Below are 456,642 nucleotides of genomic sequence, written 5' to 3' on the forward strand. Positions count from 1 at the left end.
GGGTGTGCACCCCACTCTCCAGGCGACCGGTTCGTTTCCTTCCACACAATTCAGGAGAATCGTGGCTGTCAAGATTCGTCTCAAGCGCCTGGGCAAGATCCGTGCGCCGTACTACCGCATCGTCGTCGCCGACTCGAAGACCAAGCGCGATGGTCGCGTGATCGAGGAGATCGGCAAGTACCACCCCACCGAGGAGCCCTCGTTCATCGAGGTCGACTCCGAGCGGGCGCAGTACTGGCTCTCCGTCGGCGCGCAGCCGACCGAGCAGGTCGCCGCCATCCTCAAGATCACGGGCGACTGGGGCAAGTTCAAGGGCGACAAGGACGCGAAGTCCACGCTCAAGGTCGCCGAGCCGAAGGTCCCCTTCGAGATCGACGCGTCCAAGAAGTCCGTCGTCAAGCCCAAGGTCGAGAAGAAGGCCGAGGCTCCCGCTGAGGAGGCTCCCGCCGCGGCCGACGCGGAGGCCGCTGAGGCTCCCGCAGCAGACGCAGAGTAATCCGTCGTGCTCGCCGCCGCGCTCGAACACATCGTCAAGGGGATCGTCGATCACCCGGAGGATGTTCGCATCAACGAATCCACGTCGCCGCGAGGCGACCTCCTCGAGGTGCGCGTGCACCCCGATGACCGTGGACGCGTGATCGGGCGCGGCGGCCGCACTGCGAAGGCCCTTCGCACCCTCGTCAGCGCACTCGCTGACGGGCGTCGGGTCCGCGTCGATGTCGCGGACGACTGACGTGGTGCCGAAGGACCGCAATCAGGGCAAGAACCAGTTGCGTGTCGGACGCCTCGTCAAGGCGCACGGACTCAAGGGTGGGCTCAAGCTCGAGCTGTACACGGACAACCCCGAGGGTCGTTTCACCCCCGGTGCCGGATTCACCTTGCAGGTGCCCGAGGCATCTCCGTGGCACGGCAAGCAGATCACGGTGCGCGAGTACCGCGTGATGAACGGCAATCCCGTCGTCTTCTTCGAAGACGTCGACGACCGTGACGCCGCCGACAGCCTCGTCAGGGCGATCCTCTGGATCGACCAGGACGCTGACGAGGTCGAGGACGACGCATGGTTCGACCATCAGCTCGTCGGACTCGATGTCGTCCGAGACGACACGGTCATCGGGCGGGTCATACGGGTTGAGCACTTCCCGGCACAGGATCTCCTCATCGTCAAGGCCGGCGAAGACGAGGTCATGGTTCCGTTCGTCGCCGCCATCGTCCCGACCGTCGATGTGCAGGAGGGCCGCGTCATCGTGACGCCGCCGCCGGGACTCTTCGAAGAGATCGCAGAGATCGCGGACGCCGAGCCACAGGTCGCCCCGGACGCCGACGCGTCCGCGTGACCGCTGATACGGTTCCTCCGTGCGCATCGACGTCCTCTCCATCTTCCCGTCCTACTTCGACGGCCTGACGCTGTCCCTGCTCGGGAAGGCGCAGAGCACGGGTCTCATCGACCTGCGTGTGCGAGACCTGCGCGACTGGACCTCGGACCGTCACCGGACGGTGGACGACACGCCGTACGGCGGCGGCGCCGGCATGGTCATGAAGCCGGAGCCCTGGGGGCTCGCGCTCGACGAGATCGCCGGTTCCTCCGACACCGAGGACGGGCAGCGACCGACCATCATCTTCCCGTCGCCGGCGGGGGAGGTCTTCACCCAGAAGACCGCACGTGAGTTGGCGACCCGTGAGCATCTCGTCTTCGGCTGTGGTCGTTACGAGGGCATCGACGAGCGCGTGTTCGAGTTCGCCGCCGATCTCGGCGAGGTCCGGTTGATCAGCCTCGGCGACTACGTCCTCAATGGGGGCGAGGTCGCGACCATGGCGATGATCGAGGCGATCGGCCGACTCATCCCCGGTGTCGTCGGCAACCCCGAGAGCCTCGTCGAGGAGTCGCACGAGGACGGACTGCTGGAGTATCCGTCCTACACGAAGCCCGCGTCATGGCGTGAGCGTGCCGTGCCGGACGTTCTGCTCAGCGGCAATCATGCCGCGATCGCCGCCTGGCGTCGCGAGCAGCAGTTCGTGCGGACCCGAACCCGTCGACCCGACCTGCTTGCGGAGGGCGAAGCCGCGTCATCGTGATCGACGGGCAGATCTGAATCCCGTCGGGCCCGGCGTCAACGTCCGCCTCAGAGAATCCGCTCGGACCGGCGTTCGATATCGAAGACCACACCGTGCGGATGCCGTAGACCGAGCGCACTCGATGCGTCCAGCCCTCGCAACTCCGCGCGCAGCATGCGTCCGATCATCTCGTGGCTCACGAGCAGGGGGACGCCCTCGGCCGCCCACCCGCAGTTGCTGAGCGCCTTCCGCGCCCGAGACCTGGCCTGCGCGTAGCTCTCCCCGCCCGGGAATGCCCAGCCGTAGCGGTTGGCGGCGCGTTCCTCTCTGGCGGTCGGGTAGACCTCGTCGATCTCTTCCCATGTCATCCCGGCGAGCTCACCGTGGTCGAGCTCTGCGAGCTCCGGCACCTCGATCAGTTCCGCTCCGATCCGATCGGCGATGATGATCGCCGTCCGCATCGCTCTGCCGAGAGGGCTGGTGCACACGGTGAGCACGTGAGCGCCCACGAGTCTGTCCGCGATCGCGTGGGCGTGGGCGACACCGGCCTCTGTCAGTGGAGAGTCGAGCTGGCCTTGGAGTCGGTGCTCGACGTTCCACACGGTCTGCCCGTGCCGAGCGAGGAGCACACGCTCCGGCACATGACGGTCCTGCGGAATCATGGATTCAGAATGGCATACGCCGCAGTTCCCGGACCCGTGGGTTGTGAGATGAGCCTTGATAACGTCGATTCATGCCTGAACATGCGCTCGCAAGGTCGTTCGAGATCATCGGTGACGATTACGACAGATACCGCCCCGGATTCCCGGAGGCAGCGGCGGCCATGATCGTTCCGACAACCGTCGACGTCGGGCTGGACCTGGGTGCCGGGACCGGCAAGTTCACCGAACTGCTCGTCGATCGTGCGCGGCGCACGGTGGCCGTGGAGCCGTCGGAGCGCATGCTGCAGGTGCTGCGAGTCAAACTCCCCGACGTGGAAGCTCAGATCGGAGCAGCGGAGCGGATTCCGCTCGGGGACGCGTCAGTGGACGTCGTCACGGTTGCCCAGGCCTTCCACTGGTTCGATCGTGACGCGGCCTGCGACGAGATCGCTCGCGTGCTGGTCCCCCGAGGGGCGCTCGGGCTGCTCTGGAATCGCTCCGATCCGACGTGCACCTGGGACCGGGCTTGTCACCGCATCGCTCATCCGGCGGTGTCCGAGGCCGACGCGACGACCGACGGTGCGGCTGAAGAGCTTCCCCATTTCGAACTCGTCCGTCGGGAGGAGATCCAGTGGGCCGAGCGCATCTCGCGCGAACACTATCTTCGTCGATGGGCGACGGTGAGCAGCCTGCTCGTCGCCGAGGAGTCGACGCGTGCGCGGATGCTGGGGGAGATCGGGGCGGTGCTCGACAGTTCAGCGGACACGCGTGGAAGAGAGATGCTCGACCTTCCGCAGGTCACGGACGTGTACGTCTATCGCCGCGCCTGAGAGAACGGCCGCACTCGATCAGTCGACGCCGAGGAACGACCGGTCCGTGAGGATGAGGGGTCCGTCCTCGGTGATGGCGATCGTGTGCTCCGAGTGTGCGCCGCGGGAGCCGTCGACGCTGCGCAGAGTCCATCCATCCGGGTCCGTGACCAGTTCGTCGGTCGTCGCAAGGAACCAGGGCTCCAGCGCGAGTACCAGGCCCGCACGCAGGGGGAAGCCCCGTCCGGCGCGGCCGTCGTTCGGGACATGCGGATCCCCGTGCATCGTGCGCCCCACGCCGTGTCCGCCGAAGTCGGTGTTGATCGAGTAGCCGTCTCCGTGGGCGACGGCAGCGACAGCTGAGGAGATGTCGCCGATGCGGTTACCGACCGTCGCGGCGTCGATCGCTGCCACCAAGGCGCGCTCGGTGGTGTCGATGAGTCGGAGATCTTCTTCGCGCGCGGTTCCGACGACGAACGAGACTGCGGAGTCCGCGACCCATCCGTCGACGGAGACGGCGAAGTCGAGGGTGACGAGGTCGCCGTCGCGCAGCGTGTAGTCGTGGGGGAGCCCGTGCAGGACGGCGTCGTTGACCGAGGTGCAGATGACCTTGCCGAACGGGCTCGCACCGAACGAGGGGTGGTAGTCGATGTAGCAGGACTCGGCTCCGGCTTTGCGGATCATGTCGTGTGCGCGTCTATCGATCGAGAGGAGATTGGTCCCGACCTTCGTCTCGTCGCGCAGCGTCGCTAGGGTCTCAGCCACGAAACGCCCTGCGGCGCGCATCTCATCGATCTCGGCGGGGGTGCGCAGTTCGATCATCGGGTGTGTCCTCTCGTCGTCTCCATTCTCCCTGATCCCGCACCGGTGGATCCCCGACCGCTCTCAGCGAACACCGGGACGCGCGGGGACGCAGCGACGTACGATCTGAGCATGTGGTTGCGACAGGCCTTCTTCCGCTGGCTCCTTCCGGCGGCGTTCCTGCTGCCGCTCTGGCTGCTGATCGGGTGGGGAGTCTTCCAGGGCGGCTGGTCGATCCTCTGGGTGCTGCTCATCGCGATGCCGTCCGTCTTCCTGGGCCAGCTCCTGCTCACGCTGCTCACGCGTTCACGGCCGTCCGTCCGCATCGAGCGCGCCGTCTCCTGGTGGGACGTGGCGGGATTCACCGTGTGGAACGGGCTCACGATCGCCGTCGGATTCTTCATCGACGGGGCGTTCCCCTGGTTGCTCACCGGTGCGATCGTGGCGGGGATCGCCCTGATCTGGTTGCAGCTCTGGCAGCTGTGGAACGAGGCGAAGGGGAGCGGTACCCGACTGCGCGAGACCATCACGTGGTCCACGATCCCGACGGTCGATGAGCCGGCGCCCCCGACGCGCGCGCACGAGATCATCGTGGTGCGGGAGACCGATTCCCGCGACTGACGTCGTCGTTTTGGCCGGGCGCCGTATCCGTGGCAGAATGAATGTTTGTGCTGTGACCGGCTCTGCCACAGGGGAGCCCGCGGACGCGTCTGCTCCGTACAGCTCACTCCTTTTCTTGTTCCTTTGAATACATGCATGCGACCTGTGGCGGGTGCAGAGAGAGACGATCATGCAGATCCTCGACGCCGTCGACGCGGCTTCCCTCCGTTCGGACATCCCGGACTTCTTCCCCGGTGACACCGTCAAGGTGCACGTGAACATCACCGAGGGCAGCCGCTCTCGTATCCAGGTCTTCCAGGGCGTCGTCATCGGGCGCCAGGGCGACAGCGTGCGCGAGACCTTCACGGTCCGCAAGATCAGCTTCCAGGTCGGCGTCGAGCGTACCTTCCCGGTGCACTCCCCGGTGATCGACCACATCGAGGTCGTCACCCGCGGTGACGTGCGTCGCGCGAAGCTCTACTACCTCCGCCAGCTGCGCGGCAAGAAGGCGAAGATCAAGGAGAAGCGCGACCGCTGAGCAAAAGGGGCTCTATTTCTAGAAAATGGAGTCCCGTCCTGATGGACTCAGGGTAGCTCAGTTGGCACGCACTTGGCACGCCATACGCAAGAAGGCCCACCTTCCAAATCCGGAAGGTGGGCCTTCTGCTGTCCTCAGTCTTGGCCCTGCTTATTCCTACGTCGGCGGATGAAGTAGTTCTTGACTCCTACCCTGGCCCAGTGGATCGGATGGCGTCGGCTCTCCTGCCGTCGTTCCCGTGCCATGAGTTCGGTGTACTCCTGTGCGGACCGATGGCGGCCACGGTTGACTAGCTCGGCGTGGAGCTTCTTGGCGCGTTCCAGCGCCTGCGCACGGTCTGCCACTGTGCTCGTAGCTGGAGGGTGCTCGATTTCTACAAGCACGTTCTGGAAGTTCTCCAATAGTCGGAAGTCTGAGGGGCCAAGTACCCGCCTGTAATGATCCAACGGGAACGCACTAGTAGCTGTGTAGAGCTTGGAGTAGGTGAGCGCCGGAGCGAACAAGAGCGGTTCGAGACTTCGAAGGTCTTTGGTCCAGTTGATGCCAACCTCTCGCCTCCGCTCGTTCCTCTGATGAAAATAGAAGGGAAGCGAGAGGCCGAAGCCCAGCACAGCACCGATGATCAGTTCAGGCCAGTTGATTTCCATATGGCCCCGAGCGTACCCGGCTCGTCGCTTTGTCTTCGAGCGGACGAGGTCAGGCGTCGGGAGTTGGGTCTCCGGCTCGAATCGCCGTGACGTATGGAGCAAGGATCGCATTGATTCGCTCGCGGTCTTCTGCTGAGAGTTCGGGCGTCATCGGCCCTTCCCCCGTAATGACTCCGTTACCAATCGCGAACACCGGGTACCCGTGTTCGGTATCGCCCTCGCGGTAACTCTCCTCCCAGTCGCAAGGGAGCGATTCTGGGTTGAACCGCGCGATTTGAATCCGATCGACTATTGCGTTGAGCTGGACCGCCAGGAGCGTGAGCACTTCGTCCTCGTCAGGGGCGACGAACGTCCAGGCATCTTCCTCATGCCACTCTTCCCCGTCTTTTAGGTGTTCCGCCCCCTCCGGAATGTTGCCGGTGGCGCCCGCTGGACCGTGAAGTGCGGCTCGCAGCGCACCGCTCACGTCGTCGACCGTTCCCCAGTTGTAGGGCTGTTTGGCGGCTGGATGATCTATGAGCGTGCGAAAATCGCGCGCCGCATGTAGCTTCGGCCAGTGCTCGCTAAAGAGGGCAATGTCCTTCATCCACTCAAGGAACTTCTCGTTGCTTGTGTGGGGCGGGTTGTCGAAGACTGAGGGGAAGCGCTTCACGAGACTCGCCATGGCTGAGACGACGGAGTAGTAACTCAGGAAGAAGTCCTTCGTGGCTTCGATGAGAGCTGCCTGAACCTCCGGGCTGGGCCGAGTGCTCTTGTCGAGCTTGCTCACCGGAATTCCTCTGCGGCGGGCAGATTCCACCGAGTTGCGGTGACGCAGGAGATCGCCCAACGCGCTACCGAGGGCAAGGACGACGGTTCTTTCGCGGGCGTCCAGGGTGCTGTGATGCGTAGCGATATGCATCCATCGAGCGATGTAGCTGGGCCCTACCCTGAACAACTCTGCTCGCTGCTGCCCCGTGCCGTCATGGTCGATTGGTTCGCGCTCCATACGAACAAGCTAGCGACTCCGGCATGCGGAGACTACGCCTTTTCTCATGCGTTAATTGTTTGATGTTGCGGCAGAGTGTCACTGCCCTCGGCGAGTCTCGGTCGGGATGAAATCTGATTCATGCCCGCCCCCGACCAGGTGGCGACGCAACTCCATAGGCGGAGACGACGGAATTGCATCATCTCCATCCGACCCCCGCTTAGCTGACCGGCAGGCGGGGGTCTTCTCATTCATACGTGTCACCGGGGCGATTGTGCAGAACGCTTTCGAGCCAGGTACTCACGGTTCTGCTTCAGTTTCGCCGCGCGGCACTGATCGCACCGGCACTTTCCGCGCTGGTATCGCGTTGTCGTCCCATGTGGTGCAAGCTCGCCGGGGGGTCTACGGGTGCGCGCACCGGACGGCGTCCTGCTGTTTCTCTTCGCCAGTCGGCAGATGTCGCATCGGCACCCCTTGTCGGCGTACGCCGTGAGGCCGTGCTTGATCGGCTTGACCTCGGGCACGGGTACCGGCTCGGCGGGCACACTGGGATAATTCCGGTTCGTACCCATGAGCGGTCGGCGCTCTTGCTTCTGCTTCGCCGTTGCCGTCCTGGTGATCGGACCATAGGTAACAACTACCGGTCGAGGTCCGGCGTGGGTGGTCCCTTCCTCTGCCCCGACTAGCTGACCACGCCTAGACGGCATCTGCGACACGTCTGCGGGCCTCTCAGGGTTGCGCTCAGCCCATCGAGCACGTTCGGCCAGTTCGGCCTTCAGCGCCTGTTCCGTCGCCCATCTCGTATCGATGTTTTCGCGCTGAGCCATGGCGACGATTCGAGAGCGCTCAGCATCCGTAAGGGCGGTTGCCGTGAGCGCGCAGAGGTGCCGACGGCGGGCCTCAGCTAGTGCGTCGAGACTGCGGATCGCGGATAGGGCATCTGTAATGTTCATCTCTTCTCTTACAGTCGCGCGAACCGGCAATGCCTAAATGGGTGCACGGTGCGACACCGACCCCGAGCACCAGGTATCCCCGTCAGCTACGCTGTCGCTCACACGACGAAGGAGACCAACGATGGCATTCGATTTCAAAGACTTGGACGCGACCACAAGGGACTACATGGTCACGGAACTCGACAGGGATGAGAGTGCCGGGGTGATCTATGAGAGTCCGCGCCTGAGTGCCCACGGACGATCTGTGTACGCGCGGTTGCTTCGCGATGCTCTGGTGTCGGGAACGCCGGAGTCATTCGCAGACGCGCTATCGTCAGCAGGCGTTTTCAATGCGATGGAGCAGACGGTGAAGGGACCCAAGAAGATGGCTTCCAACGCGCCGAGTCTGCTGGCGGGGGGAGAGTTCAACAGGTACTACGCACGCGGCGTTGCCGCACGCGCAGTCGACTCTGGGCAGGAGCACGTGAGTGTGTATCGTGCACGAACGTCCGGATACAGTCGCCCTGAATCCGAGGCTCAGATCGGAGCCGCCGTCTCAGCGTCAGACCTCCTGGAGCACTTGCGAGCCAACACGCTGACGCCTGAGAACGTAGAACTCCCTGATGTGAACTCGGGTCTGTCGGTCCGCCTCTGACGCGAAAGTCGGATGTGGTCAGGATGAGCACGAGCGGACAGGATCGTTTAGGGCTTCGGCTCTCGCGTTCGAGATCGCGGGTGTCGAGCCGACACAGACATATGCCCTGGGATTCCCGCACACGTGCGTCTATATATGCCGCTCGGGGCGTGCGTCGAGGTTGAGGTAGCGGACACTCAGTCCCAGGATCGGCCCACGATACTTATCGGGTCGGTCTGAATGATGAGCCAAGTTCCGCGCGGATCGCCTTCCACTCGCGTGTGCTTTTCCGCATCGACGTACAACCAGCGCAACTCCGACTCTCGAACCTCGCCGCCGACGGTGAGTCCAACCGTCACGTGGGCAAGGGCAGGACCGCGGACATCGACGCGTCGCACGTCATAGCCCTCTAGAGGTTGTCTCTCGAAACGTGAGCGGACCTCCCCGATGAACGCGTTCCGAGATTTCGGTTTTGTGAACTCGTGGAGGAACGGGGCGAGCCGCCCGTAGTTTTTCGCTACCCACGAATCAAGCATGGCAACAGTGGCCTCAACGACCGGTTCTGACATCACCGCTTCCGATCCGTCAATGCGGACATCCTTCGCACGCGGCTTCCACGCATCCATCTTCTTACGGTCGGCGGCGGTGTCCGCCATCTTCGCCAGAGACTCACGAAGGGTCGGCTTGGGGTCTTCGGGCTTCTTCGCCTGTTCGAGCGCTTGCGCCCAGTCGATGAGAGCGAACAATCGGTTCCAAGCCTTCGACGCGACGACGACGTTGTCGAAGTTCGTCAGGTTGCCGTGCATGATTCCGTTCCGGTACAACTCGTACACCGGTTCAGTGCTGGTCTTGTTGAAGCTCTTGGTGAATGACTTCTGAGTCGCCGCTAGGCCTTGGTGATGAGCGGTCATGGAGTTCCAGGCGACAAGCTCTTCACTGTCCCGTGTGTGCAGTCCTCGCCGCTGGTTACCAACGTCGTTCACGAAGCCATCCATGACCGCGAGAAGCACGAGCACCGCGGCGTAATAGCGTTCGTCGAGGTAGTCGCGGAATGCCGCGTCGATTAGATCAGACCTCGCGCGCATCTCGGGGACGTTCTTGGCTCGCATCAGAGCAAACTTCATACGCTCTGGGTCCTGGTACTGAGCGATCACCGCAGTCTCAACCGCGTCGGGGTCATCGGTGCGGACAGCCTCGACCAATGGATCGAGCTTGAGCGAACCGTGAAAGACCCAGTGCCGCTCGCCCACGAGTTGGTAGAACCGTTCGACCGTGCCGACGATGCGCTCAAACTCCGCCTTCAGCTTTTTGAAGTCGGCCCTCATGGATGGCTTGAGTACCAAGATCAGGCTCATCGCCGTCATCTGCTCGCGCATCTGCTTGTACTCAGGGATGTCATACGCGCTCGGGTAACCGGCACTCGGCGGCGGATCGATGTCGCCCCTGCCTGGCTTCGTTGGTCGTGGCATGTCGCTCCTCCTCAGACACCACTCTGCCGCTCACTGCTGACATTCATCGGCTGGCGCTCCGACTGAATCTGCCCAGGTTCGGTTGACGGCGAGCCAATGGGAAGTCCTCTGGACAGAATCTGACGTGTCGCTGTTACGAACGGTTTGATCGTCAGAGCTTCAGCTTCTCGACAATCTGGCGTTCACGCTCTTCGTCGCCATGCTGATAGCGAAGGGCAGAAGAGACATCGGTGTGACCGCCGCGCTCCATTACCTCCTTGAGGGAGGAGTGCCGCCCGTACTCGCTCAGGTGCACATGGCGGATGTCGTGCGGTCTCAGGTCATCCAGGCCACACGATGCGCGGAGCGTCTTGAAGGGACGGCTGAACGCGCGGTACGTCATCCGGTTGCCCCAGACGTTGACGAACACCGGATGGCTTGGCATCGGTACCGTAGTCGCAGAGAGTGCCCTGAGTGCTTGGACAACCTCACCGGCCATCAGGAGCACGCGCCTACCGTCTGCATGGTGCTTGGTGCCGTCCTCCAAACCAAAGGGTGTCAGGTGACGATGCACATTGAGCTTGCCGGTGATGAGGTCTACGTCTGCCCAGTCGAGTGCCAGAAGCTCCCCGATCCTCACACCGGTGCCCAGCATGGTGAGGAGTGCCGCCTTCATCTGCACGTCGCTGGTCATCTCGATCATCATGCGAACATCGGCCGCATGGAAGGTAGGCCTCTTCTTGCTGTGATCCTTCGTGGCACCTTCGATGAGGCAGGGCGTCGTAGAGATCAGACCGTGGCGGAGGGCACGCTTCATCAGCATCCGAAGCGTGCTGTAGCTCTGCTTCCTGGCCACCGGCTCCTTCTCCATGCTCTTCCACCACTTGACCACCTGGCTGTACGTGATGTCCGCTACCGCTGTGTTGTGGAACGGCTTCAGGTGCTTGTCCAGGTTGCGAAGGTGCGCGTGGTAGGTGCTGGGTGCCCACGTCTGCTTCTTGGCCTCGATGATTTCAAGGGCGAACTTCGAGAACCGCTCACGGCCACGCGGGATGGCCTTGGGCTGACTCGCCTTCTTCTCCTGCTCCAGTCCAGCTTCAGCGCGAAGCTCAGCCAGCGCGGCTTCTTTCTCACTGTCGAACGTGCCGAGTGACACGTACCTCTTGTTCTCGTTGTCCCAGACCCTTGCCTGGTGTTTGCCTGACTTCAACTGACGTACGGGCATCTCCCGCTCCTCTTCGTCTGCGAGGAGTGGTTGGTACGGGCGTACGGCACGGTGCTCCTCCTTCCATCTGTACGTGTCAGGAAGGGCAGATTCCAGAATCCGTTGGCACATGCTTGGCACGGCGGAGTCTTAGTGCTTGTTCAGCCGCGTAACCACGTGAAGCGAAGCGTCTCAAGGAGAAGCGCGACCGCTGAGTCGCAGCATCTCCACAGCACCCCGGGACACGATGTCCCGGGGTGCTTTGTTCTCCCACCGGTGTGCGAACCTAGATACCGTCGCCGCACGACGGTGCATGATCGTGAAGGAACCTGATGACCGAATCCCCGTCCGCGCCCACGTCCAGACGTCGTCGCGGGTTCCTCGTATTCCTTCGCGACGTCCTCGTGATCGTCGTGATCGCCGCGCTGGTCTCGTTCGTGGTGAAGACCTTCGTCGTGCGTTCGTTCTACATCCCCTCCGCATCGATGGAACGTACCCTGTTGATCAACGACCGCATCCTGGTCGATGAGCTCACGCCGCGATGGACCGACTACGAGCGAGGTGACGTGGTCGTCTTCAAGGATCCGGGCGGGTGGCTCGACGGTCAGCCGCAGACCCCCGCACAGCCGCCGCTGGTCGAGGCCGTCGACTGGGTGCTGAACTTCGTGGGCATCTCCGCGACGGACTCGCAGGACCACCTCGTCAAGCGTGTGATCGGTCTGCCCGGCGATCATGTGGTGTGCTGCAACGCGCTCGGCCAGATCACGATCAACGGCGCGCCCATCGACGAGCTCAGCTACCTCAATCTGCCTCCCGGGGACACGGCCGCGTCCAACGAGCCCTTCGATGTCGTGGTCCCGGAGGATTCCGTCTGGCTGCTCGGAGACAACCGCGATCGCTCGCGTGACGCCCGTGCGCACCAGGATCTCCCCAGTGGCGGATTCGTGCCGATGGAGAACATCGTGGGAAAGGCGTTCCTCACGACGTGGCCGTTGAACAGGCTGGGACCGATCGACGGGCACCACGAGATCTTCAACGGCGTCCCGGATCCGGAATGACCGTCGTCGCACCGAAACTCACTCTCGAGAGGCGCCTCCTCGGTGAGTGCGAGGTGATCATCTCGCTCGATGAGGTCGGCCGAGGGGCACTCGCGGGTCCTGTCGCCGTGGGCGCGGCCGCGATGAATGCCGCAGGCGCGCGTCGGCGCGTGCCGGAAGGCCTCCGCGACTCCAAGCTCGTGACGGAGAAGCGCAGACCTGAAGTCGCAGCACGCGCCGCCGCATGGGTGCAGGCGTCGGCCGTCGGATGGGCGAGTGCGGAGGAGGTCGACGAGGTCGGCATCATGCGGGCGCTCGGTCTTGCCGCGTCGCGTGCGGTGCAGGCCGTCGCGGATCAGGGGGTCGCGCTCGACGACGCTCTCGTCCTGCTCGACGGCAACCATGACTATGTGTCGAGGGCGCACCCGGTGCCGCTCCACGTGCGCCCGGTGATCAAAGCCGACCGAGACTGCGCCTCCGTCTCCGCGGCGTCCGTGATCGCGAAGGTCGCGCGGGACCAGCACATGGCGGAGCTCCACGAGACGTATCCCGCGTATCAGTGGAACCGCAACAAGGGCTATGCCAGCCTCGAGCATCGCGACGCGATCCGCGCCATCGGGCTCTCCCGCTACCACCGCGCGTCGTGGGCGATCGCCGACGTTCCCACCCTTTTCTGAGCCGACCGCGGCGCGCACGGCCGACCGCTGGATGACGCGCCCCGGTGTCCGCGACTCTAGGATGGACACATCATGGATGAGGAAGCCTTCGACGACTACGACCGCGAGCTCGAGCTGGCACTGTTCCGGGAGTACCGGGATGTGGTGTCGCAGTTCCAGTACGTCGTCGAGACCGAGCGGCGGTTCTACCTGGCGAACGAGGTCAACGTCGTCCGTCGTGACACCGAGCATGATTTCTATTTCGAGATCTCGATGACCGACGTCTGGGTGTGGGACATCTACCGAGCCGACCGCTTCGTGAAGGCCGTGCGCGTGCTGACGTTCAAGGACGTCAACGTCGAGGAACTGCAGCGTCGGGAGTTCGAGCTCCCCCAGGAGCTCTCGCTCGACGGCGAGTGACGGCGCCTCTCGACGAAGCATCTCGGGGAGCTCTCTCGGCGCGTTGCGGATCTCGGTGTTCCTGCACCCCGCGCTGCGAGTTCGAGTTCTCCCCGACCACCGGGGTTGTGCGCCGGCGCCGGCCACGTGCGATCCGCATGCGCGTGAAGCTGGCCGTATGGCAGCGAAGGACGAGCTCGGAAGAGCAGGGGAAGAGCGGGCCGCTCAGCATCTGAGGCGTCGCGGGTACACCGTGCTCGCCAGGAACTGGCGGTGCGCGCAGGGAGAGATCGATATCGTCGCCGTGCGCGACCACCACCTCGCGGTGGTTGAGGTCAAGACGAGACGGACCGCCGTTTACGGGCACCCGTTCGAGGCCATCGACGCTCGCAAGCGACGTCGGCTCTGGCAGCTCGCTCAGGCATGGGCGACGGAGAATCCGGAGGAGGCGCGAGGGCGCGTCCTCCGGCTCGAAGCGATCGGCATCATCGGGTCCGATCCGGCCTCCGGCTCGCTCGAGCACCTCGTGGACATCGCGTGACGACCTCGCGCACCTGGGCGGTCGCGCTCACCGGCGTCGATGGGCATCTCGTCGAGGTCGAAGCCGACATGTCGAACCAGACACCGGAGTTCCGGATCATCGGGCTCCCCGACAAGTCCCTCGGCGAAGCCGTCCAGCGCGTGCACAACGCCTGCAAGAACGCCGGGCTGGATCTTCCACGGCGACGGCTCACGGTGAATCTGTCGCCGGCGAGCCTCCCCAAGCACGGCGCCGGGTTCGACCTGGGGATTGCCATGGCCTGCCTCGCTGCAGGCGGTGTCATCTCACCGCGGTCGATCTCGGCGACGGTCCACATCGGCGAGCTGGGTCTGGACGGCAGGATCCGGCCGGTGCTCGGGGTTCTGCCGGCGGTGTTCGCAGCGGCACGCGCCGGATTCGAATCGGTGATCGTGCCACGGGGAAACGAAGCCGAGGCACGTCTGGTACCGGGTGTCGATGTGCGCGCAGCCGCTTCACTCGCAGAGGTCGCAGTCTGGCACGGTGCCGATGTCGAAGTGCCCGATGTGGAGGCGGTCGTGCTGGCATCGACTCAGAGCGGACCACGTGACACGCTCGACCTCGCCGATGTCGTCGGTCAGGAGGATGCCGTGGAAGCGTTGGTCGTCGCCGCTGCCGGCGGTCATCATCTGCTGTTGAGCGGACCTCCAGGCGCGGGTAAGACGATGCTCGCGCGCAGGCTTCCGGGCATCATGCCGTCCCTCACGGAGCAGGAGGCACTAGAGGTCGCGTCGGTGCGATCACTCAGCGGAGAGCCCGTCGCAGCGCTCGATGTGCTCCCGCCGATCGAGGCGCCGCATCACAGCGCGTCTGTCGCATCGCTGGTCGGAGGGGGCTCGCGCACGGCGCGACCGGGAGCGATCGCACGTGCCCACCGCGGTGTGCTGTTCCTGGACGAGGCTGCCGAGTTCTCCCGGGTCGCACTCGATGCGCTCCGACAGCCACTCGAATCCGGGGCGATCGAGGTGCATCGGGCGGGATTCACCGCCACGTTTCCCGCGAGATTCCAGCTGCTGCTCGCGATGAATCCCTGTCCGTGCGGGAACCACGGTGTCCGCGGCGCGGAGTGCGTCTGCCCACCCATGTCGATCAGGCGATACTCCACGCGCTTGTCCGGACCGCTTCGCGACCGTCTCGACATCGATCTGCAGGTGAGTCGTGTCGCGGCATCGCGAGCGATGGGCGATCATTCTCCATCGATGACGACGGCGCAGGCTCGAGAACGCGTCGCTGCGGCCCGAGAGCGAGCTGCCCATCGGTGGATGAGTATGCGGTGGCGACGCAATGCAGAAGCGCCGGGGACCAGTCTGCGTCAGGGGGCACTCCGACTGGCTCCTGCGGTGCGCGCTCCACTCGATCGAGCCCTCGAGCGCGGCGCCCTCACGCTCCGTGGGTACGATCGCGTTCTGCGTGTGGCTTGGACGATGGCAGATCTGGCGGAGCTCGATCGTCCCGGGATCGATGAGGTCGGACGGGCGCTGCATCTCCGAAGGGGGCTCCCGCGATGATGGATGTCCTCCTCGCTGATTCCGAGATCCTCGCCCTCGCCCGCACCCTCCATCCCGGTGATGAGCTGGCCGATTGCGTCGCGCGTGTCGCCTGGTCTGTGATCGCCGAGCCCGGCGATGCGGTGGCCGGATCGTTGATCGAATCGCTCGGTGCAGCGGATGCGCTTTCTCTCGCTGTGGGAGATTCGTCGTCGCTTCTCCCTCCGGGCGGTGCCAGCGCTACGGCAACGCGCGCACTGGTCGACGGTCGAGCCCGCTGGCGCCCACGCGCCGATCCTCGGGCGGTCATGGCCGCGCTGCGCGGAGGTGTCGCCGTGCGAGCGCAGCTCGTGATCCCGGGAGACGCCGCATGGCCCCGCAGTCTCACGGATCTCGGCCCACACGCCCCGAGCGCGCTGTGGGTGCGCGGCCGCGTGGAGTTGCTCGGCCGCGAGCCCCGAGTCTCGATCGTCGGGGCTCGAGCCTGCAGCGGGTACGGCGAGCACATAGCGACCGAACTGGCGGGTGATCTCGCGGCCACCGGCGCCGTGATCATCTCCGGTGGTGCGTACGGGATCGATGGGGCCGCGCATCGTGCCGCACTCGGCGTTCAGGGCGCCACGATCGCGATCCTCGCCGGCGGCGTGGACCGCGCATATCCTGCCGGCCATCAGAGTCTCCTGCGTCAGATCGCGGAACGAGGGGCTCTCGTGAGTGAGCCGCCGTGTGGGACGGCGCCCACCAAGTGGCGATTCCTCGCTCGAAACCGTTTGATCGCGGCGCTCGGCCATGCGACGGTCGTCGTCGAGGCGGGGTGGAGAAGTGGATCGCTGAACACCGCGGGCCACGCGGCCTCGCTCGGTCGGCCACTCGGCGCCGTGCCCGGTGCAGTGACGTCTGCGTCGTCGGCGGGGTGTCATCGCCTGCTCCGCGAGTACGACGCACACTGTGTGACCTCCGCGCAGGAGGTGAGGGAGTTGTACGGCGCGATCGACGAAAGAGTCGAGGAAGACGGGTCAGAGCGGGACTCGAGCCACAGCCGCGTGCTCGATGCGTTGGGTACCCGGACGCGTCTGTCCATAGAAGAGGTGGCGCGTCGCTCCGGCCTGTCTCCTGATCGGGTTCGGGCCGTACTCGGGCTCCTTCATCTCGAGGGCGACGTCGCGCATGACGACGGAGGGTGGCATCGTCAGCGCCCCGCGAGAGCATCGGCTTCCCGTGCACGATGAACGGCGAGGCTGCCGCGGACAGGGCATGCGCGGGGCAAGCTGGACTCATGGATCTCGCTGCCGCGACGGAGGCGTTCGCCGAACACCTGGAGAAGGTGCGCCGGCTGTCCGCCGCGACCGTCAAGGCCTATCGCTCAGACCTGCGAGACCTCGACGCCGCGGCGGGTGGTGTTCCCCTCGAGTCCGTCGACCTCGAGGTGCTTCGGGACTGGCTGTGGCGCGCCACTCAGCGTGGCGACGCCAGATCGACCCTCGCGCGCCGCGCCGCCACGGCCCGCTCATTCTTCAATTGGGCTCAGGAGCAGGCGCTCATCACGCATGATCCGAGCCTGCGCCTGGTCGCCCCGAAGAGGGGAAGGACGTTGCCGACGGTCGCCTCGCGGGACGCGATGTCGGCACTTCTGGATTCTCACCGCGACGCCGCCGAAGAGGGCGACCCGATCGCGTTGAGAGACCACGCCATCCTCGAACTGCTGTACGGCTCCGGTATCCGTGTCTCCGAGCTCTGCGGACTGGACATCGACGATCTCGATCTCGACCGCGGTACGGCGCGAGTGCTCGGCAAAGGCGCGAAGGAACGCATCGTGCCCTACGGCACTCCGGCGCGCGACGCATTGTCGGCGTACCTGAGGCGCGGTAGGCCGGTGCTCGTCGCGCGCGCCCGAACCTTCACCCCTGCCGTGATCCTGGGCAGCCGCGGTGGCAGGGTAGGGCCGCGGGCCGTATACGAACTCGTCGCACGGGTTCTCGCGCCGATCGTGGGCGCCGAGACGATCGGTCCTCACGCTCTGCGGCACACCGCGGCCACTCATCTGCTCGACGGGGGAGCCGATCTGAGGGCGGTCCAGGAAATCCTCGGACACGCCAGCCTCGGTACGACGCAGATATACACCCACGTCTCCACCGAGCGTCTGACGGCGACCTATCGACTGGCCCATCCGCGCGCATGATCTCTCGCTAAGCCCCCGTCGCTCAGCGTGCTTCGCAGCAGGGGAGCAGGACGGCTCTCGGAACGTCGTCGAAGAGCAGCAGGGGATTGATGTAGTCGCCGTCCAGCCGCACGCCGAGGTGGAGGGAACCCGCGGCGGTGTGCCCGCCGATATCCAAGACTCCGAGCGCCTGCCCGGCCGTGACGACATCACCCGCGACGAGCGTCGACCGAACGGGTTCGAGAGTCGTCACGAGGCCGCCGGTGTGCTCGATGGTGAGGAGCGGCCGATCCACCACGGTGCCGCGGAAGGCGACCACACCGTCCGCGGGGGCGGACACCTCTGCTCCCACCACTGCGGCCAGATCGACGCCGCGATGGCCGGCACCGTACTCGTGCGCGGGCGCGCGAAACGGAGCCGCGACAGCGCGAGGCCCGGCCACCGGCCAGCTCCAGCGAGGCCATTCGGTTGTCGAGGGAGCTTCCGCCGCCGCCACGGGAGCCGGCGCGGTGAGAGCGAGCAGCAGAGCGACGACGAGAAGGGAAAGGGCTCGGGGGACTGTGCGCATGGTGCGAGTCTGGTCGGGTGCACTCCGTCGCGGGCACCGGAATCGTCGGCCGCCGCGGGACACCGGCACAAGACCGGCGTGCGGCGTGAGGTGCAGGGTGAGTGCCCGCGCGATCCTGTATGCTGGGGGAGCACCTCGAAATCGAGGTGACTACGCGTGCCCAAAGCGATTCACTTCGCGGCATCCACTCCCACAGGTCCTTCTCATCGATAAGGCGGGCGTGAGCCGGGCACCAGGAAGTCCGATCATCCGATCGGCTTGCAACCTCAACGGCGCAGAACCGCGCCAGAACCAGGAGACGACCATGGCTGTGGTCACCATCCGCCAGCTGCTCGACAGCGGCGTGCACTTCGGACACCAGACCCGTCGGTGGAACCCGAAGGTCAAGCGCTTCATCCTCACCGAGCGCAGCGGTATCCACATCATCGACCTGCAGCAGTCGCTGGGTTACATCGACAAGGCCTACGACTTCGTCAAGGAGACCGTCGCCCACGGTGGCACGATCCTCTTCGTCGGCACCAAGAAGCAGGCGCAGGAGATCCTCGCCGAGCAGGCGACCCGTGTGGGTCAGCCCTTCGTCAACCAGCGCTGGCTCGGTGGACTCCTCACCAACTTCCAGACGATCTCCAAGCGTCTCGCTCGTATGAAGGAGCTCGAGGAGCTCGACTACGAGGTCCCCGCGAACAGCGGCTTCACCAAGAAGGAGCTCCTGCTCAAGAAGCGCGAGCTCGACAAGCTGCACAAGTCGCTGGGCGGTATCCGCAACCTCACCAAGACGCCCTCGGCCATCTGGGTCGTCGACGCCAAGCGTGAGCACCTCGCGATCGATGAGGCCAAGAAGCTCGGCATCCCCGTGATCGGCATCCTCGACACGAACGCCGACCCGGATGACTTCCAGTACCCGATCCCCGGCAACGACGACGCGATCCGCTCCGTCTCCCTGCTGACGCGTATCATCGCCGACGCCGCGGCCGAGGGCCTGCAGCAGAAGCACAACCCGGAGACCGGCGACGCCGAGCCGCTGGCCGACTGGGAGAAGGAGCTCCTCGAGACTCCCGCACAGGAGGTTCAGGAGTCCGCTGACGCCGCCGAGGTCGCCACGGCAGATGACGCCGCTGCCGTCGTCGAGACGCCCGCCGCCGACGAGACCGCTGCCGACGAGGCCGGTGCTGAGGCGCACGACGAGGCGATCGCCGCCGCTTCCGGTGAGGAGACCGCTGAGGTCGCCGCCGCCGAGGCTGCTGACGCCAAGTAATCCCTCGTACACACACCTAACGAAGCAAGGAGCCACCACACATGGCCAACTTCACCATCGCTGACCTCAAGGCGCTGCGTGAGCAGCTCGGCACCGGAATGGTCGACACCAAGAAGGCGCTCGAGGAGGCTGACGGAGACGTCGCGAAGGCCACCGAGATCCTGCGTCTCAAGGGTGCGAAGGGCAACGCGAAGCGCGCTGACCGTTCCACGAGCGAGGGACTGATCGTCGCTCGCGAGCAGGACGGCGCCGTGACGCTCATCGAGCTCGCCTGCGAGACCGACTTCGTCGCGAAGAACGAGCGCTTCATCGCGCTGGCCGACAAGGTCGCCGACGCTGCAGCAGCGGTCAAGGCCGACTCGGTCGACGCCGCCCTCGCCGCCTCTGCCGGCGACAAGAGCGTCGAGCAGGTCATCTCCGAAGAGGCCGCGATCATCGGCGAGAAGGTCGAGCTGCGCCGCGTGCGCACGATCGCCGGCGACAAGGTCGAGGTCTACCTGCACCGCACGAGCAAGGACCTGCCGCCGCAGATCGGCGTCGTCGTCGCCTACTCGGGTGACGATGCCGAGACCGCGCGCAGCATCGCTCAGCACATCTCGTTCGCCAACCCGTCCTACCTGTCGCGTGAAGACGTGCCGGCTGACGCGGTCGAGAAGGAGCGCGAGATCGTCACTGAGATCTCCCGCAACGAGGGCAAGCCGGAAGCGGCTCTCCCGAAGATCGTCGAAGGCCGCGTCTCTGCGTTCATCAAGCAGGTCGCTCTGCTCGAGCAGGACTATGCCAAGGACAACAAGCTGTCGGTCGCCCAGGTGGCGAAGGACGCCGGTATCACCGTGACGGACTTCGCGCGCTTCAAGGTCGGCGCGTAGCACCGTCGAAGGGGTTCGGATCGCCAAGATCCGAACCCCTTCTTCATGCCCACGAGGCACTATCTTGAATCGGGACGAGAGGACACCCACCCATGACTGAACGCACCGGACGCCGACGCGTCCTTCTCAAGCTCTCCGGAGAGGCATTCGGAGCGGGACAGCTGGGTGTCAGCCCCGACGTGGTCTCGCAGATCGCCCGTGACATCGCCGCGGCGGTGGACCGTGTCGAGGTCGCGATCGTCGTCGGCGGGGGCAACTTCTTCCGCGGCGCAGAACTGAGCCAGCGAGGCATGGACCGCGGTCGCGCCGACTACATGGGCATGCTCGGCACGGTCATGAACGCGCTCGCCCTGCAGGATTTCCTCGAGCAGGCCGGGGCCGCCACCCGTGTGCAGTCCGCCATCTCGATGACCCAGGTCGCCGAGCCGTACATTCCGCGCCGGGCTGAGCGTCATCTCGAGAAGGGGCGGGTCGTCATCTTCGGTGCCGGGGCCGGCCTCCCGTACTTCTCCACTGACACCGTCGCGGCACAGCGTGCGCTCGAGATCGGCGCGGACGAGGTCCTCGTCGCCAAGAACGGCGTCGACGCCATCTACACCGCCGACCCCAACAAGCATGCCGACGCGGAGCGCATCGAGCGCGTCACCTATCGCGATGCGCTCCAGCGTGGTCTCAAGGTCGTCGACTCGACCGCCTTCAGCCTGTGCATGGACAACAGCATGGACATGCGCGTGTTCGGCATGGAGCCCGCCGGGAACGTGACCCGTGCGCTCCTCGGCGAGCCGATCGGAACCCTCGTCACCGCCTGAGTGTGTGACACGGCGGAGACGACTTCGCCCGATAGAATTTGCAGAACACCCCGACGATAGGAGTCACCGTGATCGCGGACGTCCTCGCTGAAACCACCACTCGCATGAACCGGGCGGTCGAAGCTGCCAAGGAGGACTTCTCCACGGTGCGCACCGGTCGTGCGAACCCGCAGATGTTCCAGAAGGTCCTCGTGGACTACTACGGCACTCCCACGCCGATCGCCCAGCTCGCCTCCCTGGCGAACCAGGAAGCTCGCACGCTCATCATCACGCCGTACGACAAGTCGGCGCTGAAGGCGATCGAACAGGCGATCCGTGACATGCCCAACCTCGGAGCCAACCCGACGAACGACGGCAACCTCGTTCGCGTGACGATGCCGGAGCTCACGGCCGAGCGCCGCAAGGAGTATGTCAAGCTCGTCAAGACCAAGGCTGAGGACGCGAAGGTCCACGTCCGTGGTATCCGTCGCAAGGCGAAGGACGAGCTCGATGCCCTCAAGAGCGAGCTCGGTGAGGACGAGATCGCGCGCGGAGAGAAGGAGCTCGACGTCCTGACACGTCAGCACGTCGAGCTCATCGATGACGCGCTGAAGCGCAAAGAGGCAGAACTCCTCGAGGTGTAGTCGGGATGTCTGACGAAACGCGAGATGCCGACGACGATGGGCCGTTCACGCGTCACGGCGGGAACGGGAAGACCCCATCCGACGGCGTCCCGCTCGTTGACGCCGCGTTCCCGTCTTTCGACGCGGCTGCCGTCCCTCCGCGCCCACCGCTTCCCGCAGCTTCGGAGGGCGCGCCCTCGGGCGGCGTCGGTCCGCTGGACACGGCGGATCACAACGCTATCCGGGAACAGTGGCGCGCGGCACGGGATGAACTCGGCAGCCATGTCTCCCATGCACGCGACCAGCTCGACCAGGCGAACGAACGTATCAAAGAGCGCACGGGTCGCGATCTCGTCCTCGCCATCCTGATCGGTCTCGCCTTCGGCGCCGCGCTCCTGGGATCGCTGCTCTTCCTCAAGGTGCTCTTCGTCCCGTTCGCTCTCGCGGCCGCCTTGCTCGGGGTCTACGAGCTCTCCCGAGCTCTGCGGAGCTCGGGTCGCCGCGTCGACGTGGTCCCTCAGCTGATCGCCGCCGCGTTCCTCGTGCTCTCGGCGTACTTCGCCGAGCCGTGGTTGTGCTGGGTGATGCTCTTCGTGTCCGTCGCGTTCGTCATCGTGTGGCGGCTCATCGCGCAGATGGTGGAGAAGGACGGCCGCACCTACGGGGACGTCCTCGCCGACGCCGTCACGAGCGGGTTCGTGCAGGTCTACGTCCCCTTCCTCGCGGGAATCGCGCTCATCCTCCTCAAGCAGGAGGGCGGTCAATGGTGGGTCCTCAGCTTCATCGCGATCGCCGTAGCGGCCGACACGGGCGCGTACGCCGCCGGTCTCGCCTTCGGCCGTCACCCGATGGCTCCGAAGATCAGCCCGAAGAAGACCTGGGAGGGCTTCGGCGGCGCCGTCATCGCCTCGCTCGCTGCGGGGGTGCTGCTCGCGATCTTCCTCCTGGAGCTGCCGTGGTGGTGCGGCGTGATCTTCGGCGCGTCGATCCTGCTCTCCGCGACGCTGGGGGACCTCGGTGAATCGATGCTCAAGCGCGACCTCGGCATCAAGGACATGAGTTCCTGGCTCCCCGGTCACGGAGGGCTGCTCGATCGACTCGACAGCATTCTGCCCTCGACGATCCCTGCGCTCTGTCTCTACTTCCTCTTCTCTCCTTGGGTGGTTCTGTGATGAACGAAGATCAGCTCGACGAACAGGCGGAATCGACGCCGCCGGCATTCGCACTCACCTCCGGTCGGGTGCGTGGCTATCACCGGGCAGCCGTCGACACGTTCCTCGCATCTGCCCGCCGCGCGTTCGAGGCGGGCGGCGATGAACTCAGCGCGGACGATGTGCGGACGGCCTCCTTCCCGCTGGTGAAGAACGGATACGTCGTCGCGGATGTCGACGCGGCGCTCGGCCGCGTCGAAGACGCCTTCGCCGCTCGAGAACGCGAACGCGCGGTGCGATCCGCGGGAGCAGGTGCCTGGGTGGAGCAGGCCAGAGCAGACGCGCAGGTCATCCTGGATCATCTGGCGCGACCACGGCGCCACCGCTTCGCCCGTACCGGAGTGCTCACCTTCGGGTACCGTCTCGATGAGGTCGATCATGTGTCGACGCGTATCGTGCGGTATCTCCGTGACGGCGAAGCGCTGACTGCCGAGCAGTTGCGCTCGGCGGCGTTTCGGATGCAGCGTGGGGGATACCGCGAGGAGCAGGTGGATGCCCTTCTGGATGCCACGATCGACGTGATTCTCGCCGTTCGCTGAGGTTCCTGATGGTCGATCCAGGCACTCTTGCGTAGACTGTCCCTCATCGTGAACTCCCGAAACGACATGAATCTCGAAAGAAACGACCTCTCGCCGGTGCCCGCGGTGAAGGCTCGTTCGGCGCGCACGGGCACACGGCGCTGGTCTCGCAGCCGTGGTGTCGTCGGGGTCTTCAGTTCCCTCGCCGTCGTGGGTTTCGCCGGTGCATTGGTCGCACCGACCGGGGTGGCATTGGCCGCACCCGCCCCTGAGGAGTCGCCGGACTCCGCCTATTCGCTTGCGCTCGCGGACACTCAGAACCTCACCGTCACCGTCGAAGGTGCCGAGATTGCACCCGTCGTGCGCGGAGGGTTCGAGGTCTATGTGAAGCCGAAGCCGGCTCCGGTCCCGACCGTGGCTGCGGCACCCCGTGGGGGATCCTCCGGAAAGCCTTCCGGAGGTAGCCTTCCTCCGTACACGGGAGGCGGTGCTCCTGCAGAGTGGATGGCGGCAGCCGGCATCGCGCAGAGCGACTGGCAGTACGTCGACTACGTCGTGTCCCGCGAGAGCGGTTGGAACCCGAACGCCACGAACAAGTCCTCCGGTGCCTGCGGTCTGGTGCAGGCGCTGCCATGCAGCAAGGTGCCCGGCAACGGCTACAACCCGGTCGACAACCTTCGCTGGGCGACCGGATACGCCACCGGCCGCTACGGCAGCTGGGCCGGTGCGTACAACTTCTGGGTCAACAACCACTGGTGGTGAGCAGGCAGTATGCCCCGCTCTCGCAGACGTCCTTCGGAGCGCCCTGACCCCGAGGACTCCTTCGATCGCCTCCTCGCGGGCTGGAAGCGTACCGAGACCCGCCGCGGCGGTGAGTGGACCGTGCAACCGGTTTCCGGGGCGCAGGCGCAGAAGGACTATCTCTGCCCGGGCTGCGGTCGATCGATCGTCGCCGGAACCGCGCATCTCGTCGCCTGGCGCGCGGACGGCGTGCTCGGCGACGCGGCTGACCTCGCCGCACGGCGACACTGGCACACACACTGTTGGAGGCTTGCATGAGCATCGAGATCCGAGGACCACTGGAGCTTCCGGCGCGACGCGAAGACATCGAGCTGAAGACCGCCGACGGTCTCACGTTGGTCGGAGAGCTCGCCGTGCCGGAGACCACGACTCCTGTCGCGACTCTCGTGACGCTTCATCCCCTGCCTACGGCCGGCGGGTTCATGGATTCGCACATCATCCGCAAAGCGGCTGCACGTCTGCCCGCTCTGGCGGATCTGGCCGTGCTGCGATTCAACACGAGGGGGACCGCATCACCTCGTGGGACCAGTGACGGATCCTTCGATGGCGGGGCGTCCGAACAGTTCGACGTCGCCGCGGCGATGGACTTCGTGCGTGAACGCGCTCTGCCTCGCCCCTGGCTGCTGGGATGGTCCTTCGGCACGGAACTCGCGTTGAAGTACGGTCGGCAGCACGACATCGAGGGGATCATCCTCCTTTCGCCGCCTTTGCACCGCGCGACACCGGAAGAGGTCGCCGCGTGGGCGACGGTCGACCGCCCCGTGGTCGTCCTGGTACCGGAGCTGGATGACTACCTGCGCCCCGCCGAGGCCCGCGAGAGGTTCGCTGCGATCCCGCACGCACAACTGATCGCGGTGGACGGGGGGAAGCACCTCTGGGTGGGCGAGACCCAGACGCGACGCGTGCTCACGGAGATCGTGGCCGCGGTCAATCCTGCGGCGCTGCCTCTCGCCACGCACTGGCCGACCGACGACTGACGCGCAGCGGGTTCAGAGCTCGTTCATCCGCGGGATGAGCACCTGCCGGTAGATGATCAGGATGCTCGCGGCGACCGGGATGGCGATCAGCGCGCCCAGCAGACCGAGAAGGCTTCCTCCGGCGAGTGCCGCGACCACGACGACCGCCCCCGGTACCGAGACCGCACGACTCATGATGCGCGGCGAGATGATGTAGGCCTCGATCTGCATGTAGATCAGGTAGTAGATCGCAGCGGCGATCGCGGTCGCCGGAGAGCCCAGTCCGGGGATGAGACACACCAGCACGATGATCGTGGAGCCGGTCAGGGTGCCGACGAGCGGGATCAGGGAGAAGAAGAACGCGATCACCGCGAGGACGGCGGGGAACGGTGCTTGGATGATCGACAGGAAGATCGCGCTGAGCACGCCGTTGATGACACCCTGCGTCACCTGCCCCATGACGTAATAGCCGACCGAATCCGTGATCTGTTCGGACAGGTCGATGAACCTGTCTCGTTTCGACGCCGGAGCCAACTGGTAGACCGCCCGTTTGAGGGACGGCGTGGAAGCCGTGAGATAGATCGTCAGGATGAGGACGATGAACGCACCGAACAGGCCGCTGAGCACGGCGCCACTCGCCACGAGGAACCCTTGGCCGATGGAACCGCCGATCTCGGTCAGGTTCGTGGTGAGCCAGTCCTCGACGTAGGTGAAGACATCATCGACCCTCAGGTTGGGGAACGCGTCCGTCATCCACTGCTTGAGGTCGTCGATCGCGGTACCGCGTTGCACGATCGCCGTGATCTGGGCGATCAGCTGGGAGATCTGGTCGACCAGCACGGGAAGGACGATGAGCACGATGCCGACGAAGATGCCGAGCACCGCGAGGATCGTGACGATGACAGCGAGCCATCGGGGGAGACGCCGGCGCTCCAGGAACGAGACGAGCGGATCGAGTCCGAGACTGAGGAAGAGAGCCGTGCCGAGATAGAGCAGAACCGTGGAGAGGTTCTGCACGCTGTTGATCAGCAGGATGCCCAATCCCACGCCGAGCGTCGCCACCAGGGCGGTGCGGAAGGGATTGTGGATCTTCATTCGGAGGCTCCTCGAGGACGGATGCAGCAAGGCTATCCAGAGCGTCCGGCTGGGCACCGACGACGTGCCGGTCCGGCCCGCACTGAACCTGCTCGTGGGCAACACACAGCTGATTTCGCTAGTCTGAAATGTCGAGTGTTGCGTCGCTGGCAAGTGCCGGCGATGCGTGAGGAGACTATTCGTGCGTTTCGTATGGGCCGTGGTGGCCTTCGTGCTGGCTGCCGTGCTGATCGGCGCGGGGATTGCTCAGCGCACCATCTTCATGGGGCCGGACACTCAGCAGACCCAGGTCGAGATCGATGAACCGGCACCCTTCGTCCTCATCGACGGCGACGTGCTTCGGGCGAATCCAGGCGCGCAGACGCTGATCGTCCGGGGAGAGGGCGAGATCTTCGGCAGCTATGGTCGCACCGCCGACATGGAGGCCTGGCTCGCCGACTCCGACTACAACCAGGTCACGCAGAAGAAGAACGGCGATCTGGCGGTCGAGCACGTCACGGCGCCCTCCGCTGACGGCGAGACCGATGCTCCGAGCGACGGCGCTGAGGGCGACTCCGCCGACGCGGAGTCCGCGGGGCGTGATCCGCGGGGATCCGATCTCTGGCTCGACTCGTTCGTCAAGGACAACCGTCTCACGGCCGAGAACATGCAGTTGCCCGAGGGCACGAGCATGCTCGTCGCCTACGACGGCACAGCCGATGCGCCGGATGACATCGTGGTCTCCTGGCCGCTGGACAACTCGACGCCGTGGGCGGGACCTCTCATGGTCGCCGGGGGAATCGTGCTGCTGCTCGGCCTCATCCTCTACGTGCTCGCGATCCGCCATCAGCGCCGCGGCCGCGGCCCCCGGCGCAAGGGCCCGGGTCCGCTCCCGGCGACCGAACCGATCGACGTCGCGGTTCTTCCGTCGTCTGAGCGCGCGGCGATCGAGGAGTCCGGCGCTCCGCGCAGCGAACCCTCCGCAGGAACGGCGGCGCCGGCCGACGGAGACGTCGAGGAGGCGGAGATCGTGGACGAGAGCAAGGACCCCGACGCGAAGACCTCCATGCGCTCAGCGACGCGGCCTCGCCGGCGTCGCATGCTCGCGCTTCCGGCTCTCGGGCTCACGGCGCTTCTTGCCGCCGGGTGCTCGTCGGACTCGTGGCCGCAGCTGGGCGACGCCTCGCCGACCCCGTCTCCGAGTCCGACGGTGATCGCGCCGGAGAACCAGAAGCCCCCTGCGGTGACCGAAGCGCAGGCCAAGCGCATATTGAAGACGCTCGCCGGCACGGTGAGCGAAGCCGACGCAGCACTCGACCTCGACCTGCTCGCTACCCGCTTCGAGGGGCCCGCTCTCGCAGCGCGGACCACTGAGTATGCTCTGCGCTCGAAGCTCCCGGACACCGTTCCGCCCGCGGCGATCCCGACCGATCAGGTCGAGGTCGTGCTGCCGGAAGCGACAGATCAGTGGCCGCGCACAGTACTGATGCTGTCGAAGACAGGGGATGACACGGTGCCGCCGGTGGTCCTCACGATGACGCAGGCCGACCCCTGGTCGAACTACAAGGTCTCGAACATCGCCGAGATGTCTGCTGACGCGGTCTTTCCCGAGGTCGCTGCATCCTGGCTCGGGACCTCGCTCGTTCCGTCCGATTCCGCGTTCCTGACGATCCCACCGGCGAACCTCGCCTCGACCTTCGCCGATGTGGTGGACCAGGGGGAGCAGAGCGAGTTCTACGACATGTTCGACGATCTGGCGCTGACCTACGCCAAGTCGATCACCGACAGCCGTCAGGCCGTGATCCAGGCTCTCGCCGACAAGGGCGCCGCCGACACGTCGAAGGCCGCCTTCGACATGGCTCCGACGACGGATGCCCCCATCTCGATGACGACTCTGGACAGCGGCGCGATCGTCGCCGTCACCCTCACCGACACCGAGACGGTGACGCCGACGGGAGACGACGTCTCCATCCGTTTCGGCGACAATGCACAAGCAAAGGCCCTCACCGACGCGACCGAGTCCGCGAAGGGCGTCGAGACGACCTACGAGTTCCAGCTGTTCTTCTCGGTCCCGGCAAAGGGCTCGACGGAGCAGATCCGGCTCCTGGCAGCCCACCAGGACCTCCTGTCCGTGAAGGTGATCAAATGAGTGAGATCTCTCCTGCCGCCCTGCGCGGTGCCGTCGACCTGTCGAGTCTCCGCAACCGGCCCGCATCTCCCGCAGAGGGCGCCCCCGCCCCGGGACTGCCCGATGTCGTCGTGGATGCGACCGACGAGACGTTCGGGCAGATCCTCGAGCTCTCGCGCACCGTTCCCGTCGTCGTCGACCTCTGGGCGGAGTGGTGCGGGCCCTGCAAGCAACTGAGCCCGATCATCGAGAAGGTGACGCGCGAGCTCGGCGGACGCGTGCTGCTCGCCAAGGTCGATGTGGATGCGAATCCGCAGCTCGCGCAGAGCTTCCGTGCCCAGTCCATCCCGATGGTGGTGGCCCTGATCGCCGGTCAGCCGGTGCCGATGTTCACCGGGGCCGTGCCGGAGCAGCAGGTTCGCGACGTCTTCGCGCAGCTGCTGCAGGTGGCGGCGCAGAACGGTGTCACCGGATCGCTCTCGGTCGGCGAGGAGGGCGCGGACCCGGAACCTCCCGTGGAGCCGGAGCTCCCCCCGCTGCACGCTGAGGCGTTCGCGGCGATCGAGGTCGGCGACTACGCGGCAGCGATCACGGCGTACGAGAAGGCGCTCGCGGAGAACCCGCGGGACGCGGACGCGCTCGCGGGTCTCGGCCAGGTGCGGCTGCTCGACCGCGTTCAGGGCCTCGATCTGCAGGCGGCACGGGCCGCAGCGGCCGACGGCCCGCTCGACGTCCAGGCGCAGTTCGATGTGGCCGACCTCGACCTCGCCGGCGGGCATGTCGATGACGCCTTCGGTCGCCTGCTCGATCTGTTCGCGCAGCTCCCGTCCGACCAGCGCACGCCCGTTCGAGAGCGTCTGGTCGAGCTCTTCGGGCTCATCGGTGCGGAGGATCCGCGGGTCGTGTCGGCGCGCAATCGGCTTTCGTCGCTGCTGTTCTAGGGAGGCACGCGCCGAGTCCCCGGCGCGCTCAGCCGTGGTTGACCGTCGGCACGTGAGGGTCGGACTGGTAGCGCAGCCACAGCGTCGAGAGCGCGGGCAACGTCAGGGTCGCGAGCGGTGCTCCTCCTTCAGAGGGCTTCGCATAGACCAACCCGAGGTTGCCCGATCCTCGACCCCCGTAGTCCGCCGCGTCCGTGTTGAGCACCTCCTGCCACACTCCTTCTCGAGGAAGGGTGAGCTGATACCCGGTGCGTTCCACCCCGGCGAAGTTGCTCACGACGACCAGGCGTCCGCCGTGCGCGTCACGCCGCTCGAACGCGATCACCGTAGATTCCCAGCTCGGCGCACCGAGGCGGCTGAACGACGAACCGTCGTTGTCGCGTTCCCAGAGAGGGGCCTGCGCCCGGTAGGTACGGTTCATCTCGCCGATGAAGTCCTGCAGCTGGGCATGCGAGGGCTGCTCGAGGAGCCACCAATCCAGCTCGCGCCCTTCCGACCACTCCGCCAGCTGGCCGAACTCCTGCCCCATGAACAGCAGCTTCTTGCCGGGGTGCCCCCACATGTAGGCGAGGTACGCACGCACGTTCGCCAGCTTGTGCCAATGGTCTCCCGGCATCTTTGCGACCAGGCTGCCCTTGCCGTGGACGACTTCGTCGTGGCTGATGGGAAGCAGATAGTTCTCACCGAAGGCGTAGACGAAGGAGAAGGTCATCTCGCCCTCGTGATGCCCGCGGTACATCGGGTCGCGTGAGATGTACTGCAGGGAGTCGTTCATCCAGCCCATGTTCCACTTGAACCCGAAACCCAGGCCTGCGTGGTCGGTGGGAGCGGTGACGCCGGGGAAGCTGGTGGACTCCTCCGCGATCATCAGGATCCCCGGGTGCAGCCGGTAGGCGGTGGCATTCACCTCCTGCAGGAAACGGATCGCCTCGAGGTTCTCGCGCCCGCCATGGATGTTCGGCTCCCATTCGCCCGGTTGACGGGAGTAGTCGAGGTAGAGCATCGAGGCGACGGCGTCGACACGAAGCCCATCGACATGGAACTCTCGGAGCCAGTACAGGGCGTTGGCGACCAGGAATCCGCGGACCTCCGGGCGGCCGTAATCGAAGATGAGTGTGCCCCAGTCCTGATGCTCTCCGCGTCGTGGGTCCGGGTGCTCGTAGAGAGGCTGACCGTCGAAGCGCGCGAGTGCGAAGGCATCCTTGGGGAAGTGGCCCGGAACCCAGTCCATGATCACGCCGATGCCGGCCTGGTGGAGACGGTCGATGAGATAGCGCAAGTCGTCGGGCGTGCCGAACCTGCTCGTGGGGGCGTAGTATCCGCTGACCTGATAGCCCCACGATCCACCGAACGGATGCTCCGCCAGCGGCATGAACTCGACGTGGGAGAAGCCCGATTCCGTCACATGCCGGATCAGCGGGTCGGCGATCTCGCGGTATCCGAGGCCCGCCCGCCATGAGCCGACGTGGACCTCGTAGATCGACAACGGCTGCGCCACGGCGTGGGTGGCCGCCCGGCGCGTCATCCACGCGCCATCCGACCAGCTGTGCGTCGATGCCGTCACGATCGATGCGGTGTCGGGCGGAACCTCGGCAGCGAGCGCCATCGGGTCGGCCTTGAGGATCCACGCCCCCTCGCGGGTGCGGATCTGGTACTTGTATCTGGTGCCGATCGGCAGCCCTGGAACGAAGAGCTCCCAGACGCCGCTGACGCCCATCGAGCGCATGGCGTGGGCCTCGCCGTTCCAGTCGTTGTGGTCGCCGACCACCCGCACGGCAGTGGCGTTGGGCGCCCAGACCGCGAACGAGACGCCGATCTCTCCGTCGAACGTGCGCACATGAGCGCCCAACGCCTCCCAGAGGCGTTCGTGACGCCCCTCGGCGATCAGGTGCAGGTCGAGGTCGCCGAGCGTCGGCGGATGCCGATACGGGTCGCCCGACACTGTCTCATCGTGATCTGCGTACCTCGTGGCGATGCGGTAAGGGACCGGGGGACCGCTGTGCTCGCCCTCCCAGATGCCGTGGGCGACGTGGGCGAGCTCCTGCCTGCTGCCGTCGTCGAAGACGGCTGCGACTGCTTCTGCGAGCGGGCGTCTGGCACGGATCACGGTGACGGTGCGATCGGCCGCATCCTTGTGGGCATGCGCTCCGAGAACGGAGTGAGGATCGTGGTACGTGGCTGATGAGACCGCCTCCCATTCGGTGGATGCGGCGACGTCTTCCGTGTAGCTCATGATCGCTCCCTCACCTTCAGGATGTGCACCGGCTCGGCGAAGGCGTCGAGCCGCACGTAGTTGTGATCGGTCCAGGTCCAGACGGCTCCCGTGAGGAGGTCCTCCACCTCGAAGGCCTCGCCCGGGAGGATGCCCCACTGGGTCGTGTCGAGGTGCACGGTGGTCTCCCGCACCGAGTGCGGGTCGACGTTGGCGACGACGATGACGGTGTCTCCGCGACCGGTGCCGGTGAACGGCGCCGCCAGATGCTTGCTGTAGACGAGCACCGCGTCGTCGTCGCTCCAGTGCGCGCGGAAGTTGCGGAGCTGCTGCAACGCGGGATGAGCGCCCCGGATCTCGTTGAGTCGGCGCAGCAGGGGGGCGAGCGATTCGCCGCGAGCCTCGGCGCCGACCCAGTCTCGGAACTTGTACTCGTACTTCTCGTTGTCGATGTTCTCTTCGGACCCGGGACGGGCGACGTTCTCGAAGAGTTCGTAGCCCGCGTAAACGCCCCATACGGGACCTGCCGTCGCGGCGATGCAGGCGCGGATCCTGTAGGCCGCCCTGCCACCGAACTGCAGGTACTCGGTGAGGATGTCGTGGGTGTTCACGAAGAGGTTGGGCCTCATGTAGTCGGAGGTCTCGTGGGATACCGAGCCGAGGAACTCCTCGAGCTCGGCCTTCGTGTTGCGCCAGGTGAAGTAGCTGTAGCTCTGCTGGAAACCGACCGCGGCGAGCGCGCGCATGACGGCCGGTCGGGTGAACGCCTCTGCGAGGAAGATCACGTCGGGGTCGACGGCGTTCACCTCTGCGATGAGCCATTCCCAGAACTGGAGCGGTTTCGTGTGCGGGTTGTCGACGCGGAAGATCTTCACGCCCTGCGCCACCCAGTGCTGCACGACCCGCAGCATCTCCGCGTAGATGCCGTCCGGATCGTTGTCGAAGTTCAGAGGGTAGATGTCCTGGTACTTCTTCGGCGGGTTCTCGGCGTAGGCGATCGTGCCGTCCGGGAGGGTCGTGAACCACTCCGGATGCTCGCGCACCCATGGATGGTCGGGCGAGGCCTGGAGTGCGAGGTCGAGCGCGACCTCGAGCCCTTCCCTCCGTGCCGCGCGCACGAACGCCCGGAAATCCTGCGAGGTGCCCAGTTCGGGATGGATCGCATCGTGCCCGCCTTCCGTGGCGCCGATCGCGTACGGCGAACCCGGGTCTCCGGCCTCGGCGGTGAGGGTGTTGTTGCGTCCCTTGCGATTGGTGGAACCGATCGGATGGATCGGCACCAGATACACCACGTCGAAACCCATCGCCGCGACGTCGGGCAGACGACGCGTCGCGGTGCGGAACGTGCCGCTCTTGACAGTTCCGTCCTTCAGACGCCGCGCGCCTTCGGAGCGGGGGAAGAACTCGTACCAGGCGCCGACACCTGCCGCGCGCCGGTCGGCATGCAGCGTGTGTGTCGGCGTCGCGGAGCGCAGAGTCGTCACGGGACGGTCGCGGAAGATCTGAACCAATCCCGCATCCGTCGCCAGCGCCATAGTTGTCGCGGCATCGCCGTCCTGCAGGGATACCGCGTCTGCGCCGAGCCGTTTCCGCTGCGGTGCCGGGCGGTCCTTCTCCGCGGCGGCCCGCGCCAGCAGATCTGCCCCCAGCGCTGCCATCACCGGGACGTCGACCCCGGCGGCGACCTTCAGCTCCGCGGCGTGCGCCCAGGTCGCGAAGTCATCGGAGAAGGCCTCGAACCGGAAGAGCCATTCGCCCTGTTCGTCGAGCGCGATCGGCGTCGACCAGGTGTCGGTGCCGTCGTCGCGGGGAGAGAGGCGATGCAGGGTCTCTTCTCCGGAAGGGGACGTGAGCCGGACGTGCACGCCGATGACGTCGTGGCCCTCGCGGAACGCGACCACGCTGAAGGGCACCACTTCGCCGACGAAGGCCTTCGGCCTGAAGCCACCGGGTACCGATGGCGACGGGTCGAGCAGCGGGATGCGGGTCGTCCGCAGTGCACCGGGAGAATCCGCAACGCCCAGGGCGCGCGTCGGGATCTGAGCGGGGCTCCGAAGAGCCGAGGACCGAGTACCAGCACGTGCAGCCACCTCCCGAATGTACCGCGCGGACGTGGCCACGGGTAGCGCGCCGGAGGGTGCGTCGTCGGCCGGCTTCATTCGATGCGGAACAGCCTCATCGACGTGCCCGAGACCGGCAGCACATCGCCAGGCGCGAAGACCTCTTCGTCATCGGAAGGGCGCTCCTGAGCACTCGACCACAGCGAGACGAAGCGGGTCGCGTCTTCGATCTCGACGGGCAGGCGTACATCGATGGGCGACTCGGTACCGTGCACGATCAGCAGGATGCGGTTGTAGGCCTCGGTGTCGGGAGTGGAGGCGGCGACGTACTGCAGCGTCCGGTTCCCTGGGTCGGCCCATTGGTCCTGCTCCATCGTCTCCCCGTTCTGGTCGTACCAGTCCATCACCGAGGCGTTGGGGATGTGCTCGCCGAGTCGCGCGTAGCGGCTCGGTCGCAAGGCGGGGTTCTCCTGGCGCAGCCGGATGAGCCGGGAGACGTGGGCGCGCAGATCGTCCTGCCAGGGCTCGAACTCCCAACCGAGCCAGGTCAGGACGGAGTCCTGGGCATAGGCGTTGTTGTTGCCTCGCTGGGTGCGACCGACCTCGTCGCCGGCGGTGAGCATGGGAATGCCCGCGGACAGCAGGAGCGTTCCGAGCAGGTTGCGCATGGCTTTGCGCCGCGAGGCGAGGATGGTCGGGTCGTCTGTCGGACCCTCGACTCCGTGGTTGAACGCGCGGTTCATGTCCGCACCGTCGCGATTCTGTTCGCCGTTGGCCTCATTGTGCTTGACGTCGTAGGAGACGAGGTCGTGCAGGGTGAAGCCGTCGTGCGCCGTGACGAAGTTCACGCTGGCGAGCGGACCGCGGTCCTCGCTGAAGGTGTTCGACGATCCGGCGAGACGGGTCGCGAATCCACCGATGCCCACCGGGGCAGATGCTCGCCGGGCGTAGTCGATGTCGCTCAGCCAGAAGTTGCGCACCCGATCGCGATAGCGGTCGTTCCACTCATGCCAGCCGGCCGGGAAGTTGCCCGTCTGCCAGCCGCCGAGACCGACGTCCCATGGCTCGGCGATGAGCTTGGTGTCGGCGAGGATCGGATCGTCCGCGATGGCGGTGAGAAGCGGATGCTCCGGGGTGTAGGTGTGGGCGGCGTCGCGGGCGATGGCCGTGGCGAGGTCGAAGCGGAAGCCGTCGATCTGCATCTCCTGCGCCCAGTAGCGCAGGGAGTCCAGAACGAGTCGAGCACCGGCATCGGTCGCCGTGTTCAGGGTGTTGCCGCACCCGGTGGTGTCGACGTAGACGCCGGACTCATCCTGCCGGTAGTAGTTCGCGTTGTCGATGCCGCGCAGGCTCGAGCGCGGACCGCCGATGCCCTCTTCGGACGTGTGGTTGTACACGACGTCGAGGATGACCTCGAGTCCTGCCTCGTGCAGCAGCCGAACCATGCCCTTGAACTCGGCCAGCACTGCCTCCGGCCCCTCCTTGCGGGCCTCCTCGGTGGCGTAGGCGGTGTGCGGGGTGAAGAAGTTCAGCGTGTTGTAGCCCCAGTAGTTGGTGAGACCGCGCTCGAGGAGGCGAGGTTCCGGCACGAAGGCATGAACCGGGAGCAGCTCGATCGAGGTGATCCCCAGGGAGTGGAAGTACGCGATCATCGCGGGGTGGGCGAGCCCGGCGTAGGTGCCGTGCAGTGCGGGAGGAACATCGGGATGACGCTTGGTGAGGCCCTTGAGATGCCCCTCGTAGATGACCGTGCGGTCCAACGGCACCCGAGGCTTCTGCGACTCGCCCCAATCGAAGCCGTCGACGATCACCACGGAGCGCCATTCCTCGTACCCGTCTCCCTGCGCGAGGCCGCGGGCGTAGGGGTCGAGGAGCAGCGTCTCCGGGTTGAACGTGTTCCCGGGGCCGTGCGGACCGCCGACACGGATGGCATACCGCACACCGGGTTGGAGCAGTTCGGTGGTGACCTCCCAGACGCCCCCGGCGAGTCGCTCGAGCGGCACTTCGTCCGTCGCCCAGTCGAGGTCGGTGGCGTCGAAGACGACCAACTCGATGGAGGAGGCGTTCTGCGACCAGACGCGCAGGGTACCGACGCCGTCGTGCAGACGAACGCCGAGGTTGTCGAGGGCAGGTCCGCCGGGCACGGTGAGGTCTCGGGACTCGGGCATGAGTACACACTAGGCGCGATGTGTTGCCGTCTCATGTCAGCGCGCACCCGGTACCTGGAGGCAGCACCCTTCCGCCCTCGTTTCGGGAGAGAATCGAAGGATGCGGCACTATCTGGACCACGCGGCGACCACGCCACTGCGCCCCGAAGCACGGGAGGTCTGGCTCGCCGCTTCCCAGATGGTCGGCAATGCGTCGTCGACGCACGGGGCGGGTCAGGATGCGCGTCGGCTGCTCGAGGAGTCGCGCGAACGGGTCGCCGCGGTGCTGGAGGCCGACCCGATCGAGATCGTGTTCACCTCCGGGGGTACGGAGTCCATCAACCTCGCTCTTCAGGGGTTGTGGCACGGCCGCGCGGGCGGAACGTCGGCGATCGTGATGCCCGACGCCGAGCATCACGCGACGATGGACACGGTCGCCGCGCTCGTGGATGAAGGGGCAGCACTGCGACGAGTGCCCGTCGCGCCCGACGCGCGGATCGATCCCGAGCAGTTCGCCGCCGAGCTTCCCGGTGCCGCTCTGGCGACGGCCCTCGCGGCGAACAACGAGGTCGGAACCATCAACGACACCCGCTCCCTTGCAGCCGCGGCGGCGGGAGCGGGAGTTCCCCTGCACATCGACGCCGTCGCGGCTCTCGGGCACGTGCCCCTGTCGTTCCGCACCCTGCGAGGTGATGCCGACGGTGGGGTCGGCCTGGTCGCCATGAGCTTCGCCGGCCACAAGATCGGCGCGCCGGTCGGCGTGGGAGTCCTCGTCACGGCGCGTACGGCCCGCCTCACTGCGCTGCTGCGTGGCGGAGCGCAGCAGCGCGGGTTGCGCGCGGGCACGCAAGATGTCGCCGGAGCTGCCGCTTTCGCGACGGCGCTGGAGCTCGCAGAGCGCGAACGATCGGACGAGACCGCACGACTCAGCGCGCTGCGTGACCGCCTCGTGTCCGGCATCAGGGCGGCCGTGCCGAGAGCAGAACTGCTGGGGGATCCGACCGTGCGCCTCCCGGGGAACGCGCACGTGCTGTTCCCCGGCGCGGTGGGGGAGAGCCTGCTTTTCCTCCTCGATGTCGCCGGCGTCGCCGCCTCGACGGGATCCGCCTGCCAGGCGGGCGTCGCCGAGCCGTCGCACGTCGTGATGGCGATGGGGCGCAGCGAACGGGATGCGCGCAGCGTGCTGCGGTTCTCGCTCGGTCGGACCTCGACCGATACCGACGTCGATGCGGTGCTCGCCACGATCGCTGATGCGTATGCCCGCGCATCCGGCGCCGGCACAGCCGCGCGCTCGTAGACTGGTCTCATGCGGATCCTTGCGGCTATGAGCGGTGGAGTCGACTCCGCCGTCGCGGCCGCCAGGGCCGTGGAGGCGGGGCACGACGTGGTCGGCGTGCATCTGGCACTGTCCCGTGCCGGCGGCACCCTGCGCACCGGCAGCCGCGGCTGCTGCACGATCGAGGATGCCCTCGACGCCCGTCGCGCCGCCGACGTGCTCGGCATCCCGTTCTACGTCTGGGACTTCTCGGAGCGGTTCCGCGACGACGTGATCGCAGATTTCATCTCCGAGTACCAGGCCGGTCGCACCCCCAATCCCTGCATGCGATGCAACGAGAAGATCAAGTTCGCCGCACTGCTGGAGCGAGCGATCGAGCTCGGGTTCGACGCCGTGTGCACGGGGCACTACGCGACGTTGATCCACGGCGACGGGGGTCTCGAGCTGCACCGCGCCTCCGACAACGCCAAAGACCAGTCGTACGTCCTGGGCGTCCTCAACGCCGAGCAGCTCGCGCACACCTACTTCCCGCTCGGCACCACGCCCTCGAAGGCGATCGTGCGTGCAGAAGCCGAGGCACGCGGTCTGAGCGTCGCGCAGAAACCGGACAGCCACGACATCTGCTTCATCCCCGATGGTGACACCCGCGGTTGGCTCGCCGAGAAGGTCGGCACGGCGACCGGCGAGATCGTCGACCGCAGCGGAGAGGTCGTCGGATCCCACGAGGGTGCTCACGCCTTCACCGTCGGGCAGCGCCGCGGTCTCAAGCTCGGTGTGCCCGCCGCCGACGGCAAGCCGAGGTTCGTCCTCGAAGTGCGCCCGGTCTCCAACACCGTCGTCGTCGGCCCGAAGGAGGCCCTCGCCATCGCCGAGATCGCGGGGGAGCGGTTCAGCTGGGCGGGCGCTGCACCGACCGAATCGTCCTTCTCCTGCCATGTGCAGATCCGTGCGCATTCCGAGCCCGTGGCCGCACACGCCGAGGTCTCCGACGGGGGTGTACGCATCACACCGGAGGTTCCCCTCGACGGCGTCGCACCGGGGCAGACCGCTGTGCTCTACGTCGGAACGCGCGTGCTCGGACAGTTCACGATCGATACGACGGTCTCGGCGGTTCCCGTCGGCGCGTAGACGTTTCCGGTGTCGGTACCCGCTCGTAGACTGGCGGAGTGCCGGAGAACATCTCGCTGGAAGACGCCCGAACCGAAGCTGAAGAGCTGACCACTCGCATCCTCGACGCCAAAGAGGCCTACTACGGCCGCGACACCTCGGTCGTCGATGACTTCACCTATGACGGATGGATGCACCGGCTCGAAGAGCTCGAGCGTCTGCACCCCGAGCTCCAGGGACAGGACTCGCCCACCCAGATGGTCGGCGCGGCCGAGGCGACGGGTCTTGCGACCATCGAGCACGCCGAGCGGATGCTCAGCCTCGACAACGTCTTCTCGGTCGACGAGCTGAAGGAGTGGGCAGCGAAGACGAAGGCCGCAGCGGGCCGCGAGGTCGCCTGGCTCACCGAGCTCAAGATCGACGGGCTGGCGATCAACCTCCGCTACGAGAACGGTGTGCTGACCTCCGCAGCCACCAGAGGCGACGGACGCGTCGGAGAGATCGTCACCGAGAACGCTCTGCGCCTCCCCGAGATCCCGTATCGGCTCAGCGGCGACGGGCATCCCCCGATCGTTGAGGTGCGCGGCGAGGTCTTCATCCCCGTGGCGGCGTTCGAACGACTCAATGCGGCGCAGGCGGCCTTCCGCGACCGGGCCTACGCCGACGCGCTCGAGCGGTGGGAATCGCGCGGCGGGGTGAAGAAGCCCTTCGACGAGGAGAAGGCGCGCACCGCGGCCGCCCGGCGATTCCCGGCCTTCGCGAACCCCCGCAATGCGGCGAGCGGTGGACTCCGCCAGCAGATCGACAAGAAGAGCGGCCTCGAGCTCGAAGCAGGACTGTTGCGGATCGAGTCGCTCGCGCTGTACGTGCACGGGGTCGGCGCATGGTCGAACCCTCCGGTCGCCGCGCAGAGCGAGGTGTACGACCTGCTCGCGGAGTGGGGGCTGCCCACGAGCCCGCACACGAAGGTCTGCCGCACGATCGACGAGGTCGTCACGTTCGTCGAGTACTTCGGCGAGCATCGGCATGATGTCGAGCATGAGCTCGACGGCATCGTGGTCAAGGTCGACGAGCTCGAGCTGCACGACGAGCTCGGCGCGACGAGCCGGGCCCCGCGCTGGGCGATCGCCTACAAGTACCCGCCGGAAGAGGTGCAGACGAAGCTGCTCGACATCGTCGTGTCGGTCGGTCGCACCGGTCGCGCGACTCCGTTCGCCGTCATGGCCCCCGCACATGTCGCCGGATCGGTGGTCCGCCAGGCGACGCTGCACAACAAGGACGTCGTGAAGGCGAAAGGCGTGCTGATCGGTGACACGGTCGTGCTGCGCAAAGCCGGCGACGTGATCCCCGAGGTCCTCGGGCCGGTCGTCGAGAAGCGCGACGGCACCGAGCGCGAGTTCGTGATGCCCGTCGAGTGCCCGGAGTGCGGCACGCCCCTGCGAGCCATGAAGGAAGGCGATATCGATCTGCGCTGTCCGAACGCACGCTCGTGCCCGGCGCAGGTGCGCGGACGCGTGGAGCACATCGGTTCGCGAGGCGCCCTCGACGTCGAGGCACTGGGCGAGGTCACCGCTGCGGCCCTGACGCAGCCGACGTCTCCTGCAGTGCCACCGCTCGAGACCGAGGCGGGCCTGTTCGCGCTCAGCCTCGAACAGCTGGTCCCCATCGAGCTGTTCGTTCGCGACGCCGAGACGGGTCTCCCCAAGGAAGACGAGGACGGGGTCGTCAAAACTCGCGCTCCTTTCCGACGCAACCCCACTGCGGCTGAGAAGAAGTCCGGTCTCGACGGACCCCAGCCCTCCGCACAGGCGCTCACCCTGCTCGTAGAACTGGAGAAGGCCAAGACGAAGGACCTGTGGCGGCTGCTCGTCTCACTGAACATCCGCCATGTCGGCCCTGTCGCCGCGAGGGCGCTCGCTCAGTGGTTCGGGTCGCTCGACGCGATCCGCGCGGCGTCACGCGACGAGCTCGCCGCGGTCGAGGGCGTCGGTGGCATCATCGCCGATTCGCTTCTCGCCTGGTTCGAGGTGGACTGGCACCAGGAGATCGTTCAGCAGTGGAAGGACGCGGGAGTGCAGTGGGCGACGCCTGGGCATCCCGGTCCCGGCGCGGCTGTGGCCGCGGGCGGAGTCCTGGAGGGGCTGACCGTCGTCGCCACCGGATCCCTCGACGGTTACACACGAGACGGCGCACAGGAGGCCATCATCAACGCGGGCGGCAAGGCCGCGTCGAGCGTATCGAAGAAGACCGACTTCGTCGCCGCCGGCCCCGGCGCGGGTTCCAAGCTAGCGAAGGCGGAGGACCTCGGCCTGCGAATCCTCGACGCGGCGCAGTTCCATATCCTGGTGACCCAGGGGCCGGATGCCCTCCCTCCCACGGGCGAAGGGGCGTGAAGCGCTTCGGGCCCCTGATCGTCGTCCCGGAGGCTCTCGCCGTCGGAGATCCCGGTCGCCATCATCTGCGGTTGACCCGTGATGCCGTGATCATTCGCGAGGGCGTCGATAATCGCGGGATCGTGAGCTGGAGCGAGCTCGACACGATCGTCATGGACGTCCCCACGACGAGGTTCCGTCTTCCCGGGCTCGTCAGCACGATTCTGCTCGGCGCTTTGACCGCCGCCATGCTGACCGATCCCGGAGTCGATCCCGACGACGGTTCCGTGACTCTGACGGTCGACGGAGAATCTCGAGTCCTGCCCCTGAGCAGACACCACGTCGGCGGATACTGGGAGCCTGCGGTCATGGGCGCGCATCGGCTGATCGCCCATCTCATCGCGCACCCCGAGCAGCGTGCGCTGCTCACACATCCGGAGCCGCTGATCGATGTCGCCGCGCGACTCGCGCGCGGGACGGGATAATCCGTTCCGCGCGCGAGTGGTGGTCAGCTTTTGTGACGCGGCTTGCGGTACGGCTTCTCGTCACGCGTGTCGCGCGCCGGCCGATCATCGCGGTCCCGACGCTCGAAACGGTCACCCCGACCGCCGGCCTCCCGAGGGCCACCGGTGCGGCGTGCGCCCCCGGGACCGCGGTCGGGCTTGATCTCGATCAGGCGTCCCGAGATGCGCGTGTCGCGCAGCTTCTCGAGGACAGACGGATCCAGGTTCGATGGCAGCTCGACCGTCGAGAAGTCCGGACGGATGTTGATCGCACCGAAGTCGTCGCGTCCCAGACCGCCCTCGTTGGCGAGGGCCCCGACGATCTGGCGGGGTTCGACACGGTGACGTCGTCCGACCTCGATGCGGTAGGCGGTGTAGTCGCCACGCCCGCGTCGTTCCGTACGCGGCTCACGAGCATCGCGCCCCGTGCGCTCGCGCGGGGGACGGTTGTCTGCTTCGACCGCCTTGGTGAGCGGATCGTTGGCGGGGTCGAGCAGCAGCGGCTTGTCACCCTGCGCCACGACAGCCAGAGCGGCGGCCACATCACCCTCAGGGACATCATGGTGACGCACGTAGTGCGCCACGATGTCGCGGAACGCCTCGATGCGCCCGGTCTCCGACAGCGCCGTGGTGATCGCGTCGTCGAAGCGGTTCAGACGTGTGGTGTTCACGTCTTCCGTGCTCGGGAGCTGCATCTGGGCCGGCTGCTGACGCGTCGCCTTCTCGATGTGCTTCAGGAGGTAGCGCTCGCGCGGGGTGATGAAGCTGATCGCGTCGCCCGATCGTCCGGCGCGGCCCGTGCGACCGATTCGGTGCACATAGGACTCGGTGTCGGTGGGGATGTCGAAGTTGACGACGTGGCTGATGCGCTCGACGTCGAGTCCTCGCGCGGCCACATCGGTCGCGACCAGGATGTCGAGCTTGCCGTCCTTGAGTTGGTTCACGCTGCGTTCACGCTGCACCTGAGGCACGTCGCCGTTGATGGCTGCGGCCGAGTAGCCACGGGCGCGCAGCTTCTCCGCCAGGGTCTCGGTCTCGTTCTTCGTACGGACGAAGACGATCATTCCGTCGAAGTTCTCGACCTCGAGGATCCGGGTGAGCGCATCGACCTTCTGCGCGTACGACACGACGAGGTAGCGCTGCGTGATGTTGGTGCCGGTCGCGGTCTTCGACTTGATGCTGATCTCTTCGGGGTCTCGCAGGTACTTCTGGGCGAGACGGCGGATCTGCGGCGGCATCGTCGCGGAGAACAGCGCGACCTGCTTCTCCTCGGGGGTCTGCGCGAGGATCTGCTCCACGTCTTCGGCGAAGCCCATCTTCAGCATCTCGTCGGCCTCGTCGAGCACGAGGTACTGCAGCTGAGACAGGTCGAGCGTGCCCTTGGCGAGGTGGTCCATGATGCGGCCTGGCGTGCCGACGATCACGTGGACGCCGCGGCGCAGAGCCGACAGCTGCACGCCGTAGCCCTGCCCGCCGTAGACGGGGAGCACGTGCACGCCCTTCATCTTGGAGGCGTACGACTCGAACGCCTCGCAGACCTGGAGCGCGAGCTCACGGGTGGGTGCGAGCACGAGGGCCTGCGGGGTCTTCTGGGAGACATCGAGGCGTTCGAGAACGGGGAGGGCGAAGGCCGCGGTCTTCCCGGTACCGGTCTGCGCCATGCCGACGACATCGCGCCCAGCCAGGAGCGTCGGGATGGTGGCCGCCTGGATGGGCGACGGCGTCTCATAGCCGAGGTCTTTGATGGCTTTGAGGACGGGCCCGGTGATGCCGAGCTCCTCGAATCCAGGGGTCGCGGGAGATTCGTCGGGGGCGTCGGTCAGCACTGCATCTTCAGGGGTCACTTCCCAAGGGTAGCGCGCTGCGGCGTCCGCCGCCTGTGAGGGCGTCCTCAGGCGCCGGTGTTCAGCGCCACGAGCTTCTCCTTGACCTGGCGCCGGAGCACCTTACCGATCAGCGACTTCGGGAGTTCGTCCACCACGAAGATGCGGCGGGGGACCTTGTAGGGGGTGAGGATGCTGCGCGCGAACTCGCGAACGGCCTCGACGTCCACGTCGGTTCCCTGATCGATGACGATCGCGGCGACGACCTCTTCACCGGAGTGCTCGCTCGGCAGACCGATGACCGCGGCATCCGCGACCTGCGGGTGCTGGCGCAGGGCGTTCTCCACTTCGGTGGGTGCGACGTTGAAGCCGCCCGTGATGATGAGCTCCTTGATGCGATCGACGATGCGAACGAAGCCGGCCTCGTCGATCGTGACGATGTCGCCGGTACGGTACCAGCCGTCGACGAAGACCGCCTCCGTCTCCTCCGGCTTGCCGTAGTACCCCGAGAACACCTGCGGCCCGCGCACGACGAGCTCCCCGGCAGAGCCCGACGGCATATCCTCACCAGGGTTCTCCGGATCCACCACGCGGCATTCGGTTCCGGGCAGGGGAAGCCCGACGGTTCCGGGAACGCGGTTGTCCGCCACCGGGTTCGCCATCAGGACAGGGGAGCACTCGCTCAGCCCGTAGCCTTCGACGAGATATCCGTGGGTGGCCTCCTCGAAGGGGACGACCAGTTCATGTGGCAGCGCCATCGCGCCGGAGATCGCGACCTCGATGCCCTCGAGCGACACGCCCTTCGCCTCGGCCGCGGCGAGAAGGCGGTCGGCTATGGGCGGTACCAGCGGCAGGAACGTGGCGGGGTGCTTCTTGACGACATCGAGCACGAGGTCCGGATCGAACTTGGGGAAGAGCACGAGTCGAGCCCCCATCGACATCGCGAACGTCAGACAGAGCGTGAGTCCGTAAGCGTGGAACATAGGAAGGACCGCGTACACGACGCAACCGTTGCCGCGTCGGATCGACGGCACCCAGGCCTGCGACTGGGCGGCGTTCGCCAGCAGGTTGCGGTGTGTGAGCGCCGCCCCCTTCGGCGTTCCGGTCGTTCCGGAGGTGTATTGGATGATCGCCAGATCGTCGGTTCCCGGCTTCGGGTGCGTCTCCGGCAGAGGGTCGGAAGCGACCAGCGAGTCCCAGACGACCGTGCCGCGCACCTTGGCCGTGAGGGCCGCGCGGGAGTCGCGAGCCTTCGCGACGGGGAGACGTAGGGCGAAGCGCGTGAGGAACGGCATGGCGCGCGTCACGTCGACGGAGATGAGGTTCGTCACGGCGAGGTCCACCGGGAACTCCTGCACCGTGGAGACGACCTTGTTCCACACGATCGCGTGTTTCGCTCCATGGTCCTCGAACTGCTTGCGCAGCTCACGAGGCGTGTAGAGCGGGTTGTGCTCGACGACGACGGCGCCGAGTCGCAGCACCGCGTAGAAGGCCACGATGTGCTGCGGGCAGTTCGGCAGCACGATGGCCACAGGGTCGCCGGCGCGGACGCCGAGATCCCGCAGCCCCGTCGCCGCGCGGTCGATCGCTGATTGCAGCTGTGCGTATGTCGTCTCACGCCCGAAGAACTGCAGCGCGGGGGCATCGGGGTAGTCCCGCGCCGACGCGGCGACGATGTCGACGAGTGATCCGTCGACCGGGGCGAGGTCTTCCGGGACGCCTGCGGCGTAGCTGGCGACCCACGGGCGAGGGGGCTGGAACGTGCTCACCCGCCCAGCATATGTCGAGCTGCTCGTGGGGCATGGGAGTTCGGAGCGCGCCAACTAGACTGGGGGAGTGTCTGAAATCACCCCTGAACTCGTGCGCCATCTCGGTGTGCTCGCACGCATCCAGCTGAACGACGACGAGGTGTCGCGGCTCACGGGCCAGCTCGACGCCATCGTCGACAACATCGCGAAGGTGTCGGAGGTCGCGACCGCCGACATCGTGGCGACGAGCCACCCGATCCCACTGAGCAATGTGTTCCGTCCCGATGTGGTCGGCCAGACGCTCACGCACGAGCAGGTGCTCCAGAACGCCCCGGATGCCGCCGACGGCCGCTTCCGCGTGACCGCGATCCTGGGAGAAGAGCAGTGAGCGACATCATCCGACTCGATGCGGCGGATCTGGCAGCGAAGCTGGCCTCTCGCGAGGTCTCCAGCGTCGAGGCGACCCAGGCGCACCTCGATCGCATCGCCGCCGTGGACGGCGACGTCCACGCCTTCCTCCACATCAACGATGGAGCGCTCGAGGCCGCAGCGGCCATCGACGCCCGTCGCGCTGCCGGCGAGGCCCTCGGACCGCTCGCCGGCGTTCCTCTCGCGATCAAGGACGTCCTCGTCACGACCGACCAGCCGACCACCAGCGGCTCGCGCATCCTCGAGGGCTATCGCTCTCCCTACGACGCCACGGTCGTCGCGCGTTCACGCGCCGCGGGACTCGTCCCGCTCGGCAAGACCAACATGGACGAGTTCGCCATGGGGTCCTCCACCGAGCACTCCGCATACGGCCCCACGCACAACCCCTGGGACCTCGACCGCATCCCCGGCGGTTCCGGTGGCGGTTCGGCTGCCGCTGTCGCCGCATTCGAGGCACCGCTCGCTCTCGGCTCCGACACGGGCGGCTCGATCCGTCAGCCCGCGCACGTGACCGGCACGGTCGGCGTCAAGCCGACGTATGGCGGTGTGAGCCGCTACGGCGCGATCGCCCTGGCCTCCAGCCTCGACCAGGTCGGCCCCGTCTCGCGGACGGTCCTCGACTCGGGGCTGCTGCATGACGCGATCGGCGGCCACGACCCGAAGGACTCGACGTCGTTGCGCGACGCGTGGCCCTCGTTCGCCGAGGCGGCTCGCGAGGGTGCGCGCGGAGACGTGCTCAAGGGTCTCAAGGTCGGCGTGATCCGCGAACTGCCGGACAGCGGCTTCCAGCCCGGCGTCGCCGCATCCTTCCGCAATGCTCTCGCGCTCATGGAGGCTCAGGGCGCGGAGATCGTCGAGATCGGTGCTCCCCATTTCGAGTACGGCGTGGCTGCGTACTACCTGATCCTCCCCGCGGAGGCATCGAGCAACCTCGCGAAGTTCGACTCGGTGCGCTTCGGTCTGCGGGTGACGCCCGACGGAAACCCGACGGTCGAGGACGTCATGTCCGCAACCCGTGACGCCGGCTTCGGTGACGAGGTCAAGCGACGCATCATCCTCGGCACGTACGCACTGTCGGCCGGTTACTACGACGCCTACTATGGCAGCGCGCAGAAGGTCCGCACACTCATCCAGCAGGACTTCGCCAACGCCTTCGCCGAGGTCGACGTCATCGCGACGCCGTCGGCGCCCACCACCGCCTTCAAGCTCGGCGAGAAGATCGACGACCCGCTGCAGATGTATCTCAACGACATCACCACGATTCCGGTGAACCTCGCCGGCGTTCCCGGCATCTCCGTCCCCAGCGGTCTGGCCGATGACGACGGACTCCCCGTCGGCATCCAGTTCATCGCCCCGGCACGGGAGGATGCACGTCTCTACAAGGTCGGCGCCGCGCTCGAGACGCTGCTCGTCGACTCCTGGGGTGCGCCGCTGCTCACCCGCGCACCGCAGCTCGCAGGAGGGAAGCGCTGATGGCCGCCGCCAAGCTCATGGACTTCGACAAGGCGCTCGAGCTGTTCGAGCCGGTCCTCGGATTCGAGGTGCACGTCGAGCTCAACACCAACACGAAGATGTTCTCCGATGCGCCGAACCCGGCCAACGAGGCCTTCCACGCCGCTGAGCCGAACACGCTGATCGCGCCCGTCGACCTCGGTCTGCCGGGGTCGCTTCCGGTCGTGAACGAGACGGCGATCCGTTCGTCGATCAGCCTGGGTCTCGCTCTCGGATGCTCGATCGCGGAATCGAGCCGGTTCGCGCGGAAGAACTATTTCTACCCGGATCTCGGCAAGAACTACCAGATCTCGCAGTACGACGAGCCGATCGCCTATGACGGTTCGGTCGAGGTCGAGCTCGAGGACGGGACACTCATCACGATCCCGATCGAGCGCGCTCACATGGAGGAAGACGCGGGAAAGCTCACCCACATGGGTGGCGCCACCGGCCGCATCCAGGGCGCTGAGTACTCGCTCGTCGACTACAACCGCGCGGGTGTTCCGCTGGTCGAGATCGTGACGAACATCATCTACGGCACCGAGCACCGCGCACCCGAGGTCGCCAAGGCCTACGTGCAGGCGATCCGCGACATCGTCCGTGGTCTCGGAATCTCCGAGGCCCGGTTGGAACGCGGAAACCTGCGCTGCGACGCCAACGTCTCTCTGCGTCGGCGGGGCACCGACAAGCTCGGCACCCGCACCGAGACGAAGAACGTCAACTCCATGCGTTCGGTCGAGCGGGCCGTGAAGTACGAGATCCAGCGCCAGGCGCAGATCCTCGCCGATGGCGGCACGATCACGCAGGAGACGCGGCACTGGCACGAGGACACCGGTACGACATCGCCGGGTCGTCCGAAGTCGGACGCCGACGACTACCGCTACTTCCCGGAGCCCGACCTGCTGCCCGTGGAGCCGGCCGCCGAGCTGATCGAGGAGCTGCGCGCGGCTCTTCCCGAGCAGCCTGTCGCCCGCCGTCGTCGCCTGATGACGGAGTGGGGCTTCACCGACCTGGAGTTCCAGGACGTGCGCAACGGAGGCCTGCTCGAAGTGGTCGAGGCGACCATCGCCGCCGGTGCGGCACCTGCGTCCGCCCGCAAGTGGTGGACGGGGGAGATCTCCCGTCTCGCGAACGCGCAGGAGAAGGAAGCCACCGAGCTGATCAGCCCGGAGAACGTCGCCGCACTGCAGCAGCTGGTCGACGCGGGCACGCTCACCGACAAGCTCGCCCGCCAGGTGCTCGAAGGCGTCATCGCGGGGGAAGGCACTCCGCAGGAGGTCGTCAACGCCCGTGGCCTCGCCGTGGTGTCGGACGACGGCGCGCTGATCGCTGCGATCGACGAGGCTCTCGCGGCCCAGCCGGATGTGATGGCGAAGATCAAGGACGGCAAGGTCCAGGCCGCCGGTGCTGTCATCGGCGCCGTCATGAAGGCCATGAAGGGCCAGGCGGACGCGGCACGCGTGCGTGAACTCATCCTCGAGCGCGCTGCCCAGTAGCGCGTGGCCCCGGGCCTCCTGTCGGAGGCCCGGGGGAGAATGGTCGTATGGGACACGGTGACGGCACGGGACGGATGGTCTCCGCCTCCGACGCCGACGACACCGGGACGCGCATCCTCCACGTCGACATGGACGCGTTCTACGCGGCTGTCGAGGTCCTCGACGATCCCGCGCTCCGGGGGCTTCCGCTGATCATCGGCGCACCGGACGGCCGCTCGGTCGTCTCGAGTGCCTCTTACGAGGCCCGCCGATACGGCGTACGCGCAGCGATGCCGGTATCGCAGGCGCTGCGCCTGTGTCCCTCCGCGCGCATCGTGCCGCCGCACTTCCATCGCTATCAGGAGGTCTCCCGGCAGGTGATGGCGATCTTCGAATCGTTCACCCCGCTCGTCGAGCCGTTGTCGGTCGACGAGGCGTTCCTCGATGTGCAGGGCGTGCGACGGCTCTGGGGCAGCCCTGCACACATCGCAGAGCTCATCCGCGGACGTGTGCACGATGAGGTCGGCATCACCTGCAGTGTCGGAGTCGCGGCCACCAAACACGTCGCCAAGATGGCATCGACGATCTCCAAGCCCAACGGCATGCTCGTCGTCGCCGCAAAGGACACGCTCGAGTTCCTCGCGCCACGTCCGGTCCGCGCGATGTGGGGCGTCGGGCCGAAGGCTGCCGAGGCGCTGGAGGCACGCGGTATCCGTACCGTGAGAGATGTGCGCGAGGCTCCGCGCGAGATGATCGAGCGTGCGGTCGGCCCCGCCCTGGGCGCGCGCCTCGCTCAGCTCGCGATGGGTGAGGATGCGCGCGCCGTCGATACGGTGCGCGTGGAGAAGAGCATCGGTCATGAGGAGACCTTCGATACGGACATCCTCGATCGTCCGTTCCTCCGCGCGGAGCTCCTGCGGCTCGCTGACCGTGTCGCCGCACGTCTCCGCCGCGCCGAGTGGGAGACGTCGACCGTCGCCATCAAGATCCGTTTCGACGACTTCCGCACCCTGAGTCGCTCTCAGACGCTGAGCGAGCCCACCGCGGTCGGGCAGCGCATCGGCGAGGCTGCGCAGGCTCTGTTCGAGCAGATCGACCGACGCGATCCCGTGCGTCTGGTCGGCGTCAGAGCCGAGAACCTGCGTCCGGCCGGCGGCGGCGGTCTCGGGCTGTGGGACGACGACGAGGACTGGCGCAGAGTCGAGGGGGCAGTCGACGAGGCCATGGCCAGGTTCGGCACAGCGACGATCAGCCGCGCGCGACACATCGGCCGCGGGGACGGTCGCGGTGCCGCCCAACATCCGAAGGCCCACGGCCTGGATTGATCGCACGCGCGCGCGGTTCCTCGACTAGCGTGGGGGTATGCCGAACATTGCACTGGAACTCGGAAAGCAAGCTGCGTCCTTCGGCGTGAAGAGCGCGTACGGGGAGCCGCAGGATGTCGACGGTGTGAGCATCACTCCGGTGGCATTCACCTACTCGGGCTTCGGCGGAGGCAGCGGAGACGGTGGCGAGGGTGGTGGCGGTGGCGGTGTCTCCGTCCCGGTCGGGGTCTACGTGCGTCGCGAGGAAGGTCTGCGCTTCGAGCCGAACATCGTCACGTTGCTCGTCGTCGCCGTGCCGTTCGTCTGGGTCGCCGGACGGGCGCTCACTCGCATCATCCGTGCCCTCAAGAAGTGACGATCCGGTCGCTGCCGCGCTGGAGCAGGCCGCGACGCTGATCGAGCGGGATGTCCGTGCCGTCGCCGCCGCGAACCCCGTCGTGCTCATCGATGGCGGCAGCGGTGCGGGAAAGTCGTCCCTCGCCTCCCTGTTGGTGCGTCGCTGGCCCGTGGTCGGTCACGTACAGCTCATCGCGTTGGATTCCATCTACCCGGGCTGGGACGGCCTCGATGAAGGCGCTGAGCGCGCCCTCGACTGGATCCTCCGTCCGCACGGCCGCGGGTATCTCGGCACCTGGCGGCGATGGGACTGGGAGGACCGCACCGAGGCGGAGAGCCACGCCGTCGACCCGGCCCTCGGAGTCATCGTCGAGGGCAGCGGGATCCTCCGCCCCTCGTCCGCCGCCCTCGCCGATGTCAGGGTATGGGTGGAGTCGGCGGAGGCATCGAGGAAGGCGCGTGCCCTGGCACGCGATGGGGACGCCTATCGGCCGCACTGGGACCGTTGGGCGGCACAGGAACGCCGACACATCGAGCGGGACGACCCTCGATCCCTCGCTACGAGAATCGTCGAGGTTCCTTAGACCTTCCGGCCCTCATCCGCTTCGTCTGCAGCCTGGATGAGAAGTTCCAAACGGTATCCGAGCCAGTCGTACACATCGTGACGCCCATCCGTGGCGGTCTGTTCGTCGGTCGTGATCCCGAGCCGCGTGGCTATGACGAGGCGAATGGCCGTGAGCGTTCGGAGCCAGGCGTCGACGTCCTCCACGGGCACGGTCGTCTCCCGCGTCCGCAGCGCTTCTGCCTCGGCGAGGTCGTCACCGGTGACGTCTCCGAGAGACCCACGTGTCCGGCGCGCATCGGCGAGCCGTCGATCGAGGAGATCATCCCTCGTGCTTTCGGCGAAATCGGCGGCGGAGTCCGCATCGTCGGGGTAGGGAGTCGGCGTCAATCGGTCGATGGCGGGGTCCCCGACCTCCCGCGAAGTCGCGAGGAGCTCGATGAAATCGTCCACGAGCTTCGCGAGGTGGAGCTCCTCGATCCCGGTGATCGTGACGATGACGGCGTCCCTGGTCACTGTGAGGCCTTCCTGACCGTGGCCCACAGGCCGTAGTCGTGCATGGCCTGCGCGTGGACCTCCATGGTCTCGCGCGGCCCCGTCGCCACGATGGCGTGTCCGTCGTGGTGCACGGCGAGCATCAGCGTCGTCGCGTGGTCGAGCGAGTATCCGAAATACGTGCGGAAGACACGGACCACGTAGCTCATCAGATTGACGGGGTCGTTCCAGACGACCACCTGCCACGGCTCCAGGGGAGCGGCGCTCAGATCGGTCGCCTCATCGAGATCGGGAACCGCGGCGGGGATCGTCATGCCCAACCCATCTCATGCAGCTGCTCGTCGTCGATGCCGTAGAAATGCGCGATCTCATGCACCAACGTGGTGTGGATCTCGTCGCGGAGCTCTTCCTCGTTCTCGCATTGGGCCAGGTGCGGCTCGCGATAGACCACGATGCGATCGGGCAACTCGCCCATCCCGTACTGGGTCCGATCGGTCAGCGCCAGCCCGTCGTAGAGGCCGAGCAGATCGAGGCTGCCGTCCTCCGGCCGATCCTCCACCACGAACACGACGTTCTCCAACCCTTCGACCATGTCGTCGGGCAACTGGTCGAGCTCATCGATCACGAGCTCTTCGAAGGCGGCGGCATCCATGTCCATCCCCCTCAGCCTAGGGCCCGAGGGAGGTCAGTGCAGGAGAACGAGGATCGCGGCCACCACGATGAACAGGACGCCGAACACGGTGTTGAGGATGCGCTGTCCACGTGCGGTTCGCGTGAGTCGACGGAACGGACGTGCGGCTGCAGCGAAGAATCCCCACATCACGATCACGTCGACGACGATCACGGTGACGATGAGCGTGAGGTATTGGGGGAGCGGAGGCTCGTCCAACCTGACGAACTGCGGAATGAACGCGAGGAAGAACACGATCGCCTTCGGGTTCAGGAGATTGACCCAGAAACCGCGGCGGATCATCGACCAGTGGCTCTCGCGGCTGTCTACCGGCAGGGGATCGTCGTCGACCACGACCGCGGGCTTCGCGAGGATGAGGCGGATCCCGAGGAACACCAGGTAGGCGGCCCCGGCATAGCGGATGCCGTTGAACAGCACCTCCGAACGTGACACCAGGAGTCCGACACCGGCAGCCACGATCGCGACGTGGACGATCAACGCGATCTGCTGGCCGATGATGCCCCAGATCGAGCGCCGCCAGCCCTGGTTCATCGCATTCGACATCGTGTTGATCGCCCCGGCCCCAGGCGTGAAGCTGATCACGACGGACGCGGTCAGCAACGAGAACCAGACCGCGAGTGACACGTCGTCAGTCTAGGGCGTCGGGGGAGGGGTACCAGCCGCGCGTAGACGCGAAGAAGGCCCGAATCTCGCGATTCGGGCCTTCTTCAGTGGGGTGAGTAACGGGACTCGAACCCGCGACATCCGGCACCACAAGCCAGCGCTCTACCAGCTGAGCTATACCCACCATGTGCCTGCCGGAGCAGGCAACCATACGAGTCTATTACATGTTCGGAGTGAACTCGGACACCGTGCGTGCAGCGATCTCGCGAGCTTCGTCGCTGGACGGTCCCGGCTCATCGACGAACACCGCCTCGCGGTAGTACCGGAGCTCTCGGATCGACTCCAGGATGTCGGCGAGGGCGCGGTGCCCTCCGTCCTTGGGCGGAGCCTGGAAGAAGACCCGCGGGTACCAGCGTCGCGACAGTTCCTTGATGCTGGAGACGTCGACATTGCGGTAATGCAGCCACTGATCCACCTGCGGCATGTATTTGGCCAGGAACATGCGGTCCGTTCCGATCGTGTTGCCGGCCAATGGAGCCTTGCGCTCGAGGGGCACGAAGCGCTTGATGTACGCCAGCGTCTGGGACTCCGCCTCCTCCAGCGACACGCCACCGGGGATCTCCTCGATCAGGCCCGATGTCTCATGCATCTTCGTGACGAAATCGTTCATGTGCGCGAGCGCGGCTTCGGTGGGGCGTATCACCACCTGGAATCCGGGGTCGATCGGGTTGAGCTCGAAGTCGGTGATGACGACGGCGATCTCGACGAGTTCGTCGACCGCGAGATCGAGTCCCGTCATCTCGCAGTCGATCCATACGAGACGATCATTCTCGGACGCAGATACCATCTCGCCATACTATCGACGCCCCCGACATCACCGGCCGGAGTGTGACTCGTCAATCGTCTGCGCGACCGCGATACTCTAGAGTCGTGCGCCTCCGTAGCTCAGGGGATAGAGCAGGAGCCTTCTAATCTCTTGGTCGCAGGTTCGAATCCTGCCGGGGGCACTTCACGGGATCGGCATTCGAGAATGTTCGATCCAATGGGTGGTCGATCCGACGGATGATCAATCCGACGAGAGACGATCTCATGGGCAGAGAGCGACCTCTCCCGGATCGACGCCATGCGTCGCGGGCGGCGACCACCGTCAGGAATAGCGAAGCACCGCGACGGCGTCATCGACACGCCAGAACTCGCCGACCACTCGGAACACGCCGGTTGCGAGGTGTAGCCTCTCCGCCCTGTACCGGAGACCGAGCGGGTCCGCGACGATGCGCAGATGTCCGAGAACATGGTCTCTCTGGTCCTGGACCCTCCAGAGATGATCGGCCGCCCGGACGAGATGCTCTCGCGGGGACGAGAGTCGAGGCGTGGCGAAGGGGACTTCGGGAAGAGAGGTGATCATGCTGTCGGACATCGGTGCTCCTTTCGTGATTCGAAGATATGACCGACCACCGACATTCCCTCGAGCGCAGTCCTCTCGTCCTCATCGGGGGTTTCTCTCCACAGAGGGCAATTGCCTCGGTCTCTCCACCGACTTCGCGTTTCGGGCTCCCCGCCTCCGTCGTGGCCGCGCACGCTGGAAAGACCGGAAGGGATCCGGAGACGAGAGGACGAGCAACATGATCGACACGCTGACCATCGTGGGAAGAGTCGCCACCGACCCGACACAGGTGCAGACCGCAGGAGGTGTGGCGGTCACCAACTTCCGTCTCGCCAGCACCCACCGACGTTTCGACCCCGCCGCCCAGGCTTGGACGGACTCGGGGACCAACTGGTACTCGGTGGCGGCGTTCCGGCAGCTCGGCGAGAACGCCAAGGCGTCCCTGCGGACGGGTGACGCGGTGATCGTGACAGGTCGGCTGAAGATCCGGAATTGGGAGAGCAACGGCAAACATGGCACAAGTGTCGATGTCGAAGCGGAGGCGATCGGACACGATCTGCGGTGGGGGACCACGGCGTATCGACCGCAGCCGCGGCCGCAGACCGGGATCGCGGAGGCAAGCTCCGACGCGCCGGGCGCTCACTCTGCAGAGGAAGGAGACCTCTCACCCGCCGCAGAGTCCGAGTCTGCGGCATTCGATCTCCCATGGGCGGATCCGGCGTCGAGGATAGCGGCGAGCGACTGACGCGCACCGGATTCCGAGAGCGTCGGGTGCCGACTGTCGGCCGGTTCACGCGGAGGCGGGAGGAAGGCGACGTAGACTCGGCACGTGCTTCGTCGATCGGTCTCCTCACCGGCGCGTGCAGCCGGCGTCCTGGCGGTCACGGCCGTCTCTGCTCTTCTGCTGTCGGGCTGCGCTCCGGAACCTGCACCGACGGCGTCTCCGTCGAGTTCGGCAACTCCCGATGTGGACTCGACGGCGCCGTCTGCTCCCGTGCTCGTTCCCGACGGCAGCGCAGAGGACAACCTGCCGGTGTTCACCGCGACCGCGGAGGGCATCTGGGCGACAGATCAGCGCGGTTCCGGCCGTGCCTACATCGACGCGCTGATCGGCGCAGGGTTCGATCGCGGGTCGATGCAGGTGACCCAGGATCAGACCACCGTCGGCAACCCGGCGGAGAGCCTGCAGTTCTCGGTGCGGTGGGGTCAAGACGAGTGCTTGGTCGGCCAGGTCGGCCCGTCCACCGGGCAGGTCGTCACCGCGGTCCTCCCGCAACTCGCCGAAGGGCGATGCCTGGTCGGCACCACACGTCCGATCGACTGGTGACACGCCAGGGGGCCGGTAGGCTGGAGTGTCGATCTTCGACGCCAACAGAAGGAGCGGTTTTCGGTGGCTGAGTACATCTACTCGATGGTTCGTGCGCGCAAGGCAGTGGGCGAGAAGCTCATCCTCGACGACGTGACCATGGCGTTCCTCCCCGGGGCCAAGATCGGCATGGTCGGTCCCAACGGCGCGGGCAAGTCGACGATCCTCAAGATCATGGCAGGTCTCGACACTCCGTCGAACGGTGAGGCGAAGCTCTCCCCGGGGTTCACTGTCGGCATCCTGATGCAGGAGCCGGAACTCGACGAGACGAAGACCGTGCTCGAGAACATCCAGGACGGCATCGCGATCAAGGCGAAGCTCGACCGCTTCAACGAGATCTCGGCGCTGATGGCCGATCCCGATGCCGACTTCGACGCGCTCCTCGCCGAGATGGGTTCGCTCCAGGAAGAGATCGACGCGGCCGACGGCTGGGACCTCGACTCGCAGCTCGACCAGGCCATGGATGCGCTCCGCACACCGCCGGGAGACGCCGCGATCGCGCCTCTCTCCGGTGGCGAGAAGCGTCGAGTGGCGCTGGCGAAGCTGCTCCTGCAGAAGCCCGATCTCCTGCTTCTCGACGAGCCGACCAACCACCTCGACGCCGAGAGCGTGCTGTGGCTCGAGCAGCACCTGCAGGCGTACAAGGGTGCCGTCATCGCGATCACCCACGACCGGTACTTCCTCGACCACGTGGCCGAGTGGATCGCCGAGGTCGATCGCGGTCGCCTGATCGGCTACGAGGGCAACTACTCGACGTACCTGGAGAAGAAGGGCGAGCGCCTCGAGATCCAGGGCAAGAAGGACGCCAAACTCGCCAAGCGCCTCAAGGAGGAGCTGGAGTGGGTGCGCTCCAGCGCGAAGGGTCGCCAGACGAAGTCGAAGGCACGTCTCGCCCGCTACGAGGAGATGGCATCCGAGGCCGAGCGCACCAGGAAGCTGGATTTCGAGGAGATCCAGATTCCCGCCGGTCCTCGACTCGGAAGCGTCGTCATCGAGGCCAAGAACCTGAAGAAGGGCTTCGACGGGCGCTCGCTCATCGACGGCCTGAGCTTCAGCCTGCCGCCGAACGGCATCGTCGGCGTCATCGGTCCGAACGGCGTGGGAAAGACGACGTTGTTCAAGACCATCGTGGGCCTCGAGCCGCTGGACGGCGGAGATCTGAAGATCGGTGAGACGGTCAAGATCAGCTACGTCGACCAATCGCGCTCCAACATCGACCCGAACAAGACGCTGTGGGAAGTCGTCTCCGACGGCCTCGACTACATCACCGTCGGCAAGACCGAGATCCCGTCCAGGGCGTACGTCTCGAAGTTCGGCTTCAAGGGGCCGGACCAGCAGAAGAAGGCCGGGGTGCTCTCCGGTGGAGAACGCAACCGCCTGAACCTCGCACTGACGCTCAAGGAGGGCGGTAACCTGCTGCTCCTCGACGAGCCGACGAACGACCTGGATGTCGAAACCCTCAGCTCGCTCGAGAACGCTCTGCTCGAATTCCCCGGATGCGCCGTGGTCATCACCCACGACCGGTGGTTCCTCGACCGCATCGCCACGCACATCCTCGCCTACGAGGGCACCGACGAGAAGCCGGACCAGTGGTACTGGTTCGAGGGCAACTTCGAGGCGTATGAGGAGAACAAGATCGAACGCCTCGGAGCCGATGCGGCCAAGCCGCACCGTTCGACGCACCGCAAGCTGACGCGCGACTGAGCACCTCGTGACTGCGACGCCGGGGCCCCGCCTGCACATCCCGATCCAGCTCCGCTGGGGCGATCTGGATGCGTTCAACCACGTCAACAACACCTCGATGCTGAAGCTGCTCGAGGAAGCTCGTGTGCGAGCATTCTGGCGTGCAGGCCCCGGCGAAGAGGCACCATCCACCGCGGTGCTCGACTCGGGTATCGATGAGGGGATCCTCACCCTCATCGCGCGACAGGAGATCGAGTACCTCGCGCCGGTGCCCTACCAGCGGCGACCGCTCGAAGTGCAGATGTGGTTCGGCAAGCTCGGCGGATCCAGCGTCGAGGTCTGCTACGAGGTGCACAACGATCCCACGGCGGCGCCGCGTCAGATCTACGCCCGCTCCACGGCGATCATCGTGCTCGTCGATGCGAAGACCGGACGCCCCACCCGTCTCACCCAGGAGATGCGCGACGCGTGGGATCCGTACGTCGGCGAATCGATCGAGTACAGCCACCGCTGACCGCCACACGTACCGCCGGCGTGCACCAGAGCACGGCCCCCGGGCAGACCCGCAGCACGACGAGCGTCTGAGCGGATAAATCAGTCCTGGCCGTCGGGAACCCTGATCATGATCTCCTGGGCGACACTCGCCACCAGGGTGCCGTCGCGTGTGAAGATCCGTCCGGTGGCGAGTCCGCGGCCTCCGCGGGCGTTGGGGGACTCCTGTACGTAGAGCAGCCACTCATCCACGCGAGCAGGGCGGTGCCACCACATCGCGTGATCGAGACTCGCGACCTTGAGGCCGGGGAGCGCCCAATAGACCCCGTGGGCGCGAAGAATCGACTCCTGGATCGTCATGTCGCTGAGGTAGGCGAGCGCTGCGCGGTGCAGACGCTGGTCGTCCGGAAGCGGCGCGCGAAGGCGCATCCACACGGCCTGCTGCGGTGTGCGGGCATCGTCGCTCGGCAGATACATCGGCGAGTCGACATGGCGGACATCAGCCGCTCGGTCGCTCAGCATCCGCGCCGTGCCGCCGGGGAGTCCCTGTACACGGTCCTCGTCCGGCTGGAGGGCCTCAGGCTCGGGGATGCCCTCGGGCATCGACGACGCATGCTCGACGCCGGGATCCGCATCCTGGAACGAGGCGATCATCGAGAAGATGGGTACGCCGTTCTGGTATGCCTGGGCACGGCGTGTCGAGAATGAGCGCCCGTCATGAATACGGTCGACCGAGATCGTGATGCCCTGACTCGCATCGCCGGGGCGCAGGAAGTATCCATGCATCGAGTGCACCGCCCGATCTTCGGGAAGAGTGCGTTCCGCAGCGAGGAGCGCCTGGGCGAGAACCTGTCCACCGTAGATCCGCCCGCTGGGCATCGGGTGCGACGAACCGGTAAAGATGTCCTCGGTGGTCCGTGCCTGGGTCGAATCGAGATCGAGGACCTCGAGCAGTCGCTCGACGGTCTGGATGGCGTGTTCTTCCGCGCTCATGGATTCCTCTCCGCGCCCCGGGACGCCGCTCCGTTGGTAGTTTAGAACGCGTGCCGCATCACCTTCTCCTCGCCGACGCCGACACGGCGAAAGACGTTCTGACATTCGTGGGGCGAGCCGCCAGAATCAGCGACGAGGGCGTACGACTGCAGGCGACGGGGGGAGTCCTCGCGCTCACGACGGCGGCCCTGGCACCACACGGTCTGTTCGATCAGACGCCGACGATCCTCGCGATGCGCATCGTCCATGCCGACCCCGAACTCGAGTGCGATGTCGTCGTCGATCAACTCACGCAGACCGACGGACTCGATCGCCTGACCCTCCCGGATACGGGCCTCTCTCCGGCCTGGGCCGGCATCGCTCCGCCTCGCGGTGCATGGGAACGGTCAGCCGTCCTCGACGCCTCGACGCTGGCCCGACGAGCACAGTGGGGCATTTCCGCCGTCGCCCGAGGCGCGACGCCGGGCGCCGGAGAAGAAGCCGTGCGGGCGCTGCGTGCCGCGATCTGGGGTGAGCCGGACGAGGAGCTCGAGGGTCTGCCGAGAGGGGTCGCCTTCGCCGCGGACGCGATGGGTTTCATCTCCGGCGAGGAGCAGGTATCGGTGACTCGATCCGGGCGATGGACGCGACTCGCCTTCCGGCGCGGGCATGTGCTCTCTCGGGGACCGGTCGCCTCTGGCCTCACGAGCGTGCGTCAGACCGGCGTGCTCGACTGACGCGAAGCGCGCAGGCGCCCCCGTAACGCGACCGGCACGACGCGGAGTGCGACGATCCTGCTCACCAGAGCACTGATTCCCCCCAGCACGAGCACGATCCCGAGAACGTCGAGGAGCGGGAACAGCCAGAGGTCGAATACCCAGTACTGCCATTCGACCGATCCTCCGAGCAATGCCGGTGCGAGCGGGACGAACAGGCCCGCCACGATGACGAGCGTCAGCGAGATCAGACGAAGCCAGCTGCGTGGTCTTCGCGCTGCCCACCGCGGAGCACGAAGTGCGGTCACCAGGAGAAGGATCAGAGCGAGCACGGCGAGAGCCGACAGGATCCCGTTGACGATGTTCAGCGGATTCTCATACGGCTTCGCCGCCACCCCGTCGGCACCGACGATCAGGTTCTGCACCAGCTCGCCGGGAGAGCCGACGCCGTTCGTCAGCACCACTGCCGCTCGGCCCGTCTCGGGAACGAATGCCATCGAACCGGTGAACGTGGCCAATGTGCCGCCGTGGGAGACGAAGCCGGGGGCGTCGCCTCCGCCCGGAGCGGCGCGTTGCCAGCCGAGGGCGTAGGACTCCGCGCCCGGCTGAGAGACATGGAGCTCTTCGAGCAGTATGCGATCCAGGACGCCCGCTCCGACCTCGCCCTGCTGGAACCGAAGCCACCGCACCATGTCGGCGAGCGTCGACACCACACCTCCGTTCCCCCCGCAGCGTCCGGGCATCTCCGGCATGACGTAGGCGAGTCCGAGCACGACGGAGAAGCCGGGGGCAAGTCGTTCGACCGCCTGATCGCAGGCATCGACGCTCTGTGTGTCGAGCATGCCGAGCGGGACGAAGAGGCGCTGCCGGAGGAAGTCGTCCAGCGACTCGCCGGAGACGACTTCGACGACGCGCGCCGCGATCGAGTAATTGGTGTTGTGATACTCGAATCGGGCGCCGGGCTCGGCCACCAGCCGCCGATCGCGGAGCTCGGCCACGACCGCCTCGGTCGTCCGTGGTGCGGGGAGCGCGAACTCGGGGTTGGTTCGCAGCGAGAGTCCGGAGGTGTGCGACAGCAGCTGCCGTATCGTGACCTCCTCATAGCGCTCGTCGGCCATGGTGAACTCCGGAAGTGTGTCGATCACCCGGTCGTCGAGCGCGATCTTCCTGTCCTGAACGAGCAGCATGACCGCCGTGGCCGTCATCGACTTGCTCATCGAAGCGATCCGAAACAGCGTGTGCGGGGTGATCGTGCGTCCGTCCCCATCCCGACCGCGCACGATCAGCTCGACGCCTCCGTCGGAGACCACCGCCGCAGCTATGCCCGGTGTGGCGAACGCATCCACGTAGGCCTGCACGGTGGCGTCGGAGGAGAGTGGGGCGGAAGTCGCGGCGGCGGGAACCGCGGTGCCCGGGATCAGAACGGACAGGAGACCGAGAACGGGGAGGAGGCGCACGAGGCCACAGTAGGAACGAACGCCGAGCGATTCGAGTGACGAACACACTTCTTCGGGATAGCCCGAACAGGCAGGAGGGATCCCCGGAACGGCATCATCCGGAAAGCTGGAACCGGCGCTCTCGGAACGTGCCTCAGCCCGCGAGTGCCGCTGCCCGCCCCGCCGTCCGTCCCGAGAACAGGCAACCGCCGAGGAACGTGCCTTCGAGGGCCCGGTAGCCGTGCACGCCCCCGCCACCGAAGCCGCTCGCCTCGCCTGCCGCATAGAGCCCCGGGATCGGCTCTCCGGCTGCGTTCAGAGCGCGGCCCTCGAGGTCGGTGTTGATTCCGCCCAGAGACTTCCGCGTGAGCACGTGAAGCTTCACGGCGACGAGCGGTCCGGCCGCAGGATCCTGGAGACGATGCGGTGCAGCGGTACGGATCAGCTTGTCGCCCCGGTAGCTGCGCATCGATCGGAGCATCCCGATCTGCGCGTCCTTCGTGAAGTCGTTCTCCATCCCACGATCACGGGCGATCACCTCGCGCCGGACGTTGTCGATGTCGAGGAGCTCTCCTCCGGCATGACGCTGCATCTGCTCGAGGAGCGATTCGAGGTCGTTCTCCACGATGAAGTCCTCGCCCTCGTCGAGAAACGACTGCACAGGCCCGGTCGGCCCTTTGGCCAGGCGGGATCTCACCAGGAGACCGACGTCCTTGCCGGTGAGATCAGGATTCTGCTCGCTACCGGAAAGCGCGAATTCCTTCTCGACGATCTGGCGCGACGTGACGAACCAGGAATGATCGTGACCGGTGGTGCGCAGGTGCTCCAGCGTTCCGAGGGTGTCGAATCCGGGAAACAGGGGGACGGGGAGTCGTTTACCGGTCGCGTCAAGCCAGAGCGAGGAGGGGCCGGGGAGGATGCGGATACCGTGTGACGGCCATACCGGGTCCCAGTTCGTGATGCCCTCGACGTAGTGCCACATCCGGTCGCCATTGATCAGCCGGGCGCCCGCAGCTTCGCTCACACCGTGCATCGATCCGTCGACGTATGCCGGTACCCCGGTGAGCATGTGCTCCGGCGCGGTACCGAGGCGCGCCGGCCAGGCTGCGCGGACGAGGTCGTGGTTGCCTCCGATGCCACCCGACGAGACGATGGTCGCCGTCGCAGTGATCTCGAACTCGCCGATGACGTCGCGGGAGGACGGCACACCGCGGCTGGATCCGCTCGTCGCGAGGACGTCTCCTCGCGCTCCGGTGACGGTCCCGTCTGCGGCGAGCAGTTCCGTCACGCGGTGTCGGGGGAGGACCGTGAGCCGTCCCTCCCGCTCGCCCTGTTCGACAGCCGCCGCGAAAGGGGCCACGATCCCCGGACCGGTACCCCAGGTGATGTGGAACCGCGGGACGGAGTTGCCGGGACCGATGGCGCCGTAGCCTCCTCGCTCAGCCCAGCCCACCACCGGGAAGAAACCGACGCCGCGCTCTCGCAACCAGGCGCGCTTCTCGCCGGCAGCGAACTGCAGGTAGGCCTCGGCCCAACGGCGAGGCCACTCGTCCTCCGGCCGGTCGAAGCCGGCGCTGCCGAACCAGTCCTGAGTCGCCAGCTCGAGAGAATCCTTGATGCCGAGACGCCGCTGCTCGGGGGAGTCGATGAAGAACAGCCCGCCGAACGACCACCAGGCCTGACCGCCGAGATTGGTGCGCGGCTCCTGGTCGACCAGGATGACGCGCCGACCGGCGTCGAGCGCCTCTGCGGCGGCCACCAGACCGGCCAACCCCCATCCGATCACCAGGACGTCTGTGGACAGGGGCGTTGTCGTCATGAGTTCTCCGTTGATTCCTGACGTGAGCGGGTCTCGAGCGTGGGACGGCCGCCGGGACCGGCGCCGATGCCGGAAGGCTCGAGTGTGTTCACCATGGCATAGGCGGCGCGCTCCAGGTAGTCCCACAGCGTCGTTTCGTGCAGAGGAGACAACTGCGCTTCGTCGACGGCCGTTCTCATATGACGAAGCCAACGATCGCGGGCATCGGCATCGATGTGGAAGGGCATGTGTCGCATGCGCAGCCGGGGGTGCCCTCGCGTCTCGCCATAGGTCGTCGGCCCTCCCCAGTACTGCTCGAGGAACATCCGGAGCCGATCCTCCGCCGGTCCGAGATCCTCCTCGGGGTACATCGGCTTCATCACGGGGTCGAGCGCGACCTCGCGGTAGAACACCGAGACGATCTTCCGAAAGGTCTCATGCCCGCCGATCTCGTCGTAGAACGTCACTTCTGAGGGCTCCCGTCATCATTCGGCTTCTTGCGGCGCCAGATCCCACGATCGGGGATGATCGGCACGCCCGTGACCGCGTTCGGACGGGTCCTGGGTGGGTTCGCTCCTCGTACCCGACGGGCGCCGTCGAGCCCCGTCGGCACCACATCGACCATCCGGGGCACGCCGATCTCCTTCTCGAGGAGCGCGGCACGCAAGCGACGACGCAGCTCCTGGGCCACGTCGTCCTTCGCGTTCGCACGGGCCTTGATAACGATGCGGACGACGAGCGCATCGCCGTCGATGGATTCGAGCCCCCACAGCTCCGGCTTCTCGATGATGCGGGTGCGCCACTTCGGGTCCTTCGACAAGCCCTGCGCGGTCTCGAGCATGATGTGCTCGACCTGTTCGAGGTCCGAGTCCGCCGGCACCCCGATGTCGATGATGGAGCGTGCCCATCCCTGTGACATGTTGCCGATGCGGGTGACCTCGCCGTTGCGCACGTACCAGAGGGTTCCGTTGACGTCGCGCACCTGCGTGATGCGCACGCTGACGTACTCGACCACACCGCTCGCGAGACCGAGGTCGACCACATCGCCGATACCGATCTGGTCCTCCGCGACGATGAAGATCCCGTTGAGCACATCCTTGACGATGTTCTGGGCGCCGAAACCGAGGCCGGCACCGACGGCGGCGGTGAGGAGGGTGAGCGAACCGAGCAGGCTGTTGTCGATGGCGTTCACGATGAGCACGATCGCGATCACGACCAGCATCACATTGACGATGTTCTGCAGGATCGTACCGAGGGTGCGGGTGCGCTGCACCAGTCGCATGTCGGCAAGTGGCGAGCGCTCGAGCGCCTGTGTGTCGTCGACGGACGCCTTGTTCTTGGCGCTGTCGACGATGCGGTGCACCACGCGCCGGATGACGACGCGAAGCACGAGGCCGATCACCACGCACGACACGATGATGATCGCGACGGCGAGCACCTTCATGCCGGCAGCTCCGAGCCAGCCGAGCAGCGCCATCACCCAGTCGGGAAGCGGCACGGGGTCGGGAGGAGTGTCTGTCGTGGAGGGGATCATCATCACCACCGATCCTAGCGATCGGGCCTCTGCACTGGCTGGGTGGTGGATGCCGCACGCGAAAACGGAGACCACCTGCCCCGGGGACGGTGCGTCCTCGTCGGACGCGCCGTTCGCGGGGCAGATGGCCTCCGATTCGGTTGCTACTCCGGGATCAACTACGCCGGTATCAGTCCTCGGCGTCGCGCGCCTGCGCAGCGAGCGCCCGTTCGACATCGGCCAGATTCTCGAGCACGAGTCGGCGCAGTGCCGGTGCAGCGTCCTGGTGGGCGGCCAGCCAGCCGCGGGTCGCGTCGCGGAGGGCGATGTCGGCCAGGGCCGTCGGGAAGAGCCCGACGATCAGGTACTGCGCGATCTGATAGGTGCGCGACTCCCAGACGGGGAGCAGCATGTCGAAGTACGCGGGGACGAACTCGCTCAGCGCCGCTGCTCCGGACGGGTGCGTGAAGCCGAGTGCCGCCGAGCGGACGATCGTGTTCGGGGCGTCATCGCGCTCGATGAGCGACGCCCATGCGGCCTTCTTCGACGCCGAGTCCGGGAGAGAGGCGCGGGCCTGTGCCGCGAACTCCCCGCCCTTGGCGGTGTTGTCCGCGGCGAGAGCGGCATCGATGGTCGCGGCATCCGTCGCGCCGATCGTGGCGAGGCCCACGAGGAGCTGCCAGTTCAGGTCGGCATCGATCTCGAGCCCGGGCAGGGTGTCCTCGCCGGAGCGCAGACGCCCGATGATGCCGGCATGCTCCGGGGTGACCAGCGCGTTGGCGAAGGCGGTGACGAACTGCAGCTGGCTGTCGCTGCCCGGCTCGGCGGACTCCGCGAGACTCCACAGGCCGTCGGCGATCTTCAGCCGCGCCGCCTCGCGGTCGGCCGGCGTGACGTACAGCGTCGCCGCAGTGCGCAGCTGGGCGAGCGTGGTGCGCACCGTCGTCGACTCGGTCTCGCGACCGATGTTCCCCAGCACGAGGTCGAGGTACTCCGAGGCCCCGGTCTCGGCGTCGCGGGTCTGATCCCACGCGGCACCCCAGACGAGCGAGCGGGCGAGCGGGTCGTGGATGTCGGCGAGGTGCGCGATCGCGGTGGCGAGCGACTTCTCGTCGAGGCGGATCTTCGCGTAGGCGAGATCGTTGTCGTTGAGCAGCACGAGGTCGGGCCGGGCGAGACCCTGCAGCTCGGGCACCTCGGTGCGGTCGCCGTCGACGTCGACCTCGAGGTAGTGCGTGCGCGTGAGCGAACCGTCGGTCAGCGTGTAGAAGCCGATTCCGAGCCGGTGCGGACGAATCGTCGGGTAGTCCGCCGGCGCGGTCTGCGTGATCGCGAAGCGCGAGATCTTTCCATCGTGGTCCTCTGCGATGACCGGCTCGAGCGTGTTCACGCCGGCGGTCTCCAGCCACTTCTTCGACCAGGAACCGAGGTCACGGCCGCTGGTGGCTTCCAGCTCGGAGAGCAGGTCGCTCAGCTCGGTGTTGCCCCAGGAGTGCTTCTGGAAGTACTGCGACACGCCCGCGAAGAACGCCTCGATGCCGACCCAGGCGGCGAGCTGCTTCAGGACGGAACCGCCCTTGGCGTATGTGATGCCGTCGAAGTTCACCTGCACGTCTTCGAGGTCGTTGATCTCGGCGACGATCGGGTGAGTGGATGGGAGCTGGTCCTGGCGGTAGGCCCAGGTCTTCTCCATGGCATTGAACGTGGTCCACGCCTCGGTCCACTCGGTGGCCTCGGCGGTGGCGATGGTCGACGCCCACTCAGCGAACGACTCGTTCAGCCAGAGGTCGTTCCACCACTTCATGGTGACGAGGTCACCGAACCACATGTGGGCGAGCTCGTGCAGGATCGTGACGACGCGGCGCTCCTTGACAGCATCCGTCACCTTGCTGCGGAAGACGTAGGTCTCGGTGAAGGTGACCGCTCCCGCGTTCTCCATGGCGCCGGCGTTGAACTCCGGCACGAAGAGCTGGTCGTACTTGGCGAACGGGTACGGCACGCCGAACTTCGACTCGAAGTAGGCGAAGCCCTCGCGCGTCTTGTCGAAGATGTAGTCGGCGTCGAGGTGCTGCCACAGGCTCTTGCGGCCGTACACGCCCAGCGGGATGACACGGCCGGAGGCGCTCGTCAGCTCCGAGAAGGTCGATTCATACGGTCCGGCGACGAGTGCGGTGATGTACGACGAGATGCGCGGGGTCGGCTCGAAGCCCCAGGTGGCGGTGACGTCGTCGTCGTGCACGATGGGCTCGGGCGTGGGGGAGTTGGAGACGACCTTCCACGCTGCCGGTGCCGTCACGGTGAACTGGAACGTCGCCTTGAGGTCGGGCTGCTCGAAGACCGCGAACACGCGGCGCGAGTCGGGCACCTCGAACTGGGAGTAGAGGTAGACCTCCCCGTCGACGGGGTCGACGAAGCGGTGCAGTCCTTCTCCCGTGTTGGTGTATTCGCAGTCGGCGTCCACGACGAGGACGTTCTCGGCCTGCAGCCCGGTGAGCGCGATGCGCGAGTCGGCGAAGACCTCGTTCGGGTCCAACTGCTCGCCGTTGAGCGAGATCTCGCGCACCTCGCGGGCGATGAGGTCGATGAAGGTGAAGCCCTCCGGTGTCGCGGTGAAGCGCACCACGCTGCGGGAGCCGAACACTTCGGCGCCCTTGGTCAGATCGAGGGCGACTTCATAGGACTGAGTGTCGACGACGTCGCGGCGCTCCTGCGCTTCGATGCGGGTGAGGTTCTCTCCAGGCACAGCTGTACTCCCAGGGGTGAGGGGATGTCACCGGGGCTGGGCGCAGTTGGCGCCGACGGCAACCCTGACAGCCTACGCCAGTGCGACGGATGCCCTCTCGCAGCGGCGCAGGAACGGAAACGGATAGAAACGGTGAATGCGCGCACTCCCGCACTCCGCCGAGGTGGGAGGATGGAGGGGTGACTGCGATCGAGCCGAATGTCGTTCCCTTTGCTTCGCCTGCTGCCTCCGGCGGTGCGCCCTTCGTGACCACGCCGGTCGCCTACGACGCGATCCTTCTCGCCGGATTCGGCGGGCCGGAGGGTCAGGAAGACGTGATCCCGTTCCTCCGGAATGTGACGCGCGGGCGCGGCATCCCCGACGAACGACTCGAAGAGGTTGCACACCACTATCGTCACTTCGGCGGAGTGAGCCCGATCAACGGGCAGAACCGTGTGCTCAAGCAGGCGCTCGAGAACGCCCTGGTCGAGCGAGGCATCACGCTCCCTGTCTACTGGGGGAACCGCAACTGGGCCCCGTACCTGGAAGAGGTCGTCACCGAGGCGTCGGGCAACGGTCACAACACCCTCCTGGCTTTCGCCACCAGTGCATACAGCTCGTTCTCCAGTTGCCGTCAGTATCGCGAGGACTTCGCCCGCATCCTCGAGGAGACGGGCCTGGGCGAGACCGTGACGATCGACAAGATCCGTCCCTTCTACGATCACCCGGGGTTCGTCGAAGCGTTCGAGACCGGCGTGCGGGAGGCTGTCGAAGGCTTCCTCGCCGAGGGTGTCGCCGCAGCCGACATCCAGATCCTCTTCTCGACGCACAGCATCCCGACGGCCGATGCCGAGCGCTCCGGTGCACGGGACATCGACTGGGGCGAAGGCGGTGCGTACGCCGCACAGCATCTCGCCGTCGCCGCCTGGGTGATGGACCGCGTGCGGCAGACCGTTCCGGCATCCGCCGATGTGTCCTGGGAACTCGTCTACCAGTCCCGTTCCGGCCCCGCCTCGCAGCCGTGGCTCGAGCCCGATGTGTGCGACGTGATCGGCGAGCTGCCCGAGCGCGGTCGCAAGGCCGTCGCCGTCGTACCAGTGGGCTTCATGAGCGATCACATGGAGGTCCTGTGGGATCTCGACACCGAGGCGGCGGAGGCGGCGGAGGAAGCAGGTCTCTCCTTCACGCGCACTCCCACCCCGGGCGTGTCGCCCGCGTTCGTGACGGGCATCGTCGACCTGATCGAGGAACGTCTCCAGGGCCGTCCCAACGAGGAGCGCGCGCATGTCACCTCTCTTCCTGGCGGTTTCGACGTGTGCCGTCCCGGGTGCTGCGAGAACATCCGCGCGGGCTTCAAGCCGGCCGCGGCTGGTGTCGCCCCGTGACCTCTCGGTGATGCACGCGCACTTCTAGGATGGGAGTCATGCGCATCCACATCGCCACCGACCACGCGGGCCTCGACTTCTCCACCCAGCTGCAGGGACATCTGCGCGCAGCCGGACACGAGGTCGTCGATCACGGTCCGATCGAGTACGACGCGGTCGACGACTACCCCGCGTTCTGCATCCGCGCGGCTCAGGCGGTCATCGCCGATCAGCGGGCGGGCGTCGAAGCTCTGGGTGTGGTCTTCGGAGGTTCCGGAAACGGCGAGCAGATCGCTGCGAACAAGGTGGAAGGCGTCCGTGCCGCACTCGTGTGGAACCTCTCGACAGCAGAACTGGCCCGCGAGCACAACGACGCCAACGTGATCTCCATCGGCGCACGACAGCACACCTACGACGAGGTCACCTCGTTCATCGACCGTTTCATCGAGACGCCGTTCTCCGGAGACGAGCGCCACGTGCGGCGCATCGGCCAGATCGCGGACTTCGAACGCGACGGCTCCCTGCTCCCGGACCCGCGGGCCTGAGATGCCCGAGGGTCATTCCGTCCACCGGATCGCTCGTCAGTTCGACCGCAACTTCGTCGGCAAGACGCTGAGCGCCTCCAGCCCGCAGGGCCGGTTCGCCGAAGGTGCCGCTGTCCTCGACGGGCGCGCGGCGGTGAGCGTGCAGGCCGTCGGCAAGCAGATGTTCCTCGAGACGGAAGGCGATCTGTGGCTCCGCGTGCACCTCGGTCTGTACGGGGCGTGGGATTTCGCGGGCGAGATCCTCGTCGACCCGACCATCGCCTCGGCGAACGGGCGGATGGGCCAGACCAACCAGCGGGGTACCGTCCTCGACGAGCCGATCCTCGATGATGCGGGGGAGAACTCGCTGGCGTCGATCGGAGCCCCTCGACGCACCCGGGTGCATGTGCGCATGTCGGAGCAGACGAAGGGCCTCGCCGACGAGGGGATGGAGTGGCCTCCTCCTGTCGTCGGGCAGGTGCGCCTTCGCCTGATGACCGACATCACCGCAGCCGACCTCCGAGGACCGACCGCCTGTGTGCTGCAGACGCCCGAAGAGATGCTCGCCACCGTCGCCAAGCTGGGGCCCGATCCGCTCGTCGGCGATCCGGTCGAGAACGAAGAACGGTTCGTCCGGGCGGTCCGGAAGAAGCCGACGGTCATCGCACTCCTGCTCATGGACCAGTCGGTCGTGAGCGGCATCGGGAACGTGTACCGGGCCGAGATGCTGTTCCGGCAGCGGCTGAATCCGCACACACCTGGTCGGGATGTGCCCGAAGACGTCGTGCGTGCGCTCTGGAACGATTGGGTGCGGCTGCTCGCCGTCGGTGTGGAGACCGGGCAGATGATGACGATGGACGGCCTCACAGGTGCGGACTATCGAGCGGCGATGGCAAACCGCGACGACCGCCACTGGGTGTATCACCGCGCGGGGCTTCCGTGCCGCATCTGCGGGACGGAGATCGCCCTCGAGGAGATCGGCGCGCGCAAGCTCTACTGGTGCCCCCGTTGTCAGGCCTGACCACGCACCTGCCACCGCCATCCGTTCTAGGCTGATCGAATGCGACAGAATCCCAGCTTCACGCTGGCCGACGTGACCGAGATCCGCCGAGTGATCGAGGCGAATCCGTGGGCGACGATCATGAGCGCGGGCGATGACGGACTCGTCGCCTCCCACTACGCCGTTCTCCTCGACGAATCGCGCGACGACCTGACCGTCGTCGGGCACGTCGGCCGTCCGGACGATCTCATCCACGGCATGGGCCGGCGAGAGATGCTCGCGGTGTTCCAGGGTCCACACGGTTACGTGTCTCCGGGCTGGTACGGCGATGTCGCCGCCGTGCCGACGTGGAACTACACCGCCGTGCATCTGGCCGGCGTGCCTGAGATCCTCACGGACGAAGAGAACCTCGTCGTCCTCGACCGGCTGGTGGAGCGATTCGAATCGCGGATGCCGGAACCGAGGCGTATGTGGGAGCGTCCGAACGACCCGGGATACATCGAGCGGCTCGCTTCGGGGACTGTCGGCTTCCGGTTGACGCCGACCCGCGTCGTCGCCAAGAGGAAACTCAGTCAGAACAAGCCGCCGGAGACGATCGAGACGGTGATCGCCGCGCTGTCGACCGACGGACCGTATTCCAACCCGGCTCTCGCCGCGGAGATGCGGCGCGCACAGGACGCGCGCCGAGGAGGACCACAGCAGTGACAGAACGCGGAGCGGCGATCGACACCATCACGGCCGTGCGGATCGCGGGCCCCGGGCGCGAATTCCTGATGGATGACGAGCCCGTGGACATCTTCATCGCCGACGGGCGCATCGTCGACATCGCGCCGACCGGTGCATTGCCGGCGCGGGGCGAGGTCATCCGCGGTGATGGCGCCTGGGCCGTTCCGGGGCTCTGGGACAACCACGTGCACACGGTGCAATGGGCTCTGGCATCGGAACGAGCGCCGCTCGGTCACGTGGAATCCGCCGCCGCTGCCGCCGCGGCGATGAGCGGCGTGGCCCCGTTGCCGGATGGACGTCGTGTCGGCACCGGTTTCCGCGACGCCCTGTGGTCGGATCGGCCCTCACTCGACCTCCTGGACGCGGCGACCGGGGACATCCCGACCTACCTCATCAATGCCGACGTCCACAGCGTCTGGCTCAACACCGCGGCGCTCGCTCGTGAGGGGTTCCGGAGCGACGATGGTGTGCTCCGCGAGACCGACGCCTTCGAGATCTCGCGGCGCCTCAACGCGGTCGACGCCGCCCATGGCGACCGCGCCATGATGCGCGCTGGAGAGCAGGCCGCCGCGCGCGGCATCACCGGCCTGGTCGACTTCGACATGGCGTGGAGTGCGGAAGCCTGGCCGCGACGGGTCCAGGCCGGCTTCGTCTGGCACCGTGTCGAGTTCGCGGTCTACCCCTTCGACCTCGACCGTGCGATCGGCGCCGGGTTGCGCACGGGAGAACTCCGCGAGGAGCACGACGTTCCGACACCGGGTAGAGGCCTGGTCCACGTCGGGCCGCTGAAGATCATCACCGACGGTTCGCTGGGCACGCGAACCGCCGCCTGCTCGCACTCCTATCCCGGTGACCCCGACAACTTCGGGATGCTCACCGTGCCTTCCGATGAACTCGTCGCGCTCCTGACCCGGGCGACAGGCGCTGGTCTGGGCGTGGCCGTGCATGCGATCGGCGACCGGGCGATCACCTCGGCGCTCGACGCCTTCACCACCACGGGCGCCGTCGGGTCGATCGAACATGTGCAACTCGTCCGACACAGCGATCTCGCGCGGTTCGCGCGCCTCGGGGTGGTCGCCAGCGTCCAGCCGCAGCACGCCGTGGATGACCGTGATCTGGTGGATCGCCACTGGGCGGAGCAGACCGCGATCGGCTATCCGCTGGCATCGCTGCGCGATGCCGGCGTGCACCTGCGTTTCGGATCCGATGCACCCGTCGCCGAGCTCGACCCCTGGCACGCCATCGCGGCTGCGGTATCGCGCACCGACGACGCGCGGGAACCCTGGCATCCGGAAGAACGGATCACAATCGACCAGGCGCTCGAGGCGAGCGTGCGTTCGTCGGTGCGTCCGGGCGAGCCCGCCGACATCGCCCTCTGCGCTGCAGATCCTCGCACGGCGACAGGGGCGGACCTGCGATCCATGCCCGTTCGCTCCACGATTCTGGCCGGATACGTCACCCACATCGGCTGATCTTCCGCACGCACGAAGCGCGCACGAAGAAGGGGCGATCCTCGGAGAACCGAGGATCGCCCCTTGCCGATCAGATCAGGCGGCGATGTGCGAGACCAGGAACCAGCGGTCCTTCTCGAGGCCGCGCTGGATCTCGATCGCGACGTCCTGGCTGGTGAGGTCGACCTCGTCGAGGCCGTCGACGGCGGCCTTGACGTCGACGAGGATCGCGTCGATGTCAGAGATGACGGCGCGGATCAGTTCGTCCGACTGGGCGAAGCCGGCGGCGACGGAGGTGGTTCCCGCCTTGTCGGCGACTGCGTTGACGCGAGCGTCGATCGGCAGACCGAGCGCGACGATCCGCTCTGCGGCGGTGTCTGCGAAGTCACCGGCGTGGGCGACGATCGTGTCGAGCAACTCGTGGACGCCGATGAAGTTGGCGCCGCGGACATGCCAGTGTGCCTGCTTGCCGTTGATCGTCAGCGCCTGGAGGCCGAGCACGACAGGGGAGAGGAACTGGGCCGCCCCTGCAGCCACGGTCGGGTCGATGGCGGTGGTGGAAACGGTCTGTGCCTTGCTCATCTTGTGCTCCTCTGGAACGGGTTCTCGTATCTGATGAAGACAACGCTACTCAGCCTCATACATTCCGCAAGCAAGCTGAGGCTCGGCTCACTTCCGCGTGATTCCGGGGAAGTGAGGGTAGTCTCGCCTCATGAGCATCGCGTCCGGAGCCTCTGTCCTCGCCCTGCCGAACAGCACACCGTCGATCGACGCGACGGCATTCGTCGCAGACGGGGCGCGCATCATCGGTGAAGTCTCCCTCGCCGCCGGTTCCAGCGTCTGGTACAACGCCGTGCTTCGTGGCGACTCGGCCGGGATCGTCATCGGTCCCGGCTCGAACGTGCAGGACAACGTCTCGGTGCATGTGGATGCCGGACACCCGGTCGTGATCGGTGCCAAGGTATCGGTCGGACACAATGCGGTCGTCCATGGCTGCACGATCGGCGACGGCACGCTGGTCGGCATGGGATCGGTGATCCTCAGCGGTGCGGTGATCGGTGAAGGCTGCCTCGTCGCCGGAGGCGCCGTCGTACTCGGCGGGACGGAGATCCCCGCCGGTTCCCTCGTCGCCGGTGTTCCCGCGAAGGTGCGTCGGGCACTCAGTGACGAGGAGCGTGCGGGACTCATCGCCAACGCCGACATCTATCTGGGGCACTCGCAGACGCACTCATCGGCTACCTCGGCCTGACGGCCCCGGCCGCTAGGCTGGGAGGAGTACGGGGCGGTGGCCAAGCTGGTTAAGGCAGTGGGCTCATAACCCAACGATCGCGGGTTCAAGTCCCGCCCGCCCTACTCCTCAGCCACGACCGCTCCCGGGTTCCCTCCGCCCGAGCAACAGCCGGCATTGCCGCGGCGAGACGAACGGATCCAACCGCTGCATCTCGAGCGGCCCGTCGCTGAGCTGGAGCACGTCGCGGACGAGCTGGGCGTGAACGTCGCAGACGAGCGCCTGATCTTCCGCCAACAGCCCTTGATAGCGGCACGGAGCCAAGTCGAAGCGCAGCGCCGCTTCATCGACGACGGGGTCCAGACCGGCGTCGTCGAGGTGTTCGTAGAGGACGTCGACCTGACGCAGGGCGTCCTCCTCGAGCGCAGTCGGGGCATCGTCCGTCACGGCTCGGAGCATCCGCCCCCGCTCGCTCGCCCCGTCGACGCGCGAGCGCGTGACGGTGTTCGATGTCACGTCGCGCACAGGATGGAAGACGACGGACGGACGCCCTCGACCGCCGGACCTTCGTGTCTCACTGCGGATCAGCCCCTCGTCCTCCAACACCCGCAGATGATCCCGGACGGTGTTCAGCGGGATGCCGCTCTCCTCGGCGAGCGCGCCGGCGCGCCGGCCGGGCGCCTGTTGTATGGCGTGCAGCAGCTGGAGTCGACGCGGCTGAGTGAGTCCTCGGAAGTCATGGGCGCGACGGGGCATGTGGCGAGGATAGGCGGGCGCGAACAGTCCTGGACTCCTTTCCACCGGAAATAACCCGGTGAAAGACCCGGCGCGTACCCTCGCCGCGGGAAAGGGTGGGAGAACCATGACGATGAAGAGAAGGGAAGTCATGAAACTCTCAACGGAGTCCGAGGCGGTCGTGCGTGCGACCGCGGGAGTCGTCGCGCAGCATGCGGACGAGATCACGACGCTGTTCTACCGCGAGATGTTCGCCGCACATCCGGAACTGCTCCGTGTGTTCAATCGTGCAAACCAGGCGATAGGCGAGCAGCCCAAGGCGCTGGCCGCATCGGTGGTTGCGTTCGCCGTCCACCTCATCGACCCCGAGGCCCCCGATTTCACGCCCGTCATGCGCCGGATCGCTCACAAGCACGTCTCCCTGGGCATACAGGCACGCCAGTACACGATCGTCGGGCACCACCTCCTCGACGCTGTCCAGACGGTCCTGGGCGATGCCGTCACCCCCGAGGTCAGAGCCGCCTGGGACGAGGTCTACTGGCTCTTCGGCTGCTCGCTCATCGCGGAGGAGGCGAAGCTCTATGCGCAGGGCGGAACCGATCCCGAGCAGCCGTGGCGCACACACCGCGTCGTGGAGCGCGTGGTGGAGTCCGACGACGTCATCTCCCTGCTCCTCGCTCCCGTGGAGGGGGCAGTGGCCTCGCACCGTACCGGCCAGTACGTCACCATCGCCGTCGACCTGCCGGATGGCTCCCGACAGCCGCGCCAATACACGATCTCCTCCGGGCCGCGAGGCGATTCGCTGCGGGTGACGGTGAAGCGGGTACGCGGTGAGGGCGGCCTGCCCGACGGCCTGGTGTCGACCTGGCTGCATGAGCACGCGCATCCCGGAACAGTGCTCGACGTATCGCAGCCGGCAGGCGATGTCGTGCTCGACGACGACGAGCACCCGCTGATCCTGGTGTCGGCGGGTATCGGCATCACTCCGATCGCTGCGATCGTCGAGGACCTGTCGCGACGTTCTCCCGGCCGCACTGTGCGGCTCTTCCATGCGGACCGCGCCCACGACACGCACGCGCTGTATCCCTCACTTCGTCGTCAGGTGCTCGCGATGGACGACGCCAGGGCACAGAACTGGTACGCGAAGGACGCAGACGGGGCCCCGACCCTGCATCCCGCTCTTCCGGGCAGGATGGACCTCACCGATGTGGAGCTGCCGGAAGACGCGGTCGTGTTCATGTGCGGACCCCTCGAGTTCATGCGGAACGCGAGAGCGACCCTTCTGCGCCGAGGAGTGCCCGCTGAGCGGATCGCCTACGAGGTCTTCGGCCCCGATCTCTGGCTGCAGCAGCCCGCGACCGACGCCGCCTGAGGTCTCCGCACACAGGGGAGGAGGGGAACGGGCGCGCGGATGTCAAGCCCCTCCTCGGCGGTGCCGCACCACGCCATGCTTTCGATGTGCGGCACCGCGCCGCAGAACGGGAGGCACCATGAGCATCGGCAGCGGAATCGCGCTCTTCGTGATCGGGGCGATCCTCGTCTTCGCAATCAACGTCGACGTTCCCTGGGTCGACCTCGACATGGTCGGCTACATCCTGATGGGGGCCGGCGTCGTCGTCTTCCTCATCGGCATCGTGCTGCTCGCACGTCGGCGTCGCACCGAGACGGTGTCGCGCACCTTCGTCGATCCCGCCACCGGAGAGCCGACGACGCGTCGCTCCGTGAGCACCAGCGGCGACGAAGCGGTGTGAGCCCAGCCGCTGACGGCGTCCAGCTCGGAGGGTGTCGGGCGCCGTCAGTCGGCGGTGACGCTCTCGAGATGTTCCTCGACGAGCGTGATGCCACCGCTCGAACTCGCGGAATGAGCCAGCTCTTCGATCCACCTTCTGCTCAGCTCCGGCGTCTGTGCGTCCTGGAAGACGAAGCGGAGCGGGATCGAGGGATGCAGCCACAGGGTGGAACGTCCGGGCGCATCGCCGTCCGGGTGCCGCCACGAGAGGGTGAAGCTCTCGTTACGACGGAGCTTGGTGGCGATGACCACTTTGAGATGCGCGAGCGCGCGGTCATCGATGTGGATGGGAGTCTTCGCGTCGCCGTAGTAGAGGCTTCCCATCAGCGTGGGGACGATTCGTGGGGGTGGCGCGCGTGGACCATGGTTCTCCTCGGGGGCGTGCTCGCAGGACCGAGGTCCGGGACACTCGAACTCTAACCGCAGATCGCTCCGACGCCCCGCGCTCGCCCCCGACCCGCCGAGCGACGCGAAGAGAATATTCGTTCCCTGTCAGGTCGATGGCAGTGCGGGCGCCATCCCGTACGCCTCGCGGTAGGCCGAAGCGAACCGCGAGGAGTTGCTGAAGCCCCAGCGTCGAGCGACCTCGCCGACCGAGCGACCCCGACCGTTGCGGAGATCACGATGGGCGCCGTCGAGGCGCGCCCGACGCAGAGCATCCGCAGGCGTGATATCGAGCGCGCGCCGGAACGCGTATTGCAGACCGCGAGTGGAGATGTAGGACGCGGCCGCGACGTCGTCGATGGTGATCGCCAGATGCGCGTTCGCATCGATGTAGGCGAGCGCTCGGCGAACGGCCGCCGGTGCACCGGCGCGCTGCGCCGGGCGCCGCAGCGATTCGGAGAATGTGGTCGGGAACGCCGAAAGCGTGATCATCAGGGCATGGCGTTCGAGCTCGGCGACGAGCAGATCGTCTGCGATCCCGTCCCGCAGGGACTGGTCGAGGTAGGCGAACATCCGCTCCCACCGTTGGGAATCCATGACGGAGTGCGGCGCGAGTCCGGTCGTGCGAAGCTCTCGCCGATCGTCGCCCGTGATCTGCCGCGCTCTGCTCTGCGCGGCCTGATGGTCGAAAACGATGGCGCGAACGCGAGCCGACCGGTCCCATCTGGCCTCGACCTCAGTGCCGTCCGACATCCAGACGGCCTCGGCGTCCAAGGAAGCGCGCCCCGACCAGACGCGCGCGTCCGGGGCGTCCACACGGCACACGAGCAACTGATCCTGCGGCTCGGCCCGCGAATGCACCTGAGCGGAAAGGCGATAGTCGACGAACGACGCGGTCTCGAGTTCCTCGGATCGCCAGTCGAATCGAAAGCTCCGCGGATCAGCATTCTGCAGAGAGGCCGAGGGAACGAACTGCTGCCACGTGGACTCGACCCGTTCGAGATCGACGGACGTGAACTGCATGGGCTGCTCCTCGTGCTTCGCGCCCTGATCCCACTCGAGGGCGCACCATCTGGAGCGTATCCCACGACACCTGATTCCGAGCCGAGGAGCAGCGACGCACGTCACTCCACGATGGGGCCGGCGTGCCGCACCGGCCAGCGTCCATCGAGCATGTCATCGGGTTCCAGACGTCCGATGCTCACGAAGTACTCGGTGAGGTTGGCTGCCTGCGAGCGGGCCCAGCCGATCTGGTGCGTGTGGAGCTGTACCGGATTCTCGGGGAGACGGAACTGACGGGCGAGCGCCTGCGCCACGCGCCCGGCGGCGATCGCATCCGCAGACGCTTCGTGGGCGCCCTCCAACGGGACGGCGTAGTGCGCCGCGACCACCTCGAGCGTGCGTCGACCGCGCCGGTAGCGGTCATACGCCTTGTCGATGACGAGCGGATCGATCACCGGTGCGGGGTCGGTGAGCGGGTCGACCCCGTGCCGAGCGGCTTCGCAGGCGAGCAGCGAGAAGTCGAACGACGCGTTGTATGCGACGACCGGCACACCCTGCCGGAACAGGGACCGCAGGGCAGCAGTCACTTCGGCGACCACCTCAGGGACGGGCCGCCCGTGGGCTCGCGCGTGCGCTGTCGTGATCCCGTGCACCGCGGTTGCGCCGTCGGGGATCGGCACACCGGGGTCCGCAAGCCACGAACGGGCCGCGACCTGTCTGCCATCGGCGTCGAGGATGCCGACGTAGGCGGTCACCACGCGGTCCGACTCGACGTCGACTCCGGTCGTTTCCAGATCGAACACCCCGACACGGGTGAGCCAGGCAGGAAGCGGGGGACCGACTGGCATGGCTTCACGCTATGGTCGGCCGCGGACATTCAGGAGAAGGCGCACGGCGACTCGTAGACTCTGAGGATGACCGTGCCTTCCCCGTATGCGGACCGTCTTCGTCGTCTGCCCGTGCAACGCCACGAGGTCGAGGTGCGCGGGGCGACCACGGCGTACTGGGCGTATGGACCCGAAGACGCCGGGACGACCGTCGTCGCGGTGCACGGCTTCCGGGGCGAGCACCATGGCCTCGAACCGGTGCTCGCATACCTCCCCGAGGTGCGGGTGATCGCGCCCGACCTTCCGGGCTTCGGCGAGTCGGCCCCGCTGCCGGGACGCCGTCACGATCTCGACGAGTACGCCGGATGGCTCACCGACTTCGCCACCGAGGTCGCACCCGGCGCGGTCATCCTCGGCCACTCCTTCGGGTCGATCGTGACGGCCGCGGCGGTGGCCCGCGGATTGCAGACTCCGCGCCTGATCCTCGTGAACCCCATCGGTGCCCCCGCGCTCGAGGGACCCAAGGGGCTCATGACGCGCCTGGCCGTGTTCTACTACGCCCTCGGCGCCCGGCTCCCGGAGAATCTCGGAACCGCGCTGCTGCGCAATCGGATCATCGTGCGGGTCATGAGCATCACGATGGCCAAGACGAAGGACCCCGAGCTCCGGCGGTTCATCCACGACCAGCATGACACCTACTTCTCCCGGTTCTCCGATCGTGATGTGCTCCGCGATGCCTTCGTCGCGAGCGTCTCGCACGACGTCCGCGAGTTCGCGCCCGACATCGACGTTCCGACGCTCTTGGTGGCAGCTGAACGCGACGACATCACGCCGATCGAAGCGGAGCGGAAGCTGGCGACGCTCTTCCCGGACGCCGGGTTGGTCGAGATCGCCCACGTCGGGCATCTGATCCACTACGAGACGCCGGCGGAGGCCGCAGGGGCGATCCGGCGCTTCCTCAGGATTCCCGTCGTGCGAGGCCGATGAGGCCGGCCACACGGAACGGGATCACCTCGCCCATGGCGAGTGAGGTCTCGGTGCGTTCCACTCCCTCGATCGACAGGATGCGCGCGTCGGTGTCGAAGAGGTGACGCGCGTCGCGACAGGCCACGCGTGCGAGCAGATCGATCGATCCGCTGAGCCCATGCGCCTGCACGACTTCGGGAATCCGGGCGAGTTCGTTGATGATGCGAGGAAGCTCCGTCTGGCGGACGCCGATGCTCACGAACGCCTGCAACGGGAATCCGAGCACGTCCGGCGAGAACGACCTCTCGTAGGACAGGAAGATCCCGCTCTGCTCGAGACGTGCCATCCGCGCCTGGATCGTGTTGCGGGACAGGCCCAGGCTCTCCGCGAGCGCGACGATCGTGGTCCTCGGGTCGTCAGCGAGTGCGGCGAGAAGCTCGAGATCGATGCGGTCCAGTCCTGGCATAGTGCCAAACCTTAGCAGGAGCCTTCCGTGCCAAATTGAGCAACATGCTCAAGCCCTTTCAGAATGCTTGAGCGAGGTGTTGAGCAGACGTACTCTCAGACCATGCCGGTGATGACGCTGGCATCAGTGCGCGGAGCCTCACGAGGGCCGCCGAGGACGAGGAGGACGACGATGTCACCGCAGATCACCCCCATCGCAGACACCGCCCAGGATCTGGAGCTCTCGGAGCGCATCCTGAATCCGGACGGCAGTCGCATCGCGAACCCTCGGCTGGATCCTTTCGTCGCCGACATCGACAGTGCGCAACTGCGTTCACTGCTGCGGGACATGGTCATCCTCCGGCGGATCGACGCCGAAGGCGTCGCCCTGCAGCGCCAGGGACAGCTCGGCCTCTGGGCACCCTGCCAGGGGCAGGAGGCGACCCAGATCGGCACGGCACGCGCCATCGCGCCGGAGGACTACGTGTTCCCGAGCTACCGGGAGACCGGGGTCATCTACGCGCGCGGCGCCCAGCCGGGCGACTATGTGCGCATGTGGCGCGGCGAGGAGGGCGCCGCGTACGATCCGGCCGCACTCGGAGTCGCGCCCTTGCAGATCATCATCGGTGCCCAGACACTGCACGCCGTCGGCTATGCCTTGGGCATCCAGCACGATGGCGCCAAGGAAGTCGCGGTCACGTACTTCGGCGACGGTGCCACCAGTCAGGGCGATGTCAACGAGGCGATGATCTTCGCCGCCTCGTACCAGGCCCCCGTGGTCTTCGTCTGCCAGAACAACCACTGGGCGATCTCGGAGCCCGTCTCCGTGCAGTCGCAGTATCCGATCGCCGGGCGGGCTCCGGGGTTCGGTATCCCCAGCGTCCGCGTCGACGGCAACGATGTGCTCGCCTGCATGGCTGCCATGCGCTGGGCCCTCGATCATGCACGTGCCGGCAAGGGGCCCGCCTATATCGAGGCGGTCACGTATCGAATGGGGCCGCACACCACGGCCGATGACCCGACGCGCTACCGTGACCAGGACGAACTCGAATCCTGGCGCCGACGCGATCCGATCGCACGGCTGGAAGCCCATCTGCGCGCCACGGGAGATCTGACCGACGAGCACCTCGCCGAGACCCAGGCGGCAGCAGACGCGGTGGCGAAGGAGATGCGCGCCGCATGCCTCGGCATGGTCACGCGCCCGCCCCTCGCGGTCTTCGACGGCGTCTACGCCGAACCGCACACCGGGCTCGAGCGTCAGCGTGGTGAGTACGCCGCGTACCTCGCCTCCTTCGAGGGCGAGGCCGGCGCATGACCGAACTGACCCTCGGAAAGGCGCTCGGCGCGGGACTGCGTCAGGCGATGCGCGACGACGACAAGGTGGTGCTGCTCGGAGAGGACATCGGGAAACTCGGTGGCGTCTTCCGCATCACCGACGGGCTGCTCGACGAGTTCGGCGCAGCGCGGGTGATCGACACTCCGCTCGCGGAGTCGGGCATCGTCGGAACAGCCGTGGGCCTGGCGTTCCGCGGTTATCGGCCGGTGGTCGAGATCCAGTTCGACGGCTTCGTGTACCCCGCGTTCGACCAGATCGTCGCTCAGGTCGCGAAGCTGCACTACCGCACCCAGGGCCGGGTGAAGATGCCGATCACCATCCGCATCCCGTGGGCAGGAGGCATCGGCGCCGCCGAGCATCACTCGGAGTCCCCGGAGGCCTACTTCGTGCACACGGCCGGTCTGCGCGTGATCGCGGTCTCGAACCCGGAGGACGCGTACCGCAGCCTGCGACAGGCGATCGCCTCCGACGATCCGGTGATCTTCTTCGAACCGAAACGCCTGTACCACCACAAGGGCGATGTCGACCTGGAGGCGCCGCTCGCGGACGCAGCGCCCATGGGACTCGCGCGCGTCGTGCGAACCGGGAACGACGCGACCCTGATCACCTACGGGGCGATGGTCTCCACGGCGCTTCAGGCGGCCGACGCTGCAGCGGACGAGGGCGTCTCTCTCGAGGTCATCGACCTCCGCTCGCTCTCACCGGTGGACTACGACTCGGTCGCCGCCTCGGTGCGCAAGACGGGACGCGTGGTCGTCGCCCACGAGGCCTCTCGCGAGGCCGGCGTCGCAGCCGAGGTGATCGCGAGCATCACGGAGCGCTGCTTCGAGTACCTCGAGTCGGCGCCGTTGCGCGTCACCGGACACGACGTCCCCTACCCGCCCGCAAAGCTCGAGAAGTATCACCTTCCCGATCTCGATCGGCTGCTCGATGCCGTCGACCGGGTGCTGGACCGACCGAACAGTCTGACGGGAGCAGGGGCATGATCGCGGAGTTCCGTCTTCCGGACCTCGGAGAGGGACTGACCGAAGCCGAGGTGGTGACCTGGCTCGTCGCCCCCGGCGACGCGGTCTCGCTCAACCAGACTCTCGCGGAGGTGGAGACGGCGAAAGCGGTCGTCGAGCTGCCCTCGCCCTATGAGGGCACGGTATCGGCCCTGCACGCCGAGGCCGGCCAGACGGTCGCCGTCGGTGCTCCGCTGATCGCCTTCGATGTGGTGGGGGAGGACGAGGATGGGCCCGCGCCCGCGTCGGATTCCGAGGAGAAGGCGCAGCCGAACCTCGTCGGCTACGGTGCCGCCCCCACGACCGCCGGCCGCCCTGCGCGACGGGCACGGCGCATCGGAGCCACCCCGGCACCGGTCGACACAGCCGTTCTCGAGGCCGCACCGCATGACGCCACCCCCTCGGCAGCCGTGGATGCGGTCATCGAACGGCCGCGCTCCACCCCGCCCGTGCGCGCTCACGCCAAGCGTCTCGGCATCGATCTCGTGCTGGTCGCCGCCGACGTGGGGGATCGAGTCATCACCCGCCGCGACGTCGACGAATACGCAGAGCGGATCGCCCACCGCACGCCGCGTGCCGACGACCTGTCGTCGACGCCCACCCCGTCGAACGCGTCAGTGCTCACAGACGCGGAGCGAGAGACCCGCATCCCCATCCGCGGCGTGCGCAAGCACACGGCGGCGGCGATGGTGCAGAGCGCGTTCACGGCCCCCCATGTCACGGTCTTCCACACGGTCGACGTGACCGCGACGATGGACCTGTTGTCGAGTCTTCGCGACGATCGCGCCCTCAGCGCACACCGGATCGGCCCGCTCGCGGTGGTCGCGAAGGCCGTCTGTCTCGCTCTGAGCCGCACGCCCGGGCTCAACTCGCGTTGGGACGAGGCCGCCGGGGAGATCGTCCAGCACAACTACGTCGACCTGGGGATCGCCGCCGCGACGGATCGGGGCCTCATCGTCCCGATGATCCGTGATGCGGAGCAGTTGACCCTCGTCGGTCTCGCGGATGCCGTGAAGTCGCTGGCCGAGGTGGCCCGTGCGGGGAAGACCTCGCCGGCGGAACTCGCAGGCGGCACGTTCTCGATCTCGAACATCGGAGTCTTCGGCGTCGATGCCGGCACACCCATCCTGCCCCCGGGGCAATCCGGGATCCTGGCCGTCGGAGCAGTGCGGCGTCAGCCGTGGGAGCACCACGGCGAGATCGCCCTGCGGCAGATGATGACCCTCAGCCTCTCGTTCGATCACCGTCTGGTCGACGGAGCCGAGGGGGCGAGCTTCCTCAAGGATGTCGCCGACATCCTCGAAGAGCCCGGACGGGCGATGCTGCTCAGGTAGTCGCGCGCAGAGCCGCGTCCGCCATCGCGATCAGTACGGTCGCGGTGGCGGAATGCCGCCTGGCGGCGGCACGGGTGCTGTGCGGAGTCGAGTTGATGAGCCCGAAGCATGCCTGCACGCGCAACCGCAGCTCATCCTGATCCGCGCCGCCGCCCGGCGTCCCATGCAACGGCGACAAGGCTGCCATCCACAACTCGATGTACGCGCGCTGGAGGCGGCGGACCTCGGCCCGGTCCGTCTCGGAGAGGAACGCGACATCACGATCCTGCACCTGGATGACCTCGGCATTGCCCAGCGCGAACTCGACATGGAAGCCGATCAGCGCACGCATCCGCTCGTCGGGGGTCGGAGTTTCCTCGGAGACCTGCCGTCCACCGCGGATCAGATCCTGACTCACCTTGACGAGCACGGCCCCGAGCAGTGCCTGCTTGCCGGCGAAGTGACGGTAGACGGCCGGTCCGGATACGCCGACGGCAGCCCCGATGTCCTCCAGGCTCACGCCGCTGTATCCACGCGCGGCGAAGAGACGCGCGGCAGCGTGCAGGATCGCATCCGACCGTTCAGCCTTGGCGCGGTCTCGGGCGGTGACCGGGCTTGTCATCTCAGTTAATCCTCGCTAACCTGAATCAACGGGTTAGTGAACACTAACCGAAAGTGCATGCACCGCGCCAGGGCCCGCCCTCGCGGACGTGGGTCGAGGAGGACATCACGATGCCGGCAACCCAGGAGTCTCTCGCGCAAGACCTGCGAGACCGCCTCGCGACCGCGGCTCGCGGCGGACCGGAGGCGTCCCGCGAACGCCACGTCGCGCGCGGCAAACTGCTCCCGCGGGACCGCGTCGCTCGGGTGCTCGATGAAGGCAGCCCGTTCCTGGAAGTCGCCCCCCTCGCGGCCGACGGCCTGTACGGGGGAGAGGCGCCCGGTGCCGGGGTGATCGCCGGGATCGGACTCGTCCACGGTCGCCACGTCATGGTGGTCTGCAACGACGCGACGGTGAAGGGCGGCACGTACTACCCCCTCACGGTCAAGAAGCATCTGCGTGCGCAGGAGATCGCCCTCGAGAATCGCCTGCCTTGTCTGTACCTGGTCGACTCGGGAGGCGCCTTCCTCCCGAAGCAGGACGAGGTCTTCCCGGATCGGGAGCATTTCGGCCGGATCTTCTTCAACCAGGCGCGTATGTCCGCCGAAGGGATCCCTCAGCTCGCCGCAGTTCTCGGTTCCTGCACGGCGGGTGGCGCCTATGTCCCCGCCATGAGCGACGAGACCGTGATCGTCCGCGGCCAGGGAACGATCTTCCTCGGGGGGCCGCCCCTGGTGAAGGCCGCGATCGGCGAGATCGTGACCGCAGAGGAACTGGGCGGGGGAGAACTGCACGCACGACGCAGCGGTGTGGTCGACCATCTCGCGGAAGACGACGAGCACGCCCTCGAGATCCTGCGCGATATCGTCGCCACGCTCCCCGCACCCGCAGCTCCGGCCTGGGACGTGGCGCCCAGCCGACCGCCGTCCGAGTCCTCCAGCCTCTACGACGCGGTTCCCGTCGACGTGAATGCCGCGTACGACGTGCACGAGGTCATCTCACGCCTCGTCGACGGCGACACGTTCCTCGAGTTCAAGCCCGAGTACGGCACGACCCTGGTCACCGGTTTCGCCCGACTCCATGGTCATCCCATCGGCATCGTCGCGAACAACGGCGTGCTGTTCAGCGAGTCCGCGCTCAAGGGCGCCCACTTCATCGAGCTGTGCGATCAGCGCGGGATCCCGTTGTTGTTCCTGCAGAACATCACCGGGTTCATGGTCGGCTCCGACGCCGAGGCCGGAGGCATCGCGAAGGACGGCGCGAAGATGGTCACTGCGGTCGCAAGCACACGGGTGCCGAAGCTCACGGTCATCATCGGCGGTTCTTTCGGGGCCGGCAACTACTCCATGTGCGGCCGTGCCTACTCGCCCCGCTTTCTGTGGACGTGGCCTGCGAGCCGCATCTCCGTGATGGGCGGCGCGCAGGCGGCGTCGGTGCTCGCCACCGTCAAGGAGGATCAGCTGACCGCGCGCGGCGATGCCTGGAGCGGCGAGGACCGTGCGGCGTTCGAGGCTCCGATCCGTGAGCAGTACGAACACCAGGGCGAGCCCTATTACGCCACAGCCCGACTCTGGGACGACGGGATCGTCGACCCTGCACAGACCCGCGACCTCCTGGGGCTCTCCCTCGATGTCATCTCCCGCAGCCCGCTGCCCGAACCGCGCTTCGGCGTCTTCCGGATGTGAGTGTCTTGTCCATGACCACGACGTCGTCGTCGAACACCGTCTCCTTCCACACCGTTCTCGTCGCCAACCGCGGGGAGATCGCCCGACGGGTGATCCGCACCCTGCGCACGCTCGGCATCCGCAGCGTCGCCGTCTACAGCGACGCCGACGTCGCGGCACCCCACGTGCGAGAGGCCGATGTCGCCGTGAGAATCGGCCCGGCACCGGCTGCGGAGTCGTACCTCGACATCGATGCCGTCATCGCGGCGGCTCGGCGCAGCGGCGCGCAAGCCATCCACCCCGGCTACGGATTCCTCTCCGAGAGCGTCGGACTCGCCGAGGCCTGCGCTGAGAGCGGCATCGTCTTCATCGGCCCGTCGGTGGAGGCCCTGCAGATCATGGGCGACAAGGCACGCGCTCGCGAGCACGTCCTGCGTTTCGGCGTTCCGGTCGTCCCCGGTTTCGACGCCAAAGGCCTGTCCGACGTCGAGATCGCCGAAGAGGCGGAGAACGTCGGATACCCACTGCTGGTCAAGCCCAGCGCCGGCGGAGGCGGCAAGGGCATGGAGGTCGTCGCCGACTCGACGGGGCTGCGCTCTGCGCTCGCCTCGGCCCGGCGCGTGGCGGCCGCGGCGTTCGGCGATGATGCGCTCATCCTCGAACGCCTGATCAGACGTCCGCGGCACATCGAGGTGCAGGTCTTCGGAGACGCGCACGGTACGGTCATCGCGCTCGGGGAGCGGGAGTGCACGCTGCAGCGACGGCACCAGAAGGTCGTCGAGGAGGCGCCGTCGGCAGGCATCCCCCCGCACACCCGGGAGCGACTGCTCGCAGCCGCCGTGCTGGCGGCTGAGAGCGTCGAATACATCGGGGCCGGCACGGTCGAGTTCCTCATCGACGCCGATGCGCCGGACGAGGTGTTCTTCATCGAGATGAACACCCGCCTCCAGGTGGAGCATCCGGTCACCGAGGAGGTCACCGGACTCGATCTCGTCGCCCTTCAACTCCGCGCGGCCGATGGGCTTCCGCTGGATGTCTCGCCGCGTCTGCGCGGTCACGCTGTGGAGGCGCGCGTGTATGCGGAATCGCCCGAGCGCGGCTTCCTCCCCTCCACCGGGAAGGTGCTGTTGTTCGAACCGCCCGTCGGTGTGCGCGTCGACGCGGCGATCGAGACCGGAAGCGAGGTGACCGGGTTCTACGATCCGATGATCGCGAAGGTGATCGCCTTCGCGGACGACCGTGCCACGGCACTCGCGCGGCTCGACGAGGCGCTCGCACGCACGGTCGTGCTGGGCGTCGAGACCAACATCGCGTTCCTGCGAACTCTCTGCCGGGACGCGCGCGTGATCGCGGGGGATCTCGACACGGGACTCATCGAGACCCTGCTTCCCCTCGACGCGCAGACGCCGTCGACCGCACAGCTCGCTGCCGCGAAGGATGCCATCTCGGAGCTCCGCGCGCCGGTGCGGACCAGCCCTCTGTGGCGAGAGCTGCCGGGATGGCGCCTGGGAGCGGAGAACACGGTGGTCGCCCCGTTCGTGGCGCTCACGGATGACGATGAAGAGGTCGAGCTCCACGAGGCCCCGTCCGCACGATCTCGAGTCTCCGTGCGTGCCGCTGTCGACGGCGACGGCGCGGTCTGGGTGGCCGAGGACGGACACACGGTCCGCCTGCGTCCCCTCGACAGAAGGCAGCGGATGCGGCGTCGGCTGTCGGCGCGCGAGGCGGGATCCGGGGCGACGGAACCGGAGGGACGGGCCCCGATGCCGGGCAGCGTCGTGGCGGTTCACGCCGCGGACGGGGAGAGGGTCTCCGCCGGCGACCCTCTCGTCTCGATCGAGGCGATGAAGATGGAGCACCCGGTGCTCGCACCGCACGACGGTGTGGTGCACCTGCTGGTCGCGGTGGGCGATCAGGTGCGGCGCGACCAACCGGTCGCCCGTGTGATGACGGAGGAGAGCTGAGCATGGAAGATCTGACCGAGGAGGAGCGCGAGCTCGCCGCCATGGTGCGGGAGTTCGCAGACACGGTCGTCGCGCCGCAGGCCTATGAGGCCGACCGCACCCATACGCTCTCGATGGACGTCGTGGCGCAGATGGGCGATCTCGGTCTGTTCGGCCTGCCGTTTCCCGAGGAGTACGGCGGACAGGGCGGCGACTACATGGCGCTCGGCATCGCGATCGAGGCGCTCGGCCGCGTGGATCAGTCCATCGCGATCACGCTCGAAGCAGGGGTCAGCCTCGGCGCCATGCCGATCTTCCGCTTCGGCACCGAGGAGCAGCGCCAGGAACTGCTGCCCGATCTGCTCGCCGGACGGGCGCTGGCGGGCTTCGGCCTCACCGAGCCGGAGGCGGGCAGCGACGCCGGCGCGACCAGGACCACGGCCCGACTCGACGGCGACGAGTGGGTGATCGACGGCTCCAAGCAGTTCATCACCAACTCCGGTACCCCGATCACGCGCTTCGTCACGGTCACCGCGGTGACCGTGAACGAGGACGGTCGCAAGGAGATCTCGACGATCATCGTGCCCAACGGCACCCCGGGATTCACGGTCGAGGCCCCCTACGACAAGGTGGGCTGGAACGCCTCCGACACGCATCCGCTGACTTTCGACGGGGCGCGGGTGCCCGCCTCGAACCTGCTCGGCACACGGGGGAGCGGCTTCCGCAGCTTCCTGAGCATCCTCGACGAAGGCCGCATCGCGATCGCAGCTCTCTCGACGGGGGCGGCGGAGGGCTGCCTGGAGGCGGCGGTGGACTACGCGAAGAGCCGCACGATCTTCGGCGCTGCGTTGAGCACGCGCCAGAATGCCCAGTTCACGCTGGCACGGATGCGCGCGCGGGTTCACACCGCTCGGCTCGCCTGGCATCACGCCGCGCGGTTGCGGGATGCCGGCAAGCCGTTCGCCGAAGCGGCGGCCATCGCGAAGCTCGTCGGCGGAGAGGCCGCGATGGACAACGCCAGGGATGCGACGCAGATCTTCGGGGGAAACGGGTTCATGAACGAGTTCCCCGTCGGCCGTCATTACCGTGACTCCAAGATCCTCGAGATCGGCGAGGGCACCACCGAGGTGCAGCTCCTCGTCATCGCACGCGGACTCGGACTCGCCGGGTAGCGTGACGGTATGACCACGCACGACATCCTGCAGCGGGGGCTGTACTACGAGGAGTTCGCGGTCGACGGCCGCTACCTGCATCGCCCTGGGCGCACGGCGACCGAGGCCGACAACGTTCTCTTCACGACGCTCACGATGAATACGCAGGCGCTGCATCTCGACGCGGCCTTCGCCGAGGCCCATGATCCGTTCCACGCGCGGCTGATGAACTCGATGTGGACGCTGTCGACGATGGTGGGATCATCGGTCGCGCAGCTGACCCAGGGAACTCTCGTCGCGCAGCTCGGTTTCGGCGAAGTGGCTTTCCCGCATCCGCTGTTCGCCGGCGACACGCTCTACACCGAGAGCGTCGTCGTGGAGAAACGGCTCTCCTCGTCCCGACCGGGGCAGGGAATCGTGAAGATCGCGCACACCGGACGAAATCAGGACGGAACGGTGGTCGCCACTGCCGTGCGCTCGGTGTTGGTGCGCTGCCTTCCGGAAGGTCCCGCCGCATGAGCTTCGACCTCGGCCCTGCTCTGCTGTTCTGCCCCGCCGATCGACCCGAGCGTTTCCAGAAGGCCGCCGAGCGCGCCGATGCGATCATCCTCGACCTCGAGGATGCGGTGCTCCCGGATGCGAAGGACGCCGCGCGCAGGAATGTCATCGACGCCGATCTCGACCCCGGCCGCGTCGTCGTGCGCGTGAATGCCGCGGACAGCGACGCCTTCACCGCCGACCTCGCGATGCTGGCGAAGACGGACTTCCGCACCGTGATGGTGGCGAAGACGGAGAGCGCGGAGAGCCTCTCAGCGTTCGACGACCGTTACTCGCTGATCGCTCTGTGCGAGACCGCCCGTGGCGTGCACGCCGCAGACCGCATCGCCGCGCACCCACGGGTCACAGCGATGATGTGGGGGGCCGAGGATCTCGTGGCCTCCCTCGGTGGCACGTCGTCCCGGAATGCCGATGGGGGCTATCTCGACATCGCCCGCTATGCCCGCGCGCGCATCCTCCTCGAGGCTGGGGCCCGGGGCAAAGCCGCCATCGATGCCGTGCACATCGCCCTCGACGACGCCGAGGGCCTCGATCGCGAGGCGCGCGATGCCGCCGCGTCGGGCTTTCGCGCGACGGCATGCATCCATCCCAACCAGGTGGCGGCGATCCGGGCCGCCTACCGACCGGACGAGAGGACCGTGGCATGGGCGCGTGCGGTCCTCCTCGCCGCGGCGGCAGAGCGCGGTGTGTTCCGGTTCGAGGGACGGATGATCGACGAACCAGTGCTCCGTCACGCGCGCTCCGTCGTCTCTCGTGCCGGCTAATCGCCGCCTCGGCTGATCAGGGCAGCAGCTAATCAGGGCAGCAGCTGATCAGAGCAGCAGCTGATCAGAGGACCGGAGATTCCTCGAGCAGCCGAAGGTATCCGGGAGCTGCCACGAACCGATGCGCCGAGCCGTTCTGAAGGACCTGGCCGTCCCGGGGGAGGGTTCCGCCGGAGACGTGGTCGATCACGGCCCGGATCACTCCGCCATGGGCGACCACGATGACCGACTCCGCGCGAGGAGCGGACCGCCGGCGTGCGTCTCGGGCGATCTCGTGCAGCGCCGCGATGGCCCGTTCGCCGACCTCGTGCAGGGACTCGGCCCCGGGAACCTCCGCATGCCAATCCCCGTAGGTCCTGATGTAGTCCGGCACGAGCATGCCTTCGCCCTCGCCGAACTCGCGCTCACGGATGTCGGGGACGACTCCGGTGATCTCCAGCCCCAGCCGATCCGCGATGATCTCCGCCGTCTCCCTCGCTCTCAGCAGGGGGCTGGTGTAGACGGCATGATGCGTACCGGCAGCGAGCCTCTCCGCCGCCCACCGCGCGTCGTCGCGCCCCGTCTCGTTCAGCGGGATGTCGGTGGAGCCTTGGATGCGCTTGGCGAGGTTCCAGTCGGTCTGACCGTGGCGGACGAGGGTGAGGTGGGTCACGAGAGGAGTTCCTGGAGTGCGGGGAGCACGTCGCTGGTGCCGGCGGCGATGGTGAGGTGCGCCCAGGCATCCGCGCGCGTCGGCTCACGGTTGACGATGATCAAGGGGATGTTGCGGCGACGGGCGCGCTCGACGAGACGCACGCCGGAGTTGACGACCAGCGAGGAACCCGCGACGATCAGTGCGGTGCTGGAGCGCAGCAGCGACTCGGCGGCACGGAAGCGGTCCTGGGGAACGTATTCGCCGAAGAAGACCACATCCGGCTTGAGCGTCCCTGCGCACACCGTGCACACCGGGACGATGAACCCCTCCGTGCTCTCAGGCAGGACGTCGCCGTCGGGAGCGAGCGCGATGTTCTCCGGCACCGTGATCCAGGGGTTGAGCTCCTCGATCTGCACGGCGACATCGCGGCGGTCGAACACCTGGCCGCACTTGAGGCAGAGCACGCGGCGCATCGTCCCGTGCACCTCGATCACGTGCGAGCTCCCGGCTCGCAGATGCAGACCGTCGACGTTCTGCGTGATGACTCCGGATACGGTGCCCCCGGTTTCGAGTTGCGCCAGCGCGATATGTCCCGGGTTCGGCTCAGCTCGGGCGAACGCGCGCCAACCGAGATGGCTCCCGACCCAGTACCGACGCCGCGCGGCCTCATCGCCCAAGAATGTCTGGATCGTCATCGGATCGCTGCGGGTCCTGGCGCCTTCACCGCGATAGGCGGGGATACCGGAATCGGTCGAGATACCGGCGCCGGTGAGAAGTGCGATGCGCTTCTCGCGCAGCAACTCGGCGGCGTGGGCGATGGTGGCCGACAGCTCGGCGGGATTCGACACGCTCACGGGACCTCCTCGAGCGAGTCTACGGTGCGGGGACGGACACGGCGCCCGCCGACGGGGCGTCAGCGCGAGAGACGCCGTGCGAGGCCTGCCCACGGACGATGGCAGAGTGGACATCGTGGAACTACTGCCTGTGACCGATGCCGACGACCCGCGTCTCGACGACTACCGCGGACTCACCGACACCGCGCTTCGTGCCCTGTCTGAGCCGTCGGGTGGTCTCTACATCGCGGAATCGACGAAGGTGATCGCCCGCGCGGTGGCGGCTGGACATCGTCCGCGTTCCGTACTGGTCCAGGAGCGCCGGGTGGAGGACATCCGGAGGATCGTCGGCGATCTCGATGTGCCCGTGTACGTGGTGCCGGACGAGATCGCCGAGACGGTGACCGGCTTCGCGGTGCACAGGGGGACGATCGCCTCGATGCACCGCCCCGAGCTGCCGTCGGTTCACGACGTGATCCAGGGGGCGACCCTCGTGCTCATCCTCGAGAACATCGGCGACCACACCAACGTCGGAGCGGCCTTCCGTGCGGCTGCCGGGCTGGGGGCCGACGCGGTGCTGGTGTCGCCAGGGGGCGCCGACCCGCTGTACCGTCGCAGTGTCCGCGTGAGCATGGGGACCGTGTTCCAGGTGCCGTGGACGCGTATCCCCGACTGGGATTCCGCCATCGCAGACCTTCACGCCGCGGGCTTCGACATCGCCGCCCTCGCGCTGCGTGACGACGCGGTGACGCTCGACACCTACGCCGCCGATCGTCCGGAACGCGTCGCACTCGTCATGGGCTCGGAGGGCGACGGCCTCTCGCGCGAGGCGATGGAGGGTGCAGACACCATCGTCACCATCCCGATGTCCGGCGGGGTCGACTCGCTCAACGTGGCATCCGCCGCCGCGGTCGCGCTCTGGTCGATGAAAGCCTGACCTCTCAGTCCCTCTCCGGAGGGGTCTGCTCGAATCGGAACACCGGCGAGGGCTCCGGACGCTTCGCCGCGAGGTTGTCTCCGGATGACTGGTGCCGCAACCTCCGGAGCACCCATGGCACCAGGTGCTCGCGTGCCCAGCCGAGGTCCTCGGCGCGCGCCTCTCGCCACGTCCGCAGCGGGAACGGCTCGGGCTGCATGGCCTCGAGGTCGTTCGGCACGTTCAGCGCGCGCAGCGCCATCCGTGCCACCTCGTGGTGACCGAGGGCGTTGTAGTGCAGGCGGTCGTCGTCGAAGAACCGCATGTCCTGCACGACCTTGAGCGCCCACTGATCGGCGACGATGCAGTCATGACGCTCGGCGATCGCGCGGACGTTCTCGTTGTAGATCGCGACCTTGCCGCGGAACGCCCGGAAAACCGGCGTGAAGGCGGTGTCGATCCCGGTGAAGAGGAGCACGGCCGCTCCCGTCGAGGCCAGTCGGGCCACGGCGTCTTCGAGCTGACTCGCGATGGCGTCCGGATCGGTCCCGGGGCGGATCACGTCGTTGCCGCCCGCACAGATCGACACCAGATCAGGGTGGAGCGCCACGGCCGGCTCGATCTGATCGGCGACGATCTGTGCGATGAGTTTTCCGCGGACGGCGAGATTCGCGTAGGCGAAGTCGTCCACCTGCGAGGCGAGCACCTCCGCGACGCGGTCGGCCCAGCCGCGGTGGCTGCCGGGATGTGCGGGATCCGGGTCGCCGATGCCCTCCGTGAACGAATCGCCGATCGCGACGAAACGACGCCACGGATGTGCGGTCTCGTTCGGAACGTAGGGGGTCCGAGTCGAATCCTGGTCGGTCATCCCGCTCTCCTTCACGAACATTCTGCCCGGCGGAGGTGACCGCTGCGCAGTGACAGAGCCTACTGCAGGCGCACGTCCGGGGGAGGGGCACGCGCGGGAACCGCGGCGAGTGATCCCGTGTCCCCGGCAGCGATTATCGTGGAGTCGATGCTCTCTCCGTCCTTTCCACAGCGTGCTCCTTGGGGCACCGCGAACAAGCTGCGCGCGTGGCAGCAGGAGGCCCTCGAACAGTACTTCGCCGCGGATCAGCGCGACTTCCTCGTGGCCGCCACCCCCGGTGCAGGGAAGACCACGTTCGCTCTCACCCTGGCGGTCGAACTCATGCGCATGGGCGAGGTCAACCGCATCATCGTGGTGGCTCCGACCGAGCATCTCAAGACGCAGTGGGCCGATGCCGCCGCGCGCGTGCACATCCGCCTCGACCCCCGCTTCCGCAACAGCGACTGGGCACCCGCCCGCCACTATCACGGCGCCGTCGTGACGTACGCGCAGGTCGCGGCGAAGTCCTCCGTGCACCGGCATCTCACGGAAGACGCGAAGACGCTGGTGATCCTCGACGAGGTCCACCACGGCGGTGATGCACTGAGCTGGGGCGACGCCATCCGCGATGCGTACGGTCCCGCCAAGCGGCGTCTCCTGCTCTCCGGAACCCCGTTCCGCAGCGACACGGCACCGATCCCGTTCGTCGAATACCACCCCGACGAATCCGGCGCGCGCATCTCTCGCACCGACTACAACTACGGCTACGGTCGTGCGCTGGCCGACGGCGTCGTCCGACCTGTCCTGTTCCACATGTATGCGGGCAAGATGCGGTGGCGCACGACGACGGGCGACGAACTCGAGACGCACCTGGGCCAGGACAACACGAAAGACGTGACTTCGCAGGCCTGGCGCACCGCGCTCGACCCCGAGGGCGACTGGATGCCGGCCGTGCTGTCGGCCGCAGACCGCCGCCTCACCGAGATCCGCCACCACGTCCCCGACGCCGGCGGTCTCGTGCTGGCGACCGATCAGACCGTCGCCCGGGCGTACGCCAAGATCCTGCACAGCATCACGGGCCAGCAGGCCACCGTCGTGCTCTCCGACGACGCGACCGCATCGGAACGCATCGAGAAGTTCAGCGCGAACGACTCCCGGTGGATGGTGGCCGTGCGCATGGTGTCGGAGGGTGTCGACGTGCCGCGCCTCGCGGTGGGCGTGTACGCGACCTCCTCGTCGACTCCGCTGTTCTTCGCCCAAGCCATCGGTCGTTTCGTGCGGGCCCGACGCCGCGGTGAGGCCGCCAGCGTGTTCCTTCCGCAGGTCCCCGTGCTCATGGGGCTCGCGAACGAGATGGACAAGCAGCGTGACCACGCACTCGACCGGCAGTCGAAGGAGGACGACGGGCTGGAAGACTCCCTGCTCGAGAGCGCGAATCGCGAGGAGGAGACCTCGGACGCGCTGACGCAGGAGTTCAGCTATCAGGCGCTCTCGTCCGTCGCGCACTTCGATCGCGTGGTGTTCGAAGGTCAGGAGTTCGGACAGCTCGCAGAACCCGGCACACCGGAAGAGGAGGAGTTCATCGGATTCCCCGGTCTCCTCGAACCGGAACACGTCCACGAACTGCTCATGCAGCGTCAGTCCCGTCAATCGCGTCTGCGTGAAGCGCGAGAAGCCTCGACCGCACCGACCGAGACGACGACGCTGCCCCCGCCCCTGCATCGCACGCTCAAAGAGCAGCGACAGCTTCTGAACAGTCTCGTCGGACTCTACGCCCGGCAGAAGGGCGAGCCCCACGGCGCGGTGCATGCCGAGCTCCGACGGATCTGCGGAGGTCCGGCCGTCGCTCAGGCGACGGTGACCCAGCTGCAGTCGCGCATCGAGGTTCTCCGCAAACGCGTGCGTTCCTGAGGACCACAGGACCGCATGACGTCCGGCCGGTGCTTCGGATCCCCGAAATGCTGTCAATCCGCGCCTGAGCAGGGTTCCTGCGCGCCTTCAGAGCTAGCGTTGAACGGTTGCCCGCGCACCGGGCACCGTCTTTCCTGGAGGATCCATGACAGCCCCCGCCGCAGTCGAACCGACGCCAGCCGACCGCCGGCGCTGGGCGCGCTATCTCGTCGAGGAGCGTGCCGAAGGCGCCGTTTATCAGAAGCTCGCTGCACGACGAGAGGGGGAGGAGCGCGACATCCTGCTGAGTCTCGCTGACGCCGAACGCCGCCATGAGCAGCATTGGCTCGATCTTCTCGGCAGCGAGCCGAAGCGACTTCCCCGCGCCGGAGTGCGTTCGCGACTCCTCGGCTGGATGGCCGGTCGTTTCGGGTCCATCTTCGTCCTGGCTCTCGCCCAGAGCGCGGAGGCGCGTTCCCCCTACGATGCGGAGCAGTACGCCACCCCCGCGATGCGGGCCGACGAGAAGGTTCACTACGAGGTCGTGCGCGGGCTCGCGGCACGCGGCCGCAGGCGCCTCTCCGGATCCTTCCGTGCAGCCGTCTTCGGAGCGAACGACGGCCTCGTGAGCAACCTGGCGCTCGTCCTCGGCATCGGCGCGACAGGGGTGAGCTCCGGTTTCGTGCTCTTCAGCGGCATCGCTGGTCTTCTGGCCGGAGCGCTGTCCATGGGGGCGGGGGAGTTCGTCTCCGTACGATCCCAGCGCGAGCTGCTCGCAGCCACCGAGGCGAACGAAGACGCCCATGCGTCGGCCGGCGATCTCGACATCGACGAGAACGAGCTCGCGCTCGTCTACCGCGCACGGGGCATGGAGCAGGAGGAATCGCTGGCGCGCGCCCGGCGCATCGTGAGCGCAGCCCAGGCCGGGGCGCGCCGGGCCGCGACCGGTCCGGTCGACATCCAGGGCGGCGACGCACACGAGATCGTCGGCAGCGATTGGACGGCCGCGATCTCGAGCTTCCTCCTCTTCGCCTCCGGGGCGATCATTCCGGTGCTGCCCTGGATATTCGGCCTGGAGGGAACGACGGCCGTCGTCGTCGCACTCGTGCTCGTCGGCATCGCGCTCCTGAGCACCGGCGCGATGGTGGGCGTGCTCTCGGGCGGCCCGCCCCTGCGCCGCGCCCTGCGCCAACTCGCCATCGGCTTCGGCGCAGCCGCCATCACCTACCTGCTGGGCCTTCTCTTCGGAGTCAGCGCGGCGTGACCGGCAGCGACTCCTGTTCCTGCGATCGCGTGATCGCCGGAACAGGATAGCGGCCCTCGACGACGACGGAGGCGGGCTCGTACATCCGCATCACCGGACGGAGTTCTCCCGATGGAGCGGAGCCCGGTAGCTCCGGATCAAGGCGCGGCGTGTATCTCCGCTCTCCGGTGAGCTGTTCCCCGCGTCGTCGACGCACACGACGTCGGTCGTCCACACGACAACAAAGAAGGCCCCGGATCCAGGGATCCGGGGCCTTCTTCTTCCTGTGCGCGGAGGGGGACTTGAACCCCCACGCCCTTACGGGCACTACGACCTCAACGTAGCGCGTCTACCATTCCGCCACCCGCGCAGGTGTTGGATGATCGTTGCCGACCGAAGAATGACATTACCACGTCCCCAGCGGCCTCTCGAACCGAGGCGCACGCCCGGGCGTGGCGCGCGCTTTCGATAGCCTGGACCCATGACCGATCCGTCTCTTCCGGAGGTCGTCCGCATCGCGAGCGACCTGATCCGCTTCGACACCTCCAACTTCGGCGGGGGCAACGCGAAGGGCGAGCGCGAGGCCGCGCAATATGTCGGTGCCTACCTGGAGGGGCTCGGGCTCGCGGTCGAGTACTACGAGCCGATCCCGCGCCGCACGAACGTGATGGCGAGGGTGCCGGGGCGTGACAGGGACAAGCCCGCGCTCGTCGTGCACGGCCATCTCGACGTCGTTCCCGCCATGGCGGAGGACTGGAGCGTCGACCCGTTCGTCGGCCTCGTGCGGGACGGAATGCTGTGGGGCCGTGGAGCCGTCGACATGAAGAACATGAATGCCATGATCCTCACGTCGGTGGCCGAGATCCTGCGCGCAGGCGAGCAACCGGAACGCGATCTCGTGCTGGCCTTCTTCGCCGACGAGGAGAACGGCGGTGTCGAGGGGTCAGCGCTCGTCGTGCAGAACCGCCCGGAGTGGTTCGAGGGCGCGACGGCCGCCATCAGCGAGGTCGGCGGCTACTCGATCACCGTCGATGACCGACGGGCCTATCTGCTGCAGGTGGGGGAGAAGGCCCTGATCTGGATACGGCTCGTCGCGAAGGGCCGCGCGGGCCACGGAAGCCGCCTGCACGACGACAACGCCGTCACGAAGCTCGCTGAAGCGGTCGCGGCGATCGGGCGCACCCGGTGGCCGATCCGTCTGACGTCGACGACCAGGGCCCTGCTGGAGGGCCTGAGCGACCTGACCGGGCGCAGCGTCGACGACCCCGATGCCCTCGCCGCAGCCGCGGGACCGGCCGAGGCCTTCCTGCGGTCCTCGTTCCGCACGACGACGAACCCGACAGCGCTGGCAGCGGGCTACAAGCACAATGTGATCCCGGAGCGCGCCGAGGCGCTGATCGACGTACGGGTGATCCCCGGGACCGAGGACGACGTCCTCGCCGAGCTGCAGCAGATCGTCGGAGACGAGATCGTCATCGAGACGGTCGTCCGCGACATCGGGATGGAGACGCCGTTCGAGGGCGAGCTCGTGGAGGCGATGGTCGCCAGCATCGGCCGCCACGACCCGGGGGTTCCGGTCATCCCGTATCTGCTCGGTGCCGGCACGGACAACAAGGCACTGGCATACCTGGGCATCACCGGCTACGGCTTCGCGCCGCTCAGGCTGCCTGCCGACCTCGACTTCACAGGCATGTTCCACGGAGTCGATGAGCGAGTACCCGTAGAATCGCTTGTCTTCGGCCAGCAGGTTCTGACCGATCTGCTGCGCACGTACTGAGCGCCGCGCGCTCCGTGCCTCCCTGAACTGAAAGCTCTCCATGCACCTGCTCGAAGCACTGATCCTCGGCATCGTCCAGGGACTCACCGAGTTCCTTCCGATCTCCTCCAGCGCTCACCTGCGCATCCTCGGAACGTTCCTCCCCTCGGGTGAGGACCCGGGGGCCGCGTTCACCGCGATCACACAGATCGGTACCGAGGCCGCCGTCGTGGTGTTCTTCTGGCGCGACATCGTACGCATCGTCACGCAGTGGTTCCGGTCTCTCGTCGGCAAGGCGCCGCGCAACGATCCGGACGCCAGGATGGGCTGGTTGATCATCATCGGCAGCATCCCGATCGTGGTCCTCGGGCTCCTTTTCCAGGATCAGATCGAGACCGTGCTCCGATCGATGTGGATCGTCGCCGTCATGCTGATCGTGTTCGGCATCCTGCTCGGCGTCGCCGACTACGTGGGAGCGAAGCGCCGAAAGCTCGATGACCTCACCTACCCGCACGGCATCGCCTTCGGTTTCGCGCAGGCGCTGGCGTTGATCCCCGGGGTCTCCCGCTCGGGCGGCACGATCACGATGGGCCTGTTCCTCGGATACGAGCGTGCGGCTGCAGCGCGCTACGCCTTCCTGCTGGCGATCCCCGCCGTCTTCGGCAGCGGCTTCTACCAGGTGTTCAAGAGCTGGGACGAGCCGTCGTTCTTCTCGTTCGGCGACACCCTCGCCGCGACGGGAATCGCCTTCGTGGTGGCACTGGGCGTGATCGCGTTCTTCATGAACTGGATCTCGAAGCGCAGCTTCCTGCCGTTCGTCATCTACCGCATCCTGCTCGGCACCGTCCTGCTGGTCCTTCTCGGCACCGGCGTGATCGCCGCCTGACCCGCGCTCAGCGCTTGCGGTCGCCCGGACCGTCGTCGCGGCGGCGCAGGTAGCGCTCGAATGCCTGGGCGATCGCATCGCCCGACGCCTCGGGGGAGTCCCACGTGTCACGGGTGCGCTCGAGCTGGCGGATGTACTCCGCCATGTCCTCGTCCTCCGATGCGGCGGCATCGATCGACGCCTCCCAGGCGGCGGCCTCCGTGCGCAACGCCGTGCGATCCACATCCACTCCGGTGAGCTCCTCGAGACGGTCGAGGAGGGCGAGCGTGACCTTCGGCGAGGGTGTCGCCGAAGCGACGTAGTGTGGCACGCTCGCCCAGAGGCTCGCGGTGGGGATGCCGGCGTTCTCCGCGAAGTGCTCGAAGACGGTGAGGATGCCCACGGGGCCCTCGTACAGCGAGCGTTCCAGACCATGTGCCTCGCGCACCTGCTCGTTCTGGCTGGAGGCGAAGATCGAGATCGGCCGTGTGTGCGGAACGTCGGACAGCATGGCGCCGAGGGTGACGAGACCGGTGATGTCGTCGCGCAGAGCGATGTCGATGAACTCGGAGGCGAACGCCTGCCAGGTGCGCGCCGGCTCGGCTCCGGTGAGAAGCCAGAACTCCGGGCCCGGGCCGGGGTTCCGAGGACGCCACAGACCTGCTTCCGGCCAGGTGAGCTGACGACGGCCTTCCGCATCCATCCGCGTCGACGGACGCGTGTACTGGTAGTCGAAGTACAGCTCGGGGTCGACGGAATGCACGAGATCGTATTCCGACGAGGAGCGCAGCGCATCGATGGCACTGCTCGCCGCTTCACCCGCGTCATTCCAGCCGTCGAAGGCGGCGATGACGATGCGCGGACCGAGAACATCCATCGAGGGCTCCCTTCGAGATCGCGGTCGTGATCCTTCCAGGCTAGTCCGCGAAGGCGGGGAGCGGGCGGCACCACGGCTAGCATGGGTTCAGTGAGCAGAAAGCCCAGCGCGGTCCTATGGGACATGGACGGAACACTCGTCGACACCGAACCGTATTGGATGGCGGCCGAGACAGCACTGGTCGAGTCCTTCGGCGGATCCTGGACCCACGAAGACGCTCTGCAGCTCGTCGGCAGCGGATTGATCGACAGCGCGGTGATCCTTCAGAATGCCGGAGTCGCCATGGAAGCCGAGGCGATCGTCTCCCACCTGACCGACGTCGTGCAGGAATCGCTCCGCACGCAGGGCGTCCCGTTCCGTCCCGGCGCGCGCGAACTGCTCCGGGATCTCCGGGCGGCGGGCATCCCGACCGGGCTCGTGACGATGTCGCTGCGTCGGATGGCTCTGAACGTCGTGGATCTGATCGATTTCGAGGCCTTCGACATCGTCGTCGCGGGGGATGACGTCGACAACCCCAAGCCGCACCCCGAGCCGTATCTACAGGCCGCAGCCCTCCTCGATGTCGACATCGCCGAGGTGATCGTCATCGAGGACTCGCCCACCGGTGTCCGTGCCGGCCTCGCCTCCGGAGCGCTGACGCTCGCCGTTCCGCACATCGTCCCGCTGGATCACCTCGGGGCGCACGAACTGTGGCCGACGCTCGCCGGCCGGGGAGCCGCCGACCTCACCGATCTCTATGACAGCAGCACCGCCTCGACAGGAGCGACCCGATGACCGACTCCCGAGCTCCGCGGCCCAGCGGGCCGTTCCGCGCCGGCGATCGCGTGCAGCTGACCGGTCCGAAAGGCCGTCTGCACACCGTGACGCTCCGCGAGGACGGCGAGCTCCACACGCACCAGGGCGTGCTCCGTCATCGCGACCTGATCGGGCTGCCCGACGGCTCCGTCGTCGCCAACAGCTCGGGACACGACTACCTGGCGTTGCGTCCGCTGCTGCGCGACTTCGCGATGTCGATGCCCCGCGGCGCCGCGATCGTATACCCCAAGGACGCGGCGCAGATCGTGATGCAGGCAGACATCTTCCCTGGGTCGGTGGTCGTAGAGGCCGGGGTCGGTTCCGGCGCGCTCTCGCTCTCGCTCCTGCGTGCGGTGGGTCCGGCGGGAAGGCTCATCTCGTTCGAGCGCCGTGAAGATTTCGCCGATGTGGCGCGCGGCAACGTCGAGACGTTCTTCGGCGAGCACCCGGACACCTGGCGGGTCGTCGTCGGCGATCTCGTCGAGGCGTTGCCGACGGAGACCGCTCCGGCCTCCGTCGACCGCGTCGTGCTCGACATGTTGGCGCCGTGGGAGTGCATGGATGCCGTCGCTGAGGCCCTCACCCCTGGCGGGGTCGTGCTCTGCTACGTGGCGACCGCGACGCAGCTCTCCCGGGTGGCCGAGTACATCCGTGGCACGGGGCTCTTCACCGATCCCGATGCCTCCGAAACGATGGTCCGCGGCTGGCACGTCGAGGGTCTCGCCGTGCGGCCGGATCACCGGATGGTCGCGCACACGGGATTCCTCCTCACCGCACGGCGACTCGCACCGGGCGCCATCGCGCCCTCGGTGAAGCGGCGGGCATCCAAGAGCAGCTACGGCGACGAAGACGTGGAGGCGTGGACCCCCGGCGCTGTCGGCGACCGCGAGATCAGCGACAAGAACCTGCGCAAGCGCGCGCGGGAAGCGGAGAAGGCCGCCGAGGGGGCGCGCCTGGCCGCCGCATCGCGCGATTCCGGGTACGCGACGGAATAGACTGGAGCGCGTGCGTAAAACGTCCGCCGTTCTGGCCTCTCTCAGCCTTGCCGTCCTCGCCCTCACAGGATGCACCGCGACCGCATCCGACGGTGTCGCCGCTTGCGATCGCGGGGGCAACGACAAGATCCTGAACGTCGCCGACGTGAGTGGCGACCTCGGCTCTGTCCCGGACGTCACCGTCTTCGGGCCGGTGAAGAGCGACAAGACCTCGTTCGCCGACGTCACCGTCGGCGACGGGCTCGCCCTGGGATCGGATTTCCAGCCCGTGGTGCTGGACATCGCCTTCTACGGCGGCGACAGCGGCAAGAAGCTCTATCAGTCGGAGTTCAACGGCGACCAGAGCCGCGTCCACAGCATCGACTACTGGGCGCAGCGTTCCGCGGGGCTCTCGGACGTGCTCGAGTGCGCGACCGAGGGCAGCCGCGTCCTCGCCGTCCTGACCCCCGAGGACTTCGGCGAGCAGAACGTCCAGGCGTTCGGCCTCGACAAGGGTGAGAGCATCGTGGCCGTGATCGATGTGCTCGACGTCATGCCGTCGAAGGCCACGGGAGCGCTCCAGTTCAACGACGCCCGCGGCATGCCGACGGTGGTGCGCGCTCCTGACGGAACTCCCGGCATCATCATCCCCGACGTTCCGGCGCCCACCGAGATCACCACCCAGACGCTCATCAAGGGGGACGGCCCGAAGGTGAAGAAGGGCGACATCGTCGTCTCGAACGTCATGGGTGTCGGCTGGGACGACAAGAAGGTCACGACGAGTTCCTGGGGCAAGGATGCCAGCGTCAGCGTTGCTGCAGAGCAACTCGTCGGCGCCACTGTCGGCTCTCAGCTCCTCGTCGTGTTCCCCGCGGCCGAGAACACTCCCGCGACCGCGATCGTCGTCGACATCCTGGGCGCAGTGACGGCGCCTGCGCCGTGATGGCCGCCCGGATCCCCGCGGAGGAGCGCCTGACGAATCTCGTCGTGGCGTTGATGGCCACGGAGATCGGGTTGACCAAGCAGCAGATCCTCGACAACGTCTCCGGCTATCGGCAACGCGCCGAAGCGGGCACCCGCTCGGACGCCCTGGAGAAGATGTTCGAGCGCGACAAGGACGAGCTGCGCTCGCTCGGCGTGCCCATCGAGACCATCGGGGACGCCGCGGACCCGAACGATCTCCGCGAAGCGCGGTACCGCATTCCGCAGGCGGAATACGATCTCCCCAGCGACATCGAGTTCTCGCCCGCCGAGCTGGCGGTGCTGCAACTCGCCGGCAGCGTGTGGAGTGCGGAGTCGGTCTCGGGCGACGCGCAGTCCGGCGTCCGCAAGATCCGAGCCCTCGGCATCGACGGCGATGAACCGATCATCGGGTTCGCGCCGCGCATCACCGCGCGAGACGCCGCCTTCTCACCGCTGCAGGATGCGATCGAGCGGTGCAAGGTGGTGACGTTCGAGTATCTGAAGCCCGGCGAGGACACGCCTCGTCGTCGGCGTATCCGCCCCTTGGCGCTGGTCGACTACGAGGCACGCTGGCATGTCTTCGGCATCGACGTCGACGTCGACGAAGATCGCACGTTCCTCCTCAGCCGGGTCGTCGGCGACGTGCGCGTGAGCACGCAGAGCTTCGACCCCGCGCTGCGCGACGGGGCGGGGGATCGCGCCCTCGCCGGGTTGGAACGCGTCGCATCCGAGAACTCCGCGCTCCTGGAGGTCACGCCAGGAACGGAGGCCGCACTGCGCCTGGGACGACGGGCCACATCCGCCGCACAGGGGATCAACGTCCCCTTCGTCGACCTGCACATCCTCGCGGATGAACTCGCCTCGTACGGTCCGGAAGTCAGAGTGGTCGAACCCGCCCTGCTCCGGGAAGCGGTGATCTCGCGCCTTCGTGCCGTCGTGCGAGCCCACACCGACGTCGAGGAGGCGAAATGAGCGCGAAGGCGAAGCCCCTGCTCGCGGCTGATCGCGTGCGGGTCTATCTGACCCTCGTCCCCTACCTCCTCGAGCACGGGCAGGTCTCTCTCCAGGAGGCGGCGTCAGAGTTCGGCGTGACTCCGCAGGAGATGCGGAGCATGGTCGAGAAGCTCACCGTCATCGGTCTGCCCGGGGAATCAGGCTACTGGCAGCAACCTCAGGAGATGTTCGACATCAACTGGGACCTGCTTGATCTGGACGACGTCATCGAGATCACCAACGACGTCGCTCTGCGTCGCGTCCCACGGTTCACCGCGCGTGAGGCTGCCGCGCTCCTGGCGGGTCTGCAGATGGTGGCTGCGGTGCCCGCCGTCTCCGATTCGGGCCTCGTCGCCGGCCTGATCTCCAAACTCTCTCGAGGCGCCGCGGATGCGCCCGCCGATGTGGTCGTCGCTCCGAGCGCCGTCGACGAGGTTCGCGAGGCGGTCGCCCGCGGGCTTCATGAGGGGGTCGCGATCTCCTTCACCTATCAGGCTCCCGACGCAGCCCCGACGACGCGCACGGTCGATCCGATGCAGATCCTCATCACCAACGGACAGTGGTACCTGCAGGGGTGGTGTCACCTCCGACAGGCGATGCGCACCTTCCATCTCGATCGGGTGAGCGCCCCGACGCTGACCGACATCCCGATCACCCATGCGGGCGATCAGGTTCCCGAGGCATTCGCAGGACTCGACGATGAGCGCGAGGTCACGGTTCGCGTCGCCGAGCGGTTGGCTCCGCTCCTGAACGGATTCCTTCCCCCCGGTGAGACCGAGGTGATCGACGGAGCCGTGACAGCGCGCCTCCATCTCGCCGACCCACGGGGCATCAAGCGGCTGGCTGCGCGCTTCGGCGGAGCGATGGAAGTCCTGGAACCCGGTGTCGCCCGCGCAGCGGCGAGGGACTGGGCTGCCTCGGGACTCGCCCTGTATCGCCAACCCGAAGCAAAGGTTTGATCTGTAGACTGGAGCGAACGCTCACCGACGACGGGAATCCTGACATGTTCGCTGGAATGCAAGGCTGGCACCTGCTTATCGTGCTCGCCGTGATCCTCCTCCTGTTCGGTGCTGCCAAGTTGCCGGCTCTCGCGAAGAGCATGGGACAGTCCGCGCGCGTGTTCAAGGGCGAGATGAAGGCGATGAAGGACGACGACGCCGCTCGCACCGATTCCGCAGCCGCCGAGCCGACCACGGTGAAGGACTCGGGCATCGACCCTGAGACCCCGCCCCGCGCCTGACCGGCCGTGGCAGCCATCGAACCGACCGTGATGCCGAAGGCGGATCGGGATCGACGGATGTCGCTGGGCGCGCATCTCGTCGAACTGCGCAAGCGCCTGATGTTCGCTGCGCTCGCGCTGCTCGTCGGCATGGTCGTCGCGTTCCTCATCGCCGACCCGATCATCAACTTCATCACCGAGCCGGTACGGATCATCGCCGAGAAGCGCGGAGACGACTTCAGCGCACTCAATTTCGGCACGGTGACGGCCGCGTTCGACATGCGCATGCGCATCGCCTTCTCCATCGGCATCTTCCTGTCGGCTCCGGTATGGCTGTGGCAGATCTGGGCGTTCATCATGCCCGGTCTCACCCGCAAGGAGGTCAGGTACACGATCGGTTTCGTCGTGGCCGCCGTTCCGCTGTTCTTCGCCGGCTGCTACCTCGGCGTCATGATCATGCCCCACATCATCGAACTGATGTGGAGCTTCACGCCCGCCGGGGCGACGAACCTCTACTCCGCCCAGGAGTACTACGACTTCATCTTCAAACTGATGATCGTGATCGGCATCTCGTTCGTATTGCCCGTGTTCCTGGTGGCACTCAACCTCGCAGGCGTCATGTCCGGACGGGCGATCCTCAAGGGATGGCGTGTCGCGATCATCATCGCCACGGTGTTCGCCGCGCTCGCGACGCCGGCGGCTGACGTCGTCAGCATGCTGATGCTCGCGGGCATCCTGATCGTCCTCTTCTTCGCCGCCGCAGGTCTCTCACTGATCTTCGACCGACGAAAGCGCAAACGCGACGAGGCATCAGGGCTTCTGCCGGATCCGGCATGAGTTCGCCTTCCGAGAGGTACGCCCGCGCGCAGGAAGCAGTGGAGCACCCGCAGTCGACGGCGTTCGCCGCACTGCAGAAGTTCCAGCTCGATCCCTTCCAGGTCGCCGGCTGTCACGCGCTCGAGAGCGGCCGGAGCGTGTTGGTCGCGGCGCCGACGGGCGCCGGGAAGACGATCGTCGGCGAATTCGCTATCCACCTCGCGATGCAGACCCCGAGTGACAAGGCGTTCTACACGACGCCGATGAAGGCCCTCTCGAACCAGAAGTTCCGAGAACTGGTCGACGTCTATGGTGCCGACGACGTGGGACTCCTTACGGGCGACACGAACATCAACGGCAACGCACGGATCGTCGTGATGACGACCGAGGTCCTTCGCAACATGATCTACGCCGATTCCTCGGCCCTCCGCGACCTCCGCTACGTCATCATGGACGAAGTCCACTACCTCGCCGATCGGTTCCGGGGCGCGGTGTGGGAGGAGGTCATCATCCACCTCCCCGCACGTGTCCGCCTCGTGTCGTTGAGTGCCACTGTGTCGAACGCGGAGGAGTTCGGCGACTGGCTCGACACCGTGCGCGGCGACACCGAGGTGATCGTCTCCGAGATCCGTCCCGTGCCACTCGAGCAGCACGTGCTCGTCCGCGACGACCTCCTGCCGCTGTTCGACGACCGCGCTGGTCTGGCCACGGCGCAGGTGAACCAGGAGTTGATGCGGATCCGCTCGTCGACGGGCACGACCTACGAGAACAACCGCCAGGCGCAGTCCTATCGCAGCGACCGTCATGCCGGCCGTCAGGCGAAGCGGCCTCCGCGGGGAGGACGTCGTCCGGTGCGTGCCGCCAATGCCCGCCGGATCGAGCGGATGGACCGCCCCGACGTCGTGCGGCTTCTGGAGCGGGCGAATCTGCTGCCGGCGATCTTCTTCATCTTCAGCCGCGTGGGGTGTGATGCCGCGGTGCAACAGGTGCGCCGCTCGGGGATCCGGCTCACCTCGAATGAGGAACGTGCCGAGATCCGGGCCATCGTCGAAGAGCGCACGCGTACGCTCCAGGAGGAGGACCTCGGCGTCCTCGGCTACTGGGAATGGCTCGACAATCTGGAGCGCGGCGTGGCGTCGCATCACGCGGGGCTGCTGCCTGCTTTCAAAGAAGTCGTCGAAGAGCTCTATCAGCGCAAGCTGGTCAAGGTCGTCTTCGCCACCGAGACGCTCGCGCTCGGGATCAACATGCCGGCACGCACCGTTGTGCTCGAGAAGATGGAGAAGTTCAACGGCGAGGCCCGGGTGGCCATCACCTCGGGGGAGTACACCCAGCTCACCGGGCGCGCAGGACGCAGAGGGATCGATGTCGAGGGTCACGCCGTCGTGCAGTGGACCGAGGGCATGGATCCACAGGCGGTCGCTGCACTCGCCTCCCGCCGCACCTACCCGTTGAACTCCAGCTTCCGGCCGACGTACAACATGGCCGTCAACCTGATCGACCTGTTCGGCAAGCCCAGGGCCCGTGAGATCCTGGAATCGTCGTTCGCCCAGTTCCAGGCCGACCGTGCCGTCGTCGGGCTGGCGCGGCAGGTGCGTGAGGCCGAGGAATCGCTGGCCGGCTATCAGAGCGCAATGGCGTGCGAACACGGCGACTTCCCCGAGTACGCGGCGATCCGACGCGAGCTGAGCGACCTCGAGAAGAAGAACCGTCAGGACTCGAACGCCCCGCGCGCGTCGCGCGACAAGCGCATGAAGCGCATCCAGACCCTGCGGACGCAGATGCAGCGTCACCCGTGCCATCGCTGTCCCGACCGCGAAGCGCACGCACGCTGGGCGGAGCGCTACTGGAAGCTCAAGCGTCAGACGGATCGCATCCGTCGCCAGATCGAGACACGCACCGGGACCGTCGCGCGGGTCTTCGACCGCGTCGTCGAGGTCCTGGAGACGCTCGACTATCTACGTGATGAGGACGGGGAGACCACGCTGACCGAGGCCGGACGGACCATGCGTCGCATCTACGGCGAACGTGACCTGCTCGTCGCGGAGTCCTTGCGTCAAGGCCTCTGGGCCGGCCTCGATGCTCCGTCCCTTGCAGCCATGGCGTGCTGTCTGGTGTACGAACCCCGCCGCGACGAGGCGAACACGGGGGAGAGGGGTCTACCGCGAGGGCCCTTCCGCGCGGCGTATGAGAAGACGACCACGCTCTGGGCCGAGCTCGACGACCTCGAGCAGGACCATCACCTCCCCGGAAGCGAGCCCCTGGCCGCAGGCCTGGCCGGCGCGATGCACTCCTGGGCGCGGGGCGGGATGCTCGACCGAGTGCTGGTCGATGCGGATATGGCGGCCGGGGACTTCGTGCGCTGGGCCAAGCAGACGATCGACCTGCTCGACCAGCTGTCGATCGTGGCCGAGGATGCGGCTCTCGCGCGTACGGCTCGTGCCGCGCTCGACGGGGTGCGTCGCGGCATCGTCGCCTACTCGTCGATGTGAGATGGACGGAATGACCGAGAAACCAGCGCCGCAGCGCGCCCTCCTGCCACTTTGGGCCGCTGTGCTCGCTGCCGCACTCGCCGCCCTGGTGATGGACCTGGCCTATCCTGAGGCCGCGATCTGGATTCTCGCCTTCCCCGCGACCGCGCTTCTGCTCGTCGCGCTGATCGGGCGCCGGTTCGGTGGGGCTCTGCTCGTCGGTCTCGTCTACGGCATCCTGTTCTTCGCGCTTCTCGTCTCCTGGACGTCGCGATACCTGGGACCTGTTCCCTGGGCCGCCCTCAGCGTGGTGGAAGGCGTACTGACCGCCGTCGCCCTGGTTCCGATCGCCCTCGCGTACCGTTGGATGCCGAAGGCCTTCCCCGGGACCGCAGGACGTCTCCTGGGGCTTCCCACTGTCATCGCCGCCCTTTGGGTCGCTCGGGAGCTGTTCATCGGCTCCTGGCCCTACGGGGGCTTCCCCTGGGCACGGATCGGCATGAGTCAGGCGGAGAGCCCTCTGGCATCCGTCACGTCCTGGGTCGGCGTCAGCGGTCTCAGTTTCCTGATGGTGCTCGTCGTCGCGATGCTGATCGAAGTCGTCCGACTGCGTGCATGGCGTGGTCCGCTCCTTCTGATCGCGCCCGCCGCCGTCCTCGCGGTACTGCTGTTCACCCCGCTCTTCCCGACGTCCCCGAGCGGTTCCCTGCGCATCGCGGCGGTGCAGGGGAACGGTCCCACCGGCTACTTCGATGACCGCGAAGCGTTCGCCGTCATCCAGGCGCAGACCGAAGCCACAGCGCCTCTTTACGGCGAGGATGTCGATCTCCTCGTCTGGCCCGAAGGCTCACTGGACGGCGACCCCTTCCAGATCGACGCCCTCGCTCGACGGATGACGCTCGTCGCCAATCGGATCGACGCCCCGTTGCTGGCGAATGCGGCCACCGGGCGCGACGACCGCTTTTTCAACACCTCCATGCTCTGGAACACCGACGGCTCCGCGACGCAGCTGCACGACAAGCGTCACCCTGTCCCGTTCGGGGAGTATGTACCCGACCGCGCCTTCTTCAACGCGCTCGCGCCCGATCTGATCGGGCTCATCCAGAGGGAGTACACGCCGGGGTCGAACCCCCCGATCATGGATGTGGGCGACGTGCGCGTCGGTCTCGCCATCTGTTTCGACGTGATCTACGACGACGTGATCTGGCAGGGACTGAACTCCGGTGCCGAGGTGCTGGTGTTCCAGACCAACAACGCCGACTTCCGCGGTACGGACGAGAACCTCCAGCAGCTCGCCTTCGCGCGGATGCGGGCGATCGAGACGGGCCGCAGCGTGGTGAACGTCTCCACGGTCGGCACCAGCCAGGTCATCCGCGCGGACGGCTCGACGGTCACCAGCCTGGACGCAGATGAGGCCGGAGCGATGCTCGAAGATGTCGAGCTACGGTCCGGCCTCACGGCGGGTGTCGTACTGGGCCCCTGGGTGCAGGCGATTCTGCTGTGGGGCGGTCTCGGCGCGCTCCTCGTCGGGTGGTGGCGCGCCAGGAGGCGCTAGGCGCCGATCTTCTCGCGGGTCGGGTCTTCGCCGGCACCGCGCCGGGCGCGGATGAAGGCGAGGCGCTCTTCGAGGAGCTCTTCGAGCTCGGCGCGGGTACGGCGCTCCAGGAGCATGTCCCAATGGGTGCGGGCGGCCTTCTCATCGCTGGCCTCGAGCGTGACGGCCTGACCGTCGACGTTCAAGCGCGCCTCGGCGCCGCACGCGCGGCACTCCCAGGTCTGGGGCGGCTCTGCATCCGCCGCGAACATCAGGTTCGTGACGTGGCCGCAAGTGTCACAGGTGTAGGTGGTCTCACGGCGCTCCATGAAAACGACGCCCTCTTCGCTCTGTAGGCTCTGGGCGCCGAGTCGGATGCCGCGCAGGCTGCGATCTGCCATTGTGTGGTCCTCTCGTCGCTGTCAGGTATAACGCTCCAGCCTGTGCGCTTCATCCACGCGCCCGCCTTCTCGGCGGAACTCACAGGTTAATCCCAGCGCCGGAGGTTATGGGGCGAGTCGGGAGTCAGTGGGGAGAGAGCGTCTTGAGAGCGAGATCCGCGCGATCGGAGACGATGCCGTCAGCTCCGAGGCCGACGAGTCGCCGCATGTCCTCGGGGTCGTTGACGGTCCACACATGAACCTCGACGCCGTGCCGGTGCGCCGCACGCAGGAGCGCGGGGGTCAGGACCTTCAGCGCGCCGTAACGCTCGGGAATCTGCAACGCGTCGATCTCGCGGAGCAGGCGGGCGGGGGAGAGGTGGAGTGCCGAGGCTCCCCGCAGGGAGGCGATCGTCCGGCTCCCTCCCGACGTCGCGGGACGGAGAGCGGCGCCGGCTCGCAGCACCGAGGCGAGGGCGGCACGGCGGTTCGCGTCGGAGAAGCTGGTCAGGAGGACGCGGTGGGTGTGATCGACCAGGATCGGGCCGAGGGGCTCGACGGCTGCGGCCGTCTTCACATCGATGTTGAAACGCACGTCCGGGAACGAAGCCAGCGCCTCCGACACCGTCAGGAGTCCGCCGTGGTCGGAGAAGAGCGTCCGCAGTTCGCGTGTGCGCACATCCTGGACCCTTCGGCTGTCGCCGATCAGGCGGGTCAGGGTCGTGTCGTGGAACAGCACCACATCGCCGTCTGCGGTGACCTGGCAGTCGGTCTCGATGTAGTCGACGCCCGCCGCGTGCGCGGCGGCGAAAGCCGCGGCAGAGTTCTCCCAGACGCCGGAGTCCTCGCCTGCCGCGGTGATCAGACCGCGGTGGGCGAGGACTCGGGGATGCCGCGTCTTCGAGAAGTACGGGTGCGTCACGCGCCCGGAAGCGTGTTCGTCGGGCCCTGGCCCGGCTTCGGGGTGAACGCACTGCCGATGCCTTTGAGCGCCTCGGTGAGTTCGCTCGGGATGATCCACAGCTTGTTGGACTGCCCCTCGCTGATCTTCGGCAGCATCTGCAGGTACTGGTAGGCGAGCAGCTTGTCATCCGGCTCGCCCTGGTGGATGGCGCTGAAGACGTTCTGAATCGCCTCGGCCTCACCCTGTGCGCGAAGCACAGCTGCCTGCTTGTCGCCCTCTGCCCGGAGGATCTCGGCCTGACGGGCACCCTCGGCCTCGAGGATCGCCGACTGCTTGGTTCCCTCGGCCGTGAGGATCGCGGCGCGTCGGTCACGCTCGGCGCGCATCTGCTTCTCCATGGAGTCCTGGATCGAGATGGGCGGGTCGATCGCCTTCAGCTCGACGCGGCCGACGCGGATTCCCCATTTGCCGGTGGCCTCGTCGAGCACGACGCGCAGCTGCCCATTGATGTTGTCGCGGCTCGTGAGTGCCTCTTCGAGGTTGAGGCCACCGACGACGTTGCGAAGAGTGGTGGTGGTCAGCTGTTCGACCGCACCGAGGTAGTTCGCGATCTCATAGGTGGCTGCGCGCGCGTCGGTGACCTGGAAGTAGACGACCGTGTCGATCGACACGACGAGGTTGTCCTCGGTGATGACCGGCTGCGGCGGGAAGGAGACGACCTGCTCGCGCATGTCGATCAGGGGGCGCAGGCGATCGATGAACGGGACGAGGACGTTCAGACCGGGGGTCAGCGTCTTGTGATAGCGCCCGAGGCGCTCGACGACCCCGGCCGTCGCCTGGGGGATGATGCGGATCGCACGGGCGACGGTGACCACCACGAAGATGATCACCGCGATCACGAGGATCCACAGGATCGCTGTGGGGATGAACGATGCGTCGTTCACGGGTTCTCCTAGTCGTTGACGGGACGGACGATGGCGGTCGCACCGTTGATCGCGGTCACGGCGATCGGAGCGCCCTGCGGGATCGGCACGGGCGTGGCGGTGCGAGCGGTCCAGGTGTCGCCGTTGGCGAGCTTGACCTGGCCGGAGATCTGAGTGATGTCGTGCAGCGCGATACCGCGCAGGTCGACGAGGGCGTCGACATTCGACTTGGTCGGATCTTCTCCGCGGCGCAGTCGCTTGAGGAGCGGGGGACGCAGGAAGAGGATGAACAGCGCGGCGGCGGCCGCGGCGATGATGACCTGCAGCCAGACCGGAACACCGATCAGGTCCGTGACCAGCCCCACGACGCTGCCGAAGCTCAGCATCAGGAAGGTGAAGTCCAGCGACAGCATCTCGATGACGAGGAAGACGGCGATCAGGACCAGCCAGCCGATCCATGCCCATTGGTCGATGAACGTGACGAATGTCGTGAAGTTGTCCATGCGGCCTCCTTTGTGGTCAACGTATCACGCGGGCACCGACGGATCAGGGTGCCACAGCGCGCGCTTGATAGTGTGAGAGGGCCGTGCGATCACGGCTTTTTCACGCATCATGAGGAGTCACCGTGACCGACGTTCTTCCCGCAGGATCCCTTGACGGCAAGGTCGCTCTTGTCACCGGTTCATCGCGAGGCATCGGCGCCGACACCGTGCGCTACCTCGCCGAGGCAGGCGCCGACGTCGTCATCAACTTCCGCAACAAGGCACCGCGTGCAGAGAAGCTCGCCGCCCAGCTCCGCGAGCTCGGCCGTCGCGCTCTCGTCGTCGGCGCGGACCTGACCGACCAGGCATCCGTCGCCGAGATGTTCGAGGCGATCCGCGCCGAATACGGGCGGCTCGACGTCCTCGTGCTCAACGCCTCCGGCGGCATGGAATCCGGCATGGCCGAGGACTACGCCCTCGCGCTGAACCGTGACGCCCAGCTCAACGTCCTGAACGCGGCGACGCCCCTGCTCGGAGACGGCGCGCGCGTCGTGTTCGTCACCAGCCACCAGGCGCACTTCATCCGGACCACGCCGACCATGCCGGAGTACGAACCGGTGGCACTCTCGAAGCGGGCGGGGGAAGACGCGCTCCGCGAGCTCATCCCCGGACTGACCGAGAAGGGGATCGGGTTCACCGTCGTCTCGGGCGACATGATCGAAGGAACGATCACGGCGACTCTGCTCGAGCGCGCGAACCCGGGCGCCATCGCCGAGCGCCGGGAATCGGCCGGCAAGCTCTACAACGTCTCGGAGTTCGCAGCCGAGGTCGCCAAGGCCGTCATCGACCCGGTACCGGCGGACAACACGCGCCTCGTCGGTGACGTGAGCGCCTTCGCCGCCGAGTAGCCAGGGCGCACAGATCGGCCCCGTCCTGCACGCTGCGGGACGGGGCCGTTCTGTTTTCAGACCGAGAGCATCAGCTCGTCGCTCCACCCTGCACGGCGGAGACGTATTCCTTCTCGTCTCGACCGAGCGTGATGGCGCGCACGATCTGGATGATTCCGAGCACGACCAGCGAGATGCCCAGCAGCAGCCAGAACGCGAAGCCGGCGATGAGCGGCGAGAACAACACGATGATTCCCGCGACGATGCTCAGGATCGCGTAGAGGACGGTCCAGACGCGCGAGCCGTCGCTGCCCAGCAGTGTGAGCGCGACGATCCCATCGACGATCCAGCTGACGCCGATGAAGATCACGACCACGAAGGCGAGCGTGGCGGCGGCGGCATTCAGGTTGAAGTACGCGATGACACCGGCAGCGATGTAGAGCAGGCCGAGGACGATGTGACCGACGCGCGCCCACCCGCCCTTCGCGCTCGAGAAGATGCCGAGTCCGACGTAGACGAGACCGGCGATGATGAGGTAGGTGGCGAAGATCGCCGTCACGATGACCGCGGACTTCACCGGCCAGACGAGGAGGACGATTCCGGCGAGCAGCGCCAGCACACCGGCGACGGCCAGCGTGACGCGGATCGACTTGAACAACGACTTGGCCTCCGTGAGTGGTTCAGACATGGTGGGGACCCCTTTCTGAGAAGATCCTGTGAGGATGCGCCCTCAGGATAGCGCTCCGCCGGGCCGGAGCGGGGGAGAAGCCGTCTTCCGCGTTTCGTTCCGTCATGCCGCGACTTCCGGGGACATGGCAAGATCAAGTCGTGACCGACGTCGACGAAGTTCGCCTCCGCGAACTCACCGTGATGAGGAGAGTCCGAGACCGCATCGACCGGGAGTACGCACGACCACTCGATGTCGAGGCGCTCGCCCGCGGTGTGCATATGTCGGCGGGGCACCTGAGCCGGCAGTTCAGAGAGGCCTACGGCGAGTCTCCCTACTCGTATCTGATGACCCGACGTATCGAGCGGGCGATGGCACTCCTGCGACGCGGAGACCTGACGGTGACGGAGGTGTGCTTCGAAGTGGGCTGCTCCTCGCTCGGCACATTCAGCACGAGATTCTCCGAGCTGGTCGGTGTCGCACCCAGCGTGTACCGTGAACGCGCTGCCAGCGTCGAGGGAATCCCCTCGTTCCAGGCCAAGCACGTGACCAGACCGATCAGGAATCGAGAAGCGCCGCGCACCGATGCGCACCTAACGTGAACACCATGAACATCAGCATCCACTACGCATTCCTCCCGCACACCGATGCCGAAGCGGCCCTCGCGTTCTATCGCGACGCCCTCGGCTTCGAGGTGCGCAACGATGTCGGGTACGACGGCCTGCGGTGGCTCACCGTCGGGCCCGAGGGTCAGCCGCAGACATCGATCGTGCTGCACCCGCCGGCAACCGATCCGGGCATCACGGACGCCGAGCGTCAGACGATCCTCGAGCTGATCGCCAAGGGCAGCTACGCGGCCCTCACGCTGGCCAGCGATGACGTCGACGCCCTCTTCGAGCGTCTCGTCGAACGTGGAGCCGATGTCGTGCAGGAGCCCATCGATCAGCCTTACGGTGTGCGCGACTGCGCGTTCCGCGATCCTGCAGGCAACCTGCTGCGTATCAACCAGGCCGCCTGACCTTCTCCACCGATCCCACGAAAGACGCCGATGACCACGGACGAGCACCCCGCAGACACCCACGACCTGATCCGCGTACAGGGTGCGCGCGAGAACAATCTCAAGGACGTCAGCGTCGATATCCCGAAGCGCCGTCTGACCGTGTTCACCGGCGTGTCTGGTTCGGGGAAGAGCTCGCTCGTCTTCGACACGATCGCGGCGGAGTCGCGGCGCATGATCGACGAGACCTACAGCGCCTTCGTCCAGGGGTTCATGCCGTCGGTGCCCCGTCCAGATGTCGACATCCTCGAGGGTCTGACCACGGCGATCATCGTCGACCAGGAGCGTCTGGGAGCGAACCCCCGATCGACCGTCGGCACCGTCACCGACGCCAACGCGATGCTCCGCATCCTGTTCAGCAAGCTGGGGCAGCCCTATATCGGCGGACCGACCGCCTTCTCGTTCAACATCCCGACGCAGAAGGCCAGCGGTGTCATGACAGGCCCGGGTGGAGAGAAGAAGATCGTGAAGGATGCGATCTACCTCGGCGGCATGTGTCCGCGATGCGAGGGCAGGGGAGCGGTGTCCGACCTCGATCTCGCCCAGATCGTCGACGAGTCGAAGTCTCTCGACGACGGTGCCATCATGGTGCCCGGCTACACGGCCGACGGATGGATGGTGAAGGGGTTCTCCCAGTCGGGCTTCTATCCCGCGGATAAGCCGATCTCCCAGTTCACCGACAAGCAGCGACACCTCTTCCTCTACGGCGAGGTCACGAAGGTGAAGATCTCCGGGATCAACATGACGTACGAGGGTCTCATCCCGAAGATCACGAAGTCGATGCTCTCGAAGGACCTCGACGCGCTGCAGCCGCACATCCGGGCCTTCGTGGAGCGCGTGGCCACGTTCGCCGTCTGCCCGGAGTGCGATGGGACGCGGCTCACCGAGGGGGCGCGGTCATCGAAGATCGAGGGTGTGAGCATCGCCGATGCGTGCCGCATGCAGGTGACAGACCTGGCCGATTGGGTCCGGGGACTCGATCTCCCTGGAGCCGGTCCGCTGCTGCAGGCGCTCAGCGCCAATCTCGACGCCTTCGTGACGCTCGGCCTCGGATACCTCAGTCTGGAGCGTCCGTCGGGCACGTTGTCCGGGGGAGAGGCGCAGCGCATCAAGATGCTGCGGCACCTCGGCTCATCCCTCACCGACATCACCTACGTGTTCGACGAGCCGACGATCGGTCTGCACCCGCACGACATCCAGCGCATGAACGGCCTGCTGCTGAAGCTGCGGGACAAAGGCAACACCGTGCTGGTCGTCGAGCACAAACCCGAGACCATCGCGATCGGCGACCACGTCGTCGACCTGGGGCCTGGTGCGGGCAGCGCCGGTGGTGAGATCTGCTTCGAGGGCACGGTCGAGGGGCTGAAGGCCAGTGGTACCAAGACCGGTGACCACCTCGAGGATCGGGCCCAGCTCAAGGAGGCAGTGCGCTCCGGAACCGGATCGATCGAAGTGCGCGGGGCCACGGCGAACAACCTCCAGGACGTCGATGTCGACATCCCGACGGGGGTCCTCACCGTCGTGACGGGCGTGGCGGGCTCGGGCAAGAGCTCGCTCATCCACGGGTCGGTGTCCAAGCGCGACGGAGTCGTGGCGATCGACCAGGCCGCGATCAAGGGCTCCCGGCGAAGCAACCCGGCGACGTACACGGGACTCCTCGAGCCGATCCGCAAGGCTTTCGCGAAGGCGAACGGCGTGAAGCCGGCTCTGTTCAGCGCGAACTCCGAAGGCGCCTGCCCCTCGTGCAAGGGCGCGGGTGTGATCATCACGGAGCTCGGCTTCATGGACACGATCGAGACTCCCTGCGAGGACTGCGGAGGCAAGCGCTTCCAGGCCGGGGTACTGGAGTACAAGCTCGCAGGCAAGGACATCACCGAGGTGCTCGATCTGCCGGTCTCCGAGGCCCGGGTGTTCTTCAGCGACGGGGAGGCCAAGCTGCCCGCCGCCACGGCGATCCTCGGGCGGATGGAAGACGTGGGACTCGGCTACCTGTCACTCGGGCAGCCGCTGTCGACGCTGTCCGGTGGCGAACGCCAACGCATCAAGCTCGCGATCCAGATGGGGGAGAAGGGCGACGTCTATGTGCTGGACGAGCCCACGACCGGCCTTCACCTCGCCGATGTGGACAAGATCCTGGGACTGCTGGATCGACTCGTGGATGCCGGCAAGACCGTGATCGTGATCGAGCACCATCAGGCAGTCATGGCGCACGCGGACTGGATCATCGACATCGGGCCGGGAGCCGGACACGACGGTGGCAGGATCGTCTTCGAGGGGACGCCGAGGGATTTGGTATCCCAAAAATCGACACTCACGGGGGAGCACCTCGCGCAGTACGTCGGAGCGTGAGAATGGTCGGAGCGCGTGCCCGCGCCCGCACTCCGACCATCACGCGTCTCCGGCGGCTCCGCCTTCGTCGACGCGCGCGATGATCGTGTACGTGCAGGGGATCAGATCCCGCTCGGCTTCGGGCCAGGCGTAGCCGCCGGACACCTCGACCATGCGATCGCTGAATCGCCACGGCAGCGTACGACCTTCATCGAAGTGGACGAGCCTGAGCCCTGCACGCAGCAGCGCACCGAGGATCTCGGACAACGGGTGCGGCCACTCGTAAGTGCGGGCGTGGTCGATACGACCGTCGCCGGCATATGTGCTGTCGTCGTCCCATTGCTGCGCGCGACCGGTCGCGAAGTAGGAATAGCGCGTGGTCAAGGTGTCCGCGTCCTCATCCAGCGCGTACAGGGCGGGATGACCGTCGCGGATGAAGAACATCCCGCCCGGACGCAGCAGCTGCACGATCTGCGCCGCCCACCGATCCAGGTCGTCGAGCCAGCTGATCGTCCCGATACTCGTGTACACGACATCGAAGTCACCGGTGACTGCAGCCCGTGCATCGAGCACATCGGTCTGCACCCACGTCGCATCGATACCCAGACGCGCGGCGAGGTCGGTCGCCGCACGGAGCGCAGACGGCGAGAAATCGACGCCGGTCACCGTCGCACCGGCGCGAGCCAGGGAGACCGTGTCGGTGCCGATGTGGCATTGCAGGTGACAGAGATCGAGGCCGGACAGACCGTCCGCAGGAAGGAACGAGGTCATCGTCGCGAGGTCGTCGCGAACGACGTCGCTGAGATGCGCGGGATCGTCGAACGCAGCGAGCCCATAGGCTTCCGTGTGCACCGGGACGCGATCCTCCCAGTTCTCCTGATTCGCGCGTCGCGCAGATTCCCAGTCGATGTCGACGTTGCTTCCGTTCACGAGGCGAGCCTATCGATCACCGCTCTCGGATCGTGAAAGAAAGCCGATAATGCACATTATGTCAGCTGAGAAGATCATCAGCGCCACCGGTGACAGATGCAGCTCCCGGTACCAGCACTCCCCCGTGCGATGATCGGTGCGTGCATCCAGCCACCCACGAGCCGCCCGGATATGCGTGTCCGTTCTGCAAATTCCAACAGGGTCTGTACGACCAACTCAGCATGCCGTCCGACGTGGTCGCCGTCACCGACCGTGCATTCGCTCGGATCGCGCCGAAGTGGTGGCCGGGGAACTCCGGAGCGGTCCTCGTCATCCCGCGGACGCACGTGGAGAACATCTACGACCTGTCACCGGAGGACGGCTTCGCGGTGTGGGATCTGACGCAGAGGGTGGCGATCGGCATCCGGTCATCCTACGGATGCGAGGGGACCTCCATCCGGCAGCACAATGAGCCCGCAGGAGACCAGGACGTCTGGCACCTGCATGTGCATGTGTTCCCCCGCTTTCCGGACGATCGGCTGTACCAACGACACGGAGACGCGGAGTGGGTGGATCCCGGCCGTCGCGAGACATTCGCGTCGAGACTCAGGGCCGTGCTGGGAATGCCGTTCGCGCTCGATTGATCGCCGGACTCGACCCGCCTGGCGGGCGCTGCAAGGATGGTTCGATGACTCTCACGGGCAGTGGCTCCACGCGTCTCGTCATCCTGCGCGGCGATGCCGCATCGGGGAAGACGACGACTGCGAGGGCACTGCGACCGGCACTAGGTCAACGGGTCGCCATCATTTCTCAAGACCACTTCCGCCGTGAGCTGCTGCACGACCCCAACCGGTTGAGACGCTCTCGAGCGGCGAGCATCCTGATCGTCGGCGCCGCCCGGCAGGCGCTGGACCTCGGTTACGACGTCATCCTCGACGGGATCTTCAATCTGCGCGACTACGCCGAAGCCTTCGAGAGCTTGTACCTCGACCATCGCGGAACGACAGGAATCTATCAGTTCGACGTCGGCCTCGAAGAGACGATTCGGCGCCATGCCGGAAGGCCTCTCGCGAACACTTTCGGGGAGGACGAGATCCGCCGATGGCACGACGGGTGGCAACCACTCCCCTGGTTCGATGAGCGACGGGTCGGCCCGGAGACGACCACCGATCAACTCGTGACGATGATCCTCGAAGATCTCGGCCACCGCATCGTCGACTAAGCCGGTTCCTCAGCCGCCGGATCAGCAATCGGCCACGGTGACCGGAGTCGGCTGTACACGAGCATGTCCCGGCGCTCATCGCCGATCTTCTGCCACGAATGAAGCAACCCTTCGCGCGCATAGCCCGCCTTCTCAGCAGTCCGGAGTGAGGGCCCGTTCGTCGGATCGATGTGCAGCTGCAGACGATGCAGATCGGCGAGGTGCCACGCCCATTCCGTGAGGGTTTGCAGCGCGCTGTAGGCGTATCCCTCGCCGCGTCGCGTGGGTCGGATCCAGTAGCCGACGGTCGCTCGACCCTGGTCCCGGTCACGAAGCCACAGCCCGATCTGCCCCACGCATTCTTCGTTCGCCTCGATCGCGAACGAGTAGCCGATACCCTTCGCTGCCCGCTCGTGCTGCCGGACCAGCCACGCGCCGGCGAGCCCGGGATCAGCGACGATGGGAACGGTGGTGACGTCGGTGATCGAACGATCGAAGGACGCCTCCAACACGGCATCGATGTCAGATTCCTCGAAAGGTCGGAGAACGATCTCGGGACCCTGTACCCGCGGAACGCTGAGTCCTGAGGTACCCGCGATCGCTCCGCTGTGCGGATCGACGAGATCACGGCGATAGGTGATCATGGGCTCGCCGCCGAGCGGGTGCGGGACAGGCTCCGAGACCGCCGCGAAGCCCTCCGATTCGTAGAGCGGGATGGCGGCGTTCCCTCGCCGCACCGCGAGTTCGAGGCTGAAGAAGCCGGCACCCGTCGAATACTGAATCGCATCGCGCAGCAGGGCACGACCACGTCCCTGCCCGGCGGATGACGGCATCACGGCGATCCGCTCCAACACGGCCGTCGTCTCGTCGTGTGTCTTCGGCGTGGTGAGAGCGAAACCCGCCAGAGGCTCCCCCGTGAGCGCGAACCGGAGGACATGGCCATCGAACAGCTTTCGCATGCGATCGGCGATCGAGCGGGAGTCGACATCCCCGTCACGGTGCCGGAGCGCGTGAATCCAGACGTCCACGCATCTCTCGATGTCCTCGGGGATGTCGCCCGCCACGATGTCCGTCATACCGGCAATCGTCGCACGCGCGACACCGGCGAAGCCACGGCTGACTCCTACTGCGTCGACCAGACTCCGAGCTCCGTGCCCGTCGGGTCGGCGAAGTGCAGGCGTCGCCCGCCGGGGAACGCGTACGGCTCTTGGAGGATCGTTCCGCCGGCCTTCTCGATAGCCGCCTTCGTGGCGTCGAGGTCTTCCGAATAGAGCAGTACGAGCGGACCTCCGACGGGACGCGGCTCGTCGGCCAGCATCAGACCGCCGGCTTCGTTGCCGTCGCCTCGTGGCGACACGATCCCGGCGTATCCGGGGCCGTAGTCGTTGAAGCTCCAGCCGAAGGCGTCACCGAAAAAGCTCTTCGACGCCTCCAGATCGGTGACGACGAGCTCGACGTAGTCGAGTGAGTGGTGCAAAGGGGAACTGGTCATGGCGCCACCGTAGCGACCCCGACCGACATCGAGCGGAGGTCGCCGAATGCGCGCCGTCGGAGGAGTAGCGTTGAGGCGTGCCGCAGGTCTCCCCCTCCCCCGTCTCGACACCGGGGTGGAGAGCCTGGGTGATCTGGTCGGTCGGAGTCGCCGCTTACGTGTTGGCCATCACGAACCGCACATCGCTCGGCGCTGTCGGCGTCGAAGCGGCCGACCGCTTCCAGGCGGATGCATCGACGCTCGCTCTTTTCGCCGTGGTCCAGCTCGCCGTGTACGGCGGAATGCAGATCCCGATCGGAGTGCTCCTCGATCGCTTCGGCTCGCGCCCGATCATGACCGTCGGCATGCTGCTGATGGCCGCGGGCCAGCTGACCATGGCCCTCTCCCCCAGCATCGGCATCGCGATCTTCGCGCGTGTCCTGCTCGGTGCCGGTGATGCCGCTATCTTCCCCGCGGTGCTACGACTCGTCGCGACCTGGTTTCCCGCCCAACGCGGGCCGCTCATGGTCCAGTTCACCGGCATCATCGGTCAAGCCGGCCAGCTGATCGCCCTGGTCCCGCTGGCCGCACTCCTGCACGCCACCAACTGGACCATCACCTTCGGCAGCATCGCGGGCCTCGGTGTGCTGTTCACCATCCTCGTGGCGCTGGTGATTCGCAACCATCCCGCAGAGCGCGGCGCCGACGTCACGGTGAACACCGATACCGGTGTCGTCCGCGTCGTCACCTCCGCCATAGATACCGGTGTCGGCATACGTGCCGCCTGGGCACACCCGGGCACGCGGCTGGCCTTCTGGTCGCACTTCACGACCCCGTTCGCGGGTACCGCGTTCGTGCTGCTCTGGGGAATGCCCTTCCTCACCGCGGCGGAAGGGCTCGACACGGCCCACGCCGCGGGAATCATCTCCGTATATGTCGTGGCCGGCATGCTTCTGGGACCCCTCATCGGCGACCTCTCCCGGCGGCTTCCGAATCACCGGTCGCTCGCGCTGGTGCTCCCCGCCGTCGGGGTGCAGATGGCAGCGTGGGTCGCTGTCATCGCTGTGCCCGACACCGCGCCCATCTGGCTCCTCTATGTGCTGGCGATCGGCCTCGCGACCGGAGGGCCCGCCTCCATGATCGCGTTCGACCATGCGCGGACGCACAACCCCACCCACCGTCTGAGCACCGCCACCGGTGTGACGAACGCGGGAGGGTTCATCGCCGCGCTCATCGCCATCTTCCTCATCGGCCTCGCACTCGACCTGCAGGGCGCCGGCACTCCCGAGACATACTCGCTCGGGGCCTTCCGGATCGCGTTCCTGATGCCGATCCCCCTCTGGATCATCGGCACGGTGTTCATCCTCATCGAACGCAAGCGGACGCGCATCCGGATGGGCCTCGATCCGGAACGTCGGCACTGAGCGCACCCTATCGGAGCAGGTGCTGCAGCGTCTCCACGATGAGCTCGACGCTGACGCGCTCCGGCACCTCATCGTCGCCCGCTTCGAACTCCGCGAGTTCGATCCCCCGGACCGAGTCGGACGGCAGCGCCGCGAAAATCGCCGCCACGTGGTGAGGCAGCAAGCCGCCTCCGACCCGGTAGGCGGCGGGGATGTACCCGGGTTCGAGCACGTCCCAATCGACGTGGATCCACACGGGACGTCCGGCGACGAGTTCGAGGACGCGCTCCGGCGTGCTCTCGGAAGGAGCGAGAACGGTGACCCCCGCTTCGGCGAGCAACTCACCCTCAGCGACGTCGATGTCGCGACCGCCGACCACGATCACCTGCTTCGGATCGATGCCGTCGCCGTGCCCACTGTCCCAGAGTCCGCACGCCGCGGCCAGGACCATACCGCCGAGATAGCCCGAATCCGTCGTATCCGGAGTGTTGAAGTCGCCGTGTGCGTCGATCCAGAGCACGACGGCGTCGGGATGATGCTCGGCAGCAGTGGGAAGAGTGCCGAGGCTCGCCGCGCAGGTGTTCGTGATCAGGAGGGGTGTCGCGCCCGTAGAGATGGCGTCGTGCACCGCTGCGCGCAATCCGCTCAGAGTCGCCTCCGCTTCGGGAAGAGCGACGGACCAGTCATCGACCAGGCCCGGTGTCGGGGTGCCGACGACGTGCGGTTCGATCTCCAGCAATGCCGAGACCGCGTCACCCACGCGTCGTGCCCCCACGAGCGCTCCGTCGGTGCGATCGGCCACTCGGCCTTGGGAGACGATGAGCGCGTAGGAAGGTGCCATGTCCCCAGCTTTCCATCCGCGGGATGACAGGACAAAACGTGGAGTGATGCGGACACGGCGGCCGCGCGGTACCGGCGTCTCAGCTCCGACGAGGCGTCCATCCGGAAGGCAACGGTCCATTCCGGACAGCACGTTCGCGGTCCGCGCGCGCGGACCAGCCCTGTGCACCGTCGACCGTGTCGAACGCACCCCGCGCCAGTCGGATCCCGACATCGTCATGGTGCATGCGAGGTGCTCCCCCGCGACGCACCGATGCGCGCACGCTCCACGCGTCGTCGGCGAACCCGCCGCCGCGGAAGACGCGGTAGTCGTCATAACGGGCGGGATCCAACAGGTCCCAGCACCACTCCCAGACGTTGCCGAGCGTGTCGAAGAGACCGTTGAGGTTCGGCAGCTTGCCGCCGATGTCCTGCGGAGAAGACACCCCGTCCGCACTCGTCCATGCCGCATCGGCAAGAGGCGCATAGTGCGGACCTGTCGACCCGGCGCGGCAGGCGAACTCCCACTCCGCTTCGGTGGGGAGCCGGTACCCGTCGGCGGTCGTGTCCCAGGTCACCTCCTCGCCATCGAACAGATAGACCCGATCCAGGCCCTCCCATTCGGATGCGGCGTTGCAGAAGTGGATCGCGCGCAACCAACTGAGGTCGGCGGCGGGGCGACGCGGGTGGCGCACCGGGATGCCCAGCACCTCGGTGAGCTGCTCCTCCGTCACCGGATACACACCGATCCGGAACGGCTCGAGTGTCACATCACGCCGCTCGTCACGACGCGCATCGTGCAGCGTCAGGACACCGGCGGGTATACGCGCCAATTCGAAGTCGCTCACCGATCCCCCGCAACCGAGGAACCGCTTCGCATCACGAGGGCACTCGTTCGACCCAGGACGGGTACTTCGCCGTACGGCCATCGCCCGACGAGGTGCGCGTCACGCGTCGGCGGACCCAGGGACCGACGAACTCCCGGTAGTAGGCGAGCCCCGATGGCCCGGTACCCAGTCGATCATTCGGGGCCCACCATGTCGCCGGGGGCTCGAAGCCGAGCGCGTGCAGCACGCGGGCAGCGACACGGTGGTGACCCGCCGCGTTCATGTGCAGACGGTCATCCGCCCAATACGCACCGCGGGAGAGCTCACGATCCGGCCAATTGAGTGCTCGGACCACGTCGGGGCGCTCTTCGATCCGCCGGAGCACCGCGTCGGAGAGCAGATCGCCGCGCCGCTGGACGAGGGAGCCCATCGGGAGCTGCCCGCTGGGATTGGCACCCGAGAGCAGGATCATGGTGACGCCCTCCTCATCGCACCGCCGCAGCACGCGACTGAATGCATCGGCGATGTGCTCGACATCGGTGCGCGGGCGCAGCATATCGTTGCCACCGCCGTTGAAGGAGAGATGCGTCGGGCGCAGAGCGAGCGCGGGTTCGAGCTGCTGCTCGACGATCGGCCAGGCGAGCTTGCCCCTGATCGCGAGGTTCGCGTACTGGATGGAGTGGCCCGCCGCGTCCGCCCAGCCTTGGGCCGCGAGATCGGCCCAGCCGCGCTCCCGCCCATCCGGAAGAACGTCACCGACCCCCTCGGTGAACGAGTCGCCGATCGCCACGAACCGCACATCTGCCATCGTCCCAGCCTATTGCGGCTCACGACGCGCGGCGTCAACGGTCGTCGAGAGCCTGACCACCCCGATCGACGAGCCCCCATGCCGCGGCGGCCGCACCGAGGAAGCACACGCCGAACACGGCGAACAGCAGCGGAGCCCCACCGGCGATCAGAAGGACCGGTACGGAAAGCGGCGCCACGATCGATGCGATGCGGCCGACCCCGGCGGCCCAGCCCGTGCCCGTTCCCCGCAACGACGTCGGATAGATCTCGGGCGTGACGGCGTACAGCGCGCCCCAGGCACCGAGGTTGAAGAAAGACAGAGCCATGCCCGCAGCGATGATCGCCCCCTCGGTCGTGGCCGTGCCGAAGATCACAGCCGAGACGGCCGACCCCAGAAGGAACACCGACAGGGTCAGCCGTCGCCCCCAGACCTCGATCAGCCACGCGGCGACCGCGTATCCCGGAAGCTGCGCGAGCGTGATGATCAGTGTGAATCCGAACGAGCGGACGAGATCGAACCCGGCGTCCACGAGGATGCTCGGAATCCAGATGAACGCGCCGTAGTAGGCGAAGTTCACGCCCAGCCACACCACCCAGAGGCAGAGGGTGCGCAGGCGGAACTCGGGGTTCCAGAGCGTGGCGAGGCGGGCCCGAGCCGTGACCGCGATCGCGCGGGACGCCGGCTCCTTCCGAATGGCCGGGGCCGTCCCCACACCGGCATCAGCCTCGAAGGCCGAGACGATGCGATCAGCTTCCGCGATGCGTCCACGCGAGGCGAGCCATCGTGGAGACTCGGGCATCCGCCACCGCACGAACAGTGCATACACGGCAGGAATCGCGCCGAGCGCGAAGGCCCAGCGCCAACCGTCGTCGGACGCCGGGATGACCAGGAACCCGATGACGGCGGCTGCCGTCCATCCGAGCGCCCAGAAGGCCTCCAACACGACGATCAGACGACCGCGGATTCGGGCCGGTGCGAACTCGCTCACGTACGTCGACGCGACCGGGAGCTCGGCACCGAGACCGAGCCCGACGAGGAATCGCAGCACGAGGAGTGCCGCGATTCCGCCGACGAGCGCGCTGGCCCCGGTCGCGATGCCGTACACGAGCAGGGTGAGGGCGAACACCTGGCGGCGACCGAAGCGATCGGCCAGCAGACCGCCGAGCGTCGCACCGATGGCCATCCCGATGAAACCGACCGAGGCGATCCACCCCGCCTCGCCCTTGGTCAGTCCCCACTGCTGCGTGAGGGCTGCGAGGATGAAGGAGATCAGACCGACATCCATCGCGTCCAGCGCCCATCCGAGCCCGGATCCGGTGAGCAGCCGGAGGTGTCGACGCGTGAACGGCAGGACGTCCAGGCGCTCGGCCAGCGATGAGCGGCTCGGCAGGGCGGTGTTGGCCATGCTCCTCATCGTAGAGCCGAGCGCCGGACGCCCCGCACGCGATATCGTCAGTCCTGCGCGCCGAGGATCCGCTTCACCCGAGGGATCACTTCGGTGCCGTACAGCTCGATGCTGCGCATCATCGACTCGTGCGACAGTGTGCCTGTGGCGTACTTCAGGTCGAAGCGGCCGAGACCCAGGGTCGTGATCGTGTCGGCGATCTTCGCGGCGACTCGATCCGGTGAGCCCGCGTAGATCGCCCCTTCCGGACCGACATCGTTCTGGAAACGCGCGCGGCTGTATGCCGGCCAGCCGCGCTCGCGGCCGATGGTGTTGTTCATCGCCTCGAATCCGGAGTACGCCGCGTCCCAGGCCTCCGCGTCGGTCTCGGCGATGTGGCCCGGGGAATGAACGGAGACGGGGTGCGAGGTCGTGCCGAACGACGCCACCGAGCGGTGGTACAGGTCGACGAAGGGCTTGAACCGCGCCGCCGGTCCCCCGATGATCGCGAGCATCAGCCCCAGGCCGTGACGCGCGACGCGCACGACGGACTCCGGGCTTCCACCGACACCGACCCAGGTACGCAGGCCCTTCTCGGTCTTGGGGAACACATTCGCGTTGTCGAGCGACGCCCGCATCGTGCCCGACCACGTCACGGGCTCTTCCTTGAGCAGCTCGACGAAGAGCTCCAGCTTCTGCTCGAACAGTGCGTCGTAGTCGCGGAGGTCGTAGCCGAACAGGGGGAAAGACTCGATGAAGGATCCGCGCCCGAGAACGACCTCGGCGCGACCGTCCGAAAGCGCGTCCAGCGTCGAGAAGCGTTCGAACACGCGTACCGGATCGTCGGAGGACAACACGGTCACCGCGGTGCCCAATCGGATGTGTTCCGTGCGAGCCGCGATCGCGGCCAGCACCATCTCCGGCGCGGACACCGCGAACTCGGCGCGGTGGTGCTCCCCCACCCCGAAGAAGTCCACTCCCACCGTGTCTGCGAGCTCTGCCTGCTCCACGACGTTGCGGATGGTCTGCGCTCCGGTGAGGAGCTCTCCGTCTGCGTCCCTCGTGATGTCCCCGAAGGTGTCCAGCCCGAATTCGATTCCCATGTCATCCCTCTCTATTCAGGTGAATGAACACGCGGCGATCGAACCGCATTCCCGTCAGCGCGGAAGCAGCGCGCTGCGCAGCGTGTCGAGGCCGACCCCACCCATGTCGAGCGCGCGCTTGTGGAAGCCCTTGAAGGAGAAGGCGTCGCCCTCCGCCGCACGGACGCCGTCACGCACCTGCTCCCAGATGCGCTGACCGACCTTGTACGACGGAGCCTGCCCCGGCCAGCCGAGGTAGCGGTTCACCTCGAACTGCACGAACTGATCCGACATGTTCACGTTCTGACGCATGAAGTCGAGTGCGTACTCCGCATCCCACACTCCCGTGCCATCGAGACGTGGCTTGCCCAGGTGTACGCCGATGTCGAGCACCACACGGGCCGCCCGCATACGCTGCCCGTCGAGCATGCCGAGTCGATCGGCGGGATCGTCGAGGTAGCCGAGCTGCTCCATCAGACGCTCGGCGTACAGGGCCCACCCCTCGGCGTGGCCCGAGGTGCCGGCCAACAGCCGGCGCCAGGAGTTGAGCTCGGCCCGGTTGTACACGGCCTGGGCGATCTGCAGGTGGTGGCCCGGCACGCCCTCATGAAAGACGGTGGTGAGCTCTCGCCAGGTGTCGAACTCCGTGACGCCCTCGGGAACGGACCACCACATACGACCGGGACGCGAGAAGTCGTCGGTCGGGCCCGTGTAGTAGATGCCACCTTCCTGGGTGGGCGCGATCATGCACTCGAGCGTGCGGATCGCCTCGGGGATGTCGAAGTGGGAGGCTCCGAGTTCGGCGACCGCGCGATCGCTCGTCTCCTGCATCCACTTCTGGAGAGCGTCGGTGCCCACGAGCTTGCGGGCAGGGTCGGCTTCGAGGTGGGCCACGGCCTCTTCGACGGAGGCCCCCGGCAGGATCTCATTCGCGATCGCGGTCTGCTCCGCCACCATGCGCGCGAGCTCTTCGCGGCCCCACTCGTAAGTTTCGTCGAGGTCGATCGTCGCACCGAGGAAGCGACGGGAGTTGAGCGCGTACAGGTCGCGTCCGACGGCGTCGACCTCTCCGGCGGCGGGGGCGAGTTCCTCCGCGAGGAAGCGGCGCAGCTCGTCGTACGCGACGCGTGCGGCGGCGGAGTTGTCGGCGAGAGTACGCGCGAGCGAGGCAGGCAGCTGCCCTTCTTCGGGGTCGGCCTCCGCGACGAACGCGGCGAAGAATCCGTCATCCGCGGTGTAACGGTCGATCTGCGTCGCGACCTCGATCACTTGACGACGTGCCGGCGTCACCCCCTCGGCGATACCGGTGCGCAGCGTCTCGACGTAGCCACGGAGGGCGTCGGGAACAGCGGCGAGCCTCGTCGCGATCACGTCCCAGTTCTCGACGGTCGCGGTCGGCATCAGATCGAAGGCCGCGCGCACATCCTGCGCCGCCGAGGCGATGACGTTGAGATCGCGCAGATGCCACTTCGCGTCGTGCAACTCGAGATCGAGACGCAGCTCCGCGCCCAGGTCGGTCTTGGTCACCTCGTCGATCGCGTCGACGGGCTCGAGGGCCGAGAGCCTGTCGAGTGTCGCGCGAGTCGCAGCGGCGATCTCTTCCTGCCCCGCGGGACTCAGGTCACCGAAGCGATCGTTCACCTCGTCGCGGCCGATGTAGGTCCCGAGAGTGGGCGCCAGTACCGCGATCGTGTCGACCCATTCATCGGCGACGGCGTCGATGGCGGAGGGAGTGCGGGGAGCTGAAGTCATAGTTGTCAGCCTAATCCCCGCCCCCCTCTCGCCGCCGGGTCTCAGTGCGCTGCTTCGTTCCAGTCGCGTCCGCGTCCGACCTGCACGTCGAGCGGCACCGAGAGCTCGGCCGCATCCCCCATCCGGGCGCGCACGATCCGCTCCGTGGCATCCCACTCCCCCGGAGCGACCTCGACCACGAGTTCGTCGTGGATCTGCAGCAGCACGCGAGAGGAGAGCTGCTCGGACCGGAGATCGTCGTGGATGTGCAGGAGCGCGATCTTCATGATGTCGGCCGCACTGCCCTGGATCGGAGCGTTGAGCGCCGCACGCTCGGCGTTCTCGCGCAGCACCCGGTTCGGACTCGCCAGGTCAGGGAACGGACGACGGCGACCGAAGATCGTCTCGGTGTAGCCGACCTCCTTCGCCTTCATCACCGAGGCCCGCAGATAGTCGCGCACGGCGCCGAAACGTGCGAAGTACTCGACCATGAGCTGCTTGGCTTCGGACTGCTCGATACGCAGCTGCTTGGAGAGACCGAAGGCGGAGAGGCCGTAGACGAGACCGTACGACATGGCCTTCACCTTGGTGCGCATGGCCGCAGTGACGTCGCTCGGCTCGACGCCGAACACCCGCGCGCCGACGAAGCGGTGAAGGTCTTCTCCGCTGTTGAACGCTTCGATCAATCCTTCGTCACCGGACAGGTGCGCCATGATGCGCATCTCGATCTGCGAGTAGTCAGCCGTGAGCAGAGACTCGTACCCCTCGCCGACTTCGAAAGCACTGCGGATGCGGCGAGATTCCTCGGTGCGCACCGGGATGTTCTGCAGGTTCGGATCGGTGCTGGAGAGACGACCGGTCTGGCTTCCGGTCTGCACATAGGTCGTGTGCACACGGTGGTCGTCGCCGATGGCCGTGTCGAGCGACTCGATGATCTGGCGCAACTTTGTGGCTTCGCGATGCTGCAGCAGAAGGCTCAGGAAGGGATGGGGATTGCTCTCCTGCAGGTCGGCCAGCACCGCGGCATCCGTCGAGTAGCCGGTCTTGGTCTTGCGGGTCTTGGGGAGCTGGAGGTCTTCGAACAGGACCTCTTGGAGCTGCTTGGGCGAGCCGAGGTTGAACTCCCGTCCCACGACGGAGAACGCCTCCTGCGCGAGCCCTTCGGCTCGGGTGGCGAGCTCACCGGAGAACGTCGACAGCACGTCGTGAGAAACCGCCACGCCCGCGACCTCCATATCGGCGAGGGTGAGCAGTGTCGGGAGCTCGATGTCGACCAGGACCGCGGCGACCGGCTCGGGGATGTCTTCACGAAGCGCATCGGCGACGCGAAGCGCGAACCATGCCTCCTGCGACGGGGTGGCCCCCTCCGTCTCGGGGACGAGCTGCGTCGGATCGGCCTCGGGAAGCTTCTCGCCGAGGTAGCGTTCGACCAGATCGGAGAGCGTCTTGTCGGGGAAGCTGGGGCGCAGGAGCCAGCCAGCCAGGCTCGTGTCGTAGGCGAGCCCGCCGAGGCGGATGCCCTGGCGGATCAGCGCCTTCACCTGCGGCTTCGCATCGTGGAGCACCTTCGGCGCGTCGGACTCGATCCATCCGCGCAACGCTTCGGCGGCGGCGTCTGCCCAGTCGGTCTCGCGGAGCTCGGTCAGCGTGGCGGCACCGATGCGCACGGGGACCCCGCCTTGGGTCGTGATGCGCAGAGAGACGTCGCCTTCCTGGGCCGCGGCCCACGTGGCGAGATCGGTCGGCGTCACCTCAGCGGGGACGGGAAGGACGACGACGGATGCGGGGTCGTCGGCGACCTCGCCTGCGCCCACGGCCTCGAACACGCGAGGCAACAGGGTGCGGAACTCGAGGCGCGCGAAGATGTCACGCACAGCCTGCGGATCGATCGGTGCCACCGCGAGATCGGCGGGGCCGACCGGAAGCTCGACGTCGGTGAGCAGGCGGTTGAGCTTGCGGTTGCGACGGACGTCTTCGATGTGGTCGCGGAGGTTGCCGCCGACCACGCCCTTGATCTCGTCGGCACGGGCGATCAGCTCATCGAGCGAGCCGAACTGCGTGAGCCACTTGACCGCGGTCTTCTCGCCGACCTTCGGCACGCCGGGGAGGTTGTCGCTCGTCTCCCCGACGAGTGCTGCGATGTCGGGGTACTGCTCTGGTCGCACCCCGTATCGCTCCTGAACGGTGGACGGGTCGTAGCGCTTGAGCTGGGAGACACCCTGCACTGACGGGTACAACAGGGTGACATCGTCGTTGACGAGCTGGATGGTGTCGCGGTCGCCGGAGACGACGAGCACTTCGAAGCCCTGCTCCGCGCCCTGCGACGCGAGGGTCGCGAGGATGTCATCGGCCTCGATCCCCTCTTTCGTCAGGACCGGGATGGACATGGCGGCGAGGCAATCCTGAAGGAGAGGGATCTGACCCTTGAACTCCTGCGGCGACTCCGACCGCGTCGCCTTGTATTCCGGGTACTCATCCGTGCGGAACGAATGACGCGAGGTGTCGAAGGCGATCGCCAGATGCGTCGGCTGCTCGGCCTTGATGAGGTTCACCAGCATCGACAGGAAGCCGTAGATGCCGTTGGTGTGCTGATTGTCCTTGGTCGTGAAGTTGTCGACCGGGAGGGCGAAGAAGGCACGATAGGCGAGCGAGTGGCCGTCGACGACCATGAGGGTAGGCTTTGCGGAGTCCGTCACCCTGTCAGCCTAACGAGGACGACAGACACCCGCTGAGGAGGATGCATGAGCGACGTCGCGATGAGCGAGGGACTCGACTGGGCCACGGCCCGTGGAATGGGTGCTCTGGCCGAGAAGATGGGCATGGAGTTCGTCGAGTTCAGCGTCGAGCGCTGCGTCGCGACCATGCCCGTCGAAGGCAACACCCAGCCGGTGGGACTCATGCACGGCGGCGCCTACGTGGTGCTCGGGGAATCCCTCGGATCGATGGCGGCGAACCTGCACGCCGGTGCCGGCCGACTCGCCGTCGGTGTCGACATCAACGCGACGCACACGCGGTCGGCGACCTCGGGTGTCGTCACGGGAGTGTGCACGCCCGTGCACCTGGGCAGGAGCATCACCGTTCACGAGATCGTGGTCACGGACGATCAGGGGCGCCGCTGCTCGACGATCCGCATCACCAACATGATCAAGGACCTTCCCGCCGAGCGCTGAGCGGTTCCTCCAGCAGTCGCTGGAACAGCAGGTGGTCCTGCCACTCCCCCGCGATGCGGAGGTAGTTCGGCGCCATACCGATGCGCTCGAAGCCGTTTCCGAGCAGCACCCGTTGTGACCCGAGATTGTGCAGCAGCGTCGCCGCCTGCAGCCGATGGAGGCGCAGTTCCGCGCGCGAGTACTCGATGATCTGCGCGACCCCGCGGCTCGCGAGCCCACGGTGCAGCCTCGACCTGTCGACCCAGTATCCGAGGTCGGCGCTCCAGAACGCGCCACGGACGATGTTGTTGATGTTCATCCGTCCGCGGATCTCTCCGTCATCGGATTCGATGACGAAGCGGATGCTGCGGCCACTGGCCGCATCATCCACGCATTGCTGCACATGCTGCTCTTGCGAGTCGACGGAGAAGAACGCCTCGCTGCGGGTGGGTTCCCACGGTGCGAGATGCTCGCGGTTCGCGAGATAGGCGCGCGAGAGCGCAGCGCCATCGCCCCGCCGTACGGGCCGCAGGATGTGCTCGGTATCGAGCCGGAGGAACCCGGCGTCCACCGCTACTTCTTGGGAGCGAGCTGTTCGATGATCGCCTTGGCGACGTCCTGCATCGTCAGACGGCGGTCCATGGACGCCTTCTGGATCCATCGGAACGCCTCGGGCTCGCTCAGGCCCATCTTCTCGTTGAGGAGGCCCTTGGCACGGTCGACGAGCTTGCGAGTCTCGAAGCGCTCCACCATGTCGGCGACCTCGGCCTCGAGCGTGATGATCTGCTCGTGGCGGGCCAGCGCGATCTCGATCGCGGGCAGGAGGTCGTTCGGGGTGAACGGCTTCACGACGTACGCGAGAGCACCCGCCTCGCTGGCGCGCTCGACGAGCTCCTTCTGGCTGAATGCCGTGAGCAGGACGACGGGGGCGATGTTGCCCTTGTGCAGCTTCTCGGCGGCACTGATGCCATCGAGCTGAGGCATCTTGACGTCCATGATGACCAGGTCGGGGCGCAGCTCGGTCGCCAGAGCGACCGCGGTCTCTCCGTCACCGGCCTCGCCGACGACATCGAAGCCGTTGTCGCGGAGGATCTCGACGATGTCGAGACGGATCAGCGACTCATCTTCGGCGACGACGACGCGTCGGGGTGCGGATGACGTGGGCTGCTCAGCCTGCTCTTCTTGCTCTGTCACACAACCATCCTAGTGGAGTGCCCCTGTCCGCAGGCCCTCGGCGCTCGGCGCGGACGTTCACGCGCCTCGCCTGCGCTAAAGTCGTAAACGCGACACACGAGCCGGCGTGGCGGAATGGCAGACGCGGAGCACTCAAAATGCTTTGTCCGAAAGGGCGTGTGGGTTCGAGTCCCACCGCCGGCACCCTCGATGAGACTCCCTCCGTCGTCTCCTCCGCGCCCACCGGCCCCCTCCCTCGAAACGGCCCCGTGCGCTAGAAAGTCCTTATGCACGAAGGCGACGACCTGCCTGCCGCACACGCTGCGCGTCCGCGACGTCGGCGCCGTGCCCTCATCGCCATCGGCGCCGTCCTCGCCGTGGCTCTCATGCTCCTCGCCGCCGAGGTGACACGGAGAACCCTCGCCGAGCAGGACGAAGCCCGAGCGGATCCCGCGTTCTACACCCTCCCCTCTCCCCCACCCCGGGGAGATCCGGGCGAGATCATCCGCATCGAGTCGATCGAGAGCGCACCCGTGGGCGCCGTCGCGTGGCGCGTGATCTACCACTCCCGCGATCTCGTGGGGGCGGACATCCCTGTCTCCGGCGTGGTGATCATCCCGGACGGGCCTGCTCCCGAGGGCGGACGCACCGTGATCTCCTGGGGCCATCCCACCACCGGTGCGGCATCGACGTGTGCGCCTTCACGCGGCCTGGATCCGTTCCAGTACATCGAGGGGATGCATGAGCTGCTCGCCGAGGGCTACGCGGTCGTGGCCACCGACTATCCGGGGCTCGGCGTCGAAGGCGCGTCGTCGTATCTGCTCGGCGTGCCCGAGTCCAACAGTGTGCTCGACATCGTCCGGGCGGCGCGACGGATCGACGACGCACACGTGAGCGACCGGGTCGTGCTGTGGGGACACTCGCAAGGCGGGCAGGCTGTGCTCTTCGCTGCGGAACGTGCAGCGGAGTACGCGCACGAGCTCACGATCGAAGGTGTCGCCGTGGCGGCCCCCGCAGCGAACCTGAACGCTCTGATGACCGACGACATCGTGAACCTCTCCGGCGTCACGATCGCCTCCTTCGCCGTCCCGGCCTACGAGGCCGCCTACGCCGAGCAGTACGGAGCCACAGAGATCACCGGCATCCTCACCCCCGCCGGGCTGAAGGCGACACCGGCGATGGCCGCCCTGTGCCTGCTCACCCAGAACGATGAGATCCACGCGATCGCCGATCCCCTGGTCGGCGGATACGTCCGGAGCGATCCCGCCACGACGGAACCGTGGCAGACGATGTTGCAGGAGAACAGTGCGGGGAACAGTCCCGTCAGAGTGCCCGTCTTCGTCGGCCAGGGAGAAGCCGACGAACTCGTGCTGCCGAGCGCGACCGAGGACTACGTGAAGCTGCTGTGCACGCAGAACGCCGAGGTGACGTTCCACCGCTACTCCGGCGTCACCCATGGCCTCGCCGCCTATGCCTCCCTGCCGGACCTGCTGCTGTGGCTCCCGACGCTGGACGGAGACCGCGCAGAGACTGACGGCTGCCGGTGACGTTCTGATCCTCGGCGACGAACTATTCCGCGAGGACCGCGAGTTCCGCCAGGACCCGAGGATTCGCGAGGATCCGGAAGTGCCCGCCCGTGTCGAGGCGGACGTTCTTGGCTCCGGCGAGTTCGCTCCCCTCCGGGATATGGGGGTCGAACGCCGCATAGACCGACACGATCCGCCCGTTCACCGTGAGCTGCTGCGCGAGGCTCACGATCGACGGGTCTTCCGGTGAGAACTCCCGCAGAGCGCGCGACAGCATGAGCCGGGCATAGCGCGAACCCCCGAACGGGGTCGCGATCGCGAGCATCGAACGCACTCGCTCGCCCGCGGGACCCGTCATCACGACCTTTCCCGCGAGACCCCCTTTGCTGTGGGCGACGAGGATCACATCGTCGAGCCCGTTCTCCGTCAGGAACGCCTCCACAGCCCGCGCCATGTCCGCCACCGGTCGCTGATTCCGGTGAAGCGTATCGACGATGTGGACCGGATGCCCGCGGTCGTGCATGGCGGCGACGAGCGGCTGCAGGAACCGCCACGTCTCATAGACGCCCGGAAGGACGATGATGTGCGCCGCACTCCCGGATGCGAAGGATGCCGGATCGGTGCGGTCGAACATCGCGCGCACCTGCCAGTACCCGGCGTACACGTAGTCGGCGATCCACCACCCCGCGTTCTTCAGCACGCCGATGACGGGCTCCTCCGACGACACCACGGCTCCATGAGTGAAAACTACCCGATGCGCATGACAGAGGGGGCGGGACCGAAGTCCCGCCCCCTCTGGATGCTGTGCGTCAGACGCCGGCCTTGTAGATCGGAGCTGCACCGCGGATCGCATCGCCGACCTTGTGCACACGAAGGTCGTTCGTCGATCCGACGATTCCGGGAGGGGAGCCGGAGATCACGACGACCTTGTCCCCTTCCTCGGCGAGACCGTTGCCGAGCAGATACTCGTCGACCTGGTGATACATCAGGTCGGTGTGCTGCACCATGTCGACCAGGGTCGAACGGATGCCCCAGGTCAGCGCCATTCGGCGACGGATGCCCGGCTCGGGCGTAAACGCAATCATCGGGATGCGCGAGCGCAGGCGCGACAGACGACGCGCGGAGTCGCCCGACTGGGTGAACACGCAGAGGAACTTCGCGTCGACGAACTCGGCGACCTCGAGAGCAGCAAGCGTGATGGCACCACCCTGGGTGCGGGGCTTGGTCGTGAGGGGCGCGATGCGCTCCAAGCCGTGCTCTTCCGTGGACGCGATGATCCGCGCCATGGTCTCGACGACGACCACCGGGTAGTCGCCGACGCTGGTCTCACCCGACAGCATGACCGCGTCCGCGCCGTCGAGCACGGCGTTCGCGACATCCGAGGTCTCGGCGCGGGTCGGCACCGGGCTGCTGATCATCGACTCGAGCATCTGCGTCGCGACGATGACCGGCTTGGCCATACGACGCGCGATCTCGACGGCGCGCTTCTGCACGATCGGCACGGCCTCGAGCGGAAGTTCCACACCGAGGTCGCCACGAGCGACCATAATCGCGTCGAACGCGTCGACGATCTCTTCGAGCGCGTCGACGGCCTGCGGCTTCTCGACCTTGGCGATGACAGGGACGCGGACGCCCTCTTCCGCCATGATCTCGTGCACACGCTCGACGTCGGCGGCGTTGCGCACGAACGACAGGGCGATCAGGTCGGCACCGATGCGCAGACCCCAGCGCAGGTCGTCTTCGTCCTTCTCGCTCAGCGCGGGGACGTTGACGGCGACGCCGGGCAGGTTGATGCCCTTGTTGTTGGACACGGCACCGGCGACGATGACCTTGGTCGTGACGGTGACGCCGTCGGTCTCGACGACCTCGACCCGGACCTTGCCGTCGTCGATCAGGAGGAAGTCTCCCGGCTTGACGTCATGCGGCAGACCCTTGAAGGTCGTCCCGCTGATGTCCTTGTTGCCGATGATGTCTTCGGTGGTGATCTTGAAGATGTCGCCCTTGGCGAGTTCGTAGGGGCCGTTCTCGAACTTGCCGAGACGGATCTTCGGACCCTGCAGGTCGACGAGGATGGCGACGGCACGGCCGGCGTCTTCTGCGGCACGACGCACATTGGCGTAGTTGTTCTCGTGCACGGAGTAGTCGCCGTGGCTGAGGTTCAGTCGAGCGACATCCACCCCCGCATCGATCAGTGCGCGCACCGTCTCATAGGTGGAGGTGGCGGGGCCCAGGGTGGCGACGATTTTCGCGCGTCTCAAAGATTTCTCCAGGGTAGAAGTGGGGGAAGGTAAATCAGGCGACGGTGCCGGCCTCAGCCTACGCGGGCTGGAGACCGATCGCGACATCACTCGGGCGCACCGGCTCGGGGAGCACGGTGGTGCCCATCAGGAACCGGTCGACGTTCGCCGCCGCCGCACGCCCTTCAGCGATGGCCCACACGATGAGCGACTGTCCGCGTCCGGCGTCACCGGCCACGAACACGCCGGGAACCGTCGACTCGTACGAGGAGTCGCGACGGAACGCACCCCGGTCGGTCACCTGCGGAAGCGTGTCCTCGGTGTATCCGCCCTGCTCGGGACCGGTGAATCCCATCGCTATCAGGATGAGGTCGGCCGGGATCTCGCGCTCGGTGCCGCTCTTGGGCACGCGACGACCGTCGACGTACTCCGTCTCCGCCACACGCAGCGCTCGGACCTCGCCGACCTCGTTGCCGAGGAACTCGACGGTGGATGCGAGGAAGACCCGCTCGCCGCCCTCCTCATGCGCAGACGAGACCTCGAACACGGTCGGCATCATCGGCCACGGCTGGTGGTCGGGACGCGTGTCACCCGGCTGCTTGCCGATCGCGAGGTTGGTGACGCTGAGTGCGCCCTGACGGTGAGCGGTGCCGATGCAGTCCGCTCCGGTGTCACCGCCGCCGATCACGATGACGTGCTTGCCCTCGGCGCTGATCTGGTCGGCGACCTTGTCTCCCGCGACCGCGTGGTTCGACTCCACGAGGTACTCCATGGCGAAATGCACCCCGTCGAGGTCACGGCCGGGGATGGCGAGGTCACGCGGCACGGTCGAGCCGGTGGCGATGACGACCGCGTCGTACCGCGCGCGCAGATCGGGCCAGGAGATGTCCTTGCCGATCTCGACACCGGCACGGAAGCGGGTGCCCTCCTCCTGCATCTGACGAAGACGCGACTCGAGCTGGGTCTTCTCCATCTTGAAGTCGGGGATGCCGTAGCGGAGCAGACCTCCGATGCGGTCGTCACGCTCGAAGACCGCGACGGTGTGCCCGGCGCGGGTGAGCTGCTGCGCGGCGGCGAGACCCGCCGGTCCCGATCCGACGACAGCGACGGTCTTGCCCGTCAGGCGCTCCGGCGGCTCGGGTTCGACCCAGCCCTTCGCGAACGCCTCGTCGATGATCGAGACCTCGATCTGCTTGATGGTCACGGCCGGCTGGTTGATGCCGAGCACGCACGAGCTCTCGCACGGCGCAGGGCACAGCCGTCCCGTGAACTCAGGGAAGTTGTTCGTGGCGTGCAGACGCTCGATCGCCGCGCGACCCTCACCGCGCCACGTCAGGTCGTTCCACTCCGGGATCAGGTTGCCGAGCGGGCACCCCTGGTGGCAGAACGGCACACCGCAGTCCATGCAACGGCCGGCCTGTCGACGGAGCACCTGCTTGTCACCGGGCTCGTAGACCTCTTTCCAGTCCATGATGCGCACCGGCACCGGACGTCGTGCGGGGAGTTCCCGCTCGGTCACCTTCAGAAAGCCTTTGGGATCAGCCACCGGTCACCTCCAGGATGCGGTTCCACACGATGTCGCCGTCGGGGTCGATCCCCTCGGCCAGCGCCTCCTCGCGCATGCTCCGCACAGCGGCGAAGTCACGAGGCAGCACCTTCACGAACTCTGCAGCGGTCTCCTCGAAGCTCTCGAGGAAGGACGAGGCCAACGGCGACGCCGTGCGCTCGACATGCGCGACCAGCAGGCTGCGCAGCACCTCGAGATCCGCTCGATCGAGCGGTTCGAGCAGCAGCTCTCCACTCCCGAGGGATTGCGCGTTCACCTTGCTCGTGTCGAGCGCGTGCACATACGCCACTCCCCCGGACATGCCGGCGCCGAAGTTGCGTCCAGTGGACCCGAGGATCACGGCCAGACCACCCGTCATGTACTCCAGGGCGTGGTCACCCACGCCCTCGACGACAGCGGTCGCACCGGAGTTGCGCACGAGGAAGCGCTCGCCGACGACGCCCGAGATGAACATCGTCCCCGAGGTCGCGCCGTAGCCGATCACATTGCCGGCGATCACGTTCTCGTGCGGAGCGATAGCGGAGCCGCGCGGCGGGCGGATCGTGATGTCGCCGCCGGAGAGCCCCTTGCCGACGTAGTCGTTCGCATCGCCCTCGAGGCGGAGCACGATCCCCGGCGGCAGGAACGCGCCGAGCGACTGTCCGGCGGTGCCGTGCAGCGTGACGTCGATCGTACCCTGCGGCAGACCCGCCGCCCCGTGCCGCGAGGTCACCTGGTGACCCAGCATCGTGCCCACGGCGCGCTCAGTGTTGGCGATGGGCAGCTCCACCACGACGGGTTCGCCGTTGAGGAGCGCCCCCTTCGCGATGTCGATGAGCTGCACGTCGAAATGCTTCTCGAGTTCGTGATCCTGTGTGCGCCCGCTGCGACGCGGCTCACCCGCAGGGAACACCGGTCCTTCGAGCACCGGAGTGAGGTCGAGCCCCTCGGCCTTCCAGTGCTCGACAGCGGCGTTCACCTCGATGAGGTCGGCACGGCCGACGATCTCGTCGATCGAGCGGTATCCGAGTTCGGCGAGGAGCTCGCGCACCTCCTCCGCGATGAACTCCATGAAGTTCACGACGAACTCGGGCTTGCCCGTGAACCGCTCGCGCAGCACCGGGTTCTGGGTCGCGACGCCCACCGGGCAGGTGTCGAGGTGGCATACACGCATCATGATGCAGCCGCTGACCACGAGCGGAGCCGTGGCGAAGCCGAACTCCTCGGCTCCCAGCAGGGCTCCGATGATCACATCGCGACCGGTCTTGAGCTGCCCGTCGACCTGCACGACCACACGGTCGCGCATGCCGTTGAGCATGAGCGTCTGCTGCGTCTCGGCGAGACCGAGCTCCCACGGCGTACCCGCGTGCTTGAGCGAGTTCAGCGGGCTGGCCCCCGTTCCCCCGTCGTGACCGGAGACCAGGATGACGTCGCTCAGTGCCTTCGCGACACCCGCCGACACCGCACCGATACCCGACTGGCTCACCAGCTTGGTGTGGATGCGTGCCTCGGGATTCGCCCTCTTCAGGTCGAAGATCAACTGCTTGAGGTCTTCGATCGAGTAGATGTCGTGATGCGGCGGCGGCGAGATCAGGCCCACCCCGGCGGTCGCGTGACGCGTGCGTGCCACCCAGGGGTACACCTTGGTCGGGGGCAGCTGACCTCCCTCGCCGGGCTTGGCACCCTGCGCGAGCTTGATCTGGATGTCGTCCGCCTCGGTGAGGTAAAGGCTCGTGACACCGAAGCGTCCGGAGGCGACCTGCTTGATCGAGCTGCGGCGTTCGGGGTCGACCAGCCGATCGGGGTCCTCGCCGCCCTCGCCCGTGTTCGACTTGGCCCCGATGCTGTTCATCGCGATCGCGAGGGTCTCGTGCGCTTCCCGGGAGATCGAGCCGTAGCTCATCGCCCCCGTGGAGAACCGCTTGACGATCGCGGAGACCGGTTCGACCTCGTCGAGCGGCACGGGCTTGCGTGTGCCGGTGCGCAGGGTGAAGAGTCCGCGCAGGGTCTTCAGCTCTGCGGCCTGCTCGTCGACGAGCTTCGTGTACTCGCGGAAGATGTCGTACCGCCGTGTGCGGGTCGAGTGCTGCAGCTTGAACACCGTCTCCGGATTGAACAGGTGCGGAGAACCGTCCCGACGCCACTGGTACTCGCCGCCGGTCCACAGACGCTCGTGCGCACGTGCGGCCGCATCCTCGGGATACGCGTAGTCGTGGCGCGCCTGGTTCTCGGCGAAGATCTCCTCGATGCCGATACCGCCGAGCTTGGACTCGGTGCGCGTGAAGTACGCGTCGATGAACTCCTGGCTGAGGCCGATCGCCTCGAACACCTGAGCGCCCGCGTACGACGACACCGTGGAGATGCCCATCTTCGACATGATCTTGAGCACGCCCTTGCCGAGCGCGTAGATCAGGTTCCTGACCGCCTTCTCGGGCGTGATGCCGTTGATGTAGCCGGTGCGCACGAGGTGCTCGACCGTCTCCATAGCGAGGTACGGGTTGACGGCGGAGGCGCCGTAGCCGATCAGCGTCGCGACGTGGTGCACCTCGCGGACGTCACCCGCTTCGACGATGAGACCGACCTTCATGCGGTTCTCGCGCCGGATGAGATGGTGATGGATCGCCGACACCATGAGGAGAGACGGGATCGGGGTGAGGTCCTTGTTGGAGTCGCGGTCCGACAGGATGATGAACTCGGCGCCGTTCTCGATCGCCTCGTCCACCTCTGCGCACATCTCGGAGAGCCGGTCCTGCAGCGTCTGGGGGCCGGCATCGAAGTGGTACAGACCCCGGATGGTCGCGCTCGACCGGCCGGGCATGGCCTTGTCGATGTGGCGGATCTTCGCGAGCTCGTCGTTGTCGATCACCGGGAAGTCGAGCGAGACCGTGCGGGTGTGCTCCGGCCCCCACGACAGCAGGTTGCTCTCCGGGCCGAGGCCCAGCTTGAGGCTCGTCACGACCTCTTCGCGGATCGAGTCGAGAGGCGGGTTGGTCACCTGCGCGAACTGCTGCGTGAAGTAGTCGAACAACAGCCGCGGACGCTTGCTCAGCACAGCGATCGGCGTGTCCGATCCCATGGCGCCGAGCGGCTCGACGCCGGTCTGCCCCATGGGGGTGAGGAGGATGCGGACCTCTTCCTCGGTGTAGCCGAAGGTGCGCTGACGGCGAGTGATCGATGCCGGCGGGTGCACGATGTGCTCGCGCTCCGGCAGCTCGGCAAGACGCACGGCACCGGCGTCCAGCCACTCCTGCCACGGATGCATCGTGGCGAGGTCGTGCTTGATCTCGCTGTCCTCGACGATGCGGCGCTGCGCGGTGTCGACGAGGAACATCTTCCCGGGCTGCAGGCGACCACGGCGCTTGATGCGCTCCGGCTCGAACTGCAGCACGCCGGTCTCGGAGCCGATGACCACGAGCCCGTCGGTCGTCTCGGTCCAGCGTCCAGGACGCAGGCCGTTGCGGTCGAGCGTGGCACCGACGAGCGTGCCGTCGGTGAAGATCAGAGCGGCAGGACCGTCCCACGGTTCCATCTGGTTGGAGTGGTACTCGTAGAACGAGCGCAGCTCCGGCGTGATGTCGGCCTGCTTCTCGTAGGCCTCAGGAACCATCATCATGATGGCGTGCGGCAGGCTGCGGCCGGTGAGGGTCAGCAGCTCTAGCACCTCGTCGAACGAGGCCGAGTCGCTGGCACCGTCGGTGCAGATGGGCAGGAGCGGGGTGATGTCGCCCAGCAGTTCGGATTCGAGCTGAGACTGGCGGGCGCGCATCCAGTTGCGGTTGCCTCCGACCGTGTTGATCTCACCGTTGTGGGCGAGCATGCGCAGCGGCTGCGCGAGCGGCCACGAGGGGAACGTGTTCGTGGAGTACCGGGAGTGCACCACGGCGAGTTCGGACGCGAAGCGCTCATCCTGCAGGTCGGGGTAGAACGGCTCGAGCTGCAGCGTCGTGACCATGCCCTTGTAGCCGAGCGTGCGCGCCGAGAGCGAGACGAAGTAGGCGCCGAGTTCGTGACCGGCGCGCTTGCGCAGACGGTAGGCGACGCGGTCGAGGGCGATGCCCGTGAGCGGCGCATCGGTGTGGGTCGCCCCGCCGGCGCTCACGAAGAGCTGCTCGAAGGCAGGACGGGCCTCATCGGCGAGCTTGCCGAGGTTCTCGTTGGCGGTGGGGACGTCGCGCCAGCCGAGGACCCGGAGGCCCTCGGAGCGGGCGATCTTCTCGATCCCGGCCTTCTGCTGGCGGCGCTCGCTCGAATCGCGGGGCAGGAACGCCAGTCCGGCCGCGTACTCCCCCACGGGCGGCAGTTCGAAGCCGACGACGGCGCGGAGGAACGCATCGGGCATCTGCGTCAGGATGCCGGCGCCGTCCCCGGTGCCCGCATCCGAGCCGATGGCTCCGCGGTGCTCCAGGTTGCGCAGGGCCTCGAGGGCCAACGCGATGATGTCGTGCCCGGCTTCGCCGCGCAGGGTCGCGACCATGGCGAGGCCGCAGGCGTCCTTCTCGAACGCCGGGTTGTACATGCCCTGCTTCGGGGGGTATGCGCCGGAGGCGCCGTAAGGGGGCTGGAAGTACACCAGTTACCGTCCTCAGATCTTCGAGTGAAACCCGGGGACGACGTCGGCCCGCTCGTTCAGTGCAATGGTTCTCCCGCCACGAGGCGGCGTTATCGAGAGCCGTCCTCGCTCGTGGGAGCAGTGCTTGTGGCGGTGGCTCCTGCGGTGACTTCTTCGGTCGGAGGCTCGCTCACGTCCACGAAGTCAGAGGGATTGTTCTGCGATTGTACATCAGCGTCCACGTCCGTCCGTTCGCGGCCCGGCTGGTACGGCGAAGGCTCGAGTCCGGGGTGTCGACGTGTCTGGACGATGAGGATCGCGAGACCGACGAGGACGCCGATGATCGCGGCAAGGACGTTGCTGCGCAGGCCGAGGATGATCTCGCTCGGATCGATGCGGATCGACTCCCAGACGATGCGGCCTGCGCTGTACCAGATCAGGTAGATGGCGAACAGACGGCCCCACTGGAAGAAGAGCTTACGGCCGAGCCAGAGCAGGACGATGACTCCCAGTCCGTTCCAGAGAACCTCGTAGAGGAAGGTCGGGTGGAACAGCGTGCCCTCGGGCAGCCCCGGGGGGAAGGCCGAGTTCGTGGACGGGATCTCCAGCCCCCAGGGCAGGTCCGTGGGAAGACCGAAGAGCTCGTTGTTGAACCAGTTGCCGAAGCGGCCCATGGCCTGCGCCAACAGCAGGCCGGGGGCCAGGGCGTCGGCGAACGTCCAGAAGCGGATACCGGTCCAACGGCACCCGAGGTACGCACCGATCGCACCGCCGATGAGGGCACCGAAGATCGCGATTCCGCCCTCCCAGATCGCCCACACCGAGCCGGGCTGGAAGGGGTTCCAGGTGTTGATCCCCTCCCCGAAGTAGTCGTTCGGGTGGGTCAGGACGTGGAAGATGCGCGCACCGATGATCGCCAGGGGCACGGCCAGGATCGAGATGTCGATGACGACCCACGGCTCCGCGCCGCGCTTGGTGAGACGGTGATTCGTCAGGAAGGTCGCCACGATGATGCCGGCGATGATGCACAGCGCGTAGAAGTGGATCCGAATGGGCCCGAGGTCGAAGTACGAGACCGTGGGGCTCGGGATGCTGGCGAGCACGTTCGTGAAGGTGCTGTGGAGCGCGAGTGACATGAGTGCGATTCTAGTTCTCGTGATCGGGGCGTGCCGACGAGGTGCCGGAGGCCAGGTTTCGGGTGATTTCCGCAAGGGCGGGCACGCCGCCGTCACGCAGGGCGCGGACGAGCGCGGTGCCGACGATCGCGCCGTCGGCATACTCCGACACCCCGGCGATCTGCTCGGCGGTGGAGATTCCGATGCCGACGCATGCACGGTGAGCGCCGTGCGCGCGAAGACGCCCGACCAGGGTGCGGGCGGCGCGATCGAGCTCAGCGCGCTCCCCGGTGATGCCCATGGTCGAGACCGTGTAGACGAACCCGGTGGACGACTTCACCACAAGGTCGAGACGCTCGTCGGAAGAGGTCGGAGCGGCGAGGAATACCCGGTCCAGGCCCGTCCGCTCGCTCGCGGCGATCCACTCCCCTGCCGCGTCGGGTGTGATGTCGGGCGTGATCAATCCGGCGCCGCCCGCAGCGAGCAGGTCGTCCGCGTAGCGGTCGATGCCGTACTGCATGACCGGGTTCCAGTACGTCATCACGAGGACGGGCACATCGGTCGCCGCCGTGATCGCGCGGATCGCCGTGAAGAGGTCGGCCATCCGGAAACCTGCCGCCAGGGCCTTGGTGGTCGCCTCCTGGATGATCGCGCCGTCCATCACCGGGTCGCTATACGGCGGGCCCAGCTCGATGATGTCGACACCGTTCTCGGCGAGGGCGATGGCCGCCTGGATGCTCGTCTCGAGGTCGGGGAAGCCCACGGGCAGATAGCCGACGAAGGCACTGCGCCCGGCGTCCTGTGCGCGCTGGATCGCCTGTTCGACGCGGCTCATAGCTGCGGCTCCCCCTTCGCGGCCAGTTCTTCCTCTTCGCTCTCCGCGGCGACATCGTGGGCCAGAGCGGCCTCGTCGTAAAGCTGGAAGTAGCGCGCCGCGGTGTCCATGTCCTTGTCGCCGCGGCCGGACAGACACACGGCGATCAGTCCGTCGGGGCCGAGCTCGCGGCCGATGCGCAGGGCACCGGCGAGAGCGTGCGCCGACTCGATGGCGGGGATGATCCCCTCTGTCCGGCTGAGCAGACGCAGCGCCTGCATCGCCTCGTCGTCGGTGGCCGGGATGTACTCGGCACGACCGATGTCGGCGAGCCACGAGTGCTCCGGACCGACGCCCGGGTAGTCGAGTCCGGCGGAGATCGAGTGCGACTCGACGGTCTGACCGTCGGCGTCCTGGAGGACGTAGGTCTTCGCACCGTGCAGCACACCGGGGCGGCCCCGCTCGATCGACGCCGCGTGCTTCTCGGTGTCGACGCCGTCGCCCGCCGCCTCGACGCCGTAGAGCTTGACGCCCTCGTCATCGAGGAACGCGTCGAACATGCCGATCGCGTTGGATCCGCCGCCGACGCACGCCATGACGGCGTCCGGCAGACGACCGACCTCGTCGAGCAGCTGGGCACGCGCCTCTTCGCCGATGATCTTCTGGAAATCACGGACCATCGCGGGGAACGGGTGCGGTCCCGCCGCGGTACCGAAGATGTAGTTGGTGGTCTCGACCGACGCCACCCAGTCGCGGTAGGCGTCGTTGATCGCGTCCTTGAGCGTTCGCGAACCCGAGGTGACCGGAACGACCTCCGCGCCCAGAAGGCGCATGCGGGCGACGTTGAGCGCCTGACGCTCGGTATCGACCTCGCCCATGTAGATGGTGCACTCCAGACCGAACAGCGCCGCTGCGGTCGCCGTCGCGACGCCGTGCTGACCGGCACCGGTCTCGGCGATCACGCGGGTCTTGCCCAGACGCTTGGTCAGCAGCGCCTGACCGAGCACGTTGTTGATCTTGTGCGAGCCGGTGTGGTTGAGGTCTTCGCGCTTGAGGAAGATGCGCGCACCCCCGGCGTGCTCGGCGAACCGCGGTACCTCGGTGATGGCGGAAGGGCGGCCGGCGTACGAGCTGAGCAGGTGCGCGAGCTCGGCTCGGAACTCCGGATCGACGATCGCCGCCTCATAGGCCACCGTCAGCTCATCGATCGCGGCGATGAGCGACTCAGGCATGTAGCGCCCGCCGAACTCGCCGAAGAACGGGCCGTGCTGGTCGCGCAGGCTCATCATGCCTCCAGGAAACTCTCGAGGGTGGCGACCGGGTCGCCGGTCACGAGCGCCTCGCCGATCAAGACGACATCGGCGCCGGCGGAGCGGTAGTGCACGACATCGGCGGGCGTCAGCACCGCGGACTCCGCGATCTTCACCGCCGTGTCGGGGATTCGATCGACCAGGCGCCCGAAGAGGTCGCGGTCGAGTTCGAGGGTCTTGAGGTCTCGCGCGTTCACGCCGATCAGCGGCGCGCCGAGATCGATCGCGGCCTCGAGCTCATCCGCGGAATGCGTCTCCACGAGAGGGGTCATGCCCAGCTCGCCGATGAAGCCGAAGAGATCACGGAGCACCGCGGGCTCGAGGCCCGCGACGATCAGCAGAACGAGGTCGGCACCCGCCGCACGGGCTTCGAGCACCTGGTAGCGGGTGGCGATGAAGTCCTTGCGCAGCACCGGCAGCGACACCCGGGCCGTGACGGCCTCGAGGTCGGCGAGGCTTCCACCGAAACGACGCTCCTCCGTGAGGACGCTGATCGCGGAGGCGCCGCCCGCCTCGTACAGGGAAGCCTGCAGCGCGGGATCGGGGATGTCGGCGAGAGCTCCTCGCGAGGGGCTCGCGCGTTTGACCTCCGCGATGATCTTCACCCGATCCGACGGTGCGAGGAACGACAGGGCGTCCTTGGCCGCGGGGCGTGCGAGAGCGTCTCGCTCGACAGTGGCCAGCGGGCGCGACAGGGAGCGACGCTCAGCGTCTGCGACAGCGCCGGCCGTCAGGTCGGCGAGCACCATTAGTGCGCCTTCGGAGCGTACTTCGGACCCTTCACGCCGTAACCGGCCTTCGCGAGCGCCCAGCCGACGATCGCACCGATCGGGATGAGCGCGACCGAGGCCACGACGAGGGCGGGCTGCTCGAAGCAGAAGGCGACGGTGCCGGCGGCGACGCCGACCAGCATGATCACGACGGCGGTCCAGGCGGCAGGCGAGTGTCCGTGGCCGGGGTCGGCGATCGGGTTGGTCATGTTCTCCTCCGGGGGGGACGACGTGCGGTTCGGAATCAGTCTATCGGGGTCAGCGCGTCGGATCGGTGCCCCGGGACAGCTCGTCCCAGGAATCCACGGCGTCGACGGGACCGTCATGCGCGACCTCGACGTGTTCGGTCCGGTAGCGCCGCCCTCCGGCCTTCCATCCCCGCCACGTGATCAGGACGACCAGGGACGCGACGAGCAGGATCGCCCAGCCCACGAGGGCGATGTACGGCCAGGCGGACGGCACGATGCTCGCCACGACCTCGTGGACGGCGAGTCCCCCGGCGAGACCGGTGACCTCGGTCACCGTCGCCGCGACCGCGTCGAAGGGTTCGGCGATCAGCAGCTGGAGAGTCGACCAGCCGAGGAACAGCGCCGTCGCCGCCGCGAGGACACCGAAGATCAGGCGCACGACCTTGCCGGAGATCGACAGCGCCGCGCCGAGGGCCAGAACCGCGAGACTGAGCGGAGCGAGCAGCACCATGGCGGAGGCACCGGGGACCAGGATCGCCTCGCCCGCATCCGCGCGCTCGACCGTCAGCCAGGTCTGGGTCGACGAGATGATGCCGATCGCACCGGCGAGAAGGAATCCGGAGACGGAGAGGGCGCGACCGCGCTGCGCGAAGCTCACGACTGGTCCGTCCCGACGATCGCCTCGAGATCGTTCGTGTCGAAGCACGTGCGTGTGCCGGTGTGACAGGCCGGTCCCGTCTGCGCGACGAGGAGAAGGATCGCGTCCCCGTCGCAGTCCAGACGCGCCTCGTGCACGACCTGGATGTTCCCTGACGTGTCCCCCTTGCGCCAGTACTCCTGGCGGGAGCGCGACCAGTACGTCGCCCGCCCTGATGTCAGGGTGCGTCGAAGCGCCTCCGCATCGACCCAGGCGAGCATGAGCACCTCGCGCGTGTCCCACTGCTGCACGATCACGGGGGCCAGGCCGTCGGCGTTGAAGACGACCTGTGCGATGCGCTCCTCCACCGAAGCCGCCTGCCCGTCTGCATCGCTCATCGTACGAGCACTCCTTCCGCGCGAAGCGCGTCCTTGACATCTCCGACCGTGAGCGCGCCGGTGTGGAACACGCTCGCCGCCAGGACGGCATCCGCGCCCGCTTTGATCGCGGGAGCGAAGTCGGAAGCCCGCCCCGCCCCGCCCGAAGCGATGACCGGCACGGAGGCCGCCTCGCGCATCAGGCGGACGAGCTCCAGGTCGAAGCCGTCACGCGTGCCGTCGGCGTCGATCGAGTTCACCAGCAGCTCACCCGCGCCGCGTTCCGCAGCCTCCCGCGCCCAGTCGAGCGCATCGAGGGTGGTCTGGGTCCGGCCGCCGTGTGTCGTCACGACGAAGCCCGAGCGCGTTGTCGGAGCACGCTTCACGTCCAGCGACAGCACGAGCACCTGGGCACCGAACCGGTCAGCGATCTCGCCGATGAGCTCAGGGCGCGCGATCGCAGCGGAGTTGACCCCCACCTTGTCCGCGCCCACCGCGAGGAGACGTGCGACATCGTCGACGCTGCGCACGCCCCCGCCCACGGTCAGCGGGACGAACACCTGCTCGGCGGTGCGCTGCACGACATCGTAGGTCGTCGCACGGGCGTCGACCGTGGCGGTGACGTCGAGGAAGGTGATCTCGTCCGCGCCCTGGGCGGCGTAATGCCGGGCGAGCTCGACCGGGTCGCCCATGTCGCGCAGGTTCTCGAAGTTGACTCCCTTGACGACGCGGCCATCAGCCACGTCGAGGCACGGGATCACCCGACTGGCGAGCGTCATCAGAGCCTCGCGTTGTGGATCGCGGTGACCAGGATGGCCCGCGCACCCAGCGCGTACAGTGCATCCATCACGGGGTTCACGCGGGAGCGCGCCACCATGACCCGCACCGCGACCCACTCGGGGTCGCGCAGCGGCGAGACGGTCGGCGATTCGACGCCGCCGGCGATCTTCACGGCGTCATCGAGGAGGGCGACCGGCAGGTCGTAGTCGATCATCACGAAGCGACGTGCGACCATCACGCCGCGGAGGCGACGAAGAAGCGTGTCCGCTCCCTCGGCATCCACCGGTCCCGCGATGAGTACCGCCTCGGATTCCAGGATGACCGGACCGAAGACCTCGAGCCCGGCCTGGCGCAGGGTCGTCCCGGTCTCGACGACATCGGCGACCGCGTCGGCGACGCCGAGGCGGACCGCGGACTCCACGGCTCCGTCGAGCGGCACCAGATCGACGGCGATGTCGCGTTCGTCGAGGAACGCGTCCACCAGGCCGGGATACGACGTGGCGATGCGCAGACCGTCGAGCTCGCTCACGTCGGTGTAGCGTCCGGTCGGAGCGGCGAAGCGGAACGTCGAGCCGGCGAAACCGAGCGCCTCGATCTCCCGCGCACCCGGCATACGGGCGTCGAGCAGCAGATCACGTCCGGTGATGCCCACATCGATCGCGCCGGAGCCGACATAGGTGGCGATGTCCTTGGGGCGGAGGAAGAAGAACTCGACGTCGTTCTCGGCGTCGATGACGTGCAGGGTCTTGGGGTCGCGGCGACCGGCGTAGCCCGCCTCGGCGAGCATGTCGGCGGCGGTCTCGGAGAGCGAGCCCTTGTTGGGAACAGCGATGCGCAGCATGGATGGCTTTCAGTTCGAGGAGATCGGAACGGAGCGCATCACAGATGTCGGTAGACGTCCTGCAGGCTGAGGCCCTTCGCGAGCATCATCACCTGGACGTGGTACAGCAGCTGGGAGATCTCCTCGGCGGCGGCTTCGTCGGACTCGTACTCCGACGCCATCCACACCTCGGCGGCCTCTTCCACGATCTTCTTGCCGATCGTGTGCACGCCGCCGTCGAGTTCGGCGACCGTCCCCGATCCCTCAGGACGGGTCTCGGCCTTGACGCTGAGCTCGGCGAACAGCTCGTCGAAAGTCTTCACGGTTCCAGGCTAGCGGCTCTGGCGAGGTCTCTCAGCCGGGTGACGGCCGCCTCGATGTCATCGGCGCCGTATACGGCCGAGCCGGCGACGAACGTGTCGGCGCCCGCATCGGCGGCGATCTCGATCGTACGGTCGGAGATGCCGCCGTCGACCTGGAGCCAGACGCGGGATCCTCGCCGACGCGCCTCGTCGGCGAGGGCACGGAGCTTCGGCATCGTCTCGGGCATGAAGCCCTGTCCCCCGAAGCCGGGCTCGACCGTCATCACGAGGATCTGATCGAACTCGTCGAGCACGTCGTACAGCGATTCCACGGGAGTCGCCGGCTTGACCGCGACCCCCGCCCGCGAGCCGATGTCACGCAACCGGCGTGCGAGGGCCACGGGATCGCTCGACGCTTCGAGATGGAAGGTCACGCTCGCCGCGCCGATCTCGGCGTATCCGGGAGCCCAGCGCTCCGGGTCGGTGATCATCAGATGCACATCGAGCGGAATCGGACTGGTCGCCTGGATGCGTTCCACCATCTGCGGGCCGAACGTCAGGTTGGGGACGAAGTGGTTGTCCATGACATCCACGTGCGCGAAGTCGGCTGTCGCGATCCGGGCGAGGTCCGCCTGCATGTTCACGAAATCGGCAGCGAGGATACTCGGGTTGATGCGCGGGGCGCGGGGCAGTTCCACGGTCCTAGTCTTCCTTCCCAGATGAGTGGTTCCCGGTCGATGAGCGTTGCAGGAGTGCGAGGAACATCGCGTCCGTCCCGTGTCGGTGCGGCCACAGCTGGGCGCTACCCGACCCCTCCCGCCCCTCCTCGGCCAGATCGATCGGTGAGCGAGCGACATCGGCGATGGCCGCGCGCGCATCGAGTTCGACGACGTCGGTGCGGTCGCGCAGGACCTCCTTGACGACGCCCGTCGTCTCGGCGAGGTGAGGAGAGCACGTGACGTACGCGACGATCCCGCCCGGGGCCAGAGCATCGACGGCGGAGGAGAGCAGCTCCACCTGGAGCGGAACGAGCTCGGCGACGTCGGCCGGAGACTTGCGCCACCGTGCTTCCGGACGGCGGCGCAGCGCACCGAGGCCCGTGCAGGGGGCGTCCACGAGGATGCGGTCGAACTCGCCCGGCCGCGATGCGGCGAGGGTGCGCCCGCCCTGCTCGTGCACCACGACGTCACCGGGAACCGCCCTGAGCGCCTTGCGGACGAGTCGCGCGCGGACCGGGACGATCTCGTTCGCCTCCAGCGTCGCCTCGTGCTGACGCGCGATCGCGGCGAGGAGTGCCGTCTTGCCGCCGGGACCGGCGCACAGGTCGAGCCAGCGCTCCCCCGTCTTGATGGGCGCGGCGCCCGCGAGCGCGAGCGCGACGAGCTGGGACCCCTCGTCCTGCACGCGCACGGTACCGCCCGAGGCTTCCACCGGCCGACGCGGATCGCCTCCGGGAGACGCGAAGGCGGTCGGCGCGTAGGGAAGTCGGGGCTCATCGGGCTCCGCCAGGCCGGGGAGGGCGACGAGGGTGACCTCGGGCGAGGCGTTGTCGGCATCGAGAAGAGCGTCCAGTTCCTCTCCGCGCCCCTCGGCCGCCAGAGCGCGACGCAAGGCGCGGATCACCCAGACCGGGTGTGCGGAACGCAGAGCGAGGCGCTCGTCGTCGGAGCGTGCCCCGCTCTCGATGCGTTCCTGCCAGTCCTCGCTCGATTCGCGCGTGATACGTCGGAGCACCGCGTTCGCGAAGCTCGATGCGCCACGGCCGGACTCTGAGGCCACGAGGTTCACCGACTCGTTGACAGCCGCATGCGAGGCGACGCGGGTGGCGAGCAGCTGGTGCACCGCGAGGCGCAGCGCATCGAGCACGGCCGGATCGATGCTGTCGGTCGAACGATCCGCCGCAGCGGCGATGATCGCATCATACGTGCCGAGTCGTCGCAGCGTGCCGTAGGTCAGCTCGGTCGCGAGGGCCGCGTCCTGCGGAGAGAGCCGCGCATCGGCGATCGCCGGAGGAAGGACGAGGTTCGCATAGGCATCCGTCTCGGACACCGCGCGCAGCACGTCGTAAGCCACCCGTCGCGCGGGTTGCACGGTACGGACGCGGCCACGCTGACCGTCGCGACGAGCCTCTGTCGCTCCCCGCCCGCCACGCGGCCGTCCGTTCGACGGCTGCGGCCGCCGGGGTCGTCCGTCTTCGCTCATGATCCCGCCACCAATTCATCGACCCCGCGCAGACCGCGCCACCAGTCGACGGCATTCATCGCTCCCTTGCCCGCGGGCTGAACCCTGGTGACGGCCAGCGGCCCGGTGGACGTGCCGATGTGGAGCGCCGTCTTGGCGCCACGAAGACGTCCTGGGGCCAGCGCTTCGGCCTCCGGCGCAGGGACCGCTTCCAGCACCTTCAGCGGCTGCCCGGCGACGGTGGTGTGCGCGCCCGGTTCCGGGGTCACCCCACGGAACCGGGCGAACACGACATCGAGCGGCTGGTTCCAGTCGAGCAGTCCGTCGGCGAGCGTCAGCTTGGCGGCGAAGGTCGGCTCGCCCTGCTGAGGCACCGCTACCGCTGTACCGTCCGCGATCCCCGAGACCACGTCGGCCGTGAGTTCGGCGCCGTCCAGCGCGAGCGCCTCGAGCGCCTCTCCCGCCGTCGCCGTCGCGGGAAGGTCGATCGTGCGGCTCGCGAAGACGTCGCCGGCATCCAGCTCCGCGACGAGCTGGAAGACGCTGGCACCGAGAACCTCGTCGCCGGCGATCAGTGCGCGCTGCACCGGAGCCGCGCCCCGCCAGGCGGGCAGCACGGAGAAGTGCAGGTTGATCCAGCCCGCGGTCGGCGCCGAGAGCAGCGGCTCGCGCACGAGCCCGCCGTAAGCCACGATCACACCGAGGTCCGCCCGCAGGGCCGAGATCGCTTCGGTCGCGGCGTCATCGAGCCGAGCGGCCTTGATCACGGGGAGGCCCAGTTCGACGGCCGCTTGAGCCACGGGCGACGGAGTCAGCACCCGACGACGCCCGAGAGGTGCGTCCGGTCGGGTGACGACCGCGGCGATGTCGTGGGACACCGCGAGGCGACGAAGGGTGGGCACGGCCGCAGCGGGGGTGCCGGCGAAGACGAGGCGCATGAAGGTTCTCCGGAAGGGTCAGAGCTCTGGTTCGAGGATATCGAGGCGGACGGAGAGCGTGCTCTTGGTCGCACGTCCCTTTCGGCGACGCCCGCTCACTGCTTCGGCCACGACCGCGGCGCGCAGTGCGGTCGCCACCCGCGCTCCGGCGCCGTAGTCGAACCGAACGAGCGCCCGCACCCGTGGAGGGACGTCGTCGGATTCGACCGGGACGGGCCCGAGCACCGCGTCGGGAGGCAGCGCGAGCTCGGTCAGCGCGGCGAGAGCGCCGGAGACCGCGGGAGCCGACCCCTGGATCAGGGCCACCCGGGTCGTCGGCGGCATGTGCAGAGGTGCCCTGCTGTCGAGCTCCATGCGGGCGTGGCCCGCCTGATTCCAGGTCGCGAGCGCCTTCGCGGCCGCGCCGTTCACTCCGACCAGATGGATCGGTGCGCCGGGTGCGGCGAGGGCCGCCGCGTTCGACCACCAGCGCAGGCAGGACTCGGCGACGCGCAGATCGGGCGCCTGGAGCATCCGTGGGCCGTCGAGCAGGACGACGGCACGATATCCGCCGTCGGCGATCGGCTCGGCACCACGGGTCGCCACCACGAGCGCGGGCTTGGAGGGAACCCGCTCCACCGGGTGCGCACTGTCGGCGACGATCACGCGCACGCCCGGGAACGCCCGACCCAGTTCGTCGGCGGTGCGCTCGCTCCCGGATGAGGCCAACCGCAGCTTGGTGGAGGAGCACGACGGGCATGACCATGCGCTGGCCGATCGACCGCACCAGGCGCACACCGGCACGGCACCGCGATGCTTCGCCCCGAGCGGACCGCCGCAGTGCGCGCATCGAGCCGGGGCCCGGCATTCCGCACACACCAGCGACGGGGAGAAACCCGGTCGCGAGACCTGCACGAGCACCGGTCCCTCTGCTGCGGCGGAACGGGCGGCGAGAAACGCGGAAGACGGCATCCGCTGGGCGGTGGGTTGTTCCATCTCCTGGGGCGTGCTGAGCACGACGCGGGGCAACACGCGGCGCGTTGCTCTGACGTCCTGCAACCAGCCGAGGGCGACCAGACGTTCCACATCGGTCGTCCGGGTGTGCCCGGCGAAGAGCAGCGCCGATCCCTCGAGCTCCTGACGCAGCAGCGCAGCATCACGCGCATTGACGTACGGGGCCAGCGGCTCCCCCAGGAGAGGATCGCCGTCGTCCCAGATCGCCACCATGCCGGCGACGACCGGCGAGTAGACCGCCGAACGGTTTCCCACCACGACGCACGGCGCGTCCTCGAGCGTGCGCAGGAAGCCGCGATAGCGATCGGGGTTGGTCTGACGGGAGTCATGGCGCACGATCGCTGCGACGGGCACGAGGACCTCGAGCGCGGCGAGAAGTCGATCGAGGTCACGGCTGTCGGGGACCACGATGATCGACGACTTCCCCGCGGCGAGCATCCGCGCCGCCGAGGCCGCCAGCAACCGGGACCATCCCTGAACCCCGTCGACGAGTTGCGGAATCGCCTCGACGGCCGCCCGTCCACCCGCATCGAGCACGACATCGAGGCCCTCGTAGAGACCGACGGTCTCTTCTGCCGCGATGAGCGCATCCGCCGTCGGCGCCTCGGCCGGTGTGTCGGCGGTCCAGGCCTTCTCGACGCGCACCTGGCGCTTGGGGATGACGAGCCGAAGCACATCGGAGGCCGAACCCGCGGCGCGATCCGCCACGCGGCGTGCGAGCGTGTGCAGGCGCTCCGGAAGCACCGGCACCAGCGACACCACGCTCTCGACTTCCGAGAGCGCCCGGTCGGCGTCGTCCTCGGTGTCGACGTCGACGACATAGCCGTCGATCACACGCCCGGCGGAGCGCAGCGGGACCTGCACGCGAACACCACGCGGCACCTCGCCCCACTCGGGAGGCAACGCGTAGTCGAAGAGCCGATCGAGCTGCGGCAGGGGCGAATCGAGGAGCACGCGCGCGATGCGCCGGCTCTCCGGAGGCATCAGGACCGCGGTCCCATCAGAGCCCGGCAGCGCGACGCAGCTCTTCGGCGCGGTCGGTGCGCTCCCAGGTGAAGTCGGGGAGCTCGCGGCCGAAGTGCCCGTAGGCGGCCGTCTGGGCGTAGATCGGACGCAGCAGGTCGAGCTGCTCGATGATCGCCTGCGGGCGCAGGTCGAACACCTCGTTGATCGCCCGCGTGATGACTTCATCCGACACCGTGCCGGTCCCGAAGGACTCGACGTAGAGACCGACGGGACGGGCGACGCCGATGGCATAGGCGACCTGTACCTCGAGACGCTCCGCCAAGCCTGCGGCGACGGCGTTCTTCGCCACCCAGCGCGTGGCGTATGCACCGGAACGGTCGACCTTGGACGGGTCTTTGCCGCTGAACGCCCCACCGCCGTGACGCGATGCTCCGCCGTAGGTGTCGATGATGATCTTGCGACCGGTCAGACCCGCGTCGCCCTTGGGGCCACCGGTGACGAAGGGACCCGCGGGGTTGATGTAGAGGGTGACGTCGTCGAGATCGAGACCTGTCGTCGCGAGCACCGGGTCGATCACGTGCGCACGGACCTGAGCCTGAAGCTCTTCCTGCGAGATGTCGGGGTGGTGCTGCGTGGAGACCACGACGGCATCGACGGTCTTCGGAGTGAAGCCGTCGTACCCGAGGGTGACCTGGGTCTTGCCGTCGGGGCGCAGGAAGGGCAGCTCCCCGCCGCGACGCACCTCGGCGAGACGCTCCGACAGACGGTGAGCGGTCCACGCGGCCATCGGCATGAGCTGAGGCGTCTCGTTGGTCGCGAAGCCGAACATGATGCCCTGATCGCCGGCGCCGAGGCCGTCGAGCGGGTCCACCGAGGACCCGTCGCGGTGCTCCTGCGCGCTGTCGACGCCATGGGCGATGTCGGTCGACTGCTCGCCGACCGAGATGCTGACGCCGCACGAGGAGCCGTCGAAGCCGGTGTCGCTCGAGGTGTATCCGATGCCGTTCACGACCTGACGGACGATCGTGGGGATGTCGACGTATGCCTCGGTCCGGATCTCACCTGCCACATGGACGAGGCCCGTCGTGACGAGCGTCTCGACTGCGACGCGCGAGCCCGTGTCCTTCGCGATGAGGCCGTCGAGGATGCTGTCCGAGATCTGGTCGCAGATCTTGTCCGGGTGCCCTTCGGTGACGGACTCGGACGTGAACAGACGCAGGGCGCTCATCGGTACTCCAGAACGGGACGGACGGAAGGAGGGTGTTGCACCCATTCTGGACCGCGCCTCCGACAGACGGGAGGCGCGGTCTCGAATATCACTCTGCGTGACGCAGACGGAGCTTGTCCTCGTTGATCTCGTGCAGGGCGATCGTGAGCGGCTTGTCCTCGACGGACGAGTCCACGAGCGGGCCGACGTTGTCGAAGAGGTTTCCCTCGTGCAGGTCGGAGTAGTAGTCGTTGATCTGACGCGCACGCTTGGCGGCGTAGATGACGAGCTCGTACTTCGAGTCGACGCGGTCGAGCAGGTTGTCGATGGGGGGATCGATGATTCCGTTGTTGTGTCCGGCCATGGTGAGACCTCCTGATCAGGCGACGGGATCGTCGCGAAGACGGTGCGAAAGGCGCGCGAAGACGCTCAGCGCGCAGAGCTTGTGGACAATTCTACGACCTCGCGAGCCGCGGTGGCGACGTCCTCGTTCACGACGAGGTGGTCGAACTCGTTCTGGGCGGCGAGTTCGACCTTCGCGGTGCGCAGTCTTCTGGCCCGTTCCTCGGCGTCTTCCGTGCCTCGCCCGACCAGTCGATGCACCAGTTCATCCCAACTCGGGGGCAGCAGGAATATCAGCGTCGCCGACGGCTCTGCACGACGCACCTGACGGGCGCCCTGGAGGTCGATCTCGAGGAGCACGGTCTTGCCCTCGGCCAGTGCGGCGTCGATCGGCGCGCGTGGCGTGCCGTAGCGGGAGCGGTTGTGCACCACGGCGTACTCGAGCAGCTCGTCGTCGGCGATCAGCCGGTCGAACTCGGCGTCGTCCACGAAGTAGTAGTGCACGCCGTCGATCTCACCGGGGCGGGGCGGCCGGGTCGTGGCCGATACCGACAGGTGGATCTCCGGGTTGTGCTCGCGGATATGCGCGGCGACGGTCCCCTTCCCCACAGCGGTGGGGCCGGCGAGCACCAACAGGCGGCTCCGTGCGTCGCGCGGGGTCGGCACCGGGAAGCGCGAATCGAGCCAGGCCTCCAGCACCCGGCGCTGGCGCGCGCCGAGACCGCCGAGACGCTTGACCGGGGAGATGTGCAGCTCATCGAGCACGCGGTCACGCTTGCCCGCACCGATCGCGGGGAGCGCCAGCAGGAAGTCGGTGATGCGCATCGACCCCTCCACCGAGTCGGCATCGGCCGTCGCGCGGTGCAGGACGGTCTGCGGGGTCACCACGCGCATCGTCAGGTCGCGTTTGACCGATGCCCTGGCGCGGCGCCGTTCCACGGCACGGCGGGCGGCCGCGGCCCTGTCGACCTCGGGAACCGTACGCTGCGCGTCAGGCACGCGCCACCTCCAAGTACTCGGCCGCACGCGCGGTGATGGCGGTCGCCAGGTCGGCGGGACCGGCGGAGAGGATGCTGCGGCTCTCGCTCGCGATCACGGCATCCGCCATCGAGCCGAAGCGAAGGCGGAGATCAGCGGGAGTCGCGCCCTGCGCGCCGAACCCCGGAGCGAGGATGGGGGCGACCGGGCCGAACGGCGAAAGGCCTGCGGCCGCCCAGTCCACGGTCGCGCCGACGACGAAGCCGAAGCTCCCCCACTCGCCTGCGCCCGAGGCTGCGGCATTGCGTGCGGAGACCTCCCCGATGATCGCGGCAGACACCGTCTCATCGCTCGCAGTGATCGAACGCTGGATGCCCGCTGCCTCGGGGTTGCTGGTGGCGGCGAGCACGAACACGCCCTTGCCGTGCTCTTCGGCGAGGGCGAAGGACCCGTCGAGGGCACCGACGCCGAGGAAGGGATTCACCGTGAGCGCGTCGGCTTCGAGCGAGGATCCCGGCGTCAACCACGCCTTCGCGTAGTCGTCCATGGTCGATCCGATGTCGCCACGCTTCGCATCGGCGATCACGAGCAGATCTGCGGCACGTGCCGCCGCGAGCACCTCTTCGAGAGCTGCGAAGCCTGCGGAACCGAAGCGCTCGAAGAACGACACCTGAGGCTTCACGAAGCCCACCCGACCGGCCGCCGCCTCGACGGTGCGGAGGCCGAACTCACGGACACCGTGCGCGTCGTCGGTCAGCCCCCACGCAGCGAGCAGTGCCGCGTGGGGGTCGACGCCGACGCAGAGCGGGCCCCGCGCACTCAGCGCGGACCGTGTGCGTTCGCCGAAGCGTTCGCTCACAGTGCCGCCTTCCGGTCCAGCGCGTACTCCTGCAGGCTCTTGACCTGGAAGCCCTCGTGGGCCGCGTCCATCCCGCTCACGGCCGCGCCGAGCACAGCCATCGTGGTGAACAGCGCCTTGTCGGCGGCGACGGCGGCAGCGCGGATCTCGTAGCCGTCCGCTCGCGCGGCACCACCGGACGGAGTGTTCACGACGATGTCGATCGAGCCCTCGTTGATGAGGTCCACGATGTTCTTCGCTCCCGACTCCTGCGTCTCGCTGTACTTCTCGACGACCGTGACGGCGATGCCGTTGCGCGAGAGGATCTCGGCGGTGCCCTCCGTCGCGACGATCGTGAAGCCGAGCTGCTGCAGACGGTGGGCGGGGAGGATGACAGCGCGCTTGTCCGAGTCGGCCACCGAGATGAACACGGTTCCCGAGGTGGGCATGCCGCCGTAGGCCGCGGCCTGGCTCTTGGCGAACGCGGTCGGGAAGTCGCGGTCGATGCCCATGACCTCACCCGTGGAACGCATCTCCGGGCCGAGCACGGAATCGACGGTCTTGCCGTCGGCGGTGCGGAAGCGCTTGAACGGGAGCACGGCCTCCTTGACCGACACGGGTGCGTCGAGCGGAACGCGCGAACCGTCCTGCTCGGGAAGCATCCCTTCGGCGCGCAGCTCGGCGACCGTCGAGCCCGTCATGATGCGGCTCGCAGCCTTGGCCATCGGGATGCCGAGTGCCTTCGACACGAACGGCACGGTGCGGCTGGCGCGCGGGTTGGCCTCGATCACGTAGAGCACGCCGGCGCTGATGGCGAACTGCACGTTCAGGAGTCCGCGCACGCCCACGCCCTCGGCGATGGCCAGCGTGGCCTCCCGCACGCGGTCGACATCGGTCCGGCCGAGCGATACCGGCGGCAGCGTGCAGCTGGAGTCGCCGGAGTGGATGCCGGCCTCTTCGAGGTGCTCCATGACGCCACCGATGTACAGGTCGGTGCCATCGTAGAGCGCATCGACGTCGAGCTCGATCGCGTCGTCGAGGAAGCGGTCGACCAGGAGGGGCTTGCCTTCCTCGATGACGACCTCGCCCGCGGTGCGCACGAAGTAGTCGCGCAGCGACGCGGTGTCGTACACGATCTCCATGCCGCGTCCGCCGAGCACGAAGCTCGGACGCACCAGCACCGGGTACCCGATCTCCTCGGCGATGCGCACGGCACCCTCGACGTCGATCGCGGTGCCGTTGCGCGGTGCGACGAGACCGGCCTCGTCGAGCAGCCGCGAGAAGAGCTCGCGCTCCTCCGCGAGGTCGATCGCCTCGGGGCTCGTGCCGAGCACCGTGTAGCCGGCGGCCTCGATGCCCTTCGCGAGTCCCAGGGGGGTCTGACCGCCGAGCTGACAGACGACACCGAGGATGGTGCCGCTCGCGGCCTCCGCATCGAGCACCTCCAGCACGTCTTCGAGCGTGAGCGGCTCGAAGTACAGGCGGTCGGAGGTGTCGTAGTCGGTCGAGACCGTCTCCGGGTTGCAGTTGACCATGACGGTCTCGAAGCCGGCATCGGACAGCGCGAACGAGGCGTGCACGCACGAGTAGTCGAACTCGACGCCCTGCCCGATGCGGTTCGGGCCCGATCCGATGATGACGACCTTGGTGCGTTCGGACGGCTCGACCTCGGTCTCGAAGTCGTAGCTCGAGTAGTGGTACGGCGTGAGAGCCGGGAACTCGCCGGCGCAGGTGTCGACCGTCTTGTACACCGGGCGGATGCCGAGACCGTGGCGCACGCCGCGGACCTCGGCCTCAGAGGTTCCGCGGAGCTCGGCGAGCTGTGCGTCGGAGAAGCCGTGTTCCTTGGCGTAGCGGAGCGTCGCCGCATCCAGTTCGGATGCCTGGCGCACGACCTCGGCGACCTCGTTGATCAGCACGATCTGGTCGAGGAACCACGGGTCGATCGCCGTCGCATCGAAGGCCTGCTCCACGGTCGCACCCTTGCGCAGCGCCTGCTGGAGGGTGACGATCCGACCGTCGGTGGGGATCTTCGAGATCTCGAGCAGCTCCTCGACGGAGCGGTCCTCCACGCCCCAGTGGAAGCTCGATCCGCGCTTCTCGAGCGAGCGGAGCGCCTTCTGCAGCGCGGTCGCGTAGTTGCGGCCGATGGCCATGGCCTCGCCTACCGACTTCATGGTCGTGGTCAGCGTCGCGTCGGCGGCCGGGAACTTCTCGAAGGCGAACCGCGGCACCTTGACGACCACATAGTCGAGCGTGGGCTCGAAGCTCGCCGGCGTCACGCCCGTGATGTCGTTCGGGATCTCGTCGAGGCGGTAGCCGAGCGCGAGCTTGGCCGCGAGCTTCGCGATCGGGAATCCGGTGGCCTTCGAGGCGAGGGCGCTGGACCGCGAGACGCGCGGGTTCATCTCGATCACGATGATGCGGCCGTTGGTCGGGTCGACCGCGAACTGGATGTTGCAGCCTCCGGTGTCGACGCCGACGGCGCGGATGATGTCGATCCCGATGTCGCGCATCTTCTGGTACTCGCGGTCGGTGAGGGTGAGCGCCGGGGCGACCGTGATCGAGTCGCCCGTGTGCACGCCGACCGGGTCGACGTTCTCGATGGAGCAGACGACGACCGTGTTGTCGGCTGTGTCGCGCATGAGCTCGAGCTCGTACTCCTTCCAGCCGAGGATGGACTCCTCCAGGAGCACCTCGGTGGTCGGCGAGTCTCGCAGGCCGGCGCCGGCGATGCGGCGCAGGTCTTCCTCGTCGTAGGCGAAGCCCGACCCCAGGCCCCCCATCGTGAAGCTCGGGCGGACCACCATCGGGTAGCCCAGCTCGTCGGCAGCCGCCAGCACTTCGTCCATGGTGTGCGCGATGCGGGAGTCCGCCACGTCGGCACCGGCGTCGAGCACCAGCTGCTTGAAGATCTGGCGGTCCTCGCCCTTGTTGATCGCCTCGAAGTTGGCGCCGATCAGCTCGACGTCGTACTTCTCGAGGATGCCGTGGTTGTGCAGCTCGATCGCCGCGTTCAGCGCGGTCTGACCACCCAGTGTGGGCAGGATCGCGTCAGGACGCTCCTTCGCGATGATCGTCTCGATGACCTGCCAGGTGATCGGCTCGATGTACGTCGCGTCGGCGAAGTCGGGATCGGTCATGATGGTCGCCGGGTTGGAGTTGACCAGGATGACCCGGACGCCCTCCTCGCGCAGCACACGGCACGCCTGGGTGCCGGAATAGTCGAACTCGCAGGCCTGACCGATGACGATCGGGCCGGAGCCGATGACGAGGACGGAGTTGATGTCGTCGCGCTTGGGCATTACTTGGAGTCCTTCTGGCTTGCGATGACCAGGTCGCGGAACCTGTCGAAGAGGTAGTTGGCGTCGTGGGGGCCGGCCGCCGCCTCGGGGTGGTACTGCACCGAGAACGCCGGGATGTCGAGGGCGCGAAGCCCCTCGACGACGTTGTCGTTGAGGCCGACGTGGCTGACCTCGACCTTGCCGTAGCCGTTCGGGCTGTCGAAGGTGCCCTCGATCGGAGCCTCGACCGCGAAACCGTGGTTGTGCGCGGTGATCTCGACCTTGCCGGTCTGCTTGTCCAGCACCGGCTGGTTGATGCCGCGGTGACCGAACGGCAGCTTGTAGGTGCCGAGGCCCAGCGCACGACCGAGGAGCTGGTTGCCGAAGCAGATCCCGAAGAACGGCAGCCCGTCATCGAGCACCGCACGCAGCAGCTCGACATGGTCGCCGGAGGCCGCGGGGTCTCCGGGGCCGTTCGAGTAGAAGACGGCGACCGGGTCGACCGCACGGATCTCGTCGATCGTCACGTCCTGCGGAAGGACGTGCACCTCGAAACCGCGGGCGGCGAGGTTGTCGATCGTCGCCTGCTTCACACCGAGGTCGAGCACGGCGAGGTTTCCGATCCGCTCCCCCATCGCCGTCGTCACGGTGGCCACGTCGACCGAGACCTCGGCGGACAGGTTGCGCCCGGCCATCTCCGGTGCTTCGCGGACGATGCGCACCTGCTCCTCGGCATCGAGCGCCGCATCGGCACCGGAGAAGATCCCGCCGCGCATGGAGCCGGCCGACCGGATGTGGCGGGTGATCGATCGGGTGTCGATACCGCTGATCCCCACGACGCCGTCTTCGACGAGCACGTCGTCGAGCGAGGCGTTCGCGCGCCAGTTCGACACGACGCGGGAGGGGTCGCGCACGATGTAGCCGGCGACCCAGATGCGACGTGATTCGGCGTCTTCGTCATTCATGCCCGTGTTGCCGATGTGCGGCGCCGTCTGCAGGACGATCTGGCCCGCGTAGGACGGATCGGTGATCGTCTCCTGGTATCCGGACATGCCGGTCGCGAAGACGACCTCGCCGAGGGTGCGGCCGCGGGCGCCGTAGGCGCGTCCGATGTGACGTGTGCCGTCTTCCAGGACGAGGACGGCGGGATCGGGAAGCGAGGCCGCGGGGGCCTGCCCGGAGGTTGTCGAGAGTGTCATGACTGTGCTCCTGTGTCGGGGGCGGCGGGGACGAGCCGCTGCAGGTCGGAGATGAGGTTCTGGGGATCGCCGGTGGCGAGGCGCAGGTAGCTGTCGACGATGGTGTCGTCGTCGATGTTCCAGGCGATGCGCACGAGGCCGCCGGGCTCCACGACGCGGTCGATGGTGACCGTAGCGCGGTCGACGGCGACGAGCCGGTCGTTCGCGAGGAAGACCGTCGGGGTACCGTCGAGGCAGAGGGCGATGCCGCGATCCGTGAGCGCGAGCTCGCCGCGGGCCCGGTACGCGAGAGGTGACACCGCGAGACGCTCGAGCGGCTGCTCGTGCCGTGTCGTCGACACGTACAGCACCTCGTCGCGGCGGGCGACCTCCGCGTGCTCAGGCACACCCAGCGGGGCCGTGAACACGGAATCGCGGCGGACTCGTCGTCGCCAGGCGAGAAGCATCACCAGCAGCACCAGGAGCGCGACGGCGATCGTGATCGCGACGGCGAGGTCCCGAGCGCTCATGCGCGGAGCTCCTCGACGACGCTGCCGCCGTCCACCGTGAGCACGCCGCCGTGGATCGTGTACTCCACTCGTCCGGGAAGCGCGCGGCCGAGGTACGGCGAGTTCACGCTCCGGCCGTGGAGGTCGGCCTCCGTGAAGACACCGTCGACCGCGGCGTCGTACAGTGTGAGCTGTGCCGGCTGTCCGACTTCGAGCGGCGTGCCGTGTCCGGAGAGACGTCCGATGCGAGCGGGCGCCGCGCTCATCACACGCGCGATGTCGGCCCAGTCGAGCAGGCCGGTCTGCACCATCGACTGGTGCACGACGCGCAGCGCGCTCTCGAGACCCACCATGCCGTTCGCCGCTGCCTGCCACTCGCAGGCCTTGTGCTCGCTGGGATGCGGGGCATGATCGGTCGCGACGATGTCGATGGTTCCGTCGGCGAGACCCTCGCGCACCGCGAGCACATCCTCTTCGCGACGCAGCGGAGGATTGACCTTGTAGCGCGCGTCGTACCCGCGCACGAGTTCGTCGGTCAGCAGGAGGTGGTGAGGGGTGACCTCGGCCGTTACGTCGATGCCGCGCTTCTTGGCCCAGCGGATGATGTCCACCGAGCCCGCGGTCGAGAGATGGCACACGTGCAGTCGCGAGCCGACGTGCTCGGCCAGCAGCACGTCGCGGGCGATGATCGACTCCTCGGCGACCGCGGGCCAGCCGGCGAGACCCAGCTCGGCCGACACCGTGCCCTCGTTCATCTGCGCGCCCTCCGTGAGGCGAGGGTCCTGCGCATGCTGGGCGATCACGCCGCCGAACGACTTCACGTATTCCAGCGCGCGACGCATGATGAGCGGGTCGAACACGCAGAAGCCGTCGTCGCTGAAGACACGGACCTGCGCGCGGGAGGTGGCCATCGCGCCCAGCTCGGCGAGCCGCTCGCCCTTCTGCCCGACGGTGACGGCGCCGATGGGCTGCACCGTGGCGTAGCCCGCCGCTTCACCGAGCGCGAGCTCCTGCTCCACGACACCAGCGGTGTCGGCGACCGGCGAGGTGTTGGGCATCGCGAAGACAGCGGTGAAACCGCCGGCCGCGGCGGCGCGCGTTCCGGTGAGGATCGTCTCGGACGCTTCGTAGCCGGGCTCGCGCAGATGCGTGTGCAGGTCGACCAGTCCGGGCAGGGCGACGAGACCCGCTGCGTCGATGACCCGAGCACCCGAGCGCTGCAGTCCGCTCCCGATCTCGGCGATCCGGCCGTCCTCGATGATGATGTCGGCGCTCGCGGCACCGAGCAGTCGTGCACCGGTGATGACGAGGGTCTCGCTCACAGGTCTCCCCCTCGTTCGTCGTCTCGTTCTCCTGCCAACAGCAGGTACAGCACCGCCATGCGGACGGATACCCCGTTCGTGACCTGTTCCAGCACCGTCGAGCGGGGGGAATCGGCAGCTTCCGAGGAGATCTCCAGTCCCCGGTTCATGGGTCCGGGGTGCATGACAATGCTACCTGCCGGAAGACCGGCCACACGCCGTGCGTCCAGGCCCCAGCGTCGGGAATACTCCCGCTCAGTCGGGAAATACGCCGCATTCATCCGTTCCAGCTGGATGCGCAGCATCATCACGGCGTCCGGCTCTTCCGCCAACGCCTCATCGAGGTCGTAGACGACCCGCACCGGCCAGAGCGACACGTTCTGCGGAACCAGCGTGGGCGGCGAGACGAGCGTGACATCGGCGCCGAGCGTGGTGAGCAGCCAGACGTTGGAGCGCGCGACCCGAGAGTGCAGCACGTCACCGACGATCACCACGCGCAGACCGCTCAGGTCACGACCGCGACTGTCGGCGCCGAACCGGCGCTTGCGGATCGTGAAGGCGTCGAGCAGCGCCTGCGTCGGGTGCTCGTGGGTGCCGTCGCCGGCGTTCACGACACCGGCCGAGATCCAACCGCTGGTGGCGAGCGTCTGCGGCGCGCCGGAACCCGGGTGCCGGACCACGACCGCGTCAGCACCGATCGCCTCCAGGGTCTGCGCCGTGTCCTTCAGGCTCTCGCCCTTGGAGACGCTGGATCCCTTCGCCGCGAAGTTGATCACATCGGCGGAGAGGCGTTTGGCGGCCGCCTCGAACGAGATGCGCGTGCGCGTCGAATCTTCGAAGAAGAGGTTCACGACGGTCTTGCCACGCAGCGTCGGAAGCTTCTTGACCTCACGCGACTGCGTGTCGGACATGTCTTCGGCGACGTCGAGGATGCGCAGGGCGGTGGCCCTGTCGAGGGTGCGGGTGTCGAGGAGGTGTCTCATTCGCCGATCGTCACCTCCTCCGCACCGTCGTTCTCGAAGAGGCGCACGTTGACCCGCTCGGTGCGGGCGGAGGGGATGTTCTTGCCGACGAAATCGGGACGGATCGGGAGCTCACGGTGCCCGCGGTCGACGAGGATCGCGAGGCGCACGACCGAGGGGCGCCCGATCGACTGGATCGCGTCCAACGCTGCCCGGATGCTGCGACCGGAGAAGAGCACATCGTCGATGAGCACGACGGTCTTGCCGTCGATGCCGCCGACCGGGATCTCGGTGGGTTGCGGGGAGCGTGTCGGGTGCTGGGCGAGGTCGTCGCGGAAGAGCGTGACGTCGAGAGCGCCGACCGGGACGGACTGCTGCGCGATCTCGCTGATCAGCAGCCCGAGGCGATGGGCGAGGGTCACACCGCGGGTCGGGATGCCCAGCAGGACCAGATTCTCGGCTCCTCGATTGGACTCGAGGATCTCGTGCGCGATACGGGTCAGCGCTCGTGAGATGTCGGCTTCGTGCAGCACGGTGCGCATGCTCATCGGCCGCTCCCTTCTCCGCCTCACAGGACGGTGTTAAAGGTTGCTTGTGATGTCAGTCTATCGGAGCGCGGGGACTCCGGCGGATCAGCTGGCCTCCTGCAGCACGGGGTCGGTGACCTCATCGATCTTGGAGGAACGGATCGGGTGACCGGCGGTCGACAGACAGCGCCCCGTCTTCAGGTCCCACTTCCAGTCGTGCATGCTGCACGTGAGGATGCCGTCTTCGTCGACCGTGCCCGTGCGGGTGAGGTCGGCACGCAGGTGCGGGCACCGGCGCTGCACGACCCAGTCGCCGATCTCGGCATCCTCGGTCTGGTCGGTCTGCTCCTGGTACCAGTTCTCGACGTACTCGATCCGATCCACGGAGAGGCACTTGAGGAACGTGGTGAGGAACTCGTTGAACTTGCCGCTGCGCCCCACGGAGAACTGCATCGAGAGGAAGATCGAGTTCGACCAGTCGATCTCGTGATCGACGATGTTCGTCGAGACCAGGTCTGCGGGGATGGTGTACCAGTAGATGCACTCCTCCCCGGCGTACTCCCGGACCTTCGCGCGGGGGAAGTCGACCACCATGTCGAGCTCGCCGATGCGGAAGCGCACGCACCCGCCGACGCCGAGTCGGATCGTGCGGGACTTCTTCAGCAGCGGCTCCCACCAGTTCTTGATCGCCTCGAGCATCTCGGCGGGCGGGATGATCGCGGCACGAGAAGCCTCCTCGTCGCGGATCTCCTGCTGTCGACTCGCCCGCTGCTCCTCGAGGTAGTCCCACTTCTCGTCGAAGATGTGGGAGATCTCGGCCTCGGTGTAGAGCGTCTGCTCGCTCGTGACGGATCCGTCCTCGACCGTGACGACCGTGCCGGGGATGAAGAGCTGCCCGTCGTACTGCGGCGCCAGCTCCTTCATGTGCGCGAGGAACTGCTTCTGGTCGGTGAAGATCGACTCGCCGTTCTTACCGAGGCCGTTGAAGTCGAACAGGTCGTCACGCAGGAACATGGGCGGGCCCGCCATCGGGAAGACGTGCGGAGCGTCGACCTTCTCGATGTAGTACATGGCGCGCTTGTTCTGCGCTTCGCGCTTGAGACGGGCGAAGTTCTGCTTGGCATCGAGAGGCAGGTCGTAGACCATGGGCCACCAGATCGCGCCGGACACCTGAGTGAAGTACGCGTCGGGCTTGCCGAAATCGAGCAGCTTCTCGAGATCGAGCGGGTGGGAGTCGTTCTGGTTCAGCATCGAGCCGGTGCCGTCGTCGACGCTCAGCGAGGAGTCGCCGATCGGACCGTCGCTGGGGGCTCGCAGCGGCGTGATCATCATCTTGAGCTCGCCGCGCTGGATCACCTGCCCGGCCGGGGCGTACGTGATGTTCGTGTAGCCGAGTGCCCGGATGTCCTTCTCGAGGTCATCGGTCGGGTACTCCGGAAGCAGCACCTCGATGTCCTTGCGGATGTAGCGTTCGAGGAGCCGCGGGTCGAAGTGGTCGCGGTGCCGGTGCGAGATCCAGAGGAAATCGGCTTCACGCCCGAAACGCTCCCAGTCCAGGCCTCGGTTGTCGGGGAACGGGAACCAGGATCCGTAGAACGAGGGTCCGAGGACCGGGTCGCAGATGATGTTCCCGCCGACCGTCTCGATGAACATCCCGGCGTGGCCGAGTCCCGTGATCCGCATTGCATTCCTCCCGAAAGTGAACCGTTCGATTGTACCGACGGCTCCCTGAACGCCCGGTCGACCGGGCCGTGAGTATTCCGGTCAGCCCTCGAACAGCCCGCGGATGTCGTCGGCGGAGAGCGATTGCGCGAACAGCGCCTCGTCGTCGAGCACGGCGGTGAACAGCCGGGCCTTGCGGCGTTGCAGGTCGAGCACCTTCTCCTCGATCGTGCCGGTGGAGATCATGCGATACACGAACACCTGGCTGTCCTGACCGATGCGGTGTGTGCGATCGACGGCCTGCGCCTCGGCTGCGGGGTTCCACCACGGATCGAGCAGGAAGACGTAATCGGCCTCGGTCAACGTGAGGCCGAAGCCGCCGGCCTTCAGACTGATGAGGAACACCGGCTGCTCCCCCGAGGTGAAGCTCTCGACGACCTTCTGCCGGTGACGTGTCGACCCGTCGAGATGCGCATAAGGAATGCCGGCGGCATCGAGGCGCGCCGCGGCCAGATCGAGGAACGAGGTGAACTGGCTGAACACGAGCGCCCGATGGCCCTCCGCCTGGAGCTCGATCACCCGCTCGATCAGCACGTCGAGCTTGCGCGAACCGATCTTCGCATCTTCGGGGTCGATGAGCCCGGGGGCCAGGCTGAGCATGCGCATCAGTGTGAGCGAGCGGAAGACGATGAAGCGGTTGCGATCGAGGTCTTCCAGCAGTCCGAGAACCTTCTGCCGTTCGCGCTGCAGGACCACGTCGTAGAGCGCGCGATGAGACGAGCTGAGCTCGACCTCGAGGATCTGCTCCTGCTTCGCCGGGAGGTCGGGGGCCACGAGCTCCTTCGTCCGTCGCAGCAGCAGGGGCCGGATGCGCCGCCGCAGCTGCTCGAGGCGTCGCTGCCGATAGGCGCCGCCCTCCTCGTTCTCCGGGGCCTTTCCCTGCTCGATCGGCTGGATGTAGTGTTCGCGGAACTTCCGCGCAGAGGCGAACAGGCCGGGAGCGGTGAGCTTCAGCAGCGCCCACAGCTCGCTGAGGCTGTTCTCCATCGGGGTGCCGGTGACCGCGAACGTCACGTCCGCACGGAACGAGGCCACAGCACGATGCAGCTTGGTCGCCGGGTTCTTCACGAACTGCGCCTCGTCGAGGATGAGTCCCGCCCACTCGACACGGGCGTACTCGGCCTCGTCAAGACGGGCGACCGCGTAGGTCGTGATGACGAGATCGGCGTCACCGATGCTGTCATCGAGCGAGCGACCCTGTGTGCTCCCCCGGAGCAGCACCCGGAGCGCAGGCGCGAAGCGCTCGGCCTCGCTCCGCCAGGTGGCGAGCACCGACGTCGGGACGACCACGAGGAACGGCCGCTGCTCCCCCGTCTCTCGGGCATGCGCGATGAGAGCCAGGAGCTGGAGCGTCTTTCCGAGCCCCATGTCGTCGGCGAGGATACCGCCCAGACGATGACTCCACAGGAAGGCGAGCCAGTCCAGGCCCTCCTTCTGGTACGGCCGGAGCGCGGCGGTGATGCCCGACGGCATCGACACCGCAGGCACGGAGGTGGCTGTGCGCAGGCCGTCGGCGGTCGCGCGCCACGTGACCGCGGGAACCGCCTCATCAGCGAGATCCTCGAACTCCTCCCAGAGATCGGTCTGGTAGCGGCTGATCCGCGGGCCGGTCTCCCATTCTTCGAGCTCGCCGGACTCGTCGATCAGCTCCCGGAGACGATCGAGCGCTCGATGGTTTAGGGAGAAGTAGCTGCCATCCACGAGGAGGAGCTTCTTGCGGCCCTTGCTGAGCGCCGTGAACAGCGGTTCGAACGGGATGGTGCGCCCGTCGATCTTTACCAGGACTCCCAGGTCGAACCAGTCGGGGTCGCTGCTCTCGACGGTGGATACGGTGATCTGCGGCTCGCCCGTGAGCTCGTGATAGCTCTTGCGACGACCGGATACGGAGACCATGACGCCCTCTGCCTCGAGCGCCGGCACCATGCGAGTGACGAACTCGGCGGCGGCGACGTCGTGGAAGGAACCCGCCGAAGTGAGTTCTTCGCCCAGCTGCTCCATCCAGACGGCCTGGAGCGCGTCTCGGAGCATCTCCTCCGCGACCGCGTCGCGCACGGCGTCTCCTCCGGGAGCGAACGGGACGCGCCCGAACCCGCGATAGTCCCATTCGAACGTGTACTTCACCGTGTCGCCGCGCAGGAACGACAGTTCGAGCACCGGTCGGGGTGCGGGCAGCACCGGCAGCTCGACGCGACCGACCGGACGCACCTCGACCCGCCGGGCAAGCAGCGGGTAGGCGTCACGGAAGAACGCGGCTTCGTCACGCGCGGGCACCTCGAGCCCCGTCCTTGCGGCGAGCAGTGCGTGCACCGGCTCGGCGATCGGCGCCTCGGCGAGCGTCACGCGCAGCTTCGTGCCGTGTTGAGCGACCTCGTAGAGCCCTCTGTGCCCGATCGTCTGCACGTCGGCGGGGTCTGCATCGCGGCCGTCGATCGTGATGTCAGGGCGCACGAGGAGTCCGCCCGCGTCGTCACGGCCGACCGTCGCGCCGATCGTGGCGCGATCAGCGAGAACGACGGTCGTGCTCTTCTGCGTGGCGATCAGCGGGACGTCGACGTCGGCCGCCGCGCGCAGATGCCCCCACAGCAGGCCGGACTCGATCAGATCGGCGACCAGCCAGTCGCCCGCCGTGCCGGACAGCAGCGTGTCGCGCGCGATGCTGAGCAGATCGGCGAACCATCGGGAGCGGTCGCGTCCGTACTGCGTCGGGGAACGTCTCACCGCGTCCCAGGTTGCCGCACCCTGCACCCAGGCACCGGTCGCCGCGCTCTTCTCGAGCGGACGGATGCCGAGCAGGATCTCCCCCGTGCGCTTGGCGACGTCGCGCGCAGTAGCGGTCCGCTGCGGGCGGGAGGCCCAGGGGTTCGCTCCGCGACCGTCGCGCACGCGGAGCTCGACCCCGAGCGCGAGCTGCGTCACCGCATCTTCGCGCGGCGCTCCGAGGATCGAACGCCAGTCTGCGGATGACGCGCCATCGGGACGGGACGGGTCGTTCGGCAGGGGCATGCCCCCATCCTCTCCGACACCGCCGACAGTGCCTCCCCGTCGGACGGATCAGGCGGCGCGGGCGACTCGCGCGAGGACGCCGTGCACGAAGGCGCCGGAGTCATCGGTCGAGAACTCCTTGGCGAGTTCCACGGCCTCATCGATCGCGACAGCCGTCGGAACGTCGTCGTTGTAGAGGATCTCCCACACGCCGATCCGGAGCAGCGCGCGGTCGACCGCGGGCATCCGCTCCAGCTTCCAGTCGCGGCTGTGCGTCGTGATCTGCTCGTCGATCTCATCGCGCGAGTCGATGATGCCGTCGACGATCTCGCGGGCGTAGAGCCAGGACGCCTCGCGGGCGGGCTCGCTCGCGGCGCGCTTCGCCTCGGCGGCCAGCGTGACCGCGAGGTCGTCCCCGCGCACATCGGCGGAGAACAGGATGTCGAGAGCGCGCTTGCGCGCCTTCGTCCGGGCGCTCACGCCTTACTTCTCGCGGCCGAGGTAGTCACCCGTGCGGGTGTCGACCTTGACCTTGGTGCCGGCCTCGACGAAGAGCGGCACCTGGATCTCATAGCCGGTCTCGAGCGTGGCGGGCTTGGTGCCGGCCGACGAGCGGTCGCCCTGCAGGCCGGGCTCCGTGTAGGTGATCTCGAGGACCACGGACGCCGGGAGGTCGATGTAGAGCGGGTTGCCGTTGTTCAGGGCGATCGTGACGGCCTGGTTCTCGAGCAGGAAGTTCTTCGCGTCGCCGACCGTAGCGGCGCCGACCGTGATCTGGTCGAAGTCTGTCTGGTCCATGAAGACGTAACCGTCGCCGTCGGTGTACAGGTACGTGTAGTCGCGGCGGTCGACGTTCTCGATCTCGATCTTGGCGCCGGCGTTGTACGTACGGTCGACGACCTTGCCCGAGACGACGTTCTTCAGCTTGGTGCGCACGAAGGCGCCACCCTTGCCGGGCTTGACGTGCTGGAACTCGATGACGCTCCAGAGCTGACCGTCGATGCTGAGGACGACGCCGTTCTTGATGTCTGCGGTAGATGCCATGCGCTGCGAGTTCCGTTCGTGAGTCTGCGGGGTCGGACGAGACCGACAGTCGATTCTAAGGGATGAGTGCTGCGAGCTGCCGCACGGCATCCGCGTAGCCGTCGACACCGCGTCCGACGACGCGCACGGCCGCGACGTCGTCGAGGTAGGAGTGGTGCCGGAATTCCTCCCGTGCGTACACATCGGAGATGTGCACCTCGGCGAACGGCAGCGAGACTCCGGTGAGAGCGTCGCGCAGCACCACCGACGTGTGCGTGAGTCCGCCGGGATTGATCACGATCGCGGCGCAGTCCTCACGGGCGGCGTGGATCGCGTCGATCAGCACCCCCTCGTGGTTGCTCTGCACCGCACGCACCTCGAAGCCGTGTTCTGCGGCGGCGTCGATGGTGATGCGCTCCACGTCGGCGAGCGTGGCCGTGCCGTACACCTCGGGTTCGCGCGAACCGAGCAGGTTCAGGTTGGGTCCGTTGACCAGGAGGATGCGTCGGCTCACGCGCCGACCTCCTGGTAGGCGGCGAACATCAGCGATTCGTCCGGGGCCTGCAGCACCGTCGGCTTCGCGATGTCGTCGAGAAGGATGAAGCGCAGCATTCCGCCGCGGCTCTTCTTGTCGCGCTGCATCGTGGCGAGCAGCTGCGGCCATGCTCCTGCGCGGTACGAGGTCGGAAGCCCCAGCGACTCGAGGATGGTGCGGTGACGCTCCGCCGCGGCGTCGGAGAGGCGTCCGGCGAGACGCGAGAGCTCGGCCGCGTACAGCATGCCGACCGAGATCGCGGCGCCGTGACGCCAGCGGTATCGCTCTGCGTGCTCGATGGCGTGCCCGAGGGTGTGGCCGTAGTTGAGGATCTCCCGCAGGCCCGCCTCCCGGAAGTCGTCCGAGACGACCTCGGCTTTCATCGCGATCGCAAGTTCGATGGCACGCCGGAACTCGTCCGTCGTGGGGTCAACGGCACGAGCGGGATCCGCCTCGACGATGTCGAGGATCTCCGGCGCCCAGATGAATCCGGCCTTCACCACCTCGGCGAAACCGGCGGTCGCCTCGTTCGGGCTGAGGCTCGCGAGCTCGTCGAGGTCGCCCACGACGGCGCGCGGCGCCCAGAACGCACCGACGAGGTTCTTGCCCTCCGCGGTGTTCACCCCGGTCTTGCCGCCGACCGCCGCGTCGACGAGGCCGAGGACCGTGGTCGGCACCTGGATCAGCTGCACACCGCGCAGCCACGTCGCCGCCACGAAGCCGGCGAGATCGGTGACCGAGCCGCCGCCGTAGCCGATGACGGCGTCACTGCGCGTGAAGTCGGCCTGCCCCATCACCTGCCAGCAGAAGGCCGCGACCTCGATGCGCTTGCCCTGCTCCGCATCCGGGATCTCGGCGAGCAGCACCTCACGCGGCCCGTCCGAGGTGTCGGCGAGCAGGCGATCGCGCAGCTCGGCGGCCCGGGCGGCCAGCGTCGGGGGGTGCACGACCAGGATCTTGCGCACCCCCGGAGCCAGCGCAGCCGAGACCCGTTCGAGGATCCCCCGCCCGATCGTGATGTCGTAGGCGTCGCTACCGGTGACGCTGATGGTCGTCGTGCTCATCGCTGCTCTCTCCTCCATGCCACGATCTCGTCCGCGATCTTCTGCATCGGACGACGTGAGGTGTCGAAGGTCGCCGATGACACCTCGGCGTACCACCCCCGACGTTCCTCGAAGATCTTCTTCCAGCGCTCCAGGGGGTCCTCCCCCGCCAGCAGCGGACGATTGCTCCCACGGAGCCGATCGGCCACCGCGTCGGGGCTCACGGTCAGGAACACGACCGGGTGCTCTGCCAGCAGCTCCCGGGTCGCCGCTTCCGTCACCGCCCCGCCACCGAGGGAGATCACCCCGCCCTCGGCGAGGGCCTCTGCCACCGCGGCCCGCTCGAGGGCACGGAAGTGCGCCTCGCCGTGGGCCTCGAAGATGCCGGCGATGGGTCCGTGGGCGGCCACGATGCGCTTGTCGGTGTCGATGAACGCGACGCCGAGCCGACGAGCGACGCGTCTGCCGACGCTGGTCTTGCCGGCGGCCATCGGGCCGACCAGCACCAGCGTCAGCGGATCAGCCGCGCTCGTCATGCGCGATGAGCGCCGCCTCGGACGCGGGGGTCGTGCGCAGCTCGGCAGGGATGCCCGCCAGGTACCCGTCGAGGTTCCGTCGCGTCTCCCGGATGCTGTCGCCGCCGAACTTCTCCAGCACGGCGTTCGCGAGCTCGACCGCGACCATCGCCTCGGCGACCACACCGGCGGCTGGTACCGCGCACACGTCGGAGCGCTGGTGGTGGGCAGTGGCGTCGTCTCCTGTCGCGATGTCGATCGTCCGCAGCGCGTGCGGCACCGTCGCGATCGGCTTCATGCCGGCACGCACGCGCAGGACGGTGCCCGTCGACATGCCGCCCTCGGTGCCGCCGGCACGGTCGGATCCGCGCGTGATGCCGTCGGCGGTCGCGAAGAGCTCGTCGTGCGCGGCCGAGCCGCGACGACGGGTGGTCTCGAAGCCGTCGCCGACCTCGACACCCTTGATCGCCTGGATGCTCATCAGGGCCTGGGCCAGACGCGCGTCGAGGCGCCGGTCCCAGTGCACGTGGGAGCCGAGTCCCGGAGGCAGCCCGTACGCGAGGACCTCGACGATCCCGCCGAGCGTGTCGCCGTCCTTCTTGGCGTCGTCGACCTCGGCGACCATCAGCGCGGAGGTCGCCGCGTCGAAGCACCGGAGCGGATCGGCGTCCAGCGCCTCGACGTCATCCGGCGTGGGCAGCGCAGAACCCTCGGGTACGCGCACCGGGCCGATCGACAACGTGTGGCTGACGAGACGGATCCCGAGCTCACCGAGGAAGGAGCGGGCGATCGCTCCCAACGCGACACGAGCGGCCGTCTCGCGGGCGCTCGCACGCTCGAGGATCGGACGCGCCTCGTCGAAGTCGTATTTCTGCATGCCCACCAGATCGGCGTGCCCTGGACGCGGACGGGTGAGAGGCGCGCTGCGTCCGCGAGACTTGTCCGTGAGCTCGACGGGCTCGGGGTTCATGACCTCGATCCACTTGGGCCATTCGGTGTTGCCGATGCGCAGCGCGATCGGACTGCCGAGGCTCCGGCCGTGGCGCACACCGCCGGAGATCGTCAGCTCATCCTGCTCGAACTTCATCCGCGAGCCGCGGCCATAGCCCAACTTGCGACGGGCGAGGTCGGCCTGGATGGCCTCGGAGGACACAGGGACGCCGGAGGGAAGACCCTCCATGACGGCGATGAGTTCTGGGCCGTGCGATTCGCCGGCCGTGAGCACGCGGAGCATTGCTCCAGTCTCCCACGGGTTCGCACCCCCGCAGCGCCGCGTTTCGTCGAGCGAGCGGTTCGGTCAGAGCGCGGCGCGCATCGCGGTGATCACCGCGGCCTCGTCGCGGAGCTCCATCGTCGGATCGCCGTGCCGGAAGATACGGATCTGGCGCACGGCCTGATGCAGCAGCATGCCGAGTCCGGAGATGGCCGGGCCATCGCTCCAGGTCATCGCGAGAGCTGACGGCCACGGGGCGTAGGCGGCGTCGAAGAGCGACCCGCCACTCGACGACAGCACCGAGGCGATCTCCGCGGGGAGAGCGGTGCCGCTGGGCAGCGTGGCCACGGTCAGCTCGACGGCCGGAGCAGGCGCATCGAACGCGCGTACTTCCACGACGAGGCCGAGCCGCTCCCCGAGATCCACCAGCGCCGCCGCGGCAGCAGCGCGCCGAGCACGCACGTCGACGCGCGCGGCCCCGATCTCGGCTGCGGCGACGAGAGCCGACGCCGCCGTGGCCCCGGCCCCGAGTATCCGGACCCGTTCGACCTCGGCGATGTGCGCCTCGGCGAGGGCATCGACGATCCCTCCGACATCGGTGTTGAACCCGGCCGGCTCGTCTCCCAGGAGGAGCGTGTTGACGGCGCCCGTGAGCCGCGCGTGACGATCCCGTGTCGCCGCCGCGCGGAACGCCTCTTCCTTCAACGGCATCGTGAGGGAGAGACCACGCCAGGTGTCGTCCAGTTCGGCGATCGCCGAGGCGAATCCCTCCGCCGAGACCCGACGCCGTCCGTACTCCCAGTCCAGGCCGAGCACACGATAGGCGGCCGCATGCAGCTCCGGGGACTTGGAGTGCGCGATCGGATCGCCCCAGACCGCCAACCGTGAGCGCGTCACCGTCTCAGCAGCCGCCGTCGGGGTTCGCACGGCACCACTCACGCCACTTCTCGATTCCCTGCTCGTGCTCCGCCATGGTCTCGGAGAACTGCGTCTCCCCCGTGGCGAGGTTGATCGTGACGAAGTACAGCCACGGGCCGTCAGCAGGCTGCATCGCCGCCTTGATGGCCGCGTCGCTCGGGCTGGCGATCGGTGTCGCCGGCAGGCCGGTGCGCACGTAGGTGTTCCACTCGTTGTCGTCCTCGAGCGCTTCCTTCGAGCTCGACACGACGCCTTCGTGCAGCGACCCGTAGCCGTACTGGGCGGTCGAATCCATCTGCAGCTTCATGTCGATGTCGAGGCGGTTCTGAATGACGCGGGACACCTTCGCGAAGTCGTCGAGACGGCCCTCGCGCTGGATGATCGAGGCGATCGTCAGGATCCGTTCGGCATCAGCCGCCGGCACACCTGCCGCGTCGAGCGACTCTCTGGTGCGGTCGACCATCCGCTGGATCACCTGAGGTGCGGTGACCCCGGGATCGAATTCGTACACTGCGGGGAACAGCCAGCCCTCCAGGCTCGGCGCGTCCACGCCGTAGGCCGAGGGGTCCTGGACCGCAGCCTCGAAGTCGGCGAGCGGAAGCCCGAGAGTCTCGGCCATGCCGGGCAACGAGGAGACGATCGTGCCTCCCTCGGAGACCGAGACGGCATTCGCCATCTTGTTCGCGTCGTCCTTGAGCGCGGCGAGGGCGGCCTCTGCCGTCATCTTCTTCTGCAGGCGGTAGACGCCCGGATAGAACGTGACCGCGAGGTTCTCTTCGACGATGTAGTCGTAGAACACGTCCTCGGTCTTCGTGACGCCGGCCTCATAGAGCGCCGTCGACACCGGCCCCCCGGTGTCGCCCTGCTTGATCGTGACGAGGGCTTCGCCGTTCGCGAGACCGGGCTCCCAGTCCTTCGACTCGCCCCAGCCCATGGCATCGCTGATCTTGTCGCCGTAGGTGTTCCAGGCCCAGGCGCCAGCCGCCGCGATGCCGCCGAGCACGGCGAGCACGATGATCAGCGCGATCAGGCAGCCCTTGCGGCGCTTCTTCTTCGGCGCCGCGGGAACATGGTCGTCGTGCGGGGCGAACAGATCGTCGAGCCCGCCTCCGATCACCGGTTCGGGCGTTTCGGCCGCTGCCGAGGTACGACCGGTGCCCGCCGCGGGCACCGCTTGCGGGAGAGCACGCGTGGGAGTCTCTGCGGCGTCGGCCGAAGCGCGAACGGGCGTCGGCGACGGCGCCGCATCCGCGGTGACGGCATCGTCCGCGGACCCACGTACCGGCACAGGGGACGGCTCGGCCGGCGTGCGGGCCGTGCCTCCCACCGGAGTCGCGGTTCCCTCTCCGGCTGCTGCCTCTCGGGCGGCGCGGCGCGAACCGGGCGCCGGAGCACTGTTGTCGACGGTCGGGATCTGCTGCGTCGGGTCCGGCAGATTCTCGAACAGATCCCCCAGGCGGGAATCAGGATCGTGCCGGGGGGTGGCGCTGTCACGTTCAGACATCGTCAGGCGTGCTCCTCGTCAGGCGAGATGGTGGCGCCGGCCGGGTTTCCGGTGCTCTTCTCCATGTCGATCGCCTGCTGCAGAAGCACCACGGCGGCGACCTGATCCACAATGCTACGAGAGTTCTTCTGAGATCTCCCGGAACTGCGCAAAGCGGCGTGCGCGCTCACGGTGCTGAGGCGCTCGTCCACGAGGCGCACGGGGATCCCGCTGCGCACCTGAAGCGCAGCGGCGAACTCTCGCGCATCCGTGGTCGACGGTGTGTCGGCACCCTGCATGTTCACCGGGAGGCCGACCACGAACTCCAACGGGTCGTACTCCCCTGCGATCTGCACGAGGCGGTCGATCGATGCGTCGTCCCGAGGGACCGTCTCGACCGGGACGGCGAGCATGCCATCGGGATCGCAGCGCGCGACACCGACCCTCGCCCTGCCGACGTCGATGCCGAGTCGCACGCCGCGGCGGAACCCGCTCACGCGGCGTGCAGCTCCTGTGAGATGGCCTCGAGCGCCGCGGGAAGAGCCGCGGCATCCGCGCCACCGCCCTGCGCGACGTCGTCACGACCGCCGCCGCCGCCGCCGAGCACACCGGCAGCGCGTTTCGCCAACGCGCCGGCCTTCGCGCCCGCAGACCGAGCGGCATCGTTGGTGGCGACGACCACGACCGGACGACCGTTGACCACAGCTCCCAATGCCACGACCGCGGCATCGGAACCGAGCCGATCGCGCACGCCGTTCACGAGATCGCGCACATCGTCCGCGGACGCCACCTCGCCCAGGTTCTGGGCAGCCAGGCGGAACGCTCCAGCGCGGGTCGCGGCCTCGACGATGGCGGGAACCTGACCCGCCCTCTCCTTGGCCTCGAACTGCGCGATGCGCTTCTCCGCCGCCTTCAGACTCGCGGCGAGGTCGGCGATCCGCTCCGGAAGCTGTTCGCGCGGCGTCTTCAGGGAACTGGTCAGCTGCGAGACGATCGCCCGCTCCGCGGCGAGCTCCCGGAAGGCATCGGCACCGACGAGCGCCTCGATGCGACGATTGGATGCGCCGACGGAAGACTCTCCGACCAGGCTCACCAGACCGATCTCCGCGCTCGTGCTGACGTGCGTGCCCGCACACAGCTCACGCGACCAGGGGCCGCCGATGTCGACCATTCGCACGACGTCGCCGTACTTCTCGCCGAACAGAGCCATGGCTCCGGCTTCCTTCGCCTCGTCGAGGGAGACGATGCGCGTGGTCACCTCGAGGGAGTCCTGCACCGCGCGGTTGGTGATCTCCTCGATCTCGCTCCGCGTATCCGTCGAGAGCGCCTGCGACCAGGCGAAGTCGAAGCGCATGTAGCCGGCACGGTTCAACGAGCCCGCCTGCGTCGCGGTCGGACCGAGCGTGTCGCGCAGAGCGGCATGCACGAGGTGGGTGGCCGAGTGCGCCTGGCGGGCGGCACGACGGTTTGCCGCGTCCACCACCGTGGTCGCGATGTCGTCGACGGCGACGCTGCCGCGCGTGACCTCGACGGTGTGACTGATCAGACCGGGAACCGGCTTCTGCACATCGAGCACCTCGAGCGTGTATCCCGGGCCCACGATCGTGCCCTTGTCGGCCACCTGTCCACCCGACTCCGCGTAGAGCGTCGTCTCGGCGAGCACGACCTCGGCGATCTGGCCCTCGGCGGCGCTGCGCACGGGGACACCGTCGACGAGGAGACCGAGCACACGGGATTCGACCTCGAGCGCGGTGTAACCGTCGAATCCGGTCTCTCCCAGCGCGCGCAGATCGCGATAGACGGACACGTCGGCGAGCTGACGCTTGCGGTTGCGGGCGTCGTCCTTCGCGCGCTGGCGCTGCTCCTGCATAAGGGTGTCGAAAGCGGCTCGATCGACGTCGAGCCCTGCTTCCTCGGCGACCTCGAGCGTGAGGTCGATCGGGAAGCCGTAGGTGTCGTGCAGCAGGAAGGCCTCGGGACCGCTCAGGGTCTTCCCGCCGCCCTTCCTGGTCTCGTCCAGAGCCAGGTCGAGAATCGTCGACCCGGCGACGAGGGTGCGACGGAAGGTCTCCTCCTCGGCGAACGCCGATGCCGAGAGCACAGACCAGTCCCTCTCGAGTTCCGGATAGGTGGTCTTCATCACATCGCGGGACGCGGCGAACAGCTCGGGGAACACCGGCTCGTCGACACCGAGCAGGCGCATCGAGCGGACCGTGCGACGCATCAGACGGCGCAGGATGTACCCGCGTCCCTCGTTGGAGGGACGCACGCCGTCGGAGAGGAGCATGAGCGAGGAGCGCACGTGGTCCGCGACGACACGGAACCGCACGTCGTCCTCGTGCTGCGCCCCGTAGGGCCGTCCGGAGAGCTCGACCGCACGGTCCAGCACCGGCCGCACCTGATCGGACTCGTACATGTTGTCGACACCCTGCTTGAGGAAGGCGACGCGTTCGAGGCCCATGCCGGTGTCGATGTTCTTCATCGGCAGCTCGCCGACGATGTCGAACTCCGTCTTGCTGCGGATGTTCTCGATGAAGTCCTGCATGAACACGAGGTTCCAGATCTCCAGGAACCGCGAGTCGTCGACAGCCGGGCCGCCGTCCTTGCCGTAGGCGGGACCGCGATCGAAGAAGATCTCCGAGTCGGGACCACCCGGTCCGGGCTGGCCGGTGTTCCAGTAGTTGTCCGCCCGGCCCAGGCGCTGGATGCGCTCCGGCTTGAGCCCGATGATGTCGCGCCAGATCGCCTCGGCCTCGTCGTCGGTCTCGTAGACGGTGACCCACAGGTCCTTCTCGTCGAAGCCGAGACCGCCGTCGGACTCGGAGCTCGTCAACAGCTCCCAGGCATAGCGGATCGCGCCTTCCTTGAAGTAGTCGCCGAACGACCAGTTGCCGAGCATCTGGAAGAACGTGCCATGACGGGCAGTGCGGCCGACCTCTTCGATGTCGTTCGTGCGGATGCACTTCTGCACGTCGGCGATACGCGAGTGCGGAGCAGGGACGACACCTGTGAGGTACGGGATCATCGGCACCATTCCGGCGACCGTGAACAGCAGGGACGGGTCGTCACTGACCAGGGAGGCCGAGGGGACGATGAGGTGGTCGTTCTTCTCGAAGAAGTCGAGATAGCGCTGCGCGATTTCCGCAGTTTTCATAAGGTTCCGGGTGTCCTTGCGTGAAGATGCCGCGCCGAGGCGCCGCTGCGGTGGTTCAGTTGTCGCCCGGCTCCGTGAGCCGTGCCTCCTGCTCGCGGTAGGCGTCGCTGAGGATCGCGGTGAACCCGTTGATCCGGGCGTCGACCTCGGCGAGGATGTCATGACCGCGCGGGTCCTTGTTCATGAAGTGAGCCGCGACGAAGCCGCCGATCACACCGATCAGGAACCACAGCACGTTCTTCATGTCGTCATCCTTGCCCTTGACCCGCGAAGGCGCGGTGTCACCATCGTATGCGGAAACGACAGGAGGCGTCGGGAATCCCGACGCCTCCTGCCTGATTGCTCGATCGCTGGATCAGCGAGCCGCGTAGTACTCGACGACGAGCTGCACTTCACAGGTCACGGGGACCTCGGCGCGCTTCGGACGACGAACCAGACGCGACTGGAGCTTGTCGAGCTCGACCTCGAGGTAGCCCGGAACGGGGGGCAGGACCTCGGCGTGACCGCCGGCTGCCGCCACCTGGAAGGGCTCGGTGCCCTCGCTCTTGGCCTTGACGTGGATGAGCTGACCCGGCTTCACGCGGAACGACGGGCGGTCGACGAGCTGGCCGTCGACCAGGATGTGGCGGTGCACGACGAGCTGGCGAGCCTGTGCGGTGGTGCGGGCGAAGCCCGAACGCACGACGAGAGCGTCGAGACGCATCTCGAGGAGCTCGACCAGGTTCTCACCGGTCAGGCCGTCCTGACGACGAGCCTCGTTGAAGGTGTTGCGCATCTGCTTCTCGCGGATGCCGTACTGCTCGCGAAGACGCTGCTTCTCACGCAGACGGACGGCGTAGTCGCTGTCTGCCTTGCGCTTGGTGCGGCCGTGCTCACCCGGAGCGTACGGACGCTTCTCGAGGTAGCGGGCGGCCTTCGGGGTGAGAGCGACGCCGAGGGCGCGGCTGAGACGCACCTTGCGGCGGTCCTGGGACTTCGTGGTCACGAAGTTTTCCTTCCGATGACGTGGTCGCGTCTTTCACGACTCACGGACGTATCGTCCGCGTTCTGCCTTGGAGCGCACGCCGGGGCGCCAGCAAGGTGTGGTGTGAACGAGGAGATGCCCGAAAACTCGGTTTCGAGCCGCTCAAGTCTAACAGATCGCTTTTCCGCGCCGGATCCGCAGGGTCAGCGGTCTCCGAGGATGCGGCGGATCCGCTCGAGGCGCGCACCGATGTCGCGCTCCGCACCGAGGTTCTTGGGGTCGTAGTAGTGCCGACCGTCGAGTTCGTCCGGCAGATACTGCTGGGGCACGACGCCGAACTCACTATCGTGCGAATAGACGTAGCCGCGGCCGTGGCCCAGACGTTTGGCGCCCGGGTAGTGCGCATCACGGAGATGCAGCGGAACCCGACCGAAACCGCCGGCGCGGATGTCGGCGATCGCCGCGTCGATCCCGACGTACGCGGCGTTCGATTTGGCGGTGGTGGCCAGGTAGACGGTCGCTTCTGCAAGGGGGATGCGACCTTCCGGCATGCCGATGAACGCCACGGCATCTGCAGCCGCCACGGCGATGGCCAGGGCCTGCGGGTCGGCGAGACCGACGTCTTCCGATGCCGAGATCACCAGGCGCCGGGCGATGAAGCGCGGGTCCTCCCCTGCCTCGATCATGCGGGCGAGGTAGTGCAACGCGGCATCGGGGTCGGACCCTCTGATCGACTTGATGAAGGCGCTGATGACGTCGTAATGCTCGTCGCCTTGCCGGTCGTAACGCAGCAGGGCCTTGTCGACCGCCTGGGAGATGTCATCGGCCGAGACCTCGGGCACGGACGCACCGGGCACCGACGCACCGGGCGCCGACGCATCGTTCCCCTCGTCGTCCGCGTCCGCGGCCGTCGCGTGGGACAGTGCGACCGCGGCGCCGGCCTCCAGCCCGGTCAGGGCGCGCCGCGCGTCACCCGAGGCCAGCCGCACCAGAGCCGACCTCGCTTCGTCGCTGAGAGCGACGGATGCGTTCAGACCGCGGGGGTCGGTGACCGCACGATCGACGAGGAGGCCGATGTCGTCGTCGGTGAGCGGCTGCAGCGTCAACAGCAGCGAACGCGAGAGCAGCGGTGAGATGACGGAGAACGACGGGTTCTCTGTCGTCGCGGCGATCAGGATCACCCAGCCGTTCTCGACTCCGGGGAGAAGGGCATCCTGCTGCGCCTTGGTGAAGCGGTGGATCTCGTCGAGGAAGAGGATGGTCGTCTGCCCGTAGAGGTCGCGCTGCGTGACGGCTTCCTGCATGACCTCGCGCACGTCTTTCACCCCCGCCGTGATGGCGGAGAGTTCGACGAATCGCCGACCGGACGATCGTGCGATGGCCTGAGCGAGAGTCGTCTTCCCGGTTCCCGGCGGTCCCCACAGGATGATCGACACGGCCCCGGGGGCTGTCGCTTCGGGGTCGGCGAGTGCGACGATCGGCGATCCCGCACGCAGCAGATGACGCTGGCCCGCGACCTCCGCGAGGGACACCGGACGCATGCGCACGGCAAGGGGCGTCTGCCCGGAGAGCAGCGCAGCAGGGGACGTCATCCCTCCAGGCTAACGTCGGCCCCCGACACTTCGGTGAACCTCCGCATCCGGGTAGGCTCTCAGGCGACGTCGTGGAGCGGCGTTCGGATGGGAGAGCAGGGCATGGCCGCACGCGGTTCCAAGAACGCACAGGCGCGCACATCGGCGGAGCGCGCACGACTGCACACCGCCCGCACCCAGTGGCACGAAGGGCAGATCCGCCGCCGTGTCCGTGACAACACGATCGCCGCCGTCGTCGGCAGCCTCATCGTCGTCGCAGCGATCGGCAGCCAGGTCGTGCACGCCCAGGTCACCGCGCCCGAACCCGAGCCCACCCCCACTCCCTCCGTCGAGCCGACCACCGCTCCGACCGAGACACCCGCGGAGACGCCGGCCCCCGTCCCCTCGGACGCACCGGCGGAGTGACCGCCGACGCGGTTGATCGCCTACCACCGATGCCCTCGGCTCACGGCTCCGATACGGCGAGGCGATAGCCCCGCTTGACGACGGTCTGGACCAGGTCGACGCCACCCAACGACTCCCGCAACCGGGCGACGGCCACCTCCACCGCCCGTCCGCTGCGCTCGCCGCCGGGTAGCTCACGACCGAGTTCCCTTCGCGAGAGCACGCGTCCGCGGGCGAGGAACAGGGCCTCGATCAGGTCCGCTGCGCCACGGGACAGCGGAAGGAAGCGCCCGTCCAGCACGACGCCCCCGCTGCGCACCTCGAGGCTTCCGGCATCGGTGCGCACCGATCCTGCACCGCTTCCGTAGTGTGCGACGACGCATCCGACGAGACCCGTCGGTCTCTCCCGCTCGACGTATCGTGCGTTCAGGCCGGCGTCCTGAAGGCGGCGAGCCTCGCGCTCGTCATCCGAGACCAGGAGCAACCGGCCCGCTTCGGCACGACGGCGATGCGCTTCGAGCGCGCCGCTCCTCGTCGCCGCGTCGATCCATGACGCGGACGACGCGGTGAAGAGCACGGCGTCGGCGCCCCCGGACCCCGCGCGATGCACCGCACGGTACAGCACGCCCGTCGGGGTGGTCACCGGACGGGATGTCACGACGCGCATCACGTCCGCGCCCTCTGCGCCGAGTGCGCGGTCGAGTTCATCCGCTCCGGCGGAACGATTCCCGGCCGCAAATGCTCCTGCCGCCCTCGCCTGGGCCGAGATGATGATCCTGCATCCTGCGAGCACCGGGCGTGCCCCCGAACGCCCGGTCATCACGCGGGATTCTCGGCGCGAAGGGAGACGCCCCGCCGCGGATCGGCGCTCCGACCCCGATCCCTCCAGCCGATCGCGACCGTCGTGCCGTCACCGCGATGCGGGGACTCGGATGAACTCGGATCCGCCGATACCGCGCCGTGTGCGCGCCGCGTCGGTGACGCGGAGTTCGGGTCGGCTCCGGCCGGCAGAGGGGGTGAGGACGCGAGGCCCGCGGCGGTGAGGCCATGCCGCAACCGCGCCTGCTGGTCGTGGGAGACGCCCTGCAGTTCGATCCGGGAGTCGACGATCCGCAACGTCAGGCCCAGGTCCTGCGCAAGACGCCCGATGTCGACGAGATGCCCCGGCGTGAGCTCCGTCCCCGTCACCGTCGACAGCCGCACTCGGCTCCCCTCCGATCGGACCGGGCCCGTGTGCGAATCGAGCCCCTCCTGTGCGCCGCGCGTGCTGAGCGGAGAGCGCTCCGTCGCCAGTTCCGCGAGCGCGCGTGCCACAGCCAGGGTGCAGCGCTCGCACTCCGGGTCCCGCCCGAAGCGGGCTCCGACCGCGCTGAACGTGAACACCTCGTCCGCGCGGAGCACTGCCAGGAGCTCCTGCGACGACATGCCGATGTGCACGCAGACCGCACGGGAGTCGTCGGGATGCGCTGCCCGGCGCAGTTCGGCAGCGAGCTCGCCACGCGCCGGTCCACCGACGAGCCGACGAAGAACGCCAAGACCGCTCGTATCGCCCATGAGAATTCCGCCGAGGAGCGTCTGCGCATCGTCGGTGAGCACGAGCTTTCGGTAGACACCGGTGCCTCGCGAGCGATGCGTGACGACCTCGACGGTGTCGGGATCGGCGTCGCGCGTCGCTGGCTCGCCGAAGCACGCGAGATCGACGCCCGCGATGGTGCGGTGCACGTCTCGTCGGTGCCCGCCGAAGCGCTCCCCTCCCCCGAGCAGACGCGCGGCCGCCACCTCCGCCATGGCATATGCGGAAGCGGCGGCGTCGACGCAGCGTCCGTCGACGCAGGCCGCCTCACCGATCGCGAGGATGCGCGGATCCGATGTCGTGCAGCGATCGTCGACGATCACTCCTCCCTGCGGGTGCACGTCGAGTCCGGCATTGCGCGCGAGTTCGTCCCGAGGTCGCACGCCGACGGTGAAGACGACGAGGTCGGCGCGTTGGAAGGTACCGTCCTGGAACTCGAGCGCCGTGACGGCTCCCGAGTCGTCCGGATCGAGCCGCGTCGTCCTGGTCCGAGTGCGGACAGCGATGCCCCGTTCTTCGAGGGCGCCGCGCAGGACGTCTGCTGCAGCTTCGTCCAGCAGGGAGGGAAGGAGACGATCCGCGTACTGCACGATCGTCGCGCCGACGCCGGCGTCGTCGAGTGCTGCAACGGTGTCGATTCCGTGCTGCCCGCCACCGATGACAACGCCTCGCAGCGGACGGCCGAGGGCACGCGATCGCGAATCGACGAAATCCCGCACCGACTCCGCGTCCTCGATGGTGCGCAGGACGAAGCAGCCGGGGAGGCGAGCCCCTGACACCGCCACCCGCCCCGCGAACGACCCGGTGGCCAGCACGAGCACGTCGTAGGAATAGGAGCGTCGGGATCGTGTGCGCACCACCCGCGCCGACCGGTCGATGCGGAGCACGCGGTCGTCACGGATCAACCGCACACGGTCGTCGCGGAACACCGTTCGGTCGAGCTGGAGATCCTCGACCTCCCGGCCGGTGAGGACACCCACGAGAGCGGATCGGTCGTACGGGCCATGTCCCTCATCGCCGATGACCGTGACCCGCACCGCCGCACCCGGGTCGCGAAGCAGGCGCTCCACGAAACGGTGCGCCGCCATCCCCGCGCCGACGACCAGGATCTCGTGCGGCGGGGAAGTCGTGTCCTTCATACTGCTCCTGTCGACCGGAAGGCTGTCGTGCTCGCGACGATAGGAGCATCGTGTTTCCCGGAGATGACGGAGAATGTGTCCTGCGTCGAAAGTTCTCCTCACAGAACGGTAACGATCATCGAAGTCCTGGGACCTCACCCGCGACGCTCCGGCGTACTAGGCTGAGCCTCGTCCTTTCCGCCTCCCGCGGCCCGACCGCGCAAGGAGAATCACGTGTCTGCCAACGAGCCCACGAAGCCGACTCCCCCCGTCCCCGGCCCCCCTGCCGTACCGATGCCGCGCAAGGCGCCGACGCCGGCCGCCGTCGCGCCCGTCGCCCCGGTGCCTGCGGCATCCTCGACATCAGCGGAATGGGGTCGCGTATCCGAAGACGGGACCGTCGAGGTCAAGGAGGGCGAGGCCTGGCGCGTCGTCGGCCAGTACCCCGATGGGACTCCCGACGAGGCCCTCGCCTACTTCGTCCGCAAGTTCGATGACATCGCCTTCAAGGTGCACGCTCTCGAACAGCGTCATCAGGCCGGCGGAGCGTCGGCGAGCGATCTCGCCAAGCAGGCCTCGCACCTGATCGACGAAGCGACCGATGCCGCTGCCGTCGGCGACCTCGCCGGCCTGCGCGATCGACTCAACGCCTTGACCTCGTCCCTCTCCGAGGCGACCGAGCAGGAGGCACAGCACGCCAAGGAACTCGTCGACAAGGCGATCGCCGAGCGCACGGTCCTCGTCGAACGTGCCGAGGCCATCGCCGCCCGCGATCTCAGCAAGGTGCAGTGGAAGCAGGTCACGGCCGAGCTCGGCGAACTGTTCGATGCCTGGCAGGCGCAGCAGCAGAACGGGCCGCGCCTGTCGAAGGGCATCTCCCAGCAGCTCTGGAAGCGATTCCGCGACGCTCGCGCCGTCGTCGACAAGCAGCGCCGCGCGTTCTACTCCGAGCTCGACGACGCGCACAAGGTCGCCCGCGACGCGAAGACCCGTCTGGTCGAGCGTGCCGAGGCACTCGCCCCGCGTGGCACGGACGGCATTCCCGCGTACCGGAACCTGCTCGACGAGTGGAAGGCATCGGGCCGCGCCGGCCGCAAGGCCGACGACGCTCTCTGGGCGCGCTTCAAGGCTGCCGGCGACGCGCTCTACGCCGCCCGCGCCGAGCAGGCCGCCGCAGAGGAAGCGGATTCCGCCCCGAAGATCGAAGCCCGCGAGGCGCTCCTCGAAGAGGCGAAGGCCGTGGCCGACGAGTCGAACATCAAGCGTGCCCGCGCTCTCCTCACCCGCATCCAGCGGCAGTGGGACGAGATCGGTCGCATCTTCCCTCGGGAGAAGGAACGTGCGCTCGACGACAAGCTCCGCGCCATCGAACAGGGGCTCAAGGGCCGCGAAGACGTGGACTGGAAGAAGAACAACCCCGAGACCAAGGCTCGCGCGAACGACATGAGCTCGCAGCTGCTCGAGGCCATCGAGAAGCTCGAGGCCGAAGTCGCCGCGGCAGAGAAGTCGGGCGACAAGAAGGCGGCCAAGGCGGCAACGGATGCCCTCGAGGCACGCCGCGCGTGGCTCAGCGCCCTCGGGAGCTGACCCGTTCTCCACAGGTCGCTCAGCACTGCTGAAGAGACGGGGTGCACTACGTCAGACTGACGTGATGCACCCCGTCTTCCTGTATGTCCCCGGCGATCGGCTGAGCCTGTCCGAACTCAGCGCCGCGCGGATCGACGGCCATGTGGTCGAGGTCGGCGAGGTCTACGTCCCGGCTGACCTCATCGAAGGACCGGATGTCAGGGCAGGTGCAGTCGGGTCCCTCGTGCAACCGGGAACCGCAGCCGCGGGTCCGACTGCTGCCTGGATCCACGGCGCCGGTGACACCCCGCCCGTCGTGCACCATGTGCGACGCTGCGTCGAGAGACGGATCCGCGCGAGCACCAGCGCACGCCTCGTGTTCCACGACACCGTGCTCCCGGCGTCTGACGTGCAGGTGCTCGGCGGAGTCCGAGTGGCGCGGCCGGAACGGACGATGCTCGATCTCGCAACGGCTCTCCATCGCGACCCCCGAATGCTGACCTGGATGGAACGACTCGCGCTGGTGTTCCCCGATGCCCCGGCGGCCGCAGCCGACGTACTGCGCGGCATGAGCCGCGTTCCGGGAAGCAGAGCGGGATCGGCGGTGCTCGAGAGACTCGCCCTCAGGAGGAGGTGACGCGGTAGACGTCGTACACGGCGTCGATCCTGCGTACGGCGTTGAGCACACGGTCGAGGTGCACGGCATCGCCCATCTCGAACACGAACCGACTCAGTGCCAGACGCTCGTCGGTCGTCGTGACCGTCGCCGACAGGATGTTGACGTGGTGCTCGCTCAGCACGCGGGTGACGTCGGAGAGCAGCCCGGAGCGGTCGAGCGCCTCGACCTGGATCTGCACCCGGAACACGCTCTTGGTGGTGGGCGCCCACGACACCTCGACGAAGCGGTCCTGCTCCGCACCGAGGGCCTTCACGTTCACGCAGTCCGCTCTGTGCACGGAGACACCACTGCCGCGGGTCACGAATCCGACGATCTGGTCCCCGGGGACCGGGGTACAGCACTTGGCGAGCTTCACGAGGATGTCGTTGGCTCCGCGCACGAGCACGCCCGAGTCACCGGATCGCGGCTCCCGGGTCTGGACGCTGCCGGGAAGGTCGATGGCACCGGTGGTCGGATCGTTCACCGCGACGAGAGCGGTGACCTTCTCCAGCACCGACTGCGTGGACACGTGGCCTTCACCGACAGCGGCGTAGAGCGCCGAGACGTCTTCGTAGTGCATGCCCCGCGCCACCTCGGTGAACGAGTCATGGCTCATCAGGCGCTGCAACGGCAGGTTCTGTCGGCGCATCGCGCGCGCGATGGCCTCCTTGCCCTGCTCGATCGCCTCTTCGCGGCGCTCCTTCGTGAACCACCCGCGGATCTTGTTGCGGGCGCGGGTGCTCGCGACGAAGCCGAGCCAGTCCTGGCTGGGACCGGCATCGGGGTTCTTCGAGGTGAAGACCTCGACGACGTCACCGCTCTTGAGCTCGGACTCCAACGGCACCAGGCGTCCGTTGACCTTCGCGCCCATCGTGCGGTGCCCGATCTCGGTGTGCACGGCATACGCGAAGTCCACGGGAGTGGCGCCGGCGGGGAGTCCGATCACCCGCCCCTTCGGCGTGAAGACGTAGACCTCCTTCGCGCCGATCTCGAACCGGAGCGATTCGAGGAACTCGCCCGGATCGGCGGTCTCCGCCTGCCAGTCGGAGATGTGCGCGAGCCACGCCATGTCGGTGTCGGAGGCACGGACCTCGGTCTTGCCACCGCCGTTCATCCGCTCCTTGTACATCCAATGCGCCGCCACACCGTACTCGGCCTGCTGGTGCATCTCGTGGGTGCGGATCTGGATCTCGACGGTGCGGCCGGCGGGGCCGATGACGGTGGTGTGCAGCGACTGGTAGAGGTTGAACTTCGGCGTCGCGATGTAGTCCTTGAAGCGCCCGGGCAACGGGGTCCAGCGCGCGTGGATGGCGCCCAGCACCGCGTAGCAGTCGCGCACGGAGGCGACCAGGACGCGGATGCCGATCAGGTCGTAGATGTCGTCGAACTCACGCCCGCGGATGACCATCTTCTGGTACACCGAGTAGAGCTGCTTCGGACGCCCGACGACCTTGCCGCGGATGCGGAGGTCGCGCAGATCCTCGTCGATCTCCTCGACGACCTGGTTGAGGTACTTCTCGCGCTGCGGAGTGCGCTGCGCGATGAGACTGTGGATCTCGTTGTAGATCTTGGGATGCAGCACCGCGAAGGAGAGATCCTCGAGCTCCGACTTGATCGCCTGGATACCGAGACGATTCGCCAGCGGAGCATAGATCTCCAGAGTCTCCTTGGCCTTCTTCGCCGCTTTCTCGGGCGGGACGAAGCCCCAGGTCCGCGCGTTGTGGAGGCGGTCGGCGAGTTTGATCAGCAGCACCCGGATGTCCTTCGACATCGCCACGATCATCTTGCGCACGGTCTCGGCTTGGGCGCTCTCGCCGTACTTGACCTTGTCGAGCTTGGTGACGCCGTCGACGAGCATCGCCACCTCGTCGCCGAACTCGGCGGTGAGGTCCGTCAGGGCATAGCCCGTGTCCTCGACGGTGTCGTGCAGCAGTGCGGCCGCGATCGCCCGTGGGCCGAGTCCGAGCTCCGCGAGGATCTGCGCGACGGCGAGCGGATGCGTGATGTACGGCTCGCCGCTCTGCCGCTTCTGCCCCTCGTGCTTCTCCTTCGCGACGGCGTAGGCCCGTTCGATGACAGAGAAATCACCCTTCGGGTGATTCGCGCGGACGGTGCGGATCAGGTTGTCGAGATCGTTGATCCTCGACGCGCGGGAGAAGATGCGGGGAACCAGCCGTCGCAGACTCGAGCCCTGCGATGACGTCTGCGGTTCCGCCATCTACTCACCTCCTGATCGATCAATCCTACGCGTGCTGTGCGGGACCGGGCCCGCTGAGGAACCCGATCAGACCTCGACGGCCGCCCTGCTGCGAGCCTCGCGGATGCGGGCGTCGCGGGCTTTCAGCTGCGGCTCGTTCTCGCGGAACAACGAGTAGAGCGGAGCAGCCACGAAGAGCGTCGAGTAGGTCGCCACCAGGATGCCGACGAAGATCGACAGCGAGATGTCGGTGAGCGACTCCGCACCGAGCCAGAAGGCGCCGATGAAGAGCACAGCGCCGACCGGCAGCGCCGCGACCACAGAGGTGTTGATGGAACGCACGAGCGTCTGGTTCACCGCGAGGTTCACCGACTCCCCGAACAGCCGGGCGGACTTCTCCCCGTCTTCCGTGGTGTTCTCCCGGATCTTGTCGAACACGACCGTGGTGTCGTACAGCGAATACGCCAGGATCGTCAGGAAGCCGATCACCGCGGCGGGCGAGATCTCGAAGCCGGCCAGCGCATACACGCCTACCGTGATCACCAGCACGTCAAGCAGACCGATGATGGCCGCGGCCGACATCTTCCACGTGCGGAAGTAGATCGCGAGGATCAGGAACGTGAGGGCCAGGAAGATCGCGAGGCCCCACAGGGACTGCTTCGTGACGTTCTCACCCCACGCGGGTCCGATGAACGACGACGTGACGTCGGACGGATCCACACCGTAGGCCTCTGCCAGAGCTTCGCCGACCTGCTGGGTCTCGGCCGCACTCATCTGGTCGGTCTGGACGCGCACATCCTTGCCGCTGACGACGACGACCTTGGTGGCGGCCCCCGGTACGACCGACTGCACGGCGGTGGTGGCGGTCTCCTGGTCGAGGCTGTCCGGTGCCTGCACCGTGAACTGCGATCCGCCGGTGAACTCGATCGAGAACTGGATCGGACGGATGAGCGGTACGAGTGCCGAACCGACGACGAGGGCGATCGCGATGATGAACCACAGCCGGCGCTTGCCGACGAACGGGAAAGACGTCTTGCCCGAATAGAGGTTGTTGCCGAACTCATTCATGGAAGGCATCAGGCGTCTCCCTCACTTCCGGCGTTGGTGGGTTTGTCGCCCGCGAGGGCCTCGGCGCGTTTACGTTCGGCGATGGTCTGTCGACGATCCGCCTCACCGCGCGAGCGGGCGTTCTTCGCACCCCGACCTGCGGATGCAGTGGTGACCTCGCGGTACTGCGACCGGCTGCGGTAGACGGCACCGAGAGCCTCGGGGTCGAGACCGGAGAGCTTGTGTCCGCCGCCGAAGAAACGCGTGCGAGCGAGCAGCTGCATGACCGGGTGCGTGAAGATCACGAAGATGAACACGTCGATGAGCGTCGTGAGTCCGAGCGTGAACGCGAATCCCTTCACCGTGGCGTCGGCCAGGATGTAGAGGACGAGCGCGGCCAGGATGTTGATCGACTTGGAGATGTAGATCGTCCGCTTCGCGCGACCCCAGCCGTCCTCCACCGCGGCGGTGATGGACTTGCCGTCACGGAGCTCGTCTCGTATTCGCTCGAAGTACACGATGAACGAGTCGGCCGTGAAGCCGATGGAGACGATCAGACCGGCGACTCCCGCGAGCGAGAGCCGGAAGCCGATGCGCCAAGCCAGGATGCAGATGATGATGTAGGTCAGGATCGCCATCACCGCGATCGACGCGATGATCACCGACCCGAGCGCTCGATAGACGATCAGGGAGTAGATCGCCACCAGCGCGAGACCGATGAGCCCGGCGATCAGACCGATCTGCAGCTGCTGGGTGCCCAGCGTCGCCGAGATCGTGTCCGAGCTCTGGACCGTGAAGCTGAGCGGAAGGGCACCGAACTTGAGCTGGTCGGCCAGGGTGGTCGCCGACTCCTGCGTGAAGCTGCCCGAGATGCTGGGGCGCCCGTCGAGGATCTGCCCGTTCATGCGCGGGGCGCTGATCACGTTGCCGTCGAGCACGAACGCGAACTGGTCACGCGGGGTGAGACCGTCGATGCGGTTCTGGTTCAGCCGCGTGCTCACCTTGCCGAACGCATCGGCACCATCGGCGTTCATCGTGAGCTGGACGAGCCATGCACCCGACTTCGGGTCGCGGCCGGCTGCGGCATCGGTGATCGCGGTGCCGTCGAGCTCGGCCGGTCCGAGGAGGTACTTCGCTGACCCATCGGCCGAGCACGCGATGAGCGGCTCGTCCTTCGGCGCCTTCGCGGCGTCGTTGTCCGGGTTCGCGCAGTCGTAAGCCTGGAACTCCGCTGCCAGCTTGTCCGTCACCCAGGAGAGGTCGCTCGCGTCGGTCGGCTCAGCCGTCGGCGTCGAGTTGAGTCCCGGGTCCGGGCTGGGGTACGGCGTGGAGTTCCCGTCCTCGCCGACGAACTCGTTGGTCGCCGCCGTCGTGTACAGCACGGGCCGGAACTCGAGCTGCGCACTGGACTGGATCCGCTCCCGTGTCTGCGCGTCCGCCTCGCCAGGGATCTGGACGACGATGTTCTGGCCGCCCTCGGTGGTGATGTCCGCCTCGGCGACACCGGAAGCGTCGACGCGCTGACGGATGATCGCCGCCGCCTGGTCGAGCTGCTCGGAGGACGGCGCCGCGCCGTCCTCGGTCTCCGCGCTCAGAACGATCTGCGTGCCGCCCTGCAGGTCGAGGGCGAGCTCAGGCGACCACGAGCTCGCAGCCTCCCCGTTGCTGTCCTTGAAGACGTAGACGCCCAGCGCATTGATGCCGAAGAGCACGCCCGTCACGAGGAGCAGGCCGAGAAGGACCCGCCAGGCGTGACGGACGGGAGAGGATGAAGCCACGTGTGTTCAGCTTTCTGGAAGGACGGAGATCCGAGCGGCCGTGTCGGCCCCGGGCTTACTTGTCGTCGGCGTCGCGCTCGAGGCGGGCGCGGGTCTCCTCGGGGGTCTCGACGGCCGGAGCGATCGACTCGTCGGCGACCGACGGGTCGACGACCTCATCGGCCGGAGCGTCGACGATGGCGTCCTTGGGCTCGACGACGCGCAGGATGGCCTGGCTGTGGACGTCGATGATGGTGCCGGGAGCGATCTCGACGAGTGCCGGCGTGTCGAGGTCCTCGGGGTCGTAGGAGACGATCGTCCCGTAGATGCCGCCCTGAAGGAGCACCTTGGCGCCCGGAACGGTCTTGGTGGCCTTCTCCTCCTGCTCGGCCTTCATCTGCTTCGTGCGCTTGCGCGTGTTGAAGATCATGAAGACGAGGAGGACGGCGAGAAGGCCGAAGAGCAGGAATTCCATGGGCATGGGGGAAGCGCCTTTCTCAGGTGCACGCTCCAGCCTTTGGGCGCGCGAAGGTAACCGGGAAGTCTTCAGTGATTATAGGTCATCCAACTTAAGCATCCCGTCCGGATGCGGGACGCCCAGATGCGAGTACGCCTCGGGCATAGCCACGCGACCCCGAGGAGTGCGCCCGAGGAAGCCGATCCGCACGAGATACGGCTCCACGACGCTCTCCACCGTCTCCGCCTCCTCGCCGACGGCCACCGCGAGCGTGCTGAGCCCGACCGGGCCGCCACGGAACCGCCGGACGAGCGCTTCCAGGACCGCGCGGTCCAGGCGGTCCAGACCGATCGGGTCGACGTCGTACAGCTCCAGAGCCGCGCGCACCTCGCGGATCGTGGCCACTCCCCCCGTGTGCACCAGGGCGTAGTCGCGCACGCGGCGGAGCAGGCGGTTCGCGATGCGTGGTGTGCCCCGCGAACGGCGGGCGATCTCGGAGAGCGAGTCGGTCGGCAGATCCACACCGAGGACCGCGGCCGACCGGGCGATCACCTGCTCCAGCTCCGACTCCTCGTAGAACTCGAGGTGCCCGGTGAATCCGAAGCGGTCGCGGAGCGGATTGGGCAGCAGCCCGGAGCGCGTCGTCGCGCCGACCAGGGTGAACGGCGAGAGCTCGAGCGGGATGCTCGTGGCCCCCGCGCCCTTTCCCACCATGATGTCGATGCGGTAGTCCTCCATCGCGAGGTAGAGCATCTCTTCTGCGGAGCGCGCCATGCGGTGGATCTCATCGATGAAGAGGACCTCGCCGGGGACCAGACTCGACAGCAGGGCGGCGAGGTCACCGGCATGCTGGATCGCCGGGCCGCTCGAGAGACGCAGCGGACGCTCGCTCTCGTGCGCCACGATCATCGCGAGCGTCGTCTTGCCGAGTCCCGGGGGGCCCGCCAGGAGGATGTGATCAGCGGGACGGCTCTGGATGCGGGCCGCTTCCAGGAGCAGCTGCAGCTGACCGCGGACCTTCTGCTGTCCGACGAACTCCCCCAGGCTCGTCGGGCGCAGGGCGCCCTCGATCGCGAGTTCGGTCTCGTCGGACGGCTCACTGGCGTCGAACGGATCAGACACGCGCCTGGCCTCCCTGAGCCGGCCCGAGAAGGGCGAGAGTGCGTCGGAGCAGCGCGGCGACCGATGCACTCTCCGCCTCGGTAGCCTCTGCCGCGGTCTGGGCTGCGGCTTCCGCGGCCACCTTCTCCGACCAGCCGAGGCCGACGAGCGCTGCGGCCACCTGCGTCACGACGTCCGTGCCTCCCGTGGCGGCGGCCGGCCTCGACGGCGCGGCGAAGGCCTGCACCTTGCCGGCGAGCTGCAGCACGATGAGCTTGGCGGTCTTGGGACCGATCCCGGACACCCGCCGGAACGGGGCGTCGTCTTCGGCCGTGACGGCTTCGGCGATCTGATCACCCGTGAGGTGCGAGAGCACACCGAGCGCCGACTTCGGACCGACGCCGGTCACACCGATCAGCAGACCGAAGATCTCCAGCTCACCCCGGTCGGCGAAGCCGAACAGCGACAGCGAGTCCTCGCGGACGATGAGACTGGTGTGCAGCAGGAGCTTCTCCCCCACCACGGCCGTGTGCGCCACATCAGTGGGGACGGCGACGGCGAATCCGACTCCGCCCACGTCGATGACGACCTGATCGGATGTCGCGTGCAGGACGACACCGTGCAGAGAGGAGATCATCCCCTCAGCCTAAGGCGTCGCTCGTAGGTATGTTCGACCGACACGCTTCTCGGCATCGGCCCAGGCCTGTTGCGCCGGAGTCAGCGCTCCCTGGCCGGGAGATGCAGCGCCTCCGCGTCGCCAGGCGTGGCACAGGGCGATCGCCAGGGCGTCGGCCGCGTCGGCCGGCTGCGGGAGCGCGTCCAGCCGCAGGATGCGGGCGATCATCGTCTGCACCTGCCGCTTGTCCGCCGCGCCGTATCCGGTGACGGCCGCCTTCACCTCGCTGGGGGTGTGCGTCGCCGCGGGGAGCCCGGACTCGGAGGCGATCAGCAGCGCGACGCCGCTGGCCTGCGCCGTGCCCATCACCGAGTGCGTGTTCTGCTGAGCGAACACACGCTCGACGGCCACCGCATCCGGGCGATGCTCGGCAATTACGGCACGGATCCCGGCGGCGACGATCGCGAGGCGATCGCCGGGCTCGGCATCCGGGGACGAGCGGATCACCCCCACGTGCACCAGCGTTCCTCGACGCGAGCCGTCGACGTCGACGACGCCGACACCGCACCGGGTGAGCCCGGGGTCGATGCCGAGCACGCGCAGAGAGGAGGTCACTTCCCCAGGCTAGGCCGCGGCACCGACATGGACCGTCCGGCGCGCCTACGCCTCGTCGTTCTCCAGCTCGGCCTGCACCTCGGGGGTGAGGTCGAAGTTCGTGAACACGTTCTGCACGTCTTCGCTGTCTTCCAGAGCGTCGATCAGACGGAAGATCTTGCGAGCGGTGTCGGCGTCGATCTCGACCTTGAGGTTCGGAACGAACTCGACGTCGGCGGATTCGTAGTCGATACCCGCCTCCTGGAGCGCGGTGCGCACGGCCACCAGGTCGGTGGCTTCGGTGATGACCTCGAAACCCTCGGCATGCGGCTCGATCTCCTCGGCGCCGGCCTCGAGTGCCGCCATCATGACGTCATCCTCGGTGGTGCCCTCGGAGCCGACGACGATGACGCCCTTGCGGCTGAAGTTGTAGGCGACGCTGCCCGGGTCCGCCAGCGTGCCGCCGTTGCGGCTGAGAGCCGTGCGCACCTCTGCGGCCGCGCGGTTCTTGTTGTCGGTCAGACACTCGATCATGAGAGCGACACCGTTGGGTCCGTAGCCTTCATACATGATCGAGAGGTACTCGACGGCCTCGCCGCCGATGCCCGCACCGCGCTTCACCGCGCGGTCGATGTTGTCCTTGGGGACGGAGGTCTTCTTGGCCTTCTGCACCGCGTCGAAGAGCGTCGGGTTGCCCGCAAGGTCGGGCCCGCCGAGCTTCGCGGCGACCTCGATGTTCTTGATGAGCTTGGCCCAGGACTTCGCGCGCCTGGAGTCGATGATGGCCTTCTTGTGCTTCGTGGTCGCCCACTTGGAATGCCCGGACATAAGTCTCCGCTCGTCGTATCCGCGTGAGCTCGCACTCAGCGCGTCGTCCAGTCTAACGAACCGCGCAAGTGGAGCAGGATGGATGCATGCGCCGATCGCGACACATCACCCCTGCATCCCATTCGTCGGACGTGCATGACGGCGAGCCGTCACCGGCCGACTCCTTGCGGTATCTGGTGCATCTGCCGAACGACTACGAAACGGATCCGGACAGGCTCTGGCCCCTCGTGCTGTTCCTGCACGGTGCGGGCGAACGAGGATCCGACGTCGATCTCGCCGCGGTGCACGGGCCGCCGAGGCTGGCAGATGCCGGCCACGAGTTCCCCTTCATCCTCGTCACACCGCAGTGCCCCGAATCGAGTCAGTGGGTCGCCGAGCTCACGACGTTGTCCGTGCTGCTCGACGAGGTCGCCGCGGCGCACCGCATCGATCCCGCCCGCGTAGCCGTGACCGGACTCAGCATGGGCGGGTTCGGGACCTGGAGCCTCGCCGTGCGCTACCCCGATCGGTTCGCGGCGATCGCCCCGATCTGCGGAGGACTGTGGATGCAGAGCGCTGCCCCTATCCGCGCCCTGCCCACGTGGGCGTTCCACGGCGACGCCGACGACGTCGTGCCGATCTCCGCGACGGAGCAGATCGTGGCGGAGCTCAGATCGCTCGACGCCGACGTGCGGTTCACGCGCTATGCGGGCGTCGGTCACGATTCCTGGACCGAGACGTACGCGAACCCCGAGCTCTACAGCTGGCTGCTCTTCCACCGGCAGAACGATCACGACACGGAGCGAGCGGCACCATGAAACCGGGAGCGGACCGCCTCCGACCAGCCTGGAGTGCCCTCCCCGCTTCGCTGCGCACGCAGATCGTCGGCGTGATCGGTGGCGACTTCGTGGGGGACGAACCCGCTCATGGCGGCTTCAGCGCGTCCTATGCGGGCGTCGTGACGACCACCGCCGGTCACGCTTTCGTCAAGGCCTGCGGCGCAGACTGGCACGCGGACTCTCTGCACTTCCTTCGCGAGGAGATGCGCACGCTCGCACATCTGCCGCCATCTGTCGCCCCGCGTCTCCGTGGCGCCATCGACGACGCCGTCGGTACCGCGCTCGTGATCGAGGCCATCGACGGACGCCATCCCGGCCGACCCTGGACGACCGAGGACCTGCATTCCGTGGCACGATCCCTTCGCACCCTGTCGACCACCCCCGCGCCATCGGCGATGCCCCGCGCGGAGGACGGCATGATCCCGGGTTTCACACGATGGCGCGAGATCGCAGCGGATCCACCGCTCCTGGAGGCTCTCCCCCACGGCCTGTCCAGCCGCGTGCGCGCGCTCCTCTCGATGGAGGACTGCTTCCAGGACGCGCTGCACGGCGACGTCATCGTGCACGACGACGTGCGATCAGACAACATCCTGATCAGCGACGGGCGCGCCCATCTCCTGGACTGGCCACACGCGCGACGAGGTGCCGCGTGGATCGATCTCCCCTGTCTGCTGCCGAGCGTCGAGGCGTCCGGAGGGCCGTCCTGCGAAGAGGCCTGGGCCATCTTCGAAGAGCACGGCGCGCCACCTCAGGCTGCACTGCTCCCCGTCATCTCGGCGTTCGCTTCGTTCCTCTGGTATCAACAGGCGCAGCCCGAGATCTCTCAGCTTCCGGGCCTCCGAGAGTTTCAGCGTGCACAGGCGGATCCGGCTCTGCGCTGGCTCGCCACACTGATCTGATCACACCTGCGGCGGTGCCGTCACTCCTCGACGTGCTTCCACCCGTGCGAGGAAGCGCTGGTGAAAGCGCCTCTCCCCCGTGATCTCGGGGTGGAAGCTCAGCCCGAGCAGATTTCCCTGCTCCACCGCGACCACGCGGCCGTCGTCCAGCGCAGCCAGCACCTCTGCACCCGGGCCGACCGATTCGACCACGGGACCGCGGATGAATGCCGCGGAAACGGGTTCGCCCTCGAAGGCGGGAACATCGAGCACAGCCTCGAACGACTCGACCTGACGGCCGAAGGCGTTCCGGCGCACGACGACGTCGAGTCCGCCGAATGACTCCTGGCCGTCGATCGCGTCGACGACGTCATCGGCGAGCATGATCAGTCCCGCGCATGTTCCCAACACCGGCATCCCCGCCGCGATCGCGTCACGGATCGGTTGCTGCATGCCGAAGATGCGGGAGAGCTTGTCGATCACGCTCGACTCGCCGCCCGGGATCACGAGTCCGTCGACGGAGGAGAGCTCGTCGGGTCGACGGACCAGGACCGCATCGGCACCCAACTGCGCGAGCAGGGCGGCGTGCTCTCGCACGTCGCCCTGCAGCGCGAGGACGCCGACGCGGGTCTTACCAGCCACGCTCGGCGAGGCGGTGCGGGGCCGGGAGATCGCTGACGTTGATGCCGACCATGGCCTCGCCCAGTCCGCGCGAGACTTCGGCGATGACCTTGGCGTCGTCGAAGAAGGTCGTCGCCTTGACGATCGCCTTCGCGCGCTCAGCCGGGTTGCCCGACTTGAAGATGCCCGATCCGACGAACACGCCGTCGGCACCGAGCTGCATCATCATCGCGGCATCCGCCGGGGTCGCGACCCCGCCGGCGACGAACAGCACGACGGGGAGCTTGCCCGTCTCGGCGATCTCCGCCACGAGCTCGTACGGCGCCTGCAGCTCCTTCGCGGCGACGAAGAGCTCGTCCTTGGGCAGCGCCGTGAGCGCGGCGATCTCGCCGCGGATCTTGCGGATGTGCTTCATCGCCTCGGAGACGTCGCCGGTGCCGGCCTCGCCCTTGGAGCGGATCATCGCCGCCCCCTCGTTGATGCGACGCAATGCCTCGCCGAGGTTGGTCGCTCCGCACACGAACGGAACCGTGAAGCCGTACTTGTCGATGTGGTTCACGTAGTCGGCCGGCGAGAGCACCTCGGACTCGTCGATGTAGTCGACACCGAGCTCCTGCAGCACCTGCGCCTCGACGAAATGACCGATGCGCGCCTTCGCCATCACGGGGATGGAGACGGCATCGATGATGCTGTCGATCATGTCGGGGTCGCTCATGCGGGAGACCCCACCCTGCGCGCGGATGTCAGCCGGGACGCGCTCGAGGGCCATCACGGCGACCGCGCCGGCGTCTTCGGCGATCTTCGCCTGCTCTGCCGTGACGACGTCCATGATGACGCCGCCCTTGAGCATCTCGGCGAGGCCGCGCTTGACGCGCGCGGATCCGGTGGTTGTCTGCTCTGCCATGGGGAACTCCTGTCGGATGCACCGAAGTCGGTTTTGATCTAGATCAAACATAGCACTGTCCGATTCGACCTAGAATCGCTGAGGAGGACCATGAGCGACCAGATCACAGGCAGCACCGCATCGGACATCGCCGACAGCGTGCGTTCCCTGCGCGACCGCGGAATCCTCCAGGCCGGTGCAGTGCTCCCCCCGGTGCGGGAGCTGGCTGCCACCCTCGGCGTCAATCGGAATACTGCCGTCGCCGCCTATCGACAGCTCGCGCAGGCGGGCCTCGTGATCTCCCGTGGGCGCGCCGGAACCGTCGTCGCCGGGATCGAGGCCGTGGCCCAGGAGGGCTATGCCCCCGATACCGTGCTCCGCGACATCGGCACGGGGAACCCCGATCCGCGCCTCATCCCCGACCCGGCGCCGGCGCTCATGACCATCGCGTCCCGTCCCGTCCTCTACGGCGAGCCCGTGATCGACCGCGGTCTCGAAGAGTGGTCCCGGGACTGGATCTCGACCGACCTCGACGGCGTCGACTTCCGCATCACCGTGACCAGCGGCGCCGTCGACGCCGTCGAGAGGCTGCTCGCGCAGGCGCTCATGCGTGACGACGCGGTGGCTCTGGAAGACCCGTGCTTCCTGGCGAGCATCCACACCGTGCGCCTGGGCGGATACCGGGCCGTCCCCGTGCCTGTCGATGCCGAGGGGATGACGGTCGACGGCCTGCGTTCCGCGCTGGATGCCGGCGTCCGCGCCATCATCTGCACCCCGCGCGCTCAGAATCCGACCGGCGCGAGCCTCACCGCATCGCGTGCCGCCGACCTTCGTGCCGTGCTCGCCGACCACCCGTACGTGCTGATCATCGAGGACGACCATTTCTCGATGCTGTCGCAGCGCCCCTACGAGTCCCTCATCGGCCCCGACCACCGCCGTTTCGCCCTCGTGCGCTCGGTGTCGAAGTTCCTGGGACCGGACATGTGCCTGGCCATCGCCGCCACCGATCCGGAGACCGCGGAACGCCTCGCGATGCGGCTGAGCCCCGGCACCACCTGGGTGAGCCATCTCCTTCAGCGACTCGCCCTCACGCAGTTGACCGACGATGCGGTGATGGCCGAGGTCGCCGCCGCCGCCGCGCACTACGCGCAGCGCAACGCGGCGTTCGCCGGGCGACTGCGTGAGAGCGGCGTCGATGCGACGGTGTCCGACGGCATGAGCCTGTGGATCGAGTTCCCCCGGCCCGCGCGGACCGTCGCCGACCGGCTCATGCGCCGCGGTTGGCTCGCCCGCACCGGAGACGACTTCGCGCTCGATGAGAAGGCCGGACCGTCGCATCACCTGCGCCTGACGGTGCACGACCTCTCGGACGACGAGGCCGAATCACTGGTCGCAGACCTCGTCGCCGCCGGGCGATGACCATCCGTCGCGGGCACCGGCCCGCCCTGAACGAAAGAGTCGGAGAATGAAGATCCTCTCCATCCAGTCAGCCGTGGCCTTCGGACACGTGGGGAACTCCGCCGCCGTGTTCCCTCTGCAGCGCATCGGCGTCGAAGTTCTCCCGGTCTACACCGTGAACTTCTCGAATCACACCGGCTACGGCGCCTGGCGCGGACCGATGATCGCTCCCGACGATGTGCGCGAGGTCATCACGGGCATCGAGCAACGCGGCGTCTTCGGCCAGATCGACGCCGTCCTCAGCGGCTACCAGGGCGGAGAGGGCATCGGCGACGTGATCATCGACGCCGTCGCGCGCGTCAAGTCCGCGAACCCGAACGCCGTGTACGCCTGCGACCCGGTCATGGGCAACGCGAAGTCGGGTTGCTTCGTGGCGCCGGCCATCCCGGTGCTGCTGCGCGAGCGCGTCGTTCCGGTCGCCGACATCATCACGCCGAACCAGTTCGAGCTCGGCTTCCTCACCGACACCGAGCCCGACACGCTCGAGTCCACGCTCGCCTCGGTCGATCTCGCGCACGCGATGGGTCCGCGCACCGTGCTCGTGACGAGTGTCGAGCGCCCCGACCGCGAAGAGGGCACGATCGAGATGCTCGCTGCCGACGGGGAGGGCGCCTGGCTCGTGCAGACCCCGCACCTGCCGATGAAGGCGAACGGCTCAGGAGACGTGACCGCGGCACTGTTCACCGCCCACTACGTCGAGACGGGCAGCGCGAGGATCGCGCTCGAGCGCACGGCATCCAGCGTGTACGACCTGCTCAAGGCCACGCTCGAATCCGGTGAGCGCGAGCTGCAGCTCGTCGAGGCACAGGAGTTCTACGCGAACCCGCAGATGCAGTTCACCGCCCGCCAGGTGCGCTGAACCCCGTACTCGCTCTCGCCGCTCCCCCGCTCGACGGATGCCCGCCGGACGGGTGGGCGGTGAGGGACGAAGCCGTCGGCCTCAGTGGTCGGATTCCGGCCAGGCCGCTGCCACGGCCTCGCGCACCTCTCCGAGGAGCTGGGGAAGCGCCTTGGTCTTCGCGATGATCGGGAAGAAGTTCGCGTCCGACGTCCAACGCGGCACCACATGCTGGTGCAGGTGGGCGTCGACGCCGGCGCCGGCGACCGCGCCCTGGTTCATGCCCAGGTTGAAGCCGTCGCATCGGGACACCTCACGGAGAACCCGCATGGCCGTCTGCGTCAGCGCTCCGATCTCGGCGACCTCTTCCGGCGTCGCCTGGTCGTAGGTGCCGATGTGGCGGTACGGGCAGACCAGGAGATGTCCCGAGTTGTAGGGGAAGAGGTTCAGCAGCACGTAGGCCGTCTCGCCCCGGGCGACGACCAACCGCTCGGCATCCGGGAACTTCGGGGCCTCGCAGAACGGGCACTCCTCGCGCAGCGGCTCCGGCCCCGCCTGGATGTACGCCATCCGGTGCGGGGTCCACAGCCGCTGGAACTCGTCCGGTACGCCGGCGAGGCGACCGGCGTCCTCCAGCGGCTGCTCCCCTTCGGTCACGCCAGGTCCCCTGCCTTCAGCACGAGCGCGTGCGAAGCGATGGCGGCGTTGATCCGGCGCACGGCGTCCGCGACCGGGACGCCGTTCTCCTGCGTGCCGTCGCGGAAACGGAACGACACCGTACCCGCGGCACGATCCTGCTCACCGACGATGAGGATGACGGGCACCTTCGCCGTCGTGTGGGTGCGGATCTTCTTCTGCATGCGGTCATCCGAGTGGTCGACGTCGGCCCGGACGCCCGCAGCGCGCAACTGCCCGATGACGTCGTCCAGGTAGTCGCCGTACTGCTCGGCGACCGGGACGCCGACCACCTGGCTGGGTGCGAGCCAGAGCGGGAAGTCGCCGGCATAGTGCTCGAGGAGGATCGCGAAGAAGCGCTCGACGGAGCCGAGGAGCGCGCGGTGGATCATCACCGGCCGGTGCTTCTGCCCGTCGGGTCCGGTGTACTCCAGCTCGAAGCGCTCCGGCTGGTTGAAGTCGAGCTGGATGGTCGACATCTGCCAGGTGCGGCCGATCGCGTCACGCGCCTGGACGGAGATCTTCGGCCCGTAGAAGGCCGCGCCGCCGGGGTCGGCGACCAATTCGAGGCCGGACTCGATCGCGACCTCACGCAGCGTGTCGATCGCCGTCGACCACTGCTCCGGCTCGCCGAGGAACTTCGGGTTCCCCTCCTCGTTCGTCGACAGCTCGAGGTAGAAGTCATTGAGGCCGTAGTCGCGGAGCAGGTCGAGGACGAGGTTCAGGTTGGTGGTGAGTTCTTCCTTGACCTGGTCCTGCGCGACGTAGATGTGGGCGTCGTCCTGCGTCAGACCGCGCACTCGGGTCAGTCCCGACAGCGTGCCGCTCTTCTCGTAGCGGTAGACCGTCCCGAACTCGGCCAGGCGCAGCGGCAGCTCACGATAGGAGCGCCCGCGCGAGCGGAAGACGAGGTTGTGGAACGGGCAGTTCATCGGCTTCAGGTAGTAGTCCTGACCCTGGCGGGTGATGTTCCCCTCCTCGTCGACGATCTCGTCGAGGTGCATCGGCGGGAACATGCCGTCGGCATAGGTCTGCAGGTGACCCGACGTCATGAAGAGGTCCTTCTTCGTGATGTGCGGGCTGTTCACGAGGTCGTACCCGTTGCGCAGCAAGTGCTTGCGCAGGTTCTCCTCGATCTCGTAGCGGATGATGCCGCCCTTGGGATGGAACACCGCGAGTCCCGAGCCGATCTCGTCGGGGAAGGAGAACAGGTCCATCTCCGCACCGAGCTTGCGGTGGTCGCGGCGCTCCGCCTCGGCGATGCGCTCCTGATAGGCACGCAGCTCGTCCTTGGTCGGCCATGCCGTGCCGTAGATGCGCTGCAGCTGCGGGTTCTTCTCGCTGCCGCGCCAATACGCGGCGGCGATGCGCGTCAGGTCCCAACCGTTACCGATCATGCGCGTGTTGGGCAGGTGCGGGCCGCGGCAGAGGTCCTTCCAGACGACCTCGCCATCACGGGTGGTGTTGTCGTAGATCGTCAGCTCGCCTTCGCCGACCTCGACGGAGGCGCCCTCTGCGGCTTCCTTCCCGCCCTTCAGACCGATGAGCTCGAGCTTGAACGGCTCGTCCGCGAGCTCGGCCCTGGCCTCGTCGTCGGTCACGACACGGCGGACGAAGCGCTGTCCCTCGCGGACGATGCGCTGCATCTCCTTGGAGATCGCCTTGATGTCCTCCGGCGTGAACGGGGTCTCGACCCCGAAGTCGTAGTAGAAGCCGTCGGTGACGGGCGGGCCGATGCCGAGGTTCGCCTGCGGGTTGATGCGCTGCACCGCCTGCGCCAGCACATGGGCTGCCGAGTGACGGAGGATGTTCAGCCCGTCCACACTGTCGATCGTGACCGCTTCGACCACATCGGTGTCGGTCACGGTCGTGGCGAGATCCTTGAGGTCGCCGTTGACGCGCATCGCGACGACGTTTCGGTCAGTGAACAGGGCGAAGCCGTCATTCGGCCGGGCGTTTTCAGGCACAGAAACTCTCCATCTGGGTCGATACCCAGGTTACTCGCATGACCCGGTCCTCCTGACCGTCCTCGTCCGCGCCGCACGACGTCCACGCCGCCTCGCGAGCATCACGTAACGTGAACGGATGGACAGAGCAGTCGCACGATGGATCCTCGCGATCGCGCTCGGCGCGATCGGGGTCGGCCACTTCCTCAGCACCCGCGGATTCCGGGTGGTGGTGCCGGACTGGGCGACCCGCCTGACCAAGCTGGACAAGGACACGATCGTGATCGCCTCCGGTGCCACGGAGGTCGCTCTCGCCACCGGCCTGCTCACGCTGCCGAAAGAGCGGCGCCGCATCGGCTGGGCGACCGCCGCGTTCTTCGTCGCCGTGCTGCCGGGGAACATCCACCAGTGGCGCACGAAGCGCTCGACCCCGGGACTCGACACGGATGCTCGCCGATTCGGCAGGCTCTTCCTGCAGCCGCTTCTCGTTCTGTGGGCGCTGTGGGCGACCGGAGACGAGAACCCGCGCCGCCGCGACCGCCGTCGTCGTTGAACGACCGAGCCCGACCTCCAGGAGAATTGTCCCCATGACGTCCCCCTCCATCGTGTGGTTCCGCGATGATCTCCGACTCGCCGACAACCCTGCGCTGCGGGCCGCGATCGAACGAGGCGAAGCGGTCATCGCGCTGTATGTGCTCGACGAGGAGTCACCGGGCATCCGTGCGCTCGGTGGCGCCGCGCGCTGGTGGCTGCACCACTCTCTGGCGTCGCTGGACGAGCGGCTGCGTGAACGTGGCGGTGCACTCGTACTGCGACGCGGCCGGGCCGAGCGCATCGTGCGCGACACTGTTGCGGAGGTCGGAGCGGGTGCCGTCTACTGGAACCGCCGTTACGGAGGTGCCGAGCGCGCGGTCGACTCCGCGCTGAAGGCGTCCCTCCGGGCCGAGGGACTCGAGGTCGCCTCCTTCGCCGGCTCTCTGCTGCATGAGCCGTGGACGGTCACGACGGGCAGCGGCACGCACTACTCCGTCTTCACTCCCTTCTGGCGGGCGTGCCTCGCGCTCCCCGCGCCCCGCGCTCCGCTCCCGGAGCCGCGAACGGTCGAGGGCCCGCAACGCACTCCGGCAACCGAGGCCCTCGAGGACTGGAGCCTGCTGCCCACCGCCCCCGACTGGGCCGACGGCCTGCGCGAGACCTGGGAGCCCGGTGAACCCGCCGCGCGACGGCGTCTACGCCATTTTCTCGACGAAGACCTGGGGCACTACGACCGCGCACGCGATGAACCCGCTTCCGGTGCCACGTCGCGGTTGTCACCGCACCTCCGCTGGGGCGAGATCAGCGCGTTCACGGTCTGGCACGAGGCGGTGGGTGTCGACGGTGCGGGAGGTTTCCTCTCCGAACTGGGCTGGCGCGAGTTCGCCTGGCACACGTTGTACCACTCCCCCGACCTCGCGAGCGAGAACCTTCGACCGGAGTTCGACGCCTTCCCCTGGCCGCCGCTGGACCCCACCCACCTCGATGCCTGGCAGCACGGTGAGACCGGCGTGCCTCTGGTCGACGCCGGCATGCGAGAGCTCTGGCACACCGGCTACATGCACAACCGGGTGCGGATGGTCGTGGCTTCCTTCCTCGTGAAGAACCTGCTCATCGACTGGCGCCGGGGTGAAGAGTGGTTCTGGGACACGCTCGTCGACGCCGATGAAGCCAGCAATCCCTTCAATTGGCAGTGGGTCGCCGGATCCGGCGCCGACGCCGCTCCGTACTTCCGTGTGTTCAACCCCGAACTCCAGGCAAAGAAGTTCGACCCACAGAACCTCTACATCTCGCGCTGGGCCGCAGACGCCCCCGCCGAGCCGATCGTCGACCTGGGTGACACACGCAAGGCGGCACTCGCCGCGTACGACGTCGTCAAGCGCACCCCACGCTCTCGCCGCGAGTGACCGGAGGGCCCGTCACCTGATGGTCGGAGAAGGACGCGCGCGCCGTCCATGCCAGACTGGAGCCGTGACCGAGTCCAGGAAGCCAGCCGTCATCCGCGGCTTCGCTGCCTCGTCGCTGGCGATCTTCGTCGCACTCGCAGGGCACGTGTCGGGTGGCGGACAGATGCCCGGTGCGCTCGGCATCGTGGTGCCGTGGGTGTTCTCGTTCATGATCTGCGTGCTGCTCGCCGGCCGCTCACTGTCGCTCATCCGCCTGACGCTCTCGGTCGCGGTGAGCCAGTTCCTGTTCCACACCCTCTTCGTGCTCGGAACCGTCACCCCCTCCGGTGTCTCCGTCCCGCACGTGCACGGTGCGCCTCTCGTGATCCCCGCGACGCCCGGCCTCCCGGAGGCTGTCACCGCCGACGCATCGATGTGGCTGGGCCACGCGCTCGCGGCGCTGCTAACAGTGTCCGCGCTGTATCGAGGCGAGCGGTTGATCATCGCCGCACGCAACCTCGCCGTGCAGCTGGGGCGATGGCTGCGCCGCCGGGTCGATCACGTGCTGGTCCTCCCGGCTCTCCGCCTCCCGCGCGCTCTCCGCGGCATCTTCGACGTCGCACGCACGGGCGATCTCGTTCTCCTCGCGACCCTCAGAGGCCGCGCTCCTCCCCTCTCCGCAGCGATCTGATCCGCGCCCTGGGCTTTCACCGGTCCTGTGGTGCGTCACCTCCATGCGCCTTTCGTCGCGCACGGGTTCTGAACGCATGCATGCACGTCGCTCACGCGACGTCTGATGAGAGGCCCTTCCCATGTCCCCTGTCCGCAGGATTGCGGCTGGGCTGGCGTTGGCGACGGTCGCGACCCTCGCGATCGCCACGCCCGCGTCCGCCCACGATCAATTGATCTCCAGCTCCCCGGCCGCCGACGAGCAGTTGGCGGCCGCGCCGGAGAGCATCACGATGACCTTCTCCGGTGAACTCCTGGTGCTCGACGAGTCACTGACCGGGGCTGTCGTCCTGGTCGTCGACGCCTCGGGGAAGGACTGGGTCTCCGGTGACGTCACGGTCGCGGGCCGTACGGTGACCGCCCCCCTTGAGCCAGGCATGCCGACCGCCGGCTACCAGGTGCGGTGGCAGGTCGTATCGGAAGACGGCCATCCGATCGCCGGCGTCGTCCCGTTCACCGTGGGCGATGCCGAGCCGATGGCGGCCCCCGCGCCCGGCGGCGCGGCGGAGACCCCGTCGGCATCCGCAGAACAGCCGGATCAGAACGCAGCAGATTCCAGCGGCATCGTCAGGGTGCTGCTCATCGGCGCAGGCGGGGCGGCAGCAGCCGTCCTCGTCCTCGTCCTCATCCGATTCCTCCGCCGTCCTCGGACGGCAGCCGCTCCGCCGGAAGACGGCGGCTCCGCGGCAGATGACCTGTGAAAGGCACCATTGTGAACACCAGCAAGAACCTTCCCCGCCTCGCGGCCGTGATCGCGGTCTCCCTCCTCGCTCTCACCGGGTGCACCCCGGAGAGCTCCCCGACCGAATCCGCATCCCGCCCCGCGGGTGACGCCGTCACGATCGAGGATGCGTGGGTGAAGTCCGCGGAAGAGGGCATGTCCGCCGGTTTCGGCACCCTCGTCAACAGCGGTGACGACGACGTGACCGTCGTCTCCGTCACATCCGAGGCGTCGGACATGCTCGAGCTGCACGAGACGGTCGAGAACGAGGCCGGTGAGATGGTGATGCGCGAGAAGGACGGCGGGTTCGTCATTCCCGCCGGCGGGAAGCTCGCCCTGGAGCCGGGAGGCAACCACATCATGATGATGGACCTGACCGGTCCTCTCACGGCAGGCAGCGACGTCACCTTCACCCTCACGTTCTCCGACGACTCCACGTATGAGTTCACCGCTCCCGTCAAGGACTACTCCGGCGCGAACGAGAACTACGAGGGCGGCGAAGAGCAAGACGGCTCGGGGCAGTGATGTCGGCGCCCGCCGAGGGCGCCCGCTCCCGCCGCGCCGGGTCGACCCGGCGACAGTTCCTCCTCGGAGGAGCCGTCGCCGGCGTCGGCGCGGTCGCGGCCGTCGGAGTGGATCTCGCCCTGAACAGTCAGGAGAACGGTGCGAAGCCGGTCTCCACGCCGATGAACGGTGAGCAGACCGTTCCGTTCTTCGGCACCCACCAAGCCGGTGTCGACACCGCGGCGCAAGCCCATGGTGTCTTCCTCGGGCTGGATCTCCGCGAGGATGTGGACCGCGACGGGCTCACTCGCCTGATGCGGATCCTGACGGACGACGCAGCTCGTCTGACGCAGGGGCTCCCCGCCCTCGCCGATTCCGAGCCGGAGCTCGCGCTCTCGCCGGCGCGGCTCACGATCACCTTCGGCTTCGGACCCGGTCTCGTCGCCCGCGCCGCGGGCTCCGGCCCTGCGTGGCTCGCACCGCTCCCGGCTTTCGGGGTGGATCAACTGCGACCGGAATTCTCGGATGGAGACCTGCTGTTGCAGATCGCCGGGGACGACCCGTTGACGGTTGCCCACGCGACACGGATGCTCCTGAAGGACGCCCGCGGCTTCGCGAGCATCCGATGGACGCAGCAGGGGTTCCGCCGCGCCTACGGCACGGAACGCCCCGGGACGACGATGCGCAACCTCTTCGGACAGGTGGACGGCACGACCAACCCCGAACCGGGCACACCGGACTTCGACGAGGTCGTGTGGAGTGCGGACGGCTGGCTGGCAGGCGGCACCGGCATGGTGATCCGCCGCATCCGCATGGACCTCGACAAGTGGGACCGCCTGGACCGCGGCGGCCGCGATGCCTCTGTGGGGCGAACACTCGCCAACGGGGCACCGTTGACGGGGACGGACGAGTTCGACGAACCCGATTTCGAGGCGACGACGTCGATAGGGTTCCCCGTGATCCCGCAGTTCGCACATATCCGGCGGGCCCGCGGCGACGGGGAGGAGCGCATCTTCCGGCGCGCGTACAACTACGACGAGCGTCCGATCGGCGCCGAGGTCTCCGAGTCGGGGCTGATCTTCGTCTCGTTCCAAGCCGACGTCGAGCGGCAGTTCATCCCGATGCAGCGCCGGCTGGACGAGCTCGACCTGCTCAACGAGTGGACGGTCCCGATCGGCTCAGCCGTGTTCGCGATCCCGCCGGGATGCGCGGAAGACGGATTCGTCGGCGACACGCTTCTGGCGTGACCGGCCGCGGGCGTGCCCGGGCCCATCCGGGCACGCCCGCAGCGGCGGGCGGCACTTCCCCGACGAGGAACGGCCTGCTTCGGAAACCGATGGGCGCGACATCCTCGGAGTACGAGAGACTTTCGAGACACGAAAAAACCCCCGGAGATCCGGGGGTTTCAGTGTGCGCGATACTGGGATCGAACCAGTGACCTCTTCCGTGTCAGGGAAGCGCGCTACCGCTGCGCCAATCGCGCCCGTTGGGGCTTTTCAGTTTTCCGTGAGGTGGCGACGGGATTCGAACCCGTGTAAACGGCTTTGCAGGCCGGTGCCTAGCCGCTCGGCCACGCCACCGTGTGGATTGACCCCACGTGCGGCAGACCTTCCGAAGAAGCCCTACTGCACTCGAGCGGATGACGAGACTCGAACTCGCGACCCCAACCTTGGCAAGGTTGTGCGCTACCAACTGCGCTACATCCGCATTTCGTTCCCGGTTGTCCCGGGCACTCATGAAACATTAGCCGAAGATCCGCACTCCGCCAAACCGGCAGCGAATCTCGCGCGTGTCTCGCCGAGTGGTCCGCGAGGCCTCCGAGCGTCCGGTAGTATCGGTTGACGTACCCCACGGGTATGGGCGATTGGCGCAGTTGGTAGCGCGCTTCCTTCACACGGAAGAGGTCATCGGTTCGAGTCCGGTATCGCCCACCACATCGCCCCCGGTTCTCCCGGGGGCTTTTTCGTCCCCTGCCCGCTCCCCCGGCGGCGTTCCTGGGAACTTGCTATGGTCGAGAGACGCTCTCACCCCCTGAGCGATGGTCGTGGCTCCGCCGCGATCTCACGCGTCAGACGCCGACCGGCGACCACGCGATCACCGAATCCCGTTCGAGGATGCACCGCTGTTCGGTGCGCCCGGAAACGGACGTCCTCGAAAGGAGCCGCACCCCGGGCTACTCGTCTGTGTGCTGTGATGCGCCTCAGTGGTCCAGGTTCGTTCTCGCCATGCCGACCCTTCTCCACTCCCCGCAGAACCCTCAACACCAGACGACGCATTACTCCCCCACTTAGCGGGACTCCTTCTCCATCGACAGGCGGCATCGCCGCACCAAAGACGAGAAAGCGAGTACCCGGTGGAAGACTTCCACACACTGTCAGGACCGGTCGTGATCCTGCTCATGCTGCTGTTCTTCGGCGGCAGCCTCTACATGTCCATCCGCATCTCCCGCAGAAAGGAGAACGCCGACGGATACATGACCGGTGGCGGCAAGATCGGGTTCGGCATCTCCGCCGCCTCGATGACCGCTACCTGGATCTGGGCATCCTCGATGTACGCCTCCGCGACATCCGGATACACCTACGGCATCTCCGGCCCCATTCACTACGGCCTCTGGGGTGCACTGATGATCCTCCTCATCTATCCGTTCGGGCGCCGCATCCGCACGGTCGCACCCCACGCGCACACCATCGCCGAGGTCATGTTCGCCCGCCACGGACGTTCGAGTCAGCTCATGCTCGCCGGCTCCAATGTGCTCGGCAGCCTGATCAGCCTCACGTCGAATCTGATCGCCGGAGGCGCGCTCGTCTCGATGCTGTCGCCGTTCACCTTCACACAGGGCATCGTCGCCATCGCGATCGGCGTGCTCGCCTACACGCTGTGGTCGGGCTTCAGGGCGTCGGTGCTCACCGACTTCGCGCAGGTCATCGCCATGCTGGGGGCCGTCGCGATCATCGTTCCGGTGATCTTCTTCGCCGCGGGTGGCCCCGAGCTGTTCGTCACCGGCGCAGCGAACCTCACCCCGCAGCAGGGCGACTTCTTCTCTTCCGACGCGTTCTTCAACCAGGGCGCTCCCTACATCGCCGCGGTGCTCGCCTACGCGATCGGCAACCAGACCATCGCGCAACGACTGTTCGCCGTGCGAGAGGACCTGATCAAGAAGACATTCGTCACCGCGACATTCGGGTACGGCGCGTCTATCATCGGGATCGGCATGCTGGGAGTGCTCGCCCTGTACGCAGGGATCCAGCCGATGGACGGCGACGTCAACAATCTGATCCCGCAGATGGCGTCGACATACCTGCCCCCGCTGCTGATCTGCGTGTTCTTCGTCATGATCATCGGCTCGTTGTCGTCGACCGCGGATGCCGACATGACGGCTCTCTCGTCGATCATGATGGCTGACATCTACGGGCAGAACATCGCGGGCAAGAAGAACGCCAATCCGAAGACGATGCTGCTCATCGGCAGACTCACCATGATCGGCGCAACCGCCGCGGCACTCGGCTTCGCATCGATGCAGTTCAACATCCTCGACCTCCTGGTGTTCGTCGGTGCACTGTGGGGAGCGCTCGTGTTCCCGGTCATCGCGAGCTTCTACTGGGACCGCGTGACGAACTCCGCGTTCAGCATCGCCGTGATCGCCGCGCTCGCCGCGTTCCTGCCCGTGCGTTTCGAGTGGATCTCCCTGTCGGGGGGCTGGGGTCTCGCGAGTGACGTCCTCTCCGTCGTCGGGATCGGGGTGGTCCTGGCCCTGATGTCGTTCGGCTTCTTCGGTCTGCGGGTGGCGCTTGTGGTCGGGACGCTGGCCACGCTGGTGTCGGCGCCGTTCGCGATCGGCTTCCTGCACCAGTACCCGGTGTTGTCGGGGTCGCTGGTCGCATACGCGGTGAGCACGTTGGTCTGCGTCGCCCTCACGATGATGAACAGGACGCGGAGATTCGACTTCGACCTGATCAAGGAGCGCACCGGCAGCTTCGACACCGGGGATATCACACGAAGCGCCGATGTGAAGGGCGACGCCACGCTCGCCGGGAAGGACGCCTGATGGAGACCATTCTGTTGACCGCGTACGTGCTGGTGTGGCCGATCATCGTCGTCGGGGTGCTCACCGTCGTGATTCGGGCTTTCGTGAAGGACGCCAAGGAGGCGAGACGCGAAGGGCGCGACATCATCTGATCATCGATGGCTCCGCACAGATGTCGACAAGGCGTGTGTGCGGAGCCATCGGCGCACTGCCCTGCGCCTGCACCTCTCGCGCTCGGACGAAGAGGATTGCCTCGATGCCGCCCGTCGTCGCGCGTCGCCGCCCTCCGTGGCGCTACTCGATCGGAATACGCAGGACCCGGTCGTCGCCCTCGCGGGGATCGCCCCGCCCGTCCGTGTTGTTCGTGAGAACCCAGAGTGCCCCGTCTGGCGCGACCACGACGTCGCGAAGCCTCCCGAGCGATTCGACGAAGTATTCCCCGGCGGTGCGCACGTCGGAGAGCGGCACCTCCCTGAGCCGCTCTCCGCGGAGATTCGCGATGAAGATCGATCCCGATGCGATCGTGATGCCGCTCGGACTCGCGGTGTCCGGCGACCACTGCTGGACCGGATCGACGAACCCTTCATGATCGGCGATCCCCTCGACCGTCGGCCACCCGTAGTTCCCACCGGCCTCGATCACGTTCAGTTCGTCCCAGGTGTCCTGGCCGAACTCGCTCGCGTAGAGCGTGCCCTCGTCGTCCCACGCCAGGCCCTGAGGATTGCGGTGGCCCAGGCTGTAGATGGGTGATCCCGGGAAGGGGTTGTCCTCCGGCACGTCCCCGTCCGGTGTGATGCGGAGGATCTTCCCGGCCAGCGAGTCCCGATCCTGAGCCCCCTCACGGTCGCCCGCGTCGCCGACCGTCACGTAGAGCATGTCGTCGGGGCCGAACGCGATGCGTCCGCCGTTGTGATTCCCGGCGGCGGGGATCCCGGAGAGGATCGTCTCGGATTCGCCGAGCTCGAACGAACCCGGCGCCCCCGACAACGCGAAGCGCTGCACCCTGTTCTCGCCGACAGCCGTCGAGTACGCGTACAGCCAATCGTCCCGCAGCGCGATACCCAGCAGTCCCCCCTCTCCTCGAGGCGCGACGCCATCGATCATCCCGAGCTCGCGAAGCCTCCCGTCGCCGGAAACCTCGACGATGCGGGCGGTGTCCCGTTCGCTGATCAGCGCCGTGCTCCCGAAGAAGGCGATGGACCATGGGGCCTCCAGTCCAGCCGCGACCGTGGACGCGCGCCCCGGAACGATGCTTCCCGATCCGGCGGACGGCGAGGGTGCGAGCGGCGCGGGAGAAGACGAGGCGGGGGACGTCGGAGCGCACGCGGCGAGAGCGATCGCGATGAGAGCAGTCGAGACGAGAGCAGTCGAGACGAGAGCGCCCGCCCCGCGAGCGACCGCGGCGACACGCGGATCGGCCGGCGTCCTCTGCGCCCTCCGCGTCGTCGTCATCGCCGATCCCTTCATCCTCCGTTCGAGAGTAGGCGAGCGGCGCGCACCGCAGAAGAGGCAGGTGTCCGAGGGGGCGCGTAGCCTGCCACGGTGTCGAAGGAACAAGCTCTCCCGGGCCCGTGCACCCTCTGCGGAGGAACGGTCGGTGCCCGCGGTGACGACTCCTGGCGCTGCGCCTCCTGCGGATGGCGTTACGGGGACGTCCCCGACGCCGATCTCCCGCTCCCCCGTATCGACATCGTCTACTACATCCGTTTCGACCGTCGGGTGAAGATCGGCACGAGCCGACGACCGCGACAACGGCTGGCGAGCATCCGACACGACGAGCTCCTCGCCTTCGAGCGAGGCGGACGCCCGGTCGAGCAGCAGCGACACCGCGAGTTCGCCTCGGTCCGCGAAGGCGGAGAGTGGTTCACGTTGACGGACGATCTGCGGACGCACGTCGACGCCCTCCGCCGCGAGGGTGAGCCGTGGCTGCTCTACGGGCGATGGCTGAGCAACGCGCTCCGCGGTCTCGATGCCTCGTGACCTGCGCCAGGACATGACGATGCCGGGCGACCGCTTCGGGAAGTCCAGTCGCCCGGCACCGCGTCTCTGCGGGGATCAGGCCGTGGCCGCATGCCCCCTGGTGGTCGCCGGCTGCGGCTGCGAGAACAGCACCACGACGATCACGGCGACGCCGACGACGACGTGCGGGAGCCAGACGTTCAGCGCCTCGCCCGCGAACCCGAAGATCCACGGCGAGAGGGCGAGGAAGAGGCTGGCGACGATGTCGAACACCAGGTGGACGGGCATCGGGATGAAACCGAAGGGACCCCATTCGTACTTCGTGAAGAGGCTGTACACGATCAGCCCGACACCGAGGACGATCGGGATGATGACCGCCGCTCCGCCCACGTTCGCGAAGCCGAACAGCCAGGGAGCGGCGATCAACGCGACGCCGACGATGTAGTCGAGAATTCCGTGGACCTTGGTGGGGATGAAACGCATGATTCCTCCTTGTGTGGCGCCGCTTCCGCGACTCACCACTGGTTCGAAGCCCGCCACGGATCGGATTGCCTCCCCGCCTCGGAGGACGATCGACCTGCGGGCCGGGGAGCTCGACTCGAGTCTCTCGACGGCGCACTCGCGGCCCGGTCCCAGGCAGCCCTGCTACGTTGAGCATGCCGGTATCTCGCCGGCATCAGGGAAGACTTCTCGTCGACCAACGGGCCTCCTGGGTCATTTCGTTCTCCGTCGCCTCCTCTGTGTGAGCCCGAGGAGCATCATGCCCACCCCGTCAGTCCCCTCTTTTCTCGACCCTGCGCACGCCTGGGCGGCGCCCACCGCCCTCCCCGTCGGCACCACGGCCATCGTGTATTGCGAGGGCCAGTTCGGCGAGCAGGACGGCAAGACCGCGAACGGTCTGGTCCGACACTCGGAGAAGTACGAGATCCTCAGCGTCATCGACAGCACCCACGCGGGTGCGGACGCCGGGGTGCTCCTGGACGGTCTCGCGAACGACATCCCGATCCTCGACGGACTCCCGACGGCGATCGCTCATGCAGGTCACGTGCCGGACTACCTGATCTGCGGTGTCGCACCGGCTGATGGGCTGCTCTCCGCCGACCAGCGCACCGTGCTGCTGGACGGCATCGCCCGCGGGATGCACATCATCAACGGCCTGCACGAGTTCCTCACCGACGATGCCGAGTTCGTCGCGGCTGCCCTTCTCGCCCAGGTCACGATCACCGATATCCGTCGCCCCCGGGACAAGAAGGATCTCCATCTGTTCTCCGGCCGCATCTTCGACGTGACCTGTCCGCGGATCACCATCCTCGGGACCGACGGCGCGATCGGCAAGCGCACCACCGCGACGATCCTCGTGAAGGCCCTCAACGATCGTGGCGTCCACGCCGTGATGGTCGGCACCGGACAGACCACGATCATCCAGGGCGGCCGCTACGGCGTCGCGCTCGACGCCCTCGTGCCCCAGTTCTGCTCGGGTGAGGTCGAGAACCAGGTGGTCGCGGCATTCGAAGGCGAAGACCCGGACGTCATCATCGTGGAGGGCCAGGGCGCGCTCAGCCACCCCGCATACATCACCTCGGCGCACATCCTCCGCGGCAGTCAGCCTGCGGGGGTCATCGTGCAGCACGCCCCGGGCCGGACGGTCCTGGGCGACTTCCCGATGGTCGCTATGCCGACGGTCACGAGTGAGATCGCCCTGATCGAGGCTTTCGCCGACACGAAGGTCATCGGCGTCACGGTGAACCATGAGAACCTCACGGCGGAGCAGCTCGCCGCCGCCATCGACGAGATCGAGCTCGACACCGGACTCCCCGCCACCGACCCGCTGACCCGACCGCTGGCGGAGCTCGTGGAGATGGTGCTGCAGGCGTTCCCGACGCTCAGCCCGCGACGGACCACCCGTAGCGCCGCGTGAGAGCCGCTCCGACCCGGTCATAGCGCCCCCGATCGAGAACGGCGGCCTCTCGCCGCAACCCGCGCTCGTGCACGCTGTACAGCTGCTCGACATCCACCCAGGACTCTCGACCCTGAGAGTCCCAGTCGCCCGTACCGATCGACAGGTAGTCGCGGTCACCGTCATGGGGCTTGCTCGTCATCCGCACCGCGTACACGCGCTCTGCGGACTCCCGTCCGATGACGAGCACGGGACGATCCTTCCCGCGACCGTCGTTCTCCTCGTAGGGAACCCAGGTCCAGACGATCTCTCCCGCGTCCGGTGCGCCGTCCCGCTGCGGTGCGTAACCGACCTGCAGGTGCGTGATCCGATCCGGATCGATGCGGACGGTGTCGGTGCCGCGCGCCCGTCCCGGGTCGGTGCCGCCACCCGCGGGCGTCGGGCGCTCCTGCGGGGTCCGTAGACGCGCGTCCGGGCGTCTCGGATCTGATGTCCGAGACGCCCGGCCGGATCCCACTGCCTTGAGCAGGATCTCCGCGAGTGTTGCCAGGATGCCGTTGGTCTTGCTCACACGGTCACCCTAACCGCTGATCACGCGTCTGCGAGTGCGTAGCCCTCCTCGCCGTGCACGACCTGGTCGACACCGGCGATCTCGTCTTCGTTCGTGACGCGGAAGCCGATGGTCTTCTCGATCGCGAAGCCGATGATGAACGCGACGATGAAGGAGTAGATCAGCACTCCGAGCGCCGCGATCAGCTGCACGGCGAGCTGGCGGGCGTCGCCGCCGACGAACAGTCCCGTCTCGGTGGCGAAGAAGCCGAGGTACAGCGTTCCGATGAGACCGCCGACGAGGTGGATGCCGACCACGTCGAGCGAGTCGTCGAATCCGAGGCGGAACTTCAACTCGATCGCGAGGGCGCACACGACACCGGCGAGTGCGCCGAGAAGCAGAGCCCAACCCGGCGTCAGGTTGGCGCAGGCCGGGGTGATCGCAACCAGACCGGCGACGGCACCGGACGCTGCACCGACCGAGGTGGGCTTGCCGTCCTTGATCTTCTCGACGAGGATCCAGCCGAGGATGGCGGCCGCCGTGGCGCCCAGGGTGTTCAGACCGATGAGTCCGACGCCGCCCATGTCTTCGGCCAGCCATTCCGCTCCCGCGTTGAAACCGAACCAGCCGAACCACAGCAGGGCGGCCCCGAGGAGCGTGAGCGGCACGTTGTGCGGCTTCAGGATGCCCTTCTGGAACCCGATGCGCTTGCCGAGGACCAGGGCGAGTGCCAGAGCCGCGGCGCCCGCGTTGATGTGCACGGCGGTACCGCCGGCGTAGTCGATCACGCCGATGCCGCTGTCCTCGCCGAAGAGCGTGGTGCCGAGGTTCATGATCCAGCCACCGCCCCAGACCCACGCGGCGACCGGGAAGTAGCCGACGGTCGCGAAGATGCCGGCGAAGATGAGCCAGCTGCCGAACTTCGCACGATCCGCGATCGCTCCGGAGATCAGCGCGACCGTGATGATCGCGAATGTGGCACCGTAGGCCACCCCCAGGAGCGCGACGTTCGAGCCCTCACCGGCCGCCAGGCTCGACAGCCCGAAGTCCGCGAAGGGGTTGCCAGCGAACGCGGTCGGGCTGTCGACCGCGCTCATCGAGAAACCGAAGAGAATCCAGAGCACGGCGACGAGTCCGATGGAGCCGAAGCTCATCATCATCATGCTGACGACGCTCTTCGCCTTGACGAGACCGCCATAGAAGAAGGCGACGCCGGGCGTCATGAGCAGCACCAGCGCTGTCGCGGTGATCGCCCACGAGATGTTGCCGGGAGCATCCATAGGAAAACCTCACATCCGAAGTAATTGAGAGCTTCAGTGTGACGACCTGCGGTTTCGTCAATGCGTGAGGTTTGTTTCCCCGCTGTTACAGCGCGGCTCCGCCCGTGAACATCGCGTTACGCGCGCCTGCAGGCTTACGCAGAATGTGTCAGGGCATTGAGTCGGGAGATGGCGCGGAGGTACTTCTTGCGGTACCCGCCGGCGAGCATCTCGTCGGAGAAGACCGCGTCGAGGCCGAGCCCGGTGGCCACGATCGGGATCTGCGCGTCGTACACACGATCGACGAACGCGACGAAGCGCAGCGCCTCCGACTGATCGGTGAGCTGGCGCACGCCGCGCAGGCCCACGCTTCCCAGTCCGTCGATCAGCCTGATGTAGCGCGAGGGGTGCACCTGCGCGAGATGACGGATCAGGTCGTCGAACCGGTCGTCGGACGCTGCGCCCGCGGCGCCGGCCTTTTCGATCGCCGTCTCGTACGCGTCGTCGTCGAGCACCACCGCGTGTCCGTCGAGGGCGCGCTGGCGGAAGTCGACGCCGTCGATGCGCAGCGTCTGGAAGCTGTCGGACATCGCATGGATCTCGCGCAGGAAGTCCTGTGCGGCGAATCGTCCCTCGCCGAGCGCGTTCGGCGGGGTGTTCGAGGTCGCGGCGAGCCGGGTGCCCGTCGGCACGAGCTCCCCCAGAAGGCGGGTCATCACCATCGTGTCGCCCGGGTCGTCGAGCTCGAACTCGTCGATGCACAGCAGGTCGGCGCCTTTGAGCAGATCGACGGTGTTCTTGTAGCCGAGTGCGCCGACCAGGGCGGTGTACTCGATGAACGAGCCGAAGTACTTCCGGCGGGCGGGCATCGCGTGATAGATCGAGGCGAGCAGGTGCGTCTTCCCGACGCCGAAACCGCCGTCGAGGTAGACGCCGGGCTTCAGCTCGGGCTCCTTCTTCGCCCGGCTGAACAGCCCTCCGCGCTTCGCGGGGGTGCCGCGCCCGGCGAAGCGCATCAGCGTCTCCTTCGCCTCCTCCTGCGAGGGATATGCGGGATCGGCGCGATAGCTGTCGAACGTCGCGGTGTCGAACTGCGGCGGCGGCACCAGGCTCGCCAGCATCTCGGGTCCGCTGACGGTCGGCTGGCGCTCGGTGAGGTGCACGATTCCCGTGCGGCTGGTCGGGTCGGTCATCACGGTCCTGAATCAGGTGCTCACCTGTGTCGAAGTCTTACGAATCGGGCGCAGGGTGCTCGGCGGGGATCTATCGTCGAAGGGACGGATCAACACTACGCCGTCTGCAGCCGCACCCTCGTCCGCTCAAACGCTTCGGAGATCCCATGGCCATCGAGTTCGATTCCTCCTCCCCCAAGTTCGCCGAGTACGCCGAACCCGGCCGGCTCGTCACCACCGAGTGGCTCGCGGAACGGCTGGGGACTCCTGGACTCGTGGTCGTCGAGTCCGACGAAGACGTGCTCCTCTACGAAACCGGCCACATCCCGGGCGCGGTGAAGGTCGACTGGCACACCGAACTCAACGACCCGGTCGTGCGCGACTACGTCGACGGCGAGGGCTTCGCCGAGCTGCTCAGCCGCAAGGGCATCGCACGCGACGACACGGTCGTCATCTACGGCGACAAGAACAACTGGTGGGCCGCCTACGCCCTCTGGGTGTTCTCGCTGTTCGGCCACGAAGACGTGCGTCTGCTCGACGGCGGACGCGATCGGTGGATCGCCGAGGGGCGCGAGCTCACGCGTGAGGCAACGAACCGGCCGCCCACGGAGTACCCCGTCGTCGAGCGCGACGACTCGATCATCCGTGCATACAAGGAAGACGTCCTGGCCCACATCGGCAGCCCGCTGATCGATGTGCGCTCCCCAGAGGAGTACAGCGGAGAGCGCACGACGGCGCCCGCGTATCCCGAGGAGGGAACCCTCCGCGCCGGTCACATCCCGACCGCGCAGAGCGTGCCGTGGGCGAAGGCGGTGGCCGAGGACGGCGGCTTCCGCAGCCGTGCGGAGCTCGACGCGATCTACCGCGACGGCGCAGGGCTCCGCGACGGGGATGATGTCGTCGCCTACTGCCGGATCGGCGAGCGGTCGAGCCACACCTGGTTCGTGCTCAAGCACCTCCTCGGCTTCGAGAACGTGCGCAACTACGACGGATCCTGGACAGAGTGGGGCAGCGCGGTACGCGTGCCCATCGTCACCGGTTCCGAGCCCGGCACACTCTGAACATGTGACAATGACAGGGATGAGCACAAGCGACGTTCCTGACACTCTCGCCGAGATCCGCGACGGCTTCCTGGAGACCCCGGAGCCCGATCGCCTCCTGCTGCTGCTCGAGTTCTCGGACGAGCTTCCCGACGTCTCCGACGAGGTCGCGGCCCACCCGGAGATGTACGAGCGCGTCGCGGAGTGCCAGTCGCCGGTGTACATCCATGTCGAGGTGAACGATGACATCGTCACGATGCACGCGACAGCCCCGCCCGAAGCTCCGACGACCCGCGGGTTCGCAAGCATCCTGGTGCAGGGTCTCACCGGCCTCACCGCAGACGAGGTGCTCGCGATTCCCAATGACTACCCGCAGTCGATCGGTCTCACGAAGGCCGTGTCCCCTCTGCGCATCGGGGGCATGACCGGGATGCTGATGCGGGCGAAGAACCAGGTCAGCCAGAAACGCTGAGAGCCTGTGATTCGAGCCAGTCCGTGATCGCGGTCGTCCAGCCGGTCTGGTCGTAGTTCCACAGCTTCGTGTGGCGTGCCACCGTGAACTTCGGCATCGTCACGAGATCCGGACGTGCCTCCTGCAGCGCGTGCGATGAATCCGCCGGCACGAAGCCGTCGTCGTCGCTGTGCAGGATCAGCACCGGCGCGGTCAGTTCGTCCGCACGCGCGACCATGTCCAGACGATCGAAGTGGATCGGTTCGTCCGCTCCGCTCAGGCGCGCGGTCAGAGGCATCTGGAGTGCCCCCATCGCGAGTTCCGGCAGCGGCGCACGCACGCCGGCCAGCTTCGCCTGGAACCGCAGCACCGTGCGCCAGTCGACCACAGGAGACTCGAGGATGATCCCCGCGATGCGCTCCCGGTGGCCGGACGTCACGGCGGCCTGCAGCGATACGGCGCCCCCCATGGACCAGCCCATCAGGATCACCCGCTCGGCGCCGTGTCGGAGCGCATAGGCGATGGCGGCGTCGACGTCACGCCACTCCGAGGCTCCGAGGGCGTAGGCACCCGCCCTCGTGCGCGGGGCCTCGCCGTCGTTGCGATACGACACGACCAGGTTCGGCAACCCCGCGGCGTGCAGCACCGGCACCGCCCGCAGGCACTCGGCGCGGGTCGCTCCGCGTCCGTGAACCTGGATCACCCAGGTCGACGACGACGCCGGGAAGTACCAGGCAGGGCATGGCCCTGCGGGAGAGCCGATCAGCAGGTTCTCCCAGCGCAGATGGAGCTCGCTCGGAGACGAGTAGTAGTAGCCGCTGAAGGCCGCGGCACGATCGACACGTGCGCCGGGTTCGATCTGGGTGAGGAGCTTGCGCCGCACGGCCGAACCATCGGCGCTGAGCACCGCCCCGAGTTTGACGTAGCCGTAGGTGCCCGTCGTGAACAGGCCGTAGCGACCGGGAAGCTCGGTGTCGGGTGTGCGCTTCAGCTCGATGGTCTGGGCACCCGTGTCGACCGAGAGGATCTCCGTGTCGGTCGCGCGGCGCATGGGCGTGACGACCCGACGCGCCACGGCGAACACGACGAGAGCGAGCGCTGCTCCGAACGCGAACAGGGCAGGGACAAGGAGCGTAACGGCGTGCCTGAGACTCTTCATCGCTTCCTGACTCTAGCCTGTTGCCGTGACCGCACACCCCGAGGCCGGGACGCCTTTCGAGAGCGCCGTGGCCGAACTGCGCGAGACCGAGTTCCGCGATGACATCACGGTGCGCGAGATCGCCACGCCACAAGGCCTCGCGCCTTTCGCCATCGCCCTCGCCGCCGACGTGCGCCCGGAGGGTGACGGCGAGTCCGTGTACGGCACCGGCCGGTTCGTCCTGCTGCACGATCCGGACGAGCCGGGAGCCTGGGGAGGCTCGTGGCGCATCGTCATCTTCGCGCAGGCGCCGCTCGAGACCGAGATCGGCACCGATCCGCTTCTCGCCGACGTGACGTGGTCATGGCTGGTCGATGCTCTCGACTCGCGCCAAGCGGTCTATCACTCGGAATCGGGCACGTCGACGAAGACGCTGTCGAAGGGATTCGGCGGGCTCGCCGTCGAAGGAGACGGCGCCCAGATAGAATTGCGGGCGTCCTGGACTCCGGAGGGCCCGTTCCGACCGCACGTCGAAGCATGGGCCGAGCTGGTCGGAATGCTGGCGGGGCTTCCGCCCGGCTCCGAGGGCATCGCCGTGATCGGCGCGCGAAAGGCTGTACGTGACTGAATACTCCGTGATCTCGGATGCCGAGGAGTTCCGCGCAGCCTGCGCCGTGCTCGCCGCCGGTACCGGACCCGTCGCCGTGGACGTCGAGCGGGCGTCCGGCTTCCGCTATTCGCAGCGCGCCTATCTGGTGCAGGTGTTCCGTCGCGAGGCCGGCGTCTTCCTCTTCGACCCGCCGGCGATCGGCGATTTCGCACCTCTCCAGGAGGCGATCGGTGACGTGGAGTGGGTGCTCCACGCGGCGAGCCAGGACCTGCCGTCCCTTCGCGAACTGCGCCTCGAACCGCCGGTGATCTTCGACACCGAGCTCGCCTCGCGCCTGCTCGGCCACGAGCGTGTCGGCCTCGGTGCCGTCGTCGAGGACACGCTGGGCATCATGCTCAAGAAGGAGCACTCCGCCGCCGACTGGTCGACACGCCCGCTCCCCGATTCCTGGCTCGAGTACGCCGCCCTCGACGTGCTGCACCTGATCGACGTCCGCGACGTCCTCGTTCTCGAGCTCGAAGAGCAGGGCAAGACCGAGTTCGCCGCCGAGGAGTTCGCCGCCACCCTCGCCCGCGCTCCCAAACCGCCGCGCGAAGATCCCTGGCGCCGCCTCAGCGGCCTGCACCAGGTGCGTGGAGCCCGGAACCTCGCCGTCGCCCGTGCCCTCTGGCAGGCACGCGAAGCGTACGCGCAGGAGCAGGATGTCTCCCCCGGACGACTCGTGCCCGACCGCTCCCTGGTGGCGGCGGTGCTGGCGAACCCGCAGTCGAAGCAGGCGCTGGCCGGCCTCAAGGAGTTCCAGGGCCGCGCGAGCCGCACGCAGCTCGACCGCTGGTGGCAGGCGATCGTCGAAGGCAGGGCGTCGGAAGAGCTTCCCCGCGAACGCGTTCCGAGCGACACCCTTCCGCCCCCTCGCGCGTGGGCTGACCGGAATCCCGAGGCGGATGCACGACTCAAGGCCGCCCGTCCGGTCGTGGAGGCCGTCGCCGAGGAGCTGGGCATGCCCACCGAGAACCTCCTCACTCCGGAGCACCTGCGCCGCGTGGCCTGGGACCTGCCCGGTGAAACCCCCGAGGCGATCGCGGACGCGTTGGCAGCGCTGGGTGCCCGACCCTGGCAGATTGCACAGACCGCACAGAAGATCGCTGCCGCCTTTGTAGAGGCGGCGCAAACGCCCGACACGACGCCCGCACCGGCTTCGTAGGTTCGACCCAACCGATTCCTCCCCGTTTCGCGGGCTTCATAGACTGAGGCCACGCACTAACTTGGAGGCAGAGTGGCCGAGATCTCGGACGTCTTCTTCGTCGATGGAGTACGCACCCCCTTCGGGCGCGCCGGCGAAAAAGGCATGTACTGGAACACCCGCGCAGATGACCTCGCCGTGAAGGCGACCATCGGCCTGATGGAGCGCAACGCCGCCGTCCCGGCAGACCGCATCGATGACGTCGCGATCGCCGCGACGAGCCAGACCGGCGACCAGGGGCTGACGCTCGGACGCTCGGTGGCGATCCTCGCCGGGCTTCCGCAGACCGTGCCCGGCCTCGCGGTCGAGCGCATGTGCGCCGGCGCCATGACGAGCGTCACGACCATGGGAGCCTCGATCGGCGTCGGCATGTACGACTTCGCCCTCGCCGGCGGTGTCGAGCACATGGGTCATCACCCGATCGGTGGCAACGCGGATCCGAACCCGCGCTTCGTCGCCGAGAAGATGGTCGACCCCGGTGCACTCAACATGGGCGTCACCGCCGAGCGCATCTTCGACCGGTTCCCGCACCTGACCAAGGAGCGCTCCGACCGGTTCGGCATGCTGAGCCAGCACAAGGTGCAGGCGGCGTACGACGCCGGCAAGATCCAGCCCGACCTCGTGTCGGTCGCCACCAAGGGTGCCGACGGCGCCTGGGGTCTCGCGACCGAAGACGAGGGCCGTCGCCCGCAGACGACGATGGAAGACCTCGCGGCCCTCAAGACTCCCTTCCGTCCGCACGGGCGTGTCACGGCCGGCACCTCCTCCCCCCTCACCGACGGCGCCACGATGTCGCTGCTCGCCGGAGGTGGCGCGGTGAAGGAGTTCGGACTCGCGCCGAAGATGCGGATGGTCTCGTTCGCGTTCGCCGGCGTGCAGCCGGAGATCATGGGCATCGGACCGATTCCGTCGACCGAGAAGGCGCTCAAGAAGGCCGGACTGACGATCGCCGACATCGGGCTGTTCGAACTCAACGAGGCGTTCGCCATCCAGGTGATCTCGCTGCTCGACCACTTCGGCATCGCCGATGACGATCCCCGCGTCAACCAGTGGGGTGGCGCGATCGCACTCGGACACCCGCTCGCGGCGTCCGGTGTGCGTCTGATGATCCAGCTCGCCGCGCAGTTCGCCGAGCGTCCCGACGTCCGCTACGGTCTGACCGCCATGTGCGTCGGTCTCGGTCAGGGCGGTTCGGTCATCTGGGAGAACCCGCACTACGACGGCAAGAAGAAGAAGTGAGCGCGAACGTGACCAACTACGACGAGATCGACTTCTCCCCCATCCAGGCACTCACCGAGGGCGAGGTCATCACGCAGTCGCCGGTGCGCGACATCCGTCTCGCGTCCGGCAAGGTGCTCGCCCTGATCACGCTCGACAACGGCCGTGACCACACGCGTCCGAACACGCTGGGTCCCGCGACGCTGACGCAGCTGGGCGAGACGCTCGACGGCCTCAAGGCGCGCGCCGCGGCCGGCGAGATCCAGGCTGTCGGCATCACCGGCAAGCAGTACATCCTCGCGGCCGGCGCCGACCTGTCCGACATCAGCAAGGTCGGATCGCGCGACAACGCCCGCCTGATCGCGCAGCTCGGACACAAGGTCCTCGGCACGCTCAGCGACCTCGGCGTGCCGTCGTTCGCCTTCGTGAACGGCCTCGCCCTGGGCGGCGGCCTGGAGATCGCGCTGAACTCCAGCTACCGCACCGTCGACTCCTCTGCTGCGGCGGTGGCACTGCCCGAGGTCTTCCTCGGCATCATCCCCGGTTGGGGCGGCGCCTACCTGCTGCCGAACCTGATCGGCATCGAGAACGCCCTCGAGGTCGTCATCTCCAACCCGCTCAAGCAGAACCGGATGCTGAAGCCGCAGCAGGCGTTCGACCTGGGCATCTTCGACGCGATCTTCCCCGCGGCGAACTACCTCGAGAACTCGCTGGCCTGGGCGGATGCCGTCCTGGGTGGCAAGAAGGTCGAGCGCAAGAACGAGCCCGGCAAGATCGAGCGTCTCACCAAGTGGCCGATCGCCATCAAGATGGCGCGCGGGATGCTGGAGTCGAAGATCGGCACCATGCCGAAGTCGCCGTATGCGGCCCTCGACCTGCTCGACAAGGCCAAGGGCGGCACCAAGGCCGAAGGCTTCGCCCGCGAGGACGAGGCACTCGCCGAACTCGTCACGGGCGACCAGTTCGCTGCATCCATGTACGCCTTCGACCTCGTGCAGAAGCGCGCGAAGCGACCGGTCGGAGCTCCCGACAAGGCGCTCGCGAAGAAGGTCACCAAGGTCGGCATCATCGGCGCCGGTCTCATGGCGAGCCAGTTCGCACTGCTCTTCGTGCGCAAGCTCCAGGTGCCCGTGCTCATCACCGACCTGGATCAGGCACGCGTCGACAAGGGCGTCGCCTACATCCACGAGGAGATCGGCAAGCTCGAAGCGAAGGGACGCCTGGACTCCGATTCGGCGAACAAGCTGCGCGCGCTCGTCACCGGCACCACCGACAAGAGCCTGTACGCGGACTGCGACTTCGTGATCGAGGCCGTGTTCGAAGAGGTCGGGGTCAAGCAGCAGGTGTTCGGCGAGATCGAGAAGATCATCGCCGAGGACGCGATCCTCGCGACCAACACGTCGTCGCTCTCCGTCGAGGAGATCGGATCGAAGCTCGCTCACCCCGAACGCCTGGTCGGCTTCCACTTCTTCAACCCTGTCGCGGTGATGCCGCTGATCGAGATCGTGAAGACACCGGCGACGGACGATGCGGCTCTGTCGACGGCGTTCGTGGTCGCGAAGAACCTCGGAAAGAACGCGGTCCTCACCGCCGACGCCCCCGGCTTCGTCGTGAACCGACTGCTCGCCAAGGTCATGGGCGAGGCGGCTCGCGCCGTCTACGAGGGCACCCCCATCGCCGATGTCGAGAAGGCCTTCGGCCCGCTCGGCCTGCCGATGGGCCCGTTCCAGTTGATCGACCTCGTCGGCTGGAAGGTCGCCGCCCACGTGCAGGACACGATGGTGAAGGCCTTCCCCGACCGCTTCTACGCCAACGAGAACTTCCATGCGCTCGCGGAGCTCGACACCGTCGTGGAGAAGGACAAGGGCGGGCGCGTCATCGGCTGGAGCAAGCAGGCGGAGAAGGTTCTGAAGCCCGCCGTCGGCAAGAACCCCGCAACGGCGGCGACGATCCTCCAGCGGGTGCAGGACGGTCTGGCGCAGGAGATCAAGCTGATGCTCGACGAGGGCGTCGTGCCCGAGGTCGAGGACATCGACCTGTGCCTGATCCTCGGCGCCGGCTGGCCGTTCATCGACGGTGGTGCTTCACCGTACCTCGACCGTGAGGGAGCCTCGGAGCGGGCCTTCGGCGGCTCGTTCCACACCCCGCAGATCCGCGGCGTCGAGAGCCGCTGATCGTCGGACGCCATCCCGCGAAGCGCTCCACAGGATTCCTGGCGAATCCGGTGGAGCGCTTCGTCGTCCGCCGCATAAGCACGCACACCTCCGAGCCGCACATCGCGCTGCCGCTCCCTGGCGTGAGCCCCGTCGGCGTGGCCCACTGCCGGCGCTGGCCGGCGTCGTGGGCCCTGCATGATGCCCCTGCGCCGCAGGCCCCGATCGCCGAGACTCAGCTCGCGGGCTGAGCCGGTCGGGGGTCTTCGTCACCACGTCGAGGCCAGTACGACAGCGCCCGTTCGGCCAGCGCGGTGATCGTGAGCGAGGGGTTCACGCCGGGATTCGCGGGAACGGCCGCCCCGTCGACGACGTGCAGGCCGGGGTGTCCCCAGACCCGGTGATATGCGTCGACGACCCCTTCCGCGGGCGACGCCGAGATCACCGCACCGCCGAGGAAGTGCGCCGTGAGCGGGATGCCGAACACCTCCGGCCAGGATCCGCGTGCGGCCGCAGACACCCCGCCGTCCGCCTCGACCCGCGCGGCGATCGCCGCAGCAGCCGTATGGGCTTGGGGCAGATAGCTCGGGTTCGGCTCCCCGTGTCCCTGCGCACTCGTCATCACGAGGCGACCGAAGCGGCGGCGCAGCGAGAGGGTGAGCGAATTGTCCGCCGTCTGCATCACCAGCGCGATGATTCCACGCTCGCTCCAACGGCGGAGACTCCCGAGCCGCCACTGTCTCACCGGTGAGCGGAGCACCTGCGCGACCAGACGGCGCAGGCGCACGCCCAGCGGCTGTCCGCCGGGGACGATGACGGTCGCCAGCGCACCCATCAGGTTCGATCCCGGACCGTAGCGGACGTTCTCGACGTGCGTGCGATCGTCTATGTGGAACGAGGTCGTGATCGCGACGCCCCGGGCGAGCTCGAGCGATTCCGGGACGCTCGTGGCGACCGCGCCGTCCAGCGCCTCGGAGTTGGTTCGGGTCAGCTGCCCCACGGCGTCGGAGACCCGCGGCAGCGCCCCGGACGCCTTCATACGGTGCAGCAGCTGCTGCGTACCCCAGGTGCCGGCGGCCAGCACCACCTGCCGGGCGGTCACGGTTCTCCGCTCATGCCGGAACCAGGCTCCGCTGCGCTGCGTCGTCACCGCGAACCCACCCCCGGGGAGCTCCCGCACCTCGCTCACCGTTCGCAGCGCCTCGATCGCGACCCCTCGGCGCTCCGCGAGATGCAGGTAGTTCTTCATGAGCGTGTTCTTCGCGCCGACGCGGCAGCCCACCATGCAGTTGCCGCAGAGGGTGCAACCGGTGCGATCAGGGCCCTCACCGCCGAAGAACGGATCCGGAGTGCGCTCCCCCGGCTCCCCGAACCAGACCCCGACGGGCGCGTGGCGGAACGTCGCACCGACGCCGAGGTCGTCCGCGGCGCCGGCCATGATCCGCTCCACCGGACCCGTGTGCGGGTAGCGCTCCACGACGCCGAGCATCCGCTTCGCCGTGGCATAGTGGGGTGCCAACTCGGACTCCCAGTCCGCGATGCCCTGCCACTGGGGGTCCGCGAAGAAGGCCGCCCCCGGCTGGTACAGCGTGTTCGCGTAGTTGAGTGATCCGCCACCCACCCCGGCGCCCGCCAGAATCATCACGTGCGGCAGTCGGTGGATGCGCTGCACACCGTAACAGCCGAGCACTGGTGCCCACAGGTACCGGCGGACGTTCCAGTTGGTCTTCGCGAAGTCATCGTCCTCGAAGCGGCGACCCGCCTCGTAGACGCGGACGCGGTAGCCCTTCTCCGCAAGTCGCAGAGCGGCCACGGAACCTCCGAATCCGGAACCCACGACCACGACATCCTCGTCGAACTCAGTCATCGCTCCCCTTCGGCACCATCATCGTGAGCGCGCCCGGCAGCACCGCGATGGTGCACTCATCCTCGCCGATCCGCTCGCCGTCGGCATAGACCACCAGGCCGGTGGCCGACACCGTGACGGACCGTGCACGACGATGCGCCACCTCGTCGCGCGCGAGATGCGTCCCGCGGAGCAGCAGGGGGAAGAGACGAAGCAGGCGCAGCCGGCCCAACGGGGCGACATGGACGATGTCGAGGAGCCCGTCGTCGGGGACGGCCCCGGCGCAGATCGGCATCCCGCCGCCGTAGCTGGAGGTGCTGCCGGCCGCGATCAGCGTACCCGGCTCGCTTCTCGGCGGCTCGCCATCGATGGCGAGGGTGAACTCCATGGGACGCAGCCGCACGAGTTCGATCAGCAGGGCGAGGTAATAGCGAGGCGCACCGTGCGGCCAGCGGAGCCGGTTGGTGCGATCGCTGACCTTCGCGTCGAAACCCAGCGCCGCGATGGTCAGGAATTTCCTGCTGCCCTTCCCGGTGCGGACCACGCCGACGTCGATCGACCGGGGCACGCCCGTGAGAGCGAGTTCGGCGGCAGCCCGTGCGTCGCTGCGTGGGAGTCCGAGAGCGCGGGCGAGGTCGTTCCCGGTCCCGGCCGCGACCAGCACCACGGGGACCGATGCCGCACATACCGTGTCGAGCACACCGGACAGTGTGCCATCACCACCGACGACGACCAGCGCTCGCGGATCGTCTGCCACGGCCGCGACCGCGAGCCGTGCGGTGTCTTCTGCGGATCCTCCCGCATAGGCCCGCACCTCGACACCACGATCACGAAGATGCAGAACAGCAGCTTCCGCCGCTCGCCCGCCCCGCCCTTTGCCGGAGAACGGATTCGCGAGCACGGCGATGTGCTCGGCCATGTCAGAGCGTCCGCTCGATGGGGATCACAGCACCCGGGTTGAGGATGCCCGACGGATCAAGTTCGCGCTTGATCGCACGGAGGATACGGACGCCCGTCTCGCCGATCTCCGCACGGAGCCAGGGCGCATGATCCCTGCCGACCGCGTGGTGATGGCTGATGGTCCCCCCCGACGCGACGATCGCATCGTTGACGCGCGCCTTCACGACTTCCCACACACCGAGCGGGTCCGAACGGATGCCGGCGAGCACGGTGAAGTACAGGGAAGCCCCGGTCGGGTAGATGTGGGAGACGTGGCACATGATGTACGACTTCGCCCCGGCGTCGGCGAAGCCGTCTTTGAGTGCAGAGTCGACCGCCGAACGCAGTGTCTGCAGGTTCGACCATGTGGTCGCGGTCTCGAGCGTCTCGCAGAAGACACCGGCGTCGAGCAGCGAATCCCGCAGGTAGGGGCCGTCGAACCGACCTTTCAGCCAGTCCTCCGCTGCCCCTTCACCTGCCGAGACTCCGCCGGCCGCAGCGAGCTGGATGCTGGCGCGGGCACGCCGCTCGGCGATACCGTCACCTTCGTACACGGTCACCACGCTGGCGCCCTTCGCGAGAGCCCTGCCGATCTTGCCGACCTGCGCGAGACTCACCGCCGTCTCCGCTTCGTCGGAGAGCCGGATGACGGTGGGGCCGTCGCCCTGCTGCGCGACCCGCCGCAGCCCCTCGGCGCCGCTGGTGAAGTCGGGGAAGGACCAGGATTCGAACACGCGGTCGCGCGGGATCCGATGCACCCGCACCCGTACCTCGGTGATCACGCCGAAGATGCCCTCGGAGCCGAGGAACACCCTGATCAGGTCTGGCCCTGCGGCGGAACCGGGCGAGCGCCCGAGCTCGATGTCGCCGGTCGGCGTCGCCACTCTGATCCCGGTCACCATCGTGTCGAAGCGCCCGTTGCCCGCCGAGTTCTGTCCCGAAGACCGGGCCGCCGCGAATCCGCCGATCGTGGCGTAGCGGAAGCTCTGAGGGAAGTGGCCGAGTTCGAAGCCGTGCGCGGACAGCGCTGCTTCCGCCTCCGGGCCTGTCGTCCCCGCCGCGAACAGGGCTTCGCCGCTGAACTCATCCAGCCGGATCAGACCGCTGAGACGTCGCAGGTCGAGGCTCACGACCGCGTGATGCGCGCCCCGGTCGGGGTCCAGTGCGCCGACGACACTAGTGCCGCCCCCGAAGGGGATCACCGCGATCCCTCGCGCGACCGCGATGTCGAGGCACGCGCGCACCTCGTCGTGATCGGCAGGACGGAGGACGGCATCCGGCGCCTCCTGACGCACCTCGCGACGACGGAGGAGGTCGGGTGTCGAACGCCCACCTGCGTGGCGGATGCGTGCCTCGGCGGCATCATCGATGTTCGTCGGGCCGAGCGCGGCGCTGAATGCCGCATGATCCTCAGCGGTCAAGCGCGGCGGATCGAGCTGCACGTGCCCGAGCTCGATCGCCGGTCCGGGCTTGCGCACTCGCCCCAGCAGCATCGGCAGCAGCGCGCGCACCGCCAGGGGCAGGTCCTTCGCCTTGGCCGGATCACCCCAGCCGTTCCATCTCATCGACGGGTCCGCATCGACCCTGCCACTGTCTTGGCCCATGCGTTACAGTGTGACACATCATGGAAGAACGTCAACCACAATGGGATGCGACACAGACGCGGATCCTCGACGCCGCCGACGCGCTGATCGAGCGTCGCGGCGTGCACGGCGTCACCATCGCCGAGCTCGCCCGTCGCGCCGATCTCAGTCGCCCCACGATCTACCGCAACTGGAGCGATGCCGATGATGTCGTCCGCGCCGCGCTGCTGCGGCGCGTCGACGGCATCCTGGGCACCTTCCCCGCGGAAGCGCGCACCCGGACGGTCCTCGTCAACGACGTCCTCCATTTCACGACGCTCTTCCGCAATGACACCCTCTACGGGCGTCTGCTCGCCGATGAACCCGAAGCCTTCACCCGCTACACGCTGCAGCGGGTGGGATCGAGTCAGCGCTTGATCCTCGACTGGCTCGCCACGGCGATCGGCACCGCACAGGCCGACGGCTCGGTCAGATCGGGACCACCGCAGGAGATCGCGGTCATGCTGCTGCTCATCGCACAGTCCGCGGTCCTCTCCCACGGCACCGTGGCAGACCTCATCTCGGAGAACGCGTGGGAGCGCGAACTGCGAGCCGCACTCGACGGGCTGCTCCGCCCATGACCCGGGAGTCATCCGCGCTCAACGTCGCGCGACGGAGGATCGAACTCGCACGCGCAGCCGACGAGACGGTCGACGTCCTCGTCGTCGGGGGCGGTATCACGGGCGTGGGTGTCGCTCTGGACGCCGTCTCGCGCGGGCTTCGTGTGACGCTGATCGAAGCCGAGGATCTCGCCTTCGGGACCAGCCGATTCAGCTCGAAGCTCGTGCACGGCGGCCTGCGCTACCTCGCGACCGGTGACATCGCGACCGCGCGAGAGAGCGCACACGAGCGGCATCTCCTGATGACCACGATCGCACCGCATCTGATCCGCCCGCTCGGACAGCTCCTGCCCTTCTCCCGCGGAGTCACGCTCCGCCAGCGCACTGCGGGCGCCGTCGGGATGGGGCTGGGAGATCTGCTCCGCATGCGCGCGCACACCACCCGTACGACGCTACCTGCCCCCGCTCTCGTGTCCGCGCGCTCCGCCACCCGCCTGGTGCCTGCGCTCGACCCTCATGGCCTCCGCGGCGGAATGCTGTCCTTCGACGGCCAGCTGGTCGACGACGCGCGGCTCGTGGCGACCGTCGCCCGCACGGCGGCATCTCTTGGCGCTCGCATCCTCACCCGCGTCCGCGCGGTCGTGTTGCGGGAAGACGGCGCATCGGTCGAGGAGACGTCCACGGGCGAGCGGTTCGAGGTCAGAGCCCGCGCCGTCATCAACGCGACCGGCGTCTGGGCCGGTGCGCTCGATCAGACGATCCACGTGCGCCCGAGCCGAGGGACGCACATCGTCCTCGCCGCCGCCGACCTGGGTTCGCCGTCGGCCGCGCTCACCATCCCGCACGAGGGATCGATCAGTCGCTACGTCTTCGCGCTGCCGCAGGCCTTCGGCCGCGTGATCGTCGGCCTCACCGACGAAGACTCCCCCGGTGCCGTGCCGCGTGTCGCCCAACCGACGGAGCCGGAGATCGATTTCCTGCTGCAGAACCTCAATCGCGTGATCGCTGCTCCCCTCGGCCGCGATCGGGTGCGGGGCGCGTTCGCCGGCCTGCGTCCGCTGGTCGACAGCGGGACCGACTCCACCGCCGATATCTCTCGCCGGCATCTGGTGACGGTATCCACCGCCGGATTCGTCACGGTGCTCGGGGGAAAGCTGACCACCTACCGCCGGATGGCCGAGGATGCCGTGGACCTTGCGGGACGCACCCGCGGACTGCAGTCGGGGCCGAGCCGCACGGCGTCGTTGCGCCTCGTCGATCGGTCGGTGCCCGCCTCGGATGACGTGCTCGACGACGCCACGGGCTTGACCGCCGCGGAGGTCGAGTTCGCCGTTCGCACGGAGGGCGCGATGACCGTCGATGACGTCCTCGACAGGCGCACCCGTGTCGGACTCGTGGATGCCGATCGCGCACGCTGCCACGCGGCGGTCGAGAACGTCGTCGCCCGCACTCTCGCCGACCTCGCCTGACCCGCCGCGGCGAATCCTGGCCCGCCGCGGCGAATCCTGAGCGGTGCGTATCCAGCGCACAGCGCCGCGGGTAACGTGCGCGGAACAGCGCATGAACTCCCCCGCCCGACCCGTCCCGAAGGCACCCCGGACCCCGGCGACCCTGCACAGTGGTGACATGGACATGCTCTTCACGATGCTGGGCGGCAAGGGGATGTCGGGTCTGCTGAAGACCGGAACGGCGATCCTCACCACGCTTCTGGTCCTCCCCGCCCTCCTCAAGCTCTTCATCGTCACCGTCGACGAGGGGTGGGCGGCGATCCGGACGCGCAACGGCAAGCCGATCATCCGCAACCGCCCGCAGCGTCGTCCGCGGAACCGCGGCGGGGCCGTCGGAGAAGTCGTCGTTCTGGACCCGGGCTCGCACGGAGCATTCCCGCTGTTCTACTGGTACAAGCTCATCGACGTCCGTTGCCGCGCGACCGATCTGCCCGCGCGAGAGATGAGCGGCGCGAGCGGACACCAGCACCGCGTGCATGCCTCGTTCGAGTGGCGTCCGATACCGACGGGAAGCGATCTTCGGGTGTTCGAGCTCGACGTCGTGAACGTCAAGGAGCGAGCCTCGAACATCGTCGGCGCCGCGCTGAGAGACGTGATCCGTGGGCTCGAGGGAGCCGAGCTGCCGCACAACGACGAGATCAACACCCGAGTGATCGCGGCCAGCGCCGCGGAGGTGCGTCGCGCCTGCGGCGTCGAGCTGGTGCGGGTCATGGTCACCGGCGACGCCCTCACCGACGGTTACCTGCTGTCGACCGCACTCCGAGACGTCGATCGCGGAGCACAGGCCGTCGCCGCGTTGCACGCTCTGAACTGACGCCTGCGCGCAGGGCGTTCCGAAGGGTCGGAGCGAGCGTCAGTGCCGTTCGTGCAGCGGAAGATCGATGGTTCCTGTCTCTCCCGCGTCACGCGCCTTCGGGATTCGCGTCCCGAGCACCTGCGACACGATGTCCTGTGCGATCTTCGGCGCTGTGAGGCCGGCGTCGACGAGGATCTGATCACGCGATGCGTGGTCGATGAACTCGTCGGGAAGACCCAGCTCGTCCACCGCGGTGTCGATGCCCGCCTCGCGAAGGACCTGACGTACACGGGTGCCGATGCCTCCGACCCGGATGCCGTCTTCGAGGGTGATCACGAGGCGGTGATGGGCGGCGAGTTCCACGATCGACGGCTGCACCGGAATAGCCCAGCGCGGGTCGATGACCGTCGCGCCGATCCCCTGCGCTCGAAGGCGGTCCGCGACATCGAGAGCGAGTTCGGCGAATGGTCCGATGGCGACGATCAGGACGTCTTCGGATTCGCCGCGGGCGAGCACATCGACGCCGTCGCTCAGACGTTCGATCGCGGGAAGATCGGCGGCGACCTCGCCCTTCGGGAAGCGGATGACCGTCGGAGCGTCTTCGACGTCGACGGCCTCACCGAGGGCCTCCGTCAGCCGCGCCCCATCACGCGGCGCGGCGATGCGGATGTGCGGGACGATCTGCAGCATCGCGAGATCCCACATGCCGTGGTGGCTGGGACCGTCGGGACCGGTGACGCCCGCTCGATCGAGGACGAAGGTGACTCCGGCACGGTGCAGAGCCACGTCCATCAGCACCTGGTCGAAGGCGCGTCCCATGAACGTGGCGTACAGGGCGACGACGGGGTGCAAGCCCCCGTAGGCCAGACCAGCCGCTGACGCCACCGCGTGCTGTTCTGCGATGCCCACGTCATAGACGCGATCGGGGAAGCGTTCGGCGAACGGCGCGAGGCCGGTGGGGCGCAGCATCGCAGCCGTCATCGCGATCACGTCGTCGCGCTGCTCGCCGACGGCCACCAACGCGTCGGAGAACACATCGGTCCACCCACGCCCACCGGACGACAGGGTCTCCCCGGTCGTGGGGTCGATCTTGCCGACGGCGTGGAACTGATCGGCTTCGTCGTCGCGGGCCGGCTGGTAGCCACGGCCCTTCTCGGTGATGGTGTGGACGATGACGGGCGCACCGTACGACTTCGCCAACTCCAGAGTCTCGAGGAGCGCGGGAAGATCGTGGCCGTCGACCGGACCGAGGTACTTGATGTCGAGGTTGGAGTACAGCGCCTCGTTGTTGGTGAACCTCGACAGGAAGCCGTGCGTGCCTCCCCGGACGCCGCGGAACACCGCACGTCCCACGGGACCGAAAGCGCGGAACAGGCGATCGGACCGCTGGTGGAGGTCCTTGTAGGCTGCTGCCGTGCGCACGCGGTTGAGGTACCGCGACATGCCGCCGATCGTCGGCGCGTAGGAGCGTCCGTTGTCGTTGACGACGATGACCAGGTTGCGATCGTTGTCGTCGGAGATGTTGTTCAACGCCTCCCAGGTCATGCCGCCGGTCAGCGCGCCGTCGCCGACGACCGCGACCACGTGCCGGTCTGCACGACCGGTGGCCGTCAAGGCCCGGGAGATGCCGTCCGCCCAGCTGAGCGAGCTGGAGGCGTGCGACGACTCCACCACATCATGGGCGCTCTCGCCCCGCTGCGGGTACCCGGCGAGACCACCGCGCACGCGCAGCGCCGAGAAGTCCTGGCGCCCGGTGAGGAGCTTGTGCACGTAGGACTGGTGTCCGGTGTCGAAGATGAAGGGGTCGTCCGGGGAGGAGAACACTCGATGGAGAGCGATCGTGAGTTCGACGACGCCGAGGTTGGGGCCGAGGTGGCCGCCCGTCCTGGACACGTTCTCGACCAGGAACGTGCGGATCTCCGCAGCGAGCTCGGTCAACTGGTCGGTCGAGAGTGCATCGAGATCACGGGGTCCAGAGATGCTCGGAAGAATGGGCATCTGCACCTCCTCACAGGCTCCGTCAGAAGCGCCCGACGACGGTGCGAGCGCCCCTCGATCCTACCCCGCCGGACTCAGAGAGCACGGCGAATCGGACCCCCTTGACAGGAAGGGCCGGCACGATGAAGGGGCCCGGGTCCGCAGACCCGAGCCCCTTCGTCTCGTGCGATCAGACCAGCGAACGCAGCACGTACTGCAGGATGCCGCCGTTGCGGTAGTAGTCGGCTTCACCGGGGGTGTCGATGCGGACGACAGCATCGAACTCCACCGGCTGCTTGCCCTCGGGCGAGTTCTCGCTCGGAGTGGCCGTGACCTTGACCGTCTTGGGCGTGACACCGTTGTTGAGCTCTTCCAGACCCGAGATCGAGACGATCTCGGTGCCGTCGAGGCCCAGCGATTCCCAGCTCTCGCCGGCGGGGAACTGCAGCGGGACGACACCCATGCCGATCAGGTTCGAGCGGTGGATGCGCTCGAAGCTCTCGGTGATGACCGCCTTGACGCCCAGCAGGCTCGTGCCCTTGGCCGCCCAGTCACGCGACGAACCCGAGCCGTACTCCTTGCCACCGAAGATGACGAGGGGCGTGCCCTGCTCCTGATAGTTCATGCTCGCGTCGTAGATGTACGACTGCGGGCCACCGGGCTGCGTGAAGTCGCGGGTGAAGCCACCCTCGACGACCTGTCCGTCGTTCACGGCAGCGACCATCGCGTTCTTCAGACGAATGTTCGCGAAGGTTCCGCGGATCATGACCTCGTGGTTGCCGCGACGCGAGCCGAAGGAGTTGAAGTCCTTGCGGTCCACGCCGTGCTCCGTGAGGTACTGCGCCGCGGGCGTTCCGGCCTTGATGTTCCCGGCGGGCGAGATGTGGTCGGTGGTGACCGAGTCGCCGAGCGTCGCCATCACGCGCGCACCCTCGATGTCCTTCACCGGGGTGAGCTCCATCGTCATGCCCTCGAAGTACGGCGCCTTGCGCACGTACGTGGAGTTCTCGTCCCACTGGAAGATCGCGTCGTCCGGAGTGGGCAGGCTGCGCCAGCGCTCGTCACCGTCGAAGACCGTCGCGTACTGCTTGATGAACTGCTCGCGCGAGATCGAGGAGTCGACGAGTTCCTGCACCTCGGCCGGGGTCGGCCAGATGTCCTTCAGGAAGACGTCTTCGCCGTCGGTGCCCTTGCCGAGCGCGTCGTTCTCGAAGTCGAAGTGCATCGACCCGGCCAGCGCGTACGCGATGACCAGCGGCGGGCTGGCGAGGTAGTTCATCTTCACGTCGGGGCTGATGCGACCCTCGAAGTTGCGGTTTCCGGAGAGGACCGCGGTGACGGCGAGGTCGTGCGAGTTGATCGCTTCGGAGACCTCTTCGATCAGCGGACCCGAGTTGCCGATGCAGATGGTGCAGCCGTAGCCGACGGTGTAGAAGCCGAGGCCCTCGAGGTCCTTGTCGAGTCCGGACTTCTCGTAGTAGTCGGTGACGACCTTCGACCCCGGGCCGAGCGTGGTCTTGACCCACGGCTTCTGCTTCAGACCCTTCTCGAGAGCCTTGCGTGCGACGAGACCGGCGGCGATCATCACCGACGGGTTCGACGTGTTGGTGCACGAGGTGATGGCCGCGAGGGTGACGGCACCGTTGTCGAGGATGTACTTCTCCCCCGACGGCGTCGTGACCGGCACGGGCTTCGAGGCGTTAGCCGGTGCGCCGCTGTTGATGTGCACCGGACGCGTGGTGGGCTCTTCGTCGCCGGGTGCCTGTCCGGGGTCGGAGGCCGGGAAGGAGTGCTTCGATTCGAGGTCGACGATCGAGTCTGAGGTCGATGCCGTCGCGTAGCTCAGGATGTCCTGCTCGAACTGCGACTTCGCCTCGGAGAGCAGGATGCGGTCCTGCGGGCGCTTCGGGCCGGCGATCGACGGCACGACGGTGCCGAGGTCGAGCTCGAGGTACTCGCTGAACGTGGGCTCGTGCGCGGCGTCGTGCCAGAGCTTCTGCTCCTTGGCGTAAGCCTCGACCAGCGCGACGGCCTCTTCGCTGCGGCCGGTGAGTCGCAGGTAGTCGAGCGTCACGTCGTCGATCGGGAAGATCGCGGCGGTGGAGCCGAACTCCGGCGACATGTTGCCGATGGTCGCGCGGTTGGCGAGCGGCACCGACGCGACGCCCTCTCCGTAGAACTCGACGAACTTGCCGACCACACCGTGCTTGCGCAGCAGGTCGGTGATCGTGAGCACCACGTCGGTCGCGGTCACGCCGGCGGGGATCTCGCCGGAGAGCTTGAAGCCCACGACGCGCGGGATGAGCATCGACACGGGCTGGCCGAGCATGGCTGCCTCGGCCTCGATGCCGCCGACGCCCCAGCCCAGCACGCCGAGGCCGTTGACCATGGTGGTGTGCGAGTCGGTGCCGACGCAGGTGTCGGGGTATGCGCGGAGCACACCGTCGACGTTGCGGTCGTAGATGACCTTGGCCAGGTGCTCGATGTTCACCTGGTGGACGATGCCGGTTCCCGGCGGGACGACCTTGAAGTCGCTGAACGCGGTCTGACCCCAACGCAGGAACTGATAACGCTCGCCGTTGCGCTCGTACTCGATCTCGACGTTGCGCTCGAGGGCGTTCTCAGAGCCGAACAGGTCGGCGATCACGGAGTGGTCGATGACCATCTCGGCGGGCGAGAGCGGGTTGATCTTGTTCGCGTCACCGCCGAGTGCCGTCACGGCCTCGCGCATGGTGGCGAGGTCGACGATGCACGGCACACCGGTGAAGTCCTGCATGACCACACGGGCCGGCGTGAACTGGATCTCGGTGTTCGGCTCGGCCGCGGCATCCCACGAACCCAGCGCCTCGATCTGCGCCTTCGTCACATTCGCGCCGTCTTCGGTGCGAAGCAGGTTCTCCAGGAGGACCTTGAGACTGAAGGGAAGCTTCTCGAAACCCGGCACCGTGTCGATGCGGAAGATCTCATAGTCGGTGCTGCCGACTGTCAGGGTGCTCTTGGCACCGAAGCTGTTCACCGTGGACACGAATCCGTCTCCTTCTATTCGGATGGGAGCGACAGGCGCCTCCATCTTGCTCGCCAGCGAGCCCCTGCGGCTAGCAAGGCGGACCTAACCAGTCTGCTCCGCGCAGCTCACCGGCGAAAGCCTGCGATTTATCTTGATGTCAAGATAAATCTATCACGCCTCGGGGGCATCCTCGCGCGCGGGCTCGCGCGGGTGCAACGCGCGGACCACGAGCCACGTGACGGCGATCAGCGGGGCGAACAGCGGCAGCCCCATGATGAGTTTGAGCGTGCCCAGCGCCGTGACGTCACCGGCCAGATAAAGGGGCAGCTGCACAGCCAGCCGGGTGAAGAACAGCGCGGCCCAGGCGATCCCCAGCCAGAAGTAGGCACGTCGCTTGCGGCGATCGTTCCGCCAGGTGGTGCCCTCCCCCATCAGGAATCCGACGGCGAGGCCGATCAGCGACCAGCCGATCAGTGCCGACACCAGGATGACCGAGCCGTAGACCGCGTTGGTGATGAGCCCCGGGACGAAGTTGTCGGCGCCGCGTCCGGTCCACAGAGCCAGCGCTGCCGCGGCGACCGCGGCGATGAGACCGCCGAGGGCGGCCGAGGGCGGCGACTTCTGCACGAGTCGGACGATCGTGAAGACGGCTGCGAGACCGACCGAGATGCCGAGCGAGAGGATCAGCGGCTCGGGGCGGATCGTGAAGATGATCACGAACGCGAGGCTGGGCAGCACCGACTCGAGGATGCCCCGCCACCCGCCCATGGCGGTCCACACGACCGTGTGGGTGGCCGCACTCTCCGACGGGTCGAGCCCGGCACGACGGGCGACTCCTCCGAGGGCCTCCCCGAGGATCTCGGAGGTGCTCTTCTCCCGTTCGGCGTCGGGCTCGGGAGTGCTCACGCGGAACCAGGGGTCGCCGGCATCTTGAGCGGGATCAGGTCGCGCGGCGGCATCGGAGACCCGCCGCGGACGACCACGATCGACCGGAAGAGGTCTTCGACCTTCTCCGCCGCTTCGGGGTCCGAGGCACCGGCGCCGCCGATCACGCCGCGAAGGAACCAGCGCGGGCCGTCAATGCCGATGAAGCGCGCGAGGCGCAGACCGGATCCCTCCGCCGCCGTGGCGGGGACCTCGGCGAGGAGCTCCTTGCCCAGCGGGCCTTCGCGCTCTTCCACGCGGCCGCCCTGCGCCTTGACCTGGTCGCGGAGCTGTACGCGGGTCTCGTCCCACAGTCCTCCGGTGCGCGGTGCGGCGAAGGGCTGCACCTGCAGCGAGGAGTCCGCGTAATCGAGGCCGACCGCCACGATGCGCTTCGACTGCTCCTCGACCTCGAGGCGCAGGTTCAGACCTTCGCGCGGCAGGATCTTGATGCCGCCGAGGTCGATGTAGGGACGGACCGGGTTCGCCTCGGAATCGTCGAAGGGACCGTCGGTGGCACGATTCAGCGGTGCCGACTTCGAAGGGGTCTCGTTGTTGTCAGTCATTGGCCTGTCCTGCTTCGTTCTGGTGGGTCGCTGCCTGGTAACCGGTGGAACCGAACCCACCGGCACCGCGGACACTGTCCGGCAGCTCGTCGACCGGGATGAACGTGGCGCGCGTGACCGGCATGATGATCAGCTGCGCGATACGATCGCCGACCGCCACATCGTACGCGCTCTGGGTATCCGTGTTGATCAGGCTCACCTTGATCTCGCCGCGATACCCGGCATCCACCGTCCCCGGCGAGTTCACGATCGAGATCCCGTGCTTCGCGGCCAGTCCGCTGCGCGGAACCACGAAAGCGGCGTACCCGTCGGGCAGCGCGATGCTGACGCCCGTCGGCACCAGTGCACGCTCTCCCGGCTCGAGGTGCACGGCCTCCGCCGCGACCAGATCGGCACCGGCATCGCCCGGATGCGCATACCCGGGCACCACTGCAGCGATAATGGGGACATCAACGGAATCGGTCACCCCATGAGGCTAATGCAGAACCCCGCCACAGACGCACGTCCCCGCTACCGCGAAAGACTCTCGCCGAGCCTCTGGCTGCTCGTGACCGTCGCGGTCGCCGGCCCCATGGTGTCGCTCGTCTTCGTGCCGATCGGCTCGACCGTCGCACTGGTCCTCGGCGCCGCCGTATCGGCCCTCCTGGTGCTGGGCTTCATCGCGGCCACCCCTGTCGTCTCCGTCATCGGCACGGTGCTGCGCGCCGGCCGCGCGCACATCGACACGAAGCATCTTGGCGAGCCGGTGGCCCTGACCGGCGACGACGCCCGGCAGGCTCGCGGCCCCGGGCTCCCGGCGCGCGGGTGGCACCTGATCCGCGGCGGCATCGACGGAATCGTCGTCGTCCCGAATCTCGACCCGGACGACCCCGTCGACACGTGGACCGTCTCGACACGCACGCCGGATCGACTGGCAGCGGCGATCCGCGCTGCGCAGAGCTGAGACGCGGCACGAAGAGGCAGAGCTGAGGTGCGGAGCCGAGAGGCACCCGCATACGACAGCGCGCCCCTGACCGGAGTGGTCGGGGGCGCGTGATACGTCGCTCGGAGGACTGCTTACGCAGCGCACTCCTTGCAGATGGGCCCGGATGCGCCCTCGTGGTCGAGCTGTGAACGGTGCTTCACGAGGAAGCAGCTCATGCACGTGAACTCGTCCTGCTGCGCGGGCAGCACGACGACGTCGAGCTCGAGATCGGAGAGGTCGGCACCCGGAAGGTCGAAGCTCGACGGGTTGTCGGAGTCTTCGTCCCCGCTTGAGCCGGAGAGCTTGTCCGGCACACGCTCCTTCAGGGCTTCGATCGACTCGGAGTCGTCTTCGCTCTTTCGGGGGGCGTCGTAATCGGTTGCCATGCGGTAGATCTCCACTTTCATGGTGCGAGTGGGTGGTGCGCCGTCGGGTATTCGGCGGCCATAGTTTGCACGACCGGACGACATAACGCAAATGCTCGCCCGTTCGCCTGAACAAACTCACGGCACGCCCAGGGTATTCCCGGCCCGGATGCCCCATGCGTGACACCATGATGAGACACCCATCAGAGGGGCATTCGCATGGAAAACGTCACCATCGTCGGCACAGAAGCAGGAGTCCTCGTACTCGCGACCGAGTCGGGCGAGCGGTTCGCGCTGCCCATCGACGACATGCTGCAGCGCGAGATCCGTCGCGCCACCCGTCAGAGTGAGCCGACGGCACAGAAGCTCGCCGCGAGTCCGCGTGATATCCAGGCGCAGATCCGAGCCGGTCTCACGGCTCCGGAGGTTGCCGAGCTCCTGGGTATCAGCGTCGACGACGTCGCCCGTTTCGAAGGCCCCGTCCTGGCCGAACGCGAGCACGTCATCGGCCAGGCCCTCGCCGTTCCCGTTCTCATCGGCAGCGAGGTCGAGCCCGACGCGCAGCCCACCTTCGGAGTTGCCGTCCGCGCCAAGCTCGCGGAGGTCGAAGCGACCTCGGAGCGTTGGGCGAGCTGGAAGGAGGACTCGGGCTGGACCATCAAGCTCGAGTTCACCGCCAACGACGTCGAACACGACGCCCGCTGGAGCTTCGATCCCCGCCGCAGCGCCCTCTCGCCGCTCAATGCGGACGCCACGCAGCTGTCCCGCCAGGGCTCGCTGCCCGAGGGACTCATCCCCCGCCTGCGGGCCGTGGACGCAGAACGGATCACCTCTCCGTACAAGGACGAGAGCCGCTTCGACTCCGGCGCATTCGGCCCCCGTCTGCTCCCTGCTCCCGACGCCGAGATCGAGGATCCCTCCCTTCCCGAGCGTTCCGACGCGGCCGCACAGGACGCGGCGATCAAACGCGCACCGGCATCACAGACGACGAGCCCCGAGACCGCAGACCTTCTCGAAGCTCTCCGCCGTCGTCGCGGCCAGCGCGAGACCGCGCCGCTGCTGGATGAGCCCACGGACGCAGATCGGGCCGATCAGAGCCCGATCTCACTCTTCGAGGTCCTGGAGCAGCCGGACGACGAGCCGCAGTCTCCGCAGCCCGCGCCTCAGACGACCAACTCGGATTCCGGCGAATCCACAGGTCGGAGACGTCGTCGCAACGCCATGCCCTCTTGGGACGAGATCGTCTTCGGCGCACGAACGGACGAGTGAGACCGGCCTGAGAGTGCTCGCCGGGAAGTCGTGCCGGAGAGCATACCGGGCGATCGTCGTCAGCGAGCGAAAGCGCCGAGCCTGACGACGGGGACCTGCCGCTCCTCCGGTGTGAGTGCACCGTGCTGGCCGACCATTCCGCGACCGCGCTGGTCCGCAGCCGTGCCGTCATAGACCGCCCACGACCCACGCGCGATCGCGAGCACGTCACCGATCCGAGGCGAGGCTGCCTCGGAGACCGTGGGTCCGAAGAGGCCCGCACGCACGGCCTCCTCGCGGGTGACGACATCGGCGACCCCCTCGAGATCCGCACGCCAGCGCGATACCAGCGAGACGCCATCCGCATCGGGCTCCAGATAGGCGTGCAGCATCCGCGGTTCACCACCCACGTGTCGGACGCCTTCGAGGTGGTCCGCTTCGAGCACGATCTGTCGGTTCGGCGCCACATCGACCATCCCATGATCCGACGTGACCACGACCCCGACGCCCGGGGGCACCCGTGCGGAAAGAGCGGCATCGACGTCCTCGAGCGCCGCGACCCATTCGGACGAGGCGATGCCGTACTTGTGGCCGGCCTTGTCGACCTCTGGAAGGTAGCAGTAGACGAGCGAGCCCGGATGGGACTGAGCGAGCGCATAGGCGGCTTCGATACGCGACGCCGCTGTGGTGGCTGCGACGAACTCGGCACCTCGGAGAGTGGCTTTGGTGAAGCCGCTGTGCGCGTATCCGGCGAACCCCACGGCGAAACTCTCGTGGCCGACACCACCGGCGCGCTCGAAGATCGTGGGAGCCGCCTGCCACGTATACGGGTCGATCCCGTCGGTCTCCCAGCCGCTGAGCTGGTTGACGAGCACGTCGCGGATCGGATCGAGCACTCGGTAGCCGACGAGGCCGTGCTCCCCCGGCCAGACACCGGTGACGATGCTGGTCAGCGCCGCCGCGGTGGTGGAGGGGAAGACCGACTGCGCGACGTCCTTCTTCGCCATCCCCGCCGTCAACGCACGTGCGTGACCGGCGTGTGCCCGCAGACTGATCGCTCCGAGCCCGTCGATCACGACGAGCACGACCGAGTCTGCGCGCGGCAACAGCGCCGATTCGCCGCGGAGGGCGGCGAGCAGGTCGTCCGCCACCCCGACGACACTCCGGGCACTCGGCGACGCGGACGGTAGCATGAAAGACATCCGAGCCAGTCTGACACAGGCTCCCGTATGCCCTCAGGAAGTCCATGCCGAAAACCCCGCCGCCCGAGCCTGTCGAGGAGCGCATCCAGGACATCGACCTCTCCACCGAGATGCAGGGCTCGTTCCTCGAGTACGCATACTCGGTGATCTACTCGCGCGCGCTCCCCGATGCGCGCGATGGTCTGAAGCCGGTGCAACGCCGCATCCTGTACCAGATGGCCGAGATGGGCCTTCGCCCCGACCGCGGTCATGTCAAGAGCGCCCGCGTGGTCGGCGAGGTCATGGGAAAGCTCCACCCCCACGGCGACTCCGCGATCTACGACGCGCTGGTGCGCCTCGCGCAGGAGTGGGCGCTGCGCGTCCCTCTGGTCGACGGACACGGCAACTTCGGCTCCCTCGACGACGGTCCGGCCGCGGCTCGATACACGGAGGCACGGCTCGCCGCCGCCGCCCTCGCGCTCACCGAGAACCTCGACGAGGACGTCGTCGATTTCATCCCGAACTACGACGGCCAGTTCCAACAGCCGGCTGTCCTGCCCGCTGCTTTCCCGAACCTCCTGGTCAACGGAGCGAGCGGCATCGCGGTCGGCATGGCAACCAACATGGCGCCGCACAACCTGATCGAGGTCGTCGCGGCCGCCACGCATCTCCTGGAGAACCCGGACGCGACCACCGAGGACCTGATGGAGTTCGTTCCCGGTCCGGACTTCCCGTCGGGCGGGATCCTGATGGGACTGGACGGGGTCAAAGACGCCTACACGAACGGACGCGGCGCGCTCAAGGTCCGAGGGAAGACCTCGATCGAGCCCCTCGGCCCTCGACGCACCGGCATCATCGTGTCGGAGCTGCCGTACATGGTCGGCCCCGAGCGTCTGCTGGAGAAGATCCGCGACGCCGTGCAGTCGAAGAAGCTGCAGGGCATCAGCGACGTCACCGACCTGACCGACCGCAACCACGGACTCCGCGTCGCGATCGGCATCAAGACGGGCTTCGACCCGAACGCCGTCCTCGAGCAGCTCTACCGTCTGACGCCGCTGGAAGACTCGTTCAGCATCAACAACGTCGCTCTGGTCGAAGGCCAGCCGCGCACGCTCGGGCTCAAGGAGATGCTGAGCGTCTACGTGGGCCACCGCCTCGAGGTCATCACCCGGCGCAGCCGCTACCGCCTGAAGCGGCGCGAGGAGCGTCTGCACCTCGTCGAGGGGCTGCTCATCGCGATCCTCGACATCGACGAGGTCATCCAGGTCATCCGCTCATCCGACGACTCGGAGCAGGCCCGCACCCGCCTGCGCTCGGTCTTCGATCTGAGCGAGCTGCAGGCGGAGTACATCCTCGAGCTGCGTCTGCGCCGTCTGACGAAGTTCTCCCGCATCGAGCTCGAGACCGAACGAGACGCGTTGCTGGCCGAGATCGCCGCCCTCCGCGAGCTGCTGGGGAGCCCTGTGCTGCTGCGCGCCGCGGTCGCGAAGGAACTCGATGCCGCGGCCGACGCGTACGGCACGCCCCGGCGCACGCTGCTCATGAACGCCGCACCGCCCAAGCCCCGCGCCACCAAGGGCGCGGTCGACCTGCAGATCGCCGACGCCCCCACGGTGCTCATCCTCTCGACCACCGGGCGCACGGTCCGAGTCGACCTCGGCGAAGGGCAGGAGCTCACTTCCCCGGCACGTCGTAGCAAGCACGACGCGATCCTGACCACGGTCGAGACCACGGTCAGGGCCGAGCTCGGAGCGCTCACGAACCTCGGACGCGTCGTCCGCTTCTCCCCCGTCGACCTGCCTTCCGTGCCTGCCACCTCGGTTCAGCTCGCTGCCGGCACGCCGTTGCGCGACTACCTCGGGATCACGACGAAGGGCGAGCGGGTTCTCGGTTTCGTGCGGTTCGACAGCGATACGCCGATCGCCATCGGCACCGCCCAGGGTACGGTCAAGCGCATCGTCCCGTCAGCGCTTCCCGTGCGGCCCGACCTCGAGGTCATCGGCCTGAAGCAGGGCGACACGGTGGTGGGCGCGGCCGAGGCGCCGGACGACGCCGAACTGGTGTTCGTCACGACCGACGCGCAACTGCTGCACTTCTCGGCCTCCGCCGTGCGCCCGCAGGGAGCGCCGGCCGGCGGCATGGCCGGCGTCAAGCTCAGCTCCGGGGCATCGGTCCTCTTCTTCGGTGTCGTCGATCCCGCCACCGAGTCGGTCGTCGCCACCGTCTCCGGAGGCGACAGCGCACTTCCCGGCACGGAGCCGGGGCGCGCGAAGGTCTCGTCGTTCACCGAGTACCCGGCCAAGGGTCGCGCCACGGGCGGCGTGCGCGCGCACGCATTCCTGAAGGGTGAGGATCGCCTCACGGTCGCGTGGGTCGGGCCCCAGCCACCGCTGGCGGTCGATCCGACCGGTGCCGTGCGCAAGCTTCCCGAGACCGGCGCACGTCGCGATGCCTCCGGACAGCCCGTAGAAGGCGTGATCGGCAGCATCGGCCGCACCCTGGTCTGAGTGCTCCGCAGGCGGGGTGACCGCCTGCAGCGAAGAAGCCGGCATGGGATGACCCGTGCCGGCTTCTTCCGTGTCTCCGGGGCTCAGGCGTCGATCGACTCGCGCGACAGCCGGTCGGAGGAGTCGATGATGAACTCGCGGCGCGGGGCGACCTCGTTGCCCATCAGGAGCTCGAACACGCGGCCCGCGGCCTCCGCATCCTCCATGCGCACGCGACGCAGCAGCCGTCCTGAACGGTCCATCGTGGTGTTCGCCAGCTGTTCTGCGTCCATCTCACCCAAGCCCTTGTACCGCTGGATCGGCTCGTGCCAGCGCTTGCCCGCCTTGCGGAGCTTCGCCAGCAGCGTGTGCATCTCCTGCTCGCTGTAGGTGTAGATCGTCTCGTTCGGCTTCGAGCCGGGGTTCATCACGATGATCCTGTGCAGCGGCGGGACGGCGGCGAACACGCGGCCGTGCTCGATCAGCGGCCGCATGTAGCGGAAGAACAGGGTGAGCAGGAGGGTGCGGATGTGGGCGCCGTCGACATCGGCATCGCTCATCAGGATGATCTTGCCGTAGCGAGCCGCATCGATGTCGAAGGTCCGGCCGGAGCCTGCACCGATCACCTGGATGATCGACGCGCACTCCGCATTCGACAACATGTCGCCGACCGACGCCTTCTGCACGTTGAGGATCTTTCCCCGAATCGGCAGCAGCGCCTGGAACTCGCTGTTGCGCGCGTTCTTGGCGGTGCCGAGCGCCGAGTCTCCCTCGACGATGAAGAGCTCGCTGCGTTCGACATCGTTCGTGCGGCAGTCGACGAGCTTCGTCGGAAGGGTCGACGACTCCAGTGCGTTCTTGCGGCGCTGCGTCTCCTTGTGCGCACGTGCCGACACGCGCGCCTTCATCTCCGAGACGATCTTGTCGAGCAGCTGCGACGCCTGGTTCTTGTCGTCGCGCTTGGTCGAGCTGAATCGCTGGGCCAGGTCCTTGCGGATCACCTGGGCGACGATCTGCCGGACGGCCGGAGTGCCGAGGATCTCCTTCGTCTGCCCCTCGAACTGCGGCTCGGGCACGTTCACCGTGAGCACCGCTGTGAGGCCCGCGAGGACGTCGTCCTTCTCGAGCTTGTCGTTGCCGACCTTGAGACGACGCGCGTTTTGCTCGACCTGGGTACGGAGAACCTTGAGGAGTTCTTGCTCGAAGCCCTGCTGATGGGTTCCGCCCTTGGGCGTCGCGATGATGTTGACGAACGACCGCACGCGCGTGTCATAACCGGTGCCCCACCGCAGCGCGATGTCAACGGCGCACACGCGCTCCACCTCGGTGGCGACCATGTGCCCGTCGGCCTGCAGAACGGGAACGGTCTCCTTGAACGTCCCCTCCCCCTGGATGCGCCAGTTGTCGGTCACCGGCGGATCGACCGCGAGGTAGTCGACGAACTCCGAGATCCCGCCCTCATAGAGGTAGGACGTCACCGTCCCGGTGGCATCCGCATCCTCGGAGCCGAGCTCGGGAGCATCCGGACGATTCGTCCGCTTGTCGGCGACCTCGATCTCGAGGCCCGGGACGAGGAACGCCGTCTGTCGGGCGCGGGTCTCGAGCTCGGAGAGCTGGAAGGCCGCGTCCTTGGTGAAGATCTGCCGATCGGCCCAGTAGCGAACCCGCGTACCGGTCACGCCGCGGGGCGCCTTGCCGATGACGCGGAGCTCGCTCTTCTCCTGGAAGGGAGTGAACGGCGCGTCGGGACGCTTCTCTCCGGAGTCTGCGAAGACCCCCGGTTCGCCACGATGGAACGACATGGCGTAGGTCTTGCCGCCGCGATCGACCTCGACGTCCAGGCGCTCGGAGAGCGCGTTCACCACGGAGGCGCCGACACCATGCAGACCGCCGGATGCCGCGTACGACCCGCCGCCGAACTTCCCACCGGCGTGCAGTTTGGTGTAGACCACCTCGACGCCGGTCAGACCGGTGCGCGGTTCGACGTCCACCGGGATGCCGCGGCCACGGTCGTGGACCTCGACACTGCCGTCGGCATGCAGGATGATGTCGATCTTCGTGCCGTTGCCGGCCACCGCCTCGTCGACGGAGTTGTCGATGATCTCCCAGAGGCAGTGCATGAGTCCGGGCGACCCGTTCGACCCGATGTACATCCCTGGGCGCTTGCGGACGGCCTCGAGGCCTTCAAGCACCTGGAGATGATGGGCGGAGTACTCGGCATTCACAATCTCCGAGTCTAATCTCGCGAGTCGTTCCGGCTCCGCAGACACTCCCCGCGGAGGGCCACTCGACGGGGGTCGCGTACGCGCTGAGCGAAACACGCCGCAAACCGGGCATGCGCACAGGTGGGGCGTGGTTGTATTGACCAAATCCCCCAGCGAAGCCGACACCCGAGGAGGCACCGAGATGAACGCAACGACCGAACGTGACACCTCCACCGTCGAGTTCCGCCTGACCGCCATGGATCGCTGTGATTCATGCGGCGCTCAGGCGTACATCGCCGCTGAGGTCAACGGATCCGAGCTCCTGTTCTGCGCCCACCACGGCCGCAAGTACGAAGAGAAGCTCCGCAGCATCGCGACCAGCTGGCACGACGAGACCGCCCGCCTCGTCGAGACGGTCTGATCGCATCCTGACGCACGTCGACTGGTCCCGGTCAGTCGACTGCGGTCAGCGCACACGAATCAATCGGCGACGACTCTCCGCACACGTGATGTGAGCCGGGTGAGGATCTCTTCTCCCACGGTATCGATACGCTCAGCGAGAGTCGTCGCCGACGTCTCTCCGTGCGTCCCGGCGCCGAAGACCACGACCTGATCCCCCGCTCTCGCTCCTGCCCAGCCTTCGACAGTCGACGTCGTATGTCCCACCGACGTGAGGGTGCGCGTTCCGGCAGATGTGCCGACGCGACTTCCGGCCAGTGTCGAAGGGAATCCGTCGAAACTGCCGATGCCGATGGTCACGTCGTCCCGCTGGACGCTGATGACGGGCGCGACGAGGCTCGCAGCCGGGAGGATGCCTTCCAGTTCCGGTCCGTCTGCGGATCGGATGCCATAACAGAAGGCTCCGATGCGCGAGACCGTTCCGCGCAGTTCGGGGCGCCACCAGGACGCCGCCGACGCGGTCAGGTGAAGCGCGGCAGGGGTCGTCCCCGAATCCGCCACGGTACGGACCGCTTCGAGGAACACCGATTGTGCGACGTCGTCGTCCGCGTCGCTCGCCTCGGCGATATGGCTCCACACCCCCTCGAACTCCAGGAGTCCTGCGCGCTCGGCGTCGCGCGCGACAGCGACGGCCGCAGCCCAGTCGTCGGGCAGGATGCCATTGCGATGAAGGCCGGTGTCGATCTTCAGGTGCACGCGCGCGGGCGTGCCGAGCGCCTCTGCGCGCGTGATGATCCGCCGAAGGTAGTCGCTCGTGCCGACGCCGAGGTCGAGCCTCTGCATGAGGGCGTCGTCGATCTCGGCGTCCGTCGACGTCACCCACGCGAAGATCCTGGCGTCGCCGCCGGCGATCCTGCGCACGGTCAACCCGGTACGGATGTCATAGCTGCCGAACCACGTGACGCCCGCGTCGGCCGCGGACTCGACGGCCCACGAGAGTCCGTGGCCGTACGCGTCGTCCTTGAGCACGAGCATCAACGTCGACGGCGCCACTCGGGCGCGTACCGCGTCGATGTTCGCCCGGAACGTGCTGCTGCTCAGGCGCAGCTCCGGACGGCTCAAGCCTCCCACCCCCGCACGGCATGTGCGCCGGCGACGGTGACGAGTTCCGCCGGGCTCATTCCGGTGACGGCGGCCCAGTGCGCGATGGCGGATCCCGCCTGACCCTCGCCGCCGAAGTACGTGACCTCCGCGCCCGCCTCGGCATCCGCGCCTTGGAGGTCGACGACGCAGACGTCCATGGCGACACGGCCGACGATGGGGCGAGCTGCGCCGTCGATCTCGACCTCGGCATGGTTTCCGAGCGCGCGCACGATGCCTTGGGCGTACCCACCGGTCACCAGCGCCACCGTGGTCTCACGCGAGGCGCGGTAGGTGTAACCGTAGGAGACGGCGTCTCCCGGCCGGAGCCCCTTGGTGGAGAGGACGCGACCCGTCAGCCGCATCACCGGTCGCGTCCTCGTGCGTCCGGTCGCATCAGGAAGACCGTAGAGGAGCGTCGCGTCGATGTCCGGCTCACCCGTCGTGGCGCCGTCGATTCCCTCGAGCTGCAACGCCTCCACCTCTCCGCGGGCGTCGACGAGCACTCGCTCGGCTCCTGCGGCCGTCACGAGCTGCGCGACGGCGAGAACACCATGACCCCAGGCGTCACGCCGTAGATCGGCGACTCGGCCGCCTGCCGACACGGCAGCAAAGGCGCCCGCGGCCAGGGCCGAACGGGAGATCATCGCACGCGGCAGGGCGCTGGAAGTCGTCTCACACACGTCTTCCACCCTAGCTTCCGGCTCTCAGGTCGGCCGTCCCGGCCCCCGTAGACTGGTGGGGACCCCGACCCTGGAGCCTCATGTCTCGTCTTTCCCTCGCGCCCCGCATCCGCTATCTGATGGGACGTGCCCGCCGCATCGACGTCGGATCGGTGGTGGAACGCGCCAAGGAGGCATCCGCTCAGCATCACAAGGCCGTCCCCGCCATCGTCGTGGACATGCTCTGGTCGGCCGCGCGCCACAACGTCGGGTTCCAGGACTACATCGACTACGACTTCGCGATGCTGACGAAGGCCGAGCGCGACACCTACATGACGCATCCCGTCTCGAACCAGCTCTCGCAGCGGTATGACCACCCTGACTACCGCTGGATCTTCCAGGACAAGGTCGAGTTCGACAAGCAGTTCTCCGACCACCTGCACCGCGAATGGATGGTCGTCGACCAGGGCAACGCCGACGCGGTGCGCGAGTTCACACAGCGACTCGGCACGATCGTCACGAAGGAACCTGTGGGACAGGCCGGAACCGGAGTGCATCGCTATCACGCCGCCGACATCACCGACTGGAACGAGTTCCACCAGGGGCTCCTCGCTCGAGGCGAGCTGCTGATCGAAGAGGTGATCCGCCAGCACGACGCGCTTGCGGCCGTGTGCCCCGGCACGGTGAACACCACCCGCATCACGGCGTTCTTCGATGGTGAGAAGGCGCACATCCTCGCCATGGCCCAGAAGTTCGGTCGCGGTGCGGTGAGCGATCAGATGACCTTCGGCGGCTTCTACACGATGCTCGACGAGAACGGTCATGCCGTCGGTGCCGGGTACGACTCGCACGGGCACGTGCACGAGACGCACCCGGACTCGGGTTTCCGCATCGCCGACTTCCAGCTGCCCTACATGGACGAGGTGCGCGCGTTCATCGACGAGGTCGCCCGCGTCGTGCCCCAGGTGCAGTACGTCGGTTGGGACATCGTCGTCTCCCCGGACGGTCCCGTCCTCGTCGAGGGCAACTGGGGCGCCGGAGTCTACGAGAACAAGCCCAGCGTCACCGGTATCCGCACGGGCCACAAACCTCGGTACCGCGAAGTCATCGGTTTCTGAGACAGAGATGACGAAGGCCCCGGATGCCGAGCATCCGGGGCCTTCGTCGTCGTTCTGAGCGGATCAGATGCCAGAGCTCAGACTGCGCGGACGATGCCGAGCGGTGTGGACTCGAGCCCCTGTCCGAGCGGGTTGTCCCCGAGGATCTTGACCAGACGACGCTCGCCGTCCTTGTCGAGCGTCGACCCGAGGATGTTGCCGCCGAGGTCGTTGATATCGACCACTGCCACCTCTGCCTGGCCACCGATCAGTGCCTTCAGCCGCGCGGCCACGCCGTCGGGATCCTTCGGTCCGAGCACGACAGCCTCGTTGTACGGAGGGATGGTGTGCTTGGTGGGACCGTCGATGGCCCGCGCCTTGTCACCCGCGATGCGGTAGAAGTCACCACGACGACCGAACGCCTTGGTGACCGCTGCCACGGCCGACGCGAACAGGATCCGCGGAGTGCCGCACTCCCGCAGCGCCATCTCCATCGTCTCCGGCATGCCGAGCCCGATGCCGTACGGCGTGCGGGTGACGTACTTGGAGAGGAACAGGGCGAGCTTGCGCGGCTTGATCTCGTCGAGACGGTACGACCGCCCCTGGGTGATCGCCACGATCTTCTCGGTCACGAACAGCAGGTCGCCCGGCTGCACGGCGTCCTTGGCGTACTCCGTGATGATCGCATCGAGGTCGTCCTCGGGCATGACCACACGGGTACGCAGCGGGATACGCGCATAGCTCTTGCCGTCGACGCTCGCCTCGAGCGCCTTGCCGTCGTTCGCCTGGCTCATTCGAGGTAGTCCCGCAGGGACTGCGAACGGCTCGGGTGCCGGAGCTTCGCCATGGTCTTCGACTCGATCTGACGGATGCGCTCACGCGTCACGCCGAAGGTGTCGCCGATCTGGTCGAGAGTCTTCGGCTGACCGTCGCCCAGGCCGAAGCGCATCCGGATCACGCCGGCTTCGCGCTCGGAGAGCGAGTCGAGCAGCTGCTCCAGCTGACGCTGCAGCATGGTGAAGCCCACCGCGTCGGCCGGAACCACGGCCTCGGTGTCCTCGATCAGGTCGCCGAACTCGCTGTCGCCGTCTTCACCCAGCGGCGTGTGCAGCGAGATCGGCTCGCGGCCGTACTTCTGCACCTCGACGACCTTCTCGGGCGTCATGTCGAGCTCACGGCTGAGCTCTTCCGGCGTGGGTTCGCGGCCGAGATCCTGCAGCATCTGACGCTGCACTCGCGCGAGCTTGTTGATGACCTCGACCATGTGCACCGGGATGCGGATCGTGCGGGCCTGGTCGGCCATCGCACGGGTGATCGCCTGGCGGATCCACCACGTGGCGTACGTCGAGAACTTGAAGCCCTTGGTGTAGTCGAACTTCTCGACCGCGCGGATGAGGCCGAGGTTGCCCTCCTGGATCAGGTCCAGGAACTGCATGCCGCGGCCCGTGTAGCGCTTGGCGAGCGAGACGACGAGTCGGAGGTTCGCGCCGAGCAGGTGGCTCTTGGCACGCTGTCCGTCGCGGGCGACCCACTGCAGGTCGAGTCCGAGCTGGCTCGTCTTCTCGGCCGCGGTCATCGCCGACAACTTCTCCTCGGCGAACAGACCCGCCTCGATGCGCATAGCGAGCTCGACCTCTTCGGCCGCGTTCAGGAGCGCGACCTTTCCGATCTGCTTCAGGTAGTCCTTGACAGGGTCGGCAGTCGCACCGGTTATCTGCGTCGAGTAGACGGGAACGTCTTCATCGTCGTTCGACGAGATGACGATCGCGCCGGTCGGCAGCGGCTCGGTGAACTTCGGCTTCGCGTCCTCGTCCTCGTCGTCCTCGACCGCAGCAGCGGCGGGGGCCTCGTCTTCTTCGACGACGTCCTCGGACTTCTTCTTCTTGACGGGGGCGCGCTTCGCGGCAGCACGCTTCGCCGCGCTCAGGGGCGCGGGCTTCTCGGGCGCATCGGCCTCGACCGGAGCGTCGGCGGTCGTCTCTTCGGCAGCCTTCTTCGTCCGGGTGTTCTTCGTCGTGGCAGGAGTCACGTTTCGCCTTTCACGGAGCTGCTGTGTAGCCCCGGGACATTTCGGACACTAGTAAGACCCTTGTCAAGTCCAGCGCTCGAAAACACTGATTGACAACGGGTCAGAGTCCTAGTATCGCACACGTGTGGCGATGCGGATGCATTACGACGAAGTTCTCGCGGATCCGTGTCAGTTGCGACCGGGCTTGTCCTCGTCGCCCGACGGACGCGACGCCAGGTAGCGCTCCAGTTCCGCAGCGAGCTCGTCGGCGCTGGGAAGGTCCCGCTCACTGAACCCGCCCTCGTCGTACGAATCGTCATCGGGATTGCGTCCCGCCATGTACGCGTCATATCGGCGCTCGAGGTTGTGCACCATCTGCTGCAGCTCATCGTTCCCGGCGACCTGCTCGTCGACGCGCGCCAGGTAGTCCTCGCGGCGCTCCTGAACGGCGTCCAGCATCAGCACCAGACCGGTCGAGGCCATCAGCCTCTCTGCCGCGGCGATCACCGCTTCTGGATTCTCGGTCTCGGCGAGGTAGTGCGGCACGAGGAGCACGAATCCGACGGCGGGGTCGCCGCGCTCGACGAACCGGAACTCGAGGAGGTGACCGGCGGTCGCCGGCACCTGGGTGCGCGGACGCCAGACGGAGTGCGCGACCGTGAGCTCACGGCGATTCCCGCTCACGGTTGTACCGATCGGACGTGTGTGCGGAACAGGCATGGCGATCGAATGCACCCAGTGCAGTCCCGACACCTCGAACTCCGCCGCCAGGGCGAGGACGGTGCTCGCGAAGCGGTTCCACGCGAAGTCGGGCTCGTACCCGGCGAGGAGCAGGAAGGGACGACCGAGCGCGTCCGTCGCAAGCGACAGCTCGAGACGCGGCGGCCGGAATTCGGTGAGATGGTCCTGGTCGAAGGCGATCACCGGTCGACGGGCGCGATAGTCCAGCAGCGCATCGTTGTCGAACACCACGACGGTTTCCGGCGACGCGGTCTCCCTCAGGTGGTCGATCAGGCCGGACACCGCGCTGCCCGCGTCGGTGAAACCGGTGAGAAGGAGCACCAGGGGCAGGCCGTGCGGCACTGTCGGCGCATTCGCGACGCGTTCGTGGATCTCACCGGAGAAGGGCATGTGTCCATGCTACGAGCAGGGCTGGGGGCCGGGGCGCGGAGCATCATGCTGAGAGCGAACACGCGCCACGAGGGCGCGCGACCATGCTGCGACAGAGATCCTAGGATGGAGGCATGACGCTTCCCGTGCTCTCGCACACCACCGCTCAGTTCCCCGGAAGCGCTGCAGATGCCGCAGTGCTCGTCGTCGCCGCTCTCCCTGATTCGGCGGATTCACTGGCCGGTTATCCCGGCCTCGCCGATGCGTTGGCCGGTATCGGCTTCACCGGCTCCGCTGGATCGTTCGTACGCGTGTACGCCCCGGAGGTGACGTCGTTGCCGCTGGCCGTCGTCGGCGTCGGCAACGCGCCCGATCCCGCTGCGGTGCGCAATGCGACCGGGACAGCGCTGCGCACCCTCGCCGGTTTCGAGCACGTCGCCATCGCCCTCGCCGACGGCCTGGAGTCCTTCGCCGTGCCGGCAGCAGAAGGCGCCGTGCTCGGCGGACACAAATTCGACGGGTACCGCACGGAGAAGGGCAAGGCTCGCGCCACCACGATCACCCTGCACGCCGCCCTCGACGACGAGGACGCCGAGCATGCTCAGGTCCTCGGCGACGCCGTCGCCCTCGTCAAGGACCTCGTGAACGTTCCCGCCGAGTGGCAGAGCCCTGCCCAGCTCGCCCAGAGCGCTGCCGACAGCGTCGCCGACCTCGACGTCACGGTCGAGATCCTCGACGAGAAAGACCTCGCCGATCAGGGCTTCGGGGGCATCCTCGGCGTGGGGCAGGGCTCCGACCGCCCCCCGCGCCTGGTCCGCCTCGACTACTCCCCCGCCGACGCATCGCGACACATCGCGCTGGTCGGCAAGGGCATCACCTTCGACACCGGCGGGCTGTCGCTGAAGCCCGCCGCATCGATGGTCGGCATGAAGTTCGACATGGCCGGAGCAGCGACATCTCTCGCCGCGATCCGCGCGATCGCGACTCTCGGGCTCCCTGTCCACGTGACGGCCTGGCTCTGCATCACCGACAACATGCCCTCGGGCCGCGCTCTGCGCCCCGGCGACGTCATCCGCATCCTCGACGGCACCACGGTGGAGGTGCAGAACACCGACGCTGAGGGCCGCCTCGTCCTGGCGGACGGTCTGGTCGCCGCGAGCCGAGAGAATCCCGACGTCATCATCGACGTGGCGACCCTCACGGGTGCCATCGTCGCCGCGCTCGGCCACCGGCACACCGGTGTCTTCGGCGACGTCGAGACGGTCTCCGCGTTCATCTCCGCGACCGCACAGGTCGACGAACCGGCCTGGCACATGCCGCTGCCGGAGTACATGGAGGAGTCGCTCGAGTCCCCCATCGCCGATCTCCAGAACGCCAACATGGGCGACCGGATGGGCGGTGCCTCCTATGCCGGCCTGTTCCTGCGCCGGTTCGTCGGGCGCACGTCGGAGGCCCAGGACGCCCCGCGCATCCCCTGGGTGCACCTCGACATCGCGGGCTCCGGCGAACACGCCGGCGCCCCGTACGGCTTCACCGAGAAGGGCCCCACAGGGGCGATGGTCCGATCGATCGTCGCCTTCGCCGAAGCATCCCACACGGAGGCATGACATATGACAACCCACACCTTCGACATCGTCGTCCTGGGCGGCGGAAGCGGCGGCTATGCCGCTGCATTGCGCGCGAGTGAGCTCGGCAAGTCCGTCGCATTGATCGAGAAGGACAAGGTCGGCGGCACCTGCCTGCACCGCGGCTGCATCCCGACCAAGGCACTCCTGCATGCGGCCGAGGTCGCCGAGCATGTGCGCGATGCCGCGTCTGTCGGTGTGACGGCGTCCCTGGAAGGCATCGACCCCGTCGGCGTCCGCACGTATCGCGAGGGCATCGTCGCCAAGAAGTTCAAGGGTCTCGAAGGTCTCGTCAAAGCTCGCGGCATCACCACCGTCACCGGGCTCGGTCGACTGAATCCAGACCGCAGCATCAGCGTCGGCGATGACATCTACGTCGGTGCAGACGTCGTGCTCGCGACCGGTTCGTACAGCCGATCGCTCCCCGGCCTCGAGATCGGCGGACGGATCCTTACCAGCGAGCAGGCGCTCGCTCTGGATGTCGTCCCCGACCGCGTCCTGATCCTCGGCGGTGGTGTCATCGGCGTCGAGTTCGCGAGCGTCTGGCGCTCCTTCGGCTCCGAGGTCACCATCATCGAAGCGCTGCCGCACCTCGTCCCGAACGAGGACATCGCGCTCAGCAAGGGCCTGGAGAGGGCATTCCGCCGCCGTGGTATCCAGTACTCCCTCGGGACCCGCTTCCAGACGGCCACGCAGGACGACTCGTCCGTCACGGTCACGCTCGAGGACGGCAAGGAGTTCACGGCCGACTACCTGCTCGTCGCCGTCGGACGCGGGCCGGCGACGGCCGACCTCGGCTTCGCAGAGGCCGGTGTCACTCTGGACCGCGGCTTCGTGATCGTCGACGAAGACCTGCGCACCGGGGTCCCGGGGCTCTGGGCCGTCGGCGACATCGTCCCCGGCCTCCAGCTCGCGCACCGCGGATTCCAGCAGGGCATCGCCGTCGCCGAACGGATCGCCGGCCTCTCCCCCGTCAACGTTCCCGATCTGCAGATCCCCAAGGTCACCTATTCCAGCCCCGAGGTCGCGTCGGTCGGAGTGACCGAGGAAGCCGCCGCTGCGGAACACGGCGCGGACGCGATCGTCGCCTACGAGTACAACCTCGCCGGGAACGGCAAGAGCGAGATCATCGGAACGGGTGGTCTCGTGAAGGTCGTCCGCCTCAAAGACGGCCCCGTCATCGGTGTGCACCTGCTCGGCGACCGTGTCGGCGAGCTCATCACCGAGGGGCAGCTCGCCGTCGCCTGGGAGGCGCACCCGGAGGACATCGCTCCTCTGATCCACGCACACCCGACCCAGAGCGAGGCACTCGGCGAGGCCTTCCTCGCCCTGGCCGGCAAGCCCCTGCACGCCCTCTGAGCACCAACCGGTGCCCGAGTCACTAAGCTAGACAAGCGTCATACAACTTCCTGAAGGAGACTCAGTCATGAGCACATCCGTCGTCCTCCCCGCTCTCGGCGAGAGCGTCACAGAGGGTACGGTCACCCGCTGGCTCAAGCAGGTGGGAGACACCGTGCAGGCGGACGAGGGCCTGCTCGAGATCTCGACCGACAAGGTCGACACCGAGATCCCCTCCCCCGTCAGCGGCGTGATCGAGGAGATCCTCGTGGCCGAGGACGAGACCGTCGAGGTCGGCGCGCTCCTCGCGCGCATCGGCGATGGCAGCGCCGCGGCTCCGGCCGCAGATGCTCCCGCCGCCGCCGCACCCGCTGCGGAAGAAGCGCCAGCCGAGGCATCTCCCGCTGCCGAAGAGACCCCGGCTGCAGAGGCTCCGACCCCCGCCGCAGAAGCACCGGCGCCCGCCGCTGAGTCCGCACCCGCCGCACCCGCCGGCGATGCGACAGACATCGTGCTTCCCGAACTGGGCGAGAGCGTCACCGAGGGAACCGTCACCCGCTGGCTGAAGCAGGTCGGCGACACCATCGCCGTCGACGAGGCCCTTCTGGAGATCTCCACCGACAAGGTCGACACCGAGATCCCGTCGCCGGTCGCCGGCGTACTGCAGGAGATCGTGGCCGGCGAGGACGAGACCGTCGCCGTCGGCGCTGTGCTCGCACGTGTCGGTTCCGGAGCAGCGCCCGCTTCCGAGGCACCTGCTGCTCCGGCACCCGCTGCTGCTCCGGCACCTGCCGCTGCACCCGCCGCTGCTGCTCCGGCGCCTGCCGCTGCTTCGGCGCCTGCCGCTGCACCGGCCCCTGCCGCTGCTCCTGCTCCGGCGCCTGCCGCCGCTCAGCCCGCATCGAAGCTCGCGCTCCCCACCGAGAGCGACAACCTCTATGTAACCCCGCTCGTACGCCGACTGGCGTCGCAGCAGGGCGTGGATCTGGCTTCCGTCACCGGAACCGGTGTGGGCGGTCGCATCCGCAAGGAAGACGTGCTGAAGGCTGCGGAGACCGCGAAGTCGGCACCCGCTGCGGCAGCGGCGGCCCCTGCTCCGCTCGAGGTCTCGCCTCTTCGTGGGACGACCCAGCCGATGTCGCGTCTGCGCAAGGTCCTCGCCAAGCGCGCTGTCGAGTCGATGCAGCAGACGGCACAGCTGACCACGGTCGTCGAGGTCGATGTCACGGCCCTCGCCGACTACCGCGACAGCGTGAAGGCGTCGTTCCTCGAGAAGACGGGCGACAAGCTCTCCTTCCTGCCGTTCTTCGCTCTCGCCACGGCCGAGGCCCTGCAGGCGTTCCCGATCGTCAACGCGACGGTCGACGGTGAGAACATTGTCTACCCGGCCAGCGAGAACGTCTCGATCGCGGTCGACACCGAGCGGGGCCTGCTGACGCCGGTACTGCGTGACGCGGCGTCGAAGAACATCGCCCAGATCGCCCACGAGATCGCCGATCTTGCGGCACGGACCCGCGACAACAAGCTGAAGCCCGACGAGCTGGCCGGTGGAACGTTCACGCTGACCAACACCGGTTCGCGTGGTGCCCTGTTCGACACGCCGGTCGTGTTCTTGCCGCAGTCGGCGATCCTGGGCACCGGAACGGTCGTCAAGCGTCCGGGTCTCGTGAAGGTCGGAGGCACCGACGCGATCGCTGTCCGGTCGTACGTGTACCTCGCTCTCTCCTATGACCACCGCATCATCGACGGTGCAGACGCCGCCCGCTTCCTGGGCGCCGTGAAGGCGCGACTCGAGTCGGCACAGTTCGCCGCTCAGCTCGGCGCCTGACGGGCGAAGAGTCATCCTGGCTGGTCCGCGACGTCGTAGACGTCGCGGACCAGCCATTTCTCTCCTGTGCGGATGAGCACGACGATCGTCTGATCCGAACTCTCGTCTTCCTCCCCGCCCTCTTCCCCCTCCGCGCCTCCCTCCCGACCTGCCGATGCGAGGCGCACCACCGCGACGTCGCCGTATTCATCCACCAGTTCCGCGGCCGAGGGCGGCAGCCCGTCGAGGGCCTTCATCACTCGCGCGGCGTCGCCGGACACCGCGTCTGCGCACGAGGTGTCTCCCGCGGCCCGACAATCCGCGATCGCGCGGAGGAGCGATGAGGCTGCCGCCACGGGATCGATGCCCGCGGCGGACTCCTCGGGCTCTGAGTCCTCAGGGTCGGAGTCCTCGCTCTCTTCCGGGGCACCGATCACGGAAGGCGAGGCCGCCGGAGACGCATCGTCGGGCGACGACGATGCCCGCGCCTGACCACTGCCACCAGACAGGTCAGCGCCCTTACCCGACGCTTCTCCCTCCGGCAGCAGCAGTCCGCCGGCAAGCACAAGCGCCGCAGCCGCGCCCGCGACGAGCAGGGAACGTCGACGCAGCTTCCCGGTCTCAGCGGATCGCCCACGGCGTACGCTCTGGCGACCGGTTCGCGAAGCCTGCGTTCCTCTCATGCGATCCACACGCGCAAGAACCTCGCCGATCGATGAGCGCATCGCATCGCCGATCGCCTCCCGCGCGCGGCTTCCGCGACGCGACCCCCTACTCGGAGTCCGGTCCGCGCGCAGACGTCGCCCCCCTTCGTGAAGGCCAGAGACGTGCGGAACGACGGCACGGGCGACGTCCCGCGCTCGTTCCGCAGCATGGATCTCGCGTTCGAGCGGCTGCGGCGCGGCGACGTCGAGCATCGACTGCTCCCACGCCTCGGTGAGCCTGCGGGGCAGACGCGGCTGGGCGATGACCTTCCGCAGGGCCTCCTCGATCGCACCGGTCGCGCGTCTGAGCACTTTGTCCGAACTGCGCTCCGCCAGCTGTTCCAGGATCTCCACGGTCCCCGCCCTCGCGTCCGTGCCGTCCCCCAGCACGAACACCGGTCGCCCGCCATCCGTCAGCCACCATGCCCCGGTGCGCATGCCGTCGATGCCCTCTCCCAACTCGTCGAGTCCCCGCAGGAGACTGACGACGAGAGTGGTGGTTTCGCCCGGCGTGATGCCCCCTCCTCCCACCGAACGGCGGCCCAGGAAGCTGCTCACACGCTCCGTGCACCACGAAAGCAACACGTCGTGCCCTCCCTGGCGCCGGACGACATCGATCGGCGCAGCGATGTGTTCGGCGCCGGAGAAACCCCATCCCACCCACCCGCCGAGCGCCGCCGCGTCTACTCTCACGGCGACGCCGTCCCCGTTCGTGACGAGAGTGCCGGGGAAGGGCCCCTCCGTCGCATCGAGCGTTCTCACCACGCGATGCGCGCCCGGTACGAGCGGCCCGCCCCGGCCGTCGTCGATCGCGATGTCTTCCATTGCTCCATCACAGCGCAGACCTCAGCCCGATCCCGGTGCCCGGGGATGATCGCGACGGATTCCGCCGAATCCTCTGATGTGCAGGAGTGGTGGCGCCGGTCCCCTCCGCTTCGCGCGAACGCCGACATCAGGAGGCTCCGGGACTCGGTAGGCTGGTCCTCATGGCAAAGCGTGCTCCTGAACCCGAAAAGCGTCCTGGGTTCTTCTCCCAGATCAAGTCCCTCTTCCGGTTCACACGTGAGGCATACTCCTGGTTGCCGTGGGCGCAGGCTGCCATCCTCATCGGCGGCGTGCTGCTCGGCCTCGTCGCCGGCTATCTCATCCCGCCCTTCCAGATCTGGACGCTCGTCCTCTGGGGGATCACCGGTCTCATGCTCGGCATCCTCGGTGCCCTGTTCCTGATGACGCGCCTCTCGACCTCCGCCATGTACAGCAAGATCGACGGCATGCCCGGCGCCACCGGACACGTGCTCAGCACGAGCCTCGGGCGCAGCTGGCAGGCATCCGAGACTCCCGTCGGCATCAACCCGAAGACCCAGGAGGCTGTGTACCGCACCATCGGGCGCGGAGGCATCGTCATCGTCGGTGAAGGTGCACGCGGCCGATTGACGCGTCTCGTCAACGAGGAGCGCAGCAAGGCACAGCGTGTCGCGCACGGCGTCCCGGTCACCGTCCTCTACGTCGGTCACGGCGACGACGAGGTGGCGATCGCCGATCTCTCGAAGACGATCAAGAAGCTCCCGAAGGCGATCGACAAGGCCACGATGGCCGCCGTCATCCGCCGCGTGGACTCCGTCTCCCAGTCGCTGTCATCGCTGCCGATCCCGAAGGGCATCGACCCGACCAAGGTGCGCTCCCAGCGTCCTCGTTGACTCTCCGCACCTCAGAAGCACCGAGCGCGGCCATCCTCCTGCGAGGGTGGCCGCGCTCTCTTTCACTCGGAGAGAGGCTGTCGCGGCAGCCTGCGGACTTTGGCGCGCCGACGACGACGCTCAGGAACCATGGAGCGCATCTCGTCGAGCTTGCCGAAGCAGAACAGCCGGTCATCGGCTTCCAGGACGACGTGCTTGCGCGGGTTGGGAATGACACTGACTCCTCGGTGCAGCGTGAGGACCGTGATGTCGCGTTCCCAGAGCCCGGCCTCCCCCAGGGTCTTCCCGACGAGGTCGACCGCGCCGTGGACCATCAGCTCGGCGACGCCATAGCCCGTCGAGACGGTGAGACGCTGACGCACGTCGATCTCGGGGAAGGCGACCTGACCGGCGATGTAGTCGATGATGGCGCCGGCGACGTCGAGCTTGGTGGCCGTCTCGATGCCCTGCAGCCCGGGTGAGGAGTTGACCTCCATGACGAGCGGGCCGTCGTCCCCCTCGAGCATGTCGACACCGGCCACACGCAGGCCCATGATCTGGGCCGAGCGCACGGCCGCACGCTCATAGACCGGATCGAGCTCGATGGCCTCGACCGATCCGCCACGGTGCACGTTGGATCGGAACTCGTCACCGGCCGCCGATCGTCGCATCGCCGCGACGACACGGTCACCGACGACCAGCGCCCGGATGTCGCGACCGCGGCTCTCCGAGATGAACTTCTGGATGAGCACGTTCTGCTTGGTGGAGTGCAGGGTCTCGATGATGGCCTCGGCGACCTTCACCTGAGGGGCGAGGATGACCCCGATCCCCTGTGTGCCTTCCAGGAGCTTGATCACGACCGGAGCCCCGCCCACGCGTTCGATCGCCGGACGGACGTCGGCGCGGTTGCGCACGAACGCGGTCGGCGGCATCGCGATGTTGTGGCGCGAGAGGATCTGGTTCGCTCGCAGCTTGTCACGTGCGCTCGAGATCCCGTTCGCCGTGTTCGGCGTGTAGACGTCCATCTGCTCGAACTGGCGCACGACGGCCGTGCCGAAGTACGTGATCGAGTTCCCGATGCGCGGGAGGATCGCGTCGTAGTCGCTGAGCTGGCGACCCCGGTAATGCAGGTCCGGTTCCTCGGCGGTGAGATCGATCGCGAAGCGCAGAGTGTTGAGCACCTTGACGTTGTGTCCGCGTTGAAGCGCGGCTGCACGCAGCCGCTGGGTGGAGTACGCCTGCGGCGCGCGGGAGAGCACTGCGATCTTCACGGGGGATTTTTCCTGCCAGGATGTATCAGGTGAGTAGGACTACCCCCCATTCAAACACCCTTACGGGGTGGCGAGAATGGGTGAGCCTGCCCGATCTCGGAGTGGACTGGCTGAAGGCCAAGATCGACACGGGTGCGCGCACGTCGTCTCTGCATGCTTTCGACATCGTGGAGTTCGAACAGGACGAACAGCCGTGGGTGCGGTTCAAAGTCAAGCCCTGGCAGGACAGCCAGGAGGACGCGGTCGTCGTCGAATGCCCGATCCATGATCGTCGTGCGGTGCGGAGCTCGTCCGGGCACGCCCAGGAACGCCTCGTGGTCGAGCTGCTGATCCGGCTGGTGGACCGCGAGGTGCTGGCTGAGGTCACCCTGAGCAACCGCGACGAGATGGGCTTCCGGATGCTCATCGGCCGGGAGGCGCTGCGCCGCGGCTACGTGGTCGACCCCGCCCGCTCGTTCCTCGGCGGACGAGCCCCGCGCGAAGCACGTCGACGCAACCGCGGGCGAGACTGACGGCAGCCCGCCGCAGGTCAGGTGCGGATCAGAACCGTGCCGACGGCCTTGTCGTGGAGACCGCGCTGATCGGCATCCCAGATCACCGCAGGCACGACGACCACGAGCAGAAGCGTGCGGACGATCGGCCGCCACAGACCGACCCAGCTCCCGTCCATGCGAGCAAGACGCATGCCGAGGATACGGTGTCCCGGGCTGCCGCCGGCGGTCGGGATGAAGACGATCTGCAACACGGCGAACACCAGCATCGGAGCGAACTGGCTCAGGCCGGCTTCCGTCGGCAGTGCGAACTGGTTGAATCCGAGGAATCCGGTCGCGATGATCGTCGCCGCGGTGTAGTCGATCAGGAGCGCTCCGATACGGCGTCCGGGACGGGCGATGCTCCCGGAGCCGGATTCGGGGAGTCCGAGTCGTTCACCGGGGTACGTGTTCACAGCATCCGTCACTCCCCCAGCCTACCGAGCGCGAAATGCCGCTCTGACGCCCTCGCGCCTGTAACACGCCCGAAACAAAGCGGATACCGTAGAGAAATCCCCCGTCCGTACTCTGCAGAGTGGCCGTGAAGCCATCGATCCGCATTACAGGAGTCGTACATGTTCAAAGATTCGTCCGAGGTACTGAGCTACATCAAGGAGAACGACGTCAAGTTCCTTGACATCCGTTTCACCGATCTCCCGGGTGTTCAGCAGCACTTCAACATTCCTGCATCGACGGTCGACGAGGCTTTCTTCACCGACGGCCAGCTGTTCGACGGCTCGTCGATCCGCGGCTTCGCGAGCATCCACGAGTCCGACATGCAGCTCATCCCCGACGTCACGACGGCGTACGTCGACCCGTTCCGCGAGGCGAGCACGCTCGTCATGCTGTTCGACATCTACAACCCGCGCACCGGCGAGATCTACTCGAAGGACCCGCGTCAGGTCGCCAAGAAGGCCGAGAAGTACCTGACCTCGACCGGCATCGCCGACACCGCCTTCTTCGCCCCCGAGGCCGAGTTCTACATCTTCGACGACGTCCGCTACAACGTCACGTCCAACTCCAGCTTCTACAGCGTCGACTCGGAAGAGGGCGCCTGGAACACCGGTCGCGAGGAAGAGGGCGGAAACCTCGGCAACAAGACCCCGTACAAGGGTGGGTACTTCCCGGTCAGCCCGGTCGACAAGACAGCCGACCTGCGTGATGACATCACCCTCAAGCTGATCGACGCCGGGTTCATCCTCGAGCGCTCGCACCACGAGGTCGGCACCGGCGGCCAGCAGGAGATCAACTACCGCTTCGACACGATGGTGCACGCGGCGGACGACATCCTCAAGTTCAAGTACATCGTCAAGAACACCGCCGAGGAGTGGGGCAAGGTCGCGACCTTCATGCCCAAGCCCCTCTACGGTGACAACGGCTCGGGCATGCACACCCACCAGTCGCTGTGGAGCGACGGCAAGCCGCTGTTCTACGACGAGGCCGGCTACGGTCAGCTCAGCGACATCGCGCGCTGGTACATCGGTGGCATCCTGGCGCACGCGCCGGCCCTGCTCGCCTTCACCAACCCGACCCTGAACAGCTACCACCGCCTGGTCAAGGGCTTCGAGGCTCCGGTGAACCTGGTCTACTCGGCCGGAAACCGCTCCGCCGCGATCCGCATCCCGATCACGGGCTCGAACCCCAAGGCAAAGCGCATCGAGTTCCGTGCCCCCGACGCCTCCGGCAACCCGTACCTCGCCTTCGCCGCGCAGCTGATGGCAGGACTCGACGGCATCAAGAACCGCATCGAGCCGCACGAGCCGGTCGACAAGGACCTCTACGAGCTTCCGCCCGAGGAGGCCAAGGACATCCCGCAGGTTCCGAACTCCCTGCTCGACTCGCTCGACGCGCTGGCGGCCGACCACCAGTTCCTCCTCGAGGGCGGCGTGTTCACCAAGGAGCTCATCGAGACCTGGATCTCCTACAAGTACGAGAACGAGATCCTGCCGATGGCGCAGCGTCCGCACCCGTTCGAGTACGAGCTGTACTTCGGCGTCTGACGACAGCGGAGCATCACGAAGAGCCCGTCCCCGCTTCTGCGGGGACGGGCTCTTCTGCGGTGGGGGTGGCGGCGCGGGGCCTCACTCAGATCGCTTCGGGCCGGGGCGCGACCCAGGTGCCGTCGAGCACGCACAGGCGCGGTCGGTAGAGGCGCAGTGTGTAGTTCCACCCCGGCATGACGACCAGCGCGTTCGTGAGGCCGGCAGGGTGCGCACCGAAGTGGATGGTGATCCCGCCGTCGTCGTCCGCGGTCGCCGTCAGGCTGTTGATACTGTTCACCCCGAGCTCGTTCTCCTCGAAATAGCCGGCGGCGTTGTAGAGCGAGACGGACCAGAAGGCGTCGACAGGAACGTCCGTCAAACGCAGACGATAGTCCCCGACCGGCAGGCCCTCGTCAACGCTGATGTAGGTCGCCTCGTACTCGGGCAGACCACCCCATCCGCCGGCGACGCCCAGCAGGTGCATGACGGGATCCACTTCCTCCCTCGTGCCGAACGCACGATCGTAGGTCGAGACGCCGCGCCCGAGAGTGAGCAGAGCATCACGGGTCTCCGACTGCGACGGCTCGTCGTACTCAGGGAGCGGGAACTCCCCCGATCCGCCGCCCACGAGACGAAGTGCGTCCTGGAGGTGATTCACCTCGGCGATGTCTTCGGCGTCGTTCGGGTCGACGAGGATGCGGACCAGGACCGCCGCGTAGTCGGTTCCGACGGCTGCGCGTGTGAGCGCATGGTCGCCGGGCTCGCGTAACAGGAACGGCGCGTAGTGATCCTGATTCACGACGAAGGCGGAGACGTAACGACCGCCCGTGTCGGGCAGCGTGAGCGTGACTCCTTCGCGCACATCGATGACGGCACTGCTGTAGAGAGTGTCCCGGTTCTGCCGGATGATGGGCTGATCGTCGAGCGACTTCAGCCCTCGCGTGTGATTCCAGGTCCCGAGCGTGCTCCCGGCGGCGAGCCGGGAGAACATCAAGTCGGACTCGGCACGAGCGAAGTTGCGGACGTTCACCTTCGTGGCTGACATGTCGTTCCTTTCTCTCGCGGCACAGACTCACCGCGAAGCATGGGTCGGGGTCGGATGCCCGGCCGTGACACGGTCCGGCAGCGCGGACCTCGTTGCGATTCTGTTCGCCCGATCGCTCTCCGGACGCACGCGTCATCCTCATCGGATGAGATCTGCCTGCCCACCAACATCACGGATTCCCACGCCGATATCGTTGTCCCGTGATCGATGCCGTCCGCGAGGCCCTGTCTCCCAGCGATCCGGCACTCGCCCGCGCGGCGCTGCGCCGGAACTGGCTCCGTCTCATCCTCGAATCCCGCACCCGCGAACTCGAACAGCTCTGCCTCGCCCACCCCGAGCCGCACGACCCGCACGTCCTCCTCATCCGTGCCTGCTGCCGCGACCTCCTCGGCGATTCCCACGGTGCCACGTTCCTTCGCGGCCAAGGAATGCGCATCGCTGACGATGACTTCGTAGTCTGCTTCACCGAGCTCCTCCTCGCTGCCGACACCCTGACGAAGGCCACGGTCGCCGATCGCGCTCGAGAAGCTCTGACCGAGTGCGGGCCCGACGACGACTATCCCTCGGCGCTCTTCCTCCTCGGCTGGACGGAAGTGCGCCTCCGTCGCGACCTCTCCGGTGCCATCGGCCTCCTGCGCTCAGCCTCAGACGAAGCCCGCTTGCGCGGCCGACCGGAGACCTACCGCCTGGCCCAGTCCAATCTCGCCTTCGCCTTGACCCACGCCGGTCTCTTCACCGCTGCCGAGCAGACGCTCGATGCGCTTCCCGTCTCGCGCGAGCCGTCGGACTGGGACATCTTCGAGGGCGGGCTCCCCCAGGCGAACCGCGGCACCATCGCATACTGGCGAGGCGACTACGACGAAGCGATCGCCCACCTCGAACAAGCAGTGGACGACGGCGCTCCCGGCAACAACTTCGAAGCCCTCGCTCGGCTGTACCTGGTCATGAGCATCATCGCGCTCAGGCGCGAAGACCGATACTTCGCCGCGGCCGGCCTGCTCCACGGGGTGAGCAAGGACGATAAGCACGGCATCCCCTGGGACACGCTGCGACGCGTGATCTCCGCACTGCTCGCGCACGCCGAGGGACACGACGACCGCGCTCGAACCATCGCGGCGCCGGCACTCGCCCGCCCCGGTGCCGCCGTCGCCCACGCGGTGCTCGCGGAGCTCTATCGTGTCCTCGAAGAACCCGCGTCGGCTGCGCAGGCGCTGCGGCTGGCGATATCGGGCGCGCTGCCACGCTACGCGCGGGCGAGCACGCTCGTCACTGCAGCGGCCCTGCGCTCCACCGCAGGGCATGGAGCGGACGCGCACGAACAGCTCGACAGAGCCCTCGAATCCGCAGCCCCCGAGCGGATCCTCACTCCATTCCTCTCGGATGATCCGCTCATCGGCGATCTCCTGATCGCCCATGCCCACCGCGGATCCCGCCACGATGAGTTCCTCGGAACGATTCTCGAACGACGGGGAGAGCTGGCCCGACGACGGACGGGCGTCCTCACCCCGCGCGAGAGCGAAGTCCTCGCATACCTGCGCACGACGATGACCGCCGAAGAGATCTCCACGCGTCTGGGGGTCGCCTATCCCACCGTCAAGACCCACATCCGCTCCATCTATCGCAAGCTCGGCGTGACCTCGCGACGGGGGGCCGTCCTCACCGCCGACGCGAGGTGAGGAATCAGACGTCGCCACGCCGCGCCACCGGCTTGACCGCGCGGGATCCAGGGTGATCAACTGGTGAGTCTGACCATCGACCGGGGGAATCATGCGCCGTAGAAGAGTGACCGCGAACACCGAGCTGCGCGCGTCGGCAGAGCCGCGTTCATCGCAGCCGTCGAATGCGGTCGCCGCATACGCCAGGACCAACCCGTTCATGTTCGGCCTGCTGGGCGCCCTCGGAGTCCTCGTGGCGCTGGGGATCGGCAGCATCGTCGGGCAGCTCGCGACCGTGCTCGTCTACATCGGCGTCGCCGTGTTCCTCGCACTCGGGCTCGATCCGATCGTCACCTTCATCGAGAAGAAGCTCCCCCGCCCCGCGGCCGTCACCATCGTGGTCGCCGCGGTCATCCTGGCGTTCGCCGGCGTCATCCTCGCGATCGTCCCGCTGCTCGTCGAGCAGATCAGCAACCTGATCAAAGACGGACCGCAGATGATCAAGGACTTCATGGCCAGCGACTGGTTCAAGGACGTCAGCGGTCAGTTCGGCTCGACGATCGACGACGCCGTGCAGGGCATCCTCGGCTTCGTGCAGGACCCCAACAACTTCCTCGACATCGGGGGTGGTGTGTTCGCCGTGGGCGCGGGTATCGCCGGCGGCTTCACCGGGATCACGATCGTCCTGATCCTGACGCTGTACTTCATGGCGTCCCTGCGCAGCATGAAGCACGTGGCCGCCCGCTTCGTGCCCGCCTACCAGCGCGACACCTTCAGCGGCCTCCTCGAAGACGTCTCCGGCGCCGTGGGCCGCTACGTCATCGGCCAGGTGAGCCTCGCACTCATCAACGGCATCCTGAGCCTCATCTTCCTCAGCATCATCGGCGCCCCGGTTCCGGCCCTGCTCGCCCTGATCGCCTTCATCGGCTCGATGATCCCGCTGGTCGGCACGCTGACCGCGTCGATCATCAACTCGCTGATCTGCCTGTTCGTCTCTCCGCTGACCGCGCTGATCGCGATCATCTACTACCTCATCTACATGCAGATCGAGGCATACGTGCTGTCGCCGCGCATCATGAGCAAGGCCGTCGCCGTGCCGGGTGCGCTCGTCGTGATCGCCGCGGTGGCCGGCGCCGCGCTGGGCGGCATCCTGGGCGCCCTGGTCGCGATCCCCGTGGCCGCAAGCATCATCATCATCATCCAGAAGGTGACGTTCCCCGCGCAGGACCGCAAGATCGTCCCCCCGCCCGTCACCCGCTGACACGGGGACGGGACGGGGCGTTCGACCTCAGCGGACCAGGAGGGCGCCCGGCTCGACGCGCACGTCGAACGCGGTGACCTCGCCCATCTCCTCCCCGTCGATCTCGAACACGAGGGGCGTCTTCAGCTCGACCGAGATGCTCTCGACCGGAAGGTGGCGGGCGGACTCGGTGCTCACGGCCTCGTCGGTGGCACCGAAGAGACGGCGGATGCCGTTGTCCCAGACGAAGGAACGGAGCGTGTCGAGCCACTGCAGCGCACCGTCCGCGCTGATCATGAGCACGTCGAGCTTGCCGTCGTCGAGCACCGCATCGGGAAGCAGCCGGATGCCGCCCTGCACCATCCCGCAGTTGCCGATGAGCATGGTGTGTCCCCGCACGGCCACGGCCTTCTCCCCGTCGATCGCCAAAGTGATGTCGGTCATCTCGGTGCCGGCGAGTGCGCGGCCCATCGCCTCCACGTAGGCCAGCCAGCCGGCCTTGGACTTGAGGTCGTCGTCGGTCTCCACCAGCATCTGCGCATCGACGCCGAAGCCGACCATCACGGCGAAGGCGTGCTCGGTGCCGTCGTACGAGACCCAGCCGAGGTCGATCCGACGGGGCTCGGCGTCGCGCACGCGCTCCAACGCCGCCTTCACGTTGTTCAGCGGAACCTCGAGGTTGCGCGCAAGCAGGTTGCCGGTCCCCTGCGGCACGATCCCCAGTGCTGTGTCAGACCCCGCCAGGGACTCCGCGACGGCGCGTACAGTGCCATCGCCGCCGACGGCGATCACGATGTCGCGGCCGTCTTCGCGGGCCTCACGAGCCATGCCCCGGCCCGGGTCCTCCGGAGTCGTCTCCCACCAACGGATATCGTACCGAGCGTCGAACACGCCGCTCACGGCGGTCTGCAGGACCTCCTGCTCGACCTTCGAAGGGTTCCAGACGATGCCGATACGTGCGTGGGTCATATCGTCAGCTTGGGACACCTCGCCCGATACCGCAAACTCAGGGCGCGGACTCAGCCGTAGAAGAGCTGCTCGAAGGTCTTCCGTGCGCGTCGGGTGACCCCGAGGTAGTCCTCTTCGAGCTCGGTCGCCGATCGATCGGGGTAGCCCAGGAGCCTGCCGATCGCGTCGAGCTGCCGACGATCCGCCGGCAGGACATCACTGGTCTGCCCCGTGAGCAGGGTGATCGCAGAGCGGAGACGGCTGGACAGGAGCCAGGCTTCGCGAAGGCGCAGCGCGTCTTCCTCGGAGACGAGATCAGCCGCGACGGCAGCCTCGAGGGCACCGAGCGTCGACGTCGTGCGCAACCCGGGAACCGCGTGCGCATGCTGCAGCTGCAGCAGCTGCACCAGCCACTCCACGTCGCTGAGCGAGCCGGGACCGAGTTTCAGGTGACGCCGCGGATCGGCGCCCTGCGGCAGCCGCTCCCCCTCGACCCTGGCCTTGATCCGCTTGATCTCACGTGTGCCCTGCAGATCGACGGACTCCGGATAGCGGATCGTGTCGGCCAGGGCGGTGAACCGCGTGATCAGCTTCGCGCTCCCGGCGACGCCGCGGGCGCGGAGCAGGGCCTGCGCCTCCCAGGACAGCGACCAGCGTCGGTAGTACTCCGTGTACGCCTCGATGGAGCGGACGACGGGCCCGTTGCGTCCCTCCGGTCGGAGGTCGGCATCGAGGTCGAGCGGAAGGCGGTGATCGGTCAGATGCTCCCGCAGGCCCGCCACGATCTGCGTCGCCAGCTTCTGAGCCCGCTGCGGATCGACGCCGTTCGCGTCGTACACGTAGAGGATGTCGGCGTCGGACCCGAAGCCGAGCTCGGCGCCACCGAACCGTCCCATCGCGATGACGGCGAAGTCCAACGCCTCGTCTTCGAGCGGGACCACCTCGCGGATCACCGCGCGCAGGGCGGCTTGGATCGTGGCCTCGGTGATCTCGGTGAGTGCGGTGGCCACCTCTTCGATGGTGAGGACATCGAGGACTGCTCCCATGGCAGTGCGCAGGAGTTCACGCCGTCGCAGCGCCCTGACGGCGCGCAGCGCATCGCCGATGGACTCATGACGCGTCTGTATCGCACGAGCCTCCTCGTCGAGCGCTGCCGCGCCCCGAGGGCGCAGACGCCCCGCGCTGTCCAACCATGCCACGGATTCGGGGATCCACTCCAGGAGCTCCCCGACGTAGCGTGAGGATGACAACAGGCGGGTGAGACTCTCGGCGGCCCCTGAGGAGTCCCGCAGCATCCGCAGGAACCAGGGAGTGTCCCCGAGTCGCTCGCTGATGCGCCGGAATGCGAGGAGCGCATAGTCGGGGTCGCTGCCGTCCGCGAACCACCGCACCATGATGGGCATCAGGTGGCGTTGGATCGTCGCCTTGCGGCTCAGTCCGCTCGTGAGGGCGCCGATGTGCCGGAGAGCTCCCGCCGGGTCACGGAACCCGATCGCCGCCAGGCGGTCGTGCGCCTGGGCTGCGGAGAGCGTGCGCTCCTCCTCCGGCAGCCCGGCGACGGCGCTGAGCAGCGGCCGGTAGAACAGGCGGGTGTGGATCTCGCGCACCTCGCGCCGCACGCTCTCCCAGCGCGCCCACACGCCCTCGCCGCTCTCGGCCAGTCCGGTGCCTCGCGCCAGGATCCGAAGACCGGCAGGAGTGCGCGGCATCAGATGCGTGCGGCTGAGCTCCCTGAGCTGGAGGCGGTGCTCCATGAGCCGCAGCAGACGATAGTCGTCGGCGAACGCGGCTGCATCGACGCGCCCGATGTAGCCGCCCTCGACGAGTGCGTCGAGACTCTCGAGGGTTCCACGCGTGCGCAGCGATTCGTCGGTGAGACCGTGGACCAGCTGCAGCAGCTGCACCGTGAACTCGATGTCTCGCAGACCGCCGGCTCCGAGCTTCAGCTGATACGGCGCATCCTCGGGATCGATGTGCTCCATCACGCGCTCCCGCATGCGCTGCACGCTTTCCACGAAGTCCTGTCGCGCCGCGCTCGACCAGATCTTCGGCTGAACCGCGGCGATGTACTCGGCCCCGAGCTCGGAGTCTCCCGCGATCGGACGGGCCTTGAGCAGCGCCTGGAACTCCCAGCTCTTCGCCCAGCGGTCGTAGTAGGCGAGGTGCGACGCGAGCGAGCGGACCAGTGCACCCTGCTTGCCTTCGGGGCGGAGAGCGGCGTCCACCTCCCACAGCGGCGGCTCCACCTCGATGGCGTCGAGGTTGCGCATGGTCTCGCGCGCGAGTCGCGTGGCGATATCGATCGCCCGCGCCTCCGAGAGGATCTCTTCGTCGCCACTCCCGCCGACGAAGATCACGTCGACGTCGCTGACGTAGTTCAGCTCGCGAGCCCCGGCCTTGCCCATCCCGATGACGGCCAGACGCGTCGCGGCCACTTCCGCACGGCCCATCGATCCCTGCAGTCTGGTCCTGGCGACGGCGAGCGACGCCTCGAGGGCGGCACCCGCGATGTCCGCCAGCGCCGCCGACACGGGTCCGACGATCGACTCCGGGTGAGGATGCGAGAGATCATAGGCGGCGATAGCGGCGAGATGCCGACGATACGCGATTCTGATCGCGACGACCGCATCCTCGTCGCCCGACTGCGCGAAGCCGTCTTCCGCGCCCACCGCAGCCAGCAGGCGCTCCTGCAGCTCCGCCGACGAGGGCAGCCCGACGATCGGCCCTTCCAGGACCGAGAGCTGATCCGGGTGGCGGAAGAAGAACTCGGCGAACCCTTCCGACGCGCCGAACACCCGCCACACCCGCCGACGCGTCTCCTCGTCGAGCAGCAGCCGCCGCAACGGCTCCTCGTCGCGGCGCGCCACCCGCAGGAGTCCGCGCACGGCTGCATCGGGGTCGGCGGCGTCGGCCGCCTCGAGCAGGACCGAGCGCGGCTGATCCAGAATGGCCGCCAGCTCAGCGAGGGAGGCCGCGGCTTCACTCAACTCGGAGAAGCCGAGCCTCGCCAGCGCGGAGAGGGAGACCGAATCGTCAGGACGCGCCATCTGTGCGGATCAGAGCAGTTCGAGATTGCTCTTCAGCTCGAACGGGGTGACCTGACCTCGGTAGGCCTCCCATTCCTTGCGCTTGTTGAGCAGCACGTAGTTGAAGACCTGCTCGCCCAGCGTCTCCGCGACGAGCTCGGATGCCTCCATGTACTCCAGGGCATGGTCGAGACTCGCCGGCAGCGCCTCATAGCCCAGTGCACGCCGCTCGGCGTCGCTCAGCGACCACACGTTGTTCTCGGCCTCGGGCGGGAGATCGTATCCCTCCTCGATGCCTTTGAGCCCCGCTGCGAGCAGGAGTGCGTACGCGAGATACGGGTTCGACGCCGAATCGATGCCCCGGTACTCCACGCGGGACGACTGGCTCTTGTTGGGCTTGTACATCGGCACGCGGACGAGAGCGGAGCGGTTGGCGTGGCCCCAGGTCACGAAGCTCGGCGCCTCGTCGCCGCCCCACAGGCGCTTGTACGAGTTGACGAACTGGTTGGTGACTGCAGAGATCTCGTTCGCATGACGGAGCAGGCCCGCGATGAAGTGCCGCCCTGTCTTCGACAGCTGGTACTTGGCGCCTTCTTCGTAGAAGGCGTTCTGGTCGCCTTCGAACAGCGACATGTGCGTGTGCATCCCGCTGCCGGGCTGGTCGCTGAGGGGCTTCGGCATGAACGTCGCATAGACGCCCTGCTCGATCGCCACCTCCTTGATCACCGTGCGGAAGGTCATGATGTTGTCGGCTGTCGTGAGTGCGTCCGCGTAACGGAGATCGATCTCGTTCTGCCCGGGGCCGCCTTCATGGTGGCTGAACTCCACGGAGATGCCGAGGTCTTCCAGCATCCGCACCGAGCGGCGGCGGAAGTCGTGTGCCGTGCCACCGGGAACATTGTCGAAGTATCCGGCCGAGTCCACGGGCACGGGGCCGTCGGGACCGAACGAGGAGGACTTCAGCAGATAGAACTCGATCTCCGGATGCGTGTAGAACGTGAATCCGGCGTCCGCGGCCTTCGCGAGCGTGCGCTTGAGCACGTGACGCGGGTCGGCGACGGCCGGCTGCCCGTCGGGCGTCGTCAGGTCGCAGAACATGCGCGCGGTCGGGTCGATCTCCCCGCGCCAGGGCAGCGTCTGGAACGTCGTCGGATCGGGCTGCGCGAGCAGATCGGATTCGTAGGTGCGTGTCAGCCCCTCGATCGCCGAACCGTCGAACCCGATGCCCTCCGCGAAGGCGCCCTCGACCTCGGCCGGCGCGATGGCCACCGACTTGAGCGTGCCGATCACGTCCGTGAACCACAGCCGCACGAACTTGACGCCGCGCTCCTCGATGGTCCGGAGGACGAAGTCCCTCTGCTTGTCCATGGCTACTCTGCGCCCTGGCCCTTTGCGTCGCCCTTGACATCCCAGCCCTGCTCGACGGCCTCTTCCTCGGCCCAGGCGCGCGAACGCTCCTTGACGACCTCGGGCGCGCGGCGGGCCTCGGCCTCCGTGTCGAACGGACCGATGCGGTCGATGGAGGGCGAGATCATGCCGAACTCGATCTCGCCGGTCGTGGAGTTGTACCAGTACTTGTGGTCGCCGTCAGACATGTCTGCCCCTTCTTCACGTGATGTCATCGATCCTACTGGCGCGCACCGCGGTCGCTAAGCTATCGCCCATGGCAAAAGCGATCGGCGTCGACATCGGCGGCACGGGTATCAAAGCAGGAATCGTCGACCTCGAGCACGGAATCATGGCATCCGACCGGGTGCGGGTCCCCACTCCCGAGGGCGCATCGCCGCAGGATGTGCTCAACGCCGTGCAGACCGTTCTGAAGACGCTCGACGTCCACGACTCCACCCTTCCGCTCGGTGTCGCCTTCCCGGCGATCGTCAAGCGCGGCAAGACCCTCTCCGCGGCGAACGTCTCGAAGGAGTGGATCGACTTCGACGCGGAGCGGTTCTTCCGGGACGGCCTCGGCCGCAACATCGTCTTCGTCAACGACGCCGATGCCGCCGGCGTCGCGGAGGCCCGCCACGGAGCCGCCAGGGACGTGCGCGGCTTCACCCTTCTGACGACCCTCGGCACCGGTATCGGATCGGCTTTCCTCTACGACGGTGTGCTGCTGCCGAACACCGAACTCGGGCACCTGAACTTCCGTGAGTACGAGTCGGTCGAGACGTACGCCGCGACCTCGGCGCGCGAGCGCGAGAACCTCACCTGGGCCGAGTGGGCCGAGCGCCTGCAGGCGTTCTACTCGCACATCGAGTTCCTGTTCAGCCCCGACCTGTTCGTGGTCGGTGGCGGCGTGTCGAAGAATGCGGGCGACTTCCTCCCGCTTCTCGATCTCAAGACCCCGATCGTCCCGGCGATCCACCGCAACAACTCCGGCATCATCGGTGCGGCGTCCCTGGCCGGGGACTGATCGCCACGACACCGGACACCCGAAGGCCCCGCTGACTCTGCAGTCATCGGGGCCTTCGTTCGCCTTCGGGGACGATCAGCCGCTGGATGGTGGACCCCCTGGCGGTCTTCGGTGGGCAGATCCACCCCCCGCGAGCCTCGCGGAGGTCACCGAATCCTCGTGCACCCACCGGGGGTGGGTCGACCAAGTCCGGTGAGGTGAATGGCCCGACTCATACGGGCGACGTCCCGCCTCTCGTCCGGGGGCAAAACGCCCGCGGCCGGTCAGCGCTGCGGCGGCAGGACGAACGTGGTCTCGTACGCGTGCACCTCGCCGTTCACATCCCCCACACTCGTGATCGTGTACGGGCTGAGGTTCAGCGTGTCACCGGCGTAGAGCGGGGTCAGGTACGTCTGGTTCGTGGGGTCGACAGAGTGCAGGCTCCCGCGACGAACCGCGTTCAGGGCTTCGTACGAGTACGGGCCGAGACAAAGCCGTTCGAGGATCGCATCCTTGTAGTCGCCCGACGCGACCAGGTACGACGCGAGCGAGCCGTCATCCGCGGACACGACGGTCCCATTCGCTCCTGCGCGCGATCCCAGGTCGACCATGCCGTCGTACAGACCGACGTCCAGCGGCTCGCCGTTGGAGATCGTCCCATCTCCGCCTGGCCGCCGGCACTGGGGTGTGGCCGCGGGGACCGGGTCGGCGCCCGACGTCGGCTGGATGCTCGGTGCCAGGGTGGGCTGAGCCTCGGCAGGTGACTCGACGGCTCCCGGGGTCGGCGCGCCACAGCCGGTGAGCGCTGCGGTGGACAAGCCGAGGAGAAGCGCCGTGGTCGCGGCGGGCGTGCGGTACGACATGAACGAACGCTACAGGGTAGCCGGCATACGAACCAGCAGCGAACGCCGAGCGTGTCACTGCGAGGTCCCCACGCGCCACCTCGACGTACAGAATCGAAATGAACTTGATTAGATCGTGAATGCGAATGGGCCGACCTGTACGCCGGGTTCTGTTCCGGGGTTCTTCGCCCCTTCGACGGCCATCTCTCTCGGCGACACGTTGCCGTGGCACTCTAGCGGTCTACCCGAGGACTCGGCGAGCCGCGTCAACATCCTCTGTCTGACCTTGCTCCGGACGAGGTTTACCTGGCGGGCCATGTCACCATGGCCCCCGGTGGTCTCTTACACCACCCTTTCACCCTTACCCCTTGCGGGGCGGTCTACTCTCTGTGGCACTTTCTCGCGGATTGCTCCGGGTGGGCGTTACCCACCGTCCTGCCCTGAGGAGCCCGGACGTTCCTCGGTGCGGTCACCCGCAACGCGGCCGTCCAGTCGACCCATTCGCGCCTCCAGTCTACGTTCTCCGGATCCCCCGGCCTGCGACTACTTCTCCGCCGACTCCGCGATGCGCAGGTCGAGGGGCACATCGATCGGGAAAGAGCCGAACAGTCTCGTCGTCGCGGTGGCCGCTGCCTCTCGCACGGCCTCCGCGGCGGCCTCGGCATGTTCGAGCGGAACATGCAGGATCACCTCGTCGTGCAGGAAGAACGCGAGGTGCGGCGCGCGTGCGAACGGACCGGATGCCGCAGCCTCGGCGAACACCTCGGGGATCTGCTGCAGCCGATGACGGATCTCCGCCAACCAGATCAAGGACCACTCGGCAGCCGTGCCCTGCACCACGAAGTTCCGGGTGAACCGCCCCCAGTCGCGTGCTCTGCGTCGCGCGAGAGCCACGACCGCCGGGTCGGCGTCCGCGTCGGTCGCTTCCGACTGCAGCCGCATCCACTCCACCGATGGCCGCGGGGAGGATCGGCCGAGCCAGGTCGACACGATGCCACCGTCCTCTCCCGTGCGCGCTGCGGCATCGACGAGCGCCATCGCGCGCGGGTACACCTTGCGCAGGCGCGGAACCAGCCGGCCGCTGTCGCCCGTCGTGGCTCCGTACATCGCTCCGAGAACCGCGTACTTCGCCTCCTCTCGGGTCGCGACCGCACCGGAGGCGACGACTCCGGCGTAGAGATCACTCCCCCGGGCGGCCCGGGCCATCGCCTCATCGGCCGCCATCGCGGCGAGCATCCGGGGTTCCAACTGCGCGACGTCCGCCACGACCAGAGTCCATCCGGGATCCGCCCGCACTGCGGGGCGCAGGCTCCTCGGCAGCTGGAGCGCCCCACCGCCGGCCGAGGCCCAGCGCCCGGTGACGACGCCACCCGGGATGTACACCGGACGGAATCGTCCCTCGTGCACCCACTCCGCAAGCCATGCCCAGCCGTTCGCGCTGAGCAGTCTCGAGAGCTTCTTGTACGCGAGCAGCGGTTCGACCACGGGATGATCGTGCTCTGCAAGCTCCCACCGACTCGTGGACTCCACCTGGATGCCGACGCGATGCAGCGCCCGAAGCAGCTTCTGCTGGCTGTCGAGGTGGAGCGAGGAGTCACCGAGGAGCTCACGCACCCGATCGCCGAGCTCGACCATGCGGCTCGGCACTCCCCCGGCGACCGGACGCGTCCCCAGGGCGTCGGTCAGGATCGCATCGTGCACGCCCGCGTCCCAGGGCAACCCTGCGACCCGCATCTCCTCGGCGATCAGGCCACCCGCCGATTCGGCGGCGCACAGCAGTGTGAGACGTCCGTCCGGTGCCGCAGCGATCACGTCGCGCTGCGCCCGGTACTGATCGAGCGTCACGGCGACCGCATCGTCATCGACGACATCGTCGAACACGTCGAACAGCGATGGGACCGCTGCGGCCGGTTCGCGTCGCTCCCAATCGGGCGATGCCGGGAGCGGGCTCGGAACCGACGAGGTGTCCCGCAGGATGGCGTGGCACAGGACCAGATCATGGCTGCGCGTGATCCGAACTCCGTGGCGTAGGAGAAGCGCATAGGTTTCCGCGGCGGAGCGCATGATCCATCGCGGAGCATCGGAATCCTCGACCGAACGAACCCACGCGGCGAGATCATCGGCGCGCAGAAACGTGCGGTCCTGCTCTCGGTCTTTCCCGTCGAGTTCGATCGCCGCGTACTCCCGCGGCCCGACGGAGATCAGCACGATGCGTCTCTCGACGCGCGACGCCGGTGTCGTCATCGCCGGCGCGCGCAGGCGCCGCTCATGCGAGCCCGGACTCCTCGGTGCGCACGAGGATGCAGCCGCACTCGGGACATGAGACGACGAGGTCGTCGGCCGCGCGACGGATGTCATTCAGGTCGGTGCTGGGGAGCAGGATGCGGCAGCCTTCGCAGGTGCCGCGAGTGAGCAGCGCGGCGCCCGCGCTGTTCGCGGCACGGCGTGCGTACTCGGCCAGCAGCTCCGGCGCCACGCCTTCCGCAACGGCAGCCCGATCGCGGGCGAGTTGTGCACCGAGCTCGGTGGCCGCGGCGACATCCGCCTTCGCCTGCGCCGTCAGCGCGGCACCCTCCGCCGTCGTGGTGTCGAGAAGTGCCTGCTGGGCGGCGAGGGCGGCTTCCGCTTCCTCGAGCCGTCCCATCACATCGAGTTCGGCGTCCTCGAGGTCGCTCTGCCGGCGGGCGAGGCTCGCCAATTCGTGCTCGAGCGCCTGCGCGTCCTTGGAGTTCGTCGATGCGGCGAGCCGCTCCGCGTCGCGATTCCGTCGTGCCTCGACGACGGCGACATCGGATTCCAGGCGCTTCAGCTCAGTGCGCACATCGTCGCGGGTGCCGGCGAGCGCGGTCAGCTCGCGGAGCTGCTCCTGGCGGATCGCGACGAGCTCGGTGATCCGCCCCGCCTGGCTCGGCTTCGTTCGTGCACGCTCGGTCTGCGCGATGCGCCGATCGAGGTCGGCGATGTCGAGCAGGGTGCGCTGGTTCTCGGGGCTGGCGTTCACGCTCTCAAATCTAGTCGCTGTCACGACATCCGCCCATCAGTGCACGTCGCCGTCGACGTAGTACCAGTGACGGTCCTCCCGCACGAAGCGGCTGCGTTCGTGCAACGAGCCCCTCACTGCTCCCTGACGCCAGAGCGCCTCGAACTCCACCACGCCGTCGCGGTCGAAGGGGCCTCCGGCCACGCGATCGATGAGGACCAGCCGCCGCCACTCGAGGTCGGGCTCGAAATCGATCATCTCCGGCCTCGTCGTCGGATGCCAGCTGCGCAGAAGGTGCGCCGCGTGCTGAACGACGAAGGCCGTGTAACGCGAACGCATCAGACGCTCCGCCGTCGGAGCAGCGGCTCCATCGAGAATCGGGCGGCAGCACGCGCCGAACGTGTCCCCGGACGAGCACGGGCAGCGTGACCCGTCGTCGATCACGACGTCATCCGGCGCCATCTCCGCCTCCGTTGTCATCCCCTCAGCGTACGCTCGACGAAAAGGCCAAGAAGGAGCATCGTGACCACTCAGCCCGTCGTCCCCTCGTTCACCGCCCACAACGGGTTCGCCCTCCCGGCCATCGGCCTCGGCACCTACGGACTCCACGGCGATGTCGGGGCGGAAGCCGTCAGCGGCGGCATCGACGCGGGCTACCGCCTGGTCGACACGGCGTTCAACTATGAGAACGAGGGCTCGGTCGGGCGCGGGGTCGCCGCCTCGGAGGTCGATCGCTCCGAGATCATCGTGACCACCAAGCTCCCCGGCCGCCATCATCCCTCGGCGAAGGCGCGCACGAGCATCGAGGAGAGTCGCTCCCGGCTCGGTCTCGACGTCACGGATCTGCACCTCGTCCACTGGCCCAACCCCATTCAGGACGAGTACGTCCAGGCCTGGACCGCGCTCGTCGACGCCCAGGCCCGCGGTGTCGTCCGGCAGATCGGCGTCTCGAACTTCCTCCCGGAGCACCTGGAGCGCATCGAGCAGGAGACCGGGGTGCGGCCCGTCGTCAACCAGATCGAGGTGCATCCGTACTTCCCGCAGGAGGAGCAGCTCGCCTACCACCGAGAGCACGGCATCCTCACCGAGGCATGGAGCCCGCTGGGTCGCGCGAAAGAGCTCTTCGACGAACGGGTGATCCACGACATCGCCGCGGCCCGTGGCATCACGACCGCGCAGACGGTCCTCGCGTGGCACGTCGCCCGCGGCACGGTGTCGATCCCGAAGGCGTCGTCGCTCGCACACCAGGTGGCGAACCTCGCGGCGGCGGAGATCGTGCTCGACGACGCCGAGGTCGCGGCGATCACCGCGCTGGGTCGCGCGGACGGACGCCTCTTCGACGCCGACCCGCGAACCCACGAGGAGTCCTGAGGCAGGCTCGCGTCAGACCTTCTGCGTGCCGAGCACCCTCAGGAACTCGAGCTTGCTCGCCGATTCGCTTCCGGGTGCGGCGGTGAGAACGATCAACGCGTGCGATTCATCCTCGGTGAAGAGCGCCTGACAGTCCACCTCGATCTCGCCCAGTTCCGGATGCACCATCACCTTGTGCTGCTCGAACCGACGGCTCACCACGTGGGCGTCCCACAGCTCGACGAACTCCGGGCTCCGGGCGGTCAGCTCTGCGACGATCTCCCCGGCGCGGGATCGGGGGCCCATCACGCCGTGCGCGGAACGCAGCGACCCGACCAGGGCGCGGGCCTGTCGCGGGTGATCGGCCTCGCGATACCGACGCCGTTCGACGTCGGGATACGCGAACCAGCGGTAGATGCCGCTGCGGTCGAGCCCGGTGAGTGCACTCGCATCGCCCACGAGCGCGCGGGACGCATCGTTCTGCACCAACACTTCATCGAGGACGGAGACGACGAAGGCCGGGGTGTCGTGCAGTCGGTCGAGCACGCGGAGGATGCCGGGGCGTACGTACTCCGTGATGTGTGCACGATCGGGGGCACTGTGGCCGCAGAGCCGGAAGAGGTAGTCGCGCTCGTCCTCGGTCAGGCGCAGAGCCCGGGCCAGCGCGGCGAGGATCTGCACGCTCGGCTGCGGACCACGCCGCTGCTCCAGACGCGCGTAGTAATCGGTCGACATGGTCGCCAACTGCGCCACCTCCTCCCTGCGCAGTCCCGAGGTGCGTCGTCGCGGCCCCGCCGGGAGCCCGACGTCGACGGGCCTCAGCGCCTCCCGCCGACGGAGGAGGAATTCGGCCAGCGCATCACGATCCACCCCTGAAGTATCCCCCGCTGTCGACCCCGGTTCCAGGGATCCCCGATCCCTGGATGTCCGCTCTCTGGATGGACGGTGCCAGGAAGCCGAGGCTGGTTGCATGAACATCAGCGGAAACACCATCTTCATCCCGGGAGCGACGAGCGGTATCGGCCTCGCCCTCGCGCTGCGCCTGCACGATCGGGGCAACACCGTGATCGTGGGCGGACGCCGCGAGGACCGCCTCGCGGCCATCGCGACCGCGCACCCCGGCATCCACACGATCCGCATCGACACTGCCGACGCGCGCAGCATCGAGGCCGCTGCCCGTACTGTGCTCGCCGAGCACCCTGATCTCAATGTGCTCATCACCATGGCCGGCGTCATGCGGGCAGAGGACTGGACGACCCCGTCGGGCTTCCTCGCCACCGCCGAGGAGACGGTGACCACGAACGTCCTCGGACCCATCCGGCTCATCGCCGCTTTCATCGATCACCTGGGCGCGCAGCCGGATGCGACGATCATGACGGTCTCCTCCGGGCTCGCGTTCGCCCCGCTCCGGGTGACCCCGACCTACAACGCCAGCAAGGCCGCCATCCACATGCTCAGCGAGTCTCTGCGCCTGCAGCTCGAGAGGAGCAGCGTGTCGGTGCTCGAGCTGGAGCCGCCGGCCGTGCGCACGCCGCTCATGCCCGGGCACGAGGAAAACGAGTCGGCGATGCCGCTCGACGAGTTCATCGACGAGGTCATGATGCTGATCGAATCGCAGCCGGACGCCACCGAGATCCAGGTCGAGCGGGTCAAGTTCCTCCGCTACGGCGAAGCCCGCGGCGACTACGACCAGGTCGTCGCGACGCTGAATCGCTCCGACCCGCACGGTCGCTGAGAACTGAGGGCGTCGGCCTCCGAGCCGGCGCCCTCAGGGACGCAGGGTGGCAGCCGCGGCGGTGAGGGCGTCGGCGGACTGACGCAGCAACGCCAGCTCACCGTCGGAGAACGATGTGTTCCGGATCGGCACGGCACCCGCCGCGCTCACGATCGACGGCACCGAGAGGGCGACACCGTCGAGCCCGTGGAAGTCGCGCAGCACCGTGCTCACCGGCATCACCGCATGCTCGTCGCTCAGGATCGCCTCGACGATGCGCGCGCTCGACAGGCCGATCGCATAGTTCGTGGCCCCCTTGCCCTGGATGACCTTGTACGCGGCGTCACGCACGTCGACCGCGATCTCCTGCAGCTCGTCGAGCGTGAAGCGCGGGTGCCCCGGCGTCTCCCACTCCAGGATCGGCACGGTGCCGATCGTCGCGCGGGACCAGAGCGGGAATTCGGTGTCGCCGTGCTCGCCGATGATGTGGGCGTGCACGCTGGCGGTCGACACTCCGGCGCGCTCACCGAGCTTCCACCGCAGCCTCGACGTGTCGAGCACGGTTCCCGAGGCGAAGATCCGCTCCGGCGGAAGCCCCGTCTCCTCCTGTGCGATCACCGTCAGCACGTCGCAGGGATTCGTGACGATCACGTAGATGGCGTTCGGTGCGACTTCGAGGAGATCGGGCATCATGCGGCGGATGATGCCCGCGTTGACCTCAGCGAGCTCGATGCGGGTCTGGCCGGGCTTCTGCTTGGCCCCGGCCGTGATCACCACGACGTGCGAACCGGCCGCGACGGAGATGTCGCTGCCGCCGATGATGTCGCTGGAGCCCGTGAACTGCGTGCCGTGGGCCAGGTCGAGCACCTCGGCCTCGACCTTTTCGGTCGCGATGTCATACAGCGCGACGTGCCGGGCAGAGCCACGGATCAGTGCCGCATAGGCGACACTAGATCCCACGCTTCCCGCACCGACGACCGTGAGCTTCGAGTTCTCGATGATCTCCATGCGCACAGTCTTGCAGTGCGGCACCCCGATCCGGGAGGGGTCTCACCGGAAGAATGCCGTCCCACTCGACGACGTCACAGCGCGGCGGCGACAGCCTCCGCCGCAGTCGCGTGTGTGAACCGGAATCCGGACCGCTCCAGTACCTGCGGACGGACATCGGCGTCGGGGAGCAACAGCGATTCCGCAGCGTCCCCGAGAGCCCAGCGCAGCGCCCAGGCCGGCGCGGGCAGCCAGAACGGCCGATGCATCCGCGCGGCGAGCGCACGACCGATGTCGTTCGCGGAGGCCGGAGTGGGTCCGGTGAGGTTCACCGGACCCACGATCTTGGCGTCCACGATGTGGCGGATCGCCCGCACCTCGTCATCGAGCGAGATCCACGGCCAGATCTGCGTGCCGCGGCCCAACGGCCCGGAGACGCCGAATCGGGTCAGTTGGATGAGGGGCTTGAGGACTCCGCGTCTGTGCACCACCGGCGCGGTACGGAGCAGGGCGACCCGGGTGTGGTCTTCCGCGCGTCGCGCTTCGGCTTCCCACCGCACGGTCAGATCGGCCAGGAAGGTCTGCCCTGCGGCCGAGTCCTCGGTGAGGATCTCACCGGGGGCGGAGCCGTAGTACCCGACGGCGGATGCCGAGACGAGCGCCGGGGCGTCGGAGCGCAGTGCCCGAAGCGCGGTGGTCAGGGTACGCGTCGCCTGGAGCCGCGAGTCGACGAGCTCCCGACGATAGCCGCGTGTCCAGGGCAGCCGTCCCACGCTGGCTCCGCCGAGGGCGACGACCGCGTCTGCGCCCGTCAGAACCTCGGGGTCGAGTGCGCTCTCCCCCGGCGCCCATTGCGCCTCGTCCTCCGATCGCGGGATCCGACGGACCAGAGCGGTGACTTCGATCCCATCCGCGCGGAGCGATGCGGCGAGTGCGGTGCCGATGAGGCCCGATGCCCCGCTGATGACGATACGTCCCGCCATGTGTGAAAACTCCCCTGTCCGATCGCCGAATCGTGTCGTGCGGTCCAGCGTACGCGCCGCCTCGCTCCCCGGAGGTCAGGTCTCAGCGGGCCCGCCGATAGTGCGTCGCGATGACCCCGCTGCGAAGCGGTGTGGCGGAGATCAGCTCGAGACGGCGTGTTCCTGGCAGTCCGTCCTGATAGAGGGTCGGGCCGTGACCCACGATCCGGGGGTGCACGAGGAACCGGTACTCGTCGATCAGGTCCAGGCGATCGAGCGCGCTCGCCAGCATCCCGCTGCCGAGCAGGACACCATCGGGGGTGTCGTCCTTGAGTCTCTGTACGCTCGTGCGCAGGTCTCCGACGAGACGATGGCTGTGGGCCCAGGGGAAGTCCTCGCGCGTGGACGAGACCACATACTTCGGCTTCGCGTCCAGCGCGACCGCCCAGTCGTACAGCGCGCGTGGAGCGTCCACCTCGCCGCGGGCGACCGCCGGCCAGGCGTCCTCCATCATCTCGTAGGTGGTCCGGCCCCAGAGCATCGCACCGGATTCCTGCAGCAGTCGCGTGAAGTGGGCGTGGGTCTCGTCGTCGGCGATCCCCTCACGATGATCGACGCAGCCGTCGAGGGTGACGTTGATGCTGAAGGTCAGAAGTCCCATGCGGGGAGCATAGGTCTGCGGCGAGGCGACCGCCAGGGGCTTTCGGACGGTCGCCTCGCCGCTCATAGGCTGCCTTCACCCGCCCTTCGTGCCTCGCGAACGCGTGACGCCGATGACCGTGTCGAGGATCACGAAGCCGAGGAGTGTCCATCCGACGAGCGGAAGCCAGAAGCCGATGAGAACGGCGGCGACTCCCACCGCTCCGATCCCCCACCACGGTGCCGTCGGCAGCACGCGGCGGGGTGGGGGCCCGACGACGGGGCCCGTGACACGCGGCGGCCTCCGTTTCCACCACAGGAGATAGCCGAGCACGACCATCGCGGCGAGTCCGACCGCGACGACGAACAGCACGAGCTGGTTGACGAGTCCGAACATGACCCCCATGTGCAGGTTGATCCCCCAGCTGGCGAGCTTCGCCGCGAGCGGGAGGTCCGCGAAGTCGATCCGGTCGACGACCTGCATGGTGATCCCGTTGATCGCGAGGGAGTCGCCTTCCGTGGGGAAGCTGCTCTTGATCTCGCGGATCGCCCATGCCGTGCCGGGCTCTGTCGGCGGTCTGATCTCGACCTGCCCCGTGTTGACGTTCTCTTCTTGCGCGATCGCGAGGATCGCGTCGAAGGTAGCAGGATTGGCGGCGCCGGTCGGTGCGGTCATCGCGCCGTTGTGGCCGGCGTGCTCGTCCGCTGACGCGGTGCCGCCGTCGAGGCTGGTGTCGATCGAGGGCGTGCCCCAGTCGAGTGCGGCGCGAAGGCTGCTGACGTTGTTCCCGGCATACTGCGACCAGGTGATTCCGGTGGCGGAGAGGAAGAGCGCACCGAGGATGACCCAGATCCCGATGCTCGTGTGCCAGCCCAGCATCCCGCGGTAACCCTTGTGGGCGAGGTTCGGGCGAAGGAGGTCCCTCTTCACCCGAGACTTCCGGATGCGGACGATCCACAGCCCCAGACCCGCCACGACCACGATCCCGAGCCAGGAGGCGGCGAGTTCGCTGTAGAGACGTCCGGCGTCTCCCAGGTGGAGGTTGCGGTGGAGATTGCTGATCCAGGTGCGGAGCGGCGTCGCGCCGCTGGTGCCGTAGACGACCAGATCGCCGCGGATCTCTCCGGTTCCGGGATCGACGAACACGGCCCTGGATTCGCTCGGTCCCAGCCCGTCCTCGGCGTACATGATCCGTGTGGTGTCGCCGGGTTCGGGTGCGGGCCGCACAGCGAGGAGTCCGGAGGGGTCGCCACGGTAGTCGGCGGCGGCCTCGATCTGCTCCGCGAGGGTGAGTGATGTCTGCGTGTCGGGTGCACGCAACTGCTCCGCGTAGACGGCCTGTTCCAACTGCGGGGTCAGCGCGTACAGGGCGCCGCTGACGGCAGCGATGAGGATGAACGGCCCGACGAGGATGCCCGCGTAGAAGTGCAGACGGAGCAGCAGAGGGACGAACCATCCGCGTCGACGGGACGTGGCGGGTGGGGAGGGCGGGGAGTGTGGGGCGGATTCGGACGATGTGAGGGTCATGGTGGTGCTCTCCGGATGTGAGGGGTCGCCGATGGATCGTCGTGCACACCCGGGAGAAGGGAATGCCCCGGGCGCAGACGGACGACACCGACGGTCGTTCAGGAGGCTCTGGGCGCGCGTGGCGCCCAGAGCGGGAACACACCGGCCGCAGACGAGCCGGTGCGGATCAGCTCACGCCGTGTGCCGGCGGAGCCCGCCCCCGCAGACTCGCGAGTGTCGACGACTCACGCAGACGACGACCACGCGGCGAGACGCCCGGTTCGCGCAGGTCGAGCATCGCGGGGGCGCCCAACGCCGCTGCCACCCGACGACGCACCCAGAGGACCACCCGAATCGCGAGGTCTCGCAGCGCGAGCAGCATCCGCTCACCGCGATGCGCGGCGGCGACCGTCACGATCGCCGCCGACAGGTGTCCGATCCACATGGTCCCGTCGGCGACGACCAACTCCGTCGTGCCGGAAGCACCGGGCAGAACCATGGCAGTGCCGTGTACGTGACCGAGGGACCGCCCCGAGGGCTCGATCGTCCCCAGGACGAACAGGAGGTGGAACAGGAGTTGGCTGATCGCGATGGAGATGCTCGATCGGATCACCGAGAGCTTCCGGCCCGCGAGGAGCACGCAGACCATGAGGGAGAAGATCCAGGGCACCAGGATGCCCAACGGGCCCGGCATCTGTCCGCCGCCGGTCACGTGGCCGGCCAGCGCCGCGAACGTCGCGAGCGACGCCGAGGAGAACCCACGCACGAGTGCGCTCTTCCTCGACGGGGTCATGTTCCCATCCTGTCATCGCCGCGGCGACAGGATGGAGCTCGCGATCTGGGGTGGGCCCTGCCGGGATCGAACCGACGACATCCACGGTGTAAACGTGGCGCTCTACCAGCTGAGCTAAAGGCCCTGGTGTCGTCAGTCTATCGGGAGCCCGATGCGCACCCGTGTCGTAGAAGAGGGATAGGCTGAATCCGGCGCGCGTTGTGCACAGCTGACAAGGCTGCCCGTGTCGCTTCCCGTTTCCTTGGCATGACCTGCCAGCTTGACGAAAGGTTCCCCCGTGACCGTGCACGACCAGGATCCGTACTCCCAGGGCCCCCTCGACAGCGATCCGGAGGAGACCGGCGAGTGGCAGCAGTCCCTCGATGAGCTGGTGGATGCCAAGGGCCACGGCCGCGGCCGCGAGATCATGCTCAGCCTGCTCAAGCGCTCGAAGGAGCTGCACCTGGGCGTGCCGATGGTCCCGACGACGGACTACATCAACACCATCGCCTCGGAGAACGAGCCCGAGTTCCCCGGCGACGAAGAGGTCGAGCGTCGCTACCGTGCATGGATCCGCTGGAACGCCGCGATCACCGTGCACCGCGCGCAGCGCCCCGGCATCGGCGTCGGCGGACACATCTCGACGTATGCGTCGTCGGCCGCGCTGTACGAGGTCGGCTTCAACCACTTCTTCAAGGGTGCCGACAACCCCGGCGGCGCCGACCAGATCTTCATCCAGGGTCATGCCTCGCCCGGCACCTACGCCCGCTCGTACCTCGAGGGACGTCTGAGCGAAGACCAGCTCGACGGCTTCCGCCAGGAGAAGTCGCACGCCCCGAACGGCATCCCGTCGTACCCGCATCCGCGTCTGATGCCGGAGTACTGGCAGTTCCCGACCGTGTCGATGGGGCTCGGGCCGATCAACGCCATCTACCAGGCGATGTCGAACAAGTACCTCGAGAACCGCGGCATCAAGGACACCTCGCAGTCGCACGTCTGGGCTTTCCTCGGCGACGGCGAGATGGACGAGGTCGAGAGCCGCGGCCAGCTGCAGGTCGCCGCCAACGAGGGCCTCGACAACCTCACCTTCATCGTCAACTGCAACCTGCAGCGCCTCGACGGCCCGGTCCGCGGCAACGGCAAGATCATCCAGGAGCTCGAGTCGTTCTTCCGCGGTGCGGGCTGGAACGTCATCAAGGTCGTCTGGGGTCGCGAATGGGACGACCTGCTCGCCCGCGACACCGAGGGCGCACTGCTCAACCTGATGAACGTCACCCCCGACGGCGACTACCAGACGTACAAGGCCGAGTCCGGCGCTTACGTGCGCGAGCACTTCTTCGGACGCGACGAGCGCGCCGCGGCCCTCGTCAAGGACTACTCCGACGAGGACATCTGGAACCTCAAGCGCGGTGGCCACGACTACCGCAAGGTCTACGCCGCGTTCAAGGCAGCGACCGAGCACAAGGGCAAGCCCACCGTCATCCTCGCGAAGACCGTCAAGGGCTACGGCCTCGGTCCGCACTTCGAGGGCCGCAACGCGACCCACCAGATGAAGAAGATGACGCTGGACAATCTCAAGACGTTCCGCGACGCGATGCACATCCCGATCACGGATGCGCAGCTCGAGGAGAACCCCTACCTGCCCCCGTACTACAACCCGGGCCCCCAGGACGAGACGATCCAGTACATGCTCGAGCGTCGTCAGGCTCTCGGCGGCTACCTGCCGGAGCGCCGTTCCACCCACGTCGGACTGTCGCTGCCGGACGACTCGGCGTACGCCCTGCCCAAGAAGGGCTCCGGCACGCAGGAGATCGCCACGACCATGGCGTTCGTCCGCCTGCTGAAGGACCTGCTGCGCTCGAAGGACTTCGGCCACCGCATCGTCCCGATCATCCCGGACGAGGCCCGCACGTTCGGAATGGACGCCTACTTCCCGTCGGCGAAGATCTACAACCCCAACGGCCAGCACTACACGTCGGTCGACCGCGAGCTCCTCCTCGCCTACAAGGAGAGCCCGCAGGGCCAGATCGTGCACGTCGGCATCAACGAGGCGGGTGCCCTCGCGGCGTTCACCGCGGCCGGCACCTCCTACGCCACGCACGGCGAGCCGCTGATCCCGATCTACCTCTTCTACTCGATGTTCGGATTCCAGCGCACCGGCGACGCCCAGTGGGCGGCCGGCGACCAGATGGCCCGCGGGTTCATCATGGGCGCCACGGCAGGTCGCACCACCCTCACGGGTGAGGGCCTGCAGCATGCAGACGGCCACTCGCACCTGCTCGCCGCCACGAACCCGGCGACGGTCTCGTACGACCCGGCCTACGGCTACGAGATCGCGCACATCATGCGCTCCGGTCTCGAGCGCATGTACGGCGGCAACCACGAAGACCCCAACGTCATGTACTACATCACGCTCTACAACGAGCCGATGGTCATGCCGGCGGAGCCGGAGAACGTGGACGTCGACGGCATCGTGCGCGGCATCCACCGCGTTTCGGTCGGCGAGGGCGAGGGCCCCCGCGCCCAGCTCTTCGCGTCGGGCGTCGGTCTTCCCTGGGCACTCGAGGCTCAGCAGCTGCTGAAGAACGACTGGGGTGTGATCGCCGACGTCTGGTCGGTCACGTCCTGGACCGAGCTTCGCCGCGACGGCCTCGCCGCCGACGAGCACAACTTCCTGCACCCGGAGGAAGAGCCCCGCACCGCGTACCTCACCCAGAAGCTGCAGGGTGCCGAGGGTCCGGTCGTCGCGGTCAGCGACTTCATGCACGCTGTGCAGGACCAGATCCGCCCGTGGGTGCCGAACCGCTTCGCCACGCTCGGTGCCGACGGCTTCGGCTTCTCCGACACGCGGGCCGCGGCTCGTCGCTTCTTCAAGATCGACGGCCCGTCGATCGTCGTCCGCACGCTGCAGTCGCTCGCCGAAGACGGGGTCGTCGACCGTTCTCTCGCCGCGCAGGCCATCCAGAAGTACAGCCTGCACGATGTGAACGCCGGAACCAGCGGCAACGCGGGCGGCGAAAGCTGAGCCCTCGGTGACAGGTTCTCCTCCTTCCGGCATGGACAAGGCCGCGACGCTCACCTGGCTGCGCCGGATCTCCGGTGACATCGCCTCGGTGACGATCAAGCGCCTGGAGGACACCCTCCCGTGGTACGCCGATATGCCACCAGCCCGCCGCTCTGCGGTCGGGCTGGTGGCCCAGGCGGGCATCACGTCGTTCATCCAGTGGTACGAAGACCCCACCTCCACCCCGTGGATCGCGGCCGACATCTTCGCCGCGGCCCCGCGTGAACTCCTGCGCAGCGTCAGCCTCCAGCAGACCCTGCAGCTGATCCGCGTGACGGTCGAGGTCACCGAGGAGCGCGTCGCCGGGCGGGGAAACGATCTCCGCGAAGCGATCCTGCTCTACTCGCGTGATGTCGCCTTCGCGGCGGCCGACGTGTACGCCAGGGCTGCGGAGGCCCGCGGCCTGTGGGATGCGCGCCTGGAGGCGCTCGTCGTCGACTCGATCCTCACGGGCGAGGCCGACGAAGAGCTCCCGAGCCGGATCGCCGCGCTCGGATGGCACGGTCACGGGGAGGTCGCCGTCCTCGTCGGCACCACGCCTCCCCAGTTCGACGTCGATCTGGTCCGCCGTACGGCGAGGAAGCTCGCTGTCGACGTGCTCATCGGCGTGCAGGGCTCCCGACTCGTCCTGGTGCTCGGACGCGCCCGAGTCGAGGGGCACGAAGTCGAAGAGGAAGAGCTCGGCTTCCAAGAGATCGCCTCCCGCCTCGAGCCGTCCTTCGGCCCGGGATACGTCGTACTCGGCCCCGAGGTCGCTGCCCTCGTGGACGCGAGCCAGAGCGCACGCGCCGCGCTCGCGGGGTTCGCCGTCGCCCGTGCATGGCGCGGTGCTCCCCGTCCCGTCGAAGCCGATGACCTGCTCCCGGAACGGGCACTCGCCGGAGACCCGTTGGCGAAGCAGACCCTGATCGAGCGCATCTTCCGCCCCTTGCAGGCGCACTCCACCGATCTGGTGACGACCCTGTGGAGCTACCTCGACAACGGGCGCTCCCTCGAAGCCACAGCACGCGAGCTGTTCGTGCACCCCAACACTGTGCGCTATCGCCTGAAGCGCGTGAGCGAGGTCATCGGCTGGGACGCCACCGGCCCCCGTGAGGCTCTCATCCTGCAGACCGCGCTGATCCTCGGTTCGATCGGTGCGGCGGATCAGGTGCGGCGGCGGCCACCGCTTCGACGTCCGCAGCGCTGAGCGCGCCCTTCTGTACACCACACACAAGGGTTTTTCCGAATCTTGTGATGGATCATCCACCGATCTCCGGCAATCGTTGGCAGACTGGGTGGGTGATTGTCGTTGTATGCCCAGGTCAGGGCTCGCAGACCCCCGGATTCCTCGCCCCTTGGCTCGAGCTCGACGGGGTGGCCGAGCGCCTCGCCTCGTACTCCGACGCCGCGGAGGTCGATCTGCACGAACACGGCACGGTGTCCGACGCCGACACGATCCGTGACACGCGTGTCGCGCAACCGCTGATCGTCGCCGCGTCGTTGATCGCCGGTGACGCCTTGACGCAGCGCGCCGGTCGTCGCGCCGACGGCATCGCCGGCCACTCGGTCGGAGAGATCGCGGCACTCGTCGGCAGCGACGTGATCGACGCCGACACCGGCATGCGCCTAGTGGGCATCCGCGGCCGTGCGATGGCCGACGCTGCAGCACAGGAGCAGACCGGGATGAGCGCCGTGCTCGGCGGCGACGAAGACGCCCTTCTGGCGCGCCTCGCCGAGCTCGACCTCTCCCCCGCCAACTACAACGGCGGCGGACAGATCGTCGTCGCCGGCGCCCTCCCGGCTCTCGCCGCTCTCGCGGAGGAACCCCTCAAGGGCACCCGCGTGGTCCCGCTGCAGGTTGCCGGAGCCTTCCACACGCGGTACATGGCGTCCGCCGTCGCCGCTCTCCGCGACGCGGTGGCCGACGTCACCCCCGCGAACCCCGACATCACTCTCTGGACCAACCGTGACGGCTCCGTCGTCGCGGACGGGGCCCAGGCGCTGAGCTTCCTCGTCGACCAGGTCTCGTCGCCGGTGCGCTGGGACCTCTGCATGCAGTCCTTCGCGGACGCCGGCGTGACCGGGGTCATCGAGCTCGCCCCCGCCGGCGCCCTGGTCGGCCTCGCCAAGCGCGGCCTCCGCGGTATCCCGACCGTCGCCGTGAAGACTCCCGAAGACCTCGATGCGGCCGTCGCGCTGCTGAATGGAGAAGCCGCATGAGTGCCACCCTCGCCCAGGTGACCGGCCCGGCATACACGCGCATCTACTCCTACGGCGCAGCCCGCGGCGAGAACGCCGTGCCGAACGAAGACCTGGTGGGTCCGATCGACTCCAGCGACGAGTGGATCCGCCAGCGCACGGGCATCATCACCCGCGCGCGAGCCGACAAGGGGACGGACGCGATCGACCTCGCGACCACGGCGGCGGCCGAGGCGATCGAGAAGTCGGGTGTCCCGGCGGACCAGGTCGATCTGGTGATCGTCGCGACCATCAGCAACCCCAAGCAGACCCCGTCCGTCTCGGCGATCGTGGCCGACCGTGTGGGGGCGAACCCCGCGGCGGCCTACGACATCAACGCTGCCTGCGCCGGCTTCGCCTATGCGATCGCTCAGGCCGATGCGCTGATCAAGGCCGGCGCTGCGCGCTACGCACTGGTGATCGGCACCGAGAAGCTGTCCGACGTCGTCGATCCGACCGACCGCAGCATCTCCTTCCTCCTCGGCGACGGTGCGGGCGCTGCGCTCATCGGCCCGAGTGACACGCCGGGCATCGCTCCCGCGGTCTGGGGCTCCGACGGCTCGAAGGCCGACGCGGTAGGCATGAACGGCACACTCACCGACTTCCGCGACGGCGTGGTGCCGTGGCCGACCCTCCGCCAGGAGGGCCCGACGGTCTTCCGCTGGGCAGTCTGGGAGATGGCCAAGGTCGCACGCGAGGCGCTGGACAAAGCGGGCGTCGAGCCCTCCGACATCGCCGCGTTCATCCCGCACCAGGCCAACATGCGCATCATCGACGAGTTCGCCAAGCAGCTGAAGCTGCCCGACACCACGGTGATCGCGCGCGATATCGAGACGACGGGCAACACCTCCGCCGCCTCCATCCCGCTGGCCAGCCACCGCCTGATGGCCGAACACCCCGAGCTGTCGGGCGGTCTCGCCCTGCAGATCGGCTTCGGTGCCGGTCTCGTGTTCGCCGCACAGGTCGTCGTCCTTCCCTGAGAATGCGCTGACCTTCCCTAGACTGTTCCACGGTTCCGAAAACAACCCGCAAGAAAGAGGAAGACCACATGGCTTTCACCAACGATGAGGTCCTCGCCGGCCTCGCAGAGCTCATCACCGACGAGACCGGCATCAACGCTTCCGAGGTCGCCCTCGAGAAGTCGTTCACGGACGACCTCGACATCGACTCCATCTCGATGATGACGATCGTCGTCAACGCCGAGGAGAAGTTCGGCGTCACCATCCCCGACGACGAGGTCAAGAACCTGAAGACCGTCGGCGACGCCGTCAGCTTCATCGTCGCGGGCCAGGAGTAATCCCGGCAGGATGCCACTCCCGCGCCTCGCGGGGAGTGGCATCCTCCGCCTGCCCTCTCACCCGTTCGACTTCGTTTCGACAAGGAACCACACCTCATGACCAAGCGCATCGTCGTCACCGGCATCGGCGCCACTTCCGCCATCGGCGGCACGGCCCCGGAGAACTGGACGAACCTGCTGGCCGGCATGTCCGGCACTCGCACGCTCGAACACGACTGGGTACAGCAGTACGAGCTGCCCGTCACCTTCGCCGCCGAGGCGATTGTCCGCCCTGAAGAGGTGCTCCCCCGCCACGAGGCCAAGCGCCTCGACCCCTCGTCGCAGTTCGCGCTGATCGCCGCACGCGAGGCCTGGGAGGACGCCGGTTCTCCCGAGGTCGCCCCCGAGCGCCTCGGCGTCGACTTCGCCACCGGCATCGGCGGCCTCTGGACGCTTCTGGACGCCTGGGACACCCTCCGTGAGAAGGGCCCGCGCCGGGTCATGCCTCTCACCGTTCCGATGCTCATGCCGAATGCCGCTGCCGGAAACCTGTCGCTGCAGTTCCACGCCCGCGCTTACGCGCAGACCGTGGTCAGCGCGTGCGCCTCCAGCACCGAATCGATCATCCACGCTTTCCATCACCTGCAGGACGGGCTCGCGGACGTCGTGATCGCCGGCGGCACGGAATCCGCGATCCATCCGATCACGATGGCCTCCTTCGCCTCCGCGCAGGCCCTCTCGCGCCGGAACGACGACCCCGCCCATGCCTCGCGTCCCGGCGCGATCGACCGTGACGGCTTCGTCATGGGCGAGGGCGCAGCCGCGCTGATCCTCGAGACCGAGGAGCACGCCAAGGCCCGCGGCGCCAAGATCTACGGCTATGTGCTGGGTGGCGGCGTCACCGCAGACGCCTATCACATCACCGGCAACGACCCTGAGGGCAACGGCGCGGCCCGTGCCGTCACGCAGGCGCTTGAGGAGGCCGGGGTCACGGCCGACCAGGTCACGCACATCAACGCGCACGCGACATCGACGCCGGTCGGCGACCCCAACGAGTACGTGGCACTCAAGAAGGTCTTCGGAGACCGGATCGACGAGATCCCTGTCTCCGCGACGAAGGCATCGACCGGGCACCTTCTCGGTGGCACCGGTGCGCTCGAGGCGATCTTCTCCCTCCTCGCGCTGCGCGACCGTGTCGCCCCGCCGACGATCAACATGACGGAGCCCGACCCGGCCGTCCCGTTCCGCCTCTCCGGCGAAGCCACGCCCCTCGGAGACGGTCCGCAGGTCGCGATCAGCAACTCGTTCGGATTCGGCGGTCACAACGCGGTCCTCGTGGTCGCCAGCGCCGACTGACACGCCACAACGATGAGCGGCCCTCGGGATTCCGAGGGCCGCTCTTCTCATCGGCATGAGGATCACACGGAAGCATGAGCATCCGCCGGTACTCGATCACGCAAGCGTGCACAGGTCATGCAGGTCCTCGGTGTTCCGTCAGGAGGTGCGGAGGCTCCCGAGCTTCTGCGATCGGGCCCCGCGCATCCGGGTGATGCGCGGGAGGAACCAGCCGATCAGCGGGCCGACACCGAAGGCGAAGAGCACGGTGCCGACGCCGACGGGGCCGCCCAGCAGGAAGCCCACGAGCAGCACGCTCCCTTCGATCAGTGTGCGCACCAGCCACACCGCCCATCCGGTTCGACGGACGAGCCCCGTCATCAGGCCGTCACGAGGGCCGGGGCCGAAGTCGGCGGCGATGTAGAGGCCGGTCGCGAAGGACAGCAGAAGCAGCCCGAAGACGAACATCGGAGCGCCGATCCACACCGAGGACGGTTGCGGGATCAGGGCGAGCGCGAGATCCGCACTCGGACCGACGAGCAGGGCATTCAACACGGTGCCCAGCCCCACGCGTTGGCGCAACGGAATCCACAGCAGAAGGACGATGATCGAGACCAGCACGGTCATGACGCCGTAGCCGAGGCCGGTCTGCGCGGCGAGACCGAGAGCCAGCACGTCCCAGGGAGCGACGCCGATGCCTCCCCGCACCATGAACCCGAGCGCGACGCCGTAGAGGAACAGACCGGCGAGCAGCTGCACGAGCCTCTCGACGAGGTCGCGCCGACTGGTCGCCGTCACGGGGAGGAGCACAGAACGCAGGAACATCCCTCCACTCTGGCCCCCGATCCGCCTTTCGAGGCGAAGCCACTCGCCGCAAAGTGGTCTGCATAGATCAGGCCACTTTGCGTCATGCTGGACGTATGGGATCACGACTCGTCGAACAGCTCGGAGCGCACAACGTGGCCGGCGCCACGGCGTCGGGGCTCGCGGACCGGATCAGGGCACTGATCCTCGACGGCCGACTCACCGTCGGCGAGCGTCTGCCGAGTGAGCGTGCACTCGCCGTCGAGCTGCGCCGTTCCCGTTCGACGGTCACCCGCGCCTACGGCGTGCTGGAGACCGACGGCTACGTCTCACGTCTGCACGGCGGAAGCACGCGTGTCACGCTCCCCAACGGCCACACCGCTCCGGGCGCGGAGGCCGACGACGACTCCATCGACCTGTCGATCGCGTCGATGGACTCGACCCCGGGCCTGTACGACGCGACGGTGCGCTCGCTGCCCCGCCTCGCGGCGCTGCGCGGCACCAGCGGATACTCGCTGCGTGGACTTCCCGAGCTGCGAGAAGCCGTCGCGCAGCGGTTCCGTGATCGCGGCGCTCCGACGTCGGCCGACGAGATCATCATCACCTCCGGTGCTCTCAACGCGGTGAACCTGATCCTCACGGCGATCGGGCGGCGCGGTGAGCGAGCCCTGGTCGAGCAGCCGACGTTCCCTCACGCTCTCGAGGCGCTGAACCGCCACGGGTACCGGCTTCTCCCCACGCCGGTGGACGCCGACGGGTGGGACACGCGGCATCTGAACGAGACGCTGATGAGCTCCCGGCCTCATGTCGCGTATCTCATCCCCGACTTCCACAATCCGACCGGCGCGACCCTCCCCGACGACGAGCGGCCGCGCATCGTGACCACCGCGCGCAACGTGGGCACTCACCTCATCGTCGACGAGACGACGACCGAGCTCGACATCGACCGGGGCTGGGCACCGATTCCCATGGCCGCGGGCGGCCCCAACGTGATCACCGTCGGATCGATGTCGAAGATCGCATGGGGCGGGATGCGCATCGGCTGGGTCCGCGCGGAGCGTTCCGTCATCGCGCGGCTGCTCGCGGTGCGCCCCTCGTTCGAACTCGGTACGGCGCTGCTCGAGCAGTGCATCGCCGTCGAGCTGCTCTCCGACATGCCGGCGCTCAGCGCGCACGTCCGCCGGCGCCTGCGCGCGGGTCGTGGGGCGGTTGAGGCGGGTGTGGCCGGTATCCCCGGGTTCCGGATGCCGCCGACGCCCGGAGGCCTCTCCGCGTGGATCGACATCGGCGCGCCACTGTCCACCTCGCTCTCCCTCGCCGCGCGCGAGCGGCGCCTCGTTCTTCCGCCCGGCCCCCGCTTCACGACGGGCGGCGTGCTCGAGCGCCGGGTGCGCATCCCGATCACGCTCCCACCCGAGCGGATGGCGGAGGCGATGCGGCGGTTGACCCTCGCCTGGGGAGACGTGCGCGAGGGAAGCGCATCGCGCACTGCGGAACTCCAACACTCCGCGGTCATCTGATCCGGATGACGAAGACGCCGCCCCGTTCCCGGGGCGGCGTCCTCATCGTGCGGAGCGGGGATACGTCTTCTCAGCGTCCGGGATGACTCACCGGCATCCGATACTCACGCCTCCCCCGTTCCGGTCTGTGGTGTCGGCTCAGCCGACCTTGTGGAGCCAGACGACCCTGGCATCGTCGCTGGCATGGCGGAAGGGCTCGAGCTCCTCGTCCCAGGCGGAGCCGAGGGCGATGTCGAGCTCGCGCTGCAGCTCGACCGCGCTCCCGGCGGCGATCTCCATCGCATAGCGGATGCGGTCTTCACCGATCACGATGTTGCCGGCGGCATCGGTCTGGGCGTAGTGGATGCCGAGATCGGGCGTATGCAGCCAACGGCCGCCGTCGCTGCGGGGCGTCGGGTCCTCGGTCACCTCGAAACGGAGGTGCTCCCAGCCGCGAATGGAGGTCGCGAGAGCCGCTCCGGTGCCGACAGGGCCGTCCCAGTAGAACTCCGCGCGTCGTGCGCCGTCCAGGACGGGCTGCTCGGTCCAGTCGAAGTTCACCGCACGCCCGATAGCGCGACCCACCGCCCATTCGAGGTGCGGGCAGAGCGCGCGAGGCGCAGAGTGGATGAACACCACTCCGCGTGCGTAAGCCGTCGCCATGATCTCTCCGTTTCATCAGGTGCGTCTTCCCCAACGACCTGAACCACGAAGTGGCGAGAATATGCGGTTGTGCGCCCATTCTCGCCGAGATCCACAGAAATCACAAGCATGTCATTCCATGACGAAGGCCCCGGTCACGGGGACCGGGGCCTTCGGACCGCAATCGGTCGTAGATCTGACGAGGATCAGGCCTCGCTCATGGCCTGCTTGACCTGCTGGCCCTTGGCGGCGTAGTACGCCGCACGAGCGGCGTCCTTGCGCGCCTGCTCGGCATAGCCGAACTCCAGCGTCTCCTGGTCGACCTCGTAGTTGGGCACATCGTCGGTGCCGTGGTACTTCTCGATGTAGGCATCGAGCTCCGGGCCCGAGGTCCACGAGGTGATGAGGCAGTAGCGCGGCTCCGTGCCGTTGTGCGTGGCCGCGTGCCAGAGGCGCTGCGTGTCGACGATGAGCTGCGCACCGGCCGGAAGGGCGATGCGGTACTCGATGCTGGGGTCGGTGCGGTTCTCGCGCAGGACGAAGTAGCTGTCCTTGTCGTCCGTCAGATTGAAGAAGCCGCGGACCACCCAGCCCGTGCCGTCCGGGTTCAGACGGTTGTTGTCATCCTGGTGCAGGTTGTAGAGGCAGTCGCCGTACGGGGTCGGCTGCAGCTCGATCACGCGGCAGCGGCCGACGTTGGCACCCGGCTCCTGCGCGCGGCGCGTCAGGTTCGGGGCCTTCTCGGTCTGCGAGTCGATCCAGACGCCATCCTTGTCGGTGCGCGGCGGCTTGTGGTTCCAGAAGCCGTTGCACTCGATGTCACCGAAGGCACTGGCGAGAGGGGCGAAGCGGGTGTCACCCGACGACTTCCAGTCGTTGTACTCGATGTCGAGCCATTCCTTGGGGTCGAGCTCCTGGTTGTAGCTGTCGAGGACGACGAATCCCTTTTCCTCGAGGGCAGCGGACTTGATGTAACCCATGATCGAGTCATGTTCCTTTCATCGGGGGCCAGCACGTTTTAACAGGCCCTGATAAGGCAAGCCTAACAGCGTGGTCCGGGAGCCCTTCGGAGGTCGGCCGTGCATAACCGAATAGACTGATCGGGGCGCCCGGCGAGTCCTCGGCGCCCGTCGCTACGGGAGGACGAGACACCAGCATGAGCACCGCGACCAACGTCGAGGCGACAGCAGTCAACACGATCGAATGGCTCGCGGCAGGGAGCACGACCATCGTCGTCCCCGTGTATCAGCGGCAGTACCGGTGGGACATCGGCGGCTGCGAACGTCTCCTCTCCGACATCCGCGCGGTCGCCGGCGAAGACGATGCCCACCGTCACTTCATCGGCTCGATCCTGTCCGCCGAAGACGGCTCCGCAGCCGACTCCGACCTGATCCTCATCGACGGCCAACAGCGCATCACCACTCTCATGCTGCTGGTGGCCGCCCTGCATCATGCGATCCGCGATACCGACAGCGCCATGGCCGCAGCGCTCGAACGCGTGCTGGTGCGCTCCGACACTCCGGACCGCACCAAGCTGCGCCCGCACGATGCCTGGGCCGACCTGTACGAGTCCGTGGTCCTGGATCGACGCGATGACGCCGACCGAGAGTCGCGCTTCGACGACAACTACGCCTTCTTCCGCAGCCAGATCCACGTCGACGAGGTTCCGGCCATCTGGCGCGGGCTGCAGAAGCTCGAGCACGTGTCGATCACCCTCGGCGCGCAGGCGAACGCACAGCAGATCTTCGAGAGCCTGAACTCGACGGGCGAGCCGCTGCGCGACCACGAGCTCATCCACAACTACATCCTGATGGGGCTCAGCCACGCGGAACAGGTCGACGTCGAGGCCCGGTTCTGGGTTCCGATAGAACGGCACACCGGCGAGGCGATCGGTGCCTTCTGGCGGCACTACCTCGTACTCGTCACCGGACGCGAGGTCGCCGCGAACGGCGAGCACGGCGTGTACAGCGCCTTCCGGCAGTCGTTCCCGCGCGTCGACGTCGACCATCTGCAGGCGGACGCGGCCGAGTGGCGGCACTACGCCGAGATCTACGGCACCCTGCTGGATCCGTCGCGGGAGCAGGACCCGGAGATCGCGCGGCAGCTGCGCCACGTCAACACGTTCGGCCGCTCCTCTTACCCGCTCGTGATGAGCGCTTACAGCGATCATCTGCGCGGCGTGATCGACCGCGCAGAGTTCGTCGAGACGTTGGAGTGGTTGCAGGCCCTCTCCCTCCGCCGCGCCCTCGTGAACCTGCCCGCGGAGAGACTCGTCGCCAGACTGTGCCGAGCGCGCCGCGACGGTCGCGATGCGCTCGCCCGGGCGTTCGCGCGCATCACGCCCTCCGACGAGCGCGTCAGTGCGGTCGTGAAGTACAGCGAGCTCCCCCACCCCGCGTATGTGCTGGGACGGCTCGAAGGTGTCGACGACGTCGACGACTTCGACGTCGAGCACATCGTCCCGACCGTACCCGGAGATGCGTGGTCGGGCGACGGGGAGCGATCGTGGATCGACTATTCCGAAGACGAGCAGAACAGCCACCGTGCCCTCGCTCCGACCCTCGGCAATCTGACCCTGCTCGAGCAGTCGCTGACGGAGCGGGTGTTCGGTGCCTCCTTCCCCGTCAAGCGCTCGGAAGCCTACGCGCACAGCTCCGTGCCGGCCACGCGCGATCTCACCGACCTCGGCTCCTGGAACACGGCGGCGATCACCCGCCGCACGATCGCGCTCACAGCCGACCTCATCCGCATCTGGGCGCGCCCCGCGCTGCCGGAGATCGATGACGACGGCCTGACGCCGATCCTCGATGCGGTCCGTCGCCGCGGATGGCCGACGGGCTGGGAGCGGGAGTTCGATTACGTCGAGTATCGCGGTGAACGATGGGAGGTTCCCGACGTCAAGTATCTGTTCAATCGGGTCTTCCGTCGCGCCTGGACCGACACGAGAGAGGCCGCCCTGGCGTACTGCGCCGCGCACGGCGGTCCGATCTACCAGGACATGGCCTGGAAGGGGCAGTGGGATGAGCTCGACGAGGGTCATTTCCTCTACATGGGCTGGGATTCCAACTACATGATGACCGCGGTGCAGGGCGTGCTCGAGGAGTCGGGCATCGCCTCGGAGGTCTTCGTCAAGTACTCCTATATCGGAAATGTGATGTGAACATGAGCACCATCGTCCGCACGCTGCAGGATCTGACCGTCGAAGAGCACACGCTCACCGTCCCGCTGGTCTGGGGCGATCCGGCCGATCACCGCACCATCGAGATCTTCGCCCGCGTGGTCACCCGCGAAGGCGGCGACGCCCTCCCCTACCTGGTCTTCCTCCAGGGCGGGCCCGGGCATGAGGCTCCGCGCCCCTTCCACTCCTCGACATCGCCAGCCTGGCTCGACGAGGCCCTCGCCCACTATCGCCTGGTGCTTCTCGACCAGAGAGGGACCGGTCGGTCCACTCCTGTGGGCGACGGCGACCTCGAGCGCGGCTCGGCCGCCGTCGCCGAGCACCTCACGCATCTGCGCGCCGACGCGATCGTGCGCGACTGCGAGGCCGTGCGCGAGCACCTGGGCGCCACCACCTGGAGCGTGCTCGGACAGTCGTTCGGCGGCTTCACGACCTTGGCGTACCTCTCCACCGATGCCTCCTCCCTCGAGGACGTCTTCATCACCGGAGGCCTCAGCGCCGTGGGGCGGCACCCTGACGACGTGTATGCGCTCTGCTACGACAAGATGCGCGACGCCTCGGAACGCTACTACCGCCGTTTCCCAGAGCACCGCGATGTGATGCGACGGCTCGTCGAGCTGGCGGATGCCGGCGACATCGTCCTGCCCGACGGAGAAGTCGTCTCCCGCTCACGCCTCCGATCTGTGGGATCGGCACTCGGCACCGACGATGGCTGGCAGACCCTGTGGTCGATTCTGGAGCGCGATCCCTCCTCAAACGCCTTCCGATACGACCTGATGCACGCGATGCCCTACGACGGCCGCAACCCGCTGTACTTCGCCTTCCACGAATCGAGCTACGCGGACGGGCACGCGACCCGGTGGTCGGCCGAGCGCACCGAGCCCACGGACTTCCGCGACGACCCCACGCTGTTCACAGGTGAGCACATCCGGCGCGAGTGGGCCGAGACGGTGCCCGCGTTCCGGCCATGGCGCGAGGTCGCCCTCGAGCTCGCCGAGTTCGAGTGGCCGAGCATCTACGACGCGGCCGCGATCGCCGGGTCGGAGGCGACCGGTGCGGCCGCGGTCTACGTCAACGACGTCTACGTGCCATATGAGTTCTCTCTCGAGACGGCGAAGCTCATCCCGGGGGTGCAGCTCTGGCAGACGAGTGAGCACGAGCACAACGGGCTGCGTTCGGGACCGGTGCTGTCGCGCCTCATCGACCTCGCGCACGGTCGCCGCATCCGCTGAACATCTCCTCCCGAAGGAGGATGCTCTCGCTCCACCCGACGCCTACTCTGGAGCACATGGAACAGGGAGTGGGCGTGCTCGTCACGGTCGGAGTGCTGCTGCTCCTGGTCTCGGCGGTGATCGTCGTGATCGCCTTCGGCTTCTCGAGGGTGCCGATCGAGAAGAAGTACGAGACCAGTGGAGGGGGACTCGGCGGCGCATTCGACGCCGTCTGGTCTCCGTCTGCGCACGAGGCGGGTATCGAACGCGACCGCCAGACGCAGCGGACGGCCCCGGCACCATCGCCGGGGGATCCTCCAGACACGATCGACGACGGCCGGATCCGACTCGACCTCTGAGGTTTCGGGCACGGCCGCGAACGCAGCGGCCGGGGAACGAAGAAAGCCCCACGCTCCGAGGAGCATGGGGCCTTGTTCGTTGGCGATCGTTACTTGGACGAGCCGCCGAAGCCCTTGAAGCGCTGGTTGAACTTCTCGACGCGGCCGGCCGAGTCCATGATGCGCTGCTTACCCGTGTAGAACGGGTGCGAAGCCGAGGAGATCTCGACGTCGATGACGGGGTACTCCACGCCGTCCAGCTCGATGGTCTTGTCGCTCGACACGGTCGAACGGGTGAGGAACGTCTCGCCCGAACCGAGGTCGCGGAACACGACAGCCTTGTACTCGGGGTGAATGTCAGTCTTCATGGGATTCCTTAGTTGCTGCCCTGGATTGTGCCAGGGACGAGGGAAGTCTGCGGTGCAGAGAGCACCAAGGGTCGATTCTATCAGACCCGGATCAGGATGCTGCGCGGGCGGCGTAGCGGCCGTCCTCGCCGCTGAGCACGATCGGCATGCCGAACGTGTCGCTGAGAGCCTCGGCCGTGAGCGTCTCCGCGATCGGGCCCGCCGCGACCACGGCACCGTCCCGGATCAGCATCACGTGGGTGAATCCCACGGGGATCTCCTCCACGTGGTGCGTCACCATCAGCATGGCCGGGGTGGTCGGCGAGGACGCGTACCCGCTGAGGAGCGCGAGGAGCTCTTCACGAGAGCCGAGATCGAGCGAAGCCGTGGGCTCGTCGAGAAGCAGGAGCTCGGGGTCCGTCATGACGGCACGCGCGATCTGGACCCTCTTCTGCTCGCCGTCGCTGAGGGTGCCGAAGGTGCGGTCGGCCAGATGGTCGAGACGCCAGTCGCCGAGGACGCGGAGCGCGCGGCGCTCGTCGATGGCCTCATAGCTCTCGTTCCAGCGGCCGAGCACGGAGTACGCCGCCGTGAGCACGGTGTTGAGAACCGTCTCGTCCCGGGGCACACGCTTGGCCATGGCCGACGAGGCGAAGCCGATGCGCGGGCGCACCTCGAACACGTCGGTGCGGCCGAGGGTCTCCCCCAGCACCGTCACCGTTCCCGACGTCGGGTGCATGAGAGTGTCGGCCAGCTGCAGGAGCGTGGTCTTTCCCGCGCCGTTCGGGCCGAGGATCACCCATCGTTGATCGTCGTCGACCTTCCAGGTCACGTGATCGATGATGTTGCGCCCCTCACGGCGCACGACGACGTCGGTGAATTCCAGAGCGCTCGGCATGCCTTCAGCCTATCGGCTCAGGCGGTCAGCTCCGCGTAGAGCGCGCGCGTCGTCTCGGCGATCGCCGCCCAGCTGAACTCCTCGCGCGCCCGCTCCCGTCCGGCCTCGCCGTACGCGCGTGCCCGATCCTGATCCATCGCCACCTCCGTGAGCACGGCGGCCAGATCCGCGACGTAGCGGTCAGGGTCCACCGGCGTGCCGGTGCCGTCCTGAACCTGCTCGATCGGGACGAGACGCCCGGTCACACCGTCGGCGACGACCTCAGGGATCCCACCGGTCGCGGTCCCGACGACCGCCGCCCCGCACGCCATCGCCTCCAGGTTCACGATCCCGAGGGGCTCGTAGACGGACGGGCAGACGAACGTCGTCGCGGCCGTCAGGACCGTCGACAGCTCGTCGCGCGGCAGCATCCGCTCGATCCAGATCACCCCGTCCCGCTCCTGCTGGAGCAGCCGGACGCCTTCTTGGACCTCCGCCATGATCTCCGGCGTGTCCGGCGCTCCGGCGCAGAGCACCAGCTGCACCTCTGGCGGCAGCAGACGCGCGGCCTGCAGGAGAAACGGCAGCCCCTTCTGCCGCGTGATGCGACCGACGAAGACGACCGACGGTCGAGCAGGGTCCATTCCGATCGATCGCAGGAACTGGTCGTCGCGTACCGGACGCCAGCGTTCGACGTCGATCCCGTTGTGGATCACCCGCACCTTCGCCGGGTCTACCTGCGGGTAACTGCGCAGGATGTCGGCACGCATCCCCGCGCTCACAGCGATCACCGCTGCGGCGTTCTCATAGGCCAGGCGCTCGATCCCACTGGAGACGGCGTAGCCGCCGCCGAGCTGCTCCGCCTTCCATGGTCGAAGGGGTTCGAGGCTGTGCGCCGTGAGCACGTGGGGGATGCCGTGCAGCTGCGAGGCGAGATGCCCGGCGAAGTTCGCGTACCAGGTGTGGCTGTGCACCAGATCGGCCTCGGCGATAGCCGACACGATCTCCAGATCCGTGCCAAGCGTCTGCAGAGCGGCGTTCGCCCCGGCGAGCTCTGCGGGCGTGCGGTAAGCGAAGGTGCCCGCCTCGTCACGGGGTGCGCCGAACGCACGGACCCGCACGTCGACGTGCTCCCTGAGGGCCGCGACGAGCTCGGCGACGTGCACGCCGGCACCGCCGTAGACCTCCGGCGGGTACTCCTTCGTGATCATTTCAACTCGCATGTCTGAACGCTAGTACAGCGACGATGATGGCATCTATGGTGGAGCCATGTCCGCTCCAAAGAAGGTCTTCGGGATCATCCTCGCCGGCGGCGAGGGCAAGCGCCTCATGCCTCTCACGGCCGATAGAGCGAAACCCGCAGTGCCCTTCGGCGGACAGTACAGACTCATCGACTTCGCGATCTCGAACCTCATCAACTCCGGGTTGCGGCAGATCGTGGTGCTGACGCAGTACAAGTCGCACAGCCTCGACCGACACATCTCGCAGACCTGGCGGATGTCGGCGCTCCTCGACTCCTACGTGACCTCCGTGCCGGCCCAGCAGCGCCTCGGCAAACGGTGGTTCTCGGGCTCCGCCGACGCGATCCTGCAGAGCATGAACCTCATCAACGACGAGAAGCCCGACATCGTCGTCGTGATCGGCGCCGACCACGTGTACCGGATGGACTTCCGCCAGATGCTCGAGGCGCACATCGAGTCCGGTGCCAAGGCGACCGTCGCCGGCATCCGCCAGCCGCTCGCGCTCGCGTCGCAGTTCGGCGTGATCGACGCCGACGCGGAGTCCGGACGGATCAAGCAGTTCCTCGAGAAGCCGACCGACATCGCGGGCCTCGAGGATTCGCCCCACGAGGTCCTCGCCTCGATGGGCAACTACATCTTCGACGCCGACGCGCTGATCGCCGCCGTCGAGGCCGACGGGGAGTCTCCCGTGTCCGGGCACGACATGGGGGGCGACATCGTCCCCTACTTCGTCGAGCGCGGCGAGGCCGGCTACTACGACATGAAGCAGAACGAGGTCCCCGGTTCTTCTCCACGCGACCGGTCGTACTGGCGGGACGTGGGAACGATCGACTCGTTCTTCGACGCGCACCGGGACCTCATCTCGACGCTTCCCGTCTTCAACCTCTACAACATGGAGTGGCCGATCCACTCGCAGGCCGTCAACTCCCCGCCGGCGAAGTTCGTCAGGGACTCGGTCGGACGGATCGGCAATGCGATCGACTCGATCGTCTCCCTCGGCTCGGTGCTGTCCGGAACGCACCTGGAACGCAGCGTGGTCGGTCCGTGGACACTCGCCGGAGGAGGATCGACCATCACCGACTCGGTCGTGTTCGACCACGTGCACGTCGGCCAGGGGGCACGCATCCACCGGGCGATCCTCGACAAGAACGTGGTGCTGGCTGATGGAGCGACGGTCGGTGTGGACCGTGAACGCGACCTGGCGCGCGGCTTCACCGTCACGGAGTCCGGCATCACCGTCGTGGGCAAGGGCATCTTCATCGACCGCTGAGCACGTCACGCCGCACACCGACCACTCGAGCGATCGCTAGGCTCGACGGGTGACCAGCGCGCGCTTCCTCGTCGTCCTCGATGCCGATTCCACCCTCATCCGCAACGAGGTGATCGAATTGCTCGCCGACGAAGCCGGGCGGCGTGCCGAGGTGCAGGCCGCCACCGAAGCGGCGATGCGCGGTGAGGTCGACTTCTCGACGAGCCTGCGCTCGCGGGTCGCGGCTCTGAAAGGTGTACCGGTGTCGGCCTTCGAGCGCGTCCGCGCGCGCATCGAGCCCACGCCCGGCGTGCGAGAGCTGACTGCGGCCGTCCACGACCGCGGCGGGGTGGTGGGCGTCGTCTCCGGAGGATTCCACGAGATCCTCGACAGCGTCGCGCCGGCCCTCGGCGTCGATCGCTGGCGAGCCAACCGTCTCGACGCCGCAGAAGGCGTGCTGTCCGGCCTGGTAGACGGTGACATCGTCGACGGCGCGGCGAAGGCATTGTCTCTCCGGGAGTGGGCGGCGGAACTCGGGGTCGCTCCCCGGGCGACCATCGCGATCGGCGACGGTGCGAACGACCTGCCGATGATGGCGGTCGCCGGTCTCGGTCTCGCCTTCAACGCGAAGCCCGCCGTTCGGGAGGCCGCGAGCCTCGTCATCGGCCCGCAGGACTTGGCGGAGGTCATCGCCCTGCTGCCGTAAGGGAACGCTGTGGTGAAAGTCCGACGCCACCGCTAGCGTCAGCTCATGGACATCATCCTCATCCCGGGACTCTGGCTCGATGCGTCCAGTTGGGAAGAGGTGATCCCTGCCCTCGAACAGGCCGGGCATCGCGCACATCCCCTCACCCTCCCCGGCCTCGGCGCGCCCGCCGCCATCTCCGCGGGGATCGGCATCGCCGAATGGATCGACGCCGCCGTCCATGCCGTGGACGCCCTGCAGGGAGAGATCGTGGTGGTGGGTCACAGCGGCGGGGGCAACGTGGCATGGGGCGTCGCCGATGCCCGCCCCGAGCGCCTGAAACGAGTCGTCTTCGTCGATACCGTGCCGCCCCCTCCCGGGAGCGGCATCAGCGAGTTCGAGATCGTGGACGGGGTCGTGCCCTTCCCCGGTTGGGGCTTCTTCCCGGACGAGGACGTGAGCGACCTCGACGACGCGACCCGAGCGCGTACGACTCGCCTCACCCGCAGCGTTCCCGCGAGGGTGCCGACCGACGGCATCGTCCTGGAGAACCGCTCACGCCATCGAGTTCCGGTGACGCTGCTGATGGCTGGCCTCGATCAGGCCACGTTCGACGAGATGATCGACCAGTGGGGTGCGTACGCCGACGAATACCGGTCGATCGATGACGCCGAGGTCCTGCGCATCGGCTCCGGCCATTGGCCGCAGTTCTCCGTGCCCGAACGGCTCGGTGCGCTGATCAACGCGGCGACCGCGCGCTGAACACCGGTCTCGGGGTCAGTGCCCCATTCCGAGGCCGCCATCGACGGGGATGACCGCGCCCGAGACGTACCCGGCGTCGTCACCCGCGAGCCATGTCACCACACCCGCGACCTCATCGGGTGTGGCGAAGCGTGCGGCCGGGATGCTCGCCTTGTACTGCTTCTGGGTCTCTTCGGGGAGCTCGGCGGTCATGTCGGTCTCGATGAATCCGGGAGCGACGACGTTGGCGGTGATCCCGCGCGCGCCGAGCTCACGGGTGATCGATCGCGCGAAGCCGACCAGGGCGCTCTTCGACGCCGAGTAGTTGGCCTGGCCTGCGGAGCCGTAGAGTCCGACGACGCTCGAGATCAGGATGATGCGGCCGAAGCGTGCCCGGAGCATGCCCTTTGAGGCACGCTTGACGACGCGGAACGTGCCTCCCAGATTCGTCGCGACCACGCTGTCGAAGTCGTCTTCACTCATGCGCATCAGCAGGGTGTCCTTGGTGATGCCCGCATTCGCGACGACGATCTCCACCGGTCCCAACTGCTGCTCCACCTCGGTGAACGCCGCATCGAGCGCGGCCGCATCCGTGACATCCGCCCGGACCGTGAGAGTCCCCTCCGGCCCCTCGCCGCTGCGAGCGGTGACCGCGACGCGGTATCCGTCCCGCACGAAACGCTCCGCGATCGCGCGGCCGATACCGCGGTTTCCGCCGGTGACGAGGACGACGCGCTCAGCGCTCATGGGGACACTCCTGCTCTGGCCGGTGGCACGGGTTCCCGAGCCGTCATCGATCCTACCGACGATGCCGGGTCGATCCTCGGCTCCGCGATAATCGCGATCGGCGCGTTCCCCCTCATCGGCGTCTTCATCGGCTTCCTGTTCGTCGGAGCGCTCAGCCTGCCCGTCGTCTTCTCGCGCTGAACCGCCTCCGAACCGGCACGCCGAATGCCCGGTACCGGCGTAGGCTTGAGACATCGTGAAGAACGCGCGTCAAGTCCCGGCCGTCACCTCACTGCCGCAGTCTCCGCGGGATGAGGCAGACCATCGTGTGCGCCGTTATGTCCTGACGATGTCCATCCGCATCGCGTGCTTCGCTCTGATGGTGCTGGTCCAGCCGTACGGTTGGTACACCTGGGTTTTCGGGATCTCCGCCGCCGTGCTGCCGTACATCGCCGTGGTCTTCGCCAACGCGGGCAGCGACAGCACCGAGACCGGTGCCGAGTCGCCGGTTCAGGAGCTGTCCGCCCCGGCGCCCGCACCGATCGAGAGCCAGCCCGCGACACCACCGGTGTTCACGATCCACGAAGGCCCGAAGGACCGATGACAGACCTCGAATGCTCGCGTGCCGGCTGCCGGAGCGCGGCGACCAGACAGGTCGTATGGCGCAACCCCCGCATCCATGCCGCCGATCGGGAGAAGATCTGGTTGGCGTGCGATGAGCACGTCGCCTACCTCCGGGACTATCTGGCAGCACGTGACTTCCCTGTCAGTGTTCGGGATGGGATCCCCGCATGAGCGGACGTCTGACCCGATGGGCCGTCTACGTGCTCATCGCGATCGGTTTCGCGGTCGCGTGCGTCTTCCTGTCGAACTGGCAGTTCGAGCGCAACGAGACCAGAGCCGCGCAGATCGAGCTCGTTGAAGAGAACTACGACGCGAAGCCTGTTCCCCTCTCCGACCTCATCGGAGAAGACGGTGCCCTCGATCCCTCCGACGAGTGGCGACCGGTGATCCTGCAGGGCGAATACCTCGCCGACCAGCAGCTCCTGGTGCGCAACCGCCCGCACGGCGGGACGAGCGCCTTCGAGGTGCTCGTGCCGTTCCGCGACGTCGATGGTCGCATCTTCATCGTCGATCGCGGCTGGGTGCCGCCGGGTGACGGGGACGCGCCGGATTCGGTGCCAGCACCGCCGGAGGGCGAAGCCGAGGTCACCGTGCGTCTTCGCCCGGGTGAGCAGGTTCCGGCATCGGGCCGTGGCGCGCCCGAAGGTCAGGTGCCGACCATCAATCTGCCGACCATCGCCGATCTCGTCGACGGTGACGTGATCACCGGAGCCTACGGACGGATGATCAGCGAGGACCCGGCCGGCGCAGGGACGCTGGGGGGATTCGACTCCCCCACCGACGATCCGGGTCCGCACCTGTCCTATGCCATCCAGTGGATTCTCTTCGCGCTGATGGGCTTCATCTTCATCGGATACATCATCCGGACGGAGATCGTGAAGCACCGCGAGGAGGTCGAGGGAGTCCAAGCCCCCGTCAAGAAGTCGCGCCGCAAGGACCACGACGCCGACGTCGAGGACGAACTGCTCGACGTACGGTGACTCTTCAGCCGGTGCTCGCTCGGTCCGACCATGGCATCGGGCGCTCCGGTAGCCGCGAGCTGTCGTCCGGAAGGTGCGGCAGTTCCTCGCCGCCGGCGCGGAGACAGAGCCAGCGCAGTTCGCCCGGACTGTCCGGTCGCGCCCGCCACGTGCGAGCGACGCCCTGACCGACGCGGATCACGGTACCGGGGCCGACCTCCACCACATCGTCGTCCAGCCCCATCTGCCCTCGCCCTCCGAGGAACACGTAGACCTCTTCGATCTTCCGGTGCACGTGCCAGTAGCCGGCCTCTTCGCCCGGCTCCAACGCGTTCGCGGTCATCCCGATGTACTGCATCGTCAGCTCATGGTCGACGACGCGACGCCCGTCGCGCGATCGTGCGGCATCGAAGCCACCATGGTGGGTGCGCCACTCGTCGAGCGACCCGATCTCGAGCACCTGATAACCGCTCATGTCCGCTCCCCTGCGCCTCTATATCTCGCCACACCGGCGGCCTCGCCCGTCACGCTGCGGCTCCAGCCGCCCTCCGCGCGCTGAAAGACGATCCGGCTGTGGTTCCGGTCCGCCGATCCCTGCCAGAACTCGACCCGCGCCGGGACGATCCTCCAGAGCACCCATTCCCCCGGCGCGACACCGCGACGAGCGTCAGCCGACCGCGCGGCGAGATCTGCGGCGCTCTCCACCTCGGACGCTTCCTGGATCATTCCCCGGACCCGCACGGCCCGTCGGAGCGGCTGCCACCAGAAGTTCAACGCCGCGGCAGGGCGTGCGGCGATCTGCTCGCCCTTGCGGGACGAGCGCGTCCCGGCGAACGCCCATCCTCGCGCGTCGACGCCCTTGAGGATCAGTGTCCTCGCATCCGGCACGCCGTCATCGTCGACCGTCGCCAGGGTCGCCGCGTGCGGTTCCGCGACCCCGCTCTCGGCGGCCTCTCCGATCCAATCGACGAATAACGGCACGGGATCTTCGGGAAGCCCTGCGAGATCGAGCGGCGGCGCGACCCCGGTGAGGGAAGGCTGCGCACGCAACCAGTCGCTGATGTCTGACGAGGACGGGGGATGCGCGAACGGCATGCTCTCGACTATGCCATGGGTCCGCCCCGGGCAGGGCCGAGTGGTCAGGCGAGTTCGGCGGAGGCGGAACCCACCGGGAGCGGCCCCAGGAGGTCGATCAGCTCGCCGAGCGTCGAGACCCGGCGGGTGTCTCCTGCCCACTTCTGGTGCCCGCCGTCGAAATGGACGAACTCCGCGCCGAGATCGTCCGCGATCTCTCGATCGTGATTGGTGTCGCCGACGACGAGCACATCATGCGCAGCCATCCCGGATGTCGCCAGCCATCGCGAGATCACATCGTGCTTGGAGGCGCGGAAGGGATCGTCGATCGACAGCACCGCTTCGAACGCCTCGCCCAGGTCGTGCGGGGCCATCTGCCGAGCGAGGGCATCCGGAAGAGTCGCCGAAGCGAGGACCTGGCGGATCCCTCGCTCACGGAGCACCGCGAGCGTGGCCCGCACGTCGGAGTGGAGCGGCGCCTCGCCGACGCGCTGGGCGAGCAGGTCGAGATACGTGGTTGCGGCCGACAGGAATCGGTCGTCCCCGAGTCCGACCGAGCGGTAGAAGTCCCGGATCGGGAAGCGGAAGACGGATCGGTACGCGTGCTCGTCGGCGAGCGGTTCGAGCGCGTGCTCCTCGAGCACGGCGTTCATGACCTGACGGCAGATCTCGGCATCGTCGAGCAGCGTGCCGTTCCAGTCCCAGCAGATCGCGCGGATGTGCCCCAGCCCCATGTCCGTCACGATATCCCGGGCCGCCGACACGGAACCGACCCCCTAGGCGAGCTCGATGAGGTCCTGGTACTCCTGGCTCCAGATGTCCTCGACCCCGTCCGGCAGGATCAGCACACGTTCGGGGTTGAGTGACTGCACGGCACCGGGGTCGTGCGAGACGAGCACGACTGCGCCCTCGTAGTGCGCGAGCGCACCGAGGATCTCCTCGCGCGAGGCAGGATCGAGGTTGTTGGTCGGCTCATCGAGCAGCAGCAGGTTCGCCGACGACACGACCAGCGTCGCGAGCGACAGACGGGTCTTCTCACCACCGGAGAGGACGCCGGCGGGCTTGAGCACGTCGTCACCCGTGAACAGGAACGACCCGAGCACCTTGCGCGCTTCGGTCTCCGTGATGTGCGGAGCGGCCGAGACCATGTTCTCGAGCACCGAGCGGTTCACGTTGAGGTTCTCGTGCTCCTGCGCGTAGTAGCCGACCTTGAGGCCGTGCCCCGGCTCGAGCTGTCCCGTATCGGGCTGGTCGACGCCGGCGAGCATCCGCAGCAGTGTGGTCTTTCCTGCACCGTTGAGTCCGAGCACGACGACCTTCGAACCGCGATCGATCGCCAGGTCGACGTCGGTGAAGATCTCGAGCGAGCCGTACGACTTCGAGAGGCCGGAGGCCATCATCGGCGTCTTACCGCAAGGGGCGGGCTTCGGGAAGCGCAGCTTCGCCACCCGGTCCTCCTGACGCACCTCGTCCAGTCCGGCAAGCAGCTTCTCGGCGCGCGCGATCATCTGGTGCGCAGCAGCGGCCTTCGAAGCCTTCGCACCGAAGCGGGCGGCCTGCAGCTGCAGGGTCGTCGCCTTCTTCTCGGCGTTCGCGCGTTCCTTCTTGCGACGCTCCTCATCAGCCACCCGCTGACGCAGGTAGTTCTTCCAGTTCATGTTGTATGTGTCGATGATCTGGCGGTTCGCGTCGAGGTAGAACACCCGGTTGACGGTCTCGCCGACGAGCTCCACATCGTGACTGATCACGATCAGCCCGCCCTTGTAGCCCTTGAGGAACTCGCGCAACCACACGACGCTGTCGGCGTCGAGGTGGTTGGTCGGCTCGTCGAGGATCATCGTCTGCGCGTCGGAGAAGAGGATGCGCGCGAGTTCGATCCGACGGCGTTGACCGCCGGACAGCGTCGACAGCGGCTGGTCGAGGATACGGTCGGGAAGCGACAGGTTGTTGGCGATGGACGCGGCTTCGGCTTCGGCCGCGTAGCCGCCCTGCGCCTCGAACTGCTCGGTGAGTCGGGCGTAGCGCTTCATGGCCTTGTCGGCCACCGCGGGGTCGTCGGAACCCATGGCGAGGGCCGCCTCGGTCATGCCGAGGTTGAGCTGACCGAGCCCGCGGGCATCGAGGATGCGCGTACGCGCGAGGTCTTCGGGATTGCCCGAACGAGGGTCCTGCGGCAGGTAGCCGAGTTCCCCGGAGCGGGTGACGCTTCCGCCCGACGGGAGCACGTCACCGGCGAGCACCTTGGTGAGCGTGGTCTTCCCGGCCCCGTTGCGGCCGACGAGTCCGATCTTGTCTCCGTCGGCGACGCGGAACGAGACGTTCTCCATCAGCAGGCGCGCGCCAACGCGGATCTCGAGGTCGTGCACGGCAAGCACAGCGGACGTCCGTTCTTTCGGGGAGGTTGTCGGCCGATCGGCCAGCCTCCCAGTATAAGCGGCGTCGCCGGGAGTCGCGCTCAGCAAGATCACTCCGAAGGGTGAGGGTCCCGATACTCGAGAGGGATGCCCGGCTCGGGGTCCGCTGCATAACGTACGGGAGTGGACATCCTCAACGAGCTCATCATGCAGGCGATCGCCTCACCCTGGCTGTACCTGGTCCTGTTCGCCGTCACCGTCATCGACGGCTTCTTCCCCCCGGTTCCCAGCGAGACCGTGCTCGTCGCCGCGGCGGCGGTCACCGCCTCCACCGGCGAGGGAAACCTGGTGCTCCTCGGGCTCGTCGCCGCGATCGGTGCGGCGATCGGAGACAATCTCGCCTTCGTCATCGGGCGAGCGGTGGGCACGACGAGGTTCGCGTGGATGCGACGCCCCCGGGTGGCGGCGGCATTCGCTCACGCCCAGCGCGCACTCGACCGTCGGAGCGCGACGCTCATCCTCGGCGCCCGCTACATCCCGGTCGGTCGGGTCGCCGTCAACATGAGCGCGGGCGCTCTCCACTTCCCCTGGCGGCGCTTCCTCCCCTTGAGCCTCATCGCCGGGGTCAGCTGGAGCGTGTTCAGCCTCGCGATCGGTCTGCTCGCCGGCGCCTGGATCAAAGACCAGCCCCTGCTCAGCGCCGGGCTCGGCATCGTCATCGCCCTCGTCATCGGGTTCGTGATCGACCGGATCGCCGCGGCCCGTCGCCGCCGTGCGCCGGCGCCCCAGCTGGCAGGATGACAGTCATGGCACGACGCCGGGAGCGCACACCGCTCCGCCAACGGATCAACCGCCGCACCTCCGCCCTCGTGGCGCTGGGTGCGGCGGTCGTGGCGCTGTACGCGGTGATCGTCCCGCTGCAGACCCTCCTGTACGGCACACCGCTGCCGCTGTCGTTCATCCTCGGAGCTGTGCTGTGCGCTTCGCCGCTCCTCGCGATCTCACGTCCTCGCTGGGCTCTCATCCTGTTCACGGCGAGTGCGTTCACCCTGCCGCTCACGGTCGTGCCGGAGCTGGCGATCCAGTCTCCCTGGCCGTGGTCCGTTCCGGCACTCCTCGTCTTCGTCCTCTTCGTCGGCGTCGTCACTTTCCTCCATGGGACGAGGATCGGAGCCTTCGCCCTGATCCTCGGGGCGATCGCCTCGCTTCTCGCCCCCGTGCTCCGGCCCGACATGGTCGCCCTCCCGGCGTCATCCGCCAGTGCGACCGCCGACCTGATCGTCACGACTGCAGTCGCCTCCGCGATGTTCCTCATCGCAGCGCTGATAGCCGGGCGGGTCCGCGTCGCCGCCGAGCTGACGCGCGAGAAGGAGCACAGCGCGCTCGAGGAGGCCAGGCGCGCGCTCGTCGAAGAGCGCACACGGATCGCCAGGGAGCTGCACGACGTCGTCGCCCACAGCATGTCGGTGATCCAGGTGCAGGCCTCGACGGCCAAGTATCGGATTCCCGAGCTCGGCACCGCCGCCATCACGGAGTTCGACGACATCGCCGCCACCGCCCGGACCTCGCTCACGGAGATGCGACGCATGCTCGGGGTGCTCCGCACCGAAGACCAGAGCGCCGAACTGGCCCCGCAGCAAGGCGTCGACGACATCCCCGCCCTTGTCGACAGCATCCGCCGCGCCGGTGTCGACGTCGGACTCGTCCTCGAAGGAACCGAAACCGCCTCCGCCACACCTGCTGTCCAGATCGCCGCCTTCCGCATCGTGCAGGAGGCATTGAGCAACGCCGTGCGACACGCACCCGGTGCACGCATCGCTGTGCGCGTGCGCGCAGAGGCGCCCAGCATCCACATCCAGGTGCACAACGACGCACCGCCGCACCGCGCCGAGAGTCACGGCACCGGTTACGGGCTCCGGGGCATGCGGGAGCGCGCCGAGATCCTCGGCGGCAGTCTCTCCGCCGGCCCCGCGTCCGACGGAGGATGGGATGTCGACGCCGTCCTCCCCCTCGACGCCGCCCCGGCCAGCACGCCTTCATCCCCTTCCCCTGACAAGGAGAGCCTGTGACCATCAGCGTCCTCATCGCCGACGACCAGGCCATGGTTCGAGCAGGGTTCGCCGCGCTCCTCGACGCCCATGACGGCATCCGCGTGACCGGGCAGGCGGCGAACGGTGCGGAAGCGGTCACCCTCGCCGCGCGTCTCGATCCCGATGTGATCCTCATGGATGTGCGCATGCCGGAGCTCGACGGGATCGAGGCCACGAGGCGCATCCTCGGCCCCTCCTATCCGGCCGCGCACGTACCTCGAATCCTGATGCTCACCACATTCGACATCGACGACTACGTGTACGACGCGCTCGAGGCCGGCGCCAGCGGCTTCCTGCTGAAGGATGCTCTACCGGAGGAGCTCGTGCACGCGGTTCGGGTCGTCGCGGACGGCGATGCGCTGCTCGCGCCCAGCGTGACGCGCCGCATGATCGAGCAGTTCGCCGGCCGCCGCCCCCGCGCACCGCGCTCGGCGACGGCTCTCGCCGAGCTCACGGATCGCGAGCGCGAGGTGCTCGTGCTCATCGGTCGAGGTCGTTCTAACACCGAGATCGCCGCCGATCTCTTCATCGCAGAGCAGACCGTCAAGACGCATGTCGGCAAGGTGCTCGCCAAACTGAGCCTGCGAGACCGCGTGCACGCCGTGATCCTCGCGTACGACACCGGACTCGTCGAACCGTCGTCCTGACTCACCCCGTCGTAGGGGGTCGTGACGGCACCCACGGGTGATGCCCTCGCCGGCACCACCTCCATAGTCTCCTGGAACACCGCTTCCGAGGAGGACTCATGGCCATCGTCCAGGCACCGCGCGCCGTCAGCACCACAGCTCCCCCACGCGCATCCCGCGACACCGGGATCGACTTCCTCCGGGCCCTCTGCGTCCTCGGGGTCGTGCTCCTGCACGCCATCATGGTCGGCGTCACCGTGACCGATTCCGGACCGGTCTTCGCCAATGCCAGCGACGGGACCGGATGGATCGCGCCGCTCAGCTGGTTCCTCCAGGTGATGCCCCTGTTCTTCGTCATCGGAGGGTTCTCGGGTCTGCTGGCCTACCGGCGGATGCATCAGCGCGGAGGCACGGCCATCGGCTTCGTCGCCGGCCGTGTGCATCGACTGCTGCGTCCGGCGATCTTCACGATCGCGGTCATCGCACTCGCACTCGCGCTGCTCACGGTCTTCGGCGTTCCCGCCGACCTCATCGCGACGGCGGGATTCCGATACGGGCAGCCGCTCTGGTTCCTGGGCGTCTTCCTGCTCTGTCAGGCTCTGCTCCCTCTTCTCGCCTCCGCCCATGAACGCGCACCGCTGCGCACGATCGGCGCGCTGGTGCTCGCCTCGATCACCGTCGACGTGCTGCGCACAGCCACCGGCATCGACGGGCTGGGGTTCCTGAACCTCGCTTTCGTGTGGATGACCCTCCAGCAGCTCGGGTTCTTCCTGGCCGACGGCAGCATCGACCGCCTCGCCAGGCGCGTACGCGCCACCGCCGGGATCACGGCCCTCCTTCTGCTCGTCGCGACCTTCGCCTTCGGCATCTACTCCCCCGACCTCATCGCGAACATCAACCCGCCGACCGCGGCGCTCCTCCTCGTCGGAGTTGCGCACACCAGCCTGCTGTCACTGCACCGCGAGCGTCTCGAACGGTTCAGCCGTCGGCCGCGGGTCGCCGCGTTCACCGCCTTCGTGACGGTGCGCACCATGACGATCTACCTCTGGCACATGCCGGTACTGCTCCTGATGGCCGGTGTCACCGCAGTGTACGCACTCGTCGCCGGAGCCAGCCTGCCGGCGTTGGACAGCGCGGGATGGTGGGCCGGGCGTCCCCTCTGGCTGGCGACGGCTCTCGCTCTCACCGCTCTCGTCGCCGTCGCCTTCACGCGATTCGAGTCGCAGCCCGCGCCCTCGGCGACGACCTCGATGCACCGCATCGTCATCGGAACCTTGAGCGGTCTGGTCGGGATCGTGCTCCTTCTGGTGCTCGGCACCTCGGTATCGACCGCGCTGATCGCGATCGCGCTGATCGGCGCCGCGCTGCGACTCTCGTCGCTGTCGGCTTCTCAGCGACCGACACAGCGAGCACGAGTCGCAGTCAACGCGCCAGTGCCGGCCTGAGTCAGACGATGCCCCGGGCCGCCAGCGCTTCGCCGACGTCATCCGCGTGCCGCAATGCGAGCACCAGCAGCGGCACGACGGTGCGGATCCCCAGGCGCACATCGCGGGCCTGCTCGGCTTCGCGCACGCGTGCGGCGAACCCGGCGATCACCGGGACTGTCGTGAGGGTGAGCGATATCGTCAGCGCCACCGCCTCCGGATCGACCCGCATGCTGCGAAGCGGACGGAGGAGACGATGGAGCACCGCGAGAAGGTCCGACATCCGAGTGGTCAGGGTCAGCAGGCTCGCCAGGAGGAGCACCGCCACGACCCTCCCTGTGCTGATCCACGCGGCGACGGGCGACACGAAGATGAGCAGCGCCGCGGCGAGGACGAGGACGATCCAGCGCAGACGCCAGGCCTCCGTGACGAGCACACGGAACGGCAGTCCGCTCAGGCCGTACAGCCCCACGACGATCGCGAGCGAGACGCCGATGCTCAGCGAGTCGTGCGGATACAGCGAGAGCACGAGGGCGCCGACAGCCAGGGCCGCGAGTTTGAAGCCTGCCGGCGCTCGATGGATGAGCCCCGTTCCCGGACGGTAGAGCGGGATCATGCGCACGCCCGCCGGTAGGCGTCGATCACGCGCGCCGGCTCACCGGAGGCGGCGATCCTCCCGTCCTCGAAGAGCAGCGCGGCGTCGCAGCGGGCAGCGAGGTCGAGGTCGTGCGTGACCACCACCACCTGCGCCTGCTGTGCGAGCAGGAGGTCGCCGATGCGGCGGGCGTTCCGTAGATCCAGCAGCGTGGTCGGCTCGTCGGCGACGATCACGCGCGGTTGCGCGATGAGCACCGACGCCAGCGCGAGCATCTGCTTCTGCCCACCGGACAGCATCGATGCCGGGACCTCGGCGTGCGCGCCCAGTCCGTTCGTCTCGAGGGTCTCCTGGACGCGCGCGGCCACTTCCGCCTTCGGGCGACCGCGCAACGACAGCGCGAGATCCTCGGCCGGTGTCGGCATGAGGATCTGCGCATCCGGATTGGTGAAGACGAAGCCCACGAGGCGGCGCACCGCTGCACGCTCCTGCACGGTGTCATGTCCGTGCACACGCACGGTGCCGCTGTGGGGTGTGACGAGTCCGTTCAGCAGCCTCGCGAACGTCGACTTCCCCGAACCGTTCGCCCCGATCACGGCGATCGTGGAAGCCGTGAGCTCGACGCTGATGTCATGCAGCACCGAACGTCCGTCGAGTTGCACCGACACCCGCTCGAGCGTGATCGGAGCCCCGGCGACCTGAGGGCACCCCATCATCTGATCTCCCCGTCACGGTCCTGAACACTGTTCACCTGAACGTCGTTCACTATAATCGGAGCATGAGTCCCGAGCACAATCCGGCACGTCACGACCGCGACAGCGTGGCCAGGCGCGCTCTCGCCCTGCTCGACGAGGTGGGACTCGCCGATCTCTCGATGCGGCGCATCGCCGCCGGGCTCGACGTGCAACCCAGCGCGCTCTACTGGCACTTCGCGAGCAAGCAGGAGCTGCTGGCCGAACTCGCCGACCGGATCACCGCATCGATCCCTCACGGGAGCACCGACGTCCTCACGACCGCGCGCGGCATCCGCGACGCACTCTTCGCCTACCGTGACGGCGCCGAACTGGTCCTCAGCACCTATGCGCTCCAACTCGGCTCGTCGCAGGCGCAGACCGCGCTGACCGATGCGCTCCGCGCGCAGGGAGCCCCCGATGCGGATGACCGTGGAGCCGCGATCCTGCATTTCGTGCTCGGACACGCAACGCTCGTCCAACAGCGCATGCATGCCGACAGCCACGGCGCTCTGCCCGACGCCGGCGCTCTCGACGTCACCGCCGGACTCGATGGCGTGTTCGACCTCGGGGTCACCGCCCTCGCGGGAGACCTCAGCGCGCCGGCGACTCCGCCGCGTGCCCGAGCCTGAGCCCGGGTACGACAGCCAACGCGACGAGAGCGATACAGAACGCGAAGACCGCGCTGAACGCCCCGGCCTCGCCGCCGAGCGTCGCGACACCGAGACCGGCGAGTGCGATGGCGACGGCTGATCCGGCCGCGTCCGATATCGACAACGCGGAGGAGTTGAACCCCTGATTGGTCTCGTCCGAGTAGGCCAGGGTCAGGACGGTGAGGCGTGGATAGAGCAGTCCCATCCCGCCGCCGGCGAATGCCCAGCCCACCACCACGACGGCCGCCGAGACGTCGAACACGGCGGCGGTGAGCACGCACAGCATCGCGACCAGGAGTGACCCCAGGCTGATCGTCGTGATGCGGTGATTGCCGAGTCTCTCGCCGAACCGCCCCTGCAGGGCCGAGGCACCCGCCCACGCGAGGGCCGCGAGCATGAGGGCGACGCCCGCCCAGGTCGCGCTGAAGTCGAACTTCTTCATCAGCAGATAGGGGATGTAGGCCTCCGCAGCGAAGAAGGCTCCCGCCACGATTCCTCGCATGAGCACCACGCTGGGAAGCCCCAGCCCTGCCCGCAAGGTACGCCGCGGCAGGAGTGGCAGTACGGCGAAGCCGATCGCCAGCACGGCGCCGAGCGCCACCGGCCATCTGATCGAGGGGGTCATCTCGGCGGAGAAGCCGACGACGACGGCGAGGACCGCGACGACGACCGCGAGCAACAGGCGGACGATGAGCGTACGGCGATCCTGCGGCTCGCCACGCCCGAGGTCGACCCCACGGAGGCGGACGGCGATCATCAGGAACGCCGCAGCGGTGAGCACGGCCACGCCCAAGAAGGCCCAGCGCCAATCGAGATACTCGGCGACAGCGCCCGCCAGAAACGGACCGACCATGGACGGCACGACCCACGCCGCGGCGAAGGCGGCGAAGATCCGACCGTGCAGATGGGGCGGATACAAGCGTGCGACCACGACGTACAGTGCGACCGTCTGCCCTCCCGTCCCGAGCCCCTGGACGAGGCGTCCGACCAGGAACTGATGCATCGTGACGGCGAAGCCCGAGAGGAGCAGACCGATGATGAAGAGCGTCACCGCGACGTAGAGGGCGCCGCGGGGGCCGCGGGCATCTGACCAGGCTCCGGTCGCGACCATGCCGATCACGCTCGTCGCGAGGGTTCCCGCGAAGGCCACGGCGAACAGGGCCTCACCATCGAGAGCCTCGCTGACGATCGGCATCACCGTCGTGACGGCCAGAGCCTCGATCGCCGCGAGGAAGATCAGCGCGACCGCGCCGAGAGTCACCCAGATCCGTTGGCGGTCCCAGATCGTCGCGGCGTCGGCGGCGGTCATCGGCCGACGAGCGACGCGATGCGCTCGATGGCCTCGGTGAGGATCTCGGGGCTGGTGCCGAAGTTCAGTCGCACGTGGCCCGCGCCCTCCGCGCCGAACGACGGCCCGAAGTGCAGGGCGACCTTGGCGTCCTTGAGGATGCGCCGAGCGGGGTTGTCGCCCCACTCCAGTGCGGAGAGATCTATCCAGGCGAGGTAGCCCGCATCGGGGATGCGGTAGCGCGCGCCGGGAAGACGGGCGGCGAGAAGATCCTCGAGCAGCACGCGGTTCTCGTCGAGAGTGCGCAGCAGACCGTCGAGCCACTCATCGCTCTCCTCCGAGAACGCCGCGACGGCCGCGAGCAGCCCGAACTGCCCCGTTCGCCATTCGACCTCGACCGGAAGACCTCGGACGACGGCGCTGGTCGCGTCGTCGGCCGTGACCATGAGGGCGCACTTGAGCCCGGCCAGGTTGAACGCCTTGCTGGCGCTCACGACGGCGTAGCCCACCCGCTGTGCAGAGTCGCTCACGGACAGGAAAGGGGTGAACCCCGTGCCCGGTTGGGCGAGGGGCGCATGGATCTCGTCCGAGACGACCGCGACGCCGAACTCGTCGGCCAGCTCCGCGAGCGCTGCGAGACTGTCCCGATCGTGCACCGTGCCAGTGGGGTTGTGCGGGTTGCAGAGCAGGATCGCCGTCGCACCGTCGTCGAACGCCGCGCGGATCCCGTCGATGTCGAGCTCCCAGCCGGTGCCGGTATCGCGAAGCGGTACCCGTTCGACCTCTGCACCGGCCTCAGCGACCAGATCATAGAAGGGCGGGTACACGGGCGGCGTCACGACGATCCGCTCCCCCGGCTGCGTCACGCGACGCAGGATCTCCACGATCCCCATGCTCACGTCAGCCGTGCTGCGCATCCGGGCCGGGTCAGGGTCCCACCCGTAGCGTCGGCTCGCGAAGGCCGCGAACGACTCCGCGAGTGGCGTGCGTGACGCGACATACCCCGTGTCACCGATCTCCACCGCACGCTGCAACGCCGTCGAGATGGCCGGAGCCAACGGGAAATCGGTCTCCGCGACGAATAGCGGCAAGACGTCGGCGGGGTACTCCCGCCACTTCTCGCTGCTGCGCTCGCGGAGTTCCGCAAGAGGCAGGGCCTTCACCTGAAGCATTGGTTCTCCCGAGGTTCCGACACGCGCCGTCGCGGTGCCATCCGATCCGACGCACGCCGATGATGCCTTCCGGCAATGCTCCTGCGGGGTCAGATAGCGAAGCCGAGGGCGCGCATCATGTCGCGTCCGTCATCCGTGATCCGCTCCGGGCCCCACGGTGGCATCCAGACCCAGTTGATCCGGAAGCGATCGACGACGCTGTCCAGAGCCTGGGCGGTCTGGTCCTCGAGGACGTCCGTGAGCGGGCAGCCGGCGCTGGTCAGCGTCATGTGGATGACGAGAGCATCGTTCTCGTCATCCCAGGCGAGGTCGTAGATGAGGCCGAGGTCGACGACGTTGATCCCGAGCTCGGGGTCCATGACGTCTTTGAGAGCCTCGGTGACCGCGTCGTACTTCTCGTCCGTGAGGGTCGCTGTCATGCGATCAGCCTACGCCTCGATGGGGGCTGCAGGGTCGAGGAAACGGTCGTATCCCTCGTTCTCCAGCCGGTCCGCGAGCTCGGGGCCACCCTCTTCGACGATCTTGCCCGCGACCACCACGTGTACGAAGTCGGGCCGGATGTAGCGGAGGATACGGGTGTAGTGCGTGATCAGCAGCACGCCGAGCCCGGTGGACTCCTTCGCACGGTTGACGCCCTCGGAGACGATCTTGAGCGCGTCGACGTCGAGGCCGGAGTCGGTCTCGTCGAGGATCGCGAACTTCGGCTTCAGCACCTCGAGCTGCAGGATCTCGTGACGCTTCTTCTCGCCACCGGAGAAGCCCTCGTTGACGTTGCGCTGCGCGAACTTCGGGTCCATGCGCAGGTTCGACATGGCCGCCTTGACGTCCTTGGTCCAGCCGCGGATCGCCGGCGCTTCGCCGTCGAGTGCCGTCTTGGCCGTGCGCAGGAAGTTCGTCACCGTGACGCCGGGGATCTCGACCGGGTACTGCATCGCGAGGAAGAGGCCGGCGCGGGCCCGCTCGTCGACGCTCATCTCCAGGACATCCTGGCCGTCGAACGTGATCGAACCGGAGGTCACCGTGTACTTGGGGTGCCCGGCGATCGTGTAGGCCAGCGTCGACTTGCCAGAGCCGTTGGGGCCCATGATGGCGTGGGTCTCACCCGTGTTCATGGTGAGGTTGATTCCGTTGAGGATCGGGGTGGTCCCCGCATCGGTCTCGACCGTCACATGCAGGTCGCGGATCTCGAGAACAGACATTCTTCAGACTTCCTTAATCACAGTCGGATCGATGAGCACGTCGTCGCCGTCGATCTGGACGACGTAGACGGGGACGGGCTCATATGCGGGGAGATTCTGGGGCTTGCCGGTGAGCAGCGAGAAGGCGGAGCCATGGGCCCAGCACTCCACGGTGTCACCCTCGACGAAGCCCTCGGACAACGAGATGTCACCGTGGGTGCAGGTGTCGCCGATGGCGTGGATGACGCCCTCGCCGTCTTTGATCACCGTGATGGGGACGCCGCCCGGGTCCACGCGCAGCGGCATGTCCTGTTCGAGGTCGGCGACGCCGCAGACGCGCTCGGCGGTCATGCGCTCACCTCGGCGAGCTCCGTCTCGATCGCTGCCAGCAGTTCGGTCTCGAGGGCAGGGATGCCGAGGCGCTGCACGATGTCGGTGAGGAACCCGAGCACGACCAGACGTCGCGCCTCCTCCTCGGTGATGCCGCGAGCCTGCAGGTAGAACAGCTGCTCGTCGTCGAACCGACCGGTGGCACTCGCGTGTCCGGCGCCGAGGATGTCACCGGTCTCGATCTCGAGGTTCGGGATGGAGTCGGCACGCGCGCCCTCCGTCAGCACCAGGTTGCGGTTCGCCTCGTAGGAGTCGGTTCCGGTCGCGTCGGCGCCGATCAACACGTCGCCGATCCACACGCTGTGCGCGCCCTCACCCTGCAGCGCGCCCTTGTAGAGGACATCACCCTTGGTGTGGGGTCCCTTGTGGTGCAGGTAGACCTGACTCTCGAGGTGCTGCCCGGCATCCGCGTACGAGAGCCCGTACAGGTACCCCTCGGACCCGGCGCCCGTCAGCTCGACGCTCGGGTTGACGCGGACCACTCCGCCGCCGAAGCTGATCACGAAATGCCGGAGAGTCGCGTCTGCTCCGACCGTCGCCTGGTGAGCGGACGCGTGAACCGCGTCGTCTTCCCAGCGCTGGAGACTGACGACGGTGAGCTTGGCTCCGTCGCGCACGATGATCTCGACGTTCTGCGCATACTGCGCGGAACCGGAGTGCGCGAGCACGATGGTGCCGCGCGAATGCGGGAGGGCTTCGATGAGGATCTGCCCGAAAGCGCGCTTGTCTGCACCCTTCCCCTCGACGGGGACGATGATCGGCTCGTCGAGTTCGGCCTCGGCAGGGATCTGGATGTGCAGACCGCGGGGGCTGTGCTTCCACGCGAGGGCGCTCGGCAGATCCTCGGGGCGGAAGAACTCGCCGTACGGGCCCTTCTCGTCCGCAGACGGCTCGAGGAACGCTTCGGCCGCGCCGAGACCATAGGTCACCGCGTCCTCGTCTCCCTGCTCGTCGGTGAAGAGTCCGCCGAACTTCGCGACCGGCGTGTGCTTCCAGTTGACCTCGCGCCCGGTCGGGGCGCCGAAATCAGCGGGGTCGAAGGAGTGCGGGCGCTCCGAGCGGGTCTGCACGGGGACGAATCCCGCGGCGGCGACCTGTGCCGCCGGATCGATGTGCGCGCTCGCGGGCGCGTCGGTGTTCTGCGCCTCGGCGGGCGCTGTCGTCGAGGCCGTCACTAGCCGACCGATCCTTCCATGCCCATCTCGATGAGCTTGTTCAGTTCCATCGCGTACTCCATGGGAAGCTCCCGTGCGATCGGCTCGATGAAGCCGCGCACGATCATCGCCATCGCCTCGTCCTCGGGCATGCCGCGGGACTGCAGGTAGAACAGCTGCTCCTCGCTCACCTTCGAGACCGTGGCCTCATGGCCGAGCTGCACGTCGTCGACGCGGATGTCGATGGCCGGGTAGGTGTCGGAGCGGGACTTGGTGTCCACGAGCAGAGCGTCGCAGCGCACCGTGTTGGCGGAGTGGTGCGCCGCCGCGTCGACGCGCACCTCGCCGCGGTATCCGGCACGTCCGCCACCACGAGCGATCGACTTCGAGACGATCGACGACTGCGTGTAGGGCGCCATGTGGATCATCTTGGCGCCGGCATCTTGGTGCTGACCGGGACCGGCGAAGGCGACGGACAGGGTCTCGCCCTTGGCGTGCTCGCCCATCAGATAGATCGACGGGTACTTCATCGTGACCTTGGAGCCGATGTTGCCGTCGACCCACTCCATGGTTGCGCCCTCGTACGCCACGGCGCGCTTGGTGACCAGGTTGTAGACGTTGTTCGACCAGTTCTGGATCGTCGTGTACCGAACGCGGGCGTTCTTCTTCACGATGATCTCGACGACGGCCGAGTGCAGGGAGTCCGACTTGTAGATCGGAGCCGTGCAGCCCTCGATGTAGTGGACATAGCTGTCCTCGTCGGCGATGATGAGCGTCCGCTCGAACTGCCCCATGTTCTCGGTGTTGATGCGGAAGTAGGCCTGCAGCGGGATCTCGACGTGCACGCCCTTCGGGACGTACACGAACGAACCGCCAGACCACACGGCGGTGTTCAGCGCAGCGAACTTGTTGTCGCCTGCGGGGATGACGGTGCCGAAGTACTCCTCGAAGAACTCGGGGTGCTCGCGCAGTGCCGTGTCGGTGTCCATGAAGATGACGCCCTGGGCTTCGAGGTCTTCGCGGATTTGGTGGTAGACGACCTCGGACTCGTACTGAGCCGCGACGCCGGCCACGAGGCGCTGACGCTCGGCCTCGGGGATGCCGAGGCGCTCATAGGTCTCGCGGATCTCGGCGGGAAGGTCTTCCCACGTCTGCGCCTGCTTCTCGGTGGAGCGGACGAAGTACTTGATGTTGTCGAAGTCGATCTCGCTGAGGTCTGCACCCCAGGTCGGCATCGGCTTGCGCCCGAAGAGCTGGTACCCCTTGAGACGGGTCTTCAGCATCCATTCGGGCTCATTCTTGAGGCTCGAGATCCCACGGACGACGTCTTCGGAGATGCCGCGTTTCGCGATGGCACCCGCAGCATCCTCATCGTGCCAGCCGAATTCGTACACCCCCAGACCGTCAAGCTCCGGGCGGTCGATCAGCACATCCGACATCCAACACTCTCCTCACAGGTCCCAAACGGTGTCATCCGCCCCGACACACCTGATCCCCGTCGAGTCTGCGGGAGCGGGTGCCGTTGGTGGGCCCTCATCACCGGCGCTTCCATCGCGCCTAAACTGTTGACGATGCTTCAGCGCTGTCAGCGCTCATCGCAACAATCCGATTCTACAGGTTCCGCCTGACAGACGGGCCATGCCCGCCGCGTCCCGTGCGGTCCGGAGGACTTATGCCCGAGACGATGATCCCCGCCAGCTCGACGACGCCGGCGGTCCCCGCCCGTTCCTCGTCCTGGGGGCGCGCGTTGACGGTCTTCGCGTGGTTGTCGTTCATCAGCGAGACCATCATCATCGGCACCGGCGGCGCCGTCCGTCTCACCGGATCGGGCCTGGGATGCTCGGACTGGCCCCTGTGCACGCCGGACTCACTGGTGCCGATCCTCGAGGTGCAGGGCATCCACGGGATCATCGAGTTCGGCAACCGTCTGATGACCGGGGTGGTCGGGATCATCGCGCTGGTCGTGGTGCTGCTGGTGCTGCGTCTGTTCAGCGGGAAGCGCGGCCTCGTCAACGCGCTCTGGTTCGCGGCCGGCGGCCTCGTCGCCGCGGGTGTCGCCTACGCCATCGCCGCTCCGTTCCACATCCCCGCCTTCCCGATCGCCTCCGGTGTCCTGCTCATCGCGGTCATCGCCGCGGCTGTCCGATCCGTGCGCACGACTCCCGCGAGACGGGACCTCGTCCTGCTCGCCTGGCTCACGCTGATCGGCGTGGTCGCGCAGGCGCTCGTCGGCGGCATCACGGTCCTCACCGGACTCAACCCGTTCATCGTGGGCTTCCACTACACCTCGTCGCTGCTGCTCGTGTGCATCACCGCGGCCTTCCTCGTGCGGTTGAAGACCTCCCCCGGACCGCGCGAGCGTGCGGTGCCCTCCTGGTTCGCCGTCGTCACGCACGTGACCGGCCTGGCTCTGGCCGTCACGATCGTCTTCGGCGTGCTGACCACCGGTTCCGGCCCGCACTCGGGCGACGCCGATGTGCTGCGTCACGGGTTCGACGCGACCGTGCTGGCACACGTGCACTCGTGGCCGGGCTACATCCTGGCGGCGCTAGTGCTGTTCCTCACGGTCGCGGCGTGGGTGCTGCGACTCGAGCCGCGCCGGTGGCTGCTCGTCCTCGTCCTCGCGATCCTCGTGCAGGTCGGCGTCGGCGTCTGGCAGGCCAGAGAGGGCCTCCCGCCTCTCCTCGTCGGCATCCACATGGTCTTGGCCTCGCTCTCCGCCGCGACCTACACCGTGGTCGTGCTGCACCTCAAGCGCACAGCCGCAGCCGCGGACTGACCCCGCACAGGCGATCCACAGGCAGCGCATCGTCGACTCATCAGGATGTCGGCGATGATGGTCCGCATGAACAAGTCACTCACACGAAGCATCGGATTCTGGCTCCTCCTGGTCGTGTCCCTCGCCACGACGGCGGTCGGCGCCTGGCTGATCTCCGGTCAGATCGGCACGATGACGACCACGCTGCTCGATGGCACCGCCACCGGCGTCGAGGTATACGTCGGTCAGTCGCTCGTCGTGGTGGGTGCCGGCGTGCTCGCAGCCGGAATCGTCGGCATCCTGCTGACCCTCGGACTCGTCGCTGCACGTTCACTCGTCCCCACGCCCGCCCCGGCCGTCGTCGAAGCGATCGACTGGACCGTCGAGACCGACGAGACGCCCGCCCCTGTCGCGGTCGACACCACGCCGTCGACCGACGCCACTCCTGTGTCCGAGGAGGTGGCGACCGACGCCGTTCCCGAGACCGCGGCCACGAACGACACCGCCACGAATGACGCGGCCACGAACGGCGCGCCCGCGACCGACGCCGAGCCGGAAAGCACTCCGCCGATCACCCGCTGATCGTCGGAACGGATGACGACGGAGCGGCGCCGAGGAATTCCTCGGCGCCGCTCCGTCGTCTCAGACGTAACCCGGGTCAGAACGGCAGCAGCGGGTCGACCGCAACCGCCACGAAGATCAGCGTGAGGTAAGTGATCGACGCGTGGAAGACGCGCATCGGACGCGGTTCGGTTCCGTGGACCGCACGGTTGTAGAGGCGGTGCGACTCGTAGATGAACCATCCGCCGAACACCGTCGCAGACACGGTGTACACCAGCCCCATGTTCGCGATCGGGATGAGGAGAAGCGAGCAGGCGACGGTGGCCCACGCGTAGAGGATGACCTGGAGGCCGACCTGCGAGGCGTTGCGCGTGACGCCCAGCATCGGAACGTCGACGTCTTCGTAGTCGTCCTTGTACTTCATCGACAGCGGCCAGTAGTGCGGCGGCGTCCACAGGAAGACGAGGAGGAACAGGATGAACGCCGGCCAGTCGAGCGAACCGGTGACCGCGGACCATCCGATGAGCACCGGGAAGCAACCGGCGATCCCGCCCCAGATGATGTTCTGCTCGGTGCGGCGCTTGAGGATCATCGTGTAGATCACGACGTAGAAGAAGATAGCCGTCGCCGAGAGGGCCGCCGTGAGCCAGTTCGTCGTGACGAGGAGCCAGACGGTCGAGGCGACGGCGAGTGTCCACGAGAAGATCAGGGCGCCGCGCGGGCTGACCTCGCCGGTCACCAGCGGGCGGTTCTCGGTGCGGTGCATGTGCGCATCGATGTCGCGGTCGAGGTACATGTTGAAGGACGCCGCGGAACCGGCGCTCAACGAGCCGCCGATGACGGTGGCCAGCACGAGCCACAGGTTCGGGAGTCCGCCCTGCGCCAGGAACATCACCGGCACGGTCGACACGAGCAGCAGCTCGAGGACACGCGGCTTGGTCAGCGTGACGTAGGCCTTCACCGTGCGACCGATGGACGACTTCCTCACGGTCTGATCAGACATCGTCGAGATCTCGATCGCCTCCTCCGCACGTGTGACCGGACAACCTCTCCAGTGTATGACACGGGATGACGTGTTCCGGCTCGCGGGCCCGCGTAGCGCAAGGCACGTCACCGCTATGCTGAAAACACTCGCGCGCCCGGCGATGTGCACACTTCTCCGTGATGATGCGGATGCGCCAGGGAATACGGGCGCCCTCGAAACTGTCGGAAAGGGCATGAACGTGTCGGAATTGCAGTGGGATGAGATCGATCGACGCGCGGTGGACACCGCTCGAATCCTGGCGGCCGATGCCGTGGAGAAGGTCGGTAACGGTCACCCCGGCACAGCCATGAGCCTCGCTCCGGCCGCGTATCTCCTCTACCAGCGGGTGCTGCGTCACGACCCGACCGATGTCGACTGGCTCGGTCGCGACCGGTTCATCCTTTCGGCCGGACACTCCTCCCTCACCCAGTACGTCGAGCTGTACCTCGGCGGCTTCGGTCTCGAGCTGGACGACCTCAAGGCGCTGCGCACCTGGGGCTCGCTGACGCCGGGCCACCCGGAGTACGGCCACACCAAGGGTGTGGAGATCACCACCGGCCCCCTCGGCCAGGGCCTCGCATCGGCCGTGGGCTTCGCGTACGCCGCCCGGTACGAGCGCGGTCTCTTCGACCCCGAGGCTGCGGCCGGTACGAGCCCCTTCGACCACTTCGTGTACGTGATCGCCGGTGACGGCGACCTGCAGGAGGGCGTGACCAGCGAGGCCTCCTCGCTCGCGGGCCACCAGCAGCTCGGCAACCTGATCGCGATCTACGACTCCAACCAGATCTCCATCGAGGACGACACGAACGTCGCCTTCACCGAAGACGTCGCGAAGCGCTACGAGTCCTACGGCTGGCAGGTGCAGGTCGTCGACTGGAAGAAGACCGGCGAATACGTCGAAGACGTCGCCGAGCTGTTCGCTGCGATCGAAGCCGCCAAGGGCGAGACCTCGAAGCCGTCGCTGATCATCCTCAAGACCATCATCGGCTGGCCGTCGCCGGGCAAGCAGAACTCCGGCAAGATCCACGGCTCCGCTCTCGGCGCCGACGAGCTCGCCGCGACCAAGAAGGTGCTCGGCTTCGACCCCGAGCAGAACTTCGTTGTCGCTGATGACGTGCTCGCACACACCCGTGGACTCGCAGCTCGCGCCGCCGACGTCCGTGCCGCCTGGCAGGAGTCGTTCGATGCCTGGGCCGCCGCGAACCCCGAGAAGAAGGCCCTGCTCGACCGCCTGGAGGCGCACGAGCTGCCTGGCGACATCACGAGCGCGCTGCCCGTCTTCGAAGCCGGCAAGGAGGTGTCGACCCGCGCCGCGTCCGGCCAGGTCATCAACGCCCTCGCTGCCGAGCTCCCCGAGCTGTGGGGCGGTTCGGCCGACCTCGCCGAGTCGAACCTCACCACGATCAAGGGCGCGCCCTCGTTCATCCCGGCGGAGTGGTCGACCCACGAGTGGTCGGGCAACCCCTACGGTCGAGTGCTCCACTTCGGCATCCGCGAGCACGCCATGGGCGCGATCATCAACGGCATCGTGCTCCACGGCCCGACGCGCGCCTTCGGCGGGACCTTCCTGATCTTCAGCGACTACATGCGCCCGCCCGTGCGTCTCGCGGCGCTCATGAACGTGCCCAGCATCTTCGTCTGGACCCACGACTCGGTCGCCCTCGGCGAAGACGGTCCGACCCACCAGCCCGTCGAGCAGCTCGCGACGCTCCGCGCGATCCCGAATTTCACGGTCGTGCGCCCCGCGGACGCGAACGAGACGGCAGCGACGTGGCTGGAGATCCTCCGCCGCCACGAAGGACCCGCCGGCATCGCCCTGACTCGCCAGAACATCCCGGTGTTCGAACGCGGCGAGGGCGCAGCCTCCGGCGACACCTTCGCCTCGGCCGTCAACGCCGCCAAGGGCGCCTACGTCCTCGCTGAAGCACCCAACGGCACCCCGGACGTCATCATCGTGGCCACCGGCTCGGAGGTGCAGCTCGCGGTGAACGCCCGCGAGGCGCTGGCTGCGGAAGGTGTGAACGTGCGGGTCGTCTCCGCTCCGTCGCTGGAGTGGTTCGACGAGCAGGATGCGGAGTACCGCGAGAGCGTGCTTCCCGCCTCCGTCACCGCCCGTGTCTCGGTCGAGGCGGGATCCGTGCTCAGCTGGCGCGGCATCGTCGGCGACCGCGGCCGTTCGGTCGGCATCGACCACTTCGGCGCCTCCGCGGACTACAAGACCCTCTTCGAGAAGTTCGGCATCACCACCGAGGCCGTCATCGCGGCCGCCCGCGAGACCATCGCGGCCAACAGCACCAAGGAGAACGCATGAGCACCCCCACCGCACAGCTCGCCGCCGCCGGCGTCAGCATCTGGCTCGACGACCTCTCCCGCACGCGCATCTCCTCGGGTAACCTCGCCGACCTGATCTCGTCGCGCAACGTCGTGGGCGTGACGACCAACCCGACGATCTTCGCGAACGCGATCACCGACAAGAACGACACGTCGTACAACGCTCAGGTCACCGAGCTCGCCGCCTCCGGCGCCACTGCGGAGGAAGCGGTCTTCGCCGCGACCACCCAGGATGTCGCTGCCGCCCTCGACGTGTTCCGCCCGGTCTGGGAGGCATCGAACCACGTCGACGGCCGCGTCTCCATCGAGGTCTCCCCCGACCTGGCGCATGACACCGCCGGCACCGTGGCACAGGCCAAGGAGCTGTGGTCCAAGGTCGACCGCCCGAACCTGCTCGTCAAGATCCCGGCGACCAAGGCCGGTCTCCCCGCCATCGCCGAGGCGATCGGGGCGGGCATCAGCGTCAACGTCACGCTGATCTTCAGCCTGGAGCGCTACGCCGAGGTCATCGAGGCGTACCTGACCGGCCTCGAGACCGCCAAGGCCGCGGGCATCGATCTGTCGACGATCCACTCCGTCGCCTCGTTCTTCGTGTCGCGCGTCGACACCGAGACCGACAAGCGCCTCACCGCGATCGGCACGGAGGCCGCAGAGGCCCTCAAGAGCAAGGCTGGGCTCGCCAACGCACGCCTCGCCTACGAGTTGTTCGAGAAGACGTTCGCCGGCGAGCGTGCCACGGCTCTCCTCGACGCGGGCGCGAACCTGCAGCGTCCGCTGTGGGCGTCCACCGGCGTCAAGGACCCGGCCCTGCCCGACACGCTCTACGTCACCGAGCTCGTCGCCCAGGGTGTCGTCAACACGATGCCCGAGAAGACGCTCGAGGCCACGTTCGATCACGGTGTCGTCACGGGCGACACCATCACCGGTGGTTACGAAGAGGCCCGCGCCGTCTTCGCCGGGCTCGCCGAGGTCGGCATCGACTTCGCCGATGTCACCCAGGTGCTGGAAGACGAGGGCGTATCGAAGTTCATCGACTCGTGGCACGATCTGCTGACGCAGGTCGCCGAAGGACTGGAGTCGCAGCGATGACGTTCTCGATCCACACATCCGGTGCACCCCGCGCCGCGATCGATGAGACGGTACCCAGCCTCGTCCATGATCTGATCGCCTCGCGCATCACCGGCGGAGACGCGACTCTCTGGGGCCCCGCGGCCGAAGCCGAGGCCTCCGTGCGCCTCGGATGGGTGGAGGCCGTCTCGGTCTCCCGTCCGCTCGTCGCCGAGATCGTCGCACTGCGTGCCGACCTCGAGGCCAAGGGCGTCACCCGCGTCGTGCTGGCGGGCATGGGCGGTTCGTCGCTCGCGCCCGAGGTCATCGCGCAGACCGCGGGCGTCCCCCTCACGATCCTCGACTCCACGGCTCCGGGACAGGTGCTCGCCGCTCTCGACGAGGGCCTCGCCGACACCGTGCTCGTCGTCTCGTCGAAGTCCGGCTCCACGGTCGAGACCGACTCTCAGCGGCGCACGTTCGAGGCGGCGTTCCGCGACCTCGGCATCGACCCCGTCGAGCGCATCGTGGTCGTCACAGATCCCGGCTCACCGCTCGACGCCTCGGCTCGCGAGGCGGGTTACCGCGTCTTCAACGCGGACCCGAACGTCGGCGGACGCTACTCGGCGCTAACTGCCTTCGGCCTGGTGCCGTCCGGGCTCGCGGGGGTCGACATCGATGAGCTGCTGAACGAGGCCGAGGCCTCGCTGCTCGAGGTGGCCGTCGACTCGGCCGAGAATCCCGCCCTGCGCCTGGGCGCGGCGATCGCCGCGACGAACCCCCGCCGCGACAAGCTCGGGCTGATCACCGACGGCACGCACATCAAGGGTCTCCCGGACTGGATCGAGCAGCTCATCGCCGAATCCACCGGCAAGGAGGGCACGGGCATCCTCCCGGTCGTCCTGCTCCCGGTCTCCCCCGAGCTCGATCCCGTGCCCGCCGACCTGCAGATCGTCCGACTGGTCGATGACGCCAACGAGTTCCACCTGCACGAGCGTCACGAGGGCGAGATCCTCGTCAGCGGAACGCTGGGCGCCCAACTGATCGTGTGGGAATACGCCACGGCGATCGCCGGACATCTGCTGCGCATCAACCCGTTCGACCAGCCCGACGTCGAGTCGGCCAAGGTCGCTGCTCGCGGCCTCCTCGACGCGCGTCCGGAGCCGACCGCTCCCGCATTCGTCGAGAACGGCGTCGAGGTCCGCGTGTCGGATCCGGCTCTCGCCGTGTCCGGCAACGTCGAGGGCGTGCTCGATGCTCTCTGGGCCCAGCTTCCGGCAGACGGCTACGTGTCGATCCAGGCCTACGTCAACCGTCTCGAGGTGCCGCAGCTCCAGGGCCTGCGCGAGCTGGTCGCGGCAGACTCCGGAAGACCCACCACGTTCGGATGGGGGCCGCGGTTCCTGCACTCGACCGGGCAGTATCACAAGGGCGGCCCCGCGCAGGGCGTGTTCCTGCAGATCCTGGAGCGCACCGAGGTCGACCTCGAGATCCCGGACCGTCCCTTCACCTTCGGGCAGCTCATCCAGGCCCAGGCCGCCGGTGACGCTGCTGTGCTCGCCGAGCACGGCCGCCCCGTCGTCACGCTGACGATCACGGAGTCCTCCGACGACGTGCTCGCCCTCTTCGAAGCCGCACAGAAGTAACAGCAGGAGAATCCCCCACCGATGTCTGTTCCCATCTCGCGCGGGCACAACCCGCTGCGTGACCCCGATGACCGCCGTCTCAACAGGATCGCCGGGCCCAGCGCCCTGGTGATCTTCGGCGTCACCGGAGACCTGTCACGCAAGAAGCTGATGCCCGCGGTCTACGACCTCGCGAACCGCGGCCTTCTCCCTCCCGGGTTCGCCCTGGTCGGATTCGCCCGCCGAGACTGGGAGGACCAGGACTTCGCGCAGGTCGTCTACGACGCGGTCAAGGAGCACGCTCGCACGCCGTTCCGTGAGGAGACGTGGACCCAGCTGCTGCAGGGCATCCGGTTCGTCTCGGGTGAGTTCGACAATCCGGACTCGTTCCGCAAGCTCCGCGAGACCATCGAGAAGCTCGATGTCGAACGCGGGACGATGGGCAACCATGCGTTCTACCTGTCGATCCCGCCCAAGGACTTCCCGCTGGTCGCCAAGCAGCTGAAGGACTCCGGCCTCGTCGGCGAGAACAGCGACGACGACGAGCGCTGGCGCCGTGTCGTGATCGAGAAGCCCTTCGGGCACGACCTCGAATCGGCGCGCGCACTCAACGCCGCGCTCGAGGTGGCCTTCCCGGCCGACTCGATCTTCCGCATCGATCACTACCTCGGCAAGGAGACGGTCCAAAACATCCTGGCGCTGCGCTTCGCGAACGAGCTGTACGAGCCGATCTGGAACCGCAACTACGTCGACCACGTGCAGATCACCATGGCCGAGGACATCGGTGTGGGTGGACGCGCGGGCTACTACGACGGCATCGGCGCGGCACGCGACGTGATCCAGAATCACCTTCTGCAGCTGCTGGCCCTCACCGCGATGGAAGAGCCGATCAGTCTCTCGGCGGAGCACCTGCGCGCCGAGAAGGAGAAGGTCCTCGCCGCAGTCCACGTTCCGGACGACCTCTCCCTCGCGACCGCGCGCGGTCAGTACGCGGGTGGGTGGCAGGGCGGCGAGAAGGTCACCGGTTTCCTGGAAGAGGAGGGGATGAACCCCGAGTCGACCACGGAGACGTATGCCGCGATCAAGCTCGAGATCGATACGCGCCGCTGGGCGGACGTGCCGTTCTATCTGCGCACGGGCAAGCGCCTCGGACGGCGCGTGACCGAGATCGCCGTCGTCTTCAAGCGCGCACCGCAGCACCTCTTCGGGCGCGGCAACGCCTCGGAGCTCGGACAGAACGCTCTGGTCATCCGCGTGCAGCCGGATGAGGGCGTGACGATCCGCTTCGGCTCCAAGGTGCCGGGCAACGGCACGAACGTGCGCGACGTGACCATGGACTTCGGATACGGTCACGCCTTCACCGAGGCGAGCCCCGAGGCCTACGAACGCCTGATCCTCGACGTCCTCCTGGGCGATCCGCCGCTGTTCCCGCGGCACGAGGAGGTCGAGCTCTCCTGGAAGATCCTCGACCCCGTGGAGAAGTACTGGGCAGCCGAGGGCGGTCCGGTCGAGCAGTACGCGCCCGGCTCGTGGGGACCGGCATCCGCCGACGACCTGCTGGCCCGCGATGGACGAGTCTGGAGACGCCCGTGATCATCGACCTTCCCGACACCACCGTCAGCCAGGTCGCGAAGCAGCTGGTCAAGGTGCGCGAAGAGGGCGGCGCCGTTGCCCTCGGGCGTGTGCTCACCCTTGTGATCGCCGCACGCAACGGCGTCGCCGAAGCGGCGATCGACGCGGCGAACGACGCCTCACGAGAGCACCCGATGCGCGTGATCGTGATCACGACGGGCGAGGGCGACTCTCGCCTCGACGCGCAGATCCGCGTCGGCGGAGACGCCGGCGCCAGCGAGGTCGTGGTCCTCCGCGCCTTCGGGGACGCGGCCAGCAACGAGGAGAGCCTGATCACCGGACTCCTGCTTCCGGATGCTCCCGTGGTCGCCTGGTGGCCCGAAGCCGCCCCCGTGGCACCCGCCCAGTCGCCCCTCGGCAAGATCGCCCAGCGCCGCATCACCGATGCCGCGACGGCGACCGACGTCCGCGACCGGCTCGCCCTGCTCGGCGAGACCCACGCCCCTGGCGACACCGATCTGGCGTGGACCCGTCTGACCCATTGGCGCGAACAGCTCGCGGCCGTGCTCGACCAGCCGCCGTACGAGCCGATCACCGGCGTCGAGGTGCGCGGGGCCGCGGCATCGCCGTCGACCGCTCTGCTGGCCGCCTGGCTGCAGATGGCCCTCGACGTTCCGGTGCGCTGGTCGTACGAAGACCCCGAGCACTGGGCGGAGGGCATCAAATCGGTGCGCCTGACTCGCCAGTCCGGAGACATCCTCCTGGAGCGTCCGACTCCCGGCGTGGCCGTGCTCACGCAGCCCGGGCAGCCGAACCACGATCTGCACCTGCCGCGACGCACTCTTCGCGAGTGCCTGGCGGAGGAGCTGCGTCGGCTCGACCCCGACGTCCTGTACGGTCGAGTCATCACCGAGGGCAGGGAGAAGTTGGGTCCGCCCGAGACAGGAGAGTGACGTCGATGACGACATCGTCCGCCGAGAAGCGGGTCGTGGTGGAAGCCACGCCCGCCGCCCTCGCCACCCGTGTGGCCGACCGATTCCTCACGCGGGTGCGCGCGCGCACCCGCAACGGTCGGATCGCACACATCGCCCTCACCGGTGGTTCGATGGGTGGAGCGGTGCTGCGCGCGGCGTCCGAGCACCCCCGGGCGACCGAGATCGACTGGTCACTCGTGCATTTCTGGTGGGGTGACGAGAGGTTCGTGCCGCGCGACGACGTCGACCGCAACTCGCTGCAGTCACGACAGGCCCTCCTCGATCACATCCCGGTGCCCGTCGAGAACGTGCATGAGGTCGCGGGACCAGACAGCGGTCTGACATTGGACGAATCCGCGGCGGCCTACGCCGCCGAACTCGCGCGGTTCGGCACCGAGGAGCATGCCTGGCCCTCGTTCGCCGTGTGCTTCCTCGGCGTCGGTCCCGACGGCCACATCGCGTCGCTCTTCCCCGATCGGGAAGAGGTCACGGTGACGGATGCGGCCGTCCTCGCCGTCCGAGACTCACCGAAGCCGCCGCCCGAGCGCGTCACGCTGACCCGCCCCGTGCTCAACTCGTCGAAGCGCGTGTGGCTCGTGCTGACGGGTGCGGACAAGGCATCAGCCCTGGGGCTCGCTCTCGCGGGAGCGAGCTACACGAGCGTGCCCGCTGCCGGGGCCAAGGGGCGCAAGCGCACGGTGTTCTTCGTGGACGAGGCTGCGGCCGCCGAGGTGTCGGTCGACCTGATCGATCAGGCGTACTGAGTCCGTATCGCCACGGGCGACCGGCACACCTCCACGGACGAGCGGAGCGGCGCTAGGGCCGGTCAGCGGAGCCGTCGTACGGCGGCGGAGTCTCCGGGCTCACCGACCCGCTCGAGCGCTCAGGCGCAGCCGTGGAGGAGGAACTCGATGATGCTGCGCCCTCCGTCCCGCCCTGCCCAGCTCCGCCCGGGGTGCTGCCACCCGGGGTGCTGCCGCGTTGGATGCCCAAGTCCTGGCTGTCGCTGAGCACCTGAGGATGGTAGCGGGCCAGGCCGACCACCCCCCACACGGCGATGGCTCCGGCGACCGCGAAGATCACGAGCACCCACCACGGTGCCGCAGCGGCCTCGCCCAGCACGACCATGCCGATGAGCACCGCGACGAGAGGGTCGACGACCGTGAGCCCGGCGATCACGAGGTCGGGTGGACCTGAGCTGTACGCCGTCTGCACGAAGTACGCACCGACCGCGGCTGCCGAGACGAGCGCGAGCACGCAGATGCCGGTGATCCACTCGAACTGACCTGCTTCGATGCGCTTGATGACCACCTTCGCGAGCGTGGCGACGAATCCGTAGAGGATGCCGGCGCCGATCACGTAGAAGAGCGCCCGCATGCGATGGCGCAGGATGAGCCAGCACGCGCCGAGCACGATGATCACGACCAGGAGGAGCGCCAGGATCACGAACAGCTCGCGGTCGGTGACGTCCTGCTCGGTCGCGTAGATCGCCGCGAAGAAGACGAAGAGGAAGATGCCGCCCACACAGGCCACGATCGCGGTGAGCGACTGCTTGGTGGGCGTATGACCGGAGACGCGGGCGTTGAGCAGAGTGGTGATGACGAGCGCGATGGCGCCCAGCGGCTGCACCACGATGAGCGGTGCCTTCACGAGCGCGGCGAGCTGGCAGATCACGGCGAGCCCGAGCATGAGTGTGCCGATGAGCCATGATGGGCGGGTGAGAAGCCGTTTGAGCTGATCGAAGCTCAAGCCCGACGCGCCGTTGGCACCGCTGAGACGCTCGACCTTCTCGACCCCGCGGTGCTGGTACTGCGCTCCGAGCGACATGAAGACGGCACCGGCGAGAGCGAGGGGGATTCCGAGCAGAAGGCCCGGGTTCTGGAAGGCGCCGACGAGCTGATCGCCGACATCCTCGACCGCGTTCATCCATACCCCGGCATTCACAGTACGACCCTACCTGCCGACTGCCGCCGACTAGGGTTGTGACGTGGCTGTACTTCCGATTCGCATCATGGGCGACCCCGTCCTGCACTCCCCTGCTTCCCCCGTCGACGAGATCACGGAGGACATCCGCACCCTCGTGGCCGACATGTTCGAGACGATGGACACGGCGCCTGGAGTCGGCCTCGCCGCTCCGCAGGTGGGCGTTCCCCTGCGGATCTACACCTACGCGTACGTCGATGACGACGACCAGCCCTGGCGTGGCGTTCTCATCAACCCCGTGCTCTGGATGGTGCCGCTCGAGCCCGGCGACCCGGACCCCGACCTCGAGTCCGAAGGCTGCCTCTCCTTCCCGGGCGAGCGGTTCCCGCTGCGGCGGTCGGAGCGGGTCCACGTGACGGCGACCGACCTGGAAGGCCAGCCGGTCTCGATCGACGTCGACGGCTGGCGCGCACGCATCATGCAGCATGAGTTCGATCATCTCGACGGCATCCTCTACGTCGATCGCCTCTCCGACGGCGATTGGAAGACAGCCCAGAAGGTCGCCCGCAAGCGCGGTTGGGGCCGCCCGGGATCGAGCTGGATGCCCGGCGTCGACGACCTCGAAGGCTGAACCGCTCTCAGCCGAACCACAGGCTCCTCGAAGTTGCATCACAGACTCGCGAACGGCTAGCGTGTTCGCGGCGGGGGCTTTTCGCATGCCTCCACATCACGCTTCGGAGGGGAACCAATCATGATGAAGATGCGCACGCGACGCGCTCTGATGCTCGCAGGATCCGCAGTGGCACTCTCAGTCGCCCTGAGCGGCTGCAGTGCTCTCAACAGCCTTCTCGGCAGCGGCTCCGGCGACGCCAACCGCGATGAGGAGACCGGCCAGGTCACGGAGAGCGCGAACGTCGGCGTCTTCTCGGTGAAGCTGGGCGACTGCATGCTCGACACCGGCTCCGGCATGCTCACGGACGCCAACGTCCTCCCGTGCACCGACCCGCACGACCAGGAGGTGTACTACGAGATCACCATGCCCGACGGCGAGTTCTCCGACTCCGACGTCGACGCGGCGACGCAGGAGTGCATCGGCGATGCCTACACGACCTTCGTCGGTGTGGCCTACCAGGACTCGGCCCTCGACGTCACCACGCTCGTTCCCACCAAGGACTCCTGGGAGCAGAACAACGACCGCGTGATCCAGTGCATCATCTTCGATCCGGCCGGACAGACCACCGGATCGCTGGCCGGCGCCGCACGCTGACCAACAGCCACCAAGGAGGGTCTCGCCAATCGGCGGGGCCCTCCTTCGTGCACGCGCGCATCAGTCGTCAGAGGCACGTATCGCGAGCCAGGCGGCCACCCGATCATCGGGATCGGCGAATGACAGCCCGATCAGGTCTTCGATCCGTCGGATGCGCGCTGCCAGAGTCTGCCGGTGGATCCGCAACCGCGTGGCGCTCTCGCCCCAGGCGCCGTTCGTGGCGAGGAACACGCGCAGGGTCTCGATGAGCTCGGTCCGCTGCTCGGCGGCCCTCAGCGGATCGAGAAGCCGCGCGATCCTCTGCGTCTGGTCCGCATCCAACTGCCCGAGCACGAACGACACCGTCGGGATCGACGAGTAGCGGACGACGCGCTCCCCTCCCGCGCGAGCCGTCTCGCAGGCTTGACGGGCTTCATCGACACTGCGGGCGAGCGCATCCGTCGTGGCGGGCCGACCGAGCCCGAGATAGAGCGTCGAGGCGAAGGACCGCGCCCGATGCGCGATCTCCTCCGCATGTTCCTCGCGCACAACGCCGCGGATCAGACCACGCTGCGCGGCGAAGACATGCTCCGCCCCGAGCTCATCCAGCCACAGCGCCAGCAGATGCTCCACGTCCACGCCACTGGTGCGCGAGGTCAGGACGAATCCCACCAGACTTCGTTCGTGCACGCCCCAGCGACGCAGGAGACGCGTCGCCTCCTCCCCTCCCTCGAGCACGGTCTCCAGCATCATGGATCGGCCGAGACGCTCGAGGTGGCTGCTGTCCCGCGTGCGCATCAGAAGATCGAGCAGTGCCGCGGCCTGCGAGCTGAGCTCCCTCCCCCGACCCGAGCTGTCGTTGCGGGGTGCGGTGACGAGTTGGGCGGTGATGTCCTGCCCCGGGCCGACCGGATGCACCTGGAGCGCGCGATGGCGCACGCGAACCGGGCGCCCCACGGCGACCGCCACGGCGTCGTCGATGTGCAGGCTTCCCGCTCCCGCCGTCGTGATCACCTCCCCGTGGCGGTCGAGGAGCACCGCCCATCCATCGATCCGATGCGCGAGCTCGGCGATGACCCCCGTGATGCCGCTGCGGCGTGCGGCCAGGGTCAGCACCCGCATCGCCGAAGTGATCGCTCGGGCCTCGGCTGCCTGGTCGACGGCCAGCAGGGCCGTCAGCATCGGCGTCAGCAGCTCGCGCGACGTTCCTGCCCCGACGATCGCCGTGATGCCTCCGTCCTCGAGCAGACGTCGGAAAGAGGGCGTGTCCGCATCCGTCACGACGACCACGTCCCGGAGCAGGGCGACCCGCTCCGCATCGTCGGCGAGCCGGTCCAGTTGCCAAGCGTCGACGGTGACGAGAGTGGTGAAGAGACTGTCGGTCGGGGCGCCGAACACTTCGAGCGCGACGACGGAATTCACATGTCGCGAACTCGGAACGCCCCCGTGCAGCAGCTCCCCTTGGAGGTATCGCGCCACGGAGGCGACATCACGAGCCATCTTCTGATCATACAAAGTGTGAACACGCGCTTTGCAATCCACATATTTGTCGGATGCCCGCGGTCCCGCACTCTCCTAGCATCGTCGGCAGCCCCCTCCACCCGAAGGATGTCATGAAAGCTGTTGTCTTCCGCGATCCGCAGTCCCCGATCGAGTTCGTCGACGTCGACCTCGCCCCGCCGCGTGCAGGTGAGGTTCGAGTACGCATCGCCGCTGCCGGCGTGTGCCACTCCGACCTCCACGTCAAGCGCGGCGAATGGGATGCGGCTGCTCCCCTGGTCATGGGACACGAGGGTTCCGGTGTCGTGACCGAACTCGGCGAAGGTGTCACCACACTGGCCGTCGGCGATCACGTCGTCCTGAGCTGGGTGCCCCCGTGCGGTGAGTGCCGCTACTGTCGCGCCGGCCACGAGGCACGCTGCCAGAAGGTCGCGACCGTGGTCGCTCCCCTCGGCGTGCTGTTCGACGGCACCTCGCGCCTCAGCCTCGACGGCGAACCGCTGCACCACTATCTCGGAGTCTCCTCGTTCGCGGAGGAGGTCGTCGTTCCCGCCTCGGGGGCCGTCAAGGTCCGTGACGACGCGCCGCTCGATGTCATCGCCGTCGTCGGCTGCGCGGTGGCCACGGGCGTCGGCGCCGTCCTCAACACGGCGGCGGTCGAGCCCGGTTCCACCGTCGTCGTGATCGGCTGCGGCGGCGTCGGCCTCAATGTCGTGCAGGGCGCGCGCCTGGCCGGCGCCGAACGCATCATCGCGATCGACGTGCGTCCGGAGAAGACGCAGATGGCGCTGCAGTTCGGCGCGACGGATCGCATCGATGCCTCGCTGGGCGACCCCGTCGCCCAGCTGCGCGAACTCATCCCGGACGGCGTGGACTACGCGTTCGACGCGATCGGCCGCACATCGACGACCGAGCAGTCGATCCAGATGCTCGGCCTCGGCGGTGCCGCCGTGATCGTCGGCCTCCCTCCCACGGGAGCCCGTGCCTCGTTCGAACCCCTCGTCCTCGCCGAGGCCGACCAGCGCATCCTGGGATCGAACTACGGCTCCGTGCGTCCCTCGATCGATGTCCCGGCGCTGGTGGACCGCTACATGGACGGCCAGCTCAAGATCGATCCGCTCATCTCCGGTCGACGTCCGCTCGCCGAGGCCGCTGCGGCGCTCGACGATCTCGAGACCGGCTCCGCGCTCCGCACGCTTCTCATCCCCTGACCGCACGCCACCCGCAGCCTCCACCCCATCCCCGGAAACCCGAATCCAGGAGAACCATGTCAGACACCGTCGTCGCCCCACCCGGCACGCCCACCGATGCCGGTCTTCGCACCGGCGTCATGAGCGGACCGGAACTCGCCGCCCAGGCCATCGCGAACATCGCCCCCAGCGCCGTCATCGCGTTCACCGCTGCGGCCATCTTCCTCGGTGCCGGCAACGGCACCATCTACGCCTTCGCACTCGCGACCATCGTCATCCTGTGCGTCGGCTACTGCGTTGTCGTGTTCGCCCGCAAGCACGCCTCTGCGGGATCGCTCTACACCTATGTCTCCAAGGGGCTCGGTCCGTTCGGCGCATTCCTCGCCGGCGTCACACTGCTGATCGGCTGCTTCGGCATCGCTGCGGCTTCACTCAGCGGCTCCGTCAGCTACATGGCGCAGTTCCTCACCATGCTGGGCCTCCCCGCCCAGGGCCTCGGGTGGGACATCGGCCTCGCCGTCGTCCTCGGCGGCCTGGCGACGCTGTTCACGATCCGCGGGATCCGCCTGTCCGCCCGGGTCTCGCTCGTACTGGAGCTCGTCTCGGTGGGAATCATCCTCGTTCTCCTGATCGCCGCGCTCGTGTGGGCCGGCCCCGCCGCGTGGGACCCCGCGCAGGTGCTCGCTTCCGGATCGTCGTTCCAGGGGGTCGCGTCCGGCATGGTCCTCGGCATCCTCGGTTTCGTCGGCTTCTCCTCCGCCGACGCGCTCGGTCGCGAGGCCAAGGAGCCGTACAAGGCCATCCCCCGCGCGATCATGTGGAGCGCCCTCGGTGTGGGGGTGCTGTACGTGTTCGCCGCGTACACCCAGATCACGGTACTCGGTGACGACCTCGCCACCTCGTCCAGTCCCCTGGAGAGCATGTCCGCACTGATCGGGATGCCCGGCTGGTTCGCGGCCGTGCTCACGTTCGGTGTCTCCGCGTCGTTCTTCGCCGTGGTCGTCGCTCCGCTCAACGTGATCGGTCGCATCGTGTACGTGATGGGCAAGGAGGGCGTCGTCGCCGAACGATTCGGACGCACCCACGAGCAGCATCTGACGCCTCACCGCGTCCTGATCATCGCCGGCGCTGCAGCCGTGGCGGTGGACATCGTGCTGCTGCTCTCGGGCGCGGCGACCGGCGAGATCCTCGTCTGGGTGAACACCTGGGGCACCTACGGCTACATGGTCGCCTACGCACTCGTCGCGATCGCCTGTGTCGTCTACACGCAGCGCGCGAAGATGCGCAATGGACTCGTGAAGGTCTGCGCGACGGTCGCCGTCGTCACCATGGCCTACGTCTTCTTCGCGAACGTCTGGCCGGTGCCGGTCTTCCCCTACAACGTGATCCCCTACGTGTTCCTCGTGACGGTCGCCCTGGCCCTCACCCGGTACGCCTACCTGGCCCGCCGTCGGCCCGAGGTCATCGCCCGCATCGGCAACACCGAGACGAGCGCGATGGAGGGCGTCGGCTGATCCGGCCTCCCTCGGACGAGAAGAGCCCCTTCCGATGAGGGGCTCTTCTCGTACCTCGGCTGATCGACGTCCGCTCTTCGACGGTGCCTGCTCGACGGTGCCCGTTCGGTGCACGGGAAAACGAGAGAAGCCCCCTCCGTGGAGGGGGCTTCTCTCGTTGGCTCCCCGGCTTGGACTCGAACCAAGAACCTGCCGTTACTGTACCGCATGCTCCGGCCCCGCCAGACAGCGCCACATCCTGAACGAATAGTGACCGGAAAACTCCCGATCAGCCCATAGTTTTATGGAGCTGAACACGTGAGTTGACCTCAGCCCACGATACGCGTTGTTTCGTGTTGGATCGACATGATTCGGGTTATTTCGCGTGGGTTGAGGGGGTTTTCGGTGAGTAAAAGGTGAGCGCGACTGCGCCTGCCCAGGGACCCCGAGACTCAGATCCGGTAGTCGTCGTGGAGGACGACGCGTGCCAGTTCGATCGCTCCACCGGGCATCGCCCAGTAGTGAAGGCGCCGCGCGGATGCAGCTTTCTGCTCGACGTACGAGCGCCACGCGGAGGCGCCGTCCTCGCGCTCCGGACCCAGCCGATGTGCATCTCGATCTTGCCGAGTCAGCACTCGCACGCAGGCCCGCGCGATCTTGTCGCGCAGTGCCGGATCGGCGCCCGCCACCTCTTCGACGGATGCCGCGAAGCTCCCCGAGAAGGTGAACGGTGCGAGGGGCAGCTCGACCTTCTGCTCTGCGGGGATCTGCTCCGCCCACGTCGTGGTGATCCGGTAGTGCATGTCCTCCGACGTGTCGATGAAATAGCGGCCAAGCCTCATCGGGAGCTCCGTGGTGCGCTGCTGCTTTCGGGTCTTCGACGCGAGCTGCCGGGCCGTGCTCAGTTCCTTGCTGAGTCCTTCGATCTGCTGGCGCGCGGCAGTGAGCTCCATCGCAAGTCCTTCCGCCTGTTGCCTCAGCCGGGCTATCTCCGCGTCGCTCTCCGTGAGTTGCGGTGTGGGTGCGGGCACCGCTTCCGGCTCCGGAGTCGAGGTGGTGAAGGTGCCACCGACACGTTTCGAGACGTTGGCGACGACCCGAATGCCATCGGCTTCCGTGCGGGCGGTGAAGATCGGGGCCAAGTCTGCGTCCAGCGCTCCCGTGGGGTACAGACGGGTCGCTCCCCCGTACACGTTCAGGTCGGACCGTCCGAGTTCCTCGAGCCGTGTGGAGAGCCAGTTCGACGCCTGCTGAGTGACGGCGACCACGTCGGCGCGGTGGCTGATGGCGTCGATGAGCTCGGCGGCCGGCACGTACGGATCGGTGCGTCCCGCTGGCGTTGTCACGACAACAAGAGGGAAGAGCCGGCGTGGGTCAAGAATCTGCTCCGCCAATGCCTCAGCAGCGTGACGGTCAGCGATGGTCACGGGCTTGCCCTTCGTGTTCATGCGCGCCTCCCCTCTGGCGCCCATGATGATATCCGTATTCGCCGACAGCGGTCGTCGACGAGTACGCGCGCGGCCTCAGTGCCCTTGCGCCCACCAGGCGATGGCGAGGGGCCGCCACCACCTCAGCCAGGCAGCGACGATGGCGCCGCCGGCGAGGAATCCGATTGTGAACTTCATGCCCGCCACATACCCGGTCATTCCCCGAGAACGGGAGGCACCGGGTATGTGGCGGGCATGACATCTCCCGTTCCCGTTGCAGTCGAGCAGGCGTCGCTGCGCCGCACGACTCGGCGCCGTCATTTCCGCGACGACATCCGGGATGTCCGCATCGCTCTCGCTGACTCGTACATGGCTGAGCGGACGGGTCGATTCGAGTGGCGTGCGGAGCGGTATCGCGCTGCGCTCGACGCCATGCAGGAGCTCGGCCTCAACCACAATCAGACTGTCCTCGATATCGGGGCTGGTTGGACGGAGCTTGATGCGGTCCTCCGCACGGACGGCCGGTGGCGAGGGCGATACATCCCCGTCGACTTCGGCGTCGATGGAACGGACCTGGAGACCTGGACCTCGCCGCGCTCCGTGGACTTTGCGGTCGCGCTGGAGATCATTGAGCATTTGCGCGATCCATGGCGACTCGTCGACGAGCTGCAGCGAACGGCACCGGCAGTCATCGTCAGCGTCCCGAATCCGGAGACCACCGACGTGCTCGGCATGGATGACGACCACAAGACGGTGATCCACCGGGCAGAGCTCGAGGATCGAGGATTCGTGGTCTCCGATCGCACGTTCTACGGCGGCTTCTACTCCGCGGGTCTCCCCGACGCGCTCCTGGCCATCTGGTGTGCGTCGCCCACCAGCGTCACGCATACGCCGCCCGCGACCCCGATGTACCGCCGTGGGATGATGCCCGCGGATCCCACTCTCACTCCACGAAGGGGAGACCAATGACTCAGAACCGCGCGAAGCAGAGCAAGAACGAGGCCCGGGCGTCACGGGCGCTCGACCTGGGCGGAGTGCAGCTCCCCCAGGACCTCGTGACGGAATCGAATGCGCTCCTCGGGAAGAAGGGATCCGGGAAGACGACCGCCGGGATCGTCCTCTTCGAGGAGATCTACGGCGTCGGCGTGCCTGCCGTCTCGATCGACCCGAAAGGCGATCACTGGGGCGTCCGATCCGGCGCCGACGGGACTCCCGGGGGCGGCCTACCCGTCCCGGTGTTCGGCGGCCTCCACGGTGACCTGCCGCTGGAGCCGGACAGCGGCGAGTATCTCGCTGATCTGCTGCGCGGCAAGAACCTGAGCGCGGTGCTCGACGTCTCAGAATTCTCGACCGCCGAGCGTCGGAAGTTCCTGACCGCCTTCGTCGGACGCCTGTACCGGCGCCCCGAACGCGAACCGATGCATCTGCTCATCGAGGAAGCGCACGAGGTCATCCCGCAGCGCGTCGATGCGGGCGACGCACCGATGGTCGGCGCTTTCGAGCGCCTCGTGAAGCTCGGACGGTTCAAGGGCATCGGCGTCACGATGCTGTCACAGCGCAGCGCGTCCCTGAACAAGAACGTGCTCACGCAGGTCGACAACCTGTTCATGCTGCGCACTGTCTCGCCGCAGGATCGCGCCGCAGTCCGGGCGTGGATCGAGACGCACAGCGAGTCGTCCACGATCATCGACAGCCTCCCCTCGCTCTCGACAGGCGAGTGCTGGTTGTGGCAGCCCGAGCGCGGGGAGCCGGTGAAGTTCCGGTTCCGGGAGCGTCGTACCTACGACGCCGGAACGACACCGAAGGTGGGCGAATCGCCGCGGCCGCCGGCGACCCTCGCTGACATCGACCTGCGAACCATCGAGACAGAGATGGCGGCGACGATCGAGCGGGCGAAGGCGGACGACCCGAAGGCGCTGCGTCGACAGATCGCTGAGTTGGAACGGCAACTCACCCAGAAGCCCGCCGCCGCGGATCCGGGTCGGATCGAAGTCCCGGTGCCGATGATCACCGTCGCCGACCGGCGGGAGTTCGAAGCGATGATCGGGCGATTCGAGGATCTGGTGCTGAACGAGTCAGCCGGGTTCATCCGAGAGCTGAAAGACACGATGGCCGCGGGCGAGGCTCTCGTCCAGCGCCTTCGATCGGCCGTCGAGACCGCGCCGTCCTCTTCGCGCGGGGAGGCCATCCGCGCACGGAATCACGTCGTTCCGCGGCGTACACCTGCCGCGAACAAGGAGTCCTCGCCGGATCATCGCCAGCAGGCAAGATCCAAGGCGACCCCGACGCCACCCGCCGGCGACGATCAGAAGCTCACGAGGATGCAGAAGGCGATCGCCAGCGCTCTCGCCGCGCACGGCACGCTCTCACAGCGTCAACTCGGTCTCTTCACGGGATACGCGCACAAGTCCGGATCGTTCGCAAACAGCATGTCCGGACTGCGCACGCGCGGGTACATCGAAGGCGGCGGTCAGGCGATCACCATCACCGCCGCCGGCCGCGACGCACTCGACGCCAACGGTGGCTATGAGCCGCTGCCCACAGGACGCGACCTGGTCGACTGGTGGCTCAACCGACTCCCGAAGGCTCAGGCGGCGATGCTGGGTGCGCTCCTCGGGGTGTTCCCCGACCCGCTGAGCGTCGACGAGCTCGCGGAGCGAACCGGCTACGCGGCAGGGTCCGGGTCGTTCGCGAACAACCGATCGAAGCTGAACGTCGCCGACCTCATCCATGGCGGCCGAGATGCTCTCTACGCAGCGGACACGATCGGCGACGCCTACCTTCACGGCTGATCGCCGGAAGGGCGCAAAGGTTCCCCAGTTGTCGTCTTCGACGATCGATCTCGAACTCACGAACTACTGCGCACAGGCTCCTCGTCGGATGTTGTCCAACAGGGAGCGAATCATCCGACAACGTTCAATATCGTCTCGGGCTGGGCAAACGACAACATCGATCCATCACAGGCGAGCATTCGAGACATGCCCCCGACTGGGATTCGCCGTACCTCTTGCTCCTGGGCCCGTAGCGCCCGTTTCAAGAGTCTCGCACAGATAGTCTGGTGGGAATGGTCCCGAAACTCCCTTCCTGGCAGCACATGCCCCGGAGCCGGAACCGAGTGATAATGAGGCTCGTTATCACTCTCTCGGTGAGTGTCCTCCTTTCGTTCGGAATTGCATCCACTGTCCATGGAGAGCTCAGTGGCACCGGCAACCCCACGGCTGTCGCGAAGCTGGCTGGGACGCTGGTCGATCCTGCGGCCCATGTGACACATGTCGGCACATCGGAGCCCGGCGACGCACGAGAGCCCCTCAGCGGTTCTGTGCTTTGCCTCGTCGGCGCCTTGCTGGGGCTCGCCATCGTCTGGTGTATCGGGACGCGACGCGCATTGCCCGAACGACGAGCGCTCGACCCCCACCTCTGGTCGGGTGCCCTCGCGCCGTTCCCCCGTCGTCTCCAACGATCTCGGGTTCTCTGTTTGTCATTGGCTCAACTAGCGCTGTCCAGGACCTGATTTTCTGAACTGCTCAAGACTCTCTCGCAGGCATCCCGCGAGAGTTTCGTTGCCGCGCCGATGACACACTTGGAGAACCTCAATGTCCCGTCCTGATGCCCAGCCCGCGACCAGGATCGCTGCGCCCCTACGCACGCGTTCACCGCGACTCACTGCGATGTTCGCCGGCGTCGTTGGCGTTCTCCTGCTTATGGTCGGGTGCGCGCCGACCGTCGACTTGCAGCCAGCGGATGATGCCAACGTTCCCGAGTGTGCGGACGTGACAGTCCGCCTGCCTGATGTCATCGGAGATCTTCCGAGCCGAACTACGGACGCGCAAGCTACGGCCGCGTGGGGCGATCCCACGGCCGTCGTCTTCACCTGCGGACTCGAACCGCCCGCGCCCACCACGTTGCAGTGCGTCACCATCGGTGCGGTCGACTGGATCGTCGACGACTCGGACTCCCCAAACCTGCGCATAACCACGTACGGAAGGGAACCAGCCGCACAGGTGTACGTCGATACCACTCGTCTCTCGGCGGACAACGTTCTGGACGCCCTTGCCCCAGCCGTGCAGAAGCTGCCCAAGTCCGGCGCGTGCACAGCTCCCGACACTGATACGAACGCGACCTCAGCCCCGCAGCCGCAGTCCGAGGGTACGAAAGGCCTGTCGTGAATGCGCAGCCCCTGCGGGTGGCAGGTCCCGCCATCCTGGTCGCCGCCGGCATGCTCACCCTCGTTGTCGGCTTGATCATCGGAGGCGGTGCGGCCCCTCGGATGACTAGCGATCCAGGTGCTCTGGTTCGCTGGGGGCTACCGGCCGCAAAGCTCTTCGTGAACCTGTCCGCCGCGGTCATGGCCGGTTCTGCCGTGCTCGCACTTTTCGCGCTTCGTGCAGGAAAGAAGGAGTACGATGCGGCCCTCGACCTGGCATCGGCCGGAGCGGCTATCCTCACGGTCAGTAGCGGAACCACCGCGTTCCTCACCTTTCTGTCATCGTTCAACCCGCAGGTGTCGTTGGGGGCGGAGTTCGGTCAGCAGTTGGGGCGGTTCCTGCTGGAGACTGAGCTCGGGCGCGTGTGGTTGATCACCACGGTGGCCGCCGCAACGATCACGGTGCTCGCATACGCGTTCCGTGGCTGGGGCGCTGCGGCGCTTGTCGGTGCGTTGTCCCTGATGTGCCTGGTTCCGATGGCCACACAGGGCCACTCGGGCAGCCTCGCGAACCATGACTCCGCGGTCATGGCGCTCGTCTTGCACATCATCGGCGCCGCCGTGTGGCTTGGCGGACTTGTGACTCTGGTCTTCCTGCGTCCGTGGATGCAGGAGACCCGGATGCGGGTCGTGGTCGAAAGGTACTCGACGCTCGCGCTGGTCGCGTTCGTCGTCGTGTTCGCGTCCGGCGTCGCGCGAGCGCTCACATCGATCACGGGCTGGGGCGACCTGATCAGCGCGTACGGTGCCGTGCTCGCGCTCAAAGTCCTGGCTCTTGCCGCACTTGGAGGGCTAGGGATCGCTCACCGACGGAGATTCATCCATCGTGGTGTGGGAGAGCGGGGCGCATTCTGGGTTTTCATTGCCGTCGAGTTCGCGGTGATGGGGTTGGCCAGCGGCGCGGCTGCGGCGCTGGCGCGCACACCCGCGCCCGCTGACACCAGTGCGCCCCCGCTGACGACGCCGGCTGAGATCCTCACCGAAGCCCCCCTTCCGGCAGAACTCACCATCGGGCGCTGGGTCGTCGGCTGGGACATCGATCTGCTCTGGACCCTGGTCGCCGGCTTCGGAATCTTCTTCTATCTCGCCGGCGTCCACCGCCTCCGGCGACGCGGCGAGTCATGGCCCACCCCGCGTACGCTCTCATGGGTTGCGGGCATGCTCCTGTTGTTCTGGGTGGGCTCCGGTCCGATCGCGGTGTACGCGGACTATCTGCACAGCGTGAATGCGCTCGACCGGGCACTGCTGGCCACTGTCGTCCCGTTGCTTCTCGTGCTGGGTGCCCCGTTCGCGCTCGCGATGCCGGCGATCACCAGCCGCACCGACCAGAGCAGGGGTGTACGCGAATGGATGCAGGTAGTCGCCCGGTCGCGGCCGATGACACTTCTCACCCTCCCCGTCGTCGCAGCCGTCCTGTTCGCGATGGTGCTGTGGGCGACGAGTGCAACCGGGATTCTCCGGTGGACGCTGGTCGACCCTCTCGCCCACGAACTCCGCACCGTGGCGTTACTCGCCGCGGGCAGTATCCTGATGCACTCAGTGCTCTCGCCCCTGCGGGCGCGTTCTCGGGCTCTGCGGGCGATCGTCATCGCATCGGCCATCCTCACACCTGTTGCCCTAGGCGCATGGGTCATCATCCAAAACGGCCTCATCGCGGCCAACTGGTTCGGAGCGATGGGACGCACCTGGGGTCCTGATCCTCTTGCCGACCAGGGCACAGCCGGGTTCGTGCTCGCGACGGGAGCTGTCGGCGTCGGACTGGCAGCTCTTCTCGGGCACCTCAAGCGAGCGCGGAAGCCATGAGCAGCATCCCTGATCCTCCCGACCGGGCGGCCCGGCGCGGCGTCACGATCGTCAGTCCCGTTGACAGGCCCCGGCGGGCGCCGCCTGAAACGCCCAAAGCCCCTCTCTTTCCCCCGGCCCCCTTCAACAAGACTCCGCCGCTTCTCAGGACAGCGCCAAGGACCAAACCATGCCCTCGAAACTCTCTCGCTCGATACGCCTGACCACGACCGCCCTCATTTCTGCTGCCATCGCGACCTTGCTGTTCGCCGGCCCGGCTGCCGCCCACGACAATCTTCTCGACTCCACACCATCCGCTGGCGACACCGTCGCGAGCCTGGAGGCCGTCTCCCTCACGTTCAGCGGTGAACTGATCGACTTCGGGCAGGCGAGCTTCGCACAAATACAAGGGCCTGACGGGCTGTATTACGAGACATCGTGCTCGACCATCGACCTCAACGTTCTGACCACTCCGGTTGCACTCGGCGAGGCGGGGACCTACACGATCCTCTGGAACGCGGTCTCCAGTGATGGGCACCCGATCTCCGAGTCCTTCCAGTTCCAGTACGCACCGGAGGAGGGTGCCGAGCCTGCACTCGGATGGGATCTGCCCGCCTGCCAGAACGAGCAGACCCGCATCCAACCCGGCGCAGTCGCGTCGGCGTCGCCCACGCCTACCCAGAGCGGGCAGGCAGCAGCAGCCACCCCCGCTCCAGCCAAGTCGGACAGCGCATCCGACGGGTCCTCCGAAGGCATGTTCGTTCTTGTCGTCCTCGGAGGGGTGTTCGTTCTCGCCGCCGTGATCGCGATGGCCGTCTGGCTCATCCGAGCGCGTGGCCGCCGGTCCAAATAGGCACAGGTGGTGGCGGGCGGGGCTCTAAGGCGCCTCTGCTCGTCACCACCGACCGACATTTCAACCGTGAACTCCGCCGGACATGGCCTGCTCGTCGCTCCCTGCCCGCTCAAAGAATGCGCAAACATGGGACGAGTACAATTCGGAGGATGCACCGTTCGTTGCGGATCCCCGGTTCCTCGCGAACGAACGAGCAGCTATTGATAATGCGGCTCATTACCAGTACCGGACTGGCGTTGCTGTTGCTCTTCGGAGCGACCGCCACGATGGGGCATACGGATTCTCGGGGCGGCGAGGGCGTTCCCGTTGCCGTGACCGGACACGACAGCTCCGCTGTCGAATCGCCCGCAGCCGACCCCAGTCCCCAGCAGATCGTTGCTCTCTCGGGAGAAATGAACGCATCGCTGGGTGTCGCTCTGTGCACTCTGGGCATCCTGTGCGGGCTCACAGCGATCATCCTGATCGTGCGGCTGCTCTGGTCTTCTCGGCTGGCTTCCCCTCTCCGGGCCGGACCGCGCCCTCTACCTCGTGTGTCGGTGTTCGCCTCCCCACTGCGCACCACTGCGTTCTCCCTCTCTCAGCTCGGTCTCTCGCGAACCTGACGTCCGATGCGCCACCCTCGCGGTGGCGATACCGCGAGCTCACGCTCATCCTGTCGTTCGTCTTGTCGTGTCATTGGAGTACCCCGTTGAAACCTGGTGTGAAAGCTGGCATCGTCACCGCTGCAGTTGTCGTAGTGCTGATGCTCGTCGTGTTCGTCGTTGTCCTGGTCAATCAGAACGGAAAGGAGCCGCCCGCGTCACCCGGCTCCGCATCCTCCGTCCCCGTCCAGCGCGAGAACTCGCATGTGCTCGACGAGGGCGGTGAGGGTGCCGTCACCGTGGTCGAATTCCTGGACTTCGAATGCGAGGCCTGCGGAGCCTTCTATCCGGTCGTCGAAGACCTGCGGACGAAATACGACGGAAAGATCAACTACGTCATCCGCTATTTCCCCCTGCCGGGGCATCTGAACTCCAAGAACGCCGCCGTCGCTGCCGAGGCCGCCGCGCAGCAGGGTCAGCTCGAGGGCATGTACCGCAAGCTGTTCGAAACACAGACGGAGTGGGCTGAGGCGCAGGAGTCCCGTGCGGACGTCTTCCGGGGCTTCGCCGAGCAGCTCGGCCTGGACATGGCAGCGTACGACAGGGCCGTGGCAGATCCCGCCACCGCCGAGCGCGTGGATCTGGACGTGAATGACGGCCAGGCGCTCGGAGTCGACAGCACGCCGACGTTCTACGTCGATGGCAAGAAGCTCCAGCTGCAGCGGTTTGACGACCTGGAGAGCGCCATCACGGCCGCGATGGAGACTCAGTGACGATTCTGGGACTATCGCATCGCCGCGCGATCATCGTCGGCGCCGGACAGGCCGGGCTGGCAGTCGCCTCCGCGCTCAGAACTGCGGGCCTTGCCCCGCAGCGAGACTTCGCGATCATCGACGCAAACCCACGCGGAGAGCGCTCCTGGGCCTCTCGGGCGGACTCCATGCAACTCCTCACCGACGCTCAGCACAGCGCCATCGGGGGCGTCCCCCTCCCTAGCGATCCCGCCCGCCGCCCGTATCCACCCGAGATGGAGCGGTACCTCACCGCCGTCGAGGCATCGATCGGCGTAGCCACGATGTGGGGGATCCGCGCCACCGGAGTAGAGCATCGCGGAACTGGCTCAACGCTCCTGTTGCGCACCGCCGAGGGAGCGGTCCAGACGCGTAACGTTGTCTGCGCCACAGGATTTGCCTCGCGGCCCTCGCTCCCCGCATGGGCGTCAGGGCTCATCGTGCCGGGAGTGATTCTTCACAGCGCGGACTATCGCCTCTCGCGTCAGATTCCTCAGGGTGACGTGCTGATCATCGGCGGAGGGGATAGCGGTACCCAGGTTGCCGGCGAGCTCGCTCACTCCCACGTCGTCACTTTGTCGATTAGATCTCGCCACCGGCACCGCGGACGCACCGCGTTCCCGCCCAGAGGCACCGTCCGCTCGTCTTGGTTCCGACGCCAGTCACCGACACCTGCGAGCGACGAACGACTCGACAAGCTGCTTCGGAACGGGGTCACATTCGCACCTGGTTCGGTCGGCGTTGACGGTCAAGATGTCCTGTTCGAGAACGGTTCGCGAATGAAACCCCAGTCGGTGATCTTCGCCACCGGCTACCTGCCCGGCGACCAATGGCTTCCACAGGGCGTCCGTGACGGGGCGCATCGCCGCCTACGACGGGGCATGACGACTATGCCCGGTCTGTTCGTGGCCGGTCATCCCCGGCACGGAAGGCACGGGTCCGACACGTTCATCGGCGCGCAGCGGGACGCATCCGCGATAGTACGTCGAATCATGAATCGTCCCTGACACACAAGGAGAAGCGTATGGGAGCCGAACACAGTCACACCCCGGCGAGCACGCCTCGGCGGCGACTGATCATCGCCTTCGCGATCACGTCGACCGTCTTCGTCACCGAGGTGGTCGGCGCCGCGATCACGGGGAGTCTCGCGCTGCTTGTCGACGCTGCGCACATGCTGACGGACGTCATCGGTCTCTCTCTTGCGGTGACCGCCGCGCATCTCATGAACCGACCGCCCTCGGCGCGCCACACCTGGGGTCTGCGACGAGCCGAGGTCCTGGGTGCGCTCGCCCAAGCGGCGTTGCTTCTCGGAGTCGGGATCTTCGCCCTCGTGGAAGGCATCAGGCGACTGTTCGAGCCTCCGGAGATCGCCTCTGGCAGCTTGTTGTTCTTCGGCATCGTCGGCTTGCTCGCGAACATCGCGTCTCTTCTGGTTCTCATGAGCGGCCGCAAGGCCAACCTCAACATGCGTGCCGCCTTCCTCGAAGTCGTCAATGACGCTCTCGGATCCGTCGGCGTGATCGCCAGCGCTATCCTGATCGCCACGCTCGGCTGGTATCGCGCTGACGCCATCGCCGGCATCCTGATCGCCCTGCTGATCATCCCGCGTACATTCATCCTGCTGCGCGCGTCCGGGAGCGTCCTGCTGGAGTCCACGCCTCCCGGACTTGACCTGGACGCTGTGAGAAAGCACCTCGAGGAGTTGCCGCACGTCGTCAGTGTCCATGACCTCCACGCTTCCCAGGTCTCAACAGACCTTCCCACTCTGACGGCGCACGTGGTGGTCAAGGACCAGCTGTCACAAGAGGACTCCGCGGCCCTGCTTCGGTCGCTCCAGGAGTGCGTTGCCGAGCACTTCCCGGTGAGCGTGGAGCACTCCACGTTCCAGATCGAACCACAATCCCACCCCGAAGAGCACACCACTCACGCGTGACAGCCACCCGTCCCGCGGTCAACGATCATCTACCGAAGGAGAACCATCATGAAATGCCCCGTCGACGGGACCGCCCTGCTCATCACCGACCGCTCAGGCGTAGAGATCGACTACTGCCCTCAGTGCCGAGGCGTGTGGTTGGACCGAGGTGAACTGGACAAGATCATCGATCGTGCCGCTGGCGCGACGCCTGCGCACTCGGATGACCGTGGGTACTACCCGCCCAGCGGCGATCACGACCGTGATCGCGGGCATGACCGCGATCACGGTCGTGATCGTATTGGCCGCAACGGTCGACGACGTCGGGAAGGCTTCCTGGGTGACCTGTTCGACTTCTGAGACCCTCAGATCCCCTGTATCGTGCCCCGTCGTGTCCCGGCGACGACGAACCCTCCTCGCTCTCATCGTGGGTGCAGCACTCGGCGTTGCGGCCCTGTTCGCAGGAGTGGAAGGTGCAGCTGCCAGCATGACTACACCAACCGGCGACGTCACGACAGTCGCACCTTCGCGGACAGCGACGCCGCCGACAGCGGCCTCCCCGTCACCGACGCCATCGTCATCCGAGACCCCCGACCGGTCGCATGAGAAGCGGAACGGAGAACAGGGCGTGCAGCGGGACGACCTCGGCTTTGCCGGCCTCCTGGTGGTCATCGCCTTCGCGTTCATCTTGACCATGGGTGCCTCTGGCGTCCTCTTGGCCGGCCGTGCTCGCCGCCGCCGAGACCGAGCCGAGGCGGCGGCGGAGAAGAAGGAGACCGGCGATGCGTAGGACGATTCCCCGGTATGCGGTCGCGTTCGTGGTTGCCGGGCTCGTGGTGCTGATCGATCAGGCAAGCAAGGCTGCAGCTCTCGCCGGTCTGAGCGAGACAGAGCGTATCCCCGTGCTGGGCGACCTGCTCGGTCTGCAGCTCGCGTTCAATCCCGGCGCTATCCTCTCCTTCGGCTCGGAGGCGACCTGGGTGCTCACCGTAATCGGCGTGGCCGCGGTGGTCGTGCTGTTCATCGGTGCCCGTCGCTCGCGTACGACGTGGTGGGCGGTCGGGATCGGCTTCATCCTCGGAGGGGCAATCGGCAACGTGCTGGATCGTCTGCTCGCGCCTCCAGGATTTGGTCGAGGTCACGTAACCGATTTCCTCGCCTACGGGAACTGGTTCATCGGCAACCTCGCAGATGTCGCGCTCGGGATCGGCTTCGTGATCCTGGGGTGCGGGCTCTGGATCCGGAGGCGGAGGATGGCGCACAGAGACGTGGGAGAGGCCCAGAGCGCGGGGGCTGGGATGAGAGGATCATGACGCCGAAGAAGCGCACCCCCTCCGTCTATCAGCGCAATGCTCTCGCCCCGAGCCTGATCGCTGCCGCCGTGCTGTTCCTCGCACCGGTATTGCTGACCAGCAGCTGGTCAACGGTCGTGCTGTTCGTGACGGCGATCCTGGCGATCATTGTCGGCTGGTTCGCCTTCCAGGCGCGGCAGTGGTGGTGGATACCCGTGTTCGTCGCCGTCGCGGTGATCTGGAATCCCGTGCTCCCATTCCCCTTCATGGGCCCCGTCTGGATCGGGGTGCAGCCCGCCGCTGCGGTGCTCTTCCTCGTCGCGGGCAGCTCGATCAAGGTCCTGAGGTCGTGACAGCCGCAAACGTCGCCTGCCGCGTCGTGCTGCGCTCCGGGCAAGCTGCGCAACAAAAGGAGGCTGCGACACCGCGATGACTCTGGCTCGCACGCCCGTGCACGTCGCCGGAGCTGTCCGCTCGGGTGGCGACGTTCACCGTGCCCGGCGACGTCCATCGACGATGCGCGCGGGGCTCGTCGACATCCAAGTCGTGGAGTCTGTTCGATGAGCCCCTGGATTCCGGATTCTCCTCCGACGTTCGCCGACTATGTCGCCGTGCTCCCGGGGCCGTTCCCAGTGTTGCCGGTGCTAGCGGCGGTCCTGGCGGTTGCATACCTGGCAGGTGCGATCCGCCTGTGGCGCCTAGGGCGGCGGTGGCCGGTGTGGCGCATGGTCAGCTTCCTCCTGGGATGTGTGCTGCTCGCCGGTACCACCGGCCTTGGAGTCGAGGCCTACGGGTATGCGCTGCTCTCGGTGTTCATGTTCCAGCAATTGACGCTGATGATGGCGATCCCTCCGCTGCTGGTGCTGGGCTCACCCGGGACCCTCCTTCTGCGCGCCACCCCTCACCGTGGGGTGGGACAGGGTCTTCTCCGAGCGGCACACGCAGGCTTGCGGAGCCGTGCAGCCAGGTGGGTGCTCAGCCCGTGGCTGGCCCTGCCGATCTATCTTGCGGCATTCTACGGTCTGTACCTGGCGGGCCTCGCTGATCGCATCCTCGCCACCATCGAGGGTCACGTAGCCCTTGAGGTCGCATTCCTCGTCGCCGGGGTCCTTTTCACCATCCCTGTGCTCAGCTCAGACCCGCTGCCGATGCGGCTCAGCCACGGCGGTCGGGCGATCGATGTCTTCGCTGAGGCCGCCCTGCACGCGTTCTTCGGCGTCTTCCTGATGATGGCGACGACCATGCTCGTCACCCAATTCGTTGCGCCCACCGAGGCTCTCGGTCTCGATCCGCTCGAGGACCAGCGCCTTGCCGGCGGACTGGCCTGGTCGTACGGGGAGGCTCCCACCCTTCTGATGCTCGTGTATGTGATGCACCGATGGTTCCGTGAGGATACAGCCCGTGCTGCGGCGGAGGACCGGTACGCGGACGTGCACGGCACGAGCGAACTGAATGCGTACAACGCCTATCTCGAGTCGCTGCGGAAGAAGGACGCCTGAGGATGATGACGACCGCTGCGCTCCCCCAGCCCAAGCCGCCCCGAGCTGCCACTGCAGCCCACTCCTCGGGATTCCCCGCCACGCCAATGCTGCGTCTGCGCACCGCGCTGCCCCTCGCCGTGGTCGCAGGTGTCCTTCTCGATCTGTCCACTCCCGATGTGGGATGGTGGCCACTCGCGTTCATCGGCGTCGGGATCTCCCTGGCGACTCTGATCGGACGAAGCATCGGGGGTGCCCTTGCGGTCGGGCTCCTGTTCGGCGCCAGCTTCTACACCCTCCACCTCGCCTGGGTGGGCGAGTTCCTCGGGCCCGTCCCCCGTCTCGCCCTTTCCGGGTTGGAGACGCTCTTACTGGGACTCGGAGCCATCCCTCTCTCTTTCGCCTATCGATGGACACGCCGCCTCCCGCCCCGTGGCGCGATCCAGCTCGCCGTCGTGTCGGTGATGATCGGGGGGCTGTGGACTGCCCGGGAAGTCGCCGTCGGCTCCTGGCCGTACAGCGGGTTCCCGTGGGCCCGCCTGGGGATGACCCAGGTCAATGGTCCGTTTCCGGAGGCTGCGTCGTGGATCGGCGTCACAGGGCTCTCGTTCCTCGTTGCCGTGACATCTGCCGCGCTGGTGCAGTGGATTCGCGCCGGCGGGCTAGTCTTCCCGCAAGGATCCCTCTTCCCCGTCGTCATCATCGGCGTCCTCGCCGTGACACCCCAGTTCCCGACCACCAGCGCCGGGACCTTCACCGTCGGGTGGGTGCAGGGCAACGGCCCTTCCGGATACTTCGATGACAAGTCACCGGGAGATATCCTCCGTGCCTACTCCTCGGCGACCGCGTCGCTGTATGGGAAGCAGACGGATCTCGTCGTGTGGCCGGAGGGAGCCGTCGACTCCGATCCGCTCCGCGATCGCGACACCGCTACGACGCTGGACCAGATCGCTACTGCCGCGGGATCACCGCTCCTGGTCAACGCCGCAACCACCCGCGAAGAGAAGACCTTCAACACCTCGATCCTATGGACGCCCGGGGCTGATAAGCCTCAGCTTCACGACAAGGTGAACCCAGTGCCGTTCGGCGAGTACGTCCCAGATCGGTGGCTGTATGAGAAGATCGCACCGGATCTCGTGCGGCTCATCCAGCGCGAGTACACCCCCGGGACGAACCCTCCCATCATCACCGTTGGCACCACCCGTGTGGGCCTGGCGATCTGCTTCGACGTGATCTTCGACGACGTGATCCGCGCCGGCGTCGAGGGCGGAGCGGAGCTCTACGTGTTCCAGACCAACAACGCCGACTTCCGCGGCTCCGACGAGAACCTGCAGCAGCTCGCCTTCGCGCGAATGCGCGCGATCGAGACAGGAAGAACGGTGATCAACGTCTCCACCGTCGGCACCAGCCAGGTCATCGATCCCACGGGGACAACCATCCAGTCGATCGGCGTCGACGTCGCCGCCGCCGACATCACCGAGGTTCAGCTGCGGACCGGTCTGACGGCAGGCGTCATTCTCGCTCCGTGGCTGTCCGTGCTCATCCCCGTGGCGGCGCTCACGCTCGTTGCCGCCGCCGGAGTACTCGATCTTCGTCGACGCCAGCCCGATCGTCGACCCCGCCCGCTGAAGAGGAGAACCACCCCTTGACTGTGCCCCGCACCCACGACGCGGCTCCCGAAGTACGTCTGCGCCGAGACCGCATCGCCAAGCCGGAACCTCACGCCGCCTCCCTTGTCGATAAGAACCGACCGCTCACCCGCGCTGACCTGCGGCGACGACGAGCGGCATCATCCTCCGCCGTGAGCGAGCAATCCGTCCGCACCTCGGAGGAGGAACGGATCCGGACCGTCTCCATCCCGGCGAGCGAAGCCGTGACCGAGACCGAGACCGTATCGACGACCTCTGCATCCCACCCCGCCACCGTGAGATCGCCGCGCATGACGCTTTCTGCCCCCGCAGGCAACCATGCGCGCCGCGTCAGTCGGAAGCTGGCCGCCATCGGGGCTCTGGTTGTAGCAGGGACGTTCACCGTCGGGATGACCTTTCCCGCCGCCGTCGTCGGCGGCCAGGCTTTAGGCGCCGCGACCCGGTACAGCGCCCCTGCGCAGGCCGCTCAGGTGCCAGACGATCAGATCCAGGCCTTCGTCACTCCCGGCGAGGTCCGCACCGAAACGTTGGACAGGCAGAGCGGCTTCAGCGTCGCGTCCACGGCGGATATCGCGGCAGTGGCGGGTATCAGGCACTTCACCGGAAGCAACCCTGTCGACCCGGACGCCGCCGTGCAATGGCCATTCCCCGTCGGCGTCCCCACCTCTTCCAACTACGGCCCCCGTGGTGGCCGGCAGCACGAGGGCGCCGATTTCACCCCCGGGGAGGGAGCAGAGATCCAGGCTATCGCCGGTGGAGTGGTGCGCATCGCCACCGAACAAGGAGGCGCCTTCGGCGTGACCGTGTACATCGAGCACGTTGTCGACGGTCAGACCGTCTTCAGCCGATACGCCCACATGCAGTACGGATCGCTGAAGGTATTCGAAGGACAGAACATCGGCGCTGGCCAAAAGCTCGGTCTCGTCGGCAACACGGGCAGAAGCTTCGGGGCGCACCTGCACCTCGAGATCACGACCGATGACGGGAAGGTCAACCCTGTGGCATGGCTGCAGGAAAAGACGCGCGACTAGTTGTAGTGTCCAGGGACGTTGTTTGATCTGGTTGCCGTGACATGACGAGAACCTCCGGTCAGAGTCGAGCTGCTTAGACACCCGCTCAAGTCCCGGAGGTTCTCGTGTCTCTCGGTAATGCGGCGCTGACGCCGCGCCAACGTCTGAGTATCGCGCAGTTGATCATCGACGAGGGATGGACGGTCGCGGCGGCGGCCGACTACTTTCGCGTCGGATGGCCGACCGCTCAGAAATGGGCGCGACGATATGTCGAGCTCGGTGACGCCGGCATGGCGGATCGGTCCTCCCGACCTCACTCGCATCCGTACCTGGTCAAGAAGATCGTCCACTTGCGCATTCGTAAACGATTCGGCCCTGTTCAGATCGCCGGTCGACTCGAGATGTCGCGCTCCACCGTTCACGCTGTCCTCACCCATTGCCACCTCAACCGCCTTACGCACGTCGATGTGAAGACCGGTGAGCCCGCCCGACGTTACGAGCATGACCACCCGGTCTCGCTGATCCACGTCGACGTGAAGAAGCTCGGCAACATCCCCAACGGCGGCGGCTGGCGCTTCGTCGGCAAGCAGCAAGGCGCCAGGAACCGTCAATCCACACCTGGTCTGGCTCGAAACACGCGCCGTCACGAGATCCTCGGCTACGCGTTCATCCACACCGTCATCGACGACCACTCCCGCGTTGCCTATGCGGAGATCCACGACGACGAACGCGCCGAGACAGCCATCGGCGTTCTCCGACGCGCGGTCTCCTGGTTTGCCGACCACGGTGTCCGCGTCGAGCGCGTCCTGTCCGATAACGGCTCGGCCTACCGATCCCACGCCTGGAAACGCGCCTGCGCGGACCTCGGCATCGCACCAAAGTTCACTCGCCCACGCCGTCCACAGACCAACGCAAAGATCGGGCGCTTCCACCGCACCCTCGCCGACGGCTGGGCCTACGTGAAGCACTACAACTCCGAATCAGCCCGCCGCGCAGCCCTCCCACAATGGCTGCACTTCTACAATCATCACAGGCCCCACACTGCCATCGGAAAGCTCCCACCGATCACCCGGCTCTCAAACAACCTGCCTGGACACTACAACTAGTCGGCACCTCTTCGGACGCCGCTGTGCCAACACTCCGACCCTGCCTCCGTCCCCGCCTGTGGCCAAATTCTCATCCACCGAGTTCCCCTCGACCGGACGACGTTCGCGGGTCGACGCCGTCGGTACTGGCTCCCGGAAGGTTGGCGAGGATTCCGGAAGGCGATGACGGACTGATTGGACGACAAAGATCACCGCGCCGATCGCAAGAACGACGAAGCCGTCTTTCCGTGATCAGGGCCGCTGCGATGCTCCCCGCAATGATGCACAACGCATACGCGGATGGTGAGGGGCCGATCTGGAAGCTTGCCCAACTCGGGTCGGGACTGGGGATGCTGGCAGGCAGATGCATGGAGACTCTCATCGTCGGCGGGTGCGACAGCCTAAGCCGTGGAGTGAGTTCTCCACCGCTCCGTAGCCATCGGCCCCCAATTCGCCGGTGCAGATGCAGCCCGTTTCATCCATGACGCGCGGGTATGTGCCACGTCCACTCAGTCTGCGACTGTCCTAGCCGCTTCGCCGGAACACGCTCATCTCATGTCCAGGTATGCTTAGAGAGATGCTCTCGATGTCGCCCGATTCCCGACACGAGAGCAGCCGTCGACGCGCATCGATAACGAGTCTCATTATCAGCGTCTGCGTTGCGCTTCTCTTCGTACTGGGCGTCGCGTGCTCGAGCTCCCCCAGTGTTGAAGGCGCTGGCGCTTCCCTCTCTAACCTTCTCTTCCAAGTCGAGCAGACGGATGCGGATCTGGTGTCCGCCTCGAAGGTGACAGAGACAGATAGCATCCTAAGCACATCGGGCGGGTTTGGTCCGCTCATGACACCGATGATGTGCATCCTCGGCGTCATGTGTGGTCTACTTTTCACAGTCCTCGCGATTCGCTTGTACCGACGCCCAGCCCTCCCCGATCGAAGACTGGCCGCGATTCTCGCACTGTCGCTAGTCGTCGTTGCTCCTCTTCTGCGTCAAACCGCCCTTTCACTAGCGCAACTCCGGGTTTCGCGGACCTGAGCCCCTGGTGACAGAAGGGAGTGCTGCGAATTCCCGGTGAACCACGTCTGCCGTCGTCTTCCCAGCGTCCCCTCCAAGGTCGGGTTGCCGCTATCGCCTCCAGGAGGCCAAGACCGCTTCCGGTGATGACACCAAGGCCCCCCCCGCACACGGATCTCGGGCAACAGTGAGCAGCGGGCTTGATGAGGTCGGCGAGGCGCCACATCTCTTGAGTCTCGCGGCCGACTTCCAGAGTTCCATCGAGCGACAGCCCGATGGAACTCCTTGGCCGAAGGCCCACACCGTACCCGATCCGCGATGACCATCTGCTCCACGTGGTGACCAGGGTGCTACCTATTCATCTACCCATGCAGGATCCAGTTATGAAACCCAAACGGGCCGGACAGCCCCACACCGAACCCGATTCCGATGGGCGCCTGGGTTCACCCCATGCTCATCAGCGGATCGACCGACATCGAGCCCGTGCCCGTCGACTCACGCGCTCCCTCCTTGCAGCGACACTTTCTCTGGGGATTCTGGCTGGATGCGCCTCAAACGACTCACTTACGCAGCAGTACCGACAAGGCGACGAGAAAGGGTACATCGCCGGCGACTTCCAAGTCGTAGAGATCCCCAAATCCGCGCGCGGCGAAGCTGTCGTGTTCGAGGGGGTCACGGAAACCGGTGAGGCCGTCTCCAGCGACGACTTCCTGGGCGACGTGCTGGTGGTGAACTTCTGGTACGCCGCGTGTGGTCCGTGCATCGTCGAGGCGCCTCTCCTCGAGCAGGTCTGGCAGAAATCCAAGGACGAGGACGTATCTTTCCTCGGCGTCAACACCTACGACCAGCCGGCCACGGCGCTCTCCTTCGCCAAAGACAACGGCGTCACCTACCCGAGCGTTATCGATGTCGTCGACGGGAGAGTCAAGCTCGCCTTTGCACAGGTCACGCCGATTCAGGCGACACCGACCACCCTCGTCATCGACAGGCAAGGACGGGTGGCCGCGCGGATCATCGGGCAGCTGGCCAGCGCATCGATCCTGTCGACCCTGGTCAGCGACGCGCTCGACGAGGATTCACCATGAATCCTGGAACCATGATCGTCGATGGCGCTCTCTGGGTCGCGATTCCCGTCGCACTCCTCGCGGGCCTGGTGTCGTTCGTCTCCCCGTGCGTCCTGCCGCTCGTCCCGGGTTACCTCGGATATCTGGGAAGCGCAACGGTCGCTCCCGTCGGCCCATCTCGACCGGGCGGAGCAGTGTCACCCGAACGTGCCCGACTCCTTGCGGGTGTTGCCCTCTTCATCGCCGGCTTCACGGTCGTCTTCGTCGCAGTGACAGTACTCGGGGGCGCCTTCGGTCTCGTGCTCCTGCAGTACGCCAACATCCTCACCCGGATGTTTGGCGTCGTCATCATCGTGCTCGGTTTCATCTTCGTCGGGTTCTTCGGTATCGCCCAGCGGAGCATTCGTCCGCGCGTTCAGGGCAGAGCTGGCCTGATCGGGGCGCCGCTGCTCGGGTTCGCTCTCGGAGTGGGGTGGACGCCCTGCATTGGCCCGACGCTCGCAGCAATCATCTCGATGTCATGGAATCTCGGCGATCCCGCCCGCGCGGGCTTGCTGGGGCTTGCGTACTCGCTGGGCCTGGGTATCCCGTTTCTTGTGCTCGCGGCCGGATGGGGTTGGGCATCGCGATCCGTGAAATTTCTGCGCCGTCATATCCGCGCACTGAACATCCTCGGAGGGTCGATGCTCATCGCCCTCGGTGTGCTCATGGTGACCGGTGCATGGGCCACGCTGATGTCCCAACTGCAACAGGTGGTGATCAATGTCCCCCTCCCGATCTGATGCCCGAACGGAAATGATGACGGATCCGCTGCGCCCCAGCGATCATGCCGACGCTGCCGTGCCTGCCGAGGTCGCCCAACCATCCTTGGGGCCCACCGGATGGCTCCGCTGGGCATGGCGACAGCTGACCAGCATGCGCACCGCGCTTCTTCTGCTCCTCATGCTCGCCATCGCCGCGGTCCCCGGGTCGCTGTTCCCGCAGCGCAGTGCCGATCCGAACGGTGTCACCCAATGGGAGAGAAACAATCCAGAGGCGTTCCCGATCGCCGATGCTCTCGGGCTGTTCGACGTGTACCTCTCGCCCTGGTTCTCCGCGATATACCTTCTGCTGTTCACCTCGCTGATCGGGTGTGTCGTCCCGCGCGCGAAGTATCACTACAAGGCGCTGCGCTCGCACCCTCCCCGCACCCCGGCCAGACTCCATCGGTTGCCGGCATACGCCGAGGTCACGTTTCCGGATGCTGGCGACGTCACGGCGGCGGGCGTGGTCGACATCGCCGCAGCGCAGTTGCGTAAGGCGGGATATCGGGTGGAGCGCTACGACGGGCGTGGTGCCTTCTCTGTTTCCGCAGAACGAGGGTACCTTCGCGAGACGGGCAACCTGATCTTCCACGTCGCCCTCGTCGGCGTTCTCATCTCCGTCGCGATTGGAGGATCGTTCGCCTATACCGGGCAACGCGTCGTTGTGGAAGGCACTACTTTCGTCAACGCGCTAAGCGACTATTCCTCCTTCAACCCGGGACGTTTCGTCGATGGCGCAGGCCTTGCCCCTTACTCCCTGACACTCGACAGCTTCGGCGTCTCATATCGACTTCCGGGGAGCGCCGGAGCAGGACAAGCTGGAGATTTCGACGCGCAGGTGACGATCCGCCAGCTCGGTAGGGAAGATCGCAAGCAGAACGTGATCGTGAACTACCCGATCGCCGTGGGAGGCGACCGCATCTTCTTGCTCGGGAACGGATACGCCCCCACCATCACGGTCCGCAACGCTGACGGAGAGGTCGTCTACAGCGAATCGCAGCCCTTCCTCCCTCAGGATTCGAACATGACGTCACTTGGCATCATCAAAGTTCCGGATGGCTTACCAGAGCAAGTCGGACTCGTCGGATTCTTCTACCCCACGCGCGGCGTGTTGAACTCTGGCGCCTACACCTCGATCTACCCGGACGTCGTTAACCCAGTACTGACCTTCAACGTCTTCAGCGGTGATCTCGGTATCGACGACGGCACGCCACGGTCCGTCTACACGCTCGATGTGAGTGGACTCACGCAGCACACCGGCGGGGACAGCAACCAGGAGTCCCTCGAACTCACCCCCGGTGCAACGGTCGATCTGCCGAACGGTTGGGGCACGGTGACCTGGGAATCGATCTCCGCAGAGAAGCCGGTGAAGCGTTTCGCTTCACTTCAGATACAGCACGATCCCAGTAGCGGTTGGGTGCTGGGATTCTCGCTGCTCGCAACGCTGGGGCTATTCGCCGGGCTCTTCGTTCCTCGCCGTCGCCTCTGGGTCAAGGCGCGGGCGAGCGCATCCGGCGTGCGTGTCGAGTATGCGGGCCTTGCACGAGGGGAAGACCCGGCCCTGCAGCGCGCCGTCGACGATCTCGCGATGCGTCACGCGGCTGAGCTGCGAAACGAGACATCGGAGAAGTCGCTGTGAAGATCACCCACACGCGAAAGAGCACGCCTGTTGCCGACTGCTCGGCGCCACCGATCCGACCCCAGAGGCACGCGACGACACGGCGAGATCGCGTACTCGACGATCAGCGCCACGCCCGTCCAAGATCGAGTCACCGCACGGTGCGGCGGCGATCCCGCCAGAACCCAGCCATCAAACGGTCGGCGCAAAAGGCGGCGATCCTTGTCGTGGTGGGCGCGCTCATCACCACCTTCGCTCTCCCCGCGTTTGCGAGCCCGCCCGTAGATCCCGCAGACCCGCGGACTCTTCAACAGGTCGCCGCGGGCGACTCGCAATCCCTGGTTGTCGCCTCCGACGTATTGCCATCGCCCCTTCAGCGGGGAACCTTCTCCGCGACGACACCGGATGAGATCGCGAAGAGGAAGGCTGCCGAAGCTGCTGCTGCTGCCAGAGCGACCGCCAACGCCCAGGTCACCTCGGCTCGCTTCGACTTCAGCATGGTCTCACCAGGAAGCGGTCTCGTGCGCTGGCCCTTGGGCGGGCCCTTCACTGTCGGCGACCGCTTCGGGGCGCGCGGCGGTGCGCACATGGGTACCGACATGCTGGCCGAGGGCGGGACACCGGTCTTCGCGGCTCTCGACGGGGTCGTCAGGATTTCGCAGGACAGCTATTCCGCGTATGGCGTGGCGATCGTCCTGGAATCGGTCGTGAACGGACGGCGCGTCAGCACCGTGTACCCGCACATGCGCTCCGGAAGCCGTCAGGTCGGCGTCGGGCAGACCGTGTCCGCGGGTCAGCTGATCGGCCTCGTCGGCAGCACTGGTCGGTCTACCGCGAACCACCTGCATTTCGAGGTGTATATCGACGGACAAGCCGTTGACTCGCTGAGCTGGCTCGAAGCGAATGCGGGCTGACCTGTCCTCTCTACCAGCTCGGCACCCCATCGCCCGTAACCGCCCTTTGATCGAGAGGATGATCTCGCATGAATGACGTCGACCCGCTGTCCCTCGACAGCATTTCATTGCTGCTCGTGTGGACCGCGATCACCACCTACCTGCTGGCGTTCGTCGCTTTCAGCATTGACCTCGCGCAACGCGCGGCCCGCACACCAGCACCGCAACGCCAACATGAGCTCGTCGCAGCCGGCAGTTCTTCGCACACCCGAGCCCTTCTAGGTGTGCAGGATCCGCGAGAGTCGCCGGATAGCATCCGGGTTCCACCGTCGCAAAGGCCTCGACTACTGTGGGCGAGGATCGGGACGTCGCTGACGGCGCTCGCCTTCCTCTTTCATGTGGCAGGGACTGTCACCCGTGGCATCGCCGCCGAACGCGTCCCCTGGGCGAACATGTACGAGTTCGCCCTCACAGGCACCGTCCTGATCGTCGCGGTCTACCTCGCCGTTCTGCGGCGCTACGACCTCCGCTTCCTCGGCGCGTTCCTCATCGGCATGATCGTGCTCCTTCTCGGTGGCTCGTCGATCAGTTTCTACGTCGAGGTCGTGCCGTTGATGGATCCACTCAAGAGCGTCTGGCTCGTCATCCACGTCTTCGTCGCATCGCTGGCTACCGCCCTGTTCGCCATCGCCTGCGGCATATCCATCACCCAACTGCTGCAGAACCGGCGGACACGCCGACTCGCCCGAGCGTCGGCCGACGCTCGTCAGGAGCCAGGACCTAGCTTCCTGAACACCGTGCCGGCCACCGACACGCTGGAGACGCTCGCGTACCGCTTCGCGATCGTCGGATTCATGTTCTGGACCTTCACCCTGATCGCCGGCGCGATCTGGGCCAATGACTCCTGGGGTCGGTACTGGGGGTTCGACGTCAAGGAAGTGTGGACCTTCGTGATCTGGGTGCTCTACGCCGGGTACATCCATGCCAGGGCGACCCGCGGCTGGCGAGGATCACGATCCGCGTGGTTGTCCATCGTCGGTTTCGCCGCGGTGCTTTTCAACTTCACCATCGTGAACATGTACTTCCAAGGCCTTCACTCCTACTCCGGGCTCTCCTGATACCCAGGGTATGCGGTCAGACGGAGCCGAAGAACCCGTTCATACGTGGCGATCGCTATCGATGTTCCATCTCACGAGCTTTGGAGGTAGGTCGCCCCCTCGAAAGCGGATCCGAGCATCCGATCGCTCGCGCGACCCAGGAAGCGGCAGCCGTGCACGTCGCTGATCTCGCCTCCATCGAAGTCTTCACAGCGCTCCCGGGGCTAGGTGTACTGACCCGGATCGTTGTTGACGTAGGAGAAGCCTCCGGTGTCGAGTTGGAGCTGTCTAGTTCTGCAGCTCGATCACACGGAGGCTTCTCGTGTCCCACGCTAATGCCCGGCTGACTCCGGCCGGCCGGTTGATCATGGTCCAGCGCATCCAGTCTGGGCGGGCGGTCGCTCACGTGGCGGCGGAGATGGGTATCTCCCGCACGACGGCGTGGCGGTGGTGGCGTCGTTTCCGTGAGTTCGGGCCGGCTGGGCTGGCGGACCGATCGAGCGTTGCGAGGTCGCATCCGGCGCGGACGGGTCCGTGCGTGGAGGCGCGGGTGCGGATCATGCGTCACCTCACCCGCCGGGGACCGGTTTTCATCGCTGGAAGGCTCGGCATGCACGCCTCGGCAGTCGGCCGTGTTCTGCGCCGCCACCAGATGCCGTTGCTGCGCGAGTTGGACCCGGTCACGGGGGCCGTGATCCGCGCGACGCGCCGTTCTGCGCGCCGCTATGAACACGACCATCCGGGGTCGCTGGTCCATATCGACGTGAAGAAGCTCGGCCGTATCCCCGACGGCGGCGGATGGCGGGCCGATCCCCTCGCAGAGCGCGGCGGTTCACAGGACCTCGCATCGCAAGGTCGGATACGACTTCGTCCACGCCGCCATCGATGACCACTCCCGGGTCGCCTATGCCGAGGTGCACAGCGACGAGAAGGGCGACACCTGCGCAGCGTTTGCCCGGCGAGCGATCGCGTTCTTCGCCGATCTCGGGGTGAGAGTCGAGCGCATCATCACGGACAACGCGTTCGCCTACCGGCATGCGAGAGCGTTCCACGCCGCTCTGGCAGATAACCAGGTCACGCAGAAGTTCATCAAGCCGCACTGCCCCTGGACGAATGGGAAGGTCGAGCGACTCAATCGCACACTCGCCGCTGAGTGGGCCTACGCCCGCCCCTTCACCTCAAACGCAGAACGCGCAGCCGCCTTGCCAACATGGCTCGACCACTACAACCTAGACAGAGCCCACCTCGGCATCGGAGGCCACACCCCCATCGACGGAATCAACAACGGTCGAGGTCAGTACAGCTAGGCGCGACCGCACGCATCGAGAACAGGGCGCTACTCGTCGGCGGCGCTGCCCTCCTGAGTCAGCAAGGCGTGGACCTCTCTCCGGCCGAGGAAGCACTCGTATGGGCCGATGCACATGGCCACACCACCGCTCTCGTCGCTCGCGACAGAGTGCTCATCGGCATCCTCTCGCTTGCCGACACCATCAAACTGCAAGCAGCAGACGTCATCGCCGCGCTGCACGCGCAGCGCCTCCGCACGGTACCCCTCACCGGAGACAGCCACGCCGCCGGCACGCGCATCCTGGTGCGTGATGACCTTCACGTCATTCCCGATGCGATTGCCATCTCGCGAAAGACTCTGCACACCATCCGGACAAACCTCGGCTGGGCATTCGGCTACAACGTTGCCGCCATCCCCATCGCCGCCGCAGTCCTGCTCAACCCACTAATCGCCGCGCCCGCGATGTCACTGTCGTCTGTCCTCGTGATCTACAACAGCCTCCGCATTCAGCGGGTACGCAGCACCCGCAGGCACTGACATGCTGGTTATCCACCTACTTCGGAGCTCGGACCGGTTCATCCTCACGCCTTGGCACCGACCGATTCGGAGGCGGTCGCAGAAATGCATCACCGCCCCTTCGCCAGAAGCATCACAAGGGCTGAGAACGAACGTCTCAACTTCGCAATGGGGACTGCTGCACGGATAGGTGACAGTTTCGGTTAGGCCGCGAGGGCCAGGTTCTGGTTCATGATGGTCTCGAGTTCGACCGGCGTCAAACGTCCCAGGCGTGCCTGCCGGCGGCGCCGGTGGTAGGTCCGTTCGATCCAGGTCACGATCGCGATGCGAAGCTCCTCGCGGGTGGTCCAGGAACGCCGTGTCGGAATCGGGTTGAGATGACACTGAATGTCACTCAGTCGGGCGTGTTTGACGCTTTGCCTGCCTGCGTTCAGACGTCGACGCTGAGCAGGTGCGCATGTACCTGCCGCCCTGCCTCTTCGGTCAAGGTGGTGACGTCGTGGAGCGGCATGCCGTCGATGGTGATGAAGGCGTCGCCGTGGAGACGGTGGCCCACCCACCGAAGACGCACCTCTTGGGTGCTGCGAATCCCAGCGGTGTGCTCGAAGGCGTGCTCGGCACGATCGAGCAGGTCGGGCTCTGGCAGTGGGAGAACGGCATCGGGATCGTGGTCGCGATTGCGCTGTACGTCGCGTTCGTCGTTCGACAGCGCACCACCCGGACGCCGTTGATGGATCTTCGCCTGATGACGCGCCGCCCTGTCGTCGCCGGGATCTTCCTGATCTTCATGGCGATCGCGCAGCAGAACGGCACATGGGATACGGACCCCTGATCACCGGGCTGTTGTTCCTGCCCGTTGCGGCGGCCACGATGATCGGGGCGGCTCTCGCGGGGAACCTCGCCGCCCGCCTCGGTCTCCCAGCCCTTGCCGCCACCGGTCTGATCGTCGCAGCGGTCGGGCTCGCCGTCGCCGGCCTCTGGCTGACCCCCGTCATCGCGACGATCGGCATTGCTGTGGCTGCGGCGGGCACAGGCATTCTGTTCGTCGCCGCGTCCGCGTCGGCACTCGGGAAGTCGCCCCTCACGAGGCGGGCATCGCGTCTGGCATCGTCAGTACGTTCCACGAGTTTGGCGCGTCGGTAGGCGCTGCCGTGATGTCCAGCGTCGCCGCGGTAAGCCTGGCCGGAGGCACCACAGATGGCTTCACCGCAGCACTTGTTGTGGCCAGCATCGCCGCTGTGGTCGCTGCGGGGGTGGCCGCGATGGTCACTCCACGGGCACCGAAGGAACAAGTCGATTGAAACCCGGAGGGTGCTGAGCGCAGCCAGACGCCCAGCACCCCTGGACCATAACCGAGCTGTTGTGAACGCCCGCGCAACCAGAGCGGGGCTCGACCCTGGCACGGTGTCTCGCGAGGTAGAGGATCGCGTTCCCTATCAGTGCTCGATGGGGTCGGCGCGGAGGCGGAGCGCGACCCAGAGTCCGCAGCGGCGGCAGATATAGACGGTGTCGCTGAGTGCGTGCAAACGGCGACGTGGGTATTGGCGTCCGCAGCAGGAACAGGTCAAGTCTGCGGTGTCATCCATGAGTCGCGAGAGCTTCCTCGATTTGTTGCTGGGTCGGAGATCCAGCCATACCGAGTGGTGTGAAGTAGATCCGGCAGGCAAGGTCGCCCGTACGTCCTTGCGAGGGAAAGAGGTCAGCGCCGTCGATGAGGATCGTGGGGGATCCGGCGAAGGGCCGGCTCTGGGCGGTCTCGGTGGAGTCGATCAGTGTGACGTCGATTGACGTACCCGGGAGCGTCTTGTCGACCGCGACGCGCAGACGGTGAAGGGTGTCTTCCCAACTGGGGCAGTCAGAGATGTGGAGCAGTTCAATCGTCATGATGGGCCTCCGTGAAGCTCTATCCGTAAAAGGTCTGTCGCCCTTGGTCTATCGCCATTTGATCGCAGCTGCGACCACGCTGCAAGGGCCGCTGTCTTGGCTTCTCTGAAATCGCAGCCAAATGCTGTCGTCTGGGAATAGACCCCTGCCTGTTGGGGTAGTATACCCCCAGGGGGTCTGCTATCCGTATGAACGGTTACACCGACAACAAGGCGGATCTGCGCAAGCGCTTGAGTCGGGTTGAGGGTCAGGTGCGAGGTATCTCTCGGATGGCCGATGAGGACAAGCACTGCATCGACATCCTGACGCAGGTCGCTGCGGCCACGAAGGCGCTCGAAACTGTGGCGTTGTCGCTCCTCAGCGACCATCTGAGCCATTGCGTCGCCCAGGCAAGCGCGGAAGGCGGCGAGGTTGCCGCGGAAAAAGTCCGCGAAGCAAACGACGCCATCGCCCGCCTGGTCCGTTCATAACCACCCGCCTGACTCTTGGAGAAACCCACCATGACTGACCGCATCGAACTCGGACTGAAAGACGCGAACGCCGGTTGCGCATGCTGCGCCGCCCCATCGGACATCGAGGCATCCGCTCCTGTGGCGGCCCCGGTCTCGGAGGACGTACTGGTCACGGGAATGACGTGCTCACACTGTGTATCGAGCGTCAGTGAGGAACTGAGCGCCCTGGACGGTGTCGCAGCCGTCACCGTCGACCTGAACGCCGGTGGCCCGTCCCGAGTGACGATTCACAGCGCAGCCCCTGTCGATCCCGCTGCCGTGAGGGCTGCGGTCGAAGAGGCCGGCTACACCCTTGCGACCAGCCAAGCCTGACCCACTATCCGTCCGCACCCGGCTCGACCCGGGCGCATCCGAGCAAGGGTTTCCGATGAGCCAGCACGACGAGCACACCCATCACACCGCACACGAGAAACACGGCACAGCACCAACGGCGCAGCATGACCACGCGGCGATGAGCCACGATCGCGGCGCTCCTCAAGAACACGCCGGTCACGGCGGGCACGAGGGCCATGGTGGTCACGGCGATCACGTGGGCCAGTTCCGACGCATGTTCTGGATCATGCTGGTCATTGCGGTCCCTGTTGTCGGGTTCTCGACGATGTTCTCGATGATCCTCGGGTACCCGTTGCCGGAGGCCGCATGGGTCGGGTGGGTATCCCCGGTTCTCGGGACGGTCATGTACGTCTGGGGTGGTGCCCCCTTCCTCACCGGCGCGGTGAGTGAGCTTCGTGCCCGCAAGCCCGGGATGATGCTCCTGATCGCCCTGGCGATCACGGTGGCGTTCCTCGCGTCCTGGGGTGCGAGTCTGGGCCTGCTGCATCACGAGCTGGACTTCTGGTGGGAGCTGGCGCTGCTGATCGTGATCATGCTGCTCGGTCACTGGATCGAGATGCGCTCGCTCGCACAGACGACCTCCGCATTGGATTCCCTGGCGGCGTTGCTGCCCGATGAGGCGGAGAAGATCGAGGGCGATACGACCGTCACAGTCGCCCCGTCCGAGCTGCAGGTCGGTGATGTCGTGGTGGTGCGCCCCGGCGGGCGGGTGCCCGCGGACGGGCGGATCGTGCAGGGCTCGGCGAGCATGGACGAGTCGATGATCACAGGTGAGTCCCGGCCCGTGCGCCGCGGCGACGGCGATCAGGTCATCGCCGGCACCGTCGCCACCGATTCCGGGGTGCGGGTAGAGATCACCGCTATCGGTGAGGACACGGCTCTCGCGGGGATCCAGAAGCTGGTGACCGAGGCGCAGTCTTCGTCTTCGCGGGCGCAGCGGCTCGCGGATAAGGCAGCGGGATGGCTGTTCTGGTTCGCGCTCGGCGCTGCCGCGATCACCGCGATCGTCTGGACGATAGTCGGCCTGCCCGACGCCGCGGTGATCCGCACGATCACCGTCCTCGTGATCGCCTGCCCCCACGCTCTGGGCCTGGCGATCCCGCTCGTCGTGTCGATCGCGACCGAGCGTGCCGCCCGTGGAGGAGTGCTGATCAAGGATCGCCTCGCGCTGGAGAGCATGCGCACCGTCGACACAGTGCTGTTCGACAAGACCGGCACGCTCACCAAGGGCACCCCCGCCGTCACCGCGATTGACCCCGTCGCCGGGACCGATTCCGACCAGCTGCTCGCCTGGGCCGCGGCCGCGGAAGCCGACTCCGAGCACCCCCTCGCTCGCGCGATCGTCAACACCGCGAAAGAGAAGACCCTCACGGTTCCTGCTTCGTCCGACTTCGAATCCTCCCCCGCGGTCGGGGTCCGTGCACGTGTCGATGGACGCATCGTGCAGGTGGGTGGCCCGTACATGCTCGAGCAGGAACACGCCTCCGAGCTACCGGTCGCCGACGAGTGGCGTCATGAGGGGGCGATCATCCTCCACGTGCTCGTCGACGGTCAGGTTGCCGGAGCGCTGCGCTTGGCGGACGAGATCCGCTCCGAGTCGCGTCACGCCGTCGACGCCCTCCATGAACGCGGCGTGCAGGTGGTCATGATCACCGGTGACGCCGACGCCGTCGCCGCCTCCGTCGCGAGCGAGCTCGGCATCGACCGGTACTTCGCCGGCGTGCGCCCGGAGGACAAGGCCTCGAAGGTCAAAGAGCTTCAGAGCGAAGGCCGCAAGGTTGCCATGGTCGGAGACGGTGTCAACGATGCCCCCGCGCTCGCGCAGGCCGACGTCGGTATCGCCATCGGCGCCGGAACGGATGTCGCGATCGCCTCTGCAGGGGTCATCCTCGCCAGCGACGACCCCCGATCGGTGCTGTCGGTGATGGAACTGTCGCGGGCCAGCTACCGGAAGATGAAACAGAACCTCTGGTGGGCCGCCGGCTACAACCTGCTCTCCGTCCCCCTCGCGGCCGGTGTGCTCGCCCCGATCGGGTTTGTGCTGCCGATGTCCGTGGGCGCGCTGCTGATGTCCCTGTCGACCATCGTCGTCGCGCTCAACGCGCAGCTGCTGCGCCGACTGGACTTGCGCCCGGACGCTGTGACGGGCACGTAGCGAGAAACAGTCAGGCCGACGGACGTAGGCTGAGGAACGCGGGAGGTGAGTATGTCGCTGATCAACGTCGCACAACAAGTGCGCGGACCGCGCACGCTCACCCACACCGTCCTGGCCGTCGTCGCGATCGCGGTGGGCATCATCGCCGGGCTCCTGGCGATGCACTCCTTCAACTCGCATGCGACGGCCGCGGGTCACCATGACACCGTCGCTGTCAGCACCCAGACCGGCGTATCCGCCTCTCACCACGACGCCTCCACATCCGCCGGAATACCGGCCGCACCGACACAGGACGCGGGATGCGCGACGTGTGGGGCCGGAGATTCGATGACGTGGATGGCGTGCATCCTCGCGCTCCTGGTGGCCACCATCCTTCTCAGGCGAATCGGGTTCGGCTGGCGGCACACCCTCTTGGTTGCGATGGTTACAGCCGCGGCAAAACGCGGGCCCGCCCGCGCTCAGGCCCTTCCCCCACCTCCCTCTCTCACGGTTCTCTGCATCAGTCGTACGTGATGACGCGCGAGCCCGCCCTGCGGGCAAAGCACCCCTTGGTACCGGCACCAGCCGGGCCTCATCACTGACCCTTGGAGAACCCTCATGAAGATTCGACCCGCGGCGATCGCCGCGCTCACCCTCACCGCCCTCCTCGCCCTCACTGGCTGCGCGGGAAGCACCGGCTCTGGAGACGGCATGGAAGGCATGGACCACAGCAGCTCGTCCGCACCCGCAGAGACGGCGGACGCGAATGACGCCGACATCATGTTCGCCAGCATGATGAAGGAGCACCACGCGCAGGCCATCGAGATGTCCGACGTCCTTCTCAGCAAGGACGGCGTCGATGAGCGCGTCGTCTCTCTCGCCGAAGAGATCAAGGCCGCGCAGGAGCCCGAGATCCAGAAGATGGACCAGTGGCTCGAGGACTGGGGCGCGGAAGACACCTCCGACATGGAGGGCATGGATCACGGCAGCGGCATGATGTCCGAGGAGGACATGCAGGCCCTCGAAGACGCCACCGGTGCAGATGCTGGCCGTCTGTTCCTCGAGCAGATGATTCAGCACCATGAAGGCGCTGTCGACATGGCGCAGGACGAAGTCGACGACGGGCAGAACAGCGACGCCGTCGCACTGGCCGAGACCATCATCGACACGCAAACGGAAGAGATCGCCACGATGAAGGAGATCCTCGCAACCCTGTGATCCATGGGGTGGGGTGCGGGACTCCCGCACCCCACCTATCGATCTGTTGCGCACACCATCATGCGAACCCTCACGAACTCCCGCCTGCCCACACTCCGTCGACGCCGCCGTGCCGCGCTGACGATCGCGACCGCACTCGCGGCCAGCATCGCGCTGGCCGGGTGCACAACACCCGCCCCGCCTACCACCGGAAACGACCACGCCACCAGCATCGACCATGTCCACGCGATCGTGCCCGACCCCAATGGAGATGGATTCCTGCTCGGCGCACATGACGGGATCTACACGGCCACACTGGATGGCCAAGTCGGCGGGCGTGTCAGCGACAGCGACTTTGACGCGATGGGCCTCACTGCCATCGGAAACGCCCTCATCGCGTCCGGACACCCCGGGCGAACAACTGCCCCCGAACTCGGATCCCCCAACCTCGGAATCATCCGCAGCGAGGACAGTGCCCAATCCTGGACTCCGGTCTCATTCACCGGCGAGAAAGACTTCCACGTCCTAGCCGCTAACCCCGACGGAACCCTCTACGGGAGCGCGTCAGACTCCATCGAACTGCTGCGCAGTGACGACATTGGGCAAACATGGTCCCCCGTCGGGGAGGTCACCGCGGTCAGTCTTGTCGTCGATGCCACGGGTCGACTGATTGCCGCTACACCGGACGGGCTGCAAGTCAGCGCGGACGAGGGTGCCACGTTCACTACCCTGAACGATGCGCCATTGCTCTACATCCTCGCCGCGTCGCCCGACAGCAAGCGTCTCGTCGGTGTCGGCAACGGCGGGCAGATTTGGACCATCGCAGGCTCTACCGCCGAGTGGGTACCCGCTGGTACCACTCACGGCTCCGCACAAGCAATCACCATCACGAACGAGGGTGACATCTTGGTCTTCGATGACAGTGGATTGACTGCATTGCCCCGGTAGGCGCGACGCAGGCACTCGGAGACCTGGAATGGACGTTGTCGTGAAGTGCAGGCTCGGTCAGAGAGATGACGACGACTGCACGATGAAACGCTGCATTCCAGCAGGAGATGCGCTCAGCTGCCCATCGGGGCGCCGAGACTGGGCACCACCAGGAGTGTGTAAGGCGGGGCGGCCTCGCGGTCAAACGAGTTCGCTCGCCAGGTGCTCGATGCGCGCCTTGATGTCGTCACGGATCGGACGGACGGCATCGATGCCCTGACCGGCCGGATCCTCGAGCTCCCAGTCCTCATAGCGCTTGCCGGGGAAGAACGGGCAGGCGTCGCCGCATCCCATCGTGATGACGACGTCGGATGCCTGCACGGCCTCGGTGGTGAGCACCTTGGGCTGCTCGGCGGTGATGTCGATCCCGAGTTCACTCATCGCTTCGACTGCGGTCGGGTTGATCTGGTCGGCGGGCATGGACCCGGCGGAGCGGACTTCGATGCGGTCGCCGGCGATGTCGCGGAGGAATCCGGCGGCCATCTGAGAGCGTCCGGCGTTGTGGACGCAGACGAAGAGGACGGAGGGCTTGGCGGTCGAGTCAGCATAGTTGCTCCTGGTGCGAGGGGTTGGTCAATGAAGTAGGTCGTCGACGAGCGCGCACACGCGTCCGGCGATATCGTCGCGGATGGCCTCGACCCCGTCGCGCGAGGCCAGGGCGGGGTCGCCGACTGCCCAGTCGTCGTAGCGCACACCCGGGATGATCGGGCAGACGTCGCCGCAACCCATCGTGATGACGACATCGGCCGCGCGGACGGCATCGTCGGTGAGCGGCTTCGGGAATCTCTCGGCGGCCAGGTCGCCTTCGATCTCGGCGAGGATCGAGCGGACATGCGGATGAATGACGTCCGCGGGCGCGGACCCTGCCGAGCGCGCGACGACCTTGCCACCGGCGAGCTTGTTGACGAGCGCGGCGGCGAGCTGCGAACGCCCAGCGTTCGCGACACATACGAAGAGCACCTGCGGGACCGACGCATCGCGGTCGCGAGTGAGGTCGGCGAGTCGCTGACGTGCGAAGCGCTCCGTGAGAGGCACGAGGGCGGAGGTGACCCTGGCTGTGCGCGCGAGCGATGTGTAAGACTCGCGGACGATCGAGAGCACGACATCCTCGTCAAGTTCGGGGACCTCGTCTGCCAACTCCTTCGCCAGACGCGTCACGCGCGCATCGAAGTCCGGTCGCAGCCCGTCGTCCTCGGCGGATGCATTCCCCGGCGCGATCGTCGCGGGCGCGAACGATTCCAGCAGAGCCGTGACGGCATTGCGCCGGTTCGGATTGATCCGATACCACACCCAGGTTCCACGCCGCTCGGAGGTGAGGACATCCACATCCTTGAGAACCTTGAGGTGGTGAGACACGGTCGGCTGGGCGACGTCCGCGAGGTCGGCGAGGTCGCAGACACACGACTCTCCGCGCGGGTCGGAGGCGACGGCCGACAGCATCCGCAGCCGCAGTGGATCCGAGAGGGCCTTGAGCGTGGCGGCCACCGAGGAGGCGGCCTCCAGCCCGATGGCATGGGCGACGACGGGACTACAGGTGTCGTCTGCGGTCCTCAGGGTGACGTTCATGACTGCATCCTCTCAGCGGTGTACGTGTCGGTGTGGAACCAGCGTCGGGCAGCCCAGAGCGAGACGTAGACGAGTCCGATGAGGACCGGGACTTCGATGAGCGGGCCGACGACCCCGGCCAGAGCTTGGCCGGATGTGGCGCCGAAGGTGCCGATGGCGACGGCGATGGCGAGTTCGAAGTTGTTGCCCGCGGCGGTGAATGCCAGGGTCGTCGATCGTGCGTAGCCGAGGCCGAGGGCCTTGCCGGTGAAGAGGCCGATGAACCACATGATCGCGAAGTACGCCAGCAGCGGGAGCGCGATTCGTGCGACTTCCCAGGGACGGCTCGTGACCTGCTCGCCCTGCAGCGCGAAGAGCAGCACGATGGTGAACAGCAGACCATACAGCGCCCACGGGCCGATCTTCGGCAGGAAGCGGTCTTCGTACCAGTCGCGTCCCTTGGTGCGCTCCCCGATGAAACGCGAGGCGAACCCGGCGACGAGAGGGATACCGAGGAAGATCAGAACATTCAGCGCGATCTGTCCGATCGAGATGTCCAACCCTTGTGAGTCGAGTCCGAGCCAACCCGGGAGGACGGTGAGGTAGAACCAGCCCAGCAGCGAGAAGGCGATAACCTGGAAGACGGAGTTGATGGCGACGAGCACAGCCGCCGCCTCGCGGTCGCCGCAGGCGAGGTCGTTCCAGATGACGACCATCGCGATGCATCGGGCAAGCCCCACGATGATGAGTCCCGTGCGGTATTCGGGCAGGTCGGGCAGGAACGCCGAGGCGAGGGCGAACATCAGCGCCGGGCCGATCAGCCAGTTGAGTGCGAGGGACGAGAGCAGGAGCCGCTTGTCTCCGGTGACCGCGACGACCTTGTCGTAGCGGACCTTCGCGAGAACTGGATACATCATCACCAGCAAGCCGAGGGCGATGGGGATCGAGATTCCGCCGACCTCGAGGCTCGCCAGAAGGCCGGAGACTCCGGGGATGAAGCGACCGATGACGATGCCACCGACCATGGCGAGACCGATCCAGAGCGGCAACCAGCGGTCGAGGGTCGACAGGCGCCGGGTGGTCGGGGCAGTGGTAGGCACGGTTGCGGTGCTCATGCGAGGAGCACCTCCATCTTCTCGGCGATGACGGGCTTCGGGTGGGCGCCGATGAGCATGTCGACGCGCGCGTCTCCCTTGTAGAAGCCGAGGGTGGGAATCGATGTGACACCGACTGCGGTCACCGTCTCAGGATTCTGGTCGGCGTCGAGCTTGACGATCTTCACGCGGCCGTCGTACTCGGCCGCGAGCTGATCCAAGAGAGGCGCGACCTGCTTGCAGGGCCCGCACCATGTGGCCCAGATGTCAACGACGACGGGGATCTCGGAGTCGAGGACCTCGGCCTGGAAGGTTGCATCGGTGACGGTGATGGGCACGCTCATGCGAAGACCTCCTCGGCCTCGGTCAAGACGTGTGCGACCTCGTCGAGCGCGGCGAGGTAGTGCTGCGCGTCTTGTGCGGCGGCGCATCCAGTGCCTGCGGCGGTGATCGCCTGGCGGTAGGTGTGGTCGACGAGATCGCCGGCGGCAAAGACTCCCGTCAGGTTCGTGCGGGTGGAGGGATGCTCCACGAGCACGTAGCCGTCGGCATCGGTATCGACGAGTCCCGCAACGATCTCGGAGCGCGGGTCGTGGCCGATCGCAACGAAGACTCCGGTGACCGGCAGCTCCCGCTCGGCGCCGGTGATGGTGTCGCGTAGTGAGACTGCTTCGACCTTCTCAGCGCCGATGAGGCCAGCGACTTCGCTGTTCCAGACGACTTCGATCTTTGGGTGATCGTGCACACGCTGCGCCATGATCTTCGACGCCCGGAACTCACCACGACGGTGCACGACGGTGACTTTCGACGCGAACCTGGTCAGGAACAGTGCCTCCTCCATCGCAGAGTCTCCGCCACCGACGACGACGATGTCCTGCTCACGGAAGAAGAAGCCGTCGCAAGTGGCGCACCAGGAGACGCCGTGGCCGGTGAGTCGCTCCTCGTCGGCGATGCCGAGCTTCCGGTACACCGAACCCATCGTCAAGATGACTGCGCGAGCGAGGAAGGTCTCGCCAGAGCCCGTCTCGACCGTCTTGATTGGACCGTCGAGGTCGACAAGCACCGCGTCGTCGAGGAGGATGCGGGCCCCGAAGCGCTCCGCCTGGGCGCGCATCGACTCCATCAGCTCAGGGCCCTGCACTCCGTCGATGAACCCTGGGAAGTTCTCCACCTCGGTCGTCGTCATCAGTGCGCCGCCGGCCGTCACGGAACCGGCAAGCACCACGGGGGTGAGGCCTGCACGTGCGGCATAGACGGCTGCGGTGTATCCCGCAGGGCCGGACCCGATGATGACCAGCTCAACCTCTTGAATCGACATATATCTATATTGACATTTATCGATACAGACTACAACTGTTGTTGGAGGGGTTCATCTGCTCGTCACCTGGCGAACAGATTATGCGGGTGACGCAACCGAGACAGTCAAGAAATCAACAGACGACATATGCCCCAGGACAAGACGGTTCTGTTCATGCGCAAGCACAATGCGAGGCGCTCCCAGCTCGGCTCACGCCTCCTTGCGCACGTCGGCGACGACCGACTGGTCGCATCTCCGTAGGCCGCGATGACTATACATCATGTGATGTATAGTCATCGTATGCTGACTATTGCAGATCGCCTTGACGTGATGAATCGACTCGGGCGGGCGATGGCTGACCCCACTCGTTCGCGCATCCTGCTGACTATTCTTGACGGGCCGAGTTATCCAGCGGTGCTGTCTCGGGAGCTGGGGCTGTCCCGCTCCAATGTCTCGAATCACCTCACGTGCTTGCGTGGGTGTGGGATCGTTGTGGCCGAACCCGAGGGTCGACAGACTCGTTACGAGATTGCCGACCCGCACCTTGCGCGGGCGCTAACCGCGCTCGTTGAGGTGACGCTCGCAGTCGACGAGCACGTGCCGTGCATGGACCCCGGCTGTGGGGTCGAAGGCTGTGTGGCAGGGGAGGTTCGATCATGAGCATGGTCACGGGTTCACAGGTCGAGCACGTCGATCTCGACGACGACGATGACGACGACCGTCCGTGGTATCGGAGTCCGAGCGTCCTGATCCCCATTGGGTCCGGTGTCGCCGTCGCTGCCGGTTTGGTGTGCGAGTGGTCCGGCGCGGAGTTGGCGGGGCTGGTGCTGTTCTGGATCGGCTTGCTGTTGGGCGCATCGACCTTTGCGCCGGGTGCGCTGCGCAAGCTGTTCACGAAGGGCAAGCTCGGGATCGGGTTGCTGATGACGATCAGCGCTACCGGCGCGGTGATCCTTGGCTACGTCGAGGAAGCTGCTGCCCTGGCGTTTCTCTACTCGATTGCAGAAGCGTTGGAAGACAAGGCGATGGACCGTGCGCGTGCGGGTTTGCGGGCGCTGTTGAAGCTCGTGCCCGAGACCGCACTCGTCAAGCGCGGCGACGCCACTGCCGAAGTGGAGGCGAAGGAGTTGCGCGTTGGAGACGTGCTCGTGGTAGGTCCGGGCGAACGGGTAGCTACCGACGGCATTGTGCGCGCCGGACGGAGCAGTCTGGACACGTCCGCCATCACGGGCGAGTCGATCCCGATCGACGTTGATCCCGGCACCGAAGTCTCGGCAGGGTCGATCAACACCTCAGGTGTCCTCGAGATCGAGGCAACCGCCGCCGGCACCGACAACTCTCTCACCACGATCGTTGAGCTGGTCGAGCAGGCGCAGGTTGAGAAGGGTGATCGCGCCCGCCTGGCCGACCGCATCGCCCGTCCCCTCGTTCCCGGCGTGATGATCCTCGCCGTGCTGGTCGGCGTGCTCGGATCGCTCCTGAGTGGCGACCCCGAGCTATGGATCACCCGCGCTCTGGTCGTGCTGGTCGCAGCCTCCCCTTGCGCCCTGGCGATCGCCGTTCCACTCACCGTCGTAGCCGCAATCGGCGCAGCATCAAAGTTCGGTGTGGTGGTGAAGTCCGGGGCCGCGTTCGAGCGATTCGGTGGCATCCGCCACCTCGCCGTCGACAAGACCGGCACCCTGACCCGCAACGAACCCACCGTGGCCCGCGTCGCCACCATCGCGGGCGCGACCAAGGATGAAGTGCTGGTGTGGGCGGCGAGCCTGGAAGGTCACAGCACGCACCCCCTGGCCACTGCGATCACCAACGCCGTCCCTGACGCCCCGACCGCGGAAGCCGTTAGTGAGACTGCCGGACACGGCATCGCAGGCACGCTCGACGGTGCCCGTATCGCCGTGGGCAGCCCGCGCTGGCTCGATGCCGGTTCGCTGGCCGACCAGGTGCAGACGATGGAATCCGAGGGGATGACCGTCGTCATCGTGCACCGCAACGACCATCCTGTCGGCGCGATCGGGGTACGTGACGAGCTGCGCCCCGAGGTTCCCGAGGTCATCGCGACGCTCACCCGCCACGGGATCGCGGTGACAATGCTCACCGGCGACAACGCCCGCACCGCCGCAGCCCTGGCCACACAGGCCGGCATCAGTGACGTGCGTGCCGAGCTGCGCCCCGAGGACAAGGCTGCCGCCGTTACAGAGCTGTCGAAGTCGCAGCCCGCGGCCATGATCGGGGATGGCATCAACGACGCCCCCGCGCTTGCTTCTGCGGACCTGGGGATCGCGATGGGTGCGAAGGGAGCGGATGCCGCGATCGAATCGGCTGACGTTGCATTCACAGGACATGATCTGCGCCTCATTCCACAGGCACTGGAGCACGCCCGCCGCGGCCGCAACATCATCAATCAGAACGTTGTGCTCTCCATCGCGATTATCGCGGTGCTGTTGCCGTTGGCAATCACGGGAATCCTCGGGCTCGCAGCCGTCGTGCTCGTACACGAGGTTGCAGAGGTCGTCGTCATCCTCAACGGGCTCCGCGCAGCGCGGCGGAAGAAAGCATGACCCGGCCCGACGACACAACCGCTCTCACCAGGGCGGAGGACGGAGAAGTGACGAATTCGCCTCGCCACGCGACGACGCGGCAAGGCCGAGCGCGGCGGTTCCTGCTCGCGGGCGCTGTCGCAGCGGTCGCCGTGCTGGTCGACCAAGGCACCAAATCACTCGCCCTCGCCCAGCTCAGCGAGCACGACCGGATCCCGATCCTCGGAGACTGGCTCGGTTTGCAGCTCGCGTTCAACCCCGGCACCGTGATGTCCCTCGGAGCCGACGTAACCTGGCTACTGACCGTCGTAGCCGCTGCGGCATCCATCGCCCTGCTCATCGCCGCGACGCGCGCCCGAACAGCCGGGTGGGCAGTCGCGATCGGCCTCGTGTTGGGAGGTGCAGTCGGCAACCTCCTGGATCGGTTGCTCGCCCCGCCCGGATTCGGCCGCGGTCACGTCACCGATTTTCTCGCCTACGGTAACCTCTTCATCGGCAACCTCGCCGACGTCGTCCTCGGCGTTGGGGTAGGGCTCGGCATTCTGCTCTGCTTCCGGAAAGTACGCACATGATCCTCTCCGTCCTCCAAGCGATCGGCCTGTTCCTGGCCACAAACATCGACGACATCATCGTGCTGTCCCTCTTCTTCGCTCGCGGCGCGGGGCAACGCGGCACGACGGTTCGAATCCTGGTCGGTCAGTACCTGGGATTCGTTGGTATTCTCACCGCCGCCGTTCTCGTATCTCTCGGTGCCGGAGCGTTTCTGCCTCCCGATGTCATCCCATACTTCGGTCTGATTCCTCTGGCGCTGGGGCTATGGGCGGCCTGGCAAGCATGGCGTCGCCGGCACGACGACGATGACGATGACGATGACGATGAGAGCAAGATCGAAGGTAAGAAGGTCGCTATCTGGGCCGTAGCAGGAGTGACCTTTGCTAACGGCGGAGACAACATCGGCGTCTACGTCCCCGTTTTCCTCAGCGTGGGGCCCGCGGCCGTGGTCGCATACTGCGTGGTGTTCCTCGCGCTCGTTGCGGTGCTCGTTGTTGTGGCCAAGTTCATCGCTACGCGACGTCCGATCGCTGAAATTTTGGAGCGTTGGGAACACATCCTGTTCCCGCTCGTCCTCATCGGGCTTGGTGTCTTCATCTTGATCAGCGGGGGCGCATTCGGGCTTTAATACACCGCACTTGGACGTCGCGCAAAGGGATTCGATCACGCGCCGAAACGGCGAGCCCTACGACTCATCAACATCGCACAACGCTGACACGGCCCGTAGGCTTCATGACACCGGGTGTCGTGAAACGTACGGGCTGTGTCAGTTAAGGCGGGTTTGTGTCACCTCAACGCGATTCCGACACGCCGGTTGAGGACGTTCTTCTGCAGCAGCGCGAAGAAGCTTTCCATCGCGGCGTTATCGCCGACTGCGCCGACCCTGCCCATCGATCCGACCATGTGGTGGCGGGCCAGCCTCCGGATGGCCTTCCGACTGCGGAGCTGACTGCCCCTGTCGCTGTGAACCACGCAACCGGCGACGTCACCGCGCAGCGTGGCGGCGTTGTTGATCGCGTTCACGACCAGCCGGGACTTCATCCGCGAGTCGATCGAGTAGCCGACGATCTTGCCCGAGAAGACGTCCTTGACCGCGCAGAGATCGAGCTTGCCCTCGCCGGTTCGGTGCTCGGTGATGTCGGTCAGCTAGAGCCGGTTCGGCCTGTCAGCGGTGAACTCGTGTCGGGTGCGTCCGTTCTCGTCAGTCACCGCGCACAAGTCACCGTGAACCGGAGGGCCGGGCTTCTTGCCGTTCTTGCCGCGCTTCTTCCCGAACACCGACCACCAGCCATTCGCTGACGTGATCTTCCACGCTGTCCGGTCCGCCATCGACTCCCCGGCGTCGCGGGCTTCGTCCGCCAGGAGTCGGTGCCCGCACTCGGGGTCGTCGCGGTGCGCGTCGAACAGTGCGTTCGCCCGATACGCCTCCACCAGTTCAGCATTCGTGATGGGGTCGGCGAGCCACCGGTAGTAGGGCTGACGCGAGAGCTTGAGGACCCGGCACGTCACCGCGACGGGGATCCCGTCGCCGGCGAGCTCTGTCACGAGCGGGTAACTCATTTTCCCGGCAGATGCGCCTGAGCGAAGTACGCCGCCGCCCGGCGAAGCACCTCGTTCTCCTGCTCCAACAGCCGCTCGCGTTTGCGCAACGCGCGGGCCTCGTCAGTCTCGGCCCGGGTCACGCCGGGCTTCGCGCCGTCTTCAGCATCGGCCTGACGGAGCCAGTTCTGCAGGCACGTCTCACTGATCCCGAAGTCGGCAGCGACCTGCCGGATCGTTACACCGCTCTCGCGTTGACGGGCCACCCGAACGACATCGTCGCGGAACTCACGGGGATAGGGCTTGGGCATGATGACATCCTCCCAGCAGCGCCACTCGGCACCATAGATCAGGTGTCACCTATCGTGGCAGCAGTCCCACCAGCGCATCGTCGCCGCCTACCGGGAACCCGACAAGCGGAAGGGGAAGGAGATGATGCACGCGGTCATCGACGCCGTCACCAGCGGCGTCCCCGGCGCGCTCGTCGAGATCCGCCGCCTCGGCCGCACCCTCAAGCAGCGCGCGATCGACGTGCTCGCCTTCTTCGACCGGCCTGGCACCTCGAACGGCCCCACCGAAGCGATCAACGGCCGCCTCGAGCACCTCCGCGGCAGCGCCCTCGGCTTCCGGAACCAGAGGAACTACATCGCCCGCAGCTTGCTCGAAGCCGGAGGCTTCAAACCCCAACTACACCCCGGATTGCGATGAGCCACTTATCTGCGAGACTATGCGCCTATCTGCGAGACTATGGGACTTGGAAACCCGCCCCACACCGCGAACAAGGGCGGGCGCTCCCTCGGCTTGCATCAAGGAGGTCTGGGAAACGATCGCTAATCCCAGGGACCGAGACTCAGATGTACACTCCGCGGTCTTCCATGAGCCTGATGGGGTTCGTGTACCCGCCATTGATATACACCTCGAAGTGCAGGTGGCAACCGAAGGAACGGCCCGTATCACCTGCATAGGCGATCACTTCCCCTGAGTTGACCCACTGGCCGCGTCGCACAATGATCCCCCCCGGGCCTGATGTGCGCGTATCCGGTGCTGACACCGCCGCCATGCTGGATGCGGACGTAGTTTCCGTAGCCACCATTGGCGCCAGAGTAGTCCACTGTTCCCGAGTTGGCTGCGTAGATCGCCGCGCCGCATCCGTTGGCAAGGTCCGCGCCGTAATGATAGCTCGACGAACATCCCTGAGGCCCGCACATCGGCGTTCGAGGACCATAGCTCGAACTGCGAGCCCCTCCATGGGGACGGACCCATCCGCCGCTCCCCGCGGTTCCGCCGCCTCCCCCATGGCCCCCGCCGTTTGCCGCGGCCGCGGCCGCCTCGCGTTCCCGGCGGGCTCGCTCCTCGGCCTCGCGTGCAGCGACGCCGGCCTGGTAGTCCGCGACGGTCTTGGTCGTCGCGTCCTTCAGCGCAGCGAGCTGAGCCTTCATCGTGTCAAGGTTCGCGGCCTGCTCATCGAGCGCGAGCTGCGCTGCCTCCGCCGCCTCTTGGGCTGCTTCCATCTTCTGTTCAGCGATCTGTTGAAGACGGTCACGTTCGTCACGCGCCACCTGCGCCTGATCCGACAGGGACTGGGCGGCGTTGCGTGATGAGGTCGCTTTGTCGTAGATCGACCGGTTGTACTCGAGGAACTTCTCCATCGTCCCCAGCCGAGACAAGAGCTCATCGGCGTTAGCGCCGGAGCCGGAGAAGAAGAGCTCAAGGACAGTGTCGTCGCCCCCGTTCCGGTAGAGCTGGGCTGCGACCTGACCCGCTCGGCGCGCGGATTCATCGGCAATCTTGGCCTGTTCGTCCGCCTGAGCTTGCAGAGACTCGGCCTCCGTGATCGCTTCGAAGTACTCCTGCTGCGCTGCAAAGAACTCGTCGGACGCGGTCTTCGCAGCGGCTTCCGTCTCCGCGACCTTCTGGATCAGAGACTGGATCAGGCCCTCAATGCGCGTCACCTCGGCCGCTTTGGCGGCCTCGTTGTTCTTTGCGCGTTGCACATCATCCCAACTGGGATAGGAGGCCGCGTACGCAGCGGACACGCCAGAGGTCACGCCGAATGCAGCAAAGGCGACGGCGCCGAGCGCACCGACTTCGCCGAGTAATGCTCTTCCCCCAGAGGGAGTCACGCTCTGCGGCAGTGGGAGCGCAACCACAATCCTGAGCGGCCGCGGCAGTCCCGCCTGTTGCGTGCCTTTCGTTCACGGTGATCCTTCGAGGGTCGTCGTACTCGAACGGGCGAGACCACTGGCGATTGCGAGGATCTCACGTTCCGGGAGTGCTGTCGCCTCAATGATCGCGTGTCAACCCATCGGACAACGTCAGCGCCGCACCGAAACACCACTCTCCCGGGTGATCAATAACCTGCTAAGCAGGAATCAGTCCGCGGCCCCATGTGTGTTCTGCCGTCACGACCGCCCGCGCTGATCGATCTGCGCAAGGTAGGCATTGTACTGTTCCAGCTCCGCGTCCTCGCGGGATTCGTTCAGGCGTGCGCGCCGACGGTCTCGACTGTGCCATCTCGACAGACAAACGATGAGCACAATGAGAAGCGGCAACTCCGCGTAGGTCCACAGGAGCATGCCGGCGACAGCCTGGTCATACATCGGGTCTGCTCCCTGGAGCTCACTCGCGTAGGCAGTGAACAGCGGAGCACCGGCACGAATCAGGATGAGGCCGAGGACGGCATGGATTTGGACCTCCACGAAGATGTCGATCAGGCGCGCAGGGAACGAAGGTGCGCGCGGAAGCGGATCCGAGGACCATAGCGGTACGGCCGCGACGACGCCCGCGATCAGGAAGAAGGCGAGGAGGAGGTCGGCGCCGATCCTCGTTGTCATGATGACGCTGATGGTATCCGTGAGGTACAGGACAGGAAACACAGCGAGAGCTATCGCGATCGGCATCAGCGGATGCAACAGGGCGCGCGTCCAACGCGATCGAAGGCCCCGGTGCGCAAGCTGAAGCAGCGCTCGCCCAGCGCCGCGATGCGGTGTGCTGCGCAACAGCAGCCGTCCAGGTGAACCGGCTATGAGAAGCGGCGGGATGACGGTCATCGCGGTGATCTGCTGGAACATCAGCGCGGTGATAGAAAGGTTCGCATAACGGTTCACACCGAAGGTCGCGATGACAAACATCAGTGTGCAGCCGAGGACGAACGAGAGAGTCCGCGGGATCGACCATCTGCGGCCGTTCACCCACAGCCGGATCGCGCCACGCAAATACCATCCGCACAACACCACGGTCGTGAGCGTCACGATTGGCGACGCCCAGGCGAGCTCGAAACGGAACCAGTCCTCGAAATGGGGAAGGATCACGTCGTTCGACACGCAATCACCTCTGTTTGATCGTGGGCTACCTGTGAACGAGCAGCGCGTACAAGACGAACGAACGCCACCGTCGTTCATAAATGGCAGTCGTTCGTACTGCTTATCCTCCCCTTTCTCCAGCCTAGACGTCTCGCGGCGCCTGCACGGGACACCGGCGATACTGCGACGTCACCCTGCAGGTTTGTCCTCGTGATCGATGCCGGCGTGCTCCTTGCCCTTCTCGAATCCGAGGAGGCGGAGGGCGTTGACGACGACGATCAGCGTGGATCCCTCATGGATGAGAACGACAGCGCCGATGTTGAGACCCAGGAACGTTGCGAGGATCAGGAATGCGACAATCGCGAGGCTGGCGATGAGGTTCTGCCGGATGATCCGGCTCGTCGCCCGGCTCAGGCGTACAGCGAAGGGCACCCGGCCGAGGTCGTCGCTCATCAGCGCGATGTCGCAGGTCTCGAGAGCGACAGTCGATCCCGCGGCTCCCATCGCGATTCCGACGTCGGCGCGTGCCATCGCTGGTGCGTCATTGACGCCGTCTCCGACCATCGCGATGGGGCGGTGGGTCTCGGCGAGGCGAGTGATCTCGGCCACCTTGTCTTCGGGGAGCAGCTCGCCGATCGCAGTGTCGACTCCGACTTCTCGCCCGACGGCATCGGCGACGCGCTGGTTGTCACCGGAGATCATAACCAGCTGGCCCACGTTGGCTCCCCGAAGGGCGAGCAGGACTTGTGCGGACTCCGCACGGGAGGTGTCCATGACGCCGACGATACCGAGGAAGGCATCCCCGCGCCGAACGATCATCAGCGTCTGGCCGGAGTCTCGGGCACTCTGATATGCCTCGGCCAGCGCGGTGGGAAGCTTCAGCTGCTGCTCCTCGAACATACGGAGGTTACCGACCTCGACGCGCTGCCCGCCGACGGTGGCCGTGACCCCGCGTCCGATGACCGCGTTCAGGTCGTCTGCCACGAGCTGTTCTCCGTCTACCAGGCGCGGGGCAAGGTCACGGACGATGGCGGTGGCGAGCGGGTGATCGCTCAGCGATTCGACAGCGACGAGCGAGGCGATCAGCTCCTTTTCCGTCGTGTCGTCCGCGTGGACGAGGGAGGTGACGCGAGGGGCGCCCCAGGTCAGCGTTCCGGTCTTGTCGAAGGCCATCGCCTTGACTCGTCCCAGTGTCTCTAGAGGACCCCCGCCCTTGACCAGAACACCGGCTCGGGCGGCCCGCGCCACACCGGCAAGCACTGCGGCGGGCGTCGCGATGGCAAGAGCGCACGGGCTGGCGGCAACGAGTATCGTCATCGCCAGGTAGAAGGCATCTGCGAAGGGCTGCGAGAAACCGAACATCGCGATGAGCAAGGTCACGACGACGCCGACGATCACTCCGGGCACGTACCAGCGCTGGAACCGGTCGATGAACTGCTGTGTGGGAGATGCGGCCTGATCGGCGTTTCGGACGAGCTCGACGACCTTGCTCAACGTGGAGTCCGCAGAGGCCGCTGTCACCTCGATCTCCAGGACACCCGACCCGTTCACGGTGCCCGCGAATACTCGATTCGCGGGCGGCAGGGTGTCGAGCATCCGCATTGCGCGCTCCGCGTCCGTCACCGGCTCCTTCTCGACCGGAATCGATTCCCCTGTCACAGCTGACTGGTCCACGGCGGAGTTGCCCGCGATCACGAACCCGTCAGAGGGGACCCGTGAGTTCGGACGGATGACGACGATGTCACCGACGACGACGTCCTCCACCGGCACTTCGACAGGCTCTCCCGCCCCGCGTCGCACCAGCGCGCTTCGAGGCGCGAGCTCGGCCAACGCCTCGATCGATTTGCTCGCCCGACTGAGCGCATACTCCTCAAGCGCATGACCGAGACTGAACAGGAAGAGCAGAACCGCGCCTTCTGCCCACCGGCCGATGAGCGCGGCGCCTATCGCGGCCACCAGCATGAGGAAGTCGACTTCAAACTTCCCTCGCAGCGTGGACGAGATCGCGGTGCGGATCGTGAAGTACCCGCCGAAGAAGTAGGTCGCGAGGAAGAAGGCCAGCGGCCACCCGATCATGGGCAGCCCTAGAGCGTACTCGGAAATCATTCCGCCTGCGTAAGTGACTCCGGAGGTTATGGCGAACCAGAGCTCCCAGCGCGCGGACCCGTGGGCGTGGTCACGGGTCTCTTCAGAAGAACTCACGGTGCTCTCGGTTGTGGACATGCCTCCACATTACATCACAATATCGTGATATCTTGATGCTGTGAATGATTCTCATGATCGAATGGCGACGCCAGGACCCCCACAACCGAAGCCGGCAGCGCGAGGCAGCTTGGAGCTGACGAACGCCAAAGCGGAACGGCTAGCCGAGATCATGCAGGCCCTCGCTTCGCCGCTACGGCTGCGCATTCTCACCTCTTTGCACGCCCGACCGAGAACCGTAACCGAACTCTGCGAGCTACTGGAAGCGGGGCAGACCACCGTATCTAATCACTTACGACTGCTCCGGCACCTGAGCCTGGTATCCGGACGTCGCGACGGCCGACGCGTTCAGTACGTCCTGTACGACGATCATGTGAGTGAACTGCTCGATGACGCTATTCGCCACCTGGGTCACCTCCACCGCGCCGAGCATTGACACCAGCTCCGGCGGCAGGCTTCGGGGAAGCGCATGGCCACTCGATCTCATTGATGGCGGGCACAACGACTCGTTGATAGCGAGCGCAACGACGAGCTATGGCGTCAAGACACGGCGATCCGCCCGCGGCCAGGATGCTCCATCCTTGCACTATCGTCATCCAGCTCTCGACCAGTCAGTTGCCACTGTATGATCAGTGCATGCTGACTATTGCTTCCCGTCTCGACGTCATGAACCGGCTCGGCCGAGCGATGGCGGACCCGACACGTTCCCGAATCTTGATGACTTTGCTCGGTGGGCCGAGCTACCCGGCCGTTCTCTCGCGCGAGTTGGAGCTGACTCGCTCGAACGTATCGAACCACCTGACCTGCCTGCGCGACTGCGGCATCGTGGTCGCCGAGCCGGAAGGGCGGCAGACCCGCTACGAGATCGCCGATCCGCACCTCGCGGCGGCGCTCACCGCGCTCGTGGACGTCACGCTGGCCGTGGACGAGCACGCCCCGTGCTTGGACGCCCAGTGCACGGTGCCGGGTTGCTGTGGGACGGGAGCAGGCGAGTGAGCGCGGCGTGCGGTTGCGAGCATGACGAGCCTGAGACCGCGACCGGCGAGGAGGCCGCGGAAGCGGAACGCCCCTGGTGGAGGGACCGCGGGATCATGGTCCCGGTCTTCTCCGGCGTCGCCTTCCTCACCGGTCTGATCCTGGAGTGGTCCGGTGTCGAGATCCCCGCGCTGGTGCTGTTCTGGATCGGACTGCTGCTGGGCGCGTCGACCTTCACTCCGGGCGCGATTCGGAAGCTCTTCAAGGGCAAGCTCGGCATCGGGCTGCTGATGACGATCAGCGCGATTGGCGCCGTCATCCTCGGGTATGTCGAGGAGGCCGCGGCGCTGGCGTTCCTGTATTCGATCGCCGAGGCGCTGGAGGACAAGGCGATGGACCGCGCCCGCGGCGGGCTGCGGGCGCTGCTCAAGCTCGTCCCGGAGACCGCCACGATCCGCCGTGACGGAGCTTCGGTCGAGGTCGCGGCGAAGGATCTCCGGGCGGGTCAGCTGATGCTGGTGCGCCCGGGTGAGCGGATCGCGACCGACGGCATCGTCCGCACGGGACGTTCCAGCCTGGACACCTCCGCGATCACGGGCGAGTCGATCCCGGTCGAGGTCGAGCCCGGCGACGTGGTCTCAGCGGGCGCGATCAACACCGCCGGGGCGCTGGAGGTCGAGACGACCGCGGCAGGCACGGACAACTCGCTGACCACGATCGTCGACCTGGTGGAGAAGGCGCAGGCAGAGAAGGGCGACCGCGCCCGCCTTGCCGACCGCATCGCCCGCCCGCTTGTGCCTGGCGTGCTGATCCTCGCCGCCCTCGTCGCCCTCATCGGATCGCTCTTCGGCGACCCGGAGCTGTGGATCACCCGCGCCCTCGTGGTGCTGGTCGCGGCGTCACCGTGCGCGCTGGCGATCTCGGTGCCGCTGACTGTGGTGGCCGCGATCGGATCGGCGAGCAAGTTCGGCGTGATCATCAAGTCCGGTGCCGTGTTCGAACGGTTCGGCGTGATCCGCCACGTCGCCGTCGACAAGACCGGCACCCTCACCCGCAACCAGCCCGCCGTAACCGCCGTGCTCACCGCCGACGGCGTGACCGAACAGCAGGCGCTGGTCTGGGCGGCCGCGCTCGAGCAGCACAGCACCCACCCTCTCGCCACCGCGATCACCGCCGCCGCACCCGATGCCCCCGCGGCGGAAGGCGTGACCGAGCAGGCCGGCCACGGCATCGAAGGCGAGCTCGACGGTGCCCGGATCACGGTCGGCAGCCCCCGCTGGCTCGCCGCCGGGAGCCTCGGCGACCGGGTCGCGGGTCTGGAGGAGCAGGGCATGACGGTCGTGATCGTGCACCGCGACAGCTCGCCCGTCGCCGCGGTCGGCGTGCGCGACGAGCTGCGCGCCGAGGTGCCCGAGGTCGTGCGCACCCTCGCCGCCCAGGGTGTCGGGGTCACGATGCTCACCGGCGACAACGCCCGCACCGCCCGCGCACTCGCTGCCCAGGCCGGGATTGAGGACGTGCGCGCCGAGCTGCGTCCCGAGGACAAGGCCGCAGCGATCGCAGAGCTCGGTGCGAAGGGGTCGGTCGCGATGATCGGCGACGGCATCAACGATGCCCCCGCCCTCGCTGCCGCCGACATCGGCATCGCGATGGGGGCGACCGGCTCCGATGCCGCGATCGAGACCGCCGACGTGGCCTTCACCGGCCATGACCTGCGGCTGCTGCCGCGCGCGTTCGACCACGCCCGACGCGGACGGCACATCATCAACCAGAACATCATCCTGTCGCTGCTGATCATCACCGCGCTGCTGCCGCTGGCCCTTTTCGGCGTCCTGGGGCTCGCCGCGGTGGTTCTGGTGCACGAGATCGCGGAGGTCGTCGTGATCCTCAACGGCCTGCGCGCCGCCCGGACTCGGAAGGAGCCGACCGCATGAAGGTCGAACTGCTGCACATCGTCGACTGCCCGAACACGGCAATCGCCGAAGCCAACGCGCGCGCGGCGCTGGATGCTCTCGGGCTCGGGGCCGTTCCTGTCGAGCTGGTGACGATCCGAACCGAGGCCGAGGTGGCGGATGCTCCGTTCGGAGGCTCGCCCACGATCCTCCTCGATGGCGTCGACTTGTTTCCGACGGCCCCGGTTCGCTCGCTCGCGTGCCGGGTGTATGCGACCGAGAGCGGGTTTGCCGGAGCGCCCACGCAGGAGCAGATCGAAGCAGCGCTGCGAGGCGCATCTCGATAGAGATGCGAGGCGCATCTCGATAGAGAGAGGAGGGGCAGGGCCATTGGCCTCTGCCCCTCCGGTGCTCGCAGCTCCTCAGACGAGCAGTGCGGCGAGGAGAGTCTCGACGCGGGCCTTGATGTCGTCGCGAATCGGGCGCACCGACTCGATGCCCTGTCCGGCCGGGTCGTCGAGCTTCCAGTCCTCGTAGCGCTTGCCCGGGAAGAACGGGCACGCGTCGCCGCAGCCCATGGTGATCACGACGTCGGAGTCCTGCACTGCTTCGGTGGTGAGCACCTTGGGCTGCTCGGTGGTGATGTCGATGCCCTCCTCGCGCATGGCCGCGACGGCGACGGGGTTGATCTGGTCGGCGGGCATGGATCCGGCGGATCGGACCTCGACGCGGTCGCCTGCGAGCTCGCGGAGCCAGCCTGCGGCCATCTGCGAGCGGCCGGCGTTGTGGACGCAGACGAAGAGGACTGAGGGCTTCTGGTCGGTCATGGTTTTTCGCTTCTTTCAGTCGGTGAGGGTGGCGAGGAGATCGCGGACGCGGGCCTCGATGTCGTGGCGGATCGCGTCGACCCCTTCCGGGGAGGCCAGGGCCGGGTCGCCGACGGCCCAGTCTTCGTAGCGGACGCCGGGGATGATCGGGCAGACGTCCCCGCAGCCCATGGTGACCACCACGTCGGCCGCGCGCACGGCGTCGTCGGTGAGGGGTTTCGGGAATGCTGTATCGGCCTCCTGCTCGCCCTCGATCTCGGTGAGCAGCGAGCGCACGTGCGGGTGCACGTCCGCCGCCGGGGCGGAGCCCGCGGACCGTGCGACCACGCGGCCGTCGGCGAGCCGGTTGACGATGGCGGCGGCGAGCTGGGAGCGGCCCGCGTTCTGCACGCAGACGAACAGCACCTGCGGCACCCCGGACGAGCGGTCCCTGGCCAGGTCGGCGAGGCGCTGCCGGGCGAACCGCTCGGTCAGCGGGATCATGTGCGCCGTCAGCTTCGCCGAACGCACCAGGCCGGCGTAGGACTCGCGCACGATCGCGATCACGAGGTCCCGGTTCAGACCGGTCAGCTCGTCCGCGAGCTCCTCCGCGAGACGGGTCACCCGGGCGTCCATCTGCTGCAAGGCCTCGGCCCGTGCTGCGGTGTCCTCGGGCTCGTCGGTGACGGCAGCGGCGGGAGCGAACGCGTCGAGGAGGGCTGCAACGGCGCGCTGCTTGCCCGGGGCAACGCGGTAGTACACCCAGGTGCCGCGCCGCTCGGACAGCAGCATCCCGGTCTCCTTCAACACCTTCAAGTGGTGCGAGACGGTCGGCTGCGACACCTCGGCGAGGTCCGCGAGGTCGCATACGCAGGACTCGCCGCGCTGGTCGGTCGCGATCGCAGAGAGCATCCGCAGCCGCAGCGGGTCAGCGAGCGCTTTCAGCGCGCCGGCCACGGTGGCCGCGGCCTCAGTCCCGATGGCGTGCGCCGTGGACGGGGCGCACGCGTCGGCGTCGGCGATGACAGCAGCGTCGGTCATGACGTCCTCGATTCGGCGGTGGTGGCGTAGGGGTCGGTGTGGAACCAGGCTCGCGCAGCCCAGAGCGAGACGTAGACCAGGCCCACGAGCACAGGTACTTCGATGAGGGGGCCGACGACCCCGGCGAGCGCTTGCCCGGAGGCGGCGCCGAACGTGCCGATCGCCACCGCGATCGCGAGCTCGAAGTTGTTTCCCGCCGCGGTGAACGCGAGCGTCGTCGACCGGGCATAACCCAGACCGAGCCCCTTGCCGAGCAGGATGCCGGCGAACCACATCAGCGCGAAGTAGACCAGCAGCGGCAGCGCGATGCGGGCGACGTCCATCGGGTGGGAGGTGACCTGTTTGCCCTGTAGGGCGAACAGCAGCACGATCGTGAACAGCAGTCCGTAGAGCGCCCAGGGCCCGACCTTCGGGAGGAACCTCTCCTCGTACCAGTCGCGCCCCTTGCGCTTCTCGCCGATGAAGCGGGACGCGAAGCCCGCGACGAGCGGGATCCCGAGGAACACGAGCACGTTCAGGGCGATCTGCCAGACCGAGATCTCCAGCCCCTGCGCATCCAGCCCCAGCCAGCCCGGCAGCACGGTCAGGTAGAACCAGCCCAGCACCGAGAACATCACGACCTGGAAGACCGAGTTGATCGCGACCAACACAGCGGTCGCCTCCCGGTCACCGCACGCGAGATCGTTCCAAATCACGACCATCGCGATGCAGCGGGCGAGACCCACGATGATCAGCCCGGTCCGGTACTCCGGCAGATCCGGCAGGAAGACCCAGGCGAGCGCGAACATGACCGCGGGCCCCACGAACCAGTTCAGCAGCAGCGAGGAGACGAGGAGCTTCTTGTCTCCGGTGACGGCGGCGACCTTGTCGTAGCGGACCTTCGCGAGCACCGGGTACATCATCACCAGCAGGCCCAGCCCGATCGGGATCGAGATCCCGCCGACCTCCATGGCAGAGAGCGCGTCTGAAATGGCGGGCACGAAACGGCCGAGCAGGAGGCCTGCGACCATCGCGAGGCCGATCCAGAGCGGCAGCCACTTGTCGAGGGTGGAGAGCCGTTTCGGGGCGGTGCGGGTCAGGGTGTCGGTCATGCGAGCAACTCCTCGATCTTCGCGACGTAGACGGGTTTCGGGTGCGCGCCGATCAGCACGTCCACACGTTCCCCGGCCCGGTAGAAGCCAAGGGTCGGGATCGAGGTCACGCCGGCCGCGGTCACGGTCTCGGGGTTCTGGTCGGCGTCTACCTTCACGATCTTCACCCGCCCCGCGTACTCGCCGGCGAGCTGGTCCAGGATCGGGGCGATCGCCCTGCACGGGCCGCACCAGGTCGCCCAGATGTCGACCACGACAGGCAGCTCGGACTCGAGCACCTCCGCCCGGAAAGTAGCGTCGGTGACGGGAGTGACGGTACTCATGCGGAGACCTCCAGAACAGGTGCGGAAACGGTGGCGGGTGCGAGGTTCGACAGGTAGTGCTGGGCGTCCTGCGCGGCTGCGCAACCGGTGCCTGCGGCGGTGATCGCCTGCCGGTACGTGTGGTCGACGAGATCCCCGGCCGCGAACACCCCGGCCAAGTTCGTCCGCGTCGACGGGTGCGCGACTCGCACGTACCCGTCCGCGTCGGTTTCGACCTGCCCGGTCACGAGCTCGGAGCGCGGGTCGTGCCCGATCGCGACGAACACCCCCGTCGCGTCGAGCCTCCGCTCAGTCCCGGTGATCGTGTCGCGCAGCGCGAGCCCGGCGACCTGCTCATCGCCGAGAATCGCGGCGACCTCGCTGTTCCAAGCGACCTCGATCTTCGGGTCATCCAGCACGCGCCGCGCCATAATCCTCGACGCCCGGAACTCGCCCCTGCGGTGCACCACGGTCACCTTCGACGCGAACCGGGTGAGGAACAGCGCCTCCTCCATCGCGGAATCCCCGCCGCCAACAACGACGATCTCCTGCTCCCTGAAGAAGAACCCGTCACACGTCGCACACCACGACACACCGTGCCCCGACAGGCGCTCTTCCTCGGGAAGGCCGAGCTTGCGGTACGCGGAACCCATCGTGAGGATCACCGCCCGCGCCCGGTACGTCAGCCCGGCGCCGGTCTCGATGGTCTTCACACCGCCGTCGAGATCGAGGCGGACCGCATCGTCGTACACGATCTCGGCGCCGAACCGCTCGGCCTGCGCTCGCATCGAGTCCATCAGCTCCGGGCCTTGCACGCCGTCGACGAAGCCCGGGAAGTTCTCCACCTCCGTCGTCGTCATCAACGCGCCACCCGCGGTCACCGAGCCCGCGATCACCACCGGCGCGAGACCCGCACGCGCCGCGTAAACCGCCGCGGTGTACCCCGCGGGACCGGACCCGACGATGACCAACTCGACCTCTTGATTCGACATGCTTCTATATTGACATCGATCGAATCATTCCACGAGTCCGTGATGACTTGTCACCGGGATGTTCACCTACTGTGCTCGGGCAGGGGCCGCCAATGACCTTCGCGCGTGACCCCCGCATCATCGACGAACAGTGCGCGAAAAGTGCACTCTTCAACAATCGGACCTACCAGTAAGAGTCCTGGAGCGGTTCGCGAGCGAGGTCGACATCTATCGCATCGATGAGGCCTTCCTCACGATCGACCGACGCACGTCAGCGGACTGCGAGGCGATGACCGACCTGGGGCGCACGGTCCGCTCGGAGGTCCGGCGCCTGATCGGCGTGACCGTGTGCGTGGGGATCGCACCGAACCGGACGTTGAGCAAGCTGGCGAACCGGTGTGCCAAGAAGCTCGATGTCTTCGGCGGGGTATGCGTCTGGCCAGCCACCCGACCGGAGTGGCGGGAGCGCTTGATGCGCAGCCTCCCTGTCTCCGAAGTCTGGGGCATCGCGTCGCGGCTCGAGCAGCGGCTGCGCACTCTCGGTATCGAGTCGATCTGGGATCTCGCGGCGGCGGATCCGACGTTCATCCGGAAGCAGTTCAACGTCACCGTGATGCGAACGGCTCTGGAGCTGCGCGGCGTCGCGTGCATCGGTCCGGAAGAGGACCGTACCGGCAAGACGGATCAGCTGATCGTCAGCAGGTCGTTCAGCGAGAAGGTGACGACGGTGAACGGCATCCGCCAGGCACTCAGCATCTACGCCCAGCAGATGGCGTCGCGCCTCACCCGACACCATCAGGTCGGCAAGACGCTCGTGGCCTTTGCCGGCGCTGCTCACTTCGCGGAGCAGAAGTACTACCCGCAGGTGACGGCCCGATTGCCCTTTCCGACAGCAGATCCCGTCGAGCTCACCCGGGCAGCTCACCAGCTGCTCCCCTACATCCAGGACGGTAGTCGGTATGCCCGAGCGGGACTTATGATGGTCGATCTCCTACCTGCCGACGTGCACCTGCCACTGGAGCCCTTCCGAGCCCCGCACGAGGACGCGGGCATCGCGGGCATCATCGACAGCGTGCAGAAGAAGGCCGGAAAGGAGGCGCTCGGGCTCGGATGGGGCGGGATGCGTCCGGGGCCGTCGTGGCAGATGAAGCGCGAGATGCTCACCAAGCGCGCGACCACCCACTGGGACGAACTCGTGACGGTGCGCGCCTAGCGCGGGTGTTCATGTCTGCACGGGGCCTTCGGCAGAACCTGCGCGAACACGGATGATCTTCGTGATCGTGGTGACCGCCTTCTCGCCGGGTTGTTCGATCTCGCGGCGCCCGTGAGTGGCGGCCTCCGCGCCGGAGGGGAACAGGGGCACGCGTGTCTCGTACGTGAGACATGCGGCGTCGATGTCACCGCTGATCACCCCGAGACGGACCGCCAGCAGATCGGCGGGGTCTCGGTGGCCAAGCCATCCCGCGCAGACGTCTCGCGTCCCTTGGTGGCAAACGAAGACGGCCGCGGGCTGGTCCGCCATGTCGAGGTCGTATCGTTCGAGCTTGGCGTACTCCTCTTCATGCCAGATGCCGCTCGCGACCGCGGTCCGGTACGGGCAGCTTGCGCACGGTGTCCGCCGGGGTTTCGAGGCCGCGCCCATCAGAACGCCTTCCGATCGAATCCTGCCGGGTCGGTGCGGAGCGGGTCCTGCCAGTCGAGGCCGGCGGAGACCGCCCGCGCGAGGCTCTCCAGTCCGAGCCCGAAGTAGCAGTATCCGTGCTCGAGGGTCGGGCACACGCCGTACGGATGCTCGGCGCTCGACGGCGAGCACTCGATGCCGTGGACATGAAGGACCAGGCGCCAGTTGAACAACGCCCGATGGACCTCTACGAGATAGGTCTCGGTGGTGCGGATCCTGAAGCCGTGCTCGGTGGCCACGATGCCGGTGTTGGCCACCGAGCTCATGCAAGGTGCTCATGCAGCGCCGTTGCCGTAGAACCTGACATCATCCTCGGCCCATTCGAGATTCCTCCGCCGGAGCGAGAACTGGTTCCAGGCGAACGCCAGGAGGGTCAACGCGATCGTTGGAGGGAGGGGAATGATCAGCGGGGCCGTCGGAAAGAGAAGCGCGAGCACGGGTATGGCGGCGACGCTGACCACCAGTGCGGCTCCTGCCGCGACGAGCCACCGAGTCGCGGTGACGAGATCGCGGCACGCGCGTTCCCGGCGGCGGGCCTTGTCCGAGTTCGAGTCTTCAGCCGTCGACATGGGTCCTCCTCAGCTCACGGTATCGGCAGGCGGGTGTCCTCCTTCCCATACCCGGCGCTCGCTCGGGTTGCGGGAAGGCCTTCGATCGTTCCCCTCGGCACGTCCGGCAGATTGAAAGTGTCCGCGTTGAGGTTGTCGCTGAGGACCGCGAGTTCTGTAGCCTGCCGTGCGCGGTTCGCGGTGTTCCGGATGCCGAACGGGATGACACGCCGCTCCGGGTAGAGGAGGTCTGTGACGTCGGGATGGTTGTCGTAGGTGAGCAGCCATCGTGAGGCCGTGCGGTTGAGAGCGTTGGCGAGTCGCTGGTGGGCAGCGCGGTCCATGCCGTGTGCGTAGAGCCGGTTGCCCTCGCGAATGTAGGGCGGGTCGACGAAGAAGACGACCTCGTCACCTATCCCCGCCTCGTCGACGTCCTCGACGAATCGGATGCCGTCCGCGTGGTGGGACCGCAGGCGTGAACGCAGCGCGTGGACTCGACGAATGCGATCCGCGAGAGCGCGCCCGTTGAACCGTGACGCGATCGTCCATCGGCCACTCTGATCACGGCCGCCGATGGGCCCTGATCGAGGTGCGATGATGCCGGATCGGGAGCAGCGGTTGACGATGAACGCAGCGAATGCGAGCTCGTAGGTGTCGACGTCGCTGTCCGCTTCGAGGAGCGTCCGAGAGTCTTCCCAGAGGCGCATCGTCGGGGCAGTCCGCTCGACCTGGGTCGCGAGATGCTCACCGTCGGCCAGTACAGTCGCCCAGAACGCGGCGATCGCCGGATTCGCGTCGACGAGCCACGCTTCGTCGACGGCACCGCGTTCTACCAGGTTGAGTGCGGCGCGGCGCCGCCAGCGAAGGGCTCTATCCAGATCTCGATGGGCATCTCGCTCATCTGCCCGGTGAACATGTCGCCGAGCATCGGCGCGATGGACGCCTTTCCTCCGGGATAGCGCAGCGGGCTCAGGTACCGTTCCGCGCGGCTCTGTTGCATGGCCTTCACATACCCCGCGCAACGCGAAGATGATGCAGGAGGCCGCTCACGGCCGCCTGCCGGGCGTACCTCACTTGATCAACCAGATCCTGGCCGGGAACCCACATTCGAGTTCCGTGAGCCAGTGGAATACGCGTCTCTCCGCCCCGTAGCGCCCGTTTCAACGAGCGTTCGGGCGTTTCGTGTGCTGCGACATCCGATCAGGCCTGTCATGGTCCTTGTCGGCGTTCGCTCGTCTCGCTCGCGGGAACCGCCGTCTGAGGGCGCGAATCGCTCGCACAGCGAGGAAGATGATGGCCAACGGCCATCCCCACACCACGAGACAGGCCAGCAACCCGACCAGAGCCGTCAGGGAAGCTGCGAGCAGGATCATCCAGGAGCAGAGTCCTGGACCGGTGTCGGAGGTGACGCCATCCAGCCAGATCACTGTCGGTGCTGCGGCCATGACAGTCGCGGGCGCCAAAGCCGTGAAAATCGCGATCCCCGTGAGGACAGTCATCATCCGAGGAGTCAGGACTGGGAGCTTCATGCTGCCTGCTCCCGATGAGCGTGAAGACGGATCATCAGGATGGTCGCTTCCATGAACGAATCCGTGACCGGGGCGAGCCGGCGGGATTCCGCCCACGGCGACGGAAGCCCGATCTGCCATCGCTCGAGCTCTCCGGCCCACAGGTCCGCACTACCGCCGGATTCGATGAACGCCGAAAGGATGCGGTTGTGAACCGGGCACTCCGGGTGCGGATACGCGACCAGGTCACCTGGCTCACCGAGGTCGCTGCCGGTCAAGCACATGCCGTTGCAGTTCATGCAGGTCACATACCCGGCGCTCCGTAACCAGCTCGCAGTGGGCTACGCGACGGTAGCTAGCCAGCTCGCGACCGCAGCGTCGAAGCCGTCGGGATCGACGTTGTACTCCCAGGAATGGTCCGCGTCAGGCGCCGTGTAGAGCGTTACCTTGTCGCCACCAGCCTCAACGAACTGCTTCGTGATAGTGAATGGCACGGTCCGGTCCCCCGGCGAGTGGATGACCAAGGTCGGAATCGAGAGGCGTCCAGGGACCGTCCAGTCCAGGTCTTGGAAGTTGGCTGGAGATGTGAGGCCAGCGAGTTGGCTGAGGTACCGGTTGGAAAGCATCAGATGTCCTAGGAGCCCCGCAGTGACGGGGAGTCGTCGGCGCGCTGCACCGTGTGCGATGATGCCTCGCCAATCCGATGCCGGGGATATGAGCACGAGTCCGGCGACGGAGTTGCGGTGCTCGCTGCGCTCGGCGACCAGGAGCGCTATGGACGCGCCCATGGACCAGCCGAAAAGGAAGACTCGCCTGGCGCCGCGGGCGACAGCGTACTTGACGGCGGCGTCTACGTCAGCCCATTCCGACGTTCCAAGTGATGCAGCGCGTCCCCGGGCTGCCTGGGTGTCCGCGTCTCCTCTGTACGAAACGACCAGGCTTGTGTGGCCTGCGGCTGCTGCCGCCGGGACGCTTCGGACCGCGTTGTGCCGATCCGCCCGAATCCCGTGGATGTGGATTGACCACGTGTCGACGCCGTCTGGCCCGAACTGCCACGCAGGACACGGTCCAAGCGGTCCCTGGATTGTGATCTCGGAGTGCTCTCCCATTTCGTCTGGGCTGAAGTGCGTCTCCCCTTCCCACCGAACCGTCCGAACACCCGCGAGGCTTCCTCGCTGCCGGATGATGGTGCGCGTGATGCGACGCCCGTCTGAATCGACGATGTCACCGACTTGAGCGGCACCGTTCGGAAAGTGCACAACGAAAGTTCCCGGATGCGCACTCTCGGGAGTGCGCTTGAAAGTGATCGTGGTGTCGTCGTATGCCAGGACGCCCTCGTCGCGTCGGATCTTCCACGAGGCGGCCTTGCGTGCCAATACAACGCCCAGCACCAGGACCAACCCTGCTGCCACGATCAGGGAGGTGACTGCCGTCAGCCAAACGAGGAGTCCTGAACCCATGTGCTTCCCTTTCGCAATCACCCGGCTGCCTCGATCATCTGTGGGAGGTCGGCTTCGACCCAGGCTTCTGAATCGGCTACCAACGTGGCCTCAATAGGACTCAGGGTGAGGTTGCCGAGAATCCGGTGATCATTGATGCGGATCAGCAAGGAGTAGACCGTGTACGTGTCCGCCGGGTGTCCGACCTCGTCATCGAGCGATGGCAGCCCATTCTGAGTGATGATCTTGCGGAGATTGTCCGCCCGCCGTCGAATCCGGCACGCCCGCGAGATCCGTCTGATCGAGAAGTAGACCATCCCACTGACGATCAGAATCACCCCTGGGTAGAACAGGACGTCGAAGCCCCAGTACGCAATGTGGACCAGCGCCGGATTCCCGATCCGAAGGTGGTCGACCGTCATCGTGATGGCCTCAACGATGCAGCCTCCGATGATCGCAACTCCGCCAGTACGGAACAGACGGTGCCCCGGAGCAGTGTGCCCGCGCGAGGCTCTGACGATGCCTCCGACGATCCAGCACAGTCCGGCCATGTAGGTCAGCGCACTGACATAGATGGTGAGGTCATATGCGTGGACCCGCGAGAAGTGCTCGACTGTCGGCCCTCTGTTCCGACTTAGGAAGAAGGGGAGCGTGAACAGCGCACACCCGAGGACCGGAACAGGGATGGTTCGAAGCGGATGGGCGCCAATCCCGTCGATGGCTTTCGCTGCTTCCGCGAAGGCCCAGAATGCGAAGGTCGCCAGCACACACTGCACGAGCCACACGATATTAGTGCCGCCGAGCCAGGAGTCCAGGACTTCGATCGGTATGACTGGTCCAAGCGTCATGATGGCGAGGCAGGCCAACAACACGGCCAGCCAGGTCATCCACGACTCTCGATTGCGAACTGCAGCCGGAATGCGTGCGATCAGGACGGCGATGAGGACGACGAAGACACCTAGGTAGAGGTACCTCATGTGATCAGCCGAAGATCCGCTCATCGTTGAAGTACTCGGGGCGCAAGAGAGACCGGGTGATGATCTCCCCCATCGCCTCCGCCTCACCTTCATGGAGCGCGTCACCCGCGAGTGGCGAGAGGGAGTTCGGCGTCATGAGCACTCGCCCTCGGACTTGGCCAGCTCCTGCAAGCCGACGAATACCGTCATCCATGGACAGCCCTTCGCACCCCGGGTGCCCCCAAAGCATGTGTCCGAACTCATGATGGAGGCCTCGCACCTGGTAGTAGACGCGATCAGTGGCCCTCAGAACCACCTTGGAGAGCTCTTCGTACTCGATCCACAGGGCAGTCGTGTGCACGAGCGCGGGGTCATCCAGCTTCTCGATCCTGATCGGCTTGCCGGTGATCTCTGCAATCCTCGTCGTCAACTCGTGCGGGGTCCTGACGCGCGCCAGGTCATATTCCGAGAAGAGCTCAAGTGCTCGAGCCCTCATGCTGGCTGCATCTTCCCACGGAGTCGACTTCATGCTCATGCTCCTCAACCCGAGCTGGATTACCGCGTCCTGATCACTTGGGTGAGCGCGCGCAGCTCTGCCGCTGAGAGCGCTGACAGCGAGCGCGCAGCGATCCGCTGGACTCCAGATGCTGCCGCAACGCGCGAGAACTCGACGAGCGCCTCAACACGATCGGCATCCTGGTCATCCCCGAACTCCGTCAGGTAGGAGAGGGGAACGTTGAACTCGTCGGCGATCTCCTCGAGGTCCGAGAGCGCGAACAGGACCTCGTGGTCGCTGACTTGTCCGACCATGGACGGTTCAGAAGCATCCAGAAATGTGAGGCGACGAGCGAACTCGGCAGTGGGCACGAGCACTGTTTCCGTGTCTGCATCTGCGACGACTGGTGCGCTGCGAGGATCTTCGACCTCACCGATCAAGTAGCCGACTGACGTCGACAGGGCGGCAGCGATGATGCCAAGGTCAGCGATGCGCCAGCGCCGCACGCCGGTCATCTTTAGGCTCAGCGTTGACCGGTTCAGCCCGGTCCTTCTGGACAAGTCTGCAGTACTTCGGATGCCGGCATTGAGCATCTGCAACTCAATCCGACGGGAAATCTCTTCCCAGGGTAGGTCTGTGGTTCGGGTCACACGATGACCCTAGCAACAAATGGTTGCAAAATGAAGCACTCTGTTGCAGGCTCGTTCGCAGGCTTCGAGATCTCGGCGGACAGCTCCGCCCCGACCTCGGGATTGGAGGGGCGAATGGATGATGCGACGGAGGGGGAAGCGCTCGTGATCACGATACAGACGCGCAGGCTCTCAAGTCAGATGGCGGACGCGAGCCGAAGATTCAGACTCGCAACTCGGATTCGACTTGAGTTGGAGGCCTCGAGCCAGCGCGTGCCGCACAACGTGGAGGTCATCCGTGCAGCCGCACAGCAAGGCGTGCTGCTCACTGTTGCGGATGTAGAGGGTGTGATCGTCTTCGCTGCCCGCCATCGTCGCCCGCGCGCGATGACTGCTTGACCGTGGTGGCTAGAGTCGAGCCAGCCAATCCAGGATGGCGTCGGAGAATCCGTCAGGATCCACGTTGTACTCGCGGGTGTGAGCAGCGGGGGTCGTTTCGTGAAGGACAACCCTGCTCGGGCAACGGTCAGCGAATCTCCTAGAGCTGCTGAGCGGAGCTGTGCGATCGCCGCGCGAGTGTATGACGAGTGTCGGGATGTCCACCGTCCTGCGACCCGACCAGTCGAGTCCCGCGAAATCAATCGGTTCCGCCACCCCAGCCAGCCTGCAAAGAGGTCGTGTGCCGAGGCACTTCATGATCAGTGCGACAGCAAGTGCCGGCGCTGGCAACTTCATTCTCCGTGACGCGGTCTGGGCGAGAGCATGCCAATCGGTCGCTGGGGAAATCAGGATCTGCCCACGCAGGAGGTCTTTGTGTGAGCTGTGGTCGCCGAGCAAAAGGGCAATCGTTGCACCCAGGCACCAGCCGACGAGCAAGATCCGTTGCGCGCCGTTCCGCCTGCTGTATGCGAGGGCCGCCTCGACGTCATTCCACTCGTCAAGGCCAAGACGTGTCGCCCTCCCCATTTGCCGCGGGCCTTCCCCGTCCCCTCGATATGAGACGACTAGATGAGCCGTATCGGCGTGGCCAGACATCGCAGCAACAGACCGGAGGGCATTCATCCGATCGGCGTTCAACCCATGGATGTGTATCGCCCACGTTGTCGCTTCCGGGTCCCCAAAAAGCCACGCCGGAGCTTCTCCTGATGGCGTGTCGACGACGATTTCGCGGTATGCGCCAACCTCATCCGGTGAAGCGTGAATATGTCCGTCCAGGACGCCGCGCCCACTCTGGAGTGATCCCGTTATGGTTTCGAGTCGCCTGACGACCGTCTTCCCATCATCGCTGAGAACGTCCCCGACGCGCGCATGGCCGGACTTCGTCCAAAGCCCGAAAGTTCCGGGGTGGCGCGTCAACGGTGTTGAACGGAACGCGGCGAGGTCGCCCACAATTCGGACATATCGCCGCTTCTCGACACGTCGCCAACCTACGAGCAATCGGCAAAGCCCGCGCAACAACACCGCCAAGTTCGCTCCGACCAATAGAGCAATGGTGACTCCCCACCACATCAATCCCGCCGGTACCCGTCCGGTACCGCGGCCCGCACAGCGTCGATACTCTCTCCCTCGACCTCGGCGAGATCGCCCCAGTGGGCCAGCTTGGCAGCCGTCGACAGGCTGGGCACCTGCTTCGTCTTGGTGATCGGACTGTCGGTGACAACCCATCCGTCCGGAACCTGCGCCGCCAACCTCTCCCTCAGTTCCTCCGTGTCATCCCCAGTGAGGGTGAGTTCCTGGACCCTGGTGGACTGAATAACGCCGACGAGCATGGCTTAAGCCTAGGCCTGCGTCGTCACGTCACGTCGATGCCACACAGCCGGCAGCGACGCATCGTTCCGGGACTGTTCCAGTCGCATCGATCGTGGTTGCAGGTCGCCTGCATGAGATGGCAGACGCTGCACGTCACCAGCACAATCGATCCCTCAGGGAACACGAGCTCCCGCGGGTACCCGGTGAAGCTGCCGTGCGACCGGTGAAGATCGGGCGTGGGCGTTGGGTCGGACAGGATCATCCACCGTCACGGTCGCTCTCGCCGATGTAGTCGCGGATGCCTTCTGCCAACCACTCGCAGGTCTCGTAGGGCTTGTCCTGGTGCTCATCGTTGTCGTACAGCTCCACGAGCCGTCGCAGCTCGTCCGCGGCCGTGATCGGGTCACCGTCGAAGACGCATCCGTCGTTCACGTATATGCGGGTTCGCTCCTGGGCGCCCTCTGCCGTGTCGATCTGCACGACCGTGTAGCTGAAGCCCGATGACGTCGTGTGCTGGTAAGCGTGGAGGTCCTCGAAGGGCCCTGCACGACGCTCGCGGTCAGTCTCAATCGACTGTGCGAGGAGTTCGCGGATCTGATCTCGCGTGAGGCTCTCGCCCTGCACGCCGACCATCACTTCATCCGCGAACTCTTCTGCTGAGCGGATGTCGTCATGCGGCGCCGGGGTCGTGCTGGTCATGGCAGTCACATACCCGGTCCCGCCGGTGTGGGCGGGACCGGGTATGCCAGTCCGATGGCAGCGAGGTCGGCGCCGGTCTGAGCGATCGCCAAGATCAGGGTGTCGCGGCGAGTGACCTCACGAGGCGCGAAGCGGAGCACCATGCATGCCTCGTCGGGCGTGCGGTCGGCCTTGACGTTGTTGCACCGGCTGCACGCCGCGACCGTGTTCAGCCACTCGTCCTGCCCTCCACGCGAGCGCGGCATGACGTGGTCTACCGTCGTCGCGTGACGGCCGCAATAGGCGCACTCGTGGTCGTCACGGCGCAGCAGGCCGGCACGCGACCAGGGGACGGTGCCGTACCGGTAGGGCACGCGCACCATCTCGCGGAACTGCACGACGCGAGGCATCGGGAACTCGGCCTCGGCGGATCGGACGATCCTGCCGGGGACCGCGTCGACGATCGTGGCGCGCTCACGTATCAGGAAGATCAGCGCGCGGTGCAGCGGCACGATTCCGAGCGGTTCCATGGATGCGTTCAGCACGACGACGCCGTTGGCGATCCTCACCATGGCGCTTTCCTCTCTGCTGAACGGTCCTGGAGCTGGCTCTTTCCGGTCCTCGGAGTCCACAGCGGAACACGAAGTGCGCTCGACCGGATTCGAACCGGTGACCGTCCGCTCCGGAGGCGGAAGCTCTGTCCATCTGAGCTACAAGCGCGTGGTGCCCTCAGGAGGAGTCGAACCCCCGACCTCCGGTGCCGTAGACCGGTGCTCTGTCCTGCTGAGCTATGAGGGCCAGGTGGCGGCCGCGGGCACTTCGCCCCGTCGCCCCTCCTCCTGCAGGTGCAGGCTGAGCTACCCGACCGCTGCGATGAACGCTTCGTCTCGCACGCCGGTTGTCTCGGCGCTTGCGACCCCTGCCGGATTCGAACCGGCGTCCTCCTGACTGAGAATCAGGCGTCCTCGACCGTCCTAGACCAAGGGGCCATCAACTCCCCAAGAAGCTCCTTGGGGAGTGCGCTCCCGCCGTTGACGGCAACGGGAGCTTGCGCGGACGGATCCGCACCGGAGCAGCCTCTGTCTGCTCACTCCGCCTGTCGCGGGCTCAGCCCGCGTACTGACGGTGGGTCGTCACCCTGTTGCCGGTGCTTACCTGGCCGCCGGCAGCCTTTCGGTGTGCGCTCCCCGAGCAGGAATCGAACCTGCGAAGGCCGGACCCAGAATCCGGCTGGCCGTGCCAGCAGACCATCGGGCATCAGCCGCGTGTGCGGCATCATATGCAACCAGATCGTGCGCAGGTCGTCCTGTGTTGCCAGAGTCGTGTCGGTCATGGTTCTCACATACCCGATCCTGCGCGATGGCGAGGACTCCGCACGGCAGACCGCGGCCGCGCCACCTCTGTAACGGTTCGATAACGGCACTTTGCGTCAACGCGTTTGACGCTCCTAGCTTCAGGTCAAACGATTGATGTGTCTTTGCAGTCGAACATCAAACGATTGATGCCATTGGAGTCACCATGATCACGCTGAAGGATCTCGCCGCAGCTGTCGGCGTGAGCGCGTCCGCAGTGTCTCTGGTGCTCAATGATCGCCACCAGGGGCGGGTGAATTCGGAGACAGCGAACCGGATCCGCACTGCGGCAGCTGAGATGGGGTACATCCCGAACGTGCTCGCGCGGGGGCTCCGCACAAAGCGCACGCACACGATCGGCCTGCTCTCTGATGGCGTGGCGAGCGTTCCCTTCGCCGGGCGCATGCTCGAAGGAGTGCAGAGCCGCGCCTGGGACTCGGGATATCTGGCGATGATCATCGAGACGATATCCCGTCCCGAGCTCGTTACCCAATCCTCACGATCGCTCCTCCAGCGAGACATCGACGGGATGATCCTCGCTGCCGACTACCACCGAGTTGTCGAGCTACCACCCATCCCTCCCACTCTGCCCGTTGTCATTCTCAACGGGAGCCCTGCGCGAGGCGTTATGGCAGACAGCGCAGTGCCGGACGAGGAGGGCGGCGCCCGCTCTGCCGTCAGACGACTCGTCGCAGCCGGGCACCGTCGCATCGCCTTCTGCAACGTGGGCGGGGATCGATTCGTCGCCTCCCAGCTGAGACAGCGTGGATTTCTAGAAGCGCACGCCGAGAACGGGATCGCCGCGGACCCCACCCTCATCGTCGAGCTACCCGACCCGAGCACTACCCATGCTCTCGGCCCCCTCAGGGAATTGCTCTCGACCACTGCGAGGCCTACCGCCTTGTTCTGCTTCTCAGACCAGATCGCGTTCGCCGCCTATCAGATCTGCGCCGAACTCGGACTTCACGTTCCTGAGGATCTTTCGATCATCGGGTTCGACGACCAGGAGTTCATCGCCGACGCCCTTCAACCGGGGCTCACCACGGTTCAACTGCCGCACCGGGCCATGGGCGTTTGGGCTGCGGAGCGGGTCATAGACCGCATACATGGGGATGCGGACGGACCACCGAAATCGGTGCGCATCGCATGCCCCCTCATCGAAAGGGACTCTGTAGGCCCGCCGGCGGGCTGATCCCACCTCTCATTCTCCCGGTGACGCAGATGCGCCACCGGTACCCCGGCACGCCATGGCGCGCCACCCCTCTCACCGAAAGACCGATCCACCACACGGAGGAAACAATGGCAACCATCACGCGCAGGTCACTGCGTTTGGCAGTCGGCATCGCGGCCGCCGCCGTTGCAGTGACGTCCCTCACTGCTTGCGGGTCGTCGGGCGACGACGCCGGCAGCGACACCTTCACCATCCTGCAGTACGAAAACCCCGAATCCGCACAGGGTCAGGGCTGGCAACTCGCTCTCGAGCTGTTTCAGAAGAAGCATCCCGACGTGAAAGTCGACTTCCAGACCACAAGCTTCGATGCCATGCGGCAGAACGCGAAGATCACACTCACCGGGGACAACGTCCCTGACGTGATCGAGTTCAACAAGGGCAACGCCGACGGTGGCCAGCTTGCGGGACAGGGTCTGCTCACCCCGCTGAACGATCAGGTGAAGAAGTACGGCTGGGACAAGAAGGTCACCGGTGCCATGCAGGCTTTCGCTCAGTACAACGAACAGGGTCTCGCGGGCTCCGGCGACTGGTACGGCGTCCCGAACATCGGCGAGTACGTGATGTACTACTACAACAAGGATCTCTGGGCGAAGGCAGGCATCACCGAGGAGCCCACCACCCTCGAAGAGTTCGAGGGCATCATGGACAAGCTCCTCGCCGCGGGCATCACGCCGATCTCCTCGTCGGCGTCGACGAGTCAGGGCTTCAACCAGATGTGGATCTGGTACTCCCTGGTCGCAGCTGAAGCGGACCGCACGTCGATCGATGACTTCATGTTCCTGCGCGAGCCGGTGGACTTCTCGAAGGCGCCGTGGAAGGACGCAGCTGACCGGTTCCAATCGTGGATCGACAAGGGCTACGTCGGAGACGAGCTCGGCGGGCTGAACTTCGAGCAGGCGACGGTGAACTTCCTCAGCGGAGACAAGGCGATGCTGATCTGGAACCAGGGCGAGTTCGCCCGAATCCGCGAGCAGGCGACGTTCGAGTGGGACTACTTCACCCTCCCCGGCGCGAACATGCAGATGGGCTCGAGCGGTCACCTGTGGGGCGTGCCCGCGAACGCGAAGAACAAGGAGCTCGCCTACGACTGGATCGACATCACGCTGAGCGAGGAGGTCCAGAACAAGATCGGCCAGCTGGGCGGGCTCCCCCTCGCGGGCGACGCGTCGACGATCGACGACGACCTGACCCGCGAGTACACCGAGCGGTTCAACGAACTCCTCGACGCGGACTCGCTCGCCTTCTACCCGGACTACCCTGTTCCCGGCTTCCTCGACTTCATCCAGTCGAACATGCAGGCGATGTCCAACAAGAACGAGACCGCCGACGAGTACACGGACAAGCTCCAGAAGTTCTACGACGACGGCCGCGAGACGGCTCTGGCCGGCTGACCGACAATGGGGGCCGCCCTTGCCGGCGGCCCCCATTGTCTCGCGAAGGAGACCCCCATGTCATTGACCACCACCGTGGCGCGACGGCGTCCGCTGGAGCGGCACGCCGCCTACTGGCTCTATCTGCTCCCTCTGGCCGCCGGCTTCCTCATCGTCGTCGGCGCCCCGTTCGTCATGAACGTGTACACGAGCTTGTTCCACTGGAAAGGCGGCCTGGCGCCGATGCGCTGGGCCGGTCTCGAAAACTACATCCACCTGTTCCAGGACGACACATTCTGGCGTTCATTCCAGAACACGCTGGCGATGATCGTGGCGATCACGATCATCCCCACGATTATCGGCATCTTGCTGGCCGCGCTCCTGTTCGACTACCTCGGCCGTCGGTTCGGCGACAAGGCCATCGCCGTCCTGCGCGCGACGTACTACGTGCCGCAGATCCTGCCGATCGCAGTCGCAGGTTTCATCTGGGCGTGGATCCTCGACACTCAGAATGGGTCGATCAACCTTGCGCTCAAAGGCCTGGGAATCACCAATCCCCCGGATTGGCTGGGTAACCCGGACATCGCGATCTACGCCGTCATGCTGATGCTCATCTGGCTGCAGATCGGCTACCCCGTCGTGATCTTCATGTCCGCATTGCAGCGCGTCGACCCGGAGCTCTACGAAGCCGCAGAGCTCGACGGTGCAGGATGGTGGCGCCGCTTCCAGGCGATCACCATCCCTCAGATCCGTCCCGAGATCTTCGTCGTCGTGCTCACCGCCACCATCGCCGCTTTGAAGGTGTTCGCCCCGATCCTCATCCTCACCGGCGGCGGCCCCGAGGAGTCCACCACCGTGCCGTCGTACTACGCGTATCGCAATTTCTTCGAACTGTCGCGAGTGGGCTATGGCTCGACGATCGCCACTGTGATGTCGATCGTCATCTTCGCCGTCGCCACCGTAATGCTCGTCTGGCAGCACCGCGAGACCCGCAAGGAGCACCGCTGATGGCCACCATGTCTCTCATCAATCCCACCGCCTTCGATCGGCCGCGCCGCACCCGTATGAACTGGGTAATGCTCACCGTCGCGATTCTGGTTGCCGTCGTCATGGCCTCGCCATTCCTGCTGCTCGTGCTCAACGCGTTCAAGACAGGTGCCGACTACTCCGCGCACGGTCCGCTGGCCTGGCCGACGACCTTCACCTTCGACGCCTTCATCAACTACTTGAACAGGGTGAACTTCCCGCTGGCACTGTGGAATTCCATTCTCAGTTCGACAGTGATCGCGTTCGCCGGCACGGGGCTGGCGCTCCTGGCGTCCTACGCGATCGGCATCGGGCGGATCCGAGCACACACAGCCGTCACTGCGATCCTGCTCATCGCCACGATGGTGCCACACGAGGCGCTGATCTACCCGCTCTTCTACGGCGCTCAGGCGACCAAGACGCTGAACACGATCTGGTCGATCGTGATCGTCTTCACCATCCTCTGGGCCGCCTACGGGACCTACATCCTCTCCAGCGTCATGTCGACCTTCCCCCGGGAGATCCTCGAAGCCGCCGCCATCGACGGAGCGTCGCGGTGGCGCATCCTGTGGAGTGTCGTCTTCCCCATCGTGCGGCCGACGCTGACCGTTCTGGTCGTCTTCACCTTCATCTGGTCGTGGAACGAGTTCTACATCCCGCTCATCCTGCTCGCGGACCCCGCATCGCAGACGGTGCCAATCGCACTGTCCACCCTCCGTGGACAGCATTCGATCGACATCACGGTCGTCAACGCCGGGTCGCTGCTGTCCCTGATCCCCACGCTCATCTTCTTCCTCATCTTCCAGCGCACCATCAGCCGCGGCGTGACCGCGGGCGCAGTGAAGTAGCCCTACGAAAGGACACGACACGATGCCCACCTCCTGGAACAGACTCCGCAATGACGACACCATCCGCAGCCACGCGATCAACGCTGAGAACCCGACCGGGGCGCGCGGATCCGCCGGAGCTGCAAGCTCGAACCTCGGCCCGGGGCGCAAAGGCAGTGCGTGGTACGAGCTGCCCGCGGGCAGCACCGTCACGCTGGCCGAGATCTCCGGCAACGGTGTGATCCGCCATATCTGGATCACGGTGACCGACAAGACGCCCGCGGGTCCGTTCGTGCTGCGCGACCTCGTGCTGCGCGCATACTGGGACGGAGCAGAGCATCCTCAGGTCGAGGTACCGCTGGGCGACTTCTTCTGCAACGGCTTCGCCGCCAGGGCCCTCGTCACGTCAGAACCGATCGTCGTCGCCCCGACCGGAGGTATGAACTCGTACTTTCCGATGCCATTCCGCACCTCTGCGCGCATCGAGGTCACGAGTGACCACGGCGATGACATCGGTCACCTGTTCTTTCAGATCGACTACACGACCGGCGATGACTTCGACGACTGGCCCGGCTACTTCCACGCGCAATGGCGGCGGAGCAACGGCACGACGTCGCTCGGTGAGGACCATGTGATCGTCGATGGAATCGAAGGCACCGGCACCTACGTCGGCACGTACGTCGCACTCGCCTCGCTGCAGCGCTACTGGTGGGGAGAAGGCGAGGTCAAGTTCTACATCGACGGCGACTCCGATCTACCGTCGCTGTGCAGCACCGGCCTCGAGGACTACGCGGGCGGCGCATGGGCGTTCCAGGATGCCCTGCGCGCCGACCCGGAGCCCCAGCCGATTCCGTTCAGCGCACCATACTTCGGCTACCCGTTCGCCAGCGCGAAGGATGAGACGAAGGCATCCGAGTTCTGGACTCCGATGCTGCCCATGCACGCGGTGTACCGCTGGCACCTGCCTGACCCCATCTTCTTCCAGGAGAACCTGCGGGTCACGCTTCAGCAGATCGGCACCTGGGAACACGGTCTCTTCGAACGCGCCGACGACATCTCCACCACGGCGTACTGGTACCAGACCACCCTGTCCGCACCGTTCCCCGCATTGCCCTCCGCAACTGAGCGCACGCCACGCTGAGCTTGAGCGGTTCCCGCTGGATGCACCCTCACCGGTATCCGGGCAAGCATCCAGCGGGAATCAGCGCTAAGGTCTCTGGTCAGTCCTCACCGAGCTGCCCGGTCGCCCTGCTGGTCGAGGGAATCGCCCCTCCGAGAACTCCGCTTCGTGCGCAGTCACTGTTCGCTCTCACCGCGCGACACACGCATTGTGTCCACTAGCAGCGTATCCCTCCACCACGGACTGGTCCTCACCTGGCTCAAGTGTCCGATCGCGCGCTTCAGCACGGGCGAGATGCCACCCCTTCACGTCGCGCACGGCGGCGCCATGAATGGGCTCGACGCGGAAGCCCGTCGCGTCAGCGCGAGTCGGGTAGACCCGCGTTGTCAGCGCGATGCCGTCGACGAACACTTCGAGTGAGGAGCGGTCGAGGAGGATGCGGACGTCGATGGTCGGCCCGGCTCCGGGTACCTCGCCCCGGTGCGGGGAGGCATCGACGGTGTCGTCCAGGGATGCTCGCGACCGGTCGACGCTCACCTCGATGGTGGACGGGGAACGCCGCAGGGTGATGACTGTCTGTTCGGCCTCGTCGTCGGTGGCGAACACGTCGATCCGCACGGCACCGTCGTCCGGTACGTCCACCGAGAGCTCTGCTTCGGCTTGTACGGATGACGCGGCGAACCCTGCGCCGCGCGGTTCGAACGCCAGTGGTGCTTCGCGCAGCATGGCGAGCTCGGCGACCGGTTCCTGGCGCACGGTGAGCGTGTCATCGAGCCAGAGCCGCCGCGGGATGGCCATGGCGCCCGACCACCCGGCGGCGTGCTGTGCCTGCGCGGGACGGGCTTCTTGCATCCATGACCACAGCACCCGTCGGCCGGATTCATCGGCGAACGTCTGGGGTGCGTAGGCGTGCCGGCCGCCGAGGTCGAGGCGCTGGTACGCGTGCGCGTCGAACCGGTCGTCGTGGTAGGTACCGCGGACGATCAGGGAGTGGCGGGTGACGTCTTCGTGCCATGCTGAGAAGATCAGCAGATGCGGGTCGTGCGTTCGGGCGTCGGGTGGTGCGGAGGTGCCGTCGGGGGTGAAGCGGAAGAAGTCCACGCACTCCCACATCGTGCCGGACCAGGCGTCGTCGTCCTCGGGAAGTGCGGAGGCGTCGCCGATGATGAGCGGGCCGAGCTCGCGCCAGTGGATGAGGTCGTCGGACTCGTAGAGGAATGCGCACCCGCCTCGGCCGTGCAGGCCGCTGCCGATGAGCTGGCGCCATGCCCCAGTCTCACGCCACACGCAGTGATCTCTGAACCCGGTGACGCTGTACCGTTCGGGCGGGCTGGCGATCACCGGGTTCCCCGGTTCTTTCTGCCACCGATCCAGCGATGTGTCGGAGCGCGCCACGCAGGCGGTCTGCGTCGGCGTCGCGGCGGAGTTGCCGGAATACACGATGGTGGGGGTTCCGTCGTCGTCCACGAGCACCCCCGACCAGCATCCGTCGGCATCGGGACCGCCGTCGCTGGGAGACAGAGCGATCGGTCGGTCGTGCCAGCGCACCAGGTCCGTGCTGATCGCATGCCCCCAGCGGATGCGATTATGCTCTGCAGTCAGCGGGTTGTACTGATAGAAGAGGTGGAACACGCCGTCGCGTTGCGCGACGCCGTTCGGGTCGTTCAGCCACCCGGCTGGGGAGGTGAAGTGAAACGCGGGCCGGAGCGGGTCGGCGAGTGCCGCCTGGCGAAGGTCGGTGTCAGGTGCAGTCATCGTGGCGGCTCCGCGATCGACCCACGATCGCACAGCGACGGTGCCAGGCGCACGACCCGGTGATCGACGTCGGGGTCGGCGATGCGTGTCAGTACCAGTTCGACGGCGGTGGAACCGATCTGTTCGGTCGGTTGCGCGAGGCAGGTCACGGGATGATCGAGAAGGTCGACCCACTCGATGTCATCGAATGCCGCGAACGAGACGTCTCTCGGAACGACGAGGTGGAGATCGGACAGCGCTCGCAGGATGCCGAGACTCATCACATTAGACAGGGAGAAGATCGCTGTCGGCCGGTCCGGTCGGTCGAGCAGCCGCGTGGTGGCCTGACGCGCTTGTCCTGCGTCGAAGACGTCCAGTACGGCGAGTGCTTCGTCGCAGACGAGACCACGTTCCGTGTGCGCCTTCCTCCATCCCTGCAACCGTTCGACGGTGCTGCTGTGACCGGCGCGACCTCCGACCACGGCGACACGTCGATGGCCGGCGTCGAGCATCTGCCCGACGACGTCGGCCACGGAGCCGACGTTCTCCACGAGCACCTGGTCCAGTTCGAGCGGGACCGCCCGGTCGACGAGGACGACGGGCACGCCGATCTGTTCGATCTGCTCGAACGAGACCGGATCCGTCGATGTTGTCGGGGCGACGATCAGCCCGTCGACCTTTCTCTCCACGAGCGCGTCGATCGCTTCGTGCTCGAGTGTCGGGTTCTCGTCGGCGTCCGCGACGAGCAGCGTGTATCCGCGAGTGCGCAGTGCGCTGGCGATGCCCCGCATCACGGCGGTCGAGTACGAATTCGACACATCGGAGGCGACGAAGCCGATCGACTCCGATGTCGCCGTCCGCAATGCCCGCGCGTACGGGTTGGGACGGTACCCGGTGCTCGCGATCGCGTTGCGCACCTTCTCCACCGTCTCGGGGCTGACATACCGGGTGCCGTTGATGACATGGGATACCGTCGCGGTGGACACCCCGGAGATTCGGGCGACATCCGCGAGCGACGTAGGCATGGTGTCCTTCCCGTATATGCGTCGCGCGGACGCCTTCGGGTGAAGCCTACTCGGCCGGGGGCTCACATCTCGTGTCACAGGCTCAGCTCTCGCACACGGATATCCGACACGGTCACGGTTCCTGCGGCTGCGACGAATCCCAGCCGGCCCCGGGGCACATCGTCGAGCGCGAAGCACTGGGTGAGCACGTCATCGATGTAGACCTCGACGAAGGTGCCCCGCACCAGCACCCGGAACCGGCTCCCCTCGGCGCGCAGCGGTGTCGTGCTGACGCCCTCTTCGTCCCAGAACGAGTACCCGTTCGTGCGGCCCATCTCAAAGCGTCCGGCAGCATCCAGGGTCAGGACTGTCCCATGCCAGGACTGATCCCCCTCGAGGATGATCCCCGCCGCCACGGGACGCTCGTCATACGCGGTGCCCCGCAGAGTCGCTTCGATGCACATGCCCTGGGCGAAGTCATACCGGAACGGCATCATGGCGTGAGCGTACAGCGGCGCTTCGACGGTCACCGAGCCGTCGGAGCCGACCGTCAGAGACTGTGCGAGCCGGGCTTCGACCAAGTCCACAGTGCGGGGCAGGTCACGCCCGAGCATCGCGTCGTTCCCGGTCCACCAGTGCAGCGAGAGGATGCCGTCGGTGATCTCCGCTTTTTTCAGCGGCGCCATCCAGGTGCCCATCTTCGGCATCACCGTCGCGATGAACCGTCGCGACTCCAACGAGTGGTGGGCGACCAGCAGATCCTCGCCACAGGGGTAGAAGCGCGCGAAGTAGGTGTGGTGTCCCATCGACGACACGAGCACGGGGGGCTGGTTCGGATCGAGTTCGAACGGGCCCTCCTGTGCGTCGGCACGCAGAACATAGACACCTCCCACCGCCTGGGAGTGATGCTTGGCCCAGTCGAGCCCGAGGGGGATCTCCGCGAGCGCGGCGAACATGAAGTACTGCTCTCCCACGCGGGTGGTGCCGCCGATCTCCAGCCGGTCCGGCCAGGTTCCCGGTTCGATGACCGGGGCGCCCGTGGTGAAGACGATGCCGTCCTGGGACGTGACCGACGCGCATGTGCCGCGCAGGCCGACCGGGCCGTCCTTGGCGACGGCGGTCACGTATCCGAAGAAGCCGTCTCCGCTCGCATCCGGGTTCACCCAGATGTTGTCCCAGCGTTGCTGCGAGATCTCCGTCTCGTCGGCGTACCACTCGGCGCTCGCCTGTGACACAGAACGTTCTGCCGGGATGCGCCGCCAGTGCAGGAGGTCGTCCGACTCGGCGAAGAAGATCTCCAGCAGGCCGTTCCTGCTCTCCGAGAAGTTGAAGACATACTTGTCGCCGGCTTTCCAGGTGTGCCCGGCGCCGAGGTACTCCGCGTCGGGGGCTTTGGTGATGATCATCCCGTGATCGGCGAAGTGCACTCCGTCCGTGGAGGTCGCCAAGCCGATTCCGTCCCACGGACGATCGGGGCGGGAGTTCGCGAGGTAGAACAGGTGGTGGATCCCGTTCTCGTGGTACAGCCACACGTCCCAGAGCGTCGAGTTCGTGGTGGACGAGAAGAGCATTGCTGGTGCCTTTCGGTTGTCGTTCGCGGTGAAGGGTCGGGTTACTTGATGGATCCCTGGGCGATGCCCTGGATGAACTGGCGCTGCAGCAGCACGTAGATGATGATGCTCGGGATGGCGGCGAGCACGGTCGACGCGGCGACCAGCACCGTGTTGGAGGTGAACGCGGTCTTCAAGAACGCGAGCCCCAACGGCACGGTTCGCAGCTGCTCCGTGTTGATGAGCACGAGCGGGATGAGGTAGTCGTTCCACACCGTCAGAAAGGTGAGCACGACGGTCGCTGAGACGGCGGGACGTGCCAGCGGTACCATCACGCGCAGGAACGCGGTCGTCTCGCTGCCGCCATCGATGAACACCGCTTCGCGCAGCTCACCGGGAAGGTCCTTGAACGCGGCGCGCATGATGAACACGGCGAGGGGCAGGCATATCGCCGACTCCGCGAGCACGAGTCCGGGCAGCGTGTTGTACAGGCCCAGGCTCTGCTCAATGAACGACAACGCCGTCACGATGCTCACCGCCGGCAACATCAGCCCGATGAGGAAGACCAGGAAGATCACCTCCCGCCCCCGGAATCGCATCAGCGCGAACGCGTACCCGGCGAGGCTCGAGGCGGCGACGACGATCACCAGTGTTGGGACCGCCACGACGATGCTGTTCAGGATGTACCGGCCGATACCGGCCTCGTTCCAGGAATCGACGAAGTTGCTGAAGAGCCAGTCGTTGGGCAGTCCCAGCGGGTTCGTCGCGAGTTCGGTGTTGCTCTTCAGCGCGATCGACACGATCACCGCGACCGGTGCGAGCGACACGAACGCGACAAGCACGAGGATGACCTGCAGGCCCACCCGCCCGGCCCCCTTCTTGATGCTGGTACCACTCATGCAGAATCACGCTCCCTCGACCGCAGGTAGACGACAGTGGTGATCAGGATGATGAGCACCATGAACATGGCGATCGCCGACCCGTAGCCGATGCTGAGGTTCTGGAAGGTCTCGCGGTAGATCTTCGTTCCGAGCACCTCCGTGGCGCCGGCCGGGCCACCGGCGGTCATCACGAACACAATGTCGAACACGCGCACCGTATTGATGAAGACCACCAGCACCACGATGTTCGTGGTGTTCGCGATCGCCGGCAGCGTCACGTAACGGAACCGCTGCCACGCCGATGTGCCATCGACCTTCGCCGCGTCGTACAGCGACGGATCAACCGCGTTCAGCCCCGAGAGAAACAGCGTCATGCAGAAGCCGTACCCCGTCCAGTTCGCCGCCGTGGCCAGCGCGAACAGCGCAAGCTGCGGGTCACCCGTCCAGTTCTGTGCGAACGCGTCCAGCCCGACGGACCGCAATCCGGCGTTCAGGGTGCCGAACGACGGGTGATAGATCCACCCCCACGCCAGCGCCACGACCACGGTCGGCAGCACGTACGGCAGGAAGTAGATCGCCCGGTACGCCGTCCGCCCACGAGGTTTCGCCTGCTGCAGGATAATCGCCAGCGCCAGCCCGATTACGATCGGGAAGACCGCGAGCAGCACCCATTTCAGGTTGTTCCACGCCGCCGACCACACCGAACCATCGGCGAACATCCGCACGTAGTTGTCCAGGCCGACCCAGTCGTACCCGGCCGAGATTCCGTCCCACTTCCAGAAGCTCATCACCGCCGTCTGAACGAGCGGCGCGAGGAGGAAGACACCGTAGATCGCTGCAGCCGGCAGGATGAACAGGTAGGGCGTCAGCTGCCAGCGACGCGTACTCACTTCACCTCAGCCCACGCGGCCTGATCCTTCTCCAGCTGCGCCTGCAGCTGGTCGACGACCTCTTGCGGTGTCGCCGTACCGCCCAGGATCCCCTGCAGACCGGAAACCCACACCTGCGTCTCCTCCGCGCTGTTGTTGAACCCGATATCGACCGGGCCGCCGTTGTCACCAGCGTCCTGGATGATCTGCATCGCCTCCTGCTGCGGACCGGTCATCGAATAGTCGGCAGGGTCGAACGCCATCGCGGGGAACCGCTGATCCTTCTCGATCCAGGACGGGAACGTCGAAGCGTCGGTGAAGCCCTTCACCAGGTCGAGCACAGCCTGACGCTTCTCCTCGTTGCCGTCGAGCGAGGACGAGAGGAACCAGGCCTTCCCGGTGCCGACGTACGCCTGGAACGGCATGCCCTCCGCGACAGGGAACCCGGTGAACCCGAACGTGAACGCGTCCGGGTTGGCCTTCTCGCATTCGGCCATCGCATTGAACATCCACGGGCCCTTGACCATGAACGCGGTCCCGCCCGAGCAGAAGTCTGCCGTGTGGTTCTCGTCCGGGATGCCGCTCGCATCCGCGGTGAAGTACCCGGCGTCATTCCACTCCTGGAACTTCTGGAGCATCTCCAGCCAGCCACCGTCCGTGTACGCCCCGTCACCGTCTGATGTCGTGGCGACGATCGTGTTGGTGGGGATGGTCGCGTACCCGAGCGCGTGCATCATGTGCAGGCCCGCATAGCAGGGGCCACCACACGCGAGCACCATTGGCGTCGTGCCATCGCCGGACGCCCGCACCGTGTCCATCGCGGCTTCCAGATCCTTCAGCGTCTTCGGGACCGCGATCCCGAGCCGGTCGAGGATCACCTTGTTGTACATGAGCCCGACTGTCTCCAGCTCATTGCCCACCGCATAGGGCGTGCCCCCATACGTCAGCCGCTGCTGGGTCGAGGGCACCAGGTCATCCCACCCGTTCTCCTCCCAGACATCGTCGAGCGCGGACACCTGCCCCACGTTCACATAACGCCCGAGGTGGTTCGGCTCGGTGCCCGTATACACCAGATCAGGACCCGACGCCTTCCCGAGCGTGCTCGGGAGCTTCACGTCGAAATCAGCGGTATCCATCACCACGGCGTTGACGGTGTATCCGGGATGCGCGTCCTCGAAGTCCGCGATCACCTGCTTCGCCGTCTCGGTCGAAATACCGCCCTCGTATCCCCAGTAGTTGATCGTCTTGTCGTCAGCCCCGGACTGCCCCGCACTACCAGTGCATCCGGTCAGCATCACGCCCGCAGTGATCACGGCCACGACGCCGCACATCGTTCGTCTCATCTCAATCCTCCATTGGCTTGGTCGAGCTCGCCCGTTAGGTAACCGATTACGTAATCGGTTACGTCGAGTAAAGCGCTGAGATTCGCCACTGTCAAGAGCGCCCTCAGAGCTCGGTACAGCTCAGACGAGCTCGCCCCGGTGGGGCGGGTTCGCTCCGCGTCTGGACACGGTGACTGCTGCTGCTCGTGCGGCCCAGTCGAGGATCGACATCAGGTGGCTCGTGTCCGTGGTTCGCAGAGCTGCGCGAGCGGAGCCGGTTGACCACCCCGCATCGATCAGACCATCGATGATGGCGCCCATGAAGGTGTCTCCCGCTCCAACGGTGTCCACGACGTCGGCTGGACGGCCCGGCACATGGATTTCCCCTGATTCCGTGATGGCGAAGGCGCCGTCCGCGCCCTCCGTCACGATGACGATCGCAGGTCCCGATCCGTGCCAGGCGCGGGCGGATGCGCGAGATTCACGGTCAGGGTAGAGCCACCGAAGGTCTTCATCGCTGGCCTTGACCACGTCTGCGCGCCGGACGAGTGCTTCGACTTGTTGCCGGGCGATGTCCTGATCGGGGATGAGGGCGGGGCGGATGTTCGGATCGTAGGTGACCAGCGTGTCATCGTGCTGCTGGTCGAGCAGCCGGAGCAGGTCCGTTGCCCCGGGCTCGAGCAGACCGGCGATCGATCCGACGTGCACGAGATCCGCTCGCTCCGGGTGGGCGCCGGCGAGGGTCCATTCGATATCGAAGACGTAGGTGGCCGCTCCCGCCGCGTCCAGTTCCGCGGTCGCGGTCGCTGTCCGTGCGATCTCGATGGGCACGGCTGTGACGCCGGACTCGGCCAGCCATTTCCGCAGGAGCTGCCCGTGATCGTCCTGGCCCAGCGCGGTGAGCAGCTGGGGCGATCGCCCGAGGCGGCCAAGGGTGATCGCGACGTTCGCGGGACTGCCGCCGGGGTTCTCGTCGATCGTGCCGTCGGCACGGTGGACGACGTCGATCAGAGCTTCGCCGACGACGAGGACTCGGGGGGCGATCATGGCCGCCATCCCGTGACCGAGGCGGGAGTGAGGAAGTTGAGCGTGCTGCCCTCTCCGACGATGTGGTCGGCGAGATGCGTGTTGAATGTCATTCCCGCGTCCGCGCGAAGATGCGCGTCGAACGCCTCCTGGTCGCGGTACACCTCGAACACGAAGAAGTCCGCGAGCGAGTCCACTCTCCGGTACACGTCAAAGACGATGTTGCCGGGCTCGTCGCGGACGAGCTCGGCGTAGTCACCGATCAGCCGCATGACCTCGTCCTCGGATCCGGGACGGGCGGTGAATTCGGCGTGCAGGACAACGGGGTGGTCCACTGTGGGCATCTTCGTCCTCTCGTGAAGATTCTGCTGGTCGGCACCCAGACGGGTCTGCGTGTGCGCCAGACGGGTCTGCCTGTGCGATGGCGTGCAAGCGATCGGCGGGAGGCCACGGTGCCCACGACGGGCCGTGGCCTCCCGCGTGTGTTCACGGGGTGGTGGAGATGACGACGTCCCCGACGGCGATCGCACCGTCGGCGACCTCGATCGACAGCTGCGAACCTGCGGGAGCGTTGAAGCGTGCGTTCAGGGCCACGTCGTCGATGTACAGCGTCGCGATGTCACCGTCGAAAACCAGCGCGACAGCGTGTTCCGCGCCGTCGTCGATGGAGAGCGGACGGTCGAGATCGCGGTTGTCGAACTGCCCCCACGGCCAGTTCGGGAACCGGTCGAACTCCAGACATCCCTCGGCGGCGCGCAACGCGAACTGGTAGCCGGCCTGCGCGGTCGGGTCTTCCCCGAAACGGATGTTCACCACCCGTGTGCCGGGGTTCACGCGCAGTGTCGTCGAGACGAGCGCCGTCTGCGGAACCTCGGCGGCGAGCACCTGTTGCGCGGCTCCGTCACGACGTTCGAGACGGAACCCGGGGGTGGTCGACACGGTTCGTGACGCGAGGTGTGCCGAGACCGCGTCGGGGATCTTCGCCCCCAGCGTCCCATCGGGCCGCACGACGATCTCGTGGATCACCAGAGTGCCGCCCCACTGCCACGTCTTGGTGTCGTCGTCGTCCCAGCGGGTGGGCACCCAGCCGACCAGGTAGCGGCGCTCACCGTCGGAGACCGAGCGTGCGGCGTAGTAGGCGCGCCCGTCGAAGGCGTCGTCGACGGGCGCCTCCCACGGCCCGTCCAGCGATCGCGCACGACGGTAGATGGTCTTGGACTTGTCGGAGTACTCGGTGACCAGGTGGTACCACCAGTCACCCTCACGGAAGAGGTCGGGCATCTCGTGCATCGTGTACAGCCCGGGCGCCCAGAAGTCTCCCTGGAACTCCCAGGTCTCCAGATCCTTCGAGGTGAACGCGACCGTGCTTCCGGTCGCCTGCGTCTTCGGCCCCGCCTTGCGGGCGCCGAGGATCATCAGGTACTCACCGCGCTCGTCATCCCAGATCACCCACGGGTCCCGCCAGTCGTCGGGGTCGTACCCGGGCTGCGGTGCGACAACGGCCTTGTCGGTCTTGGTCCAGTGGATGAGGTCGTCGCTCTCCGCGATCATGAGCACCTGGGAGGGCTTGCCCGCGGCTTCGAAGTGGTCGCGGTTGTAGCCGGTGTACATGGCGATGAACTTGCCGTTCGCGCGGATGACGGATCCGGCGAAGATGAACTGATCCTGGTCGTGGTCTCCGCCGCGCACGATGGCGTCGCCGAGGTCTTCGTAGGTCACGAAGTCGGCGGTGCGTGCCAGGGCCCAGCCGAACGGCTCGCAGTTCGGCAACGGTCCCGGATTGCGCAGATCCCTCTGGTGGAAGAGATAGAACGCGCCGTCATGATGGATCGGCATGCAGTCGCCGAACCAGGTTCCGGGATGCTGGTAGTAGACCTCGGGCATGGATTCTCCTTTGTGGGGTGATGGGACAAGTCGAGATGGATGCGGGGACGCGGGTCAGATCTTCGCGCCGCCGAGGCTGGAGGCGAACACCCGCTGGAACAGCAGGAACACGATCACGGTGGGCAGTGAGACGAACAGGGCCCCGGCGAGGACCACCGGCGGGCCGACCGTGCCGTAGTTCGACTGCAGACCAGCCAGCGCCGCCATCACGGGGCGGATCTCCTCCGAGTAGCTGAGGGTGATGCCGAACAGCAGCTCGTTCCACACCCAGACGAACTGGAAGATGAACGCCGCGGCCAGCGCCGACTTCGACAACGGCAGGAAGAACCGGGTGAACACGATCCACCAGTTCGCGCCGTCCAGCTGCGCGGCCTCGTTGATCTCGGGTGGGACCGACAGCATGTGGTTGCGCATGATGAAGAACGAGAACGGCACGCAGGTCGCGACATAGATCAAGAACAGGCCCCACCGGGTGTCATACAGCCCGGTCTCGGCGTAGCCGGTGAACAGCGGACGCAGGAACGCCTGGGCGGGAAACAGCGCACCCGAATAGATCAGCCAGAACCAGAACGTGCGCCACCCGCCTGGGATGGCCGAGACGGCGAACCCGGCCAGGGCAGCGACGAGGACGGCGAGTGCGCCAGCGACGACGGCGTACAGCAGGGAGTTCATCAGGGATGGTCCGAGGTCGACCGCCTGCCAGGCGATGGCGATGTTCTCGAACAGGGCGAAGTCCTTCGGGAACCAGGCGACCTCGCCGTTGTAGGCCTGGTTGGAGGTGAAGGCGTTCACGACGATCAGGTAGGTCGGAATGAACCAGAGCACGGCGATCAGGATGATCAGCGCAGAGCGCAGCGCGGTACCCGGGCGGAATGTGGTCTTCATGATGGGTCTCAATCGTTCTTGAGCTGTTTGCGCAGGTATGTGACCGAGACGGCCACGACGACGATCGTGAGGACGACGGCGATGGCGGCGCCGGAACCGGGACGCTGCAGCACGAAGCTCTGCCAGTACATCGACACGGCCAGAGTCTCGGTGGCCCGGCCGGGGCCGCCGTTGGTGAGCACCCAGATCAGGTCGAAGGACTTCAGCCCGTTGGCGAGGCTGATGCCCATCACCACGGCGGTGGTGCCGCGCAGCTGCGGGAGCACAATCTGGAAGAACCGCTTCGCGCCGTCGACGCCGTCCAGCGAGGCGGCCTCGAGTGTCTCGCGGGGGATGCCCTGGAGGCCGACGAGGTACAGGATCACGGCCACGCCGGATGCCTGCCAGGAGTTCGCGAGGATCAGCATGATCGTGTTCCCCGGCCACTCCAGCAGCCATGGCTGTGCCAGGGCGCCGAGGCCGATGCCCCGCAGGAACGAGTTCAGTGCGCCGGAGTCCTGCAGCACGAAGTTCCACACCACCGCGACCGCGGTCCCCGACAGGGCGTACGGCAGCACGATGGCGAGGCGGGCCCACTTGCCCCAGTTCACGGAGTTGGTCAGCGCGGCGATCGCCAGGCCCAAGCCGACGGGGATGATCACGGTTCCGACTAGCCACATCAGGGTGTTGACGAGCGATTTCACGATCACCGGGTCGGAGATCAGACGGACATACGAGGCGAGCCAGTTGAACTGCGGGTCGATGATCGCGTCGTCGAAGAGGCTGCGCCACACGGTCGCGAAGAACGGCACAAGGCTCAGGATCCCGACCAGCGCGACCGCGGGCAGCAGGAACAGCAGCCGCGGACGGCCTCGGGTGATCCGATCACGCCGGCGCAGCGCGGCAGCGTTGTCGCCTTGCGGGGCGCGGCCGCGCCGCCCGGCGCCGGTCACCAGCGCTCGGGTCTCACTGGGTGCGCTCATCGCGTGGCCTCCGTCCAGTAGGACCATTCGGATTCCGCCTTCTGCTGCAGCGAACGCAGCACGCCGGCGGGATCGGTGGGATTCGCCATGAAGCCGCCGAGGTCCTGCGTGACGCCGACGACGAGGGGAGGCGGTGAGGCCTCCCAGTACCGGTTGACGACCTGAACCTGGTCGCGGCGGATCTCGGTCTGCAGGCGCTGGCTGATCTTGTCCGTCCACTTCACCGTCGGATTCGCGGAGGAACCCGACAGAAAGTCCGACCACGGCTGTTGCACCTGCGGATCCAGCCACGACCCCATCGCTTTGGTCACACCGGCAACATGCGGGGACCGCTGCGGAACGACCAGGCCGGCGACCTCTGTGACGACCGCCTGGGGGTCACTGTTGACCATCGGCAGCAGGAACGCGTCGTAGTCTTCACCGGACTTCATGCCGAGCTTCTGCAGATTCTGGGAGCTCCAGCTCACCGGCGTCGGCCACATCCCGATTTTCTCGTTCTGTAGCATGCCCGCGAAGTTGTCGCTGAGCGAGTCCGCGGAGGTGTGGTAGCCCTTCCCTATCATCTCCTGCCACAGGGTCATCAGGCCCTCGGCTTCCTCGTCCTGGAACGATGCCCGGTTCTCGCACAGGCGGACGAACCACTCCGGGTCGTACGCGGTGGAGAGCATGCTGAACCAGTTCGCGACCGGCCAGATGTTCACCTGCGTGGTCCCGATCGGCGTGATGCCCGCCGCCTTCAGCGTCTCGCAGACATCGATGAACGCGTCCCACGTCGTCGGAACAGACAGCCCCAGCCGGTCGAACACCGCGACGTTGTAGAACATCACGTAGAAGCCCTGGATCAACGGCAGCCCGTACACGCCATCACGGAACGTGAACGCAGACCGCAACGAGTCGTCGAGCCAGCCCTGCGCTACGGATGCCTCCCACGCGCTCGTGAGGTCGGCCAGCCCTCCCGTGCGGGCAAGATCCTGCATCCGGAAGCCGCTGCCCCACTTCACCAGGTCCGGCGGATTCTTCGTCTGCAAGAGCGAACGGACCACCTGCTCGTATGCGGTGGCATTCGGGATCGTCTGCGGATCGATCGACCATCCCGTCTTCTTCACCAGCTCGGCACCGGCAGACTCGTACCCCGGGCCCCAGGATGCCGCATCGTTGAAGAACTGAATCGCACCACCCTTACCCGGCGAAGGCGACCCGGCACCGGTACAGCCGGCGAGCACAAGCCCGAGACCAGCCAACCCTGCGCCGAGGAGGAACTCACGTCGCTGCATTGCGATGCCCCTTTCTCTGACGACGTTGTCAGGATGAGTCGCATACATCGCCACGCTCATCCGTCGCTCCCACACACGATAGATTCCACCGCCAGCACGGATCCATCGGGTTTCGGCCGCAAACCCCATGAACTACTGTTGCCGGAGGCCGAAGTCCGCGTCATTTCGCGTCTGACATCGATGACAGAAGAAGAGACCCCTAGACTGTGATTCCGGACGGCGAGCAGGAGACAGGAGGACGGGATGAGCGGGGACCGCGCGACCATGAAGGACGTCGCCCGACGCGCGGGCGTGAGCACGAAGACGGTCTCCCGCGTGCTGAACAAGGAAGTGTACGTGTCCGACAGCATCCGCGAACGGGTGCAAGCCGCGATGCGGGAGCTCTCCTACCGCCCCAATCCCGCAGCGCAGGGCCTACGCCGCTCATCGTCCGGATCCATCGCCTTCGTCTGCGAAGACATCTCAGAACCCTTCGCCGCGCAGCTGGCGCTCAGCATCGAACACGCCGTCGGCGACCGGTACGTCGTGATCATCGCATCCATGCTCGGCGACGCCAAACGGGAACGGGAGACTCTTGAATCCCTCGCCGCCGGACACGTCGACGGCATCGTCCTCGGCCCCACCCCCGCACCGAAGCCATACCTCGCCCGGATCCTGCACAGCACACCCGTCGTCTGCCTCGACCGCCCCGCCCGAGGACACGAGACCGACGTCGTTCTCTCCGACAACGTCGGCGGCATGACCGCAGCCGTCAATCACCTGATCGCCACGGGGCACGAGCGCATCGCCTACCTTGGCGACGCCGAAGAAGTATTCACCCAACGCGAACGACTCGCCGGATACCGCTCCGCACTGCTCGAAGCAGGAATCACACCAGACCCGTCACTGATTTACCAGCACACCCCCGACAGCCCGCGCATTGGAAAACAGCTCGCCTGGCTCACCCAGACACCCAATCCGCCAACCGCGTTCGTCTCGGGAAACTCGCTCACCACGCTCGCGATGCTCCACGCCGGATTCGACGTCGCCTCCGCATCCTTCATCGCCTTCGACGACTTCCCGCTCGCCGACGTCTTCGGCGGCGGAATCAACGTCATTGCCCAAGATCCCGACGCACTGGGAACCGAAGCCGTACACACCCTGCTCAGACGCATCGACAACGACGCCGCACCCGTGAAAACCACGCGAATCGGAACACGACTCGTCATCAGATCCCATGCCGTACACGAAACTCCCCTGGCATCTTGACGCTGCTATTCAAATCTGCCCTCGAGGTCACTCGCCGACTTCAGTATTATCTCGCCGCCTCCGCCGTCCTGATATCCCCCGGCAGAGTAGTTAATCCCGACGAACACCGCGATGGTGTCGTAGTCGGCGATGCCTGTGGTCATGGTGCTGCTCCGTTCCTCGTCGAACGACAACCGCGAGGCGACATGTCTCGGCATCCACGTTACGGACGGCCTCGCCAGCTGGCGGGTCGGACTCGAAGAAGGCCTGTCGATCCCCGCGCAGCGCAAGGCGGCGCAACGCAAGGCCGACCAACTGAACGCGGTCATCGCGCGGAGTTCATCGAGCCCGGCGAGTCGGGCAAGACCGCCCGCCGCAAGGCCTTGCAGGAGATGTTGGACTACCTCGCCGAGCATCTGGTCAGGTACTGCATCATCAACAAAGTCGATCCTCGGCCTCCTCACCGACATCGGCGACGTCTACGACAAGGCCGAACCCGCCGAACGACGCATGCTCAACCGGGCACTGTTCGACCGCATCACCATCGATGACGAGGACGACGCCACCTCGAACCGAACGAAGCCATCGCCACGATCGTCGCCAGCGATCCCAAGCCACATAACGAAAGAACCTTGCCCCGCGATCAGGCGGGGCAAGGTTCGAACGTTCAGCTTTACGTGGACCTGAGGGGACTCGAACCCCTGCGCTGCTCCTTGCAAAGGAGGTGCTCTGCCACTGAGCTACAAGCCCTGGCGGGGCCGGTGCCGGCTATCACCGTGGTGCGATGCGGGACGCGCGCGTCTCTTCTTCGCCGGTCGTGCCCCATGGCGCCGAACAGCATCCAGTCGGACGCGTCGGGTCGCCGTGTCCACCGCCGGGTTCGAACCGGCAACCTCTCGGGCTTCAACCGAGCGCTCTTCCACATGAGCTTGGAGGACGTGGGTGCAGGGGCAGGATTCGAACCTGCGACCTCCGGCGTATGAGGCCGGCGGGCTGACCGAGCTGCCCTACCCTGCGTGAGCTTCGACCGGGATTCGAACCCGGGGCCTGTCCCTTACAAGGGGCCAGCGACAGATACCGGCCCGACGGCGCCGGCCACGAATACGGTGACATACCACCCGATTCTCGGAACCACCGCGACCCTACGACGGGAGCCACGCCGATCGCGATACCCGCCTCCGTCGGGAGCAGGCCCGTGCTGACCTGCGCCCAGAACTCACGCTCCTTCACTCGCGGATGCGATGGCGCACCGGGTGACCGCATCGGCGCTCGCCCGGTCACTTCCTTCATCCAGTTCGACGGTCGTCCCACAACACCCTCCAATCAGGTGTTGCTTCCACCGGTTGAGCCCAGTCAGTACACCTCTCTGGCGTTCACCGACACGCTTGTCGGCGGCGCTCCGCGAAGCCGGGCTGACCGGATCGATCGGCTCTGTCGGAGACGCGCTCGACAACGCGCTCATGGAGTCCACGATCGGGCTGTTCAAGACCGAGGTCATCGAGCACGAGCGCCCCATCTGGCAGTCCTGGCGGCAGGTGGAACTCGCCACCGCGTCATGGGTCCACTGGTACAACACCGAGCGGCTGCACTCCTCGATCGGCGACATGCCACCCACCGAGTTCGAGGACCCCAACTACGCTCTACCCAGACGGCACGACGAGCCCGTCGCGGCCTGACACCGCCCTCCACGAATCCCAGGCCGATTCAAACACCTCACCAACGAACTCTTCCAGCTCGGCCCGCACTCGCTCGCTCTCATCCGCCCGCACGCCGCGAGGTTAACAGCCCACCCGACCATTAACAAGACCTAACCAAGTACTACTAGTGCGGAGGCCGCTCCACGGGGGGCGGTTCAGTCCGCCCGGATCGTGCGGTCACGGTAGACGAGGTCGCGCACGTCGACCATCCCGCCATTGACGTACAGCTTGACTTCCTGCCCGGGGCGGCGCGTCATCCGGCTGCTCAGGGCGATGTCGTCAACGTACAGCACGCACACGTCGTCATCCACGATCAGCGTCACCTCGTGCACCGAGCCGGCCGGCTGCGCCACCGGACGCGACAGGCCGACGTTCTGCAGCTGGAACCAGGGGTAGTTGGGCATCATGTCGAATCGCACACGGTGCTCACCCGGGCTGAACAGGTAGACGTACCCCTGATCGGCGTCGCTGTTCTCGTACAGCTTCAGACCGAACTCGAACGTGTCGTCGACAAACTCCATGGTGAAGTCCACTCGGAACCTCGTGGACGATTCGGCCACCACGATCTCTTCGGCGTAGCCGTCGTCGCGCGAGAGGACAAGCGATCGAGGCTCGGCATCCGGCGCCTCGAACGCGCCGTCGAGCAGCTCGGGGTTCGGGCGCACGCCGAGGGTGCCGTCAGGTCGCTGCACGACGTCGTGCGCGACGAGGTTCCCGCCCCATACCCACGGGTCCAGGTCGTCGCCGTGCGCGCGCGTCGGGTTCCAGCCGAAGATGACGCGTCGGCCATCGACATCCACGGTTCGTGCCGCATAGAAGGCCCGACCGTCGAAGCAGTCGTCCTGCGGGGCGATCCACGGCCCGTCGGCGCTGCGGCTCATGCGATAGCGCGTGCGGCGCTGGTCGTCGTACTCGGAGTACAGGAGGTACCACCAGTCGCCGATGCGGAAGAGGTCGGGCATCTGCAGCAAGTGGTGCGTGTGGGGAGACCAGAGCACCTTCTCGAAGCTCCACGTCCGCAGGTCGGTGGAGCGGTACTCCAAGAGGCAGCCGCGGCGCACGCGCGGTCCGGAGTCGTGACGGCCTGCCACGAGCAGCCGGTACGCCCCGAGGTCGGGATCGAAGACGACCACCGGGTCGCGGAAGTAGTTCTTTTCGAATCCGTCCGGACTGTGCATCGTGAGCTCGCGGTGCTTCGTCCACTCGATGCCGTCGGGGCTCGTCGCGATCCGGAAGGTCTCGGCCGGCGCCTCGGTGTCGTCGAAAGCGCGGTTCGCGCCCGTGTAGAACGCCCAGAAGCTTCCCTCGGCGTGGATGACCGAGCCCGCGAAGAGGAAGCGTTCGGCCCCGTCGGGGTCACCCTTGTGCAGCACTTCGCCGAAGTCGACACCCGAGCGCAGGTCGTCCGTCAGGAAGAGCGACCACCCGAAGGGCGCCCCGTTGGGGTATGGCGCGGGGTCGCGCCGGTCGCACTGGTAGTACACGTAGAACCGGCCGTCGTGGTAGCACGGCATCGGGTCGCCGAGCCACCCGTCCTCGGGGCGGTAGAAAAGCACGTCGGCTGCGGTCGTCGGTTCGAGGATGTCGGTCATTCAGGTCACTCCTTCGTCGCGCCGTCTGCGAGGCCGGCGATCATGTACTTGTTGAGCAGGATGTAGGCCAGCAGCGCGGGCAGCACGCTGAAGGCGATAGCGGAGAACATCGGTCCCCAATCGACCAGCCCCTCCGCGCCGATGAAGTCGTTCAAGCCGAGCACGAGCGTGAGATTGTTGCGCGAGCTGATGAACGTGTAGGCGAACAGGTACTCGTTCCACGCGAAAATGGCACGCAGGATCGCGATCGTGATGAGCACGTTCCGCGACAGGGGCAGGATGATCGTCCAGAAGATCCGGCCGGCGCTGGCTCCATCGATAACCGCCGCCTCGATGATGCCCTCGTCGAGTTCGCGGAAGAACCGCAGCAGCAGGAACACCGAGAACGGCATGCCGAACGCGACCATCGGGATGATGACGCTCCAGTACGTGTTCAGCAGGTCGGTCTTGGCGTAGGTGAGGAACAGCGGCAGCAGTACGACCTGGTAGGGGATCATCAGGCCGAGCATGAAGAGGGCTTCGATTGGTCGCCGGGTGCGGAAGCGGAAGAACGACAGCGGATAGGCGACCATCGCCGACAGCAGCAGCGTCGCGATCACCGTGATCACGGTGATGATCAGGCTGTTGAGGAAGAACCGCGGGAAGCCGCTCTCGAACACGCGCACATAGTTGTCGAACGAAGGGAACATCCCCTGATCGCCCGCGTCGCGCGAAGGGGTGACGCTGCCGATCAGTGTGTACAGCAGGGGCGAGACGAAGCTGGCGAGCGCGAGGAGCGCGGCGATCGTGATGACGATCAGCACGAGCGCTCGGCGCGGGGTCCAGCGGCGACGTGTCGACCGAATGGGCAGGGTGGTCGTGGTCATCGGGCGACCTTCCGATCGGTCGAGCGGGTGATAACGAAGCCGAGCACCATCGACATGACGACGATGAGCATCGCGATCGCGCTGCCGTACCCGTAGTTCTGGTTCTGGAAGAGCTGCTTGTACATGTAGAGCGACTGCACCTCGGACGAGCTGATCGGTCCGCCGGCGGTCAACAGTGCGGGGATGTCGTAGGCGCGCAGGGCGTCGTTGAGCACGAGGAACGCGACGGCGCCGACGATCGGCAGTATGTAGGGGATCTGGATGCTGACGAAAGCGCGGAACGAGCCCGCACCGTCGATGCGTGCCGCCTCCATGAGGGTCGGCGGCACGTTCAGCAGCGCGGCGTAGAAGATCAGCATGTAGATGGGCACGTCGCGGTAGCTGGTGATGAGCGCGACCATCGCGAGCGAGGTATCGGGGTTTGTCAGCCATTCCAGATCGATCCACGCGGGATTAATCTGTGCGAGCAGCGAGTTCACGATCCCCGGCGGCCGCACCGAGAGGAAGATCTTGAACATCTGCGCCATCGCCGCCGTCGAGACGATGATCGGCACGCAGTAGAGCACGACCAGGGTCTGGCGGAACACGTAGATCTTGGTCAGGAGCCACGCGAGCAGAAGGCCCCCGCCAACGACGAGCACGAGCTCCGCCACAGTGAGCAGCAGCGTGTTGACGATCGCGTTGCCCAGCGCGGCATCCGTGAACATTCGCACGTAGTTTTCGACGCCGACGAACTGCGGATCGCCGATGCCGCTCCAATCCACGAGCGAGTAATACGCCGACGAGCCGATCGGTACGAGGACCGTCACGATGTAGAGGAGCAGCCCGGGGATCAGGAACCACAGGAGGGTGCTTCTTTTCTGGAGTAGTCGATGCATGGGGTCTTTCCGGCCGAACGAAAGCAGGGGGTGCGCGCCCGGCGAACGACAGCGAACGCCGGGCGCGCGAGTTAGACAGCGGGGGTGGACCTCACTGATTGGCGATGGCCGCGTCGACGGCCTCGAGGAACGCGTCAGGCGTCGTCTGGTCGGCGATGAGACGGTTGGCCTCGTCGCCCATGGTGGTCAGCACCTCGGGGTCGAGCTTGTCGTCCCACGAGACCCATCCCGTGGTCTGGTTCTGGATCTCGGTTCCCAGGTCCACTAGGACGGGAGGCAGCGCGTCGGCGGGGATCGGGGTGTCGAACCACGACAGCAAGCCCTGTTCGTACAGCACCTCGTCGATGTGGGCGAGGTAGTAGTCGAAGAAGTCGCGGAACGACTCGTCGGCCTCGTAGCTCTCGGCGTTTAGCGCGATACCCTTGCCGCCGTGCACCGGGAAGGTGCTCCCGGTGCTCTCCTTCTCGTCGCCGTCGACCGGGATGCCGAAGTAGCCCACGGTGCCGGCGTCGTACTGCTCGGCGAAGGTCGCGGCGAAGTTGGTGTTGCCGTAGGTGATCGCACCCTCGCCCGACGAGAAGGCGTCGAGGGCGTCGCCCAAAGTCATGTTCTGGAAGCCGGGCACGAAGTACCCGCCCGTGCCCAGGTCGTGGAGGAGTTCTGCTCCGGCGCGCCCGAGCGGACCGTCCGAGAACGTCTGGTCGCCGCTCTGCACGGCGTCGATAAACTCGCCTCCCGATGTCGTCCATGCCGGGAACGACAGAAAGCGCAGCAGCATGACGCTGTCGGCTCCACGCAGCACGTAGGGGGTCACGCCCGCGTCGGCCAGCGTCTGGCAGGCGTCGAGGAAGTCCTCCCACGTCTCGGGCACGTCGATCCCGTGCTGTTCGAAGAGGTCTTTGCGGTAGAGGAACATCTCGCCCCCGCGGTAGGAGGGCACCATGTATAGGTTGCCGTCGGGCGAGACGAAGAAGTCTTCGAGCGCGGCGTTCATCTGGTCGTAGACGTCGGCATCGGTGAGCACCTCGGTCATGTTCACGAGCTTGCCCTGGCTGATCAGCTCGTCGGCGATGGGTCCGTTGGCAAGGCTGAACATGTCAGGCAGGGTGTCGGCGACGAGGTACATCCGCAGCTTCTTCCACAGGTCGTCGGTGTCGGTGATGGTCTCGTACTCGACCTCAAACTCGGCATCCACCTCGTCCTGGTACATCGCGACGATCTGCTCCAGCGCGCGGAACTCGCCCGTGTCGGGACCCGACCCGGTCAGGATGCGTAGCGGCTCGCCCTCGGTTCGCTGGCCGCCTCCGGCAGAGCCGCAGGCAGCCAGGGAGGCGATCGTCGCGGCGGTGATAAAGGCGGCGACGACGCTGGCGGTTTTCGTTCTTCTCATCTTTGAGTTCCTCTCGGGTGACATGTGTGGCGGAGCGGGTGGGTGGACGCCGGCATCATGCCGGCGGGATCTCGCCACTGCCCCGAGTGACGAGTCGAACAGGAACGACGTGGGTCGCCCTGGCGGAGCGGTCGCCGTCGAGCCGCGCGAACAGCCGCTCGGCGGCGAGGGATCCAATCCGCTGGGAATCCTGGGCGATGACCGTGATGGCGGGGACGAGAAGATCGGCGAGCACGATGTCGTCGAAACCCACGAGCGCGACGTCGTTGTGCATATCGAGGGCGCGCAGAGCGCGGATGGTGCTGATCGTGATCGAATTCTGCGCGCTGAACAGTGCCGTGGGCCGATCGGTTCCGCTCATCAGCGCGCGCACCGCGTTCTCGACGGCGTCGGCGCTGTGCAGCTCGGTGACCACGGTGGCCGCCGCCGTGGGAATCCCCGCGTTGCCGAGCGACTCGCGGAATCCGGCGAGGCGCTGCTGCGTGGACTGGAGCGTCGTGAGGTCGCCGAGGAAGGCGATGCGGCGGTGGCCGCGCTCGATCAGATGCGATGCCGCCATGCGCGCACCCCCGGCGTGATCGCTCACGACCGCGTCGGCGTCGACGCCGAGCGGTTCGCGATCGATGAACACCATCGGCGTGCCGTACTTCTGCTCGGTGCGCAGGTAGGACTGGTCGCGCGAGACCGGCGCGGCGATCAGCCCGTCGACGCGACGGCGCAACAGCCCCTCGACGACCCGGGGCTCGCGCACGGGGAGGTCGTCGGTGCTCGAGGCGAGCACGGCGACGCCGCGAGCGACCGCCGCGTCTTCGATGGCACGGTGTACCGCGGCGGAGAACGGGTTGTCGACGTTGTTGATGGCGAGCCCGATGGTCTCGCTCCGGTGGCCGCTGCGCCGGAGGCTCCCCGCGCGCGGATCGGGGCGGTAACTCAACTGCTCGATCGCTTCGCGCACACGCTGCTGGACGAGGGGCGAGACGCGAGGCTCGTCGTTGATCACGCGCGAGACGGTCTTGCTGCTCACGCGAGCGAGGGCCGCGACGTCGCTCATGGTCGGACGGCGGGCAACCTGATCCTTGCGTGAATCCTTCACGTCTGCTCCTTCGCGATGACACCGATGTCATCATCGACAGAAACGCTGCGAGATGTCAAGCCTATTTTTAGCTCCTCATCTGCATTTTGCTCTACACCCTCCGGACCATGACATCGATAAACTCCCGGTCGGCCACCGAATCGCTGTCGGACAGGATCCGGCGCTCGTATCGCGGCGGCAAATCCGTCGTCGAAGTGGCCTGTTGCGACGCCCCTTGATCATTAGCGCTCGCGCAGCGTCCTATGTGGGCACTTCCGTCCGCTGAGCACCGCCTGCGTACGCGGACGCCTCGTCGGCGAAGACCACTGAGATCCTCGATGGCGCAGCCTGGCCACCCGCTACGACATCGCGGAGCTCGACCGCCACTACCGGAAATAGTCGCGTTCACCGACGCGAACAAAGACGACCTGGTCGACGGTCGCCGGCTCGGAGTCGAGCTCATCTGCAGACTGCTGCAGATGGCCCCGAGCAGCTACTACGCGACCAAGACCCGCACCCCGTCCGCTCGCGCGGTGCGGGATGTGGAGTTGGTCCCGCGGCTGGTCCAGCTGTGGGAGAGCAACTACCGGGTCTACGGAGTCCGCAATCTGTGGAAGGCAGCCCGGCGGGCGGGGATCGTGATCGGCCGCAACCAGACCGCGAGGCTGATGAAGGTGGCGGATATCGAGGGCGCGAGGCGGTCGAAGAAGGTGAAGACGACGAGGTCGGATCCGGCGTCGTCGCGGCATCCGGATCTGGTGCAGCGGGAGTTCACCGCGACCGCACCGAACCGGCTCTGGGTCACCGATCTGACATTCGTGCCGACCTGGGCGGGCGTCGCCTACGTGTTCTTCATCATCGACGCGTTCAGCAGGATGATCGTGGGGTGGCGGTGCGCGTCACACATGCGCACCGAGATGGTCCTCGACGCGATCGAGATGGCCCGCTGGTCGCGCGGCGCCCGGCACGAGAATCTGCGGTGTCACAGCGATGCCGGATCTCAATTCACTTCCATCCGCTACGGCGAACGCCTCGCAGAAATCGGCGCCACGCCGTCGATCGGGGGACGGTCGGCGACAGCTATGACTGCGAGCATCATGGTGTCAACGCCCTCGCCGAGACTGTGAACGGCTACTGCAAGGCAGAACTCGTCCGCGGACCCGCGCGGCCAGGGCCGTGGAAGACGGTCGAAGACCTTGAGCTCGCGACGCTCGGGGGGGTGCACTGGCACAACACGCAGCGCCTCCACGGCTATCTCGGCGACGTCCCGCCCGCCGAGATCGAGAACGCGTTCTATGCTGTCCCCAACGACCGCAATCTGCTGGTCGGACCCAAGCGTTGAAGATTACGAGCCACTGTGTTCCTGATGAAACCCCGGCGAGAGCTGTGGGGGTATTCCGATTCACCCAGGTCCGCTGAGCCTGGGGCAGAAACAACAGGAACGAGATCACCGATGCGAAGAGCCCAATAGTCTCTATCAGAAGTTCCAATACCCGCCCCTTCCCGGCATCGCGCCCATGTCAGAGCCCGCGCGCCACCGCGGCGCCCATCGCCAGGCAAGCTCGCTGGGTCTCAGGCCGGAGTGCGTCGAACCGCAGGACACCGTTCACGATCGCGGGGTCGAACGGGATGTGGACGACCTCTCGGACCATGCCCGCGAACCCCTCCTTGATCTTCGCGATCTCTGCGGCCTTCGCGTGCGGGTCGGCCTGCGTGATGACGACGACGGCGTTCTCCGCGAGCTCCGCGGCCGCACCTCCTTGGTCCGTGAGCGCCTCCAGTAGGAGCGCTGCCGCCTCGGCGTGGTCGGCCCGCGTGGTCGTGGGCACGACGAGCTGGTCGGTGAGGTCGATCATGCGTCGCCACATCGGATCGGACTCGTCGTTGCCGCTGTCCATGATGATCATCCGGTAGTACTTCGAGAGCACCTGATGGATGTGGTCCACATCTCTCGGTTCCACGCGCTGGCGGTCGGCGAGGTCCGTGGGCTTGGACCGAAGGATGTCGTACTGGTCGTCAGGCTGATGATGGACGTAGTGCGCGAGATCGGCTGACCGCGTTTCCGTGGAGAGCAAATACGGCACCTGCGGGAGCAGGTCCAGGATCGTCGCGTCGTGCGGACCAGATGCGGTACGCCAGCCGAGGGTCCCGCGGAACTGGTTGTTGTCCCAGGCGACGATTCCAGCCCCGCCCCACTTCGCGAAAACAGCGGCGAGGAGGATCGAGACTGGGGTCTTTCCGGCTCCTCCCTTGCCGTTCGCGACGGCCATGGTGCGAGGACCGGGCCAGTGCTGCGAGACGCACTGCAGATCGGCCCGGCGTGCGGTCTCCGCCTGCGATGGCTTCAGGCGGATTCCGAACCGGGCGAGGAACCCTCGCAGCCCTTCGTCTGCCGGCGGCTGGACCGCGGGTGCGGCGATGAACGACTCTCGCCGCGTCCGCTGTTCACGGCGGGTTGTCGACGTGCCATCGACTGGCGCGGGCGCGGGCGCGACCGGGGCGGGTGCAGGACGCTGGACTGGCTGGACCGGGTCGCGATCTGGGTCTCGGCGCCAGGTGCTTCGTGCTGGGGGTCGCTCGTGCAGCGGCGCCCGGGCCGGGAGTTCGTAGATCGGAGCGATGCTCTCCGCCTGCGGCGTGGAGGCGGCCTCTGCGACAGGCTCTTCCCGCGGGGGCTCAGGTGCCGTCGTGGCTTCGACGACCTCGACCGCACCGTTCGGCTGCACGACGAGCTCCCAAGTACCGTCTGGATCGGTGGACCGGAATGGAACCGGCGATCCCAGTTGGCGAGCGTGCTCGATCACGCGATCGACGATGACCTGACGTGCTGTGTCCGGGTCGTCTTCACGTACCTGCGCCGGCACGCCGTCGATGACGTACCGCCCGGTGCCATCGGCCAGGATGACCGCCGTCGCTGTGCCTGCTTCGATGCTCATGTCGTCCACCCCTGCGAACAGCCCGCGTACTCGGTCACTGCCGCGGCTCGATCCTGTCGAATGTCGCAGCACCTGTAAGCGCCCAGTCCTGATGCCGGTCTTCGGCGTCAGGACCCTCGAAGACGTAGACGAGCCCGTCGCTCTCGACGGGCACCTCGATCCGGTGCGTGTTCAACTCGCTCATACCCGTCCACCCCTGCGAACACGGCCGCACCTGGGGCCCCGTACAGGCATAGTCAGACACCCTCAGTCCGGCGTTTGCCCTACTCTCAACTGGTCTCCACTCCCCCGGACAGACGGTCAGACGTCTCCCGGGTGGATACATACAGACCTCGGGGCCACGATTATTACGGCCCATCATCGAAGAGCTCTCCCCGAGCGGTAGTAGTAGCTCTCTAGACGAGTCGTTAACTCTCATCTCTCTCTGTACATTTCCGGCTCTGCCCAGTCGGGAGTAACCCTGAACCCGGTCAGACCGACTCTGACCGGGCACCAACGGTTCACCCGTTCCGCCGGTCAGGAGTAGGCGGCGCACCGTACAGACTGGATTTCTGGGCAACTCTGTTCACTGACGGGCACGGGGACCCCGTACCGTTACCGCGCGGGGCCGGATATGTGGCCGTCATGAACACCACGCAGATGCCGGATCCGGTCCTGGAGACCACACTCCCCGTCGGATTCATCGAAACGTCGACGTACGGAGACGAGCTCGCGGCGATCGCGGAGACGATCGCCGCCCGGAGCGGATACTGCAGCGATCGGGACGAACTGTTCGAGCGGATCCAGTCCGTCACCGAGTCGATCCCCGAATGGCAGGCCCCCGCGGTCCTCCGAGACGTCGTCGGCCGGCTGGTCTCCGTTCACCTCGAGCTCATCGCGGAGCGAGAGGCGTCGATGCCGTGACCGACCACGCCGGCGTCCGCCTGACGAACTCGAACTGCACGCTCGCTCAGAGGCTGCACGTCCTCGACGAGCTGCGCAAGATCTGGTCGGACCCGACACAGCCGACGAACCGACGAAGGAAGGCGAAGAGCGCATGGTCCGATCTCTTCGTCGTTCCCGGGCCCGCAGTAGACCCCGCAGGGTCCCGGATCCCGCTCGACGTTCGATGAACGCTCTCGATCCTCTTCTCGTCGACTATGCCGCCGAACGCGTCGCGACGGCCCGCGAAGATATCGCCCTCGCCGGTCGCCTCCTCGCTGCCCCAGAGATGGACCTCGCTGAGGCACGCGCGATGCTGCTGAGGCTGACCGTCGAGCGCACGTTCCTCACCGCACATCTGTCGACGGTCGCCGATCAGATCGCGCGGATGCCGGCGTCCGAACAAGACGATGCCGTCGCTCAGGAGCTGCGGCCTCTGACGATGGCGGTGGAAGGCGCAGCACTGGCCCTCGCTCGTCTTCGGCGTGCCCTCACCGACCTCGAGACACGGATCGGAGCACTCCGATGAGCCAGGACACCGCTTACGAGATCCATGCTCGGGCCGGATATGTCGCACTCCGCCTGCACGCCGGTCAGACGGAGATCAGAATCAGCCCGGCGGATGCCGCCCGGGTAGCCAGGGACATCGAGTCGCTCATCCCCCGCAACGGTGGCGCAGACATCGTCATCGCCCTGGATGAGGACCATGAGATCGTCGTCCCCGCCGCTCAGGCGCAACGACTGCGAATCGAACTGCTCGACGCCGCGGCATACACCCAAGCACGACAGCGGTAACCGGGTATGTGGCGGGCATGAACGGTTAGTGTTCGTGAGCGAGGCAGACGCATTCTCTTCGAACTGCGACGCGATGACGTCGTCGCCTCACAACTGGCAACGACAATGGCTCTCCCCGCGTTGACTCAATTCCGACTGCAGATACGTCGGCGAGCACTGCGACGCCCCGACATCCGTGCTGCAATCGCAGCGTGTTCCCGCTGCCCAGCGGCGATGGGGACGCGCATTAGAAGACGAAGTCCGCTGGCTCCATCCAGAACCTCGAGCGACCGCCATCGAGATCTTCCCAGACGAACCCAAAGTCAGTGAGCCACGCATCGAGCACGTCGGCGAGCTCGTCTGTCCATCGTTCGAGATCGCTCGGGTCGACGCGGATCCCCCCGGACGGGATGACACTAAGGAGCCGTTCGAAATCCTCCCAATGGTCCTCAACCATGAGTCTCCAGAGGTCTGACTCGACGACATTCTCGGGGACAGATCCGCCGACCTCCGATTCCGCGATCCTTCGCGCAGCAGCGACATAGGCGAGTGCCTTCCACACGTGATGGGTCTCCTGGACAACCTCGTAGGCGAGCCGATCGACTTCCCTGTGCTCCTGGTAACTGGCCACGTAGCGCTGTAATGCCGACCGTAGATGGCTAAGGCCCTCCAGCGGAAAGTCGATCTCGTAGTCTTCTCGCAATTCGGGAGGTACACCCAACTCGGCGCGGTACTCGGAGATAACCTGATGTGCCGCGGTCAAGAAGTCTTGGCGGGCCCGACCAGCTGCTGAGAAGTCTGGGTTGTCCTCGCCGGCCTGCTCCATGGCGACGTGCTGCGCCTCGTGGGTTGCGGTGCGACGCGCCATGTCCGCTCGAGCTTCTTCGCTTGTCGCGACCTGCTCTGCGTCCTCCGGCGAGAGGTGCTCGCGGGCCGCGTCTGAATCGAGAAAGAGGAATGCGGGAAACACGACGTGCACCTCGCCGTCAACGACCAACGTCTTCGCCGCGACGGAGCCAGCCCCGCGTTCCAGGTCGAATGAGTCACGGTACGGCCCGTCGGGGAGCCGGGATTTCACGGATTCGAAGAAATCGCCTCCGATGACGAGCTTCACCTCGTCGGGGCGCAACGCTAGCAGCTCCAGGGCACCTCGGCAGAAGTCGATCAGCGGCGTTGCAACTGGCTGTCTCGGGTCCATGCCGAGCATCACCGAGTCGGCGTCCTCGATAACCACTTGAACGGCAGGGATGGAGGTCAACGCGTCGGCTGTGTCATCGGTCGAGGGCATATCGAATGATGGCACGATAAGCGGCTCGCGCGGTGCTCTGAGTTGCGACGTCCGTTCTCGGCAATATGCTCCACCTATGAGGGTGGAAGGTGAACGGGCCCGCGTGCTCATCACGGTGAAGGCGACGCCACAGCCGTCGACGAGCTACGGGGACACGTCTTGCGTTGCCGGCGTCCGAATCGACGCTGATGAGCCGAGCTGGATTCGGCTGTACCCAATTGCGTTCCGCTGGCTCGACGGCGACGCGCAGTTCCACAAGTACGACGTCATCGAGTTGGAGGTGCGCCGCAAGGACTCCGACACCCGCCGCGAGAGCTACTCGCCGACGCAGGATTCGTGGAACGTCGTCCAGAAGCTCCCGCCGTGGAAGGCCCGGCACAAGGTCATCGGGCAGCTGGAGTCCACGACGACCTGTGAGCTGATGCGCGCCGCATCAACTGACGGGTCAGCTCCTTCCCTCGGTCTCGTCTACCCGGCAGACATCGATCGGCTCGAGTTTGAGCCGCACCCGAAGTGGACGCCGGAGCAGTTGGCGAAGATGCAGGCGCGCATCGACAAGGAGTCATCGGCGCTCATACCGATGAGCGGTTCGATTCCCGCCATCCTGAAGGAGCCGGAGTTCAAGGTCCGGTACCGCTACCGATGCGCGGATGCCTCCTGCGCTGGACACCAGGGCCGCATCCTCGACTGGGAGCTGACGTCACTGCAGAATCGGCTTCGCCACCGAGGCGAGGACGTGAAGGCGGGCGTGACCGAGAAGTTTCTCGAGCAGATGTTCGCCCCCGAGCGGCAGGCCGGGTTCTACATGGGGAACTTCGAGCTCGCTGCACGCCGCGGCAAGTTCAGTGTTCTCGGTGTCTACTGGCCCCGTTCCGAGGACGCGATCGCTCCCGCGCCGACTCTCTTCTAGGACTTCACAAGATTGCGGGTCATCAGCAGCCGCACCTGGTCAAGCACCTGCTCGCGATGGCAGTGCTGCTCATCCTGCTCGTAACAGAACAGCACTACCTCACCCGCCTGCGCGAGATCGGTGACTTGCTGCAGTGCCGTCGTGGCTGCTTCCGACTGGAGCTCCTGGCGGAAGCGGTTGCGAACCTCGTTCGCCAGGTTGGACTCGAGCTCGCCATACCCGGCGCGGTTGTCGCGCTGGTTCCCGAGCGCCGGCAGATGGATGTACGCGATGCCCGCCTCGCCCAGCGCCTCCGCAAGAGCGCGCTTCGAGAAGCCGCGCTTGCGCGAGATCGCGTTTAGTCGGACGTCGACGAGCGTCTGGATACCACGGATGCGCAGCTTCGAGATGAAGGCGTCCAGGGTCAGCCCCTCGTATCCGATGCCCGAGATGCTCATAGGGTGTCCCTTCCTTTGACGCAGCCGATGCGCTGCAACCCGGCACCGCGAACTGCAGTACCGAGCGTCACTCCGCGCTGTGAACTGCCGTCCGCACGCCGTGCATGTGCGATTGGGGACCTGTCGAGCGCGAAGCTCGCTGGTCACGCTCGCACGCAACGCCGACAGCTCGTCCAACGATAGGCGCGCAACGTCGACCATGTAACAGATACTAACCGTTACGTGGGCGTTCCCGTGGAGGCGCGGCGGAGCTGACCCGGGATTCTTTCGTCCGGGTCAGGAACTCTCGCGCGGCTCTCGCTTTGTGCGGCGCGTGAAGCTCGGGAAGAAGCCATCCGCGGTCAGGTTGAGTGCTGACAGCTGGGCGCCGATCGCCGCTACGTCCTTGAACCCGTCGTCCTGCGCGAGCGCCCGGGCGAACTTCTTCAGCGCCTTCTTGAGCTCCTTCATGTCCGCCCGGTTGATCGAGCGACAGTTGGGCGGTGGCGTGCCCGCGCGCTCAACGACGTGACTCGGGTGAACGACGAGTGGGATGACTGTCGCGTCGGCACCGTACTCGCCTTGGGCCCAGTTCACGGAGCCGGCGAGCTGGTTGATGTCCTTTTTCCAGATGACATTGGCTGTTGCGCCGGTCTTCGCCTCGATCACCACGTAACGGTGCATACCGATCGACCACATCACGTCGCTGCCGATCTTGAAGTCTCGCTCCGGCTGCTGCGCGAGGAACCCGAGGTGCTGCCCGAGCGACGCGAGCGAATCCTCCGCCTCGTCCGTACGAACCGGGTCCCACGCCAGATCGGTGATCAGTGCGTCGATGCCGACGATCAGTTCGGCACCGTTGGCGTACGTCGCGGAGAGGAACGACTTCGCCTGCTGTGCTTGGTCGTCGTTCTGCCCGAGGTGCTCATAGTCGATACCGGCAAGCGGGGTCAGCACGGCCGGGTTGTTACGCGAGGCCTGGTCGAGTACGAGCTGCGCGGTGACTCCGTTCACGTGACCGAGGTACGCCGCGTGGGTCTCGCCGAGCCATCCGGCGAGGCGCGTGTCACCGGCGGCAACCGCAGCGTCGACAGCATTCCCCGCGTGCTCCGCGGCCTCCTCATACCGACCGACGCGCGCAGAGTTGTAGGCGGCGCGCAGATGGCGTGAGACGTCGGAGACGGCGCCAGGGTCGTACTTGACCCCGAGAAGAGCCTCGCGGGACAGGGTACGGAAGTCGGCGTCGCCGCCGATGACCTGTCGGACCACAGCTTCGATGTCCTCGACCGTGGCGCCATCGAGGTCTGAGGCGATCGTCCGGGAGAGCTTCAGCTGTGCGCGCGTTGCCGGCGAGAGTCGGTCAGCGACATCTGCCCTTGCCACGAGCTGTGTCAGGCGAGGGCCGATCAGGACGACCGCGCAACGATCGTCACGGCTGCGGACCCCGCGCCCGATACCCTGCTCGAGTCGTTGCAGTTGGCGTGCGACCATGGCTTCGCTGTCACGCAGCGCAATGGCTTCGCGCCGCTCGGAGCCGGTGTATGCAAAGGGCAGACTGTCGATCACGAGCAATCGGCATGCATCGTCCGGGAGATCGATGCCGTCGTAGCGCCCGACAATGACGACCAAGCCGACGTGACCAGCGCGTAGCTCGGCGACCACCGCACTAATGTCGTCGGGCTTGCTGGCTGTCTTGTCCGCAAACTTCGACCATTCGTTTGCGAGCCGCCAGCTCGGAACGAGCACGACCACGTTGTGGTCCTCTGCGACCGCGCCGGCGAGCTCACGAATCTCTGAGACCTTGATCGTGGGGTTCAGCTCCTGCGGCGCGAGGACGAGGCGGTCTCCCAGATCGGACGCCGTGTCGGGCACGATCGAGTTCGCGACGCTCTCGGGGTTGGCATCGAAATGCGTCACCAGCAGACTGTCATCCGCCAGGGTCGCCGTCATGTAGATGCGACGCTTCGCCTCCGCGAAGGACGGGAACTTCTCGGCGGGCGTACACGGCGGCTTGATCTCGACCTCTTCGGCGGAAGCAGTCACCTCGCAGATCGCCAGCAGGTCCGACATGACAGGCCAGGCCCACTCGAAATCCGACGTCGCTCGATGGGGTCGCAGAATGGCGAGCACCTGCTCCTGTCGCTCAATCCAAGCCCAGAAGGGAATACGGAGGACTGCGCTGCGATCTCCATCGCGGATGTCCAAGTAGGCGTTGAGCCCCTGCGCCTTGAGCTCCTCCTCGAACAGGTCAAGCAGTGGCTTATACGCCTCGTGCGTCGCGGGGATGGCCAAGCGCGCGGCCTCTTCGGCGATCGCGAGCGCCGCATGGGCATCATCGATGACGATCGTGCCGACGGGAATCGGCTGGCGCGTAGCGGAGCCTTCGATGCCGAAGCGCGTCTTGGCGTTCATCAGTGTCTGCATGGTGGTGACGCAGATCGCCTCGCCGGCGGTGAACTTATGGTGCTCCGGGTCGGTGACCACGACCAGCCCGAGAGCACGCGCTTCCTCCGCGACACGCTCGGCGAGATGCGGGTCGGGGGCGACATAAAGGGCGGGCCCCACACCTTCGTGGAGCGACGACTGCAGCATCAACAGTCCAACGATCGTCTTCCCGCCGCCCGTATTCGTCTTGATGACGAGGTCAGTCTCGGTCCTGCGTGGGTACCAAGCGTCGAGGACGGCACCCTGCACGGCGCGCAGGTATCCGTAGCCGACTTCCTTGTTCGGCAAAGCGTCAAAGAGCGCCGTCGGCTCAGTGATGGCGCGAATCGCTGTCCCGGCAGTCAGCTTGCCGAAGTTGAACCCAGGCTTCTTGGTCACACCTGAGTATCCCAGAGCAGCTGCTGTACCTACGGATCAGCCGTCGCCGAATTCCCGCAGACGCCGACATCGTGACCTCCGGCGGTGTAATGCGATCAGGCACCACCTGTACCCACGGCGCCGGGTATGTGGCGCACATGGACACCACCTCTCCCGCTCCCCAGGTCGCCGTCACCACGCCGCCGTGCATGAACTGCGGTGCCAGATCCACCGTCGTCGTCGACGCTGACCGGCTCGCGTCCTGGCAGGCCGGCGCGCTGACGCAGCTCGCCTTCGACAACCTCGATGCAGGGACGCGGGAGCTGCTGATCTCGGGCATCCACCCCGACTGCTGGCAGCAGATGCTCGGCAACTCCGAGGAGTGAGTGGTGCCAGCCGCAGGGCATGTGGCGGGCATGGGCACCAAGATCGCTGAGACCTACCTCATCAACGTCGACTCGGGCGCGAACGCCAACAAGTTCTACCGCGCGGAACTTCACGACGACGGCACGGTCGTGAAGAACTGGGGGCGGGTCGGGGCCACCGGGCAGACGAAGGTCGAGAAGGGCGGACGCTACGCCTACGAAGACGTAGTCGCGCAGAAGAAGCGTCGTGGGTACACCGTCGTCGACGTCATCGGCGCCACGGCATCCACCAAGGCCGCTCCATCGGCCATGCTCAAGCGCGCGGCTACCGCACAGCTGACCGGCGGCCGCGCCGACCCTGTTCTCGCTGACCTCATCGACCGGCTTGTGTCCGTGAACAAGCATCAGCTGCTGGAAGCTTCCGGCGGCCTGATCTCCGTGAATCTGGCCGGTCAGGTCACCACGCCGCTCGGCGCGATCAGCGCCCGTTCGATCCGGGATGCCCGAGCGCTCCTCGACAAGATGAGCGGCATGACTCGCGGCGCTGACCGTGGGCGTCTCACGGAACAGTACCTGCGACTGATCCCTCAGGCGGTGCCGGTCTCCGCTGGACGTGGCTGGTCGGAAGGATGGCTCGACGCTCACACGAGCGCGCGCGGACAGTCGGAGCTTCTGGACTCCCTCGAGGCGTCCGTTCGGTACGCGGACGCCTCGCAGGCCACCGCTGATGAGAGCGGGCGCGTGCCCGCTGACCTGTTCCGCTATCGGGTCCGGGTCCTCGATCCCACGGATGACGAGTTCCAGGCGGTGATCGATCGATACAACGACACGAAGCAGGACGCGCACGCTTGGTCGAAGACCCTCAAGCCCGTCCGCGTGTACGCCCTCGAGGATGCTCGTCATGGCGACGAGATCGCCCAGACCGCGAAGCGTGTGCGGAACGTGCGCCGGCTCTGGCACGGCACGGGCGCGGCCAACGTTCTCTCCATCCTCGCCAAGGGCCTGTTCATCCCGCCGACTACCGGGTCTGGCATTCACATCGCCGGACGCATGTTCGGGGACGGCATCTACCTCTCCCGGTCCGCCAGCAAGAGCGCCGGGTACTCGGTCGGCTACTGGGGCGGAGGGAAGTCTCAGTCCGTGTTCATGTTCCTCACCGAGACAGCGATGGGATCGGAGTACCGGCCCACCGGTTCCGCGTACGACTCCTCGATCCCTCGGCGAGCCAGGGCCGAGAAGAACAAGAGCGGCAAACCCTACGACTCGATCAATGTCAACCCGGGAACGGGCGGCGTCCGCAACCACGAGGCGGTCGTCTGGGACCCGATGCAGGTGAACCTCCGCTGGCTCGTGGAGTTCGAGGCGTGATCCATGAGCACACGGCTCGACCGAGTATGTGGTGGCCATGAGTATGCGCACCCACTCGATAGCTGGGGTGAGTAAGGCAATATCGGTCGCTCTGGGCGGTGATGCGCGGGCGGGGGCGGGCCATCATCTGAGATGCCGCTCACGAGCTGGCCGTTAGATTGTCGAGATGAGCGAAGCGCTGACGAGCGACGACTGGAAGACAGTCCTGTCACAGAGCCGCCACCTGGCGGGGTCCCTTGTCCCCGCCCAGATTCCCCGCGGTCCGGGTATCTATGCCTGGTTCCGCGAAGGGGGCTGCGTGTACCTCGGGAAGGCATCGAATCTGCGGTCTCGACTCTCCACGCATCTCGCAACGTCGCTTGATCTCAGCCGAAGCACCCTACGCTCGTGGGTCGCCGTGCGGGAACTCGGACTTGAGCGCGCGTACACCCGACGGCGCCCGTCAGCCATGACGCCAGATCAGGTGAGAGTCGTGACAGCGTGGATCCACAGCTGCGAGCTCGCATGGGTGGAAAATGAGTCCGCGGTCAGTGCGGCCGCACTCGAATCCGCGCTGCTCAACCACTGGCGCCCACCCATCAACGCGAAATGAGTGCGTTCACGCGCTGAGCTGCGCGCGGCCCCAGGCTGGGTATGTGGGCACTATGGAAACCATGACCTTCGACTATCCCGCCGCCATCGCCCGCGCTCAGGAGGCCGCGCTCGCCTACTACAACGGCGACGAGCCGACGATGACCGACGCCGAGTACGACCAGCTCCTGGCCGAGATCATGCAGCACGAGGTCGACTACCCCGACGAGAAGGTCGACCATGGCCTGTTCACCGCCGTTGCTGCGGGCTCCGCTGTCGCTGCCGACGTGCCTCACCCGTCGCCGATGCTGTCGCTCGACAAGGTGACCGACGAGAGCGACATCCTGAAGTTCCTCGCCCGCATCGCCGAGGCGGCACCGGATGCCGCCGACTCTCGTGTATCCGTCCAGCCGAAGCTCGACGGGATGGCGATCCGCGCCCGGTACGAGGACGCCAAGCTCGTCCAGGTCGTCACGCGTGGTGACGGTCGCTCTGGCGAGGACGTCACCGCTCGGGTGCTCCGCGACAACATCGAGATCGCGCATCTTCCGCGTTACCTGCCGACCAGCGCACCAGTCTCCTTCGAGGTCCGCGGTGAGCTGCTTATGAGCCACGATGACTTCCTTGCCAGCAACGCCAACCGCGTCGCTGCTGGCAAGGCTTCCTTCGCGAACCCGCGGAACGCGACCGCCGGGACCGTCCGCGCCGACAAGCTCGAATACGACGTGCAGCTCACGTTCGTCACCTACGAGCATGACGGAATCCCTGCCGACGCCGAGAGCCAGTTCCTGTTCGCTGACGATCTTCTGAACTACGGAGGTGGCGCGCACGCGACCGGCACTGCGGCGCCCGCGCTGGTTCTCGAAGCCATCGACCTGTTCGGCTCAGACAGAGCCACCTTCGACTACCCGACCGACGGCGTGGTCCTGAAGGCGACGTCACCGCGGGTGCGAAACGTGCTCGGCGAGACGTCCCGTGCGCCTCGTTGGGCCGTCGCCTACAAGTACGAAGCGCAGACCGGGGAGACCACCATCCGCGACATCCTCGTGGAGGTCGGCCGGACTGGGAACCTCTCCTTCACTGCGGTGTTCGATCCCGTTCTCGTCGACGGCTCCACGATCAGTCGCGCGTCGCTGCACAACGTCGATCTGATCGCCGACAAGGACATCCGGATCGGCTCGAAGGCCGTCGTCTACAAGGCGAACGACATCATCCCGCAGGTGCTGTCCGTGACGAACGGTCCTGACACGACCCCGTGGGTCCCGCCGACGGAGGACGCGGACGGATTCCCCTACGAGTACGCCGGAAAGTTCCTCCGCTCGACCAACCCGGCAGATTCCGTCGCGGCCCTCATCACCTATGCGGCTTCCCGTGACGTGCTCGACATCGACACGCTCGGTCGGTCGGTTGCGGATGCCATGGTCGAGTCCGGCCTCGTGTCCAACCTCGCTGACCTGTTCGAGGTGTCCTTCAACCAGCTCGAGTCGCTGCCGTTCGGCGACGGGGTGTTCGGGGAGACCCGGGCGTCGAAGCTCTACTGGAACATCGCGGCCGCCAAGGAGCAGCCCCTGAACCGGATCATCACCGCCCTCGGCATCCGCAAGACGGGGCGCACGTTCGGGCGGCGACTCGCCGCGCACTTCCGCTCTCTCGACGCGCTGCTGGAGGCCATGCCGGAAGACCTCCAGCAGGTCGAAGGCATCGCCGCTGGACGCGCCGAGGTGATCTACTCCGGTGTGCAGCGCAACCGCCAGGTCATCCGCCGCCTGATCGACCTCGGAGTCACCTCCACGGCTGATGAGGCCGCGTCCGCGGGCGCACCGCTCGCCGGGATGACGGTCGTCGTCACCGGCTCGACCAAAGGCACGAAGCTGGAGGCGTACGGGCGGAACGAGATGAACGAGCTCATCGAGAAGAACGGCGGGAAGTCCTCCGGCTCCGTCTCGAAGAACACATCCCTTCTCGTCGCCGGAGAAGCCGCCGGCTCGAAGCTCGCGAAGGCCGAACAGCTCGGCGTCGAGACGATCAGCCCCGACGAGTTCGCGGAGCGCCTCGGACTCTGACCGCCCACAACGGCGCCGGGTATGTGGTCAGCATGACCGACAAGCTGACCGCATACCTGATCGCCGGCGCACGCCTCACCGGATGCAAGGTGTCACGCAACCTCTGGGGCGGCTACACCGTGTCCGTCGGAAGCGTCGACTACATGACCTCGAAGGACGATGCGCGTGACAACCCCGTCATCCGAAACGAGTGGTCGACGGAACGGCTCGGACCGAAGCGCACTCGCCCGGAGATCGAGGGCATGACCCTCGACGACGTCCTCCGCCGCAACCAGCCGGACCTCACGTCGAGCGCCAGCGTGCAGCACTACATCGACACCGGCTGCTACCTCCCCGTCGTCCGCGATGGGGTCCCAGCCTAAGAGCCCGAACGGAGACCAGGAGAATGCCCGAGCTGCCGGCGCTGAGCACCCCGAGGATGACGATGAACACCCGAAACCACAACTTCGTGACCGAGATTCCACCGATTCAGTGCGTCTCCTGCGGAGCATCGTTCCCAGGCCTCCTGACCGCACCCGCTACATGCCCGGCGTGTGGAGCTGAGCCGTTCCTGGACAGGCGGCTCCGCGGAGGGGTGACCAAGACCTCCACAGTCATCTCGTTGTGGCAGAGCGAGGCATTCGCGGCTCACTTCGAGTCCATGCTGCAGATGGGCCGGACGCGTCCGTCCCGCACGTTCCTCTCCTGTCCCACACCGCCATTCGCCCTTGCACCGCACGCGCCCGTGATTCCGGATCCGAGGGCGTGCGGACCGTGGCAGACGGACGCGCCCGAAGCAGGCGACGCGGCCGAATAGGTCTCCCTGAACGCAGGGTATGTGGTGTCCATGGACATCCAGCACACCGCCGCATCCGCCGCTCGGACAACTCGCCTCCGCGCACCACGCGACATCGCCTCCGACGTCGCCGCCGAGCACGGTCTCGGCGGCGGATCTGCCGACACCTTCCGTCTGATGCAGCTCGCCATCGAGGCGGACCGGGCAGAACGTGATCGACTCGCTCACGTGCGAGCGATCGACATCGTCCACGAGAACTACGGAGCCGACAGCGACCCCGAAGTGCACGCCCGCGCCACCGAACTCGCGGACGCGTTCAGCGGGAACGTCGACGCGAAGTACCTCCTCGCAGTGGCGCTCGATCTCCAGCACCTCAACAGCGACGGCATCCTCGCGATGCTCGCCGAGGCAGCACGGGGATGACATCTCTCCCCGCCACCGCCAGCAGACTCACCGAAGCTGGGCGGTCCGCCCTTGCCGGCGCCGGCCTCACTGCAATGTTGTTCGTCACGAGCACCGCATTCTGGTTCGGGCTCTGCAGCCTCGAGAGCCCGCCGCAGTTCACCAGCTGCGGTCACATCCAGATCCTCTACGAGCTCACGCTGACGGACGAGCAATGCGCCGATCTTCCAACTGCGGGCGCGCTCATCGAGTACAACGGCCTGCCGCAGCGCCTGAGCTCCGTCGAGACGACGAACGGGCCGCGCCTCTACTTCATCGACTCCCCGACCCTCGCCGGCGTGATGCTGGAACCGCGTCACGCCGGCAAGTACTGGGAGCCGGCACAGCTGCTCCGTGCATTCACCCCGATCCTCGGGATCGCCGCAGTCCTCGCAAGCGTCTCACGGCGGAGGGCTTCTCATCGCAGGCAAGACGCGACACTCGACGACGTAACGGCACCAGATGCCGGGTATGTGGATCACATGACCCGCAACGCCCCCGTCCCCTCCACAGACTTCCGCTTCGGCAAGCGCGATGCGGCACTTGCGCGCGCGGTGAGTCTCGATGAGATCGCCGACGCGGGCGGCACCGCGCTGTACGACGCCGATCAGTATCGTCGCGCGGCAGGGCGCGCCCGCTCGTTCGCCGCGTGGGTTCAGTCCATGATCGATGCGCATCCGCAAACGACGACGCCGGGTATGTGATGCGCATGAGCACCACAGTCTTCGCGGACATCATCAGCCGCCACCTGGACGCGTTCAAGTTCGTCACCGCCGACGAGAGAGCGCTCGTGCATCGGGCGTTCGAGCTAGCACCGTCCGAGCCCCTTCCTGCGGAGGCCTTCGCTGCGTACCTCGGCACTGCTGCCGCCGCAGCATGGGAGGCGATCCGCTATCTCCCGCTCAGCGAACCGAACCGTCGCGGATACACGCTCACTCTCGACGAGCTCGCGGGCGGTGAGTGCGCACCGACGCAACGAGAGCTGCTCGTCGTGCTCGGCCGTGCCGCCGACATCATGGAAGGCATCTGACCATGGCTGACGCTTCTTTCTCGCGAGAGCGCACGTGGGTTGCGTTCCACTCCGACGGCGGACAGTGCGCGCTGGCGACGACCACTCACGACTGCCCGCACTCGCACCGATACGAGCAAGCCACGCACGAGGATGCCACGGAGGTCACGATGAGCACCCCCACCGAAGCGGGCCAGGCAGTGCGCGACCCTCGCGGACGCATCGGAATCACGACCGATGCACCTCGCGCCAAGAGTTCGCGCATCGGCGTCATGTTCATTGGCGCCAACTACTCCGTGCTCGCACAGGTCGACGAGCTCACCGTCATCCAGATCGTGGAAGCAAACTCATGACTCTGTTCAGCAGCCGACCGCCGTTCAACGACGACCCGCAGCCGTGGCGAGCACAGGACTTCACCGGTCGCACATACGACCATCGCGTCGCCGACGAGAACGGAGCCCCGGCATCCGCGGCGAGGCTGCGCATGGGATACATTCACGACCCGCGCCCGGAGTACGCTCGCACGCAGCACAACCCGTCGAACCCGATCCTCGTGCAGACCCGCTCTGACATCTCGCTCGCACCTGGAGCCGCGCACGAGATCATCGCCGCCCAGCTTGACCTGCTGAACGCCGGCGACGACTACTGGAACCTCGACGTCGTCACCGGCGAGCACATCGAGCACGCGCGCCGGGTGCTGATCCGACTCATCACCGACGACGACCCGGACGACGCCTGCCGCGAATGCGGTGAGGAGATCGACTACCTCGACATGCACGCCGGGTACGGCATGTGCGGCTCCTGCGTGCACAACGCCGTCCGGTCCGGATGGGACCCCAGCGAACCGGAAGCCGCCTGACCGCGGAAGCTCAAATCGGTCAGACCAGACTGATCCGGTAGGTCATCATCATCGAGCCGTCACCACGTGCGCCACGCTCACGCTGCGCACGCTCCGCGAGCTCGTTCGCGAGATCCGCCGCGGCCTCCGCAGCATCCGCGATCGGGAACCACCGGGACGCGCTCTCCCAGCTCATCGTGCGCCCCGTCTCATCCGACACGGAGACCGGTTCGAACACCCGCTCCCCCGGGACCTCCGGCGCCGCCTTCCTGCGTTCGACATCCATCCACGCACTCGGCAGCTCCGGCACGGACAGCACCGAATAGAGCGCGTCACGGACATCATCATCCGACACCCACAGACCGGCGTTCACCTGCTCGA

The 456,642-nt window shown here is 67.1% G+C and carries 446 protein-coding genes, 17 tRNA genes, 1 other RNA gene and 6 pseudogenes (1 of these 470 running past the window's edge); 227 read left to right on the plus strand and 243 right to left on the minus strand.

Annotated elements, in window-relative coordinates; translation table 11 throughout:
• Positions 1-61 precede the first annotated feature (61 nt).
• Genes rpsP through trmD form a run of 4 tightly spaced genes read left to right on the plus strand, consistent with a single transcriptional unit; the run spans position 62 to position 2,073 of the window.
• The gene (gene rpsP, locus L687_RS34815) at positions 62-496 is read left to right on the plus strand and encodes a 30S ribosomal protein S16 (RefSeq protein ID WP_021200460.1); all 435 of its coding nucleotides are present in this window, start codon (positions 62-64) and stop codon (positions 494-496) included.
• Positions 497-502: 6 nt separating this feature from the next.
• The gene (locus tag L687_RS34820; protein ID WP_017830729.1) at positions 503-733 is read left to right on the plus strand and encodes an RNA-binding protein; all 231 of its coding nucleotides are present in this window, start codon (positions 503-505) and stop codon (positions 731-733) included.
• Positions 717-1,334 (plus strand): ribosome maturation factor RimM, encoded by a 618-nt coding sequence (rimM, locus tag L687_RS34825; RefSeq protein ID WP_046398980.1) that lies wholly within the window; start codon positions 717-719, stop codon positions 1,332-1,334. Before L687_RS34820 ends, rimM begins: the two co-directional genes overlap by 17 nt.
• 19 nt (positions 1,335-1,353) lie before the next feature.
• The gene (gene trmD / locus L687_RS34830) at positions 1,354-2,073 is read left to right on the plus strand and encodes a tRNA (guanosine(37)-N1)-methyltransferase TrmD (RefSeq protein ID WP_021200462.1); all 720 of its coding nucleotides are present in this window, start codon (positions 1,354-1,356) and stop codon (positions 2,071-2,073) included.
• Positions 2,074-2,120: 47 nt separating this feature from the next.
• On the opposite strand, the gene L687_RS41595 is transcribed toward trmD, so the two are convergent.
• Positions 2,121-2,714: a histidine phosphatase family protein gene (locus L687_RS41595; RefSeq protein ID WP_021200463.1), complete on the minus strand. Its 594-nt coding sequence runs from the start codon at positions 2,712-2,714 to the stop codon at positions 2,121-2,123.
• Between the two features lie 71 nt (positions 2,715-2,785).
• Between L687_RS41595 and L687_RS34840 the strand changes: the two genes are divergently transcribed.
• Complete coding sequence (locus L687_RS34840; RefSeq protein WP_021200464.1) at positions 2,786-3,523, plus strand: class I SAM-dependent methyltransferase; 738 nt, start codon at positions 2,786-2,788, stop codon at positions 3,521-3,523.
• Between the two features lie 18 nt (positions 3,524-3,541).
• On the opposite strand, the gene map is transcribed toward L687_RS34840, so the two are convergent.
• A complete protein-coding gene (gene map / locus L687_RS34845; RefSeq protein ID WP_021200465.1) occupies positions 3,542-4,324 on the minus strand; it encodes a type I methionyl aminopeptidase in 783 nt (260 codons plus the stop codon).
• Between the two features lie 111 nt (positions 4,325-4,435).
• On the opposite strand from map, the gene L687_RS34850 reads away from it, so the two are divergent.
• Together L687_RS34850 and rplS are read left to right on the plus strand one after the other, a co-directional pair.
• The gene (locus L687_RS34850; protein ID WP_031207612.1) at positions 4,436-4,924 is read left to right on the plus strand and encodes a hypothetical protein; all 489 of its coding nucleotides are present in this window, start codon (positions 4,436-4,438) and stop codon (positions 4,922-4,924) included.
• Between the two features lie 169 nt (positions 4,925-5,093).
• Positions 5,094-5,441, plus strand: coding sequence for a 50S ribosomal protein L19 (gene rplS, locus L687_RS34855; RefSeq protein ID WP_017830722.1), 348 nt, complete (start codon positions 5,094-5,096; stop codon positions 5,439-5,441).
• A gap of 134 nt (positions 5,442-5,575) precedes the next feature.
• Here the strand turns inward: rplS and L687_RS34860 are convergent, their stop codons facing one another.
• Both L687_RS34860 and L687_RS34865 read right to left on the minus strand, forming a co-directional pair.
• On the minus strand, positions 5,576-6,088 hold the full coding sequence (locus L687_RS34860; RefSeq protein WP_021200468.1) for a hypothetical protein: 513 nt from the start codon (positions 6,086-6,088) through the stop codon (positions 5,576-5,578).
• Positions 6,089-6,137: 49 nt separating this feature from the next.
• Positions 6,138-6,857 carry a hypothetical protein gene (locus tag L687_RS34865; RefSeq protein WP_152525913.1) on the minus strand — a complete coding sequence of 240 codons (720 nt, stop codon included), beginning with the start codon at positions 6,855-6,857 and terminating at the stop codon, positions 6,138-6,140.
• Between the two features lie 1,272 nt (positions 6,858-8,129).
• On the opposite strand from L687_RS34865, the gene L687_RS41915 reads away from it, so the two are divergent.
• Positions 8,130-8,642 (plus strand): hypothetical protein, encoded by a 513-nt coding sequence (locus L687_RS41915; protein ID WP_021200470.1) that lies wholly within the window; start codon positions 8,130-8,132, stop codon positions 8,640-8,642.
• Between the two features lie 176 nt (positions 8,643-8,818).
• Here the strand turns inward: L687_RS41915 and L687_RS34875 are convergent, their stop codons facing one another.
• Both L687_RS34875 and L687_RS34880 read right to left on the minus strand, forming a co-directional pair.
• Positions 8,819-10,090, minus strand: a complete 1,272-nt coding sequence (locus L687_RS34875; RefSeq protein WP_021200471.1) for a hypothetical protein — start codon at positions 10,088-10,090, stop codon at positions 8,819-8,821.
• 151 nt (positions 10,091-10,241) lie between these two features.
• The gene (locus L687_RS34880) at positions 10,242-11,294 is read right to left on the minus strand and encodes a tyrosine-type recombinase/integrase (RefSeq protein WP_021200472.1); all 1,053 of its coding nucleotides are present in this window, start codon (positions 11,292-11,294) and stop codon (positions 10,242-10,244) included.
• Positions 11,295-11,605: 311 nt separating this feature from the next.
• On the opposite strand from L687_RS34880, the gene lepB reads away from it, so the two are divergent.
• The 7 genes from lepB (at position 11,606) to L687_RS34915 (ending at position 17,590) form a co-directional block, all read left to right on the plus strand.
• Positions 11,606-12,331: a signal peptidase I gene (gene lepB, locus L687_RS34885; protein ID WP_021200473.1), complete on the plus strand. Its 726-nt coding sequence runs from the start codon at positions 11,606-11,608 to the stop codon at positions 12,329-12,331.
• Positions 12,328-12,987, plus strand: a complete 660-nt coding sequence (locus tag L687_RS34890) for a ribonuclease HII (protein ID WP_021200474.1) — start codon at positions 12,328-12,330, stop codon at positions 12,985-12,987. The genes lepB and L687_RS34890 overlap by 4 nt, the downstream gene beginning before the upstream one ends.
• Positions 12,988-13,059: 72 nt before the next feature.
• Complete coding sequence (locus L687_RS34895; RefSeq protein ID WP_017830719.1) at positions 13,060-13,386, plus strand: DUF2469 family protein; 327 nt, start codon at positions 13,060-13,062, stop codon at positions 13,384-13,386.
• Positions 13,387-13,543: 157 nt separating this feature from the next.
• Entirely contained in the window at positions 13,544-13,906 is a 363-nt protein-coding gene (locus L687_RS34900; protein WP_021200475.1) for a YraN family protein, read from the plus strand.
• Positions 13,903-15,432, plus strand: a complete 1,530-nt coding sequence (locus L687_RS34905) for a YifB family Mg chelatase-like AAA ATPase (RefSeq protein WP_021200476.1) — start codon at positions 13,903-13,905, stop codon at positions 15,430-15,432. The genes L687_RS34900 and L687_RS34905 overlap by 4 nt, the downstream gene beginning before the upstream one ends.
• The gene (dprA, locus tag L687_RS34910; RefSeq protein ID WP_046398981.1) at positions 15,429-16,640 is read left to right on the plus strand and encodes a DNA-processing protein DprA; all 1,212 of its coding nucleotides are present in this window, start codon (positions 15,429-15,431) and stop codon (positions 16,638-16,640) included. The genes L687_RS34905 and dprA overlap by 4 nt, the downstream gene beginning before the upstream one ends.
• A gap of 47 nt (positions 16,641-16,687) precedes the next feature.
• Positions 16,688-17,590: a tyrosine recombinase XerC gene (locus L687_RS34915; RefSeq protein WP_021200478.1), complete on the plus strand. Its 903-nt coding sequence runs from the start codon at positions 16,688-16,690 to the stop codon at positions 17,588-17,590.
• Between the two features lie 22 nt (positions 17,591-17,612).
• Here L687_RS34915 and L687_RS34920 read toward each other — a convergent pair whose 3' ends face one another.
• A complete protein-coding gene (locus L687_RS34920) occupies positions 17,613-18,137 on the minus strand; it encodes a murein hydrolase activator EnvC family protein (protein WP_021200479.1) in 525 nt (174 codons plus the stop codon).
• 304 nt (positions 18,138-18,441) lie between these two features.
• Here L687_RS34920 and rpsB point away from each other — a divergent pair, with 304 nt between their 5' ends.
• The 9 genes from rpsB (at position 18,442) to L687_RS34960 (ending at position 25,179) form a co-directional block, all read left to right on the plus strand.
• A complete protein-coding gene (gene rpsB, locus L687_RS34925; RefSeq protein ID WP_021200480.1) occupies positions 18,442-19,392 on the plus strand; it encodes a 30S ribosomal protein S2 in 951 nt (316 codons plus the stop codon).
• Between the two features lie 41 nt (positions 19,393-19,433).
• The gene (tsf, locus tag L687_RS34930; RefSeq protein WP_021200481.1) at positions 19,434-20,261 is read left to right on the plus strand and encodes a translation elongation factor Ts; all 828 of its coding nucleotides are present in this window, start codon (positions 19,434-19,436) and stop codon (positions 20,259-20,261) included.
• 92 nt (positions 20,262-20,353) lie between these two features.
• On the plus strand, positions 20,354-21,070 hold the full coding sequence (gene pyrH / locus L687_RS34935) for a UMP kinase (protein ID WP_017830711.1): 717 nt from the start codon (positions 20,354-20,356) through the stop codon (positions 21,068-21,070).
• Between the two features lie 68 nt (positions 21,071-21,138).
• Entirely contained in the window at positions 21,139-21,693 is a 555-nt protein-coding gene (gene frr, locus L687_RS34940; RefSeq protein ID WP_021200482.1) for a ribosome recycling factor, read from the plus strand.
• A 5-nt stretch (positions 21,694-21,698) separates the two neighbouring features.
• A complete protein-coding gene (locus tag L687_RS34945) occupies positions 21,699-22,844 on the plus strand; it encodes a phosphatidate cytidylyltransferase (RefSeq protein ID WP_021200483.1) in 1,146 nt (381 codons plus the stop codon).
• On the plus strand, positions 22,844-23,422 hold the full coding sequence (locus tag L687_RS34950) for a DivIVA domain-containing protein (RefSeq protein ID WP_021200484.1): 579 nt from the start codon (positions 22,844-22,846) through the stop codon (positions 23,420-23,422). The genes L687_RS34945 and L687_RS34950 overlap by 1 nt, the downstream gene beginning before the upstream one ends.
• A gap of 66 nt (positions 23,423-23,488) precedes the next feature.
• On the plus strand, positions 23,489-24,163 hold the full coding sequence (locus L687_RS34955) for a transglycosylase SLT domain-containing protein (RefSeq protein WP_021200485.1): 675 nt from the start codon (positions 23,489-23,491) through the stop codon (positions 24,161-24,163).
• 9 nt (positions 24,164-24,172) lie between these two features.
• Positions 24,173-24,460 carry a hypothetical protein gene (locus tag L687_RS43135; protein WP_084487375.1) on the plus strand — a complete coding sequence of 96 codons (288 nt, stop codon included), beginning with the start codon at positions 24,173-24,175 and terminating at the stop codon, positions 24,458-24,460.
• Positions 24,457-25,179, plus strand: a complete 723-nt coding sequence (locus L687_RS34960; protein ID WP_021200486.1) for an alpha/beta hydrolase — start codon at positions 24,457-24,459, stop codon at positions 25,177-25,179. Before L687_RS43135 ends, L687_RS34960 begins: the two co-directional genes overlap by 4 nt.
• Positions 25,180-25,191: 12 nt before the next feature.
• On the opposite strand, the gene L687_RS34965 is transcribed toward L687_RS34960, so the two are convergent.
• A complete protein-coding gene (locus tag L687_RS34965; RefSeq protein ID WP_021200487.1) occupies positions 25,192-26,253 on the minus strand; it encodes an AI-2E family transporter in 1,062 nt (353 codons plus the stop codon).
• Between the two features lie 181 nt (positions 26,254-26,434).
• Between L687_RS34965 and L687_RS42830 the strand changes: the two genes are divergently transcribed.
• Together L687_RS42830 and L687_RS34975 are read left to right on the plus strand one after the other, a co-directional pair.
• Complete coding sequence (locus tag L687_RS42830; protein ID WP_021200489.1) at positions 26,435-28,381, plus strand: hypothetical protein; 1,947 nt, start codon at positions 26,435-26,437, stop codon at positions 28,379-28,381.
• Entirely contained in the window at positions 28,378-29,301 is a 924-nt protein-coding gene (locus L687_RS34975; protein WP_021200490.1) for a tetratricopeptide repeat protein, read from the plus strand. The genes L687_RS42830 and L687_RS34975 overlap by 4 nt, the downstream gene beginning before the upstream one ends.
• Positions 29,302-29,329: 28 nt before the next feature.
• Here L687_RS34975 and glgB read toward each other — a convergent pair whose 3' ends face one another.
• From glgB to glgX, 3 genes are all read right to left on the minus strand, one after another.
• The gene (gene glgB / locus L687_RS34980; RefSeq protein ID WP_021200491.1) at positions 29,330-31,534 is read right to left on the minus strand and encodes a 1,4-alpha-glucan branching protein GlgB; all 2,205 of its coding nucleotides are present in this window, start codon (positions 31,532-31,534) and stop codon (positions 29,330-29,332) included.
• Positions 31,531-33,603, minus strand: a complete 2,073-nt coding sequence (locus L687_RS34985; protein ID WP_031207621.1) for an alpha-1,4-glucan--maltose-1-phosphate maltosyltransferase — start codon at positions 33,601-33,603, stop codon at positions 31,531-31,533. Before L687_RS34985 ends, glgB begins: the two co-directional genes overlap by 4 nt.
• 65 nt (positions 33,604-33,668) lie before the next feature.
• Positions 33,669-35,741: a glycogen debranching protein GlgX gene (gene glgX / locus L687_RS34990; protein WP_021200493.1), complete on the minus strand. Its 2,073-nt coding sequence runs from the start codon at positions 35,739-35,741 to the stop codon at positions 33,669-33,671.
• A gap of 100 nt (positions 35,742-35,841) precedes the next feature.
• On the opposite strand from glgX, the gene L687_RS34995 reads away from it, so the two are divergent.
• From L687_RS34995 to L687_RS0121760, 4 genes are read left to right on the plus strand one after another with little or no spacing between them, the layout of a single operon-like run.
• The gene (locus L687_RS34995; RefSeq protein WP_021200494.1) at positions 35,842-37,017 is read left to right on the plus strand and encodes a cysteine desulfurase family protein; all 1,176 of its coding nucleotides are present in this window, start codon (positions 35,842-35,844) and stop codon (positions 37,015-37,017) included.
• A 9-nt stretch (positions 37,018-37,026) separates the two neighbouring features.
• Positions 37,027-38,124: a tRNA 2-thiouridine(34) synthase MnmA gene (mnmA, locus tag L687_RS35000; protein WP_031207623.1), complete on the plus strand. Its 1,098-nt coding sequence runs from the start codon at positions 37,027-37,029 to the stop codon at positions 38,122-38,124.
• Positions 38,125-38,162: 38 nt separating this feature from the next.
• The gene (gene ligA / locus L687_RS35005; protein WP_021200496.1) at positions 38,163-40,496 is read left to right on the plus strand and encodes an NAD-dependent DNA ligase LigA; all 2,334 of its coding nucleotides are present in this window, start codon (positions 38,163-38,165) and stop codon (positions 40,494-40,496) included.
• Positions 40,493-40,960 carry a hypothetical protein gene (locus tag L687_RS0121760; RefSeq protein WP_021200497.1) on the plus strand — a complete coding sequence of 156 codons (468 nt, stop codon included), beginning with the start codon at positions 40,493-40,495 and terminating at the stop codon, positions 40,958-40,960. The genes ligA (L687_RS35005) and L687_RS0121760 overlap by 4 nt, the downstream gene beginning before the upstream one ends.
• A 23-nt stretch (positions 40,961-40,983) precedes the next feature.
• Here L687_RS0121760 and L687_RS35010 read toward each other — a convergent pair whose 3' ends face one another.
• Both L687_RS35010 and L687_RS35015 read right to left on the minus strand, forming a co-directional pair.
• Complete coding sequence (locus tag L687_RS35010; RefSeq protein WP_021200498.1) at positions 40,984-42,804, minus strand: DEAD/DEAH box helicase; 1,821 nt, start codon at positions 42,802-42,804, stop codon at positions 40,984-40,986.
• A gap of 65 nt (positions 42,805-42,869) precedes the next feature.
• A complete protein-coding gene (locus tag L687_RS35015) occupies positions 42,870-44,570 on the minus strand; it encodes a long-chain-fatty-acid--CoA ligase (protein ID WP_021200499.1) in 1,701 nt (566 codons plus the stop codon).
• A gap of 67 nt (positions 44,571-44,637) precedes the next feature.
• On the opposite strand from L687_RS35015, the gene gatC reads away from it, so the two are divergent.
• The 6 genes from gatC to L687_RS35045 are packed head-to-tail and all read left to right on the plus strand — an operon-like array spanning position 44,638 to position 50,189.
• Entirely contained in the window at positions 44,638-44,937 is a 300-nt protein-coding gene (gatC, locus tag L687_RS35020; protein WP_031207627.1) for an Asp-tRNA(Asn)/Glu-tRNA(Gln) amidotransferase subunit GatC, read from the plus strand.
• Positions 44,934-46,451: an Asp-tRNA(Asn)/Glu-tRNA(Gln) amidotransferase subunit GatA gene (gene gatA / locus L687_RS35025; protein ID WP_021200501.1), complete on the plus strand. Its 1,518-nt coding sequence runs from the start codon at positions 44,934-44,936 to the stop codon at positions 46,449-46,451. The genes gatC and gatA overlap by 4 nt, the downstream gene beginning before the upstream one ends.
• Positions 46,451-47,965, plus strand: coding sequence for an Asp-tRNA(Asn)/Glu-tRNA(Gln) amidotransferase subunit GatB (gene gatB / locus L687_RS35030; RefSeq protein WP_021200502.1), 1,515 nt, complete (start codon positions 46,451-46,453; stop codon positions 47,963-47,965). Before gatA ends, gatB begins: the two co-directional genes overlap by 1 nt.
• Positions 47,966-48,012: 47 nt before the next feature.
• Complete coding sequence (dinB, locus tag L687_RS35035; protein WP_021200503.1) at positions 48,013-49,269, plus strand: DNA polymerase IV; 1,257 nt, start codon at positions 48,013-48,015, stop codon at positions 49,267-49,269.
• Positions 49,270-49,306: 37 nt separating this feature from the next.
• Positions 49,307-49,624 carry a hypothetical protein gene (locus L687_RS35040; protein ID WP_021200504.1) on the plus strand — a complete coding sequence of 106 codons (318 nt, stop codon included), beginning with the start codon at positions 49,307-49,309 and terminating at the stop codon, positions 49,622-49,624.
• Positions 49,608-50,189 carry a hypothetical protein gene (locus L687_RS35045; protein ID WP_021200505.1) on the plus strand — a complete coding sequence of 194 codons (582 nt, stop codon included), beginning with the start codon at positions 49,608-49,610 and terminating at the stop codon, positions 50,187-50,189. The genes L687_RS35040 and L687_RS35045 overlap by 17 nt, the downstream gene beginning before the upstream one ends.
• Here the strand turns inward: L687_RS35045 and L687_RS35050 are convergent.
• The 6 genes from L687_RS35050 to orn all read right to left on the minus strand — a co-directional run bounded on the left by L687_RS35050 (position 50,186) and on the right by orn (position 52,803).
• Complete coding sequence (locus L687_RS35050; protein WP_021200506.1) at positions 50,186-50,683, minus strand: DUF2017 family protein; 498 nt, start codon at positions 50,681-50,683, stop codon at positions 50,186-50,188. The genes L687_RS35045 and L687_RS35050 overlap by 4 nt on opposite strands.
• Complete coding sequence (gene clpS / locus L687_RS35055) at positions 50,680-50,976, minus strand: ATP-dependent Clp protease adapter ClpS (protein WP_021200507.1); 297 nt, start codon at positions 50,974-50,976, stop codon at positions 50,680-50,682. Before clpS ends, L687_RS35050 begins: the two co-directional genes overlap by 4 nt.
• Entirely contained in the window at positions 50,973-51,320 is a 348-nt protein-coding gene (locus L687_RS35060) for a metallopeptidase family protein (protein ID WP_021200508.1), read from the minus strand. Before L687_RS35060 ends, clpS begins: the two co-directional genes overlap by 4 nt.
• A gap of 27 nt (positions 51,321-51,347) precedes the next feature.
• Positions 51,348-51,977: a LysE family translocator gene (locus tag L687_RS35065; protein WP_021200509.1), complete on the minus strand. Its 630-nt coding sequence runs from the start codon at positions 51,975-51,977 to the stop codon at positions 51,348-51,350.
• 87 nt (positions 51,978-52,064) lie between these two features.
• A tRNA-His gene (locus tag L687_RS35070) sits at positions 52,065-52,140 on the minus strand.
• Between the two features lie 36 nt (positions 52,141-52,176).
• Complete coding sequence (orn, locus tag L687_RS35075; RefSeq protein ID WP_021200510.1) at positions 52,177-52,803, minus strand: oligoribonuclease; 627 nt, start codon at positions 52,801-52,803, stop codon at positions 52,177-52,179.
• Between the two features lie 87 nt (positions 52,804-52,890).
• Here orn and L687_RS35080 point away from each other — a divergent pair.
• The 5 genes from L687_RS35080 to L687_RS35100 all read left to right on the plus strand — a co-directional run bounded on the left by L687_RS35080 (position 52,891) and on the right by L687_RS35100 (position 56,903).
• Positions 52,891-52,963: transfer RNA gene (locus L687_RS35080), tRNA-Arg, on the plus strand.
• A 615-nt stretch (positions 52,964-53,578) separates the two neighbouring features.
• On the plus strand, positions 53,579-54,085 hold the full coding sequence (locus L687_RS35090; protein WP_021200512.1) for a single-stranded DNA-binding protein: 507 nt from the start codon (positions 53,579-53,581) through the stop codon (positions 54,083-54,085).
• Between the two features lie 84 nt (positions 54,086-54,169).
• Positions 54,170-54,667: a DUF6993 domain-containing protein gene (locus tag L687_RS42195; RefSeq protein ID WP_031207630.1), complete on the plus strand. Its 498-nt coding sequence runs from the start codon at positions 54,170-54,172 to the stop codon at positions 54,665-54,667.
• Between the two features lie 63 nt (positions 54,668-54,730).
• On the plus strand, positions 54,731-56,410 hold the full coding sequence (gene ettA / locus L687_RS35095; RefSeq protein WP_017830677.1) for an energy-dependent translational throttle protein EttA: 1,680 nt from the start codon (positions 54,731-54,733) through the stop codon (positions 56,408-56,410).
• A gap of 7 nt (positions 56,411-56,417) precedes the next feature.
• Positions 56,418-56,903, plus strand: coding sequence for an acyl-CoA thioesterase (locus L687_RS35100; RefSeq protein WP_021200514.1), 486 nt, complete (start codon positions 56,418-56,420; stop codon positions 56,901-56,903).
• 80 nt (positions 56,904-56,983) lie between these two features.
• Here L687_RS35100 and L687_RS35105 read toward each other — a convergent pair whose 3' ends face one another.
• A complete protein-coding gene (locus L687_RS35105; RefSeq protein ID WP_021200515.1) occupies positions 56,984-57,874 on the minus strand; it encodes an acyl-CoA thioesterase in 891 nt (296 codons plus the stop codon).
• 50 nt (positions 57,875-57,924) lie between these two features.
• Here L687_RS35105 and L687_RS35110 point away from each other — a divergent pair, with 50 nt between their 5' ends.
• Positions 57,925-58,590 carry a hypothetical protein gene (locus L687_RS35110; protein WP_021200516.1) on the plus strand — a complete coding sequence of 222 codons (666 nt, stop codon included), beginning with the start codon at positions 57,925-57,927 and terminating at the stop codon, positions 58,588-58,590.
• Here the strand turns inward: L687_RS35110 and L687_RS35115 are convergent.
• From L687_RS35115 to pepN, 5 genes are all read right to left on the minus strand, one after another.
• Positions 58,569-60,026: a serine hydrolase domain-containing protein gene (locus L687_RS35115; protein WP_021200517.1), complete on the minus strand. Its 1,458-nt coding sequence runs from the start codon at positions 60,024-60,026 to the stop codon at positions 58,569-58,571. The two genes, L687_RS35110 and L687_RS35115, sit on opposite strands and share 22 nt — an antisense overlap.
• 133 nt (positions 60,027-60,159) lie before the next feature.
• Positions 60,160-61,824 carry an FAD-binding dehydrogenase gene (locus L687_RS35120; protein WP_021200518.1) on the minus strand — a complete coding sequence of 555 codons (1,665 nt, stop codon included), beginning with the start codon at positions 61,822-61,824 and terminating at the stop codon, positions 60,160-60,162.
• Positions 61,821-62,270 (minus strand): globin, encoded by a 450-nt coding sequence (locus L687_RS35125; protein WP_021200519.1) that lies wholly within the window; start codon positions 62,268-62,270, stop codon positions 61,821-61,823. Before L687_RS35125 ends, L687_RS35120 begins: the two co-directional genes overlap by 4 nt.
• Entirely contained in the window at positions 62,267-63,337 is a 1,071-nt protein-coding gene (locus L687_RS35130) for a mechanosensitive ion channel family protein (RefSeq protein WP_235045244.1), read from the minus strand. The genes L687_RS35125 and L687_RS35130 overlap by 4 nt, the downstream gene beginning before the upstream one ends.
• Positions 63,338-63,506: 169 nt before the next feature.
• Complete coding sequence (pepN, locus tag L687_RS35135; RefSeq protein ID WP_021200521.1) at positions 63,507-66,059, minus strand: aminopeptidase N; 2,553 nt, start codon at positions 66,057-66,059, stop codon at positions 63,507-63,509.
• A 179-nt stretch (positions 66,060-66,238) separates the two neighbouring features.
• Between pepN and L687_RS35140 the strand changes: the two genes are divergently transcribed.
• Genes L687_RS35140 through L687_RS35160 form a run of 5 tightly spaced genes read left to right on the plus strand, consistent with a single transcriptional unit; the run spans position 66,239 to position 71,124 of the window.
• Positions 66,239-67,423: a ferrochelatase gene (locus L687_RS35140; protein WP_021200522.1), complete on the plus strand. Its 1,185-nt coding sequence runs from the start codon at positions 66,239-66,241 to the stop codon at positions 67,421-67,423.
• 38 nt (positions 67,424-67,461) lie between these two features.
• Positions 67,462-67,947: a ribose-5-phosphate isomerase gene (locus tag L687_RS35145; protein ID WP_021200523.1), complete on the plus strand. Its 486-nt coding sequence runs from the start codon at positions 67,462-67,464 to the stop codon at positions 67,945-67,947.
• Between the two features lies 1 nt (position 67,948).
• Entirely contained in the window at positions 67,949-68,947 is a 999-nt protein-coding gene (locus L687_RS35150; protein WP_021200524.1) for an Fpg/Nei family DNA glycosylase, read from the plus strand.
• A 39-nt stretch (positions 68,948-68,986) separates the two neighbouring features.
• Positions 68,987-69,631, plus strand: coding sequence for an FMN-binding negative transcriptional regulator (locus tag L687_RS35155; protein ID WP_021200525.1), 645 nt, complete (start codon positions 68,987-68,989; stop codon positions 69,629-69,631).
• The gene (locus L687_RS35160; RefSeq protein WP_021200526.1) at positions 69,628-71,124 is read left to right on the plus strand and encodes an amidohydrolase; all 1,497 of its coding nucleotides are present in this window, start codon (positions 69,628-69,630) and stop codon (positions 71,122-71,124) included. Before L687_RS35155 ends, L687_RS35160 begins: the two co-directional genes overlap by 4 nt.
• Before the next feature lie 75 nt (positions 71,125-71,199).
• On the opposite strand, the gene L687_RS35165 is transcribed toward L687_RS35160, so the two are convergent.
• Positions 71,200-71,685, minus strand: coding sequence for a Dps family protein (locus L687_RS35165; protein WP_021200527.1), 486 nt, complete (start codon positions 71,683-71,685; stop codon positions 71,200-71,202).
• A gap of 130 nt (positions 71,686-71,815) precedes the next feature.
• Between L687_RS35165 and L687_RS35170 the strand changes: the two genes are divergently transcribed.
• Both L687_RS35170 and L687_RS35175 read left to right on the plus strand, forming a co-directional pair.
• A complete protein-coding gene (locus tag L687_RS35170) occupies positions 71,816-72,352 on the plus strand; it encodes a gamma carbonic anhydrase family protein (protein ID WP_021200528.1) in 537 nt (178 codons plus the stop codon).
• 30 nt (positions 72,353-72,382) lie between these two features.
• Positions 72,383-72,456 (plus strand) — tRNA-Ile (locus tag L687_RS35175).
• Positions 72,457-72,460: 4 nt separating this feature from the next.
• On the opposite strand, the gene L687_RS35180 is transcribed toward L687_RS35175, so the two are convergent.
• Entirely contained in the window at positions 72,461-73,087 is a 627-nt protein-coding gene (locus L687_RS35180) for a helix-turn-helix domain-containing protein (protein ID WP_021200529.1), read from the minus strand.
• 112 nt (positions 73,088-73,199) lie between these two features.
• On the opposite strand from L687_RS35180, the gene L687_RS35185 reads away from it, so the two are divergent.
• Both L687_RS35185 and L687_RS35190 read left to right on the plus strand, forming a co-directional pair.
• Positions 73,200-74,438, plus strand: coding sequence for a globin domain-containing protein (locus L687_RS35185; RefSeq protein WP_268741827.1), 1,239 nt, complete (start codon positions 73,200-73,202; stop codon positions 74,436-74,438).
• A gap of 118 nt (positions 74,439-74,556) precedes the next feature.
• Positions 74,557-74,817 carry a DUF6458 family protein gene (locus tag L687_RS35190; RefSeq protein WP_021200531.1) on the plus strand — a complete coding sequence of 87 codons (261 nt, stop codon included), beginning with the start codon at positions 74,557-74,559 and terminating at the stop codon, positions 74,815-74,817.
• A 44-nt stretch (positions 74,818-74,861) separates the two neighbouring features.
• Here the strand turns inward: L687_RS35190 and L687_RS35195 are convergent, their stop codons facing one another.
• The 3 genes from L687_RS35195 to L687_RS35205 all read right to left on the minus strand — a co-directional run bounded on the left by L687_RS35195 (position 74,862) and on the right by L687_RS35205 (position 77,089).
• Positions 74,862-75,179, minus strand: coding sequence for a DUF7882 family protein (locus tag L687_RS35195; protein WP_021200532.1), 318 nt, complete (start codon positions 75,177-75,179; stop codon positions 74,862-74,864).
• 168 nt (positions 75,180-75,347) lie between these two features.
• Positions 75,348-76,262 (minus strand): helix-turn-helix transcriptional regulator, encoded by a 915-nt coding sequence (locus tag L687_RS35200; RefSeq protein WP_021200533.1) that lies wholly within the window; start codon positions 76,260-76,262, stop codon positions 75,348-75,350.
• A gap of 101 nt (positions 76,263-76,363) precedes the next feature.
• Positions 76,364-77,089 carry a 3'-5' exonuclease gene (locus L687_RS35205; RefSeq protein ID WP_021200534.1) on the minus strand — a complete coding sequence of 242 codons (726 nt, stop codon included), beginning with the start codon at positions 77,087-77,089 and terminating at the stop codon, positions 76,364-76,366.
• 66 nt (positions 77,090-77,155) lie between these two features.
• Here L687_RS35205 and L687_RS35210 point away from each other — a divergent pair, with 66 nt between their 5' ends.
• Positions 77,156-78,055, plus strand: coding sequence for an alpha/beta fold hydrolase (locus L687_RS35210; RefSeq protein ID WP_021200535.1), 900 nt, complete (start codon positions 77,156-77,158; stop codon positions 78,053-78,055).
• Here L687_RS35210 and L687_RS35215 read toward each other — a convergent pair.
• Positions 78,027-78,500 (minus strand): Lrp/AsnC family transcriptional regulator, encoded by a 474-nt coding sequence (locus L687_RS35215; protein WP_021200536.1) that lies wholly within the window; start codon positions 78,498-78,500, stop codon positions 78,027-78,029. The two genes, L687_RS35210 and L687_RS35215, sit on opposite strands and share 29 nt — an antisense overlap.
• 171 nt (positions 78,501-78,671) lie before the next feature.
• On the opposite strand from L687_RS35215, the gene pdhA reads away from it, so the two are divergent.
• Genes pdhA through L687_RS35230 form a run of 3 tightly spaced genes read left to right on the plus strand, consistent with a single transcriptional unit; the run spans position 78,672 to position 82,152 of the window.
• Positions 78,672-79,793 carry a pyruvate dehydrogenase (acetyl-transferring) E1 component subunit alpha gene (gene pdhA, locus L687_RS35220; RefSeq protein ID WP_021200537.1) on the plus strand — a complete coding sequence of 374 codons (1,122 nt, stop codon included), beginning with the start codon at positions 78,672-78,674 and terminating at the stop codon, positions 79,791-79,793.
• On the plus strand, positions 79,790-80,800 hold the full coding sequence (locus tag L687_RS35225; RefSeq protein ID WP_021200538.1) for an alpha-ketoacid dehydrogenase subunit beta: 1,011 nt from the start codon (positions 79,790-79,792) through the stop codon (positions 80,798-80,800). Before pdhA ends, L687_RS35225 begins: the two co-directional genes overlap by 4 nt.
• Positions 80,797-82,152, plus strand: coding sequence for a dihydrolipoamide acetyltransferase family protein (locus L687_RS35230; RefSeq protein ID WP_021200539.1), 1,356 nt, complete (start codon positions 80,797-80,799; stop codon positions 82,150-82,152). Before L687_RS35225 ends, L687_RS35230 begins: the two co-directional genes overlap by 4 nt.
• Here L687_RS35230 and L687_RS35235 read toward each other — a convergent pair.
• The gene (locus L687_RS35235; RefSeq protein WP_021200540.1) at positions 82,145-82,753 is read right to left on the minus strand and encodes a TetR/AcrR family transcriptional regulator; all 609 of its coding nucleotides are present in this window, start codon (positions 82,751-82,753) and stop codon (positions 82,145-82,147) included. The two genes, L687_RS35230 and L687_RS35235, sit on opposite strands and share 8 nt — an antisense overlap.
• A gap of 110 nt (positions 82,754-82,863) precedes the next feature.
• Between L687_RS35235 and L687_RS35240 the strand changes: the two genes are divergently transcribed.
• From L687_RS35240 to L687_RS35260, 5 genes are read left to right on the plus strand one after another with little or no spacing between them, the layout of a single operon-like run.
• Entirely contained in the window at positions 82,864-84,417 is a 1,554-nt protein-coding gene (locus L687_RS35240) for a carboxyl transferase domain-containing protein (protein ID WP_021200541.1), read from the plus strand.
• Positions 84,418-84,428: 11 nt separating this feature from the next.
• Positions 84,429-86,360 carry an acetyl/propionyl/methylcrotonyl-CoA carboxylase subunit alpha gene (locus L687_RS35245; protein WP_021200542.1) on the plus strand — a complete coding sequence of 644 codons (1,932 nt, stop codon included), beginning with the start codon at positions 84,429-84,431 and terminating at the stop codon, positions 86,358-86,360.
• 2 nt (positions 86,361-86,362) lie between these two features.
• Entirely contained in the window at positions 86,363-87,511 is a 1,149-nt protein-coding gene (locus L687_RS35250; protein WP_021200543.1) for an acyl-CoA dehydrogenase family protein, read from the plus strand.
• A gap of 9 nt (positions 87,512-87,520) precedes the next feature.
• On the plus strand, positions 87,521-88,009 hold the full coding sequence (locus L687_RS35255) for a MaoC family dehydratase (protein WP_021200544.1): 489 nt from the start codon (positions 87,521-87,523) through the stop codon (positions 88,007-88,009).
• Positions 88,006-88,812: an HpcH/HpaI aldolase/citrate lyase family protein gene (locus L687_RS35260; RefSeq protein ID WP_021200545.1), complete on the plus strand. Its 807-nt coding sequence runs from the start codon at positions 88,006-88,008 to the stop codon at positions 88,810-88,812. Before L687_RS35255 ends, L687_RS35260 begins: the two co-directional genes overlap by 4 nt.
• A 64-nt stretch (positions 88,813-88,876) precedes the next feature.
• On the opposite strand, the gene L687_RS35265 is transcribed toward L687_RS35260, so the two are convergent.
• On the minus strand, positions 88,877-89,464 hold the full coding sequence (locus tag L687_RS35265) for a histidine phosphatase family protein (RefSeq protein ID WP_021200546.1): 588 nt from the start codon (positions 89,462-89,464) through the stop codon (positions 88,877-88,879).
• Positions 89,461-90,300 carry a Sir2 family NAD-dependent protein deacetylase gene (locus L687_RS35270; protein WP_021200547.1) on the minus strand — a complete coding sequence of 280 codons (840 nt, stop codon included), beginning with the start codon at positions 90,298-90,300 and terminating at the stop codon, positions 89,461-89,463. Before L687_RS35270 ends, L687_RS35265 begins: the two co-directional genes overlap by 4 nt.
• Before the next feature lie 115 nt (positions 90,301-90,415).
• Here L687_RS35270 and L687_RS35275 point away from each other — a divergent pair, with 115 nt between their 5' ends.
• A complete protein-coding gene (locus L687_RS35275) occupies positions 90,416-91,216 on the plus strand; it encodes a TrmH family RNA methyltransferase (protein ID WP_029259212.1) in 801 nt (266 codons plus the stop codon).
• A 4-nt stretch (positions 91,217-91,220) separates the two neighbouring features.
• Here the strand turns inward: L687_RS35275 and L687_RS35280 are convergent, their stop codons facing one another.
• Entirely contained in the window at positions 91,221-92,063 is an 843-nt protein-coding gene (locus L687_RS35280) for an SGNH/GDSL hydrolase family protein (RefSeq protein ID WP_021200549.1), read from the minus strand.
• A 147-nt stretch (positions 92,064-92,210) separates the two neighbouring features.
• Between L687_RS35280 and L687_RS35285 the strand changes: the two genes are divergently transcribed.
• Together L687_RS35285 and L687_RS35290 are read left to right on the plus strand one after the other, a co-directional pair.
• On the plus strand, positions 92,211-93,953 hold the full coding sequence (locus L687_RS35285; RefSeq protein WP_021200550.1) for a DEAD/DEAH box helicase: 1,743 nt from the start codon (positions 92,211-92,213) through the stop codon (positions 93,951-93,953).
• Positions 93,954-94,098: 145 nt separating this feature from the next.
• Complete coding sequence (locus L687_RS35290) at positions 94,099-95,196, plus strand: VIT1/CCC1 transporter family protein (protein ID WP_021200551.1); 1,098 nt, start codon at positions 94,099-94,101, stop codon at positions 95,194-95,196.
• Positions 95,197-95,462: 266 nt separating this feature from the next.
• Here the strand turns inward: L687_RS35290 and L687_RS35295 are convergent.
• Positions 95,463-95,545 (minus strand) — tRNA-Leu (locus L687_RS35295).
• Positions 95,546-95,656: 111 nt separating this feature from the next.
• Between L687_RS35295 and L687_RS35300 the strand changes: the two genes are divergently transcribed.
• On the plus strand, positions 95,657-96,952 hold the full coding sequence (locus tag L687_RS35300; RefSeq protein WP_021200553.1) for a M20/M25/M40 family metallo-hydrolase: 1,296 nt from the start codon (positions 95,657-95,659) through the stop codon (positions 96,950-96,952).
• Positions 96,953-96,992: 40 nt separating this feature from the next.
• Positions 96,993-97,817, plus strand: coding sequence for an undecaprenyl-diphosphate phosphatase (locus tag L687_RS35305; protein ID WP_021200554.1), 825 nt, complete (start codon positions 96,993-96,995; stop codon positions 97,815-97,817).
• Positions 97,818-97,824: 7 nt separating this feature from the next.
• On the opposite strand, the gene L687_RS35310 is transcribed toward L687_RS35305, so the two are convergent.
• Positions 97,825-98,673: a PAC2 family protein gene (locus L687_RS35310; RefSeq protein ID WP_021200555.1), complete on the minus strand. Its 849-nt coding sequence runs from the start codon at positions 98,671-98,673 to the stop codon at positions 97,825-97,827.
• 81 nt (positions 98,674-98,754) lie between these two features.
• Here L687_RS35310 and L687_RS35315 point away from each other — a divergent pair, with 81 nt between their 5' ends.
• From L687_RS35315 to lnt (L687_RS35355), 9 genes are read left to right on the plus strand one after another with little or no spacing between them, the layout of a single operon-like run.
• Entirely contained in the window at positions 98,755-99,447 is a 693-nt protein-coding gene (locus tag L687_RS35315; protein WP_029259217.1) for an HAD family hydrolase, read from the plus strand.
• A complete protein-coding gene (locus L687_RS35320) occupies positions 99,444-100,463 on the plus strand; it encodes a tRNA (adenine-N1)-methyltransferase (protein ID WP_021200557.1) in 1,020 nt (339 codons plus the stop codon). Before L687_RS35315 ends, L687_RS35320 begins: the two co-directional genes overlap by 4 nt.
• Before the next feature lie 10 nt (positions 100,464-100,473).
• Positions 100,474-101,385, plus strand: coding sequence for a hypothetical protein (locus L687_RS35325; protein ID WP_021200558.1), 912 nt, complete (start codon positions 100,474-100,476; stop codon positions 101,383-101,385).
• Entirely contained in the window at positions 101,385-102,377 is a 993-nt protein-coding gene (locus L687_RS35330; protein WP_021200559.1) for a helix-turn-helix transcriptional regulator, read from the plus strand. Before L687_RS35325 ends, L687_RS35330 begins: the two co-directional genes overlap by 1 nt.
• Positions 102,374-103,357, plus strand: coding sequence for a helix-turn-helix transcriptional regulator (locus L687_RS35335; RefSeq protein ID WP_021200560.1), 984 nt, complete (start codon positions 102,374-102,376; stop codon positions 103,355-103,357). Before L687_RS35330 ends, L687_RS35335 begins: the two co-directional genes overlap by 4 nt.
• 44 nt (positions 103,358-103,401) lie before the next feature.
• On the plus strand, positions 103,402-103,638 hold the full coding sequence (gene tatA / locus L687_RS35340) for a Sec-independent protein translocase subunit TatA (protein ID WP_021200561.1): 237 nt from the start codon (positions 103,402-103,404) through the stop codon (positions 103,636-103,638).
• A gap of 57 nt (positions 103,639-103,695) precedes the next feature.
• Entirely contained in the window at positions 103,696-104,454 is a 759-nt protein-coding gene (gene tatC / locus L687_RS35345; protein ID WP_029259222.1) for a twin-arginine translocase subunit TatC, read from the plus strand.
• Complete coding sequence (locus L687_RS35350) at positions 104,451-106,925, plus strand: DEAD/DEAH box helicase (protein ID WP_029265387.1); 2,475 nt, start codon at positions 104,451-104,453, stop codon at positions 106,923-106,925. The genes tatC and L687_RS35350 overlap by 4 nt, the downstream gene beginning before the upstream one ends.
• A gap of 1 nt (position 106,926) precedes the next feature.
• On the plus strand, positions 106,927-108,459 hold the full coding sequence (lnt, locus tag L687_RS35355) for an apolipoprotein N-acyltransferase (protein WP_021200564.1): 1,533 nt from the start codon (positions 106,927-106,929) through the stop codon (positions 108,457-108,459).
• Here lnt (L687_RS35355) and L687_RS35360 read toward each other — a convergent pair.
• The 4 genes from L687_RS35360 to L687_RS35375 all read right to left on the minus strand — a co-directional run bounded on the left by L687_RS35360 (position 108,456) and on the right by L687_RS35375 (position 111,148).
• Positions 108,456-108,839 carry an RNA polymerase-binding protein RbpA gene (locus L687_RS35360; RefSeq protein WP_021200565.1) on the minus strand — a complete coding sequence of 128 codons (384 nt, stop codon included), beginning with the start codon at positions 108,837-108,839 and terminating at the stop codon, positions 108,456-108,458. The genes lnt (L687_RS35355) and L687_RS35360 overlap by 4 nt on opposite strands.
• A 124-nt stretch (positions 108,840-108,963) precedes the next feature.
• Positions 108,964-109,740: a glycerophosphodiester phosphodiesterase family protein gene (locus tag L687_RS35365; protein WP_021200566.1), complete on the minus strand. Its 777-nt coding sequence runs from the start codon at positions 109,738-109,740 to the stop codon at positions 108,964-108,966.
• Positions 109,737-110,666 carry an SPFH domain-containing protein gene (locus tag L687_RS35370; RefSeq protein ID WP_021200567.1) on the minus strand — a complete coding sequence of 310 codons (930 nt, stop codon included), beginning with the start codon at positions 110,664-110,666 and terminating at the stop codon, positions 109,737-109,739. The genes L687_RS35365 and L687_RS35370 overlap by 4 nt, the downstream gene beginning before the upstream one ends.
• A gap of 8 nt (positions 110,667-110,674) precedes the next feature.
• Positions 110,675-111,148, minus strand: coding sequence for an NfeD family protein (locus tag L687_RS35375; protein WP_021200568.1), 474 nt, complete (start codon positions 111,146-111,148; stop codon positions 110,675-110,677).
• Positions 111,149-111,270: 122 nt separating this feature from the next.
• Between L687_RS35375 and L687_RS35380 the strand changes: the two genes are divergently transcribed.
• On the plus strand, positions 111,271-112,035 hold the full coding sequence (locus L687_RS35380) for an SDR family oxidoreductase (protein WP_021200569.1): 765 nt from the start codon (positions 111,271-111,273) through the stop codon (positions 112,033-112,035).
• Positions 112,036-112,105: 70 nt separating this feature from the next.
• Here L687_RS35380 and L687_RS35385 read toward each other — a convergent pair whose 3' ends face one another.
• A complete protein-coding gene (locus L687_RS35385) occupies positions 112,106-112,702 on the minus strand; it encodes an HdeD family acid-resistance protein (protein WP_021200570.1) in 597 nt (198 codons plus the stop codon).
• Positions 112,703-112,806: 104 nt separating this feature from the next.
• Between L687_RS35385 and L687_RS35390 the strand changes: the two genes are divergently transcribed.
• Genes L687_RS35390 through L687_RS35400 form a run of 3 tightly spaced genes read left to right on the plus strand, consistent with a single transcriptional unit; the run spans position 112,807 to position 116,087 of the window.
• Complete coding sequence (locus L687_RS35390; RefSeq protein ID WP_046398982.1) at positions 112,807-113,283, plus strand: helix-turn-helix transcriptional regulator; 477 nt, start codon at positions 112,807-112,809, stop codon at positions 113,281-113,283.
• A gap of 5 nt (positions 113,284-113,288) precedes the next feature.
• Positions 113,289-113,699, plus strand: coding sequence for a VOC family protein (locus L687_RS35395; protein ID WP_029259226.1), 411 nt, complete (start codon positions 113,289-113,291; stop codon positions 113,697-113,699).
• Between the two features lie 30 nt (positions 113,700-113,729).
• Entirely contained in the window at positions 113,730-116,087 is a 2,358-nt protein-coding gene (locus tag L687_RS35400; RefSeq protein ID WP_021200573.1) for an ATP-binding cassette domain-containing protein, read from the plus strand.
• A gap of 39 nt (positions 116,088-116,126) precedes the next feature.
• Here the strand turns inward: L687_RS35400 and L687_RS35405 are convergent, their stop codons facing one another.
• Positions 116,127-116,996 carry a class I SAM-dependent methyltransferase gene (locus L687_RS35405; protein ID WP_021200574.1) on the minus strand — a complete coding sequence of 290 codons (870 nt, stop codon included), beginning with the start codon at positions 116,994-116,996 and terminating at the stop codon, positions 116,127-116,129.
• A 221-nt stretch (positions 116,997-117,217) separates the two neighbouring features.
• Here L687_RS35405 and L687_RS35410 point away from each other — a divergent pair, with 221 nt between their 5' ends.
• Both L687_RS35410 and L687_RS35415 read left to right on the plus strand, forming a co-directional pair.
• Positions 117,218-117,619 carry an HIT family protein gene (locus tag L687_RS35410; RefSeq protein ID WP_021200575.1) on the plus strand — a complete coding sequence of 134 codons (402 nt, stop codon included), beginning with the start codon at positions 117,218-117,220 and terminating at the stop codon, positions 117,617-117,619.
• Between the two features lie 44 nt (positions 117,620-117,663).
• Positions 117,664-118,197, plus strand: coding sequence for an AAA family ATPase (locus L687_RS35415; protein ID WP_021200576.1), 534 nt, complete (start codon positions 117,664-117,666; stop codon positions 118,195-118,197).
• On the opposite strand, the gene L687_RS42205 is transcribed toward L687_RS35415, so the two are convergent.
• Both L687_RS42205 and L687_RS35420 read right to left on the minus strand, forming a co-directional pair.
• On the minus strand, positions 118,194-119,252 hold the full coding sequence (locus L687_RS42205) for a GNAT family N-acetyltransferase (RefSeq protein WP_021200577.1): 1,059 nt from the start codon (positions 119,250-119,252) through the stop codon (positions 118,194-118,196). The two genes, L687_RS35415 and L687_RS42205, sit on opposite strands and share 4 nt — an antisense overlap.
• A gap of 47 nt (positions 119,253-119,299) precedes the next feature.
• Entirely contained in the window at positions 119,300-119,668 is a 369-nt protein-coding gene (locus L687_RS35420) for a VOC family protein (protein ID WP_031207654.1), read from the minus strand.
• Between the two features lie 77 nt (positions 119,669-119,745).
• Between L687_RS35420 and L687_RS35425 the strand changes: the two genes are divergently transcribed.
• Positions 119,746-121,071, plus strand: coding sequence for an MFS transporter (locus L687_RS35425; protein WP_031207656.1), 1,326 nt, complete (start codon positions 119,746-119,748; stop codon positions 121,069-121,071).
• Between the two features lie 7 nt (positions 121,072-121,078).
• Here the strand turns inward: L687_RS35425 and L687_RS35430 are convergent, their stop codons facing one another.
• The 7 genes from L687_RS35430 to polA form a co-directional block, all read right to left on the minus strand.
• Entirely contained in the window at positions 121,079-121,891 is an 813-nt protein-coding gene (locus tag L687_RS35430) for an arginase family protein (RefSeq protein WP_021200580.1), read from the minus strand.
• A 79-nt stretch (positions 121,892-121,970) separates the two neighbouring features.
• Entirely contained in the window at positions 121,971-122,717 is a 747-nt protein-coding gene (locus L687_RS35435; protein WP_021200581.1) for a formylglycine-generating enzyme family protein, read from the minus strand.
• A gap of 31 nt (positions 122,718-122,748) precedes the next feature.
• Positions 122,749-123,504: an SGNH/GDSL hydrolase family protein gene (locus L687_RS35440; RefSeq protein WP_021200582.1), complete on the minus strand. Its 756-nt coding sequence runs from the start codon at positions 123,502-123,504 to the stop codon at positions 122,749-122,751.
• Positions 123,505-123,538: 34 nt separating this feature from the next.
• Complete coding sequence (locus L687_RS35445; protein ID WP_021200583.1) at positions 123,539-124,891, minus strand: MFS transporter; 1,353 nt, start codon at positions 124,889-124,891, stop codon at positions 123,539-123,541.
• A gap of 47 nt (positions 124,892-124,938) precedes the next feature.
• A complete protein-coding gene (locus L687_RS35450) occupies positions 124,939-125,973 on the minus strand; it encodes an LLM class flavin-dependent oxidoreductase (RefSeq protein ID WP_021200584.1) in 1,035 nt (344 codons plus the stop codon).
• 54 nt (positions 125,974-126,027) lie between these two features.
• Positions 126,028-127,704 (minus strand): DUF885 domain-containing protein, encoded by a 1,677-nt coding sequence (locus tag L687_RS35455; RefSeq protein WP_021200585.1) that lies wholly within the window; start codon positions 127,702-127,704, stop codon positions 126,028-126,030.
• Between the two features lie 41 nt (positions 127,705-127,745).
• A complete protein-coding gene (gene polA, locus L687_RS35460) occupies positions 127,746-130,379 on the minus strand; it encodes a DNA polymerase I (protein ID WP_031207658.1) in 2,634 nt (877 codons plus the stop codon).
• A gap of 45 nt (positions 130,380-130,424) precedes the next feature.
• Between polA and L687_RS35465 the strand changes: the two genes are divergently transcribed.
• Positions 130,425-130,853, plus strand: coding sequence for a hotdog fold thioesterase (locus tag L687_RS35465; protein ID WP_021200587.1), 429 nt, complete (start codon positions 130,425-130,427; stop codon positions 130,851-130,853).
• Here L687_RS35465 and L687_RS35470 read toward each other — a convergent pair.
• Together L687_RS35470 and L687_RS35475 are read right to left on the minus strand one after the other, a co-directional pair.
• The gene (locus L687_RS35470) at positions 130,828-131,403 is read right to left on the minus strand and encodes a GNAT family N-acetyltransferase (protein ID WP_021200588.1); all 576 of its coding nucleotides are present in this window, start codon (positions 131,401-131,403) and stop codon (positions 130,828-130,830) included. The genes L687_RS35465 and L687_RS35470 overlap by 26 nt on opposite strands.
• 2 nt (positions 131,404-131,405) lie before the next feature.
• Positions 131,406-132,026 carry an ANTAR domain-containing response regulator gene (locus L687_RS35475; RefSeq protein ID WP_017830602.1) on the minus strand — a complete coding sequence of 207 codons (621 nt, stop codon included), beginning with the start codon at positions 132,024-132,026 and terminating at the stop codon, positions 131,406-131,408.
• Between the two features lie 100 nt (positions 132,027-132,126).
• Here L687_RS35475 and L687_RS35480 point away from each other — a divergent pair.
• Together L687_RS35480 and L687_RS35485 are read left to right on the plus strand one after the other, a co-directional pair.
• A tRNA-Leu gene (locus L687_RS35480) sits at positions 132,127-132,209 on the plus strand.
• An 83-nt stretch (positions 132,210-132,292) separates the two neighbouring features.
• Positions 132,293-133,552, plus strand: coding sequence for an alpha/beta fold hydrolase (locus L687_RS35485; protein WP_021200589.1), 1,260 nt, complete (start codon positions 132,293-132,295; stop codon positions 133,550-133,552).
• Positions 133,553-133,574: 22 nt separating this feature from the next.
• Here L687_RS35485 and L687_RS35490 read toward each other — a convergent pair whose 3' ends face one another.
• From L687_RS35490 to L687_RS35700, 43 genes are all read right to left on the minus strand, one after another.
• Positions 133,575-134,261, minus strand: a complete 687-nt coding sequence (locus L687_RS35490; RefSeq protein WP_021200590.1) for an esterase/lipase family protein — start codon at positions 134,259-134,261, stop codon at positions 133,575-133,577.
• Between the two features lie 79 nt (positions 134,262-134,340).
• Positions 134,341-135,789, minus strand: coding sequence for a pyruvate kinase (gene pyk, locus L687_RS35495; protein WP_021200591.1), 1,449 nt, complete (start codon positions 135,787-135,789; stop codon positions 134,341-134,343).
• 58 nt (positions 135,790-135,847) lie between these two features.
• On the minus strand, positions 135,848-137,314 hold the full coding sequence (locus L687_RS35500) for a glutamate synthase subunit beta (RefSeq protein WP_021200592.1): 1,467 nt from the start codon (positions 137,312-137,314) through the stop codon (positions 135,848-135,850).
• Positions 137,307-141,830, minus strand: a complete 4,524-nt coding sequence (gene gltB / locus L687_RS35505; RefSeq protein WP_152525963.1) for a glutamate synthase large subunit — start codon at positions 141,828-141,830, stop codon at positions 137,307-137,309. The genes L687_RS35500 and gltB overlap by 8 nt, the downstream gene beginning before the upstream one ends.
• A gap of 143 nt (positions 141,831-141,973) precedes the next feature.
• Positions 141,974-142,999 carry a prolipoprotein diacylglyceryl transferase gene (lgt, locus tag L687_RS35510; protein ID WP_021200594.1) on the minus strand — a complete coding sequence of 342 codons (1,026 nt, stop codon included), beginning with the start codon at positions 142,997-142,999 and terminating at the stop codon, positions 141,974-141,976.
• A gap of 10 nt (positions 143,000-143,009) precedes the next feature.
• A complete protein-coding gene (trpA, locus tag L687_RS35515) occupies positions 143,010-143,813 on the minus strand; it encodes a tryptophan synthase subunit alpha (protein WP_021200595.1) in 804 nt (267 codons plus the stop codon).
• Positions 143,810-145,078, minus strand: a complete 1,269-nt coding sequence (trpB, locus tag L687_RS35520; RefSeq protein WP_021200596.1) for a tryptophan synthase subunit beta — start codon at positions 145,076-145,078, stop codon at positions 143,810-143,812. The genes trpA and trpB overlap by 4 nt, the downstream gene beginning before the upstream one ends.
• Positions 145,078-145,848, minus strand: coding sequence for an indole-3-glycerol phosphate synthase TrpC (gene trpC, locus L687_RS35525; RefSeq protein ID WP_031207661.1), 771 nt, complete (start codon positions 145,846-145,848; stop codon positions 145,078-145,080). The genes trpB and trpC overlap by 1 nt, the downstream gene beginning before the upstream one ends.
• Before the next feature lie 2 nt (positions 145,849-145,850).
• The gene (locus L687_RS35530) at positions 145,851-146,081 is read right to left on the minus strand and encodes an HGxxPAAW family protein (RefSeq protein WP_021200598.1); all 231 of its coding nucleotides are present in this window, start codon (positions 146,079-146,081) and stop codon (positions 145,851-145,853) included.
• Between the two features lie 49 nt (positions 146,082-146,130).
• Positions 146,131-146,718 carry a Trp biosynthesis-associated membrane protein gene (locus L687_RS35535; protein WP_021200599.1) on the minus strand — a complete coding sequence of 196 codons (588 nt, stop codon included), beginning with the start codon at positions 146,716-146,718 and terminating at the stop codon, positions 146,131-146,133.
• The gene (hisI, locus tag L687_RS35540; protein ID WP_021200600.1) at positions 146,715-147,095 is read right to left on the minus strand and encodes a phosphoribosyl-AMP cyclohydrolase; all 381 of its coding nucleotides are present in this window, start codon (positions 147,093-147,095) and stop codon (positions 146,715-146,717) included. Before hisI ends, L687_RS35535 begins: the two co-directional genes overlap by 4 nt.
• A complete protein-coding gene (gene hisF / locus L687_RS35545; RefSeq protein WP_021200601.1) occupies positions 147,092-147,853 on the minus strand; it encodes an imidazole glycerol phosphate synthase subunit HisF in 762 nt (253 codons plus the stop codon). The genes hisI and hisF overlap by 4 nt, the downstream gene beginning before the upstream one ends.
• On the minus strand, positions 147,853-148,695 hold the full coding sequence (gene hisG / locus L687_RS35550) for an ATP phosphoribosyltransferase (protein WP_021200602.1): 843 nt from the start codon (positions 148,693-148,695) through the stop codon (positions 147,853-147,855). Before hisG ends, hisF begins: the two co-directional genes overlap by 1 nt.
• Positions 148,696-148,733: 38 nt before the next feature.
• Positions 148,734-148,997 (minus strand): phosphoribosyl-ATP diphosphatase, encoded by a 264-nt coding sequence (locus tag L687_RS35555; protein WP_017202142.1) that lies wholly within the window; start codon positions 148,995-148,997, stop codon positions 148,734-148,736.
• Complete coding sequence (rpe, locus tag L687_RS35560; protein WP_021200603.1) at positions 148,994-149,674, minus strand: ribulose-phosphate 3-epimerase; 681 nt, start codon at positions 149,672-149,674, stop codon at positions 148,994-148,996. The genes L687_RS35555 and rpe overlap by 4 nt, the downstream gene beginning before the upstream one ends.
• Positions 149,675-149,678: 4 nt before the next feature.
• Entirely contained in the window at positions 149,679-151,178 is a 1,500-nt protein-coding gene (locus L687_RS35565; protein ID WP_031207663.1) for an RsmB/NOP family class I SAM-dependent RNA methyltransferase, read from the minus strand.
• A complete protein-coding gene (locus L687_RS35570) occupies positions 151,175-152,095 on the minus strand; it encodes a methionyl-tRNA formyltransferase (RefSeq protein WP_021200605.1) in 921 nt (306 codons plus the stop codon). The genes L687_RS35565 and L687_RS35570 overlap by 4 nt, the downstream gene beginning before the upstream one ends.
• 18 nt (positions 152,096-152,113) lie before the next feature.
• Complete coding sequence (locus tag L687_RS35575) at positions 152,114-154,072, minus strand: hypothetical protein (RefSeq protein WP_021200606.1); 1,959 nt, start codon at positions 154,070-154,072, stop codon at positions 152,114-152,116.
• 16 nt (positions 154,073-154,088) lie between these two features.
• Entirely contained in the window at positions 154,089-155,282 is a 1,194-nt protein-coding gene (metK, locus tag L687_RS35580) for a methionine adenosyltransferase (RefSeq protein ID WP_021200607.1), read from the minus strand.
• Positions 155,283-155,370: 88 nt separating this feature from the next.
• Positions 155,371-155,625: a DNA-directed RNA polymerase subunit omega gene (rpoZ, locus tag L687_RS35585; protein WP_017204385.1), complete on the minus strand. Its 255-nt coding sequence runs from the start codon at positions 155,623-155,625 to the stop codon at positions 155,371-155,373.
• Between the two features lie 65 nt (positions 155,626-155,690).
• Positions 155,691-156,602 carry a guanylate kinase gene (gene gmk / locus L687_RS35590; RefSeq protein ID WP_021200608.1) on the minus strand — a complete coding sequence of 304 codons (912 nt, stop codon included), beginning with the start codon at positions 156,600-156,602 and terminating at the stop codon, positions 155,691-155,693.
• Positions 156,595-157,440: an orotidine-5'-phosphate decarboxylase gene (pyrF, locus tag L687_RS35595; RefSeq protein ID WP_021200609.1), complete on the minus strand. Its 846-nt coding sequence runs from the start codon at positions 157,438-157,440 to the stop codon at positions 156,595-156,597. The genes gmk and pyrF overlap by 8 nt, the downstream gene beginning before the upstream one ends.
• Positions 157,437-160,724, minus strand: coding sequence for a carbamoyl-phosphate synthase large subunit (gene carB / locus L687_RS35600; RefSeq protein WP_021200610.1), 3,288 nt, complete (start codon positions 160,722-160,724; stop codon positions 157,437-157,439). The genes pyrF and carB overlap by 4 nt, the downstream gene beginning before the upstream one ends.
• Positions 160,724-161,902, minus strand: coding sequence for a glutamine-hydrolyzing carbamoyl-phosphate synthase small subunit (gene carA, locus L687_RS35605; protein WP_021200611.1), 1,179 nt, complete (start codon positions 161,900-161,902; stop codon positions 160,724-160,726). Before carA ends, carB begins: the two co-directional genes overlap by 1 nt.
• Complete coding sequence (locus L687_RS35610; protein WP_021200612.1) at positions 161,899-162,411, minus strand: PH-like domain-containing protein; 513 nt, start codon at positions 162,409-162,411, stop codon at positions 161,899-161,901. Before L687_RS35610 ends, carA begins: the two co-directional genes overlap by 4 nt.
• Complete coding sequence (locus tag L687_RS35615) at positions 162,408-163,712, minus strand: dihydroorotase (RefSeq protein ID WP_021200613.1); 1,305 nt, start codon at positions 163,710-163,712, stop codon at positions 162,408-162,410. Before L687_RS35615 ends, L687_RS35610 begins: the two co-directional genes overlap by 4 nt.
• On the minus strand, positions 163,709-164,674 hold the full coding sequence (locus tag L687_RS35620) for an aspartate carbamoyltransferase catalytic subunit (protein ID WP_021200614.1): 966 nt from the start codon (positions 164,672-164,674) through the stop codon (positions 163,709-163,711). Before L687_RS35620 ends, L687_RS35615 begins: the two co-directional genes overlap by 4 nt.
• Positions 164,671-165,201: a bifunctional pyr operon transcriptional regulator/uracil phosphoribosyltransferase PyrR gene (gene pyrR, locus L687_RS35625; protein ID WP_021200615.1), complete on the minus strand. Its 531-nt coding sequence runs from the start codon at positions 165,199-165,201 to the stop codon at positions 164,671-164,673. Before pyrR ends, L687_RS35620 begins: the two co-directional genes overlap by 4 nt.
• 84 nt (positions 165,202-165,285) lie before the next feature.
• The gene (locus L687_RS35630) at positions 165,286-166,863 is read right to left on the minus strand and encodes a Rieske 2Fe-2S domain-containing protein (protein ID WP_021200616.1); all 1,578 of its coding nucleotides are present in this window, start codon (positions 166,861-166,863) and stop codon (positions 165,286-165,288) included.
• Between the two features lie 81 nt (positions 166,864-166,944).
• A complete protein-coding gene (locus tag L687_RS35635) occupies positions 166,945-169,905 on the minus strand; it encodes a DEAD/DEAH box helicase (protein ID WP_021200617.1) in 2,961 nt (986 codons plus the stop codon).
• A 48-nt stretch (positions 169,906-169,953) separates the two neighbouring features.
• Positions 169,954-170,364, minus strand: coding sequence for a transcription antitermination factor NusB (nusB, locus tag L687_RS35640; RefSeq protein WP_021200618.1), 411 nt, complete (start codon positions 170,362-170,364; stop codon positions 169,954-169,956).
• Between the two features lie 3 nt (positions 170,365-170,367).
• Positions 170,368-170,928, minus strand: a complete 561-nt coding sequence (efp, locus tag L687_RS35645) for an elongation factor P (RefSeq protein ID WP_021200619.1) — start codon at positions 170,926-170,928, stop codon at positions 170,368-170,370.
• Positions 170,929-170,983: 55 nt separating this feature from the next.
• The gene (gene aroQ, locus L687_RS35650; protein ID WP_021200620.1) at positions 170,984-171,421 is read right to left on the minus strand and encodes a type II 3-dehydroquinate dehydratase; all 438 of its coding nucleotides are present in this window, start codon (positions 171,419-171,421) and stop codon (positions 170,984-170,986) included.
• A complete protein-coding gene (aroB, locus tag L687_RS35655) occupies positions 171,418-172,506 on the minus strand; it encodes a 3-dehydroquinate synthase (RefSeq protein WP_021200621.1) in 1,089 nt (362 codons plus the stop codon). The genes aroQ and aroB overlap by 4 nt, the downstream gene beginning before the upstream one ends.
• Positions 172,503-173,021: a shikimate kinase gene (locus L687_RS35660; RefSeq protein ID WP_021200622.1), complete on the minus strand. Its 519-nt coding sequence runs from the start codon at positions 173,019-173,021 to the stop codon at positions 172,503-172,505. The genes aroB and L687_RS35660 overlap by 4 nt, the downstream gene beginning before the upstream one ends.
• The gene (gene aroC / locus L687_RS35665; protein ID WP_021200623.1) at positions 173,005-174,234 is read right to left on the minus strand and encodes a chorismate synthase; all 1,230 of its coding nucleotides are present in this window, start codon (positions 174,232-174,234) and stop codon (positions 173,005-173,007) included. The genes L687_RS35660 and aroC overlap by 17 nt, the downstream gene beginning before the upstream one ends.
• A 63-nt stretch (positions 174,235-174,297) precedes the next feature.
• On the minus strand, positions 174,298-175,152 hold the full coding sequence (locus tag L687_RS35670; protein ID WP_021200624.1) for a hypothetical protein: 855 nt from the start codon (positions 175,150-175,152) through the stop codon (positions 174,298-174,300).
• On the minus strand, positions 175,115-176,635 hold the full coding sequence (gene mltG, locus L687_RS35675; RefSeq protein ID WP_021200625.1) for an endolytic transglycosylase MltG: 1,521 nt from the start codon (positions 176,633-176,635) through the stop codon (positions 175,115-175,117). Before mltG ends, L687_RS35670 begins: the two co-directional genes overlap by 38 nt.
• Before the next feature lie 2 nt (positions 176,636-176,637).
• A complete protein-coding gene (ruvX, locus tag L687_RS35680; RefSeq protein WP_021200626.1) occupies positions 176,638-177,111 on the minus strand; it encodes a Holliday junction resolvase RuvX in 474 nt (157 codons plus the stop codon).
• Positions 177,108-179,768, minus strand: coding sequence for an alanine--tRNA ligase (gene alaS / locus L687_RS35685; protein WP_021200627.1), 2,661 nt, complete (start codon positions 179,766-179,768; stop codon positions 177,108-177,110). The genes ruvX and alaS overlap by 4 nt, the downstream gene beginning before the upstream one ends.
• Before the next feature lie 55 nt (positions 179,769-179,823).
• A complete protein-coding gene (locus L687_RS35690; protein ID WP_021200628.1) occupies positions 179,824-180,012 on the minus strand; it encodes a hypothetical protein in 189 nt (62 codons plus the stop codon).
• Positions 180,013-180,123: 111 nt separating this feature from the next.
• A complete protein-coding gene (gene rpsD, locus L687_RS35695; RefSeq protein ID WP_017830546.1) occupies positions 180,124-180,753 on the minus strand; it encodes a 30S ribosomal protein S4 in 630 nt (209 codons plus the stop codon).
• A gap of 182 nt (positions 180,754-180,935) precedes the next feature.
• On the minus strand, positions 180,936-182,324 hold the full coding sequence (locus L687_RS35700) for a replication-associated recombination protein A (RefSeq protein ID WP_021200629.1): 1,389 nt from the start codon (positions 182,322-182,324) through the stop codon (positions 180,936-180,938).
• Positions 182,325-182,426: 102 nt separating this feature from the next.
• Between L687_RS35700 and L687_RS35705 the strand changes: the two genes are divergently transcribed.
• Positions 182,427-182,729 (plus strand): hypothetical protein, encoded by a 303-nt coding sequence (locus tag L687_RS35705; protein WP_029259264.1) that lies wholly within the window; start codon positions 182,427-182,429, stop codon positions 182,727-182,729.
• 40 nt (positions 182,730-182,769) lie between these two features.
• Here the strand turns inward: L687_RS35705 and L687_RS35710 are convergent, their stop codons facing one another.
• Both L687_RS35710 and L687_RS0121780 read right to left on the minus strand, forming a co-directional pair.
• On the minus strand, positions 182,770-183,528 hold the full coding sequence (locus L687_RS35710; protein ID WP_021200631.1) for a winged helix-turn-helix domain-containing protein: 759 nt from the start codon (positions 183,526-183,528) through the stop codon (positions 182,770-182,772).
• Positions 183,528-185,420 (minus strand): NAD(P)/FAD-dependent oxidoreductase, encoded by a 1,893-nt coding sequence (locus L687_RS0121780; protein ID WP_052514707.1) that lies wholly within the window; start codon positions 185,418-185,420, stop codon positions 183,528-183,530. The genes L687_RS35710 and L687_RS0121780 overlap by 1 nt, the downstream gene beginning before the upstream one ends.
• 213 nt (positions 185,421-185,633) lie before the next feature.
• Between L687_RS0121780 and L687_RS35715 the strand changes: the two genes are divergently transcribed.
• Positions 185,634-186,986, plus strand: a complete 1,353-nt coding sequence (locus tag L687_RS35715; protein WP_021200632.1) for a DUF349 domain-containing protein — start codon at positions 185,634-185,636, stop codon at positions 186,984-186,986.
• A gap of 64 nt (positions 186,987-187,050) precedes the next feature.
• Positions 187,051-187,602, plus strand: coding sequence for a type IV toxin-antitoxin system AbiEi family antitoxin (locus L687_RS35720; protein WP_021200633.1), 552 nt, complete (start codon positions 187,051-187,053; stop codon positions 187,600-187,602).
• Here the strand turns inward: L687_RS35720 and L687_RS35725 are convergent.
• The 8 genes from L687_RS35725 to L687_RS35760 form a co-directional block, all read right to left on the minus strand.
• Positions 187,589-189,841, minus strand: coding sequence for a RelA/SpoT family protein (locus L687_RS35725; protein WP_021200634.1), 2,253 nt, complete (start codon positions 189,839-189,841; stop codon positions 187,589-187,591). The two genes, L687_RS35720 and L687_RS35725, sit on opposite strands and share 14 nt — an antisense overlap.
• Positions 189,842-189,907: 66 nt before the next feature.
• Positions 189,908-190,897 (minus strand): protein translocase subunit SecF, encoded by a 990-nt coding sequence (gene secF / locus L687_RS35730; protein WP_021200635.1) that lies wholly within the window; start codon positions 190,895-190,897, stop codon positions 189,908-189,910.
• Positions 190,897-192,645 (minus strand): protein translocase subunit SecD, encoded by a 1,749-nt coding sequence (gene secD, locus L687_RS35735; protein ID WP_021200636.1) that lies wholly within the window; start codon positions 192,643-192,645, stop codon positions 190,897-190,899. The genes secF and secD overlap by 1 nt, the downstream gene beginning before the upstream one ends.
• A gap of 55 nt (positions 192,646-192,700) precedes the next feature.
• Positions 192,701-193,099, minus strand: a complete 399-nt coding sequence (locus L687_RS35740) for a preprotein translocase subunit YajC (RefSeq protein WP_021200637.1) — start codon at positions 193,097-193,099, stop codon at positions 192,701-192,703.
• Positions 193,100-193,177: 78 nt separating this feature from the next.
• Positions 193,178-194,203: a Holliday junction branch migration DNA helicase RuvB gene (gene ruvB, locus L687_RS35745; protein ID WP_021200638.1), complete on the minus strand. Its 1,026-nt coding sequence runs from the start codon at positions 194,201-194,203 to the stop codon at positions 193,178-193,180.
• Positions 194,196-194,819, minus strand: coding sequence for a Holliday junction branch migration protein RuvA (gene ruvA, locus L687_RS35750; RefSeq protein WP_021200639.1), 624 nt, complete (start codon positions 194,817-194,819; stop codon positions 194,196-194,198). The genes ruvB and ruvA overlap by 8 nt, the downstream gene beginning before the upstream one ends.
• Before the next feature lie 9 nt (positions 194,820-194,828).
• Positions 194,829-195,413, minus strand: coding sequence for a crossover junction endodeoxyribonuclease RuvC (gene ruvC / locus L687_RS35755; protein ID WP_021200640.1), 585 nt, complete (start codon positions 195,411-195,413; stop codon positions 194,829-194,831).
• A gap of 45 nt (positions 195,414-195,458) precedes the next feature.
• Complete coding sequence (locus L687_RS35760) at positions 195,459-196,220, minus strand: YebC/PmpR family DNA-binding transcriptional regulator (RefSeq protein WP_021200641.1); 762 nt, start codon at positions 196,218-196,220, stop codon at positions 195,459-195,461.
• Positions 196,221-196,306: 86 nt separating this feature from the next.
• On the opposite strand from L687_RS35760, the gene L687_RS35765 reads away from it, so the two are divergent.
• Positions 196,307-197,017: a carboxylesterase family protein gene (locus L687_RS35765; protein WP_021200642.1), complete on the plus strand. Its 711-nt coding sequence runs from the start codon at positions 196,307-196,309 to the stop codon at positions 197,015-197,017.
• Positions 197,014-197,937, plus strand: a complete 924-nt coding sequence (locus L687_RS35770; RefSeq protein WP_021200643.1) for an aminoglycoside phosphotransferase family protein — start codon at positions 197,014-197,016, stop codon at positions 197,935-197,937. The genes L687_RS35765 and L687_RS35770 overlap by 4 nt, the downstream gene beginning before the upstream one ends.
• Here L687_RS35770 and pdxT read toward each other — a convergent pair whose 3' ends face one another.
• Positions 197,938-198,558, minus strand: a complete 621-nt coding sequence (pdxT, locus tag L687_RS35775) for a pyridoxal 5'-phosphate synthase glutaminase subunit PdxT (RefSeq protein ID WP_021200644.1) — start codon at positions 198,556-198,558, stop codon at positions 197,938-197,940.
• On the minus strand, positions 198,548-199,441 hold the full coding sequence (gene pdxS / locus L687_RS35780) for a pyridoxal 5'-phosphate synthase lyase subunit PdxS (protein WP_021200645.1): 894 nt from the start codon (positions 199,439-199,441) through the stop codon (positions 198,548-198,550). The genes pdxT and pdxS overlap by 11 nt, the downstream gene beginning before the upstream one ends.
• 90 nt (positions 199,442-199,531) lie before the next feature.
• On the opposite strand from pdxS, the gene L687_RS35785 reads away from it, so the two are divergent.
• Positions 199,532-200,839 carry an aminotransferase class I/II-fold pyridoxal phosphate-dependent enzyme gene (locus L687_RS35785; RefSeq protein ID WP_021200646.1) on the plus strand — a complete coding sequence of 436 codons (1,308 nt, stop codon included), beginning with the start codon at positions 199,532-199,534 and terminating at the stop codon, positions 200,837-200,839.
• Between the two features lie 46 nt (positions 200,840-200,885).
• Positions 200,886-201,737, plus strand: a complete 852-nt coding sequence (gene pdxY, locus L687_RS35790; protein ID WP_021200647.1) for a pyridoxal kinase PdxY — start codon at positions 200,886-200,888, stop codon at positions 201,735-201,737.
• A gap of 81 nt (positions 201,738-201,818) precedes the next feature.
• Here pdxY and L687_RS35795 read toward each other — a convergent pair whose 3' ends face one another.
• Both L687_RS35795 and thrS read right to left on the minus strand, forming a co-directional pair.
• Complete coding sequence (locus tag L687_RS35795) at positions 201,819-202,373, minus strand: HIT family protein (protein WP_021200648.1); 555 nt, start codon at positions 202,371-202,373, stop codon at positions 201,819-201,821.
• Positions 202,370-204,295: a threonine--tRNA ligase gene (gene thrS / locus L687_RS35800; RefSeq protein ID WP_235045245.1), complete on the minus strand. Its 1,926-nt coding sequence runs from the start codon at positions 204,293-204,295 to the stop codon at positions 202,370-202,372. Before thrS ends, L687_RS35795 begins: the two co-directional genes overlap by 4 nt.
• A gap of 181 nt (positions 204,296-204,476) precedes the next feature.
• On the opposite strand from thrS, the gene L687_RS35805 reads away from it, so the two are divergent.
• From L687_RS35805 to L687_RS35825, 6 genes are all read left to right on the plus strand, one after another.
• Positions 204,477-204,890 carry a DoxX family protein gene (locus tag L687_RS35805; protein WP_021200650.1) on the plus strand — a complete coding sequence of 138 codons (414 nt, stop codon included), beginning with the start codon at positions 204,477-204,479 and terminating at the stop codon, positions 204,888-204,890.
• A gap of 34 nt (positions 204,891-204,924) precedes the next feature.
• Positions 204,925-206,277: a cryptochrome/photolyase family protein gene (locus L687_RS35810; RefSeq protein ID WP_021200651.1), complete on the plus strand. Its 1,353-nt coding sequence runs from the start codon at positions 204,925-204,927 to the stop codon at positions 206,275-206,277.
• A 64-nt stretch (positions 206,278-206,341) separates the two neighbouring features.
• A complete protein-coding gene (locus L687_RS0121785; protein ID WP_021200652.1) occupies positions 206,342-206,947 on the plus strand; it encodes a hypothetical protein in 606 nt (201 codons plus the stop codon).
• Positions 206,948-207,068: 121 nt separating this feature from the next.
• Complete coding sequence (locus L687_RS35815; RefSeq protein WP_031207672.1) at positions 207,069-207,686, plus strand: copper resistance CopC family protein; 618 nt, start codon at positions 207,069-207,071, stop codon at positions 207,684-207,686.
• Between the two features lie 11 nt (positions 207,687-207,697).
• The gene (locus L687_RS35820) at positions 207,698-208,231 is read left to right on the plus strand and encodes a copper chaperone PCu(A)C (protein ID WP_031207674.1); all 534 of its coding nucleotides are present in this window, start codon (positions 207,698-207,700) and stop codon (positions 208,229-208,231) included.
• Positions 208,231-209,457 (plus strand): Dyp-type peroxidase, encoded by a 1,227-nt coding sequence (locus L687_RS35825; protein WP_021200655.1) that lies wholly within the window; start codon positions 208,231-208,233, stop codon positions 209,455-209,457. Before L687_RS35820 ends, L687_RS35825 begins: the two co-directional genes overlap by 1 nt.
• Positions 209,458-209,621: 164 nt before the next feature.
• On the opposite strand, the gene L687_RS35830 is transcribed toward L687_RS35825, so the two are convergent.
• From L687_RS35830 to L687_RS35840, 3 genes are all read right to left on the minus strand, one after another.
• Positions 209,622-209,693 (minus strand) — tRNA-Val (locus L687_RS35830).
• Positions 209,694-209,719: 26 nt separating this feature from the next.
• A tRNA-Cys gene (locus L687_RS35835) sits at positions 209,720-209,790 on the minus strand.
• Between the two features lie 54 nt (positions 209,791-209,844).
• Positions 209,845-209,917 (minus strand) — tRNA-Gly (locus L687_RS35840).
• A gap of 151 nt (positions 209,918-210,068) precedes the next feature.
• Between L687_RS35840 and L687_RS35845 the strand changes: the two genes are divergently transcribed.
• The 3 genes from L687_RS35845 (at position 210,069) to L687_RS43140 (ending at position 212,386) form a co-directional block, all read left to right on the plus strand.
• Positions 210,069-210,144, plus strand: a tRNA-Val gene (locus L687_RS35845).
• 464 nt (positions 210,145-210,608) lie between these two features.
• Positions 210,609-212,255: a sodium:solute symporter family protein gene (locus L687_RS35850; RefSeq protein WP_046398999.1), complete on the plus strand. Its 1,647-nt coding sequence runs from the start codon at positions 210,609-210,611 to the stop codon at positions 212,253-212,255.
• Entirely contained in the window at positions 212,255-212,386 is a 132-nt protein-coding gene (locus tag L687_RS43140; RefSeq protein ID WP_021200657.1) for a putative transporter small subunit, read from the plus strand. Before L687_RS35850 ends, L687_RS43140 begins: the two co-directional genes overlap by 1 nt.
• Positions 212,387-212,528: 142 nt before the next feature.
• On the opposite strand, the gene L687_RS0121790 is transcribed toward L687_RS43140, so the two are convergent.
• Entirely contained in the window at positions 212,529-213,686 is a 1,158-nt protein-coding gene (locus tag L687_RS0121790) for a PQQ-dependent sugar dehydrogenase (RefSeq protein ID WP_235045238.1), read from the minus strand.
• Positions 213,687-213,776: 90 nt separating this feature from the next.
• On the opposite strand from L687_RS0121790, the gene L687_RS35860 reads away from it, so the two are divergent.
• A complete protein-coding gene (locus L687_RS35860) occupies positions 213,777-214,214 on the plus strand; it encodes a GIY-YIG nuclease family protein (protein WP_021200659.1) in 438 nt (145 codons plus the stop codon).
• A gap of 75 nt (positions 214,215-214,289) precedes the next feature.
• On the opposite strand, the gene L687_RS35865 is transcribed toward L687_RS35860, so the two are convergent.
• The gene (locus L687_RS35865) at positions 214,290-214,676 is read right to left on the minus strand and encodes an SPW repeat domain-containing protein (RefSeq protein ID WP_021200660.1); all 387 of its coding nucleotides are present in this window, start codon (positions 214,674-214,676) and stop codon (positions 214,290-214,292) included.
• A gap of 277 nt (positions 214,677-214,953) precedes the next feature.
• Here L687_RS35865 and L687_RS35870 point away from each other — a divergent pair, with 277 nt between their 5' ends.
• Positions 214,954-216,111: a DUF1611 domain-containing protein gene (locus tag L687_RS35870; protein ID WP_021200661.1), complete on the plus strand. Its 1,158-nt coding sequence runs from the start codon at positions 214,954-214,956 to the stop codon at positions 216,109-216,111.
• Here the strand turns inward: L687_RS35870 and L687_RS35875 are convergent.
• The 3 genes from L687_RS35875 to zapE all read right to left on the minus strand — a co-directional run bounded on the left by L687_RS35875 (position 216,077) and on the right by zapE (position 219,092).
• On the minus strand, positions 216,077-216,661 hold the full coding sequence (locus L687_RS35875; RefSeq protein ID WP_021200662.1) for a type II toxin-antitoxin system PemK/MazF family toxin: 585 nt from the start codon (positions 216,659-216,661) through the stop codon (positions 216,077-216,079). The genes L687_RS35870 and L687_RS35875 overlap by 35 nt on opposite strands.
• A gap of 20 nt (positions 216,662-216,681) precedes the next feature.
• Positions 216,682-217,920, minus strand: coding sequence for an ammonium transporter (locus tag L687_RS35880; protein ID WP_021200663.1), 1,239 nt, complete (start codon positions 217,918-217,920; stop codon positions 216,682-216,684).
• A gap of 134 nt (positions 217,921-218,054) precedes the next feature.
• Positions 218,055-219,092 (minus strand): cell division protein ZapE, encoded by a 1,038-nt coding sequence (gene zapE / locus L687_RS35885; protein ID WP_021200664.1) that lies wholly within the window; start codon positions 219,090-219,092, stop codon positions 218,055-218,057.
• 146 nt (positions 219,093-219,238) lie between these two features.
• Between zapE and L687_RS35890 the strand changes: the two genes are divergently transcribed.
• Together L687_RS35890 and L687_RS35895 are read left to right on the plus strand one after the other, a co-directional pair.
• A complete protein-coding gene (locus L687_RS35890; RefSeq protein WP_021200665.1) occupies positions 219,239-220,132 on the plus strand; it encodes a sulfurtransferase in 894 nt (297 codons plus the stop codon).
• Between the two features lie 19 nt (positions 220,133-220,151).
• A complete protein-coding gene (locus L687_RS35895; RefSeq protein ID WP_021200666.1) occupies positions 220,152-220,583 on the plus strand; it encodes a SufE family protein in 432 nt (143 codons plus the stop codon).
• On the opposite strand, the gene L687_RS35900 is transcribed toward L687_RS35895, so the two are convergent.
• Positions 220,567-221,721, minus strand: a complete 1,155-nt coding sequence (locus L687_RS35900) for an alpha/beta hydrolase family protein (RefSeq protein ID WP_021200667.1) — start codon at positions 221,719-221,721, stop codon at positions 220,567-220,569. The genes L687_RS35895 and L687_RS35900 overlap by 17 nt on opposite strands.
• Before the next feature lie 25 nt (positions 221,722-221,746).
• Here L687_RS35900 and L687_RS35905 point away from each other — a divergent pair, with 25 nt between their 5' ends.
• The 4 genes from L687_RS35905 to L687_RS35920 all read left to right on the plus strand — a co-directional run bounded on the left by L687_RS35905 (position 221,747) and on the right by L687_RS35920 (position 226,945).
• A complete protein-coding gene (locus L687_RS35905) occupies positions 221,747-222,328 on the plus strand; it encodes a DUF3000 domain-containing protein (RefSeq protein WP_021200668.1) in 582 nt (193 codons plus the stop codon).
• Positions 222,321-223,514: a ribonuclease D gene (locus L687_RS35910; RefSeq protein WP_031207679.1), complete on the plus strand. Its 1,194-nt coding sequence runs from the start codon at positions 222,321-222,323 to the stop codon at positions 223,512-223,514. Before L687_RS35905 ends, L687_RS35910 begins: the two co-directional genes overlap by 8 nt.
• 72 nt (positions 223,515-223,586) lie before the next feature.
• Positions 223,587-224,792, plus strand: coding sequence for a thiolase family protein (locus L687_RS35915; RefSeq protein ID WP_021200670.1), 1,206 nt, complete (start codon positions 223,587-223,589; stop codon positions 224,790-224,792).
• Between the two features lie 8 nt (positions 224,793-224,800).
• Positions 224,801-226,945: a 3-hydroxyacyl-CoA dehydrogenase NAD-binding domain-containing protein gene (locus L687_RS35920; protein WP_031207681.1), complete on the plus strand. Its 2,145-nt coding sequence runs from the start codon at positions 224,801-224,803 to the stop codon at positions 226,943-226,945.
• A 214-nt stretch (positions 226,946-227,159) separates the two neighbouring features.
• Here L687_RS35920 and L687_RS35930 read toward each other — a convergent pair whose 3' ends face one another.
• From L687_RS35930 to L687_RS35940, 3 genes are read right to left on the minus strand one after another with little or no spacing between them, the layout of a single operon-like run.
• On the minus strand, positions 227,160-228,791 hold the full coding sequence (locus L687_RS35930) for a GMC family oxidoreductase (protein ID WP_021200673.1): 1,632 nt from the start codon (positions 228,789-228,791) through the stop codon (positions 227,160-227,162).
• Complete coding sequence (locus tag L687_RS35935) at positions 228,784-229,689, minus strand: YegS/Rv2252/BmrU family lipid kinase (protein ID WP_021200674.1); 906 nt, start codon at positions 229,687-229,689, stop codon at positions 228,784-228,786. The genes L687_RS35930 and L687_RS35935 overlap by 8 nt, the downstream gene beginning before the upstream one ends.
• 1 nt (position 229,690) lies before the next feature.
• A complete protein-coding gene (locus tag L687_RS35940; RefSeq protein WP_235045239.1) occupies positions 229,691-231,313 on the minus strand; it encodes an FAD-binding oxidoreductase in 1,623 nt (540 codons plus the stop codon).
• A 20-nt stretch (positions 231,314-231,333) separates the two neighbouring features.
• Between L687_RS35940 and L687_RS35945 the strand changes: the two genes are divergently transcribed.
• The 3 genes from L687_RS35945 to L687_RS35955 all read left to right on the plus strand — a co-directional run bounded on the left by L687_RS35945 (position 231,334) and on the right by L687_RS35955 (position 234,213).
• Entirely contained in the window at positions 231,334-231,912 is a 579-nt protein-coding gene (locus L687_RS35945) for a TetR/AcrR family transcriptional regulator (RefSeq protein ID WP_021200676.1), read from the plus strand.
• Complete coding sequence (locus L687_RS35950; RefSeq protein WP_021200677.1) at positions 231,909-233,360, plus strand: glycerol-3-phosphate dehydrogenase/oxidase; 1,452 nt, start codon at positions 231,909-231,911, stop codon at positions 233,358-233,360. The genes L687_RS35945 and L687_RS35950 overlap by 4 nt, the downstream gene beginning before the upstream one ends.
• 157 nt (positions 233,361-233,517) lie before the next feature.
• On the plus strand, positions 233,518-234,213 hold the full coding sequence (locus L687_RS35955; RefSeq protein WP_029265309.1) for an SPFH domain-containing protein: 696 nt from the start codon (positions 233,518-233,520) through the stop codon (positions 234,211-234,213).
• 39 nt (positions 234,214-234,252) lie between these two features.
• On the opposite strand, the gene dxs is transcribed toward L687_RS35955, so the two are convergent.
• From dxs to dut, 5 genes are all read right to left on the minus strand, one after another.
• Positions 234,253-236,193 (minus strand): 1-deoxy-D-xylulose-5-phosphate synthase, encoded by a 1,941-nt coding sequence (dxs, locus tag L687_RS35960; protein ID WP_021200679.1) that lies wholly within the window; start codon positions 236,191-236,193, stop codon positions 234,253-234,255.
• Positions 236,194-236,362: 169 nt separating this feature from the next.
• Positions 236,363-239,197, minus strand: a complete 2,835-nt coding sequence (locus tag L687_RS35965) for an aconitate hydratase (protein ID WP_021200680.1) — start codon at positions 239,195-239,197, stop codon at positions 236,363-236,365.
• A gap of 153 nt (positions 239,198-239,350) precedes the next feature.
• Entirely contained in the window at positions 239,351-240,085 is a 735-nt protein-coding gene (locus L687_RS35970; RefSeq protein WP_021200681.1) for a DUF3159 domain-containing protein, read from the minus strand.
• On the minus strand, positions 240,082-240,669 hold the full coding sequence (locus L687_RS35975) for a DUF3710 domain-containing protein (protein WP_021200682.1): 588 nt from the start codon (positions 240,667-240,669) through the stop codon (positions 240,082-240,084). The genes L687_RS35970 and L687_RS35975 overlap by 4 nt, the downstream gene beginning before the upstream one ends.
• Positions 240,662-241,135 carry a dUTP diphosphatase gene (gene dut / locus L687_RS35980; RefSeq protein WP_046398983.1) on the minus strand — a complete coding sequence of 158 codons (474 nt, stop codon included), beginning with the start codon at positions 241,133-241,135 and terminating at the stop codon, positions 240,662-240,664. The genes L687_RS35975 and dut overlap by 8 nt, the downstream gene beginning before the upstream one ends.
• 12 nt (positions 241,136-241,147) lie before the next feature.
• Here dut and L687_RS35985 point away from each other — a divergent pair, with 12 nt between their 5' ends.
• Positions 241,148-241,612, plus strand: a complete 465-nt coding sequence (locus tag L687_RS35985) for a DUF3093 domain-containing protein (RefSeq protein ID WP_021200684.1) — start codon at positions 241,148-241,150, stop codon at positions 241,610-241,612.
• 113 nt (positions 241,613-241,725) lie between these two features.
• Here the strand turns inward: L687_RS35985 and L687_RS35990 are convergent, their stop codons facing one another.
• Positions 241,726-242,019, minus strand: coding sequence for a DUF4193 domain-containing protein (locus tag L687_RS35990; protein ID WP_029259298.1), 294 nt, complete (start codon positions 242,017-242,019; stop codon positions 241,726-241,728).
• A gap of 198 nt (positions 242,020-242,217) precedes the next feature.
• Here L687_RS35990 and sepH point away from each other — a divergent pair, with 198 nt between their 5' ends.
• Positions 242,218-243,267 carry a septation protein SepH gene (sepH, locus tag L687_RS35995; protein ID WP_021200685.1) on the plus strand — a complete coding sequence of 350 codons (1,050 nt, stop codon included), beginning with the start codon at positions 242,218-242,220 and terminating at the stop codon, positions 243,265-243,267.
• 59 nt (positions 243,268-243,326) lie between these two features.
• On the opposite strand, the gene L687_RS36000 is transcribed toward sepH, so the two are convergent.
• A complete protein-coding gene (locus L687_RS36000; protein WP_031207684.1) occupies positions 243,327-244,448 on the minus strand; it encodes an alkaline phosphatase family protein in 1,122 nt (373 codons plus the stop codon).
• A 44-nt stretch (positions 244,449-244,492) separates the two neighbouring features.
• Between L687_RS36000 and L687_RS36005 the strand changes: the two genes are divergently transcribed.
• A complete protein-coding gene (locus L687_RS36005; protein ID WP_021200687.1) occupies positions 244,493-246,934 on the plus strand; it encodes a DNA gyrase/topoisomerase IV subunit A in 2,442 nt (813 codons plus the stop codon).
• A gap of 83 nt (positions 246,935-247,017) precedes the next feature.
• Here L687_RS36005 and L687_RS36010 read toward each other — a convergent pair whose 3' ends face one another.
• Positions 247,018-249,138, minus strand: a complete 2,121-nt coding sequence (locus tag L687_RS36010) for a DNA gyrase/topoisomerase IV subunit B (protein WP_021200688.1) — start codon at positions 249,136-249,138, stop codon at positions 247,018-247,020.
• Between the two features lie 181 nt (positions 249,139-249,319).
• Here L687_RS36010 and L687_RS36015 point away from each other — a divergent pair, with 181 nt between their 5' ends.
• Positions 249,320-249,538 (plus strand): DUF7455 domain-containing protein, encoded by a 219-nt coding sequence (locus L687_RS36015; protein WP_021200689.1) that lies wholly within the window; start codon positions 249,320-249,322, stop codon positions 249,536-249,538.
• 59 nt (positions 249,539-249,597) lie between these two features.
• Here the strand turns inward: L687_RS36015 and L687_RS36020 are convergent, their stop codons facing one another.
• The gene (locus L687_RS36020; protein WP_021200690.1) at positions 249,598-250,638 is read right to left on the minus strand and encodes an alanine racemase; all 1,041 of its coding nucleotides are present in this window, start codon (positions 250,636-250,638) and stop codon (positions 249,598-249,600) included.
• Positions 250,635-251,339 carry an alanine racemase gene (locus L687_RS36025; protein WP_235045240.1) on the minus strand — a complete coding sequence of 235 codons (705 nt, stop codon included), beginning with the start codon at positions 251,337-251,339 and terminating at the stop codon, positions 250,635-250,637. Before L687_RS36025 ends, L687_RS36020 begins: the two co-directional genes overlap by 4 nt.
• A gap of 80 nt (positions 251,340-251,419) precedes the next feature.
• On the opposite strand from L687_RS36025, the gene L687_RS36030 reads away from it, so the two are divergent.
• Positions 251,420-252,436, plus strand: a complete 1,017-nt coding sequence (locus L687_RS36030) for a sugar-transfer associated ATP-grasp domain-containing protein (RefSeq protein ID WP_021200692.1) — start codon at positions 251,420-251,422, stop codon at positions 252,434-252,436.
• Between the two features lie 77 nt (positions 252,437-252,513).
• On the opposite strand, the gene L687_RS36035 is transcribed toward L687_RS36030, so the two are convergent.
• The 3 genes from L687_RS36035 to L687_RS36045 all read right to left on the minus strand — a co-directional run bounded on the left by L687_RS36035 (position 252,514) and on the right by L687_RS36045 (position 255,554).
• Positions 252,514-253,209, minus strand: a complete 696-nt coding sequence (locus L687_RS36035; protein ID WP_021200693.1) for a coenzyme F420-0:L-glutamate ligase — start codon at positions 253,207-253,209, stop codon at positions 252,514-252,516.
• Positions 253,206-254,444: an RNA polymerase sigma factor gene (locus L687_RS36040; protein ID WP_017830477.1), complete on the minus strand. Its 1,239-nt coding sequence runs from the start codon at positions 254,442-254,444 to the stop codon at positions 253,206-253,208. Before L687_RS36040 ends, L687_RS36035 begins: the two co-directional genes overlap by 4 nt.
• 168 nt (positions 254,445-254,612) lie before the next feature.
• Positions 254,613-255,554, minus strand: coding sequence for a proteasome assembly chaperone family protein (locus L687_RS36045; RefSeq protein WP_021200694.1), 942 nt, complete (start codon positions 255,552-255,554; stop codon positions 254,613-254,615).
• A 113-nt stretch (positions 255,555-255,667) separates the two neighbouring features.
• On the opposite strand from L687_RS36045, the gene L687_RS36050 reads away from it, so the two are divergent.
• The 3 genes from L687_RS36050 to sucB all read left to right on the plus strand — a co-directional run bounded on the left by L687_RS36050 (position 255,668) and on the right by sucB (position 260,324).
• Positions 255,668-257,140 carry a leucyl aminopeptidase gene (locus L687_RS36050; RefSeq protein WP_021200695.1) on the plus strand — a complete coding sequence of 491 codons (1,473 nt, stop codon included), beginning with the start codon at positions 255,668-255,670 and terminating at the stop codon, positions 257,138-257,140.
• Positions 257,141-257,143: 3 nt separating this feature from the next.
• Positions 257,144-258,517, plus strand: a complete 1,374-nt coding sequence (lpdA, locus tag L687_RS36055; RefSeq protein WP_021200696.1) for a dihydrolipoyl dehydrogenase — start codon at positions 257,144-257,146, stop codon at positions 258,515-258,517.
• Between the two features lie 67 nt (positions 258,518-258,584).
• Complete coding sequence (gene sucB / locus L687_RS36060; RefSeq protein WP_021200697.1) at positions 258,585-260,324, plus strand: 2-oxoglutarate dehydrogenase, E2 component, dihydrolipoamide succinyltransferase; 1,740 nt, start codon at positions 258,585-258,587, stop codon at positions 260,322-260,324.
• An 11-nt stretch (positions 260,325-260,335) separates the two neighbouring features.
• Here the strand turns inward: sucB and L687_RS36065 are convergent, their stop codons facing one another.
• Positions 260,336-261,832 carry a hypothetical protein gene (locus L687_RS36065; protein WP_021200698.1) on the minus strand — a complete coding sequence of 499 codons (1,497 nt, stop codon included), beginning with the start codon at positions 261,830-261,832 and terminating at the stop codon, positions 260,336-260,338.
• Positions 261,833-261,993: 161 nt separating this feature from the next.
• Here L687_RS36065 and L687_RS36070 point away from each other — a divergent pair, with 161 nt between their 5' ends.
• Entirely contained in the window at positions 261,994-262,704 is a 711-nt protein-coding gene (locus L687_RS36070; protein WP_021200699.1) for a DUF4191 domain-containing protein, read from the plus strand.
• Between the two features lie 62 nt (positions 262,705-262,766).
• On the opposite strand, the gene L687_RS36075 is transcribed toward L687_RS36070, so the two are convergent.
• Entirely contained in the window at positions 262,767-263,954 is a 1,188-nt protein-coding gene (locus tag L687_RS36075) for a RimK family alpha-L-glutamate ligase (protein WP_017830470.1), read from the minus strand.
• Positions 263,955-263,974: 20 nt separating this feature from the next.
• Between L687_RS36075 and L687_RS36080 the strand changes: the two genes are divergently transcribed.
• Positions 263,975-264,466: an ATP-dependent zinc protease family protein gene (locus L687_RS36080; protein ID WP_029260308.1), complete on the plus strand. Its 492-nt coding sequence runs from the start codon at positions 263,975-263,977 to the stop codon at positions 264,464-264,466.
• Positions 264,467-264,483: 17 nt separating this feature from the next.
• On the opposite strand, the gene L687_RS36085 is transcribed toward L687_RS36080, so the two are convergent.
• Positions 264,484-264,912, minus strand: a complete 429-nt coding sequence (locus L687_RS36085) for an RDD family protein (RefSeq protein ID WP_029260307.1) — start codon at positions 264,910-264,912, stop codon at positions 264,484-264,486.
• A gap of 147 nt (positions 264,913-265,059) precedes the next feature.
• Between L687_RS36085 and glnA (L687_RS36090) the strand changes: the two genes are divergently transcribed.
• Positions 265,060-266,484 (plus strand): type I glutamate--ammonia ligase, encoded by a 1,425-nt coding sequence (glnA, locus tag L687_RS36090; protein ID WP_021200702.1) that lies wholly within the window; start codon positions 265,060-265,062, stop codon positions 266,482-266,484.
• A gap of 85 nt (positions 266,485-266,569) precedes the next feature.
• Here glnA (L687_RS36090) and L687_RS36095 read toward each other — a convergent pair whose 3' ends face one another.
• On the minus strand, positions 266,570-267,511 hold the full coding sequence (locus L687_RS36095) for a DUF1214 domain-containing protein (RefSeq protein WP_021200703.1): 942 nt from the start codon (positions 267,509-267,511) through the stop codon (positions 266,570-266,572).
• Positions 267,512-267,711: 200 nt separating this feature from the next.
• On the opposite strand from L687_RS36095, the gene L687_RS41600 reads away from it, so the two are divergent.
• Together L687_RS41600 and L687_RS36105 are read left to right on the plus strand one after the other, a co-directional pair.
• Positions 267,712-269,187, plus strand: a complete 1,476-nt coding sequence (locus L687_RS41600) for a helix-turn-helix transcriptional regulator (RefSeq protein ID WP_021200704.1) — start codon at positions 267,712-267,714, stop codon at positions 269,185-269,187.
• A gap of 106 nt (positions 269,188-269,293) precedes the next feature.
• Positions 269,294-270,427, plus strand: a complete 1,134-nt coding sequence (locus tag L687_RS36105) for an AI-2E family transporter (RefSeq protein WP_021200705.1) — start codon at positions 269,294-269,296, stop codon at positions 270,425-270,427.
• A 27-nt stretch (positions 270,428-270,454) separates the two neighbouring features.
• Here L687_RS36105 and L687_RS36110 read toward each other — a convergent pair whose 3' ends face one another.
• Genes L687_RS36110 through L687_RS36125 form a run of 4 tightly spaced genes read right to left on the minus strand, consistent with a single transcriptional unit; the run spans position 270,455 to position 275,975 of the window.
• Positions 270,455-271,375, minus strand: coding sequence for a diacylglycerol/lipid kinase family protein (locus tag L687_RS36110; protein ID WP_021200706.1), 921 nt, complete (start codon positions 271,373-271,375; stop codon positions 270,455-270,457).
• A gap of 50 nt (positions 271,376-271,425) precedes the next feature.
• Positions 271,426-274,401: a bifunctional [glutamine synthetase] adenylyltransferase/[glutamine synthetase]-adenylyl-L-tyrosine phosphorylase gene (locus tag L687_RS36115; RefSeq protein WP_021200707.1), complete on the minus strand. Its 2,976-nt coding sequence runs from the start codon at positions 274,399-274,401 to the stop codon at positions 271,426-271,428.
• Positions 274,402-274,410: 9 nt separating this feature from the next.
• Positions 274,411-275,748 (minus strand): type I glutamate--ammonia ligase, encoded by a 1,338-nt coding sequence (gene glnA, locus L687_RS36120; protein ID WP_021200708.1) that lies wholly within the window; start codon positions 275,746-275,748, stop codon positions 274,411-274,413.
• Between the two features lie 2 nt (positions 275,749-275,750).
• Complete coding sequence (locus tag L687_RS36125; RefSeq protein ID WP_021200709.1) at positions 275,751-275,975, minus strand: hypothetical protein; 225 nt, start codon at positions 275,973-275,975, stop codon at positions 275,751-275,753.
• Positions 275,976-276,043: 68 nt separating this feature from the next.
• Here L687_RS36125 and ppgK point away from each other — a divergent pair, with 68 nt between their 5' ends.
• Complete coding sequence (gene ppgK, locus L687_RS36130) at positions 276,044-276,790, plus strand: polyphosphate--glucose phosphotransferase (RefSeq protein ID WP_021200710.1); 747 nt, start codon at positions 276,044-276,046, stop codon at positions 276,788-276,790.
• 263 nt (positions 276,791-277,053) lie between these two features.
• On the opposite strand, the gene L687_RS36135 is transcribed toward ppgK, so the two are convergent.
• The 5 genes from L687_RS36135 to L687_RS36150 form a co-directional block, all read right to left on the minus strand.
• Complete coding sequence (locus tag L687_RS36135) at positions 277,054-277,632, minus strand: hypothetical protein (protein ID WP_021200711.1); 579 nt, start codon at positions 277,630-277,632, stop codon at positions 277,054-277,056.
• 122 nt (positions 277,633-277,754) lie between these two features.
• An RNA gene (gene rnpB, locus L687_RS41990) (RNase P RNA component class A) lies at positions 277,755-278,111 on the minus strand.
• Positions 278,112-278,154: 43 nt separating this feature from the next.
• Positions 278,155-279,855 (minus strand): bifunctional 3'-5' exonuclease/DNA polymerase, encoded by a 1,701-nt coding sequence (locus L687_RS36140; protein WP_021200712.1) that lies wholly within the window; start codon positions 279,853-279,855, stop codon positions 278,155-278,157.
• A gap of 22 nt (positions 279,856-279,877) precedes the next feature.
• Positions 279,878-280,612 carry a zinc ribbon domain-containing protein gene (locus tag L687_RS36145; RefSeq protein ID WP_021200713.1) on the minus strand — a complete coding sequence of 245 codons (735 nt, stop codon included), beginning with the start codon at positions 280,610-280,612 and terminating at the stop codon, positions 279,878-279,880.
• 36 nt (positions 280,613-280,648) lie between these two features.
• Positions 280,649-281,071, minus strand: a complete 423-nt coding sequence (locus tag L687_RS36150; protein ID WP_031207692.1) for a YchJ family protein — start codon at positions 281,069-281,071, stop codon at positions 280,649-280,651.
• A 42-nt stretch (positions 281,072-281,113) separates the two neighbouring features.
• Between L687_RS36150 and L687_RS36155 the strand changes: the two genes are divergently transcribed.
• Positions 281,114-281,962 (plus strand): aldo/keto reductase, encoded by an 849-nt coding sequence (locus L687_RS36155; RefSeq protein ID WP_021200715.1) that lies wholly within the window; start codon positions 281,114-281,116, stop codon positions 281,960-281,962.
• Positions 281,963-281,974: 12 nt separating this feature from the next.
• On the opposite strand, the gene L687_RS36160 is transcribed toward L687_RS36155, so the two are convergent.
• The gene (locus L687_RS36160) at positions 281,975-282,811 is read right to left on the minus strand and encodes a helix-turn-helix transcriptional regulator (protein ID WP_021200716.1); all 837 of its coding nucleotides are present in this window, start codon (positions 282,809-282,811) and stop codon (positions 281,975-281,977) included.
• Between the two features lie 100 nt (positions 282,812-282,911).
• Between L687_RS36160 and L687_RS36165 the strand changes: the two genes are divergently transcribed.
• Positions 282,912-283,676, plus strand: coding sequence for an SDR family oxidoreductase (locus tag L687_RS36165; protein ID WP_021200717.1), 765 nt, complete (start codon positions 282,912-282,914; stop codon positions 283,674-283,676).
• 33 nt (positions 283,677-283,709) lie between these two features.
• On the opposite strand, the gene L687_RS36170 is transcribed toward L687_RS36165, so the two are convergent.
• The 6 genes from L687_RS36170 to L687_RS36195 form a co-directional block, all read right to left on the minus strand.
• Positions 283,710-284,663 carry an L-lactate dehydrogenase gene (locus L687_RS36170; protein WP_021200718.1) on the minus strand — a complete coding sequence of 318 codons (954 nt, stop codon included), beginning with the start codon at positions 284,661-284,663 and terminating at the stop codon, positions 283,710-283,712.
• A 74-nt stretch (positions 284,664-284,737) separates the two neighbouring features.
• Positions 284,738-285,625, minus strand: coding sequence for a TIGR01777 family oxidoreductase (locus L687_RS36175; protein WP_021200719.1), 888 nt, complete (start codon positions 285,623-285,625; stop codon positions 284,738-284,740).
• Between the two features lie 82 nt (positions 285,626-285,707).
• The gene (locus L687_RS36180) at positions 285,708-286,265 is read right to left on the minus strand and encodes a dihydrofolate reductase family protein (protein ID WP_031207696.1); all 558 of its coding nucleotides are present in this window, start codon (positions 286,263-286,265) and stop codon (positions 285,708-285,710) included.
• 75 nt (positions 286,266-286,340) lie between these two features.
• Positions 286,341-287,771: a PepSY-associated TM helix domain-containing protein gene (locus tag L687_RS36185; protein WP_021200721.1), complete on the minus strand. Its 1,431-nt coding sequence runs from the start codon at positions 287,769-287,771 to the stop codon at positions 286,341-286,343.
• Positions 287,772-287,937: 166 nt separating this feature from the next.
• Positions 287,938-288,543 carry a hypothetical protein gene (locus L687_RS41925; protein WP_021200722.1) on the minus strand — a complete coding sequence of 202 codons (606 nt, stop codon included), beginning with the start codon at positions 288,541-288,543 and terminating at the stop codon, positions 287,938-287,940.
• Between the two features lie 51 nt (positions 288,544-288,594).
• Positions 288,595-288,667: transfer RNA gene (locus L687_RS36195), tRNA-Val, on the minus strand.
• A gap of 153 nt (positions 288,668-288,820) precedes the next feature.
• Between L687_RS36195 and aceE the strand changes: the two genes are divergently transcribed.
• The 6 genes from aceE (at position 288,821) to L687_RS36225 (ending at position 296,438) form a co-directional block, all read left to right on the plus strand.
• On the plus strand, positions 288,821-291,547 hold the full coding sequence (gene aceE, locus L687_RS36200; RefSeq protein WP_021200723.1) for a pyruvate dehydrogenase (acetyl-transferring), homodimeric type: 2,727 nt from the start codon (positions 288,821-288,823) through the stop codon (positions 291,545-291,547).
• Between the two features lie 31 nt (positions 291,548-291,578).
• Entirely contained in the window at positions 291,579-292,775 is a 1,197-nt protein-coding gene (locus tag L687_RS36205) for a PucR family transcriptional regulator (RefSeq protein WP_021200724.1), read from the plus strand.
• Between the two features lie 92 nt (positions 292,776-292,867).
• On the plus strand, positions 292,868-293,788 hold the full coding sequence (locus L687_RS36210) for an ACP S-malonyltransferase (RefSeq protein ID WP_031207699.1): 921 nt from the start codon (positions 292,868-292,870) through the stop codon (positions 293,786-293,788).
• On the plus strand, positions 293,785-294,786 hold the full coding sequence (locus L687_RS36215) for a beta-ketoacyl-ACP synthase III (RefSeq protein ID WP_021200726.1): 1,002 nt from the start codon (positions 293,785-293,787) through the stop codon (positions 294,784-294,786). The genes L687_RS36210 and L687_RS36215 overlap by 4 nt, the downstream gene beginning before the upstream one ends.
• A 68-nt stretch (positions 294,787-294,854) precedes the next feature.
• Entirely contained in the window at positions 294,855-295,103 is a 249-nt protein-coding gene (locus L687_RS36220) for an acyl carrier protein (protein WP_017830435.1), read from the plus strand.
• A 96-nt stretch (positions 295,104-295,199) separates the two neighbouring features.
• Positions 295,200-296,438 (plus strand): beta-ketoacyl-[acyl-carrier-protein] synthase family protein, encoded by a 1,239-nt coding sequence (locus tag L687_RS36225; RefSeq protein ID WP_021200727.1) that lies wholly within the window; start codon positions 295,200-295,202, stop codon positions 296,436-296,438.
• A gap of 138 nt (positions 296,439-296,576) precedes the next feature.
• On the opposite strand, the gene yczE is transcribed toward L687_RS36225, so the two are convergent.
• Positions 296,577-297,242 (minus strand): membrane protein YczE, encoded by a 666-nt coding sequence (gene yczE, locus L687_RS41605; RefSeq protein WP_021200728.1) that lies wholly within the window; start codon positions 297,240-297,242, stop codon positions 296,577-296,579.
• A gap of 95 nt (positions 297,243-297,337) precedes the next feature.
• Here yczE and yczR point away from each other — a divergent pair, with 95 nt between their 5' ends.
• The gene (yczR, locus tag L687_RS36235; protein WP_021200729.1) at positions 297,338-298,741 is read left to right on the plus strand and encodes a MocR-like transcription factor YczR; all 1,404 of its coding nucleotides are present in this window, start codon (positions 297,338-297,340) and stop codon (positions 298,739-298,741) included.
• Between the two features lie 138 nt (positions 298,742-298,879).
• Here yczR and L687_RS36240 read toward each other — a convergent pair whose 3' ends face one another.
• Together L687_RS36240 and L687_RS36245 are read right to left on the minus strand one after the other, a co-directional pair.
• On the minus strand, positions 298,880-299,383 hold the full coding sequence (locus L687_RS36240) for a DUF3145 domain-containing protein (protein ID WP_017830431.1): 504 nt from the start codon (positions 299,381-299,383) through the stop codon (positions 298,880-298,882).
• A 185-nt stretch (positions 299,384-299,568) separates the two neighbouring features.
• A complete protein-coding gene (locus L687_RS36245; RefSeq protein ID WP_021200730.1) occupies positions 299,569-300,342 on the minus strand; it encodes a hypothetical protein in 774 nt (257 codons plus the stop codon).
• Positions 300,343-300,518: 176 nt separating this feature from the next.
• Between L687_RS36245 and L687_RS36250 the strand changes: the two genes are divergently transcribed.
• The 3 genes from L687_RS36250 to L687_RS36260 are packed head-to-tail and all read left to right on the plus strand — an operon-like array spanning position 300,519 to position 304,110.
• On the plus strand, positions 300,519-302,522 hold the full coding sequence (locus L687_RS36250; RefSeq protein WP_021200731.1) for a DUF262 domain-containing protein: 2,004 nt from the start codon (positions 300,519-300,521) through the stop codon (positions 302,520-302,522).
• Positions 302,523-302,524: 2 nt separating this feature from the next.
• The gene (locus L687_RS36255; RefSeq protein WP_031207701.1) at positions 302,525-303,772 is read left to right on the plus strand and encodes an alpha/beta fold hydrolase; all 1,248 of its coding nucleotides are present in this window, start codon (positions 302,525-302,527) and stop codon (positions 303,770-303,772) included.
• A 56-nt stretch (positions 303,773-303,828) separates the two neighbouring features.
• Positions 303,829-304,110, plus strand: a complete 282-nt coding sequence (locus tag L687_RS36260) for a hypothetical protein (protein ID WP_021200733.1) — start codon at positions 303,829-303,831, stop codon at positions 304,108-304,110.
• Between the two features lie 89 nt (positions 304,111-304,199).
• On the opposite strand, the gene L687_RS36265 is transcribed toward L687_RS36260, so the two are convergent.
• The 3 genes from L687_RS36265 to glgA all read right to left on the minus strand — a co-directional run bounded on the left by L687_RS36265 (position 304,200) and on the right by glgA (position 306,536).
• Positions 304,200-304,457 (minus strand): type B 50S ribosomal protein L31, encoded by a 258-nt coding sequence (locus tag L687_RS36265; RefSeq protein WP_021200734.1) that lies wholly within the window; start codon positions 304,455-304,457, stop codon positions 304,200-304,202.
• Between the two features lie 91 nt (positions 304,458-304,548).
• Entirely contained in the window at positions 304,549-305,334 is a 786-nt protein-coding gene (locus L687_RS36270; RefSeq protein ID WP_021200735.1) for an ABC transporter ATP-binding protein, read from the minus strand.
• 17 nt (positions 305,335-305,351) lie between these two features.
• On the minus strand, positions 305,352-306,536 hold the full coding sequence (glgA, locus tag L687_RS36275; RefSeq protein ID WP_029260256.1) for a glycogen synthase: 1,185 nt from the start codon (positions 306,534-306,536) through the stop codon (positions 305,352-305,354).
• 46 nt (positions 306,537-306,582) lie between these two features.
• On the opposite strand from glgA, the gene glgC reads away from it, so the two are divergent.
• Genes glgC through L687_RS36290 form a run of 3 tightly spaced genes read left to right on the plus strand, consistent with a single transcriptional unit; the run spans position 306,583 to position 309,250 of the window.
• Entirely contained in the window at positions 306,583-307,824 is a 1,242-nt protein-coding gene (gene glgC, locus L687_RS36280) for a glucose-1-phosphate adenylyltransferase (protein ID WP_021200737.1), read from the plus strand.
• 49 nt (positions 307,825-307,873) lie between these two features.
• On the plus strand, positions 307,874-308,509 hold the full coding sequence (gene serB, locus L687_RS36285) for a phosphoserine phosphatase SerB (protein WP_021200738.1): 636 nt from the start codon (positions 307,874-307,876) through the stop codon (positions 308,507-308,509).
• A gap of 45 nt (positions 308,510-308,554) precedes the next feature.
• Positions 308,555-309,250 carry an alpha/beta fold hydrolase gene (locus L687_RS36290; RefSeq protein WP_021200739.1) on the plus strand — a complete coding sequence of 232 codons (696 nt, stop codon included), beginning with the start codon at positions 308,555-308,557 and terminating at the stop codon, positions 309,248-309,250.
• Positions 309,251-309,265: 15 nt separating this feature from the next.
• On the opposite strand, the gene L687_RS0121795 is transcribed toward L687_RS36290, so the two are convergent.
• On the minus strand, positions 309,266-309,976 hold the full coding sequence (locus L687_RS0121795; RefSeq protein ID WP_031207704.1) for a beta-ketoacyl-ACP reductase: 711 nt from the start codon (positions 309,974-309,976) through the stop codon (positions 309,266-309,268).
• Between the two features lie 235 nt (positions 309,977-310,211).
• Here L687_RS0121795 and L687_RS0121800 point away from each other — a divergent pair, with 235 nt between their 5' ends.
• From L687_RS0121800 to L687_RS36295, 3 genes are read left to right on the plus strand one after another with little or no spacing between them, the layout of a single operon-like run.
• A complete protein-coding gene (locus L687_RS0121800) occupies positions 310,212-310,559 on the plus strand; it encodes a DUF3099 domain-containing protein (RefSeq protein WP_031207707.1) in 348 nt (115 codons plus the stop codon).
• On the plus strand, positions 310,556-310,750 hold the full coding sequence (locus L687_RS43145; protein ID WP_081859644.1) for a hypothetical protein: 195 nt from the start codon (positions 310,556-310,558) through the stop codon (positions 310,748-310,750). Before L687_RS0121800 ends, L687_RS43145 begins: the two co-directional genes overlap by 4 nt.
• Positions 310,747-311,559, plus strand: a complete 813-nt coding sequence (locus tag L687_RS36295) for an SURF1 family cytochrome oxidase biogenesis protein (RefSeq protein WP_021200742.1) — start codon at positions 310,747-310,749, stop codon at positions 311,557-311,559. The genes L687_RS43145 and L687_RS36295 overlap by 4 nt, the downstream gene beginning before the upstream one ends.
• A 4-nt stretch (positions 311,560-311,563) precedes the next feature.
• On the opposite strand, the gene L687_RS36300 is transcribed toward L687_RS36295, so the two are convergent.
• The 4 genes from L687_RS36300 to abc-f are packed head-to-tail and all read right to left on the minus strand — an operon-like array spanning position 311,564 to position 314,987.
• Positions 311,564-312,013 carry a cupin domain-containing protein gene (locus L687_RS36300; protein WP_021200743.1) on the minus strand — a complete coding sequence of 150 codons (450 nt, stop codon included), beginning with the start codon at positions 312,011-312,013 and terminating at the stop codon, positions 311,564-311,566.
• Positions 312,010-312,633: a pyridoxine/pyridoxamine 5'-phosphate oxidase gene (locus tag L687_RS36305; RefSeq protein WP_021200744.1), complete on the minus strand. Its 624-nt coding sequence runs from the start codon at positions 312,631-312,633 to the stop codon at positions 312,010-312,012. The genes L687_RS36300 and L687_RS36305 overlap by 4 nt, the downstream gene beginning before the upstream one ends.
• Before the next feature lie 44 nt (positions 312,634-312,677).
• Complete coding sequence (locus tag L687_RS0121805; protein ID WP_152525916.1) at positions 312,678-313,346, minus strand: HAD family hydrolase; 669 nt, start codon at positions 313,344-313,346, stop codon at positions 312,678-312,680.
• A 42-nt stretch (positions 313,347-313,388) separates the two neighbouring features.
• Positions 313,389-314,987 carry a ribosomal protection-like ABC-F family protein gene (gene abc-f, locus L687_RS36310; protein WP_021200746.1) on the minus strand — a complete coding sequence of 533 codons (1,599 nt, stop codon included), beginning with the start codon at positions 314,985-314,987 and terminating at the stop codon, positions 313,389-313,391.
• 162 nt (positions 314,988-315,149) lie between these two features.
• Between abc-f and L687_RS36315 the strand changes: the two genes are divergently transcribed.
• The 4 genes from L687_RS36315 to L687_RS36330 all read left to right on the plus strand — a co-directional run bounded on the left by L687_RS36315 (position 315,150) and on the right by L687_RS36330 (position 319,127).
• Positions 315,150-315,767 (plus strand): DedA family protein, encoded by a 618-nt coding sequence (locus L687_RS36315; RefSeq protein WP_021200747.1) that lies wholly within the window; start codon positions 315,150-315,152, stop codon positions 315,765-315,767.
• Between the two features lie 5 nt (positions 315,768-315,772).
• Entirely contained in the window at positions 315,773-317,035 is a 1,263-nt protein-coding gene (locus L687_RS36320; protein ID WP_021200748.1) for a sensor histidine kinase, read from the plus strand.
• Complete coding sequence (locus L687_RS36325) at positions 317,032-317,703, plus strand: response regulator (protein ID WP_021200749.1); 672 nt, start codon at positions 317,032-317,034, stop codon at positions 317,701-317,703. The genes L687_RS36320 and L687_RS36325 overlap by 4 nt, the downstream gene beginning before the upstream one ends.
• 98 nt (positions 317,704-317,801) lie before the next feature.
• Complete coding sequence (locus L687_RS36330; RefSeq protein ID WP_021200750.1) at positions 317,802-319,127, plus strand: acyltransferase family protein; 1,326 nt, start codon at positions 317,802-317,804, stop codon at positions 319,125-319,127.
• 1 nt (position 319,128) lies between these two features.
• On the opposite strand, the gene L687_RS36335 is transcribed toward L687_RS36330, so the two are convergent.
• Positions 319,129-319,722: a CbiQ family ECF transporter T component gene (locus L687_RS36335; RefSeq protein ID WP_021200751.1), complete on the minus strand. Its 594-nt coding sequence runs from the start codon at positions 319,720-319,722 to the stop codon at positions 319,129-319,131.
• Positions 319,719-320,417, minus strand: coding sequence for an energy-coupling factor ABC transporter ATP-binding protein (locus tag L687_RS36340; protein WP_021200752.1), 699 nt, complete (start codon positions 320,415-320,417; stop codon positions 319,719-319,721). Before L687_RS36340 ends, L687_RS36335 begins: the two co-directional genes overlap by 4 nt.
• A gap of 62 nt (positions 320,418-320,479) precedes the next feature.
• Between L687_RS36340 and L687_RS41610 the strand changes: the two genes are divergently transcribed.
• Positions 320,480-321,064 (plus strand): TetR family transcriptional regulator, encoded by a 585-nt coding sequence (locus L687_RS41610; protein WP_021200753.1) that lies wholly within the window; start codon positions 320,480-320,482, stop codon positions 321,062-321,064.
• Here L687_RS41610 and L687_RS36350 read toward each other — a convergent pair.
• From L687_RS36350 to sufB, 7 genes are all read right to left on the minus strand, one after another.
• Complete coding sequence (locus L687_RS36350; protein WP_021200754.1) at positions 321,027-322,394, minus strand: MFS transporter; 1,368 nt, start codon at positions 322,392-322,394, stop codon at positions 321,027-321,029. The genes L687_RS41610 and L687_RS36350 overlap by 38 nt on opposite strands.
• Complete coding sequence (locus tag L687_RS36355) at positions 322,391-323,545, minus strand: MalY/PatB family protein (RefSeq protein WP_021200755.1); 1,155 nt, start codon at positions 323,543-323,545, stop codon at positions 322,391-322,393. The genes L687_RS36350 and L687_RS36355 overlap by 4 nt, the downstream gene beginning before the upstream one ends.
• Positions 323,546-323,634: 89 nt before the next feature.
• The gene (locus tag L687_RS36360; RefSeq protein WP_021200756.1) at positions 323,635-323,964 is read right to left on the minus strand and encodes a metal-sulfur cluster assembly factor; all 330 of its coding nucleotides are present in this window, start codon (positions 323,962-323,964) and stop codon (positions 323,635-323,637) included.
• 9 nt (positions 323,965-323,973) lie between these two features.
• The gene (gene sufC / locus L687_RS36365) at positions 323,974-324,744 is read right to left on the minus strand and encodes a Fe-S cluster assembly ATPase SufC (protein ID WP_021200757.1); all 771 of its coding nucleotides are present in this window, start codon (positions 324,742-324,744) and stop codon (positions 323,974-323,976) included.
• A 3-nt stretch (positions 324,745-324,747) separates the two neighbouring features.
• Positions 324,748-325,074 (minus strand): non-heme iron oxygenase ferredoxin subunit, encoded by a 327-nt coding sequence (locus L687_RS36370; RefSeq protein ID WP_017830403.1) that lies wholly within the window; start codon positions 325,072-325,074, stop codon positions 324,748-324,750.
• Entirely contained in the window at positions 325,071-326,288 is a 1,218-nt protein-coding gene (gene sufD / locus L687_RS36375) for a Fe-S cluster assembly protein SufD (RefSeq protein WP_021200758.1), read from the minus strand. Before sufD ends, L687_RS36370 begins: the two co-directional genes overlap by 4 nt.
• Entirely contained in the window at positions 326,288-327,706 is a 1,419-nt protein-coding gene (sufB, locus tag L687_RS36380) for a Fe-S cluster assembly protein SufB (protein WP_021200759.1), read from the minus strand. The genes sufD and sufB overlap by 1 nt, the downstream gene beginning before the upstream one ends.
• Positions 327,707-327,939: 233 nt before the next feature.
• Between sufB and L687_RS36385 the strand changes: the two genes are divergently transcribed.
• Together L687_RS36385 and L687_RS36390 are read left to right on the plus strand one after the other, a co-directional pair.
• Positions 327,940-329,046 carry a COX15/CtaA family protein gene (locus L687_RS36385; protein WP_021200760.1) on the plus strand — a complete coding sequence of 369 codons (1,107 nt, stop codon included), beginning with the start codon at positions 327,940-327,942 and terminating at the stop codon, positions 329,044-329,046.
• A 66-nt stretch (positions 329,047-329,112) separates the two neighbouring features.
• A complete protein-coding gene (locus L687_RS36390; protein WP_031207714.1) occupies positions 329,113-329,607 on the plus strand; it encodes a hypothetical protein in 495 nt (164 codons plus the stop codon).
• 76 nt (positions 329,608-329,683) lie between these two features.
• Here L687_RS36390 and L687_RS36395 read toward each other — a convergent pair whose 3' ends face one another.
• Complete coding sequence (locus L687_RS36395) at positions 329,684-330,589, minus strand: heme o synthase (protein ID WP_021200762.1); 906 nt, start codon at positions 330,587-330,589, stop codon at positions 329,684-329,686.
• Positions 330,590-330,809: 220 nt separating this feature from the next.
• Here L687_RS36395 and tkt point away from each other — a divergent pair, with 220 nt between their 5' ends.
• Genes tkt through pgl form a run of 6 tightly spaced genes read left to right on the plus strand, consistent with a single transcriptional unit; the run spans position 330,810 to position 338,923 of the window.
• Positions 330,810-332,921 carry a transketolase gene (gene tkt, locus L687_RS36400; protein WP_031207717.1) on the plus strand — a complete coding sequence of 704 codons (2,112 nt, stop codon included), beginning with the start codon at positions 330,810-330,812 and terminating at the stop codon, positions 332,919-332,921.
• Positions 332,918-334,030, plus strand: a complete 1,113-nt coding sequence (tal, locus tag L687_RS36405) for a transaldolase (RefSeq protein ID WP_021200764.1) — start codon at positions 332,918-332,920, stop codon at positions 334,028-334,030. Before tkt ends, tal begins: the two co-directional genes overlap by 4 nt.
• Entirely contained in the window at positions 334,027-335,634 is a 1,608-nt protein-coding gene (locus tag L687_RS36410; protein ID WP_021200765.1) for a glucose-6-phosphate isomerase, read from the plus strand. The genes tal and L687_RS36410 overlap by 4 nt, the downstream gene beginning before the upstream one ends.
• Positions 335,635-335,655: 21 nt before the next feature.
• Positions 335,656-337,206 carry a glucose-6-phosphate dehydrogenase gene (gene zwf / locus L687_RS36415; protein ID WP_021200766.1) on the plus strand — a complete coding sequence of 517 codons (1,551 nt, stop codon included), beginning with the start codon at positions 335,656-335,658 and terminating at the stop codon, positions 337,204-337,206.
• Complete coding sequence (locus L687_RS36420; RefSeq protein WP_021200767.1) at positions 337,203-338,138, plus strand: glucose-6-phosphate dehydrogenase assembly protein OpcA; 936 nt, start codon at positions 337,203-337,205, stop codon at positions 338,136-338,138. Before zwf ends, L687_RS36420 begins: the two co-directional genes overlap by 4 nt.
• A gap of 5 nt (positions 338,139-338,143) precedes the next feature.
• Positions 338,144-338,923 carry a 6-phosphogluconolactonase gene (pgl, locus tag L687_RS36425; RefSeq protein WP_029260233.1) on the plus strand — a complete coding sequence of 260 codons (780 nt, stop codon included), beginning with the start codon at positions 338,144-338,146 and terminating at the stop codon, positions 338,921-338,923.
• Between the two features lie 52 nt (positions 338,924-338,975).
• Here the strand turns inward: pgl and L687_RS36430 are convergent, their stop codons facing one another.
• Positions 338,976-340,085 carry a DMT family transporter gene (locus tag L687_RS36430; RefSeq protein WP_021200769.1) on the minus strand — a complete coding sequence of 370 codons (1,110 nt, stop codon included), beginning with the start codon at positions 340,083-340,085 and terminating at the stop codon, positions 338,976-338,978.
• 61 nt (positions 340,086-340,146) lie between these two features.
• Between L687_RS36430 and def the strand changes: the two genes are divergently transcribed.
• Positions 340,147-340,713: a peptide deformylase gene (def, locus tag L687_RS36435; RefSeq protein ID WP_084487383.1), complete on the plus strand. Its 567-nt coding sequence runs from the start codon at positions 340,147-340,149 to the stop codon at positions 340,711-340,713.
• A 168-nt stretch (positions 340,714-340,881) separates the two neighbouring features.
• Positions 340,882-341,349 (plus strand): septum formation family protein, encoded by a 468-nt coding sequence (locus L687_RS36440; RefSeq protein WP_231479813.1) that lies wholly within the window; start codon positions 340,882-340,884, stop codon positions 341,347-341,349.
• Positions 341,350-341,409: 60 nt separating this feature from the next.
• On the opposite strand, the gene L687_RS36445 is transcribed toward L687_RS36440, so the two are convergent.
• Positions 341,410-342,828 (minus strand): PucR family transcriptional regulator, encoded by a 1,419-nt coding sequence (locus tag L687_RS36445; protein WP_021200772.1) that lies wholly within the window; start codon positions 342,826-342,828, stop codon positions 341,410-341,412.
• A 113-nt stretch (positions 342,829-342,941) separates the two neighbouring features.
• Between L687_RS36445 and L687_RS36450 the strand changes: the two genes are divergently transcribed.
• Both L687_RS36450 and L687_RS36455 read left to right on the plus strand, forming a co-directional pair.
• Positions 342,942-344,039, plus strand: a complete 1,098-nt coding sequence (locus L687_RS36450; protein ID WP_021200773.1) for an alcohol dehydrogenase catalytic domain-containing protein — start codon at positions 342,942-342,944, stop codon at positions 344,037-344,039.
• Between the two features lie 56 nt (positions 344,040-344,095).
• Entirely contained in the window at positions 344,096-345,532 is a 1,437-nt protein-coding gene (locus tag L687_RS36455; protein WP_021200774.1) for an APC family permease, read from the plus strand.
• Positions 345,533-345,963: 431 nt separating this feature from the next.
• Here the strand turns inward: L687_RS36455 and L687_RS36460 are convergent, their stop codons facing one another.
• Entirely contained in the window at positions 345,964-346,959 is a 996-nt protein-coding gene (locus tag L687_RS36460) for a hypothetical protein (protein WP_152525917.1), read from the minus strand.
• A gap of 234 nt (positions 346,960-347,193) precedes the next feature.
• On the opposite strand from L687_RS36460, the gene L687_RS41930 reads away from it, so the two are divergent.
• The 23 genes and pseudogenes from L687_RS41930 to L687_RS36555 all read left to right on the plus strand — a co-directional run bounded on the left by L687_RS41930 (position 347,194) and on the right by L687_RS36555 (position 371,887).
• Positions 347,194-347,907, plus strand: a complete 714-nt coding sequence (locus L687_RS41930) for a hypothetical protein (protein ID WP_021200777.1) — start codon at positions 347,194-347,196, stop codon at positions 347,905-347,907.
• On the plus strand, positions 347,904-349,730 hold the full coding sequence (locus L687_RS0121810) for an ATP-binding protein (RefSeq protein ID WP_031207722.1): 1,827 nt from the start codon (positions 347,904-347,906) through the stop codon (positions 349,728-349,730). Before L687_RS41930 ends, L687_RS0121810 begins: the two co-directional genes overlap by 4 nt.
• Positions 349,731-350,606: 876 nt before the next feature.
• Positions 350,607-351,104: a DUF3515 family protein gene (locus L687_RS36470; protein WP_021200778.1), complete on the plus strand. Its 498-nt coding sequence runs from the start codon at positions 350,607-350,609 to the stop codon at positions 351,102-351,104.
• On the plus strand, positions 351,101-352,945 hold the full coding sequence (locus L687_RS36475) for a cytochrome c oxidase assembly protein (RefSeq protein ID WP_021200779.1): 1,845 nt from the start codon (positions 351,101-351,103) through the stop codon (positions 352,943-352,945). Before L687_RS36470 ends, L687_RS36475 begins: the two co-directional genes overlap by 4 nt.
• Positions 352,946-353,114: 169 nt before the next feature.
• Positions 353,115-353,777 carry a copper resistance CopC family protein gene (locus L687_RS36480; RefSeq protein ID WP_021200780.1) on the plus strand — a complete coding sequence of 221 codons (663 nt, stop codon included), beginning with the start codon at positions 353,115-353,117 and terminating at the stop codon, positions 353,775-353,777.
• Between the two features lie 688 nt (positions 353,778-354,465).
• Positions 354,466-355,131 (plus strand): DsbA family protein, encoded by a 666-nt coding sequence (locus tag L687_RS36490; RefSeq protein ID WP_031207733.1) that lies wholly within the window; start codon positions 354,466-354,468, stop codon positions 355,129-355,131.
• Complete coding sequence (locus L687_RS36495) at positions 355,128-356,156, plus strand: NAD(P)-binding domain-containing protein (protein WP_021200783.1); 1,029 nt, start codon at positions 355,128-355,130, stop codon at positions 356,154-356,156. Before L687_RS36490 ends, L687_RS36495 begins: the two co-directional genes overlap by 4 nt.
• A gap of 17 nt (positions 356,157-356,173) precedes the next feature.
• Positions 356,174-357,082, plus strand: coding sequence for a cation diffusion facilitator family transporter (locus L687_RS36500; RefSeq protein ID WP_021200784.1), 909 nt, complete (start codon positions 356,174-356,176; stop codon positions 357,080-357,082).
• A gap of 48 nt (positions 357,083-357,130) precedes the next feature.
• Positions 357,131-357,421, plus strand: coding sequence for a TFIIB-type zinc ribbon-containing protein (locus L687_RS36505; RefSeq protein ID WP_021200785.1), 291 nt, complete (start codon positions 357,131-357,133; stop codon positions 357,419-357,421).
• Positions 357,422-357,548: 127 nt separating this feature from the next.
• A complete protein-coding gene (locus L687_RS42505; RefSeq protein WP_152525918.1) occupies positions 357,549-357,851 on the plus strand; it encodes a hypothetical protein in 303 nt (100 codons plus the stop codon).
• The gene (locus L687_RS41615; RefSeq protein WP_021200787.1) at positions 357,844-358,374 is read left to right on the plus strand and encodes a signal peptidase II; all 531 of its coding nucleotides are present in this window, start codon (positions 357,844-357,846) and stop codon (positions 358,372-358,374) included. Before L687_RS42505 ends, L687_RS41615 begins: the two co-directional genes overlap by 8 nt.
• On the plus strand, positions 358,371-358,706 hold the full coding sequence (locus L687_RS36515) for a DUF6804 family protein (protein WP_021200788.1): 336 nt from the start codon (positions 358,371-358,373) through the stop codon (positions 358,704-358,706). Before L687_RS41615 ends, L687_RS36515 begins: the two co-directional genes overlap by 4 nt.
• 207 nt (positions 358,707-358,913) lie before the next feature.
• A complete protein-coding gene (locus L687_RS36520; protein WP_021200789.1) occupies positions 358,914-359,852 on the plus strand; it encodes a cytochrome c oxidase assembly protein in 939 nt (312 codons plus the stop codon).
• Between the two features lie 2 nt (positions 359,853-359,854).
• Positions 359,855-361,480 (plus strand): apolipoprotein N-acyltransferase, encoded by a 1,626-nt coding sequence (gene lnt, locus L687_RS36525; RefSeq protein WP_084487387.1) that lies wholly within the window; start codon positions 359,855-359,857, stop codon positions 361,478-361,480.
• A gap of 224 nt (positions 361,481-361,704) precedes the next feature.
• Positions 361,705-362,511, plus strand: coding sequence for a M23 family metallopeptidase (locus L687_RS36530; RefSeq protein ID WP_152525919.1), 807 nt, complete (start codon positions 361,705-361,707; stop codon positions 362,509-362,511).
• Between the two features lie 104 nt (positions 362,512-362,615).
• A complete protein-coding gene (locus L687_RS36535) occupies positions 362,616-363,596 on the plus strand; it encodes an IS481 family transposase (protein WP_021200792.1) in 981 nt (326 codons plus the stop codon).
• A gap of 1,374 nt (positions 363,597-364,970) precedes the next feature.
• Entirely contained in the window at positions 364,971-365,672 is a 702-nt protein-coding gene (locus L687_RS0121830) for a TlpA family protein disulfide reductase (protein WP_084487391.1), read from the plus strand.
• Positions 365,669-366,433 carry a cytochrome c biogenesis CcdA family protein gene (locus L687_RS36540; RefSeq protein WP_021200794.1) on the plus strand — a complete coding sequence of 255 codons (765 nt, stop codon included), beginning with the start codon at positions 365,669-365,671 and terminating at the stop codon, positions 366,431-366,433. Before L687_RS0121830 ends, L687_RS36540 begins: the two co-directional genes overlap by 4 nt.
• Positions 366,414-368,093 carry a cytochrome c biogenesis protein ResB gene (gene resB, locus L687_RS36545; RefSeq protein ID WP_031207745.1) on the plus strand — a complete coding sequence of 560 codons (1,680 nt, stop codon included), beginning with the start codon at positions 366,414-366,416 and terminating at the stop codon, positions 368,091-368,093. Before L687_RS36540 ends, resB begins: the two co-directional genes overlap by 20 nt.
• Positions 368,090-368,986, plus strand: a complete 897-nt coding sequence (locus L687_RS43285; RefSeq protein WP_323131862.1) for a M23 family metallopeptidase — start codon at positions 368,090-368,092, stop codon at positions 368,984-368,986. The genes resB and L687_RS43285 overlap by 4 nt, the downstream gene beginning before the upstream one ends.
• Positions 368,987-369,054: 68 nt before the next feature.
• Positions 369,055-370,083 (plus strand): c-type cytochrome biogenesis protein CcsB, encoded by a 1,029-nt coding sequence (ccsB, locus tag L687_RS0121840; protein ID WP_031207748.1) that lies wholly within the window; start codon positions 369,055-369,057, stop codon positions 370,081-370,083.
• Positions 370,084-370,384: 301 nt separating this feature from the next.
• Positions 370,385-371,369 (plus strand): annotated as a pseudogene (locus tag L687_RS41620) (IS481 family transposase).
• A gap of 68 nt (positions 371,370-371,437) precedes the next feature.
• Positions 371,438-371,887 (plus strand): hypothetical protein, encoded by a 450-nt coding sequence (locus tag L687_RS36555; RefSeq protein WP_021200800.1) that lies wholly within the window; start codon positions 371,438-371,440, stop codon positions 371,885-371,887.
• 182 nt (positions 371,888-372,069) lie between these two features.
• On the opposite strand, the pseudogene L687_RS43025 reads toward L687_RS36555, so the two are convergent.
• Positions 372,070-372,225: pseudogene (locus L687_RS43025) on the minus strand (IS3 family transposase); the annotation flags it as partial.
• A gap of 98 nt (positions 372,226-372,323) precedes the next feature.
• Here L687_RS43025 and L687_RS41935 point away from each other — a divergent pair.
• Both L687_RS41935 and L687_RS41940 read left to right on the plus strand, forming a co-directional pair.
• Positions 372,324-372,698 (plus strand): hypothetical protein, encoded by a 375-nt coding sequence (locus tag L687_RS41935; protein ID WP_167540703.1) that lies wholly within the window; start codon positions 372,324-372,326, stop codon positions 372,696-372,698.
• Positions 372,680-373,009, plus strand: a complete 330-nt coding sequence (locus L687_RS41940; RefSeq protein ID WP_052514713.1) for a hypothetical protein — start codon at positions 372,680-372,682, stop codon at positions 373,007-373,009. The genes L687_RS41935 and L687_RS41940 overlap by 19 nt, the downstream gene beginning before the upstream one ends.
• 435 nt (positions 373,010-373,444) lie before the next feature.
• Here L687_RS41940 and L687_RS36565 read toward each other — a convergent pair whose 3' ends face one another.
• Positions 373,445-373,750 carry a hypothetical protein gene (locus tag L687_RS36565; RefSeq protein ID WP_021200803.1) on the minus strand — a complete coding sequence of 102 codons (306 nt, stop codon included), beginning with the start codon at positions 373,748-373,750 and terminating at the stop codon, positions 373,445-373,447.
• Between the two features lie 188 nt (positions 373,751-373,938).
• Between L687_RS36565 and L687_RS0121855 the strand changes: the two genes are divergently transcribed.
• The 6 genes from L687_RS0121855 (at position 373,939) to L687_RS36595 (ending at position 378,874) form a co-directional block, all read left to right on the plus strand.
• Positions 373,939-374,220 carry a metal-sensitive transcriptional regulator gene (locus tag L687_RS0121855; protein WP_031207751.1) on the plus strand — a complete coding sequence of 94 codons (282 nt, stop codon included), beginning with the start codon at positions 373,939-373,941 and terminating at the stop codon, positions 374,218-374,220.
• 30 nt (positions 374,221-374,250) lie between these two features.
• On the plus strand, positions 374,251-374,574 hold the full coding sequence (locus tag L687_RS36570; RefSeq protein WP_021200805.1) for a heavy-metal-associated domain-containing protein: 324 nt from the start codon (positions 374,251-374,253) through the stop codon (positions 374,572-374,574).
• Between the two features lie 55 nt (positions 374,575-374,629).
• Positions 374,630-376,750 (plus strand): heavy metal translocating P-type ATPase, encoded by a 2,121-nt coding sequence (locus L687_RS36580; RefSeq protein ID WP_031207753.1) that lies wholly within the window; start codon positions 374,630-374,632, stop codon positions 376,748-376,750.
• A gap of 51 nt (positions 376,751-376,801) precedes the next feature.
• Positions 376,802-377,263 carry a DUF6153 family protein gene (locus tag L687_RS36585; protein ID WP_152525921.1) on the plus strand — a complete coding sequence of 154 codons (462 nt, stop codon included), beginning with the start codon at positions 376,802-376,804 and terminating at the stop codon, positions 377,261-377,263.
• A gap of 84 nt (positions 377,264-377,347) precedes the next feature.
• The gene (locus L687_RS36590) at positions 377,348-377,947 is read left to right on the plus strand and encodes a DUF305 domain-containing protein (RefSeq protein ID WP_021200809.1); all 600 of its coding nucleotides are present in this window, start codon (positions 377,348-377,350) and stop codon (positions 377,945-377,947) included.
• Between the two features lie 60 nt (positions 377,948-378,007).
• Entirely contained in the window at positions 378,008-378,874 is an 867-nt protein-coding gene (locus tag L687_RS36595; protein ID WP_021200810.1) for a F510_1955 family glycosylhydrolase, read from the plus strand.
• A gap of 180 nt (positions 378,875-379,054) precedes the next feature.
• Here the strand turns inward: L687_RS36595 and L687_RS36600 are convergent.
• The 5 genes and pseudogenes from L687_RS36600 to trxB (L687_RS36620) form a co-directional block, all read right to left on the minus strand.
• A pseudogene (locus L687_RS36600) lies at positions 379,055-379,444 on the minus strand (arsenate reductase ArsC); the annotation flags it as partial.
• Positions 379,445-379,486: 42 nt separating this feature from the next.
• Positions 379,487-380,479, minus strand: a complete 993-nt coding sequence (locus tag L687_RS36605; RefSeq protein ID WP_021200812.1) for a metalloregulator ArsR/SmtB family transcription factor — start codon at positions 380,477-380,479, stop codon at positions 379,487-379,489.
• A complete protein-coding gene (gene arsB / locus L687_RS36610) occupies positions 380,476-381,573 on the minus strand; it encodes an ACR3 family arsenite efflux transporter (RefSeq protein ID WP_021200813.1) in 1,098 nt (365 codons plus the stop codon). Before arsB (L687_RS36610) ends, L687_RS36605 begins: the two co-directional genes overlap by 4 nt.
• Positions 381,570-381,896, minus strand: a complete 327-nt coding sequence (gene trxA, locus L687_RS36615; RefSeq protein WP_021200814.1) for a thioredoxin — start codon at positions 381,894-381,896, stop codon at positions 381,570-381,572. The genes arsB (L687_RS36610) and trxA (L687_RS36615) overlap by 4 nt, the downstream gene beginning before the upstream one ends.
• Positions 381,893-382,870, minus strand: coding sequence for a thioredoxin-disulfide reductase (gene trxB / locus L687_RS36620; protein WP_021200815.1), 978 nt, complete (start codon positions 382,868-382,870; stop codon positions 381,893-381,895). The genes trxA (L687_RS36615) and trxB (L687_RS36620) overlap by 4 nt, the downstream gene beginning before the upstream one ends.
• A gap of 279 nt (positions 382,871-383,149) precedes the next feature.
• Between trxB (L687_RS36620) and cmtR (L687_RS42225) the strand changes: the two genes are divergently transcribed.
• From cmtR (L687_RS42225) to L687_RS36630, 4 genes are read left to right on the plus strand one after another with little or no spacing between them, the layout of a single operon-like run.
• On the plus strand, positions 383,150-383,509 hold the full coding sequence (gene cmtR, locus L687_RS42225) for a Cd(II)/Pb(II)-sensing metalloregulatory transcriptional regulator CmtR (RefSeq protein ID WP_084487395.1): 360 nt from the start codon (positions 383,150-383,152) through the stop codon (positions 383,507-383,509).
• Positions 383,506-385,410, plus strand: coding sequence for a heavy metal translocating P-type ATPase (locus L687_RS36625; protein WP_031207764.1), 1,905 nt, complete (start codon positions 383,506-383,508; stop codon positions 385,408-385,410). Before cmtR (L687_RS42225) ends, L687_RS36625 begins: the two co-directional genes overlap by 4 nt.
• Before the next feature lie 47 nt (positions 385,411-385,457).
• A complete protein-coding gene (locus L687_RS0121860; RefSeq protein WP_046399004.1) occupies positions 385,458-385,961 on the plus strand; it encodes a signal peptidase II in 504 nt (167 codons plus the stop codon).
• Positions 385,958-386,569 (plus strand): cadmium resistance transporter, encoded by a 612-nt coding sequence (locus L687_RS36630; protein WP_021200819.1) that lies wholly within the window; start codon positions 385,958-385,960, stop codon positions 386,567-386,569. The genes L687_RS0121860 and L687_RS36630 overlap by 4 nt, the downstream gene beginning before the upstream one ends.
• Before the next feature lie 158 nt (positions 386,570-386,727).
• On the opposite strand, the gene L687_RS42525 is transcribed toward L687_RS36630, so the two are convergent.
• Genes L687_RS42525 through L687_RS43030 form a run of 3 tightly spaced genes read right to left on the minus strand, consistent with a single transcriptional unit; the run spans position 386,728 to position 387,791 of the window.
• Positions 386,728-387,087 carry a DDE-type integrase/transposase/recombinase gene (locus L687_RS42525; RefSeq protein ID WP_152525922.1) on the minus strand — a complete coding sequence of 120 codons (360 nt, stop codon included), beginning with the start codon at positions 387,085-387,087 and terminating at the stop codon, positions 386,728-386,730.
• The gene (locus L687_RS42530; protein ID WP_021200821.1) at positions 387,088-387,501 is read right to left on the minus strand and encodes a hypothetical protein; all 414 of its coding nucleotides are present in this window, start codon (positions 387,499-387,501) and stop codon (positions 387,088-387,090) included.
• The gene (locus tag L687_RS43030; protein WP_021200822.1) at positions 387,498-387,791 is read right to left on the minus strand and encodes a transposase; all 294 of its coding nucleotides are present in this window, start codon (positions 387,789-387,791) and stop codon (positions 387,498-387,500) included. The genes L687_RS42530 and L687_RS43030 overlap by 4 nt, the downstream gene beginning before the upstream one ends.
• A gap of 67 nt (positions 387,792-387,858) precedes the next feature.
• On the opposite strand from L687_RS43030, the pseudogene L687_RS41955 reads away from it, so the two are divergent.
• A pseudogene (locus tag L687_RS41955) lies at positions 387,859-388,188 on the plus strand (transposase); the annotation flags it as partial.
• Between the two features lie 142 nt (positions 388,189-388,330).
• On the opposite strand, the gene L687_RS43330 reads toward L687_RS41955, so the two are convergent.
• From L687_RS43330 to L687_RS36665, 4 genes are all read right to left on the minus strand, one after another.
• Complete coding sequence (locus tag L687_RS43330) at positions 388,331-388,531, minus strand: M23 family metallopeptidase (RefSeq protein ID WP_373695052.1); 201 nt, start codon at positions 388,529-388,531, stop codon at positions 388,331-388,333.
• Complete coding sequence (locus tag L687_RS41635; protein WP_323131863.1) at positions 388,434-389,528, minus strand: M23 family metallopeptidase; 1,095 nt, start codon at positions 389,526-389,528, stop codon at positions 388,434-388,436. The genes L687_RS43330 and L687_RS41635 overlap by 98 nt, the downstream gene beginning before the upstream one ends.
• A gap of 354 nt (positions 389,529-389,882) precedes the next feature.
• A complete protein-coding gene (locus tag L687_RS36660) occupies positions 389,883-390,803 on the minus strand; it encodes a cytochrome c oxidase assembly protein (protein ID WP_021200824.1) in 921 nt (306 codons plus the stop codon).
• Positions 390,804-390,971: 168 nt separating this feature from the next.
• The gene (locus L687_RS36665) at positions 390,972-392,888 is read right to left on the minus strand and encodes a heavy metal translocating P-type ATPase (protein ID WP_235045241.1); all 1,917 of its coding nucleotides are present in this window, start codon (positions 392,886-392,888) and stop codon (positions 390,972-390,974) included.
• A gap of 268 nt (positions 392,889-393,156) precedes the next feature.
• Here L687_RS36665 and L687_RS42235 point away from each other — a divergent pair, with 268 nt between their 5' ends.
• The 4 genes from L687_RS42235 (at position 393,157) to L687_RS36675 (ending at position 396,198) form a co-directional block, all read left to right on the plus strand.
• Positions 393,157-393,420, plus strand: a complete 264-nt coding sequence (locus L687_RS42235; RefSeq protein WP_235045248.1) for an ArsR/SmtB family transcription factor — start codon at positions 393,157-393,159, stop codon at positions 393,418-393,420.
• A gap of 200 nt (positions 393,421-393,620) precedes the next feature.
• A complete protein-coding gene (gene cmtR, locus L687_RS0121880) occupies positions 393,621-393,980 on the plus strand; it encodes a Cd(II)/Pb(II)-sensing metalloregulatory transcriptional regulator CmtR (protein ID WP_031207772.1) in 360 nt (119 codons plus the stop codon).
• A complete protein-coding gene (locus L687_RS36670) occupies positions 393,977-395,893 on the plus strand; it encodes a heavy metal translocating P-type ATPase (RefSeq protein ID WP_021200828.1) in 1,917 nt (638 codons plus the stop codon). Before cmtR (L687_RS0121880) ends, L687_RS36670 begins: the two co-directional genes overlap by 4 nt.
• Positions 395,890-396,198, plus strand: a complete 309-nt coding sequence (locus tag L687_RS36675) for a hypothetical protein (RefSeq protein WP_021200829.1) — start codon at positions 395,890-395,892, stop codon at positions 396,196-396,198. Before L687_RS36670 ends, L687_RS36675 begins: the two co-directional genes overlap by 4 nt.
• A 75-nt stretch (positions 396,199-396,273) precedes the next feature.
• Here the strand turns inward: L687_RS36675 and L687_RS36680 are convergent, their stop codons facing one another.
• From L687_RS36680 to trxB (L687_RS36700), 5 genes are read right to left on the minus strand one after another with little or no spacing between them, the layout of a single operon-like run.
• Positions 396,274-396,678, minus strand: coding sequence for an arsenate reductase ArsC (locus tag L687_RS36680; protein WP_021200830.1), 405 nt, complete (start codon positions 396,676-396,678; stop codon positions 396,274-396,276).
• A 15-nt stretch (positions 396,679-396,693) separates the two neighbouring features.
• Positions 396,694-397,698: a metalloregulator ArsR/SmtB family transcription factor gene (locus tag L687_RS36685; protein ID WP_021200831.1), complete on the minus strand. Its 1,005-nt coding sequence runs from the start codon at positions 397,696-397,698 to the stop codon at positions 396,694-396,696.
• On the minus strand, positions 397,695-398,789 hold the full coding sequence (gene arsB, locus L687_RS36690; protein WP_021200832.1) for an ACR3 family arsenite efflux transporter: 1,095 nt from the start codon (positions 398,787-398,789) through the stop codon (positions 397,695-397,697). Before arsB (L687_RS36690) ends, L687_RS36685 begins: the two co-directional genes overlap by 4 nt.
• Positions 398,786-399,112 (minus strand): thioredoxin, encoded by a 327-nt coding sequence (trxA, locus tag L687_RS36695; protein ID WP_021200833.1) that lies wholly within the window; start codon positions 399,110-399,112, stop codon positions 398,786-398,788. Before trxA (L687_RS36695) ends, arsB (L687_RS36690) begins: the two co-directional genes overlap by 4 nt.
• The gene (trxB, locus tag L687_RS36700; protein WP_021200834.1) at positions 399,109-400,083 is read right to left on the minus strand and encodes a thioredoxin-disulfide reductase; all 975 of its coding nucleotides are present in this window, start codon (positions 400,081-400,083) and stop codon (positions 399,109-399,111) included. The genes trxA (L687_RS36695) and trxB (L687_RS36700) overlap by 4 nt, the downstream gene beginning before the upstream one ends.
• A gap of 130 nt (positions 400,084-400,213) precedes the next feature.
• On the opposite strand from trxB (L687_RS36700), the gene L687_RS36705 reads away from it, so the two are divergent.
• Entirely contained in the window at positions 400,214-401,275 is a 1,062-nt protein-coding gene (locus L687_RS36705) for a DinB/UmuC family translesion DNA polymerase (RefSeq protein ID WP_046398985.1), read from the plus strand.
• A gap of 9 nt (positions 401,276-401,284) precedes the next feature.
• Here L687_RS36705 and L687_RS36710 read toward each other — a convergent pair whose 3' ends face one another.
• Genes L687_RS36710 through L687_RS36725 form a run of 4 tightly spaced genes read right to left on the minus strand, consistent with a single transcriptional unit; the run spans position 401,285 to position 402,998 of the window.
• Positions 401,285-401,704 carry a DUF6283 family protein gene (locus tag L687_RS36710; protein ID WP_021200836.1) on the minus strand — a complete coding sequence of 140 codons (420 nt, stop codon included), beginning with the start codon at positions 401,702-401,704 and terminating at the stop codon, positions 401,285-401,287.
• Positions 401,704-402,009, minus strand: a complete 306-nt coding sequence (locus L687_RS36715; RefSeq protein ID WP_021200837.1) for a hypothetical protein — start codon at positions 402,007-402,009, stop codon at positions 401,704-401,706. The genes L687_RS36710 and L687_RS36715 overlap by 1 nt, the downstream gene beginning before the upstream one ends.
• 9 nt (positions 402,010-402,018) lie before the next feature.
• Positions 402,019-402,312: a hypothetical protein gene (locus L687_RS36720; RefSeq protein ID WP_021200838.1), complete on the minus strand. Its 294-nt coding sequence runs from the start codon at positions 402,310-402,312 to the stop codon at positions 402,019-402,021.
• A gap of 14 nt (positions 402,313-402,326) precedes the next feature.
• On the minus strand, positions 402,327-402,998 hold the full coding sequence (locus L687_RS36725) for a DNA adenine methylase (RefSeq protein ID WP_021200839.1): 672 nt from the start codon (positions 402,996-402,998) through the stop codon (positions 402,327-402,329).
• Between the two features lie 33 nt (positions 402,999-403,031).
• Here L687_RS36725 and L687_RS42540 point away from each other — a divergent pair, with 33 nt between their 5' ends.
• On the plus strand, positions 403,032-403,250 hold the full coding sequence (locus L687_RS42540) for a hypothetical protein (protein ID WP_152525923.1): 219 nt from the start codon (positions 403,032-403,034) through the stop codon (positions 403,248-403,250).
• 201 nt (positions 403,251-403,451) lie between these two features.
• Here the strand turns inward: L687_RS42540 and L687_RS36730 are convergent, their stop codons facing one another.
• The 6 genes from L687_RS36730 to L687_RS36750 are packed head-to-tail and all read right to left on the minus strand — an operon-like array spanning position 403,452 to position 407,340.
• On the minus strand, positions 403,452-403,793 hold the full coding sequence (locus L687_RS36730) for a hypothetical protein (protein WP_167540704.1): 342 nt from the start codon (positions 403,791-403,793) through the stop codon (positions 403,452-403,454).
• A 23-nt stretch (positions 403,794-403,816) separates the two neighbouring features.
• Positions 403,817-404,098 carry a hypothetical protein gene (locus L687_RS36735; RefSeq protein WP_021200842.1) on the minus strand — a complete coding sequence of 94 codons (282 nt, stop codon included), beginning with the start codon at positions 404,096-404,098 and terminating at the stop codon, positions 403,817-403,819.
• A gap of 42 nt (positions 404,099-404,140) precedes the next feature.
• The gene (locus L687_RS0121885; RefSeq protein ID WP_152525925.1) at positions 404,141-405,259 is read right to left on the minus strand and encodes an alpha/beta hydrolase; all 1,119 of its coding nucleotides are present in this window, start codon (positions 405,257-405,259) and stop codon (positions 404,141-404,143) included.
• A gap of 17 nt (positions 405,260-405,276) precedes the next feature.
• Positions 405,277-406,215, minus strand: coding sequence for a hypothetical protein (locus L687_RS36740; RefSeq protein WP_021200844.1), 939 nt, complete (start codon positions 406,213-406,215; stop codon positions 405,277-405,279).
• 4 nt (positions 406,216-406,219) lie between these two features.
• The gene (locus L687_RS36745) at positions 406,220-406,729 is read right to left on the minus strand and encodes a hypothetical protein (RefSeq protein ID WP_021200845.1); all 510 of its coding nucleotides are present in this window, start codon (positions 406,727-406,729) and stop codon (positions 406,220-406,222) included.
• A gap of 20 nt (positions 406,730-406,749) precedes the next feature.
• The gene (locus L687_RS36750; protein WP_152525927.1) at positions 406,750-407,340 is read right to left on the minus strand and encodes a helix-turn-helix domain-containing protein; all 591 of its coding nucleotides are present in this window, start codon (positions 407,338-407,340) and stop codon (positions 406,750-406,752) included.
• A gap of 3 nt (positions 407,341-407,343) precedes the next feature.
• Between L687_RS36750 and L687_RS36755 the strand changes: the two genes are divergently transcribed.
• Positions 407,344-407,718 (plus strand): hypothetical protein, encoded by a 375-nt coding sequence (locus L687_RS36755; RefSeq protein ID WP_152525928.1) that lies wholly within the window; start codon positions 407,344-407,346, stop codon positions 407,716-407,718.
• A gap of 1,109 nt (positions 407,719-408,827) precedes the next feature.
• Here the strand turns inward: L687_RS36755 and L687_RS36760 are convergent.
• The 7 genes from L687_RS36760 to L687_RS42545 form a co-directional block, all read right to left on the minus strand.
• Positions 408,828-409,088 carry a hypothetical protein gene (locus L687_RS36760; RefSeq protein ID WP_021200849.1) on the minus strand — a complete coding sequence of 87 codons (261 nt, stop codon included), beginning with the start codon at positions 409,086-409,088 and terminating at the stop codon, positions 408,828-408,830.
• Between the two features lie 238 nt (positions 409,089-409,326).
• Positions 409,327-409,767: a hypothetical protein gene (locus tag L687_RS36765; RefSeq protein WP_021200850.1), complete on the minus strand. Its 441-nt coding sequence runs from the start codon at positions 409,765-409,767 to the stop codon at positions 409,327-409,329.
• A gap of 5 nt (positions 409,768-409,772) precedes the next feature.
• On the minus strand, positions 409,773-410,318 hold the full coding sequence (locus L687_RS36770; RefSeq protein ID WP_021200851.1) for an HNH endonuclease: 546 nt from the start codon (positions 410,316-410,318) through the stop codon (positions 409,773-409,775).
• A gap of 74 nt (positions 410,319-410,392) precedes the next feature.
• A tRNA-Arg gene (locus tag L687_RS36775) sits at positions 410,393-410,466 on the minus strand.
• 1 nt (position 410,467) lies between these two features.
• Positions 410,468-410,544 (minus strand) — tRNA-Arg (locus tag L687_RS36780).
• 115 nt (positions 410,545-410,659) lie between these two features.
• A tRNA-Glu gene (locus L687_RS36785) sits at positions 410,660-410,735 on the minus strand.
• Positions 410,736-410,929: 194 nt separating this feature from the next.
• Positions 410,930-411,003 (minus strand) — tRNA-Gln (locus tag L687_RS42545).
• Positions 411,004-411,264: 261 nt separating this feature from the next.
• Between L687_RS42545 and L687_RS36790 the strand changes: the two genes are divergently transcribed.
• From L687_RS36790 to L687_RS36810, 5 genes are all read left to right on the plus strand, one after another.
• Positions 411,265-412,290 (plus strand): LacI family DNA-binding transcriptional regulator, encoded by a 1,026-nt coding sequence (locus tag L687_RS36790; protein ID WP_021200852.1) that lies wholly within the window; start codon positions 411,265-411,267, stop codon positions 412,288-412,290.
• Positions 412,291-412,397: 107 nt separating this feature from the next.
• Positions 412,398-413,720 (plus strand): ABC transporter substrate-binding protein, encoded by a 1,323-nt coding sequence (locus L687_RS36795; protein WP_031207794.1) that lies wholly within the window; start codon positions 412,398-412,400, stop codon positions 413,718-413,720.
• 57 nt (positions 413,721-413,777) lie between these two features.
• The gene (locus L687_RS36800; protein ID WP_021200854.1) at positions 413,778-414,707 is read left to right on the plus strand and encodes a carbohydrate ABC transporter permease; all 930 of its coding nucleotides are present in this window, start codon (positions 413,778-413,780) and stop codon (positions 414,705-414,707) included.
• The gene (locus tag L687_RS36805; protein WP_021200855.1) at positions 414,707-415,573 is read left to right on the plus strand and encodes a carbohydrate ABC transporter permease; all 867 of its coding nucleotides are present in this window, start codon (positions 414,707-414,709) and stop codon (positions 415,571-415,573) included. Before L687_RS36800 ends, L687_RS36805 begins: the two co-directional genes overlap by 1 nt.
• Positions 415,574-415,595: 22 nt before the next feature.
• Positions 415,596-416,693, plus strand: coding sequence for a glycoside hydrolase family 172 protein (locus L687_RS36810; RefSeq protein WP_021200856.1), 1,098 nt, complete (start codon positions 415,596-415,598; stop codon positions 416,691-416,693).
• Between the two features lie 168 nt (positions 416,694-416,861).
• On the opposite strand, the gene L687_RS36815 is transcribed toward L687_RS36810, so the two are convergent.
• The 12 genes from L687_RS36815 to L687_RS36870 form a co-directional block, all read right to left on the minus strand.
• Positions 416,862-418,427: a glycoside hydrolase family 32 protein gene (locus L687_RS36815; protein WP_152525929.1), complete on the minus strand. Its 1,566-nt coding sequence runs from the start codon at positions 418,425-418,427 to the stop codon at positions 416,862-416,864.
• Positions 418,424-419,431: a LacI family DNA-binding transcriptional regulator gene (locus L687_RS36820; protein WP_021200858.1), complete on the minus strand. Its 1,008-nt coding sequence runs from the start codon at positions 419,429-419,431 to the stop codon at positions 418,424-418,426. Before L687_RS36820 ends, L687_RS36815 begins: the two co-directional genes overlap by 4 nt.
• Positions 419,432-419,505: 74 nt before the next feature.
• On the minus strand, positions 419,506-420,981 hold the full coding sequence (locus L687_RS36825; protein WP_021200859.1) for a hypothetical protein: 1,476 nt from the start codon (positions 420,979-420,981) through the stop codon (positions 419,506-419,508).
• A 41-nt stretch (positions 420,982-421,022) separates the two neighbouring features.
• Positions 421,023-421,859: a carbohydrate ABC transporter permease gene (locus L687_RS36830; protein ID WP_046398986.1), complete on the minus strand. Its 837-nt coding sequence runs from the start codon at positions 421,857-421,859 to the stop codon at positions 421,023-421,025.
• A complete protein-coding gene (locus L687_RS36835) occupies positions 421,856-422,731 on the minus strand; it encodes a carbohydrate ABC transporter permease (RefSeq protein WP_021200861.1) in 876 nt (291 codons plus the stop codon). The genes L687_RS36830 and L687_RS36835 overlap by 4 nt, the downstream gene beginning before the upstream one ends.
• Positions 422,728-424,053 carry an ABC transporter substrate-binding protein gene (locus L687_RS36840; RefSeq protein WP_084487401.1) on the minus strand — a complete coding sequence of 442 codons (1,326 nt, stop codon included), beginning with the start codon at positions 424,051-424,053 and terminating at the stop codon, positions 422,728-422,730. Before L687_RS36840 ends, L687_RS36835 begins: the two co-directional genes overlap by 4 nt.
• Before the next feature lie 120 nt (positions 424,054-424,173).
• Positions 424,174-425,079 (minus strand): carbohydrate kinase family protein, encoded by a 906-nt coding sequence (locus tag L687_RS36845; protein ID WP_021200863.1) that lies wholly within the window; start codon positions 425,077-425,079, stop codon positions 424,174-424,176.
• Complete coding sequence (locus L687_RS36850; RefSeq protein WP_031207804.1) at positions 425,076-425,402, minus strand: putative quinol monooxygenase; 327 nt, start codon at positions 425,400-425,402, stop codon at positions 425,076-425,078. Before L687_RS36850 ends, L687_RS36845 begins: the two co-directional genes overlap by 4 nt.
• A gap of 142 nt (positions 425,403-425,544) precedes the next feature.
• Complete coding sequence (locus L687_RS36855) at positions 425,545-426,942, minus strand: hypothetical protein (protein WP_021200865.1); 1,398 nt, start codon at positions 426,940-426,942, stop codon at positions 425,545-425,547.
• Positions 426,943-426,996: 54 nt separating this feature from the next.
• Positions 426,997-427,827, minus strand: a complete 831-nt coding sequence (locus L687_RS36860; protein ID WP_021200866.1) for a carbohydrate ABC transporter permease — start codon at positions 427,825-427,827, stop codon at positions 426,997-426,999.
• 8 nt (positions 427,828-427,835) lie between these two features.
• Positions 427,836-428,789, minus strand: a complete 954-nt coding sequence (locus L687_RS36865; RefSeq protein WP_021200867.1) for a carbohydrate ABC transporter permease — start codon at positions 428,787-428,789, stop codon at positions 427,836-427,838.
• Positions 428,786-430,063: an ABC transporter substrate-binding protein gene (locus L687_RS36870; protein ID WP_021200868.1), complete on the minus strand. Its 1,278-nt coding sequence runs from the start codon at positions 430,061-430,063 to the stop codon at positions 428,786-428,788. The genes L687_RS36865 and L687_RS36870 overlap by 4 nt, the downstream gene beginning before the upstream one ends.
• 243 nt (positions 430,064-430,306) lie before the next feature.
• On the opposite strand from L687_RS36870, the gene L687_RS36875 reads away from it, so the two are divergent.
• Positions 430,307-431,311 (plus strand): LacI family DNA-binding transcriptional regulator, encoded by a 1,005-nt coding sequence (locus tag L687_RS36875; protein ID WP_021200869.1) that lies wholly within the window; start codon positions 430,307-430,309, stop codon positions 431,309-431,311.
• Between the two features lie 5 nt (positions 431,312-431,316).
• On the opposite strand, the gene L687_RS42835 is transcribed toward L687_RS36875, so the two are convergent.
• The gene (locus tag L687_RS42835) at positions 431,317-431,454 is read right to left on the minus strand and encodes a hypothetical protein (RefSeq protein WP_167540705.1); all 138 of its coding nucleotides are present in this window, start codon (positions 431,452-431,454) and stop codon (positions 431,317-431,319) included.
• Here L687_RS42835 and L687_RS42550 point away from each other — a divergent pair.
• A complete protein-coding gene (locus tag L687_RS42550; RefSeq protein ID WP_152525930.1) occupies positions 431,453-431,977 on the plus strand; it encodes a hypothetical protein in 525 nt (174 codons plus the stop codon). The genes L687_RS42835 and L687_RS42550 overlap by 2 nt on opposite strands.
• Here L687_RS42550 and L687_RS36890 read toward each other — a convergent pair.
• From L687_RS36890 to L687_RS36900, 3 genes are all read right to left on the minus strand, one after another.
• Positions 431,969-432,040 (minus strand) — tRNA-Ala (locus L687_RS36890). The genes L687_RS42550 and L687_RS36890 overlap by 9 nt on opposite strands.
• 115 nt (positions 432,041-432,155) lie before the next feature.
• Positions 432,156-432,228 (minus strand) — tRNA-Phe (locus tag L687_RS36895).
• Position 432,229: 1 nt separating this feature from the next.
• Positions 432,230-432,307: transfer RNA gene (locus tag L687_RS36900), tRNA-Met, on the minus strand.
• A 334-nt stretch (positions 432,308-432,641) separates the two neighbouring features.
• On the opposite strand from L687_RS36900, the pseudogene L687_RS42555 reads away from it, so the two are divergent.
• A pseudogene (locus L687_RS42555) lies at positions 432,642-432,966 on the plus strand (integrase core domain-containing protein); the annotation flags it as partial.
• Between the two features lie 176 nt (positions 432,967-433,142).
• Here the strand turns inward: L687_RS42555 and L687_RS36910 are convergent.
• From L687_RS36910 to L687_RS36930, 5 genes are all read right to left on the minus strand, one after another.
• Complete coding sequence (locus tag L687_RS36910; protein WP_021200872.1) at positions 433,143-434,579, minus strand: family 43 glycosylhydrolase; 1,437 nt, start codon at positions 434,577-434,579, stop codon at positions 433,143-433,145.
• A 5-nt stretch (positions 434,580-434,584) separates the two neighbouring features.
• Entirely contained in the window at positions 434,585-435,445 is an 861-nt protein-coding gene (locus L687_RS36915; RefSeq protein WP_021200873.1) for a carbohydrate ABC transporter permease, read from the minus strand.
• On the minus strand, positions 435,442-436,323 hold the full coding sequence (locus tag L687_RS36920) for a carbohydrate ABC transporter permease (RefSeq protein WP_021200874.1): 882 nt from the start codon (positions 436,321-436,323) through the stop codon (positions 435,442-435,444). Before L687_RS36920 ends, L687_RS36915 begins: the two co-directional genes overlap by 4 nt.
• 91 nt (positions 436,324-436,414) lie before the next feature.
• On the minus strand, positions 436,415-437,713 hold the full coding sequence (locus L687_RS36925) for an ABC transporter substrate-binding protein (protein ID WP_021200875.1): 1,299 nt from the start codon (positions 437,711-437,713) through the stop codon (positions 436,415-436,417).
• Between the two features lie 55 nt (positions 437,714-437,768).
• Positions 437,769-438,806, minus strand: coding sequence for a LacI family DNA-binding transcriptional regulator (locus L687_RS36930; RefSeq protein ID WP_323131864.1), 1,038 nt, complete (start codon positions 438,804-438,806; stop codon positions 437,769-437,771).
• 350 nt (positions 438,807-439,156) lie between these two features.
• On the opposite strand from L687_RS36930, the pseudogene L687_RS41640 reads away from it, so the two are divergent.
• Positions 439,157-440,127 (plus strand): annotated as a pseudogene (locus L687_RS41640) (IS3 family transposase); the annotation flags it as partial.
• Between the two features lie 178 nt (positions 440,128-440,305).
• Here L687_RS41640 and L687_RS36940 read toward each other — a convergent pair.
• Together L687_RS36940 and L687_RS42840 are read right to left on the minus strand one after the other, a co-directional pair.
• Positions 440,306-441,721 (minus strand): hypothetical protein, encoded by a 1,416-nt coding sequence (locus L687_RS36940; RefSeq protein ID WP_021200877.1) that lies wholly within the window; start codon positions 441,719-441,721, stop codon positions 440,306-440,308.
• Positions 441,722-441,755: 34 nt separating this feature from the next.
• On the minus strand, positions 441,756-441,905 hold the full coding sequence (locus tag L687_RS42840) for a hypothetical protein (protein ID WP_021200878.1): 150 nt from the start codon (positions 441,903-441,905) through the stop codon (positions 441,756-441,758).
• Between the two features lie 440 nt (positions 441,906-442,345).
• Between L687_RS42840 and L687_RS36945 the strand changes: the two genes are divergently transcribed.
• The 4 genes from L687_RS36945 to L687_RS36960 are packed head-to-tail and all read left to right on the plus strand — an operon-like array spanning position 442,346 to position 443,437.
• A complete protein-coding gene (locus L687_RS36945; RefSeq protein ID WP_021200879.1) occupies positions 442,346-442,624 on the plus strand; it encodes a hypothetical protein in 279 nt (92 codons plus the stop codon).
• Entirely contained in the window at positions 442,621-442,833 is a 213-nt protein-coding gene (locus tag L687_RS42845; protein ID WP_021200880.1) for a hypothetical protein, read from the plus strand. Before L687_RS36945 ends, L687_RS42845 begins: the two co-directional genes overlap by 4 nt.
• A complete protein-coding gene (locus tag L687_RS36955) occupies positions 442,830-443,171 on the plus strand; it encodes a hypothetical protein (RefSeq protein WP_021200881.1) in 342 nt (113 codons plus the stop codon). Before L687_RS42845 ends, L687_RS36955 begins: the two co-directional genes overlap by 4 nt.
• Positions 443,168-443,437, plus strand: coding sequence for a hypothetical protein (locus L687_RS36960; RefSeq protein ID WP_021200882.1), 270 nt, complete (start codon positions 443,168-443,170; stop codon positions 443,435-443,437). The genes L687_RS36955 and L687_RS36960 overlap by 4 nt, the downstream gene beginning before the upstream one ends.
• Before the next feature lie 226 nt (positions 443,438-443,663).
• Here the strand turns inward: L687_RS36960 and L687_RS36965 are convergent, their stop codons facing one another.
• Positions 443,664-444,719 carry a hypothetical protein gene (locus L687_RS36965; RefSeq protein ID WP_235045242.1) on the minus strand — a complete coding sequence of 352 codons (1,056 nt, stop codon included), beginning with the start codon at positions 444,717-444,719 and terminating at the stop codon, positions 443,664-443,666.
• Between the two features lie 61 nt (positions 444,720-444,780).
• Between L687_RS36965 and L687_RS36970 the strand changes: the two genes are divergently transcribed.
• Positions 444,781-445,614, plus strand: a complete 834-nt coding sequence (locus L687_RS36970) for a hypothetical protein (protein WP_031207816.1) — start codon at positions 444,781-444,783, stop codon at positions 445,612-445,614.
• Here L687_RS36970 and L687_RS36975 read toward each other — a convergent pair.
• A complete protein-coding gene (locus L687_RS36975) occupies positions 445,611-446,051 on the minus strand; it encodes a DUF488 domain-containing protein (RefSeq protein WP_021200885.1) in 441 nt (146 codons plus the stop codon). The two genes, L687_RS36970 and L687_RS36975, sit on opposite strands and share 4 nt — an antisense overlap.
• Before the next feature lie 276 nt (positions 446,052-446,327).
• Complete coding sequence (locus L687_RS36980; RefSeq protein WP_021200886.1) at positions 446,328-448,853, minus strand: helicase C-terminal domain-containing protein; 2,526 nt, start codon at positions 448,851-448,853, stop codon at positions 446,328-446,330.
• Between the two features lie 137 nt (positions 448,854-448,990).
• Here L687_RS36980 and L687_RS36985 point away from each other — a divergent pair, with 137 nt between their 5' ends.
• From L687_RS36985 to L687_RS37030, 10 genes are all read left to right on the plus strand, one after another.
• Entirely contained in the window at positions 448,991-449,218 is a 228-nt protein-coding gene (locus L687_RS36985; protein WP_021200887.1) for a hypothetical protein, read from the plus strand.
• Between the two features lie 3 nt (positions 449,219-449,221).
• A complete protein-coding gene (locus tag L687_RS36990) occupies positions 449,222-450,565 on the plus strand; it encodes a WGR domain-containing protein (RefSeq protein WP_152525931.1) in 1,344 nt (447 codons plus the stop codon).
• Positions 450,566-450,731: 166 nt separating this feature from the next.
• Positions 450,732-451,157: a GIY-YIG nuclease family protein gene (locus tag L687_RS42560; protein ID WP_152525932.1), complete on the plus strand. Its 426-nt coding sequence runs from the start codon at positions 450,732-450,734 to the stop codon at positions 451,155-451,157.
• Positions 451,158-451,209: 52 nt separating this feature from the next.
• The gene (ligA, locus tag L687_RS36995) at positions 451,210-453,198 is read left to right on the plus strand and encodes an NAD-dependent DNA ligase LigA (RefSeq protein ID WP_046398987.1); all 1,989 of its coding nucleotides are present in this window, start codon (positions 451,210-451,212) and stop codon (positions 453,196-453,198) included.
• Positions 453,199-453,230: 32 nt separating this feature from the next.
• On the plus strand, positions 453,231-453,560 hold the full coding sequence (locus L687_RS37000) for a hypothetical protein (RefSeq protein WP_021200890.1): 330 nt from the start codon (positions 453,231-453,233) through the stop codon (positions 453,558-453,560).
• A gap of 464 nt (positions 453,561-454,024) precedes the next feature.
• A complete protein-coding gene (locus tag L687_RS37010; protein ID WP_021200892.1) occupies positions 454,025-454,396 on the plus strand; it encodes a hypothetical protein in 372 nt (123 codons plus the stop codon).
• The gene (locus L687_RS37015; protein ID WP_152525933.1) at positions 454,393-455,118 is read left to right on the plus strand and encodes a hypothetical protein; all 726 of its coding nucleotides are present in this window, start codon (positions 454,393-454,395) and stop codon (positions 455,116-455,118) included. The genes L687_RS37010 and L687_RS37015 overlap by 4 nt, the downstream gene beginning before the upstream one ends.
• A gap of 5 nt (positions 455,119-455,123) precedes the next feature.
• On the plus strand, positions 455,124-455,444 hold the full coding sequence (locus L687_RS37020; protein ID WP_152525934.1) for a hypothetical protein: 321 nt from the start codon (positions 455,124-455,126) through the stop codon (positions 455,442-455,444).
• Positions 455,445-455,446: 2 nt separating this feature from the next.
• On the plus strand, positions 455,447-455,776 hold the full coding sequence (locus L687_RS37025) for a hypothetical protein (RefSeq protein WP_021200895.1): 330 nt from the start codon (positions 455,447-455,449) through the stop codon (positions 455,774-455,776).
• Complete coding sequence (locus L687_RS37030; RefSeq protein WP_021200896.1) at positions 455,773-456,282, plus strand: hypothetical protein; 510 nt, start codon at positions 455,773-455,775, stop codon at positions 456,280-456,282. Before L687_RS37025 ends, L687_RS37030 begins: the two co-directional genes overlap by 4 nt.
• 19 nt (positions 456,283-456,301) lie before the next feature.
• On the opposite strand, the gene L687_RS37035 is transcribed toward L687_RS37030, so the two are convergent.
• A protein-coding gene (locus L687_RS37035) for a hypothetical protein (protein ID WP_152525935.1) crosses the window boundary here: on the minus strand, positions 456,302-456,642 show its 3' portion. 154 nt of this gene lie beyond the right edge of the window; the window shows 341 of its 495 coding nt (coding positions 155-495); the start codon falls outside the window, past its right edge; it ends in the stop codon at positions 456,302-456,304.

This window comes from Microbacterium maritypicum MF109 (assembly GCF_000455825.1).
Classification (GTDB): Bacteria; Actinomycetota; Actinomycetes; order Actinomycetales; family Microbacteriaceae; genus Microbacterium; species Microbacterium maritypicum_A.

Coding starts and splice junctions, on each gene's coding strand:
- rimM (WP_046398980.1), top strand. CDS start 717: ATGTCGCGGACGACTGACGTGGTGCCGAAGGACCGCAATCAGGGCAAG.
- L687_RS41595 (WP_021200463.1), bottom strand. CDS start 2,714: ATGATTCCGCAGGACCGTCATGTGCCGGAGCGTGTGCTCCTCGCTCGG.
- L687_RS34840 (WP_021200464.1), top strand. CDS start 2,786: ATGCCTGAACATGCGCTCGCAAGGTCGTTCGAGATCATCGGTGACGAT.
- map (WP_021200465.1), bottom strand. CDS start 4,324: ATGATCGAACTGCGCACCCCCGCCGAGATCGATGAGATGCGCGCCGCA.
- L687_RS34850 (WP_031207612.1), top strand. CDS start 4,436: ATGTGGTTGCGACAGGCCTTCTTCCGCTGGCTCCTTCCGGCGGCGTTC.
- rplS (WP_017830722.1), top strand. CDS start 5,094: ATGCAGATCCTCGACGCCGTCGACGCGGCTTCCCTCCGTTCGGACATC.
- L687_RS34860 (WP_021200468.1), bottom strand. CDS start 6,088: ATGGAAATCAACTGGCCTGAACTGATCATCGGTGCTGTGCTGGGCTTC.
- L687_RS41915 (WP_021200470.1), top strand. CDS start 8,130: ATGGCATTCGATTTCAAAGACTTGGACGCGACCACAAGGGACTACATG.
- L687_RS34875 (WP_021200471.1), bottom strand. CDS start 10,090: ATGCCACGACCAACGAAGCCAGGCAGGGGCGACATCGATCCGCCGCCG.
- L687_RS34880 (WP_021200472.1), bottom strand. CDS start 11,294: ATGCCCGTACGTCAGTTGAAGTCAGGCAAACACCAGGCAAGGGTCTGG.
- lepB (WP_021200473.1), top strand. CDS start 11,606: ATGACCGAATCCCCGTCCGCGCCCACGTCCAGACGTCGTCGCGGGTTC.
- L687_RS34890 (WP_021200474.1), top strand. CDS start 12,328: ATGACCGTCGTCGCACCGAAACTCACTCTCGAGAGGCGCCTCCTCGGT.
- L687_RS34895 (WP_017830719.1), top strand. CDS start 13,060: ATGGATGAGGAAGCCTTCGACGACTACGACCGCGAGCTCGAGCTGGCA.
- L687_RS34900 (WP_021200475.1), top strand. CDS start 13,544: ATGGCAGCGAAGGACGAGCTCGGAAGAGCAGGGGAAGAGCGGGCCGCT.
- dprA (WP_046398981.1), top strand. CDS start 15,429: ATGATGGATGTCCTCCTCGCTGATTCCGAGATCCTCGCCCTCGCCCGC.
- L687_RS34915 (WP_021200478.1), top strand. CDS start 16,688: ATGGATCTCGCTGCCGCGACGGAGGCGTTCGCCGAACACCTGGAGAAG.
- L687_RS34920 (WP_021200479.1), bottom strand. CDS start 18,137: ATGCGCACAGTCCCCCGAGCCCTTTCCCTTCTCGTCGTCGCTCTGCTG.
- rpsB (WP_021200480.1), top strand. CDS start 18,442: ATGGCTGTGGTCACCATCCGCCAGCTGCTCGACAGCGGCGTGCACTTC.
- tsf (WP_021200481.1), top strand. CDS start 19,434: ATGGCCAACTTCACCATCGCTGACCTCAAGGCGCTGCGTGAGCAGCTC.
- pyrH (WP_017830711.1), top strand. CDS start 20,354: ATGACTGAACGCACCGGACGCCGACGCGTCCTTCTCAAGCTCTCCGGA.
- L687_RS34945 (WP_021200483.1), top strand. CDS start 21,699: ATGTCTGACGAAACGCGAGATGCCGACGACGATGGGCCGTTCACGCGT.
- L687_RS34950 (WP_021200484.1), top strand. CDS start 22,844: ATGAACGAAGATCAGCTCGACGAACAGGCGGAATCGACGCCGCCGGCA.
- L687_RS34955 (WP_021200485.1), top strand. CDS start 23,489: ATGAATCTCGAAAGAAACGACCTCTCGCCGGTGCCCGCGGTGAAGGCT.
- L687_RS43135 (WP_084487375.1), top strand. CDS start 24,173: ATGCCCCGCTCTCGCAGACGTCCTTCGGAGCGCCCTGACCCCGAGGAC.
- L687_RS34960 (WP_021200486.1), top strand. CDS start 24,457: ATGAGCATCGAGATCCGAGGACCACTGGAGCTTCCGGCGCGACGCGAA.
- L687_RS34965 (WP_021200487.1), bottom strand. CDS start 26,253: ATGAAGATCCACAATCCCTTCCGCACCGCCCTGGTGGCGACGCTCGGC.
- L687_RS34975 (WP_021200490.1), top strand. CDS start 28,378: ATGAGTGAGATCTCTCCTGCCGCCCTGCGCGGTGCCGTCGACCTGTCG.
- glgB (WP_021200491.1), bottom strand. CDS start 31,534: ATGAGCTACACGGAAGACGTCGCCGCATCCACCGAATGGGAGGCGGTC.
- glgX (WP_021200493.1), bottom strand. CDS start 35,741: ATGCCCGAGTCCCGAGACCTCACCGTGCCCGGCGGACCTGCCCTCGAC.
- L687_RS34995 (WP_021200494.1), top strand. CDS start 35,842: ATGCGGCACTATCTGGACCACGCGGCGACCACGCCACTGCGCCCCGAA.
- mnmA (WP_031207623.1), top strand. CDS start 37,027: ATGCGGATCCTTGCGGCTATGAGCGGTGGAGTCGACTCCGCCGTCGCG.
- gatB (WP_021200502.1), top strand. CDS start 46,451: ATGGCCGCCGCCAAGCTCATGGACTTCGACAAGGCGCTCGAGCTGTTC.
- dinB (WP_021200503.1), top strand. CDS start 48,013: ATGGGACACGGTGACGGCACGGGACGGATGGTCTCCGCCTCCGACGCC.
- L687_RS35040 (WP_021200504.1), top strand. CDS start 49,307: ATGCCGAACATTGCACTGGAACTCGGAAAGCAAGCTGCGTCCTTCGGC.
- clpS (WP_021200507.1), bottom strand. CDS start 50,976: ATGACGATCCCCGCCGCGGTTCCCGATCTCGATGAGGCGACCGATCTG.
- L687_RS35060 (WP_021200508.1), bottom strand. CDS start 51,320: ATGGACATGGATGCCGCCGCCTTCGAAGAGCTCGTGATCGATGAGCTC.
- orn (WP_021200510.1), bottom strand. CDS start 52,803: ATGGTATCTGCGTCCGAGAATGATCGTCTCGTATGGATCGACTGCGAG.
- L687_RS35090 (WP_021200512.1), top strand. CDS start 53,579: ATGATCGACACGCTGACCATCGTGGGAAGAGTCGCCACCGACCCGACA.
- L687_RS35105 (WP_021200515.1), bottom strand. CDS start 57,874: ATGAGCGCGGAAGAACACGCCATCCAGACCGTCGAGCGACTGCTCGAG.
- L687_RS35120 (WP_021200518.1), bottom strand. CDS start 61,824: ATGACGACAACGCCCCTGTCCACAGACGTCCTGGTGATCGGATGGGGG.
- L687_RS35130 (WP_235045244.1), bottom strand. CDS start 63,337: ATGATCCCCTCCACGACAGACACTCCTCCCGACCCCGTGCCGCTTCCC.
- L687_RS35145 (WP_021200523.1), top strand. CDS start 67,462: ATGCGCATCCACATCGCCACCGACCACGCGGGCCTCGACTTCTCCACC.
- L687_RS35150 (WP_021200524.1), top strand. CDS start 67,949: ATGCCCGAGGGTCATTCCGTCCACCGGATCGCTCGTCAGTTCGACCGC.
- L687_RS35155 (WP_021200525.1), top strand. CDS start 68,987: ATGCGACAGAATCCCAGCTTCACGCTGGCCGACGTGACCGAGATCCGC.
- L687_RS35165 (WP_021200527.1), bottom strand. CDS start 71,685: ATGAGCAAGGCACAGACCGTTTCCACCACCGCCATCGACCCGACCGTG.
- L687_RS35170 (WP_021200528.1), top strand. CDS start 71,816: ATGAGCATCGCGTCCGGAGCCTCTGTCCTCGCCCTGCCGAACAGCACA.
- L687_RS35180 (WP_021200529.1), bottom strand. CDS start 73,087: ATGCCCCGTCGCGCCCATGACTTCCGAGGACTCACTCAGCCGCGTCGA.
- L687_RS35185 (WP_268741827.1), top strand. CDS start 73,200: ATGAAGAGAAGGGAAGTCATGAAACTCTCAACGGAGTCCGAGGCGGTC.
- L687_RS35190 (WP_021200531.1), top strand. CDS start 74,557: ATGAGCATCGGCAGCGGAATCGCGCTCTTCGTGATCGGGGCGATCCTC.
- L687_RS35195 (WP_021200532.1), bottom strand. CDS start 75,179: ATGGGAAGCCTCTACTACGGCGACGCGAAGACTCCCATCCACATCGAT.
- L687_RS35200 (WP_021200533.1), bottom strand. CDS start 76,262: ATGCAGTTCACGTCCGTCGATCTCGAACGGGTCGAGTCCACGTGGCAG.
- L687_RS35205 (WP_021200534.1), bottom strand. CDS start 77,089: ATGCCAGTCGGTCCCCCGCTTCCTGCCTGGCTCACCCGTGTCGGGGTG.
- L687_RS35210 (WP_021200535.1), top strand. CDS start 77,156: ATGACCGTGCCTTCCCCGTATGCGGACCGTCTTCGTCGTCTGCCCGTG.
- L687_RS35215 (WP_021200536.1), bottom strand. CDS start 78,500: ATGCCAGGACTGGACCGCATCGATCTCGAGCTTCTCGCCGCACTCGCT.
- pdhA (WP_021200537.1), top strand. CDS start 78,672: ATGTCACCGCAGATCACCCCCATCGCAGACACCGCCCAGGATCTGGAG.
- L687_RS35225 (WP_021200538.1), top strand. CDS start 79,790: ATGACCGAACTGACCCTCGGAAAGGCGCTCGGCGCGGGACTGCGTCAG.
- L687_RS35230 (WP_021200539.1), top strand. CDS start 80,797: ATGATCGCGGAGTTCCGTCTTCCGGACCTCGGAGAGGGACTGACCGAA.
- L687_RS35235 (WP_021200540.1), bottom strand. CDS start 82,753: ATGACAAGCCCGGTCACCGCCCGAGACCGCGCCAAGGCTGAACGGTCG.
- L687_RS35240 (WP_021200541.1), top strand. CDS start 82,864: ATGCCGGCAACCCAGGAGTCTCTCGCGCAAGACCTGCGAGACCGCCTC.
- L687_RS35245 (WP_021200542.1), top strand. CDS start 84,429: ATGACCACGACGTCGTCGTCGAACACCGTCTCCTTCCACACCGTTCTC.
- L687_RS35250 (WP_021200543.1), top strand. CDS start 86,363: ATGGAAGATCTGACCGAGGAGGAGCGCGAGCTCGCCGCCATGGTGCGG.
- L687_RS35255 (WP_021200544.1), top strand. CDS start 87,521: ATGACCACGCACGACATCCTGCAGCGGGGGCTGTACTACGAGGAGTTC.
- L687_RS35260 (WP_021200545.1), top strand. CDS start 88,006: ATGAGCTTCGACCTCGGCCCTGCTCTGCTGTTCTGCCCCGCCGATCGA.
- L687_RS35280 (WP_021200549.1), bottom strand. CDS start 92,063: ATGACCGACCAGGATTCGACTCGGACCCCCTACGTTCCGAACGAGACC.
- L687_RS35285 (WP_021200550.1), top strand. CDS start 92,211: ATGCTCTCTCCGTCCTTTCCACAGCGTGCTCCTTGGGGCACCGCGAAC.
- L687_RS35290 (WP_021200551.1), top strand. CDS start 94,099: ATGACAGCCCCCGCCGCAGTCGAACCGACGCCAGCCGACCGCCGGCGC.
- L687_RS35300 (WP_021200553.1), top strand. CDS start 95,657: ATGACCGATCCGTCTCTTCCGGAGGTCGTCCGCATCGCGAGCGACCTG.
- L687_RS35305 (WP_021200554.1), top strand. CDS start 96,993: ATGCACCTGCTCGAAGCACTGATCCTCGGCATCGTCCAGGGACTCACC.
- L687_RS35310 (WP_021200555.1), bottom strand. CDS start 98,673: ATGGATGTTCTCGGTCCGCGCATCGTCATCGCCGCCTTCGACGGCTGG.
- L687_RS35315 (WP_029259217.1), top strand. CDS start 98,755: ATGGGTTCAGTGAGCAGAAAGCCCAGCGCGGTCCTATGGGACATGGAC.
- L687_RS35320 (WP_021200557.1), top strand. CDS start 99,444: ATGACCGACTCCCGAGCTCCGCGGCCCAGCGGGCCGTTCCGCGCCGGC.
- L687_RS35330 (WP_021200559.1), top strand. CDS start 101,385: ATGGCCGCCCGGATCCCCGCGGAGGAGCGCCTGACGAATCTCGTCGTG.
- L687_RS35335 (WP_021200560.1), top strand. CDS start 102,374: ATGAGCGCGAAGGCGAAGCCCCTGCTCGCGGCTGATCGCGTGCGGGTC.
- tatA (WP_021200561.1), top strand. CDS start 103,402: ATGTTCGCTGGAATGCAAGGCTGGCACCTGCTTATCGTGCTCGCCGTG.
- tatC (WP_029259222.1), top strand. CDS start 103,696: ATGTCGCTGGGCGCGCATCTCGTCGAACTGCGCAAGCGCCTGATGTTC.
- L687_RS35350 (WP_029265387.1), top strand. CDS start 104,451: ATGAGTTCGCCTTCCGAGAGGTACGCCCGCGCGCAGGAAGCAGTGGAG.
- lnt (WP_021200564.1), top strand. CDS start 106,927: ATGGACGGAATGACCGAGAAACCAGCGCCGCAGCGCGCCCTCCTGCCA.
- L687_RS35360 (WP_021200565.1), bottom strand. CDS start 108,839: ATGGCAGATCGCAGCCTGCGCGGCATCCGACTCGGCGCCCAGAGCCTA.
- L687_RS35375 (WP_021200568.1), bottom strand. CDS start 111,148: ATGGACAACTTCACGACATTCGTCACGTTCATCGACCAATGGGCATGG.
- L687_RS35385 (WP_021200570.1), bottom strand. CDS start 112,702: ATGTCTGAACCACTCACGGAGGCCAAGTCGTTGTTCAAGTCGATCCGC.
- L687_RS35390 (WP_046398982.1), top strand. CDS start 112,807: ATGCCGCGACTTCCGGGGACATGGCAAGATCAAGTCGTGACCGACGTC.
- L687_RS35395 (WP_029259226.1), top strand. CDS start 113,289: ATGAACATCAGCATCCACTACGCATTCCTCCCGCACACCGATGCCGAA.
- L687_RS35400 (WP_021200573.1), top strand. CDS start 113,730: ATGACCACGGACGAGCACCCCGCAGACACCCACGACCTGATCCGCGTA.
- L687_RS35410 (WP_021200575.1), top strand. CDS start 117,218: ATGCCGTCCGACGTGGTCGCCGTCACCGACCGTGCATTCGCTCGGATC.
- L687_RS35415 (WP_021200576.1), top strand. CDS start 117,664: ATGACTCTCACGGGCAGTGGCTCCACGCGTCTCGTCATCCTGCGCGGC.
- L687_RS42205 (WP_021200577.1), bottom strand. CDS start 119,252: ATGACGGACATCGTGGCGGGCGACATCCCCGAGGACATCGAGAGATGC.
- L687_RS35420 (WP_031207654.1), bottom strand. CDS start 119,668: ATGACCAGTTCCCCTTTGCACCACTCACTCGACTACGTCGAGCTCGTC.
- L687_RS35430 (WP_021200580.1), bottom strand. CDS start 121,891: ATGGCACCTTCCTACGCGCTCATCGTCTCCCAAGGCCGAGTGGCCGAT.
- L687_RS35440 (WP_021200582.1), bottom strand. CDS start 123,504: ATGGCAGATGTGCGGTTCGTGGCGATCGGCGACTCGTTCACCGAGGGG.
- L687_RS35445 (WP_021200583.1), bottom strand. CDS start 124,891: ATGGCCAACACCGCCCTGCCGAGCCGCTCATCGCTGGCCGAGCGCCTG.
- L687_RS35450 (WP_021200584.1), bottom strand. CDS start 125,973: ATGGGAATCGAATTCGGGCTGGACACCTTCGGGGACATCACGAGGGAC.
- L687_RS35455 (WP_021200585.1), bottom strand. CDS start 127,704: ATGACTTCAGCTCCCCGCACTCCCTCCGCCATCGACGCCGTCGCCGAT.
- L687_RS35465 (WP_021200587.1), top strand. CDS start 130,425: ATGAGCGACGTCGCGATGAGCGAGGGACTCGACTGGGCCACGGCCCGT.
- L687_RS35485 (WP_021200589.1), top strand. CDS start 132,293: ATGCACGAAGGCGACGACCTGCCTGCCGCACACGCTGCGCGTCCGCGA.
- gltB (WP_152525963.1), bottom strand. CDS start 141,830: ATGTACAACCCGGCGTTCGAGAAGGACGCCTGCGGCCTCGCCATGGTC.
- lgt (WP_021200594.1), bottom strand. CDS start 142,999: ATGTCACTCGCGCTCCACAGCACCTTCACGAACGTGCTCGCCAGCATC.
- trpA (WP_021200595.1), bottom strand. CDS start 143,813: ATGAGCCGCGTCGAACAGGCGATCCAGCGCGCACAGGACGCCGGGCGC.
- trpB (WP_021200596.1), bottom strand. CDS start 145,078: ATGAGCCTGCGCGACCAGCACGGCCCGTTCTTCGGCGAGTTCGGCGGG.
- L687_RS35530 (WP_021200598.1), bottom strand. CDS start 146,081: ATGACCAACCCGATCGCCGACCCCGGCCACGGACACTCGCCTGCCGCC.
- hisI (WP_021200600.1), bottom strand. CDS start 147,095: ATGAGCGATGCAGACGGGCAGGCGGCTTCGGTGGAGGAGCGCATCGCA.
- hisF (WP_021200601.1), bottom strand. CDS start 147,853: ATGACGCTCGCCAGTCGGGTGATCCCGTGCCTCGACGTGGCTGATGGC.
- hisG (WP_021200602.1), bottom strand. CDS start 148,695: ATGCTGCGCATCGCTGTTCCCAACAAGGGCTCGCTCTCCGAGACCGCC.
- L687_RS35565 (WP_031207663.1), bottom strand. CDS start 151,178: ATGAGCGAAGACGGACGACCCCGGCGGCCGCAGCCGTCGAACGGACGG.
- L687_RS35570 (WP_021200605.1), bottom strand. CDS start 152,095: ATGCGCCTCGTCTTCGCCGGCACCCCCGCTGCGGCCGTGCCCACCCTT.
- L687_RS35575 (WP_021200606.1), bottom strand. CDS start 154,072: ATGCCTCCGGAGAGCCGGCGCATCGCGCGCGTGCTCCTCGATTCGCCC.
- metK (WP_021200607.1), bottom strand. CDS start 155,282: ATGAGCGCCCTGCGTCTGTTCACGTCCGAGTCCGTCACCGAAGGGCAC.
- rpoZ (WP_017204385.1), bottom strand. CDS start 155,625: ATGGCCGGACACAACAACGGAATCATCGATCCCCCCATCGACAACCTG.
- carB (WP_021200610.1), bottom strand. CDS start 160,724: ATGCCCAAGCGCGACGACATCAACTCCGTCCTCGTCATCGGCTCCGGC.
- carA (WP_021200611.1), bottom strand. CDS start 161,902: ATGACACTCTCGACAACCTCCGGGCAGGCCCCCGCGGCCTCGCTTCCC.
- L687_RS35610 (WP_021200612.1), bottom strand. CDS start 162,411: ATGAGCGCTCGGGACCTCGCCGTCGCGATCACGATCGCCGTCGCGCTC.
- L687_RS35620 (WP_021200614.1), bottom strand. CDS start 164,674: ATGAGACACCTCCTCGACACCCGCACCCTCGACAGGGCCACCGCCCTG.
- pyrR (WP_021200615.1), bottom strand. CDS start 165,201: ATGAGCATGCGCACCGTGCTGCACGAAGCCGACATCTCACGAGCGCTG.
- L687_RS35630 (WP_021200616.1), bottom strand. CDS start 166,863: ATGCGGATCACGGGACTCGGCCACGCCGGGATGTTCATCGAGACGGTC.
- L687_RS35635 (WP_021200617.1), bottom strand. CDS start 169,905: ATGCCCCTGCCGAACGACCCGTCCCGTCCCGATGGCGCGTCATCCGCA.
- efp (WP_021200619.1), bottom strand. CDS start 170,928: ATGGCATCTACCGCAGACATCAAGAACGGCGTCGTCCTCAGCATCGAC.
- aroB (WP_021200621.1), bottom strand. CDS start 172,506: ATGAGCACGACGACCATCAGCGTCACCGGTAGCGACGCCTACGACATC.
- L687_RS35660 (WP_021200622.1), bottom strand. CDS start 173,021: ATGACGAGCGCGGCTGATCCGCTGACGCTGGTGCTGGTCGGCCCGATG.
- aroC (WP_021200623.1), bottom strand. CDS start 174,234: ATGCTCCGCGTGCTCACGGCCGGCGAATCGCACGGCCCAGAACTCATC.
- mltG (WP_021200625.1), bottom strand. CDS start 176,635: ATGTCTGAACGTGACAGCGCCACCCCCCGGCACGATCCTGATTCCCGC.
- alaS (WP_021200627.1), bottom strand. CDS start 179,768: ATGAAAACTGCGGAAATCGCGCAGCGCTATCTCGACTTCTTCGAGAAG.
- L687_RS35690 (WP_021200628.1), bottom strand. CDS start 180,012: ATGAAGAACGTGCTGTGGTTCCTGATCGGTGTGATCGGCGGCTTCGTC.
- L687_RS35700 (WP_021200629.1), bottom strand. CDS start 182,324: ATGACGTCCCCTGCTGCGCTGCTCTCCGGGCAGACGCCCCTTGCCGTG.
- L687_RS35705 (WP_029259264.1), top strand. CDS start 182,427: ATGGCCGCACGCGGTTCCAAGAACGCACAGGCGCGCACATCGGCGGAG.
- L687_RS35710 (WP_021200631.1), bottom strand. CDS start 183,528: ATGACCGGGCGTTCGGGGGCACGCCCGGTGCTCGCAGGATGCAGGATC.
- L687_RS0121780 (WP_052514707.1), bottom strand. CDS start 185,420: ATGAAGGACACGACTTCCCCGCCGCACGAGATCCTGGTCGTCGGCGCG.
- L687_RS35720 (WP_021200633.1), top strand. CDS start 187,051: ATGCACCCCGTCTTCCTGTATGTCCCCGGCGATCGGCTGAGCCTGTCC.
- L687_RS35725 (WP_021200634.1), bottom strand. CDS start 189,841: ATGGCGGAACCGCAGACGTCATCGCAGGGCTCGAGTCTGCGACGGCTG.
- secF (WP_021200635.1), bottom strand. CDS start 190,897: ATGCCTTCCATGAATGAGTTCGGCAACAACCTCTATTCGGGCAAGACG.
- L687_RS35740 (WP_021200637.1), bottom strand. CDS start 193,099: ATGGAATTCCTGCTCTTCGGCCTTCTCGCCGTCCTCCTCGTCTTCATG.
- ruvA (WP_021200639.1), bottom strand. CDS start 194,819: ATGATCTCCTCTCTGCACGGTGTCGTCCTGCACGCGACATCCGATCAG.
- L687_RS35760 (WP_021200641.1), bottom strand. CDS start 196,220: ATGTCCGGGCATTCCAAGTGGGCGACCACGAAGCACAAGAAGGCCATC.
- L687_RS35765 (WP_021200642.1), top strand. CDS start 196,307: ATGCGCCGATCGCGACACATCACCCCTGCATCCCATTCGTCGGACGTG.
- L687_RS35770 (WP_021200643.1), top strand. CDS start 197,014: ATGAAACCGGGAGCGGACCGCCTCCGACCAGCCTGGAGTGCCCTCCCC.
- pdxS (WP_021200645.1), bottom strand. CDS start 199,441: ATGGCAGAGCAGACAACCACCGGATCCGCGCGCGTCAAGCGCGGCCTC.
- L687_RS35785 (WP_021200646.1), top strand. CDS start 199,532: ATGAGCGACCAGATCACAGGCAGCACCGCATCGGACATCGCCGACAGC.
- pdxY (WP_021200647.1), top strand. CDS start 200,886: ATGAAGATCCTCTCCATCCAGTCAGCCGTGGCCTTCGGACACGTGGGG.
- thrS (WP_235045245.1), bottom strand. CDS start 204,295: ATGCGCGTCAACGGCGACCTCAAGGATCTCGCCACGACCGTGACCGAC.
- L687_RS35805 (WP_021200650.1), top strand. CDS start 204,477: ATGGACAGAGCAGTCGCACGATGGATCCTCGCGATCGCGCTCGGCGCG.
- L687_RS35810 (WP_021200651.1), top strand. CDS start 204,925: ATGACGTCCCCCTCCATCGTGTGGTTCCGCGATGATCTCCGACTCGCC.
- L687_RS35815 (WP_031207672.1), top strand. CDS start 207,069: ATGTCCCCTGTCCGCAGGATTGCGGCTGGGCTGGCGTTGGCGACGGTC.
- L687_RS35825 (WP_021200655.1), top strand. CDS start 208,231: ATGTCGGCGCCCGCCGAGGGCGCCCGCTCCCGCCGCGCCGGGTCGACC.
- L687_RS35850 (WP_046398999.1), top strand. CDS start 210,609: ATGCTGCTGTTCTTCGGCGGCAGCCTCTACATGTCCATCCGCATCTCC.
- L687_RS43140 (WP_021200657.1), top strand. CDS start 212,255: ATGGAGACCATTCTGTTGACCGCGTACGTGCTGGTGTGGCCGATCATC.
- L687_RS0121790 (WP_235045238.1), bottom strand. CDS start 213,686: ATGACGACGACGCGGAGGGCGCAGAGGACGCCGGCCGATCCGCGTGTC.
- L687_RS35865 (WP_021200660.1), bottom strand. CDS start 214,676: ATGCGTTTCATCCCCACCAAGGTCCACGGAATTCTCGACTACATCGTC.
- L687_RS35870 (WP_021200661.1), top strand. CDS start 214,954: ATGCCCACCCCGTCAGTCCCCTCTTTTCTCGACCCTGCGCACGCCTGG.
- L687_RS35880 (WP_021200663.1), bottom strand. CDS start 217,920: ATGGATGCTCCCGGCAACATCTCGTGGGCGATCACCGCGACAGCGCTG.
- zapE (WP_021200664.1), bottom strand. CDS start 219,092: ATGACCGACCCGACCAGCCGCACGGGAATCGTGCACCTCACCGAGCGC.
- L687_RS35890 (WP_021200665.1), top strand. CDS start 219,239: ATGGCCATCGAGTTCGATTCCTCCTCCCCCAAGTTCGCCGAGTACGCC.
- L687_RS35895 (WP_021200666.1), top strand. CDS start 220,152: ATGAGCACAAGCGACGTTCCTGACACTCTCGCCGAGATCCGCGACGGC.
- L687_RS35900 (WP_021200667.1), bottom strand. CDS start 221,721: ATGAAGAGTCTCAGGCACGCCGTTACGCTCCTTGTCCCTGCCCTGTTC.
- L687_RS35930 (WP_021200673.1), bottom strand. CDS start 228,791: ATGACTGAGTTCGACGAGGATGTCGTGGTCGTGGGTTCCGGATTCGGA.
- L687_RS35935 (WP_021200674.1), bottom strand. CDS start 229,689: ATGGCCGAGCACATCGCCGTGCTCGCGAATCCGTTCTCCGGCAAAGGG.
- L687_RS35940 (WP_235045239.1), bottom strand. CDS start 231,313: ATGGGCCAAGACAGTGGCAGGGTCGATGCGGACCCGTCGATGAGATGG.
- L687_RS35945 (WP_021200676.1), top strand. CDS start 231,334: ATGGAAGAACGTCAACCACAATGGGATGCGACACAGACGCGGATCCTC.
- L687_RS35950 (WP_021200677.1), top strand. CDS start 231,909: ATGACCCGGGAGTCATCCGCGCTCAACGTCGCGCGACGGAGGATCGAA.
- L687_RS35955 (WP_029265309.1), top strand. CDS start 233,518: ATGGACATGCTCTTCACGATGCTGGGCGGCAAGGGGATGTCGGGTCTG.
- dxs (WP_021200679.1), bottom strand. CDS start 236,193: ATGCCCATTCTTCCGAGCATCTCTGGACCCCGTGATCTCGATGCACTC.
- L687_RS35975 (WP_021200682.1), bottom strand. CDS start 240,669: ATGACTGACAACAACGAGACCCCTTCGAAGTCGGCACCGCTGAATCGT.
- L687_RS35985 (WP_021200684.1), top strand. CDS start 241,148: ATGCAGAACCCCGCCACAGACGCACGTCCCCGCTACCGCGAAAGACTC.
- L687_RS35990 (WP_029259298.1), bottom strand. CDS start 242,019: ATGGCAACCGATTACGACGCCCCCCGAAAGAGCGAAGACGACTCCGAG.
- sepH (WP_021200685.1), top strand. CDS start 242,218: ATGGAAAACGTCACCATCGTCGGCACAGAAGCAGGAGTCCTCGTACTC.
- L687_RS36000 (WP_031207684.1), bottom strand. CDS start 244,448: ATGTCTTTCATGCTACCGTCCGCGTCGCCGAGTGCCCGGAGTGTCGTC.
- L687_RS36005 (WP_021200687.1), top strand. CDS start 244,493: ATGCCGAAAACCCCGCCGCCCGAGCCTGTCGAGGAGCGCATCCAGGAC.
- L687_RS36015 (WP_021200689.1), top strand. CDS start 249,320: ATGAACGCAACGACCGAACGTGACACCTCCACCGTCGAGTTCCGCCTG.
- L687_RS36030 (WP_021200692.1), top strand. CDS start 251,420: ATGTCTCGTCTTTCCCTCGCGCCCCGCATCCGCTATCTGATGGGACGT.
- L687_RS36035 (WP_021200693.1), bottom strand. CDS start 253,209: ATGAGCCAGGCGAACGACGGCAAGGCGCTCGAGGCGAGCGTCGACGGC.
- L687_RS36045 (WP_021200694.1), bottom strand. CDS start 255,554: ATGCCCTTCTCCGGTGAGATCCACGAACGCGTCGCGAATGCGCCGACA.
- L687_RS36050 (WP_021200695.1), top strand. CDS start 255,668: ATGACGCTTCCCGTGCTCTCGCACACCACCGCTCAGTTCCCCGGAAGC.
- lpdA (WP_021200696.1), top strand. CDS start 257,144: ATGACAACCCACACCTTCGACATCGTCGTCCTGGGCGGCGGAAGCGGC.
- sucB (WP_021200697.1), top strand. CDS start 258,585: ATGAGCACATCCGTCGTCCTCCCCGCTCTCGGCGAGAGCGTCACAGAG.
- L687_RS36065 (WP_021200698.1), bottom strand. CDS start 261,832: ATGGAAGACATCGCGATCGACGACGGCCGGGGCGGGCCGCTCGTACCG.
- L687_RS36070 (WP_021200699.1), top strand. CDS start 261,994: ATGGCAAAGCGTGCTCCTGAACCCGAAAAGCGTCCTGGGTTCTTCTCC.
- L687_RS36080 (WP_029260308.1), top strand. CDS start 263,975: ATGTATCAGGTGAGTAGGACTACCCCCCATTCAAACACCCTTACGGGG.
- glnA (WP_021200702.1), top strand. CDS start 265,060: ATGTTCAAAGATTCGTCCGAGGTACTGAGCTACATCAAGGAGAACGAC.
- L687_RS36095 (WP_021200703.1), bottom strand. CDS start 267,511: ATGTCAGCCACGAAGGTGAACGTCCGCAACTTCGCTCGTGCCGAGTCC.
- L687_RS36110 (WP_021200706.1), bottom strand. CDS start 271,375: ATGACCCACGCACGTATCGGCATCGTCTGGAACCCTTCGAAGGTCGAG.
- L687_RS36115 (WP_021200707.1), bottom strand. CDS start 274,401: ATGGCGCGTCCTGACGATTCGGTCTCCCTCTCCGCGCTGGCGAGGCTC.
- glnA (WP_021200708.1), bottom strand. CDS start 275,748: ATGGACAAGCAGAGGGACTTCGTCCTCCGGACCATCGAGGAGCGCGGC.
- L687_RS36125 (WP_021200709.1), bottom strand. CDS start 275,975: ATGTCTGACGGCGACCACAAGTACTGGTACAACTCCACGACCGGCGAG.
- ppgK (WP_021200710.1), top strand. CDS start 276,044: ATGGCAAAAGCGATCGGCGTCGACATCGGCGGCACGGGTATCAAAGCA.
- L687_RS36135 (WP_021200711.1), bottom strand. CDS start 277,632: ATGTCGTACCGCACGCCCGCCGCGACCACGGCGCTTCTCCTCGGCTTG.
- L687_RS36140 (WP_021200712.1), bottom strand. CDS start 279,855: ATGACGACACCGGCGTCGCGCGTCGAGAGACGCATCGTGCTGATCTCC.
- L687_RS36150 (WP_031207692.1), bottom strand. CDS start 281,071: ATGACAACGGAGGCGGAGATGGCGCCGGATGACGTCGTGATCGACGAC.
- L687_RS36165 (WP_021200717.1), top strand. CDS start 282,912: ATGAACATCAGCGGAAACACCATCTTCATCCCGGGAGCGACGAGCGGT.
- L687_RS36170 (WP_021200718.1), bottom strand. CDS start 284,663: ATGGAGATCATCGAGAACTCGAAGCTCACGGTCGTCGGTGCGGGAAGC.
- L687_RS36175 (WP_021200719.1), bottom strand. CDS start 285,625: ATGGCGGGACGTATCGTCATCAGCGGGGCATCGGGCCTCATCGGCACC.
- L687_RS36180 (WP_031207696.1), bottom strand. CDS start 286,265: ATGGGACTTCTGACCTTCAGCATCAACGTCACCCTCGACGGCTGCGTC.
- L687_RS36185 (WP_021200721.1), bottom strand. CDS start 287,771: ATGACCCTCACATCGTCCGAATCCGCCCCACACTCCCCGCCCTCCCCA.
- L687_RS41925 (WP_021200722.1), bottom strand. CDS start 288,543: ATGACCCCGTCGAGGAAGAGCGCACTCGTGCGTGGGTTCTCCTCGGCG.
- L687_RS36205 (WP_021200724.1), top strand. CDS start 291,579: ATGGACAAGGCCGCGACGCTCACCTGGCTGCGCCGGATCTCCGGTGAC.
- L687_RS36215 (WP_021200726.1), top strand. CDS start 293,785: ATGAGTGCCACCCTCGCCCAGGTGACCGGCCCGGCATACACGCGCATC.
- L687_RS36220 (WP_017830435.1), top strand. CDS start 294,855: ATGGCTTTCACCAACGATGAGGTCCTCGCCGGCCTCGCAGAGCTCATC.
- L687_RS36225 (WP_021200727.1), top strand. CDS start 295,200: ATGACCAAGCGCATCGTCGTCACCGGCATCGGCGCCACTTCCGCCATC.
- yczE (WP_021200728.1), bottom strand. CDS start 297,242: ATGTTCCTGCGTTCTGTGCTCCTCCCCGTGACGGCGACCAGTCGGCGC.
- yczR (WP_021200729.1), top strand. CDS start 297,338: ATGGGATCACGACTCGTCGAACAGCTCGGAGCGCACAACGTGGCCGGC.
- L687_RS36240 (WP_017830431.1), bottom strand. CDS start 299,383: ATGGCGACGGCTTACGCACGCGGAGTGGTGTTCATCCACTCTGCGCCT.
- L687_RS36245 (WP_021200730.1), bottom strand. CDS start 300,342: ATGGGTTACATCAAGTCCGCTGCCCTCGAGGAAAAGGGATTCGTCGTC.
- L687_RS36250 (WP_021200731.1), top strand. CDS start 300,519: ATGAGCACCGCGACCAACGTCGAGGCGACAGCAGTCAACACGATCGAA.
- L687_RS36255 (WP_031207701.1), top strand. CDS start 302,525: ATGAGCACCATCGTCCGCACGCTGCAGGATCTGACCGTCGAAGAGCAC.
- L687_RS36260 (WP_021200733.1), top strand. CDS start 303,829: ATGGAACAGGGAGTGGGCGTGCTCGTCACGGTCGGAGTGCTGCTGCTC.
- L687_RS36265 (WP_021200734.1), bottom strand. CDS start 304,457: ATGAAGACTGACATTCACCCCGAGTACAAGGCTGTCGTGTTCCGCGAC.
- L687_RS36270 (WP_021200735.1), bottom strand. CDS start 305,334: ATGCCGAGCGCTCTGGAATTCACCGACGTCGTCGTGCGCCGTGAGGGG.
- glgA (WP_029260256.1), bottom strand. CDS start 306,536: ATGCGAGTTGAAATGATCACGAAGGAGTACCCGCCGGAGGTCTACGGC.
- glgC (WP_021200737.1), top strand. CDS start 306,583: ATGTCCGCTCCAAAGAAGGTCTTCGGGATCATCCTCGCCGGCGGCGAG.
- L687_RS36290 (WP_021200739.1), top strand. CDS start 308,555: ATGGACATCATCCTCATCCCGGGACTCTGGCTCGATGCGTCCAGTTGG.
- L687_RS0121795 (WP_031207704.1), bottom strand. CDS start 309,976: ATGAGCGCTGAGCGCGTCGTCCTCGTCACCGGCGGAAACCGCGGTATC.
- L687_RS43145 (WP_081859644.1), top strand. CDS start 310,556: ATGACAGACCTCGAATGCTCGCGTGCCGGCTGCCGGAGCGCGGCGACC.
- L687_RS36295 (WP_021200742.1), top strand. CDS start 310,747: ATGAGCGGACGTCTGACCCGATGGGCCGTCTACGTGCTCATCGCGATC.
- L687_RS36300 (WP_021200743.1), bottom strand. CDS start 312,013: ATGAGCGGTTATCAGGTGCTCGAGATCGGGTCGCTCGACGAGTGGCGC.
- L687_RS36305 (WP_021200744.1), bottom strand. CDS start 312,633: ATGCCGTTCGCGCATCCCCCGTCCTCGTCAGACATCAGCGACTGGTTG.
- L687_RS0121805 (WP_152525916.1), bottom strand. CDS start 313,346: ATGGGGCTGGGGCACATCCGCGCGATCTGCTGGGACTGGAACGGCACG.
- L687_RS36320 (WP_021200748.1), top strand. CDS start 315,773: ATGGCACGACGCCGGGAGCGCACACCGCTCCGCCAACGGATCAACCGC.
- L687_RS36330 (WP_021200750.1), top strand. CDS start 317,802: ATGGCCATCGTCCAGGCACCGCGCGCCGTCAGCACCACAGCTCCCCCA.
- L687_RS36335 (WP_021200751.1), bottom strand. CDS start 319,722: ATGATCCCGCTCTACCGTCCGGGAACGGGGCTCATCCATCGAGCGCCG.
- L687_RS36340 (WP_021200752.1), bottom strand. CDS start 320,417: ATGATGGGGTGCCCTCAGGTCGCCGGGGCTCCGATCACGCTCGAGCGG.
- L687_RS41610 (WP_021200753.1), top strand. CDS start 320,480: ATGAGTCCCGAGCACAATCCGGCACGTCACGACCGCGACAGCGTGGCC.
- L687_RS36350 (WP_021200754.1), bottom strand. CDS start 322,394: ATGACCGCCGCCGACGCCGCGACGATCTGGGACCGCCAACGGATCTGG.
- L687_RS36355 (WP_021200755.1), bottom strand. CDS start 323,545: ATGCTTCAGGTGAAGGCCCTGCCTCTTGCGGAACTCCGCGAGCGCAGC.
- L687_RS36360 (WP_021200756.1), bottom strand. CDS start 323,964: ATGACAGCGACCCTCACGGACGAGAAGTACGACGCGGTCACCGAGGCT.
- sufC (WP_021200757.1), bottom strand. CDS start 324,744: ATGTCTGTTCTCGAGATCCGCGACCTGCATGTGACGGTCGAGACCGAT.
- L687_RS36370 (WP_017830403.1), bottom strand. CDS start 325,074: ATGACCGCCGAGCGCGTCTGCGGCGTCGCCGACCTCGAACAGGACATG.
- sufB (WP_021200759.1), bottom strand. CDS start 327,706: ATGTCGGATGTGCTGATCGACCGCCCGGAGCTTGACGGTCTGGGGGTG.
- L687_RS36385 (WP_021200760.1), top strand. CDS start 327,940: ATGCCCGAGACGATGATCCCCGCCAGCTCGACGACGCCGGCGGTCCCC.
- L687_RS36390 (WP_031207714.1), top strand. CDS start 329,113: ATGAACAAGTCACTCACACGAAGCATCGGATTCTGGCTCCTCCTGGTC.
- L687_RS36395 (WP_021200762.1), bottom strand. CDS start 330,589: ATGTCTGATCAGACCGTGAGGAAGTCGTCCATCGGTCGCACGGTGAAG.
- tal (WP_021200764.1), top strand. CDS start 332,918: ATGAGCACCCCCACCGCACAGCTCGCCGCCGCCGGCGTCAGCATCTGG.
- L687_RS36410 (WP_021200765.1), top strand. CDS start 334,027: ATGACGTTCTCGATCCACACATCCGGTGCACCCCGCGCCGCGATCGAT.
- zwf (WP_021200766.1), top strand. CDS start 335,656: ATGTCTGTTCCCATCTCGCGCGGGCACAACCCGCTGCGTGACCCCGAT.
- pgl (WP_029260233.1), top strand. CDS start 338,144: ATGACGACATCGTCCGCCGAGAAGCGGGTCGTGGTGGAAGCCACGCCC.
- L687_RS36430 (WP_021200769.1), bottom strand. CDS start 340,085: ATGAACGCGGTCGAGGATGTCGGCGATCAGCTCGTCGGCGCCTTCCAG.
- L687_RS36445 (WP_021200772.1), bottom strand. CDS start 342,828: ATGGCTCGTGATGTCGCCTCCGTGGCGCGATACCTCCAAGGGGAGCTG.
- L687_RS36450 (WP_021200773.1), top strand. CDS start 342,942: ATGAAAGCTGTTGTCTTCCGCGATCCGCAGTCCCCGATCGAGTTCGTC.
- L687_RS36455 (WP_021200774.1), top strand. CDS start 344,096: ATGTCAGACACCGTCGTCGCCCCACCCGGCACGCCCACCGATGCCGGT.
- L687_RS36460 (WP_152525917.1), bottom strand. CDS start 346,959: ATGAACACGAAGGGCAAGCCCGTGACCATCGCTGACCGTCACGCTGCT.
- L687_RS41930 (WP_021200777.1), top strand. CDS start 347,194: ATGACATCTCCCGTTCCCGTTGCAGTCGAGCAGGCGTCGCTGCGCCGC.
- L687_RS0121810 (WP_031207722.1), top strand. CDS start 347,904: ATGACTCAGAACCGCGCGAAGCAGAGCAAGAACGAGGCCCGGGCGTCA.
- L687_RS36470 (WP_021200778.1), top strand. CDS start 350,607: ATGTTCGCCGGCGTCGTTGGCGTTCTCCTGCTTATGGTCGGGTGCGCG.
- L687_RS36480 (WP_021200780.1), top strand. CDS start 353,115: ATGCCCTCGAAACTCTCTCGCTCGATACGCCTGACCACGACCGCCCTC.
- L687_RS36500 (WP_021200784.1), top strand. CDS start 356,174: ATGGGAGCCGAACACAGTCACACCCCGGCGAGCACGCCTCGGCGGCGA.
- L687_RS36505 (WP_021200785.1), top strand. CDS start 357,131: ATGAAATGCCCCGTCGACGGGACCGCCCTGCTCATCACCGACCGCTCA.
- L687_RS42505 (WP_152525918.1), top strand. CDS start 357,549: ATGACTACACCAACCGGCGACGTCACGACAGTCGCACCTTCGCGGACA.
- L687_RS41615 (WP_021200787.1), top strand. CDS start 357,844: ATGCGTAGGACGATTCCCCGGTATGCGGTCGCGTTCGTGGTTGCCGGG.
- L687_RS36515 (WP_021200788.1), top strand. CDS start 358,371: ATGACGCCGAAGAAGCGCACCCCCTCCGTCTATCAGCGCAATGCTCTC.
- L687_RS36520 (WP_021200789.1), top strand. CDS start 358,914: ATGAGCCCCTGGATTCCGGATTCTCCTCCGACGTTCGCCGACTATGTC.
- lnt (WP_084487387.1), top strand. CDS start 359,855: ATGATGACGACCGCTGCGCTCCCCCAGCCCAAGCCGCCCCGAGCTGCC.
- L687_RS0121830 (WP_084487391.1), top strand. CDS start 364,971: ATGAAACCCAAACGGGCCGGACAGCCCCACACCGAACCCGATTCCGAT.
- L687_RS36540 (WP_021200794.1), top strand. CDS start 365,669: ATGAATCCTGGAACCATGATCGTCGATGGCGCTCTCTGGGTCGCGATT.
- resB (WP_031207745.1), top strand. CDS start 366,414: ATGTCCCCCTCCCGATCTGATGCCCGAACGGAAATGATGACGGATCCG.
- ccsB (WP_031207748.1), top strand. CDS start 369,055: ATGAATGACGTCGACCCGCTGTCCCTCGACAGCATTTCATTGCTGCTC.
- L687_RS41935 (WP_167540703.1), top strand. CDS start 372,324: ATGTACCTGCCGCCCTGCCTCTTCGGTCAAGGTGGTGACGTCGTGGAG.
- L687_RS41940 (WP_052514713.1), top strand. CDS start 372,680: ATGGGATACGGACCCCTGATCACCGGGCTGTTGTTCCTGCCCGTTGCG.
- L687_RS36565 (WP_021200803.1), bottom strand. CDS start 373,750: ATGACGATTGAACTGCTCCACATCTCTGACTGCCCCAGTTGGGAAGAC.
- L687_RS0121855 (WP_031207751.1), top strand. CDS start 373,939: ATGAACGGTTACACCGACAACAAGGCGGATCTGCGCAAGCGCTTGAGT.
- L687_RS36570 (WP_021200805.1), top strand. CDS start 374,251: ATGACTGACCGCATCGAACTCGGACTGAAAGACGCGAACGCCGGTTGC.
- L687_RS36580 (WP_031207753.1), top strand. CDS start 374,630: ATGAGCCAGCACGACGAGCACACCCATCACACCGCACACGAGAAACAC.
- L687_RS36585 (WP_152525921.1), top strand. CDS start 376,802: ATGTCGCTGATCAACGTCGCACAACAAGTGCGCGGACCGCGCACGCTC.
- L687_RS36590 (WP_021200809.1), top strand. CDS start 377,348: ATGAAGATTCGACCCGCGGCGATCGCCGCGCTCACCCTCACCGCCCTC.
- L687_RS36595 (WP_021200810.1), top strand. CDS start 378,008: ATGCGAACCCTCACGAACTCCCGCCTGCCCACACTCCGTCGACGCCGC.
- L687_RS36605 (WP_021200812.1), bottom strand. CDS start 380,479: ATGAACGTCACCCTGAGGACCGCAGACGACACCTGTAGTCCCGTCGTC.
- arsB (WP_021200813.1), bottom strand. CDS start 381,573: ATGAGCACCGCAACCGTGCCTACCACTGCCCCGACCACCCGGCGCCTG.
- trxA (WP_021200814.1), bottom strand. CDS start 381,896: ATGAGCGTGCCCATCACCGTCACCGATGCAACCTTCCAGGCCGAGGTC.
- trxB (WP_021200815.1), bottom strand. CDS start 382,870: ATGTCGATTCAAGAGGTTGAGCTGGTCATCATCGGGTCCGGCCCTGCG.
- cmtR (WP_084487395.1), top strand. CDS start 383,150: ATGCTGACTATTGCAGATCGCCTTGACGTGATGAATCGACTCGGGCGG.
- L687_RS36625 (WP_031207764.1), top strand. CDS start 383,506: ATGAGCATGGTCACGGGTTCACAGGTCGAGCACGTCGATCTCGACGAC.
- L687_RS36630 (WP_021200819.1), top strand. CDS start 385,958: ATGATCCTCTCCGTCCTCCAAGCGATCGGCCTGTTCCTGGCCACAAAC.
- L687_RS42530 (WP_021200821.1), bottom strand. CDS start 387,501: ATGAGTTACCCGCTCGTGACAGAGCTCGCCGGCGACGGGATCCCCGTC.
- L687_RS43030 (WP_021200822.1), bottom strand. CDS start 387,791: ATGCCCAAGCCCTATCCCCGTGAGTTCCGCGACGATGTCGTTCGGGTG.
- L687_RS36665 (WP_235045241.1), bottom strand. CDS start 392,888: ATGATTTCCGAGTACGCTCTAGGGCTGCCCATGATCGGGTGGCCGCTG.
- L687_RS42235 (WP_235045248.1), top strand. CDS start 393,157: ATGCAGGCCCTCGCTTCGCCGCTACGGCTGCGCATTCTCACCTCTTTG.
- cmtR (WP_031207772.1), top strand. CDS start 393,621: ATGCTGACTATTGCTTCCCGTCTCGACGTCATGAACCGGCTCGGCCGA.
- L687_RS36675 (WP_021200829.1), top strand. CDS start 395,890: ATGAAGGTCGAACTGCTGCACATCGTCGACTGCCCGAACACGGCAATC.
- L687_RS36680 (WP_021200830.1), bottom strand. CDS start 396,678: ATGACCGACCAGAAGCCCTCAGTCCTCTTCGTCTGCGTCCACAACGCC.
- L687_RS36685 (WP_021200831.1), bottom strand. CDS start 397,698: ATGACCGACGCTGCTGTCATCGCCGACGCCGACGCGTGCGCCCCGTCC.
- arsB (WP_021200832.1), bottom strand. CDS start 398,789: ATGACCGACACCCTGACCCGCACCGCCCCGAAACGGCTCTCCACCCTC.
- trxA (WP_021200833.1), bottom strand. CDS start 399,112: ATGAGTACCGTCACTCCCGTCACCGACGCTACTTTCCGGGCGGAGGTG.
- trxB (WP_021200834.1), bottom strand. CDS start 400,083: ATGTCGAATCAAGAGGTCGAGTTGGTCATCGTCGGGTCCGGTCCCGCG.
- L687_RS36710 (WP_021200836.1), bottom strand. CDS start 401,704: ATGGGCGCGGCCTCGAAACCCCGGCGGACACCGTGCGCAAGCTGCCCG.
- L687_RS36715 (WP_021200837.1), bottom strand. CDS start 402,009: ATGAGCTCGGTGGCCAACACCGGCATCGTGGCCACCGAGCACGGCTTC.
- L687_RS36720 (WP_021200838.1), bottom strand. CDS start 402,312: ATGTCGACGGCTGAAGACTCGAACTCGGACAAGGCCCGCCGCCGGGAA.
- L687_RS36725 (WP_021200839.1), bottom strand. CDS start 402,998: ATGCGCCTCTGGGAAGACTCTCGGACGCTCCTCGAAGCGGACAGCGAC.
- L687_RS42540 (WP_152525923.1), top strand. CDS start 403,032: ATGCTCACCGTCGGCCAGTACAGTCGCCCAGAACGCGGCGATCGCCGG.
- L687_RS36730 (WP_167540704.1), bottom strand. CDS start 403,793: ATGATGACTGTCCTCACGGGGATCGCGATTTTCACGGCTTTGGCGCCC.
- L687_RS36735 (WP_021200842.1), bottom strand. CDS start 404,098: ATGAACTGCAACGGCATGTGCTTGACCGGCAGCGACCTCGGTGAGCCA.
- L687_RS0121885 (WP_152525925.1), bottom strand. CDS start 405,259: ATGGGTTCAGGACTCCTCGTTTGGCTGACGGCAGTCACCTCCCTGATC.
- L687_RS36740 (WP_021200844.1), bottom strand. CDS start 406,215: ATGAGGTACCTCTACCTAGGTGTCTTCGTCGTCCTCATCGCCGTCCTG.
- L687_RS36745 (WP_021200845.1), bottom strand. CDS start 406,729: ATGAGCATGAAGTCGACTCCGTGGGAAGATGCAGCCAGCATGAGGGCT.
- L687_RS36755 (WP_152525928.1), top strand. CDS start 407,344: ATGACCCTAGCAACAAATGGTTGCAAAATGAAGCACTCTGTTGCAGGC.
- L687_RS36760 (WP_021200849.1), bottom strand. CDS start 409,088: ATGCTCGTCGGCGTTATTCAGTCCACCAGGGTCCAGGAACTCACCCTC.
- L687_RS36765 (WP_021200850.1), bottom strand. CDS start 409,767: ATGACCAGCACGACCCCGGCGCCGCATGACGACATCCGCTCAGCAGAA.
- L687_RS36770 (WP_021200851.1), bottom strand. CDS start 410,318: ATGGTGAGGATCGCCAACGGCGTCGTCGTGCTGAACGCATCCATGGAA.
- L687_RS36790 (WP_021200852.1), top strand. CDS start 411,265: ATGATCACGCTGAAGGATCTCGCCGCAGCTGTCGGCGTGAGCGCGTCC.
- L687_RS36795 (WP_031207794.1), top strand. CDS start 412,398: ATGGCAACCATCACGCGCAGGTCACTGCGTTTGGCAGTCGGCATCGCG.
- L687_RS36800 (WP_021200854.1), top strand. CDS start 413,778: ATGTCATTGACCACCACCGTGGCGCGACGGCGTCCGCTGGAGCGGCAC.
- L687_RS36805 (WP_021200855.1), top strand. CDS start 414,707: ATGGCCACCATGTCTCTCATCAATCCCACCGCCTTCGATCGGCCGCGC.
- L687_RS36810 (WP_021200856.1), top strand. CDS start 415,596: ATGCCCACCTCCTGGAACAGACTCCGCAATGACGACACCATCCGCAGC.
- L687_RS36815 (WP_152525929.1), bottom strand. CDS start 418,427: ATGACTGCACCTGACACCGACCTTCGCCAGGCGGCACTCGCCGACCCG.
- L687_RS36820 (WP_021200858.1), bottom strand. CDS start 419,431: ATGCCTACGTCGCTCGCGGATGTCGCCCGAATCTCCGGGGTGTCCACC.
- L687_RS36825 (WP_021200859.1), bottom strand. CDS start 420,981: ATGCTCTTCTCGTCCACCACGAACTCGACGCTCTGGGACGTGTGGCTG.
- L687_RS36830 (WP_046398986.1), bottom strand. CDS start 421,859: ATGAGTGGTACCAGCATCAAGAAGGGGGCCGGGCGGGTGGGCCTGCAG.
- L687_RS36840 (WP_084487401.1), bottom strand. CDS start 424,053: ATGAGACGAACGATGTGCGGCGTCGTGGCCGTGATCACTGCGGGCGTG.
- L687_RS36845 (WP_021200863.1), bottom strand. CDS start 425,079: ATGATCGCCCCCCGAGTCCTCGTCGTCGGCGAAGCTCTGATCGACGTC.
- L687_RS36850 (WP_031207804.1), bottom strand. CDS start 425,402: ATGCCCACAGTGGACCACCCCGTTGTCCTGCACGCCGAATTCACCGCC.
- L687_RS36855 (WP_021200865.1), bottom strand. CDS start 426,942: ATGCCCGAGGTCTACTACCAGCATCCCGGAACCTGGTTCGGCGACTGC.
- L687_RS36860 (WP_021200866.1), bottom strand. CDS start 427,827: ATGAAGACCACATTCCGCCCGGGTACCGCGCTGCGCTCTGCGCTGATC.
- L687_RS36865 (WP_021200867.1), bottom strand. CDS start 428,789: ATGAGCGCACCCAGTGAGACCCGAGCGCTGGTGACCGGCGCCGGGCGG.
- L687_RS36870 (WP_021200868.1), bottom strand. CDS start 430,063: ATGCAGCGACGTGAGTTCCTCCTCGGCGCAGGGTTGGCTGGTCTCGGG.
- L687_RS36875 (WP_021200869.1), top strand. CDS start 430,307: ATGAGCGGGGACCGCGCGACCATGAAGGACGTCGCCCGACGCGCGGGC.
- L687_RS42550 (WP_152525930.1), top strand. CDS start 431,453: ATGGTGCTGCTCCGTTCCTCGTCGAACGACAACCGCGAGGCGACATGT.
- L687_RS42835 (WP_167540705.1), bottom strand. CDS start 431,454: ATGACCACAGGCATCGCCGACTACGACACCATCGCGGTGTTCGTCGGG.
- L687_RS36910 (WP_021200872.1), bottom strand. CDS start 434,579: ATGACCGACATCCTCGAACCGACGACCGCAGCCGACGTGCTTTTCTAC.
- L687_RS36915 (WP_021200873.1), bottom strand. CDS start 435,445: ATGACCACGACCACCCTGCCCATTCGGTCGACACGTCGCCGCTGGACC.
- L687_RS36920 (WP_021200874.1), bottom strand. CDS start 436,323: ATGCATCGACTACTCCAGAAAAGAAGCACCCTCCTGTGGTTCCTGATC.
- L687_RS36925 (WP_021200875.1), bottom strand. CDS start 437,713: ATGAGAAGAACGAAAACCGCCAGCGTCGTCGCCGCCTTTATCACCGCC.
- L687_RS36940 (WP_021200877.1), bottom strand. CDS start 441,721: ATGAGCATCGAAGCAGGCACAGCGACGGCGGTCATCCTGGCCGATGGC.
- L687_RS42840 (WP_021200878.1), bottom strand. CDS start 441,905: ATGAGCGAGTTGAACACGCACCGGATCGAGGTGCCCGTCGAGAGCGAC.
- L687_RS36945 (WP_021200879.1), top strand. CDS start 442,346: ATGAACACCACGCAGATGCCGGATCCGGTCCTGGAGACCACACTCCCC.
- L687_RS36955 (WP_021200881.1), top strand. CDS start 442,830: ATGAACGCTCTCGATCCTCTTCTCGTCGACTATGCCGCCGAACGCGTC.
- L687_RS36960 (WP_021200882.1), top strand. CDS start 443,168: ATGAGCCAGGACACCGCTTACGAGATCCATGCTCGGGCCGGATATGTC.
- L687_RS36970 (WP_031207816.1), top strand. CDS start 444,781: ATGAGGGTGGAAGGTGAACGGGCCCGCGTGCTCATCACGGTGAAGGCG.
- L687_RS36975 (WP_021200885.1), bottom strand. CDS start 446,051: ATGAGCATCTCGGGCATCGGATACGAGGGGCTGACCCTGGACGCCTTC.
- L687_RS36985 (WP_021200887.1), top strand. CDS start 448,991: ATGGACACCACCTCTCCCGCTCCCCAGGTCGCCGTCACCACGCCGCCG.
- L687_RS42560 (WP_152525932.1), top strand. CDS start 450,732: ATGAGCGAAGCGCTGACGAGCGACGACTGGAAGACAGTCCTGTCACAG.
- ligA (WP_046398987.1), top strand. CDS start 451,210: ATGGAAACCATGACCTTCGACTATCCCGCCGCCATCGCCCGCGCTCAG.
- L687_RS37000 (WP_021200890.1), top strand. CDS start 453,231: ATGACCGACAAGCTGACCGCATACCTGATCGCCGGCGCACGCCTCACC.
- L687_RS37010 (WP_021200892.1), top strand. CDS start 454,025: ATGGACATCCAGCACACCGCCGCATCCGCCGCTCGGACAACTCGCCTC.
- L687_RS37015 (WP_152525933.1), top strand. CDS start 454,393: ATGACATCTCTCCCCGCCACCGCCAGCAGACTCACCGAAGCTGGGCGG.
- L687_RS37020 (WP_152525934.1), top strand. CDS start 455,124: ATGAGCACCACAGTCTTCGCGGACATCATCAGCCGCCACCTGGACGCG.
- L687_RS37025 (WP_021200895.1), top strand. CDS start 455,447: ATGGCTGACGCTTCTTTCTCGCGAGAGCGCACGTGGGTTGCGTTCCAC.
- L687_RS37030 (WP_021200896.1), top strand. CDS start 455,773: ATGACTCTGTTCAGCAGCCGACCGCCGTTCAACGACGACCCGCAGCCG.